Source organism: Rhodospirillales bacterium (assembly GCA_016710335.1).
Classification (GTDB): Bacteria; Pseudomonadota; Alphaproteobacteria; order Rhodospirillales; family Defluviicoccaceae; genus JADJXQ01.
Map to the genome: position 1 here is coordinate 57235 of JADJXQ010000003.1, position 374769 is coordinate 432003.

338 protein-coding genes, 5 tRNA genes, 1 other RNA gene and 5 pseudogenes (1 of these 349 only partly in view) are annotated in these 374769 nt (G+C 66.3%); 230 read left to right on the top strand and 119 right to left on the bottom strand.

Annotated features, from left to right (window positions below):
- Together glgX and glgB are read right to left on the bottom strand one after the other, a co-directional pair.
- On the bottom strand, positions 1–639 hold the 5' end (the start) of the coding sequence (gene glgX / locus IPM60_05995) for a glycogen debranching protein GlgX (protein MBK8907449.1). The gene continues 1479 nt to the left of window position 1, outside the view; only the first 639 of its 2118 coding nucleotides appear in the window; its start codon is at positions 637–639; the stop codon falls past the left edge of the window.
- Positions 617–2884 carry a 1,4-alpha-glucan branching protein GlgB gene (gene glgB / locus IPM60_06000; protein MBK8907450.1) on the bottom strand — a complete coding sequence of 756 codons (2268 nt, stop codon included), beginning with the start codon at positions 2882–2884 and terminating at the stop codon, positions 617–619. The genes glgX and glgB overlap by 23 nt, the downstream gene beginning before the upstream one ends.
- A 472-nt stretch (positions 2885–3356) precedes the next feature.
- On the opposite strand from glgB, the gene IPM60_06005 reads away from it, so the two are divergent.
- Positions 3357–4370 (top strand): NAD(P)-dependent alcohol dehydrogenase, encoded by a 1014-nt coding sequence (locus IPM60_06005; GenBank protein MBK8907451.1) that lies wholly within the window; start codon positions 3357–3359, stop codon positions 4368–4370.
- A gap of 64 nt (positions 4371–4434) precedes the next feature.
- On the opposite strand, the gene IPM60_06010 is transcribed toward IPM60_06005, so the two are convergent.
- The 8 genes from IPM60_06010 to IPM60_06045 all read right to left on the bottom strand — a co-directional run bounded on the left by IPM60_06010 (position 4435) and on the right by IPM60_06045 (position 13055).
- Positions 4435–5079: a ParA family protein gene (locus IPM60_06010; protein MBK8907452.1), complete on the bottom strand. Its 645-nt coding sequence runs from the start codon at positions 5077–5079 to the stop codon at positions 4435–4437.
- Between the two features lie 94 nt (positions 5080–5173).
- Positions 5174–5950 carry a hypothetical protein gene (locus IPM60_06015; GenBank protein ID MBK8907453.1) on the bottom strand — a complete coding sequence of 259 codons (777 nt, stop codon included), beginning with the start codon at positions 5948–5950 and terminating at the stop codon, positions 5174–5176.
- Positions 5920–8526 (bottom strand): error-prone DNA polymerase, encoded by a 2607-nt coding sequence (locus IPM60_06020; GenBank protein MBK8907454.1) that lies wholly within the window; start codon positions 8524–8526, stop codon positions 5920–5922. The genes IPM60_06015 and IPM60_06020 overlap by 31 nt, the downstream gene beginning before the upstream one ends.
- Before the next feature lie 31 nt (positions 8527–8557).
- Positions 8558–8995, bottom strand: coding sequence for a type II toxin-antitoxin system VapC family toxin (locus tag IPM60_06025; GenBank protein ID MBK8907455.1), 438 nt, complete (start codon positions 8993–8995; stop codon positions 8558–8560).
- Positions 8992–9228, bottom strand: a complete 237-nt coding sequence (locus IPM60_06030) for a hypothetical protein (GenBank protein MBK8907456.1) — start codon at positions 9226–9228, stop codon at positions 8992–8994. Before IPM60_06030 ends, IPM60_06025 begins: the two co-directional genes overlap by 4 nt.
- A 50-nt stretch (positions 9229–9278) precedes the next feature.
- Entirely contained in the window at positions 9279–10931 is a 1653-nt protein-coding gene (locus tag IPM60_06035) for a DNA polymerase Y family protein (GenBank protein ID MBK8907457.1), read from the bottom strand.
- Positions 10828–11730, bottom strand: a complete 903-nt coding sequence (locus IPM60_06040; GenBank protein ID MBK8907458.1) for a hypothetical protein — start codon at positions 11728–11730, stop codon at positions 10828–10830. Before IPM60_06040 ends, IPM60_06035 begins: the two co-directional genes overlap by 104 nt.
- Before the next feature lie 71 nt (positions 11731–11801).
- The gene (locus IPM60_06045; GenBank protein MBK8907459.1) at positions 11802–13055 is read right to left on the bottom strand and encodes a D-amino acid dehydrogenase; all 1254 of its coding nucleotides are present in this window, start codon (positions 13053–13055) and stop codon (positions 11802–11804) included.
- A gap of 125 nt (positions 13056–13180) precedes the next feature.
- On the opposite strand from IPM60_06045, the gene IPM60_06050 reads away from it, so the two are divergent.
- From IPM60_06050 to IPM60_06085, 8 genes are all read left to right on the top strand, one after another.
- Entirely contained in the window at positions 13181–14653 is a 1473-nt protein-coding gene (locus IPM60_06050) for an NAD(P)H-hydrate dehydratase (protein ID MBK8907460.1), read from the top strand.
- 565 nt (positions 14654–15218) lie between these two features.
- Positions 15219–15303 (top strand) — tRNA-Leu (locus tag IPM60_06055).
- Between the two features lie 97 nt (positions 15304–15400).
- Positions 15401–17014 carry a trigger factor gene (locus IPM60_06060; GenBank protein MBK8907461.1) on the top strand — a complete coding sequence of 538 codons (1614 nt, stop codon included), beginning with the start codon at positions 15401–15403 and terminating at the stop codon, positions 17012–17014.
- 209 nt (positions 17015–17223) lie between these two features.
- Positions 17224–17862 carry an ATP-dependent Clp endopeptidase proteolytic subunit ClpP gene (gene clpP / locus IPM60_06065; protein ID MBK8907462.1) on the top strand — a complete coding sequence of 213 codons (639 nt, stop codon included), beginning with the start codon at positions 17224–17226 and terminating at the stop codon, positions 17860–17862.
- A 201-nt stretch (positions 17863–18063) separates the two neighbouring features.
- Positions 18064–19329, top strand: coding sequence for an ATP-dependent Clp protease ATP-binding subunit ClpX (gene clpX, locus IPM60_06070; GenBank protein ID MBK8907463.1), 1266 nt, complete (start codon positions 18064–18066; stop codon positions 19327–19329).
- 169 nt (positions 19330–19498) lie between these two features.
- Positions 19499–21913 carry an endopeptidase La gene (gene lon, locus IPM60_06075; GenBank protein ID MBK8907464.1) on the top strand — a complete coding sequence of 805 codons (2415 nt, stop codon included), beginning with the start codon at positions 19499–19501 and terminating at the stop codon, positions 21911–21913.
- A 353-nt stretch (positions 21914–22266) separates the two neighbouring features.
- The gene (locus IPM60_06080; protein ID MBK8907465.1) at positions 22267–22542 is read left to right on the top strand and encodes an HU family DNA-binding protein; all 276 of its coding nucleotides are present in this window, start codon (positions 22267–22269) and stop codon (positions 22540–22542) included.
- A 137-nt stretch (positions 22543–22679) separates the two neighbouring features.
- Positions 22680–22755: transfer RNA gene (locus tag IPM60_06085), tRNA-Val, on the top strand.
- A 752-nt stretch (positions 22756–23507) separates the two neighbouring features.
- Here the strand turns inward: IPM60_06085 and IPM60_06090 are convergent.
- Both IPM60_06090 and IPM60_06095 read right to left on the bottom strand, forming a co-directional pair.
- Positions 23508–24594 (bottom strand): annotated as a pseudogene (locus IPM60_06090) (IS630 family transposase).
- Between the two features lie 65 nt (positions 24595–24659).
- Entirely contained in the window at positions 24660–24857 is a 198-nt protein-coding gene (locus tag IPM60_06095) for a type II toxin-antitoxin system HicB family antitoxin (protein ID MBK8907466.1), read from the bottom strand.
- A gap of 179 nt (positions 24858–25036) precedes the next feature.
- Here IPM60_06095 and IPM60_06100 point away from each other — a divergent pair, with 179 nt between their 5' ends.
- Entirely contained in the window at positions 25037–25246 is a 210-nt protein-coding gene (locus IPM60_06100; GenBank protein ID MBK8907467.1) for a hypothetical protein, read from the top strand.
- Here IPM60_06100 and IPM60_06105 read toward each other — a convergent pair.
- From IPM60_06105 to IPM60_06125, 5 genes are all read right to left on the bottom strand, one after another.
- The gene (locus tag IPM60_06105; protein ID MBK8907468.1) at positions 25240–25503 is read right to left on the bottom strand and encodes a hypothetical protein; all 264 of its coding nucleotides are present in this window, start codon (positions 25501–25503) and stop codon (positions 25240–25242) included. The genes IPM60_06100 and IPM60_06105 overlap by 7 nt on opposite strands.
- Positions 25504–25593: 90 nt before the next feature.
- Positions 25594–26349: a competence/damage-inducible protein A gene (locus tag IPM60_06110; protein ID MBK8907469.1), complete on the bottom strand. Its 756-nt coding sequence runs from the start codon at positions 26347–26349 to the stop codon at positions 25594–25596.
- Between the two features lie 45 nt (positions 26350–26394).
- Positions 26395–26868 (bottom strand): (deoxy)nucleoside triphosphate pyrophosphohydrolase, encoded by a 474-nt coding sequence (locus IPM60_06115; protein ID MBK8907470.1) that lies wholly within the window; start codon positions 26866–26868, stop codon positions 26395–26397.
- A complete protein-coding gene (gene argJ / locus IPM60_06120) occupies positions 26849–28078 on the bottom strand; it encodes a bifunctional glutamate N-acetyltransferase/amino-acid acetyltransferase ArgJ (GenBank protein MBK8907471.1) in 1230 nt (409 codons plus the stop codon). Before argJ ends, IPM60_06115 begins: the two co-directional genes overlap by 20 nt.
- On the bottom strand, positions 28075–28923 hold the full coding sequence (locus IPM60_06125; protein MBK8907472.1) for a peptidylprolyl isomerase: 849 nt from the start codon (positions 28921–28923) through the stop codon (positions 28075–28077). The genes argJ and IPM60_06125 overlap by 4 nt, the downstream gene beginning before the upstream one ends.
- Before the next feature lie 137 nt (positions 28924–29060).
- On the opposite strand from IPM60_06125, the gene IPM60_06130 reads away from it, so the two are divergent.
- Complete coding sequence (locus tag IPM60_06130) at positions 29061–30089, top strand: lipid A deacylase LpxR family protein (protein ID MBK8907473.1); 1029 nt, start codon at positions 29061–29063, stop codon at positions 30087–30089.
- Positions 30090–30255: 166 nt separating this feature from the next.
- Positions 30256–31923 carry a hypothetical protein gene (locus IPM60_06135; GenBank protein ID MBK8907474.1) on the top strand — a complete coding sequence of 556 codons (1668 nt, stop codon included), beginning with the start codon at positions 30256–30258 and terminating at the stop codon, positions 31921–31923.
- Positions 31924–31965: 42 nt separating this feature from the next.
- Here IPM60_06135 and IPM60_06140 read toward each other — a convergent pair whose 3' ends face one another.
- Entirely contained in the window at positions 31966–33195 is a 1230-nt protein-coding gene (locus IPM60_06140) for a potassium/proton antiporter (GenBank protein MBK8907475.1), read from the bottom strand.
- A gap of 258 nt (positions 33196–33453) precedes the next feature.
- Between IPM60_06140 and IPM60_06145 the strand changes: the two genes are divergently transcribed.
- The gene (locus IPM60_06145) at positions 33454–34098 is read left to right on the top strand and encodes a hypothetical protein (GenBank protein ID MBK8907476.1); all 645 of its coding nucleotides are present in this window, start codon (positions 33454–33456) and stop codon (positions 34096–34098) included.
- Positions 34099–34158: 60 nt separating this feature from the next.
- Here the strand turns inward: IPM60_06145 and IPM60_06150 are convergent, their stop codons facing one another.
- On the bottom strand, positions 34159–36516 hold the full coding sequence (locus IPM60_06150) for an NADP-dependent malic enzyme (protein MBK8907477.1): 2358 nt from the start codon (positions 36514–36516) through the stop codon (positions 34159–34161).
- Positions 36517–36542: 26 nt separating this feature from the next.
- Positions 36543–37259, bottom strand: coding sequence for an arylesterase (locus tag IPM60_06155; protein MBK8907478.1), 717 nt, complete (start codon positions 37257–37259; stop codon positions 36543–36545).
- On the opposite strand from IPM60_06155, the gene IPM60_06160 reads away from it, so the two are divergent.
- Together IPM60_06160 and IPM60_06165 are read left to right on the top strand one after the other, a co-directional pair.
- A complete protein-coding gene (locus IPM60_06160) occupies positions 37253–38014 on the top strand; it encodes an ABC transporter ATP-binding protein (protein ID MBK8907479.1) in 762 nt (253 codons plus the stop codon). The genes IPM60_06155 and IPM60_06160 overlap by 7 nt on opposite strands.
- Positions 38011–40545 (top strand): FtsX-like permease family protein, encoded by a 2535-nt coding sequence (locus tag IPM60_06165; protein ID MBK8907480.1) that lies wholly within the window; start codon positions 38011–38013, stop codon positions 40543–40545. The genes IPM60_06160 and IPM60_06165 overlap by 4 nt, the downstream gene beginning before the upstream one ends.
- 46 nt (positions 40546–40591) lie before the next feature.
- Here IPM60_06165 and rarD read toward each other — a convergent pair whose 3' ends face one another.
- Both rarD and IPM60_06175 read right to left on the bottom strand, forming a co-directional pair.
- On the bottom strand, positions 40592–41506 hold the full coding sequence (gene rarD, locus IPM60_06170; GenBank protein MBK8907481.1) for an EamA family transporter RarD: 915 nt from the start codon (positions 41504–41506) through the stop codon (positions 40592–40594).
- Between the two features lie 46 nt (positions 41507–41552).
- Positions 41553–42101, bottom strand: coding sequence for a peptidylprolyl isomerase (locus IPM60_06175; protein MBK8907482.1), 549 nt, complete (start codon positions 42099–42101; stop codon positions 41553–41555).
- Between the two features lie 114 nt (positions 42102–42215).
- Between IPM60_06175 and IPM60_06180 the strand changes: the two genes are divergently transcribed.
- From IPM60_06180 to IPM60_06235, 12 genes are all read left to right on the top strand, one after another.
- A complete protein-coding gene (locus tag IPM60_06180; GenBank protein MBK8907483.1) occupies positions 42216–42797 on the top strand; it encodes a DNA-3-methyladenine glycosylase I in 582 nt (193 codons plus the stop codon).
- A gap of 114 nt (positions 42798–42911) precedes the next feature.
- Positions 42912–43679 carry a DUF3365 domain-containing protein gene (locus IPM60_06185; GenBank protein ID MBK8907484.1) on the top strand — a complete coding sequence of 256 codons (768 nt, stop codon included), beginning with the start codon at positions 42912–42914 and terminating at the stop codon, positions 43677–43679.
- A 20-nt stretch (positions 43680–43699) separates the two neighbouring features.
- Entirely contained in the window at positions 43700–45325 is a 1626-nt protein-coding gene (locus IPM60_06190; GenBank protein MBK8907485.1) for a HAMP domain-containing protein, read from the top strand.
- Between the two features lies 1 nt (position 45326).
- Positions 45327–47792 (top strand): PAS-domain containing protein, encoded by a 2466-nt coding sequence (locus IPM60_06195; protein ID MBK8907486.1) that lies wholly within the window; start codon positions 45327–45329, stop codon positions 47790–47792.
- Between the two features lie 135 nt (positions 47793–47927).
- Complete coding sequence (locus IPM60_06200; protein ID MBK8907487.1) at positions 47928–48320, top strand: response regulator; 393 nt, start codon at positions 47928–47930, stop codon at positions 48318–48320.
- Positions 48317–49579, top strand: a complete 1263-nt coding sequence (locus tag IPM60_06205; protein MBK8907488.1) for a response regulator — start codon at positions 48317–48319, stop codon at positions 49577–49579. The genes IPM60_06200 and IPM60_06205 overlap by 4 nt, the downstream gene beginning before the upstream one ends.
- 101 nt (positions 49580–49680) lie before the next feature.
- A complete protein-coding gene (locus tag IPM60_06210; protein ID MBK8907489.1) occupies positions 49681–50337 on the top strand; it encodes a hypothetical protein in 657 nt (218 codons plus the stop codon).
- Positions 50338–50374: 37 nt separating this feature from the next.
- A complete protein-coding gene (locus IPM60_06215; protein MBK8907490.1) occupies positions 50375–50860 on the top strand; it encodes a GFA family protein in 486 nt (161 codons plus the stop codon).
- Positions 50857–51162, top strand: coding sequence for a hypothetical protein (locus IPM60_06220; protein MBK8907491.1), 306 nt, complete (start codon positions 50857–50859; stop codon positions 51160–51162). The genes IPM60_06215 and IPM60_06220 overlap by 4 nt, the downstream gene beginning before the upstream one ends.
- 12 nt (positions 51163–51174) lie before the next feature.
- Positions 51175–51510: a 4a-hydroxytetrahydrobiopterin dehydratase gene (locus IPM60_06225; GenBank protein ID MBK8907492.1), complete on the top strand. Its 336-nt coding sequence runs from the start codon at positions 51175–51177 to the stop codon at positions 51508–51510.
- A 115-nt stretch (positions 51511–51625) separates the two neighbouring features.
- The gene (locus tag IPM60_06230) at positions 51626–51835 is read left to right on the top strand and encodes a dodecin domain-containing protein (GenBank protein MBK8907493.1); all 210 of its coding nucleotides are present in this window, start codon (positions 51626–51628) and stop codon (positions 51833–51835) included.
- A 325-nt stretch (positions 51836–52160) separates the two neighbouring features.
- Positions 52161–52460 (top strand): CBS domain-containing protein, encoded by a 300-nt coding sequence (locus IPM60_06235; GenBank protein MBK8907494.1) that lies wholly within the window; start codon positions 52161–52163, stop codon positions 52458–52460.
- Between the two features lie 121 nt (positions 52461–52581).
- Here IPM60_06235 and IPM60_06240 read toward each other — a convergent pair whose 3' ends face one another.
- Genes IPM60_06240 through IPM60_06250 form a run of 3 tightly spaced genes read right to left on the bottom strand, consistent with a single transcriptional unit; the run spans position 52582 to position 53886 of the window.
- Entirely contained in the window at positions 52582–52890 is a 309-nt protein-coding gene (locus tag IPM60_06240; protein ID MBK8907495.1) for a hypothetical protein, read from the bottom strand.
- A gap of 23 nt (positions 52891–52913) precedes the next feature.
- Positions 52914–53510: a recombination protein RecR gene (recR, locus tag IPM60_06245; protein MBK8907496.1), complete on the bottom strand. Its 597-nt coding sequence runs from the start codon at positions 53508–53510 to the stop codon at positions 52914–52916.
- A gap of 52 nt (positions 53511–53562) precedes the next feature.
- On the bottom strand, positions 53563–53886 hold the full coding sequence (locus tag IPM60_06250; GenBank protein MBK8907497.1) for a YbaB/EbfC family nucleoid-associated protein: 324 nt from the start codon (positions 53884–53886) through the stop codon (positions 53563–53565).
- Between the two features lie 252 nt (positions 53887–54138).
- On the opposite strand from IPM60_06250, the gene IPM60_06255 reads away from it, so the two are divergent.
- Together IPM60_06255 and IPM60_06260 are read left to right on the top strand one after the other, a co-directional pair.
- Entirely contained in the window at positions 54139–55416 is a 1278-nt protein-coding gene (locus IPM60_06255) for a porin (protein ID MBK8907498.1), read from the top strand.
- A gap of 179 nt (positions 55417–55595) precedes the next feature.
- Complete coding sequence (locus IPM60_06260) at positions 55596–56906, top strand: porin (protein MBK8907499.1); 1311 nt, start codon at positions 55596–55598, stop codon at positions 56904–56906.
- 64 nt (positions 56907–56970) lie between these two features.
- Here the strand turns inward: IPM60_06260 and IPM60_06265 are convergent, their stop codons facing one another.
- The 4 genes from IPM60_06265 to IPM60_06280 all read right to left on the bottom strand — a co-directional run bounded on the left by IPM60_06265 (position 56971) and on the right by IPM60_06280 (position 60060).
- Positions 56971–57435: a CYTH domain-containing protein gene (locus tag IPM60_06265; GenBank protein ID MBK8907500.1), complete on the bottom strand. Its 465-nt coding sequence runs from the start codon at positions 57433–57435 to the stop codon at positions 56971–56973.
- 20 nt (positions 57436–57455) lie between these two features.
- Positions 57456–59357, bottom strand: a complete 1902-nt coding sequence (locus tag IPM60_06270; GenBank protein ID MBK8907501.1) for a DNA polymerase III subunit gamma/tau — start codon at positions 59355–59357, stop codon at positions 57456–57458.
- A gap of 47 nt (positions 59358–59404) precedes the next feature.
- An RNA gene (gene ffs, locus IPM60_06275) (signal recognition particle sRNA small type) lies at positions 59405–59501 on the bottom strand.
- 58 nt (positions 59502–59559) lie between these two features.
- The gene (locus tag IPM60_06280) at positions 59560–60060 is read right to left on the bottom strand and encodes a hypothetical protein (GenBank protein ID MBK8907502.1); all 501 of its coding nucleotides are present in this window, start codon (positions 60058–60060) and stop codon (positions 59560–59562) included.
- 138 nt (positions 60061–60198) lie between these two features.
- Between IPM60_06280 and nudC the strand changes: the two genes are divergently transcribed.
- Positions 60199–61152, top strand: coding sequence for an NAD(+) diphosphatase (gene nudC / locus IPM60_06285; GenBank protein ID MBK8907503.1), 954 nt, complete (start codon positions 60199–60201; stop codon positions 61150–61152).
- Positions 61153–61298: 146 nt separating this feature from the next.
- Positions 61299–61847, top strand: a complete 549-nt coding sequence (locus IPM60_06290; protein ID MBK8907504.1) for a GNAT family N-acetyltransferase — start codon at positions 61299–61301, stop codon at positions 61845–61847.
- A gap of 67 nt (positions 61848–61914) precedes the next feature.
- Here IPM60_06290 and IPM60_06295 read toward each other — a convergent pair whose 3' ends face one another.
- Positions 61915–62778 carry a prephenate dehydratase gene (locus tag IPM60_06295; protein ID MBK8907505.1) on the bottom strand — a complete coding sequence of 288 codons (864 nt, stop codon included), beginning with the start codon at positions 62776–62778 and terminating at the stop codon, positions 61915–61917.
- 65 nt (positions 62779–62843) lie between these two features.
- A complete protein-coding gene (locus IPM60_06300) occupies positions 62844–63608 on the bottom strand; it encodes a 3-deoxy-manno-octulosonate cytidylyltransferase (protein ID MBK8907506.1) in 765 nt (254 codons plus the stop codon).
- Between the two features lie 618 nt (positions 63609–64226).
- On the opposite strand from IPM60_06300, the gene IPM60_06305 reads away from it, so the two are divergent.
- The 9 genes from IPM60_06305 to IPM60_06345 all read left to right on the top strand — a co-directional run bounded on the left by IPM60_06305 (position 64227) and on the right by IPM60_06345 (position 74495).
- The gene (locus tag IPM60_06305) at positions 64227–64994 is read left to right on the top strand and encodes a c-type cytochrome (protein MBK8907507.1); all 768 of its coding nucleotides are present in this window, start codon (positions 64227–64229) and stop codon (positions 64992–64994) included.
- Positions 64995–65002: 8 nt separating this feature from the next.
- Positions 65003–65779, top strand: a complete 777-nt coding sequence (hisN, locus tag IPM60_06310) for a histidinol-phosphatase (protein MBK8907508.1) — start codon at positions 65003–65005, stop codon at positions 65777–65779.
- Positions 65780–65796: 17 nt separating this feature from the next.
- The gene (locus IPM60_06315; GenBank protein ID MBK8907509.1) at positions 65797–67746 is read left to right on the top strand and encodes an ABC transporter substrate-binding protein; all 1950 of its coding nucleotides are present in this window, start codon (positions 65797–65799) and stop codon (positions 67744–67746) included.
- Between the two features lie 15 nt (positions 67747–67761).
- A complete protein-coding gene (locus IPM60_06320; GenBank protein ID MBK8907510.1) occupies positions 67762–68883 on the top strand; it encodes a microcin C ABC transporter permease YejB in 1122 nt (373 codons plus the stop codon).
- A gap of 1 nt (position 68884) precedes the next feature.
- Entirely contained in the window at positions 68885–70048 is a 1164-nt protein-coding gene (locus IPM60_06325) for an ABC transporter permease (protein ID MBK8907511.1), read from the top strand.
- Positions 70048–71685 (top strand): ABC transporter ATP-binding protein, encoded by a 1638-nt coding sequence (locus IPM60_06330; GenBank protein ID MBK8907512.1) that lies wholly within the window; start codon positions 70048–70050, stop codon positions 71683–71685. Before IPM60_06325 ends, IPM60_06330 begins: the two co-directional genes overlap by 1 nt.
- A gap of 124 nt (positions 71686–71809) precedes the next feature.
- Entirely contained in the window at positions 71810–72115 is a 306-nt protein-coding gene (locus tag IPM60_06335; GenBank protein ID MBK8907513.1) for a type II toxin-antitoxin system HicB family antitoxin, read from the top strand.
- Between the two features lie 51 nt (positions 72116–72166).
- Entirely contained in the window at positions 72167–73264 is a 1098-nt protein-coding gene (locus IPM60_06340; GenBank protein ID MBK8907514.1) for a pyridoxal-phosphate dependent enzyme, read from the top strand.
- A 55-nt stretch (positions 73265–73319) separates the two neighbouring features.
- Positions 73320–74495: an aminotransferase class I/II-fold pyridoxal phosphate-dependent enzyme gene (locus IPM60_06345; protein MBK8907515.1), complete on the top strand. Its 1176-nt coding sequence runs from the start codon at positions 73320–73322 to the stop codon at positions 74493–74495.
- A gap of 101 nt (positions 74496–74596) precedes the next feature.
- On the opposite strand, the gene IPM60_06350 is transcribed toward IPM60_06345, so the two are convergent.
- Positions 74597–76081: a hypothetical protein gene (locus tag IPM60_06350; protein ID MBK8907516.1), complete on the bottom strand. Its 1485-nt coding sequence runs from the start codon at positions 76079–76081 to the stop codon at positions 74597–74599.
- Between the two features lie 120 nt (positions 76082–76201).
- On the opposite strand from IPM60_06350, the gene IPM60_06355 reads away from it, so the two are divergent.
- From IPM60_06355 to ggt, 13 genes are all read left to right on the top strand, one after another.
- A complete protein-coding gene (locus tag IPM60_06355) occupies positions 76202–77161 on the top strand; it encodes a LysR family transcriptional regulator (GenBank protein ID MBK8907517.1) in 960 nt (319 codons plus the stop codon).
- 160 nt (positions 77162–77321) lie between these two features.
- Positions 77322–77669, top strand: coding sequence for a DUF1476 family protein (locus tag IPM60_06360; protein MBK8907518.1), 348 nt, complete (start codon positions 77322–77324; stop codon positions 77667–77669).
- Between the two features lie 27 nt (positions 77670–77696).
- The gene (locus IPM60_06365; protein MBK8907519.1) at positions 77697–78560 is read left to right on the top strand and encodes an ion transporter; all 864 of its coding nucleotides are present in this window, start codon (positions 77697–77699) and stop codon (positions 78558–78560) included.
- Positions 78496–80820: a putative monovalent cation/H+ antiporter subunit A gene (locus tag IPM60_06370; protein MBK8907520.1), complete on the top strand. Its 2325-nt coding sequence runs from the start codon at positions 78496–78498 to the stop codon at positions 80818–80820. Before IPM60_06365 ends, IPM60_06370 begins: the two co-directional genes overlap by 65 nt.
- Positions 80817–81218, top strand: coding sequence for a Na+/H+ antiporter subunit B (locus IPM60_06375; protein ID MBK8907521.1), 402 nt, complete (start codon positions 80817–80819; stop codon positions 81216–81218). Before IPM60_06370 ends, IPM60_06375 begins: the two co-directional genes overlap by 4 nt.
- A gap of 1 nt (position 81219) precedes the next feature.
- Entirely contained in the window at positions 81220–81618 is a 399-nt protein-coding gene (locus IPM60_06380) for a Na+/H+ antiporter subunit C (protein ID MBK8907522.1), read from the top strand.
- Positions 81615–83120: a Na+/H+ antiporter subunit D gene (locus IPM60_06385; protein MBK8907523.1), complete on the top strand. Its 1506-nt coding sequence runs from the start codon at positions 81615–81617 to the stop codon at positions 83118–83120. Before IPM60_06380 ends, IPM60_06385 begins: the two co-directional genes overlap by 4 nt.
- Positions 83121–83164: 44 nt before the next feature.
- Positions 83165–83452, top strand: a complete 288-nt coding sequence (locus IPM60_06390; GenBank protein ID MBK8907524.1) for a Na+/H+ antiporter subunit E — start codon at positions 83165–83167, stop codon at positions 83450–83452.
- Positions 83453–83469: 17 nt separating this feature from the next.
- On the top strand, positions 83470–83778 hold the full coding sequence (locus IPM60_06395; GenBank protein MBK8907525.1) for a cation:proton antiporter: 309 nt from the start codon (positions 83470–83472) through the stop codon (positions 83776–83778).
- Positions 83775–84176, top strand: coding sequence for a monovalent cation/H(+) antiporter subunit G (locus IPM60_06400; GenBank protein ID MBK8907526.1), 402 nt, complete (start codon positions 83775–83777; stop codon positions 84174–84176). Before IPM60_06395 ends, IPM60_06400 begins: the two co-directional genes overlap by 4 nt.
- Positions 84173–85132, top strand: coding sequence for a universal stress protein (locus tag IPM60_06405; protein ID MBK8907527.1), 960 nt, complete (start codon positions 84173–84175; stop codon positions 85130–85132). Before IPM60_06400 ends, IPM60_06405 begins: the two co-directional genes overlap by 4 nt.
- The gene (locus IPM60_06410) at positions 85129–86064 is read left to right on the top strand and encodes a universal stress protein (GenBank protein ID MBK8907528.1); all 936 of its coding nucleotides are present in this window, start codon (positions 85129–85131) and stop codon (positions 86062–86064) included. Before IPM60_06405 ends, IPM60_06410 begins: the two co-directional genes overlap by 4 nt.
- Positions 86065–86227: 163 nt before the next feature.
- Entirely contained in the window at positions 86228–87961 is a 1734-nt protein-coding gene (ggt, locus tag IPM60_06415; GenBank protein MBK8907529.1) for a gamma-glutamyltransferase, read from the top strand.
- Positions 87962–88002: 41 nt separating this feature from the next.
- On the opposite strand, the gene IPM60_06420 is transcribed toward ggt, so the two are convergent.
- Positions 88003–88182: a hypothetical protein gene (locus tag IPM60_06420; GenBank protein ID MBK8907530.1), complete on the bottom strand. Its 180-nt coding sequence runs from the start codon at positions 88180–88182 to the stop codon at positions 88003–88005.
- A 327-nt stretch (positions 88183–88509) separates the two neighbouring features.
- On the opposite strand from IPM60_06420, the gene IPM60_06425 reads away from it, so the two are divergent.
- Both IPM60_06425 and IPM60_06430 read left to right on the top strand, forming a co-directional pair.
- Positions 88510–88959, top strand: a complete 450-nt coding sequence (locus IPM60_06425; protein ID MBK8907531.1) for a cache domain-containing protein — start codon at positions 88510–88512, stop codon at positions 88957–88959.
- A 141-nt stretch (positions 88960–89100) separates the two neighbouring features.
- On the top strand, positions 89101–89754 hold the full coding sequence (locus IPM60_06430) for a DUF1579 family protein (GenBank protein MBK8907532.1): 654 nt from the start codon (positions 89101–89103) through the stop codon (positions 89752–89754).
- A 148-nt stretch (positions 89755–89902) separates the two neighbouring features.
- Here the strand turns inward: IPM60_06430 and IPM60_06435 are convergent, their stop codons facing one another.
- The 3 genes from IPM60_06435 to IPM60_06445 all read right to left on the bottom strand — a co-directional run bounded on the left by IPM60_06435 (position 89903) and on the right by IPM60_06445 (position 91592).
- The gene (locus IPM60_06435) at positions 89903–90547 is read right to left on the bottom strand and encodes a hypothetical protein (protein ID MBK8907533.1); all 645 of its coding nucleotides are present in this window, start codon (positions 90545–90547) and stop codon (positions 89903–89905) included.
- A gap of 100 nt (positions 90548–90647) precedes the next feature.
- Positions 90648–91076 (bottom strand): hemerythrin family protein, encoded by a 429-nt coding sequence (locus IPM60_06440; protein MBK8907534.1) that lies wholly within the window; start codon positions 91074–91076, stop codon positions 90648–90650.
- 93 nt (positions 91077–91169) lie between these two features.
- The gene (locus tag IPM60_06445; protein ID MBK8907535.1) at positions 91170–91592 is read right to left on the bottom strand and encodes a YjbQ family protein; all 423 of its coding nucleotides are present in this window, start codon (positions 91590–91592) and stop codon (positions 91170–91172) included.
- A gap of 63 nt (positions 91593–91655) precedes the next feature.
- On the opposite strand from IPM60_06445, the gene IPM60_06450 reads away from it, so the two are divergent.
- From IPM60_06450 to IPM60_06465, 4 genes are all read left to right on the top strand, one after another.
- Positions 91656–93689 carry a peptidyl-prolyl cis-trans isomerase gene (locus IPM60_06450; GenBank protein MBK8907536.1) on the top strand — a complete coding sequence of 678 codons (2034 nt, stop codon included), beginning with the start codon at positions 91656–91658 and terminating at the stop codon, positions 93687–93689.
- A 9-nt stretch (positions 93690–93698) separates the two neighbouring features.
- Positions 93699–95216: an anthranilate synthase component I gene (locus IPM60_06455; protein ID MBK8907537.1), complete on the top strand. Its 1518-nt coding sequence runs from the start codon at positions 93699–93701 to the stop codon at positions 95214–95216.
- A gap of 324 nt (positions 95217–95540) precedes the next feature.
- On the top strand, positions 95541–97562 hold the full coding sequence (locus IPM60_06460; GenBank protein MBK8907538.1) for a hypothetical protein: 2022 nt from the start codon (positions 95541–95543) through the stop codon (positions 97560–97562).
- 82 nt (positions 97563–97644) lie between these two features.
- Positions 97645–97800, top strand: coding sequence for a hypothetical protein (locus IPM60_06465; protein MBK8907539.1), 156 nt, complete (start codon positions 97645–97647; stop codon positions 97798–97800).
- Between the two features lie 535 nt (positions 97801–98335).
- Here IPM60_06465 and IPM60_06470 read toward each other — a convergent pair.
- Entirely contained in the window at positions 98336–98578 is a 243-nt protein-coding gene (locus IPM60_06470; protein ID MBK8907540.1) for an antitoxin, read from the bottom strand.
- A 206-nt stretch (positions 98579–98784) separates the two neighbouring features.
- Here IPM60_06470 and IPM60_06475 point away from each other — a divergent pair, with 206 nt between their 5' ends.
- Complete coding sequence (locus IPM60_06475; GenBank protein ID MBK8907541.1) at positions 98785–99585, top strand: metal-dependent hydrolase; 801 nt, start codon at positions 98785–98787, stop codon at positions 99583–99585.
- A gap of 97 nt (positions 99586–99682) precedes the next feature.
- Here the strand turns inward: IPM60_06475 and IPM60_06480 are convergent, their stop codons facing one another.
- Complete coding sequence (locus IPM60_06480; GenBank protein ID MBK8907542.1) at positions 99683–101530, bottom strand: hypothetical protein; 1848 nt, start codon at positions 101528–101530, stop codon at positions 99683–99685.
- A gap of 353 nt (positions 101531–101883) precedes the next feature.
- On the opposite strand from IPM60_06480, the gene IPM60_06485 reads away from it, so the two are divergent.
- The 3 genes from IPM60_06485 to IPM60_06495 all read left to right on the top strand — a co-directional run bounded on the left by IPM60_06485 (position 101884) and on the right by IPM60_06495 (position 104784).
- Positions 101884–102642, top strand: a complete 759-nt coding sequence (locus IPM60_06485; GenBank protein MBK8907543.1) for a triose-phosphate isomerase — start codon at positions 101884–101886, stop codon at positions 102640–102642.
- A 75-nt stretch (positions 102643–102717) separates the two neighbouring features.
- Entirely contained in the window at positions 102718–103038 is a 321-nt protein-coding gene (gene secG, locus IPM60_06490) for a preprotein translocase subunit SecG (protein ID MBK8907544.1), read from the top strand.
- A gap of 117 nt (positions 103039–103155) precedes the next feature.
- Positions 103156–104784 (top strand): CTP synthase, encoded by a 1629-nt coding sequence (locus IPM60_06495; GenBank protein MBK8907545.1) that lies wholly within the window; start codon positions 103156–103158, stop codon positions 104782–104784.
- 29 nt (positions 104785–104813) lie between these two features.
- Here the strand turns inward: IPM60_06495 and IPM60_06500 are convergent, their stop codons facing one another.
- Entirely contained in the window at positions 104814–105452 is a 639-nt protein-coding gene (locus IPM60_06500; GenBank protein MBK8907546.1) for an NYN domain-containing protein, read from the bottom strand.
- Between the two features lie 377 nt (positions 105453–105829).
- Here IPM60_06500 and IPM60_06505 point away from each other — a divergent pair, with 377 nt between their 5' ends.
- Positions 105830–108007 (top strand): hypothetical protein, encoded by a 2178-nt coding sequence (locus tag IPM60_06505; GenBank protein ID MBK8907547.1) that lies wholly within the window; start codon positions 105830–105832, stop codon positions 108005–108007.
- A gap of 220 nt (positions 108008–108227) precedes the next feature.
- Positions 108228–109229 (top strand): YihY/virulence factor BrkB family protein, encoded by a 1002-nt coding sequence (locus IPM60_06510; GenBank protein MBK8907548.1) that lies wholly within the window; start codon positions 108228–108230, stop codon positions 109227–109229.
- A gap of 70 nt (positions 109230–109299) precedes the next feature.
- Here IPM60_06510 and IPM60_06515 read toward each other — a convergent pair whose 3' ends face one another.
- Both IPM60_06515 and IPM60_06520 read right to left on the bottom strand, forming a co-directional pair.
- Positions 109300–110115, bottom strand: a complete 816-nt coding sequence (locus tag IPM60_06515) for a hypothetical protein (protein MBK8907549.1) — start codon at positions 110113–110115, stop codon at positions 109300–109302.
- 211 nt (positions 110116–110326) lie between these two features.
- Positions 110327–110692 carry a DUF202 domain-containing protein gene (locus IPM60_06520; protein MBK8907550.1) on the bottom strand — a complete coding sequence of 122 codons (366 nt, stop codon included), beginning with the start codon at positions 110690–110692 and terminating at the stop codon, positions 110327–110329.
- A 597-nt stretch (positions 110693–111289) separates the two neighbouring features.
- Here IPM60_06520 and kdsA point away from each other — a divergent pair.
- The 42 genes from kdsA (at position 111290) to IPM60_06730 (ending at position 139133) form a co-directional block, all read left to right on the top strand.
- Entirely contained in the window at positions 111290–112156 is an 867-nt protein-coding gene (kdsA, locus tag IPM60_06525) for a 3-deoxy-8-phosphooctulonate synthase (protein ID MBK8907551.1), read from the top strand.
- Between the two features lie 314 nt (positions 112157–112470).
- Complete coding sequence (gene rpsL / locus IPM60_06530; GenBank protein ID MBK8907552.1) at positions 112471–112842, top strand: 30S ribosomal protein S12; 372 nt, start codon at positions 112471–112473, stop codon at positions 112840–112842.
- Between the two features lie 23 nt (positions 112843–112865).
- On the top strand, positions 112866–113336 hold the full coding sequence (gene rpsG / locus IPM60_06535; GenBank protein ID MBK8907553.1) for a 30S ribosomal protein S7: 471 nt from the start codon (positions 112866–112868) through the stop codon (positions 113334–113336).
- 32 nt (positions 113337–113368) lie between these two features.
- Positions 113369–115447, top strand: a complete 2079-nt coding sequence (gene fusA / locus IPM60_06540) for an elongation factor G (protein ID MBK8907554.1) — start codon at positions 113369–113371, stop codon at positions 115445–115447.
- A 49-nt stretch (positions 115448–115496) separates the two neighbouring features.
- Positions 115497–116687 carry an elongation factor Tu gene (gene tuf / locus IPM60_06545; protein MBK8907555.1) on the top strand — a complete coding sequence of 397 codons (1191 nt, stop codon included), beginning with the start codon at positions 115497–115499 and terminating at the stop codon, positions 116685–116687.
- 60 nt (positions 116688–116747) lie between these two features.
- Complete coding sequence (gene rpsJ, locus IPM60_06550; GenBank protein MBK8907556.1) at positions 116748–117056, top strand: 30S ribosomal protein S10; 309 nt, start codon at positions 116748–116750, stop codon at positions 117054–117056.
- A gap of 34 nt (positions 117057–117090) precedes the next feature.
- On the top strand, positions 117091–117828 hold the full coding sequence (rplC, locus tag IPM60_06555; protein ID MBK8907557.1) for a 50S ribosomal protein L3: 738 nt from the start codon (positions 117091–117093) through the stop codon (positions 117826–117828).
- Between the two features lie 9 nt (positions 117829–117837).
- On the top strand, positions 117838–118458 hold the full coding sequence (gene rplD, locus IPM60_06560; GenBank protein ID MBK8907558.1) for a 50S ribosomal protein L4: 621 nt from the start codon (positions 117838–117840) through the stop codon (positions 118456–118458).
- A complete protein-coding gene (locus tag IPM60_06565) occupies positions 118455–118781 on the top strand; it encodes a 50S ribosomal protein L23 (GenBank protein ID MBK8907559.1) in 327 nt (108 codons plus the stop codon). The genes rplD and IPM60_06565 overlap by 4 nt, the downstream gene beginning before the upstream one ends.
- Positions 118782–118783: 2 nt before the next feature.
- Entirely contained in the window at positions 118784–119617 is an 834-nt protein-coding gene (gene rplB, locus IPM60_06570; GenBank protein ID MBK8907560.1) for a 50S ribosomal protein L2, read from the top strand.
- Between the two features lie 12 nt (positions 119618–119629).
- Positions 119630–119908, top strand: coding sequence for a 30S ribosomal protein S19 (gene rpsS, locus IPM60_06575; GenBank protein MBK8907561.1), 279 nt, complete (start codon positions 119630–119632; stop codon positions 119906–119908).
- A 2-nt stretch (positions 119909–119910) separates the two neighbouring features.
- Entirely contained in the window at positions 119911–120294 is a 384-nt protein-coding gene (gene rplV, locus IPM60_06580) for a 50S ribosomal protein L22 (protein ID MBK8907562.1), read from the top strand.
- A complete protein-coding gene (gene rpsC / locus IPM60_06585; GenBank protein MBK8907563.1) occupies positions 120294–120971 on the top strand; it encodes a 30S ribosomal protein S3 in 678 nt (225 codons plus the stop codon). Before rplV ends, rpsC begins: the two co-directional genes overlap by 1 nt.
- 58 nt (positions 120972–121029) lie before the next feature.
- Positions 121030–121449: a 50S ribosomal protein L16 gene (gene rplP / locus IPM60_06590; GenBank protein MBK8907564.1), complete on the top strand. Its 420-nt coding sequence runs from the start codon at positions 121030–121032 to the stop codon at positions 121447–121449.
- Between the two features lie 4 nt (positions 121450–121453).
- On the top strand, positions 121454–121669 hold the full coding sequence (rpmC, locus tag IPM60_06595) for a 50S ribosomal protein L29 (GenBank protein MBK8907565.1): 216 nt from the start codon (positions 121454–121456) through the stop codon (positions 121667–121669).
- A gap of 52 nt (positions 121670–121721) precedes the next feature.
- A complete protein-coding gene (gene rpsQ, locus IPM60_06600; GenBank protein ID MBK8907566.1) occupies positions 121722–121964 on the top strand; it encodes a 30S ribosomal protein S17 in 243 nt (80 codons plus the stop codon).
- Between the two features lie 116 nt (positions 121965–122080).
- Positions 122081–122449 (top strand): 50S ribosomal protein L14, encoded by a 369-nt coding sequence (gene rplN, locus IPM60_06605; protein MBK8907567.1) that lies wholly within the window; start codon positions 122081–122083, stop codon positions 122447–122449.
- The gene (rplX, locus tag IPM60_06610) at positions 122450–122767 is read left to right on the top strand and encodes a 50S ribosomal protein L24 (GenBank protein MBK8907568.1); all 318 of its coding nucleotides are present in this window, start codon (positions 122450–122452) and stop codon (positions 122765–122767) included.
- 11 nt (positions 122768–122778) lie between these two features.
- On the top strand, positions 122779–123318 hold the full coding sequence (gene rplE, locus IPM60_06615) for a 50S ribosomal protein L5 (GenBank protein MBK8907569.1): 540 nt from the start codon (positions 122779–122781) through the stop codon (positions 123316–123318).
- A 46-nt stretch (positions 123319–123364) separates the two neighbouring features.
- Entirely contained in the window at positions 123365–123670 is a 306-nt protein-coding gene (gene rpsN, locus IPM60_06620; GenBank protein ID MBK8907570.1) for a 30S ribosomal protein S14, read from the top strand.
- 33 nt (positions 123671–123703) lie between these two features.
- Positions 123704–124102, top strand: coding sequence for a 30S ribosomal protein S8 (gene rpsH / locus IPM60_06625; protein ID MBK8907571.1), 399 nt, complete (start codon positions 123704–123706; stop codon positions 124100–124102).
- A 136-nt stretch (positions 124103–124238) separates the two neighbouring features.
- Positions 124239–124772, top strand: a complete 534-nt coding sequence (gene rplF / locus IPM60_06630; GenBank protein ID MBK8907572.1) for a 50S ribosomal protein L6 — start codon at positions 124239–124241, stop codon at positions 124770–124772.
- A gap of 2 nt (positions 124773–124774) precedes the next feature.
- A complete protein-coding gene (gene rplR / locus IPM60_06635) occupies positions 124775–125137 on the top strand; it encodes a 50S ribosomal protein L18 (protein ID MBK8907573.1) in 363 nt (120 codons plus the stop codon).
- Positions 125138–125149: 12 nt separating this feature from the next.
- A complete protein-coding gene (gene rpsE, locus IPM60_06640; protein MBK8907574.1) occupies positions 125150–125734 on the top strand; it encodes a 30S ribosomal protein S5 in 585 nt (194 codons plus the stop codon).
- Between the two features lie 4 nt (positions 125735–125738).
- Complete coding sequence (gene rpmD / locus IPM60_06645) at positions 125739–125936, top strand: 50S ribosomal protein L30 (GenBank protein ID MBK8907575.1); 198 nt, start codon at positions 125739–125741, stop codon at positions 125934–125936.
- A gap of 39 nt (positions 125937–125975) precedes the next feature.
- Positions 125976–126647 carry a 50S ribosomal protein L15 gene (locus tag IPM60_06650; GenBank protein MBK8907576.1) on the top strand — a complete coding sequence of 224 codons (672 nt, stop codon included), beginning with the start codon at positions 125976–125978 and terminating at the stop codon, positions 126645–126647.
- A 15-nt stretch (positions 126648–126662) separates the two neighbouring features.
- A complete protein-coding gene (gene secY / locus IPM60_06655; protein ID MBK8907577.1) occupies positions 126663–128006 on the top strand; it encodes a preprotein translocase subunit SecY in 1344 nt (447 codons plus the stop codon).
- On the top strand, positions 128003–128665 hold the full coding sequence (locus tag IPM60_06660; protein MBK8907578.1) for an adenylate kinase: 663 nt from the start codon (positions 128003–128005) through the stop codon (positions 128663–128665). The genes secY and IPM60_06660 overlap by 4 nt, the downstream gene beginning before the upstream one ends.
- An 85-nt stretch (positions 128666–128750) precedes the next feature.
- Positions 128751–129128: a 30S ribosomal protein S13 gene (gene rpsM / locus IPM60_06665; GenBank protein ID MBK8907579.1), complete on the top strand. Its 378-nt coding sequence runs from the start codon at positions 128751–128753 to the stop codon at positions 129126–129128.
- An 18-nt stretch (positions 129129–129146) separates the two neighbouring features.
- Complete coding sequence (gene rpsK, locus IPM60_06670) at positions 129147–129536, top strand: 30S ribosomal protein S11 (GenBank protein MBK8907580.1); 390 nt, start codon at positions 129147–129149, stop codon at positions 129534–129536.
- Positions 129537–129668: 132 nt separating this feature from the next.
- A complete protein-coding gene (locus tag IPM60_06675) occupies positions 129669–130685 on the top strand; it encodes a DNA-directed RNA polymerase subunit alpha (GenBank protein ID MBK8907581.1) in 1017 nt (338 codons plus the stop codon).
- A 181-nt stretch (positions 130686–130866) separates the two neighbouring features.
- Positions 130867–131280, top strand: coding sequence for a 50S ribosomal protein L17 (gene rplQ, locus IPM60_06680; GenBank protein MBK8907582.1), 414 nt, complete (start codon positions 130867–130869; stop codon positions 131278–131280).
- Positions 131277–132578 carry a replication-associated recombination protein A gene (locus tag IPM60_06685; GenBank protein MBK8907583.1) on the top strand — a complete coding sequence of 434 codons (1302 nt, stop codon included), beginning with the start codon at positions 131277–131279 and terminating at the stop codon, positions 132576–132578. The genes rplQ and IPM60_06685 overlap by 4 nt, the downstream gene beginning before the upstream one ends.
- Before the next feature lie 269 nt (positions 132579–132847).
- Entirely contained in the window at positions 132848–133558 is a 711-nt protein-coding gene (locus tag IPM60_06690; GenBank protein ID MBK8907584.1) for an HAD-IA family hydrolase, read from the top strand.
- A gap of 21 nt (positions 133559–133579) precedes the next feature.
- A complete protein-coding gene (locus IPM60_06695; GenBank protein MBK8907585.1) occupies positions 133580–134581 on the top strand; it encodes an RluA family pseudouridine synthase in 1002 nt (333 codons plus the stop codon).
- 247 nt (positions 134582–134828) lie between these two features.
- Entirely contained in the window at positions 134829–135269 is a 441-nt protein-coding gene (locus IPM60_06700; GenBank protein ID MBK8907586.1) for an Hsp20/alpha crystallin family protein, read from the top strand.
- Positions 135270–135285: 16 nt separating this feature from the next.
- Complete coding sequence (locus IPM60_06705) at positions 135286–135675, top strand: Hsp20/alpha crystallin family protein (GenBank protein ID MBK8907587.1); 390 nt, start codon at positions 135286–135288, stop codon at positions 135673–135675.
- A 28-nt stretch (positions 135676–135703) separates the two neighbouring features.
- The gene (locus tag IPM60_06710; protein ID MBK8907588.1) at positions 135704–136834 is read left to right on the top strand and encodes a Do family serine endopeptidase; all 1131 of its coding nucleotides are present in this window, start codon (positions 135704–135706) and stop codon (positions 136832–136834) included.
- Between the two features lie 4 nt (positions 136835–136838).
- Positions 136839–137513, top strand: a complete 675-nt coding sequence (locus tag IPM60_06715) for an HAD-IA family hydrolase (GenBank protein ID MBK8907589.1) — start codon at positions 136839–136841, stop codon at positions 137511–137513.
- A 21-nt stretch (positions 137514–137534) separates the two neighbouring features.
- Complete coding sequence (locus IPM60_06720) at positions 137535–138272, top strand: ATPase (GenBank protein MBK8907590.1); 738 nt, start codon at positions 137535–137537, stop codon at positions 138270–138272.
- Positions 138273–138280: 8 nt separating this feature from the next.
- The gene (locus tag IPM60_06725) at positions 138281–138556 is read left to right on the top strand and encodes an acylphosphatase (protein MBK8907591.1); all 276 of its coding nucleotides are present in this window, start codon (positions 138281–138283) and stop codon (positions 138554–138556) included.
- Between the two features lie 10 nt (positions 138557–138566).
- Entirely contained in the window at positions 138567–139133 is a 567-nt protein-coding gene (locus tag IPM60_06730; GenBank protein ID MBK8907592.1) for a gamma-glutamylcyclotransferase, read from the top strand.
- Between the two features lie 10 nt (positions 139134–139143).
- Here the strand turns inward: IPM60_06730 and IPM60_06735 are convergent, their stop codons facing one another.
- The 3 genes from IPM60_06735 to panB form a co-directional block, all read right to left on the bottom strand.
- Complete coding sequence (locus IPM60_06735) at positions 139144–139614, bottom strand: heme-binding protein (GenBank protein ID MBK8907593.1); 471 nt, start codon at positions 139612–139614, stop codon at positions 139144–139146.
- A gap of 114 nt (positions 139615–139728) precedes the next feature.
- Positions 139729–140568 carry a pantoate--beta-alanine ligase gene (locus IPM60_06740; GenBank protein ID MBK8907594.1) on the bottom strand — a complete coding sequence of 280 codons (840 nt, stop codon included), beginning with the start codon at positions 140566–140568 and terminating at the stop codon, positions 139729–139731.
- Positions 140547–141581, bottom strand: coding sequence for a 3-methyl-2-oxobutanoate hydroxymethyltransferase (gene panB / locus IPM60_06745; GenBank protein ID MBK8907595.1), 1035 nt, complete (start codon positions 141579–141581; stop codon positions 140547–140549). Before panB ends, IPM60_06740 begins: the two co-directional genes overlap by 22 nt.
- A gap of 89 nt (positions 141582–141670) precedes the next feature.
- Here panB and IPM60_06750 point away from each other — a divergent pair, with 89 nt between their 5' ends.
- On the top strand, positions 141671–142873 hold the full coding sequence (locus IPM60_06750; protein MBK8907596.1) for a 2'-deoxycytidine 5'-triphosphate deaminase: 1203 nt from the start codon (positions 141671–141673) through the stop codon (positions 142871–142873).
- Positions 142874–142946: 73 nt separating this feature from the next.
- Here IPM60_06750 and IPM60_06755 read toward each other — a convergent pair whose 3' ends face one another.
- Together IPM60_06755 and IPM60_06760 are read right to left on the bottom strand one after the other, a co-directional pair.
- Positions 142947–143396 (bottom strand): DsrE family protein, encoded by a 450-nt coding sequence (locus IPM60_06755; protein ID MBK8907597.1) that lies wholly within the window; start codon positions 143394–143396, stop codon positions 142947–142949.
- Between the two features lie 73 nt (positions 143397–143469).
- A complete protein-coding gene (locus tag IPM60_06760; protein ID MBK8907598.1) occupies positions 143470–143994 on the bottom strand; it encodes a copper chaperone PCu(A)C in 525 nt (174 codons plus the stop codon).
- 208 nt (positions 143995–144202) lie between these two features.
- On the opposite strand from IPM60_06760, the gene IPM60_06765 reads away from it, so the two are divergent.
- Entirely contained in the window at positions 144203–144730 is a 528-nt protein-coding gene (locus tag IPM60_06765; protein MBK8907599.1) for an AAA family ATPase, read from the top strand.
- Between the two features lie 61 nt (positions 144731–144791).
- On the opposite strand, the gene IPM60_06770 is transcribed toward IPM60_06765, so the two are convergent.
- Entirely contained in the window at positions 144792–145793 is a 1002-nt protein-coding gene (locus tag IPM60_06770; GenBank protein ID MBK8907600.1) for a hypothetical protein, read from the bottom strand.
- Between the two features lie 556 nt (positions 145794–146349).
- Positions 146350–147561 carry an acetoin utilization protein AcuC gene (locus IPM60_06775; GenBank protein ID MBK8907601.1) on the bottom strand — a complete coding sequence of 404 codons (1212 nt, stop codon included), beginning with the start codon at positions 147559–147561 and terminating at the stop codon, positions 146350–146352.
- Positions 147562–147826: 265 nt separating this feature from the next.
- Between IPM60_06775 and lysA the strand changes: the two genes are divergently transcribed.
- Both lysA and IPM60_06785 read left to right on the top strand, forming a co-directional pair.
- Complete coding sequence (gene lysA / locus IPM60_06780; protein MBK8907602.1) at positions 147827–149140, top strand: diaminopimelate decarboxylase; 1314 nt, start codon at positions 147827–147829, stop codon at positions 149138–149140.
- A gap of 7 nt (positions 149141–149147) precedes the next feature.
- Complete coding sequence (locus IPM60_06785) at positions 149148–151634, top strand: DUF4175 family protein (GenBank protein MBK8907603.1); 2487 nt, start codon at positions 149148–149150, stop codon at positions 151632–151634.
- On the opposite strand, the gene IPM60_06790 is transcribed toward IPM60_06785, so the two are convergent.
- From IPM60_06790 to IPM60_06815, 6 genes are all read right to left on the bottom strand, one after another.
- Positions 151631–152458 carry an alpha/beta hydrolase gene (locus IPM60_06790; GenBank protein MBK8907604.1) on the bottom strand — a complete coding sequence of 276 codons (828 nt, stop codon included), beginning with the start codon at positions 152456–152458 and terminating at the stop codon, positions 151631–151633. The two genes, IPM60_06785 and IPM60_06790, sit on opposite strands and share 4 nt — an antisense overlap.
- 43 nt (positions 152459–152501) lie before the next feature.
- Positions 152502–152864, bottom strand: coding sequence for a type II toxin-antitoxin system VapC family toxin (locus tag IPM60_06795; GenBank protein ID MBK8907605.1), 363 nt, complete (start codon positions 152862–152864; stop codon positions 152502–152504).
- Positions 152861–153082: a ribbon-helix-helix protein, CopG family gene (locus IPM60_06800; protein MBK8907606.1), complete on the bottom strand. Its 222-nt coding sequence runs from the start codon at positions 153080–153082 to the stop codon at positions 152861–152863. Before IPM60_06800 ends, IPM60_06795 begins: the two co-directional genes overlap by 4 nt.
- A 19-nt stretch (positions 153083–153101) precedes the next feature.
- A complete protein-coding gene (locus tag IPM60_06805) occupies positions 153102–154043 on the bottom strand; it encodes a transglutaminase family protein (protein ID MBK8907607.1) in 942 nt (313 codons plus the stop codon).
- On the bottom strand, positions 154040–154288 hold the full coding sequence (locus tag IPM60_06810) for a hypothetical protein (GenBank protein MBK8907608.1): 249 nt from the start codon (positions 154286–154288) through the stop codon (positions 154040–154042). Before IPM60_06810 ends, IPM60_06805 begins: the two co-directional genes overlap by 4 nt.
- A 289-nt stretch (positions 154289–154577) precedes the next feature.
- A complete protein-coding gene (locus IPM60_06815) occupies positions 154578–154874 on the bottom strand; it encodes a hypothetical protein (GenBank protein MBK8907609.1) in 297 nt (98 codons plus the stop codon).
- Between the two features lie 220 nt (positions 154875–155094).
- Between IPM60_06815 and IPM60_06820 the strand changes: the two genes are divergently transcribed.
- Positions 155095–156288 carry a cardiolipin synthase B gene (locus IPM60_06820; protein MBK8907610.1) on the top strand — a complete coding sequence of 398 codons (1194 nt, stop codon included), beginning with the start codon at positions 155095–155097 and terminating at the stop codon, positions 156286–156288.
- A gap of 380 nt (positions 156289–156668) precedes the next feature.
- Here the strand turns inward: IPM60_06820 and IPM60_06825 are convergent, their stop codons facing one another.
- Complete coding sequence (locus IPM60_06825; GenBank protein MBK8907611.1) at positions 156669–158456, bottom strand: long-chain fatty acid--CoA ligase; 1788 nt, start codon at positions 158454–158456, stop codon at positions 156669–156671.
- 129 nt (positions 158457–158585) lie between these two features.
- On the opposite strand from IPM60_06825, the gene IPM60_06830 reads away from it, so the two are divergent.
- The 4 genes from IPM60_06830 (at position 158586) to IPM60_06845 (ending at position 164377) form a co-directional block, all read left to right on the top strand.
- Positions 158586–160376 carry a M3 family oligoendopeptidase gene (locus IPM60_06830; GenBank protein MBK8907612.1) on the top strand — a complete coding sequence of 597 codons (1791 nt, stop codon included), beginning with the start codon at positions 158586–158588 and terminating at the stop codon, positions 160374–160376.
- 112 nt (positions 160377–160488) lie between these two features.
- Positions 160489–161862, top strand: coding sequence for an AarF/ABC1/UbiB kinase family protein (locus tag IPM60_06835; protein ID MBK8907613.1), 1374 nt, complete (start codon positions 160489–160491; stop codon positions 161860–161862).
- Between the two features lie 20 nt (positions 161863–161882).
- Positions 161883–162206, top strand: a complete 324-nt coding sequence (locus IPM60_06840) for a heavy metal-binding domain-containing protein (GenBank protein ID MBK8907614.1) — start codon at positions 161883–161885, stop codon at positions 162204–162206.
- Between the two features lie 47 nt (positions 162207–162253).
- The gene (locus IPM60_06845) at positions 162254–164377 is read left to right on the top strand and encodes an AsmA family protein (protein ID MBK8907615.1); all 2124 of its coding nucleotides are present in this window, start codon (positions 162254–162256) and stop codon (positions 164375–164377) included.
- Positions 164378–164502: 125 nt separating this feature from the next.
- Here the strand turns inward: IPM60_06845 and IPM60_06850 are convergent.
- Both IPM60_06850 and IPM60_06855 read right to left on the bottom strand, forming a co-directional pair.
- Positions 164503–165827 (bottom strand): annotated as a pseudogene (locus IPM60_06850) (IS1380 family transposase).
- A 201-nt stretch (positions 165828–166028) separates the two neighbouring features.
- On the bottom strand, positions 166029–167531 hold the full coding sequence (locus IPM60_06855; GenBank protein ID MBK8907616.1) for a VWA domain-containing protein: 1503 nt from the start codon (positions 167529–167531) through the stop codon (positions 166029–166031).
- Between the two features lie 300 nt (positions 167532–167831).
- On the opposite strand from IPM60_06855, the gene IPM60_06860 reads away from it, so the two are divergent.
- From IPM60_06860 to IPM60_06905, 10 genes are all read left to right on the top strand, one after another.
- A complete protein-coding gene (locus IPM60_06860; GenBank protein ID MBK8907617.1) occupies positions 167832–168008 on the top strand; it encodes a Flp family type IVb pilin in 177 nt (58 codons plus the stop codon).
- Positions 168009–168174: 166 nt separating this feature from the next.
- A complete protein-coding gene (locus tag IPM60_06865) occupies positions 168175–168360 on the top strand; it encodes a Flp family type IVb pilin (protein ID MBK8907618.1) in 186 nt (61 codons plus the stop codon).
- Between the two features lie 36 nt (positions 168361–168396).
- Positions 168397–168891: a prepilin peptidase gene (locus IPM60_06870; protein ID MBK8907619.1), complete on the top strand. Its 495-nt coding sequence runs from the start codon at positions 168397–168399 to the stop codon at positions 168889–168891.
- 19 nt (positions 168892–168910) lie between these two features.
- Complete coding sequence (cpaB, locus tag IPM60_06875; protein MBK8907620.1) at positions 168911–169822, top strand: Flp pilus assembly protein CpaB; 912 nt, start codon at positions 168911–168913, stop codon at positions 169820–169822.
- 15 nt (positions 169823–169837) lie between these two features.
- A complete protein-coding gene (locus IPM60_06880) occupies positions 169838–171250 on the top strand; it encodes a type II and III secretion system protein family protein (protein ID MBK8907621.1) in 1413 nt (470 codons plus the stop codon).
- Between the two features lie 10 nt (positions 171251–171260).
- Positions 171261–171971, top strand: coding sequence for a hypothetical protein (locus IPM60_06885; protein MBK8907622.1), 711 nt, complete (start codon positions 171261–171263; stop codon positions 171969–171971).
- Positions 171971–173191: a pilus assembly protein CpaE gene (locus IPM60_06890; protein MBK8907623.1), complete on the top strand. Its 1221-nt coding sequence runs from the start codon at positions 171971–171973 to the stop codon at positions 173189–173191. The genes IPM60_06885 and IPM60_06890 overlap by 1 nt, the downstream gene beginning before the upstream one ends.
- A gap of 212 nt (positions 173192–173403) precedes the next feature.
- Positions 173404–174897, top strand: coding sequence for a CpaF family protein (locus tag IPM60_06895; protein MBK8907624.1), 1494 nt, complete (start codon positions 173404–173406; stop codon positions 174895–174897).
- Positions 174894–175886, top strand: a complete 993-nt coding sequence (locus tag IPM60_06900; GenBank protein ID MBK8907625.1) for a type II secretion system F family protein — start codon at positions 174894–174896, stop codon at positions 175884–175886. Before IPM60_06895 ends, IPM60_06900 begins: the two co-directional genes overlap by 4 nt.
- Positions 175883–176863 (top strand): type II secretion system F family protein, encoded by a 981-nt coding sequence (locus IPM60_06905; GenBank protein ID MBK8907626.1) that lies wholly within the window; start codon positions 175883–175885, stop codon positions 176861–176863. The genes IPM60_06900 and IPM60_06905 overlap by 4 nt, the downstream gene beginning before the upstream one ends.
- A 220-nt stretch (positions 176864–177083) precedes the next feature.
- Here the strand turns inward: IPM60_06905 and IPM60_06910 are convergent, their stop codons facing one another.
- Entirely contained in the window at positions 177084–178919 is a 1836-nt protein-coding gene (locus IPM60_06910; protein MBK8907627.1) for a tetratricopeptide repeat protein, read from the bottom strand.
- Between the two features lie 531 nt (positions 178920–179450).
- On the opposite strand from IPM60_06910, the gene IPM60_06915 reads away from it, so the two are divergent.
- On the top strand, positions 179451–179915 hold the full coding sequence (locus IPM60_06915; GenBank protein ID MBK8907628.1) for a hypothetical protein: 465 nt from the start codon (positions 179451–179453) through the stop codon (positions 179913–179915).
- Positions 179916–179996: 81 nt separating this feature from the next.
- Here the strand turns inward: IPM60_06915 and IPM60_06920 are convergent, their stop codons facing one another.
- Positions 179997–180920, bottom strand: a complete 924-nt coding sequence (locus IPM60_06920) for a flippase-like domain-containing protein (protein ID MBK8907629.1) — start codon at positions 180918–180920, stop codon at positions 179997–179999.
- Positions 180921–181345: 425 nt separating this feature from the next.
- Here IPM60_06920 and IPM60_06925 point away from each other — a divergent pair.
- A pseudogene (locus tag IPM60_06925) lies at positions 181346–182218 on the top strand (branched-chain amino acid aminotransferase).
- Between the two features lie 55 nt (positions 182219–182273).
- Here the strand turns inward: IPM60_06925 and IPM60_06930 are convergent.
- The 5 genes from IPM60_06930 to IPM60_06950 form a co-directional block, all read right to left on the bottom strand.
- Positions 182274–183626, bottom strand: coding sequence for an HlyD family type I secretion periplasmic adaptor subunit (locus IPM60_06930; protein ID MBK8907630.1), 1353 nt, complete (start codon positions 183624–183626; stop codon positions 182274–182276).
- Positions 183623–185803, bottom strand: a complete 2181-nt coding sequence (locus tag IPM60_06935) for an ATP-binding cassette domain-containing protein (protein MBK8907631.1) — start codon at positions 185801–185803, stop codon at positions 183623–183625. Before IPM60_06935 ends, IPM60_06930 begins: the two co-directional genes overlap by 4 nt.
- 6 nt (positions 185804–185809) lie before the next feature.
- Positions 185810–187516 (bottom strand): ATP-binding cassette domain-containing protein, encoded by a 1707-nt coding sequence (locus IPM60_06940; protein MBK8907632.1) that lies wholly within the window; start codon positions 187514–187516, stop codon positions 185810–185812.
- A gap of 318 nt (positions 187517–187834) precedes the next feature.
- Complete coding sequence (locus tag IPM60_06945) at positions 187835–190795, bottom strand: hypothetical protein (GenBank protein MBK8907633.1); 2961 nt, start codon at positions 190793–190795, stop codon at positions 187835–187837.
- A gap of 177 nt (positions 190796–190972) precedes the next feature.
- Positions 190973–192316: a spore maturation protein gene (locus IPM60_06950; protein ID MBK8907634.1), complete on the bottom strand. Its 1344-nt coding sequence runs from the start codon at positions 192314–192316 to the stop codon at positions 190973–190975.
- Positions 192317–192499: 183 nt separating this feature from the next.
- On the opposite strand from IPM60_06950, the gene IPM60_06955 reads away from it, so the two are divergent.
- The gene (locus tag IPM60_06955) at positions 192500–193870 is read left to right on the top strand and encodes a S8 family serine peptidase (GenBank protein MBK8907635.1); all 1371 of its coding nucleotides are present in this window, start codon (positions 192500–192502) and stop codon (positions 193868–193870) included.
- Positions 193871–193897: 27 nt separating this feature from the next.
- Here the strand turns inward: IPM60_06955 and IPM60_06960 are convergent, their stop codons facing one another.
- Entirely contained in the window at positions 193898–194341 is a 444-nt protein-coding gene (locus IPM60_06960; GenBank protein MBK8907636.1) for a helix-turn-helix transcriptional regulator, read from the bottom strand.
- 246 nt (positions 194342–194587) lie between these two features.
- Between IPM60_06960 and IPM60_06965 the strand changes: the two genes are divergently transcribed.
- Positions 194588–195814 carry an MFS transporter gene (locus tag IPM60_06965; protein MBK8907637.1) on the top strand — a complete coding sequence of 409 codons (1227 nt, stop codon included), beginning with the start codon at positions 194588–194590 and terminating at the stop codon, positions 195812–195814.
- A gap of 9 nt (positions 195815–195823) precedes the next feature.
- On the opposite strand, the gene IPM60_06970 is transcribed toward IPM60_06965, so the two are convergent.
- The 4 genes from IPM60_06970 to IPM60_06985 all read right to left on the bottom strand — a co-directional run bounded on the left by IPM60_06970 (position 195824) and on the right by IPM60_06985 (position 199405).
- The gene (locus tag IPM60_06970; protein MBK8907638.1) at positions 195824–196759 is read right to left on the bottom strand and encodes an endonuclease/exonuclease/phosphatase family protein; all 936 of its coding nucleotides are present in this window, start codon (positions 196757–196759) and stop codon (positions 195824–195826) included.
- A gap of 185 nt (positions 196760–196944) precedes the next feature.
- The gene (locus IPM60_06975; protein ID MBK8907639.1) at positions 196945–198054 is read right to left on the bottom strand and encodes a TRAP transporter substrate-binding protein; all 1110 of its coding nucleotides are present in this window, start codon (positions 198052–198054) and stop codon (positions 196945–196947) included.
- Positions 198055–198109: 55 nt separating this feature from the next.
- Positions 198110–198574, bottom strand: a complete 465-nt coding sequence (locus IPM60_06980; GenBank protein ID MBK8907640.1) for a RidA family protein — start codon at positions 198572–198574, stop codon at positions 198110–198112.
- Between the two features lie 15 nt (positions 198575–198589).
- Positions 198590–199405, bottom strand: coding sequence for a shikimate dehydrogenase (locus tag IPM60_06985; GenBank protein ID MBK8907641.1), 816 nt, complete (start codon positions 199403–199405; stop codon positions 198590–198592).
- A 90-nt stretch (positions 199406–199495) separates the two neighbouring features.
- Between IPM60_06985 and IPM60_06990 the strand changes: the two genes are divergently transcribed.
- Both IPM60_06990 and IPM60_06995 read left to right on the top strand, forming a co-directional pair.
- Complete coding sequence (locus IPM60_06990) at positions 199496–200434, top strand: hexose kinase (protein MBK8907642.1); 939 nt, start codon at positions 199496–199498, stop codon at positions 200432–200434.
- Between the two features lie 19 nt (positions 200435–200453).
- Positions 200454–201470 (top strand): NAD(P)-dependent alcohol dehydrogenase, encoded by a 1017-nt coding sequence (locus IPM60_06995; GenBank protein MBK8907643.1) that lies wholly within the window; start codon positions 200454–200456, stop codon positions 201468–201470.
- A 71-nt stretch (positions 201471–201541) separates the two neighbouring features.
- On the opposite strand, the gene IPM60_07000 is transcribed toward IPM60_06995, so the two are convergent.
- Both IPM60_07000 and IPM60_07005 read right to left on the bottom strand, forming a co-directional pair.
- Positions 201542–202237, bottom strand: a complete 696-nt coding sequence (locus IPM60_07000; GenBank protein ID MBK8907644.1) for a DNA replication protein — start codon at positions 202235–202237, stop codon at positions 201542–201544.
- Positions 202238–202272: 35 nt separating this feature from the next.
- Positions 202273–203409 (bottom strand): DUF2066 domain-containing protein, encoded by a 1137-nt coding sequence (locus tag IPM60_07005; protein MBK8907645.1) that lies wholly within the window; start codon positions 203407–203409, stop codon positions 202273–202275.
- Between the two features lie 89 nt (positions 203410–203498).
- Here IPM60_07005 and IPM60_07010 point away from each other — a divergent pair, with 89 nt between their 5' ends.
- On the top strand, positions 203499–204563 hold the full coding sequence (locus IPM60_07010; protein ID MBK8907646.1) for a phosphoribosylformylglycinamidine cyclo-ligase: 1065 nt from the start codon (positions 203499–203501) through the stop codon (positions 204561–204563).
- Positions 204551–205213 (top strand): phosphoribosylglycinamide formyltransferase, encoded by a 663-nt coding sequence (locus tag IPM60_07015; GenBank protein ID MBK8907647.1) that lies wholly within the window; start codon positions 204551–204553, stop codon positions 205211–205213. The genes IPM60_07010 and IPM60_07015 overlap by 13 nt, the downstream gene beginning before the upstream one ends.
- A 331-nt stretch (positions 205214–205544) precedes the next feature.
- Here the strand turns inward: IPM60_07015 and ndk are convergent, their stop codons facing one another.
- Positions 205545–205967: a nucleoside-diphosphate kinase gene (gene ndk, locus IPM60_07020; GenBank protein MBK8907648.1), complete on the bottom strand. Its 423-nt coding sequence runs from the start codon at positions 205965–205967 to the stop codon at positions 205545–205547.
- Positions 205968–206371: 404 nt separating this feature from the next.
- Here ndk and IPM60_07025 point away from each other — a divergent pair, with 404 nt between their 5' ends.
- Positions 206372–207214, top strand: coding sequence for an ABC transporter substrate-binding protein (locus tag IPM60_07025; GenBank protein ID MBK8907649.1), 843 nt, complete (start codon positions 206372–206374; stop codon positions 207212–207214).
- Between the two features lie 100 nt (positions 207215–207314).
- Here the strand turns inward: IPM60_07025 and IPM60_07030 are convergent, their stop codons facing one another.
- The 4 genes from IPM60_07030 to motA all read right to left on the bottom strand — a co-directional run bounded on the left by IPM60_07030 (position 207315) and on the right by motA (position 211460).
- On the bottom strand, positions 207315–208421 hold the full coding sequence (locus tag IPM60_07030; GenBank protein ID MBK8907650.1) for a TRAP transporter substrate-binding protein: 1107 nt from the start codon (positions 208419–208421) through the stop codon (positions 207315–207317).
- Positions 208422–208641: 220 nt separating this feature from the next.
- The gene (locus tag IPM60_07035; GenBank protein MBK8907651.1) at positions 208642–209403 is read right to left on the bottom strand and encodes an arginyltransferase; all 762 of its coding nucleotides are present in this window, start codon (positions 209401–209403) and stop codon (positions 208642–208644) included.
- A 216-nt stretch (positions 209404–209619) separates the two neighbouring features.
- Complete coding sequence (locus tag IPM60_07040; GenBank protein MBK8907652.1) at positions 209620–210594, bottom strand: OmpA family protein; 975 nt, start codon at positions 210592–210594, stop codon at positions 209620–209622.
- Positions 210591–211460, bottom strand: a complete 870-nt coding sequence (gene motA / locus IPM60_07045; protein MBK8907653.1) for a flagellar motor stator protein MotA — start codon at positions 211458–211460, stop codon at positions 210591–210593. The genes IPM60_07040 and motA overlap by 4 nt, the downstream gene beginning before the upstream one ends.
- Positions 211461–211610: 150 nt before the next feature.
- Here motA and IPM60_07050 point away from each other — a divergent pair, with 150 nt between their 5' ends.
- Positions 211611–212141, top strand: a complete 531-nt coding sequence (locus IPM60_07050; protein ID MBK8907654.1) for a flavin reductase family protein — start codon at positions 211611–211613, stop codon at positions 212139–212141.
- Here the strand turns inward: IPM60_07050 and IPM60_07055 are convergent.
- Positions 212138–214513, bottom strand: a complete 2376-nt coding sequence (locus tag IPM60_07055) for a penicillin acylase family protein (GenBank protein ID MBK8907655.1) — start codon at positions 214511–214513, stop codon at positions 212138–212140. The two genes, IPM60_07050 and IPM60_07055, sit on opposite strands and share 4 nt — an antisense overlap.
- A gap of 60 nt (positions 214514–214573) precedes the next feature.
- Entirely contained in the window at positions 214574–215593 is a 1020-nt protein-coding gene (gene ilvC, locus IPM60_07060) for a ketol-acid reductoisomerase (protein MBK8907656.1), read from the bottom strand.
- 136 nt (positions 215594–215729) lie between these two features.
- Between ilvC and IPM60_07065 the strand changes: the two genes are divergently transcribed.
- The 9 genes from IPM60_07065 to IPM60_07105 all read left to right on the top strand — a co-directional run bounded on the left by IPM60_07065 (position 215730) and on the right by IPM60_07105 (position 229441).
- Entirely contained in the window at positions 215730–215897 is a 168-nt protein-coding gene (locus IPM60_07065) for a hypothetical protein (GenBank protein MBK8907657.1), read from the top strand.
- Positions 215898–216379: 482 nt separating this feature from the next.
- Complete coding sequence (locus tag IPM60_07070) at positions 216380–219064, top strand: EAL domain-containing protein (GenBank protein MBK8907658.1); 2685 nt, start codon at positions 216380–216382, stop codon at positions 219062–219064.
- 130 nt (positions 219065–219194) lie between these two features.
- A complete protein-coding gene (locus IPM60_07075; GenBank protein MBK8907659.1) occupies positions 219195–220622 on the top strand; it encodes an FAD-dependent oxidoreductase in 1428 nt (475 codons plus the stop codon).
- A 173-nt stretch (positions 220623–220795) separates the two neighbouring features.
- The gene (locus IPM60_07080; protein ID MBK8907660.1) at positions 220796–221230 is read left to right on the top strand and encodes a PilZ domain-containing protein; all 435 of its coding nucleotides are present in this window, start codon (positions 220796–220798) and stop codon (positions 221228–221230) included.
- 159 nt (positions 221231–221389) lie between these two features.
- Entirely contained in the window at positions 221390–221968 is a 579-nt protein-coding gene (locus IPM60_07085) for a pilus assembly protein (protein MBK8907661.1), read from the top strand.
- 10 nt (positions 221969–221978) lie between these two features.
- Complete coding sequence (locus tag IPM60_07090) at positions 221979–222563, top strand: pilus assembly protein (GenBank protein ID MBK8907662.1); 585 nt, start codon at positions 221979–221981, stop codon at positions 222561–222563.
- A gap of 180 nt (positions 222564–222743) precedes the next feature.
- Entirely contained in the window at positions 222744–224003 is a 1260-nt protein-coding gene (locus IPM60_07095) for a DNA repair exonuclease (protein MBK8907663.1), read from the top strand.
- A 9-nt stretch (positions 224004–224012) separates the two neighbouring features.
- Positions 224013–227537, top strand: coding sequence for an AAA family ATPase (locus tag IPM60_07100; protein MBK8907664.1), 3525 nt, complete (start codon positions 224013–224015; stop codon positions 227535–227537).
- Between the two features lie 26 nt (positions 227538–227563).
- Positions 227564–229441, top strand: a complete 1878-nt coding sequence (locus tag IPM60_07105; protein MBK8907665.1) for an ABC-F family ATP-binding cassette domain-containing protein — start codon at positions 227564–227566, stop codon at positions 229439–229441.
- Positions 229442–229469: 28 nt separating this feature from the next.
- Here the strand turns inward: IPM60_07105 and IPM60_07110 are convergent, their stop codons facing one another.
- Together IPM60_07110 and mazG are read right to left on the bottom strand one after the other, a co-directional pair.
- Positions 229470–230066 (bottom strand): hypothetical protein, encoded by a 597-nt coding sequence (locus IPM60_07110; GenBank protein ID MBK8907666.1) that lies wholly within the window; start codon positions 230064–230066, stop codon positions 229470–229472.
- A 57-nt stretch (positions 230067–230123) separates the two neighbouring features.
- Positions 230124–230933: a nucleoside triphosphate pyrophosphohydrolase gene (gene mazG / locus IPM60_07115; GenBank protein ID MBK8907667.1), complete on the bottom strand. Its 810-nt coding sequence runs from the start codon at positions 230931–230933 to the stop codon at positions 230124–230126.
- 248 nt (positions 230934–231181) lie between these two features.
- Between mazG and IPM60_07120 the strand changes: the two genes are divergently transcribed.
- Positions 231182–231709, top strand: a complete 528-nt coding sequence (locus IPM60_07120; GenBank protein ID MBK8907668.1) for a cytochrome C — start codon at positions 231182–231184, stop codon at positions 231707–231709.
- Positions 231710–231725: 16 nt separating this feature from the next.
- Here IPM60_07120 and IPM60_07125 read toward each other — a convergent pair whose 3' ends face one another.
- From IPM60_07125 to IPM60_07135, 3 genes are read right to left on the bottom strand one after another with little or no spacing between them, the layout of a single operon-like run.
- On the bottom strand, positions 231726–233063 hold the full coding sequence (locus IPM60_07125; GenBank protein ID MBK8907669.1) for an O-acetylhomoserine aminocarboxypropyltransferase: 1338 nt from the start codon (positions 233061–233063) through the stop codon (positions 231726–231728).
- On the bottom strand, positions 233060–233590 hold the full coding sequence (locus tag IPM60_07130; protein ID MBK8907670.1) for a CoA-binding protein: 531 nt from the start codon (positions 233588–233590) through the stop codon (positions 233060–233062). The genes IPM60_07125 and IPM60_07130 overlap by 4 nt, the downstream gene beginning before the upstream one ends.
- On the bottom strand, positions 233575–234393 hold the full coding sequence (locus IPM60_07135) for an enoyl-CoA hydratase (protein MBK8907671.1): 819 nt from the start codon (positions 234391–234393) through the stop codon (positions 233575–233577). The genes IPM60_07130 and IPM60_07135 overlap by 16 nt, the downstream gene beginning before the upstream one ends.
- A gap of 191 nt (positions 234394–234584) precedes the next feature.
- Between IPM60_07135 and IPM60_07140 the strand changes: the two genes are divergently transcribed.
- Together IPM60_07140 and IPM60_07145 are read left to right on the top strand one after the other, a co-directional pair.
- Positions 234585–234956, top strand: a complete 372-nt coding sequence (locus tag IPM60_07140) for a PaaI family thioesterase (protein MBK8907672.1) — start codon at positions 234585–234587, stop codon at positions 234954–234956.
- Between the two features lie 28 nt (positions 234957–234984).
- On the top strand, positions 234985–235215 hold the full coding sequence (locus IPM60_07145) for a DUF4170 domain-containing protein (GenBank protein ID MBK8907673.1): 231 nt from the start codon (positions 234985–234987) through the stop codon (positions 235213–235215).
- Positions 235216–235218: 3 nt separating this feature from the next.
- Here IPM60_07145 and thrH read toward each other — a convergent pair whose 3' ends face one another.
- The 3 genes from thrH to IPM60_07160 form a co-directional block, all read right to left on the bottom strand.
- Complete coding sequence (thrH, locus tag IPM60_07150; GenBank protein ID MBK8907674.1) at positions 235219–235830, bottom strand: bifunctional phosphoserine phosphatase/homoserine phosphotransferase ThrH; 612 nt, start codon at positions 235828–235830, stop codon at positions 235219–235221.
- Between the two features lie 138 nt (positions 235831–235968).
- The gene (locus IPM60_07155; protein MBK8907675.1) at positions 235969–236631 is read right to left on the bottom strand and encodes a uracil-DNA glycosylase; all 663 of its coding nucleotides are present in this window, start codon (positions 236629–236631) and stop codon (positions 235969–235971) included.
- 24 nt (positions 236632–236655) lie between these two features.
- Positions 236656–237315 carry an NYN domain-containing protein gene (locus IPM60_07160; GenBank protein MBK8907676.1) on the bottom strand — a complete coding sequence of 220 codons (660 nt, stop codon included), beginning with the start codon at positions 237313–237315 and terminating at the stop codon, positions 236656–236658.
- Between the two features lie 191 nt (positions 237316–237506).
- On the opposite strand from IPM60_07160, the pseudogene folK reads away from it, so the two are divergent.
- The 8 genes and pseudogenes from folK (at position 237507) to era (ending at position 244731) form a co-directional block, all read left to right on the top strand.
- A pseudogene (gene folK, locus IPM60_07165) lies at positions 237507–238051 on the top strand (2-amino-4-hydroxy-6-hydroxymethyldihydropteridine diphosphokinase).
- Between the two features lie 124 nt (positions 238052–238175).
- A complete protein-coding gene (locus IPM60_07170; GenBank protein ID MBK8907677.1) occupies positions 238176–238694 on the top strand; it encodes a DNA-directed RNA polymerase subunit omega in 519 nt (172 codons plus the stop codon).
- Between the two features lie 162 nt (positions 238695–238856).
- Complete coding sequence (locus tag IPM60_07175; GenBank protein ID MBK8907678.1) at positions 238857–241007, top strand: bifunctional (p)ppGpp synthetase/guanosine-3',5'-bis(diphosphate) 3'-pyrophosphohydrolase; 2151 nt, start codon at positions 238857–238859, stop codon at positions 241005–241007.
- A 33-nt stretch (positions 241008–241040) separates the two neighbouring features.
- A complete protein-coding gene (locus IPM60_07180; protein ID MBK8907679.1) occupies positions 241041–241820 on the top strand; it encodes a pyridoxine 5'-phosphate synthase in 780 nt (259 codons plus the stop codon).
- Positions 241817–242236, top strand: a complete 420-nt coding sequence (locus IPM60_07185) for a holo-ACP synthase (GenBank protein MBK8907680.1) — start codon at positions 241817–241819, stop codon at positions 242234–242236. Before IPM60_07180 ends, IPM60_07185 begins: the two co-directional genes overlap by 4 nt.
- 146 nt (positions 242237–242382) lie before the next feature.
- Complete coding sequence (gene lepB, locus IPM60_07190) at positions 242383–243117, top strand: signal peptidase I (GenBank protein MBK8907681.1); 735 nt, start codon at positions 242383–242385, stop codon at positions 243115–243117.
- Positions 243114–243827: a ribonuclease III gene (gene rnc, locus IPM60_07195; GenBank protein ID MBK8907682.1), complete on the top strand. Its 714-nt coding sequence runs from the start codon at positions 243114–243116 to the stop codon at positions 243825–243827. The genes lepB and rnc overlap by 4 nt, the downstream gene beginning before the upstream one ends.
- Positions 243814–244731: a GTPase Era gene (era, locus tag IPM60_07200; GenBank protein MBK8907683.1), complete on the top strand. Its 918-nt coding sequence runs from the start codon at positions 243814–243816 to the stop codon at positions 244729–244731. The genes rnc and era overlap by 14 nt, the downstream gene beginning before the upstream one ends.
- A gap of 48 nt (positions 244732–244779) precedes the next feature.
- Here the strand turns inward: era and IPM60_07205 are convergent, their stop codons facing one another.
- Positions 244780–245097 (bottom strand): hypothetical protein, encoded by a 318-nt coding sequence (locus tag IPM60_07205; protein MBK8907684.1) that lies wholly within the window; start codon positions 245095–245097, stop codon positions 244780–244782.
- A 47-nt stretch (positions 245098–245144) separates the two neighbouring features.
- Here IPM60_07205 and recO point away from each other — a divergent pair, with 47 nt between their 5' ends.
- The 7 genes from recO (at position 245145) to IPM60_07240 (ending at position 254834) form a co-directional block, all read left to right on the top strand.
- Complete coding sequence (recO, locus tag IPM60_07210; protein MBK8907685.1) at positions 245145–245915, top strand: DNA repair protein RecO; 771 nt, start codon at positions 245145–245147, stop codon at positions 245913–245915.
- A 154-nt stretch (positions 245916–246069) separates the two neighbouring features.
- The gene (locus IPM60_07215; protein MBK8907686.1) at positions 246070–248352 is read left to right on the top strand and encodes a hypothetical protein; all 2283 of its coding nucleotides are present in this window, start codon (positions 246070–246072) and stop codon (positions 248350–248352) included.
- A gap of 485 nt (positions 248353–248837) precedes the next feature.
- Positions 248838–249536 (top strand): YqcI/YcgG family protein, encoded by a 699-nt coding sequence (locus IPM60_07220; GenBank protein MBK8907687.1) that lies wholly within the window; start codon positions 248838–248840, stop codon positions 249534–249536.
- Positions 249537–250133: an urea carboxylase-associated family protein gene (locus IPM60_07225; GenBank protein MBK8907688.1), complete on the top strand. Its 597-nt coding sequence runs from the start codon at positions 249537–249539 to the stop codon at positions 250131–250133.
- 85 nt (positions 250134–250218) lie between these two features.
- Entirely contained in the window at positions 250219–252444 is a 2226-nt protein-coding gene (gene parC, locus IPM60_07230; protein ID MBK8907689.1) for a DNA topoisomerase IV subunit A, read from the top strand.
- A gap of 327 nt (positions 252445–252771) precedes the next feature.
- Positions 252772–253227, top strand: coding sequence for a TRAP transporter small permease subunit (locus IPM60_07235; GenBank protein MBK8907690.1), 456 nt, complete (start codon positions 252772–252774; stop codon positions 253225–253227).
- A 29-nt stretch (positions 253228–253256) separates the two neighbouring features.
- Positions 253257–254834 carry a TRAP transporter large permease subunit gene (locus IPM60_07240; protein MBK8907691.1) on the top strand — a complete coding sequence of 526 codons (1578 nt, stop codon included), beginning with the start codon at positions 253257–253259 and terminating at the stop codon, positions 254832–254834.
- Positions 254835–254849: 15 nt separating this feature from the next.
- On the opposite strand, the gene IPM60_07245 is transcribed toward IPM60_07240, so the two are convergent.
- Complete coding sequence (locus IPM60_07245; protein ID MBK8907692.1) at positions 254850–255548, bottom strand: DUF86 domain-containing protein; 699 nt, start codon at positions 255546–255548, stop codon at positions 254850–254852.
- 59 nt (positions 255549–255607) lie between these two features.
- Between IPM60_07245 and IPM60_07250 the strand changes: the two genes are divergently transcribed.
- Positions 255608–256603 (top strand): PHB depolymerase family esterase, encoded by a 996-nt coding sequence (locus tag IPM60_07250; protein MBK8907693.1) that lies wholly within the window; start codon positions 255608–255610, stop codon positions 256601–256603.
- Between the two features lie 29 nt (positions 256604–256632).
- On the opposite strand, the gene IPM60_07255 is transcribed toward IPM60_07250, so the two are convergent.
- The 4 genes from IPM60_07255 to IPM60_07270 all read right to left on the bottom strand — a co-directional run bounded on the left by IPM60_07255 (position 256633) and on the right by IPM60_07270 (position 259319).
- A complete protein-coding gene (locus IPM60_07255) occupies positions 256633–257229 on the bottom strand; it encodes a peptidoglycan-binding protein (protein MBK8907694.1) in 597 nt (198 codons plus the stop codon).
- A gap of 117 nt (positions 257230–257346) precedes the next feature.
- Entirely contained in the window at positions 257347–258165 is an 819-nt protein-coding gene (locus IPM60_07260) for a xanthine dehydrogenase family protein subunit M (protein ID MBK8907695.1), read from the bottom strand.
- Positions 258166–258169: 4 nt separating this feature from the next.
- On the bottom strand, positions 258170–258688 hold the full coding sequence (locus IPM60_07265) for a (2Fe-2S)-binding protein (GenBank protein MBK8907696.1): 519 nt from the start codon (positions 258686–258688) through the stop codon (positions 258170–258172).
- 37 nt (positions 258689–258725) lie between these two features.
- Positions 258726–259319, bottom strand: coding sequence for a carbon monoxide dehydrogenase subunit G (locus tag IPM60_07270; GenBank protein MBK8907697.1), 594 nt, complete (start codon positions 259317–259319; stop codon positions 258726–258728).
- Between the two features lie 211 nt (positions 259320–259530).
- Here IPM60_07270 and IPM60_07275 point away from each other — a divergent pair, with 211 nt between their 5' ends.
- The 4 genes from IPM60_07275 to IPM60_07290 all read left to right on the top strand — a co-directional run bounded on the left by IPM60_07275 (position 259531) and on the right by IPM60_07290 (position 263584).
- Complete coding sequence (locus tag IPM60_07275) at positions 259531–259764, top strand: hypothetical protein (protein ID MBK8907698.1); 234 nt, start codon at positions 259531–259533, stop codon at positions 259762–259764.
- Positions 259761–260171 (top strand): type II toxin-antitoxin system VapC family toxin, encoded by a 411-nt coding sequence (locus tag IPM60_07280; GenBank protein MBK8907699.1) that lies wholly within the window; start codon positions 259761–259763, stop codon positions 260169–260171. The genes IPM60_07275 and IPM60_07280 overlap by 4 nt, the downstream gene beginning before the upstream one ends.
- A gap of 83 nt (positions 260172–260254) precedes the next feature.
- Entirely contained in the window at positions 260255–262039 is a 1785-nt protein-coding gene (locus IPM60_07285) for an SLC13 family permease (protein ID MBK8907700.1), read from the top strand.
- A 348-nt stretch (positions 262040–262387) separates the two neighbouring features.
- A complete protein-coding gene (locus tag IPM60_07290) occupies positions 262388–263584 on the top strand; it encodes a transposase (protein ID MBK8907701.1) in 1197 nt (398 codons plus the stop codon).
- A 410-nt stretch (positions 263585–263994) separates the two neighbouring features.
- Here IPM60_07290 and IPM60_07295 read toward each other — a convergent pair whose 3' ends face one another.
- Entirely contained in the window at positions 263995–264966 is a 972-nt protein-coding gene (locus IPM60_07295; protein MBK8907702.1) for an RNA methyltransferase, read from the bottom strand.
- 267 nt (positions 264967–265233) lie between these two features.
- Here IPM60_07295 and IPM60_07300 point away from each other — a divergent pair.
- From IPM60_07300 to rpoC, 12 genes are all read left to right on the top strand, one after another.
- Positions 265234–265319 (top strand) — tRNA-Tyr (locus tag IPM60_07300).
- Positions 265320–265375: 56 nt separating this feature from the next.
- Positions 265376–265449: transfer RNA gene (locus IPM60_07305), tRNA-Gly, on the top strand.
- 108 nt (positions 265450–265557) lie between these two features.
- On the top strand, positions 265558–266748 hold the full coding sequence (tuf, locus tag IPM60_07310) for an elongation factor Tu (protein ID MBK8907703.1): 1191 nt from the start codon (positions 265558–265560) through the stop codon (positions 266746–266748).
- Positions 266749–266808: 60 nt separating this feature from the next.
- Positions 266809–266884 (top strand) — tRNA-Trp (locus IPM60_07315).
- A gap of 17 nt (positions 266885–266901) precedes the next feature.
- Positions 266902–267099, top strand: a complete 198-nt coding sequence (gene secE, locus IPM60_07320; protein MBK8907704.1) for a preprotein translocase subunit SecE — start codon at positions 266902–266904, stop codon at positions 267097–267099.
- Between the two features lie 3 nt (positions 267100–267102).
- Positions 267103–267633, top strand: a complete 531-nt coding sequence (gene nusG / locus IPM60_07325) for a transcription termination/antitermination protein NusG (GenBank protein ID MBK8907705.1) — start codon at positions 267103–267105, stop codon at positions 267631–267633.
- A 159-nt stretch (positions 267634–267792) separates the two neighbouring features.
- Positions 267793–268221: a 50S ribosomal protein L11 gene (gene rplK / locus IPM60_07330; GenBank protein ID MBK8907706.1), complete on the top strand. Its 429-nt coding sequence runs from the start codon at positions 267793–267795 to the stop codon at positions 268219–268221.
- A gap of 4 nt (positions 268222–268225) precedes the next feature.
- Positions 268226–268924 (top strand): 50S ribosomal protein L1, encoded by a 699-nt coding sequence (rplA, locus tag IPM60_07335; protein ID MBK8907707.1) that lies wholly within the window; start codon positions 268226–268228, stop codon positions 268922–268924.
- Between the two features lie 339 nt (positions 268925–269263).
- Positions 269264–269809, top strand: a complete 546-nt coding sequence (gene rplJ / locus IPM60_07340; protein MBK8907708.1) for a 50S ribosomal protein L10 — start codon at positions 269264–269266, stop codon at positions 269807–269809.
- Positions 269810–269886: 77 nt separating this feature from the next.
- Positions 269887–270264, top strand: coding sequence for a 50S ribosomal protein L7/L12 (gene rplL / locus IPM60_07345; GenBank protein ID MBK8907709.1), 378 nt, complete (start codon positions 269887–269889; stop codon positions 270262–270264).
- Positions 270265–270664: 400 nt separating this feature from the next.
- Positions 270665–274822, top strand: coding sequence for a DNA-directed RNA polymerase subunit beta (gene rpoB / locus IPM60_07350; GenBank protein MBK8907710.1), 4158 nt, complete (start codon positions 270665–270667; stop codon positions 274820–274822).
- A gap of 181 nt (positions 274823–275003) precedes the next feature.
- Positions 275004–279182: a DNA-directed RNA polymerase subunit beta' gene (gene rpoC / locus IPM60_07355; GenBank protein MBK8907711.1), complete on the top strand. Its 4179-nt coding sequence runs from the start codon at positions 275004–275006 to the stop codon at positions 279180–279182.
- Between the two features lie 123 nt (positions 279183–279305).
- Here rpoC and IPM60_07360 read toward each other — a convergent pair whose 3' ends face one another.
- The 6 genes from IPM60_07360 to IPM60_07385 form a co-directional block, all read right to left on the bottom strand.
- Positions 279306–279956 carry a membrane integrity-associated transporter subunit PqiC gene (locus IPM60_07360; GenBank protein ID MBK8907712.1) on the bottom strand — a complete coding sequence of 217 codons (651 nt, stop codon included), beginning with the start codon at positions 279954–279956 and terminating at the stop codon, positions 279306–279308.
- Entirely contained in the window at positions 279953–281572 is a 1620-nt protein-coding gene (locus IPM60_07365) for an MCE family protein (protein ID MBK8907713.1), read from the bottom strand. The genes IPM60_07360 and IPM60_07365 overlap by 4 nt, the downstream gene beginning before the upstream one ends.
- On the bottom strand, positions 281565–282800 hold the full coding sequence (locus IPM60_07370; protein ID MBK8907714.1) for a paraquat-inducible protein A: 1236 nt from the start codon (positions 282798–282800) through the stop codon (positions 281565–281567). Before IPM60_07370 ends, IPM60_07365 begins: the two co-directional genes overlap by 8 nt.
- A gap of 71 nt (positions 282801–282871) precedes the next feature.
- Positions 282872–283942: an ABC transporter ATP-binding protein gene (locus IPM60_07375; protein ID MBK8907715.1), complete on the bottom strand. Its 1071-nt coding sequence runs from the start codon at positions 283940–283942 to the stop codon at positions 282872–282874.
- Between the two features lie 6 nt (positions 283943–283948).
- On the bottom strand, positions 283949–285601 hold the full coding sequence (locus IPM60_07380; protein ID MBK8907716.1) for an iron ABC transporter permease: 1653 nt from the start codon (positions 285599–285601) through the stop codon (positions 283949–283951).
- Between the two features lie 124 nt (positions 285602–285725).
- Positions 285726–286778: a Fe(3+) ABC transporter substrate-binding protein gene (locus tag IPM60_07385; protein ID MBK8907717.1), complete on the bottom strand. Its 1053-nt coding sequence runs from the start codon at positions 286776–286778 to the stop codon at positions 285726–285728.
- Between the two features lie 224 nt (positions 286779–287002).
- On the opposite strand from IPM60_07385, the gene IPM60_07390 reads away from it, so the two are divergent.
- The gene (locus IPM60_07390; protein MBK8907718.1) at positions 287003–287431 is read left to right on the top strand and encodes a flagellar assembly protein FliX; all 429 of its coding nucleotides are present in this window, start codon (positions 287003–287005) and stop codon (positions 287429–287431) included.
- A 168-nt stretch (positions 287432–287599) separates the two neighbouring features.
- Positions 287600–288016 carry an RNA polymerase-binding protein DksA gene (gene dksA, locus IPM60_07395; protein ID MBK8907719.1) on the top strand — a complete coding sequence of 139 codons (417 nt, stop codon included), beginning with the start codon at positions 287600–287602 and terminating at the stop codon, positions 288014–288016.
- 65 nt (positions 288017–288081) lie between these two features.
- Here the strand turns inward: dksA and IPM60_07400 are convergent, their stop codons facing one another.
- On the bottom strand, positions 288082–291045 hold the full coding sequence (locus tag IPM60_07400) for an N-6 DNA methylase (GenBank protein ID MBK8907720.1): 2964 nt from the start codon (positions 291043–291045) through the stop codon (positions 288082–288084).
- Between the two features lie 324 nt (positions 291046–291369).
- Here IPM60_07400 and IPM60_07405 point away from each other — a divergent pair, with 324 nt between their 5' ends.
- From IPM60_07405 to IPM60_07435, 7 genes are all read left to right on the top strand, one after another.
- Positions 291370–291942: a hemerythrin domain-containing protein gene (locus IPM60_07405; GenBank protein ID MBK8907721.1), complete on the top strand. Its 573-nt coding sequence runs from the start codon at positions 291370–291372 to the stop codon at positions 291940–291942.
- 133 nt (positions 291943–292075) lie between these two features.
- Positions 292076–292912, top strand: a complete 837-nt coding sequence (gene hpnC, locus IPM60_07410) for a squalene synthase HpnC (GenBank protein MBK8907722.1) — start codon at positions 292076–292078, stop codon at positions 292910–292912.
- 16 nt (positions 292913–292928) lie between these two features.
- Positions 292929–294116 (top strand): glycosyltransferase, encoded by a 1188-nt coding sequence (locus tag IPM60_07415; protein ID MBK8907723.1) that lies wholly within the window; start codon positions 292929–292931, stop codon positions 294114–294116.
- A complete protein-coding gene (hpnD, locus tag IPM60_07420) occupies positions 294113–295027 on the top strand; it encodes a presqualene diphosphate synthase HpnD (protein MBK8907724.1) in 915 nt (304 codons plus the stop codon). Before IPM60_07415 ends, hpnD begins: the two co-directional genes overlap by 4 nt.
- Before the next feature lie 3 nt (positions 295028–295030).
- Positions 295031–296401, top strand: a complete 1371-nt coding sequence (locus tag IPM60_07425) for an FAD-dependent oxidoreductase (GenBank protein MBK8907725.1) — start codon at positions 295031–295033, stop codon at positions 296399–296401.
- Positions 296402–296438: 37 nt separating this feature from the next.
- Positions 296439–298382: a squalene--hopene cyclase gene (gene shc, locus IPM60_07430; protein MBK8907726.1), complete on the top strand. Its 1944-nt coding sequence runs from the start codon at positions 296439–296441 to the stop codon at positions 298380–298382.
- Positions 298379–299071 carry a phosphorylase gene (locus IPM60_07435; protein MBK8907727.1) on the top strand — a complete coding sequence of 231 codons (693 nt, stop codon included), beginning with the start codon at positions 298379–298381 and terminating at the stop codon, positions 299069–299071. Before shc ends, IPM60_07435 begins: the two co-directional genes overlap by 4 nt.
- Here IPM60_07435 and hpnH read toward each other — a convergent pair.
- Together hpnH and ispH are read right to left on the bottom strand one after the other, a co-directional pair.
- Positions 299021–300160: an adenosyl-hopene transferase HpnH gene (gene hpnH / locus IPM60_07440; protein ID MBK8907728.1), complete on the bottom strand. Its 1140-nt coding sequence runs from the start codon at positions 300158–300160 to the stop codon at positions 299021–299023. The two genes, IPM60_07435 and hpnH, sit on opposite strands and share 51 nt — an antisense overlap.
- Before the next feature lie 11 nt (positions 300161–300171).
- Entirely contained in the window at positions 300172–301134 is a 963-nt protein-coding gene (gene ispH, locus IPM60_07445; protein ID MBK8907729.1) for a 4-hydroxy-3-methylbut-2-enyl diphosphate reductase, read from the bottom strand.
- Positions 301135–301387: 253 nt separating this feature from the next.
- On the opposite strand from ispH, the pseudogene IPM60_07450 reads away from it, so the two are divergent.
- From IPM60_07450 to lexA, 4 genes and pseudogenes are all read left to right on the top strand, one after another.
- A pseudogene (locus IPM60_07450) lies at positions 301388–302372 on the top strand (ROK family protein).
- 109 nt (positions 302373–302481) lie between these two features.
- Positions 302482–302958 carry a cyclic pyranopterin monophosphate synthase MoaC gene (moaC, locus tag IPM60_07455; GenBank protein ID MBK8907730.1) on the top strand — a complete coding sequence of 159 codons (477 nt, stop codon included), beginning with the start codon at positions 302482–302484 and terminating at the stop codon, positions 302956–302958.
- Positions 302959–302977: 19 nt separating this feature from the next.
- Positions 302978–304201 (top strand): molybdopterin molybdotransferase MoeA, encoded by a 1224-nt coding sequence (locus tag IPM60_07460; GenBank protein MBK8907731.1) that lies wholly within the window; start codon positions 302978–302980, stop codon positions 304199–304201.
- A gap of 225 nt (positions 304202–304426) precedes the next feature.
- Positions 304427–305152: a transcriptional repressor LexA gene (lexA, locus tag IPM60_07465; protein MBK8907732.1), complete on the top strand. Its 726-nt coding sequence runs from the start codon at positions 304427–304429 to the stop codon at positions 305150–305152.
- A gap of 88 nt (positions 305153–305240) precedes the next feature.
- Here lexA and IPM60_07470 read toward each other — a convergent pair whose 3' ends face one another.
- On the bottom strand, positions 305241–306917 hold the full coding sequence (locus tag IPM60_07470) for a formate--tetrahydrofolate ligase (protein ID MBK8907733.1): 1677 nt from the start codon (positions 306915–306917) through the stop codon (positions 305241–305243).
- Positions 306918–306972: 55 nt separating this feature from the next.
- Between IPM60_07470 and IPM60_07475 the strand changes: the two genes are divergently transcribed.
- The 4 genes from IPM60_07475 (at position 306973) to IPM60_07490 (ending at position 310170) form a co-directional block, all read left to right on the top strand.
- A complete protein-coding gene (locus IPM60_07475; protein MBK8907734.1) occupies positions 306973–307470 on the top strand; it encodes a hypothetical protein in 498 nt (165 codons plus the stop codon).
- Positions 307471–307525: 55 nt separating this feature from the next.
- Complete coding sequence (locus IPM60_07480) at positions 307526–307888, top strand: DUF1428 domain-containing protein (GenBank protein ID MBK8907735.1); 363 nt, start codon at positions 307526–307528, stop codon at positions 307886–307888.
- A gap of 14 nt (positions 307889–307902) precedes the next feature.
- The gene (locus tag IPM60_07485) at positions 307903–308562 is read left to right on the top strand and encodes a glutathione S-transferase family protein (protein ID MBK8907736.1); all 660 of its coding nucleotides are present in this window, start codon (positions 307903–307905) and stop codon (positions 308560–308562) included.
- Positions 308563–308790: 228 nt separating this feature from the next.
- Positions 308791–310170, top strand: coding sequence for a trehalose-6-phosphate synthase (locus tag IPM60_07490; GenBank protein MBK8907737.1), 1380 nt, complete (start codon positions 308791–308793; stop codon positions 310168–310170).
- A 37-nt stretch (positions 310171–310207) separates the two neighbouring features.
- On the opposite strand, the gene IPM60_07495 is transcribed toward IPM60_07490, so the two are convergent.
- A complete protein-coding gene (locus IPM60_07495; protein ID MBK8907738.1) occupies positions 310208–311998 on the bottom strand; it encodes a dihydroxy-acid dehydratase family protein in 1791 nt (596 codons plus the stop codon).
- A gap of 138 nt (positions 311999–312136) precedes the next feature.
- Between IPM60_07495 and IPM60_07500 the strand changes: the two genes are divergently transcribed.
- From IPM60_07500 to IPM60_07550, 11 genes are all read left to right on the top strand, one after another.
- Positions 312137–313147: a TRAP transporter substrate-binding protein gene (locus IPM60_07500; GenBank protein MBK8907739.1), complete on the top strand. Its 1011-nt coding sequence runs from the start codon at positions 312137–312139 to the stop codon at positions 313145–313147.
- A gap of 91 nt (positions 313148–313238) precedes the next feature.
- Entirely contained in the window at positions 313239–313832 is a 594-nt protein-coding gene (locus IPM60_07505) for a TRAP transporter small permease (GenBank protein ID MBK8907740.1), read from the top strand.
- A gap of 7 nt (positions 313833–313839) precedes the next feature.
- The gene (locus IPM60_07510) at positions 313840–315159 is read left to right on the top strand and encodes a TRAP transporter large permease subunit (protein ID MBK8907741.1); all 1320 of its coding nucleotides are present in this window, start codon (positions 313840–313842) and stop codon (positions 315157–315159) included.
- Between the two features lie 29 nt (positions 315160–315188).
- On the top strand, positions 315189–315806 hold the full coding sequence (locus tag IPM60_07515) for a 2-dehydro-3-deoxy-6-phosphogalactonate aldolase (GenBank protein MBK8907742.1): 618 nt from the start codon (positions 315189–315191) through the stop codon (positions 315804–315806).
- 1 nt (position 315807) lies between these two features.
- Positions 315808–316767, top strand: coding sequence for a 2-dehydro-3-deoxygalactonokinase (locus tag IPM60_07520; protein ID MBK8907743.1), 960 nt, complete (start codon positions 315808–315810; stop codon positions 316765–316767).
- A complete protein-coding gene (locus IPM60_07525) occupies positions 316764–317705 on the top strand; it encodes a sugar kinase (protein MBK8907744.1) in 942 nt (313 codons plus the stop codon). Before IPM60_07520 ends, IPM60_07525 begins: the two co-directional genes overlap by 4 nt.
- Positions 317702–318355, top strand: coding sequence for a bifunctional 4-hydroxy-2-oxoglutarate aldolase/2-dehydro-3-deoxy-phosphogluconate aldolase (eda, locus tag IPM60_07530; protein MBK8907745.1), 654 nt, complete (start codon positions 317702–317704; stop codon positions 318353–318355). The genes IPM60_07525 and eda overlap by 4 nt, the downstream gene beginning before the upstream one ends.
- Before the next feature lie 120 nt (positions 318356–318475).
- A complete protein-coding gene (locus tag IPM60_07535; protein MBK8907746.1) occupies positions 318476–318853 on the top strand; it encodes an HNH endonuclease in 378 nt (125 codons plus the stop codon).
- 564 nt (positions 318854–319417) lie between these two features.
- A complete protein-coding gene (locus tag IPM60_07540; GenBank protein ID MBK8907747.1) occupies positions 319418–321553 on the top strand; it encodes a glycosyltransferase family 39 protein in 2136 nt (711 codons plus the stop codon).
- Between the two features lie 199 nt (positions 321554–321752).
- A complete protein-coding gene (locus IPM60_07545; protein MBK8907748.1) occupies positions 321753–323471 on the top strand; it encodes a hypothetical protein in 1719 nt (572 codons plus the stop codon).
- A gap of 234 nt (positions 323472–323705) precedes the next feature.
- Positions 323706–324653, top strand: coding sequence for an RNA polymerase factor sigma-32 (locus IPM60_07550; GenBank protein MBK8907749.1), 948 nt, complete (start codon positions 323706–323708; stop codon positions 324651–324653).
- A gap of 63 nt (positions 324654–324716) precedes the next feature.
- Here the strand turns inward: IPM60_07550 and IPM60_07555 are convergent, their stop codons facing one another.
- Together IPM60_07555 and IPM60_07560 are read right to left on the bottom strand one after the other, a co-directional pair.
- Positions 324717–325220, bottom strand: a complete 504-nt coding sequence (locus IPM60_07555; GenBank protein ID MBK8907750.1) for a DUF1499 domain-containing protein — start codon at positions 325218–325220, stop codon at positions 324717–324719.
- A 120-nt stretch (positions 325221–325340) separates the two neighbouring features.
- Positions 325341–325994, bottom strand: a complete 654-nt coding sequence (locus IPM60_07560) for a hemerythrin family protein (GenBank protein ID MBK8907751.1) — start codon at positions 325992–325994, stop codon at positions 325341–325343.
- 449 nt (positions 325995–326443) lie between these two features.
- Here IPM60_07560 and IPM60_07565 point away from each other — a divergent pair, with 449 nt between their 5' ends.
- The 6 genes from IPM60_07565 to IPM60_07590 all read left to right on the top strand — a co-directional run bounded on the left by IPM60_07565 (position 326444) and on the right by IPM60_07590 (position 332731).
- Positions 326444–327382, top strand: coding sequence for a phosphoribulokinase (locus tag IPM60_07565; GenBank protein MBK8907752.1), 939 nt, complete (start codon positions 326444–326446; stop codon positions 327380–327382).
- 34 nt (positions 327383–327416) lie between these two features.
- Positions 327417–329534: a transketolase gene (gene tkt, locus IPM60_07570; GenBank protein ID MBK8907753.1), complete on the top strand. Its 2118-nt coding sequence runs from the start codon at positions 327417–327419 to the stop codon at positions 329532–329534.
- A gap of 39 nt (positions 329535–329573) precedes the next feature.
- Positions 329574–330224 carry a ribulose-phosphate 3-epimerase gene (locus IPM60_07575; protein ID MBK8907754.1) on the top strand — a complete coding sequence of 217 codons (651 nt, stop codon included), beginning with the start codon at positions 329574–329576 and terminating at the stop codon, positions 330222–330224.
- Positions 330225–330307: 83 nt separating this feature from the next.
- Positions 330308–331780 carry a DUF853 family protein gene (locus IPM60_07580; GenBank protein ID MBK8907755.1) on the top strand — a complete coding sequence of 491 codons (1473 nt, stop codon included), beginning with the start codon at positions 330308–330310 and terminating at the stop codon, positions 331778–331780.
- 111 nt (positions 331781–331891) lie between these two features.
- Positions 331892–332215 carry a DUF1778 domain-containing protein gene (locus tag IPM60_07585; GenBank protein ID MBK8907756.1) on the top strand — a complete coding sequence of 108 codons (324 nt, stop codon included), beginning with the start codon at positions 331892–331894 and terminating at the stop codon, positions 332213–332215.
- 15 nt (positions 332216–332230) lie between these two features.
- Positions 332231–332731, top strand: a complete 501-nt coding sequence (locus tag IPM60_07590) for a GNAT family N-acetyltransferase (GenBank protein MBK8907757.1) — start codon at positions 332231–332233, stop codon at positions 332729–332731.
- A 29-nt stretch (positions 332732–332760) separates the two neighbouring features.
- Here IPM60_07590 and IPM60_07595 read toward each other — a convergent pair whose 3' ends face one another.
- The 5 genes from IPM60_07595 to IPM60_07615 form a co-directional block, all read right to left on the bottom strand.
- Complete coding sequence (locus tag IPM60_07595; protein MBK8907758.1) at positions 332761–333270, bottom strand: universal stress protein; 510 nt, start codon at positions 333268–333270, stop codon at positions 332761–332763.
- 6 nt (positions 333271–333276) lie between these two features.
- The gene (locus IPM60_07600) at positions 333277–334023 is read right to left on the bottom strand and encodes a TIGR02186 family protein (GenBank protein MBK8907759.1); all 747 of its coding nucleotides are present in this window, start codon (positions 334021–334023) and stop codon (positions 333277–333279) included.
- Positions 334020–334940: a sulfite exporter TauE/SafE family protein gene (locus IPM60_07605; protein ID MBK8907760.1), complete on the bottom strand. Its 921-nt coding sequence runs from the start codon at positions 334938–334940 to the stop codon at positions 334020–334022. The genes IPM60_07600 and IPM60_07605 overlap by 4 nt, the downstream gene beginning before the upstream one ends.
- A gap of 256 nt (positions 334941–335196) precedes the next feature.
- Complete coding sequence (locus IPM60_07610; GenBank protein MBK8907761.1) at positions 335197–335721, bottom strand: amino acid-binding protein; 525 nt, start codon at positions 335719–335721, stop codon at positions 335197–335199.
- A 12-nt stretch (positions 335722–335733) separates the two neighbouring features.
- Positions 335734–336246: an NUDIX hydrolase gene (locus tag IPM60_07615; GenBank protein MBK8907762.1), complete on the bottom strand. Its 513-nt coding sequence runs from the start codon at positions 336244–336246 to the stop codon at positions 335734–335736.
- 113 nt (positions 336247–336359) lie between these two features.
- On the opposite strand from IPM60_07615, the gene IPM60_07620 reads away from it, so the two are divergent.
- The 3 genes from IPM60_07620 (at position 336360) to IPM60_07630 (ending at position 339078) form a co-directional block, all read left to right on the top strand.
- Complete coding sequence (locus tag IPM60_07620) at positions 336360–337232, top strand: alpha/beta hydrolase (GenBank protein ID MBK8907763.1); 873 nt, start codon at positions 336360–336362, stop codon at positions 337230–337232.
- A 181-nt stretch (positions 337233–337413) separates the two neighbouring features.
- Positions 337414–338163, top strand: coding sequence for a DUF502 domain-containing protein (locus IPM60_07625; GenBank protein MBK8907764.1), 750 nt, complete (start codon positions 337414–337416; stop codon positions 338161–338163).
- A gap of 123 nt (positions 338164–338286) precedes the next feature.
- Positions 338287–339078 carry a ZIP family metal transporter gene (locus tag IPM60_07630; protein ID MBK8907765.1) on the top strand — a complete coding sequence of 264 codons (792 nt, stop codon included), beginning with the start codon at positions 338287–338289 and terminating at the stop codon, positions 339076–339078.
- A 74-nt stretch (positions 339079–339152) separates the two neighbouring features.
- On the opposite strand, the gene recG is transcribed toward IPM60_07630, so the two are convergent.
- Positions 339153–341234: an ATP-dependent DNA helicase RecG gene (gene recG, locus IPM60_07635; protein MBK8907766.1), complete on the bottom strand. Its 2082-nt coding sequence runs from the start codon at positions 341232–341234 to the stop codon at positions 339153–339155.
- A gap of 72 nt (positions 341235–341306) precedes the next feature.
- On the opposite strand from recG, the gene IPM60_07640 reads away from it, so the two are divergent.
- Both IPM60_07640 and mfd read left to right on the top strand, forming a co-directional pair.
- Positions 341307–341582 carry a succinate dehydrogenase assembly factor 2 gene (locus IPM60_07640; protein MBK8907767.1) on the top strand — a complete coding sequence of 92 codons (276 nt, stop codon included), beginning with the start codon at positions 341307–341309 and terminating at the stop codon, positions 341580–341582.
- Positions 341583–341724: 142 nt separating this feature from the next.
- Positions 341725–345213 (top strand): transcription-repair coupling factor, encoded by a 3489-nt coding sequence (mfd, locus tag IPM60_07645; GenBank protein MBK8907768.1) that lies wholly within the window; start codon positions 341725–341727, stop codon positions 345211–345213.
- Positions 345214–345226: 13 nt separating this feature from the next.
- Here mfd and IPM60_07650 read toward each other — a convergent pair whose 3' ends face one another.
- The 4 genes from IPM60_07650 to IPM60_07665 are packed head-to-tail and all read right to left on the bottom strand — an operon-like array spanning position 345227 to position 349779.
- Complete coding sequence (locus IPM60_07650; protein MBK8907769.1) at positions 345227–345958, bottom strand: DsbA family oxidoreductase; 732 nt, start codon at positions 345956–345958, stop codon at positions 345227–345229.
- 46 nt (positions 345959–346004) lie between these two features.
- Positions 346005–347129: a hypothetical protein gene (locus tag IPM60_07655; GenBank protein ID MBK8907770.1), complete on the bottom strand. Its 1125-nt coding sequence runs from the start codon at positions 347127–347129 to the stop codon at positions 346005–346007.
- Between the two features lie 7 nt (positions 347130–347136).
- Positions 347137–348408 (bottom strand): glycosyltransferase family 2 protein, encoded by a 1272-nt coding sequence (locus IPM60_07660; protein ID MBK8907771.1) that lies wholly within the window; start codon positions 348406–348408, stop codon positions 347137–347139.
- On the bottom strand, positions 348409–349779 hold the full coding sequence (locus tag IPM60_07665; protein ID MBK8907772.1) for a hypothetical protein: 1371 nt from the start codon (positions 349777–349779) through the stop codon (positions 348409–348411).
- 293 nt (positions 349780–350072) lie between these two features.
- On the opposite strand from IPM60_07665, the gene ugpC reads away from it, so the two are divergent.
- The 6 genes from ugpC (at position 350073) to IPM60_07695 (ending at position 361146) form a co-directional block, all read left to right on the top strand.
- Complete coding sequence (ugpC, locus tag IPM60_07670; protein ID MBK8907773.1) at positions 350073–351275, top strand: sn-glycerol-3-phosphate ABC transporter ATP-binding protein UgpC; 1203 nt, start codon at positions 350073–350075, stop codon at positions 351273–351275.
- Complete coding sequence (locus IPM60_07675) at positions 351275–352615, top strand: sugar ABC transporter substrate-binding protein (GenBank protein ID MBK8907774.1); 1341 nt, start codon at positions 351275–351277, stop codon at positions 352613–352615. The genes ugpC and IPM60_07675 overlap by 1 nt, the downstream gene beginning before the upstream one ends.
- Positions 352612–353496, top strand: coding sequence for a sugar ABC transporter permease (locus IPM60_07680; protein ID MBK8907775.1), 885 nt, complete (start codon positions 352612–352614; stop codon positions 353494–353496). Before IPM60_07675 ends, IPM60_07680 begins: the two co-directional genes overlap by 4 nt.
- A 5-nt stretch (positions 353497–353501) precedes the next feature.
- Complete coding sequence (locus IPM60_07685; protein MBK8907776.1) at positions 353502–354320, top strand: carbohydrate ABC transporter permease; 819 nt, start codon at positions 353502–353504, stop codon at positions 354318–354320.
- 247 nt (positions 354321–354567) lie between these two features.
- The gene (locus tag IPM60_07690) at positions 354568–357699 is read left to right on the top strand and encodes a discoidin domain-containing protein (protein ID MBK8907777.1); all 3132 of its coding nucleotides are present in this window, start codon (positions 354568–354570) and stop codon (positions 357697–357699) included.
- Positions 357700–357729: 30 nt separating this feature from the next.
- On the top strand, positions 357730–361146 hold the full coding sequence (locus tag IPM60_07695; protein MBK8907778.1) for a glycosyl transferase: 3417 nt from the start codon (positions 357730–357732) through the stop codon (positions 361144–361146).
- 12 nt (positions 361147–361158) lie between these two features.
- On the opposite strand, the gene IPM60_07700 is transcribed toward IPM60_07695, so the two are convergent.
- Complete coding sequence (locus IPM60_07700) at positions 361159–362526, bottom strand: beta-glucosidase (GenBank protein MBK8907779.1); 1368 nt, start codon at positions 362524–362526, stop codon at positions 361159–361161.
- Complete coding sequence (locus tag IPM60_07705) at positions 362519–364558, bottom strand: DUF3131 domain-containing protein (GenBank protein MBK8907780.1); 2040 nt, start codon at positions 364556–364558, stop codon at positions 362519–362521. The genes IPM60_07700 and IPM60_07705 overlap by 8 nt, the downstream gene beginning before the upstream one ends.
- Before the next feature lie 317 nt (positions 364559–364875).
- On the opposite strand from IPM60_07705, the gene IPM60_07710 reads away from it, so the two are divergent.
- The 3 genes from IPM60_07710 (at position 364876) to IPM60_07720 (ending at position 370830) form a co-directional block, all read left to right on the top strand.
- Positions 364876–366549, top strand: coding sequence for an NAD(P)H-dependent oxidoreductase subunit E (locus tag IPM60_07710; protein MBK8907781.1), 1674 nt, complete (start codon positions 364876–364878; stop codon positions 366547–366549).
- Entirely contained in the window at positions 366546–369305 is a 2760-nt protein-coding gene (gene fdhF / locus IPM60_07715) for a formate dehydrogenase subunit alpha (protein ID MBK8907782.1), read from the top strand. The genes IPM60_07710 and fdhF overlap by 4 nt, the downstream gene beginning before the upstream one ends.
- A gap of 151 nt (positions 369306–369456) precedes the next feature.
- Entirely contained in the window at positions 369457–370830 is a 1374-nt protein-coding gene (locus tag IPM60_07720; GenBank protein ID MBK8907783.1) for a hypothetical protein, read from the top strand.
- Positions 370831–370908: 78 nt separating this feature from the next.
- Here IPM60_07720 and IPM60_07725 read toward each other — a convergent pair whose 3' ends face one another.
- Complete coding sequence (locus IPM60_07725; GenBank protein ID MBK8907784.1) at positions 370909–371940, bottom strand: TAXI family TRAP transporter solute-binding subunit; 1032 nt, start codon at positions 371938–371940, stop codon at positions 370909–370911.
- A gap of 890 nt (positions 371941–372830) precedes the next feature.
- Between IPM60_07725 and IPM60_07730 the strand changes: the two genes are divergently transcribed.
- Both IPM60_07730 and IPM60_07735 read left to right on the top strand, forming a co-directional pair.
- Positions 372831–373817, top strand: coding sequence for an ATP-binding protein (locus IPM60_07730; GenBank protein MBK8907785.1), 987 nt, complete (start codon positions 372831–372833; stop codon positions 373815–373817).
- 227 nt (positions 373818–374044) lie between these two features.
- Positions 374045–374769: hypothetical protein (locus IPM60_07735; protein ID MBK8907786.1), on the top strand; the 725-nt coding region annotated here is incomplete at its 3' end.

Genomic DNA, 374769 nt, shown 5'->3' on the forward strand with positions numbered 1-374769 from the left:
GATCGGCAGGAGTTCGACCGCGGTCACGCCCAGCTTGACCAGGTAGTCGATGACCGCCGGAGAGCCGAGCCCGGCGAAAGTGCCCTGCTGCGCCTCGTCGACTTCGGGATGCAGCTTGGTAAAGCCACGGACGTGCAGTTCGTAGATCACCGTCCGCGACCAGGGGGTGTTGGGCAGCCGCTCCGTGCCCCAGGTGAACGCCGCCTCGACCACCCGGCACTTGGGCATGCGGGCGGCGCTGTCGCGGCGGTCGAAAGAAAGATCGCCTTTGGAGCTGCCGCGGCGATAGCCAAACAGAGTGTCGTGGAGGATCAGCGGCCCATGGATGGCGCGGGCGTAGGGGTCAAGCAGCAGCTTATGGTGGTTGAAGCGATGGCCGCGCGCCGGATCATACGGCCCGTAGACTCGATAGCCGTAGAGCTGCCCAGGCTGCAGGCCGACGAGGTAGCCGTGCCAGATCTGGTTGGTGTATTCCGGCAGCACGACGCGCTCGATCTCGCGCCGCCCCGAGGAGTCGAACAGGCACAACTCTACTCTTTCGGCGTTCTCCGAAAAGAGCGCAAAGTTGACGCCGCGGCCGTCCCAGTTCGCCCCGAGGGGCGACGGGCTGCCGGCCTCAACCCGACGCCGCGCCGGCATCGCCAGACGGCGCGAAGTCTGCAGGCTTGTCCAGCTTCGGCGGCTTCAGGACGATTGTCGCCAGTGGCGGCAAGGTCAGGCACAACGAGAACGGCTGGCCGTGGGCCGCCTGGGCCTCGGCTTCGACAAGACCGGCGTTGCCGACGTTGCTGCCCTCGTAGGCCGACGAGTCGGTGTTGACGATTTCAGTGTAGGCACCGCCGCGCGGCACCCCGAAGCGGTAGCTGCGCCGCACCACCGGCGTGAAATTGCAGATGATCACCAGGTAGTCATCCCGGTCGCGGGCGAACCTCATATAGGAGATCACGCTGTTGTCGGAATCGTGACAGTCGATCCACGAGAATCCCTGCCAGTCCGTGTCCATCTCATGCAGGGCCGGCTCGTCGCGATAGATCCGGTTCAGGTCTCGCACCAGGGTCTGGATGCCGCGCTGCAGCGGATACTCGAGGAGGTGCCAGTCAAGGCTCTTGTCGTGGTTCCACTCGTCGCCCTGGCCGATCTCGATGCCCATGAACAGCAGCTTCTTGCCAGGCATCGTGTACATGAAGCTGAGGTAGTTGCGGAGGTTCGCGAACTGCTGCCAGCCGTCGCCCGGCATCTTGTTGAGCAGCGATCCCTTGCCGTGCACGACCTCGTCGTGGCTGATGGGAAGGATGAAGTTCTCGGTGAAGGCGTAGAGCAGCCCGAACGTCAGCAGATCATGGTGGTAGCGGCGGTGAATGGGATCCTGCGAGATGTAGCGAAGGGTGTCGTTCATCCAACCCATGTTCCACTTGTAGCCGAAGCCGAGGCCGCCGAGGTACGTCGGCCGCGACACCATCGGCCAGGACGTGGATTCTTCGGCCACTGTCATGACGCCCGGGTGGTTGCCGTAGACCAGCTCGTTCATGGACTTGAGGAATGAGATGGCTTCCAGATTTTCGCGGCCCCCGTACATGTTGGGGAGCCACTCGCCCTCCTTGCGGCTGTAGTCGAGGTAGAGCATCGAGGCGACGGCGTCGACGCGGAGCCCGTCGACATGGAACTCCTCCATCCAGTAGAGCGCGTTGGACAAGAGGAAATTGCGCACCTCGTTGCGGCCGTAGTTGTAGATCAGCGTGTCCCAGTCCATGTGGCGGCCGAGGCGCGGGTCCTGGTGCTCATAGAGATGGGTGCCGTCGAAATAGCAGACGCCGTGGGCGTCGCCCGGGAAGTGCCCGGCGACCCAGTCGATGATGACCCCGAGCCCGGCCTGGTGGCAGCGGTCGATGAAGTACTTGAAGTCCGCCGGCGACCCGTAGCGGCTGGTGGGCGCGAACAGGCCGGTCGGCTGGTAGCCCCACGAGCCGTCGAACGGGTGCTCGTGCACGGGCATCAGCTCGATGTGGGTGAAGCCGAGGTCCACCACATAGGGGACAAGCTGGTCGGCAAGCTCGCGATAGCTCAGGTAGCGGTTGTTGTCCTCCGGCACCCGCTTCCATGATCCGAGGTGCGCCTCGTAGATCGCGACCGGCGCGTCGCGATCGTGGGCATGGGCGCGGGTCTCCATCCAGGCGCCGTCCTGCCAGTCGTACGGCGCGCCGTCCGCCACTACGGAAGCCGTCTTCGGAGGTTGTTCCGCATAGAACGCGTACGGATCGGCCTTGAGCGCCATCAACTCGCCATAGCCGGCGCGAATCTCGTACTTGTAGGCGGCGCCAGCCCCCACGCCCGGGATGAAAATCTCCCAGATCCCCACCTCGTGGCGGTTGCGCATCGGGTGCATGCGGCCGTCCCACTTGTTCCAGTCTCCGACGACGCTGACCTTACGGGCGTTCGGCGCCCACACCGCGAAGGTGACGCCGTCCACATTGTCGATTGTCGCCGGGTGCGCGCCCAGCTTGCGGTAGGCGTGCAGGTGGGTGCCTTCGCCGAACAGGTGGATGTCGAGGGAGCCCAGGACCGGCCCGAAGCGGTACGGGTCTTCAATCTCGTAGGGCTCGCCGTCGTAGGGCGTCAGGCGCAGGCGGTAACGGAAGCGTTCGCTGCGCCCCTTGATCGGGCCCGCGAAGAAGCCCTGCGGGCGGATCCGCTCCAGCTCCGCCACCTCCTCGCCGGTGGCCGAATCGATGACGCCCACACGTTCGGCATCCGGCTGCAGGGTGCGCACGATGATACGCTGCGTCCCTTTCGCGACCTCCGCATGCATACCGAGGACCGAGAACGGGTCGTGGTGGTCCGCATAGAGGATGCGGTCGATCGCTTCGTCGAGCTTCGTCTGCGCCATGGTGTGGTTGATCCCGTCGACAGTGGCTTAAGATTCGGCGAACGCCATGCTGATAGATCAGGGAGCGCCGCACGTCACGCCCATATTGCGCGCCGGCCCCGTTTTGTCGTCGTTCCAGGACAGGAATGTAAGGCCGCGGATGCCGGTTTGGCGCTGGTGGACAGTGCACGCAACTGCACTGCCAGCCATCCACATTAGTACCGTAACCTCGGCACACGGCAATGCGGCCGCAACCGGGTGCAGACGGGAGGAAAGATTCTGGGATCTGGCCTATAAGGGGGGGCAACAGGAGCCTGTTAGTGATCGAATCGGACACCGGCACGATCCTGAGAGCTGAACTCGATGTTCTCGGCCGGCCGCTCTTCGGCCAACCATCCTGACCTGAGCCGGGCTTTGGCTGTAGCGGTCGGAGCGGGACCTGCTATGGTGCCGGGCTCTGAGGGATTGGCGAACAGAGCACAAGGGGATCGGAATGAAGGTATTCCAGGTGGAGGGGGGCTGGTCTCGGGAGAACGTCCGGATCGGCACGCGGCCCGAGCCGGTTCCGGGTCCGGGTCAGGTCAGGCTGAGGATGAGGGCCTCGGCGCTCAACTACCGGGACCTTCTGGTGCCGGAGCGCGGCTACGGCTCACGCATGCAGGACCTCCCCCTGATCATGCTGTGCGACGGCGTCGGGGTGGCCGACGCGATCGGCGAGGGCGTCACCACGATCAAGGAGGGCGACCGCCTCTGCCCGCTGTTCTTCCAGACTTGGGTTGCCGGTGATCCCGATGAGGCGCGGTTGTCGCGCAGCCTCGGCGTCGAGACCGACGGGACCATGGCGGAGTTCATGGTGCTCGACGAGGCGGGCGTCGCCCCGGCGCCTTCTCATTTGACCGACGAGGAGGCAGCCGCCATTCCGACCGCCGGGGTGACCGCATGGCGAGCGCTGGTGACGGAGGGCCGGGTGAAGCCGGGCGACACGGTCCTGGTGCAGGGCACGGGCGGCGTGTCGCTGTTCGCGCTGCAGTTCGCGAAGATGCTGGGAGCGTTCGTCATCGTCACGTCGTCGAGCGACGAAAAGCTGGAACGTGCGAAGGCGCTCGGCGCCGACGCTGTGATCAACTACCGGACGACGCCAGGGTGGGGCAAGCGCGCCCGCGAGATCACCGCAGGCAAGGGCCTAGATCACATCGTCGAGGTCGGCGGCCAGGGGACGTTGCCCGAATCCTTGCGCGCGATCCGCCCCGGCGGAACGATCAGCATGATCGGCGTGCTGGCCGGCGGAACGATGGACGCGCGGATCGGCCTCGTCGTCACCCGCCATGTCCGGCTGCAGGGCATCACCGTCGGCAGCCGGGACGATTTCGTGGATATGACAGAGGCCATGGCAGTGAGCGGGCTCCGCCCGGTTGTCGATCGCGTGTTCGCCTTCGACGAGTTCCACAAGGCGCTCGACTACCTCGCGAGCGGGCAGCACTTCGGGAAGATCTGCATCCGGCATTGATCCCGGATGGTGCAGAGCAAGGCGGGTGCGGAGACGGTGTCGCGCGCAAGGGCGTGAACCCAGCTTAAGGGAGCGTTGCGGCGATCTCCTCGGCGAGGGCCCGTACTTCGCCGGCGGCAGGGCTGGAACGGGCCGTCTCCAGCACCGTCAGGCCGTCCAGCATGCTGGAGGCGAAGGCGACGCGGTTGCCGATGATGGTGTCGGCAACCGGAAGGCCCTTGTCCGCCAGGGCAGCCCGCATCTGGGCGACCACGTTGCCGCGGGGCGGAACCCGGTTGAGGACGACGAGCACCGGCACGCCGGCGTCGTTCGCCAGGTTGAGGGTCGGCTGCGTCGCCCACACGTCCATCGGGCTTGGCTGCACCGGGATCAGCACCAAGTCGGCGGCGCGTACCGCGGCCTTCGCGTCGGATTCGGCGTGCGGCGGGCTGTCGATGATGACGATGTCGTGGTCGCGGCGAACGCGCGCCAGTTCGTTGCCGACCCGCCAGCCGGAGACCGCCAGCACGGTGAGCGGATGCAATGCGTCGGAACCGCTTCCCTTCTCATTGCGCACCCGATCCCATGCAGAGAGGCTGCCCTGCGGATCGATGTCGATCAAGGCCACGCGCTTGCCGTTGACGGCGAAGGCGACGGCCAGTTGCGCCGCCAGCGTCGTCTTGCCGGCACCGCCCTTCTGCTGTGCGATTGTCAGTGTCTTGGCCGTCATGGCATGCCCCCCGCAAATCCTGAGGCTAAGAGCGTACGGACGTACGTCCGGCTTGCAAAGGGTTATGCGGCGGAAACTGTTCCCGAGCCTCGGTTCAATGGAAGTCGCGGGAGTGAACGTGGAATCGGGCCTCGTCGGAGGCGCGGCCGGGGCCGGCGTCGGCGGCGAGGGCGCCGAGGGTGGCGCTGGCATCCCATACCTGTTCGGCGATGACGTGCAGCACCTCGCCCTCACGCTGCAGCCGACCGGCGACCTCCATCATCGTCGCCCCCAGCACCGCTTTTCGGAACCGCTCCAGCACCGTCGGCCAGACGATGAGATTGATGTGCCCGAACTCGTCCTCAAGGGTGATGAAGATCACGCCGCTGGCGGTGCCCGGCCGCTGCCGGGTGGTCACGACGCCGGCTACCTTCACCCGTTTGCCCTGGCGGGCGCGGCCGAGATCCTCCGAGGAGACATGGCCGCTTGCCCGCAGCTCGTCGCGTAGAAGTGCCAGCGGGTGGGCCTTGAGCGACAGGCGCAGGCTCCGGTAGTCCTCGGCCACCTGCTCGCCCAGCGCCGCCTCGGGCAGACGGACCGCCGGCTCGCGTGACAGCGGTATGGCGCTGTCGATGTCGGTTGCGGCAGCCTCGAACAGGTCGAGCGGCGCCGTCTCCAGGCCGCGCACCGCCCATAGGGCTTGGCGCCGATCAAGGCCGAGGGAGCCGAAGCCGTCGGCGTGGGCCAGCATGGTGAGTGCCGCCGGCCCGAGGCGTGAGCGCCGCCAAACGTCGGCAACGCTGCGGTAGCCTCCGCCGCGGGCGGCGACCAGCGCTTCGCCATCCCGCTGCGCCAACCCCTTCACCTGCCGCAAGCCGAGGCGGATGGCCATGGCTCCGAGATGTTCCCCCTCACCCCGACCCTCTCCCCGCCGGGGCGAGGGAGCGGCGGCTTCGCCCTCTCCCCAAGCGCCAGCCGCACCTGGTCGCCATGGACGCCCCGGAGAGGCGAGGGAGCGCCGGCTTTACCCTCTCCCCCGAGCGGGGGAGAGGGAGGGGCCCGTGAAGCGGGAGGGTGAGGGGGAACGGCGACGGGTTCCAGAGTACAGTCCCAGTCACTCAGGTTGACGTCGACCGGGCGCACCTCGACGCCGTGACGCCGCGCGTCGGCGACGATCTGGGCCGGGGCGTAGAATCCCATCGGCTGACAGTTGAGCAGCGCGCAGGCGAAGGCCGCGGGATAGTGGCACTTGAGCCACGCCGAGACATAGACCAGCAGGGCGAAGCTGGCGGCGTGGGATTCCGGGAAGCCGTAGCCGGCGAAGCCCTCGATCTGGCGGAAGCAGGCCTCGGCCAGGGCGCCGTCATAGCCGCGGGCGAGCATGCCGGCGATGAACTTGTCGCGGAAGCGTTTGATGTCGCCGTGGCGGCCGAACCGGGCCATGGTCCGCCGGAGCGCATCGGCTTCGCCGGGCGTGAAGCCGGCGGCGACGATGGCGATGCGCATCGCCTGCTCCTGGAACAACGGCACCCCCAGCGTCCGACCCAGCACCTGCTCCAGCTCCGGGGTCGGGTAGGTAACCGTCTCCAGCCCCTGCCGGCGGCGCAGGTAGGGGTGCACCATGTCGCCCTGGATGGGGCCCGGCCGCACGATCGCCACCTCGATCACCAGATCGTAGAAGCAGCGCGGCTTGAGGCGCGGCAGCATGGTCATCTGCGCCCGGCTCTCGACCTGGAACACGCCCACGGAGTCGGCCCGGCACAGCATGTCGTAGACGGCCGGATCCTCCGCCGGCAGGGTGGCGAGGGTGAGCGAACGGCCGTGGTGGCGCTCGATCAAAGCAAAGGACTTGCGGATGCAGGACAGCATGCCGAGGCCGAGCAGGTCGATCTTGAGGATGCCCAGCGCGTCGAGGTCGTCCTTGTCCCACTCGATGACGGTGCGGTCTTCCATCGCCGCGTTCTCGATCGGCACCACCTCGTCGAGCGGGCTCCGGGTGATGACCATGCCGCCGGTATGCTGCGACAGGTGGCGGGGAAAGCCGTGGAGCTGGGCGGCGAGGCCGATGACCATGCGTACAGTGCGGTTGCCGGGGTCGAGACCGGCCTCGCGAATGTCGGCTGGGGTCATCTCGTCCCACGAGCGCCGCCAGAAAGCCTTCTGCAGGGCGACGATGGAATCCTCGGAGAGGCCCATGACCTTGCCGACTTCGCGGAGCGCGCTCTTGGTGCGGTAGCAGATCACGGTGGCGGTCATGCCGGCCCGCTCGCGGCCGTATTTCTCATAGACATACTGGATCACCTCCTCGCGGCGCTCGTGCTCGAAGTCCACGTCGATGTCCGGCGGCTCGTTGCGGGCGGCGCTGATGAACCGCTCGAACAGCACCTCGAGGTGGGCCGGGTCGACGGCGGTGATGCCAAGGCAGAAACACACTGCCGAGTTGGCTGCCGAACCGCGCCCCTGGCAGAGGATGCCGCGCCCGCGGGCGAAGCGGACGATGTCGTGGACGGTCAGGAAGTAGGGGGCGAAGGCGAGCTGGTCGATCAGCGCCAGTTCATGCTCGATCTGGCCGAGTACGTTGACCGGCACGCCCTCCGGATAGCGCTCGCCGGCACCGATCCGGGTGAGCCGCTCCAGTTCCTGTTGCGGCGTGCTGCCCACGGGGACCGGGTCGACCGGATACTCGTAGCGGAGCTCGTCGAGGCTGAAGCGGCAGGCATCGGCGATCTCTACGGTGCGGGCGATGGCGCCGGGATGGTCGCGGAACAGCCGCGCCATTTCGGCCGGGGCTTTCAGGTGCCGCTCCGCATTGGCGTAGAGACGGAACCCGGCCCCGGTGATGGTGCAATGCTCGCGGATGCAGGTCAGCGCGTCCTGCAGCGGCCGGCGGTGGGGGCCGTGGGCGTGGACATCGTTGGTCGCGACCAGCGGCACGCCGCGGGCGCTCGCAAAGGCCGCAAGTTCGGCGAGCCGCCGCCCATCGTCGCCGTGGTAGAGCGCGCTGGCGGCGAGGTAGAGGCGCTTTCGGAAGCGGGGCTCGAGGGCTTCGAGGGCCGGGTCGCAGGTCGCGAGCGCAGCCGGTTCCGGCGGAGGCAGCACCACGAGGATGTGGCCGTCGCCGTGGTCGAGGACGTCGGCGAGCATCAGCCGGCACTCGCCCTTCGGCGCACGCCGCCGCCCGAGGCTGATCAGCCGCGAAAGCCGGCCGTAGGCGGCGCGGTCGGTAGGGAAGGCGAGCAGGCTCGGCGCGTCGTCCAGGTCGAGGCGGGCGCCGACCAGCAGCCGCACTCCGGCCTGCTTCGCCGCGTCATGGGCGCGGACGACGCCGGCCAGCGTGTTGCGGTCGGTGACGGCGATGGCGTGGAGCCCGAGCGCCGCCGCCGTCGCCGCCAGCTCCTCCGGATGAGACGCGCCGCGAAGGAAACTGAAGTTGCTGGTGACCTGCAGTTCGGCATAGCGGGGCGGCATGACTTATTCATGTTTTGTTCCTTCAAAAAAGTCAAGGCTGCAGGTCCGGCGGTATCTCCACGTCGGCGACGAAACGGACGAGGGGGGCATAGGCGGTGTTCTCGAGGCTCCTGGTGAGGCGCCGGTCGGCGGTGATGAGCGTCCCGCCGACCCGTTCGGCGCACGCCAGATAGATGCAGTCGTAGATCGGATGCCGGAGATCCAGGGCGATGTCCAGCGCTCGCTCCACCAGGTCAAGCGAGCGGTGCATCGCTGGTATGTATTGGTGGACGGCGGGGATGATGAGCCGAGCCTGTGCGGCATCGATCTCTTCTCGCATCGATTTCTTCCACGCGATGTTGGCGAGTTCCGTCACGATCAGGTCCGGCGCTGTGAGTTGCTCTTCCAACATCAGGATCTGTCGTGCCTCCGGGCGGTGTTCCTCGCTGATGAACCATTTGATGGCGATGCTGGCGTCGATGACGATCACCGAGCGCGGTCCTCCCGCAACAACTCCACGCTGTCCGTCTGGGGAACATCGGGTGTCAATGCAGCGATCCGATCGGCAAGCGCCAACTTCTCGGCGACGCGCCAGGGGCGATGCGCGCGCTCCGCGAGCATTTGCCGGATCTCGGCTTCCAAAGAGCGGTTGTGATCCTTGGCTTGAGTCTTGAGCGCCGCGACCACGTCGTCGTCGACGTTGCGGATGGTGAGGTTGGCCATTGGCGGGTCTCCTTCTGCAGGCATTTTGCCAGCATACCATGGGCGGGCGTTCAGGCGAACAGGCCGTGGAGGTACCAGCGGGGCGGGAGGTCCGGACGGTAGAAGCCCTCGCGATAGATCCAGAAACGGCGGCCGTCACAGTCCTCGACGCGGTAATAGTCGCGGATGCGCGACTGGCGCTCGGGGTCGTGGCCGTCGTCTTCGAGCCACCATTCCGGGGCGATCCGCTCCGGTCCTTCCGCCGCCGCGACCCGGTGCGGCTGCCGGCCGCGGCGGAACATCACCGGCGGGCCGTCGGGGACGGGCGCGATCGCCTCGATGGGTTCGGGCCAAGGCAAGAGTTGGAGTGGGCGCGGCTGGCGGGAACGCTCATCGCCGGCCAGGTGCCTGGCCGCGTCTTCGGCGGCGGGAGGTTCGGCGATCGCCGCAACGGCAGAGCAGCGGCGTTCGGGAATGTGGCTGGCGCGCTCCACAAGATGCGCCACGTTGTCCGCCTCGAGGCGAGTGCTGAGGCGGTCGACCAGGCGCGCGAGGCTTTCCGCTTGCGCCATGGAGTCGGCGGTGAGCGTCATCTGGGTGTGGGGGAAGGGGGCGACCACCGTCGCCGCCAGCACCGCGACCTCGATCCCGAAGCCGGCGTCGACGCTCTCCAGCTTGTCGCGGAACAGCCGCGCCAAGTGGTCCGGCTCGCGCGCCGGCCGGCTGGTGCCGATGACAACGGAGGCGACGCCGCCGTCGGCCCGATAGAACCGCAACTCAAGCCGGCGGGCGCCCTGCCGCGCCGCCACCAGGCGGGCGGCGAGGTCCCGGAGCAGGTGGCGGGTGGCGGCGGCGATGTCCTCCGGACGGGCGACGGGCTCGGCGAAGGCGAGGCGCGCTGCAAGGGCGGGGACGGGGAGGCGCGGCGACAGCGGCTCGTCGGCGCGGGCCAGCGCCTGGTCGAGGCGCGTCAGCAGGATCGCGCCGAAGCGGGCCGCCAGCGGTGGACGCGGCAGGTCCAGGAGATCGCCGATGCGGCGCAGCCCGACCTGATCGAGGCCGTCCACCACCGCGGCCGGCAGCCGCAACCCGGCGACGGGAAGCGGCGCCAGCACCCTCCGCTGCTCCCCGGGCGGAACGACGACGGCGGTGCTGGTGTCGGCAGCGAAGCGGGCGGTCGCCCAGGCGGCGCCGGCGCTGTCGGCGACGGCGGCGGTGGCGGCGAAGCCGAAACGCCGGAGGCGGGTGACCAGATCCTCGACGAGGGCCGCCTCGCCCCCGAACAGATGCGCGCAGCCACTGATGTCGAGCCATGCGCCGGCGCCGCCGCCGAACGGACCGGCCCAGCCGCCTGTCCCGCCGTTCTCCGCGTCCACCGCCGTCCACGGCGTGTAGCGCCCGCACCAGTCCGCCAGCGCCTCCAGAGCCTTGCGATCGGCGGGCGGGTCCGCTTCGGCGGCGTTCAGACCCGGGCTCAGGGCATGGGCCTCGGCCAGGGTCAGGCCCGGGCGCAGGCCTGCCGCGGCGGCCGTGGGATCGACGCTGACGATGCGGACGCCACCATGCGCCGCCGTTGTTGTGACCAGGGGATCCGACCCCGAGCCGACGGGCGCCGGCGGTTCAAGGCGTCGTTGCGTGTGCCTGTGCCTGTGCCGGCTCAGCTTGTGCCGGCTTAGGCGATCGGTGCTGAAGCTCGGCAGCCACAACGAAACCACCCGTTTCATCACACCATTCCAACAGCCATGAGGAAGCCCCGGAACAGGCCCCGGAGGGCGAAAGGCCGCCGGCGGCGACGGGTGGCCCGGCGATCCCGGTCCTGCAGCGGAGCAACTCGACGCTCCAGCGGGGCCGGACACGGTGACCTTCGGCGCCGCCGCCGCCAGGTGGCCGGACTACGCCATCAGCGGCATCCGGTGGAGACTGGGCGCGCGCCGTGCCGATCCGCCAGCGGGTCAGGGCCGGCGTCGCGGCCGGTTGCACGCCGGCGGGGCGCAGCAACAAAGCCGCCGTGCCGGTGCTTTCGGCCGCCAGTTGCAGGCGGCGGAGCGCCACCGGCTGGAGGGTGGCGGTCTCTCCCGCCATGGCGACCAGGGCGCCGCTCCTGAGCCCTTCCTCCATGGCCCACAGGAGGTCGGCCTCGCGCCGGGCGCGCACCACGATCAGCCGACGGAGGTCGAGCCCGAGGCCGACCAAACCGGGACCATAGAGGAGGCCGGGGCCATGACAACCGGCGCCGGGCCGGCACCACGCCACGGCGCCGTCGTCCCCCGCCAGACGCGCCAGCACCACGGCGCAGAAGCCGGCCGCCGCAGTGCTGATATCGGCGGCGACGACCTCGTGCAGGCCACCGCGGGGGAGCCCCTTCCACGGCAGGGCGGCGTCGATCGTCTCGATCCCCAGCGGGACCACCGGCAGCGGCCGCTCCGAGATCCGGCCGTGCCGGCCAATCCTTTGAATCCGAGCGGAAAGTTCGGCGATGACGGCAGGATTGGGACGGGGGCTGTTGGCCATTGAAGCGGCCATTGACGGCATTCCCTCGGCTGTTTGTTCTTTTTATGTTCTTACACCTGGCTGCCCTCGGGCGTCAACCGTCTTTACGCGAACCGATCGAGGCCGAGGCCGTCGAGGGGGATACCGGGGGCGGCGCCGCTGACAAGGTCGGCGATCAGCCGGCCGGCACCGCAGGCCATGGTCCAGCCGAGGGTGCCGTGGCCGGTGTTGAGAAACAAGTTGGCGACCGGGGTGCGGCCGATGACCGGCACCCCGTCCGGCGTCGACGGGCGAAGGCCGGCCCAGAACACGGCCTCGGCCGGATCCCCACAGTCGGGGAAGATCTCCAAGGCCTTGCCGAGGAGGAAGCGGGCGCGGCGCTCGTCGAGAGCGTCATCGTAGCCGGCGAACTCGGCGGTGCCGGCGATGCGCAGCCGGTCACCGAGGCGGCTGTAGACCATCTTGAACGCGTCGTCGATGAGACCGACCGAGGGCGCCTTCTCCGGCCGGACGATGGGCAGCGTCACCGAGTAGCCCTTGGCCGGGACCACCGGCAAGCGGAGGCCGATCGGCTTCAACAGCAGCGGCGAATAGCTGCCGAAGGCCACGACGTAGGCATCGGCCGTGAGCCGACCAAGATCGGTGTCAACGCCCGCCAGCCCGTCATCGGCGCGAACCAGCCTCTGAACTGCGGTCCCATAGCGGAACGCGACGCCGAGGCTCTCGCAGATCTCCGCGAGGCCGGTGGTGAACGAGTACGCGTCGCCGCTCTCGTCGTCGGGGCTGAAGATGCCGCCGACAAGGTCATCGCCGACCGCGGCCAGCGCCGGCTCGATCTCGAGGCATTCCGAGGCGGCGACGATCCGACGCCGGCAGCCGTGCCGGTCCATCAATTCGACCTGAGGGAGCGCGTCCCGGTAGTCACGTTCATTGCGGAAAATGTGGAGGATGCCCCGCTGCAGCGCGTCGTAGGCGATTCCGGTCTCCGCGCGCAGCGCGGCCAGCCGCTCGCGGCTGTAGACGGCGACCCTGAGCGCCCGCTCCGTGTTGACCCTGAGCCGCTCCGTCGTGCAGTTCGCGAGGAACCGCGAGAGCCACGACCAGAGCGCCGGGTCGGCGCGGAGATGCAGCAACAACGGCGCGTCGCGGCGTCCGAGCCACCCCAGCGCCTTCCACGGCGTCCCCGGGGTCGCCCACGGGGTCGCATGGTTGGCGGAGATCTGGCCGCCGTTGGCGAAGCTCGTCTCCAGGCCCGGCCCGTCCCGGCGATCGACGACGGTGACCTCATGGCCGCTTTGCGCCAGGTAGTACGCCGAGGCGACGCCGACGACGCCGGCGCCGAGAACCAAGACCTTCACGTCCGATCTTCCGTGGTGCATGCCGCAGGTTCGGCCTTATAGGCCGACAGGGCGGTTTCCGCCAGGGTGTCGCCCGGCTATGATGGCGCCCTGGACAACGCCCTCTTGGCGGGAACCGTGGCGCCATGCTCAAGCACGCCCTTCTGACCGTCGACCAGATGTACGCCGCGGACGCCGGGGCTGCCGCGGCCGGCGTTCGCACCCTCGATTTGATGGAAGCGGCCGGAACGGCGATCGCCCGCGAGATCCGGAGGCGGTGGCGGCCGCGCCGCACCGTGGTGCTGTGCGGCCCCGGCAACAACGGCGGCGACGGTTTCGTCGTCGCGCGCCTGTTGGCCGGCCGCGGCTGGCCGGTTCGCATCGGCCTGCTCGGCGACGTGACCAGGCTCAAGGGTGACGCCGCCGTGAACGCGGAGCGGTGGGCCGGGCGCTGGAACGGCGGCGTGCGGCCCCTCGACCCGGACCTCCTTGCCGGCGATCCGCTGGTGGTGGACGCCCTTTTCGGCGCCGGCCTGCAGCGGCCGGTCGACGGCACGGCGGCCGCCGTCATCGACGCCGTGAACGCGCGCGGCCTCGACTGCGTCGCGGTGGACACACCGAGCGGCATCCATGGCGACACGGGCGCGGTCCTCGGGGTCGCCCCCCGCTGCCGGGTCTCGGTCACGTTTTTTCGCGCCAAGCCGGGGCACGTGCTGCTGCCGGGACGGGAGTACTGCGGCCGCGTGGTGGTGGCCGACATCGGCATTCCGGTGAGCGTGCTCGACGACATCCGGCCGCAGACGTTCGTGAACGCGCCGCCGCTGTGGATCGGGAGGTTGCCGCGCCGGGGAGCGAGCGACAACAAGTATGGACGCGGGCACGCGGTGGTGATCGGCGGCGACACCATGACCGGTGCGGCGCGTCTCGCTGCCGAAGGCGCGCGGCGCATTGGCGCCGGGCTGGTCACCATCGCCTGTCCGCCGGAGCGCTTCGGCATCTACGCGGCGGAGCGGCCGGGGACGCTTGTATTGCCCGTAGAGGACGACGATGCACTCCGCGGCTATGTTGCGGATGAACGCCGCAACGCGGTGCTGCTGGGCCCCGGCGCGGGCGTTTCCGAGGTGACGCGGCGGCGCGTCGAGTGGGCACTCGGCGCCGGCAAGGCGTGCGTGCTGGATGCCGACGCCATCACCGTGTTCCGCGACCGCCCGGCCGCGCTGTTCGAGCGGATCGAAGGGCCGTGCGTCCTGACGCCGCACGAGGGCGAGTTCGCGCGCCTGTTCGATGTGGAGGGGGACAAGCTGTCGCGGGCGCGAGCGGCCGCGGCGGCGAGCGGCGCCGTGGTGCTCCTCAAAGGGGCGGATACGGTGATCGCCGCGCCGGACGGCCGCGCCGCCGTCAACGTCAACGCGCCGCCGGACCTTGCGACCGCCGGCAGCGGTGACGTGCTGGCGGGCATGGTGCTGGGGCTGATGGCGCAGGGCGCGGACCCGTTCGGCGCCGCCGCCGCAGCCACATGGGCCCATGGAGCGGCGGCAGAGATCGCCGGTCCGGGGCTGGTCGCGGAGGATCTGTGCGTCGCGTTGCCGCAGATCGTCCGCCGCCTGCGCGGGAGTTGATCACCACAACCGGAAGGCGATAAATCCCTGCGTGCATTTCAACGGCATGAGTCACGTTCCGGCGCGACTCCGCGCGGTTTCGTGCCGGCTTGCCATGGTTTTGCACAACCGCATTGGGATCAAATACCTGATAATCCACGCTTTGTGTACGTTTCGGCGAAAAAAATGTATGCGGATGTAGTCGGATGTATGCAGACCTCTGGTTAACCAATTGATTTCAAATGAAATTCAGTTTGGTTGGTTCTCGTGTGAAGCCGCGCTCGATGACGCGAGGGGCGGGCAGCGCTCAAGCGGATCAGCACCGAATGCACACTGGACAAGAACAATCAAAGAACATAATCTCCGGCGGGATGGCGGTCAAGGACATCCGGCTGGACGGCGGTCGAGGAGACTGTCAAGGATGACGGAGCGAGCTCGCCGGCAACGCCTCCGCGAGACGTCTCGTCGAACCGGATCGCGATCGCCTTGGCGCCGGGTCGATCCGGCGACAGGTGACGGCCCCAATTGACAGGCAATGGCAATGGTCTAGATTACGAGGCCACCCTGCCGACGGTCCCGGGCGGGAGCGGGCGTGGTGGAATTGGTAGACACGCAGGTTTTAGGTACCTGTGACGCAAGTCGTGGGGGTTCAAATCCCTCCGCCCGCACCAGGCCAACAGTCGCATCCTGACGCTGTCCCGCTGGCGGCGCGGCTGGTGCGATACCCCGAAATGCAGATACGAATTTTCTTTAGCGAGTGGATCGAGAATGCAGGTCACCGAGACGAAGATGGACGGGCTGGTGCGGGAATTTGCCGTCGCAATCCCGGCGAGCGAAGTGGACGAGAAGGTCACCAGCCGGCTGCAGGAACTCAGTCGCACCATGCGCATGCCGGGGTTCCGCCCGGGCAAGGTGCCGGTGTCGCTGCTCCGCAAGCGCTTCGGCGCCGCGGCCCGCGTCGAGGCGCTGGAAGAAGCGGTCAACGAGACGTCGACCGCCGTAATGACGGAGCGCGGGTTGCGGCCGGCCGGTCGGCCGAACATCACCGTGACCTCGAGCGACGCCGACGGCGATTTCGAGTATCAGCTTGCAGTGGAAATCCTTCCGGAGATCCCCGAGCCGGAGTTCGACAAGATCAAGGTGGAACGCCTGACCGCGCCGCTCGATCCGGCGCAGGTCGACAAGACCCTCGGCGAGCTTGCAGAGGGAGAAAAGAGCTTCGCGCCCCTCGACGGCGACCGGCCGGCCACGACCGGTGACCAGTTGCTCATCGATTTCGTCGGCCGCATCGACGGTGAAGAGTTCGCCGGTGGCAAGGCCGAGGATTACGAGCTTGAACTCGGCTCCAACGTCTTGCTGCCGGGCTTCGAGGATCAACTGGTGGGCTGTCGCGCCGGCGACACGAAAACCGTCGCCGTGTCCTTTCCCGAAGGCTATTCGGCGGAGAGCCTGGCCGGCAAGGCCGCGGAGTTCGAAGTGCGCGTCAAGGAGGTGCGGGAGCGCAAGGCGTCCGCCATCGACGATGCCTTCGCCAAGAAGTTCGGTCTCGAAGACGTGGCGGCGCTGCGAAAGATGATCGAGGAGTCGGAGACGCAGAAGCTGAAGGCGTATTCCCGCATGCGGATGAAGCGCTCGCTTCTCGACGTTCTGGCAGAGATGTACACGTTTCCGGTGCCGCCCAGTCTCGTTTCCCACGAGTACCGGACCATCGTCGACCGCGCCTTGCAGGAGCGGCCGGAGCGCCACGGCGATACGAAGCCGGGCGGCCATGCCGATGCGGATGCCGAGGTCGAAGCTGGGCCGGCGGATGACGATCACGTTCATCATGACCATGACCATGAGCATGAGCATGAGCATGATCATGAGCACCACGGCCACGACCATCACGCCCACGACCACGACCATGACCACGACCATCACGCCCACGACCATGACCACGATCATGACGAGGCTCCTGCGGACGCGTTCGATGATTCGGCGCTGACGGAACCGGAACGGGAGGAGTATCGGTCGGTCGCCGAGCGGCGGGTGCGTCTTGGGCTGGTGCTGTCGGATGTCGCGCGCCGACACAATCTTCAAGTGTCTCGGGAAGAACTGCAGCGGGCGCTCTCCGAGCAGGTTCGGCGGTTCCCGGGCCAGGAAGCCAATATCCTGGAATTCTTCAAGAAGCGTCCGGAGGCGATGGAGTCTCTTGCCGGGCCAATCCTGGAGGACAAGGTCGTCGATTTCCTGATCGAGATGGGAACGGTCACCGACAGGGAGGTTTCAGTCGACGAGTTGACCCGCGATGCTGACGCCGACCCGACGGTTTCCGCGGCGGAGCAGGGGGCGGCGGAGAAGGGGAAAGACGACGCCGCTGCCCAAGACGACATTCAAACCTAGCGCCCGAAGCTTGGTGACGAACCCTTGCCACGTTGATCGCGGCCGCCGGCGGCTCATCGCGTCGACCCTGCAGACCCTGGCGATCGGCGTGCATGGGCGCGCGCCGGTCACATGTCCCGGATCATCCACGTCACACCATCCCGATCCTGGCCACACGTTTCAGGTCAGACGGTTCAGGAAACTTCCCCAACAACGCCGGAAAAAAAGCCATGACGATGCCCTTTGAGCCGATGATGAATACGCTGGTGCCGATGGTGGTGGAGACCACGAGCCGCGGCGAACGGGCTTACGACATCTATTCTCGGCTGTTGAAGGAGCGGATCGTCTTCCTCACCGGCGGAGTCAACGATGCGGTGTCCAGCCTGATCTGCGCACAGTTGCTGTTCCTCGAGTCCGAGAATCCCAACAAGGACATCGCATTCTACATAAACTCGCCGGGCGGCGTCGTAACTTCCGGTTTAGCAATCTACGATACGATGCAGTACATCCGGCCAAGCGTCTCGACCGTCTGCGTCGGGCAGGCGGCGTCGATGGGGTCGTTGCTCCTGGCGGCCGGGGCGAAAGGGAAGCGCTACGCATTGCCGAACTCGCGGATCATGGTCCACCAGCCGTCGGGCGGCGTCCAGGGACAGGCGACGGACATCGAAATCCAGGCTCGCGAGATCCTTGCGCTCAAGGCGCGGCTGAACGACATATACGTAAGACACACGGGCCAGTCGCTCGACGTGATCGAGAATGCGCTGGAACGGGATCGGTTCCTGAGCCCGGAAGAGGCCAAGGACTTCGGGATCGTCGACGAAGTGGTGGTCAGCCGGCCGCGTCCGACCGACACCGCCGGCGACGCTTGACCGCCACCGGCGGGCCGGTCGTGATATGCCACAACCCACGCGCGCGGCGTTCGCCGCCGGGCGGGACGGGCGCCCGGCGGCAGATGAGATGGTTTAGGCAGAAAATGCAAGTAAGGCTGCGTGACGTTTTTGTTTTTTGGGATTGTCCGAACCCGCGTCTCGTGGCTAACATAGTACGCTTGGACGTGTAGGGTTGTGTCGATGAGCAAAACCTCCGGTGGCGACTCCAAGAACACGCTGTATTGCTCCTTCTGCGGCAAGAGCCAGCATGAGGTTCGCAAGCTGATCGCGGGGCCGACGGTGTTCATCTGCGATGAATGCGTCGAGCTGTGCATGGACATCATCCGCGAGGAGCACAAGTCGAACCTGATCAAATCAGGCGACGGCGTGCCGACGCCGCGGGAGATCTGCGGCGTCCTCGACGACTACGTCATCGGGCAGGAGCGGGCGAAGCGGGTCCTATCGGTCGCCGTCCACAACCACTACAAGCGGGTCAGCCACGGCGCCAAGAGCAACGACGTGGAGTTGGCGAAGTCCAACATCCTGTTGATCGGCCCGACCGGCTGCGGCAAGACGCTGTTGGCCCAGACTTTGGCGCGCATCCTCGACGTCCCGTTCACCATGGCCGACGCCACCACGCTCACCGAAGCCGGCTACGTGGGTGAGGATGTCGAGAACATCATTCTCAAGCTCCTGCAGTCGGCCGACTACAATGTCGAGAGGGCACAGCGCGGCATCGTCTACATCGACGAGGTCGACAAGATCTCGCGAAAGTCCGACAATCCTTCGATCACTCGCGATGTCTCCGGCGAAGGCGTGCAGCAGGCGCTGCTCAAGATCATGGAGGGCACCGTCGCCAGCGTCCCGCCTCAGGGCGGACGCAAGCACCCGCAGCAGGAATTCCTGCAGGTGGACACGACCAACATCCTGTTCATCTGCGGCGGCGCGTTTTCCGGACTGGAGAAGATCATCTCGGCCAGGTCCAAGGGCACTACGGTCGGCTTCGGCGCCGACGTGCGCGCGCCCGACGAGCGCCTGACCGGGCAGATCATCCGCGACGTGGAACCGGAGGACCTGCTGAAGTTCGGGCTGATCCCGGAATTCATCGGCCGTCTGGCCGTGCTCGCCACCCTCGAAGATCTCGACGAATGGGCGTTGGTCGACATCCTGACCAAGCCCAAGAACGCGCTCGTCAAGCAGTACCAGCGCCTGTTCGAGATGGAGGGGGTGCGTCTGCAGTTCACCGAGGACGCGCTGAAGGGCATCGCGAGGCGGGCGGTCGATCGCAAGACAGGGGCGCGCGGGTTGCGCTCCATCATGGAGATGATCCTGCTCGAGACCATGTACGAGCTTCCCAGCCTGGAGGCCGTCGAGGAGGTGGTGATCAATCGCGAGGTCGCCGATCAGTCGGCGAAACCCCTTTACATCTACGCCGACCGGCGCGGCGATGTCGGCAGCAGCGCCTGACTGTTCAACGCCACCATCATTCGGCTTTGGCCGTCCACCGGTCGCTTGTTCACGAGGGACGGCTCCCGCCGGACTTGATCCACACGCCTGTTGAGCCACCTATAGCGGGTGCCCGGCGTTCTTACCCGACCCGTTGGGCGTGTCCATCGAACCGATAGAGGTCAAATCGATCGTGCCAATCAAAACCAGCGTCTTTCCGGTTCTTCCGCTGCGGGACATCGTCGTTTTCCCCCACATGATCGTTCCGCTGTTCGTGGGGCGCGACAAATCCGTGCGTGCGCTCGAAGACGTCATGAAGGCCGACAAGCAGATTCTGCTCGTCGCGCAGAAGAACGCTGCCCAGGACGACCCGAGCACCGACGAGATCTACGACGTCGGCACGGTGTCGACGGTGCTGCAGCTTCTCAAGCTGCCGGACGGCACCGTCAAGGTGCTGGTCGAAGGCGGGCCGCGGGCGCGCATCGTCGGCTTCGTCGAGAACGACTCGTTCTTCGAGGCGGAGGCGACGCCGATCGAGGAACCGGTCGGCGAAAACCACGAGATGGAGGCGCTGTCACGCTCGGTCGTCAACGAGTTCGAGCAGTACATCAAGCTCAACCGCAAGATCCCGCCCGAGGTGCTGGTGTCGATCAACCAGATCGACGACGCCAGCAAACTCGCCGACACCGTGGCGTCGCACCTGGCGCTGAAGATTTCCGAGAAGCAGGAGCTTTTGGAGATCGAGACGGTGGCCGAGCGGCTGGAACGCGTCTACGCCCACATGGAGTCGGAAATCGGCGTCCTGCAGGTGGAAAAGCGCATCCGCAATCGGGTCAAGCGGCAAATGGAGAAGACCCAGCGCGAATACTATCTCAACGAGCAACTCAAGGCGATCCAGAAGGAACTCGGCGAAAACGAAGAGGGCCGCGACGAGATCGCTGAACTGGAAGACCGCCTCAACAAGACCGCGCTGAGCAAGGAAGCCCGCGAGAAGTCATTGGCGGAACTCAAGAAGCTGCGCTCGATGAGCCCGATGTCTGCCGAAGCGACGGTGGTCCGCAACTATCTGGACTGGATTATCAACATCCCGTGGAAAAAGCGAACGCGGGTCAAGAAGGACATTCGCCAGGCGCAGGGAATCCTCGACGCCGATCATTATGGCCTCGGCAAGGTGAAGGAGCGCATCCTCGAATACTTGGCGGTGCAGCAGCGGACCAAAAAGGTGCGCGGACCGATTCTGTGCCTGGTCGGACCTCCCGGGGTCGGCAAGACCTCGCTGGGCAAATCCATAGCCCGCGCCACGGGGCGCAACTTCGTCCGCATCTCGCTGGGCGGCGTGCGCGACGAGGCGGAGATCCGCGGCCACCGCCGCACATACATCGGCTCGATGCCCGGCAAGGTCATCCAGGCGATGAAGAAAGCCAAGTCCTCGAACCCTCTGTTCCTGCTCGACGAGGTGGACAAGATGGGTTTCGACTGGCGCGGCGACCCGGCCTCGGCGCTGCTGGAGGTGCTGGATCCGGAGCAGAACTGCAATTTCAACGACCACTATCTGGAGGTGGACTACGACCTCTCGGACGTGTTGTTCCTGACCACCGCCAATACCATGAACATGGCGCCGCCGCTGCTCGACCGCATGGAGATCATCCGCATCTCCGGCTACACCGAGGATGAAAAGGTCGAGATCGCCAAGCGCCACCTGATTCCGAAGCAGATCGAAGCCCATGGCCTGAAGGAGAAGGAGTGGTCGATCTCGGATGCGTCACTGCGCGACCTCATCCGCTATTACACGCGGGAGGCGGGGGTCCGCAATCTCGAGCGGGAGATCGCCAACCTCACGCGCAAGGCGGTCAAGGACATCATGATGGGCAACGAGACGGCGGTTCACATCAGCCGCCGCAATCTCGGCAAGTATGCCGGCATCAAGCGTCATCGCTACGGCGAGGTGGAGAAAGAAGACCTGGTCGGCATCTGCACCGGTTTGGCGTGGACTGAGGTGGGCGGCGAGTTGCTGTCGATCGAAGCGGTGACCGTACCGGGCAAGGGGCGGGTGACGATCACCGGCAAGCTGGGCGACGTCATGCAGGAATCGATCCAGGCGGCCAAATCCTATGTGCAGTCCCGTGCCGTTCATTTCGGCATCAGGCCCACCGTCTTCGCCAAGAGCGACATCCACGTGCACGTGCCGGAGGGAGCGACTCCAAAGGACGGACCCTCGGCCGGCGTTGCCATGGTGACCGCCATCGTCTCCATGCTGACCGGCATCGCGGTCAAGCGCGACGTGGCGATGACCGGAGAGGTGACCTTGCGCGGCCGGGTGCTTCGCATCGGCGGCCTCAAGGAGAAGCTGCTCGCAGCCCATCGCGGCGGCCTCCGCCAGGTGCTGATTCCGGAAGACAACGAGCCGGATCTGGCGGAGATTCCCGACAACGTCAAGAAAGGGCTCAACATCGTGCCGGTGGCGACGGTGGACCAAGTGATCAAGCACGCTCTCGTATCCCAACCGACGCCCATCGAGTGGAGCGAAGAGGCGGAGCTTGAGGCGGCGGCACTGGCGTCCAAGCGCGCCGACGAGGAAGACGTGGGCGGCGTCGTCACCCACTAGTGCACAGACCCGGTCAGATGGTGCATCTGACCGGGTCAGATCGCGCACTAGAATCAAATGGTTGCGTGCAGCGACCGTGCATTCTTTGAATGCACCGCTGCACTAGGGGGGGAGCGGCGTCGGCGAATGGGGAGGCGCTGAACTCCGGTGTGATAACCCGCTTGGGGCATGATTCGCGACTTAGTTGGGCCCCTGCCATGGCGCGAACTCAATGGCTTCAAGGGGCTAGAGGCTGGCGATTGACGCGCGACGGTGGTGCGCCTTACACTCCGGCAGCGTCAGCGATCAAGAGTGCGAGCGCAGGGCCGCTACCGAGCATCAATCCTTCTCGATCTTTAGAAGGGGTTTGTGAATTGAATAAGAATGAGCTTATCGCAGCAGTGGCGGACAGTGCAGGTTTGTCAAAGGGAGACGCGACCAAAGCCGTCGACAGCGTTTTCGCCGCGATCACCGACGCCATGAAGAGCGGCGACGAGGTGCGGCTGACCGGGTTTGGGACGTTCATGGTGACGGATCGGGCGGCGTCGCAGGGCCGCAATCCGCGAACGGGCGAAACGATCCAGATCCCGGCGTCCAAGCAGCCCAAGTTCAAAGCCGGCAAAGGTCTCAAGGATTCGCTCGCGGACTGACGCCGCCCAAGTAGTAGAGACGGGGCGACCGCCGTCGGGCCTCCCCGGGGGCCTCCCGTGACATGAGAGCGGTGCGACGATCGCCTGTGGAAGTCGGTGCTAGGGACCGGTAGTATCCCATTGCGCGCTGTCGGCGCGGGCGGTTAGCTCAGTTGGTAGAGCGCCACGTTTACACCGTGGATGTCGGCGGTTCGAACCCGTCACCGCCCACCAGTCGTTCGCCGCCGCACCGCGGAGGCCATGGACGATGCGCGACGGCGAGGGCCCGGCAGGTTCGCCCCGCGCGTCTTCGATGGTGAGCGGACCGTCGTCGACGAGCCTTGGTGCGGGCGGGGGGACTCGAACCCCCACGGGCTTGCGCCCAACGGATTTTCTTACCAGCTACGGCTTTCGCCGCCCTGTATCGGCGCCGCTAGCGCCGATGCGGTTTGTGGTCTGGACTATCCCTTCACCATACCCCGTGCCACGGTCCGGGGTTCAGGTGCTGCCCGTCTAGTCTCTACACCGTCCCGGCCGGAACGATCCATCCGGGCTTGGCTCGGGATTGCCATCTGACAGGTTCCCCCGAATTTGGGCAGTTCTACATCCCGCGTTTCCGCGAGTGCACTCAAAATTACTCAAGTCCGTTGCGTCTACCGATTCCGCCACGCCCGCATTCTTAGGTAGAGCGCCGCCCATAAAACCACCCTTGCGTGGTTTCCGCCACTATCATGATCACAGCAAGGCCTTGAACGCTTCGGCACTCAGCCCCGCCTCCGCGACGATCCCGCCCATGGTATGAGCGTTGACCGGATCGCTGCGCGGGATGGTGAGGAATCGCGGGCCGTCTGACATAACGACGTGCTTGCGGCCCTCGCGAATGACGCGAATCCGGCCCGTCCCAGCGCACGAACCGCTCGGCGATGATTGCGAAATCTTGGGCATCGGTTGCTAGTGACCCGACTCTGAAATGGCGACCAATAATCCTACAGTGCAGGCTCGGCGCGGTTCAAGGCGGCGCGGGCGCGCTGGATCTTTTCGAGGATGGCGGCTCCCTCGGCTTTCCACGTGTAGGGGCGTGGATCGGCGTTGCGTTGGGCGAGATAGGCCTTGATGTCGGCGACCAACTCTTTCACCGAGGTGAAGCTCCCGGCACGGATGACGTCTCCGGTAAGGTCGGCGAAGAAGCGCTCGACCAGATTGAGCCACGACGAGGACGTGGGCGTGAAGTGCACGTGAAAGCGCGGGTGCCTGGCCAGCCAGGCCTTCACCTTTGCGTGCTTGTGGGTGGCGTAGTTGTCGACGATCAGATGGAGATCGAGGTCCTTGGGCGTCTCGCGGTCGATCTGCTTGAGGAACCTGAGCCACTCGACGTGGGTATGGCGCGCCTCGGTGCGCGCGATGAGCTTTCCGACCAGCGCGTCGAGCGCGGCGAACAGCGTGATCACGCCATGGCGCCTGTAGTCGTGGGTCATGGTGGCCGGACGCTTGGGCGCGAGCGGCAGCCCGGAGTTGCGTGCGCTCCAGGGCTTGGCACTGGCTCTTCTCGTCGCAGCACAGCACGAGCGCCTTCTCCGGCGGGTTGAGGTAGAGCCCGATCACGTCCCAGAACTTCTCCTCGAAGCTCGGGTCGTTGGAGAGCTTGAAGGTCCTGGTCACGTGAGGCTTCAAGGCGTTCTTCGACCAGACCCGCTGAACCGTGGAGGGCGAGACGCCCGCGTGGCGGCTCATGGAGCGCACGCTCCAGCGCTTGCGCGGCGCAGGCGGCCGGGTGGCCTCGGTCAGGACGCGCTCGATCTTCTCGGGCGGGATCGACGGCTTGCGACCGCGCCCCGGCTCGTCCTCGAGGCCCGAAAGCCCCTTGGTCTCGAAACGCTTCGTCCATGTCGATACGCGCTTGGGCGTCGTGCCCAGCCGCGCGGCGACCTCCACAACGCCAAGGCCTTCGAGCCTGAGGAGAACGATCGACGCGCGCTCCTTCGCCCGTGCCTCAATGCTTGTCGCCCGCGATCTGCGTTCGAGCTCCCCAACCACCTCCGGCTCCGCCGTGATCCGCTTGATCGGACGCGCCATTCGACTGATCCTCCCCGCATCGTGCATCGCGCAAGGATATTAGTCGACACTTTAGAAACAGTACACTAGTGGGCGACTTCGACTTCCCGAACATCTTCGCCCGACAACGTCGTGGTGACGGCAGCGCGATATTCTGCAATTGCATCCCGGATATTTGCCATGGCCTCAACCTCGGTCCTTCCCTGGGACCAGCAACCCGGTAGCTCCGGGCAGTTGACACTGTATCCCTCATCGGACTGTTTAAGGACGACTCTGTACTTCATGGCTCACGTCTCCAGCACCGGAATGTAACCGGCGCTCCGATGACGAAGTTTGGCGGCAAAGTCGCGCTTGCGCAAGCACCACAGCGTGGCCGTCCACGTCGTCAGAAGATCCCGACAACGGCGTGGCGGTTGCGAGGCGCGGCCGAGGCGCCACAGACTCGAAGGAGCGGCGCGGAACCATGTGGACGAAGATCGGCTATGCCGTGACCGCGGCGTGGATGTTGTTCGTTGTGGTTTACACCGGCAGCGACCCGTCCCACCCATTGTTCTCGTTCATTTTCGTGGTGCCGCTGGCGGGGTGGATCACCGTCATCGCCGCCATCAAGATCGTCGCTGCGATACGCGCGAGAAAGCGCAATCGAGGTCGCAATAGTGAGCACCGTCAATAAGGGTCCGAATCGCGCTCCTCGCCGAGACCCATGACGCCGATAGCCATGCCGATGCTGCCGAAGGTGATGAACAGACCGAAGAACAGCAGACCCAGCGCCAGATACTTGTCCGGCGAGGCGAGGATCATGGTGCCGAGCCCCGCCATGTCGGTCCACAGGACCAACGCGCCGAAAACGAAGCCGCCGATGCTGCCGGCGAGCAGGTGCTTCAGCAGAAAGCCGATGACGTCCCGTTGATGCGGCAACAACATGGGCAGTTCTCCACGTGCCGTTGACAAGTGGGATGTCATCCCGTCCAGGGCAACCGCTTCCATGCATCAGGAAACCGGAGTCGGCCGCGGCCTTTTTCAAACGGGATCTTCGACCGGTTCGGCCCCCGCCTGTCGGATCACCACGACGAGGTCCGCAGCGGCGGCGGCAAGGGTGGCTTCGTCGGTCGAGCGCATCACCAGGCTGGCCCCGATGCGGCCGCCGCGCACGAACGGGTAGCTGCCGATGGCAACATCCGGATGGCGTTCCTGCACACCGGCCAGCGGCCCTGCAATGGTTCCCTCCATCACGTACGCGGAAATGGTGCGGGAGTGCAATGGCTGGCCGCCGCGGAGGCGCGGCGCTATGCCGTCGAACATGGCCTGCATGATGCCGGGCACCCCGGGCAGCACGAACACGTTGTCCATCTGAAAGCCGGGCGCCCGGCTGACGGGGTTCTCGATCAGCCGCGCGCCCCGCGGCACGTTCGCCATCCTGAGGCGGGCCTCGTTCAGTTCGCTGTCCGCGTACTGCTGGTGCAGCCAAGCCAGCGCCTGCGGATCCTGCCACAGCGCGACCCCGAACGCTTCGGCGACCGCCGCGGACGTCACGTCGTCATGGGTCGGTCCGATGCCGCCGGTGGTGAATATGTAGTCATAGACGCTGCGGCAGGCGTTGACGGCAGCAACGATGGCGGTGGGCTCGTCGGCGATGACGCGCGCTTCCTGAAGCCTGATGCCGAGGTCGTTAAGGCGCACCGCCAGGAACGGCAGGTTGGCGTCACGCGTCCGCCCCGACAGTACCTCGTTGCCGATGACGATGACACAGGCGGTAATCACTTCAACTTTGGGCAAAGGTGATCCTCCCGTTCGGCGACGATGTCCGAAGCCCGCGAGCGGCTAAAGGTAGTCGCGCAGCATTGCGACCAGCGGCTTGTCGGCCGGCGGCATCGGCAGATCACCCATGCGGAGCGGCCGCAGCCAGCGCAGCCTTTGGCCCTCCTGCGGCGTCGGCGCGCCCTTCCACACCCGGCAGAGGTAGAGCGGCATCAGGAGGTGGAAAGCGTCATAACGGTGAGACGCGAAGGTGAACGGCGCCAGGCAGCTCTCCGTGATGTCGACGGCGAGCTCTTCCCGGAGTTCGCGCACCACCGTCGCTTCCGGCGTTTCGTCGTCGTGCACCTTGCCGCCCGGGAATTCCCACAAGCCGGGCATGGATTTGCCGGCGGGCCGTTCCGCCACCAACACCCGACCATCCGCATCGACCAGCGCCACCGCAGCCACCAGGAGGATCGGCGCCGGTCCTGGCGCAGAAGACGGGATCTGCAGGCAACCCGATGCAGGGCCTAGAGGATCAGGAGCGGTAGTGGGCATTGATGTCGATGTAGGCGTGGGTCAGGTCGCAGGTCCACACGGTGGCGCGGCCGCCGCCGACGCCGACGTCGACGGCGATGTCGATCTCCGCCCCTCTCATGTGGGCCGCAACCGGGCCTTCGTCGTAGTCTGCACGGCGGGCGCCGGCGTGGGTAATGGCGACACCGCCGATCCGTACGTCGATGCGGTCGCGATCGGCGCGCTCGCCCGACTTGCCGACGGCCATGACGATGCGCCCCCAGTTGGCGTCCTCGCCGGCGATCGCCGTCTTGACCAGGGGCGAGTTGGCAATGGCGAGCGCGATGCGCTTGGCGGCGGCGTGGTGTTCTGCGCCGGTGACGGTGATGGTGACGAACTTGGAGGCGCCCTCGCCGTCGCGAACCACTTTATGGGCGAGATCAAGACAGAGCGCGCCGAGAGCCGTCCGGAAATCCGCCGCCCGCGCATCCTCGGCATCGGCGATGGGCGCGTGGCCGGCGGCGCCGGTGGCGAACATCAGCAGCGTATCGCTGGTGGAGGTATCGCTGTCGACGGTGATGCAGTTGAACGTGCGCTCCGCGGCATCGGTCAGCAAGGCCTGCAGCGCCGGCGGCGTGATCTGCGCATCGGTGAATACGAACGCCAGCATGGTCGCCATGTCGGGCGCGATCATGCCGGAGCCCTTGGCGATGCCGTTGATGGTGACCGGCACGCCGTCGATCTCGGTGCGGCGGCTTGCAGCTTTAGGGAACGTATCCGTGGTCATGATGGCTGAGGCCGCCCGCTCCCAGCCGTCATCACCCAAAGCCGCGGCGAGCGAGGCGACGGCAGCCGATATCCGCTGGTCCGGCAGCGGTTCGCCGATGACGCCGGTGGAGGCCTGCAACACGTGCTCCGGCCGGCAATTCAGTACCTCGGAAACCGCCGCGGCGAGCCTCTCCACCGAGCGGTCGCCGGCCTCGCCGGTGAAGGCATTGGCATTGCCGGAATTGACCAGCAGCGCCCGGGAGCGTCCGCCGCGCAACATCCGGCGGCACCAGAGGACCGGGGCCGATGCGGTCGCCGATCGGGTGAGGACGCCGGCGGCAGCGGTCTCGGGAGCAAGCTCGACCATCAGCACGTCGTCGCGGCCCTCGTAGCGGACCGCACAGGACGCGGTCGCCAGGCGCACGCCGGGGATCGGCGGCAGTTCGGGTACGTCGGCCGGAGCAAGCGGCGAGACGGCGATCATTGCGCACCCGCCGGATCCGCCGTCTTGTCGAACCGCTCGATCTTGGCGTCCTTGCGCAGGTCTTCGAGGTAGGCCGCCCGGAACTCGCGGGCCATCTCCTGGCGGATCCGGTCCTCGACCTCGGCGAACGGCGCCGGTTTCGGCTTGCGGCGGTCCTCCACCTTGATGACGTGCCAGCCGAACTGGGTCTTTATGGGTGTTTCGGTGAACGACCCCGGCTTCAGAGCCGAAGCGGCGTCGCTGAACTCAGGGACCATTTGTCCGGGGAGGAAGTATCCGAGATCACCGCCGGCTTCCTTGGAGGGGCCGACGGAGCGCTCCTTCGCCAAGGTTTCAAAGTCGGCGCCCTTCTGCAGTTCGCCGATGATGTCCTTGGCGGTGGCTTCGTCCTCGACGAGGATATGGCGGGCGCGAATCTCCTCCTGATCCTTCGTGCCCCTGACCAGTTCATCGTAGCGCGCCTTGACCGCCGATGGCGTCAAATCCTTCTCCAGGCGCTTCTGCAGCAGCGCCTGCTCCAGCACCAGCTCCTCCATGAACCGCATCTGGTCTTTGATTTCGGGCGTCTGGTCGAGCCCCTGCCGGCGGGCCTCGTCTGCAAGCAGGCGCTGATCGATGCTCATCGTGATCAACATCGGCAAGGTGACGGTCGGCGGCGCCTCCCGCAACTGGGCCGGAAGCCGGCTTTCACTTCGCATCACGTCGGACGCCCGGATCTCCTCGCCATCGACCGTGGCCACCACCGGATCGTCGGCCGCGACGGCCGGAACCGCCGCCGCGGCGACCGTGATCGCCAGCGCCGCAACCCGGCTCAAACCGTTGCTCCGTTTCGAGAGAGGCCTCATCTCAGCGTTTCCTTTGCCGGCAGTGGGCGCTTGGCTTAAAATCGGACTTGGTGACGGCGATCATGCACAAACCGTCCGCCCGCACAAGCGCACCGCGTTCCCGTCATGGTTCGATGCCGAGTGGAAGGATACGCCTCGTGTCATTGCCGAAACCGCTCGTCCGGGTGCTGTTCGCCGCTGGCGCAACCCTTCTGGCCGGCGCCGCCGTGGCGGAAGAGGCCGGGTCCGACAGCGGCGTGTTCACGGCGCAATGGGAAAACGACCTGCTCGCCGGCACCGACCGGCACTACACCAACGGCATCCGCTTAAGCTACGTCTCGCCGGCGGTGCGCGACCAGCTTGCTTGGGCGGCGGACGCCTTGGAGTGGCTGTATCCGTTCGATCGGCGAGCCGACGCACGCTTCGGGGTCGCCTTGGGGCAGAGCATCTTTACGCCGGGCGACATCACCACGTCGGCGCTGATCGCCGACGACCGTCCTTACGCCGGGTGGCTGTACCTCGGTCTGTCGCTGCACGCCGAAGCGGCGCAACCGGTCTTGGGCGCCGATGTCGACTTTCTGGACACCCTGCAGATCAACCTCGGCGTCGTCGGACCATGGTCGTTGGCGGAGGAGACGCAGAAGTTCGTCCACGATCTGGTCAACGGGCAGCGGCCCAACGGCTGGGACAATCAGCTCGACAACGAGCCCGGCTTCGCCCTGATCCTGGAACGGAAATGGCGGACGCCGCCGCTTACGTTCGCGGGCTTGGAAGCCGACGCCCTGCCGAGCGTGACTGCGAGCCTCGGAAACGTGGAGACTTCGGCGGGGCTGGCCGCGATGGTCCGTTTCGGCGACAACCTGGACGTGGACTACGGCCCGCCCAACATCAGCTCCAATCTCACCGGCCGCGAGTTCTTCGAGCGGGTCACGGACGGCTTCGCCTGGTACGTGTTCGCCGGCGCCTCCGGGCGAGCGGTCGCCCACAACATCTTCCTGGACGGCAACACTTTCGAGAGCAGTCACAGCGTCGACAAGAAGTATGCCGTCGGCGACCTGCAGGCCGGCGCCGCCGTCGTTTTAGACAACTGGCGCCTCGCCTTCAGCTACCTGCTCCGCTCCAAGGAATTCGACGGCCAGGACGAACCCGACCGCTTCGGCGCCGTCAGTTTGTCGGTGTCGTTTTGAGGCGGGTTTAGCATCCCGTGCGGTGGAGAAGGTTGCCGGGGTCGATGTTTGACAGATGCCGGCCGGAGCGATCCGCCGCTTCTTGATCGTCGGCCACATCGGGCGCGATATGCTAGCGTCAAGCCGTGTCGGGGGCACGATAGGGAAGAGGAAAGGGAGTGGAAACATGGCCGTCCTGCCGCAGAACGATCCGAATCCGAGCCAGCGCGACCTGGATCTGCAGTCCAAGCGGGATCTCTACCGGTACTACGTCCCTGATCTCCCGCGGGTTCCAAGGATCGTGGAGCTTGCCGCCGAGGAAAAATTCGACGATCGATGGTCGCAAGCGGAGACCCTAAGGCAGGCGCGTGCGGAAGGCGCCGCCCTGGACTCGCTGACGATCAATCTCAATAGTTTCGGCGCCTACGCGGAGTTGCATCGCACCTTGCCGAGCAAGCCCTCCGTGACGTCGCACTGGATGTCCAACGAATGCTTCGCCGATCAACGACTGGCCGGCGTCAACCCGTTGATGATCCGGCGCGTGTCTTCTTCAGCGCCGCTTCCGGCCGCAAGCAAAATCGACGACGGCCACGCCGCAGAAACCGGCGTCAAGCTCCAGACGGCGATCGACGAGGGGCGGATCTTCGTATGCGACTACCGTGACCTGAACCGCTTGCCGAACCTCGGCGGCTTCGTCCCGACCGTCGGATTGGTGGTGCCGCAGAAACGGGTGAGGGCGCCGATCGCCCTGTTCTACTGGCAGGGTGACCGTGAAAGTGGCGGTCTCCGCCCGCTCGCGATCCAGACCGACCAGGACACCGATGTTGCCGTCTTCACGCCGAAGGATCATCCGCACGCGTGGGCGATGGCAAAGGCCGGGGTGCAGGTGGCCGATGCGCATCTGCACCAGTACGACTCCCATATCGTCCGGACCCACCTGTCGATGGCGGTCTTCAAGATTGCAGCCGAGCGGCAACTGGCGCAAGCCCATCCCGTCCTGCAGCTTCTCAGGCCGCATCTAAGGTTCTTGCTCGCCATCAACGAGGCTGCCTTCTCGGTGCTGATCAACCCCGGCGGCTACGTTGATGAACTGATGGCTCCGACCTGGCTCGACTCCATGAAAATGGTCGATCATTTCTGGAAAACCTGGACGTTCCGCGACCTGTGCCCGCTTCCGAAGGAGCTGGCGAGCCGGGAAATGGACAGCGTCACTACTCCGCACATCGCCTATCCGTATCGGGACGACGGCATGCTGATCTACGGGGCGATCGAAGCGTTCGTCGGCGAGTTCGTGGATATTTATTATCGTGACGACAGTGACGTGACAAATGACGTTGAGCTTCAGCTTTTTGTCGCTGAGCTTACCGCTCCGGACCGTCTCGGCGTTCGGGACCTGACGCCCGACGACAAGATCGTGACCCTTGCGGCGCTGAAGGAGGTCCTCACCGCGGCGATATGGACCTGCGGCCCGCAACATGCCGCAGTCAATTTTCCACAGTGGGATTATGTCGGCCATGTCCCGAATATGCCCTTGGCGGGATACCGCGACCTGCCGCTCGAGGGGGATCAACCGATGGAGGCGGATGTCTTGTCGTACTTGCCTCCCAATCACCCGCCGAGCGTGGTGTCCGGCAAGCAAGTCGCCGTCATGTACTACTTGGGGACCTATCGGTACGACATGCTCGGGTATTATCAGGATAAGGACTTCGACGACCCGGAAGCTTGGGATGCCGTCGCCAGATTCCAGTGCAATCTGGCGCGTGTCGGGGGCGAGCTATTTCGCGTCGACCAGCAGCGCCGCACCTCCTACCCCTATCTGTGGCCGTGGAACATTCCCAACAGCACGAGCATCTGAGCCGGGAGCGCAGACGAGCGCCGTCAGTCTGTCGCCGCGGTTCTAGGACGTGCGCACCGGTGCCGGCGGCGCCTCGCTCTGGTCCTCGACCCCCAGCCGCTTCGCCGCCCGAGCGATGGTCCAGCCCTGCAGTATCAGAGACACCATGACGATCACGAACACGATATTGAAGAAGGTGACCGTCAGCGGCCCCGGAGAGATCACCGGGATGATGGCGAGAAAGATGGGCACGGCGCCGCGCAGACCCACCCATCCGACGAACATCTGATCGCGAAGGGGAAAGCGGAAGGGGGTCAAGCAGATTAACACCGCCGCCGGACGGGCGACGAACATCAGAACCATGGCGAGAGCCAGTGCAGGGAGAAGGGCCGGGCCGAGATGGCTCGGCGTGACAAGAAGCCCCAACATGACGAACATCAGAATCTGGCTCAGCCATGCGACGCCCTCGTGGAACTGGATTATGCGCTCCCGTGCGTGCCTGACCCGCCACGAAACCACGAGCCCGATCAGGTAGATGGCGAGGAAACCGCTGGCGCCAGACAGGCGCGTGACTTCGTAGATGGCGAGAGCGCCGGCAAGGCAGAACGGCGCGTACAGTCCCCGCGAGAAGCGGACCCGTTCGACGATCTGGGCGAGCAGAAAGCCTCCGGCGCTTCCGATCAGGAACCCGAGGCCCAGTTGCCAAGCGAATGCTCCCGCCAGGTCCGGCAATGCGCCGGCATCGAGCAAGGCGCCGGTCTCGACGATCCCGACAAAGGTCAGGGTCAGGAAGATCGCCATTGGATCGTTGATCCCCGACTCCACCAGGATCGTCTCCCGGATCCGTCCTCTCAGTCGGATGCCGCGCTGGCCCAACAGCAGGAAGGTGGCGGCGGCGTCGGTCGATCCGACCACGGCGCCGAGGAGGAGGCCGTGCGTCAGCGGCACGGCGAACAGGAACGAGGCCGCGGCACCGACGATGGTTGCCGTCAGCAACACACCGACCGTCGCCAGCATGAACGCCGGCCCGGCGGCCCGTTTCAGGTCCGCAACCGGCGTGTCCAGGCCCCCGGACAGCAGGATCACGGCCAGCGCCAGGCTGCCCAGGTGGTACGCGACCTCGAAGCTGTCGAAATTGATCCCGCCCGGTCCGTCCTCGCCGAGCAGCATGCCGAGCCCGAGGAACAGGAGCAGCAAGGGCGCCCCCAGCCGCGCCGCGACCGGCTCGAGGAGGATGCTGACGACGACCAGCAAGGTCGTGCCGAGCAGGTAGATGTCGGTGCTGAGTTCCATGCGGCTCAACAAAGCTGTAGCAGGGGCAAGGTTTGGGATGCCGGCAGACCCATACTCCTGACGTGACCGGGGCTGATGGCTCCAGAAACACTCTACCCGCTCGGCAGGTCAACGGCGAGACGTCTGCCATAGCCTCTGCACGCGTCGGCCGGGCGGACGATTCCGCCGTTTGCGAAGCAGCAGGACCTTGACCCTGGTATGCAATTACGAGTAGTATTGATATTGATAATGCCCGCAATATGAGCAGCTCGTAACGTCATGCCTGACCTTGCCAAGTTCGACATGAACTATCGGCCCCCGTCTTATTGGGGGCCGCAGACACTGTCCCGGAAGGCCGAATCGACCATCAAGGGCGAATTGCGCAAGGCCGCCGTCATGGTCTTCTGCGATCAGGGGCCGGTCGATGCCAGGTTCTTCGCCGAGTCGTTGCCGGAGGAGCAGCGTGTGGCGATCGGTTCGTGCCACCCGTGGCTCATGGGCGGCGAATACCTGCCCGACTTGAGGCCTGACGAAGTGGAGATCGCCCGGGTGGTAATGAAATCCACGACCATGGACGTCGTCTCCATCCGCGCGCGGAAGGCGGGTCGTCGCATCCGCTACAGCATCGTCGATGAGTATGAAGAAGAAGGGTGCCGGGAGTACGTGGTCTCCCCGCGCACGAGCACCAGGCCGCTCACCCTCAAGCAGCTGATCAAGATGATGGACGGGGCCGTAGACGATGGCCTCGTCGGCAGTTGCAGAAACGCCAACTACATGGAGTCCGAGAAAGTTCGCCCACATGAGTACTACGACTTCGAAACCGCATCGTCCGCGTTCTACCCGAAGCTCGCCGCTTGGTACGACGCGCGCAACCAGGAATGGCTCGAGAAAGAATTGGAGAAATTGCGGGAAGAGGACGAGTGACGACGGCGGTGTCGGCGGCGCCCGGGGCTGATACCGGCGTGCTCCGCTGACGTGAGCGTCTCACGCCAGGAAGCGCATCTGGGCGTCGACGGCGGCGATCGCCGCCATGTTGACGATGTCGCGGACGTCGTGGGAGGGCAGGAGGATGTGCACCGCCCGGTTCATGCCCATCAGCACCGGCCCGATCGCCTCCGCCCCGCCGAGCCGCTGCATCAGCTTGTAGGACGTGTTGGCGGCGTTGAGGTCCGGGAAGATCAGCACGTTGGCCTCGCGCACCCGCGAGAACCCGTAGAGGCGCTCGATCAATTCCGGCATCACCGCCACGTCGGCCGCCATTTCGCCGTCCACCTGCAACAGCGGCTGGCGCTTCTTGAGGATCTCGACGGCGCCGGCGACGGTCTTCGGGCTTGGGTGGTCGACGCTGCCGAAGTTGGAGAACGACAGCATGGCGATGCGCACGTTCTGGATGTCGAAGTTGGTCGCCACCTCAGCCGCCATCTCGGCGATGTCGGCGAGGTCTTCGGCGGAAGGGGTGATGGTGACGGCGCAGTCGGCGAAGAAGAACACCCGGTCGCGAATGATCATGATGAACAGCGCTGCCGCCCGCCGTACCTCGGTGCGGGTGCCGATCACCTGGAAGGCCGGCTGCAGAGCCTCGACGTAGTTGGTGGTGAGCCCCGAAATGAAGGCGTCGGCATCGCCGCTCTGCACCATCAGGAGCCCGAAGTAGTTCGGCCGCCGGGACATCTCGCGCGCCTCCGGAAGCGTGACGCCCTTCCGCTGGCGGCGCTGGAACAGGGCCTTGGCGTAGGTTTCGGAGCGCTGGGAGCGGCGCGGGTCGATCACCTTGGGCTGGTATTCGAGACCGAGCTCGGCGATGGTCTTCTGGATGACGCTCTCGGAGCCGAGCAGGATCGGCTCGCCCAGATCCTGAGCGTGGATCTCGGCGGCGGCGCGGATGATCTTGGCTTCCTCCCCCTCGGCGAAGACGATTTTCTTGGGCGCCGTGCGTGCCTTGTTGAAGATGGTGCGCATAAGCGCCCAGTCCTTGCCGAGCCGGCTTTCCAGCTCCTCCCGATAGCTGGTCATGCCGATGCGCTTGCGGGCGACGCCCTCGGATATGGCGGCTTGGGCCACCGCCGGCGTCACATACAATAGGACCCGCGGGTCCACCGGTTTGGGGATGATGTAGTCGGGGCCGAACAGCAGGCTCTCCTGGCCATAGGCCTTGAGCACGGAATCGGGAACGTCCTCGTGGGCAAGGTCGGCGAGGGCTCGCGCCGCCGCCAGCTTCATGCCGTCGGTGATCTGCCGTGCCCGCACGTCCAGGGCGCCGCGGAAGATGAACGGGAAGCAAAGCACGTTGTTGACCTGGTTAGGATAATCGCTGCGGCCGGTCGCGACGATCGCGTTGGGCGCGGCGGCCTTGGCCTCCTCGTAGGTAATTTCAGGGTCCGGATTGGCCATGGCGAAGATGATCGGCCGTTCGGACATGCTGCGCACCATGTCCTGCGTCAGAATGCCGCCGACTGAAACGCCGACGAACAGGTCGGCGCCGACGATCGCTTCGGCGAGAGTGCGCGCGTCCGTTTCCTGGGCGAACCGCTCCAGGTAGGCGTTCATATTCTCGGTCCGCCCCTTGTATACGACGCCGTCCTTGTCGCAGAGGGTAATGTGCTCGCGCGGCACGCCGGCCTCCACCAGCAAGCTGGCGCAACCGATGCCGGCGGCTCCGGCCCCCGAGAACACCACTTTCAGGTTGTGGATCTTGCGGCCAGTCAGGTCGAGCGCGTTGAACAAGCCGGCGACGACGATGATCGCGGTGCCGTGCTGATCGTCGTGGAACACCGGGATGTCGAGGCGCTCGCGCAGCGTCTCCTCGATGGCGAAGCACTCCGGGGCCTTGATGTCTTCCAGGTTGATGCCGCCGAAGGTCGGCGCCAGCGCCTGCACGATGCGGACGACATCGTCGGGTTCGAACGCGTTGATCTCGATATCGAACACGTCGATATCGGCGAACCGCTTGAACAGGAGCCCCTTGCCCTCCATCACCGGCTTGCTGGCGAGCGGCCCCAGGTTGCCGAGCCCGAGGATCGCGGTGCCGTTGCTGATCACGCCCACCAGGTTGCCCTTGGTCGTATATTCGTACGCGAGCTCGGGGTCATCGGCGATTTCCCGCACCGGGATCGCGACGCCCGGCGAGTATGCCAGGCTCAGGTCGTACTGGGTCAGGCTCGGCTTGGACGGGACGACCTCGATCTTGCCCTTGCGGCCTTCGGTGTGATAGCGCAACACTGCTTCACGCGTGACTTTCTCCACGGCCCGTACCCCTTTTCCCCTTCTGCACCCGGTGTCGAGTTTAGCGGGCTTGAGCGTGCCGCGATAGCGCCAACGCACGGGACTGATAGCGGCGGTCATTGGTTGGCGAGGAAGAAGTATCGCCCTTACTTGCGCTCGGCGGTGATCAGCAGATCCTTCACCGCGGGCAGGATGCGCTCTACGATCACCGCGACGCCGTCGGCGTTGGGGTGGATGCGGTCGGCCTGGTTGAGGGCGTGCTCTGCGGCGACGCCTTCCAGGAAGAACGTGTAGAGGGGCACGTCGTGGCTGGCGGCGAGCCGCGGGTAGATTGCGTTGAACTCGCCCTCATAGTCGCGGCCCATATTCGGCGGCGCCCGCATGCCGGCGAGCAGCACCGGAATGCCGCGCTCTTTCAGTTGGCTGAGGATGGCGTCGAGGTTGGCGAACGCAGCCTCGGGGTCGAGGCCGCGCAACGCGTCGTTGGCCCCGAGTTCGACGATGGCGGCATCCGGCTGGTCCTCGGCGCGCGCGCCCAACAGCCATGACAGGCGGGCGAGGCCGCCGGCGGTCGTGTCGCCGGAGACACCGCCGTTGACGACCTCCACATCGAGACCCTCGGCAGCGAGGGCCCGCTGGAGTTGCGCTACGAAGCCGTCGGTCTGCGGCAACCCGTAGCCCGCCGCGAGGCTGTCGCCCAGAACCAACAGGCGGAGCGGCGCCGCTGCGGCGGCGGTCGTCGCGAGCAGCAGCGCCAGCGCCAAAACGGTTCCGAGACGTGCGGCCGGTTTGACTTTCCCCGGCAGGCCTCCATATCGAAACCAACCCCCACGCCGCGCCCGAGCTGTTGTCATCCATGTCATTGTCGCACCTGCCCTCCCAGTCTGCCGAACGTGCCCGCTCCGATCTGGTGATCGCTCTCTCGGACGTGCAACTCACCCTGTCGAGCGCGGCCGGTACGGTCGCCATCCTACAGGGGATCGACCTCACGGTCGAACGCGGGGAGACGATCGGGTTGGTCGGGCCGTCGGGGTCCGGAAAAACCAGTCTCTTGATGGTCGTCGCCGGACTCGAGCACGCCACAAGCGGGACGGTCCGCGTCGCCGGCCAGGATATCACCCGCCTCGACGAAGACGCTTTAGCCCGCTTCCGACGCAAGCACGTCGGCATCGTGTTCCAGAACTTCCACCTCATTCCGACCATGACCGCCATCGAGAACGTCGCCCTGCCGTTGGAGTTCGCCGGAGCCGACGACGCCCGCGAGAGGGCGCGGGGCCATCTGGAGGCGGTCGGGCTCGGCAGCCGGCTCCGCCACTATCCGTCGCAGTTGTCTGGCGGGGAGCAGCAGCGCGTCGCGCTCGCCCGCGCCTTTGCGCCGGAGCCGGCACTGCTGCTCGCCGACGAGCCCACCGGCAACCTCGACGTCGCCACCGGCGCCGCGGTCATTCATTTGCTGTTCGATCTGCGCCGACGCCTCGGCACTACCCTCGTGCTGATCACCCACGATCCGGCCCTCGCGGCGCAGTGCGACCGCATCGTCGAAATGCGGGACGGTCGCGTTGCCAAGGGCGACGACGCCGCGTCCGCTTCGGCCGCCGCCGCCGGCATGCGCCGATGAGTTTGTCGCTCCTGGCCCCGGCGGCGCGGCTGATGGTGCGGGAGTTTCGCGGCGGACTTGCCGGGTTCCGCATCTTTCTCGCCTGTCTGGCCTTGGGCGTTGCCGCCATCGCTGCGGTCGGCACCGTCAGCTCCGCCATCCTGGGCGGCCTCAAGGGCGACGCCCGCGCCCTGCTCGGCGGCGACGTTGCGCTCGGCCTGGTCCAGCGGACGTTGACGGGCGACGAGGCCGCCGCCATTGCCGCCACCACGGCCGCCATGTCGACGGTAGTTGAATTGCGGGCAATGGTGCGCGCCGCCTCCGGCACCGATGCCCGCACCATGGTCGAGGTCAAAGCGGTCGACGCCGGCTATCCACTGGTCGGCGCGGTGGAGAACGATCCCCCGCTGCCGCTTGCCGACGCTCTCGCCCCGCAGGATGATGTGTGGGGCGCCCTGGTGGATCCGCCGCTACTCGGCAAGCTAGGCGTTGCGGTCGGCGACCGGATCCGCCTCGGTGAAGCGACCCTGCAGGTGCGTGGCGCGGTGGTGCGCGAGCCGGATCGGGTAGCGTCCGTGATCAGCTTCGGCCCGCGGCTGATGATCGCCGCCGAGGCGCTGGCAGCGACCGGCCTGGTGCAGCCGGGCAGCATCGTCCGCTACGAGACCCGCGCCGTGCTACCGCCGGGCGCCTCGGTCAAGGACTGGACGGCGGCAATCAACGGCCGTTTCCCGACCGCCGGCTGGCGCGTCCGCGACACCGACGGCGCCGCGCCCGGCGTGCGCCGCTTCGTCAACCGCCTCGGCATGTTCTTGAGCTTCGCCGGCATGGCGGCGCTGCTGATCGGCGGCCTCGGCGTTGCCAACGCGGTCCGCCAGTACCTGGACGGGAAGGTCGCCACCATCGCTACCCTCAAGTGCCTGGGCGCGCCGGGAGCATTGGTGTTCGTGACATATCTGATGCAGATCCTGGTGCTCGCCGTGCTCGGCATCGCCTTGGGCCTGGTGCTGGGGGCGGCGTTGCCGATCATCGCGTTCGAGTTCCTCGGCGACATCCTGCCGGTACAGGTGGAGGCCGGGATCCAAATCAAGCCGCTGGCCAAGGCAGCGGGGCTCGGGCTGTTGACCGCGGTGACCTTCGCGCTGTGGCCGCTCGGCCGCGCCCGCACCGTGCCGGCCGGCGATCTCTTCCGTCAAGCCGCCGCCGGCGCCACCGGCCGGCCGAGCCGCGTCATCATCGCCGCCGCCGCCGCCGCGGCGCTCGCCCTCGCCGTCATGACCGTGCTGTCCACGCCGGACCGCTGGTTCGGCGTCTGGTTCGTCGGCGGCGCGGTGCTGACGCTGCTGTTGCTCCGCGCCAGCGCGTGGATCGTGGTCCGCGCCGCCGGGTGGCTGCCGCGCGCCCGCAGCGCCGTGGTCCGCATGGCGGTCGCCAATCTGCGGCGCCCTGGCGCGCCGGCGCCGCAGGTCATGATGTCGCTCGGCGCCGGCCTGACGGTGCTGGTCGCCATCGGCCTTATCGACTCCAACCTCCGCGCCCAGATCGGCGAACGGCTGCCGGAGATGGTGCCGGCGGTGTTCTTCATCGACATTCAGAACGAGCAGGCGGCGGCGTTCGATGCCGAGGTGCGGGCGATCGACGGCATCGACAAGCTGGAGCGGGTGCCGTCGGTGCGCGGCAGCATCAGGCGCATCAACGGGGTGCCGGTCGATGAGGCCAACGTCGCGCCGGGATCGCAGTGGGCGGTGCGCGGCGACCGTGCGCTGACTTACGCCGCCGCCAAGCCGGAGGACGCGGAGATCGTCGCCGGCGCATGGTGGCCGGAGGGCTACGCCGGTCCGCCGCTGGTGTCGTTCGATGCCGGTCTTGCCGAGGGCTTCGGGGTCGGCGTCGGCGATACGCTGACCCTGAACATCCTCGGGCGGGAGATCACCGCCGAGATCGCGTCGCTGCGGGAAATCGACTGGCGGGCGGTCCCGTTCGATTTCGCGCTGATCTTCGCGCCCGGCCTGTTGGAAGGGGCGCCCCACACCCACATCGCCGCCGTCTACGCGCCGCCGGAGTCTGAGGACCAGTTGGAACGGCGGATCACCGACCGCTTCGCCAACATCACGGCGATCCGCACCCGCGAGGCGCTGGAGGCGGTCAACGGCATGATCGAGCGCATCGGGCTGGGAGTGCGTTCGGCGGCGGCGGTCACCATCGTCGCCGGGGCCCTGGTGCTGGCCGGCGCCGTCGCCGCCGACCGCCACCGACGCGCCTACGAGGCGGTGCTGTTCAAGGTGCTGGGCGCCTCGCGACGGCGCATCGCCGGCCTCTATCTCGCCGAGTACGGGCTGCTCGCGCTGGTCACCGCCATCGCCGCCGCCGTCCTTGGCTCACTCATAGGCTGGGCGGTGGCGGTGCTGCTGATGGATCTGGAGTGGCGGTTCGATCCGGGGGTGGTGGTGACGACGACGATCGCCTGCATCGCCCTCACCCTCGCCGTCGGCTTCCTCGGCACCTGGCGCCACCTCGGCCGCAAGGCGGCGCCATACCTCAGGAACGACTAAGCCCGCTCGGGCCGACGGAGGCCGATGTCAATGGGGCTCTGCGTCCTCAAGCCTTCGTGGCAGGACGGTGGCGCCAGGTCGCCGTGGAGTAGAGGGCGAGGCCAAGCCAGATGCAGGCGAAGGTGACGAGGCGCTCGGGCCCGAACGGCTCCTTGAAGACGACGACTGCCATGAGGAAATGCAGTGTCGGCACCGTGTACTGCAATAGCCCCAACGTGGTCAGCGGCAGGCGGCGGGCGCCCGCGACGAACAGGATCAGCGGCATCGCGGTCAGCACGCCGGAGAGGGCGAGGAGAACGTCCATGTACGCTCCGCCGGCACCGAACGCGCCGGAACCGTGGGCCGCGAGCCAGCCCAGCCACGCCAGCGCGAACGGGGTCAGGATCAGCGTCTCGATGAACAGGCCGGGCAGCGCCTCGACCTCGACGACCTTACGGATCAGGCCATAGAGGCCCCAGCTGACCGCCAGCGCCAGCGATATCCACGGCAGCGTCCCGAGGGCGATGGTCTGGTAGAGAACGCCGGCGGCCGCGATGGCGACCGCGATCCATTGCAGCCGGTCGAGCCGTTCATGCAGAACGATGGTGCCGAGCAGCACGTTGACCAGGGGGCTGATGTAGTAGCCGAGGCTCGACTCCAGAACGTGATCGTGGGCGACCGCCCAGATGAACACGACCCAGTTGCAGGACACCACGATCGCCGACGCAGCCAGGGTCAGGACGATGCGCCGACGCGCCAGCGCCTCCGCCACCGCCGGCCATTGGCCGAGTGCGGTGATCAGTATGGCGCCGAAAAGGGCCGACCAGACGATCCGGTGGCACAGCACCTCGGCCGCCGGCACGGACGCGACGGCCTTGAAGTAGACGGGAAAGACGCCCCACATCCCGAACGCGCCGAGGGCGAGGAAGACGCCGCCGGTGACGGAGCGCGCAGCCGGGGCAGGGCGCGGCGGTTGGGCCATGGGTGTTCAGGAGACCGCGCCCGGTCCGGCGCCGTGGGGTCGGACGTCAGCTTGCAGCGTCAGCGGCCATTTGCATTTTGATGATCTTGTCGGGATCGGAGACGGCGCCGTTGCGGCTCTGGTCACCAGACTTGATGGCGTCGACATGCTCCATCCCATCAACCACGCGCCCCCAGACCGTGTACTGGCCGTTGAGGTGCGGCGCCGGCGCAAACATGATAAAGAACTGGGAATCGCCGCTGTCGGGACTGGATGAGCGCGCCATACCGACGGTGCCGCGCAAGAACGGCGCCTGGGAGAACTCGGCCTCGAGCTTGTGACCTGAGCCGCCGGTGCCGTCACCCCTGGGGTCGCCGGTCTGGGCCATGAAGCCGGGGATCACCCGGTGGAAGAGGAGGCCGTCATAGAAGCCGCTCCGCACCAACTCCTTGATACGGGCCACATGCTGCGGGGCATATTGGGGCAGCATCTCGATCACGACGCGGCCGTCCTTGAGGTCCATGTAGAGCGTATCCTCGGGACCGGCGGCCTTGGCCGAATCCGTTGTCAGCAAAGCCGCTGCAAGAAAGGCGAGCGTTGCAAGCGATGATTTCATTACGGCATCCTCTGTCGGTTGGGTGTACCCGCGGGGAGGGCTGGGGCGGCAGACTACGTCGTCGCAGCTGTGATCGCAAACGATGCGAGGAGCGGAGATGGCAGTGACGCGACGATGGTCATGATCGAGGACGACAGGACGCGGTGCCCGTGGCCGGGGCGGGACCCGCTGTACGTCGCTTATCATGACCAGGAATGGGGAGTGCCGGAGAGGGATGACCGGGCGTTGTACGAAAAGCTGGTGCTGGACAGTTTCCAGGCCGGGCTCGCCTGGATCACCGTGCTGCGCAAGCGTGAAAACTTTCGGCGCGCCTTTGCCGGCTTCAATCCGGAGGTCGTTGCCGCATACGGGCCCGACGACGTGGCCGGCCTGATGGCCGATCCCGGCATCATCCGCAACCGCGCCAAGATCGAGGCGGCCATTGCCGACGCCAAGGCATGGCTCCGGATCATGGAGGCGGAAGGCAGCTTCGCCGCGTTCCTGTGGGGGATCGTCGGCAACGAGAGGCGAATCAACCACTGGGGGACGCCGTCGGAGACGCCGGTCGAGACGCCGCAGTCGCGGGCGATGTCGATGGCGCTCCGGGAGCGCGGCTTCCGCTTCGTCGGCCCCACCATCTGCTACGCGTTCATGCAAGCGGTCGGCATGGTCAACGACCACCTCGTGGACTGCTTCCGGCACCGCGAGTTGTCCTGAGGAACGCGGAGGGGGCGAGTCCCTCACGGTCGCCCAAACTTCGCGAATGACAATCAGCTGCAAATAAGTGAGGATCGTTGTTCCACATCCTTGGAACGAGCGGGGCGTAAAGCCATGATCTGGTCGCTGCTTGACTTGGCGCGTGTGGTCGGTGCCGCGGGCCTCGCGCTTCTGCTGTCTTTCGGAGCGATTGCGGATGACGCCGCCGGCAGTGCCGCGGACCAGGAAATCGCCGCCGATCTCGCCGAATTGTACCGCGCCGCGCGCACGGTGATCTCCAACAACCAGAGCCGCATCAATGACCCGGCCATCGGCGACAAGGGATTGTCCGGGGAAAAGGTGCTGGCCGATACCGTTGCGATCTTCTCCGAGCGCCACGGCTGGGATCCGCGCGATATCGATGGCGAAACCCGCCGCGGCGCCCTTCTGCAAGCCCAGATGGATGCCATCGTTCAAGTGATGGATGAACACCAGGACACCATCAACCAGAAGGGGATTGGCTTCAAGGGGTTCATCCCCGCGGTGTTCGGCCGACTGGTCAACGAGCGTTTCAACAGCCTTGCGGCCAACGATGCGGCGATGAAGTCGACGGCGCCGCGCTATCTGGTCCGCAACCGCAAGGCGCTGCCGGATGCCTGGGAAGAGCAGATCATCAATGACAAGCTGGCCTCGGCCGACTGGCCGGTCGGCAAGACGTTCGCGGCGGTGGCCGATATCGGCGGGCGCGACGCGGTCCGGGTGCTGGTGCCGGAGTATTACAGCCAGTCGTGCCTCGCCTGTCATGGCGAGCCCAAGGGCGAAATGGATGTGACGGGCTATCCCAAGGAGGGTGCGCATGAAGGGGACCTGGGCGGGGTCCTGAGCGTCACCCTATACCGGTAAGGGGGCCGGAGCACCCCTCCATGGCGATCCTGTCTCGAATGACGATCCGGGCGCGATTGATCCTGCTGTCCGGGTTGCTGCTCGCCGGGCTGATCTGGACCAACGCGTTCCTCGTTCACCGCCTGGAGCAGAACGCCGGGTCCCTGACCGCCCAGGTGACCCTGCGGGAGGTCCTCAAGACGGCTCATGCCGCGCAAAGATCCTTCGATGACCTCAAGTACTGGCTGACCGACTACGCCGTCAGCCTGCTGATCATTTCCGAACGAAACGCCGAGGCGGCGAAAACCGACTTCAGTGATCATCTCCGCTCTCTCTCTGCACGGGATCCGGAGACGGTCCGCGCCGCGGAGGAGTCCCTCGACGAACTGATGGCCGTAACCAAGAGAGCGATCGACGCCTACGCGGACGACAGGCGGGTTATCGGCAACACGCTCATGGCCCATGCCCGCATGCACATGAGCGCGATCGACGAGAGGCTCGAGGGGCTGATGGAGGACCTCAGCGCCGAGGCCGACGAGACCGGAGCGAGGGCCCGTGAAGAGGCGCATCAAGCCGTAGAGATCTCAATCGTTGTCGTTGTCGCGGCAGTCGCCGTCGGCATCGTGCTGACGTTCGTGGTGTTCCGCTCCATCGCCGATCCGCTGCGACGGCTCGTCGCCGCCATCGACGGCATCCGCAGCGGCGATCTTGGCACCGAGATCCCCCGCTTCGGCGGCGACGAGCTGGGTAGCATGAGCCGCGCCCTGGGCGAGTTGAAGCAGGCGCAGACGTCCCTGGTGCATGCCGAGAAGCTGGCGCTGCTCGGCCAACTCACCGCCGGCATTGCCCACGAAATCAAGAACCCGCTGAATTTCGTCAACAATTTCTCGGCGTTGTCGGTCGAACTGCTCGACGATCTCAAGGCGACGCTCGGCAAGTCGATCGCCGACCTCGATGACGATGCGCGGGCCGACGCCGAGGACCTGCTCGCTACTCTCACTGGCAACATGAGGAAGATCGGCGAGCACGGCAGGCGCGCCGACGGTATCGTCAAGAGCATGCTGGCGCATTCCCGCGAGGGGCCGGGTGAGCGGCGACCGGCCGAACTGAACGCCCTCGTCGAGGAAAGTCTCAACCTCGCCTACCACGGGGCCCGCGCTACGGATCCGACGTTCAACGTCACGCTCGATCGCGATTTCGACCCCGATGCAGGGACGGTTCGGATCGTTCCACCCGACATCAGCCGGGTTCTTCTCAACCTGTTCACCAACGGGTTCCACGCGACGCAGGAGCGGCTCAGGCGGGAAGGCGATACGGGCTACCGGCCGACGGTGCACGTGTCCACCCGCCGCATCGACGGTTTCGTGGAGATCCGGGTGCGCGACAACGGCACCGGCATCCCCCCAGCGGCGGTCAGCAAGATCTTCACGCCGTTCTTCACCACCAAGCCAGCCGGCGAGGGAACGGGCCTTGGGCTGTCGCTGAGCTACGACATCGTCGTCCACCAGCACGGCGGCAGGCTCGACGTCGACACCCGCCAGAATGACTACACCGAGTTCGTCGTCCAACTGCCGGATGCGGAGGAGGCGAGCGCAGGCTCCGGCACAGCGCCGTGGGCGGGGGATGGCGCGGCAGACGTGCAGCGCCGGCGTGTGGCGGGAGGTTGACATGGCAGGTCTCACGGCGGGGCCGGCCCGGACGGACGTGGAGAGTCCGGTCGGCCGGACGGCTTTGGTGGAAGCGGCGTTCGAGGCCATCGACCACGGCGTCGGCGTTTTGGATGCCGACCTCAACGTCGTCGTCTGCAATCGTAGATTCCTCGAGCTTCTTGACTGTCCGCCTTCGGGGTTGGGTGTGGGTGATCCCTGGGAAGCGTTCATCCGTCGCGTCGCCCAGGTCGAGGTCATTGCGGGCGAGGGGGGAGATAATGTGCAGTCGATGCTGGCGCGGGCGAGACGCGCGGAGCCCCATTGGATGGAGTGGTCGCGCGCCGACGGCACGGTGATCGAACTTCGCTGTCGTCCGCTAGACGGTGGTGGCCTGCTCGCCATCTGCTCCGACATCAGCGATCGCAGACGCGATGAACAGGAGGCACGGGAGCGCGAGCAGCGCCTCGTTCTCGCCGTCGAATCGATCTCCGCCGGGTTCTCGGTGTTCGACGCCGACGACCGCCTCGTCCTCTGCAACAGCCACTACAAGGACCACTATCCCGGCATTGCCGATCTCATTCGGCCCGGCGTCACGTTCGAGGAGATCGTGCGCACTGCATCAAAGCGCGACATCGTCGCCGACGCCGCCGAGGATGGCGAACATTGGGTCGATGCAAGGCTCGCGCAGCATCGGGCGCCCGCAGGGCCGATCGTGCAGCGGCAAAGCGACGGACGCTGGATCCAGATCGACGAAAAGAAGGCCGAGGACGGCGCCACCGTCGCCGTCTTCACCGACGTGACCAACCTTAAGCGGCGGGAGGAGGCGCTCAACCAGGCGATCCGCGAGAAGGACGCGGTACTGGCCGAGTTCAACGCGGTGATGGATACGATCGAATATGGCGTGCTGTTCCTGGGCCCGGACCTCTGCGCCCGCATCACCAATCACGCCTTCGGCAAGTTCTTCGAGTTCCCGGCGGAGCTTCTGGCGCGACGGGCCAATATCCGCGAATTCTTGGAGAGTTCTCACGAACGCGGTTTCTACCGGATTACGGATGCGGAGTTTCCGGCGTACGCCGATCAACGCATCGCCGCCATCGCCGCCGGCGACATCGCGCCCGTCGATCTTTCATTGGCAGACGGGCGGGTATTCCAGTTCCAGTGCAAGAGCCTCCCGGACGGCGGCCGGATGCTCACCTATTTCGATATCACCGAGCACAAACGGACCGAGGCGGCGCTCCGAGACAGCGAGCAGCGGTTCCGGGATTTCGCTGCGGCGTCGTCCGATTGGTTCTGGGAGATGGGCCCGGATCTCCGCTTCAGCTTCATTTCGGAACCGATGGAAACGTGGACCCAGGTGCCGCCGTCCCAGGTCCTCGGCAGGACGCGCGAGGAATTGGGCCGCGGCAGCCTCGACGAGAAGGCATGGCGGCGCCATCTCGACGACATCAACGCGCACCGGCCGTTCAAGAACTTCCGGTACCCCGTCAAGCGCATCGACGGCAGCGAGATGTGGATGAGCACCAGCGGTGTGCCGGTGTTCGCGCCGGACGGGTCGTTCCGCGGCTACCGCGGCAGCGCCTCCAACATCAATGCAGAGGTGCAGAGGGAGCGGGAACTGCGCGAGGCCAGGGACCAGGCGGAGCGGGCGCTTTTTGATTTGAAGAAGACCCAGACCAGCCTCGTCCACGCCGAGAAGCTGGCGCTGCTCGGCCAGCTTGTTGCTGGCATCGCCCACGAGATCAAGAACCCGCTCAATTTCGTAAACAACTTTTCGGCGCTGTGCATCGACTTGCTGGACGACCTCAGGGGATTGCTCGGAGACGCTTTGGCTGGTCTCGACGCCGACGTGCGCGCCGATGCCGAGGAGGTTCTCATGACCCTTGGCGGCAATCTCAGGAAGATCGGCGAGCACGGGGCGCGGGCCGACGGGATCGTCAGAAGCATGTTGGCGCACTCCCGTGAGGGACCGGGCGAGCGGCGGGCCGCCGATATCAACGCCGTCGTCGAGGAGAGCCTCAATCTCGCCTATCACGGCGCCCGCGCCTCGGATCCTTCCTTCAATGTCACCCTCGAACGGGATTACGGGGCGGACGCCGGAGCCGTCGAGATCATTCCGCAGGACGTCAGCCGGGTGCTCCTCAACCTTTTCACGAACGGGTTCCACGCCACCCACGAGCGGCTCAAGCGCGACGGCGACGCCGCCTACCGGCCGACGCTGAGGGTCTCGACCCGTCGCACCGACGGCGCCGTCGACATCCGGGTGCGCGACAACGGCACCGGCATTCCGCCCGCGGTGGCGGACAAGATTTTCACGCCGTTCTTCACCACCAAGCCGGCCGGCGAGGGGACGGGACTCGGGCTGTCGCTCAGCTACGACATCGTCGTTCATCAGCACAAGGGCCGGCTGGAGGTGGAGACGAGTCCCGGAGAATTCACCGAGTTCACCGTCCGCCTGCCGGCAGACACCGGCACCGCTTGCGAGTGATTGTCAAACCATGCACCGGCGTGAACCGGATCACAGACGTCTGCCCGCTGGTGAAGGAGAATCCCGGGGAGTAATTGGGAGATGCTTCGGGCGAACCACGCCGATCTCATGTTTCTCTAGAATGGAGTGCACCAAATGACCGCCAATCTGCTTCTCGTCGACGACGAGCCGGATGCTATCGAGCTGTTCCGGCAGTCTTTTCGGCGTGAGATCCGACAAGGCGCCTGTTCCATTCAGTTTGCGCAGTCCGGGGACGAGGCGTTGGATCTGCTCGCCCAATGCGGCCTGGCCGAACGCCTTTTGATGCTCTCCGACATCAACATGCCGGGCATGAGCGGGCTCGATCTCCTGCGGGAGGTCAAGCAGCGCTGGCCCGAACTTCCCGTCATCATGATCACCGCCTACGGCGATGCGGAGAAGCGGCGTCTGGCAAAGGACTTCGGTGCGAGCGATTTCATCACCAAGCCGGTGGATTTCACTCAACTCAAGGCGACGCTCGGCTCCCACATGCACGGAGACGGCATTTGACGCCAGCCAAGATCCTGGTCGTCGACGACGAGCCGGATCTCGAGCTTCTGGTCCGCCAGAAGTTCCGCCGCCGGATCCGTGATGGCGACTATCAGTTCTTGTTCGCGGGCGACGGCGAGGAGGCGCTGGCGGCGCTGGCTGCCGAGCCGGACGTCGACATCGTGCTCTCCGACATCAACATGCCGCGCATGGACGGTCTGACCCTGCTCGACCGCCTGCGGGACACGCCCGGGACGTTGCGGGCGCTCATCGTCTCCGCCTACGGCGACATGAAAAATATCCGCACCGCCATGAACCGCGGCGCCTTCGATTTCATCACCAAGCCGATCGACTTCGACGATCTGGAGATCACCCTCTCCAAGACCCTCGCCGATCTCAATGCGCTGCGCGATGCGGAGGAGCGGCGGGCAAAAGCGGAACGGGCACGCACCAACCTGGCCCGATATTTCTCGCCCAACCTGGCGCGCCACCTGGCCGAACATCCGGATACACTCGAGTTGCGGGGGGAACGCCGCGACCTCACGTTCCTGTTCACCGATCTCGCCGACTTCACGCCGCTGGCGGAAACGCTGGACCCCGCGATCATCGTCGAGGTGATGAACGCCTACATCGGCGGCTTGTCGCGTATCGTGTTCGCGCACGGCGGCACCATCGACACGGTGGTCGGCGACGCCATCCACGCCATGTTCGGCGCGCCCGTCGAGCAACCGGACCACGCCGCGCGGGCGGTCGATTGCGCTCTCGACCTAGACCGTTTCGCGGAGGACTTCGCGGCGCTAAACCAAGCTGCGGGACTGCCGATCGGCCACACCCGCATCGGCGTGCACTCCGGGCCGGCCACCGTCGGCAACTTCGGCGGCGACGCGTTTTTCCACTATACGGCGCACGGCGACGCCATCAATACGGCCGCCCGCCTGGAAAACGCGAACAAGCGCCTGGGAACCCGCGTCTGCGTCAGCGCCGACACCGTCGCCGCCATTCCGGGCTTCGCCGGGCGGCCGATCGGCACCCTGGTGTTGAAGGGCAAGGACACCGTCATCAAGGCGTTCGAGCCCGTCTGTGGCGACGCCATGGCAAGCGACGCCGCGGCTGCATACCTTGCCGCGTTCGCGCAGTTGGAGGCCGGCGACGCCGGCGCGATGCAAAGCTTCGCCGCCCTGGTCGGCCGCGACGGCCAGGACCCATTGGCGCGGTTTCATCTCAAGCGTCTTCTCGCGGGCGACACCGGTACTCGCATCGTCCTCGCCGACGCAACCTGACCGGCCTGATCCTCCTGGTTGGGCACGGGAGCGATCGCCAGCTTGAGCAATCACCCGACCGGGGCATAAACTCAACGGTCTTGTGAAGGAGATCGGGCGGGATGGCATCCGACACGAAGCTGGCGCAATTGCTGGTCTCCCGCCTGTGCCACGATTTGGTCGGGCCGGCGGGGGCGCTTGCCAACGGCGTCGACCTGTTGAAGGAACTTGGCGGGGATGGCGAAATCGTCGATCTCATTGCCGCCAGCGCCGGCCGCCTGGCGCACCAACTCGATTTCTTCCGCGTCGCCTTCGGTTTGCGCGGCGGCGACGATCCTCATTCAGGTTGGGATGAGGCGCGGCGCCTCGCCGCCGGCATCGTCGACGGAACCCGGATCGGAATCGACTGGCCGGATGGCGCGGGCGATGCGCCGGTGCCCGCCGCCGCTCTCCGCCTGGTGCTGTGCCTGGTGCTGGTGGCGCGGGACGCCCTGCCGCGGTCCGGCACCATCACCGTGCGCATCGGCGATGCGCGCGGCTCCGCGGGCAGCGGCCTCAACGCCATCGTCTGCGCTCATGGCGAGCGCGTTGTGCTGAACGATGATCTGGTGACCGCACTCGAGGCTCGATCTCAAGTCGATGAGGTGTCGCCGCGCACGGTCCACGGCGATTTCGCCGCCCGGTTGGCGCGCTCGCTCGGCGCCGTCATCACCCTCGATCGGCCGTCGGCCGGCGAAGCGCGCCTCTCCCTCTCGGGCGCGGTTGATCCCGCACAGTAAAATGGCCACGGTGCAGACGGCTGCAGGGAGGCGAAGGATGCAGATCGAAGGGTCATGTCATTGCGGATCGGTGCGGTTCGCCCTCGAATGTCCGCATCCCTATCCGTTCAACCTTTGTTACTGCTCCATCTGCCGCAAGACCGCCGGCGGCGGCGGCTTCGCCATCAACCTCGGCGGGCTGTCCGGCACCCTGCAGGTCAGCGGCGACGAAAATATCCGCGTCTACCGGGCGAGGATCGCCGACGACAGCGGCGGCGAGAAGATCAGCCCCGCCGAGCGGCGCTTCTGCGGGATCTGCGGCAGCGCGCTGTGGCTGTGGGATCCGCGGTGGCCGGAACTTGTCCATCCATTTGCGTCGGCCGTCGACACGCCGCTGCCGGTTCCGCCGGACCGCACCCACCTGATGCTGGCGTTCAAGGCGCCATGGGTGGACGCCGCAATTGGCGCCAGCGACCAGACGTTCTCGCAGTACCCGGAAGAGTCCATCGCTGCTTGGCACGAACGCCACGGGCTCGCCGGTTGATCCTGATCGCCCTTGTCGCAGGGATCGACGATCCCCATCTGCGAATGCGAGTCCTTAGCGATTTCGAGCAGATGGAAGGTGTGGCTATGGATTGGGTTCATTCGCGGATCATGAGCACGACGGCCGTCGGCGACGCCGTCGTGATATTCGGCGAAGACGGATGGCAGGCGCTTCCCTTCGGGCTGGAAGGCGGTTCCTTCGGCGTCTACCCGACCCGCGAGCGCGCCATCGAGATGGTGGAGTCGGCGGCGGGGGATGTGGCCTGCTGCGTCGGCCACCTGGCCGCCGATTCGCATCTGTAAGGCTGCAGGCAGATGGTGGACGACCTTGCGCGCAAGTCATGCGTGGCGTGCCGAGGCGATGTGCCGCCGCTCGCGGACGACGCGGCGGCGGCGTATCTGGAACAGACGCCGGCCTGGGCCCTCGCCCGCGACCCCATGCGCATACAGCGGCGCTTTACGTTCGGAAACTTCCGCGAGGCGCTTGCCTTCGTCAACCGCGTCGGCGAGCTCGCCGAGGCCGAAGACCATCACCCGGAGATCCACTTCGGCTGGGGGTACGCCTTCATCGAGATATTTACCCATAAGATCAACGGCCTGCACGAGAATGATTTCGTCCTGGCGGCGAAGATCGATAATCTGGGGCAGTGATCTGACGCTTCGAGGCGACTGTATTGACGAAGTGCCCGTTCAAGGATGACGCCCGCCGACGCGCCGGTGAATCAACGAAGTAAATTAGCAGGACAGATTGGGACAGGAGGCTTGAATGGGTGACCGTGTCTACAAGAAGGTCGAACTGGTGGGTACATCCACCGTCGGTGTCGAGGACGCCATTCAGAACGCCGTCGCGACGGCATCGAAAACGTTGAAAAATCTCGACTGGTTCGAGGTTCAGGAGGTGCGCGGGCATGTCGAGGACGGCCGCGTCGCGCATTACCAAGTCGTCATCAAGGTCGGCTTCCGCATCGAGGCTTAGAGCCGGAATCGTCACAACCAATACCTCATCCTGAGCTTGACGATGGCCGAGCTTGGACCTCCCATTGGCGGACGCCCCGCGGGTTCAGGGGTGAGGATACCCTGGGAAACGGTGCCCGCAGCAATCTGCCGAGGCGCGCCAATCGCGGGTTCGGCGCACGATATTTCCCGCAGCGTGTAATCCACGATTTCCCGCAGCGTGTAATCCGCGTCACAGAAGGTGACGGCCGAATGTGGCAAAATCCTAAAACCCGACAAGGCCGGTCGACAAAGCGCCGGAGCCAGGAGACGGGTCGGGAGAACGGCCAGCCATCGGAGTAAGCGCCATGTTGATGCGGATTGCGGATATCTCTGTGGGAAACGGCGTGTCGATCGAGGCGTCGGCGAGCGTTGCGGCTGCGGCTCTGCACATGCGCGATCAGGGTGTGGACAGACTGGTCGTGGTGGAGGACGGGCGCATCGTCGGCTCCCTTGGCGACCGGGAAATCATCATTGGCTGCATCTCGAAGCGGCGTCTGCCATCCCGCGTGCTGGTGGGCGACATCATGTCCGCGGCGGCGGCGGCGGCGGCGGTGACGGTGGAAGCGGATGCGTCTCTGCAAGGAGCCAGCCTGGAGGCGCTCTGACGTGGCGCACTGGTCGACCGCAGGCGGCGGCGGGCTACACCGTGCTAATCAGCCCCACGGCGGACGACTGGGCAGCGTGAACCATCGAAAGGTGTCCGCCGCGAGGCGGCTGTAGCGCTGGTCAGGCTCGTGGACGTTTGTCCTGAACCCTGATCTGCCTGAGATCGTGAAGCGCGCTCTCGATCAACCTGTCGCCGATCGATGTGCCGCGTCCGCCGACGTGTATGGCGCGCTCCAGCTTGTGCATGACTTCCGCTTCGTTGCGCGCACGCGCGCCGACAAGGCGGTCGAACAGCGACTTCAGCCGGAGGTCGAACCGGCTTTCATCCCGGCTTCGGTCGTAGGGACCATGCACCGACTCCCATTGGTCGATTTCAACTAGCAGACCGCCGATGTCTCGATGGATGTCAGCGACGCTTTGGTCGGTCATGTGGCCGCGTCCGGTTCGTCCGTTCAGTTCTTGTCCAGGCGGCGGCGGGCGCGCAAGGCGGCGTTCAACGTCCCGTCGTCGAGATAGTCCAGTTCGCCGCCGACGGGCATGCCGAGGGCGAGGCCGGAAACCGTTACGTCGCACCCGGCGAGCCGATCGGCCACATAGTGGGCCGTGGTCTGGCCGTCCACCGTGGCGTTGGTCGCCAGGATCACCTCCGTGACCTCCGCGGCGGCGGCCCGAGCCAGCAAGCTCTGAATGCTGAGATCGTCGGGGCCGATGCCGTCGAGCGCCGACAGGGTGCCGCCGAGCACGTGATAGCGGCCGCGGAAGGCGCCGCCTCGCTCCAGCGCCCAAAGATCGGCAACGTCTTCGACGACGCAAAGGGTGGCCGCATCGCGGCGCGGATCGCTGCAGACGCCGCATGGGCTGCGGGTATCCAGGTTGCCGCAGACCGAACAGGTGCGGACGTTGTTCGCCGCCGCCGTCAGCGCCGCCGCCAGCGGTTCCAGCACCCGTTCCCGCCGCTTCAGCATATGCAACACCGCGCGGCGCGCCGAGCGGGGCCCCAGCCCCGGCAACTTGGCGAGTGCCCGGATGAGGCTGTCGATTTCGTTCATCGCCCAGCTTACATCAGCGAGGCCGGAATGACAGGTCGCCGGCGATGCAGTTCTACATTGGCAACTGCATGCCGGGCGGCAGCTTCAACCCGCCCGTCAACTCCGACATGCGCTCGGCGATGTGCGCTTCCACCTTGCTCTTGGCGTCGTTGAACGCCGCGACCATTAGGTCCTCCAGAACCTCGATCTCGGTGGGGTCGGCCACCGATGGGTCGATCTGCACCGACCGCGCTTCGGCTTTGCCGTTCAACGTCACCTGCACGAGACCGCCGCCGGACGAGCCGGTGACCTCGGTGCTCGCCAACTGTTCCTGCATCTCGGCCATCTTGGCCTGGATCTGCTGTGCCTGCTTCATCATTTGGCCGATGTTCTTCATGCCGTACGTTCTCCAATCGGTGACGCGATCCCGCAGGATCGCTCGGTGCGGCTCTGTGTAAACCGAATGTCAGCTCAACATAAGCCGATTGACGCCAAAGAGACATTGCTGCCTCGCCGTTGTGGAAGCCTGGCGATAATGCCCTGCAATCGCAAATGAACTCACTGGGGAGGCGGATTGTTGCACAGTGGTCACAGTGGTGAACAAATGACGCAGGCGCTGTCTGGCGAGACTTGAACGCAGATGTGCTTCGTGGCTTCATGCACTTGTTCCCAGGTGGGCGTCTCCCGCGGAGGTGGTCCTGCCAAGGCATGCGAATCCGGGGAACTTTTTGTAGGGCATGGAGAGGGAAATGATGAAAAAAGTACTTTTGGCACCACCGCTCTGGCGACGGCCGGTCTGATCGCCGGGGTAGCGGGCGACGCCGCGGCGGCTGAGCGGATCAAGATCGAAGTGCACGGCTACATGCAACAGTTCGTCGTCGGACTGGACCAGGATTTCAACGACACGGACGCCGGCCGCACCCCGCAGGGGTACAAGGCGGCGGTCATCGACGAAAAGATGAACCCTGAAATCTGCTTCGTCGGCGAGACGACGCTGGACAACGGCATCACCGTCGGCGTCAACGTCCAGTTGGAAGGCCAGCTTGCGCCCACGGATTACATCGACGAACAGTACATGTATCTGGAGAGCAAGAGCTTCGGCAAGCTGATCCTCGGCTCCGAAAACAACGCCGCCTACCTCCTCAAGGTCGGCGCACCGGACGGCGGCATCAGCGTCGACTCCGGCGACGTCATCAACAATTCGTTCTATATCAACACTGCCATTTCTGACTTTTTCGACACTCCGGCGGGCACCACGGCGCTCCGCAACAACGACAACGACTCCCAGAAGATCATGTATTTCACTCCGCGTTTCGCCGGGTTCCAGGCGGGCTTGTCCTACGCGCCGAAGCTGCAGCCGGGTGGCGGCGATGGCAACAGCCCGGACGTCTCGGTCGGCGGCGCGGGCAACGGCAGCGGCCAGCACAACGCCTGGGCCGGCGGCTTGAACTATACGACGAAGTTCGGCGCCTTCGACGTTGCCGCTTACGGTGGCCTGCACTGGGCAAAAGAGACTGCCGAACTCAACGGCGGTGGTGACGACGGGTACATGTTTGCCTGGGGCACCGGCGCCCAGATCGGATTTGCCGGCTTCTCGGTGGGTGGTTCGTACCACGATGTCCAGGAAGGCATGCGCACCACGACGACTTCAATGGAGGGCTCGTCCTACGCCCTGGGCGCCGCCTACGAAGTTGGGCCATATTTGGTCGGCGTACAGTGGATCGATGGCGACAACGAAGGCGCGATTGCCGATCCCAGCGATCAGAACCACCAGACCTTGGCCGTGTCGGGATCCTACACCATGGGCCCCGGCGTGCGGTTGGTCGGCGGTTTCTTCTGGTTTGACGACGAAGCTGAAGACACAGTCGCCACCCAGTCCGACACCGACGGCTGGGGTTTGACGGCAGGCTTCAAGGTAAGCTTCTGATCTTCTCGCGTTCTACGGTGGGAAGGCGGCTCCGGTCGCCTTCCGCATCGGCCTAGAAGTTCGATGGCCTAACGGTTCGATTCCGGCGCCGTTCATCGGGCGGGTCGAACCCTCGGATTCATCACGAAAGCGACAGCCGGCACCGATCTCAGTGCCGGCACCGGTAGGGGTGTGTCCCGATGTCGATGACGAAACGGCTTCTCAGCACCACCGCTCTGGCGTCCGCCGGGTTGGCTTTGGCATTCTCCGGAGACGCCGGGGCGATCGAGCCCTTGAAGGTGCCGAGCGCAGGCCGCATCAAAATCGAGGTGCACGGCTACATGCAGCAGCTGATTGTCGGCCTCGATCAGGATTTCAACGACGACGACGCCGGCCGCACGCCTCAGGGGTACAAGGCCGCCCCGCTCGACGTAAAGATGAACCCGGAAATCTGTTTCGTTGGCGAAACGGCGCTAGATAACGGCATCACCGTCGGCGTCAACGTCCAGTTGGAAGGCCAACTCCCCACGGACGATTACATCGACGAGCAGTACCTTTACCTCTCCAGCGATTCGTGGGGCAAGGTCATACTCGGATCCGAGAACAACGCCGCCTATCTCCTCCATGTCGGATCCCCGGATGGGGGAATCAGCGTGGACTCCGGCGACGTCATCAACAATTCTTTCTATGTCAACACCGCCATTCTGGATTTCTACGATTCGCCGGCGGGCACCACGTTTCTTCGCAACAACGACAACGATTCCCAGAAGATCACCTACATCACGCCTCGTGTCGCCGGATTTCAGCTCGGCGTTTCCTACATCCCCAAGCTGCAGCCGGGCGGTGGCGATGGCAACAATCCGAACTTCGAGGTGGGCGGCGCCGGCAACGGCAGCGGCCATCACAACGGCTGGGCGGGCGGACTGAACTACACCCAGAACTTCGGACAGTGGACCCTTGCCACCTACGGCGGCGCCATGTGGGCGGAACAGACGACGGCTCTCGACAGCGACGGGAGCGACGACGACCTGTTCGCCTACGGTTTGGGCGCGCAGACCGGGTTCGCGGGCTTCAAGGTGGGCGGCGCCTATCACCAGGTCACGAGCGGTAAACGAACCGCCGGCGGGCCGGGCGTTATCAACCTCGGCGGGGGCCCGGACTTCGTGTCCACCACGGCGGGCGCCGCGACATCCATGAAGGGCTGGTCCTATTCGGTGGGCGGCAGCTACGAAACCGGCCCCTACGAGGTGGGCGTCGCGTGGCTGCAAAGCTCGACGGAGGGCGCCGTGGGCGATCCCAGCGATCAAGAGCACAAGGTGCTTGCGGTGTCCGGGTCCTGGGGGCTTGGCCCCGGAGTGCGGATGGTAGGCGGCTTCTTCTGGTTCGACGACGATGCGGAGGACACCCGCTTCACCGGCAATATCGGCACCAATCCGGCGCAATTCGTCGAAAACACCCGCTCCGACACCGACGGCTGGGGCCTCGTCGCCGGGCTCAAAGTGAGCTTCTAGCCGCCGTCCTGTCCGCCTCGTAGGGCAGGTTGGCGTCGGCGTAACCCGCCGCCGGGCGCAGTGGTCACCACCGCGTGAACGGGTGGCGGAAGAGATTGACGTTGAGATAACGGGTGTCGTTGCTGACCTCGGCGCCGACCCACGCCGGCAGGGCGATATCCTGATCCTCGTGTTGCAATTCCACCTCGGCGATGATCAGGCCGGCGTTTTCGCCTTCGAACACGTCGATCTCCCAGATGCAGCCCCCGTGGTCGCGCACGTAGCGGGTCTTCTCGATGAGGGGTCGCTGGCACAGGCCGTCCAGCATGGCGTCGGCGTCGTCGCGGGGGATCGCGTACTCGAACTCCTCTCTCGCCAGCCCCCGCATCGCGCCCTTGATGGTCAGGTAGCCGTGTTCCCCCCGGGTGCGGACGCGGATATTGCGCTCCACATCGGTGCACAGGTAGCCCTGACGGATCGGGAGCCCCGCGGCGCCGGAGCGCCACCCGTCCCCGCGGACCAGGAACTTGCGTTCGATTTCCTTGGGCATGGAACCGCCTCGATTTATGGTCAGGGACTGTCGCTGAGTGTGGGGTCGGATTCGTCGTCCGTGTCTTGCACCAATGCGGCGTCCGGCTGAATGTCCGGCGGTTCGCCGCCCGGCGGTGCCGGCGCGGGACGGACGCTGTCGACGGTGGCGCCGGGGAACACGTCCAGGATCTCGCGGATCAGCGGATGCCGGGCGACTTCCGACAAGGCGGCGGCTTCTGCAGTCCGATCCTGTTGTTCCAAGGTCAACTCGCCGCCCGCTTTCGCGACGCTGATCCACCAGCGCCGCCGAGTGTGCGCGTTGAGCAGCCGCGCCCAACGTTGCGTAAGATCGCGGGGCGCCAAATCGTCGAGGTGAATCTCGATCTTTCCCGCTTCGAAATGGACAAGGTGAACCAGCGTCCGGAGATGGGCGGACAATTCGCCCTCACCAACGCTCGAGACCAGCTCGACGGCGTCACGAAAGCTCTGGGGGTCGGCGCGGGGGCCCGCATCGTCCCTCGGGCGGGGCTCTGCGGCCGAATCGTCGACAGGTTGAACGAGCGCCGCGCTCGGGCTGTGAGACCGCCCTCCCAGTGGCTGCGGCGGATGGCGCGCGGGCGGGTGGTTCGTAGCCGAAGCCGCCGTCTCCACAGCGTCGGACGCCCGCCCGGACCCCACATCCGCAGGCGCGTTCGGGGTGGAGCCCGCCGGCACCGGCGGGCGCCCGGACCCCCACGCCTTGAGAGCCTCTTCGGGTGTCGGCAGGCGAGACGCATACACCAGGCGCACCAGCACCATTTCCGCCGCCTGCAACGGCGATGGCGCGAAGCGGATTTCCCCGAGACCTTTCAACAGCATCTGCCAAGCGCGCGTCACTTCCCCCATACTGAGCCGGTCCGCCATGGCCCGGCCGCGCGTCCGCTCAACCTCCGGTATTCCTGGCGCGTCGGCCGCCTCGGGCGCGACCTTGATGCGGGTCAGCCAGTGGGTGAGGTCGAGCAGGTCCTCGAACACGAGCGCCGCGTCGCCGCCGACGGCGTCAAGGTCCGCGAGCAGCGCGAGCGCCGCCGGCGCGTCGCCCCTCATCGCCGCGTCGAACAGATCGAACACCTTGGTCCGATCCGCGAGGCCCAGCATCGCGCGCACCGCCTCGGCGGTGACAACGCCATCCGTATGGGCGATGGCTTGATCGAGCAGCGACAATCCGTCCCGCACGCTGCCGTCGGCGGCGCGGGCGACGATGTGCAGCGCTTCCGGTTCCGCCGTTGCGTTCTCTTGCGCCACGATGCCCGCGAGATGCGCCGCCAAGGTCGCTGCGTCGACGCGCCTCAAGTCGAAGCGCTGACACCGGGACAGGACCGTGACCGGCACCTTGCGGATCTCGGTGGTGGCGAACAAGAACCGCACGTGCTCCGGCGGCTCCTCCAACGTCTTGAGCAGCGCGTTGAAGGCGTTTTTCGACAGCATGTGTACTTCGTCGATGATGTAGACCTTGTAGCGCGCCGACGTCGGCCGGTAGCGCACCCCCTCGATCACCTCGCGAATGTCGTCGATGCCGGTGCGGCTGGCGGCGTCCATCTCCAGCACGTCCACGTGCCGGTCCTCTGCGATGGCGACACAGTGCTCGCAGACCCCGCATGGCGTGGCGGTCGGCCCGCTGCTAGCGTCCGAGCCGCCGCCGTCGCGGCCGACGCAATTGAGGGCGCGGGCGATGATGCGGGCGGTAGTGGTCTTGCCGATGCCGCGCACCCCGGACAGCATGTACGCCTGGGCGAGGCGGCCCGACCGAAAGGCGTTGGACAACGTGCGGACCAGCGCCTCCTGTCCGATCAACGCATCGAACGTCGCCGGTCGGTACTTGCGGGCGAGGACGCGATAGGGGGCGCCGCCCGGCGACGCGGCGGACTTGCTGGGTTCGGTATCGGAGTTGGGTTCGGGCATGGTGGCGGCGGTCACGATCCTGCCGGCAGGCTGCCGCAAGGGGCGAAGTGGGAGACTGAACAGGCGACCCGGGCAGAACTCGTTACGGCTGCTTCCTTCCGGACCTGACCGGATTGGCGAGGGGCCCGTCCGCCGCCAGCCTCCCACCCGCACTATAGCCGGGAAGCGCGCGGAGCGAAACCGGGCTTCGCGCTCTCCTCGTCTATCGAACCTGAACGACGCCGAATCCTTGACCGGTTTCAGGCGAGAGGCCGAGATCCACGTAGGTCATGCCGAACAGATCTGTGTCCTTGAACTCGTAGCGCCCGTCGAGCAGGGGCATGAAGCGCACTTCCGCGGTGCCGTTCGCCGGCACCGCAACGCGGGTGTAGCACCCCGCCGGCTGCGACCGGCCGTCGACCGCGATGCCGTCCAGCACTACGGTGCGGAACAGGTCCGGCGCCGAGAACTCATGGCGCTCGTCATCGCCGTTGCTGAAGCGGAGCACATAGGGCCGCTCGCGGAGCAGGCCGATCACTATTGGACTGAAGTCGTCGTGGCGAATGCGGACGTCGACCGTCTGTGCCGCCGACCAGTCGACCTCCGCCGCACGTCCGCTGGCATCGGGAATACAGCCCGCCGTCTCGTGGGTGCCGTCGCTTGCGCATCCGGCAAGCATTGCGCCAACGGCCGCAAGCGCCGCCCGCCGCCATACAACCCTCATCGCCTCTGCTCCGACTGTGGGATCAGCTTATCGGGATAACGAGACAAATCTTCACAACTTTAACGCGCCGGGCCCGGAACCACAACGATGGTCTGCGACGGCGTTGTCGCAGGTCCGCGCCTGTGGCAGGTTGGCGCCATGTTGCACGGCCTTTTCTATGCCGGGTGCGGTCTCGACCGCTGCGCGCGGCAGCGGCAGGACGCGATGTGGGTTGCGGCGCGGCTTGCGGATGCTGAGACGCGGTTGCTGCCGGTGTGGCGCGAGCGCAGTCTGATCCGGGCGGGCGCGGAGCCGCGGCCATTGGCCATCCTCGGCGGCGACTCCTGCGGCATCATCGCGGCGGCAGATCATGTCATTGTCCTCGGGATGGACGACGCTGGCGCCGCATGGCTGGCAGCGGATCTATCGTCGCACGAGGAGGATGCGGTGCAGGCGATGCTGCAGGGTGCGGCGGCAGGCGCCGGCGCCGGCAAGTTGGCGGAACTGCGGCGGGTGAGCGCCCTGATGGCGCCGGCGGATGCGGCGCTTCTGGCTTACGCCCGCGGCATCGTGCACTGGCACCGGCGCCATCGGTTCTGTAGCGCCTGCGGATCGAAGACAGAGAGCCGCGACGGGGGGCATCTGCGTGTCTGTGTCGCCGCCGCTTGCCGGGCGGAGCATTTTCCGCGGACCGATCCGGCGGTGATCATGCTGGTCACCCGTCCAGGACCCGACGGCGGCGCATGCCTGCTCGGCCGCCAGGCGCAGTGGCCGCGCGGCATGATGTCGACGCTGGCCGGTTTCGTCGAGCCGGGCGAGACCCTGGAGGAGGCGGTCGTCCGCGAGGTGCGCGAGGAGGCGGGCATCAGTGTGAGCCGGTGTCGCTATCGCGGCTCCCAGCCGTGGCCGTTCCCGTCATCGTTGATGCTCGGCTTCCGCGCCGAGGCCGAAGCGGATGCGGCGATCGTGCTGGATATGGATGAGCTCGCGGACGCGCGCTGGTTCACGCGCAACGACATTGCGCGATTTTCGGGGGCCGGCCTGCGGCTGCCCCGCGCCGATTCCATCGCTCGCCGGCTGGTGGAGGAATGGATGTGCGAAGCTGACGGATAAACAACCTGGAACGGGTCCGCCGGGGCAATGGCTGACCGAGGAAATTACGCTGCATGCCACGAACGGGGTTCCCATTCTCGCGACACCTGAGGTATCTTTGAGGGATTACGGGAGGAAAACCTCTAACTGGCCGAAAGAAGCCGAGGATGATCATCATACGGGACTCTCGACCCACAGACGCAGCGGCTATCGCGTCCGTTCATGTGGACTCGTGGCGAAGTGCCTACGCCGGGCTGCTTCCCGACAAACTCCTGATCGACATGTGCAAAAAGTCTCAGACGGCGCGTTGGGCGCGGGCCATCGGAGGCGGGGACGGGTCGCAAACGGTGCTGGTCGCCGACATCCCGACCGTCGGCGTGGTCGGTTTCGGAAACTGTGGGCCGGCTCGCAGCAAGAGGTTGCGTCATGCCGGCGAGGTCTACATGCTCTACGTGCGGCCCGAACACCAGGACCGCGGCATCGGGCGCAAGCTCTTGTATCGGCTGTTCGATTCCCTTGTGGTGCGGGGCATGACCTCGGCCGTGGTGTGGGTGCTGGCGGAAAACCCGTCCCGTTTCTTTTACGAAACCATGGGTGGGCGCTGCGTCGCCGAGCGCACCGGCAGCCAATGGGACGCCGACCTCCGCGAGGCCGCCTACGGTTGGGATGATCTCGCCCACGTCCGACACCGCAGCGACGCCCGCAAGGCCCGCTGAGGCTGCCAATCCCGCTTCTTCAGGCGACGCTGCGGCCTCTCATAGCAGTTCGCGCCCGCAGCCTTGCTTAATCCTCGTCTTTCCCGCTGTCGTGGCGGTAGCCGTGTTGGGGGTAGACGCCGAGGATGCGCACTTCGCGGGAGAAGAAGTCCAGCTCTTCGAGGGCGAGGGTGACGTTGCGGTGCTCCGGGTGGCCCTCGACCTCGGCGTAGAACTGGGCGGCGTTGAAGCGGCCGCCGACCAGATAGCTCTCCAGCTTGGTCATGTTGACGCCGTTGGTGGCGAAGCCGCCCATGGCCTTGTAGAGCGCCGCCGGTACGTTGCGCACCCGGAAAACGAAGCTGGTCATCGTCGGCCCCGACTTGGGGTGCGGAACGATCGCCTCCCGCGCCATGATCAGGAAGCGGGTGGTGTTGTGCTCGGCGTCCTCGATGTTGGCGCGGAGACTGATCAGGCCATAGGTCGCGCCGGCGAGTTCGGAGGCGATCACGGCCTGCGTCGGGTCGCCGGAGGCTGCCACTTCAGCGGCGGCGCCGGCGGTGTCGACCCGCACGACCGGCTCCAGGCCAAGCTCCCTGATCAGCGCCCGGCACTGGTTGAGGGCGTGAATGTGGCTGTGGACATGGGTGATATCCTCGATGCGCGCTCCCTTGACAGCGAGCAGGTGGTGACAAACCCGCTGATAATGCTCGCCGATGATGTGCAGGCCGGAGTCCGGCAACAGATGATGGATGTCGGCGACCCGCCCGGCCACCGAGTTCTCGATCGGAATCATAGCGAGGGCCGCACGTTCGTCGTGCACGGCAGCGAACGCATCCTCGAACGACCGGCAGGGTAGCGTCGCCATCTCCGGCCGCGCCGTGCGGCTGGCCAAGTCCGAGTACGCGCCCGAAGCGCCCTGAAAGGCAATGGTCCGTTTTGGATCGGTCATTGAGGGGGATCGACTAATCGGTCATGGAAGGGGATTGACTATAGGTCACGCCTTGCTTCTCGTCTTCAGGAGTTTCCCGTTCGCTCGAGTTGCACCACCACGTCACGTGCCCGGTCAAGGTCGGCAGGGGTGTCGACCCCGAGGGGGACGGTGTCGATCACCGCCGCCGCGATGCGCATGCCGTTCTCGAGGGCGCGGAGTTGCTCAAGGCGCTCGCGCTGCTCCAGCACGCCCGGCGGGAGCTGCACGAACTTCTCGAGGGCGCTGCGGCGGAACGCGTAGATCCCGATGTGGTGATAGGTTTCGCCCTCGCCCCACGGGATCGGCGCGCGGCTGAAATAAAGGGCCGGCCCCCAGGTTCGGTCCGGCATCAGGGCGACCGCGGCCTTGACGACGTTGGGGTCGTCCCGCTCGTCTGCATGCCGGATCGGGGCGACCAGCGTCGCGATATCGACGTCGGGCTGGGCCAGCGGCTCCACCACCGCCCGCACCGCAGCGGGCTCGATGGTCGGCAGGTCCCCCTGCAGGTTGACCACGACGTCGTGCCGGCCATGAGGATCGATCGCCTCCAGCGCCTCATGCGCCCGGTCGGAGCCGGAAGGATGGTCCGGCCGGGTCAGCACCGCCCGCCCGCCGGCAAGTTCGACCGCGTCGACGATCTCCTGCTCCGCCGCGGCCACCACCACCGGCCCGAGCGCCGCCGCCTCCGCACGCTCCCAGACATGCACGATCATCGCCCGGCCGTGGATGTCGGCGAGCGGCTTGCCCGGCAGGCGCGACGACGCCATGCGGGCGGGGATCACCACGAGCGGGCGGAGACCGCTGGTCATGGCAACCGTTATACCACGACGCGATAGCGGTTTGAGCGAAAACGCCGCCCACATTTCGGCGACCACATCATTGAACTGGCGGGGAGCTTGCGGCTACATTCCCACAACGCTCGCCGGGTCATGACGCCCCAGCACTTGCGCATGAACCATGAGGCGCGAACCACAAGGATGGTGGAGATGCAATTCTCGTTGCTCGAAAAAGTCGGCGCTTCGCTTCTCATCTGCGCCTGGGTCATCTACGGCAGTCACTTCATGGGCGAGGTCCTCGTCGACATAGACATGACCCATGCGGCGGCGCCGGCGCAGGAAGAGGCGGGCGGCCCGGCGGAGGAGGCGACGGCCGCCGAAGAGCCTGAAGTGGATTTCGCCGCGCTGCTGGCGTCGGCCGAGGCGAGCGACGGAGAAGGCGTGTTCGGGAAGTGCAAGTCCTGCCATTCCATCGAGGCGGGCGGACCTGACAAGGTCGGGCCCAACCTGCACAACGTCGTCGGCAGGGACATCGCCAGCAAGGAGGGATTCGCATTCTCGGACGCGCTCATCGGGCTCAAGGGCGCGTGGGGTTACGACGAACTCAACCAGTACCTCGAAAACCCCAGGGGCTACGCGCCGGGCACCAAGATGAGCTTTGCCGGGCTCAGCAAGCCGGAACAGCGCGCCGAGGTCATCGCCTATCTCCGCGAGAACAGCGAAAACCCGCCGCCGCTGCCGGAGCCTCAGGCGAAGGAGGCCGCGCCCCCCGCCACGTCAGGAGAGTCAACGGGCGAGGCTCAGGCGGAGCCCCAAGCGGACGGGCCCGCCTCCGCGCCGGCAGATGCCGAAGGATCTGCGCCTCCCCAAGAGGGCGGCCCAGCGCCGGCGGAGGGAGAGGCGACGCAGCAACCCCAGGCAGAGCAACCCCAGGCAGAGCAACCCCAGGCAGAGCAACCCCAAGCCGAGCAAACCCAGGCGGAGCAAACCCAGGCGGCGGCCGAAGGGGAGGCTGCCAAACCAGAGGGCACGACCGGTGAGACCCCCGCGGCCGAGGAGGGCGGCAATGGGTTGGCGGCGCTGCTGGCGTCCGGGGACGCCGGGGCTGGAGAGAAGGTGTTCCGCAAGTGCAAGGCGTGTCACACCATAGAAAAGGACGGCGGCAACCGGGTCGGCCCGAATTTGTGGAACGTGGTCGGCCGCGACATAGCCGCTGCCGAAGGGTTCAGCTATTCCGATTCCCTATCCAGCCTTGAAGGCGAATGGACCTATCAGGATCTGTCCGCCTATCTTGAGGACCCGAAAGGGTTCTCGCCTGGCAACAAGATGAGCTTTGCCGGACTGAAGAAGCCCAAGGACCGCGCCGATGTTATCCTGTACTTGCGCGAGCACAGCGATGAACCGCCCGCGCTGCCGTGATTAGCGGGATACTTGATGTCGATGCCGCCGTTGCGCTCGCCGAGGGCATCGCCGACGCAGCGCGGCCGATCGTGCTCGGCTACTTCCGCAGCGATGTCCGGATCGAGAGCAAGTTCGACGCCAGCCCGGTCACCGTCGCGGATCGTGAAGCCGAAGCGGCGATGCGTCGTCTCATCGAGCAGATCTATCCGCAGCACGGCATAATCGGTGAGGAGTACGGCCGGGTGCGGTCGAGCGCCAGGTACGTCTGGGTGTTGGATCCCATCGACGGCACCAAGTCGTTCGTGACCGGAAAGCCGCTGTTCGGCACCCTGATCGCGCTGCTCCGCGATGGGGAGCCCGTCGTGGGAGTCATCGACATGCCTGCTCTGGGCGAGCGGTGGGTGGGGGTGGCCGGTCGCCCGACCGTCTTCAACCGCCAGATCGTCAAGGTGCGCCCCTGCGTGGAACTCGGGGCTGCGTGGCTCTACGCCACCTCGCCCGAGATGTTTGCCGGCCCGGACAACGCCGACGCCTTCACCCGGCTGCGGACGCGATGCCGGGCCGCCGTCTACGGCGCCGATTGCTATGCGTACGGCCTGCTCGCCAACGGCACCGTCGACATCGTCTGCGAGGCGTCCATGCAGCCTTATGATTACTGTGCGGCGGTGCCGGTCATCACCGGCGCCGGCGGCATGATCACCGACTGGCAGGGACAGCCGCTGGACCTTGCGTCCGACGGGCGGGTGCTCGCGGCGGGAGACCCCGCCATTCATGCCGCGGCCCGGGAGGCGTTGGCCGCTTGAGGGTTCTTGTGGCCGCCATGACGGCACTTGCGCTCGGCGCCGTTTTCCTCCTGACGGGGGCGCCGGCGCCGGTGCGCGCCGAAGCGGACACCGTTCATGTGAGCCATGCGATCGCCATGCACGGCGAGCCGAAATACGACGCGACTTTCGAGCATTTCGACTACGTCAACCCGGACGCCCCGAAAGGCGGCAGCATGCGGCTCGGCGTGCAGGGCACGTTCGACAGCTTCAATCCGTTCATCATCCGCGGCAATCCTTTCTCCGCCATCGGCGTCGAGACGTTGACCGTCTCCAGCGCCGACGAGCCGTTCACCCGATATGGCCTGATCGCCGAACGAATTGCCTGGCCGGAGGATCGGTCTTGGGTGACGTTCACGCTTCGCCCGGAAGCACGATGGCACGACGGCACGCCGATCACCGTCGAGGACGTGATCTTTTCGTTCGAGACCTTGAAGGCAGAGGGCGCTCCGTTCTACCGCTTCTATTACGCCTCCATCGTCGCCGCCGAGAATGTCGGCGACCGCGCGGTCAAATTCACCTTCGCCGAAGCCGGCAACCGCGAGTTGCCGCTGATCGCCGGCGAGATCCCGATCCTCTCCAAGGCCTATTGGCAGGATCGGGACTTCACCAGCACCACCTTGGAGCCGCCGCTGGCCAGTGGACCCTATAAGATCACCCAGTTCGAGGCAGGGCGCTTTGTGGTGACCGAGCGCGTCGCCGACTATTGGGGCAAGGATCTCGCCGTCAACCAGGGGATCAACAACTTCGACCAGCTCCGCTACGAGTACTTCCGCGACGACACGGTGATCCGCCAGGCCCTCAAGGCCGGCGTGCTCGACTACCGCGAGGAGAACCAGGCCAAGGCGTGGGCTCTCGATTACGATGTGCCGGCTGTACGGGAGGGCCTGCTCAAGAAAGAGCTGATCCCGCACATGAACCCGACCGGCATGCAGGCTTTCGCGTACAATACGCGCCGGCCGCCGTTCCAGGATCCGAAGGTCCGGGAGGCTCTGGCGTACGCGTTCGATTTTGAGTGGACCAACCGCGCATTGTTCTTCGGCCAGTACACCCGCACCGAAAGTTATTTCTCCAACTCCGAGCTCGCGTCCACCGGGTTGCCGACCGAGGCGGAACTGGCGATCCTCGAGCCGTTCCGCGGAAGCCTCCCCGAGCGCGTGTTCACGCAAGCCTACCGGCCGCCGCAGACCGACGGCTCCGGCTGGCCGCGGGACAACCTGAAAACCGCGTTCGCGCTTCTCGAGGAGGCGGGCTGGGAAGTCCGCGACATGAAGCTGGTCAACGTGGAGACCGGCCAGCCGATGCGCTTCGAGATCCTGTTGGTGAGCCCGGCGTTCGAGCGCGTCGTGCTGCCGTTCGTCCGCAACCTCGGACGGCTCGGTATCGAGGTCAGCGTCCGCCTTGTCGACCAGTCCCAGTACATCAACCGCATCCGCGACTTCGACTTCGACATGATCATCGCGGTTTGGGGCCAGTCGGAATCGCCGGGCAACGAACAGCGGGACTTCTGGGGTTCGAAAGCGGCAGACCTGCCGGGTTCGCGCAATTATACCGGGGTATCGACCCCGGTGGTCGACGAGTTGATCGAAATGATCATCCAGGCCCCCGACCGCGAGAGCCTCGTCACCCGCACGCGCGCCCTCGACCGGGTGTTGCTGTGGGGTTTCTATGTCATTCCCAACTGGCACATCCGGTTCGACCGCATCCTCTACTGGGACAAATTCGACCGTCCGGAGGTGACGCCGCCGCGCGGCACCTCCATCAGCTACTGGTGGTACGACCCGGACGAGGTCGCGCGCCTCAATCAGCGCATTTTCGAGCAGGAGACGCAGCGCCTGGAGCGGGACGATCCGAAACGCATGGGGATGATCGGCGCATGGGCGGCGGGGTTGAGCGCCGTCGGCTTGCTGGCCTTCTATTTCGTGCTCAAGCGGCGACGGTCCAGGTAGGGGCGGGAGCGGCCAATGGCAGCCTACATCATTCGGCGCCTGTTGCTCATCGTCCCGACCCTGGTGGCGATCATGCTGATCAATTTTTTGATCATCCAGACCGCCCCCGGCGGCCCGATCGAGCAGATCATCGCCGATCTCACCGGCGAGGGCTCACCGGCGATCGAGCGGGTGACCCGCGCCGGCGGCGGCGAAACCTTGGGGAGCGGCGGCGGCGGCCAGGGCGCCGGGGCGACGAACACGGGCTTCACCAGCAAATACCGTGGCGCCCAGGGCCTGGATCCCGCGTTCATCCGGCAACTGGAACAACAGTTCGGCTTCGACAAGCCCCTACATGAGCGCTTCCTCGCCATGATGGGCAACTACCTCGTCTTCGACTTCGGCGAGAGCTACTTCCGCAACGCCTCGGTCGTCGATCTGGTGCTGGACAAGATGCCGGTGTCGGTCTCTCTCGGACTGTGGACGACACTGTTGACCTACCTCATCTCCATCCCGCTCGGCATCGCAAAGGCGACCCGCGACGGCTCGCGCTTCGATATCTGGACCAGCGCCGTGGTGATCGTCGGTTATGCGGTGCCGGCGTTCCTGTTCGCGGTGCTGCTGCTCGTCGTATTTGCCGGCGGCAGCTACCTGGACTGGTTCCCGCTGCGCGGCCTCGTGTCGGACAATTGGGAGCAGTTGTCGTGGCCGGAGAAGATCTTGGACTACTTCTGGCACCTGGCGCTGCCAATCACCGCCATGGTCATCGGCGGCTTCGCGACGCTCACCATGCTCACCAAGAACTCGTTCCTCGACCAGATCGGTCAGCAGTACGTGATGACGGCCCGCGCCAAGGGGCTTCGCGAGCGCCGGGTGCTCTACGGCCACGTGTTCCGCAACGCCATGCTGATCGTCATCGCCGGCTTCCCTGGCGCCTTCGTCAGCATCCTGTTCACCAGCACGGTGTTCATCGAAGTGATCTTCTCGCTGGACGGCCTCGGCTTGCTCGGCTTCGAGGCGGTGCTGCGCCGCGACTACCCGCTGATGTTCGGCACCCTCTATTTCTTCTCGCTCCTCGGCCTTGTCCTCAACCTGGTCGGCGACATCATGTACACCGTCATCGATCCCCGCATCGATTTCGAAGCCCGGAGCGCCTGAGATGGCCCGGCGCCGCAAGACGTCTCGACTGCCGGCGCGGAACCGCGTTCTCGGCATCCCCGTCACGCCGCTCAACCGTCGGCGCATTGACTCCTTCCGCGCCAACGCGCGGGGCTACTGGTCGCTCTGGATCTTCCTTGTCCTGTTCGTCATCAGCCTGTTCGCCGAGTTCATCGCCAACGACAAACCATTCGTGGTCTGGTACGACGACGACCTCTACCTGCCGATCTTTACGGCCTATCCTGAATCCACCTTCGGCGGCCCGTTCGCGACCGAGACCGACTATTCCGATCCGGCCGTGCGTGCATTGATCGACGACCGTGGCTGGATGCTGATGCCGCTGATCCCCTACAGCTACCAGACGGTGGCCTGGGACCTCGCGAGCCCGGCGCCATCGCCGCCGGACGGCCAGCACTGGCTCGGCACCGACGATCAGGCCCGCGACGTGCTCGCCCGCGTCATCTACGGCTTTCGCATCTCGGTGCTGTTCGGCTTCGCGCTGACCATCGTATCGGCGATCGTCGGGGTTGCCGCCGGCGCCGCGCAGGGGTACTTCGGCGGCTGGGTCGACCTCCTGTTTCAGCGGTTTATGGAGGTGTGGGCGTCGGTGCCATTGTTGTACGTCATCATTATTCTCGTCAGCATCGTCGAGCCGACCTTCTGGCTGCTGCTCGGAATTCTGCTCCTGTTCCAGTGGATGGGCTTCGTCGGCGTGGTGCGGGCCGAATTCCTCCGCGCCCGCAACTTTGATTACGTGCGCGCCGCCCGCGCATTGGGCGCCTCCAACCTCACCATTATTCTTCGCCACGTGCTGCCCAACGCGGTCGTCGCCACCATGACCTTCCTGCCGTTCATCCTGGCCGGTTCGGTCACCATCCTCACCGGCCTTGATTTCCTCAACTTCGGCCTGCCGCCGGGCTCCCCGTCGCTGGGCGAACTTCTCGCCCAGGCCAAGGCCAACCTGCAGGCGCCGTGGCTCGGGCTGACGGGCTTCTTCGTCATCGCCCTCATGCTGTCGCTGTTGGTGTTCGTCGGCGAGGCGGTGCGCGACGCCTTCGACCCCCGCAAGACCTTCGCCGACATCGGGCCGGCGGTGCCGGCGGCGGAGGAGGGGCCGCGCGTCTCCCCCGGCGCCCGCACCGCCATTACCCGGGGAGACGCTTGATGGACGCCACCACCGGGCCGCTGCTCGACATCCGCGGCTTGTCGACCTCGTTCGGGCGCGGCGCCCGCGAGGTTGCCGCGGTCCGCAACGTGTCGTTCACCGTCAACCACGCCGAGACCGTCGCGCTGGTCGGCGAGAGCGGCTCCGGAAAGTCGGTGACGGCACTCAGCATCATGCGCCTGTTGCCGTACCCGTACGCCTGGCATCCGGGCGGCGTCGTCCGGTTCCACGGCGAGAACCTGCGCACCACTTCGATCGACCGCATGCGCCAGATCCGCGGCGACCGCATCACCATGATCTTCCAGGAGCCGCTGACCTCGCTCAACCCGCTCCATTCGATCGAGAAGCAGATCGCGGAGGTGCTGCTGGTCCACCGGCACATCAGCCGCCGCCAAGCCCATGACCGGGTCATCGAACTCCTGCACATGGTCGGCCTCCCGGAGGCGGAAGCGCGGCTCGACGACCTGCCGCACACCTTCTCCGGCGGCCAGCAACAGCGCGTCATGATCGCCATGGCTTTGGCCAACGAGCCAGACCTGCTCATCGCCGACGAGCCGACCACCGCCCTCGACGTCACCATCCAGGCGCAGATCCTCAAGCTGCTGCGCGAGTTGCAGGAGCGCCTCCACATGGCGCTGCTGCTGATCACCCACGACCTCGGCATCGTCCGCGGCGTTGCCGAGCGGGTCTGCGTGATGACCGACGGCGCGATCGTCGAGCAGGGGCGGGTCGGCGATGTCTTCGCCCGGCCGAACCACCCCTACACCCGCCGCCTGCTCGCCGCCGAGCCGAAGGACACGCCGCCGCCGGCGCCGGCGGACGCCCGGCCGTTGATGCAGGCGGAGGATGCTAAGGTGTGGTTTCCGATCAAGCGAGGCCTGCTGCGGCGCACCGTCGGCCATGTCAAGGCGGTTGACGGGATCACCCTGACCGTCCGCCAGGGTCACACCCTCGGCGTTGTCGGCGAGAGCGGCTCCGGCAAGAGCACCCTGGCGCGCGCGTTGATCCGCCTGCAGAAGAGTGACGGCTCCATCGCCTTCGAAGGCCGGGAGCTTCAGGGGCTGTCGTGGTCCGAATTGCGCCCGCTACGCCGGCGCATGCAGATCGTGTTCCAGGACCCTTACGGCAGCCTCAGCCCGCGCATGTCGGTCGGCCAGATCGTCGGCGAGGGCCTCAAGATCCACAAGCTGGGCGGCACCGCGGCCGAGCGGCGGGCGCTCATTGCCGAGGCGCTCACCGAAGTGGGGCTCGACCCGGAGGTGCAGGATCGCTACCCCCACGAGTTCTCCGGCGGCCAGCGCCAACGCGTCGCCATCGCCCGCGCCCTCGTCCTCAAGCCCGATTTCATCGTGCTGGACGAGCCGACCAGCGCGTTGGACATGTCCGTTCAGGCGCAGATCGTCGACCTGCTGCGCCGCCTCCAGAAGCAGCACAACATCGCCTACCTCTTCATCAGCCACGACCTCAAGGTAGTCCGCGCCCTCGCCCACGACGTCCTGGTGATGCGCGCCGGAAAGGTCGTGGAACAAGGCCCCGCCGCCCAAGTCTTCGCCAACCCCGCCACCCCCTACACCCGCGCCCTCATGGCTGCCGCCTTCGCGCTAAAAGCCGACGACACCGGCGCCGTGGCGATGTGAGGCATGGACGTCCTGGATCTATGACAACAGCCACAGCGCCAAGTGCTGTTGATGGAGACGCAACCCCGGACGATGTCGCTCTCGTCGCGTTGAAGAGCATTCTGAAACAGGCTGGCCTGAAACGATGAGGTATTTGATCATCCTGGAAGAAGCCAAGACCGGCTGTTCGGCGTACTCGCCGGACCTTCCTGTCTGCGTCGCTACAGGCAATACCTTTGAAGATGCAGAACTCGAGATGCGCGAGGCGGTGGCCTTCCACATCGACGGACTGAGCGCCGAGGGCTTGGCTCCGCCGACCCCCCCGACGACATCGGCTTACGTCGAGGTCGCGGCCTGGCTAAGCTTCGAAAAAGACGCAACCTCCTACACTCCTCTGCCGTCGCGGGCGCATTGGGCATTTCTCCATACTCGCCGCTGCCGATTGCCCTGAGCGCGAATTGGTGCGACAAAGTCTCAATCGCGGGATTTCTGGGAGGGAGACATGGCGGACGACGGGTTCCGGACCACGCAGGGACGCGGCCGGTTGTACGACTCGGTGTTGGAGACGGTGGGCGACACGCCTTGTATTCGCATCAACCGGCTGGCGCCCGATCATGTCACCGTGTACGTCAAGGTCGAGGCCTTCAACCCGGCGGCTTCGGTCAAGGACCGGCTGGCGGTCAGCATCATCGAGGAGGCGGAGCGGAACGGGACGTTGAAGCCGGGCCAGACAGTCGTCGAAGCGACCAGCGGCAACACCGGCATCGGCCTCGCCATGGTCTGCGCCGCAAAGGGCTACCCCCTCGTGGTCACCATGGCCGACAGCTTCTCCATAGAGCGGCGGAAGCTGATGCGGTTCCTCGGCGCCAAGGTCGTCCTGACCCCGCGCGAGGCGAAGGGCTTCGGCATGTACCGGAAGGCGGTGGAGCTGGCGGAAGCCAACGGCTGGTTCCTCGCCCACCAGTTCGAGACGGACGCCAATGCGCGCATTCACGAGAACACTACGGGGCGGGAGATCCTCGCCGACTTCGAGGGCCAGCGGCTCGACTACTTCGTCACGGGCTACGGCACCGGCGGCACGGTCGCTGGCGTCGGGCGGGTGCTCCGCAAGCTTCGTCCCGAGACCCGGATCATCCTTAGCGAACCCGCCAACGCTCAGCTCGTCGGCAGCGGACGGTCGCAGGGGCGCACCGGTGATGGCATGCCGGCGGAAAGCCACCCGGCGTTCGAGCCGCACCCGATCCAGGGCTGGACCCCGGATTTCATCCCGCTGGTCCTGCAGGAAGCCATCGACAACCACTACTACGACGACCTGATTCCGGTGCCCGGCCCGGTCGGTATGGAATGGTCGCGGAAGCTGGCGCAGCAGGAGGGGATCTTCACCGGCGTCTCCGGCGGTGCCACCTTCGCGATCGCCGTGCAGATCGCCGAGACGGCCGAGGCGGGCTCGGTGATCCTGTGCATGCTGCCCGATACCGGCGAGCGCTACCTGTCGTCGCCGTTGTTCGAGGACATCGTGGAGTTCATGACCGAGGAAGAAACGGCACTGTCCCGGTCGACACCCGGCTTCCACATGAAGCCCCCCGCGGGCTCGCCGTAGGTCGCATCGGTACGGTCGCAGCGCGACACTCAGCGCAGGTCGAGGGGGCAGAACGATGCCGGTCGTCTCCAGGCGCATCCAGCGGGCTGATGCGGCGTTTGCGGGCGTAAGGGACTTCTATGCATCTTCCCGGTACGCGGCGTGCCGCGGCATGCCCGGCATCTGCGACTTCACGTTCGGCAACCCGCACGAGATGCCGCTCGGCAGGCTGGTGGATGCCATTCGGGATCGCGCGGTACCGCATCGGCCCGACTGGTTCGCCTACAAGACGTCGGAGGACGAGCCGCGGTCGTTCCTCGTCGAAAGCCTTTCGACAGAACTGGCTCTCGGCTTCGAGCCGGACGACATCGCGCTTACCGCGGGGGCGTTCGCCGCCATCATGGTCGCGTTCCGGCTGGTGCTCGACGCGGGCGACGAGGCGATCTTCTCCGAGCCGGCGTGGTTCTGCTACGAGCCGATGCTGCTGGCGGCCGATGCCGTGCCGCGCAAGGTCGCTCTTCGGCGCCCCTCGTTCGATCTGGATTTCGAAGCCATCGACAGGGCGATCGGGCCTGCGACGCGGCTGGTGATCGTCAACTCGCCGCACAACCCGACCGGCCGCATCTACGACCGTGCGGCGCTGGAAACCCTCGCCGCCATGCTCGACCGGGCTTCCGCCCGCATTGGCCACCGGATCTTCCTGCTGTCCGACGAGCCCTACCGGCGCCTCCGCTTCGACGGCCGGGACTTCGTCAGCCCGGCCGCCGTATATCCGTGGACGCTAATCTCGTACAGCTACGGCAAGGTGCTGCTCGCGCCGGGCCAGCGCCTCGGCTATTTAGCGTTCTCCCCGCTGATGCCGGCCGAGGACCGCCAGCCCCTGCGCGACGCCATGTTCTCGGCGCAGATGTCGCTCGGGTGGTGCTTCCCCAACGCCGTCATGCAATACGCCATCCCCGACCTGGAGTCGCTTTCGATCGACCAGGCGGCCCTCGCGAGACGACGCGACCGCTTCATGGACGTGCTGCCGGCGGCCGGCTTCGAGGTCGTTCCGCCGGAGGGAACCTTCTATCTGTTCTGCCGTTGGCCGGAAGGCGACCCTGACGCGCATTGGGAGGCTTTGGCGGAACGGGGCGTGTTCGTGCTGCCGGGACATATTCTCGACGCGCCGGAGTTCCTGCGCATCTGCCTGACCGCATCCGACGACATGATCGACCGCGCCCTTCCCGCCTTCCAGGCGCTCCGGCGCTGATCTTACGGCGCGCACGACGCCGAACCAGCCGAGAGCCGTTGAGCGCCGGTTCGGGCTCCGCCTCAGCGACATCGCCGACCCCGGACCGGGCCGGAACTCGTTCACGGGGAGTAGTAGTTGTAGTTCTGTTTCTGGCGTCGATAGGCGTTCTGCGTCCAGGGGCTGGGCTTGGGAGGATGGGGATTGATGGCCTCGTTCTGGTAGACGCGGATCTCGCCGGCGGCGCCGTTGACGACGATGATTTCCTCGCGCCCATCGCCGGCCACGTCGGCCACGTACACGGTGTCGGCCTGCTCCGGCCACCACGCGACGAAACGTCCGGTCATCGGGTCGATGACGGCGATGGCGCCGCTTTCGTGGCGCTCCTTGGCGGCGAGATGCTGGGTCGGGCCGCCGAACCAGTCGATGCTGCTGATCATTTCGATGCCACGCTCGGACCAGCCCTCCGGCGCGACGTCCGCCATCGACCAGCGGGCGATCACGTCGCCGTCCTGGTCCAACACCCACGGCTGCTGGTTCTTGTTGAAGCGGCTGCGGTTCCAGATCTGCAGGCCCTCGCGCCCCTCCTCGAACTTGCCGACGGCGGCGTTCTGGGGCTCCCACCCCTTGTAGCCGGCCGACCAGTGGATGCGACGTTGGGAGACTAGCGACGTGCGGTCGTCGCGCCGACGCTCTCGGAAGATCGACGGGTCGTCTTCCCAAGTCTGCTCCTCGAGCAGCACCACCTCGAGGCCGGGGTCATCCGGGCGCACATCGGCGACGGCAAGCGCGTCGAAATGCGCGGCAGGGCGGTCGTAGTCCCAGGTGTTCATGCGACGGCCGTCGTGGTCGATGATGGTCGCCCCCGCCACCTCGTCGCGGCCGTCGCCGTCGATGTCGGCAGCGCGGAAGCCGCCGTGCTTCGGGCCTTCATAGCCGTCGACCGCCCACAGATCGGCGCCGGTGTCGGCGCGGATCGCCTTCAGCCAGCGGAACGGGTAGGGGTCCGCCTGCAGGATCAGGTCGCGGTCGCCGGCTCCGCGCAGATCGACGATCTGCAGGTGGCTCCATTGCCGAGCGCCCTCGGGCAGAGCGAACGGCCCGAGGGTTCGCTTGACGTCGCCGGTCTTGCCATCGCGCACCACCACCCGGTTGGCGGTGTCGAGGTTGAGGACATCCGCGGCGCCGTCGCCGTCGATGTCGCCGGCGGCTACGCCCGGCCCCTGCCATCCAGGGAGCCCGTGCCGTTCCGCATTGCCGTTCATCTGGATGTCGACGTCGTCGGCGATCCACAACAGGTGACCGCCCCAGTCATAGGCGCTGATCGCGGCGCGGCCGGGACCAAAGTCGTTGTCCCTGGTGGACAGGATGTAGTCCATCCGCCCGTCGCCGGTGAGGTCGTGGACGATGATGCCGCCGCGCCCCGTCATCGGCGGCTGGCGGGGGTCGATGGCGATGGTGAACGGCATGTCCGGATAGGCTGGCCAAGCGGCGTCGTCGCGCTGCGAGGTGTCGAGCCCGGCCGCTGCTGATTGTTGTGCCTGCAGGCAGACGGCGGCGAGGACGATCATGGCCGCCGAAGAAATGTTTCCGAAGGTGATCCGCATGGTCGGACAATGCGCGAGACAGCCGCTCGGTTGCAACTGCCTCCGACAGGAGTCACCAGGTGCGGTCCCTTCGCTTGCCAAGTACTGGCCGAAGCCGGGAAAACGGCTAACATCGTGCCCATGCCGACGCTTCGTCAGTTGCGTTACCTGGTGGCGGTGGCCGAGACGCTCAGCTTCCGCCGCGCCGCCGAGAGCTGCCACGTCAGCCAGCCCACGCTGAGTGACCAAATCCGCGAGCTGGAGGAACGGCTCAAAGTGCAGCTGGTCGAGCGCAGCCGTCGGCGGGTGGTGATGACCCCTGTCGGCCGCGAAGTTGCCGATCGGGCGCGGCGGGTCCTGCGCGACGTTCAGGACATCGTCGATCTCGCCGAGCGCGGTCGCCACATTCTCGAGGGTACGCTGCGCCTCGGCGTGCTGCCGTCCCTCGGACCGTACCTGATGCCGCTGATCCTGCCCTACCTGCACCAGCGCCACCCGCGCCTCGCCCTCTATCTTCGTGAGGACACCGCCGCCGGCCTGATCCGGCGGCTGGAGGAGGGCGACCTCGATCTCCTGCTCTACCCGGTGCCGATGCGGCGCGCCGGGATCTCGGTCACGGTCCTGTTTCGCGAGCCGTTGTGGCTGGCGCTGCCCAACGATCATCCGATCGGCGCCAAGCACAGATTGGCTGCCGCCGATCTCGAGGGGCTGACGGTGCTGGCGCTCGAGTCGGGCCATAGCCTGCACGGCAAGGTACTCGCGTTGTGCCGCCAGCACGGCGCCCAGCCGTTCTTCGACTTCGCCACCACCAGCCTCGACACCTTGCGCCAGATGGCGGCGATGGGGATGGGAGCAACTTTCTTGCCGTCGCTATACGTGCGTGCGGCGGTGCGCCGGGACCCGCAACTGGTGGTCCGGCCGTTCGAGGATCCGTCGCCGTGCCGCGACATCGGCCTCGTCTGGCGTTCGGGGTCGGCACGGAGGAATGAGTATCTTGCTCTTGCCGCCCACATCCGCGAGGTGCTCGCGGCGGAAGTGCCGGAGGTCTCGATCCTTGATGACGGAGACGCAGCGCCCGCATCCGTACCTGACGCCGTTTGATAGACCCCGGCTATCAAATATCATCCTTTAATCGATTTTTCTTTAGAGACCAGCTGCCCCATGTCTTGTGGGAGGGCGATGAACCGGTATTCGGTTGAGTCGCCAAACGCGCCGGCGCCGTCATGTCGGCTGCCGGCCTGCATCATCCAGGGAGTGCGTCATGAACAGCCTCAACGCCACTGCACGTCACGAAATCGCCAAGCACTGCTTCGACCAGGATCTCGCCTTCCGCATCCGCAACCGCCGCAACCGCTTGCTCGGGCTTTGGGCCGCGGACCAAGCCGGGTTGTCCCCGGACGCCGCGGCAGAATACGCCGTCCGGGTGGTAGGCCAAGGGATCGAACTGCGTGGCGACGAGGCGCTGGTCCGTGCCATCGCCGCCGATAGTGCCGCGTCGGCAGCGCCGCTGGACGAGGCGGCAATCGCTGCAGAGATGGACCGCCTCGCCGTCATCGCCGCGCGTGAGTTGGCCGCCGGCACCGCATCATCGCAACTCCGCGCCGCCTGACGCGGCGCGGAGTTGCGAGCGCAAGCGATGACGGTGGTCACTCTGCAGCAGCCGAAATCCGATCCGTCCGTGCAGGCGCGGCTCAGGGACGCCGTCGAGGCGCCGGCGTTCCAGCGCCTGATCCTGTCGCTGATCGTGCTCAATGCGGTCACCCTTGGCCTGGAAACCTGGCCGGCGGCGATGGAGACGGCAGGAGGTATGATTCTTGCCGCCGATCGGGTCCTGCTCGCCATCTTCACCATCGAGATCGCCGCGCGCATCTGCGCCCACGGAATGCGCTTCTTCCGCGACCCATGGAGCGTGTTCGACTTTGTCGTCATTGCCTTCGCGCTGGTGCCGGCGACGCAGGGCTTCTCGGTGCTTCGGGCGTTGCGGGTGCTGCGGGCGCTCCGGTTGATCTCGGCGGTGCCGCGGATGCGGATGGTGGTGCAGGCGCTGCTCGCAGCGATCCCCGGCATCAGCTCCATCGCGGCGCTTCTTGCGCTCATCTTTTATGTGGCTGCGGTGATGGCGACCAAGCTGTTCGGCGTCGAATTTCCCGAATGGTTCGGCTCCATCGGCCGCAGTCTGTTTTCCCTCTTCCAGATCATGACCCTCGAGAGCTGGTCGATGGGAATGGTGCGGCCAATCATGGTGGCCTACCCCTACGCGTGGGCCTTCTTCGTGCCGTTCATCCTCGTCGCCTCGTTTACGGTTCTGAACCTGTTCATCGCCGTCGTCGTCAGCGCCATGCAGTCGGAGCACGAGGCGACGCGCGAACAGGATGAGCAGGCCGCCCATGACGAGCGCGGCGCAATACTCGCCGAGATCCGTGCGCTGCGGGTCCATGTCGAAGCTATGCGCGCCGCGCCCGCTGCCGGCCGCCCGGAGGCCAGCCGTGGCGACCGCTGACACCGCAGTCGGCGTAGGCCGGCATCCCGCCGGCTGGCTGTTCGTTGCGGTCTCACTCGCAGCCGCAACGGCTGCGGCTGCCGCGATTCCGGACGTTTCGGGAGGCAGGATCTTCCGGGTTGCCGTGGCGTGGGTGCCGTCCCTCGGTATTGAACTGTCGTTCTTGCTCGATGGCCTCAGCCTCTTGATGACCCTTCTCGTCACCGGCATCGGCGCTCTTGTCGGACTCTATTCGCTCGACTACATGCGCGGACATGCCGGCGCAGGACGGTTCTTCGTCTACCTCATCCTGTTTCAGGCTTCCATGCTCGGTCTCGTGCTGGCCGACAACGTCATCACCCTGTTCGTGTTCTGGGAGTTGACGACTGTCGCCTCGTTCCTCCTGATCGGCTTTGATCATGCCTCTGAGACGGCGCGGCGCAACGCTTGGCAGGCGCTGCTGATCACCGCCGCCGGTGGTCTGGCGCTCCTCGCCGGGCTGATCCTGCTCGCCGGCGCCGGCGGATCATGGGAGTTGTCCGCACTCACGAAAGCCGGCGCCGCCGTCAGGGAGCACCCGCACTACGGCGCCATCCTGGCGCTGGTGCTTATCGGCGCGTTCACCAAGTCGGCGCAGGTTCCGTTTCATTTCTGGCTGCCGAACGCGATGGCGGCGCCGACGCCGATCAGCGCATATCTGCACTCCGCGACCATGGTCAAGGCCGGCATCTATCTCCTTGCACGCACCCACCCGGTGCTGTCCGGGACGCCGGAATGGATCTGGACGCTGACCGTCGTCGGTGCGGCGACCGCACTCTGGGCGTCGCTCATGGCATTGCGGCAGACCGATCTCAAGCTGGCGCTGGCCTACACGACGGTAATGGCGCTCGGCACGTTGACGATGTTCCTGGGCTCCGAGGCCAGCGTTGCCCTGGCCGCAGCAATCACGTTCCTGCTCGTCCACGCGCTCTACAAGTGCGCACTGTTTCTGGTGGTCGGCTGCATCGCACGAGAGGCCGGAACCCGCGACACAGAGCAGCTCGGCGGTCTGGCGCGGGCGATGCCGATTACCGCCGTCGCCGCAGCCGCAGCCGCATTGTCGATGGCTGGGTTTCCACCGTTCCTCGGCTTCATCGGCAAGGAACTCAAGTACGAGGGCGCACTGGCGGTGGCGTCCGAACCGGTTTTCGTCGCGGCTGCCGCCGTCGCCGCCAACGCGTTGATGGTGGCCGTCGCCGGCATCGTCGCGGTGCGCCCGTTCTTCGCCCGTGGCGGCGCGTTGGTGCGACGGCCGCATGAGCCGCCGCTCGCGATGTGGCTCAGTCCACTGATCCTGGCCGTCCTCGGTCTGATATTAGGTCTAGTGCCGCCGGTTGTCGCAAACGGCCTGATACAGCCGGCCGTGTCCGCCGTTCAGGGTGCACCGGAGAGCGTGAAGCTGGCGCTTTGGCACGGCATCAACGTGCCGCTGATGCTGAGCGTGCTCACGATCGTGATCGGTCTCGGTTTGTACATCAGCCATCGCCGAATGCGGGCGGCCCTCTCCGTACTGGTGGCTCGTCTGCCGATGAGCGGCGACCGCAGCTACGATCGGGTCAAGGACGGCGTGCTTTGGCTCGCGGAGAGACAGACGAGGATCCTGCAGACCGGCTCCCTGCGCCGCTACCTCAAGGTCATCTTTACGGTCGCCGCGTTGTCCGTCGGCGGCACCCTCGTTGCCAAGGATGCCGCTCGCTGGCCGGCCGATTGGCCGGGTGTTCCCATGCACGAACTGGGTGTTCTGGTGCTGATCGCCGGAGGCGCTCTGCTGCCGATCCTGACGGCGTCGCGCTTGGTCGCCATATGCGGCATCGGGGTCGTCGGGTCGGGCGTCGCCCTGATCTTCCTGTTCTACGGCGCACCGGACGTCGCCATCACCCAGCTCCTTGTCGAGGTGCTGTTCCTCGTCATCATTGCCGTCATACTGCTGAAATTGCCGCGCTTCGTCGGCGCAACGCATCCGGGACGAGGCGGTCGCGCCAGCGACGGTGCGGTGGCGGTCGCCACCGGTGCGGCGATCGCCGCGGTGCTGCTCGCGGTGCTGGATGCGCCGATGAGCGACGATCTGAGCCGATTTTATGCGGCAGCAAGCGTGCCGGACGCGTACGGTCGCAACATCGTCAACGTCATCCTCGTCGATTTTCGCGCACTCGACACCCTAGGCGAGATCATCGTCGTGACGGCCGCCGCACTTGGCGTCTACTCGCTCCTCAAGCTGAGGACACAGAGGAGGGACGGGTGAACTCGATCATCCTCGGCGCCGCTGCCCGCTTCGTCGTCGCACTGATGCTGACGTTCTCGATCTATCTGCTCATCCGTGGGCACAACGCCCCGGGCGGCGGGTTCGTCGGCGGACTGGTCGCCGCCGCGGCGCTTTTTCTCCATGCCATCGCTAACGATGTCGCGGCGACGCGCAAGATGCTGCGGGTGGACCCGCATGTGATCGCCGCGCTAGGGATCGCCGTAGCCATTGCTGCCGGCTTGATCGCCGCCTTCGCGTCAGAGCCCTTCCTCACCGGCTTCTGGATGTTTCCGGGCGGACTGCCGCTGGGAACGCCGCTGATGTTCGACGCCGGCGTCTACCTTGCCGTGGTCGGCGCCGTCACCACCCTCGTCTTCGCGCTTGAGGAGGATGCCTGAGTTGGAGACGATGCTTGCCGTGCTGGTCGGCTGGCTGGTGGCCGCGGCAGTCTACCTGATGCTGAGCCGCAGCCTGGTTCGCTACCTGTTTGGGCTCGTGCTGATCAGTAATGCCGCCAACCTCGCGGTCTTTGCGTCTGGCCGCCTCTCCACGTCCGCTCCGGCGCTGGTGCAACCGGGACAATTGGCTCCGGCGGCCGACGTTGCCAATGCTCTGCCGCAGGCCCTCATCCTCACGGCCATCGTCATCGGCTTCGGCCTCCTCGCCTTCGCCTTCGTCCTCGCCTTCCGAGCGCGGGAGGAGCTTGGAACGGTCGATACGGACGCTATGCGCGTCGCAGAGCCGCCGGCTCTGACGCCGGCGGCGGCCGTCGATCGCGAAGGAAGATCCGCGGCATGAGCTGGCTCCTCGCCGCCCCTATCCTCACCCCGATGACGACCGCGATCGTCTGTTTGCTGGTGCGCCGCCATGCGCGGGTGGAGCGAGCGGTGAGCGTAGCCGGCGGCGGGCTTCTTCTTGCGCCCTGCCTCATGCTGCTGGTGGCCGTCTGGAACGGCGGCCCGCTGGCCGGGCAGATGGGCTCCTGGCCTGCGCCGTACGGCATAACCCTCGTCGCGGACCTGTTCAGCGCCGTGATGGTTGCGATCGCCGGCCTGACCGGCTTTGCAGTTGCGGTTTATGGCGTTGCAGACATCGACCGCGAACGCCAGCGTTTTGGGTTTCACACGCTCTATCACATCCTTCTGGGCGGTGTCTGCGGCGCCTTCCTCACCGGCGACTTGTTCAACCTTTACGTCTGGTTCGAGGTGATGTTGATCGCGTCGTTTGCGCTCATCACCCTCGGCGGTGAGAGGGCGCAGCTCGACGGCGCGGTCAAGTACGCCGCCATCAACCTCGTCTCGACCGTGCTGTTGCTGACCGCGATCGGCCTCACCTATGGCGCGACCGGGACGCTCAACATGGCCGACTTGAGCGTCCGCGTCGGCGCGGTGGAGAATCAGGGTCTTGTCAGCGTACTCGCGGTCCTGTTCTTGATCGCATTGGGCATCAAGGCCGCCGTGTTCCCGCTGTTCTTCTGGCTGCCGGCATCGTACCACACCCCGCCGGTGGCGGTGACGGCGATCCTCTCGGCGCTCATGACCAAGGTCGGCGTCTACGCGCTGATGCGGGTGTTCACCCTGATTTTCACAGACGACGTCGGCTTCACTCATACGCTCCTGCTGTGGGTGGCGGCGCTCACCATGATCACCGGGGTCCTCGGCGCCGCCGCTCAGACCGATGTGCGTCGCATTCTCTCTTTCCACATCGTCAGCCAGATCGGCTACATGGTGCTGGGGCTCGCCCTCTACACCCCGCTCGCCATCGCCGGCGCGGTGTTCTATCTGGTACACAACATCCTCGCAAAGACCAGCCTGTTCCTGGTGGGCGGGATGATGGGGCGCTTGGGGGGCTGCCAGGAGCTCTCCCGGATCGGCGGCTTCTACCAATCGGCGCCACTGTTGGCCGTGATATTCCTGATAGCGGCCTTTTCTCTCGCAGGCTTTCCGCCGCTGTCGGGCTTCTGGGCCAAATTCATCCTGGTCAAGGCGAGCCTCGACCTCGAGCACTACGTCATCGCCGCCGTCGCTCTCGGGGTCGGACTGATGACCATCTACTCCATGACCAAGATCTGGATCCTTGGCTTCTGGAAGCCGGCTCCAGGCGGATCCGATACTGCGCCGGTACCGGCGCCGTCTCCGGGGGAGACGACGCTGCGCCTGGCCCCGGCCGCGGCACTGACCGCGCTGACGGTCGTCCTCGGGGTGTCACCGGAGCCGTTCCTGGAGGTTGCGACCCGAGCTGCCGCCGAACTGTTCGAGCCTCGGGCGTACGTGGAAGCGGTCTTGGGAGAACGCCCGTGAAAGTGCTGGTGCGCGTGTGGAAGATCTTCGCCCTCTGCGTCTACATGCTCCGGGAATTGATTCTGTCGAGCCTGCGCGTCGCCTGGGACGTGGTTACTCCGAGACATCGCGCCCGCCCCGGAATCCTCGCTGTGCCGCTCGACGTGCGCACGGACACCGGCATTTGGGTGTTCGCCAACCTGGTGTCCCTGACCCCGGGCTCACTGTCGCTCGACGTCGCCGAAGACCGCATGACGATTTTCATCCACACCATGTTCATCGACGACGTCGAGGCCGTTCGCGCCGAGATCAAGAACGCCATGGAACGCCGCGTCAAGGAGGCGCTGGAATGACCGCGCACGATGCACTGATGACGGATCTGGCCGTGACCGTCAGTTACTGGCTCCTGCTCATCGGCATGGCGTGCTGCTTCTGGCGCATGGTGCGCGGGCCGAGCCTCGCTGATCGTATCGTCGCGATCGACATGCTGACGGTGCTGATGGTCGCGTTCGCCGGCGTCTACGTCATTGCCACCGGCGAAGCGGCGTTTCTCGACGCCGCTATCGTGCTCGCGCTGACCGGTTTCATCGGGACTGTCGCCCTTGCCCGCTACAAGGAGCGTCTGCTCCGCCAGGAGCCGGCTACCGACGGCCCCCGCGACCGGACCCGAGCGCCATGATCGAGACGATCACCGCCATTCTGCTGGTCGCGGGGTCTGGCTTCGCCTGCATCGCCGGCATCGGTCTCGTGCGTATGCCGGACGTCTACATACGCATGCATGCCGCGACGAAGGCCGGAACCATCGGCGCCGGCCTCATCCTCGCCGCCGTCGCCCTGCACATCGCCGATACCTGGGTCGTCCTTCGTGTCGTCGCCGCCGTCGCCTTCCTTTTCATCACTGCACCGGTGGCCGCGCACATGATCGCGCGCGCCGCCTACCGCAGCGGGGTGCCGCTGTGGCAGGGCACGGTCATCAACGAGTGGCGGGAGGACGAGTTGCGAAGAGACGCCGTTTCCCCGCCACCGCCGCATTCGCATGGACAGACTGTCAGACCGCAAGAGAGGAGCTCGCAATGAAGCGTTTCAAGAACATTCTGGTCATTCCGTCTACGTTCGCCGGGAACGACGTCGCCCTGCAGCGCGCGGCCCGGCTCGCCGACAACAACGCCGCACGGTTGACCGTGCTGTGGCCGCTCGAGCAAAGTCACGACGGCGGCACCGGCCTCGAGTACATGCCGGACGTTGTGCGTGCCGTCGAGACCGCGCTGGAGGAGGCGGTGGCGCCGGTTCGCGGCATGGGTCTTCAGGTCGATACCCGGGTGCGGGTCGGCCGGCCGTTTCTGGAGATCATCCGTCAGGTGCTGGAATGCGGTCACGACCTGGTGATGAAGACGGCGCGCGGGCGGGAGGTCAGGTCGTCACTCCTGTTCGGGACAACGGCGCTGCATCTCCTCCGCAAGTGCCCATGCGCTGTATGGGTCGTCCACCCTGAGCCCGGCACTCGCTCCGGCGTGCTCGCCGCAGTCGATCCCGATCCCGAGGACGAGAAGAGTTACCAGCTCAACCGCACGATCATGCAGCTCGCGACCTCACTAGCCTTTCTCGAGGATACGGACGTGCACGTCGTCCATGCGTGGTCGGTGCCCCACGAGGAGATGATCTACCACTCTCCGTTCCTCCGCGTCAGCCGCTCGGACGCCAGCGCCTATGTTCAGGAGATCGAGAGCCGTCATCGCGAACGGTTCTCCGCACTGATCGAGGAGTTCCGCGCCCGATTCCCCGGGATGCAGGTACACTTCGAGAAAGGGTCGCCGGACGACGTCATCCCGGCGGTCGCCCGCCGTCTCAACGTCGATGTGGTGGTGATGGCGACGCTTGCGCGCACCGGCATTCCGGGCATGTTGATCGGCAACACCGCCGAGAGCGTGCTCAACGAGATTGACTGCTCGGCGTTGACCATCAAGCCGATAGGCTTCGTCTCGCCGGTCGCCGCGGCACTGTCAGCGACAGCACCGGAGGCGGCATCATCATGAAGCGGTTCAAGAAAATCCTGGTGGTGTTCGATCGTGCCACCGGCAGCCGGGCCGCCCTCGACCGGGCCGCCGACCTTGCCCGCGACAACGGCGCGCGGGTCGGCCTGATGATCTGTCTGACCGAGTTCCAAAGTTCGCAGACCGGCGCCAAGATCCAGGACGCGGTGATCCGCGGGCTGCGCGGGCACTTCGATCAGATCGCCGAGCCGCTGCGGGCGAGCGGCATCCTCGTCGACGTCGACATCCTGGTCGGGCGCATCTTCATCCAGGTGATCCGCCGCGTGCTCCGCGACGGCTACGACCTGGTGGTCAAGACGGCGCAGAGGACGTCGCACCAGGGCTACGCCTTCGGCAGCACCGACCTCCACCTCATGCGAAAGTGTCCGGTGGCGGTGTGGCTGCTTCATGCCGACGAGGGCGTTTCCGATCACGACGCGCCGGTGCTGGCCGCGGTTGCGCCGTCGCTGCCCGATACGCCCGAGGAGGCGCTGAACGTCAAGATCCTGCAGCTGGCGACTTCGCTCGCCATTCAGCGCCGGCAGACCCTGCATGTGCTTCAGGCGTGGGCGCCCCTTGACCCGGTGCTGCTGCGGGCGCTTCGGTGGCCGGTCGACGAGCCGGCAATCCAAGGGACTCTTACGGCGCAGCGCCGAGCCGCGGAAGCACGCTTCCTCAGCTTTGCCGAGAAGGTTGCCGAAGCCGAAGCCGGGGGCCACGACGTGCGTATCCACTTTCGAGATGGAGCAGCCGCCTCCGAGGTGCTCTCGTTCGTCGACGCGTTCGGCATCGGGCTCGTGGTGATGGCGACCGTCACCCGCACCGGCGTTCCCGGCCTGCTGATCGGCCATACCGCCGAACTCGTTCTGAGAGACCTGAATTTCGAGGTGTTGACCGTCAAGCCGGAAGGATTCCGCTCGCCTGTCGCCGCCTGAAGCATTCAGGCAACCTCGCGGCGCCGGCGTTGGACAAAGCGGCGGTCTTCGGGCATTGTTATTGAACCTTGAGCTCCTGCGGTCCGCCGGCGCTTGGCCGACGGAGCGGTTACAGGGGACGGCCAGGGAGAGGGAGGACCGGATGCTCTTGCAATGGATGACCATGCGTCGCGCGGCAGTGCTCGCCGCTCTATCTGTGGCGCTTTCGCTCCCGGCAGCCATTCCGGCAGCGCTGGCGCAAGAGCAACCGGCGATCATTTCCGAGCGGGACATCATCCACCCGGTCACTGCCGAACACGGCATCGTCGCCACCCAGGAAGAGACCGCGACCCGCATCGGCATCGACATCCTCAAAGCCGGCGGCAATGCCGTCGACGCCGGCGTCGCCGTCGGGTTTGCGCTGGCGGTGACACTGCCGCGCGCCGGCAACCTCGGGGGCGGCGGTTTCATGCTGATACATTCCGCCGAGACCGATGAGACCATCGCCCTCGACTACCGGGAGATGGCGCCGGCGGCGGCCCACAAGGACATGTACCTGGACGCCGCCGGAGAGGTGGATTCCCAGAAGTCCCGCTACAGCTACCATGCCGCCGGCGTGCCGGGAACGGTTGCGGGGCTGACCAAGGCGCTCGAAGAACACGGCACCATGTCGCTGGCGGAGGTGATGGCGCCGGCGATCGCTCTGGCCGAGAACGGGATCACCGTCAGCCGCGATCTCGCGCACTCGCTGACGGAGGCCCGGAAGCGGTTCGCGCCGTGGCCGGAGTCGATGAAGATCTTTTTCAAGCCCGACGGATCGGCCTACGAGGCGGGCGACACGCTCGTGCAGACGGACCTGGCGGAGTCGTTGAAGCTGATCGCCGCAAACGGCGCCAGCGCGTTCTACGAAGGCGAGATCGCGCGCAAGATCGCCGACGACATGGCTGCCAACGGCGGTCCGATCACCCTGGAAGACCTCAAGGCTTACAAGACGGTGACGCGCGAACCGGTCACCGGCGACTATCGCGGCTACCGGATCGCCTCGATGCCGCCGCCCAGCTCCGGCGGTATCCACATCATTCAAATCCTCAATATCCTGGAAGGCTTCCCGATCGGATACCTCGGCCACAACGGCGCCGAGACCATCCATCTCATGGCGGAGGCCATGAAACTGGCCTACGCCGACCGCAGCGAGTACCTCGGCGACCCGGACTATGCCAATGTCCCGGTTTCAGGCCTGATTTCAGAAGAATATGCTGCGACCTTGCGAAACAAGATCAACCGTAACCGGGCCGCCCCCTCGGAGAATATCAAGCCCGGCGATCCGCTGCCGTACGAGAGCGACCAGACCACCCACTACTCGATCATGGACGCAGCGGGCAACGTCGTCGCCAACACCTACACCATCAATTTCAGCTACGGCAGCGGCATCGTCGCCGCCGGCACCGGGATCCTGCTCAACAACGAGATGGACGACTTCTCCGCCAAGCCGGGCGTGCCCAACGCCTACGGCCTAATCGGCGGCGAGGCGAACGCCATCGAACCTGGCAAGCGCCCGCTCAGCTCCATGTCGCCGACCATCGTCTTCAAGGACGGCGAACCCTTCGTGGCGACAGGAAGCCCCGGCGGCAGCCGCATCATCACCACGGTGCTGCAGGTGCTGATGAATGTCATCGACCATGACATGAACATCGCCGCGGCCCAGGCGGCGCCACGGGTGCATCATCAGTGGCTTCCGGACGAACTCCGCGTCGAAGACGGTCTCGGCCCCGATACCGTTGCGTTGCTCGCCGCCAAAGGCCACACTATCGCCGTCAAGGATGCCATGGGTAGCGCCCAGTCCGTCATGCGCCTCGGCGACCGCGTCGCCGGCGCCTCCGACCCCCGCCGCCCCGGCGCCCTGACCCTGGGATACTGACGCGGAAGCGACCGAGAAGGAGGGCTCCGCACCAGACGGCGCTATTGCACCGATTTCTGGATTTTCTCGCCCGTCTTCTCCACGCCTTCGCCGGTGGCCTTGACGTTGTCGCGGGTGTCCTTCTTGACGCCCCGCCACGTGTCGCCGCACGCCGCGGCGCCGACCGCCAGGACCGCGGCCAGCATCGCCGTCGTCACTTGCCGAACGTTGAGCCTCGTCATGATCGTTCTCCAGATTTAGACCCGTACGAACTGCCCGACGCCGACGAGTGTCCGCGGCGGCTTCCGGGATGATGGGATCCGCCGCGGCAAAGTCAACCTTGCGTGAGATCCGCGCTTCGCATGGAAGTCCCCGGCATGGGCGCGCAACAATTGTCGGCACCGCCGGATTGACCACTCGACAACGACCGCCATTTCGCCTCAAATGCCGGGATTGTTGCAACGACTTTGCCTCTGGGTGGGCGACGAGCCGACCTTCGGCAGGGACCTTTAGGTATCGGAGGCGTTCCGCATGATCGGCTCCGAACATGAAACAACGGGAGGATGACTATGCGTCGATTCACAACCACGGTGTCAGCGGTTGCATTGTCTCTGGTGCTCGGCGGCGGGGCCGCGCTGGCGGCTGATTACGGCACGGCCGAAGAGGCCAAGAAGATGCTGGACGAGACCGTTGAGGCCATGAAGAGCGACAAGAAGGGCACGATCGAGAAGATCAACGCCGGCGAGATGAAGGATCGGGATCTCTATCCGTACTGCGGCGGTCCGGACGGCAAGATGGTCGCTCATCCGAGCGAGAAGGTTCGCGCGATGAACCTGAAGGAGCTCAAGGACAAGAGCGGCAAGGCGTTCGGCCAGGATCTCTATGATGAAGCCGAGCAAGGCGAGGTGAACGAGGTCTCCTATATGTGGCCGCGTCCGGACGAGCAGGAGCCGGTGCAGAAGGTGGCGTACGTCACCAAGGTCGACGATATGGTCTGCGCGGTCGGCTACTACAAGTAAATCGTGCGAACGGCCGGCGCTCTACAGCGCCTGTTAGTGACAGGCAGGGCCTCACCCTCGGGTGGGGCCCTGATCACGTGGGGCCCTGATCGCGTGCCGTCACGTGAGCAGGCTCGGCGACCTGCTTTCCGGGAGGAGGCGATGAGCATGATGGGTTGGCTGGCGATCGGCGCCGCGGTGTGGGTGATGACGGTGCCTGGGTTGACGCTCGGCGCTGATCGGACCGCCGCGGCGGAAACCACGGAAACTACGGCGAGCGGGGCCCCCGCCATGTCCGGCGACGCGATGACGGAAGCATGGGCGAAGGCCGCACTTCCCGGCTCCCGGCACCTGGCGCTCGCGGAGCGCGTCGGCACGTGGGCGGTGACCGTAAGGATGTGGGTTGATGCGTCGCAGCCGCCTGAGGTGAGCGACGGCTCGGCGAGGCGGACGATGATCCTGGGCGGCCGTGTGCTCGAGGAATCCTTCAGCAGCGCCGGGCTGGGGGACCAGCCCTATGAGGGTCTTGGTCACGAAGGGTACGACAACGTTACCGGGCGCTACTGGAGCACCTGGACCGACAACATGATGACCGGTGTCGCGGTGTTCTACGGCGCCGTCGAGCAGCCCGGCGCAGACGTGGCAGACGTCCGGGTGCTGGAGGGCGAGATGCCGGACCCCATGGCCGGCAAGGCGGTCCCCATGCGCATCGAGTCCCGCGTCGACGCGGATGGACAGGAGATCAACGAGTTCTACCAGCCCGGCCCGGATGGCAAGCTGATCAAGACCATGGAAATCATCTACCGCCGCCGCTAGTGCAGCGGTGCATCCAAAGAACTCACCATTGCTGCGCGTAACGTCTTGTGTTGCGGGCGGCTTGCGACCCGTTCGACCGAACCCTGCGAATGGCTATGTGCATTAGCGGCCTGACGGGGACTGATTCCGGCGGTCGAGTCCGTCCCTCTCACACCTTGGCGCTCGGCAGGAACGGATCCGGTTGCCAGTTGCTGAGCGGGTCGCCTTCAGGCTCCACCTGCGCAGGCAGATCGTGGACATGCACGTCGTCGGCGGAATGACGGCTGAGGATGTCGACAGCGCGCCGTTCATGGTCCTCGTCGCGGATATGCACCCACAGCAGCAGCCCGCCCTTGTCGAGTTGGCTCTGCATGGTCTTTGCGTGTTCGCGTCCGATCCAGCGCGCGGCGAACGTGCCGAGCAACCCGCCGGCGCCGCCGGCGCCCACCGCCGCGGCGAGCACGGCCGCCAAGGTGCCGCCCGACGCTACCACCGCTCCGGCGGCGGCCAAGGCGCCCACGTACGCGAGGCCGCCGATCACCCCGGTCTTGCCCTCGACCACCGAATCGCGATCCACATAGGCTACCCGCGGCGCGCCTGTGTCGTCTTCCAGTTCGGTGACCTTTCGATAGGCGTGGCCGAGCTTGTCCTCGACGGACTTGTCGCTGGCGAGCAGGCTGATCTCCGCCCTCTCGAACCCGGAGTCCAGCAGTTCGTCGATCGCCGCCTCGAGTGCGTTGGCGTCATGAAACACGCCGACGGCCTCACGCACGCTGTGGCGCTTCGGTGCAGCGTCGGGTTCGACATCCGTCATGGCCTGCTCCCCTTCCTCACAATCCCGTAGCCACGCATCATGACGGAGTCATGATCGCTTTACCAGTTCGCAGCGGGCTGTTTGTCCGCAGGAGGCGCCGTTATTCACGGCCGGGATCGAGCCGGTTGACGAAGAATCCGAGGGCGCGATCGGTTCGCCGAATGTGTTCGACGAGCCAGTGGGTGATCCCGTCGAGCACCTCGATGGTCAACGCGGTCCGGCCGGCGCGGACCGCTTCCCGCAAATGTTCGACCTTCTCGACCGCATCGTCGTGCTCGGCGAGATGGGCCTGGTATCCGGGATAGGCGTGAAGGCGCATGAGCAGTTGCTCGGACGTGAAGTGCACCTTGGAGTACTCGAGCAACGTCTCCAGGATCTCGTCGACATCGGCCGCCGGGCGATCCTGCAGCACCGCGTCGCGGAGCGCCTGCAACAGGCCGACCTGGACACGGTGTTCCCCGTCCATCTCCTCGTATCCGACGGCGAGATCGCGCTCAACGCCGTCCGGTGCCGCGTGCGGTAACGTCATGATCGCCCATTCTCCGAAGCTGGCATTATATGCACCCCGCCAGCGTCGCAAATGTGCCCGGGCGACGCAAGCGCGGTTGCAACAGCGCCGGCTTCACGGCTCCCCGATCAGATGCAGCACCAGCCGACGGGCGTGAGGCTGCGTGCGGTGCTCGAACAGATAGACACCCTGCCAGGTGCCGAGCGCCAGGCGACGCTCCGCGACCGGGATGGTCAGGGCCACGTCGGTCAGCGCGCTACGAATGTGGGCCGGCATGTCGTCGGCGCCCTCCGCCGTGTGCCGGTAGAGCGACCGATCCTCGCGCACCAGGCGCTTGAAAAACGTCTCCAGATCGCGCTGCACGTCCGGATCGGCGTTTTCCTGGATGGTCAGCGACGCGCTGGTGTGTCGACAGAAGATGGTGAGCAGGCCGGTTGCGATCGGCTGCCCCGCCAGCCAGTCGGCGACGTCGCCGGTCATCTCGGTGAGCCCCTGACCGCGGGTGCGAACCGTAAGCGTGTCCTGAACCTGTTGCATGACGTACGACTACGATCTTCGCGCCGCCACGTCCAGGTTCCCGGAGATGTCCAGGTCATTCGAATGGGTCTGTGCACTGGAGTGGCGCGCGTGCTGCCCGGCGCCGGCAACCGCCTTGCGGCGTCTGGATGCGGCTCCTATCATGCCGGCCCCGAATGGTCCCACCGCCACGTACGCGCGAACCCTGGTCTCTCCGCCATGATGCAAAGCATTCGCAAGTTCTCCATGTCGCCGATCGGCAAGGCGGTGTTCATTCTCGTGTTGCTGACCTTCGGCGCCGGCTTCTGGTATGTGGGCAATCCGCTTGCGCCGGGCGGCGGCGATTGGGCGGTGCGGGTCGGCGACGTCGAGATTCCGGCGCAAGCGATATCGGAGGACTACCAGCGCCAGATGCAGCGCTTGCGCCAGCTCTCCGGCCAAAGCTTTGACGCCGAGCAAGCCCGCGCCATGGGCTTGCCGCAGGCGGTGATCGGCCAGATCGTCAATCGCACCTTGCTAGACCTAGGTGCTTCGGACCTGGGTCTGGCGGTCAGCGACGCGACCATCGGCAAGGTCATCCGCAACGACCCGGACTTCCGCAACTCGGAAGGCGACTTCGATCGAGAGGTCTATAGCCTGGCGCTCCGCAACGCCGGCTTCAGCGAGCGCCAGTACGAAGAGCGCCTGCGCCGCGATCTGGCGCGGACCGAGTACATCGGCACCCTGCAGGCCGGCGTGGTGGCGCCGGAGGCTCTGGTCGACCAGGCCTATCGGTTCCGCAACGAAGCGCGCGTCGCGGAGGTGGTGCCGATCGCAGCGGCGGCGATGACGGCGGTGCCGGAACCGGACGCGGCGGCGCTGCAGGCTTACTACGACTCCCATCCTGACGCCTTCACGACTCCGGAGATCCGCCAGGTGACGGCGGTGGTGCTCACCGCCGCCGATCTGGCCGCGGAGATGGCGGCGTCCGAAGAGGAGTTGCAGGCCGCCTATGACGAGCACCAGGACGAATATGCCGAACCCGAACGCCGCTCCCTGCAGCAGATCCTGTTTCCGGACCAGGCGTCGGCCGAGCGCGCCGCCGAACGTCTGAAGCAAGGCGCCGATTTCGCCGCCGTGGCCAAGGAGGTCGCCGGGCTGGAGAGCAGCGACCTCGACATCGGGGCCATGAGCAGGGAGGAACTGATACCGGAACTCGCCGACGCCGTGTTCGCAACGGCGCACGGAGAGGTGACGGCGCCGATCCGCTCGCCGCTCGGTTGGCACCTCATTCGCGTGACGGAAGTGCAGCCGGCTCGGACGCGGACGCTCGCCGAGGCCCGCGACGAGCTGTCGGAGATGATTGCGCGCGAGAAGGCGGTGGATGCCTTGTACGATCTATCTACTCGCCTGGAAGACGCGCTCGGCGGCGGCGCCTCCCTCGAGGACGCGGCGCGGTCCCTAAACCTCAAGCTCATCCGCGTTCCGGCTCTCGATGCCGCCGGCCGCGATGCCGAGGGTGCGGCGGTGGCCGACATCCCGCCGGAGCTGCCGGCGACGGCGTTTGCGACCGATGTCGGCAGCGACAGCCTGCTCACCCAGACCGGCAGCGACGGCTACTTCATCGTGCGGGTCGACACCGCCACGCCGCCCCAGCGCAAACCTCTGGACGCGGTGCGCGATGAGGTGCGGGACGCCGTCATGGCCGAGCGCCGGGCCGAAGCCGCCAGGCAGGCCGCGGAGGCGTTGGCCGCCGAGGTTCGTGGCGGCCGGCCCATCGGTGAAGCGGCGCGGGACAAAGGCTACGAGGCGGTCACAGGCGCGCCGGTCAAGCGCTCCGGCGAGGGTGGCGAACCCGGCTGGCCTCGGTCCCTGGTATCGGCGCTGTTCGAGACCGAACCGGGAGGCGTGGTCGTCGTCGATGCCGGCGGCGCCGTCCATGTGGCCCGCGTGCGGGAGGTTGTCGAAGCGGAACCGCGCGCCGACCGCGAGGCCGTGGCGACGTTGCGCGATGAACTGACCGAGGCGCTGCAGACCGACATCGTGGACCAGCTTGCCGGGGCGCTGCAGCGTCGGCATCCGGTCGAAGCCAACACCCGCGTGCTCAGCGACCTGTTTCAGCCGCAGCAGCAGCAGTAGGCGCCGACCATGGACGTCCACCCGGCGCTCGAGCCGTTCGCTGCGGTCTACGACGATGGTCGGCCGCAGGTGGTGTGGACCCGCCTGGTCGCCGACCTGGAGACGCCGGTCTCCGCCATGCTCAAGCTCGCCGACGGCCGCCCGAACGCGTTTCTGCTGGAATCGGTCGAAGGCGGCGCGGTCCGCGGCCGCTACTCGATCATCGGACTCAAGCCGGATCTGATCTGGCGCTGCTCCGGCAACCAGGCTCACATCAACCGCCAGGCCCGTTTCGATCCCGACGCGTTCGCGCCCTGCCCGGTGGCGGCGCGCGACGGCGCCCTGGCCTCCCTCCGGTCCCTGGTCGCCGAGAGCCGCATCGCCCTGCCGGCGGGGCTGCCGCCGATGGCAGCGGGGCTGGTCGGCTACATGTCATACGACATGGTGCGCCTCGTGGAGCGGCTTCCGGATACGAACCCGGACACGCTCGGAGTTCCGGACGGTATTCTGCTGCGCCCGACGGTGATGGCGGTGTTCGACACCATCGAGGACACGGTCACGGTGGTGACGCCGGCATGGCCGGACGACGGCATGGCCGCCCGCGCCGCCTACGACCAGGCCCGCAAGCGCCTCGCCGACATCGTCGCCGACTTCGGCCGCTCGCTGCCCTACCGGCGCGCCGCGGCCGAGGAGGCGGAAGAGTTGCCGATGCCGACCTCCAACGTCGGCCGCGACGGCTACCACGCCATGGTCGCCCGCGCGAAGGAGTACATCTTCGCCGGCGACATCTTCCAGGTGGTGCCGTCGCAGCGCTTCCAGTTGCCGTTCAAGCTGCCGCCGTTCGCGCTCTATCGGGCGCTTCGCCGCCTCAACCCGTCGCCGTTCCTGTTCTTCCTGGACTTCGGCGGCTTCAGCGTCGTGGGGTCGAGCCCCGAGATACTGGTGCGGGTGCGCGGAGGCCGGGTCACCATCCGCCCCATCGCCGGCACCAGGCGCCGCGGCGAGACGCCGGAGGAGGACCGGGCGCTGGCCGAGGAGCTGCTCGCCGACCCCAAGGAGCGGGCCGAGCACCTGATGCTGCTGGATCTCGGCCGCAACGACGTCGGCCGCGTCGCCCGCGTCGGCACCGTCCGCGTCACCGGGATGATGGAGATCGAGCACTACTCGCACGTCATGCACATCGTCTCCAACGTCGAGGGCGAACTGGACCCGAAATACGACGCCGTCGACGCCCTGTTCGCCGGCTTTCCCGCCGGCACCGTCTCCGGCGCGCCGAAGATCCGCGCCATGGAGATCATCGACGAGTTGGAGCCCGAGCGCCGCGGTATCTACGGCGGCGCCATCGGCTACATCAGCGCCGACGGCCAGATGGACACCTGCATCGCGCTCCGCACTGCCGTCGTCAAGGACGGCGTCCTCTACGTCCAGGCCGGCGGCGGCGTCGTCGCCGACAGCGACCCGGAAGCCGAATACCAGGAATCCCGCTCCAAAGCCCGCGCCCTAATCCGCGCCGCCGAAGAAGCCGTAAGGTTCGCCGCGGAGGGGTAGGGGCGAGAACGGCGGGTGCTGCGGCGAGGTGCTATGTTCAGCCTTTCCTGGAGATTTTTGTGTTTCATGGTGCTGCTTTAGGAACTCGCCGCGCACGAACCTTCACGAGCGCAACTTGGGCTGATTCACGATCGATGGCGGCTCAAGCCCGCGAGCATATCTTTCGCGTCCTCATTGTTAGCGTGCGCGCAAACCCTCTCCAATGTTAGCTAGAAGAGCCTGAGGCAAATCAGCTAAATTGCGCCGACAGCATTGAGGACAATCGTGGCAGGCAGGAAACAACATCATGTCCCGCAGTCTTTGCAACGCGGATTTCTTTGCGACGTGAAGACCGAAAAGACCTACGTGCATCGTCGGGACGGCAGCAGTTTTCCCGCGTCGATCAGCGACGTGGCGGCGCAACGCTACTTCTACTCGCGCCTATCGAGAGACGGAAGTAAAACTCTTGATGACCTGATCACTAACTACGAGAACAGGTTGGGTGGCCTGCTGATCAACCTGCGTGCGGTGTCGATTGACGGCGCGGTCAATGCGGGTGTGGCCGCAGAGGTGATCGCGCACCTGACACCACGTAGCGCGCACATGCGCCGCTCCTTCAGCAGCGTGATGGAGAAGTTCGTGAAGGCGGCGACCGAAGCCTTTTCCGACGAAGACACGGTCGTGCAGATGTCGGGCTTAGCCGAGCCAGAGCCCAACCAGATTTGGAACGAGCACATAGCGTCGGTACTCGATAAGGAACTCCATCTCAAAACCCTGCTGGAGTTGCTGTCCATCCCCAAGAGCCTCTTGGACAGGATGATATTCATGGCGGCGAAGGAGCATGTCGTCGGAAGCTTCGACGCGAAGACTTGGGGCGTCACGGATGCGTTCACCTCAGTGTTGGATCGACTCCATGACCTGGTGCGCGACGGTCACAATAAAGCGCTTGGGCAAGCACTGATCGCAGAACCGCGCAAGACCTCGCTCGAAGCGCTGGAGTGGCATATTCGCGCCGCCCCGCCAGAGGGCGCGATCTTGCCCGATTGCGTGGCACTCGGGGCGGATGAAGAAGGAGGCCCGTTCCTTCCCTACATGATGACAACGATGGCCACCGTTTCCGCCGTTGTCATGCCGATCACATCGGAGAAGCTGCTGGTCGGTGTGCGGCCCGGCCGCGATGCGCCCGATCTTGCAAACTTCAATTGCGATGCGGCAGCTTGCAGCGACGAACTTTTCATCACCGCGTCGCAATCGCCTTTCTTCGCCCAATTGGGCGCGAAGATGGGCCAGCGCTGGAGAACTAAAATCGACGCTGTTGTCCAGGCTGCGCTGAAAGATGTGCTTCCGAACAAGCGGTTATCTGATGAAAGCGGCAGCGACCGACCGACGTTGCCGCCGGTGAGCTACCAGTTAACCTTTACCAACCTCGGCACAGAGGAAGAAGTTAGGCCGATCAGTGAGATGACGCAAAGGCTCCTCGAGCATGTCCGACCACTTTTCGATCTTGAGCGCCTCGACGGTATTACGTTCGCTGCGGACCATCAGGGCGCGCTTAACGATCTGGAGCGCAGTTTCGACATCGACACGACGCCGGAAGGGGTGCCCGACTACATCGCGCAAGGAGCGGCGACCGCGCTGGTTCTGCGGGATGGCGTTGCCAAGGTACGCATCGTGATGCATGCCGCCTATGGCCAATCGCTCATCGCTGACGAGCAGGAACATGCTGAGATGGCACTCCATTTCCTCGTCGCGGGGCTAGTGCAAGCTTGCACCTTGAGCCAGATTGAGAAGGCGCTTCCCTCTTTCTTGCTAGAGCCCGTGTTGATGACCGATCACGACGGTGTATTGCACTGTGCCGTTCGCAAAGCCGTGCGGGCGTATCGCTATGCACGCGACAGCGCCCAGTTTGGCGCGGACGCAATGGTCCAACAGGAATTCTCGAAGTACTTGATCAACAGCTTCGACAACGCCTCGGTGACGATTGCGAATGCGAAGGAAGAGCACGCCGACAGCCCGGACTATCCCAAGCTGTTCGAGACCGCGCACGGTGCGGCGAGCGAGATGCTGATCAGTACGGCGCGGCTGCTCGGCCACCGCCACGGCACGAGCAGGCTAGATTTCTCGACCAGCGAGAGCGACGTTCGCGCTACACTGGCAGCGCGCCAACTCACCAGTTGGATTGAGGTGTTCTCCAAAGACCTTCAGCGCTTTTGGCAGAAAGAGACTTGGACGCGCACCGACTTTTATGCGCTTAACATCCACGTGGAGCGCGTGCTGTGGGCGAATGGTATTGTTCTCTGGCGCGAACCGAATGGGCACGGAACGATGATCATGGCAGCGCCGTCGCAACTCGCGCCGCAGCCATAATTATAGGCGTTGTCCCGACAGGCGCCTGCCGCAGTTCTTCGCAAGAGCCGGGGGGCTGACGGTGTCCGACGCTATCCTTCTCATGCTGGTTCGCGTCGCGGCCGAGAAGGCTTTGCCGTTCGCGCTCAAGGTGCCGAACGGCGAGACGGTCGCTGCCGTGGCGCAGGCGCGGCGCGGCGGCTTGGCGCCCTTCGGCTCCGTCGACGGGTTGTTGGCGGATCTGAATGCGCCGGATTGAACGGACGAGCGCCCTCCGGCGAGACTTCAAGCGGCACCGCAAAAACAGCCGGTCTCTCGACGAAGACCTCGTAACATGTTGCGGATGTTGGCAGCGGACCCGCCACTGTCGCCTCATCGGCGCTCCGCCGACTCCCATATCGGATGAATTCATCCGGCTGATACACGGCCACGCTGGCGGTACGGAATCCCGTGGCATCGCGGGTGACGATACCGTCTGGTGCCGCGTGACGCGCAGTCTCGTGAAGCACCGCGTCCTCGAAATCGTCAAATCCCGCCTTGAGCGCGGAATCGAGAACAGCGTGCGTCACCGGGAGCACACGGAACAGCGACATCAGAACGGCAACCGCCTCGTCGGCAGCTTTCCGGCCGACGGACTTGGCGACGAGATAGTGGATCGTCGTGACGGTGGTCGCGCACTGAAAACCGGCGTGTTCCCCGCGCTCGATGCGACTGAAGATATCCCTCGCGCCGAAAAAAAAGCGGCTGCCGCGCGACCAGAACGTCGAGAACGACGTTCGTGTCGAGGAGAAGCTTCAAGAGTATTTGTCTTCAAGGCGCGCCCGGTAATCGGCCTCGTCAACCTTGACATCGTTGAGGAGCCCGCAAAGCGAACTCGTCAGAGGCGGCGTCGCGTCGGCCTCTGCGGATCCGGTGGTATCGAGGGCGCGGAAGTACTCCGCCACCATCTGCGATACGGATTTCCTCCGCCGCCGGCCGTAATCCTTGGCCTTGCGGATCAGCTCGTCGTCGAGGCGGAGTGTCAGTTTGCTCTGCATGAAAGCCGCTCACCGGGTATGTGACGTATATGGTGGCTTCAGATTGTACGTCAACCGTAGGATGATAAAGAGAAACAACTTGCCGCTACACTGACCGCATGTGCAGTTCATGTAAGGCAGTCGCGGTTTGAATGGCTTCGTGCGCTCACCATGTACCTCTAACGGCGCGGCAAGCGCCTGCGCAGGATGACCAAGAATCGGGAGGGATGCTCATGTCGGCACGGCTATGGTCATCGGCTCTGCTCGGATTGGCGCTCTTGGCGGCGCCCTTGGCCGCGGTGGCGGCGGAGGTGCAGTGGTTCGGGCAGTCGGCGTTCAGGATCACGACCGGCGACGGCAAGGTCATCCTCATCGACCCGTTCATCACCGGCAATCCGAAGACGCCCGAAGAGCTGAAGGATCTCGGCAAGATCGGCCCGGTGGACCTGATCCTGGTCACCCACGGCCACGGCGATCACGTCGGCGACACCGTGAAGCTGGCGGAGATGACCGGGGCCAAGGTGGCGATGAACGCCGACCTCGGCACCACGTTCCGCCTGCTCGGCCTGGTGCCTTCGGAACAATTGATCCGGTTCAACAAGGGCGGCACGATCCGGCCCATCGGCGACGGCGTCGCCGTCACCATGGTGCGCGCCGAGCACAGCTCGAACTTCGTCCATGACGACCGCAACCACCCGGGCGGCGAGCCCGCGGGCTACATCATCGCTTTGACGGACGGACCGACGTTATACCACGCCGGCGACACCGGCGTGTTCAGCGACATGGCGTTGATCGCAGAGCTCTACCGGCCGGACGTCGCGTTCCTGCCCATCGGGGGACACTTCGTCATGGATCCGGCGCACGCGGCGTTCGCCGTCAAGACCCTGCTCAAGACCAGGATCGTGGTGCCCATGCACTACGGCACCACGCCGGCGCTCAAGGGAACGCCGGAGCAGTTCATCGACGCCCTCGGCAATTATGACGGCGACATCGTGGTCATGCAGCCCGGCGAAACGCGCGACTTCTGAGCCCGCCGTCGGCGGAACCGGTCACCAACCCGAAGCAGCAGGCGATCAACCGGACCCGGCCGATCGCGCTCGCTCCGGAACTGCAATCGGCTCCAACCTACAACCGCGCCAGGTCCACCTCCGCCATGTCGCCGACCAGCGCACCCTTCAGTTTCTCCTCCGTCTCGGCGGCGGCGGCTGTCAGGTTCTGCGCTTCCTGAGCCTCCTTCAGTCCATAGAGCGACCACGCGTTGTTCGGGAACTGCTCGAGCGCCGCCTTGAAGGCCGTCTCGGCCTCGGCCGGCCTGTCGGCCTGGAGCAGCGCCGCCCCGAGCGACTGGCGGACCGGATAGTACCAGTACGGCGGTTCCAGGTAGGGAAGGGCATCCTCGATCGCCACTGCCTCCTCGAACGCCGCCACTGCGCCCCGGTAATCCCCTGCCGCCTGCTGAATCCGGCCGTCGATGACGTGGCCGGCAAGCTCGAGAAGTTGCGGGGCCGGAACGCCGCCCTCGACGATGCCCGTCCAGTCGACGCCTTCTCTCATGGCGTCGATGGCGTCAGCCTCCGACCTGGCCGCATCCGCATCGCCGCCCGCCGCGTAGGCGACAGCGCGCGCGTAGTGCCACATGGCCTTGACGTAGGGCAGCCGGTCACCGGGATCGTTCAGGGCGAGAATGGTCTTCGGTTCGCTGAACTGGGCGTGCGCGAAGTAGGGCGCCGCGTCGATGAGTTGAACCCGCGGCAGCATCGCCGACACGTCGTCGATGGTGGTCGCCGGCAGCTTTTCCGCCGTCGCCACCGCCGTCGCCCCGTCTCCGGCCATTCGCGCCGACTCCAGCAAGAAATGCACGTTGTGCGGGTAGTAGGAGTAGGGATACAGGCCGTCCGGCGAGACCTGGGCCAGATAGGCCTCGTCGGCGGCGACGGCGTCGCGGTTGGCGGCGATGGAATCCCGCAGGCGGCCGATGCGGAAGTAGATGTGCGACGGCATGTGAACGATGTGACCGGCGCCGGGGATTTCCGCCGCCAGATGATCGGCATGGGTCTCCGCCCGCTCCGGCGTCTGCGAGGCCTCGACCGCGTGGATGTAGAGGTGGATCGCGTAAGGATGGCGAGGCTCGTTCGCGAGAGCCGTCTCCAGCGTCCGGACCAGGTTGGCGACCGGTGGTTTCAGCGTCTTGCCGTCTTCCTCCCAGTAGTTCCACGGCGAGACGTTCATCAGCGCGTCGGCATAGAGGGACTGGACGGTCGCACTGCGGGCATGAGCGTCCGCCACCTCGGCCATGGCGTCGGCGTAGGCCTGATTGAGGACGGCGCGTTCGAGTTCGGGATCCGGCGAATAGCGGGAGTCCAGCGCCTCGATCAGGGCTTGTTCGAGGGCGCCGGTGCCGCCCCGCATCGCCATCGCTCGGTCCGCGGCCTCCCTGGCAGGACCGATGGCAGACGGGTCCATGGGCGCGTTGATGTTGGGGCCGAGCACGTAGGCTTGCCCCCAGGCGCACATGGCGCACTTCGGGTCCAGCGTCTCGGCGTAGCGGAAGGCGCGGAGCGCTTCCGGATGATTGAACGCGTATGCCAGTCTCAGGCCCTGATCGAAATAGCGCTGCGCTTCATCGCTGCTCGTCGTAATCGCGAAGGAATCGTCGCCCAGGTTCTCGAACAGTGGCGGCGGCGCAGCCCCGTAGGCATTCACCTGGTCGCTGGAGGCTTTCGCCAGTTGAAGCCGCTGCTTGAAGCCGGAGTTCCGGTCGACGGCGGGATCGCCGCACACCGCCGCCAGCAAATGCGCCGGTATCAGGAGTCCGGATGGCGTTCCATCCGCATCCGACGCCGCCGGCGGTTCGGCGGCCGGAACGACCGCATGCTGCGGACCGTGTGCGTCTGCATCCCCAGGCTCGATTGCCAGCGTGGTGAACGCGGCGGTGCCCACCATGAGCACGCGCCCAAAATGCTTTCGGACCATCGTCACTCCTCCCGTTCAAGGCCCTTCAGAGGCTACCCGCCGTGCGACCGGGCCTCCGGGCCTCCATGTGTGACTTGGACAAGACGGGGCGGTTTTCCGCCAGCCCGGTGTTGATGAAGAAGTCTACGACTCATTATCAATCGAAGGAAGCGGGAGGATTTTGCTGCACCAAGCGGGTTGCGTCGTCGGAGCTGCGACGCTTCCCATTTCGCCTCGCTGTTCGGCGACGTCCGCGTCTCGCGCCGGCCGCGCCTTCCTGTTGGACGCATGCGAGCGGCCGTGGTAAAGAGGCCGCGCTTCACATCCAGCCATAGCGACTCATCGCCAACTATAGACCATCAGGGAGAAGATCAATGGCCCGACGCATCCTCGCCGCCGGCAACTGGAAGATGAACGGACTGAAGGCCGACGGTTTGGCGCTTGCCTCCGGCCTCGCCGAGCGGCGCAAGGCGGGCGAGGGCGACAAGGCCGACATGCTGGTCTGCCCGCCGTTCGTGCTGATCCCGAAGATCGTCGAGGCGGTCGCCGGCTCCAACATCATGGTCGGCGGCCAGGATTGCCACATGGACGAGAAGGGCGCCCACACCGGCGACACCAGCGCGGCGATGCTGAAGGACGCTGGCTGCAGCCACGTCATCGTCGGCCACTCGGAGCGTCGCACCGACCACGCCGAGACCGACGCCATCGTCAAGGCAAAGGCCGAGGCGGCGCTCAAGGCCGGGCTGGTCGCCATCGTCTGCATCGGCGAAACCTTGGAGGAGCGGGACGCCGGCAAGACCATCGACGTCAACCGCCGCCAGCTCCTCGGCTCGCTGCCCGACGGCGCCACCGCCGACAACACCGTCGTCGCCTACGAGCCGGTGTGGGCGATCGGCACCGGCCGCACCGCGACGCCGGAGCAGGCCCAGGAAGTGCACGCGATGATCCGCAGCGAGTTGGCCGGCAAGCTCGGCCAGGCCGTCGCCGATGACATGCGGGTGCTCTACGGCGGCTCCATGAACGCGAAGAACGCGGCGGAACTGCTCCGCCAACCGGACATCGATGGCGGCCTCATCGGCGGCGCCTCGCTGAAGGTCGACGACTTCATGACCATTGCCAATAGCGCGTCGTAAGGTCGCGCGGCCGGGCCGAACGCGCCTGCGCCTTCAAGCCAGGCCTACAGGACAAAGGAGTGTTCGTTGGACGGCATCATCAACGTCGTTCTGGTCATCCATCTGATCCTGGCGATCGCCCTGGTCGGCGTCGTCCTCCTGCAGAAGAGCGAGGGCGGCGCCTTGGGGATCGGCGGCGGCGGCGGCATGAGCGGATTCCTGACCGGACGCAGCGCCGGCAACCTCTTGACGCGGACCACCGCGATCCTGGCGGTCGGCTTTATCGTCACCAGCCTCACCCTCGCCAAGCTCGCGGAGACCGGGCGCGGCAGCCGGTCGATCCTGGACGAAACGCCGCCGCCCGCGCAGGAACAGCCCGTGGAGCCGGAAGGCCCGGTGGTGCCGCTGGAGCGCTGAGGCGGTGCGAACGTCGGAAGACGGTCATGGAAACTCAGGCAGGCGGCTTTCGGGCCGCCTCTCTGCTTTCTGACTTTTCTTTCTAACTCTGGCCCATTTGCTGTACACTGCAGGTCCATGACGCGGTTCATATTCATCACCGGCGGCGTGGTCTCCTCCCTCGGCAAGGGCTTGGCCTCGGCGGCGCTCGGCGCGCTGTTGCAGGCGCGCGGGTTCAAGGTGCGCCTGCGCAAGCTCGACCCCTACATCAACGTCGATCCGGGCACCATGAGCCCCTACCAGCACGGCGAGGTCTACGTCACCGACGACGGCGCCGAGACCGACCTCGACCTCGGCCATTACGAACGGTTCACTGGCGTGCCGGCGCGCAGATCCGACAACGCCACCACCGGGCGCATCTACTCCGACGTCATCGCCCGCGAGCGCCACGGCGACTACCTCGGCGCCACCATCCAGGTCATCCCCCACATCACCGACGCCATCAAGGCGTTCGTGCTGGGCGACCTCGACGGCGACGAAGACTTCGTGCTGGTCGAGATCGGCGGCACCGTCGGCGACATCGAGGGCCTGCCGTTCCTGGAAGCGATCCGCCAGATCGGCAACGACCTCGGGCGTCAGCGGGTCATGTTCGTGCACCTCACCCTGGTGCCGTTCGTGTCGGCGGCGGGCGAACTCAAGACCAAGCCGACCCAGCATTCGGTCAAGGAACTGCTCAACGTCGGCATCCAGCCGGACCTGCTGATCTGCCGCTGCGACCGGCCGATTCCGCCGGCGGAGCGCCGCAAGATCGCGCTGTTCTGCAACGTGCGGGAACAGGCGGTGATCCCCGGCCTCGATGTGAGCAGCATCTACGCGGTGCCGATCACCTACCACCAGGAGGGCCTCGACGACGAGATCTGCCGCTATTTCGGCCTCGACACGCCGCCGCCCGATCTCTCCACCTGGCACGACATCGTCGATCGCCTCACCCGCCCCGAGGGCGAGGTCAACATCGCCGTCGTCGGCAAGTACACCGGGCTGCTCGACGCGTACAAGTCGCTGACCGAGGCGCTGATCCACGGCGGCATCGCCAACCGGGTCAAGGTCAACATCGACTGGATCGACGCGGCGGTGTTCGACAACGGCGGGGTGCTCGACCGTCTCGACGGCGTCCATGGCGTTCTCGTGCCCGGCGGCTTCGGCGAACGCGGCGCGCGCGGCAAGGTGCAGGCGGCGCGCTTCGCGCGCGAGCGGCGGGTGCCCTATTTCGGCATCTGCTTCGGGATGCAGATGGCGGTGGTCGAAGCCGCCCGGAACCTGGCCGGCATCCCCGACGCCGGCTCAACCGAGTTCGGCCCGTGCCCGGCGCCGGTGGTCGGCCTGATGACCGAGTGGATGCGCGGCAACGCCCTTGAGCGGCGCACGGCGGAGGGCGACCTCGGCGGAACCATGCGGCTCGGCGCATACGACTGCGTCATCCGGGGCGGCAGCCGGGTGCGCGAGATCTTCGGCGCGGATCGCATCTCGGAGCGCCACCGCCACCGTTTCGAGGTCAACAACAACTATCTGGCGGTGCTGGAGAGCAGGGGCCTCTGCTTCTCCGGCATGTCGCCCGACGGGCTCCTGCCGGAGATCGTCGAGATCCCCGACCACCCGTGGTTCATCGGCGTCCAGTTCCACCCCGAGCTCAAATCCAAGCCCTTCGCCCCCCACCCCCTGTTCCCCTCCTTCATCCGCGCCGCCATGGCCCAGTCAAGGCTGGTGTAGACGGCGTCACGGAAACGCAGGCGCAATGGTCACCGGGGCGAAGTTTCAAGCACAACATCCGAATGCTGCTTGAGTTCGACGCGCACTCCATGTCCCATAGCCTCGAGAATCACTTTGACACCCTCCCGACGAACGAACTTGAAGGCCGGGACGAAGTCCGAATCGCCGGTGACCACGATCACGGCCCGCACGCTCTCTCGCAGCGCCAAACGCGCCATGTCCATGCCGACCCTCATGTCGACACCTTTCTGAGAGATGTCGGGAACGAAGTCGTCGTCCTTGAGCGGGCGAGCATCTTGAACAAGTTTTCGAGCGACGCTCGGTTTGATCCGCCACCTCTCGGGGGAGAGGACAACGTGCCCCATTCTCAAAGCGAAGTAGGGCTTCAGCACCAGTTGGTCGAAGAAACTTTGCGAGCCTCGAAACCGATCGGTGGTGGCGAGATCGTACTTTGCACCGCTGACCGGCCGCTTGACCTGTTCGGATGAAGGATAAGCGTCGTAGTAGTAGATACGCAGAAGCTCGTAGTCCGTGACCTCCGGCACTGACCGCAGTCGATTGCAAAGGCCGACCACGTCGTCTGCCGTGGGGTGTCGTTTTAGTTCCGAATAGAGCTTCTTGGTGACGAAACCGCCATCGAGAAGAATGGCGTAGAGCGGACGGAGCATAGAGCTGGCCAGAATCGCTGGAGCCGGCCCACTCCCGAGCACCGAAGTGCACCCGCATCGCGGGGCGTCGGAATGAACCGGCTCACAGGTCTATTCGTTCAAGGGCACGATCCGCCCATGCATCTAAGAATAGGCCTCCGTTCAGCGGATGCAAGGCATTCGGCCGGATCTAAGCTCCCCTCATTCATCCGCGCCGCCATCACCCAGTTCCGGCGGGTGTAGGGCAGGGCGGCGAACTGTCGACGAAGTACGATGCCCTCTGCAGTGGCACTTTTCGGCCTGCTGCTACTATTGCTTGACGAGGGTGCGGCATCGTGGCAGCGTCGTCAACAAGCGCATGGCATGATGCTATAGCGGAATGAAGAGGCGGGACAAACTTGAAACACAAGCACGAATGTTTGATGGTGGTCGCGGCTTTGGCGCTGGCGTTGGGCGTAGCCGGTCCGGCGGCGGCACAGGTGGTGGATCTCGGAGCAGACGGTTCCGACGGCCAGGACGGAGTGCCGGGGACACGCGGTCAGGACGGCCAGCCGGGACAACCGGGCGGTGATGCCTTTGCCAACGGCGCCACGGTCTCGGCCACGGCGATAGGTGGTGATGGCGGTGCTGGCGGCAACGGCGGAGCAGGTATTCCATCGGATTACAACGACGGCGAAGGCGCAGTTGGCGGACGCGGCGGCGACGCTATTGCCGAAGCCAGCGGCACGTCGCGCCCCAGCCACTCCGCAACCGCCATCGGCGGCACCGGCGGCATCAGCGGTGTCGGAAGCGGCCATAATACCACCGGCGGTGCGGGCGGCGACGCGGAGGCGATCGCCATCACGTCCACGACCGTCGTGGGCGCAAGCGCGGACGCCAGGGCGACGGGAGGTCATGGAGCAGACGGCAATGGCCGACCTCCGGGCTCCGCCGCCGGCGCCGGCGGAGGAGCCGACGCCATCGCAGTGGCGACCGCTACTGATGCCGATGCGACGGCCGTAGCGCATTCCGCTGGTGGCGCAGGCGGTGAGGGCGCGCCTTATAACAGCGCGGGCCATGGCGGTAGTGCTGCCTCTGAAGCGCGAGCCAAAGTTCGTAGCGGGACATCGACTGCTCTTTCGTCCGCGGTTGGTGGAGTTGGTGGTCAAGGCGAGGCGAGCGAGATACCGGGTCGCGGAGGCGAGGCCCTATCCGAAGCGGTGGCTGAGGCCAGGCGCGGCGCAGCGCACGCGGATGCCATGGCTACGGGAGGTAGCCAAGAAGGTAGAGGCGGATCGTACCCTGGCAACAAGGGCGGCGATGCCGTGGCTCGATCCACGGCGATCGTCGGCAAAGGCCTCGGAACGGCCACGGCCCGTGCGAACGGGGGCGTTCCCGTCTTCGGCAGCGGTGCCGATGCCAACGCGAAGGCCACGACGAAGGTCGAAGCCGGTAGCGCCGTCGCCAGCGCGCTGGCGCGAGGCAGTGACGCAGCGGGGTATATTGGCGGGGGATATGAACTCGATGGGGGTCAAGCCGCAGCGGTGGCTGAGGCGCGGGGCACCGATCACGTGCGAGCAGTGGCCGAGGCGGATGGCGGCGACGCCAACGAAGCTGATCTCGAGCACGGCTTCGGCGGTGCAGCATCGGCACGCGCGTTCGGCAAAAACGGTCGCTTCACGGACGTTCGGGCCAAAGCGGCCGGTGGTGCCGGGGGCGACAATGGCTTTTCTTGGGGCGATCCATCCGGAGACGGCGGCAATGCCGACGCACATGCAGAAGGGAGCGGGCGGGGACGCATATCGGCAGTCGCCGAAGCCGAGGGCGGACTTGGCGGCTCCGGGTGCTGTGACTGGAACATGCGCGCCGCACCTGCCGGGCTCCCCGGATCGGCCGATGCGCAGGCGGTGGCACGCGGGCCGGCGGGGTCGGTGACGGCGCATGCGGCGGCCGACGGCCCGGTGCGCAACGTCGCCAAGGCCGGGGCGGCGATCTTCCGGCCGCACTCGGTGTTCGGCGGGGCGGGCGCCAGCCCGCAGACCGGCGCCATCGCCTACGGCAGCCTGTTTCCCGGCGCCAAAGGTCCGGCCGACGTTCGCGGCGCCTCGCGGGTGACGGTCGCGGCCGGAACGCTGGGCGCCGGATTTACTCTCGGCAGCGACGATCGCCACACTCATACCAGCCGGCTCGACTTCGCCGCCGACGTGGCGTCCTTAATCGCCGCTGCGCCAGTTCTGCGGCTCGACCTGCTCAGTGCCGCGGTCGACGGTGCTGCGAGCGCGATCGAGCGCATCAAGTTCGCGGTCGATGTGGAAGGCGGCGCCGTCAGCTTCGAGCGGGTGTTCACCGACGTTGCGGCGGCGCTGGCGTACTTCAGCGGCACGACGGAACGGCTCGGCGACATGGGGACCTACGTCAGCGCCGACGGCATCCTCGACATCGCCTTCGCCCTCGACATCACCGGCCAAGGCGGCGACGGTGCCTTCACCACCGACTTCCAGGTGCGGGCGACGCCGCTGCCGGCGGCCGTCTGGATGTTCCTCACGGCATTGGCGACGTTGGTCGGCGTCGGCAAGTGGCGGAGGCAGGCGGCCTGAGGCCACGAGATTAGCGAACGCAGCGCCTGCGGACGGCGGAGCGGCTTGCTCAACCCGAGCGCTCCGCCGCTCGTTTTTCAGAGAACGGTTGCAGTGTGTCTTGATCCGGTGGAACTTCCACCGGATCAAGACGTTGCGCCTTCGCGCCGAAACGTTCGCACGCCGCTTGCGCACATCGCCCAGAGAGTGACGTGTTGCAACTCCACCCGAGGAGGCTGTGATGGTTGCGCTGAGACGGAAGAGCAAAGACAAGGCGGATGAACCGAAGCAGCCCTCCGGCCGCTCTGCTGCGCGGCCGTCGCAGATTCCCCGGCGGGGGTGGCGGGAGATATTGTGGCGGGTGAAGGACGAGGTGTCGCGGGACAACGTCGATCTGATCGCCGCCGGCGTCGCCTTCTACGGGCTGCTGGCCATCTTCCCCGGCATCGCCGCCCTGGTCGCCATCTTCGGCCTGGTCATGGACCCGGCGACGGTTCAGGCCCAGATGCAGCAACTCACCGGCATGATTCCCGAGGCCGGGCGCTCGATCATCGAAGGCCAACTCACCGCCGTCGCCGCCAAGCCGGCGCAGAGCCTCGGCCTGGTCGCCATCGGCAGCATCCTGCTCGCCTTGTGGTCCGCCACCAAGGGCACCAAGGCGCTGATGAGGGCCCTCAACATCACCTACCGCGAAGACGAGAAGCGCAACTTCCTCAAGTTCAACGCGACCGCCCTCTTGCTCACTCTCGGCGCGATCATCGGCACCATCGTCACCCTGGCGCTCATCGTGGTGGTGCCGGCTTTGCTTGACAGTGTCGGGGGCAATCTCGGCCTCGGCGATGCGGCGCAGTGGCTGATCTCCGTCCTTCGCTGGCCGATCTTGCTGGTTCTGGCGATGATCGCGTTCGCCGCCCTCTATCGCTACGGGCCGAGCCGCCGGGCGCCGCGCTGGCGCTGGGTGAGCTGGGGAGCGTCCGGGGCGGTGATCCTCTGGGTCGGTGTTTCCATGCTGTTCTCATGGTACGTGTCCGCGTTCGACAGCTACAACGAGACGTACGGTTCGCTCGGCGCCGTGGTCATTCTGCTGATGTGGTTCTACATCAGCGCCTATGTCTTTCTGCTAGCTGCCGAGATCAACGCCGAGATGGAGCACCAGACCGCGAAGGACACCACCGTGGGGGCGGAGAAGCCGCTGGGCAAGCGCGGCGCGTTCGCCGCCGACCACGCCGCAGGCCGCAGCTGAGGGACGGCGCCTCCACTGTCTCGTAAAGCGACCGGCTGTCGTCTGCGCTCAACGGCATCGGTGGCGGGTGCTACGCCGCGGTCTTGCGTCGGCGACGCGCCGCGATCATGCCGAGCGCGCCGAAAGCCGTCGCGGCGAGCGGCAGGCTCGCGGGCAGGGGGGTGGCGTAGACCCTGTACTGATGGTAGCTATCATGGCCGGCTTGGTCCGCCGTTGCCCACGCGTCGACCGTGGTGATGTCTCGGCGCATGCCCGGAGGCAGGCTCGGCACCAGCAAAGCTTGATCCAGGTTCTTGATCTCGGCCTTCAAGTGGAACGAGGCGCCGACGCCGTGACCGACTTCATGGCGGGCGACCGTGACCAGGTCGAAGCGGTCGTCTGCCGGACCGCCGCTGAGCGCCTTGTTGTAGCGCGCGCTGTTCATGGTCTTGCCGTCGATCGTGGCGCGCTTCGTTCTCAGCGGGCCGAACTCCTGGTTCTTGAAGGGCGTCTTGTCGATAAACCAGTCCCGTCTCTTGTTGTTGAAGACCAATGTCGCCTTCTTCCCGGAAACGGTCGTCTGTCCGAGAACCTTGTATTCGAGCGTGCCCCAGCCGAAATTCAAGAGCACCCGATCCTTGTCGGTGATCGCCGTCTCCCAAACCTGCTCGGCGTTCTTCATGACGCCACCCAGCGATCCGCCTCCCGAATACCCCTTGGGCACGCCGCCGGCCTTGCCGCCGGCGAGCGGGAACGTCTGGCCGTACTTCACCTGGTTGAGTTCGATCGACAAGGAGAACGCCGGCGTCGTCATCAGCATTAGAGCGCCCGCCGTGAGCAGGGCAAAACCGCGCCACAGACCGGGCCGGATCCAGGGGCCGATCCTGGAGTTGGAAGGGAAAGTCATTATCGCTTCCTTTCTGAACCGCGCGTTACTGAACCGCAGGCGCATGAATACAATCATTTTCCTGGTCTATACCACCACTGCGCGTGGATGGGAAGTGCTCCGGAGCATCGCCTCCGTTCCATGGCGGGCGCCGGCGTTTGCCCGCAGATCGGAACCGAGGAAAGCCTGGTGCACGGGCCAGTCGAATGATTCGGGCGCAAGCACCAGGTCTCTAGAAAAACCACAAGACCATTCCGGCGATGACGGCAGCAGCGGCCGCCAGAGCGACGAGGATGACCGGTATCGCTACCGGCAGCTTCGGCAGCGTATGCGGGTCGAGGCGGCGGAGCGCCCGCAGATACTCGCGGAGGCTGAAGAGAAATATGCCGATTGCGAGGGTGATGAGACACGTGGCGCCCGCCTTGGAGATCCATACGGGATCGGTATCCGGGAACAACCGCTCGAAGGCCACGCCGACCGCGAGCCCGCCGAGCCCGGTGCGGAGCCAGGCGGCGAACGTCCTTTCGATCGCGAGCAGATTGCGATCCTCCGCCAACGCGTTGCGGTCACTGGCGGGGTCCTGACCGGGCTGGCTCATTCGCGACTCAGTTCTTAAGGGCGGCCGAGCGAAGCATGATCCGCCAGATGCAGTGCGGCGCTGCCCCTGCACCGCACCCGATGCGCCCATTCTAGGCCGTCCGGCACACGGGTCCATGCTTTCCCTGGCTTTCTTGCCGCGGCCGCGGTTTGTCGTTGCGGATGGCGGCGGAACCGGTCAAGTCTTGGCAATGACGCAGGATGGACGGGGTTTAGTAGTACGAGGTTTCGAGGATTTGACATTGCGCGCGCGGAAAGGCTCATTATCCTTGATATCGGCGCGGGTGCGCCGGCAGCAGGCAGCGCGCATGCCGATCGCCGCCGCCGGCACACAAGCTCTAGTTGAATCGTTGCGTGGCAGTGCGTTAAGCAGTGTTTTGCATACATTTGCATACATCTGCATACGCCGCGCACCGCGGATTCGGACACATTTTCCACTGAATCAAGGCGTTAGCCTGGACTCAGTGGCGCCGAATCGACCCTTTCCGCCACTTTACCGGGCAGAATCACCGCAACGGAACGGGCGGCGGCGCTTTCTCTGCAACCTAAGCCTGATTTCCGCCGGCCACGACCCGCTGATCCCCGCGGCGGCCCGATCATGAACGCGCCGCGACGCGTCCCCGTCGGATCCGTCACGATCGGCAACGATCTGCCGCTGGTGCTCATCGCCGGCCCGTGCGCGATGGAGAGCCGCGGCCACGCCCTGGAGTGCGCCCATGCCTTGGCCGAGATGGCGCGGCGCCTCGGGCTCGGACTGATCTACAAGACGTCCTTCGACAAGGCCAACCGCACCAGTCTCGGCGGCGCGCGCGGCGTCGGCATGGCGGCGGCGCTGCCGGTGATGGCGGAGATCCGCGCCGTGACCGGACTTCCGGTGCTGACCGACGTTCACACCGCCGAGCAGTGCGCGCCCGTGGCGGAAGCGGTGGACGTGCTGCAGATCCCCGCCTTCCTTTGCCGCCAGACCGATTTGCTCGTCGCCGCCGCCGTCGCCGGTCGTGCGGTGAACGTCAAGAAGGGCCAGTTCCTGGCTCCCTGGGACATGGCGAGCGTGGTCGCCAAGATCCGCGACTCCGGCAACGACCATGTGCTGGTCACCGAACGCGGCGCCAGCTTCGGGTACAACACGCTGGTCAGCGACATGCGGGCGCTGCCGATTCTGGCGGCGACCGGCTGCCCGGTGGTGTTCGACGCCACCCACTCGGTGCAGCAGCCGGGGGGCAAGGGAACCGCATCGGGCGGCGACCGCCGCTTCGCCCCGGTTCTGGCCCGCGCCGCCGCCGCCGTCGGCGTTGCGGCAGTGTTCATCGAGACCCACCCCGATCCCGACCGCGCGCCGTCCGACGGCCCCAACATGATCGCCATGCGGGATCTGCCGGCGATCCTCCAGGTGCTCATTGAGTTGGACCGCATCGCCAAGGCAAATCCGGTGCGCCTGGACGAGCAAGGCTCGCGTCCTGGATAAGAGACGAGCAAGGCTCGCGTCCCGCGTAAGAGGCGCGTCGGCGAACTGACGCGGTAAGAAATTAGAAGGTTTTGTTGCTTGACGCACCGGAGAGCCGCCCATAGTATCCGGCTCTCGTCGCTGACGGACCGGTGGTGAGCCGCACGGCTCAGACGCGGTCCGGAACGCTTACGAATACATGGGTACCGAGCCCGCTCATCGAAGCGCTGGGAGAGATCGTTTGTCTCCTCCCGGCTTTGGCGTCGTCGGAAACCGATGCGCCGAAGCGGTCTTGGTTTGAGATCATACCTGGAAGGACTGCCGGGAACGGGCCTATGCCAACGATCAACCAACTCGTCCGCGGTGCGCGCAAATCGCCTGCAGTCCGCAACAAGGTTCCGGCGCTCGAGCAGTGTCCGCAGAAGCGCGGCGTCTGCACGCGCGTCTACACCACCACGCCGAAGAAGCCGAACTCGGCGCTTCGCAAGGTGGCGCGCGTGCGCCTGACCAACGGTTTCGAGGTCACCAGCTACATCCCTGGCGAGGGGCACAACCTGCAGGAACACTCGGTGGTGCTGATTCGTGGCGGCCGCGTCAAAGACCTGCCCGGCGTCCGCTACCACATCATTCGCGGCACCCTCGACACCCAGGGCGTCTCCAACCGCCGTCAGCGCCGATCCAAGTACGGCGCCAAGCGGCCCAAGTAGGTCTCGGTCAGGAAAAGCCCGCCATGTCCCGCCGCCACGCCGCCGAAGTCCGCCAGATCCTGCCGGATCCGAAGTACGGGGACGTCGTCCTCACGAAATTCACCAACGGCCTGATGCTGCAAGGCAAGAAGTCCGTTGCGGAACGCATCGTCTATGGCGCGTTCGACGTGATCGAGAAGAAGACCCGTCAGGATCCGCTCAAGGTGTTCCACGACGCCATCGAGAACGTCAAACCGCAGGTCGAGGTGCGGTCGCGCCGGGTCGGCGGCGCCACGTATCAGGTGCCGGTGGAAGTGCGCGCGCTGCGCCGTCAGTCGCTCGCCATCCGCTGGCTGGTCGACCTGTCGCGCAGGCGTTCGGAGACCACCATGGTGGATCGTCTGGCCGCGGAGCTGATGGACGCAGCCAACAGCCGCGGCGCGGCGGTGAAGAAACGCGAGGACACCCATCGGATGGCGGAGGCCAACAAGGCCTTCTCCCATTACCGCTGGTAGTCCCGGTCCTAGTCGCAGAACGGTTTACGGCCATGCCGCGCACAACCCCCCTCGATCGTTATCGCAACATCGGCATCATGGCTCACATCGATGCCGGCAAGACGACGACGACCGAGCGCATCCTCTTCTACACCGGACGGTCCTACAAGATCGGCGAGGTCCACGAGGGCACCGCCACCATGGACTGGATGGAGCAGGAGCAGGAGCGGGGCATCACGATCACGTCGGCGGCGACCACCTGCTCGTGGCGCGAACACCGCATCAACATCATCGACACCCCGGGTCACGTGGACTTCACCATCGAGGTGGAGCGCAGCCTGCGGGTGCTCGACGGCGCGGTCACCGTGTTCGATGGCGTTGCCGGGGTCGAGCCGCAGTCGGAGACGGTGTGGCGGCAGGCCGACAAATACGGGGTGCCGCGGCTCTGCTTCGTCAACAAGCTGGATCGCATGGGCGCGGACTACTTTCGCTGTATCGACATGATCCGCGAGCGCCTCGGCGCCCTGCCGGTGGTTTTGCAGTTGCCGATCGGCAGCGAGCAGGATTTCGCCGGCGTGGTCGACCTGCTGCGCATGAAGGGCATTGTCTGGAAGGACGAATCCCTCGGGGCGGAGTTCGTGGTTGGTGACATTCCTGCCGACCTTGCGGACCAGGCGGCGGACTACCGGCATCGGCTGATCGAGGCCGTGGTCGAACAGGACGAAGCGGCGCTGGAAGCCTATCTGGAAGGCAACGAGCCCGATGAAGCGACCCTGATCCGCTGCATCCGGAAGGGCACCATCGGCAACGTCTTCGTCCCGGTCGTGTGCGGCACCGCATTCAAGAACAAAGGCGTGCAGCCGCTGCTCGACGCGGTCGTCGACTTCCTTCCGTCGCCGACCGACGTGGAGGCGATCAAGGGGGTAAAGCACGGCACGGACGACGAGATCAAACGCCACAACTCGGACGAGGAGCCGTTCTCGGCGCTGGCGTTCAAGATCATGAGCGATCCGTTCGTCGGCAGCCTGACGTTCATTCGCATCTATTCCGGCGTCGTCAACACGGGCGACATGATCCGCAACACCATCAAGGAAAAGCAGGAACGGGTCGGCCGCATGCTGTTGATGCACGCGAACACCCGCGAGGACATCAAGGAAGCGCGATCCGGCGACATCGTAGCCTTGGCCGGCCTCAAGCAGACCACCACCGGCGACACGCTGTGCGATCCGAAGCATCCGGTGGTGCTCGAGCGCATGGAGTTTCCGGAGCCAGTGATCGAGGTCGCGGTCGAGCCGAAGACCAAGGGCGACCAGGAAAAGATGGGCGTCGCGCTCTCCCGCCTCGCCAGCGAAGACCCGTCGTTCCGGGTGACCTCCGATCCCGAGAGCGGGCAGACGGTCATCAAGGGCATGGGCGAGTTGCACCTGGAGATCCTCGTCGACCGCATGAAGCGGGAATACAAGGTAGACGCCAACGTCGGCGCGCCGCAGGTGGCCTATCGCGAGACCATCTCGCGGCACTACGAGGTGGACTACACCCACAAGAAACAGACCGGCGGCGCCGGCCAGTTTGCGCGGGTCGAGATTCATTTCGATCCGCTGGAGCCGGGCTCCGGTTTCCAGTTCGAAAGCGCCGTAGTCGGCGGATCCGTGCCGCGGGAGTTCATTCCGGGGGTGCAGAAGGGCCTGACTTTGGCGCGCGAATCGGGCGTTCTAACCGGGTTCCCGGTGATCGACTTCAAGGCGACGCTGGTCGATGGCGCGTCGCACGACGTCGACTCCAGCGTGCTGGCCTTCGAGATCGCGGCGCGGGCAGCGTTCCGCGAGGGCATGGCCAAGGCCGGGCCCAAGCTGCTGGAGCCGCTGATGCGGGTCGAGGTGGTGACGCCGGAGGACTACATGGGCGACATCATCGGCGACCTCAACAGCCGCCGCGGCCAGATCTCGAACATGGACCAGCGCGGCAACGCGCGGGTGATCACGGCGCTGGTGCCGCTCTCGAACATGTTCGGGTACGTCAATACGCTGCGCTCGATGAGTCAGGGGCGCGCCCAGTACCACATGGAATTTGACCGCTACGCGGAAGTTCCGCAGCAAATCTCGGAGGAAGTCCGGCAACGGCTGGCAGGATAACGGCTGGCAGGTTATTGCCGGAACACACGGTAACGGAGCAGCGACAGTCATGGCGAAGGCGAAGTTTCAGCGGACGAAGCCGCACTGCAATGTTGGGACGATTGGTCATGTGGATCATGGCAAGACGACGTTGACGGCGGCGATCACCAAGATTTTGGCGGAGACGGGTGGGGCGTCGTTCATTCCGTTCGACCAGATCGACAAGGCGCCGGAGGAGAAGGCGCGCGGGATCACGATTTCGACGGCGCATGTGGAGTACGAGACGGCGAACCGGCACTATGCGCATGTGGATTGTCCGGGCCATGCGGACTACGTGAAGAACATGATCACGGGCGCGGCGCAGATGGACGGGGCGATCTTGGTGGTGTCGGCGGCGGACGGGCCGATGCCGCAGACCCGCGAGCACATTCTTCTGGCGCGCCAGGTGGGTGTTCCGGCGATTGTTGTGTATTTGAACAAGGTGGACCAGGTCGACGATCCGGAGCTTTTGGAGCTGGTGGAGCTGGAGCTTCGGGAGCTTTTGTCGAGCTATGATTTTCCGGGGGACGACATTCCGATCGTCAAGGGCTCGGCGCTGTTTGCTTTGGAGGGCGGCGACCGGACGATGGGCAAGAGCTCGATCCTGGAGCTGATGGAGGCGGTTGACAGCTACATTCCGCAGCCGGAGCGGCCCAAGGACCAGCCGTTCCTGATGCCGATCGAAGACGTGTTCTCGATCTCCGGGCGCGGCACGGTGGTGACCGGCCGGGTCGAGCGCGGCATCATCAAGGTCGGCGAGGAGGTGGCGATCGTCGGCATCCGGCCGACGACCAAGACGATCTGCACGGGCGTCGAGATGTTCCGGAAGCTTCTGGATCAGGGCGAGGCGGGCGACAACATCGGGGTTCTTCTGCGCGGCACCAAGCGCGACGACGTGGAGCGCGGCCAGGTTCTGGCCAAGCCGGGGACGATCACGCCGCACACCAAGTTCTCGTGCGAGGCGTACATCCTGACGAAGGACGAGGGCGGCCGCCACACGCCGTTCTTCGCCAACTACCGCCCGCAGTTCTACTTCCGGACCACGGACGTGACCGGGACGGTGAACCTGCCGTCGGGGACGGAGATGGTGATGCCGGGGGACAACATCTCGATGGAGGTGCAACTCATCTCGCCGATCGCCATGGACGAGGGGCTCCGCTTCGCCATCCGCGAGGGCGGCCGCACCGTCGGCGCCGGCGTCGTCGCCAAGATCATCGAATAGCAGATTAGCGGGCCCGGCCGGGGAAGCATCGGCCGCAACAGGGAGACCAGGGTTTCGGACATGGAAAACCAGAACATTCGCATCGGGCTCAAGGCGTTCGATCATCGCGTGCTCGATCAGTCGGCGCGCGAGATCGTCAACACCGCCCGTCGCACCGGTGCGCAGGTCATCGGTCCGATCCCGCTCCCGACCCGCATGGAGCGCTTCACGGTGCTGCGCTCGCCGCACATCGACAAGAAGTCGCGGGAGCAGTTCGAGATCCGCACCCACAAGCGGGTGCTCGATATCGTTGATCCGACGCCGCAGACCGTCGACGCGCTCATGAAGCTGGACCTCGCCGCCGGGGTCGACGTGGAAATCAAGCTGTAAAGAACACATCGGCCGAACGGACCTGGACTTGATCATGCGCACCGGACTGATCGCACAAAAACTCGGCATGTCGCGCGTCTTTCGCGACGACGGCACCCATGTGCCCGTGACCGTGCTGAAGGTGGACGCCTGCCAGGTGGTGGCGCAGCGGACGGCCGAGCGCGACGGGTATTGGGCGCTGCAGCTCGGCTGCGGCACGGCCAAGGTCAAGAACGTCACCAAGCCGCAGCGCGGCCACTTCGCCAAGGCGAAAGTCGAGCCGAAGCGTTACTTGGCGGAGTTTCGGGTTGAACAGGACGGGCTGGTCGATGTCGGCGCCGAACTCAGCGCCGATCATTTCGTTGCCGGGCAGCGGGTCGACGTGACCGGCACCTCGCTCGGCAAGGGCTTCGCGGGCGGCATGAAGCGGCATGGCTTCCATGGATTGCGGGCGTCCCACGGCGTCTCCATCAGCCATCGCAGCCTTGGCTCGACCGGCCAGTGTCAGGATCCGGGCAAGGTGTTCAAGGGCAAGAAGATGGCCGGGCAAATGGGTAACAAGCGGGCGACCGTCCACAGTCTCACGGTCGCGCAAACCGATGCCGATCGTGGCTTGATCTTCGTGGCCGGCGCGGTGCCGGGCTCGGACGGCGGCTATGTGCTGATCAGGGACGCCGTCAAGCGGCGGATGCCAGAGGGCCTTCCCTTCCCGGCGGCGATCCGCGGCGCCAATGGAGATGCGCCGCCGCCTGCCGAGGCGACGGCCGCCGACGGCGCGGGCGTGCAGGAATAGGACGGAACGATGCAGTGCGACGTCGTCAATTTTGAGAACGAGACCGTGGATACGGTGGAGCTCGACGAGGCCGTATTCGGCGTCGCCGTGCGCCCTGACATCCTCGCCCGCTGCGTCAACTGGCAGTTGGCGAAGCGGCGCGCCGGCACCCACAAGGTCAAGTCCCGGAACGAGGTCGCGCTGACCTCGGCCAAGCCGTTCCGCCAGAAGGGTACCGGCCGGGCGCGGCAGGGCTCGCGCAAGGGGCCGCATCAACGGGGCGGTGGCGTCGCCTTCGGTCCGAAGGTGCGCGACCACGCCCATGACCTGCCGAAGAAGGTGCGGCGTCTCGCGCTCAAGACGGCGTTGTCGGCCAAGTGCGCGGCCGGCGATCTGGTGGTGCTGGACACGGCGCAGATGAGCGAACCGAAGACCCGGATTCTGGCTGACTATGCCAAGTCGCTCGGCTGGCGGTCGGTCCTGGTGATCGACGGCGATGCGGTGGACGCCGGCTTCGCCCGAGCGGCGCGCAATCTGGTGGGCGTCGACGTGCTGCCGACGCGCGGCGCCAACGTCTACGACATCCTGCGCCGGAACACCCTGGTGCTGACCCGGGCTGCGGTCGACAAGCTGGTGGAGCGGTTGAAATGACCAAGCGATATATTCGTGCTCCCATCAGTCTCAGTACGGAACGAAAGTACGAGATCATCCGGCGGCCGGTGATCACCGAAAAAGCGACAGTGATCGGCGAATTCAATCAGGTCACCTTCAAGGTGGCGCTCGACGCCAGCAAGCCGGAGATCAAGGCGGCGGTCGAGGACCTGTTCAAGGTCAAGGTCAAGGCGGTCAACACTTTGCGCAGCAAGGGCAAGACCAAGCGCTTCAAGGGCCGGCCCGGGCGGCGGGTCGACACAAAGAAGGCGATCGTCACCCTTGTCGAGGGCGATTCCATCGACGTGACGACGGGGCTGTAGCAATGGCACTGAAACAGCATAAGCCGGTAACACCGGGCCGCCGCGGACTGGTCCTGGTCGATCGCTCGACGCTCTGGAAGGGCAAGCCGGAGAAGTCGCTGACCGAGGGTCTGCACAAGCACGCCGGCCGCAACAATCTCGGTCGCATCACGGCGCGGCGTCGGGGCGGCGGCCACAAGCGGCGCTATCGACTGGTCGATTTCCGGCGCACCCGGTTCGATGTGCCGGCGACCGTGGAGCGCCTGGAGTACGATCCGATCCGCACTGCGTTCATCGCCCTGATCAAGTACGAGGACGGGGAACTCGCCTACATCCTGGCGCCGCAGCGCCTGGCGGTTGGGGATCAGGTGCTGTCGGCGCGGCAAGCGGACATCAAGCCCGGCAACGCCATGCCGATGCAGAACATTCCGGTCGGGACCATCATCCACAATGTGGAGATGAAGCTCGGCCGCGGCGGCCAGATCGCTCGCGCCGCCGGCACCTACGCCCAGCTCATCGGCAAGGACCAGGGCTACGCCCAGCTCCGCCTCTCGTCGGGCGAGTTGCGGATGGTGCGGGCGGAGTGCATGGCGACCATCGGCGCCGTTTCCAATCCGGATCAGCAGAACGTCAAGCTCGGCAAGGCGGGGCGCAACCGGTGGCTCGGTAAGCGGCCGGCCGTGCGCGGCGTGGCGATGAACCCGGTTGACCATCCGCACGGCGGCGGCGAAGGCCGCACTTCGGGCGGCCGCCATCCGGTCACGCCCTGGGGCAAGCCGACCAAGGGCAAGCGGACCCGCAACAACAAGAAGACGGACGCGCTGATCATTCGCCGCCGTCACAGCAAGAAGAGATAGAGGAGAGCGGTCGTGCCGCGTTCAGTTTGGAAAGGCCCGTTCGTGGACGGCTATCTGTTGAAGAAGGCCGAGAAGGTGCATGGCTCCGGACGCAAGGAGGTGATCCGTACCTGGTCGCGGCGCTCTACCATCCTGCCGCAGTTCGTCGGTCTGACCTTCGGCGTCTACAACGGCCGCAAGTTCGTGCCGGTGCTGGTGACCGAGAACATGGTCGGTCACAAGTTCGGCGAGTTCTCGCCAAGCCGGACCTTCCACGGCCACGCTGCCGACAAGAAAGCAAGGAGAGCCTGATCATGGGCAAGCCGGCTGCCGAACGGGCGCTGGGGGACAACGAGGCCTTGGCCTGCGCCCGCCATATCCGCACCAGCCCGCGCAAGCTGAACCTGGTGGCGGAGAGCATTCGCGGCTTGAGCTGCGGCCGGGCGCTGGCGGAACTTCAGTTCAACCGTCGGCGCGTCGCCGGCGAGGTGCGGAAGGTCTTGCAGTCGGCCATCGCCAACGCCGAAAACAACCACTACCTCGACGTGGACCGGTTGTTCGTCGCCGAGGCGACGGTGGGCCGGACCATGGTGATGAAGCGCTTTAGGCCGCGAGCCCGCGGCCGGGTCGGGCGCATCGAGAAGCCGTTCAGCAACTTGCGGGTGGTGGTGCGCGAGCGCGCGGAGGATTACGACTGATGGGCCACAAGGTTAATCCGATAGGGCTGCGCCTCGGCATCAACCGCACGTGGGATTCGCGGTGGTTCGCCGACGAAAGCTACGCTGGTCTGCTGCACGAGGACCTGAAGATCCGGGCGCTGTTGCGCAAGCGCCTGGCGCAGGCCGGCGTGTCGCGGATCATCATCGAGCGGCCGGCGAAGAGGGCCCGCATCACCATCCACACGGCGCGGCCGGGGGTGGTGATCGGCAAGAAGGGCGCCGACATCGAGAAGCTGCGGCGGGAATTGTCGACGATGACCGGCGCCGACGTGCACCTCAACATCGTCGAGATCCGCAAGCCGGAGACCGAGGCGCAGCTTGTCGCCGAAAACGTGGCGCAGCAGTTGGAGCGGCGGGTGTCGACGCGCCGCGCGATGAAGCGGGCGGTGCAATCGGCGATGCGGCTCGGCGCCCAAGGCATCCGCATCAACTGCGCCGGGCGTCTCGGCGGCGCCGAGATCGCGCGCTCCGTCTGGTACCGCGAGGGGAGGGTGCCGCTGCACACGCTGCGCGCTCACCTGGACTACGGCGAGGCGATGGCCAAGACCACCTATGGCGTCTGCGGCGTCAAGGTGTGGGTCTACAAGGGCGATATCCTGGCCCACGATCCCATGGCGCTCGACAAGCGCGCTCAAGAACAACAACCGAGCCGCTAGCGATGCCCGATAAAGCGACGGCGACGGCGACGGCCAACAAGGTAAGCGACGGCACATCATGCTGAGTCCAAAACGCACGAAATACCGCAAGCAACAGAAGGGACGGGTTCGCGGTCTGGCGTCCAGCGGCACCGAACTCAACTTCGGTGCGTTTGGTCTCAAGGCCACGACCACGGGGCGGATCACCGCGCGGCAGATCGAGGCTGCGCGGCGCGCCATCACCCGCCACATGCGCCGTACCGGCCGCGTCTGGATCCGCGTCTTCCCCGATGTTCCGGTGTCCAGCAAGCCCGCAGAGGTGCGCATGGGCGGCGGCAAGGGCGCGCCCGAGTTCTGGATCTCCAAGGTCAAGCCGGGGCGGATCATGTTCGAGGTCGACGGCGTCCCGGCGCTCGTCGCCCGCGAGGCGTTCCGGCTTGCGGCGGCCAAGCTGCCGTGCCGGACACGGTTCGTGGCGCGCATGGGCGAGGAGGTCTGAGCCGGTGAAGAGTCAGGATTTGAAGTCCAGGAGCGACGACGAGTTGAAGGACCAGTTGCTGCAGTTGCGGAAAGAGTCCTTCAACCTGCGCTTCCAGGCCGCCAGCGGCCAGTTGGAGAACACCGCCCGCCGACGCCAGGTGCGCCGTGACATCGCGCGGGTCAAGACGATTTTGGGCGAGCGTCGCGTGCGGAGCCAGCCGGCTCCGGCGGCGTCGTGACGGCCTCGCGACGAGGGCCGCGCCAGTTTGAGAGAGAACCGGAGAGAGACGAATGCCAAGGCGAGTGATGCACGGGTTGGTGGTCAGCGACCGCATGGATAAGACGGTCGTCGTCAGTGTGGAGCGCCGCGTCATGCATCCGCTGTATAAGAAGATCGTCCGCCGCTCGAAGAAGTACCTGGCCCACGATGAGGCCAACGCGGTCAAGATCGGCGACCGCGTGCGGATCCGCGAGTGCCGGCCGCTGTCGAAACGCAAGTGCTGGGAAGTTCTGAGCGAGGCCGAAACCGGCTGAGCAGCGCCGGGACGCGCCGTGCGCGGCCCACCGCAGCCGAACGACGCTGGACTGAACCGGCCTGGGCGAAGCCGAGCCCAACCGGATGATGTCCGCGCCAATGAAGGAAGACGGGGATGATACAGGTAGAGACCGACTTGGATGTCGCGGACAACTCGGGCGCCCGCCGCGTGCGGTGCATTCGCGTGCTCGGCGGCTCCAGGCGCCGGTTCGCAGGAGTCGGTGATGTCATCGTCGTCACCGTCAAGGAGGCCATTCCCCGCGGTCGGGTCAAGAAGGGCGACGTGCTGCAGGCCGTGGTGGTGCGCACCGCCAAGGACGTGCGCCGCGCCGATGGCTCGGCGATCCGCTTCGACCGCAATGCGGCGGTGTTGATCAACAAACAGGGCGAGCCGGTCGGCACCCGCATTTTCGGCCCGGTCACGCGCGAGCTCAGGTCCAGAGGATACATGAAGATCATCTCTCTGGCCCCGGAGGTTCTGTAGATGGCGAGCAAGATCAGAAAGGGCGATCGCGTAGTCGTGCTCACCGGGCGCGGCAAGGGGCGGACCGGCGAGGTCCTGAAAATGATGCCGAAGGAGGAGCGCGCGATCGTTCAGGGCGTCAACATGGTCAAGCGGCATACGCGGCCGACCCAGACGACCCAGGGCGGCATCGTCGAGAAGGAGGCGCCGGTTCATGTGTCGAACCTGGCGCACGCGGATCCGGGCGACGGCAAGCCGACGCGGGTCGGGTTCAAGTTCCTCGATGACGGCCGCAAGGTCCGGTTCGCCAAGCGTTCCGGCGAGATCATCGACAGGTAGCGGAGAGCCCGATGGCACGCCTCAAGGAACACTACGTCAAGACCGTGCGCCCGGCGATGGTCGAGCAGTTCACGTATGCGAACCCGATGCAGGTGCCGCGGCTCACCAAGATCGTCCTCAACATGGGGGTAGGCGAGGGGGCTCAGGACCGCAAAAGGGTGGACGCAGCGGTCAGCGACATGACCCTGATCGCCGGCCAGAAGCCGGTGGTGAACCACGCCCGCAAGTCCGTGGCGCAGTTCAAGCTGCGGGAGGGCATGGCGATCGGCTGCAGGGTGACGCTTCGCCGCGACCGCATGTACGAGTTTCTCGACCGCCTGGTGACGATTGCGCTGCCGCGGGTGCGGGACTTCCGCGGCTTGTCGCGCAAGAGCTTCGACGGGCGCGGCAACTTCGCGATGGGCATCAAGGAGCAGATCATCTTTCCGGAGATCGACTACGACAAGGTCGATCAGATCCGCGGCCTCGACGTGGTGATCTGCACGACCGCGAAAACCAATGCCGAGGCGTTGGCCTTGCTGAAGGCGTTCGACATGCCGTTCAGCAACTAGGCGCTAAAGCAACAAGGCCGTTCAGCAATTGGAAGGAAACTGAAGCATGGCGAAGAAGAGCCTCATCGAGCGGGGTAAGAAGCGCGAGCGCATGGCGAAGCGGTTCGCCGGCAAGCGGGCGCGCCTCAAGGCCGCCGCCAGCGATGAGTCCCTGCCCATGGAAGAGCAGTTTCGGGCGCGCCTCAAGCTTGCGGCGCTGCCGCGCAATTCGGCGCCGGTCCGCATCCGTCTTCGGTGCGAGTTGACGGGCCGTCCCCGCGGCAACTATCGCAAATTCAAGCTGTCCAGGATCGCGCTGCGCGACCTGGCGTCGACCGGTCAGATCCCCGGCATGGTCAAGTCGAGCTGGTAGACGACCGGGCGACAGGAGGAGAGAGAACGCACAATGTCGATGACGGATCCCCTCGGCGACATGTTGACCCGCATCCGCAACGGCCAGCGGGCGCGCAAGACGATGGTGGTGGCACCTGCGTCTCGGCTGCGAAGCCACGTGCTCGATGTCTTGGAGCGGGAGGGCTACATCCGCGGGCATTCGCAGTACGAGGTGCGCCCCGGAATCGGCGAGATCAAGATCGAGCTCAAGTACCATGAAGGTGAGCCGGTGATTCGCCAGATCAGCCGCGTCTCCAAGCCGGGCCGGCGCGTGTACGCGAAGATCAAGGACTTGCCGCGGGTGTACAACGGGCTTGGGATTTCCATCCTGTCTACTCCGCGGGGCGTCCTGTCCGATGCCGAAGCGCGGCAGCAGAACGTCGGCGGCGAGGTTCTGTGCCAGGTATTCTAGAAGCGGCTAGCGCACATGCCCATTGGAATGGTTCAGTGGAATCGGTCGTCGTGTGCACAAGCATCAAGAGGTTACGTGCAGCACTGGTGCATTCTTCGAACGCGCCGCTGCACTGGAGCACGAAGGAACGAGCGTAATGTCGCGAGTCGGTAGCAGTCCCATCACGGTGCCGAACGGCGTCGAGGTGGCGATCGACGGGATCGTGGTCAAGGTCAAGGGCAAGCTCGGTGAGTTAGCGACGCGCCTGACCGACGACGTGGAGGTTCAGCAGGAGGGCGCACAAGTCGTCGTGCGGCCGCGGAACGACTCCAAGCGCGCCCGCATGATGTGGGGAACGGCGCGAGCGCTGATCTACAATCTGGTGATCGGGGTCACTGCCGGATTCACGCGCCGGCTCGAGTTGCAAGGGGTCGGCTACCGGGCACAGATGCAGGGCAAGGATGTGGTCCTGCAGTTGGGCTACAGCCACGAGATCCGCTATCCGGCGCCGGAAGGCATCACCATCGCCTGTCCGGACCAGACCCACATCGTGGTGTCCGGCGCCGACAAGCAGAAGGTCGGTCAGGTGGCGGCCGAGATCCGCTCGTTCCGCAAGGTCGAGCCGTACAAGGGCAAGGGCGTCCGGTACGACGACGAGTTCGTTCGACGCAAGGAAGGCAAGAAGAAGTAGCAATGACAACCAAATCCGAGTTGTTTGGGCGCCGCCGGCGCCGCACCCGCTACCGGCTCCGCCAGCGATCCAGCGAGCGGCCGCGGCTGTCCGTGTTCCGGTCCTCGAAGCACATCTATGCCCAGGTGATCGACGACCGCCAGGGGCGCACCGTCGCCGCTGCGTCCACCCTTGAAAGCGACGTCAAGAGCAAGATCGGCACCGGCGCCGATCGCGCCGCCGCCAAGGCCGTCGGCGCGTTGGTGGCCGAACGGGCGCTGGCGGCCGGCGTGACGGAGGTGGTTTTCGACCGTGGCGGCTATCGCTACCATGGCCGGGTGCAGGCGCTGGCCGACGCCGCGCGCGAGACCGGGCTGAAGTTTTAGGGAGTTAGAGGCATGGCGCGCAGACCCTCGTCCCGGCGCGATGAAAGCCGGAGGGAGCAACCCGAAGAGTCCGAGTTCAAGGACAAGCTCGTGCACATCAACCGTGTCGCCAAGGTGGTCAAGGGCGGTCGGCGGTTCTCGTTCGCGGCCCTTGTGGTGGTCGGAGACGGTCGCGGCCGCGTCGGCTTCGGCACCGGCAAGGCGCGCGAGGTGCCCGAAGCCATCCGCAAGGCAACGGATCGCGCCAAGTACACCATGGTGCGCGTGCCTCTCCGCGACGGGCGAACCCTGCACCACGACGTGGGCGGCCATTACGGCGCCGGCAAGGTCGTGTTGCGGGCGGCGCCGGCCGGCACGGGCATCATCGCCGGCGGGCCGATGCGCGCGGTGTTCGAGACCATGGGCGTTCAGGACGTGGTGGCGAAATCGCTGGGTACTGCCAACCCGTACAACATGGTGCGCGCCACTTTCGACGCTCTGACCAATTGCGCTTCGCCCCGTCAGGTGGCCAGCAAGCGCGGCAAGAAGGTCAGCGAGATCGTCTCTCGGCGCAGCGAGCCCGGCAGCGCGCCGCCGGCCACCGCGGCGCGAGGGTGAGCCCATGGCAAACACTTCAACGAGCCGCATTCGCGTCACCCAGGTGCAGAGCCCGATCGGGCGCAGGGGTGATCAGCGGGCGACCCTGATCGGTCTCGGGCTCAACAAGTTGCATCGCAGCCGCGAGCTGCAGGACACTCCGGCGGTGCGCGGCATGGTCAACAAGATCCGGCATCTGGTTCGGGTTGAAGAGGTCTCCTAACGCTGCGGTACCGCGGTCAAGACCGAGGAACGGACGACAATGAAACTCAACGAGATCCGTGACAATCCAGGCGCCCGCACGCCGCGCAAGCGGGTCGGGCGCGGCATCGGCTCCGGCCTTGGGAAGACCGCCGGCAAGGGCCACAAGGGTCAGAAGGCGCGGAGCGGCAGCGGTCCCCGCATCGGCTTCGAGGGCGGCCAGATGCCGCTCTACCGCCGCCTGCCGAAGCGTGGCTTCAAGAAGCCGAACCGGCGGGAATTCGTGGAGATCAACCTCGGCATCCTGGAGCGCGCGTTGGATGCGGGCAAGCTCGATGCGGGTGCAGCGATCGACGAAGCGGCCATGCAGAAGGCCGGGCTGTTTCGCCGGCGCCGCGACGGTGTCCGCCTGCTCGCGAAGGGGGAGCTGACGAAAGCCTTGCAGGTGACGGTGACCGGCGCATCGAAGGGCGCGATCGCGGCCGTGGAGAAAGCGGGCGGCAGCGTCACGGTGAGTGGTGGTGACCCCGGTACGGCAACCGACACTGAGGCGGCTCCGTCAGAGCCGGCTGCGGACGCGCCGCCGGCCGGCGACAAGCCGACAGAGTCATCCGGCGGCAAGCCGGCAAAGTCATCCGGCGACAAGCCGACAGAGTCATCCGGCGACAAGCCGACGGAGTCATCCGGCGGCAAGCCGGCCGAGTCATCCGGCGACAAGCCGAAAAAGTCATAGGGCGAAACGCGCGCGATGGCGTCCACTGCGGAGCAACTTGCCGCCAACTTGAACTTCGGCGCCCTCGGCAAGGCGACCGAGCTCAAGAAGCGCATCTGGTTCACCCTCGGCGCGCTCATCGTCTATCGCATCGGCACCTACATCCCGCTCCCCGGCATCGACCCCAGCGTCATCGGCGACATCTTCTCGCGCCAGGCCGGCGGCATTCTCGGCATGTTCAACATGTTCGCGGGCGGGGCGCTGGAGCGCATGACCATCTTCGCCCTCAACATCATGCCGTACATCTCCGCGTCCATCATCATGCAGCTGATGACTGCCGTGGTGCCGACCCTCGAGCAGCTCAAGAAGGAAGGCGAGAGCGGCCGCAAGCGGATCAATCAGTACACCCGCTACCTGACGGTGCTGATCACCACCGTCCAGGCCTATGCTCTGGCCATCGGTCTCGAAGGCATGCAGTCCAGCATGGGCATGGCGGTGCACGAACCGGGCCTGTTCTTCCGGTTCACCACCGTCATCACCCTGGTCGGCGGCACCATGTTCCTGATGTGGCTCGGCGAGCAGATCACCGCCCGCGGCGTCGGCAACGGCATTTCGCTGATCATCTTTGCCGGCATCGTCGCCGGCCTCCCGACCGGCATCGCCTCGACCCTGGAACTGGGGCGCACCGGCGCGCTGTCGGCCGCGTTTATCGTCACCTTGCTGGTGATGGCGGTGGCGGTGATCTTCTTCGTCGTGTTCATGGAGCGCGCCCAGCGCCGCATCGTCGTGCAATACCCGAAACGCCAGCACGGCAACCGCATGTCGATGGGGGAGAGCACCCACCTCCCACTCAAGCTGAATACCGCCGGAGTAATCCCGCCGATCTTCGCCTCGTCGCTGCTGCTGATGCCGATCACCATCATGGGCTTCGCGTCCGGGCAGGGGCCGGAGTGGTTGACCACGGCGGCGGCGTATCTGGGGCACGGCCAGCCGCTCTACCTCGGCATCTACGTCAGCCTCATCGTGTTCTTCGCGTTCTTCTACACGGCCGTCGTGTTCAATCCGGCCGACACCGCCGATAACTTGAAGAAGCACGGCGGATTCATTCCCGGCATCCGTCCCGGTCGCAGCACCACCGAGTATCTCGACAAGGTTCTGACGCGCCTGACGGTGATCGGCGCCGGGTACCTCGCCATCGTCTGCCTGCTGCCGGAGCTTCTGATTTCGCGCTACGCCGTGCCGTTCTACTTTGGCGGCACGAGCCTGCTGATCGTGGTGACGGTGACCATGGACACGGTGGCGCAGATTCATTCGCACCTGTTGGCGCACCAGTACGAAGGGCTGATCAAGAAAAGCAAGCTGAGGGGGAGGCGCGGATGAGGTTGATACTGTTCGGGCCGCCAGGGGCCGGCAAAGGGACCCAAGCCAAGGTTCTGCAGCAAAAGCTCGGCATCGTGCAGTTGGCGACGGGCGATATGCTGCGCGCCGAAGTCGCGGCGGGATCCGAACTCGGCAGTGAAGCGGACGCCATCATGAAGGCGGGCCAACTGGTGCCGGACGCGCTGGTGGTTGGCATCATCGCAATGCGGATCGACAAGGACGACTGCCGCAACGGTTTCATCCTCGACGGGTTCCCGCGCACGGTCGCGCAGGCCGAGGCGCTGGACTTGATGCTTCGCGAAAAGGACATGACCCTCGATCACGTGATCTCCATGGAGGTCGAAGACGATGCGATGATCGAGCGCATCTGCGGCCGTTTCACCTGCACCCGCTGCGGCGCCGGCTACCATGAGCGGTTCCAGCGGCCGGAGGTGGAGGGCGTCTGCGATTTCTGCGGCAACACCGAGTTTGCCCGGCGCCCCGACGACAATGCCGAGACGGTGCGGACGCGCCTGAAAGCCTATCATGCCGAGACCAAGCCGATCCTCGAGTACTACAAGAAGCGCGGACTGGTGCGGTCCGTCGACGGCATGGCGGCCATCGAAAACGTGACGAAACAGTTGGAGAACCTGATTGCCGAGGGCGGACAGGTTGACTAGGGGGTAGACACCTCTATAATCCGCCATCTATTGTCCCGGCGGGCTTCATTGGAAATTCGGCGAAAGAACGCGAGGAGAGCGCAACGTGGCGCGGATTGCTGGTGTCAACATTCCGACGGGAAAGCGCGTCGAGGTCGCCCTGACCTACATTCACGGTATCGGACGCACGACCGCGCAGAAGATTTGCGCGGATCTCGGCATTACGCCCGAGCGGCGGGTCAACCAGTTGAGCGATGACGAGGTCATGCGGCTGCGCTCGACCATCGACGGCGAGCACAAGGTCGAAGGCGACCTTCGTCGCGAGACGGCGATGAACATCAAGCGCCTGATGGACCTCGGGTGCTACCGGGGGCTTCGCCACCGGCGCGGTCTGCCCGTCAACGGTCAGCGCACGCACACCAATGCCCGCACCCGCAAGGGCAAGGCTCGGCCGATCGCCGGCAAGAAGAAACCTGGCAAATAAGTTCGACGGGATACACATATGGCGAAAGCACCGCAGCGCCCGCGTCGCCGCGAGCGCAAGAACATCACTTCGGGCGTGGCGCACATCAACGCCACGTTCAACAATACATTGATCACCATCACCGACGCCCAGGGCAACGCCATCTCGTGGTCCTCGTCCGGCTCGCAAGGCTTCAAGGGGTCGCGGAAATCGACGCCGTACGCGGCGCAGGTCGCCGCCGAGGATGCCGGGCGCAAGGCGGCGGAGCACGGCATGAAGACGTTGGAAGTGGAAGTGAAGGGGCCGGGATCCGGGCGGGAGTCTGCGCTGCGGGCTCTGCAGTCCGCCGGGTTCGTCATCACCGCGATCCGGGACGTGACGCCGATTCCCCACAACGGTTGCCGCCCGCGGAAACGCCGGAGGGTCTAGCGCAGCGCGCGCCGGTGCTGCTTGCGCCGGGGCCGGCCGCCCCGAAGTCATTGGCGAGGCTCCGTTGCGGAAGCCGTAAGGGTGGTTCCGCCGGTCCTCGTTTTTCTGTTTTTGCCTCGTGAGGTGCTGCAAGTGATTCAAAAGAACTGGCAGGCATTGATCAAACCTTCAAAGCTGGATGTCACGCCGGGAACCGACCCGCGGCGCCGGGCGACGATCGTCGCGGAGCCGCTGGAGCGGGGCTTCGGCTTGACTCTCGGCAACGCGCTACGGCGGGTTCTGCTGTCATCGCTGCAGGGTGCCGCGGTGACCGCGATCCAGATCGACGGCGTATTGCACGAGTTCTCGACTATCCCTGGCGTCCGCGAGGACGTCACCGATATCGTGCTCAACATCAAGACCCTGGCGCTCAGGATGAGCGGAGAGGGGCCGAAGCGCATCTATCTGCGCGCCGACGGTCCCTGTGAAGTGACCGCTTCCATGATCGACAGCGGCCACGACATCGAGGTGATGAGCCCGGACCTGGTCATCTGCACCCTCGACGACGGCGCGCATCTCGCCATGGAGATGACGGTGGAGAACGGCAAGGGCTATGTCGCGGCGGCAGGCGCCCGCTCCGAGGATTCGCCCATCGGCCTGATCCCGGTGGACGCCATTTTCTCGCCGGTGCGCAAGGTCGCTTACAAGGTGGAGAACACCCGCGTCGGGCAAGTGACCGACCACGACAAGCTGTCGCTGGAGGTAACCACCAACGGCGCGGTGACGCCTGAAGACTCGGTGGCCCTGGCGGCCCGCATCCTGCAGGACCAGTTGCAACTCTTCATCAACTTCGAGGAACCGCACCTGGCGGTGGAAGAGGAGCGCCGCGACGAGCTGCCGTTCAACCGCAATCTCCTGCGCAAGGTGGACGAGTTGGAGTTGTCGGTGCGTTCCGCCAACTGCCTCAAGAACGACAACATCATCTACATCGGGGATCTGGTTCAGAAGTCTGAGGCCGACATGTTGCGCACCCCCAACTTCGGCCGCAAGTCGCTCAATGAGATCAAGGAAGTGCTCCAGCAGATGGGCCTGCAGCTTGGCATGGAGATCACCAACTGGCCGCCGGAAAACATCGAAGACCTGGCCAAGCGCCTGGAGGAACCGTACTAGCGCACAGACCCATTCGAGTGATTCACTCGAACGGACATGTGTGCACCAGAATCAAAAGGTTCGTGCAGCAATGGCGCATTCTTGAATGCACCGCTGCACTAGGGTGAGCTGGTTAAAGCATTAGCCTAACAAAAGAGCCGCGCAAAAGCGGCGCGTCAGGAGTTGAACGATGCGACATCGTATGAGCGGCCGGAAGCTGAACAGGACCAGCACCCACCGGCAAGCCATGTTTGCCAACATGACGGTCTCGCTGCTCAAGCACGAGCAGATCACGACGACCTTGCCGAAGGCCAAGGAACTGCGCCGCTTCGCGGAGCGCATGATCACTCTCGGCAAGCGCGGCGATCTGCATGCCCGCCGCCGGGCGGCCTCGTTCCTCGGCGATGACGTGGTGCTCCGCAAGCTGTTCGAGACCCTGGCGGCGCGCTACCAGGCCCGGCCGGGAGGCTACACGCGCGTTCTCAAGGCCGGGTTCCGCCGCGGCGACAACGCGCCGGTCGCGGTGATCGAACTGGTCGACCGCGATCCGGAGGTCAAGGGAGCCGAGGATCGGGCGCGCGTTGCGGCGGCGGAACAGGCGGCAGCCGAGGCCTGACCGCCACGCCGAGTCTGTTCGAACACCAGGCGCCGCGGCCGCTCGCCGATCGCCTGCGCCCGTCAGCGCTGGATGAGGTCGCCGGGCAAGATCATCTGCTGTCGGCGGACGGTCCGATCGGGCGGATGATCGCCGGCCGCCATCTCGGCTCCATGGTCCTCTGGGGTCCGCCCGGCTCCGGCAAGACCACCATCGCCCGCCTGCTCGCGGCCCACACCGATCTGCACTTCGAGCCGCTCTCTGCGGTGTTCTCCGGCGTCGCGGACCTCCGGCGGGTGTTCGACGCGGCCGCCAGGCGGCGCGAGGCCGGGCGCGGCACCCTTCTTTTCATCGACGAAATCCACCGGTTCAACCGCGCGCAACAGGACGGCTTCCTGCCGTACGTCGAGAATGGCACCGTGGTTCTGGTCGGCGCCACTACCGAGAACCCGTCCTTCGAACTCAACGCGCCGCTCTTGTCGCGCTGCAGGGTGTTCGTCCTGAAGCGGCTCGGCGACGATGCGCTGGAGGACCTGTTGCAGCGGGCCGAGCGGGATGTCGGCCGCGCCTTGCCGCTCGACGATGATGCGCGCGCGGCTCTCCGCGCCATGGCCGATGGCGACGGCCGCTATCTCTACAACATGGTCGAGGCGCTGCTGGAGCTTCCGCCGGAGCCGCGCCTCGACACCGGCGCGCTGGCGGCCATCGTCCAGCAGCGCGTGCCGCTCTACGACAAGAGCCAGGAGGGGCACTTCAACCTGATCAGCGCGCTCCACAAGTCGCTGCGCGGCTCGGACACCGACGCCGCCCTCTACTGGTTCGCGCGCATGCTGGCCGGCGGCGAGGACCCGCGCTACATCGCCCGCCGTCTGGCGCGGTTCGCGGTCGAGGATGTCGGCCTTGCGGAACCGCAGGCGCTGGTGCAGACCCTGGCGGCATGGGAGGCGTACGAGCGCCTGGGATCGCCGGAGGGGGAGTTGGCGTTGGTGCAATGCGTGATCTACCTCGGCTCGGCGCCCAAATCGAACGCCGCCTACAAGGCCGAAGCGGCGGCGCGGCGGGCGGCGCGCGAGACCGGCTCGCTGATGCCCCCGATGCACATCCTCAACGCGCCGACGCGGCTGATGCGCGAGCTTGGCTACGGGGACGGCTACGTCTACGACCACGACACCGAACAGGGGTTCTCGGGCCAGAACTACTTTCCCGACGGCATGGAGCGCCGCTCGCTCTACCGGCCGGGCGCGCGGGGCTTCGAGGCCGAGATTGCCAGGCGCCTCGCTTACTGGCGGCGGCTGCGGGAACAGGAGCACCAGCCCTGAGACTGGTGACGTGCGCCGAAAAAACGGCTTTGAGTTTGACGCCGAACGCGTAGAGTGGAGGCCGGCCTGCACTGCTTGACGACGAAAGCTGCACGCACGCCGACCGGCTCGGTTGGAGGCGAGGATCCAAGGGATTGAGACCTGTGGCCGTGAAGGCGGGTGCGGCCGGCAGCAGGCGACGGCGCAGCGGGCCGGTCGGCGACCGCAACCATAACCGGACCCCCGCGCCTGCGCGCGCCTTGAGCTTGGCGGTCGACGGCTTCGACGCCATGCTGTTCGACATGGACGGCGTCATCACCCAGTCCGCCCGCTTGCACTCGATGCTGTGGAAACAGGTATTTGACGACTTCCTGCAGCAATTCTGCGCCCGCCACAACGTGCCTTTCCGGCCGTTCGATGCGGAGCGCGATTATCACGACTTCGTCGACGGCAAGCCGCGCTACGACGGCGTCCTCGGCTTTCTCTCATCGCGCGGGATCATGATTCCGTTCGGCGAGCCGACAGACGGCGAGACCACCGACACCTGTTGCGGCCTCGGCAACCACAAGAACCGCCTGTTTCTGGAGCACCTCGCCCGCGACGGCATGCCGCTGTTCGACTCCACGGTCAGCCTGATCCGCGAACTTCGCGCCCGCGGCAAGCTGCTGGCGGTCGTGTCCTCCAGCAAGAACACCGAATCGGTGCTGCAGAAGGCGGGCCTGTTCGAGTTGTTCGACGTCAACGTCAGCGGTCGCGAAGCCGCAGCCATGAGCCTGGCCGGCAAGCCGGCGCCCGACACCTACCTCAAGGCCGCCGAGTTGTTGGGCGTCGCTCCGTCGCGGAGCGTCGTCTTCGAGGACAGCGTGGTGGGGGTGCAGGCCGGCAAGAGCGCCGGCGCCGGCCTCGTCGTCGGGGTCGATCGCGGCGCCGACCGCGCTGCGCTGCTATGGCACGGCGCCGACCTGGTGGTCGACGACCTCGGCGAGCTGAAGCTCGATTAGCGTCTGGCACGGCAGCAGGTCATGGGTCACGTGCAAACCGTCACCGTCAGCGCCGACGAGGCGGACTTGCGGCTCGATCGCTGGTTCCGCCGGCACTACCCGCAGGTGCCCCACGGCCGCCTGCAGAAATGGCTGCGCGGCGGGCAGGTGCGCATCGATGGCCGGCGCGCCGAAGCCGGGAGCCGGCTGGACCCCGGCCAATGCATCCGCGTGCCGCCGCTCGGCGACGATCGGCCGCCCCCTCCCGCGAAGGCCGCGCCGCCGCCCGTGGCTTCCGCGGACGCCAACGAACTGCTCCGGCGCGTTCTTTACCGGGACGATCACCTGATCGTTCTGGACAAGCCATTCGGGCTGGCGGTGCAGGGCGGAACCCGCACCCACCGCCACCTCGACGCCATGCTGGACGTGCTTCGCTTCGGCGGCGAGCGGCCGCGCCTGGTTCACCGCCTCGACCGCGACACCTCCGGCGCGCTGGTGCTGGGGCGCACCGCAGCAGCGGCGGCGGCGCTCACCAAGGCGTTCAAGTCCAAGACCGCGCAGAAGCGCTACTGGGCGGTCGTGGTCGGGGTTCCGGCATATCCCCAGGGTCGCATCGACGTCGCACTCGCCAAGGTGCTTGGCCGCGGCGGCGAGCGGGTGCAGGCGGACGCGGAGCATGGCCGCCCGGCGATCACCGATTATCGCATCATCGCCAAGGCGGGCCGCGAGGCGGCGTGGCTGGAGCTGGAGCCGGTTACCGGGCGAACCCACCAGCTTCGCGTCCATTGCGCCGCCATGGGCACGCCGATCCTCGGCGACGGCAAGTACGGCGGCGCGGCCGCCTTTCCGGGCAGCCAGTGGTCCGGATCGCGCCTGCACCTGCACGCCCGCGCCATCGTCATCCCTCACCCCGCCGGCGGAACCCTCGACGCCGAGGCGCCGCTGCCGGACGACCTGAAAACCACGTGGCGGTTCTTCGGGTTCTCGGAGACCGACGGGGACGATTTGCGGCCCCGACCCGGCGGCTGCGCATCGATCAGGTGACAGGCCGCCAGACGGGAGTGCCCCACCGAAAACAGGCTGGATGCCGGCCCAGACCCGCCACATGCGGCGGTTTCGCTGTTGGCCTCCTCTTCGACAATGGGGGCTCGTTTCCGCCAGACGGGCGGTACTAACAAAGCCGGCGCAACTTCGGACGACGCACACACACGGGTCTTGCGGCGCTCGGCGTCGGCGATACATCATGGTTCGCAGGTGACGCTTTTCACTTGCCAGACCGAGGAGGGAACACATGGCGTTGTACCGGTATGGGGTTGATCCTTGGGATGCGCCGCACGCGCCGCTGCGGCGTCTTCAGGAAGAGATCAATCGGGCGTTCGGCGATTTTCGCGTGCCGCAGGCGACGGAGTTTCCGCCCATGAACCTGTGGCGCGGACCGGACGGTATCGTGGCGACGGTCGAGGTGCCGGGGATCCAATTGGAGGACCTGGAGATCACCGTCCATCAGAACACGCTGACCATCAAGGGACGGCGCGAACGGCCGACCGCGGAGTCGGAGGTGGCCTATCACCGACAGGAGCGCGAGTTCGGCCCGTTCGCCCGGACCGTGTCGCTGCCGTTCAACGTCGATCCGGACAGGGTGACGGCGCGGGCTCAGAACGGCATCCTGACCATCGAATTGCCGCGCCCGGAGGCCGACAAGCCGAAGCGAATCCAGATCAAAGCGAGCTGACGGAGGAGATTGGACGATGACCGAGAGCCACCAGCCGGCAGCCGGAGACACCGGCGCCGAGAGCACGCGCAACGTTCCGGTATTCCGGCCGCCCGCCGACATATATGAGACAGCCGACGCGCTGGTCCTGCTGCTGGAGATGCCGAGCGTCGCGCCCGAGGACATCGACGTGACCCTCGACAAGCGCGTCCTGAACGTGGTCGGGCGGGGTCGCGGCGTGACCCCGGAAGGATACGCTCTTGCGCACGTGGAGTACCGGGATGGGGATTATGAGCGCTCATTCACCTTGTCCGAGACGATAGACGCAGACGGCATAGAGGCGTCGATCAAGGACGGCGTGCTGACCTTGCGACTTCCGAAGAGCCAGCCGGCGCCGGCGAAGTCGATTTCGGTGAAGCCCGGTTGAGCGCACCGATCCGATCGTGCAGTCGCGGATGACGAGGCCGTTGCGGAGTCGGGCGGGCGGTGGTCGGCGGTCAGGGCCGGCGCTCGTCCGTCTCGCTCTCGCTGCGTGTCTCGCCGTTTTTTCGGCGGTCTCGGCAGTCCCCGCCGCGGCGACTCTTCCGGCCATCGGACCGGGTGGCGACGTCCCGACGTTGGCGCCGGTGCTGCGGCGGGTGACGCCGGCGGTTGTCAACATCGCGGTGCTGTCGCGGCAACCGGTGCAGATGAACCCGCTGCTGCGGGATCCTTTTTTTCGTCGCTTTTTCAATGTGCCTGACGATTTGCCGCGAGAGCGCCCGCGCATCAGCGCCGGCTCCGGCGTCATCGTCGACGCCGTCGGCGGCTATGTCCTCACCAACCAACACGTCGTCCAGAACGCTTCCGAGATCGCGGTCACCCTGAAGGACCGCCGCCGCCTGGAGGCGGAACTGGTGGGCAGCGATCCGGCCACCGACGTGGCGGTCCTGAAGATCGACCCCAAGGACCTGACGGCGTTGCCGTTCGGCGACTCGGAGGCCCTGGAGGTGGGGGATTTCGTTCTGGCCATCGGCAATCCGTTCGGGCTCGGCCAGACCGTGACGTCGGGGATCATCAGCGCCCTCGGCCGCAGCGGCCTTCGGGTCGACGGCTTCGAGGACTTCATCCAGACCGACGCCTCGATCAACCCCGGCAACTCCGGCGGCGCTCTTGTGGATCTGCACGGCCGTTTGATCGGCATCAACACCGCCATCATCGCGCCGAGCGGCGGCAACGTCGGCATCGGCTTTGCGATCCCGAGCCGCATCGCGCGGGCGGTCATGGACCAGATCATCCGCTACGGGGACGTTCACCGCGGCCAGCTGGGCGTATCGATCCAGGACGTGACTCCCGATATCGCCGAGGCTCTCGGCCTCGATCGCGCCGCAGGGGCGCTGGTGGCGGCGGTCCAGCCGGGCTCCGCGGCGGCGCAAGCCGGGCTGCAAAGTCGCGACGTGATCGTTGCCGTCGACGGCGAGCCTGTCGATGGCGCGGGTGATCTGCGCAACCACATCGGCTTGACGCCCGTCGGCAGCACCCTTGAACTGCGCCTGTTGCGGGGCGGCCGCGTCCATTCCGTTCGCGTTCGGTTGACCGGGCGCTGACGCCATGGTCAGACTGTGCGTGTTCGACTGCGATGGGACGTTGGTGGACGGCCAGGCGCCGATCGTCGCCGCGATGGCAGCGGCGTTCGCCGCTCACGGCCATCCGCCTCCGGCCGCGGCGGCGGTGCGCAGGGTGGTCGGCCTGTCCCTGGTGGAGGCGATCGCCAGACTGTTGCCCGAGGGCGACGCCGCCGCCTGGGGAGCGCTGGCCCGCGCGTACAGCGACGCCTTCGCGGAGAGCCGGCGCATCGGCGCGGTGGCGGAGCCGCTCTACCCGGGGGCGCTGGCCTGCCTGGAGGCGCTGGAAGACGGAGGGTGGGTTCTAGGCTTGGCGACCGGCAAGTCCCGGCGGGGGGCGCTGGCGACCCTCGCCCGCCACCAGTTGGTCAGCCGCTTCGTCACCGTCCAGACCGCCGACGTGGCGCTCGGCAAGCCGAGCCCGGACATGGTCCTGCGGGCAATGGACGATGCGGGTGCTGCTCCGTCCGCGACCGTCATGGTCGGCGACACGACCTATGACATGATGATGGCATGCAGCGCCGGCGCGTTGGCGGTCGGCGTGACCTGGGGTTACCACGGCATTGAAGAACTGACGGCATCCGGCGCCCACGCCCTCGTCGACCGTTTCGATGATGTGGCGTCAACCGTACAAGCCCTGTGCGACGCCCCGCGACGTTGAGGAAAGCCGAACGTGTCCCGATTGCCAAAACGCTTCTACAAGAGCGCCGAGGTCGCCCCGGCCAAGGGCGGCTATACGGTTGTGCTTGACGGCCGCGGCGTCAAGACTCCGTCCGGCGCGCCTCTGGTGACCCCGGCGCTGGCGGTGGCGACGGTGGTGGCGGAGGAGTATCTGGCACAGGACGATGTGATCTTGCCGTCAACGATGCCGGTGACTCGGCTGTTGGCGACGGCGATAGACAGGGTCGAGCCGATGCGCGCCGGCATCGTCGCGCAGTTGGCGGCCTGTGCAGAGAGCGACGTACTCTGCTACCGGGCCGAGGAACCGGACGACCTGGTGGAGCGGCAGGAGGCAGGGTGGCAGCCGCTGCTGGACTGGGCGGCGCGCGAGTTCGGCGCGGGCTTCACCGTCACCCACGGCATCATGCCCGTAGAACAGCCGCGTCAGGCGATCGATGCTGTGCGTTGCGCGATCGCGGCGCTGAGCACCGCCGAGTTGACGGCGCTGTCGGCGGCGGTGCAGGCCTGCCGCTCCGTAGTGGTGGGTTTGGCGCTGGTCAGCGGGCGCATCGGCCCGGACGAGGCGTTCGCCTTGACCGAAATGGATGAAAGCTTCCAGATCGAGCGTTGGGGCGAGACCGAGGAAGCGGGCGCGCGGCGCCGGCGCGTGCGCGACGACCTTCGCGCCGCCGCCGCTTATCTCATGCTGGCGCGCCAGTCGGGTCCGGAAGAAGCGCGGTTGTCGGACGTGTGGACATGAACGATCCGATCAAGACCGTGGCGGTCCGCATTCAAGGCCGGGTGCAGGGCGTGTGGTATCGCGGCTGGACCGTAGAAGAGGCCAAGCGGCGGGGGCTCGACGGATGGGTGCGGAACCGCAGCGACGGCAGCGTCGAGGCGTTGTTCTCCGGACCAAAGAACGCCGTCAACGGCATGCTCGACGCTTGTTGGCAGGGCCCGCCTGCAGCCAAGGTGTCGACCGTTCACCCTCGTCCCGCCGACCCGCCGGAACAGACCGGCTTCCGTCCCTTGCCGACGATGTAGCGGCACTGTCATGCCGCGCGACGAGTCGATGGCGCTCGATGGGGGCGCCGACGGGCCGTTCTGGGTGTTCGGCTATGGTTCTCTGATGTGGGAGCCGGGATTCGAATACGAAGAGGCGCGCGCGGCGCGGCTTTGGGGGTATCACCGGTCGTTGTGCCTGTTGTCGGTGCGCAACCGCGGCACGCCCGAGCGCCCGGGCCTGGTGCTGGCGCTCGACCGCGGCGGCAGTTGCCAGGGTCTGGCGTTCCGGATTCCGGCAGAGGACGCCGCCGCCACGCGCGCCTATCTCTGGCAGCGGGAGATGTATACCGGGGCCTATCGCGCTCGCATGTTGCCGGTGCGCCTCGCCGACGGTCGCCGCGTTGCGGCGCTTGCCTTCGTCGCGCGCCCCGACCACGCGCAGTACTTCTGTGCCGCCTCCTCCGAACATGCCGCAGAGATGGTGCTCCAGGGTCAAGGGCGGATGGGCACGTCGTTCGACTACCTGAAGAACGTCGTCCGCCACCTGGACCAGCTCGGCATTACCGACGGACCACTGCACCAGGTCTTGGGCTTGGCAGAAGCGCGCCGGACCTGACGGCCGCGCATTATTTGCCGACGGCCGTCTTCGGGTCGGACACCAGGCCGGCGGCGTTGATGCCGACAATGGCGCAGAGCTCGTCGTTGTCCGAAGTATCGCCGCTGACGCCGACGGCGCCGATCACCGGCCCCTCCGGATCGCACACCAGCACGCCCCCCGGCACCGGCACGAAGCGACCACCGGCGGCGACCGATACGGCGGTGGTGAACATCGGCCGGTCGAGCGCGACGTCGCGCAGCACGCGGCTCGAGACTCCGAGGCCAAGGGCGCCGTAGGCCTTGCCGATGGCGATGTCAAGCCGGAGGATGCCGGAGCCGTCTTCCCGTTTCAGCGCCATCGCATGACCACCCGAGTCAAGGACGACCACCGTCAGCGGCAGCATTCCGTTTGCGCGGCCAGCTTCCAGAACGGCGTCGATGATGGTGCAGGCGGTCTCCAGCGTCAGCGCCGTGTGCCTCCTTGCCGTATCGTTGTTCATGAGATCTGCTCCTCCTCCCTTCTGTACGCTTGTCGACAACGAACCAAGTTGTTCGCGTCAGGTGCCATATGAGTTGCCCGCTTCTGTTGTGGCAGGGGTGAGCCGGCCGGCATCTTACCTTACCGGGACGTTGTCGATGAGGCGGGTGCGGCCGAGGTGGGCAGCGGCGAGAACGCGGCCGGGGCGGGTGCGGTCGGTCCAGGCGGCGAGGGTGGCGGCGTCGCGGACTGCCACGTAATCGACGCGGGCGAAGCCGGCGTTGCGTAACGCTGCGACGGCGCGGCGTTCCTGCTCGTCGGCATCGGCGCCATCGGCCACGGCGCTGGCGACGGTGGAAACGGCGTGGTGCAGGGCCGGGGCGATCCCCCGCTCATCCGGGCTCAGGTAGGCATTGCGGGACGACAGCGCCAAGCCATCGGCCTCGCGCACCGTCTCCGCCGCCTCGATGCGGACCGGGATGTGCAGGTCGCGGACCAGCCGCCGGATGACCTGCAGTTGCTGGTAGTCCTTTTCGCCGAACACCGCCGCGTCCGGCAGCGCCTGGATCAGGAGCTTGGTGACGACGGTGGCGACGCCGGTGAAGAAGCCGGGACGGAAGGCGCCCTCGAGGTCGTCGCTGAGGCCGGGGACCGAAACCCTGGTGGCGTCGCCCTCGGGATACATCTCCGCCACGTCCGGCGCGAACAGGAGGTCGGCGCCCTCGGCCTCGAGCATGGCGCTGTCCGCCGCTTCGTCGCGGGGGTAGACGTCGAGGTCCTCGTGGGGTGCGAACTGGGTCGGGTTGACGAAGAGCGTCACGCATGTTCGCTCCGCCAGTGCGCCGGCGCGGCGAACCAAGGACACATGGCCGGCATGCAGCGCGCCCATCGTCGGAACAAGGGCGACGGACTTGCCGCCCGTGCGCCAGCCGCCGACGTGCGCGCGCAGATCGGCTACTGTCCGAACGACGTCGATCTCAGCCCCATGGGAACGACGTTGACCTCCGCCGACTCCGTTGCCGGCTCGGCTTCCGCTTTCACTTTCGGCGACGCAGGCTCCGGAGGCTTGACGCCGAAGCAGTGCTCCAACGTGGGAAAGCGGCGGGCGCGGACATCGGCGGCATATTCCTCGACCGCCTTCTCGATGCCTTCCCCCAACTCGGCGTAACGTTTAACGAATTTCGGCTGGAAGCCAGAGAACAGCCCGACCAGGTCTTCGAGCACCAGGATCTGGCCGTCGCACGCCGGAGATGCGCCGATGCCGATGGTGGGGATCGTCAGCATCGCGGTGATCTCCCGCGCCAGCGGCTCGACGGTGCCCTCGATGACGGTGGCGAAGGCGCCGGCGTCCTCGACCGCCTTGGCGTCTTCGATGATCCCGGCGGCCTCCTTGTCCTTGCGGCCGAGCGAGCGAAAACCGCCGGCGGTGTTGACCGACTGGGGCAGGAGGCCGATGTGGCCGAGCACCGGAATCCCGCGCTGGACGAGGAAGCGAATGGTCTCCGCCATCTCCACGCCGCCTTCGAGCTTGACGCCGGCGCAGCCCACTTCCTTCATCACCTGCGCCGCGTTGTGGAAGGCGCTCTCGGGAGACTCCTGGTAGCTGCCGAACGGCATGTCGACGATGACGCAGGCCTTGCGCGCCCCGCGCATGACCGCCTGCCCGTGGCCGATCATCATGTCGAGGCTGACCCCGAGGGTGGAGTCCATGCCATAAAGCACCATGCCGAGAGAATCGCCGACCAGCAACAGGTCGACATGCTCATCCAGCAGCACCGCGGTCAGCGACGTGTAAGCGGTGAGACAGACGATCGGCTCTCCGCCCTTGCGTTCGCGGATCTGCGGTACCGTAACCTTCTTCCATTGCTTGTGAACGCTCACGGGTGTCCTCCTCCCTGAAGCGACGGCCGGTACTCTACTGCGAACCGCTTGCAGGCAAAAGCGCTTTTCGCATGCGCAACATGACAGGCGGGCCTGCTTCGCGCGCATGGTCGGACGAAGGCTGCGCATGCCTGCAAGATCCAGGAGACGCAGCAGAGGCAACGCAAAGCAATTCGGAATGCACTGGCGATTGATCGATGACAGGAACGCTGCTACGACCGCCGGAGTTCCAGCCGAACGGAGGCAGCGTGGGCGGACCTTCCGACGATCTGTTTCCGGACGCAGAGGGGGAGGCCGCCGTACCGGCACATACCACCGGCATCCTGCCGGCGCAGGAAATCCGCGCCCTGGTTCGGAATCGGGAGATCCAGGCCACGGCTAAGATCGACGAGGAGCAGATTCAGCCGGCCAGCTTGGACCTAAGACTGGGACGCGTCGCCTATCGTATTCCTGCAAGTTTCCTACCGGGGGTCGGCGCTAGTGTCATGGGTCGTATTCGTGACTTCGCCATGCATCAAATAGACTTGATGGAAGGAGCGGTGCTGGAGCGCGGCTGCGTCTACATCGTGCAGCTGATGGAGTTTCTGTCACTACGCGGTGGCCTTTCGGCTACGGCCAACCCCAAGAGCTCGACCGGCCGCCTTGACATCTTCACCCGCCTGATCGCGGATCGGGCCACCGTGTTCGATCAGGTGCCGGCCGGCTACAAGGGGCATCTCTACGTCGAGATCGCGCCGAGAACCTTCAGCGTCGTCGTCCGCATGGGCACCCGCCTCAACCAGCTTCGCTTGCAGCGGGGCAATCCACCCACCTCCGATCAAGCCATCCGCCGCTTGCACAAGTCGGTGCCGCTGGTGGATAGCGAGCCGGGCAAGGAGGTCATCGACCGCGGCCTCGCCGTTACCGTTGATCTGGCGGGCGGCGCCGCCGCTCTTGTCGGTTATCATGCACGACGGCACACCGATCTCATCGATCTCGCCAAGGTCAACCACTACGATTGGCGCGACTTCTGGGAACCGGTCCATACCGACCGTCGCCGCACCGTGATACTCAATCCCGGTGACTTCTACATTCTCGCGTCCAAGGAAGCCGTGACGGTGCCGCCGGACCATGCCGCCGAGATGCGCGCCTACGACACCCAGGTCGGCGAGTTCCGCGTCCATTACGCCGGTTTCTTCGACCCCGGCTTCGGCTACGCCGATTGCGCCGGCGCCGGCTCGCGGGCGGTCCTGGAAATCCGCTCGTTCGAGGTACCGTTCGTGCTCAGCGACGGCCAACTGGTCGGACGGTTGGTCTACGACCGGCTGACGGCCGTTCCCGACAAGCTATACGGCCCCGACATCGGGTCGTCCTACCAGCGCCAGGGCCTGAACCTCGCCAAGCAGTTCCGCCGCACCTAGTTCCGCCGGGCTCGCCGCGGCTCCGCCGGGAGTTGCCCCGGCCGCCGCGGCTCCGCCTGCAGTCGTTCCGCGTCTAGTAAGAGATCACCTTGGTGTGCTCGCCCATCTGGATGCGGATGGTTTCTTCGTTGCCGGGCTTGGTGCCTTCGATCCAGTCGGTCTGCGACATCCCGGCCGCCTTCGTGCACATCTGGCAGACATGAACGGTTGCGCCGTCGTTAATCAGTTTGATCAGCTTGTCCCTGGGCGGCACGCCGTCCTGGCCCGGTTCCTGCGTCCCCGCCTTGTTGGCCAGGCGCACGCCTTTCACGTTGAGGAAGACGACCACCGGATAACCCATGCTGCGCACCTTGCCGGCATAGGTGAGCGCCATGTCCGCCGTCCAAGGATCATCGGTGGTCAGGTTGAGGAACAGGGTGCCGCGTTCGTCCTCGCTGGCGTGACCCTCTTGTCCCGGCAGCACGACCGCCATGGCAAGCATCAAGATGGCCACGAAGGCCGGTAGCAATCGTCTCATCCGCATCGCACGTTCTCCTTCCTGGTGTGTTGACGCGACCTTCCGGACGTTGCCGGAGAGCCCGCATGCCGATTGCCGATCAGTCGCCGGCCTTGCCGTGGCCCATGTCATGCGGTGATGTGCCCATGCCGCCGTGGCCGGGCCCCATTGCGCCGGCACCCACCACCGGCACGTCGACGGTGATCGAGCCTGCAGTCTCGAACGTGAGGGTCAGCGGGAAGCTTTCGCCTTCCTTGAGCGGCTGCTGCAGCCCCATGAACATCACGTGGTCGCCGCCCGGCTGCAGCACGGCCGTGCCCCCCGCCTGAACGTCGACAGCGTCGACGGGCCGCATCTTCATGACGTCGCCGTCCATTAAATGAGTGTGAAGCTCGACCGTCTTCGAGACGTCGGCCGACGCCGATATGAGGCGGTCGTCTTCGGCGCCCGCGTTTTCGATGGTCATGAAGGCGGCACCGGCTCGGGCCGCGCCCGCCGAGGCGCGCGCCCACGGCGACTTCACGGTAATGTCACCGACCGTCGCATCTGCGGCCGAGGCGCCGCCGCCCGCCACGACGAGAGCGGCAAGCACCGCTGCGCCGATCGCATGAACCATACGGGTCATCAGGTCTGTCTCCGCTGGAGGGCGCACAGAACCGTGCGTGTATTATCGTTTGCTCATGTCCGTGTACTGCCTCGGTCGCGGCAAGGCAATCGGCATTTCGCTCTCGTTCCCGCTGGTTCCCTCCGGCCCTCTGGTTCCCTCCGGCGCGACGGCAGGTTATCGTGAGCACCGCCTTCTCGTCGCCTTGATCAAGGGAGGTAATTCATAAGTGCCAGCCGCCCCTCCACGCTCGCCCCGGATTGCCATCACCGGCAGCGCTGGTGTCGGCAAAACGACCTTGGCGACGGCGCTGGCCGCCCGGCTCGCCTTACCCCTGGTGCGCGAAGGCATGCGAGAGCGGTTGGAAGGCGGTCTTGATCTTCATGCTCTGGGGCGGGACGGGGTTGGCGCCCTCATTGAGGCATTGTTTGTGGAGCATCTCGGCGACGTCGATCGGGCCGTGACGACGGCGGGCGGTTTCGTATCCGACCGCTGCCCGCTCGACAGCGCCGCTTTCTGGCTCTGCTACGGCTTCGGCATGGACGGCGACGCTACGTCCCGCATCTTCGAGCGGGCGGCGGCGGCCGTCGGCGGCCATGATCTGATCGTGATGCTGCCGTGGGGCGTCCTGCCCCTCGTCGCCGACGGCGTTCGGTCTGCCAATCCATGGTGCAGCTTCATTTCCAGCTGGTGCTGGAAGGCGTGTTGCGGCGCTGGGGCACGAGGACCCGGGTGGTGGCGCTGCCGGACGGGGTGACGGTGCTGGACGACCGCGTCGCGTGGGTGTTCGACCAGTTGCGCTGACGACCGGAACGGCGTCACTGGTCGTTATCAAATGCGCGAAGCCATGCCTGCAAGTTTGGCGCGTCGGGACAGGCGTGCACCATCTGGCGGAGTGCGATGCGGGCCGCGCGGCGGGTCCACTCGTCCTCGGAGCGAGGGAACCGCCGCGGTTCCAGCCCAGAGCACACGGCCCAGTTGATGAGCAGCTTCTCTTCCATGTAGCCGGCCGGCGCAAAGAGCTGGAGCAGCCGCTGGAAGGCTTCGTAGCGGCGCACGTCAAACCCGGCGTCGAGCGGCGGCCGCAAACCTCCCCTCTCGGCGACCGGGCTACGGGGATGCGCCGTCAGCACCGGCGTCAAGCCGGGCGGAATGGGCGCGTCGTCCGTCTTGCACCGTTGTACCGCAGATCGATGATGGAGCAGGTGCGAATGGAGCGGATTTGCGGTGTCGTCATATTGGCGGAGCGCATCCGGCTGAAAGTGCTCGATGCGCGCGGCCGCAGACCGACACACGCGATGCGGTTCGGCCGCCGAGATGGCGCTGAGTGCATCAGATGCATCGACGAACACGTTCCGACCCTGGCCGCGGCGGAGGATGCGTTTGAGGGCAGGGTCTTCGGTGCGGACGCAGAACTCCATATGCGGAACACCGAGACCGAGATCGAAGAGCACCCCGCTGCGGTCGTCTGGCCGCACCGCTCCCACATCCGGCCCGAGTTCCATCAACGCCGTTCGTCCGCTCAGGACCGCAGCCGGTTCGCGGACGCAGAAAGAGATGCTTTGGGTCCAGGAGTGCGGTCGCGGACCCACCTGCTCGTAGGCGATCGCGACCGTGTCCCCAGGGAACGCGAACTGCAAGGCGCCGGTCCGGGTCACGATGGCGCCGCCGTTGTCTTTCACCGCCAGTTCCGGCGCCGGATCACGACGGATACCCGGGAACGCGCAGACCGCGCGGGTCCCGATGCTCCACATGACGTCCGCGTCGTGAAGCATGTGTTGCGCCACTGCCCGTGGCGTCGTCGCCGCCGGTTTGTTCATGACCGTGCACCCCGGACCTGCGGGGTTCCTCCCAACCTGCGGCGGGCTTCCGCTACCTTGTCTTTCCCTGCACGTAACCTATTGATTCTCGCGGGTACTACCGCCCATCCGACTGTGTCGTTCGAATGGGCCAGTGCACCCAGGCGCATCCCGCACCGATCTTCGCTTCAGCGGCCGATCCAGTCAATTGCTAAGGAAAATCGTTCAGGTGCGCGTTATTGGCAATGCTGCATTGCGATAGACACGCTATGGTTCTGCGCCCATGTAACGCTACAGTTGCGCTGTCGCATCCGCGGGTCTGAGCCGCGGCAACAAAAGACACTGGAGGAACTGTCCCGTGCGTGACAGCTTTCAACCGTGGAAAGAGGCTTTCAAAACATGAACTGGGACCATACGATCGCCAAAGTGGCGCCTTACGCCGCCGTCGTCGTCGCCATCCTCGTGACGATGTACGTCTTCGCCGGCTATATGCAGGTTCAGTAACGGGGCAGGTTCAGTAGCGGGAGCAGACGCGGCAGACGGAGCGTGAGGGCACACGGCCGGCGTCACAACCGCATCAGGGGCGCAGAGCCAGCCGAGCCACCTCCCGAACCTCCGAGCGGATGGCGCCCGGAGACGGCGGATCGGCGAGCGTGGTGGTCCAGGCCGGCGGCGGATTGCGGCCGAGCCGATGGTTCCAGCGAACCTCCCGGAGCAGCGCTTCCGCCGCAGCCGGCAAGCGCTCCGGCGCCGCAATCTCATTAAGTGCGGCCCATACGCCGGCCCAGCAGCGGGCGACGGCGTAAGGATTGTACCCGCCGCCGCCCAGCACCAGCAGCCGGGGCGCCATGGAAGCGGTCGCTGCGATCACGCTCCAAAGGGCGCCGTTCGAAAGGGCGAGGCGGGTCATCGGATCGTCGGCGAGGGCGTCGGCGCCGCACTGGACCACCAGAACCTCCGGCGCGAACGCCGTTATCAACGGCACGATGACCTCGTCGCGAAAGAACGCCATTTCCGCGTCGTTGAAGCCCGGCGGCACCGGCAGGTTGCGCGCGGCTCCACCGGCGCGGTCGTGGACGCTGCCCGGACCGCCGCCGCCTTGGGGGCCGCCGTTCAATTTCTGACCGGCGCCGGCGCGCCACATCGGCCAGCGCCCTTCCTCGTGCACGGAGAGGGTGAAAACCCGCTCGTCGTCGTGAAACGCCTGCTGCACGCCGTCACCGAAGTGGGCATCCAGATCGAGATAGAAGACGCGGGTGACCCCGGCGTCCAGGAACTGCAGGATCGCCAGCGCCGGATCGTTGAAAATGCAGTAGCCGCTCGCCCTGTCGCGCTGACCGTGATGGGTGCCACCCGCGGGGTTGTAGACGATCCCTGGCCTGGCGGACAGCATGCGGGCCGCCATCAGCGACGCACCGCAAGCGGTGGCGGGGCGGCGGAACATCTCCCGGTAGATGGCGTTGCCGTTGACCCCGAGGTTGAAGCGGCGGCGAACCTCGTCCGAGACCTCCTGGTCCCGCTCGGCGTCCTGCACCGCTGCGATGTAGCCCGCGACGTGGAACCGCGCCAGTTCCTCCGGAGAGGCGCGCGGGCTCTCCCGGTACGCCGCGTCCGGCAGCCAGCCGAGAGCGCGGCAGAGGTCGATCGCCAGCGAGACGCGCGGGATGGCGAGCGGATGCCCGGAGGCATGGCGGGACTGGCGGAATATGTCGCTGCCGATGAGGATCGGTCGTTCGGGACTTCGCACGAGTGCTGCACGCAAATGTTGAGGCCGTGGTTTCCAGGGCATACGACTGCAACTGCGGCCTGGACGTCAAAGGTCGCCGACATCATCAAGGCTCGCAACGGCGCCCGCCATCCCCCATACTGCATTCAAGGATCCGAGAAGGCGGGAGCGAGCTTCCATGGGACGCATGTCGCTGGTGTTGATGGTGGTGGCCGGTCTGGCGCTGGCGACCACAGGCTGTGGCCGCAAGGCCGCGCCGGAGGCGCCGCCGGACTCTACGTATCCAAAGGTCTATCCCGCCTGGTAACGACGCGTTCGGGGAGGTCTGGTGGATCACTTTCACTTTCGCAATGGCCGGCTCTGCGCAGAAGACGTGCCGGTCGAGGAGATCGCCGTGCGCGTCGGCACGCCGGTCTACGTCTACTCCACCGCGACGCTCGAGCGCCATTATCGCGTGTTTCGGGCCGCCGTCGACGATCCCGGCGCGCTGATCTGCTACGCCGTGAAGGCGAACGCCAACATGGCGGTGATTCGCACCCTGGCGCGCCTCGGCGCCGGCGCCGATGTGGTTTCGGGCGGAGAGTTGCAATGCGCGCTGGCCGCCGGCGTCGCGCCTGAACGCATCGTGTTCTCCGGCGTCGGCAAGACCCGCGATGAAATGGCGGCGGCGCTCATGGCCGGCGTCTTCCAGATCAACGTCGAGTCCGAGCCGGAACTGGAGGCGCTGGCCGAGGTCGCGGCCTCCCTCGGCCGCGTAGCGCCCGTGGCCCTTCGGGTCAATCCCGATGTGGACGCCGGCACCCACGCCAAGATCACCACCGGGCGCAGCGAGAACAAGTTCGGGATCGACTGGACGGCGGCGCCGGCGCTGCTCGCCCGGGCGGCGGCGATGCCGGGCCTGTCGTTGCGCGGTGTCGCCGTCCATATCGGCTCCCAGCTCTCCGATCTCGGCCCCTTCCGTCAGGCGTTTCAGCGGGTGCGCGACCTGGTGGTGGATCTGCGCCGAGCCGGGCATGCCATGCACACCCTCGATCTCGGCGGCGGGCTCGGCATCCCGTACGGCGACGAGGCCGCGCCCGTGCCGTCGCCCGGGCAGTATGCGGAGGTGGTCAGACACGCTGTCGCCGGCCTGGACTGCCGCTTGATCCTCGAGCCGGGCCGGTTGCTCGTCGGCAACGCCGGGGTACTCGTGACCCGGGTCCTTTACGTCAAGGCGGGAGCCACGCGAACGTTCGTGATCGTCGACGCAGCCATGAACGATCTGCTGAGACCCGCCCTTTACAACGCCCGTCACACCGTTGTTCCTGTTCGCGAATCGTCCGCGGCGGATGCGCAAGCGACCACTGTCGACCTGGTCGGGCCGATCTGCGAGAGCGGCGACTGCCTCGCCGCCGGCGCCGCGCTGCCGCCGCTCGCCTCCGGAGATCTGCTCGCGGTCCGCACTGCCGGCGCCTATGGTGCGGCGATGGCGTCAACGTACAACGTCCGGCCGCTGGTGGCGGAGGTCATGGTCAACGGCAGCGACATGGCGGTCATCGCCGAACGCGGCACCATCGAGTCGATCCTGAACCGGCAGCGCCTACCGGTCTGGCTTGACGACGAAGCGTCGGCCCCGGTCCCGCGGCGCGCCGTGGGGGAGTGACGGACGGATGATGGGCGGCCGGGCGCGCATCCGCTACCGCCTGCTGCTGGACCTGGCGCGCGTCAGCCTGTGGATCGAGCGGTCGTGGCGCCCGGTCTGGCCGTCGCTGATGGTGATATCGGTGTTCGCCGCCGTGGCTCTGCTCGACGTGCTGCCGGCGCTGCCGCCATGGCTGCACACAACGGCGCTGGCGGCGTTTGCCGTCGCCCTCGTTCGCGCGCTCGTGCAGGCGCGGCGGGCATTGCGGCCGGTGCCCCTGGCGGCAGCCCGCTACCGGCTGGAACGGGACAGCGGGCTTCGTCACCATCCGCTGACTGCGCTAGAAGACCGCCTCGCGGCGGGCTCGGGCGACGCCGCGGCGGAAGCACTGTGGGACCGCCATCGCCGTAGTATGGCCGCCTCCGTGCAGGCGCTTCGTGCGGCAGGGCCACGAACCGGAATGGCGGCAAGCGATCCGCGGGGCTTGCGCTACCTCGCGCCGCTGCTGTTGGTCATCGCCGTCGCCGGTGGCTGGAACGAGCCTGGGGAGCGGTTGGCGCGGGCGGTGCAGCCACGCTTCGCTGCCGACGCCGCGGCCAGCATCGAAATCGACATGTGGATCACGCCGCCCGCGTACACGGGTCGTCCGCCGATGTTCGTGCATTGGCCGCCGCCGATCGAAAACGGGAGCGACGCCGCGGAGACGCACGCTCGTCCGCAACCGGCAGAGGTTCCTATCGAGGTTCCGGCCGGCAGCGCGGTTCTGGCCCACGCCCGAGGCATGCCGGCGGCGCCGGTGCTTGCTGTCGGCGGCGAACAGTTCGTGTTCACAGCGGTCGGCGGCGCCGACAAGGGTGACGGCCACCGCGCGGAAGCAACCATCACCGGCGGCGAGCGCATCGCGGTGCGGCGGCGCGGAGCCGAGGTCGCCGCCTGGCCGCTGAGGGTCGTACCGGATCTGCCCCCGCAGGCGACGTTCGCCGCCCCGCCGGCAGCGACGGCGGGGGCGCAGTTGTCGCTGAGCTACGCAGCGACGGACGATTACGGCGTCGCCGGCGTCGCTGCGGTCATCCGACATGGCGGGGGGGAGCGGACCTTCGACGGCGAAGCCGAGGTTCGTTTGCCGTTGCCGCTCGATCAGGTCAACGTCCCCGCAACCGGCGGCAGCGCGGTTGAAGATCTGACCGCGCACGCCTGGGCCGGCGCTCCTGTGCACATCCGCATCGAGGCCGAGGACGGCGGCGGCCAGACCGGGTCCAGCGCCGAGGTGGAGCTCGTCCTGCCCGAGCGCCAGTTTTCCCATCCGGTGGCCGAGGCCGTCATCCGTCAACGCAAGATGCTGATTCCCGACGCGGCGACCCACGTCCAGTGGATCGCCGGCGAGCTGGCTGCGATCGCCGCGCAGCCGGACCATTACGCCCACGACACGACGGTGTCGCTGGCCCTGGCGGTCGCCGCGGCGCGGCTTCGTCACCACCCCGACCGTGCGGCGATCCGGTCGGTGCGGGCGATCCTGTGGGACACCGCGTTGCGGATCGAAGACGGCGACGTGCCGGCCGCCGAGGCCCGGTTGCGCGACGCCCGCCAGGAGCTTTGGGAGGCGCTGCGCGGCGACGAGGATCAGGCCGAGATCGAGCGGCTCATGGACGATCTGCAGGCGGCGCTGGACGACTTCCTCGCGGCAGTGTCGGCGGAGCTGGCGCGAAAAGGCCTGGAACGGTTGCCCGTGGCGCCGGATGGCAAGGTGATGCGCAGCGACGATCTGCGCGAAATGATAGAGATGGCGCGGGAGATGGCGCGGGCCGGCGCGCCGGACCGGGCCAGCCGGCTCCTGTCCGAACTCCGCAACATTCTCGACAGTCTGCGCGCCGGGATGCAGCCCGGACAATCGGCAAAGGATCTGGTCAAGGCGCACCGCCTCATGGGCGACCTGACCGCGCTCGGCAACGATCAGCAGTCGTTGCTGGACGACACCTTCAAGCGGTCACGAAATGCGGAGACAGATGAACCGGGCGCCCAGCCGGGCGCGGCTGCGGGTGCTGACACACAGGAGCAACTGCGGCGCCGGCTCGGGGGCCTCATGCTGGAGTTCGACGAACTGCTCGGCGGCATCCCCGCGGAACTTGGCAAGGCCGAGCGCGCCATGAACCGGGCGCGCGGCTCGCTCGCGGCGGGCGATGGGGAGGAGGCGGTTCGGCAACAGACAGAGGCTTTGCAGTACCTGCGCCAATCGGAGACTGCGGCAGCCTCGGCGCTGGCGGAGCGCCTTGGCGGCTCGCCCGGCATGTTCGCGAATGACCCCGATGAGTATCAGGACAACCCCGGGGCGGACCCGTTCGGGCGATTCAGCGGCGGCGGGTCCCGTGGTTTCGGCACTGGCAGGGTCGACATCCCCGACCGGACGGAGGTCCGGCGCGTCGAGGAGATCCTGCAGGAACTGCGGCGTCGCGCGGGCGAGCCCGGCCGTCCGCGAATGGAGCGCGACTATATCGAGCGCCTGCTGCGCCGGTTCTAGTCCGGCCGAGCGCCGTGACCGACGCCGCAGAATTCGGCGATGGCGGAAAAATAGGCCCGCTGCCCCACCAGCATCAGGTCGTTGTGACCGGCGCCGGGCACCGTCACCAGGCGCTTGTCCTCGGACGGGCAGGCGTCGAACAGGGCGATGCCGTCGGAGACCGGGATGATCCAGTCGCTCTCGCCGTGGATCACCAGGGTCGGCATATCGATCCGCGCCATCTTTTCGAGGTTGCCGAAGCCGTCCCGCGCCTCGTCGGCGTCTCCAGGACGGCCGAGGCCGATCCGCTCGATCAACGGAAACGTGTGGGCAAAGCCGCTCTCGAGGATCAAACCGCGGGGCCGGCGGTCGTGCGGTGAACCGGCCGTCAGGCGCGCCGCAATCTCGAGCACGGCCGCACTGCCGAGCGAGCGGCCCATGAGGGTGAGGTCGCCCGCTTCGATCCCGCGTCCGGCGAGGACGGCTGGCGCCTGCTCGTAGACGGCCCAGGCGTCGTTGATCAGCGCCGTCGCGGTCGGATGGCCGTCGCTGGTGCCGTATCCCCGGTAGTCGACCACGAACAGGGTCAGCCCGGGCCGCAGGTACAAGGGCGCGATGGCGTCGTAGTCGGAAGCGATTTCGCCGTTGCCGTGGAAATAAAGGATGACCGGCGCGCCTGCCCGGGCGACGAAGATCCTGCCGCCCACGTGCACGTCCCCGTCGACCGGGATGCGCACGGTGTGGATTCCGGACCCGAGGCGCGGCAAACCGCCGTCCCGGCGCGGGTGAAACAGTGCGGCCAGCACCTCCGGCCGATCCAGAACGTCAAGCGTCCGCCCGGTCATCAAGCCTCCTCATCATGCACGAAAGCTATGGGACGTCCTCAAGCTACAGCGTGTATGGAACGCGAATGCCGGGCAGGTCCATCGGGAAGTCCTTGGTGTTGCGGGTGACGAGAAGTGCATCCGCAACCTCCGCTGAAGCCCAGACGACCGCATCCGGCACCTTGATCCGATGAGTGCGCCGAAGCCGCGCCGCAACCCCGGCGACCGCGGTATCCAGCGCGACCCAATCGAAGCGGCGCAGAAAGTCTCGCAGCCGCGTGTTCTCCTCGGACTTCCCCCCGACCATGACCTCGATCCAGGTGATCGGGCTGATCAGCAGGCTGTCGTAGCGCGTCAGCTCCCGTCTGGCGTCAACGATGCCGTTGAGATAATCGATCAGGATATTGGTGTCGAACACGGCCTTCACCGCGGCCACTCCTCGCGTAGCCTTGTCTGGTAGTCGACGCCGTCGATGTTCCGGTCTTTCCACAGGCCGAAGGCCTCGTCCTCCCGCGGACGCTCGTTCTCCTTGAGGTATAAGGCGATCGCCCGACGGATGATCTCGGCGCGCGCCACACGCTGCCGGGCGCCCAGTTCCGACAGTCGCTCAACCACGTCGTCCGGAATATCGATGATGGCTCGCATGTGATATCATTTATCAGCATCATACATCATTCGCAACATCGCCGCCCTCACCGCCGGCCTCGATGATGGTGACGGTGACCTCGAGGTCGATGAAGTCGTCGGCGTCGCCGCTCCACGTTCCGCCGATGGGAATGGCCTGGGCCGGGTCCCGCGCCACCGCCACACGCACCAATCCGAGGCCGCCGATGATGCCGTTGGTCGGGTCGAATTCCACCCAGCCGGCGCCGGGCAGGTAGACCTCCATCCAGGCGTGGGTCGCGCCGCCGCCGATGACGCCGCCGGTCTTTTCGCTCCGCGCCCGCGGGTTATAGAGGTAGCCGCTGACGAAGCGGGTCGCCAGACCGAGGGCCCGCAGCCCTTCCATCATCAGCAATGCGAAGTCGCGGCAGGTGCCGGAGCGGGTCGCCAGCGTTTCCGCCGGCTGCTGTGTACCTTCTTCATACCGGGCGTTGTAGCGGAAGTCGGCTTTGACCCCCTCGCACATGCGCCTCAGAAAACCCAGCGTCGGTGTCGCCGCTCCGGAATCGAGATGGGCGCGCGCCCACCGCTCGACGGCCCCGTGCGGGTCGGGGTAGTGCCGCCGCAGCACCGGGCCCAGGTCGATCAGGTCGCGATCATCGTACTCGAACGGGTAGGTGACGGCGTTGGCCAGGAGGTCCGGCTTCGGCTCGTCGTCGGAAGGATAATGTTCCAGTTGCAGCACAGAGCCGATCTTCAAGTGATCGGCCTGATCGTCGATTGTCGCGATGCCCACCGAGTTTCCGAACACGTCGTGGATCCATGTCACCCGCGCCGGCGGATCGATGGTCAATCCGGTGTCCAGAAGCCGCAGATCGTGACTGTCGCGCGGACGGATCATCAACCGGTGTGGCCCGATCGTGACCGGCCGGCGGTAGCGGTAGAGGGTGTCATGCTCGATGCGGAGCACGCGCTTGGCGCGTGCAGGCGCGGACGTCGTCATTGCGGCTGCCGCTCCTTCAAGATCAGCCAACGGTAAATCCCGAGGAGGTTGATCGCGGTCAGCACGACGTTCTGGACCATAAGGCTCGGGAGGTCCTCGAAGTATCCGGCAATGATCCACGCGATTGACGACACCGTGAACACGATGAATCCTATCCCGGTGAGCTTCCGGCCGAAATTTGCGGCGACGATGATGGCCGCGGAAATCCCAGTCAGGGTCGCGAGCCAGCGAACCACTTCTTCCATCACGGACCTAAAGAGTTGCCTTCCCGCGAGGCCATCGAGGTTGTCCTGGCTTGCTGCTGCCGGCCATGCGAACCGGCAACCACGCAAGTCCAGAATCACGCGATACAGAGGAAGCGCTTGCCGTCGACTTACATGATGCCGGCGAGCGAGAGAACGATAAGAACGACCACGATCACCCCAATGATATAAAATATATTGTTCACAGCACCTCTCCCCACCTGCTTCACGATACCGTTATCTGCCAGTTCTTGCGATGAGCCCGTCAGCGCTTCCGACTTGATGTCCGCGCTCAGACAGTCAGTTCTTCCGGCGGCAGCGGCGGTGCGCTCGGCCCCACCGTCTCATGCTCTTCTCCGATCAGGCCGATGCCGCGCCGGACCGGCGGAAGCATGGCGGCGATCGTAGCGCCGACGGCAACTGCCAGGGCGGTGACCAGGATCGGGTGATCACGCACGAATGCCACTGCCGAGTCGATCCCGGACTCGGAGTGGCCCATTGCCCGTGACCCTGAGTCGAGAGCGCTGCGATAGACGTCGTCAGCGGCTTCGGTGACGCGATCGTAGGTGCTTTCGTTCCGGTGTTGCATGTATGTATCCCTCCTCCGGCCGCCCGCATATCCGCGTTGTTCGATCCCCGCCGCAACGGAATCCTCATGTCGGTCGGGGCGCAGGATGAACACGGCAGATCCTTGAAAGTTCCACCAGGCGCCCGGCGGGTTGCAGGTTCTCATGCCCGCGCTGCCCCGGTATACTGTGTGGGTCTTCATGCCGCCGCACCGGCCGGCGTGGAACTCCGGGCGGGAGACGATGTGGAGATTGGCCAAGCGAAGGCAGGGTGAGGTGAACGAACCCGGCCCCGGGCAGTACCGGCTGGCCTTCGAAGGGCTCGTCGGCATTCCGTTCAGCGACGGCAACCGGATCGACGTGCTTCGAAACGGATGCCGCATCTTCCCGGAGATGCTGAAGGCCATCGACGAGGCCCAAAGCGGCATTCAATTCCTTACCTTCATCTATTGGCAGGGCGACATCGCGGTGCGCTTCGCTGACGCGCTGGCGGCGCGCGCCAAGGCAGGCGTCGAGGTGCAAGTGCTCCTCGACTCGTTCGGTTCGGCGCCGATGGCGCGTTCGCTCGTTGAAAAGATGGAGGAAGCCGGCGTTGAAGTGCGCTGGTTCCGTCCGCTTGCCAACTGGAAGGTCTGGGCGGCCGACAACCGGACGCATCGCAAGATCCTCGTCGTCGACGGCAAAGTCGGTTTCACCGGCGGCGTCGGCATTGCCGAGGAATGGGAAGGCGATGCCCGTAACGAACGGGAATGGCGGGACACCCACTTTCGCATCTTCGGGCCCGCCGTCCACGGCCTGCAGGCCGCGTTCTACAGCAACTGGATGGAAAGCGGCGGGTGGGTCACGAACGCATGGAAGGATATTGCCTCCTTGGACGACGCCGGCGAGGCCGGCATTCAAGTCATCCGCTCGACGGCGGCGGTGGGGTGGACCGACATCGCGCTCTTGATGAGGTGCATCGTCACGCTCGCGCAGAAACGCCTCCGGATCGTCACGCCGTACCTCGCGCCCGATGAAGTGTCGACGCGGATGCTGATCGAAGCACTCGACCGTGGCGTCAAAATCGACATCGTGATACCGGGCCCCTTCACCGACAAGCGGGTGTCGGAACTGGCTGGCGCTGACCAGCTCACCGATCTCCTGAACGCCGGCGTCAAGGTGTGGCGCTATCAGCCGACGATGATCCACACCAAGGTCGCGATCCTCGACGGCAAGGTCGCCGTGGTCGGCTCCGCCAATTTCAACCAGCGCTCCATGCTCAAGGACGACGAGATCGCCCTCGTCACGGATCATGCCGCCACCGTAGAGAAGCTTGAACAACACTTCGAAGACGACCTCGAGCACTGCAAGCGCCTGAAGCTGCATTCCTGGCGCAACCGCGGCATTCTCCGCCGCTCCATGGAGGCCGCATCCCGCCTCGTCAAGCAGCAGGTTTAGCCTCCGGCAGCTCGGAGCGTCTGGCGGGGCCGAACTACTTGTTCGGTGCCGCGGCTTGACTTCGGCGCAACAAGGCGTATGTGCCTTTAGCATTGTTGTCCGATGGGTCGGTGGACGTCAGGCTCGGCGTCCGGACGTGGGAAGTTGCGCGCCACGACGGGCCGGATGCCGAAAATCAGGGCTTCGTGTAAATTGTTTAACATCAAGACGTTAACGTCGACTTTGCATACATCGGAGTACATCGGCATACATTTTTCGCATGCCTGCGGACACAAAGTGAATGATATGAATGGGTTAGCCGGCGGATCCGTGGTCAAAACTGTGGCAGACAGCGCAAAGAAGCGCGCCGAGCATCCGCACGTCTGAAGCGCGCCACCGGCTCACCCATACAACCGCTCCAGCGCGTCGCCGTAGATGGCGCGGACCACGTGGCGGCGGATCTTGAGGGTAGGGGTAAGCTGCTCGTTCTCGACCGTCATCGGCTCGTGGGCAACGGCGAAGCGGCGGACTCTTTCCGGGACCGGCAGGCGGGCGTTGACCCGTTGGACCGCGTCGCCGAGCGCCTTCACGAACTCCGGGTCCTGGTGCAGGGCCGCAAGATTCGGCGGCCGCCCGGCTGTCCGCGCCCAGTCCTTCATCCATTCCAGGTCGGGGACGATCAGCGCCACTAGGTTCGGGCGGCGGTCGCCGTACACCATCGCCTGGCCGATCTCGCGCTCCATGATGAGGAAGCCCTCGATGCGCGTCGGCGAGATGTTGTCGCCGCCGGAGTTGACGATGAGGTCCTTCTTGCGGTCGGTGATCATCAGATGGCCGTCGGCGTCGAAGGCGCCGACATCGCCGGTGTGCAGCCAGCCGTCGCGGAGCGCCAGCGCCGTCGCCTCGTCGTTGTTCCAATAGCCCTTCATCACCAGTTCGCCCCGCACCAGGATCTCGCCATCCTCGGCGATGCGGACCTCGGTGTCCTTCAGCGGCCGGCCCACCGTGTGCATCTTGACGTCGCCGGGGCTATTGACGCTGACCACCGGCGCCGCCTCGGTCTGCCCGTAGCCCTGCAGGATGTTGATGCCGAGCGCCTGGAAGAACAGGCCGATCTCGGCATTGAGCGGCGCCCCGCCGGACACCAGCGCCTTCAGGCGGCCCCCGAACTGGGCTCGGATCTTGTCGCGGACGAGGCGCTCGACCACTGCATCGACCACGCGCTCCCAGAGGCCAAGCCCGTTCGGGTCGTGGAACCGCCGCCGGCCGAGATTGAGGGCTTTCAATATCAGCGCCCGCTGCAGCCGGCTCGCGCGCCGGATGCGCTGCTCGAAACGCTGATGCAGTGCTTCGTAGAGGCGCGGCACGGCGGTCATGATCGTCGGCCGTGCCTCCACCATGTTGGCGGCCAGTTTCTCGACCCCCTCGGCGTAGTAGATCTGGGCGGCGAGGAAGATCGGAAAGCACAAGCCCGCCGTGTGCTCGTAGGAGTGGGAGAGGGGGAGGAACGAGAGGAACACCTCGTCCTCGATCCCCAGCGGCTCGAGCACGTGCGCGGCGCCGGCGCAGTTGTGGAGGATGGCGCCGTGGTGGAGCATCACTCCCTTGGGCACGCCGCCCGTTCCCGATGTATAGATGATGCAGGCAACGTCGTCGCGCGTCAGGCGCCCGGCCGCGGCGACCACGTTCGTGTGCCCCTTGTTGCCGAGGGTGATCAGGTCGCCCCAGGAATGCACGTCCACGCCGGTGTTGCGCTCGGCGCTTATGGGATCCATGGTCACCACGAACCACGCCTTGGCGGCTTGGTGCACGGCGGCGAGGGCGGGCTCTGCAAGCCTGGCGGACGATACGATCAGCCCTTTGGCGCCGCTGTCCTCGAGGATGAAGCGATGGTCGTCGACCGTGTTGGTGGTGAACACCGGGACGGTGATGCCGCCGACCGCCATGATCGCCAGGTCGGCGATCAGCCATTCGGGACGGCTTTCGCTGACGATGACTACCCGGTCGCCGCGTTCGACGCCGATCGCTTCCAGTCCGCGCGCAAGCGCCGAGACTTGCGCCGCCACGCTCCGCCACGTCATCGGCGCATACGCGCCATCCCGTTTTGACCACAGGAACGGGCGCTCGCCCAGGCGATCGGCCTGCGCAAAAAACATCGTGACGAGGTTCGGCCAGTGCGGAAAGGTCATGTTCTGCTTCCCCGACGAAACCGGACGATCGGACGTTCGAACCTCGACCTTGTGGCGGCCTTGTGGTCGCGCCCTGCCGCCGCCACTATAGAGCACTGGGGAACGAGGATAAACGCCATGCATGACGGAATGACGCTAGGCGCGGTGGACGACGGAGCCGGAGAGGGGCCTCCCACATGGCGGCTCGGCGATCTGTACACGGCGATCGACGCTCCGGACCTGGACGCCGACCTGGACTGGGCGCGCGCCGAGGCGGCGACGCTGCGCACGAATTGCGCCGGGAAGCTTGCGTCGATGAGCGGCGCCGAGTTGGCCGACGCGATCGAGACCTACGAGCGCATCTGCGAGCGCTCACAGAAGCCCCTGACCTACGCGCAACTGGTGTTCGCCGAAGACATGAGCGATCCGGAGCGCGGGCGGTTTCTGCAGAACATGCAGGAGCGCTACAACACCATCTCGATGGAGACCTTGTTCCTCGGGCTGGAGCTCAACCGCATCGACGATGCCGTCCTTGCCGAGCAACTGAAAGACCCCCGTGCTGCGCGCTACAAGTCGTGGATCGAGGACAGTCGGCTGTTGCGTGAGCATCAGCTGAGCGACGAGCTGGAGGCGATCCTCCACGAGAAATGGGTCACCGGCCGTGCGGCGTGGACCCGCCTGTTCGAGCAGACCCTGGCGCGCATGCGGTTCCCCATCAACGGCGACCGCTTGACGCTGCCGGACGTGCTCAACCGCCTGTCCAGCAGCGATGAGCAGGAGCGCCGGGCCGCCGGCAAGGCGATTGGCGGCGAGCTTGGTAAGAAGATCGAGCTGTTTGCGCTCATCACCAACACCCTTGCCAAGGACAAGGAGATCGAGGACCGCTGGCGCCGCTACCCAAATCCAATCTCGCACCGCAACCGGATCAACCGGATCGAGGACGAGGTGGTCGAGGCGCTGGCCGGCTCCATCCAGTCGGCTTACGACGAACTTGCCCATCGCTACTACCGCCTGAAAGCCGGCTGGTTCGGCAAGGACGCCCTGGACTACTGGGACCGCAACGCGCCGCTGCCCGACGGGACGGAACGGCGCTTCTCCTGGGAGGAGGCGCGGGAGACGGTGTTGCAGGCGTTTCGCGGCTTTCATCCGAGCATGGCGGACATCGCCTCGGACTTTTTTACCGAACGCTGGATCCACGCCCTGCCACAGGCGGGGAAGGACGGCGGCGCATTCTCCCACCCCGCGGTGCCGTCGGCGCATCCCTACATCCTGATGAATTTCTTCGGCAGGCCGCGCGACGTCACCACGCTTGCCCACGAACTCGGCCACGGCGTGCACCAGCGGGTGGCGGCGAAGCAGGGGGTGCTGATGGCGGAGACGCCGCTGACCCTGGCGGAGACCGCTTCCGTGTTCGGGGAGATGCTGGTGTTCCAGGCGGTGCTGGATGGCGAGAACGACCCGGCGGTGCGTCGCCGGCTGCTGGCCGGCAAGGTCGAGGACATGCTCAACACCGTGGTGCGGCAGATCGCCTTCCACGACTTCGAGACCCGCGTGCACATGGAGCGCCGCGGCGGCGAACTATCCGCCGACCGGCTCGGCGAGATCTGGTTGACGGTGCAGTCGGAATCCCTTGGGCCGGCGATCCGTTTCGACGATGAGTACCGCCATTACTGGGCGTACATCCCCCACTTCATCCAATCTCCCTTCTACGTCTACGCCTATGCATTCGGGGACTGCCTGGTCAATTCGCTCTACCGGGTGTTCTCCGAGGGACACCCCGGGTTCCAGGATGCGTACCTCGACATGCTGCGCGCCGGAGGGACGCTCCGCCATCGCGACCTGTTGCGGCCGTTCGGCCTCGATGCCGGCGATCCCGGCTTCTGGAGACGCGGTATCGACGTCATCGTCGGCTTCATCGATCAACTCGAAGCCCTGGAATGAGCTTGGAGCGGCTCCGCCGCCGGGCCATATGATCGGCAGGTGAAGCCCGCGCGTATGCTTGAAGACGCAGTATCAGGTGCGGATCCGGCGCAACCGAGGAACAGGGCAGGTGATGGCTGACAACAGGTACGCTCCGTCGCAGGATTCCGGCGATCTCGATTCCCTGGGCGGACGGGTCCGGCGCTACGCCCGGGTCGGCAGCGCGGTCGGCTCGGCCGCGGCGCGCCTGGCGGGAGGGCGGCTGTTCGGGGTGCCGCTCGACAATCTCGAACACGCGGTCGAACTGCGCCAGGCCCTCGGTGGCCTCAAAGGGCCGCTGATGAAGGTGGCGCAGATCCTCTCCACCATTCCGGACGTGCTGCCGGAAGAGTACACCACCGAGTTCGCGCAACTGCAGACCAACGCGCCGTCCATGGGATGGGCGTTCGTAAAGCGGCGGATGACGACCGAGCTGGGGCCCGATTGGCAGTCCCGGTTCGCGTCGTTCGAGCGCATCGCGACCGCGGCGGCCTCATTGGGCCAGGTTCATCGCGCCCGCTCCCACGACGGCCGAAGCCTCGCCTGCAAGCTGCAGTACCCGGACATGACGTCGGCGGTGGAGGCCGACCTCCGGCAGTTGAAGCTGATCTTCTCGATCTATCGGCGCTACGACCGCGCTATCAACCCGTCGGAGATCCATGCCGAGCTGTCCGAGCGCCTGCGCGAGGAGTTGGACTACGAGCGGGAAGGCCGGCACATGATGTTCTACCGGCACATGTTGGCGGAGGAAGCGGGGGTTGCCGTGCCGGAGCCGCTGCCGGAGTTGAGCAGCCGGCGCCTGCTCACCATGACCTGGCTCGAAGGCGAGCGTCTTCTATCGTTCGTCGACAGCCACGCTGAACTGCGCAACACCCTGGCGCGCAACATGTTCACCGCCTGGTACACGCCGTTCTACAACTTCGGGGTCATTCACGGCGATCCGCACCTCGGCAACTACACGGCGCGCCCGGGCGGCAGCATCAACCTCCTCGACTTCGGCTGCATCCGCGTGTTCAAGCCGTCGTTCGTGCGCGCGGTGATCGACCTTTACTGGGCCTTGCACAACGACGACGAGGACCTCGCGGTACACGCCTACGAGACCTGGGGCTTCAAGAACGTCAGCCGCGAGGTCATGGAGATCCTCAACCACTGGGCGCGTTTCCTCTATCGCCCGCTGATGGATGACCGGGCGCGGCTGATCCAGGATGACGACGGCGTCATGTACGGCGCCCGCGTCGCCGGCCGCATCCACTCGGAATTGCGCCGCCTCGGCGGCGTGACGCCGCCCCGGGAGTTCGTGCTCATGGACCGGGCCGCCATCGGTCTTGGCGGGGTGTTCACGCGGCTCAAGGCCGAGGTCAACTGGCACCAGCTCTTCCACGGCATGATCCAGGGTTTCGACGAGGCCGCCCTGCAGGAGCGGCAGCGCCGCGCGCTCCAGCAATTTGACTTGCCGCTCCCCATCTGACGGAAACGAAGGACGCAGACATGATCATGACGACGACCGAAAGCATCGCGGGACGGACCATCGACGACTACCTCGGGATCGTCAGCGGCGAGGCCGTGATGGGCACCAATATCTTCCGCGACATGTTCGCCGGCATTCGCGACATCGTCGGCGGCCGCGCCGGGTCGTACGAAAAGGAGTTGCGCAAGGCGAAGCGCACGGCGCTGGAAGAAATGGCCGAGCAGGCTGCCGAGCTTGGCGCGGACGCCGTCGTCGGCATCGACCTCGACTATGAGCACCTCGGCATCGGCGACCGCTCGATGCTGATGGTCAGCGCCAACGGCACCGCCGTAAAGTTGCGCTGAACCAACTGCCGCTTGGGGCGTTGTCCACCGGTGCAGGGAGGACCGCGTTGAACATTGCCCTGAAAATCCTGATCGGCTTCGCTGCTGCGGTTCTGGTGCTGGTGGGCGCCGGCGTCATTGCGCTTTTCGTCATCGATCCCAACCAGTACCGCGGCGTCATCACCGCCCAGATCGAGCGGACGACCGGACGGGACGCCGCCATAGAGGGTGATCTGAGTTGGGACATCGGCTTTCCTCTGGCGATCTCGGTCGACGGCTTTCGTCTCGCCAATGCCGAGTGGAGCTCCCGACCGAACATGGTGACGGTCGGGGAGGGCTCGGTGGCGGTGGCGGTCCTGCCGCTGATCAAGGGTGAGCTGCAGGTTGCCTCACTGCATTTGAAGAACGTCGACATTCTGCTGGAAACCGGCGCCGACGGCCGCAACAACTGGACCTTCCAGGCGGACCAGGCGCAGCCGGACGATGGCGGTGGCGGCTCGGCGTCGATGCCGTCGGTGCGGGAGGTGGACATCCAGGATGCCACCATCACCTACCACGACGTGCCGTCCGGCCAGACCCTGACCTCGCAGATCAAGCGCTTCGACGTGCGGTCGGACAGTTTCGCGAGCCCGCTGGAGATTGCTCTGGCCGCGACGCTCGCCGGCGCGCCGGTGGATATTCAGGGCGTCATCGGGCCGTTGGAGCAGTTGACCGGGGGCGGGTCGCCCTATCCCGTGGACCTGCAGGGGACAGTGCTTGGGGCTGACGTGCAGATCGACGGCCAGATCGCGCAGCCGTTGCAAGGGGAGGGGATCGACCTCACCGTAAGGGCCGAGGCCGAGAGCCTCGCGAGCGAGGCCGAGGTCATTGGGCTTCAGCTTCCGCCACTCCCGCCTTTCGCCATCAATGGGCAACTGACCGATACCGACAGCGGCTATGCGTTGGACGATCTGGACGCCAGTGTCGGCGGTAGAGACCTGTCCGGCCGGATCGAGGTCGCCCTCGGCGGGCAGCGGCCGAAGATCGTCGGCACCCTGACTTCCGACGCGCTCGACGTCGGCGACGTCTTCGCAGGCAGTGCGGCGGCAGAGGGCAATGGTGAAGGCGCCGAATCATCACCCGGAGGCAACGGCCCGCTGTTCCCGGATGAGCCTCTGCCGTTCGACGCCCTCGCCATCGCCGATGCCGACGTGACGCTCAAGGTCGGGCGCCTGACAATGGCGAACGGCGTGACGGCCGACGACGTCGCGATCGACGTGAAGCTGAGCGACGGACGCCTGGTGGTGAAGCAGACGGTGGGCGGTTTTGCCGACGGCAGCCTGGATGGCGAAGTTCAGGCGGGCAAGGACGGGTCGGTACGGATCGACCTCACCTCCACCGGCGTGGAAGCCGGAAAGCTTCTGAAGGCGCTGGCGATCACCGACATGCTCCAGGGCGCCCCCCTCGACGGGCGCGTCAACGTGTCCGGCAATGGCAAGAGCGTCAACGATATCGTGGCGGGGCTCAACGGCGAAGTGAGCCTTCGGCTGGGCGAGGGCGGCATCGATAACGAGGCGCTGGAACTGGCGGGTGGCGACATCGCGACGCAATTGATCGGCGTCATCAATCCGTTCGCGGAGAGCGACAAGGCGACGCCGCTCAAGTGCGGCGTCGTGCGGACCACCATCCAGGACGGGATTGCCCAGTTCAACAACAGTATCGGCGTCGAAACCGACAAGATGAGCGTCGTCGGCGCCGGGGTCGTCAACTTCAAGAACAACCGGATCGATATCGGCTTTCGCACCGATGCCCTGGAGGGACTTGGGCTCAGCGTCGCCGAATTCGCCGCGAAGTTCGTTCGGGTGCAAGGCACGCTGACGGATCCCTCGATCGGCGTCGATCCGGCAGGCAGCGCCGCCGGCATCGCGAAGCTCGGCGCTACGGTGGGGGCGGCCGTGGCTACCGGCGGAATCTCCTTGATCGGCCCTGCGATTCTGGAGGGGGCGCAGCAGGGCGGCGTCGGCGAGGCGTGTGAAGTGGCCCTCGGCAACAAGCCGGAGGCCCAGCCGGGAGCGAACGCATCTGACGCGCAATCGGGCGCGGCGAACCCGGGCAGTCCGCGCGAGAAGAACAGGCAGGGCGGCGTTCTGGAGGGCGTCGAACAGAACCTAACCCGTCTTATTCATGACGCCGGCCGGGCGCGGGGTTTTTGAGCCGAGTTGGCTGATGGAACGAGCTTGGGCCTTCGGGTTTTTTTCCCGTTGTCGTTCGACTGGATTTGATGTTGGTCTGGCGGTTTCCGGGAGGGGTTTTGGCGGGGCGGTTGCGGCCCCGATGCTCAGGGTCCGGCGAGCGAGGTAGCGAGGTGTCGGAACAGCGGCGCCTCGGGACAGGCTGCGGCGAAGGCGAGGCGGACGCGCGACGTGGTCTCGATGACGCGGGCGCCGGTTTTGAGGAGCTTCAGGCGCAGGGTGGCGAACTCGGCGACGGCCAGCGCATGCGCCTTCGGGATGGCGTCGCGCAGCCGGAGCATCAGCCAGTAGGCGGCGGTATGGAGAACGAGGCGGACCGGGTGGCGGCGCGGCAGCTGGTACGATCGGACGCGAGTTGGGTCTTGTGCAGCTTGATCAGGTTTTCGGCTTGGCCGCGGGCGCAGTAGAGGACCTCGTAGACGTGCTCGGCCGTGCCTGCGGCGAGGCTGGTGACGACGAAGCGGACATCGAGGCCGAGCTTGGTGGCTTCGATGCGGGCGCAGGCCCGGCGTTCGCGTTTCCACGACCTGGCCCGGTAACGGGTTTCGCGAAGCCGCGCAGACAGGGTTTTTCTCCAGCGCGTCGGGTGCGGATGTCGTCGGCGGCTTGTCGACAAGACGGTCGAGCACCCTGTTGCCCGGCAGGCCGAAGAGGTAGTCGACACCGTTCGCCTCGCACCAGTCCATCACCTCGACCGGCCATAGTGGCTGTCGCCGCGGATGGTGATGCGGGTGATGGGCCAGCGGCGGCGGATGTGGCGGACGAGCCGGCGCAGATGGCCGCGGATCTCCTTGCCGGATGGCGTCCTGCCGGGGCGGAGGATCATCGCCACCGGACGGCCGGTCGCCGTATCGTAAACGTGGATCGGCAGAAAGCAGCGCTCGTCGTAGTGGGCGTTGAACAGCGACAGCTGCTGATGGCCGTGGACGACGTCGCAGGTGTCGTCGATGTCGAGCGTCACCGCGGCGGGCGGCGCCGGGTAGCTGGCGAGCCACAGATCGAGCAAGACCCGACCGAGCCGGATGACGCTGCGCAGGTCGGGCGCGTTCTCCCAGCGGGACATCGTCGGCTGCGAGCACAGGTCCCGGCCGCTGTCCGGGCAGCCGGCCGCAGGCGAGCTTGAATGCCGGATCGGAGCGCAGGCTGTCCAGGTCGTCGGCGTCCTCGTAGCCGCAGGCGATGGCGAAGATGCGCGCCCGCAGGATGTCGGCGAGCGGATGAATGACCCGGCTGGCGTCGCGGCCGTCCGGGATCGCGGCGGCGAGCTTCGCGGCAATGCCAAGCCGTCGCTCGGCTTGGCCAGCAGCATCACCCCGCCGTCAGACGTGATCCGCCCGCCGTCGAACGCGGCGATGACTTTCTTGCTCTGGGCGGCTGGAAACGCGAACGGCAGGGTCGTATCGTCGGTCATGGCGGATGTGGCCGGCCCAAATGTCGTCGAAGGACTGGTGTCAGCAACCAAATCCTACGCCACATCAACCGCTTACGCTACATCCGCCAGCCCCTGAAAAGGGGCGTCATGAATAAGACGGGCTAAGAGGCCTGTTCGGCAACTGACGGACGCAGCCCCCGGGCCGGATCGGCCGGCTCCGGGGGACGACGTTGTCGCTAGCTATTTGGAAAGTCGCAGTTGCGCCAGGTGGTTGGCGATCTCGTGGAACGCCAGGAGCAGGCTGTCGCGGCTGGGGGCGTAGTAGTAGTAGGGGGTGTTGGGGCCGCTCGCGACTTCCTTCAACAGTGCCTGTAGCGCGCTGCCTTCGTTGGCGAACTGGATGACGTAGAGGCGCACGCCGTTGGCCTTGATGTTGGCGGCCAGGAGCCGCAGCCGGTCATCCATGCCGTCGCGGCTGCCGGCCCAGCCGCAGAGGCCGAAGGCGGCGCGATAGCCGTCGCCCGACTGGGCGCAATTCTCGCCGTCGGTCAAGAGCACGATCGCCTGCTCGCGGTCGTAGTCGGGGTCCAGCACCGCCTCGGTGTAGGGCGGCTCGGGCGTAAGCACCCGCCACGCCCAGCCGAGCCCGCCCGGGATGTTGGTGTTGCCGCCGGCGCTGAGGTCGTCGATGGCGTCGAGGATCTTCGATTTCGAGTTGCTGAGGGGCAGTATGCGGGACGTGGGGCAGCTCCCACACTCCTGCCAGGACTTCGAGAGCTTGCACACGCCCCAGCTGGGCACCGGCTCGCCGGCCCACTGTGGGTGCGCCGCGTCGTCTCCCGGGAAGATCGGCTGCCAGCCTTTCCAGTCGAAGCCGCCGCCGGAGTGGGTGGATTCTTCGGTATCGGCCTGGGCGTTGGCCGGAAGGCCATCCTTGTAGCGGTTGAAGACGCAGCCCTTCCAATCGGCGTCCGGCTTGGACATGAGCGGCACGGGCGAATTGTTGGCGTAGTAGATCTTGTCCTGCGGCCATCCGGTTTCGGGGTTTTTGAACGAAGCCACGGCTTCTGTCTTGGTCGACACCGGAGCGAACGTCTCATCCCTGTTCATGACGTTGACCTTGGCGTTCCAGGGGACCAGGCCGATGTTGAGGAAGTCTTTGGACGAGTCGTTCCCGAACAGGATGTCGACGAGATCCTCGGCGGCTGTTTTGGCGGCGGCGATACGGCTGCCACCGCCGGGCGCCCCTTCGTTCATCGACCCGGAGATGTCGATGGCCATGACCACGTCGAGGGCGACCTGTCTCCGGGTCACCTCGGCGTCGGCGGCCACCGAGACGGTGTCGAAGCCGAACAGCCGCATGAAGCTGGTGGGGACGGATGCGGTGGCGGAGACGGTCAGTGTCTCCTCCTCCTCGTCGTCCTTGATGTCGAAGGCGGTGACCGTCGAGCCGATGTAATCCGGCGGGAAGTTGGTGTCGAAGTACATGCGCACGTCGGCGTCGCGGCCGGGCGCGAAGAACACCTTGCCGCCGGCGAGGCTGGCGGCGTCCACCGCCGACGACAAGCGCGACTTGACCATGAACATGCGCGCCGTATCGGTGGCGATGCCGATGAAGCCGATCAGCGGAATCGCCGCCGCCGCCATGAACACGAAGACGCCGCCGCGCCGGTCGCGAAAGAGGGCGCGCAGGCGCGCCATCAACGTACGTCCGCCCTTGCGGCTTTCCGTCGGTCCAGTCATCCCGATATTCATCATGAGACCATTCCAGCGTTCTGATTGCCGTTCCCGCGTCTTGTCGGAACTGCGGGCCCATACGTCAGAGTTGCGGCAAAAGGTGAAGGAATGGTTAAGGGCGCCGTGGCGGGTGCTAGATCCGCCAAACTAAAAAATTGCCGAGAGCGGCAAGAATGAACAGCACACACTTGTGACGTGGCGGCCCGTCTTCATTTACACTTTCTTAATCCTCACAGAGTAGATCTGGTGCTCGTACTGCGGGCATGGAGTGCCTGCAAGGCTTCGCAGAGCATGAGGAGATGCACCATGAAGCTTCGTTCACTGAAGACCATCGTCGCCGACGAGTCCGGCGCCACCGCCATCGAATACGGCCTGATCGCCGCCCTCGTCGCCGTCGCGGCAATCACCGCGCTGACCACGCTGGGCACCAACCTGACCGAGCTCTTCAACAAGGTCGCGACGGATGTGAAGCCGAAGTCGTAGGCGCCCACATCGTATTGCCTCCTGAAGTCATTGCATGAAGTTGGTCCTGTTCTCGCGAGCGGGCGGCGGAAACCCGCCGCCCATCGTCGTGGACGGGGGGGCCGCGGACAGAGGGGCCGCAACTCCGTGCAGTGTTCATGAATGCGCCGCAAAGGATCGGATGACGATGTTGACGGTATTCCGAGATCAGCCGTTCCGATTACTTGCTGACGAGCGCGGGGCGACCGCTATCGAGTACGCGTTCATCGTGCTTCTGATCGGGATTGCCGTCATCGGGGCGCTGACGGCCCTCGGCACGTCTCTCGCCGGCTTTTTCGAGGTTCCGGCCAATGCGCTCAACTCCGCCGACTGAGCAGACGTTTTCCTTAAAGCGCCGCTTGAGACTGCCGTGACACCGATCTTCGCAATGGTGGTGACGCTGTTCCTCGGCTTGGTAGCGTTGGCGGCGCTGACCGACCTGACGTCGCTCACCGTCCCCAACCGCATCTGCGCCGCCATTGCCGCGCTTTATCCCGTCTATGCCGTCGCGGTGCATCAACCGGACTGGCTGGCGGCGGTCGGGATCGCCGCAGCCGTGTTCGCGGTCGGCGCTGCGTTGTTCGCCACCGGGCTGATGGGCGGCGGCGACGTCAAGCTGATGACCGCCATCGCGCTGTGGGCCGGGCCGGAGATGGTCCTCGAGTTCATGCTGGTGACGGCCGTCGCCGGCGGCGTCATCGCGATCCTGATGGCGACATCCCTGCGCTTCGTGTTCGCCTATGCCTTCACGGCTCTCGGCGCCCGTGACGCCGGAGCCACGGTCCTCGGCCGCTCCGTCCCTTACGCCGTCGCCATCGCCATCGGCGCCTTCGTGGTGATCGGTCCGCCGCTGCTCACGGGCTAATTCAACAGGGAAAACTCCAATGAACTTTCGCACCATCATCCTGGTCGTCGTGGCCATCGCCACCGCCGGCTTTACTGCGTTCTACGCCAAGAACTGGCTGGCGGCGCAACGCGCGGCGCTGGAGGCCGACGCTCCGCCGGCCGCAGTCAGCGAGGCCGCGGCCGCCACCGTCGAGGTGCTGGTTGCGGGCCAGGACCTGCCGACCGGCACGTTCCTGAAGTCCGACAACCTCAAGTGGCAGCCGTGGCCCGAGGACAGCGTGTCCGACTCCTACATCACCCGCGCCGAGTTCGTGGAAGCCGATTTCGAGGGCGCCGTGACCCGCAACCAACTGTTCGCCAACGAGCCGGTCACCCCAGCCCGCGTCGTGCATCCGGGCGAGCAGGGGTTCCTCGCCGCGGTTCTCGATCCCGGCCTGCGTGCGGTTTCGGTGCCGGTCGACGCCACCACCGGCATTGCCGGTTTCGTGTTTCCCGGCGACATCGTCGACGTCATTCTGACCTTTCGCGTCGGCGTTAAGGAAGAAGAAAACAATGGCGGGCAAACTCGCTTCTTTAGTGAGACCTTGCTGAGAAAAGTTCGTGTTCTGGCCATCGATCAGCAAGTCGACAACGAAGACGGCATGGCGAAGGTGGCAAAAACGACGACCCTCGAGGTTTCTTCAAAGCAGGCGGAAAAGATCGCGCTTGCCCTCGAGATCGGCTCGCTGTCGCTCAGCCTGCGCAGTCTCACGCCCGAACCCGCCGTTGGGGTCGGGGTGACGACAATCGGGACCGATGCCGAGGGCGATGGGGAGGATCTCCGCAGCTACACCCGCGACTTCGACATCTACTACATGATCGGCGATCCTCTTGGCCTTCCGGTCCCCGGCGCCAAGAGCAAGGTTGTCGACGTTCTGCACGGCAAAACCGCCGAGCAGGTCAGCTTTTGAGGGAATACCAGCGCCATGGCTTTTTTGTCTCTCTCGCCTCCGTCCAAGCGGCTGAGGCGGGCCCTTGTCGCCGGGCTCGCCGCCGTCGCGGTTCTGGCGGTCGGACGCTCGGTCGACGCGGTCTCGGTCGTCCAGACGAGCGGCCCCTCGGTTCAGCTTGAAGCGAACAAGGGCACGCTGTTGCGCCTCGACCGGCCTGCGACGACGGTGTTCGTCGCCAATCCGGAGATCGCCGACGTCCAGGTCAAGTCGCCGTCGCTCATCTATCTGATGGGCGTCAAGCCAGGGCAGACGACGCTCTACGCAGTGGATGACCAGGAGCAGGTGCTGGCAAGCATCGCCATCACCGTCAGCCACAGCCTCGGCCGCCTGCGCCAGGCGGTCAAGTCCATGCACCCCGGCGTCAATCTCGACGTCGCCAGCATTGAAGGCTCGATCGTCCTTGATGGCGTGGTGCCGACGGCGACCGTGTCCGAAGACGTCCGTTCCCTCGCCGCCAGCTTCGTCGAAAAGGAGGAGGGGGTGATCAACCGCTTGTCTGTCTCCATGCCCTCCCAGGTCAACTTGCGCGTTCGTGTCGCCGAGGTGTCGCGCGACATCAACAAGCAGCTCGGCATCAACTGGAACGCGCTGTTCAATGACGGCGGCTTCGCGTTCGGGCTCGCAACCAACAATCCGTTCAACATCAACGTCATCGAAGACGTGGTAGTGGGCAGCTTGCGCACCAAGAACTGGTCGCTGGATGCCAAGATCGATGCGCTCGAAGACGAAGGGCTGATCAGCATCCTGGCCGAGCCGAACCTCACCGCCATCACCGGCGAAACCGCAAGCTTCCTCGCCGGCGGCGAGTTCCCGATCCTGGTGCCCCAGGGCGAGGACAAGATCACGGTCGAGTTCAAGAAATTCGGCGTGTCGCTGGAATTCACCCCGACCATTCTCGACAGCGGCCGCATCAGCCTGCACGTCCGCCCCGAGGTGAGCGCGCTCTCCAACGAAGGCGCGATCTCGGTGCCGATCGCCGGCGGACAGTTGCAGGTGCCGGCGCTGAAGGTGCGCCGCGCCGAGACCACCGTCGAGCTCGGCAGCGGCCAGAGCTTCGCCATCGCCGGCCTCCTCGAGAACAACATCTCTCACAGCCTGCACAAGTTCCCGGGTCTCGGCGATGTTCCGGTGTTGGGCGCGCTGTTCCGCTCCGACGATTTCCAGCGCGACGAGAGCGAGCTGGTGATCATGGTGACCCCATACGTGGTCCAGCCGGTCGCCAACTCCGCCATCGCCTTGCCGACCGACGGGTTCGCGCCGCCGACAGACGCCCAGCGCCTGATGTACGGCAAGACCCAGCGGACCCTCCCCAACCTTGGGCGGCGTCAGGTGGTGGTTCCCGATGGCGGCCGCCTGATCGGCGGGCCCGGTTTCATCCTGAATTGAGGCGATGACGATGACGACGACAACCAACAGCCGCACGCTGTTGCGTGTGGCCACCGCCGCGGCGCTGATCATGGGCGTCACGGGCCTCGCAGCGTGTTCGTCCACCGACGGCTCGCCCGAGCTCCGCGTCGCCCGGCAGCCGATCCCCAAGCAAGTGGGCTTCCACCACACCGTGTCCTTTGCGCCGAACTCGGCGACGTTGTCCCGCACCGAGCAGGAGCGCTTGCGCGCCTTCGTCGCTGCTCTTGAGCCCGACTACGGCGACACGCTCCTGGTGACCACGGACGCGACCTCCCCTCTCGGAGACCGCCGGGCGCGGATCATCGCGGCTGCGCTCCGCCCCGCCGAGATCCCGATCTACCAGCGTGCCGCCGCCGATCCCGCGCCGGGTGCGTCCACTCAAAGCGCCGGCTCGGTGACCGTGACCCTGCGCCGAACCATGGTGGAGCTTCCGGCATGTCCGGACTTCAGCGACGGCTGGACCGCGGTGTTCAACAACCAGCCCCACAGCAACTGGAGCTGCGCCACCGCCACCAACCTCGGCCTGATGGTCGCCAACCCCGCCGATCTGGCACGCGGCCGCGACCTCACCCCGGCCGACGGACAGCGCTTGGCCGGCTCGATCAAGCGCTACCGCGAGGGCGAGACGAAGCCGCTGCTCGGCAACGCGGTCAGCGACATCAACGCCATCAAATCCGCCAAGTCGGGTGGAGGCAAGTGATGGCCCTCGCAAAACTGATCGGCAAGGCCCCCCGTCCGCAGCCGAAGCCGTTGGTCGGATTTGCAACGGACGAGGCCAGCCGGGACGCCATAGCTCGGGCGGCCGAAGCCCATGGCATCCAGAAGCCCGAAGTCGTGGCGGGATCGATAGCGACCGCCGTGCAGTCGCTCGCCGGGCTCCCCACCCCGCAGCGGCTGCTGGTCGACCTCACCGATTGCGACGATCCGATGGCGGATCTGTCGGCGCTGGCCGATGTCTGCGACAACGGCACGCGGGTGATCACGTTCGGCGACATCAACGACGTCAACCTGTACCGCACCTTGATTTCCGCCGGCATCGACGATTACCTCGTCAAGCCGCTCATGGTGGAGGCGGTGCTCTGCGCCCTGCAGCACCAGGACGCAGCAACCATGGATCCGGCAGCGAATGCCGGCATTGCCCACCTGGTGGCGGTGGTGGGCGCCCGCGGCGGCGTCGGCGCAACGACCATCGCCTCCAGTTGCGCGGCGACCATCGCCCACGACTTCGGCGCCCGCACGGCGCTGGTGGATCTGGATCTGTACTTCGGCACGTGCGGCCTGGCGCTTGACCTGGAAACCGGCCGAGGCTTGCGCGAGGCACTCGAGAATCCCGATCGTATGGACGGATTGTTCGTCGAGCGGGCGATGGTGCGGGACGGCGAGAACTTGTTCATGCTGGGCGCCGAGGACGATCTTGAAAACGCCCATGACGTGGATCCGGTGTCCATGCAGCGGCTGATCGACCAGTTGCGTAGCGAGTTCAAGTGCATCGTCCTCGATCTGCCGCGGTTCGCGGCTCGCAGCCAACTCGCCCTGCTGACACCGCCGATGACGGTGTTGCTGGTGACCGATCCCACATTGGCCGGAATGCGCGATACGAAGCGCTTGCACAAGGCGATCATGACCGCCGTGCCGGCGGCGGACATCAGCGTGGTGCTCAACCGCGTCGGCGCCTTGAAGGGCGCCGAGCTCACGCAGAAGGACTTCGAGAACGGCGCCGAGGTCAAAGTGGACGTGGTCATCCCGTTCGACGCCAAAGCGGCCGCCGTGAGCGCCGGCGCCGGCAAGCCGTTCGGTCGGGGATCTTCCGGGTGCAAGAGCGTCAAACCGTTGCGGCGCCTCGCGGCGCAGGCGTCGCGGCTGGACGATGGCGCCGCCCGCGTGCCCTCGCTGCTGCGGTTCCTGAAGGGCGGCCGCTAGTGGCCATGTTCGGACGACGGCAGTTCGGCAACGCCGCTGCGACGGCGCCGAAGGGGGGCGCACGCTCGTCGGCGAATGCCGCTCCCGAGCCCGACCCTCAGCGTCATGGGCCCGCGCAGGAGGTCGATCCCGATCCTCCCGTCGAGACGCCGGCACCGGATGGACCCGATCAGGACGAGACCCTGGGGCTTCTGGAGCGCGCCCTCCTGGAGATGCGCAAACGCTTCGCCGACCGGGCGGCGGCGGAGGTGAGTCGCGGCGACCTTGCAGCCGCCGCCGGCGACATCCTCGATGATCTTTCTGCCGCCGGCATGCCGCTGACCCCGCTGGAGCGCCGGGACGGGATCACCGCGGTTCTTTGCGCCTTCCTGGAAGATTCGCGCGAGAAAAAAAGCGAGCAGCCGCGCACGGCCAATGTCCGGCAGATCGTCGAAACCGCCCGTCAGCGGGTGCAGCCGATCCTGATGGAGCGCATCGACGTGGCCAAGGCGTCGGCGCTGGCGCGTCCGGAACTCGAGGCGCAGATCAACGAGGTCATCGCCGAAATCCTCTCGGAGGAGAAGCTTCAACTCAACTTCGTTGAGCAGCGGGAACTCGTCGCCACACTGCTCGACGAGATGCTCGGCCTGGGCCCGCTGGAGACGCTGCTCGCCGACGATGCGGTGACCGACATCATGGTCAACGGCGCCAAGCAGATCTACGTGGAACGTCGCGGCAAGCTGGAAATCACCGACGTGACGTTCCGCGACAATGCCCACGCCATGAACATCTGCACGCGCATCGTCAACCGGGTCGGTCGTCGCATCGACGAATCGACGCCGCTGTGCGACGCGCGGCTCCCGGACGGCTCCCGCGTCAACATCATCATTCCGCCGCTGGCGCTTGATGGGCCGACCATCTCGATCCGCAAGTTTGCCAAGCAGAAGATCACCATTGACACCATGGAGCGGCAGAAGAACTTGTCGCCCGAGGTCGCCAAGGTTCTCAAGATCGCGTCCCGCTGCCGCCTCAATATCGTCATCTCCGGCGGCACCGGCTCCGGCAAGACGACCCTGCTCAACGCCATGTCGCGGATGATCGATCCCGGCGAGCGCATCGTCACCATAGAGGACGCCGCCGAACTGCAACTGCAGCAGCCGCACGTTGTCCGCCTCGAGACGCGTCCGCCCAACCTCGAAGGGCACGGCGAGATCACCCAGCGCGACCTGGTCAAGAACGCCCTTCGCATGCGTCCCGACCGAGTGATCCTCGGCGAAATTCGAGCCGGCGAAGCCCTCGACATGCTGCAGGCGATGAACACGGGTCACGACGGCTCGATGTGCACCATCCACGCCAACCGGCCGCGGGAGGCGCTGACCCGGCTCGAGAACATGGTGGCGATGACCGGCGTCAAGCTTCCGAACGAAGCAGTGCGCTCGCAGATCGCCGGCGCGGTCAACATGATCGTCCAGATTGCCCGCATGCGGGACGGCGTCCGGCGCATCACGCATGTCACGGAAGTGGTGGGCATGGAAGGCGACATTATTACCAGCCAGGACCTGTTCACCTTCGAGTACACGGGGGAAACTCCGGACGGCAAATTGACGGGCGTGTTCAAGTCGTCGGGCCTGCGCCCGCACTTCATGACCCGCGCTCAATATTTCGGTCTCGACCGGGCGCTGATGGCGGCGATCGCTGCCGCCGATACCGGGGAGGTGCGGCGGTGACTTACGAACTGATGGTCATCTTTGCCGGCGTTCTTCTGGCAATCCTGGCGGTCGGCTTTGCGATCGGCGGCGCATTGTCGCCCGGCGCCAGCGTGCGGAAGCGCGCCATCCGGCTTTCCAGCGGCGATGCCGGCCGCACCTCCGCCGGCGCGGCTGTCGCGGTCGGCGGCGGCAGCATTCTGCGCTCCGAGGTGCAGGGAATCCGGATGCTGGAGGGGCTTGCCAAGCGCCTGCTGCCGCGTCAGTCGATGCTGACCGGACGGCTGCGGCGGACGGGCCTCGACATCACCCTCGGGACCTACCTGCTCTGCAGTGTCGGGATCGGCGCCGTCGTGTTCGGCGCCGGCGTTCTATTCGCTGGCATCTCGGCGCTCACCGCCAGTCTGATCGCGGTGTTCGTGGGCCTCGGGCTGCCGCACATGATCGTCGGACACTTGATCGCTCGGCGGCGCAAGAAGTTCCTGAGCGTATTTCCGGAAGCCATCGAGCTCATCGTGCGCGGCCTCAAGTCCGGCCTGCCGGTGTCCGAGGCGATGGCGGCAGTGAGCCGCGAGATTGCCGATCCGGTGGGCGTCGAGTTCCGCGCCATCATGGACACCGTCAAATTCGGCGGCAAGCTCGAAGAGGTGCTGTGGCAGACGGCGAAGCGGCTCGACATCGCCGAGCTCAACTTTTTCGTCATCAGCCTGTCGATACAGCAGGAAACCGGAGGCAACCTCGCAGAGACCCTGGGCAACCTCGCCGACATCCTGCGTCGCCGCCGCCAGATGAAATTGAAGATCAAGGCGATGTCCGGCGAGGCTCGGGCCAGCGCCTGCATCCTCGGCTCGCTGCCGTTCATCATGTTCGCCATCGTCAATGTCGTGAACCCGGGCTACGCGTCGGACTTGTTCACGGATCCGCGGGGCCTGGTGATGGTCGGGGCAGGCCTTCTCAGCATGCTGATCGGAGTGGCCGTCATGATCAAAATGATCCGGTTCGAGATATGAGCGTCGCCGACCCTTTCGCCTTCTTCGGCATCGACGGCGAGGCCGTCCTGGTCGCAATGGCGGCGATCGCTGCCTCGGCCACTGTGCTGGCGGTGTGGAGCGCTCTTCTGAGCCGCGATCCGGTCTCAAGCCGCATGCAGCGTTTGCGCCATCGGCAGGCGGAGCTGCGCGCGGGATACCAGAACGCCAAGCGCAGTCAGCATCGCAATGCCGCCGCGCTCGGCTTTATGCAACAGGTGGTGAGGCGCTTCGATCTGCTGAAGAGCAGAACCGCCGGCAGTGTCGCCGAGAGGCTATCGCGCGCCGGTTGGCGGTCGAAGGATGCGCTCATCATTTTCATGTTCATGAAGTTGTGCATGCCGTTCGTCGTCGGCGCCGTCGCCTTCCTGTTCATCGGCGGGCTCGACGCGTTCAAGCTTCCTCCCATGGCGCAAAATCTGCTGCCCCTGGCGTTCGTGTTGATCGGCTTCTATGTGCCGGAGGTGTTCGTCAAGAACGCCATCGCCAAGCGCGAGAAACTGTTGCAGAACGGGCTTCCGGACGCCCTCGATCTCCTGGTGATCTGCGCCGAGGCGGGGCTGTCGCTGGACGCGGCGCTGACCCGGGTATCGCGGGAGATGGCGCAGTCGAGCCCGGAGATCGCCGAGGAATTCGGCTTGACGGCCGTGGAACTGGGCTTCCTGCCGGAACGGCGTGGGGCGCTCGACAACCTGATGAAACGCTGCCACCTGCCGTCGGTGCGCGGCGTCGTCAATACGCTGCAACAGACGGAGCGGTACGGCACGCCGCTGGCGCACGCCCTTCGCGTCCTCTCGGCCGAATACCGTGACGAGCGCATGATGAAGGCGGAGGAAAAGGCGGCGAAGCTGCCGGCGGTGCTGACCGTGCCGATGATCATTTTCATCCTGCCGACCCTGATGATCGTGCTGATCGGCCCAGGCATCCTCCGCGTCATCGACGCCTTCTCCAACATGTAGCCGCGGCGCTTGCTCTACTAGTAGAATCCAGACGTTGTCTCTGAGGTGGGCCCGCAAGAGGGCTTGCCCGTCCGGGCAGCGCCCCACCCTTGTCATCCGAGCCCGTCCGTGGAACAGGCGCGACAATCCAGAACCTGGCGCCAAGGCGGGTGGGCGCGGCAACGGCAGCGACCTGGATCGGCCGCTGCCGCCTGGAACGGGACCCGAGCGCTAGCGGACCTCAGTCGCTCGGCGGGACGACCAAGCAGCCGATGTCGCGAGCGCTGACGGCCGTGCACAGTTCCTGGGCCTTGCGGTAGCTTGACGATGCGTCGACGCGAACCCGGTAGAAATAGCCCTTGTTGCCGACCTGAGCGCGGACATAACGGGGCTCGGCGTCGGGGAGGACGGGGGCGATCCGCGGTTTGATTCGGTTCCACTCGCTCCTGGCGCCGTCTTCGGTCTTGACAGAGGCAAGCTGCAACTGGAACTGCCGGGGCGCGGCCGCCTCGTGCAGCGGAGTGGCCGCCTCGTGCAGCGGAGCGGCCGGCTCGACCGGCGACGTGTCCGTCGCATGCGCCGCGGCCTCGGCAACCTGCGTCTGCTCCGCGACGGGTCCGGGCGTCTGTTCGGGCGGCGTCGGGGCCTGATCGGCCTCCGTCCCCTTCTCCGCCATCCGCTCTGTCTCCTCCGTGGCGTCCCTCGGCGCTTCCGGCTCGGCTGCGTCAACAACCTGTTCGGCCACTGGGAACGAATCCTCGTCCGCATCCCGCGCGGCCGGTGGGGCGACAGGGACTGCAGGCACCGGCACGGTCGGATCATCATCGAGATAGGCGCGAAGGCGCCAGGCGACGTCGTCGAAGCTGACGGTCTTGTTCGCTGCTTTGCCGGCGTCTTCGGTCGCGGCCGCCTGCAGTTCGGCCGGGGCGGGGGTAGGGGTGGGAGCGTGCTCGGCCTCGGCTGCCGCCGCAAGCCCGGTTGCTGGTGCCGGCTCCCCGTCGGCGCCGAGGTCGGCGACCACAGGCGGCGGTGCTTCGGCAGCCGCGGCGGGAGCCGACGGTAACGCGGCAGCATCGTCAACGCCCGATGCCTCTGCCGGTTGCGCTACGACGAGGACGGGGGCGGGGGCGGGATCGGGGTCGGGCGCCGCCGCGCCAACATCAGCGTCCGCGTCCGCGTCCGCGGTCTCGGCAGGCGTCTTCTCGGCCGGCTCGGGGGCAGCGGCCGCCGCCGGACGCTCGCGGGTCGGCAGGGTGGTGACGTAGGTGACGGGCGTGGCGAATGCGGATTCCTGCTCGAACGCGGCTTGAAGTGCTTCGCGGTCGTCGTTCAGCACGGCTGCGGGAGCGATATCCGTCTCATCCGGAATCCCTTGTGCGGACGCTTCCGCCGCCCCGCCCATGTTCGCAAAGAAGACCGCCTGGGCGAGGGCGCGGCCGCTGAGGCCCTGCAAGGACTGATAGAAGGCGAGGTTGTTCTGGACCTGTGTGGGGTCCAGATCCTGGCGAGCCACGTCGGCGGCGGCGTCGATGCGGCCCGAGAGCGCATACACGAGCGCCAGGTTCTGGCGGATGCGAGCGCCGTAACCCGGCTCGGCGGCAATGTCCCGGAGCATCGCAATGGCCTCGTCATGGCGCCCGCTGAGCGCCAAGGACAGCGCCAAATTGTTCTGGATCGAATGGTCGCCGGGTGCCGCGGCGAGACCGCTGCGATAGCTCTTCTGGGCGTCGGCATGGCGTCCGAGCAGGTCTTCAGCCACGCCCAGACCATTGAGAGCGCGAGGATCCCCCGGCCGTACCTGAAGCGCTCGGCGAAACTGCTCGGCCGCCTCTTCCGTGTAGTTGAGGGAGAGCAGGGCGGATGCGTACCCGCGCATGGCGTCCGCGTCATCCGGCGCGACGCTTTGCGCTTCGGCGAAGAAACCGGCGGCGCGATCGGCGTCCCCCATGCGGGCCGATATCCTGCCGAGTGCGATCAGCGGCTCGGCTTGCGCCGGCTCCAGTTCGATCGCCTGGCCATAAAGCGACGCCGCTGCAACCAGATCGCCGCCATCCTCGGCCTTTTCGGCGATACTCATCAGGCGCTGGTACCGGTCTGCGGGTGCGGTCGCTTGCGGCCCCCCGGACCAAGGGGCGCTGTTGCATGCCGTCAAGCCCAGGGCGGCGGCGAGAACGGCGATTGCCAGGGTCTGTGCCCTGGTTCTTGTTTGCGCGCGGGTTCTCGGGGGTCTGCGCGAAGAAGTCTCCATTGCTCCGGCCTCGATAAGTGTTGCTTGCACGTGGAGCCTGGCGGTTAAGGCTTGAAAGCAAGGGACAGCTAGCGCGCCGCGCCACGACTCGCCGGCACTAGATCATCAGTTGCGTTAACAGCCCGTTACCACCACCACCGCTGGAAGAGTTTGCGAAAGATCTAGCAAAGCATGCGTTGCCATCATTTCCATTGAATGTCGGGGGATGATGGGTTGAAATTCGCACCAGTTCCGGTTCATTAGCCTGATGGAAGACGGTCGAGTCGTCAAGAGGATTTGCTACCATTAGTATTGCGTGTGTCGAGGTGGTTCGAATCGGCCCGTGACCGCAAAGATCGTGAACGACGAGGGGAGACTGAAATGACGGCGCGGCAGCGGGCGCAGACGGTTCAGGTCAAGATCAGAATGAGGCCGCACCTGCGCCAAGCGCTGGAAGCGAGCGCCGCGGAACGCGGCAACTCCCTTAACGCCGAGGTCGTGTCACGCCTCGACGAAGCCTTTCTGAGCGAGCGGGACATCTATGGTGGGCCCCATACCGCGGCGCTGATGAAGCTTCTCGGACTGACGGTGCGGATGGTGGAACAGATGACCGGCAAGGCGTGGGACACCGACCTGGGAACCCAACATGCCATGCGCCGGGCGGTTGCCGGTGTGCTTGCAGTGGTGGACCGTGCCGCGGACGGCGGCGTTCAACAGGAGCACGAGGAGCAGGTGGGACTGCGGGCGGCGGTCAAGGCGCTACGCATGGCAGGCCTGTCGAAGCGGGAGATCGAGCGACACTTCAGCCCGGAAGCCGTCCTCGTCGATCGCGGCCGATCAAGGTAATCTCGCTGAAGCAGTAACTTACGTGCGGATGCTCAGTTTCGAGCTTGGCAATGAACCGGTTCCGGTCCTGCTGCAGATCAGTCAGTGCGCGACCAGGTGACGCCTGAATTCGACGGCGCCGCCAAGCAGTCCCAGAAACAGAACGCAGACGGCGAACACGCTCAGGGAGAACGCGACGGATGCGTGCGCCGAGATTCCATACGTCTGTAGCGCCAACAGTGCCGCGCCCTCGCGCGGGCCCAACCCGAGTAGGCTGACGGGGAGCAGTGACGCCAGCACCATCGCCGATCGGATCCAGCCGATTTCGATCAGGTCGAGCGGGAGGCCAAGGGCAAGCGCGAGCAGGTAGAAGGTGGCGATGCCGAGCAGGTGCTGGGCAATGGACAGCGCGAAGATGGCGCTGAAGCGTCTGCCCGGCATCGCCCGCGACTCCCAGACCGCCCTGCGGACGGTGGCAAACCGGGCGCCGAGGAAGCGATCGCCCATCCGCAGCAGCAATTGCTTCAGCGGCCACGGCCGCCGGGCGAGCAGTGCGGCGACGACGACTGCCATCGCTGTGAGGGTCGCGAGGTTGAGCGCGAGCCACAGCAAGCCATCCCGCGGCAAAGCCAGCAGCCAGAAGATACAGCCGACGACACAAAGGTTAAGCGTCGCCACCAGCCGGTCGGCGGTCGCGGCAAGGGCGCCGCCTGCATAATGACCATGCTTTCCGGACAAGCGATAGATGCGCACCGCCATCGTGGCGAGGGTGCCGCCGGGCATGATCAGGCCGTAAAGCCGAGTCGCCAGGTTCATCTCGAACACCTGGAGAGTGGACAATTGCAGCCGGTGTGCGTCGGCAAGGATGCGCAACTGGATGGATGCGAGCCATTCTGCACAAAGCGCCAGGGCGCAGGCCGCCAACAGCCACTTCCACGCCACCGCTCGGAGGCTCGCGACCACCTCATCCAGCGGAACGTACGCGACCAGGCATGCGACGATGAGCACGCCTATGGACAAGCGCACCAGCTTTGCTCCCGACCATGGCAGCTTCGCTGCAGGCGGTTTCGTCGCAGTCACGTCTGGGCTCGGGTCCACGATTGCTCGGATGACGTTATGGATGGTCATGAGGCCTTGCAATCGATCCTGCCACAGAATGGTGAATGGTCTCTTTCGATGCAGGGAGACCGGTTCAGTGGCGCCCACACAAAAGGCGCGCTCTCCCATGTGTCGCTACATCGGAGAGCGCGCCGCTACGGACGTTGCACTCTAACATGAAGGGTCGCGCAACGGATGTACAGCCCGGCGGGTCCCGCCGTGCGTTTAAGTTGTTTTTGCCCCGCCATCCACAATGTCGCGCGACGCAGAGCGGGGTAGAACGCTGGACGGGCGGAAGCGTTGGTGCTTTCCTTCTGCGCCTATCGAAAACACGCGGAACGCTGGAGGGGAGCATGGGCAAGAGCGGCGGGCAGGGCAGGTTGACGTTGACATACGTCGATGGGCGATGGCTCGATGGAGATCCCAAGCTGCTCGGCGCCCACAGCCACGCCGTCTGGCTGGCATCCGTGGCATTCGACGGCGCGCGCGCCTTCCGGGGGCTGGCGCCCGATCTTGATCGTCATTGCGCCCGTGCGGTTCGATCGGCTGAGTTGCTTGGCCTCGCGCCACAGGTGTCGGGCAAGCAGATCGAGACGGCGGCCTGGGAGGGGATCCGCCGCTTTCCGGATGACGCCGAGCTCTACATCTGCCCCATGTTCTACGCAGAAGACGGCTTCGTCGTGCCGGATCCGAAGAGCACCCGGTTCGTAATGACCGTGCGGGAGTCGCCGCTGCCGGCGGGCCACGGGTTCAGCGCCTGTCTGTCGCCTTTCCGGCGGCCGGCGCGCGACATGGCGCCGACCGAAGCAAAGGCGTCCTGCCTCTACCCCAACGTCGCGAGAGTCGTCAGCGACGCGATGGCCCGAGGTTTTGACACGGGCGTGGTTTGTGATCCCAACGGAAACGTCGCCGAATTCGCCTACATGAACCTGTTTTTCGTCCGGGACGGGGTGGTCTTTACACCGGCGGCGAACGGCACCTTTCTCAACGGCATCACCAGGCAGCGAGTGGCGGAGCTGTTGCGCAAGGACGGGGTCGAAGTCATAGAGCGGGCCGTGTCGTTCGAGGAACTGCTCGCTGCGGACGAGCTTTTGCCACCGGCAACTATGCGAAGGTCCAGCCGTGCACGCGATCCAGGATCGCCGCCTCCAGCCGGCCCGCTGACCAGCCGGGCGCGGGAGCTTTACTTTGACTTCGCGTGCTTATGCACCGGGCCCGATGCATGAGCGGTGTGAGCTGTTCGACGACAACATTTGCATGGCGCGTCGACCGGACCGGGCTCTACCGCTCCCGGAATGATGAATGGATGGAGGCGTAGACGGGCTTGAGGATGTATTGCAGCAGTGTCTTGTCGCCGATGCCGATATCCGCCTGGACGGTCATGCCGGGCAGCAGCTCGTTCTGGCGGGGGTCGGCGCCGACGAACTGCTGATCGAGCCAGATCGTCCCCTTGTAGTACGGGAGTCCCTGTTCATCGACGAAGGTGGACGCCGACACGTCGACGAGCGTGCCGGGCACGGCGCCATAGCGGGCGAAATCGAAGGTGTTGACCTTCACCTTGACCGGCTGGCCGATCCGGACATGGCCGATGTCGGCGGTGGAAATGCGCGTTTCGGCCACCAGCCTGCCGGTCGGAACGATCTCCACGATCGGTTCGCCGGCGCCGATCACGCCGCCGGCCGCAGTCATCTGCAATCCCTTGACGATGCCGGCAACCGGCGCCTTGATGTCCAGGCGCGCGATCTGATCCTCGAGGCGTACGATGGTCTGATGGACCTCCGCGATCTCGCCGGCCACCTCGCCCATTTCCGACAAGGCTTCGGTCTGTAACCGCATGTCCAGTTCCACGAGGCGGCTTCGGGCCTCCGCCAGCGCGTCGGCGCTCTTCTTCCGCTCGTTTCGCGCGGCGGCGAGATCCCCGCGGGCCTCGTTGACGCGGCGCTGGACGTCCAGATACAGAATCTTGGACTGCAGTTGCTGCTTGTGCAGCGTTTTACGCATCTTGAGCTCTTCTTCCAGCAGCGCCACGGCGTCTCCGGCGGTCGCTTCCCGCGCATCGAAGCCGTCCTGCTCCGCCTCGCGCTGGGCGATCTGCTGACGCAGGACATCCCGCTGGCTGTTGCGACTGTTCACCTGGGCGCGGAAGATGGTCGTCTGGTCTTCGACCAGGCCTCGGTACTCAGGGCCGGCGAACGAAAAATCGGGCTCGCGGTCGGTCGCGAAGGCGAGCAGGCGGACGCTTTTGAGCTTCAGGCCATTGAGGCGCGCGCGCATCCGGTTGAGCTCGGCAACGGCCGCGGCATCGTTCAATTTGAGCAGGGTCTGCCCAGCTTCCACCAGACTGCCGTCGCGCGCCAGCACCGCCGTGACGACGCCACCGTCGGGATGCTGAACCACCTGGTTTCGCAGGCTCGGGATCAGCGAACCGGGAGTGACCGCGGTTTCCTCGATCCGCGCCACCCCGGCCCAGATCAGGAACCCGCAGACCATGGCGCCGATAGTGAAGGTGGCAAGGCGCACCAGCCGCGGCGAGCCAGCCTCTTCCAGGTAATCGGACTGACCGAGACAACGCACCTGACGCCGAGAGAGACGCACCGGCGGCAAGGCGGGCGCGCCTTCGACAAGCTGTTTCATCGCATTTCCTTCGGCATCGCCTGAAGTACTTCGTTGGCCGGCCCGAACGCCACGACGCGGCCAGCATCCATCCACAAGATCTTGTCGGCGAGCCGCAGGTGGCTCGGCCGATGGGTGACAATGACGACGCTGGTCCGTCCCTTCATGCGGTCGACGGCGGCGATCAGCGCCTTGTCGCCCGCGAAATCGAGGCCGTTGCTCGGCTCATCCAGCAGCACTAGCGGCGCACGCTTGAGAAACACACGCGCCAGGCCCAGTTGCTGGCGGAAGCTGGTGGGCAGGGTAGCGGTCGCGGCGTCGCCGATGCGGGTCGCAAACCCCTTGGGCAGCGCGAGGACGCTGTCCAGAATACCGGCCTCGGCGCACGCCCACTCGAGTTCGGCGTCCGTAGCGACCGGCTGCGCCAGGCGCAGATTCTGCGCGAGCGTCCCGTAGAAAAGGTCGCAGTGCTGCGGCAGGTAGGCGATCAGATCACGGACGGCGACCGGATCAAGCTGACGGATGTCGTTGTTGTCGAGGTCGATGCGGCCCGCCTGCGGCGCATAGAGGCCGAGGATGACCTTGAGCAGGGTCGACTTGCCGGATCCCGATCCGCCGACGATGGCGAGCACCTCGCCCGGGGTTATCGTGAAGTTGACGCCCAACAGAGCCGGCTGAGCGTCGGGAGCGTAGCGCAGCGACACGTTGGAGAAGCGCACGTGCCCGCCGAGCTTGCGGAGCGGCGACAACATGGCGTCAGGGTCGCGCTCCGACGGCATGGTCATCAAGGTGTCGATCTGACGGATGCTGGAGCGCACCTGGGTCAGCCGGCTGAAGGTGACGAAACCGGTCTGCAGCGGCGCCAGCACCCGCCATACCAGGATCATCGCCGCGATCAGGCCGCCCGGCGTCAGGCTTGCCTCGAACACCTGAACAACCCCGAATGACACCGTGGCGACGCCGGCGCCCATCATCACGAGGTGCGACAGATTGTTGATGAGGGCGTTGATCAGGCCGGAATGGAAGTTGCTGAGGCACGCTCGCGCCGACAGGTTGCGATAGCGCTCGAGCCAAACCTGTTCCGCCGCGGCGTACTTGATGGCGCGCAGCCCGGAGACCATCTGCGCCAGGAACTCCTGGCGCTGCGAGGCCGCGCGGGACGACTTCGCAACGGTCGTGCGCACCACTGGCGACATCAGCGCACCGAGCAGCAGGAACAGCGCGATGGCGCCGATGGGGACGAAGGCGAGGGGGCCGGCGATCAGGGCGATGACGGCGATAAACAGCAGCGCGAACGGGGTCTCGACCAGAGCAAACGCCAGCGGCCCGGTAAAGAAATCGCGCACGTTCTCGAAGTCGCGGAGCCGCGTCACCTGCGCGCCGACGGTTGCCCGTTCGATGAAGGCGGTAGGCAGCGACAGAATCTTCCGAAAGATGGCGATGCTGGCGATGTGGTCGAGGCGGGCGCCGACCATGCTCATGATTCGAGAGCGAATCCACCGCAGCAACGCGTCACTCACCAGCGCCAGCGCGACCCCCGCCGCGAGATACGCAAGGGTCGAGGTGGAGCCGGAGCCGATTACCTTGTCGTAGACGGCCATGACGAACAAAGGCGTCGCCAAAGCGAGGACATTGAGCGCCAGCGTCAATGCGATTGCATGCACCGTGAACCCGCGGAAGCGCCCTGCGATCCCCGCGAACCAGCCGCCGTGCTTGCGCGCCTGCCGGTCTTCGACCTCGTCCCGCAGCGAGAAAACGTATGCCGTGCCGCGCCATGACGGCACCGGCACCTCGCGGTAGGTGTCGACAGCGGCGTCGTAGATCATAAGCGAGCCGCCATCCGCCTTGATGGCGACGGCGGCGGCGCGATCGTCCGGCACGAACAGGCACGGCATCAGGCGCGGATCGAGCCGGTCGAGACGGCAGCGCACCGGCTGGCTGTCGTACTGCAGGCGGGCCATGGCGTTGCGCAGCCCGGTGATGTCGAGGTCGTCGACGAAATGGGGCAGCGCGTCCGCCACATGCCGCACATGCCCGTGCCAATGCAGCGCCCGCAATAACGGCTGCAGACAGAGGCAGAGGTCGGTCCTGGTGTTGAGCGCCTCCAGCGTCTCCCAACGGTCGAACGGATCCGCTTCATTGACCGGTGACGGGAGCGCGGTTTCCCGGTGTATTGCGGCGGCCAGAGCATTGTTCATCGCCGTCTAGGCTCCTGCCCTGAGCGCGAACTTGGCGGCCGGTTGTTGCTCGCGCGGCGAAAGAACACCGTTGTTCAGCTCGAACACCCGGTCGGCGAGAGCGACGAACGACGGCCGGTGGGTGACCAGCACCTGGACGATCTCGCCCTTCAGCTTTTCCAGGAGCCTGCGCAGCAGTTCGTCGTGCCGGCGATCGAGGCCCATGTTGGCCTTGTCGAACAACAGCATCACAGGGTCGTTGATCAGTGCCCGGGCGAAGCCGATCTGCTGCCTGATCCCCCGTGGCAACTGGTCGTCGGCGCCGTAGCCGATCCGCGTGCCGTAGCCGAGCGGCATGTGCGCCACCGGATCGTCGAGGCCGACCCGCTCCGCCACCTCGCGCACCCGGGCCGCCAGTTCGGGTCGGAACATGGTGATGTTGTCGGCGATGGTGCCGTCGAACAGGGTGACGTGCTGCGGGAGGTAGGCGATCTGTCCGCGCACCAGGGCCGGCTCGATGCTCGCCATGTCGAAGCCATCGATCAGCACGGTGCCGGCGCGCGGCCGCAGCAGCCCCATCATCAGGAACAGCAGCGTCGTTGTGCCGCTGGCGTTGCCGCCGAGCACGGCGATGGTTTCGCCCGGCTCGATGCTGATCGTGGCCCCGGCGATCACATCCTGCTCGGCGCCGGGATAGCGGAACGACACGTCGCGCAATTCGATGGCGCCGGTCAGCTTCGCCGGTGCGGCGCCGGCGTTCCTGTTCTCCTGTTGCAGGGCGAAGATCTTGGCGATGCGGGCGCGCGCCAGCCGCACCTTCTGAAACCGCGTCCAGATGCCGACGGCGCGCTGCAACGGCTGCATGGCGCGGCTCGAGAGGAGGGTGCAGGCCGCAAGGCCGCCGACGGTCAACCCGCCGTTCATGGCGATGATGGCCCCCAGCCCGACCACGCCGAACAGCGTGAGCTGCGAGAACAGCACGCCGACTCCGAGGGCGGAGGCGCTGTGTTGGGCGACGTCGTGCTGGTGTGCCGCGGCGGATTCCTGAAGCCGCTCGTAGCGCCGCAGCATCAGGTTCTCCACCGCCAGGGACTTGACGGTGTGCACCCCCTGCAGCACCTCGACGATGAAGTTGAGGCGGCGATCATCGGCGTTCATGCGCTCGGCCAGAGATGCGCGCAGCCGGTTGCCGACGATCAGCGCCGCGACGACGAAGACGATCATGATGGCGATCGGCACCAGAACGAGCGTTCCGGCGAGATAGCCGACGGCGCAAAGAAAGAGTATCGAGAACGGCAAGTCGCAGAGGATGACGATCGCCTGCCCGGCGTAGAACTCGCGAAGAGCCGAGAGCGCCTGCAGGCGGTTGAGGTGGACGCCGGCGCCGTCGTGCTCCAGCTCCTCAAGCTCGGCGCGGAGCAGGTGCTGCACGGCGGCACACGACAGGCCATGCTCCATCTGCGCGCCCTTCCAGCCGTTGAGGTAGTCCCGCCCCATGCGCAGCAGCACTTCCAGAACCAGCGCGGTGATCACGCCGGTCATCAGCAGCGCCAGCGTGCTGGTGGCGGTATTCGGGATGATGCGGTCGTAGACCTGCAACAGCGCCAGCGGCATCGCCAGCGACAGCACGTTGATCAACACCGAACACGACAGCAGATCGGCGGTGCTGCCGGGCATCCAGCCCGATGCGACGCCCATGCCGCGCAAGGCCTTCGGGAGCGGGTCTCTCAGCATGTCGACCGTTCTCAGTGCAGTTCGGAGCAGCCGGTCCGGCCAGGCTTGCGGTCGGGCTACCGTTGTCGGCATGATGGGGGAAGAGGCTTACCGTCCGGTAAAATTCGACCGGCATTGTTCCTGTAGTTCGCGGCGAGGCTGCGAAAGATGCGGCTGGCTCGCGTAAACTGGTGCACAGACCCGATCGAACCGTTCAGTCGAATGGGTCATCGTGCGCACGAGAATCAACAGGTTGCGTGCAGCGGTGCATTTTTTGCACGCACCGCTTCACTAGACAGCATTTCTCAATCTGTCATGAGACAAAGAGGGATGCCGCAGCTACCATTGCACCCGCTCGATTTCCTGGAAGGACAGCGACGAGCCGTCGTCGAACTCAATGGTGCCGGTGGCGCCATCGAAGTCCTCATAGGCCCGGGCGGCATCGGTGCCCGCGAATGTCGGGCCGCCATCGATGTGCAGGGTCCAGCCCTGGGAGACGCCGCACAGGTCGAGCGTGTCGAAGTCCGCCCCCCCGGCCACCGTGTCGGTCCACGCTGCGCCCGGGTCGTCGAAGCTGGAGTCGCCCCAGACGAACAGGTCGTCGCCGGCGCCGCCGAGCATGGTGTCGCTCCCGGCGCCGCCATGAAACACATCATCCCCGGCCCCGCCGTGCAGGTGGTCGTTGCCGGCGCCGCCGTCGAGGCTGTCGTTGCCGTTGCCGCCGCTGAGGCGGTCGCTGCCGGCGTCGCCGTGGAGCGTATCGTCGCCGACGTTGCCCCATAGCACGTCGTCGCCGTCGCCGCCCGAGATGCGGACGTCGCCGTATGTGTAGGTGGCGCTAGTGAGGTCGACCACGTCGTTGCCGCCGCCGGCATCAATGCTCTCGACGCTGGTGAGGCGGGCGGCGATCGCATCGGGTGCGGGCGACAGGCCGTCATCCAGGAACAGCGCGTCGTTGCCGTCGGTCATCTGCAACGTGTCGTGGCCGTCGCCGCCGTCGAACCGATCGAACGAGCGGTTCATGCCGCCGATGTTGTGCCGGTCCGCCGAGTCATCCATGTTCATCGCAGCATAGCCGTTGGCCCATGCGCCATCCGCCGAGAACTGGAGGACGTCGTCACCGGCGCCGCCGGAGAGGGCGTCACTGCCCTGGCCGCCAGCCATCGTGTCATTGCCGCCACCGCCGGCAAGCACGTCATTCCCGGAACCGCCGTGCAAGACATTGTTTCCGGCATCGCCCGTCAGAACGTCGTGCCCGGTTCCGCCGGTGACGTTCTCGAAGCCGTCGAAGCGGTCGCCTTCCGCGTCTCCTCCTGAAGCCAATCCGCTGCCGAGGTCGACGGCCACCCCGACAGTGTCGCTAGCATAGCTGAGGGTATCGTCGCCGTCGCCACCATAGAGTCGATCGGCGCCGCCGCCGCCCCGCATCTCGTCGGCGCCGTCGCCGCCGTGCAGGTAGTCGTTGCCGTCGCCACCGACGAGCCTGTCACTGCCGTCGCCGCCGTAGAGGTAGTCGTTGCCACCGCCGCCGGTCAGCGCATCGTCGCCGGCGTAGCCGTGCAGATCGACCCGCCCGCTCGCGCCCGAGGCGTCGAAGGTGTCGTTGCCGGCGTTGCCGACCGCGGTCTCGATGCTGGAGGCGGCGAGATCGAGCGCCACACCGTCAGAGCCCTGAACGTCGACCCGGTCGCTGCCGTCGCCGCCGTCCACGACGGTGTCGAGGGCGTCGATCATCAGGCGGTCGTTGCCGGCGCCGCCCCGCAATTCGTCGGCGCCGTCGCCGCCGTGCAGGTAGTCGTTGCCGTCGCCGCCCGACAGCATGTCGTTGCCGTCGCCGCCGTAGAGGTAGTCGTTGCCGCCGCCGCCGGTCAGCGCATCGTCGCCGGCGTAGCCGTGCAGATCGACCCGCCCGCTCGCGCCCGAGGCGTCGAAGGTGTCGTTGCCGGCGTTGCCGACCGCGGTCTCGATGCTGGAGGCGGCGAGATCGAGCGCCACACCGTCAGAGCCCTGAACGTCGACCCGGTCGTTGCCGTCGCCGCCGTCCACGATGGTGTCGAGGGCGTCGATCATCAGGCGGTCGTTGCCGGCGCCGCCCCGCAACGCGTCGGCGCCGTCGCCGCCGTGCAGATAGTCGTTGCCGCCGCCGCCCGACAGCATGTCGTTGCCGTCGCCGCCGTAGAGGTAGTCGTTGCCGCCGCCGCCGGTCAGCGCATCGTCGCCGGCGTAGCCGTGCAGATCGACCCGCCCGCTCGCGCCCGAGGCGTCGAAGGTGTCGTTGCCGGCGTTGCCGACCGCGGTCTCGATGCTGGAGGCGGCGAGATCGAGCGCCACACCGTCAGAGCCCTGAACGTCGACCCGGTCGTTGCCGTCGCCGCCGTCCACGATGGTGTCGAGGGCGTCGATCATCAGGCGGTCGTTGCCGGCGCCGCCCCGCAATTCGTCGGCGCCGTCGCCGCCGTGCAGGTAGTCGTTGCCGTCGCCGCCCGACAGCATGTCGTTGCCGTCGCCGCCGTAGAGGTAGTCGTTGCCGCCGCCGCCGGACATGTCGTCGTTGCCGTCGCCGCCCACGAGATGGTCTCGGCCGTCAGTCCCGGAAACGGCTTCCGTGTAGGCGACCTCGACTGTCGGCGGGCCGGCGGGCTCGACAGGCTCCTGCGCTTCGGCGGGGTCCGGTCCGGCCGTGCCTTCCCCGGCGCCGTCACCGGCGCCGGCGGAAGGGGCGGGGGCGCCGACGACGGTCTGCATCGGAGCTTGATCACCGTGGACTTGGCCAGCGCTCGGCCCATCCGCCGACCCAGCTTCGTCAAGGATCGACGAGGAGGCGCGACGTTCCCCAGAGACCTCTTGCGGCGCCTCCCCTGTGCCATCCTCGCTTCGGTTCTGCGCGAACGCTCCGGTCGGATTCATTGATTCCGGTCCGTCCGCAGGCGCATCCACGGCCCTGTCGCCGCCATCAACCGGCGTGGTGCCCGGACGGTTGCTGTGAGGAGCACCCGAGGGCGCGGCGAAAAGGCGCTCGGCCACGTCAACGGTCGCCGCATCGGCTTCGGTCGCCGGAGCCTGGCGGTCGGCAAGTGCAGGGCCTGCGCCGGTCCCGCCCCGCTTGTCGGTCGAGTCGACGCCTGCATGAATGGACCCTAGGGCGGCCGCGCTCTCTAGCGGCGCGGAATCTCCGGCGGAGCGTCCAAAGTCGCGGGCGCTCAGATCGGGTACGTCGCTGCCGCGGATCATTTCCACATCCAGACCGCGCCCATCGTCATGAGAGCGCCCGGTGGACGGCGGGAGAGATGCCTTGTTCATGATTGTGAGTCCATCCATGCGGTCGTGGGTCGGGCCAGTCGGCGGACAAAGGTTCGGCGGACAGAGGTCCAGTGTCGTCTCCGGCGCTTGAACACACTTTTAGATTGTATCGGAAGACGTGAACGTTCCGTTAAGGCGCGCCGCCGCTTTCGCCACGGGGTCTGCAGGTGGAAGCGGCTAACCGTACAGGAGCGAACAGATGAAGACGGCGGCGGCTATGCCGGCAGCATCGGCGGAGAGGGCCGCGATCAGCGTGTGGCGGATCCGCCGGATGTTCACCGCGCCAAAGTACACGGCGAGCACATAAAACGTCGTCTCGGTCGATCCCTGGAAGGTGCTGACCAGGATCCCGGTGTAGCTGTCCGGACCGATCGTCGGGTCGTTGATGATCGAAGCCAGAACCCCGTAGGCTCCTGATCCGGACAGCGGCCGCAGTAGCGCCATCGGCAGGGCTTCGGCCGGCAGGCCGACGGCGCCGGTCAGCGTCCCGAGTGGCGTGACGAGCACCCCCAGCGCCCCGCTGGCGCGGAACATGGCGACTGCGACCAGAATCGCGACCAGGTACGGTATGATGCGCACCGCCACCTGGAACCCCTCGCGGGCACCGTCCACCAGCGTCTCGTAGACGCGCACCCCGCGCACCATCCCGAACGTCAGCAGACCGATCATCAGGCCCGGTATGATCCAGGGCGCAATGCCGCGCCCATAGACGATGGTCAGCGGCACCAGGGCGACAAGTCCCCCCAGGACGACGACCGAAACCCACAAGGGATAGCCGCTGTCCGATAGTCCGAGGTCCGGCGCCATGCTGTCACTCGTGGCTGCACTCGTGCTGTCACCCGTCCTTGCGCCGGACGTCTCGGCGAGCGCAGCAGCCGCCGGCGTATCTTCCTTGCGCGCGGCGGCCGGGCCTGATGAACGCCGCTGCAGCATCTTGGCCATGACGATGGCGATGGTGGTGGAGCAGATGGTCGCGAACAGGGTGGTCGGCACGATTGCCGCCGGATCGTCGGAGCCTGCTGCTGCCCTCAATGCGATGACCCCGGTCGGGAGCAGGGTCACGCTAGAGGTGTTGATGGCCAGGAACAGCGCCATCGCGTTGGTCGCCGTGCCCTTGTCGCGATTGAGGGTGTCCAGTTCCTGCATGGCCCGAATGCCGAAGGGCGTCGCCGCGTTGGCGAGACCAAGGGCATTCGCGGAGATGTTGAGAATCATCGCTCCCATTGCGGGATGATCGACCGGCACCTCGGGGAAGAGGCGCTGCATCAGCGGCCGCACGACGCGGGCGATGATCACCAGGAGGCCGCCAGCCTCGGCCACCTTCATCAGCCCGATGAACAGCGCCATGACGCCGACGAGGCCGATCGCCAGGGTCACCGCGCCTCCAGCGGCGTCGATCATCGCCGTCCCGAGCGCCTCCATCGGCGGCGCCGCGTCCGTTGCCCCCGGTTGCCACAGGATCTGGCGGTAGCCGGCGACGACGAACGAAACGGCAACAAGGGCGAAGAAAATGACGTTCAAGGCAGAGGCCGGAGCGATGGTGCAGCGAACGATTGACCCGAACCCGGTCAGGCGCGGGATATTGGTGCAGCGGCGGTCGTCTCCGCAAGCTGATACCGCTGCCGGTGTTGAAACGGCGGTTGGTGGCGATGGTAATCATTCCGCAGCACATGCCGGCATACAGTCCGATTCGATGTCTTCGGGATGGATGCGACGGTCATGCGGGTGTTGCGCACGATTTTGGGGGTGATCGCGGCCACGCTTGCGGTGGGGCTGGCGGGCTTCCTCGTCCATGGCTTTTTCGATGCAGGCACCGCCGTCGACGACAGCCACAGGCGGTTCGCCGGGCGGCGCGCCGATCCCGATCTGACGCTGACACAGGTGAGTCCCGCGGCTGCAGGGCTGGCGGTTTCTCCGCGGCACGGGCGCGCGCCGTCCGTTGCTGGCCGTAGCGTTTCAACGCCTGGCTCGGACCGCCAGGCACCGGCCCCCTACGAGGTGGATGAGGTCCTTGTCGCCGATCCGCCGGCGCATTTTTGGAGCGCGGCCGCTGCAGACGGGCTTCGACTGGTGTCGTCGGTGACCCTGCCGAAGCTTGGGTTGACGCTCCATCGGTTACGGTTGCCTGCGGCCGATCGTGTCGCCGCGCGCATCGAAACCCTCCGGGGCCGCTTCCCGCGGCTGCTCGTGGACGCCAACCATCACTACCGGATCGCCGGCGAGGAGGAGTTTTCGGTGAGTTACGGGCGTGCGCTGATCGGCTGGAACAACATCCCCGCGGACTGCGGACGCGGCGCCGTGATCGGCATGATCGATGCCGGCATCGATGCCGCGCATCCGGCGCTGGTTTCCGCCAACCTGACCTACCGTTCGTTCCACCGCGCCGGCCGCCGGCCGGGGGCAGCCGACCACGGCACCGCCATCGCCGCACTCCTCGTGGGCAGTCCCGGCGCCGGTCGCGGCTGGGGAGGGCTGGTGCCGGGCGCCCACCTCAATGCTGCGAACGTGTTCGAATACAACGGGAACGGCGACATGATCGCCACGGCGGGCGCGCTGCTTGAGGCGGTGGAGTGGATGGTGGAGCGCAAGGTGCCCATCATCAATATCAGCCTCGCCGGGCCCGACAACCGCATCGTGAGGACGGTCGTCGCCATGGCTCGGGATTGGGGGCTGGTCCTCGTCGCGGCCGCCGGCAACGGTGGCGCCGCGGCGCTGCCGGCCTTTCCGGCCGCCTATTCGGACGTCATCGCGGTGACCGCCGTGGAAGCGGACCGCACCATCTACGAGCACGCCAACCGCGGCCACTACGTGGAATTCGCGGCGCCAGGGGTGCGGGTGTGGACGGCGGTCCCTGACGGTGGGCGCTACCAGAGCGGAACCTCGTTCGCGACGCCTTACGTGAGCGCCGTTGCCGCGTTGACCGGTGAGAATGGCGAACCGGCGGGACTGGAGGCGGTGCGCGAAGAACTCCGACTCGACGCCGTCGACCTCGGCCCTGCGGGGCGCGACGACATGTTCGGCTGGGGAATGGTGACGACAAGCCCTAGGTGCGGAAAGCCTGTCGGATCCGCATGAGAAACCCGCTCTGGCCGTCCGGCAGGCTCACGGCTCGGCCTCGGTGGAATTCGCGAGCACCCGCACCAGCCCGAACAGCCGTTTCCGCACCTGAGGATCGTAGATCCGAAAGTAATTGTGCATCAACTCGAACGATTCGCGCGACGTCATCGGGTCGCTTTCGAACTCGGGGATCGGCACGTCTGCGAATCCGGGGCTGAACACGTTACCCGTCTCCAGGGTGTCTTCGGCAGGCAACCCTTCGAAGAAAAATGACACTTCCACGCCCAGCGCCTTGGCAATGCGAAACAGATTGCTGGCTCCGACACGGTTGGTGCCGCTCTCGTACTTCTGGATCTGCTGAAACGTGACGCCGATCGCCTGACCAAGCTTTGTCTGGCTAATGCGCAAGCCCAAACGCCGGCCGCGAATGCGCGCGCCGACATAGCGATCTATGGGATCCGGTCCCTCTTCCGTCACCGAGCGTCTCATGGCGAGAAGACTACCCTCAATTGCACCGGTTGTCGAGATGCTCACCGTAGTGTCTCCTGGCAATCCATCATCTTTGCAATCGATTGTCGATAAGGAACGTCGCTTCGTACCAGAGACCGAACATCCACGTTGCTCCCCAGCGCGGTGATTATCCTTTGAATCGATTGTGACTTTGCATTCTGTCGGGGGCGTGGCACCATCGTTGGTCAGCTTCAGCGAATCGCCGTAAACAAGGGAGTTCCGACGATGTCGAGCGCCGCTGCCGTGCGAATCGGCGACAGCGAGCGATCGGCTCGGTTGTCGCTTGGGTTGTCATGCCTCGGACACCTGTACGCCCACCTGTTCGCGCCGATCTTCTACGTCGTCGTCCTCGCCCTCGACTCTGAACTCGGCCTCAGTCACGGCGAGACGGTGAGCCTGATCCTCGCCGGCAATGTGCTTTTCGGCGTGGCGGCGCCGGTCGCAGGCTGGCTGGGCGATCGCTGGAGCGCCACCGGGATGATCAGCGTGTTCTTTGTCGGCACCGGCACGGGCATGATGTTGACCGGCCTCGCGACGTCGCCGTTCCAGATCGCGGCCGCCCTTGCCGTGACCGGCCTGTTCGCATCCATCTATCATCCCGTCGGCATCGCGTGGCTGGTGCGCAACGCGCGGGCGCGCGGCATGGCGCTCGGCGTCAACGGGGTGTTCGGTGGCGTCGGTCCTGCGGTCGCGGCTATTTCGGCGGGCGTACTGACGGAGGTTTGGGGGTGGCGGTCGGCGTTCCTGGTGCCCGGCGCCGTCGTCTTCGCAACCGGTGGGGTGTTCCTGTGGCTGGTCTGGCGGCGATGGATCGTCGAAGTGCGTGAGGATCGCCACCGGGAGGCTCCGGCGACGCGGCGCGACGCGGCGCGGGCATTTACCGTGCTCGCCGTCACCATGCTGTGCAGCGGCCTGATTTACCAGGCGACGCAACCGGCGCTGCCCAAGGTCTTCTCGGAGCGGCTGGCGGACGTTCTGGCCGGCGGCGTCGTCGGCGTATCGGTCCTTGTCGCCGTCGTCTATCTCACTGCAGGCGCCTTGCAGGTGCTCACCGGTTACCTTGCCGACCGGTATCCGATGAAGACCGTCTACGTCACCTGCTATGCCCTGCAGATACCGTTTCTGGTCCTGGCTGCGGGTGCGGGCGGGGCAGAGTTGGTGCTGGTGGCGATAATCATGGTGTCGGCCAATGTCGGCGTACTGCCGGCCGAGAACAGCTTGGTTGCCCGCTATGCGCCCAGCCGCTGGCGCGGGCTGGCTTATGGCCTGAAGTTTGTTTTGGCTTTCGGTATCAGCGGCTTTGGCGTCCGTCTTGAAGCCGCGATCTATGACAGGACGGGAGACTTCTGGTGGCTGTTCGTGGCCTTGGCAACCATTGCCGCGGTCGGCGTGGCCGCCGCGACGTTGCTGCCGTCGGAGCGGCGGACGCCGGCGCCGGCCGCGGCCGAATAGCGGACGGCGCTATCTCGCCAGCCGGAGCAGCGCCCTGACCGGACGATGATCGGAGCCCCGGGAGGCGAGGACCCGCACGTCCTCAACCACGATCCCGCGAACCAGGATATGATCGAGGCGTAGCCCCAGCGGGCCCAGCCAATGCGGCCATGTCCCGTCCAGCAGGCCGGTCGGGCGAACGTCTGCGATAGATGAGAATCGTTTTAGCACAGGAGCATAGGGCGTTGCGTTGAAGTCGCCGGCGACCATGAGCGGACCCGGGCAATGCGCCACGCGCGCCGCCACGCCGAGCAGGTAACGATCGCGCGTGGCCGTCCGTTGCGGCGTCAGTGGTGGCTCGACCGTGTCGACGACCGCAAGCCACAGGTCTTTGGCCGGGGAAACCGCAAGCCGCACCAGCGCCGCAGCGCGCCCGTCGGGGGGTCGCTTCAGCTTGAAGGTGTCGATGACCGGAAACACCGACAGAACCGTGATGGCGCGCGCCTCGGGAAACTCGGCGCCGTCAAGGCCGGCATCGAAGAGGCTGGTTTGATAGGGATAGGCGCCATCGTCGCGAAGCGCCGCAGCGAATGTCGCCGGTGCTTCCTGCAGCGCCACCACGTCCGCCGGCCGCGTCATCAGCCACGCCCGGAGTTCGTCTTTACGAGGGTTCCGGTCGAACATGTTGAAGGTAATGACGCTGACCGATGGTCCCGCCGCTTCGCCGGCGCGGGCGCCTGGAGCCGTCTCAATCGTCCACGCATCAACTGCGAAGAACACTGTAACGGCGGCGGCAAGCACCGCCGCCAAGCGCATCCCGAGCAAAAGAGCCGAACCGGCAATGATCGTGCCGGCAACCGCATACTGCGGTGCGAAATGCGTCAAAAGCTCCAGTGGCCAATGGTTTGGCGCGAGCGCCTGGACCACCGCCGTAAGAACGATGCCCGCAAGGGCGAGCCAGACCAAAGCACGCCCTCGACCATACGGCGAGGCTGGTATCCTCAAGGGCGGCGTGTCTGGGCTTCGACGCCGTCCAACGCCCCGCCGCACAAGGCGATCGGTTGCTGGATGGCGAGCAGGTCCAGGAGTGTTCGGTCAGGCCACATGTTCGGTTCCACGCGCACCACTGCAGGGGGCCGCCTCGCCGCCGCCTATCGAGTCGGTTTGTCCTGCTCGATGACGCGGTCCTCGAAGTCGCGCGGAAGATACCCTTGTCGCTTCCACAGGGCATAATCCTCATGGAACGCCTTCTGCGACTCCCAGATGGTCCTGAACATCTTGTCGGCGGCCGCTTCCTCTTCGAGAACCTCCTGGGTGACACGATAAAGCTCGGCCAGCACCGGCTGCGGCACCTGGCGCGGCGTGACGCCGGCGTCCTTGTAATCAGCGATCACCGGGCCCTGATTGGCTTCCGACTTTGACAGACCATAGGTGGTCCCCGCCATGCAGCCCATGGTGATCATCGCCTGGTCCTGATCGCTCGTCTCACGCCAGACCTTCCCGTTGACGAGGATATGCATAGCCGTAAAGGTCTGCTGCCAGCCCGGGAAGTAGTTGTTCTTGACGATCTGGCCCAAGCCCAGCGTCTGGTCCACTTCCGGCAAGGAGGACTCGCTGGCGTCGATGGCGCCCTCTTCCAAGGCCCGGTAGATATCCGCGACGGGCAGCATCGTCACGGAGGCGCCAAGCTTCTGCAGGACCTTGCTGCCGAGACCGGCAAACCGGATCTTCAGGCCGTTCAGGTCGTCGAGCGACGCGATTTCGTTGCGGAACCATCCGGCGGAATCCGGTCCGATGATGCCGCACAGAATGGGGTGGATATCGAACGCGTCATAAACCTCCTCCGCCAACGCCTGGCCCCCGCCGTGGTGCCACCACGCCATGTACTCCCACGGCTCGAAGCCGAACGGGGCGCCAGCGAGCAGCGGCGCCGCCGGGATTCTTGCCGTGTCGTAGCCGATCCAGGTGTAGCCGGCGTCCACCTGCTCGCCGTCACTGACAGCTTCCGTAATCTGGAACGCTGGCACCAGCCTGCCCGGCTCATAAAGATTGAGCTGAATGTCGCCATCGCTGGACTTGTTCAGCATCCGGACGACCCACGGGGCCGTGTCGCCGAGGGCGGGAAGCCTGGTCGGAAATCCGGCCGCGACCCGCCAGCGGACCTTTTCGGCGGCCTGAGACGGCAGTGCCCCGACACCAGCGACGAATGCCCCCGCGACAGCGGCGACGAGGAGTGTACGCAGGCAATGGCGGACGGTCATGTGGAATCCTTGCGATCGATACATAACGTTAACAGCATTTTGCGAGACACTGCGGTCATTCCAGCTCAAACAGGCCGTCCACCTCCACGGCGGCGCCGAGTGGTAAAGAAGGCGCCCCGACGGCGAAACGGGCATGACGGCCGGCCTTGCCGAACACGTCGAGCATGAGATCCGAGGCGCCGTTGATCAGCTTCGGGTGGTCCGTGAAGTCGGCAATACAGCTCACGAAACCGCCCACCTTGACCACCCGCCGCACCCGGTCGAGATCGCCCGCCGCATCGCGGATCTGAGAGAGCAGATTGAGACCGCACAGCTTGGCCGCCGCATACCCTTCCTCGATGGAAACGCCGCCACCGAGGTGACCCGTGCAAGCGATCCGTCCGTCGCGGAGCGGCAACTGCCCGGAGACGAACACCAGTTTGCCGCTGGTCACGTGAGCGACATAGGCGGCGACCGGCGCCGCCGGTGCGGGCAACGTGAGCCCCAGTTCATCCAGTCGTGCTTGGATGCGTCCGCTCATGGCAACTTCCTCCTGTCACCTCGATTGCATCGCTTCAAACAGCGCCCGTTCCATGACCGCGAACGGCGCGTCGCGTCCTGTATAGAGACGGAACTGCTCCGCGGCCTGGTGCAACTGCATGCGCACGCCGGGGATCGTCGTGGCGCCGGCCGCCGCCGCTTCGCGCAGCAACCGGGTCTCGACCGGCGTCGGCACCGCATCGAACACCACCATACAGGAGTGGAGCGCCGCCAGCGGTGCGAGCATGTCGTCCGGAGCGTGAAAACCGACCGGAGTGGCGTGAGCCAGAATATCGAACCGCTCTGCGTCGACCAACGCGGCCGGCGGACCGCCGAAAGCCGCACCCGTGGCCTCGGCCACAGCGCGTCCGGCGTCTTGGCTCCGATTGTAGATCGTCACCCGACAACCGGCGTGGATCAGTCCGAAAACGATGGCGCGGGCGCCGCCGCCGGCGCCGATGACTGCCGCCCGCTTATTCGACAGTGCCGTCACCTCTTCGAAGGCACGCACCGCACCGATCCAGTCGACGTTGTAGCCGGTAAGATGGCCGTCGTTGTTGACGACGGTGTTGACGGCGCCAATTGCGCAAGCGGTTTGATCCACGGCGTCCAGATGGGTCATGATGCGTTGCTTGTGTGGTGTGGTCACACCGAGGCCGCGCAACCCCAAGGTCCGCATCGCGGCGACAGCGCCGGCGGTATCCTGGGTGCCGAAGGCAACGTAGACCCAGTCGAGGTCGAGGGCGCGGTAGGCCGCGGTGTGCATCGCCACCCCGAACCGTCCCGGGCGCCCGGCGATCGATCCGCACACCACCGGGTTGCTGCCGGCCATCATGCTCTCTGCCCCGTCGTCCGCGACTTCGTCGCGTTTTAGAATGATCGTGCCCTTGCGTCCACGCCGCCGCTTGTCGAGTTTTCCATCATGCATGTGCTGTGCGTTACCCCCAACATCTCCATCGACCGCACCGTCGGCGTTCCCGGCTTCGGCGCCGGCAAGGTCTGGCGGACGCGGCGGGTCAGCGTCGCCTGCGGCGGGAAAGGCGTCAACGTCGCCCGTGCAATTACTGCGCTGGGTCACCAGGCCACCTCAGCCGGATTGATTGCCGGGCACTTGGGACGCCTCGCGGCAGACCTTGCCGAAGCCGAGAGATTGCGCGCCGTCTGGACCGAGATCGAGGGCGAGACCCGCGTCTGCGTCATCGTCGTGGACGACAACGGCGCGACGACGGTCATCAACGAACCTGGTCCCCCGATCGCCAACCACCACTGGTCCCGCTTCGAGCGCGACGTTGCGGCAGCCGCAACGGCCGCCGATACGGTCTGCATCAGCGGCAGCCTGCCGCCCGGCTGTCCGCGCGGCGGTCTCGCCGGACTGATTGCCGCCGCTCGCGGCGATGGCAGCCGCCCGGTGTGGGTCGACACGAGCATGCCGGCGCTGGCGGAGGCGGCGGCAGCCGGGCCGGTCGCCATCAGGATCAACGCCGACGAGGCGGCGGCACTGCTCGGGCATCGGCCGTTGAAGCCGCTGGAGTTGCTGCGCGCTGCGCGAACCATCGCGGCGCGATGTGGAGGGCCGGTGGCGATCACCGATGGCGGCGCGCCGGCGGTGCTGGTCAGCAGGGAGAACGCCTGGCAGGCAGTGCCGCCGCCCATCGACCTCGTCAGCGCGGTCGGCAGCGGCGACTGCTTTCTGGCCGCCTTGATGGTGACGTTGACCGAATGCACAGATCCGGGCGCAGCGCTTCGCCGCGCCGTCGCGGCCGGCGCCGCCAACGCCCGCCACGCCGACGCCGGCGCCATTGACGCCGCCGAGGTGGCGCGCTTGACTGAGGAGACGCGCGTTGTGCGCCTCGATGGCTGAGCCGATAAGGAGGGAAGGAATGGAGGTCTGGCAACTCACCGGCGGTTTCGGGATCGACCACCTGCAACGGCTGACCCGACCGGACCCGACGCCCGGAACCCGCGACGTCCTCCTGGAGATGAAGGCGGCGTCCCTCAACTACCGCGACATCCTCGCCGTCAACGGCGGCTACGCGCCGCGAGCGCAGCCGCCGTTGATCCCCGTCTCGGATGGCGTCGGGGTGGTGGTTGCGGTTGGCGACGCGGTCACGCGAGTGCGCGTCGGCGACCGGGTCTGTCCGATGTTCTTTCAGGACTGGATCGGCGGCGAGGCGCGCCAGGCGAAGATGTTCACCAGCCTCGGCGGTCCCGTCGACGGGACGCTGGCGCAGTTCATGTGTCTCGGCGAGCAGGGCGTCACCATCGTTCCTGAACACTTGTCCGACGAGGAAGCGGCGACGCTGCCGTGCGCGGCTCTGACCGCCTGGAGCGCGCTGGCGACCCAGGGCGAGGTCGGTCCCTCCGATACGGTGCTGGTGCAGGGAACCGGCGGCGTCGCCCTATTTGCCCTGCAGTTCGCCAGGCTCATGGGCGCCCGGGTCATCATCACCTCGTCCCGCGACGACAAGCTGGCCCGCGCCCGCCAACTCGGCGCCGACGAGGCCATCAACTACCGCACCACTCCCGACTGGGACCGAGTGGTCAAGGACCTGACCGGCGGTGAGGGCTGCGACCACGTGATCGAACTGGGCGGCGCCGACACCCTCGCCAGATCCATTCGCGCCGCCCGCATCGGCGGCCGGATCAGCGTCATCGGGGTGCTCTCGGGCGCCAAAGCGGAGGTGGCCCTGCCCCTGGTGGTGATGCGCAATCTTCGCCTGCAGGGCGTAACCGTCGGCTCGCGCGACGGCTTCGAAGCCATGGGCCGCGCCATCGCCCGCCATCGCCTGCACCCGGTCCTCGACCGCGTGTTCCCGTTCGACGACGCACCGTCAGCCTTCCGCCACCTGGCCGCCGCCCGCCACTTCGGGAAAGTCTGCATCCGGCATCATCCCTGACACCGGAGTAACCGCACGCGAGCCCGAGAGAGTGGTGCTTACCGTGGTGTGGGCGCTGTCCTGCCCTGGCGTCAGCTCTCTCGGCCGCCGTCGTCGCGGTTGAGAACGTCGCGCACGAGTTGCGGCGTCACCTTGCGTTGTTGACGAAGCGCTTCTTCGTCGATGCGGGCGACCAGGCGGCGCGCCGCGTCGAACGAGCGCTCCATGCGGAGAAAAAGATAAGAGACAACGTCCTCGTCGATCCTGACCTGACGGTCGCCGAAGAGTTTCACCAGGACCGCGCGGATCATCGCATCGTCCGGGACCCCGAGGCCGACCGAAGGCGCGGCGCGCAGCCGCGATCGCAGATCGGCAAGCCGCAGCGGCCATCGCGACGGCGATTCCCGCCCGGTCAGCAGCATGTGCCGCCCCTGCTCGCGGACCATGTTGTAGAGGTGAAACAGCGCCGTTTCGGGCCCGTCGCCGACCAGGGCGTCGGCATCATCGATGGCGTAGGCGGGATAATCTTCCAGCAGATCCGCGATGTCGCGGGTTGCGATTTCGCTGCCGGTGAACAGGCGGCCGTGGGTTTGCGACAGAAACATTCTGACCAAGTGGGTCTTGCCGCAACCCGCGGGCCCATGCAGAACCAGCGCCGGCGACGGCCAGTCCGGCCAGCGATCGAGCCACGCAACAGCCTCGCGATTACTCCCGGCAACCAGGAAATCGTCACCGGTGAGGGCGGGGCGGTGCTCGAGGTTCAGGATGAGCTGACGGGGGCCGGTCATGATGCGCGCTACAACGCGCTCCCAATGCGCCGGGGCTATGTCCGCCGCGGGGCCGGCGCCGGCTCCGGCCGCACGATCCACATGTCTCCGTCCCGAACCAGGTCGAGCGCCGAGGCCCGCAGGGCCTCCGCCAACTGCTCGATGCTGCCGAGGAAATGGAGGTTCAGGCGGACCTCCCGCCGCGTCAGAAGAATCACGTCCATTTCCTGGATCATCGGGATGCGCTCCAGGCGGGTGCGGACCGACAACCAGTCCGGAAGGCCGGTGACCGGGACCACAGCGGTGACGACGCCGCTTTGACCGCTGTCGATGACGGTCTCGCCCGGCCGCTGCTCCTGTAGGCTCGCGCTGACCGCGTCGGCGGCGCGCGCCAGAACCGTCTCCGCCGGCTCTCCCGGCTGGCCGTCGATGGTGACGGTGTAGGTGTCGAGTGGCCGGCCGCTTGTGTAGTGGGTGGATTTCACCATCGCAGTCGTGGGCTGGCCGCCTGTGGCTGCGGACATCTCGGCCACCGTCACCAGCGCGTCTTCCGTGCCGGCGCGTCGCGCGATGGCGATGATCGCCGCCGCATCGCCGTCGATCGCCTGTTCGGCGCCGATTGCCGCGATATCCTCCAGATCGCCATCCGGAACGATGATCGGGGCGGCGGCGCTGTCGGCGCCCCGGCCATACCATACGTCGCGCCATGGGTTGGGATCGTCCCACAGAATGCTGCGGCCGGCGGTCTTGAACACGGGAACGACGACCACCGGCGTGGCGAACGCTTCCACATATCGGACACCGTGGCTTTGCAGCAACTCCTGCACCGCATCGGCCTTGAAGCGGAAGTCAAGGGTAGCGACGTAGCGGACGGCGGATGTCTTCTCCTGGCGGATGGAGAAATCGGCGATCAGGCCGGTGAGTTCGGCTTCGTCGAGGGGTGGCACGGAGCCAGGATCGCGCGTCAGCCTGTCGAGCAGTCTTCCGAACGCCTTGCGCTCTCCGTCGCGGATCGCCTGCTCACGCGCGGTTGCCGCGGATGCGGCGGTGACGTCCACCGCCACGCCGTCGACCTGGTAGACATCCGCCCCGGCCGCTACCCGGGGCGCCGCCACATTTGCGGCGGCAATCGCGACCAGGACGGTCAGGAAGTGGTGCCAGGCGCGTCGCGTCAAGCCAGAACGAAGGGTCATTGCATGCCGTCCGGGATACGATATGGTCGGGCTGCTCGCGCTGCACAGGCGCTTTCTCTTTGTATCACTTTGCACGAAGGGAGGAAGCCATAAGCGGTGACCGCTACAAAGTCGCCGGGGTCGACATCGACGCCGGCAATGCGCTCGTGGAGGCAATCAAGCCGCTCGCCAAAGCGACCGCGCGCCGCGGCACCGTCGGTGGCCTCGGGGGATTCGGCGGTCTGTTCGATGTGCGCGCCGCCGGGTACGACGACCCGCTGTTGGTCGCGGCGACGGACGGCGTCGGCACCAAGCTGAAGGTGGCGTCGGTGGTTGGCCGTCACGACACGATCGGCATCGACCTGGTTGCCATGTGCGTCAACGACCTGGTGGTGCAGGGCGCCGAGCCGCTGTTCTTCCTCGACTATTTCGCGACCGGGCGGTTATCTGTGGAGCGTGCGCGGGACGTGGTGAGCGGCATCGTCGAAGGCTGCCGCCTCGCCAACTGCGCCCTGATCGGCGGCGAGACGGCGGAGATGCCCGGGATGTATGGCGCCGACGACTACGATCTCGCGGGCTTCGCGGTCGGCGCCGTAGAACGGGGGCAGGTGCTGACCGGCGAGGCGGTCCGCGCCGGCGACGTGCTGCTCGGCCTCGCCTCAAGTGGTTTGCACAGCAACGGTTTCAGCCTGGTGCGCACGATCGTCGAAGAGATGCGAGCCGACTATGCCGAGCCGGCGCCATTCGACCGCTCGCGGTCGCTGGGAGAGGCGCTGTTGGAGCCGACGCGGATCTACGTCGCAAGTTGTCTCGCCGCGTGCCGGTCCGGTGGTGTCCACGCGTTCGCGCACATCACAGGCGGCGGCATCGTCGAGAACGTGCCGCGAGTGCTGCCGGCCGGGCTGTGCGCAGTCATCGATGCAGCGTCATGGCCGCTGCCGCCGGTATACCGGTGGCTCATGGATCGAGGCGGGCTGATGCCGGCGGAGTTGGCGCGTGTTTTCAATTGCGGCATCGGCATGATCGCCGTCGCGGCACCTGATGCGGTCGACGCGGTTCGCGCGATCCTTGAACAGGGCGGCGAGACGGTCTTCGTCATCGGCCGGGTCATCCCCCGAGACCAGGGCGCTGCAGCCGTGACAGTGACGGGAGGCGAGCGCGCGTGGCGAAGTTGAAGGTCGCGGTGCTGATCTCCGGGCGCGGAACCAACCTGCAGGCGTTGATCGGCGCCTGCGCAGCCGAAGCGTTCCCGGCGGAGCTTGTACTGGTGGTGTCCAACGTTGCCGGCGCCGCCGGACTCGTGCGTGCCGAGGCGGCCGGGATCGCGACAAGCGTGGTCGATCATCGTGACTTCAGAGATCGCCGTTCTTTCGAAGACGCGGTGCATGACGCGCTGAAATGCGCAGGCGCCGAGTTGGTGTGCCTGGCCGGTTTCATGCGCATCCTCACCGAGGATTTCGTAAGTCGCTGGCGGGACCGTTTGATCAACATTCACCCGTCCCTGTTGCCGGCGTTCCGCGGCCTCAACGTTCATGAACGGGTGCTCGAGTACGGCGCCCGGTTTTCCGGCTGCACCGTGCATTTCGTGCGTCCGACCATGGACGACGGCCCGATCATCGTCCAGGCCGTTGTTCCGGTGCTGCCGGACGATACGCCCGAAACCCTGGCGCAACGGGTTCTTGCGGAAGAGCACATGATCTATCCGCTGGCGGTGCGGCTGATCGCCGAGTCCCGCGTCCGTATCTCCGACGAGACGGTTCTGGTCCGTGACGCTCGTGCCGCGCGCGGGGCGCTCATCAACCCGTCGCTGCCGACGTCCCGCTAGTGCGCAGACCCCGCACCCGCGTGAACAGCGCTTAGAACGCGCGCGTCGCCGAAAACGACGTCATGGCGTCTGTCCTGGTGCAGAGGCCCATTCGGATGATCCATTTGACTGGGTCAGATCGTGAACTGGAATCAGCCCGTTGCGTGCAGCGGTGCATTCTTCGAATGCACCGCTGCAGTAGCGCGTCTGCCCCTTCGCGTCTGCCGATCCAGCACGAACGGGCAGGACGACGGTGCGGTCAGACCGGGTTGATCTGACCGCACGCAATCCGGCTGACGCTTGCTACCGCGCCGGTGAGCGCGGTCGCCATCGCAACGAGTGTGGAGGGGGTTCAGCCGACGATGTCGCAGTCGCTGAAGAAGAAGCGGATTTCCTTGTCGGCGTTCTCCGGCGAATCGGAGCCGTGGACGGAGTTTTCCTGAACGTCGATCCCGAACAGTTTGCGGATCGTACCCTCGCCGGCGCTGGCCGGGTTGGTCGCGCCCATGATGTCGCGGTTGCGCTGCACCGCGTCTTCGCCATGCAGAACCTGAGCGACAACCGGGCCGGAGCACATGTAATCGCACAACTCTCCGTAGAACGGCCGTTCGCGGTGAACGGCGTAGAAGGCCTCGGCCTGGGACCGGGTCAGATGCAGGCGCCGCTGAGCGACGATGCGGAGTCCGCCCTCTTCGAAGAGCGCGTTGATCTTGCCGGTGATGTTCCGCGCCGTGGCATCCGGTTTGATGATCGACAATGTTTGTTGGACAGCCATGGTCCCGCCCCTCCAGTTCGTATAAGGATATGATGACAGTCACGAGATCGTTCGCTCGGCAAGCAGAGACGCCGGCTGCACCGCCATCGGCCTCCGCAAGGACGCCGGCGCCTTATAGACCGACGCCGATGGCGGAGCAACCGCGACGTCCAGGCTGCGGCCCGCACTCCCTCGCTCCTCGTCGGCGCGGCCTCGCGGAAAAAAATGGGGCCGGCACTGCCGGCCCCAGTTGGTGCTTTCGAGGGAAGGGAGAACTCCGGATGGCATGACCATCCGCGAAAGACACTACAGCAACACGGCATAGTTGCATGTGACGGCCGTCACAGCAGAGTCATTTTCCTCCCGCCGGCCAGCAAGGTTGATGCGGGTGTCTGTCGGGCGGCAGAGCAGCCAGGATTGTTGGCATGGACAACGACCGCATCAATGAGAGCACTCTCATCATAGACGCCGCGGGGCGGCATCATCAGCCTGCGGGACGGGACGCCCGCATCGTCTCGCTGGTGCCGAGCATAACGGAGCTTCTGTTCGATCTTGGACTCGGCGCCCATGTGGTCGGGCGGACCGCCTTTTGCGTGCATCCAGTGGGGCGCGTCAAGCGCGTCCGCAGCGTCGGCGGCACCAAGCAGGTCAACCGGGACAAGCTGCATGCGCTGGCGCCGACCCATGTCATCGTCAATGTAGATGAAACCCCGCGCCGGCTCGCTGAAGAGCTTGCCGAACAGGGCTATGCGGTAGTGGTGACCCACCCCATCGAGGTGTCCGATAATCTCGCGCTGTTTCGCTTGCTGGGCGCGCTGTTCGACCGTGCCGCTCCGGCGGAGGCCCTCTGCCGCCGTTTCGAGCAGGCATACGACGGCGCTGTCGCCGCCGCCGCCGCCCTGCCGGCACTCCGGGTGCTTTACCTGATCTGGAAGGAGCCTTGGATGACCGTTTCGCGCGACACCTACATCTCGCGCATGCTGGCGCTGGTTCGCTGGCAGACGATGCCGGAAGTCGCCGAGGTTCGCTACCCGACGATCCCGTTGACGGACGCGGATCTTGAGAAGGTCGACCTGGTGCTGTTCAGCTCCGAGCCGTTTCCGTTCACGGTGAGCCATGTGGCCGCGTTCCAGGACGCCCATCCGGCCCACCGCGACTCCTGCCTCCTTATCGACGGCCAGATGGTGTCCTGGTACGGCAGCCGCGCCATTGCCGGGCTCGACTATCTGACACGGTTGGCGGCGGCTGATCGCGTCGTCACCCCCTGACGCTGACGGCAGCCGCGACGCCTCTCCGGCGCCCTTGGGGCGCTCCTGCGGATGCGATCGACCCCGGCCCCCACGAGGGCGGCCGGCGTAAACCCTGGTCCTAACCGAAGTCGACGTAGCGGTAGTCGAGGGCGCGGGCGGCGGTGACCGCGGTTTCGGAGAGCGCGGTCCACGCCATGGCGCCCTTTCGGAAACTGACGATCGAGTCCATCACCTTGCGCGACAATGGATCCTGGGAGGACAGATCAGCCACAACCTGCCCCGACAGCTTACCGAGCCCGGCAAGCACTTCGTCCGGGAACTTCTTGAGGACGACGCCGTGATCCTCGATCAGTGTCTTGAGCGACGAATTGTTGCGGGCGACGAATTCGCTCAAGACCATCTGATTGACAGCGGCATTGGCTGCCGTGATCACGGACTTGATGTCGTTCGGCAGCTTCTCCCAGGCCTTGAGATTGATGAAGTTGTCGAGCGACGCCCCCGGCTCCTGCCAGCCCGGGTAATAGTAATACTTGGCGCTCTTGTAGAGACCGAACGCCAGGTCGTTGTAGGGTCCCACCCATTCCACGGCGTCGATGGCGCCGGATTGCAGCGCCGGCGGGATCTCGGCGCCAGGCAAGTTGACGACGTTGCCGCCGGCGGCCTTGACCACTTCGCCGCCCAGGCCGGGGGTGCGCATCTTGAGGCCTTTGTAGTCCTCGAGGCTGTTGATTTCCTTGTTGAACCAGCCGCCCATCTGGACGCCGGTGTTGCCCGAGACGAAGTACTTGCACCCGAGCTGCTTGTAGATCTCGTCGCCCAGTTGCTGGCCGCCGCCGTACTCGAACCAGGCATTCTGCTCCTGCGCCGTCAGGCCGAACGGAACCGCGGTGAGGTACTGGGCGGCCGCAACTTTGCCCTTCCAGTAATAGGAGGCGCCATGGCCCATTTCGACGGTGCCATTGGCAACCGCATCCATTGCTTCGAACGCCGGAACGATCTCGCCGGCGCCGAACACCTTGACACTGAGCTTGCCGTCGGTTCCTTCCGTGATCAGCCTCGCCAGCAACTCGGCGCCGGTGCCGAGGCCGGGGAAGTTCTTCGGCCACGTGGTCACCATCCGCCATTCCATCCTTCCCTGCGAGATGGCGGGAGCCGGAAAACTGGATGTGGCGGCGCCGCCGATGCCCGCGATGGCGGCGCCCTTCAAGAAGTGTCGTCGGTTCATGGCTGTTTCCTCCCTGATGCCCGTGGGCGTCGAATGGGCGGCGCGCCCCCCAGTCCACGGGCAGGCCAACATCCTCAGGCCAGCATCCTAACCATGATGGCGGCGCGCGTGCAACTACTGCAGAGGCGCATTCAACGAATGCACCATTGCTGCACGTAACCTTCTAATTCTCGAGCGCACGATGCCCCGTTCGACTGAAGTATTCGAACGGTCCTGTGCACTAGTGCTCGGAGCGGAAATGGCGCATCACGGAGGCATCGTCCAGTCGCAGTGTGCGCCAGCCCTCGGGGGTGCAGGCCTCAATGGGGTTGAAGCGCGTCTTGTAGGCCATCTTCGGTGAGTCGGCGATCCAGAAGCCCAGGTAGACATTGCGAAGCCCCATCGCCCGGGCGCGATCCACCAGCCACAGGATGACGTAGGTGCCGAGACTGCGGCGCGGCGCATCGGGGTCGAAAAAACTGTAGACGGCGGAAACGCCGTCGGCCAGGCGGTCAGCGATGCACGCCCCGACCAGTGCGCCCGTTCCGTCGCGAAACTCGACGATCATGGTGTCGACCGGCGTATCCTCCACCAGCGCCTGGTAATCGAACTCGTCCATGCGCGCCATCTCGCCGCCGTTGTGGCGCCGGTCCTGGTAGGCTTGGAACAGGAGAAACTGCTCGGTTGTGGCCCGCGCCGGCGCCTCATGGGCGGTGAGGTCCTGGTTCCGCTGCCAGATCCGTCGCTGCGTTCGGCTGGGGATGAAGTCCGGGGCGACGATGCGCACCGTAACGCACGCGGAGCAGTCACGGCAGACGGGAGCATAGGCGAAGCGATGGCTGCGACGGAAGCCGGCGAGGGAGAGGGTGTCGTGGAAAGCGACACTGTCCCGGCCACCCAGTTCGGCCACCAGACGCCGCTCCATGCGCCCTGGAAGATAGGGGCATGGAAATGGCGCGGTCGCGAAGAAAAAGCGGGTCCCCGCCGTCGGTTGGTGTTTCATGCACGCATCCGCCTGGTGCTATGGCGCATTCGAACGATGCACCATTGCTACACGTAACATCTTGATTCCCGTGCACACGATAACCCGTTCGACTGAATCATGCGAATGGGTCTGTGCACTCGTGGGTCTCGCAGCGCCAGCGCGCGACATCCTGATCGGAAATGGCGCTCCTGCGCGGATGCTTCAAGCCCGGCCGGCTCCGTTCGCTTCTGGCAGTCAAAGGCCGGCAGAAGCGGCGGCGGCGGTGTTCAGCGGCGTGACGGCGTTCCGCAGCATCAACACCGACAGCCGTCGGTTGCCCGGAGCCTCGGGAGCCTCCGGCAGCAACGGGTCGGTCGCCGCCCTGCCAACCACCCGCGACACCCGATCGGGCGGGACACCGTACTGGAGCAGGGCCCGGCGGGCCGCGTTGGCGCGATCGACGGACAGTTCCCAGTTGCCGTAGCCGCTGTCGGTGGCGTAGGGGGTGGCATCGGTGTGGCCGGTGATCGCCACCGGCTGCGGCATCTCGACGATGACCTTGGCGATCAGTTCGATCAGCTTGCGCGTGTGGAGATACATGTCGGCGCTGCCGCGGGGGAACATCGCCAGCCCCTCCTGGTCGACGATCTGGATGCGGAGGCCCTCCGGCGTGTTGTCGATCAGCAGGCTGTCGGCGAGCGGCTTGAGGCGCGGCGCCGCCTCGATGGCTTCGAGAATGCGCTGCTTCGCCTGCTCGAACTGCTGTTCCTCGCGCTCGCGGACCATGTCGTCCAGGTCCTCAGGCGCCAGCTCCGCAAGGTCCGTGGGCGCATGTTCGATGACAGCCCTGGCGTCGTCGTGCTCGGGCGGCGTCTCTGCGTCGCCCTCGACTTCGGTTTCGTCGTAATCCCCCTGCCGGGCCGGCTGCACGGTGTCCGCTCCGCTCGATGGTCCCATCGGGTCGGGATAGTCGCGGTCCGAGCGCACCGTTTCGCCGCCGAGCAGGCCGCCGGCGCCACTGGTGGTCGCCGTGGTGGAGATCGGCGCGAAGTAGTTGGAGATGCCTTCGAGTTGCTCGTCGGTCACCGCGTTGAGCAGCCACAGCAGCAAAAAAAAAGCCATCATCGCGGTCACGAAGTCGGCATAGGCGACCTTCCACGCGCCGCCGTGATGGCCGTGGGCGCCCTTCTTGACCTTCTTGATGATGATCGGGCGGGCGGCGTCGGTCATGACGCGGCGGCGCCCGGCGGGTTCTGCAGCGACTCCTCGAGTTCGGCAAAGCTCGGGCGCACGTCGCCCCGCAGCGTCTTGCGGGCGAACTCCACCGACACCTGCGGCGCGTAGCCCTGCATGTGGGCGACGATGCCGGCCTTGATGCACGCGGCATAGCGGGACTCGGCGTCGAACGTGTTCTCCAACGACTTGGCCATCGGCGCCGCCAGACCGTAGGACATCAGCACGCCGCTGAAGGTTCCGACCAGGGCGCCGCCGATGAGATGGCCGAGCACTTCCGGCGGCTCGGTGATCGCCCCCATGGTGTGGATGACGCCCAGCACCGCGGCGACGATGCCGAGCGCCGGCAACCCGTCGGCCACCGCGTGCATGGCGCCGGATATGGCGTGCTTCTCGCCGTGGTGGACATCGAGTTCGATCTCCATGATCGCCTCGACCTCGTAGGCGTTGCTGGTGCCGAGAGTCAGGAGGCGCAGGTAGTCGCACAGGAACTCGACGGCGTGGTGGTCCTTGGCGAAGCTCGGATAGGCCTGGATGATCGAGCTTTCCTCCGGGTGTTCCACATGGTTTTCCAGCGCCAGTTCACCCTTGGATTTGGCGAGCTTGAAAAAGGCGTAGAGCAGGCCGAGGAGTTCAAGGTAGTTGGCCTTGGTGTACTTGGAGCCCTTCAGCAGCTTGCCGAACGACTTGGCGGTGCCGACGAGAACGGATTTCGGATTGGCGATGACGAACGCGCCGACGGCGGCGCCGAAGATGATGACGAACTCGAACGGCTGCCATAGGACCCCAAGATGGCCGCCGGCTCCCATGTAGCCGCCGACCACGGATGCCGCGACAATGATGAAGCCGATGATCAAAAACATCCGCTGCGTCCGTCAATGCCTTGACCGAGGGAGGGACGGTCCCGTACCTACTGCAGCAAGGGCCGGGAATGGCCATGCCTGCGGCAGGACCGTGTCCAGCTGCGGGGATACATCGAGTCCGGTTACCAGATCATAAATGTGCGGGTTATCATGACCAAAGCCATGCCAGAAGGCGGCGAGGAGCGGGAGCCCGGCAGCATCGCGCCGCGCGCCTTCCGCGATGCCATGAGCCGCTTCACCACCGGCGTGTGCGTGGTGACCACGGTCGGACGCGACGGCGCCCCGGCCGGAGTGACGGTCAGTTCCCTCACGTCCTTGTCGTTGGAGCCGCCGCTCGTTCTCTACTGTCTCGGCAAAAGAACCACTGGCGGCGACATCTACACCGAAGGATCGGCGTTCGCGCTCAACCTTTTGGCGGATGATCAACTGAACGTTTCGGAGACGTTCGCGAGCCAGGATGCCGACAAGTTCGCATCGGTCGCCTATCACACCGGCGAGGGAGGGTGTGCGTTGCTGGACGGGTGCCTCGCCAATCTGGAGTGCACGCGCCAAGCGGTTCTCGACGGCGGAGACCATGTCATCATCGTCGGCCGCGTGCAGTGCATCCATGCCGGCCCGGCAAAGCATCCCTTGCTGCGCTACCGGGGGCGCTACATGCGCCTCGGAGAGGTCGCGGTTTAACGGGTCGGCGCCCCGGGCTCGAGCACGAGGCGGCCGGAAGCGGCGTCGCGCAGCGTCTCGCGGGTACGGCCCAAGGTGATCCAGCCGCCGCTCCGCCACATCCGAAGCAGGTCGCCGTAATGCGGCGACAGCGGGTGTCCCGACTGCCCGGGCATGACGACGAACCGGGAGCGCGACAGGTCGGACAAGTCGTAGATGGCCCGATAGCCTGCGCCGTGGACGTGCTGATATGGCGCGTCGGGGTCGGCAAGCGCGTAGGCGCCGCGATTAATGGTGTGAGAGCCGCCGTCTGTCTCAATCTCGATGCGGGCGAGACGCCCGACAACCGGGATCCGGTCGAACAGCGGGTGGCGGAGCACGACGCGGTGGGCGTCCCCCCACCGCCAGGCTTGCGCGTCCGGCCCATGGAGATCGTTGAGGCTGGCATGTGCGGCGTTAAGGGCTGCGCCGACGCGGGCGGCGCAAGTCTCGTCCGCCGTCGTGCGGATGTCGTCGCACCAGCGCCGGCCGTCACTCAGCGCGTACTTGATGAACCGCGACCGGATATCCCAATAAAGTTCGAACGCGTCGCCGAGTTCGTCTGCGTACAGGGCTTCTCCGAGGGCGCGCAACCACGCGGTGAAGATCAGCGGCTCCGGCCGGTCGCGGCGCATGTCCCCGTCCCAGGAGCGCAGCATGGCGACGATGTCGTTGTGGCCGTGGTCCGGAGGCAGCGTCCGCAGCAGCAGCGGCAACAGGTCGCGGGCTGCCAGCGAGACGGTGTCCATCTGGATCGCCGCCATCGTGTCCAAAGTGTGCACGGGTCGGCTCTGCAGCAGGTCGAGAATGCGCCGGGCGCGGTAGCCGGGGTCCCAGGCGCTGCCGAAGTAGCCGGGATGATCAAGCGGGACATTGCGGTTGTTGGCATTGACGAGCAGGCCGGCCGGCGGATCGACGGCCTCCGGCAGATCGTCGTACGGGATGGCGCCGATCCAGTCGGCGTCACCGGTCCAGCCGGGGGCCGGAACTCGTCCGTCGCCGCTGCGGCGCACCGGCACCCGACCGGCGGCGACGAAGCCGATGGTGCCGTCCGTTCCGGCGGCGAAGGCGTTGATCTGGGTCGACTCGAAGGCGCGCAGCGCGTCGCGGAAGCCTTCCCAGTTGCGGGCCAGCGGCGCGCGGAACTGGGCCTCCGAGGTGCGGTCGCCGGCGCGAAGGTAGGGAGCCGACAGAGCGAGGACGTGTGCGCCGTCGGCCGGGACGCCCGGCGCGGTGGCCCCTCCGGCCGGCAGGGCATCCGAGATGACGGGGCCGTGACGGGTGCTCCGCACCGTGATGGCCACCGGCGGTCCGCCCTTGACCTCGATCACCTCGTCGCGGGTGATGAAGGGGAGGGGCCCGTCGGGGCCGAGGTAGCGATGGGGATTGGCCGGATCGAGCCGCTCGATGAAGACGTCTTCAAGGTCGCCGTCGCCGCTGGTGTAGCCCCAGGCGATGCGGTCGTTGTGGCCGAGGAAGACAAGCGGCGTCCCGGGCGCCGTGGCTCCCGCCATCGTCGTGTCCGAAGTGACGAGTCGCGCCAGATACCAGGGGCCGGGGACGGTGAGCGCCAGATGCGGATCGCTGGCGAGCAGCGGCTTGCCGGAGACGGTGCGCGCGCCGCCCACCACCCACACGTTGGAGGCGCCCTGCGGACGGTCCGGGCGCTCCGGGTCGACGAAGAGCGGGATGCCGGCAGTGCCCGTAATTGGCGCGGCGGCGCCGTCCCCGGGCCATAGCTCGTCGATCTGGTCCGGACGCAGGCGTTCGGCGAGGCGAGCGCGAAGCAACTCCGCCCCCCGGTTCTGGGTGAGCCGCCACGCCATGATCCGCCCCCACGCCAGCGTATCCGCCGGCCGCCACGGCTCGGGCGCGTGTCTCAGCACCAGGAACTCCGGCGGCAGCAAGACAGGGCCAGTCGCGAGCCAGGCATTGACGCCGGCGGCGTAGGCGTCAAGGATGCGGCGCCACTCGGCCGACAGTCCATCAAGCTCCTGCTCGGCCAGACGATAGAGGCCGAGGGTGCGCATGTAGCGGTCGCTCTGCAGGGTGCGTTCGCCGAACACCTCCGACAGGCGGCCGGCGCCGAAGCGCCGCATCGTCTCCATCTGCCACAGGCGGTCGCGCCCGTGGACATAGCCAAGGGCGAACACCGCGTCTGGATAGCTGTCCGCGAAGATGTGCGGCACGCCGTGGTCGTCGATCAGGACCTCGACGGAGCCATCCAGACCGGCGACGCGTAGGGTGGCGTCAGACGGCGGCAGCGATGCGTAAACGCACCATCCGGCGCCGATGGCGACGAGCGCCGCTGTAACGGCGAGACCCAGGCCGATGCGGAACCGCCACCGTGTCATCCGCGGCGCAGGTTGGTCTGCGTTCAGCGTCCCATCTCAGCGGTGTGGCAAGTCGAGCGGTCAATTCTTCGACTTGTCGACGAGGCGCTTTTCGGCGATCCACGGCATCATCCCGCGCAGGCGTTCGCCGACCGCCTCGACCGGGTGTTCAGCGGCGCGGCGGCGCATCGCCTTGAAGGCGGGCTGGCCGGCGGCGTTCTCGAGCATCCATTCGCCGGCAAAGCGGCCGGTCTGGATCTCCGCCAGAATCCGCTTCATCTCGGCCCTCGTCTCGTCGGTGATCAGCCGCGGCCCGCGGGTGTAGTCGCCGAACTCGGCGGTGTTGGAAATGGAGTACCGCATGTTGGCGATGCCGCCTTCGTAGATCAGGTCGACGATCAGCTTCACCTCGTGCAGGCACTCGAAGTAGGCCATCTCGGGGGCGTAGCCGGCCTCGACGAGGGTCTCAAAGCCGGCCTGGATCAGGGCCGAAAGGCCGCCGCACAGCACGGTCTGCTCGCCGAACAGGTCTGTTTCGCATTCCTCGCGGAAGCTGGTCTCCAGGAGCCCGGCGCGGCCGCTGCCGATGGCGGCGCCATAGGACAGGCCGATCTCCCGGGCGTTCCCGGACGCATCCTGTTGAATGGCCAGCAACGACGGCACGCCGGCGCCGCGCACGTACTCGGAGCGCACCAGATGCCCAGGCCCTTTGGGCGCGATCATGAACACGTCCAGGTCCGGACGCGGCTCGATGAGCCCGAAATGGATATTGAAGCCGTGGGCGAACGCGAGCGCGGCGCCGTCCTTCATGTTGGGGGCGAGGTCGGCCGCGTACAACGCCCGCTGATGCTCGTCCGGCGTCAGCACCATGACCACGTCCGCCTCGGCGGCGGCCTTGTCCGCAGGCAGCACCCGGAACCCCGCTCCCTCGGCCTTGGCGACAGTCGATGAGCCCGGGCGCAAGGCTACGACGATGTCGCTGACGCCGGAGTCCCGCAGGTTGAGGGCATGGGCGTGCCCCTGGCTGCCGTAGCCGACGATGGCCACCGTCCTGGTCTTGATCAGATTAACATCGGCATCCCGATCGTAATAGGCGCGCATCCGGATCATCCCTCCATTGCTTTGCGGCTCCGCCCGGCGCGACCCCTGAGGCCGCAAGCGTCGCCGGGGCGGTTTATCGGGACTCCGACTGAAGCGCAAGGTGCGACGGCGGCGACTTCTCGCAAGGCACTTTGCCGTGGCGACGATCGTGACGGCGTTTTGCTCGATCGTCGGCGGTTTTGTACCGGCGCGAAACTATTACCTCATTGAAAACAAACGATTTGTGTCCGTTTTCCGTGCGCAGATGTATGCCGATGTATGCGGATGTATGCAGAGCCGCTCGCAAGCCATTGAAATTACTTGATTTTTATTTTTAGTTGAAATTCCGAATAACATTTTCAGCCATGCCCTTGCTTGCGAACGTGATAAGAACGTAAGGGCGTAGCCGGCTTCGTCAAGGCATGGCGCGAAATTTGGGAATCGACGTGTGGCAGGCTGCCGACCTGCCGATTGTTGTTAACCCATATCGAATATACTTGAGGCGATGCAGGTCCTATCGCGTGGGCGACAGCCGAGGGCTGAACTCTTCGCTGCCAGGGGAGGCGGGATGCCGTCAAATCCGAATGCTGGGCACCGGGCGCGACAGCTCATACTGCGCCGGCTCGATCATTGCCCACGGCGTGACGCGTGGCTGGGCGCCTGACGTTCGGCGGTGTCTCCGGCCCGCAGACTGCTTCGCGGGCGAGACACCACAGGACGCAAAGGATCCTGCGGCGGTTGCGGCTGAACCTCGTCCGCTTTCGGGCCACCACTGGAACGCCGCGTCGGTTCCGGCTGGTTGTTGCGATGATTGGCATCATGCTCGCCGGCACCATCGCCGGCGCCGGCGTGGTCGGGTGGTCGATGCGCACGGCCATGCATGAACTGCGCACGGACTGGCAACAGCAGAACTACATGACCATAACCAAGTCGCTCGCGCGGCAGGGACTGCACGACGCGCTCGGCTACGGCGGGTTCATTCACAACTTCAATACCTACACCCTCGGCCGGGACGATCGGCTGGTGCCGCTGTTGCAGCGCGACCTGATCCGAGCGCGCGAGGGCATCGCCTTTTACCGCAACTTGCGGGTCAGTCAGGCGGAACGCGACGCGCTGGCGCGACTGGAGGCGGTGATCGAGCGCTACGCAGGTGCTCTCGACGCCGTCCGCAGCGCCATCGCCAACGATCGTTCATCCCTTGAGGTCGCCGACCTGGCCCGCGTCGATGATCAAGCCGCGCTCGATGCCTTGGACTTTCTGCAGAATGTCCTGACCCAGGAGCAATGGGCGGCGATCGACGCCAGCGCCGACAGCATTTCGCATCTGCTCCATTTACTGGTGCTGGCGACGCTCATCGTGCCGGTACTGATCACCACCGGCGTCGCGATCCTGTGGTTGCAGCGGCGCCTGGTCTTGGCGTTCAACGAGTCCGTCCGCCAGCGCTGCCTGCTCCAGGCGATCTTCGATTCCGCTCCCGACGCCATGGTCATTACCGACGACGACCAGAGAATCGCCTTTTGCAATGCGGCGGCCGCTGGTGTCTTCGGGCATCGGGAAGAGGCTTTGCAAGGGCGGGCCTTCGCGGACCTGTTCGCCGCAGACGCCGAAGCGGAACATTGCACGGCAGGCGCGGCGCCCTGCCCCGATCTCGGCGGTGGTTGTGGCTCGTCGCTTTTTCGCTATCGGCGCCAGAACGGCGAGGAGTTCTTCGGCGAGACCAGGTGCAGGCCCGTCGTCGACGAATTCAGCGACACCGCCGGCTGGCTTTGCCTGGTGCGTGACGTCACCGAGCGGGAAGCGACACGCAAACAACTCATCAAGCTTTCGCAGGCCGTCGAGCAGAGCTCGGCCTCGGTCATCATCACCGACCCCGCGGGGATCATCGAGTACGTCAATCCCAAGTTCACCGAAATGACCGGGTACGAGGCCGGCGAAGCGCTCGGCCGCGCCGTGCAAGACATCTTGCCGGACGAGGAGCACAAGGAGGTCGACAAACGCCTGTGGGCCACCCTCCGAGCCGGGCGGCCGTGGCGGGGCGAACTGGAGGCCAAGCGCAAGACCGGCGACCGCTGCTGGCGGCAGGTTTCGATCTCGCCCATCTTTGCCGACGACGGCCGGATCACCCATTACGTTGCCGTCGAGGAAGACATCACCCTCCGCAAGCAATATGAAGACCGGCTCATCGTGCAGGCGACCACGGACATGGTGACGGCGCTGCCGAACCGGGTGCTGGCGGCCGACCGGCTGGCGCAGGCGCTCTCCCGCGGGCGCCGCCAAGGTCTCAAGACCGCAATGCTGTTCATCGATCTCGACCACTTCAAGAACGTCAACGACACCTTCGGTCACGCCGGCGGCGATTTGCTGCTGCAACTCGCCGGAAAGCGGATCCGTCAGTGCGTACGGGAAGTGGATACGGTCGCCAGGCTTGGCGGCGACGAATTCGCGGTCATCCTGCCGGAACTGCACGTCAGCGGGGACGCCGAACGGGTCGCGTGCAAGATCCTGAACGCGTTCGCGAGCCCGTTCCAAATCATTGATGGCGAGGTGATGGTGACGACCAGCATCGGCATCACCATCGCTCCCGATGACGGCGACGACCCGGCGATCCTGATGCGCAATGCGGATGCGGCCATGTACCGGGTCAAGAACATCGGCCGCAACAGCTTCGAATTCTTCACCGAGTCGCTCAATCAGCAGATCAAGCGGCGTCTCGGCATCGAGCGGCAGCTGCACCTGGCCCAGGAGCGCGGCGAGTTCATGGTCCATTTCCAACCCATCGTCTCGGCAAAGACCGGCGCGGTGCTCGGCGCGGAGTCGCTGCTCCGCTGGCGCAATGCCGAGCTCGGTTTCACGGCGCCGCAGGAATTCATCGCCGTCGCCGAGGACACCGGACGGATCGTCGGCATCGGTGAATGGGTGTTGCGCCAGGTCTGTCGCCAATTCCGCACCTGGCTCGACGACGGGCTGCCGCTGCAACGGATTTCCGTCAACGTCTCCGGGCGGCAGTTGCGCTCGCCGGCGTTTGTCGACACGGTCCGATCCGCTCTCGACGGATGCGGGCTGCCGGCCGAAAACATGGAGCTCGAGATCACCGAAGGGGTCCTGTTAACCGATCTGCCGGATGTCTGGAATACGCTCCATCGGCTTCACGAAATCGGCGTTCGCCTTTCATTGGACGATTTCGGGACCGGCTGTTCCTCGCTCAGCCACCTGCGGCGCTTCCCCGTGGATACGCTGAAGATCGACCGCTCCTTCATCCGGGACCTCGACAATGATCCCGCCGACGTCCGGCTGGTCGAGGCGATCATCGCACTCGGGCACCGGCTCGACTTGGAGATCGTCGCAGAGGGCGTGGAAACCGCAAGCCAGCTCAAGTTTCTGCAGTCCGCCGGATGCGACCTGATCCAGGGCTATTTTTACAGCGCGCCGCTTCCGGCGGTCCCATTCGCGGAGTCGGTGCGGCGCGGGACGACGGCATTGGCAAAAACGTAAACGTGATCAGGCGTTGCTTGCGGGCCGACCGGTATGGCGGCACGCTGCTCTCCATCTGAAAGAGCTAGGGTACGACCGTGCGTTCAACCTGACCGCACCGCGCCCGAGCCACCGGCTGGAGAGAGGATGCATGGGCGCTGCGATTGAGACCGATATCTGCGTGATCGGCGCCGGATCGGGCGGCCTCTCGGTGGCCGCGGGGGCGGCGCAGATGGGCGCCCGAACCGTGCTGATCGAGCGCGGCAAGATGGGCGGCGATTGCCTGAACTACGGCTGCGTGCCGTCGAAGGCGATGCTGGCGGCCGCCCATGCCGCCGAAGCGGTCCGTGGCGCCGGCGTCTTCGGCGTCAATGTCGGGGGGCCGGAGGTCGACGGCGGGCGCGTTCGGGAGCACGTGCGGGGGGTGATCGCGGCGATCGCGCCCAATGATTCGGTGGAGCGCTTCGAGGGGCTTGGCGTGCGGGTGCTCCGCGCCCATGCCCGGTTTGTCAGCCCTTCAGAAATCGACGCCGAAGGCCAGCGGGTGCGGGCCCGCCGGTTCGTCGTCGCCACAGGATCGTCGCCGGCGACGCCGCCGATCGACGGCTTGTCCGATGTTCCGTACCTGACCAACGAGACCATTTTCGACCTGGCGGCGGTGCCCGAGCATCTGGTCATCGTCGGCGGTGGCCCCATCGGCGTGGAACTCGCGCAGGCCCACCGCCAGCTCGGCGCCCGGGTCACGGTGCTGGAGGCATCGCAGATCCTTCCCAAGGACGACCCCGAACTGGTCGACGTGGTGCGCCGGCGGCTGTCGAGGGACGGAGTGGAGATAAGGGAAGGGGTCAAGGTGGCCGCGGTCGGCACCGGCGCGGCGGGCGTGTCGGTGACGGTAACGGCGGAGGGCGGGCAGGAAAGCCGGGTCGAGGGCTCGCACCTTCTGGTGGCCACGGGACGCCGGGTCGACGTGGACGGGCTGGGGTTGGAGGAGGCCGGGATCGCGTGGTCGGCGAAGGGCATCGAGGTCGACGCCCGACTGCGCACCGCCAACCGCAAGGTGTACGCGATCGGCGATGCGGCGGGCGGGCTGAAGTTTACCCACGTCGCCGGCTATCATGCGTCGATCGTCCTGCGGAACGCCTTGTTCCGCCTGCCGGCCAAGGCGGACACGCGGACGGTGCCGTGGGTCACCTATACCGCGCCACAACTGGCTCAGGTCGGGCTCACCGAGCAGCAGGCGCGCGACACGCGGGGGGAGGTCCGGGTTCTCAAGTCGTTCTATGCGGAGAACGACCGGGCTCAGGCCGAACGTGAGACAGAGGGATTGGTCAAGGTCATCGCCACCCCCGGAGGCCACGTGCTCGGCGCCGGCATCGTCGGCGCCGCAGCCGGCGAGTTGATCCACACCTGGGTGCTGGCGATGAGCGAGCGGATCAAGGTCAAGGCGGTGGCGCAGATGATCGCTCCCTATCCGACCCTCGGCGAGATCAACAAGCGCGCCGCGGGCAGCTTCTATGCGCCGAAGCTGTTCAGCGAGCGGACCCGAAAGCTGGTCCGCTTCCTCGCGATGTTTCCGTAGCGCCCCGCGGCTTCCCGGTAGCCACAAACATCAAGCGACGCCTGGACCGCCACGCCGCTTGCGCTTCTCGCGATGGGGCGCGGGAGGCGCGCGTGCCGAGCGATCGGCTTGACTTCCCGGTAAAGTTGTGTAATCTTTTGCAGTACACGCATGACAGCTTGTGAAAGACTTCAATGACGACCAATGACTCTGCCGGCGTCGGCGAACGCCGGGCGAGCAGGCGCCACAAAACGCTGAAGGCGGGGCGAATCGCGCTCAACAACATGTGCTCGGTGGTGGATTGCACGATCGCCGACGTCTCGGAGGCGGGGGTTCGCCTCGAAGTGCCCTATGGCGTCGACATTCCCGACGCCTTCGCCGTGACCGGCGGCGACGGCGGCTATCGGGAGTGCGCGGTGGTGTGGCGCACCAACACCCGGATCGGCGTCCGCTTCATCGATGCCGACGCCGGGGTCGGGGCCGGGCGGGCGACGACGCCGGCGGAGTCCGATCTGGTCAGCCTCTCGTCGGAGGTGCGCCGGGCCTTGCTGGACCGCATCGACGCCATCCAGCACCAGCTTAACGCCATTCGGGAGGAACTGAGGGCCGAACACAGCACGGAGCGGTGACGCGACTGGTGCTCCGGGTGCAGGATGCTGAAGTAAACATAATAATAAAATGGGACGTAAAGTTAATTAAACTATATTATATTGCGCATGTCTCGACACTATATTACCTTTGGGGGCAATGTATTGAAAGCGTGCTCTGAAGTACATAGAGACCGAGCCATGTCGATACTTCTTCGCAAAATGTCTTCGTTGTCCAAAGACCGCCGCGGCACCCAGGCGATCGAGTTCGCGTTCGCGGCTCCGGTGTTGCTGCTGATCACATGCGGCATCTTCGAAACCGGCACGGTCCTGTTCCTCGACGTGCTGATCGAATCCGGCATGCGCGACGCGGCGCGTTACGGGATCACCGGCCAGGAGGCGGGCAGCGAGGACCGCATGGACCGCATCATCGAAATCGTCGAGGACCGCACCGTCGGCTTGGTCGACATGGACGAAGCCGAGGTCAGCGTGCTGAGCTATCCGGCGTTCAGCGACGTCGGCCGCGGCGAGGCCTTCGTTGACGGCGACGGCGACGGCAAGTACGGCCTTGGCGAGACGTTCAGCGACGAGAACGGCAATGGCGTCTGGGACGAGGACGTCGGCGAGGAGGGCGCCGGCGGGTCGGGGCAGGTCGTCGTCTACCGCATTGCGTACGACTGGAAGCTGATGACGCCACTGCTCGCGACCGCCATGGGCGACGACAAGGGCAACTATCGCCTCGAGTCGCAGGTCGTCGTCAGTAACGAGCCCTGGGAATAGGAGCCGGCCGATGATCCGACTCCCGGTGTTACGATGCCCGGTCGTTCGACGACTGGCTCAACGCCTGAAGAGCGATCGGCGCGGGACTCTCGCGGTGGAGTTGGCGGTGGCGATGCCGATCCTGATCGCGCTGACCTTCAGCGTCGTCGAGTTTTCGCGCTATATTCTGATCAACCAGAAGGTGGAACGGACGTCCGCAACCATCGCCGACATGGTCTCGCGCGCCTCGGCCCTCAGCGAAGCCGACCTCACCGTCATGTTGTCGGCGTCGGCAACGATCATGGAGCCGTTCGACATGGCGACGCAGGGTCAGGTCATCGTCACCAACATCAGCGCCAATGACGGCAACCCGCCGATCATCAATTGGCAGCGCGCCTACGGCGGGGGCAAGGGGAGCAGCGATTTCGGCAGCGAGGGCGACAACCCGACCTTGCCCAACGGCTTCAGCGTCGTCAACGGCGACAGCATCATCGTCTGCGAGGCGTACTTCGACTACGAGCCGTTGTTCATAACCAAGCTGTTCAAGGCCGAGACGCTCCGTCAGTTTACCCTGTTTCGCCCGCGCTTCGCCTCCCTCACGGCAGTCCTGCCCTGACAGGCTGCGCCGCCTCGCCACGCAGGCTGCGCCCCCTCGCCACGCCGGTTGCGCCGGCCTCGCTTCGACGGCCGGGAACGGCGGGCGGCCGGTCATTGCGGGTTCCGTTCCGCCTGGAAATGATGTAGCCGGAATGACCGGCGCGTCGGCGCGCCCCTCTCCGATATGCGGAAGTCCGACATGCGGTTCGTGCACTGCGCAGACGTTCATCTGGATAGCCCGATGCGCGGGTTGGAGGCCTATGAGGCTGCACCCGTCGGCGAACTGAAGGGCGCAACGCGCCGCGCCTTCGAAAACACCGTCAACCTGTGCTGCAGCGAAGGAGCCGCCTTCCTCGTCATCGCCGGCGACCTGTTCGACGGCAACTGGCGCGATTTCAACACCGGCCTGTTTTTCGTCAAGCAGATGGCGCGGCTGCGCGACGCCGGCGTCAAGGTGTTTCTGGTGCGCGGCAACCACGACGCCCAGAGCCGCATCACCAAGCGGCTGCCGCTGCCGGACAACGTCGTCGAGTTCCCGGCAGCGGCTCCGGCGACGAAGCGGCTGGATGATCTCGGGGTTGCGGTGCATGGCTGTTCGTTCGCCCGCCCGGACACCAGCGACAACTTGGCCGCCCGCTATCCGCCGCCGGTTCCCGGCTATCTCAACATCGGCGTGCTGCACACGGCGCTGAACGGGCGGGAGGGGCACGAGCCCTACGCGCCGTGCACGCGGGACGAACTGATCGCCCGCGGCTACGACTATTGGGCTCTCGGCCATGTCCACCAGCGGGAGGTGGTGTGCGAACAGCCGCCGATCGTCTTTCCGGGCAACCTCCAGGCGCGACACATCCGCGAGGCCGGCGCCAAGGGTTGCACGCTGGTGACGGTCGAGGATGGACGGGTAACGGCGCTGGAACATCGGGTGGTCGATGTCGCGCGATGGGTGCTGATCAGCGTGGATGCCGGCACCGCCGACACGCCCGACGAGGTGCTGACGCTGGTGCGCGACGCCTTGCGCGCCGAGGCGGTGGCAGCGGAAGGGCGTCTGGTTGCGGTGCGGGTGCGCGTCCAAGGCCGCTCGCCGGCGCACGACGCGTTGATGCGGCAGGAAGGGCAGTGGGTGCAGGACGTGCGGGCGACCGCCGCCGATGTCGGCTTCGAGACCATCTGGGTCGAGAAGGTGGAGCTGGCGACCCGGTCGCCGCGCCTTGACGACGCCCGGAGGCGCCCGGATGACGCTTTGGCGCAACTCCTGCAGGTGGCGGACGCGCTGCGCGCCGATCCCGAGGCGGCGGCCGCCCTGCTGCAGCCGCAGTGGAAAGACCTGGTGAGCAGGCTTCCCCCGGAAGCGCAGCACGGTGACGCCGCGATCAAGCCGGAGGAGCCGCAGCACCTCGATCGTCTGATCGAGCGGGCGGTGGACGTCATCGCCGGCCGGCTGATGCCGCCGGCCGACTAGACCGCTGCCGTGCGCTTTCAAGAGCTTCACCTCAAGTGCTACGGTCCGTTCAGCGACCGGGTGCTGGCGTTCGCGCCCGGCGAGCACGACTTCCATGCGATCTATGGCCGTAACGAGGCCGGCAAGACGACGACCTTGCGGGCTCTGTCGAACTTCCTGTTCGGGTTCGAGGATCGCCGTAAGGACGCTGTCGGTGATGATTTTCTGCACGAGAAGCGGGCGCTCCGCATCGGCGCCGTCATCCGCGCCACTTCGGGGCAGGTGCTCACACTTTATCGCCGCAAGGGCCGCACCGGCACCTTGCTCGATGCCGATGACCGGGCCGTGGACGATGGCGCGCTCGAACCCGTCCTCGGGACCATGCACCGCGAGCTGTTCCACCGCTTGTTCGGCCTCGATCACGTGCGCCTGCGGGCCGGCGGCGAGGACATTCTGCAGGGCGGCGGCGAGGTCGGCCTCACCCTGTTCGAAGCGAGCGCGGGACTGGTCGGCCTGCGCGGCGTACTGGATGATCTGTGCCGGGACGCCGACGCGATCTTTCGTCCGCGCGGCCAGACCCAGTCGCTGAATCAGGCGTTGAGCCGCTACCGCGAGGCGCGCACCCGCATCCGCGATGCGACGCTCTCCGAGGAAACCTGGCATCAGGCAGCCGAGGCGTGCCGGCAACTGGAGGCCGATCAGAACGACCTCGGGCACCAGCTCGACGACCGGCAGAAGGCGCGGACGCGGCTGGAGCGTATCCGCCGCAACCTTCGCGACCTGGTCGTCCGCCGCAGCATCGAGAGCACCCTTGCCGAGTTGGCGGCGGTGCCCGAGCTGCGGGACGGATTCGGCGCTGAGCGTCTGGCGGCGCAGGAGCGGCTCGTTGTCGCCGAGCGGGACGCGGTGCGGGCACGGGAGGCGGCGGACCGCATCAAGGCCGAGCTCGGCGTCGTCGCCGTGCCCGAAGCGCTGCTGGATCAGGCGCAGGACATCGAGGCATTGCAGGAGGAGCGGGGCAGGGTCCGCGGCGCCCTTATCGACCTCCCGAAATGCCAGATCGAGTTCGCGGCCGTCGAAGCGCGCATCTCGGAGCGGCTTCGGGAGGCGGATCTGCGCCTGACGGCGGAGGATGCAGCGGCGGCGCTGCCGACGCGGCCTGCGCTGGCGCGACTGCGCGCGCTGATCAAGAACCACGACGCCCTGACCACCGATCTCGCCCGTGTGCGGTCGGCGGCGCGCGAAGCCGACGAGGCTGTCCGGGCGGCGAACGAGGCGCTCGCCAAGCTGGATGGCGCACCCGATCCAGCCCCGCTGCGGGCGGCGGTGGAAGGCGTCGGCGAACAGGGGCGCCTCGAAGATGCGCTGAGCGATGCCGAAGCCGGCGTCGCCCGCATGACCGCGGAGCTCGGCGACCGGCTGGCTGCATTGCCGCTGTGGTCGAGCGCGGCGGAGGAACTGGTGCGGTTTCCGGCGCCGGCCGACAAGACCGTCGATCGCTTCGACGCCGACCTCGCCGATGCGGATGTGGCGCTGAGCGCGGCTCGCGCCGCGGTGGCCGCTGTGCACGACACCATCGCCGAACTCGAGCGAAACAAGAGCGCCCTCGTCGCGCAAGGACGGATTCCGACCGCGACAAGCGTCGCGGAGGCTCGGACGCGCCGGGACAACGGCTGGCGGCTGATCCGCCGCGCCTTCATCGATGCCTCCGGCGATGTCGCTGCCGAGGCCGCGGCGTTCGACGCGCAACGCGCCCTGCCGGAGGCTTACGAGCGGTCCGTCGCCGAAGTGGATGCCCTGACCGACGCTCTCTACAACGAAGCGGAACGGGTGGCGCGGTTCCAGGAGCTTGACGCCGCCCATCGGCGGGCGCTGGAGCAACTGGCCACGGCGCAGGAACTCCAAGCCGCCGCGGCCGATCGACGAGGGGCGCTGGAGCGGGCTTGGCGGGATCTGTGGGCGGCGCTAGGCCGGGAGCCGTTGCCGCCTGCTGAAATGGGCGTGTGGCTCCGTCACCGTGCGGACATCGTGACGATGATCGGGGCCGTCAGGAATCAGCGTGACCAGATCAACGCCCTGCAACGGAGGATCGGCGAGGCGCGCCGCGTCCTCATCGACGCGCTCTTGCCGTTCGGCGAAACCGCCTCGGCGCCCGGCGAGACGGTTGTGGCGCTGCTGCGGCGCGGCAAGGCCACGCTCGCCGCGATCATGGAACTCCGCGCCGAGCGTCTTCGCTTGAACGATCGCCGCGACGAAGCAGAGAGGACGCGGGACCGCGAACGGCAACGCCTGGCGCGCGTCGAGACGGCGCTGACGGAGTGGCAGGCGGAGTGGGGGCGGGCGGTCGGCGTTCTCGCACGGCCCCAGGATGCGACGACCGAGGAGGTCGAGGCGGTGCTTGAGATCGTCGACGACCTGCGCACCTTGCTGGTGAGCTGGTCCGACCTCCGCCACCAGCGCATCGAGGCCATGCAGGATCACATCGCCGGTTTCGAACGCCGGGTTGGCGCCGTCGCCCTGGCGGCGGCGCCGGATCTGCGGGATGAGCCGGCGGTGGACGCCGTCCGCCACCTGTGCGAACGCCTCAAGCACGCCCGGAACGAGCACCATCGCCGTCAGCAGTTGCAGGCCGATCTGGCGCGGGAGCATGCGGCCCTCCGAGCCGCGGAAACCGCCGCCGGCGAGGCGACCGCGGCATTGGAACGTCTCTGCCGGGAGGCGGGGCGCGACCGTCCCGAGGACCTCGACCACGTCGAACGGCAGGCTCTTCATAAAGCTCAGAAATTGAGGGACCTCGAGGAGATCGAGGCGCGCTTGCTGGAGCACAATCCGGCTTGCGATCTTCAGCAGATCGAAGCGGAGGCGGCGAGCGAAGATTCCGACAGCTTGCCGGGGCGGAGCGAGGCGTTGGATCAGGAGATTGCGGAGCTGTCCACCCGCCGCTCGGAGCTGGCGCGGCGGATCGGCGAGATCAGCAATCAGCTCCAGGGCATGGACGGCGGCGACGCTGCGGCGCGCGCCGCCCAGGACGCGGAGGCGCAACTGGCGCGGATTCGGGAAGACGCCGAGCGCTGCATCACCTACCGGGTGGCGATCGCGCTGTTGACCCGCGCCGTCGCCGCCTACCGGGAGAGCCACCAGGGTCCGTTGCTCGCGCACGCCGGCGCGCTCTTCGGAAGCCTCACCTGTCGTTCGTTCGAGGGCCTGGCGACCGATCTGGACGACCGGGACCAGCCGGTGCTCCTCGGCATCCGCCCCGGGGGCGCGTCGTTGACCGTGGACGCGATGAGCGACGGGACCCGCGACCAGCTTTACCTCGCCATCCGCCTGGCGGCGATCGAGGCCTACCTGGCGCACAATGAGCCGATGCCGCTGGTCCTCGACGACATCCTGATCAATTTCGACGACGCCCGCGCGGCGGCGACGTTGCGTGTGCTATATGATCTGAGCCGCCGCACGCAGGTGCTGCTGTTTACCCATCACACCCACCTCATCGACCTGGCGCGGGCGGCGATCGGTGAGCAGCGGATATCCGTGCTTACGCTCGACTCCTGACATCGCGCCGCGACCGGACTGCCGTCATGCTCCGCATCTCGAACCTCACTTACCGCATTGGTCCGCGTCTGCTGCTCGACGGGGCGGATGTGACCATCGGCGCCGGCCAGCGGATCGGACTGGTCGGACGCAACGGCTGCGGCAAGACGACGCTGTTGCGGTTGATTGCGGGATTCGCGGACGCCGACGGCGGCGCCATCCATATGCCGGCGACGTGGCGGGTCGGCATGACGAGCCAGGAGGCGCCGGGCGGCGCGGAAACCCTGGTCGAGACCGTGCTGGCTGCCGACGCTGAGCTGGTCGACCTCACCGGGGAAGCCGAGACCGCCACCGATCCCCATCGCATCGCGGAAATCCACACGCGGCTCCATGACAAGGACGCCCATGCCGCCGAGGCCCGCGCCGCGCGCATCCTCGCCGGCCTCGGGTTCTCGGAGGCGCAGCAGCAGCGCCCGTGCGCCGAGCTGTCGGGAGGCCTGCGCATGCGGGTGGCGCTGGCGGCCTTGCTGTTCAGCCAGCCGGACCTGTTGCTGCTCGACGAGCCGACCAACCATCTCGATCTCGAAGCGACACTGTGGCTTGAGGACTACCTGCGCGACTATCGCGGCACGATCCTCCTGGTCAGTCACGACCGCGGCCTGTTGAACCGGGTCCCGGAAGGGATCGTCCATTTGGAGAGCGGCAAGCTCACCCTCTACGGGGGCGACTACGACCGCTTCGAGCAGACGCGGGCGATGCGGATGCAACTCGACGACAAGCTGCGGGCGCGCCAGGAGGCGCAGCGCGCCCACATCCAGGCATTCGTGACGCGCTTCCGCTACAAGGCCAGCAAGGCGCGCCAGGCCCAGTCGCGCCTCAAGATGCTGGCGCGGATGGAGCCGATCCCGGACGATCGTGACCACGACAGCGTCACCTTCGACTTTCCGGAGCCGGATCCGCTGCCGCCGCCGCTCTACGGCCTTGACGGGGTGGCCGTCGGCTACGACGGCAAGGCGGTGCTGTCGGGGGTGTCGCTGCGGCTCGACAGCGACGACCGCATCGCCCTGCTCGGCGCCAACGGCAACGGCAAGTCAACGCTGATCAAGCTGTTGGCCGGACGCCTGGCGCCGATCTCGGGGCACGTCAATCGGTCGCGCAAGCTGCGCATCGGCTACTTCGCCCAGCATCAAGCCGAAGAGCTCGACCTGGAGGCGACGCCCCTGATCGCGCTCGGCCGCAAGCGGCCGCACGACGCGGAGGTGCGGCTGCGCGCTCAGCTCGGGCGCTTCGGCTTCTCGCAGGAACGGGCCGAGACGCCGATCGGAAGTCTCTCCGGCGGCGAGAAGGCGCGGCTGCTGTTCGCGCTGATGTCTGCCGACCGGCCCCATATCCTGCTCCTCGACGAGCCCACCAACCACCTCGACATGGACTCGCGCCAGGCCCTCGTGCAGGCGATCAACAGCTTTTGCGGCGCCGTCGTGATCGTCAGCCACGACCCGCATGTGCTGTCCCTGACCGCAGACCGCTTCTGGCTCGTCGACGGCGGGCGGGTGGAGGGGTTCGACGGCGACCTGGACGACTACCGGGCGCGCCTGTTCGCCGCCGGTCGGGCAGGAACCCGGAGCCGCTCCCCGGACACCGACAGGAGCGGCGACCGCAAGGAGCAGCGGCGTCGGGCGGCCGAGCGGCGTCAGGCGCTGGCGCCGTTGCAGAAACGCCTGGAGAGCGCCGAGCGGGCCGTGCATCGGCTGGAGGGCGAGCGCCAGCGCCTGCTCGAGGCGCTGGCCGATCCGGCGCTGTACGACGGCGACAGCGGGGCGCTGGTCGCCATGAAGATGCGCCTCGGCGACACGGAAAAAGCCCTGGAGCGCGCTGAGGCAGCGTGGCTGGAACTCCAGGAATCCTGGGAGGAGGCGCGCGCTTGACCCTTCGATGCCTCAAGCTTGAGCCCGCTCAGTGGAGAGCGATGACCAGCTTGGCGGCGGGGTCGAAGAGACTGGCGATCGTCCATACATAGATCCGCTCGCGCGGGCCGATGGGGACGACGCGGGCGGCGTTATGGTCCACGACGCGGGCGTCGGTGCGGAGCTTCAGCGAGCCGGTGCTGGTTATCCCGCGCTCACGCAGGCGGCGCGCGTCGTTCGCCGATATTGCGCGGCCTTCGAGGGTGACCTGGCCGGTGGACTCGACGTACTTGATGCCGAAGATGCGATCCGAGCGGCGGACGAAGTTGACGCTGCGGGCCTGCAGCAGGTCCCCCGAGCGCCGCCACTGCAGGCGAAACACGCCGTCGCCGACATGACGAAGGGTGCGGGTCGCCGGATCGCGCTCAAGGTCGGTCTCGATGCGGGCGATCTTGGCGCGCCGCTCATCGGCATCGAGGCTGCCCTCGGCGATCTCGCGCACCAGCGGAAGCCAGGCGAGATCGCCATCGAACTTCAGGTCGAAGTAGCCGGTTCGGGTGATGGTGGCGTCGACGTCGAAGCGGAGCGGCAGAAAGCAACCGTGGAGGCCCGCCGCGGTAACGGCGGCCAGAAGCAGTAACTGCACGATCCGCATTGGCGTCGCCCGGCGCATGGGTCCAGGGGACAGCATAGCCGGGGAGCGTTAATCATCCGTGAGCCGAGCCTCGAAGCGTTTCGCCGCGGTCCACAGCCGTTCCAGTTCGTCCAGATCGGCGTCTTCGGGGCGGCGGCCGCCGTCGGCGGCCAGCATGGCCTCGATGCGCTCGAAGCGGCGCTCGAACTTGCGGGTTGCGCGGCGGAGCGCCGCCTCCGGGTCGAGGGTCAGCTTGCGCGCCACGTTGACGCAACTGAACAGCAGGTCGCCAATCTCGTCCTCAAGGCGGTCCGCCGGAGCGCCGGCGGCGATTTCGTCCGCCAGTTCGCCGCTCTCCTCGTCGAACTTGGCGAGCGCCGAAACGGCGTCCGGCCAGTCGAAGCCGACCCGCGCCGCCCGCTTCTGCAGCTTGAGCGCCCGGGTGAGGGCGGGCAGGGTTCGCGGCACGCCGTCGAGCGCTCCGGCGGGTTCAGGGTTTGCGGCGCCCCGCTCGGCAGCCTTGTGCTGCTCCCAGCGTTCGGTCTGGGCCGCAGCGCTCTCCACCACCGCGTCGCCGAACACGTGGGGGTGACGGCGGACCATCTTGTCGCATATGGCGGCAACCACGTCGTCGAACGCGAAGGCGCCGATCTCGCGCGCCATCTCTGCGTGGTAGACGACTTGCAGCAGGAGATCGCCGAGTTCGTCCTTGAGGGCAGCCATGTCGTTGCGCTCGATGGCGTCGGCGACCTCGTACGCTTCCTCGATGGTGTAGGGCGCGATGGTGGCGAAGCTCTGCTCGACGTCCCACGGGCAGCCCCGCTCGGGATCGCGAAGCCTGGTCATTATCGCAAGAAGATCACGGATGTCGGTGCTCATCATCGCCCTCGCATTCGGGCTCGCGGTTGCTCGGCCTCCCTTAGCGTATCCCGACGGCGTTGCCCAGGTGCGTGGCCCCGCACGGGCGGCCGCGGCTCGTCGACAAATGCGTCGCAGAATCACTTGCAAAATGCTGCGCCTGTGCGCATATGCTCGCCGCTTGGGCTGAAGAAGAAGATGGAGCCGAAGATCGTCATCTCCAGACGCGGGCTCTGATGGCGTGGGAGGAAGAAATGATCGCGAAACGCTTGTTGCTGACCGCGCCGATCGCGGTTGCGGTGGCCGCCGCCTACGTTGCCGGCGACGCGGCCGGCATTCCGGCGGCTGCCGAAGAGGTCACCGCCGCGGCGGTGACCTCGTCCGATTCCGTCAGCCGCGGCCGCTACATGGTGGTGATCGGCGGCTGCAACGATTGCCACACCAGCGGCTATCTGTTCAGCAATGGCGACGTACCCGAGGCGGCCTGGCTCACCGGCGACACGATGGGCTTTCGCGGGCCGTGGGGCACCACATACGCCACCAACCTCCGCCTGCTGATTCAGGATCTGGGAGAGGACGAATGGGTGGCGATGGCAAGGAACCTCGTCGCCCGACCGCCGATGCCGTGGTTCAACCTGAGGCAGATGCAGGAGCAGGATCTCCGCGACATCTACCGCTACGTCCGCCATCTCGGCGGGGCGGGGAAACCGGCGCCGGCGGCCGTCGATCCCGATGAAGAGCCCACGACGGCCTACATCCTCATGCAGCCGCAGCCTCCGGTCGGACGCGGGCGGTAGGCGCCGGCGGCGCGGCTCACTCAGCCGCGGCCGCAGCGAGGCCCCGGTCGAGGTCGCGGATCAGGTCGTCGACGCTCTCGATTCCAACAGACAGACGGACCACATCGGGGCCGGCACCGGCGGCGACCTGTTGCGCCTCGGTAAGCTGGCGGTGGGTGGTGGAGGCGGGATGGATGATCAGCGAGCGGGTGTCGCCGAGGTTGGCGAGGTGCGAGAACAGCTCGACCGCTTCGACCAACCTGATGCCCGCTTGGAATCCGCCTTTGACTCCGAACGTGAACACCGAGCCGCAACCTCTTGACAGATACTTCTTTGCCAATTCATGATGGGGGCTCGACGGCAGCCCCGGATAGGACACCCAGTCGACGCTCGGGTGTTGCGCAAGAAACTCGGCGACCGCCTCGGCATTTTCGCAATGGCGCTGCATGCGGAGCGGCAGGGTTTCGATGCCGGTAAGCGTGTAGAAGGCATTGGCCGGCGACAGGGACGGACCGAAGTCGCGCAGCGCCACCGCCCGCGCCTTGGTCGTAAACCCGAAATCTCCGAACGTCTCGAAGAAGGTGAGGCCGTGGTAGGCCGGTTCCGGCGCCGTCATGCCGGGGAACTTGTCGTTCTGTGCCCAGTCGAAGTGGCCGGATTCCACCAGTGCTCCGCCCATGGCGTTGCCGTGGCCGCAAAGGAACTTGGTCGTCGAGTGCACAGCGAGGTCGGCGCCCCAGTCGAACGGCCGGAACAGGTACGGGGTGGGGACGGTGTTGTCTACGATCAGCGGGATGCCGGCAGAATGGGCGATGTCGGCGATCGGCTCCACGTCGACGACCACCGCTCCGGGGTTCGCCAGCTGTTCGACGAAGATCGCCTTGCAGCGGGGCGTCAAAGCGGCGCGAAAGTTCTCGGGATCGCGCGGATCGACGAAGTGACAGGTCCAGCCGAGCTTCTTGAAGCTGACACCGAACTGGGTAATGGAGCCGCCGTAAAGGTTGCGGGACGCGATGAACTCGTCGCCCGGCTCCAGCAGCGTGAAGAACGTGAGAAACTGGGCGGCATGACCAGAGGCGCAGCAGACGGCGGCGCGACCCCCCTCAAGATTGGCGATGCGCTCCTCCAGCACTGCCACGGTCGGATTGGTCAGCCGCGAATAGATGAACCCGAAGGTCTGCAGGTTGAACAGATCGGCGGCATGGTCGGCGTCCTCGAACACGTAGGCGGTGGTCTGGTAGATCGGGGTCGAGCGGGCGCCGGTGACCGGATCGGGGCGGGCGCCGGCGTGGACCGCGCGCGTTTCGAAGCCGAACGGGGATGCGCCGCCGCCGTCGGGGCAGTGGGATGAGGATCCGCCGTTGCCGCCGGTCATGGCTGGCGCCTTGGTCTCTTGGCGGAGATGATGCCCGAGTTGACGCCTTGCCACCCGAGTTCGTTGCACAGGCGCCCGTACTCGATCTTGATGCAGCGGTTCATGATCACCTGCAGCCCGGCGTCTTCGGCGCGCTGCGCGGCGGCGTCGTGACGCACCCCGAGCTGCATCCAGACGCTCTGGATGCCGAGCCGCTTCTTGAGGGCGATGGCCTTGTCTACGACCCCGGCGGCCGCGTCGGAGGCACGGAAGATATCGACCATCTCCACCGGCTCGTCGATGTCGTCGAGGCTCGCCCGCGTCATCTCCCCCAGGATCGCCGTTCCGGCGACGCCCGGATTGACGGGAATCACGCGGTAGCCCTTGCCCTGCAGATACTTCATGACGAAGTTGGACGGCCGCACCCACTTCGGCGAAGCGCCCACCATGGCGATCGTCCGCGTCTCGCGGAGGATGCGACGCACGACCTCGTCGTCGTAACGCAAGGGGACGCCGGTGCGCGTGGCCGCGATCACCGCCCCGTCCATGCCGGCAGCGGCCGTTTGGCGATGAAGGCGTCGACCCCGGCCTGGGCATCTTCGCCCATCATGTTGCAGGTCATGGTCTCGCTGGCGGCTTCATAAGCTGCTTCCAGTCCCATCTCCAACTGCTTGTAGAAAAGTTGTTTTCCGAGGCTGACAGCAAATGGCGACTTGGCGGCGATGGCGCCGGCGAGATCCGCGACCGCCTGGTCCAAGGCGTCCGCCGCCACGACCCGGTTGACGAGCCCGTAGTGACGGGCGGTCGGGGCGTCGATGAAGTCCCCGGTCAGCAGCATCTCCATGGCGACCTTGCGGGGGAGCTTGCGGCTCAGCGCCACCATCGGCGTCGAGCAGAACAGGCCGAGATTGACTCCGGAGACCGCGAAGCGGGCCTGTTCGGCGGCCACCGCCAAGTCGGAAGAGGCGACGAGCTGGCATCCGGCGGCGGTGGCGATGCCGTGAATGCGGGCGATGACCGGCTGCGGGATGCGGGTCAAGGTCATCATCACGCGCCCGCACTGCTCGAACAGAGCCTTCATGGAGTCCCGATCCGGCGTCTCGCGCATCTCCTTGAGGTCGTGGCCGGCGCAAAATGCCTTGCCGGCGCCGGCGAGCACCACGACACGCACGCCGGGATCCGCCGCGATGGCGTCCAACTGCTGCTGCAGAGATGTCAGCAGCGCCCGGGACAAGGCGTTGAATTGGCTCGGGCGATTGAGGGTAAGCGTGGCGATGCCGTCGCGGTCCTCGCGCAGCAACACGCCGGGTTCCGCGCCGGCGGCATTTCGTTCGACAACAGGCGCATCCATGGCCGTGCGCTCCTCTTCAGGGTGATGAAAAAGCAGAAGCAAATTGACGTTAACGTAGAGGTTACCTAGCCTGCCTGTGACCCACTTTCAACGGCGGGGCGGCCTTGAGATCAGAGGCAGGCGCGGTGGCCAAAATCAGCGTAGAGGATTTCAATTCCATCCTGCGAGAAGAAGTCCCGTTCGCGCATCAGATGGGCATGAGCGCCGACCTCATCGGCAAGGGGACGGCGCGGCTGCGGCTGCCCTATCGCGTTTCGATGCTGCGGCCGGGCGGCACCATCGCCGGTCCGATGATGATGGCGCTGGCGGATGCCTGCATGTACGCGGTCGCACTTTCGGTGATCGGGCCGGTCAAGCTGGCGGTGACCACCAATTTCAGCATCAATTTCCTGTTTCGCGCCAGCCCCGCGGATTTGCTTGCGGAAGGACGCCTTCTCAAGCTCGGCAAGCGCCTAGTGGTCATGGAGGTGACGGTCCATTCCGAAGGGCACAGCGAACCCGTCGCCCACGCCACCGGCACCTATTCCATCCCGCCGATGCAAGGCGGGAGCCCGGAGCCCTGATTCCTTAGCCTTCGTCGGAGCAGAAGCCATGGACAAGCCACTGTTGCATCTGGTGTTCGGCGGTCGCGTGCGCGATCCGCGCGGGGTCGATTTCGTGGACACAGGGAGCCTCGATATCGTCGGCATCTATCCGGGTTACGCCGAGGCGCTGAAGGCCTGGCAGGGCGTGAGCCGCAAGACCATCGATTATGCCGATATCAAGTACGTCATCGTCCACCTGCATCGTCTGCTTGAGCCGGACGCGGACGAGGACGGCTGAGGCTCAATCGGCGTCGGCGTGGGGGGCGACGATCGCGGCTGCCAGCCCGCCATAGTCGCGGAAGTGCGGGTACTGGGGGAACTCACGGATGACGGTGTCGGGAGCGCGGAACAGGATGCCGCGGTCGGCAGCGGCGAGCATGGTGGTGTCGTTGTACGAATCGCCGACCGCCGTCACCCGGAAGCGCAGGCTGCGGAACGCCTCGACGGCGAGGCGCTTGTGGTCCCGGAGGCGAAGCGTGTAGCCGACGATGTGGTCGGCATGGTCCACGTTCAGCCGGTGGCAGAACAGCGTCGGCCAGCCGAGCTGATTCATCAGCGGCGCCGCGAACTGGGTGAACGTGTCCGACAATATGACCACCGGCCCGCGCCGGCGGAGACCGTCCAAGAACTCGGCCGCCCCCGGCAGCGGCTCCATGTCGTGGATCACCGCCTGGATGTCGGCCAACGTCAGGCCATGCTTGCCCAATAGTTCCAGGCGATGCTGCATCAGGGTGTCGTAGTCGGGGATGTCGCGGGTGGTGAGGGCGAGGCCGTCGACGCCGGAGACGCGGGCGACATTGATCCACACTTCCGGAACCAGGACCCCTTCCAGGTCGAGACAGACGAGTTGCACGGATCACCGCCCTCGTATCGGCGCAGCCATGGGTGGCAGCCCTCATCGTTGACGCGCCCGCCGAGTGCAGCCGCGTGCCGGGCGGTATAGACCGCGATCCGCGGTCTGCGCAAATCCCTTGTTTCGAAGCCTCCGGAGTCAAGACCGGCGGAAGGCGACCAGGTCCTTGAACACGTCCTCGAACATTGCCGGGGTCAATCTGCCCGTATTGGTGTTCTGCCGCGAGCAGTGATAGCTGGCGGCGAGATCGATACCGCATGGCAATCGGTAGCGGACGCCGTGTGCGAAGGGATGCTCTTTGCGGCTTAGACCGAGCGCCGCCAGCACCGCGTCGTGGGCGACGGCGCCGAGGGCGGCGATGGCTTGCAGGCGGGGGAGGGCGTTGATCTCGGCATAGAGGTACGGGCGGCAGGCGGCGATCTCCGCCGGGGTCGGTTTGTTGGCGGGGGGCACGCAGCGCACTGCATTAGTGATGCGGCAGCCGACCAGAGAGAGGCCGTCATCGCTGCGGGCGTCGTAGTCGCCGGCCGCGAGACCGAAGCGGATCAGCGTCCGGTACAGCAGATTGCCGGCGAAGTCACCGGTGAACGGACGCCCGGTGCGGTTGGCGCCGCGCAATCCCGGCGCAAGCCCCACGATCAGCAGCCACACCTCGCTGCTCCCGGGAGCCGGTTTGAAGGACGCCACCGGCGCGTTGTGCCACTGCGGATGCAGCGCGCGATTGGCGTCTCGGAACGCAACGAGCCTCGGGCAGCGCGGACATTCACGGCCCGGCTCGATCGCGTCGGCCTCGACGGACATCACCGGCGGACGGCGTCGCCGTGGTCAGACTTCCTCGTACAAGCCCTGGGGCTTGCGGTTGCCATTCGGCTCCTCGCCCCCGTCGTCGTCGATGGGCGCCTGATGGTGGCGAGCGGCGCTGCCGTGACGGTCCGTCTGGCGGTCGTCGCGGCCAGGCAGGGTTCGCTCGATGCTCGCCTGCAGATCCACCAGTTCGACGAAATGATCGGCCTGGCGCCGCAGCTCATCCGCCACCATCGGCGGTTGCGAGCGAATGGTGCTGACCACGGTTACACGCACCCCCCGCCGCTGCACCGCCTCGACCAGCCGCCTGAAGTCGCCGTCACCGGAGAACAGCACCACGTGGTCGAGGTGCACGGCCATCTCCAGCACGTCAATGGCCAGCTCGATGTCCATGTTGCCCTTGACCTTGCGGCGGCCGGCAGCGTCGGTGAATTCCTTGGTCGCCTTGGTGACCACGGTGTAGCCGTTGTAGTCGAGCCAGTCGATCAACGGGCGGATCGGCGAGTATTCCTGATCCTCGACAAGCGCCGTGTAGTAAAACGCGCGGATGAGGTGGCCCCTGCTCGCGAAGACCTCAAGCAACCGCTTGTAGTCGATATCGAAATTGAGAGCGCGCGCTGCCGCATACAGGTTGGAGCCATCAATGAACAGAGCCAACCGTTCTTGTGGATAAAACACCATCGATCATATCCTTTTTCGCGAACCGCGGCGACCGGGACATGAACTGCCCGGCCAAAGGTACGGCGTGAAACACCGGCGCGGCGATCGCTGTTACAGAAATGTTCTGATAACCTAGGGAGGCGGTCTCAGCGGCGCAAGAGCATATCAGGCGAGCCTGGCAGGCCGGCGAGGGCCAAGCGACAGCGAGGGGTTTGAAATTGACGGGCATTTATATCGGCATCGGGGCGAACCTCCCCAGTCCCCGGCACGGTCCGCCGCTCGCCACCTGCCGCGCTGCCGTTGCGGCCATCGCCAACCGGGAGGTGACGGTGGTGCAATGCTCGCGATGGTACCGCAGTTCGCCGGTGCCGCCATCCGATCAGCCTTCGTTCATCAACGGCGTGATGGCCGTGTCGACGGCCCTTGCGCCGCCGGCATTGCTGGCGCTGCTGCACGGCATCGAAGCCGAATTCGGGCGCACCCGGACTTTCCCTGGCGCCGCTCGCGTGCTGGACCTGGATTTGCTCGCCTACGACGACCGAGTGACCGATTCGGCCGCCGGCGTGGCGCTTCCCATCCGCGCCTGCACGAGCGGGCGTTCGTTCTGAGGCCGTTGGCGGAACTGGCGCCGCACTGGCGGCATCCGGCGACCGGCGTCGTGATCGCGGATCTCCTGACCGCACTCCCGCCCGGCCAAAGCGTGGAGCCGTTGCCGGAAGACGTCCGCGACCATCGGGAGGATGATCATGCGCCTTGAGTCGGGGGCAGCTGCATCCTATATTTTGGTATTCTGCCGCGCCGGTTCTTGACACCTGCCATCTCGACACCTGCCATCTCGGTGAAGGCAGGCGATTTTCGGCATCCTCTTTTGGAGTAACCGTATGGCCCGCGTTACCGTCGAAGACTGCGTCCAACGTGTTCCCAACCGATTCGATCTGGTCATGCTCGCGGCGCAGCGGGCGCGGAACATCGGCGCCGGCGCAACCTTGACCGTCGATCGCGACAACGACAGGAACCCCGTCGTCGCGCTCCGGGAGATTGCGGACGGAACGATCGCCTTGAAGGAGCTCGAGAACAACCTGGTGCAGAGCCTTCAGAAGGTGCCCGAGTTGGACGAACCGGAAGACGATAAGATGGACCTGGGCAAGCTGGAGCAGGAGTTGGCGTTTGAGCAAGGCTTGCAGGCGGCGTTCGACGATGCCGATGCCGACGAGCTGCACGTCGATGATGATGACGGGGAAGAGAGCGATATCGAGGACGACGGGGAAGAAAGCGATATCGAGGACGACACGGATACGCCTGACATCGTTATCGAAGACGACGAGCCGGAGGAAGCCGGCGGCGACGGAAGCGGGGAGCCCGACGGCGACGGAAGCAGAGAGCCCGACGACGAGCTTTAAAGTGATTCCGATGCCGGACGCGTCACGAACGGTGTGGGGTGACGATCGAGGTTGATGGAATTTGAGTCGGGCCCGGCGGCAGCACGGTGTGAGGCATCCTGACAGGAATCACCATCGGATGGTGAAACAGGCGGGCCCGTGGGGGCATGAGCGCGACCCGAGATGATCCGGCAGTTCGAGCTTGTTGAGAAGATCAAGGCTTACGATCCGGAGGCCGACGAGGACCTGCTCAATCGCGCCTATGTCTTTGCAATGAAGGCCCACGGCTCGCAGACGCGGGCCTCGGGCGATCCTTATTTTTCCCATCCCCTCGAAGTCGCCGGCGTGCTGGCCCGTTACCGGCTCGATTGCGCGACCATTGCCACGGCGCTGCTCCACGACACCATCGAGGACACCGAGGCTTCGCTAGGCGACATCCATAAGCTCTTCGGCGCCGAAGTGGCGCGCCTGGTCGATGGCGTCACCAAACTGACGCGCATCGAGCTGCAGTCCGAACATACCAAGCAGGCCGAAAACCTGCGGAAGCTCGTGCTGGCCATGTCCCAGGACATCCGCGTGCTGTTGGTCAAGCTCGCGGACCGGCTGCACAACATGCGCACCCTGCCGTCCATCGACAACGCCGCCAAGCGGCGGCGGATCGCGCACGAGACCATGGACATCTACGCGCCGCTCGCCGAGCGCATCGGTATGCACGAGATGCAGAACGAGTTGGAGGACCTCGCATTCGCCGAGATCAACCCGGAAGCCCGCAACTCCATCATGGCCCGGCTCAACTTCCTCCGCGACCAGTCGGGCGACCTCATCTCGCGCATCGTCCAGGAGCTGCGCGCCACGTTCGCCGCGGGAGGATTGCGGGCCGCGGTGATGGGGCGGGAAAAGACGCCGTATTCGGTATGGCGCAAGATGCAGCGCAAGAACGTCGGCTTCGAACAGCTCTCCGACATCATGGCGTTCCGCGTCATCGTCGCCAGCGTGGAGGACTGCTACCGCGCCCTCGGCATCGTCCACGCCGCCTATTCCGTCATTCCCGGCCGCTTCAAGGACTACCTGTCGACCCCCAAGCCCAACGGCTACAAGTCGCTGCACACCGGTGTCATCGGCCCGGAGAACCAGCGCATCGAGCTGCAGATGCGCACCCGCGAGCTGCACGAAGTCGCCGAGTACGGCGTCGCGGCGCACTGGATGTACAAGCAGAGCCTCGACCTCACCGACGGCAAGCAGTACCGCTGGGTGCGGGAACTGCTCGACATCGTCGAGCATGCCTCGGGGCCGGAGGAGTTCCTCGAGCACACGCGCCTCGAGATGTTTCAGGACCAGGTGTTCTGCTTCACGCCCAGGGGCGACCTCATCAGCCTGCCGAACGGGGCGACGCCGGTGGACTTTGCCTACGCCGTGCACTCCGAGATCGGCGACACCTGTGTCGGCGCCAAGATCAATGGCCGCCTCAGGCCGCTGCGCACCCTGCTCAGCAACGGCGACCAGGTGGACATCGTCACGTCCAAGGCGCAGTCGCCGTCGCCGACCTGGGAGCGCTTCGTCGTTACCGGCAAGGCGCGCGCCCGGATCCGCCGTTACATCCGCTCGAAGGAGCGCGAGCAGTATCTCCAACTCGGCCGCTCCCTCGTGCAGCGGGCGTTCCGGGAGGAAGGCTACGAGTACTATGACAAGGCGCTCGAGGGGGTGCTCAAGAACTTCAAGCAGGCGACGATCGAGGATCTCCTGGCCCAGGTCGGCGCCGGCTACATCACTGCCCGCACCGTCATCGAGGCTGTGTTCCCGGGAATCCGCAAGCCCAAGAGCTTCTATGAAAAGGTCGTGCCGCTCAGGGTGCGACATCGCCGCGTCCGCAAGGACCCCGAGCCGGCGCTGCCGATCCGCGGCCTTATCCCGGGCATGGCGATGCATTTCGCCGGCTGCTGTCATCCACTGCCGGGCGACCGCATCGTCGGTATCGTCACCACCGGCAAGGGTGTCACCATCCACACCATAGACTGCGAATCCCTCGACGCGTTCTCGGAGACGCCGGAGCGATGGATCGACGTTTCATGGGAGGCCAACAGCGATGACGGCATCACCCACACCGGCCGCATCAATCTGTCGGTTCTGAACGAACCGGGGACTCTCGGCAGCCTCACATCCGTCATCGGCAAGAACGAGGGCAACATCACGAATCTCAAGATGACCAACCGCACGCAGCAGTTCTTCGACATGCTGATCGACATCGAGGTGCGCGACGTGCGGCATCTGACCAACATCATCGCGGCGCTCAGGGCCAGTCCGGTCGTCAGCTCCGTCGACCGGGCCTACGGCTGACCATCGGTTTCAGGGGGGAAGGGGCGACAAGCGATGACGGAGCATCTGCGGCTCGGCATCAACATCGACCACGTGGCGACACTGCGCAACGCACGCGGCGGCGCGCATCCGGACCCGCTGCGCGCAGCACAGCTGGCTATCTCCGCCGGCGCCGACGGCATCACGGCGCACCTGCGGGAAGATCGCCGCCACATCACGGACGCCGACATGGCGGCGCTGGTGCGTGAGCTTCAGGCCCCCATCAACATGGAGATGGCGGCTACCGACGATATGCTGGCGATCGCTTTGCGGCTTCGCCCGCACGCCGTCTGCATTGTCCCGGAGAACCGCGCGGAACGGACGACGGAGGGCGGGCTTGACGTGATCGCCGTCCGGCATGCGCTGACGCCGATCGTCGGCAAGCTGTGCGACGCCGGCATTCGGGTGTCGCTGTTCGTGGAGCCGTCCATCCCCCAACTCGACGCGGCGCTTGCAGTCGGCGCGCAGGTGGTGGAGCTTCACACTGGCGCCTACTGCGAGGCCGGCATCGATGCGCGCCCGGAGGAGCTGGCACGCCTCCGCGAGGCTGCAGTACATGCGCGGACGATTGGCCTCGAATGTCACGCCGGCCATGGCCTGACGTTTGCGACCGTCGGCGCCGTCGCCGCGCTGCCGCAGGTGGTGGAGTTCAACATCGGGCACTTCCTGGTCGGCGAGGCGGTCTTCATCGGCTTCGCAGCCGCCATTCGTGAGATGCGCCGGCGCATGGACGCGGCGCGCTCGCCTGCCGAGGATCACGGCGCGAAGTCCCTGCGCGCAGGTCGGACGCGATGATCATTGGAGTCGGCACCGATCTCCTTGACATTCGCCGTATCGAAAGAACCCTGGCGCGGTTCGGCGACCGCTTCTGCCAACGGGTGTTTACGGATCACGAGTGCCGGCGCTGCGACCGGCGCCTTCACCGGGCCGCCTGCTACGCCCAGCGCTACGCCGCCAAGGAGGCCTGCTCCAAGGCGCTCGGCACCGGGCTCCGCCGCGGCGTGTTCTGGCGCGACATGGCGGTCGACAATCTCGCCTCCGGCAAGCCGGTCATGACGCTGACCGGCGGGGCGCGACGCCGGCTCGAACACCTCACGCCCGGGGGAATGCGGGCGGCGATCGAGGTCACGTTGACCGACGAGTATCCGTTGGCCCAGGCGGTGGTCGTCATTTCGGCCGTGCCGGCGGGATCTGCGGAAATGGGAGGGTGAAGGCCTTCCGGCGGTCGCCGCCGCGGGATCAGCGCGATACCGCCGCGGAACGGGCGGCTTGACAGGAACATCGGCGGCTGGCTTGATCGGGCGCCATATCGCGGCCCGTCGAGGGGCTCGCGCCCCTCGACTGTGCAGGATCCCCCATGTCCAAGCGGAGCGGCCAAGGCTTCATCGAGCTGATCAAGACCGTCGTCTACGCGGTGCTGATCGCGCTGGTGGTGCGCACGTTCGCATACGAGCCGTTCAGCATTCCGTCCGGTTCGATGATCCCGACCCTGCTCGTCGGCGACTATCTGTTCGTCTCCAAGTTCTCCTACGGCTACAGCCGCTACTCCCTGCCGCTCGGCCTGCCGCTGTTGTCGGGGCGGGTTCTGGATACGCCGCCGCAGCGAGGCGACGTCGTCGTTTTCAAGTTGCCGACCGACAACGCCACCGACTACATCAAGCGGATCATCGGGTTGCCCGGCGACCGGATCCAACTGATCAACGGCATCCTCAATATCAACGGCGAGCCGGTCGAGCGCATTGACGCCGGCGATTACGAAGTCGTGGGCCCGTTCGGCAACATGCGCAACTTCCAGCGGTACGTCGAAGTGCTGCCGGGCGGCCGCAGGCATTTCATCATTGAAGACGGCGACGACAGCCCGTTCGACAACACCGACGTCTACACCGTGCCGGAGGGCCATTACTTCGCCATGGGCGACAACCGCGACAGTTCCCGCGACAGTCGCTTCCGCAACGAAGTGGGGTTCGTTCCGTACGACAATTTGGTCGGCCGGGCGGAGTTCATTTTCTTTTCGGTCGACGGAGAGGTATGGAAAGTGTGGGAGTGGTTTCGCACGCTCCGGGTCGATCGCATTTTTGACAGCATCGAATGATCGGCGAAGAGACCGCGAGCGACGACCGCGCCAGCCGCACGGGCGATCTTGAAGCGAGGCTCGGCCATCGCTTTCGGGATCCGCGCCTTCTCCAGCTCGCGCTGACCCATTCCAGCGTCGTCGGCAACGCCCGCTCCAACGAACGGCTCGAGTTCCTCGGGGACCGGGTGCTGGGGCTGGTGGTGGCGCACCTGCTCTTCGAAAGCTTCCCGCACGAGGCCGAGGGAGCGCTTGCGCGCCGCCATGCCGCCCTGGTCCGCCGGCAAGCGTTGGCCCGGGTGGCTGAAGACATCGGGCTCGGTGCCTGCCTTGCGTTGTCCCGCGGCGAGGAGGACGGCGGCGGCCGCACCAATCCAGGCCTGCTCGCCGACGCCTGCGAAGCGGTGCTCGCAGCGCTGTTCATCGACGGCGGCCTCGACGCAGCCGATGGGTTCGTCAGGCGACACTGGCAACAACTGATGGAAGAATCACTGAAGCCGCCGATGGATCCCAAGACGGCGCTCCAGGAGTGGGCGCAGGGACGGGGCCTGCCGCTGCCGCGCTACCGGGAGGTCGGCCGCGAAGGGCCGGCCCATGCGCCGTGCTTCTCCGTCGAGGTCCAAGTGGCGGGACTCGGGATTGAACGGGCGAGCGGCGCCTCCAAGCGCCTCGCCGAGAAGGCGGCGGCGCGGGCTTGCCTGGATCGGATCATGGCCAATGAAGACGCCTGAACGACAGCAAGAGCTGGAAACGCGGTGCGGGTTCGTCGCCGTCCTCGGCGCCCCCAACGTCGGCAAATCGACGCTGGTCAACAGGCTGGTCGGGACAAAGGTCTCGATCGTCTCGCCAAAGGTGCAGACGACCCGCTCGCGCATCCTCGGCATTGTCCTCTCCGGCGACGCGCAGCTGGTGCTGATCGACACGCCGGGCATCTTTCAGCCGCGGCGGCGCCTCGACCGGGCCATGGTGGCCGCGGCGTGGAGCGGCGCTGCCGATGCGGACGATACGATGCTGGTGGTCGACAGCGTCGCCGGCGTCGATGCCGACACCCGCCGCATCGTCGAAGCTATGGCGCAGCGCCGACGGCCGGCGGTCCTGGTCCTGAACAAGGTCGATCGGGTGGACAAGCGCCGCTTGCTGGCGCTTTCGGCCGAACTGGCGGCTACCGGCATCTTCAGTGACACGTTCATGGTCTCGGCGCTGAGCGGCGATGGCGTCCCGGATCTCCTGGCCCACCTGGTGGCGCACCTGCGGCCAGGCCCGTGGCTGTTCCCCGAGGATCAGGTCTCCGACATGCCGCTCCGTCTGTTGGCGGCGGAGATCGTCCGCGAAAAGCTGTATCTTCAGCTGCGCCAGGAGCTGCCGTACGCCTCTGCCGTCGAGACCGAGCAGTGGACCGACCAGGAGGACGGCAGCGTCCGTATCCATCAGGTCATCTATGTGGCGCGCGCCAACCACAAGGGCATCATCCTCGGCCGCGGAGGGAGCCGCATCAAGGCAATCGGCGAGGCAGCGCGCCGCGAGCTCGAGGACATGCTCGAGCGTCGCGTCCACCTGTTCCTCTACGTCAAGGTGCGGGATTGGAGCGAGGACCCGGAGCGCTATCGCGACATCGGGCTCGATTTCCGCGCCTGAGGCCGCACCGCTTCCACGCCCGACGCCGAAACCGGCGGCGCCCCGCAGTCACACGCCGATGCCGACACCGATTCCGTTCAGCGACTTGACCGCATTGTCGAGAGCGGAATCAGCGGTGGCGAACGCCCGCTCGGCATCGGTCAGCGGCTTGCCGTTTTCGTCGATTTGCCGCCACACCCAGTAGCCGTCGGCATTGGAGACTTCGACCCGCGCATAAATTCGGCGGAAGAACCCCCGGCGGCACGGATGCGGTTCCATGACTTCGATGTCGTGTACACTCAACGCCATACTCCCCTTGTCACCAGCGGTAGAGCCCACGCGGGAGACGGCAACGTACCTCATCTTGCACTGCAACAGAACCGCCAAATGCGTTCGCTCCACGTCATCGGCAGCGTTGGCGGCCGGGTGTTGACATGGAGTGGATCGACGACGCGATCGTCTTGTCGGCACGACGTTACGGAGAATCCGCGGCCCTGGTGATGCTGTTGTCGCGGGACCACGGGCGCCATGCCGGCCTGGTGCGCGGCTACGGCGGCCGCCGCAACCGCGGCGTCCTCACCCCGGGCAACGGGGTTCGGGCGCGCTGGCGAGGGCGCGTGGCCGACATGCTCGGCAGCTTCACGCTGGAGCCCACCAGCGCGGTCGCCGCCGGACTGCTCGGGGAGCCGGATCGGCTGGCCGCGCTGGCGGCGGCGTGCGCGATCTTGGAGTCGGCGTTGGCGGAACGGGAGCCTCATCCGCGCGCCTTCGATGACCTCGCGGCGCTGGTCGCGGCGCTCGCCTCCGAGCGGCAGTGGGCAGAGGCGTATGTGATCTGGGAGGTCCGGCTGCTTGCGGAACTCGGCTTCGGGCTCGACCTGACGCGCTGCGCAGTGACCGGCGCCGGCGGCGATCTTGCCTATGTGTCGCCGCGGACCGGTCGCGCCGTGTCGCTGGTGGCAGCCGGCCCGTGGCGGGATCGGCTGCTGGCGCTCCCCGCCTTCCTGGTCGCCGGGGGGGCGGCGGCGAGCGACGAGGAGGTGCTGGCCGGATTGACCCTCACGGCCCACTTCCTGCAGCGGCATGTTTACGGCGCGTTGACCAACGGCATGTCGCGGTCCCCGTCGCGTCCTCCCGAGTTGCCGCCGGCGCGTCGCCTGATGATGGACCGCATCGCCGGCCGCGTGAGCCGCGCAGGCTGCTAGGAACGTATGCAAAGCCAGCAGATAACCTATGCGTGCACAGGGGATTTGCCGACGGCCACCGGTCTGCGTATAATGATCGTAAGATTCAACTAAAAGTCGGGCGGTATGCGTCGCGAATGGCGTTCGTGCATCGTCAGAAGATAGGGGATTGGACATGATTTACCCTGGCGCGACATGGGCCACCAGGACGCCGGAGGCTGCCGGCTTGCAGTCGTCGGCTCTTGACGAGTTTCGGGACGCCACTGGCGATCTCAACGGCTTCATCGTGAAGGATGGGTACAAGGTCTACGGCTGGGGCAGCGACAGCAAGGAGATCGAGTGGGCCTCGGCCGCCAAGCCGGTCTATTCGACAATGGCGCTGTTTGCGCTTCAGGAAGGCCGCCTCGCCAGCCTCGACGAGCCCATCGCGGACTACGGCTGGAGCAGCGAATTGCGGGCTGACGACCTCACTTTGTCGTTCCGGCACCTGGCGAACAACATGAGCGGCTACGCCTTGCCGGAGACGCCGGGGCAGGCATGGGGCTACAACGACTACGCCATCAAGCTCTATACCAAGACGCTGTTCGAAGAGGTGTTCGACGACGCTTCAGCGAACGCCACGGCAACCGATCCCAACAGGCTCGGCGACCTGGACTTCCAGGACGGGGCGATCCTCGACTCGACGGTTGCGGTGCGCAAGGACGTCGGGCTGGCGACCAGCGTGCGCGACTTTGCCCGCATCGGCTGGCTGTGGCTGAACGAGGGAGAGTGGGACGGCAAGCAGCTCCTCCCGGCGTCGTACTTCGACACCTATTTCAAAGCCCAGGTCCCGGCCGACTTGCCGCGCACGTCCGGAAGTCCGGTCGACGACTACCTCAACATGCGCCCCGACGGCGCCGGCGCCGATCAGACGCCGCTCGGCCCAGGCGTCTACGGCATGAACCTGTGGTTCAATACCAACGGTCAGATGTGGCCGGATGCGCCGATTGACACCTTCCAGGCCAACGGCCACTGGAACCGCGAGGTTCTTACGGTGATCCCCAGCCTGAACATGGTCGCTGCCTGGAATGCGCCCAGCATCGGGAACCCCAACACATTCAACGTCGCCATGAACGATCTGCTGCGAAAGCTGGTAGCCGCAGCAGATGACTCGCCGCCGCCGCCGACCGGGGATCTACCGACGTTGAGCGCCGGGCGGATCGAGGCGGAAGCCATGAAGCTGGATGGCTACATCATCGAGAGCCGCGCCGTGTCCTCCGGGGGCAAGCACGTCAAGACCTTGGGCGAGGGCTCCGGCACATTCGTGTTCACCGGCGCCGATGGTGTCTACGAGATCGCCGTCGCCCACAACGACGAGAACGACGGCGCCGGGACCGGTCGCTTTTTCATTGACGGCGCGCAAACGTCCACATGGCGCTTCGACAAGAACAGCGGCTGGAACGAACACGTGTTCACGGCGACCATCGCGTCCGGTGACGTTCTACAGGTCGCAACAACCAAGCAGGGCGGCGAGTACGGGCGCGTCGACTATGTGGAGGTGCGGAGCGACGATGGATCCTCGCCGCCGCCACCCCCGCCATCAACAGACCCGCCGCCTTCGAACGAAGAGCCGCCACCGTCGAGCGGGGATCTGCCGACGCTGAGCGGCGGGCGGATCGAGGCCGAAGCCATGAAGCTCGACGGCTATACGGTCGAGAGCCGAGCGGCGTCGTCGGGCGGCAAGCACGTCAAGACCTTCAGCGAAGGCTCCGGCAAGTTCGTGTTCACCGGCGACACGGGAGACCATCAGATCGCGGTCCGCTACAACGACGAGAACGACGGCGCCGGCAGCGGACGCATCTCGGTCGACGGAGCGCAGGTGTCCACCTGGCAGTTCAACGGCAACAACGGCTGGGGCGAGCAAGTATTTGCCGCATCCCTCGACGCAGGCGATGTGATCGAGGTGAGCACCCGGCAGCAGGGCGGGGAGTACGGGCGCGTCGACTATGTGGAGGTGCGGACCGACGATGGATCCTCGCCGCCGTCACCGCCGCCATCAACAGAGCCGCCGCCTTCGAACGAAGAGCCGCCACCGTCGAGCGGGGATCTGCCGACGCTGAGCGGCGGGCGGATCGAGGCCGAAGCCATGAAGCTCGATGGCTATTCGGTCGAGAGCCGAGCGGCGTCGTCGGGCGGCAAGCACGTCAAGACCTTCAGCGAAGGCTCCGGCAAGTTCGTGTTCACCGGCGACACGGGAGACCATCAGATCGTGGTCCGCTACAACGACGAGAGCGACGGCGCCGGCAGCGGAACCGTCCTGGTCGATGACGCGGAGGTGTCCGCGTGGCCGTTCGACAAGAGCACCGGCTGGGGCCAGCGCGTGTTCACGGCGTCCCTCGATTCGGGCGATGTGATCGAGGTGAGCACCCGGCAGCAGGGCGGCGAGTACGGGCGCATCGACTATGTGGAGATCATCTGATCGGCTGGCGCGCCCGTATGCGGTTCTGGTGCGGCCTTTCCGTGCCGGTGGAGTTTGCGAATGAGGAGCGGCGCGGATAAGGTGTGGCGCCGGTCGCGTGAATGAAGAATAATGTGTGACGCCGTCGGTTCGCCGACGGTGGGCTTGCTGGCCGGCTGGGCTTGCCCCCCTATCCCAGCCGCGCCAGCAGCCGCTTTTATGATCAGGCGCGCATCAGCGAATTGCCCGCCCCGCATCCGCTGATGCTTTTCATGTCCTGATCGCAGCGGCAACCAGCCTGCAAAACCGCGGCAGCGACGGTGAGACCGGAACACACGATCGCCCGTGATCATTCCAAATCAAGTGATCTACTCAACAAGGGGCTGCCGTCTGCCGTCCGCAGCTGCCTTCGAAGCAGCGCCGGAACTTCGCCGGTGCGAGCCCGTTACCCCTCCCGCAACGTGCCACCGTGGCCGAGGATGACGGAAGATGGATCTGCGACAGTGATGGACACCGACCTGAAGCCGAAGTTCGAGGAATTCATACGCCAGTCCGACTTTCCCTGCGTGGGGGCCAAGTCCGCTTTGGCCAACGGCGTGCTGTCGGTGGTGAACGCCGCAAGAATCGATCACGCGGGGGATGATCGTGCGATATATGCGGCTCTGGTCCGGTTCGGGCGATCCGTCATTGACGACGCGGCCATTCCGCAGTCGCTGGCCGTGGCGTTCCGCGGACCGCTACACCTGTCGGAGACGGCCTTCGAAGACGCGTTGTGGGAGCGGCTGCAGAGTCTGCATGATTTGGATATGGCGGGCGGGGTGCCTTGGGACGAAGCCGTCGCCTCCGATCCGGCGGCTCCCGAGTTTTCGATGAGCGTCGGCGGCCGCGCCTTCTTCGTCGTCGGCCTGCACCCGCAGGCAGGGCGATTGGCCCGCCGTTTCAAGCATCCGGTGATGGTGTTCAACCCGCACGCGCAGTTCGAGCGCTTGCGCGCCAACGGCAAGTACGATCGCATGCGGACGGTCATTCGCAACCGCGACCGAGCGGTGCAGGGCGATGTCAATCCGATGGTCGAGAACTTCGGAAGCATGTCGGAGGCCCGCCAGTACAGCGGCCGCATCATCGACGACGCTTGGCAATGCCCGTTCTCGTTGAAGATAGCCAGCGAGCGGAAGAAGGCCGGCGCATTGACGAAGGTGAGCTGAATGCGGCGGCGGATCGCGCCCCGTTCCGGCACCGCGTTTCGGTTGGGGAGCGGGCAGCGCCTCACCGTCATCGACCCGGAGGGGGAACAGGTTTCCGACCTGGTCAGCTTCAACGCCGCGGACGTTCGGGAGCATCTTTCGTCGGGACGGTCCATCGACTACGCCGGCCGACTGTTTCTGACCGCCGGCGACATGCTCTACTCTAATCGCTCGACCCCAATGCTGCGGATCATCGCCGACGAGGTCGGCCGTCACGATTTTACGTTGAGCCCGTGCTCGGCGGAGATGTTCCGTAAACTGTATGATGACGAGCAACCGCCTCCCGGATGCCAGGGCAACCTGGAGGCGTCGCTGGCGCCGTACGGCATTGCGCCGGACGACATTCCCGTTGCCTTCAACGTGTTCATGCACGTCGACATCGATGGCGCCAGCGGGCGGATCGCGGTGCGCCCGCCCCTCAGCAAGGCCGGCCAAAGCATCGCATTCGAGGCCATGATGGATCTGGTGGTGGGCATGACCGCATGCTCGGCGGGCCAGTCCAACAACTTTCGCTTCAAGCCCATTGACTATGAGATCAGCGACGGTGACAGCGACTGATTCGCGCCGGCGCGGTCTTTGACACGCGGCTCGGCACCGTTACCATGTTGGCATCTGGCCACGGTCCGAATCAGGCGCGCGCGCAATGACCGAACTGACTCCCGGCGGCGTCGAGAGCGTCCGCCTCGCGGACGCCTTGTCACAGCGCTATCTCTCCTACGCGCTGTCGACCATCGTTTCCCGCTCGCTTCCGGACGTACGCGACGGGCTCAAGCCGGTGCACCGGCGACTGCTCTACGCCATGCGCCAGCTTCGCCTCGATCCCGACGCCGGCTTCAAGAAGTGCGCGCGGGTGGTCGGCGACGTGATCGGCAAGTTCCATCCGCACGGCGACAGCGCGGTCTACGACGCCCTGGTGCGCCTCGCCCAGGACTTCGCGGCGCGCTACCCGCTGGTCGACGGCCAGGGCAACTTCGGCAACGTCGACGGCGACAACGCAGCGGCCATGCGCTACACGGAGGCTCGCCTCACGACAGTGGCGCAGATGCTGCTGGAGGGCATCGACGAGGACGCGGTGGATTTCCGCGCCACCTACGATGGGGAAGATCAGGAGCCGGTGGTCCTGCCGGGGCGGTTTCCCAACCTGCTCGCCAACGGCTCGGCCGGCATCGCCGTCGGCATGGCGACCAACATCCCGCCCCACAACGTCGCCGAGATCTGCGACGCCCTGCAGCACCTCATCAAGCACCCCAACGCCGGCGTCGACACCCTGGTCCGCCACATCCGCGGCCCCGACTTCCCCACCGGCGGCGTTCTGGTCGAATCGAGCGACGCCATCGCCGAAGCCTATCGCACCGGCCGCGGCTCGTTCCGGGTGCGCGCCCGCTGGCAGGTGGAGAAGGGAAGCCACGGCCTGTGGTGGATCGTCGTCACCGAGATCCCCTACCAGGTGCAGAAGTCGCGGCTGATCGAGAAGATCGCCGAGTTGTTGGCGGCGCGGCGGTTGCCGCTTCTCGACGACGTCCGCGACGAATCGACCGAGGAAGTGCGGGTGGTGCTGGAACCCAAGAGCCGCAGCGCCGATCCGGCGGCGCTGATGGAGCAGATGTTTCGGCTGACCGAACTGGAGACCCGCTTCGGCCTCAACATGAACGTCCTCGACGGCGGCATCGAGCCGCGCGTGATGGACCTCTGCGAGGTGCTGCGGGCGTTCCTCGACCACCGCCATGAGGTGCTGGTCCGTCGCAGCCGCCATCGTCTCGCCAAGATCGAGCGGCGTCTCGAGATCCTCGACGGCTTTCTCGTCATCTACCTCAATCTCGACGAGGTGATCCGCATCGTCCGCGAGGAGGACGATCCCAAGGCGGCATTGATGGCGCGCTTCTATCTGACGGAAACACAGGCCGAGTCCGTTCTCAACATGCGCCTCCGTCAGTTGCGGAAGCTGGAGGAGATCGAGATCCGCAAGGAGCATCAGGCGCTGTCGGCGGAGCGCGCCGACCTGGAGGGGCTGCTCGCCGACGAGGGGCGGCGCTGGAAGGCGATCGCGACGGATATTGCCGAAGTGCGGAAGGCGTTCGGCCCGGACACAGCATTAGGCCGGCGCCGAACCGACATCGGCGGGCCGCCGGCGGCGCTGACGGTGCCGATGGAGGCTCTGGTCGAGCGGGAGCCGATCACCGTTCTGTGCTCGGAAAAGGGCTGGATCCGGGCGATGAGGGGTCACGCCGTCGACCTCGCCAAGGTGACCTACAAGGAGGGCGATCGCAGCCGCTTCATCGTGCCGGCTCAGACCACCGACAAGCTCCTTTGCCTCGCCACCAACGGCCGCTTCTACACGCTTCCCTGCGACCGCCTGCCGGGCGGGCGCGGCCAGGGCGAGCCGCTCAGGCTGATGATCGACCTTCCGGATCCGCATCAGCCGCTGGCGCTGTTCGTACACGAGCCCGGCCGGCGCTTGTTGGTCGCCAGCGACCGCGGCCGCGGCTTCGTGGTGGAGGAGGACGAGGTCGTCGCCCAGACCCGCAACGGCAAGCAGGTGCTGAACGTCGATGCCAACGAAGAGGCGGCCATCTGCGCGTTCATCAAGCCGGGTGACGATGCCGTCGCCATCATCGGCGCCAACCGCAAGCTCCTGGTATTCGGTCTCGACGAGGTGCCGGTGATGATCCGCGGCAAGGGCGTGATCCTGCAGCGTTACACCAAGGGCGAGGTTTCGGATCTGGTCACGTTCGAGCGCGCACAAGGCCTGTCCTGGCGCGCCGGCGGCGGCACCCGTACCGAAACGGCGCTCGATGCGTGGATCGGCAAGCGCGGCCAATCGGGGCAGAAGGCGCCGCGCGGCTTCCCGCTCGCCAACCGTTTCCACTGACGCCAGCCCGCCGCACGCTAGTGCAGTGGCGCATTCAAGGAATGCACCATTGCTGCACGCAACTCTTGATTCTCGTGCACACGATGACCCATTCGACTGAATCTCTCGAATGGGTCTGTGCACTAGGCCCTCGGATATCTCGTTTACGACGACCGGTCCGCGCTGGTAGACCGATAACTCCCGGCTCGATCGCGGGTGGGGACAAAAACGACAGGGAGGTTCTCGTCCGTGGCCGGTCGGATCGTCGACATCGCAGCCGTCGTGGTTCACGCCATCGACCGCATCAATGACGGCGTCGGCCGGACGATTTCATGGCTGACCTTGGCCATGGTGCTGGTGGCGTTCGTCGTGGTGGTGATGCGCTACGTGTTCAGCGTCGGATTCGTGTGGCTGCAGGAATCCTATGTGTGGATGCACGGCGTCGTGTTCATGGTCGGCGCCGGCTACACGCTCCTCAAGGAAGGGCACGTGCGCGTCGACATCGTCTACCGCGACGCCTCGCAACGTTACAAGGCGTGGATCGATCTGGGCGGCGCGTTGCTGTTGTTGGCGCCGATGATCGGCATGGTCGCCTATGAGGCCTGGCCCTATGTCGTCGATTCCTGGAGCCGCCTGGAAGAGTCCCGCGAGGCCGGCGGCCTGCAGGGTCTCTACCTCCTGAAAACGGTGATCCTGGTGTTCTGCCTCGCCGTGGGACTGCAGGGTCTGTCGCTGGCGCTGCGCTCGACGTTGGTCCTGGCCGGCCGTACCGAATTCGCGACGTCGTCCGATCGGGACACGTGAGCGTGGGTGCTGAATTCCTCAGCCTGGTGATGTTCGCCGTCGTCTGCGGCGTGCTGCTGCTCGGCTTTCCGGTAGCGTTCTCGCTGGGCGGCACCGCGCTTGCTTTCGCCTTCATCGGCGACGCGTTCGGCGTGTTCGACCTCCGCCTGCTCGGTGGCCTGTCGTCCCGCTACTTCGGGGTCATGGTCAACGAGGTGCTGGTCGCGGTGCCGCTGTTCGTGTTCATGGGGGTGATGCTGGAGCGAGCGAGGATCGCGGAACAGCTTCTGGAAACCATGGGCATGCTGTTCGGCCGGATGCGCGGCGGGCTCGGGCTATCGGTGGTGTTCGTCGGCATGCTGCTCGCCGCGTCGACGGGAATCGTCGGCGCCACGGTGGTGACCATGGGCCTCTTGTCGTTGCCGACAATGCTCAAGTCCGGGTACGACCCGAAGCTGGCGACCGGGATCATCTGCGCCTCCGGCACCCTGGGTCAGATCATTCCCCCGTCGATCGTGCTGGTGTTGTTGGGCGACATCCTGCAAGGCGCCTATGCGGAGGCTCAGCGCGCGGTCGGCAACTGGGCGCCGGAGCCGGTTTCGGTCATCGATCTGTTCGCCGGCGCCTTCATCCCGGGCATGGTGCTGGTGGCGTTCTACATGGGGTGGATCCTCGTCAAGGCGGTGATCAGCCCCCAATCCTGCCCGGCGCTGGTGGGCGAGGGCGTAGTGGTCGAGCACGTGGGCCGGCGGGTGCTGACCGTGCTGCTGCCGCCCGCGATCCTCATGCTCGCCGTGCTTGGCTCGATCCTCGGCGGCGTCGCGACCCCCACCGAGGCCGCCGCCGTCGGCTCCATCGGCGCGCTGTTCCTGGCCGGACGCACCCGCTCTGCCACCGGCGGTAAACCGCGGCGGCACGGCCTGTTCGACTCCCAGGGCGACATGCCGATCTATGTCGCCGGCATTTGCCTTGTCGGCCAGATCATGGTGACCAGCTTTCTGGATCTGCGCATGCAGCGCAACGTGCTGCCGACCCTTGACGTCATTGCCTTCCTGGCGGCGGTGATAATGTGTGTCGGCGTCTTCTGGGGGCTGGTGGTGTCGCTGTGGCGGGTCTACGCCTCGGGAGTGCTGCAGGAGGTCATGCGCTCCACGCTGATGATCAGTTCCATGGTGTTCGTGATCCTGCTCGGCGCGTCGGTGTTCTCGCTGGTGTTCCGCGGCTTCGGCGGCGACACCCTGGTCGCCGACGTGTTGAAGGAAATGCCGGGCGGCGCCTTCGGCGCAATGCTGGCGGTGATGCTTGTGATGTTCCTGCTCGGGTTTTTCCTGGACTTCATCGAGATCATCTTCGTGGTGGTGCCGATCGTCGGCCCGATCCTGCTGCAGATGGACATCAACCCGATCTGGTTCGGGGTGATGGTGGCGATCAACCTGCAGACCAGCTTCCTCACCCCGCCGTTCGGCTTCGCGTTGTTCTATCTCCGTGGCGTGGCCCCGCCGAGCGTCTCGACCATGGCCATCTACCGCGGCATCGTGCCGTTCGTCGTCATCCAGCTTGCGGCGCTGGCCGTGCTCGCCGCGTTTCCCGAACTCGCCACGTGGCTTCCCAAGGCGCTGTTCCGGTAGCGCCCCCGCGTTGTTTCAGGCACGGCCTTCGCGGCGGTCCACTTCGGCGATTATCTCTTCCACAACCGGCCGCAGCGCCGGCAGATGCACCGTCACGATTTCCCACATGAGGTTGGAGTTGACGTCGGGATAGGCATGGCGGAGCACGTTGCCAATGTCCCGGATCTGCTTCCAAGCGATGTGCGGGTAGGGCCCCCGCAACTGCTCGGGCAGATGGCGGGACGCCTCGGAAATGACTTCAACGCTGCGTTCAATCCCGCGACGAAGCAGCGGGTCTCGAAGGTAATCCTCGAAGGCCTTTCCGTCGGCAAACGTCAGCGCCTCCTCAATTGCCTCCAGCATGTCCTGCAGTCTCTGGCGCGGGCTGCGTTCCGGCACGATGTCCTCCGGCGGGTAGTTCGCGGGCCGAGTTGGCCGCGGATAAATCTCGATGGCCTCCGCGAGCACGTTGGCGCGGTGAAACGGCTTCAGGGTCGCTGGCGTGCAGACGTCGACCGGACGGCCGAAAAGGTCGCCGAAATAGCCCATGAGTGTCAGCTCGTTCACATCGTGCTCGCGGCGACGCCCGTCGAGTTCGACCAGAATATCGATGTCGCTCTCCGGCCCGGCTTGGTCGCGGGCAGTGGACCCGAACAGGGCGAGCCGCTTGACACCGAGGCTACGGATCTGGTCCCGGTGGCGGGTCAGGATGTCGATGGCTTCATCGCGTCGCATGCGCCACATCTTGCCATTTCCCGGCCGGGAAGCAAGATGGCGGCAGACGGAGAACGATCATGACGAGGGGCAGGCGGGTGCGGTGTCTTCGACTGGCTTTTGTGTTGCTGCTGAGCATCGCCGTGGCGTGCGCCGAGCAGGAGACGCCGGCACGGGAGGTTTCTCTCGGCGGCGGCGAGTTGGATGCGCGGGTTTACGTCCCGCAAGGCCTGCCGGCAGGCGAGCGCGCCCTCGTCGTCGCGTTGCACGGGTGCACCCAATCGGCGGCGGACTACGATGACGAGACCGGCTGGACGAGCCTGGCCGACGATCTGAAGTTCGTGCTGCTGCTGCCCGAGCAGCGGCTGTCCAACAACCCGCTCCGGTGCTTCAACTGGTTCCTCGCCGGTGACGGAGCGGTCGAGGGGGACGGCGGCGAGGCGGGCGCGATCCGGCGCATGATCGACGACGCGGTGCGCCGTTATGCCATCGCTCCGGCGCGCGTCTACATCACCGGCGTGTCGGCGGGCGGCGCCATGACCGCCGTGATGCTGGCCCGCCATCCGCGGCTGTTTGCCGGCGGCGCCATCATCGCCGGGGTGCCCTACGGCTGCGTTCAGGCAGAGGGGAGTCTGTCAGCGTACTACCAGGGTGTGCGCTGCATGCGGGACGGCGCGCCGGGCGGCGAAGCCACCTCGGACTGGACGCAGTTGGTGCGGTCCGCTGCCGAGCATCCGACTCGGGGCGAACCGGCATGGCCGCGGGTCTCCGTCTGGCATGGCAGCGATGATGGGATCGTCGCCTACATCAACGCCGAGAACCTGGTCAAGCAGTGGACGGCGATGCACGGCATCGACCAAGCGCCGGACGCGGTCGAGGAGAAGCCCGGCCGCTTCCGGCACGCGGTGCACGTGAAGGACGGAGAGGCGGTGGTGGAGTTGTGGACGATCTCCGGCATGGGCCATGCCGTTCCCATCGATCCGGAGGACGGCTGCGGCAGTCCCGCGCCCTACATCGAGGACTGGAACATCTGCGCGTCCCGCCGCATCGCGGCGTTCTGGGGGCTCGGCGCGTGAGTAGCGCTATCCGGCCGGACGCCTGACGCCTAGCCTGACTGAGGATTGCCCAGCAACCGCCAGAGGGTCTGTTGATCGGGGAGACCCGTGACCTCGATCTTCTGCTCGGTCTGGAAGGCTTCCAGCGCGGTCTTGGTCTTGGGACCGAACTGGCCATCGGCGCCGCCTTCGAGCATGCCTTTGGCGATGAGCTTCTCCTGAACGTTTTTCATGACGGCCTTGTAGATTGCCACCTTCTTTTCACCGGACTCGGCGACGATCATCTCGGAGGCTTCCTCAAGGCGCTGGTCCTTGAGAAAATCGATCAGCGAAGCGACGACGGCGAGGAAGCGCTGGTCCTTGTTTTGTTCGCAATTGTGCTTGACGAGCCCGATGAGGGCTTCACTGTTCTGCCACGGCGCGATGTCGAAGGTGTTCGGCAGGCCCTGGTTCATGGCGGTGAGGAACCCCTCCATCCAGCCGACAGCCAGGATCGCGTTCTCCTTCCGGGCCTCCAGCGCCTGGAGGAACTGCTCGCAGGTGACCTGTCCGGCGCCCTTCGGCGCGAAGCGACCTTGGGCGTCGGACGCGGCGGCCGGCGCCGACCCGGCGGCCACGACCAACAGCAAGAGCACACGAAAAAGCATGCAGGTCTCCGTGCGTTGAATGGAGCGATGGCCGATCGAGTGCGAAGTCGGCCTTTTGCCTCGGGCGCACCCGGGTTGTCTAAATCCGCCCGCACGCATACTCCGTCTCGCTGCTGCTTACAAGGTTTGCCGCAGCGGGGCGGCCACGGCCGCGGCTATGGCGCGCCTTGCCACGACCGAAACGAGGTGGGCGCGGTATTCGGCGGAGGCGTGCAGGTCGCTGATCAGGTCGTCCGGCGCTACGGCGTCTTCGGCGATGGCGTCGGGAGCAAAGCGTGTGGCGAGCGCCGCCTCGATCTCCGGAACCCGGAAAACGCAGGGGCCGGCGCCGGTGACGGCGACGCGGGGGCCGTCGGCGGTCTCGGCGACGAACACGCCGGCGAGGGCGTAGCCTGAACCGGGACGGGAGAACTTGACGTAGGCAGCGCGCCGGGGGCGGCGAAACGCGATCGCAGTGATCAACTCGTCGGAAGCCAGCGCCGTCTCGAACATGCCGATGAAAAAGGCGTCGGCGGCGATGGCCCGGCGGTCCGTGTGGATCGTCGCGGCGAGGGCGAGCACGGCGGCGGGGTAGTCGGTAGCGGGATCATTGTTGGCGAGGGAGCCGCCGATGGTGCCGCGGTTGCGCACCTGCGCATCGCCGATGCCGGCGGCGAGGGCGGCGACCGCCGGCAGTCGTTCCTGTACCACCGGGGATTCCGCCACGGACGCATGACTGGCGAGGGCGCCGATGGTGACGAGGTCGCGCTCGGCGGTGATTGCCCGCAGGGCGCCAAGGCTGCCCACATCGACCAGCAGCGACGGCGCCGCCAAGCGCAGCTTCAGCGCCGGAATCAGGGTCATGCCGCCGGCAAGGAAGGCGGCGGCGTCTGAAGCCCCGACCTGCTGCACGGCTTCGGTGACGGTCCGGGCGCGATGATACGAGAAGGCGTGCAACGGATCAGCGCCCGAGATTCGAACTGGCAGGCGCGCTGCATGTGGCGTCGGTTCCGCGCAGGGCGCCGGCGCCGGCCAGAACGGCGGCGACGATGTTCTGATAGCCGGTGCAGCGGCACAGGTTGCCGTGCAGCCAGTCGCGCACTTGGTGCTCGTCCGGGTCGGGTTCGCGCCGCACGAGGTCGATGGCGCTCATCACCATGCCCGGCGTGCAGAACCCGCACTGCAAACCGTGGTGATCACGAAAGGCCTGTTGCATCGGATGCAGGGCGCCCGGGGCGCCGAGCCCCTCGATGGTGGTCACCTCGGCGCCATCCGCCTGCACCGCCAGCATGGTGCACGACTTGACGCTCTGCTCGCCCACCTGCACGACACAGGCGCCGCATTGGCTGGTGTCGCAGCCGACGTGGGCGCCAGTGAGGCCGAGTTGCTCGCGCAGCACTTCGACCAGGAGCATGCGCGGCTCCACATCGAGCGCGACAGCCGCGCCGTTGACGGTCATCCGGAGAGGGACCGTACTCATGAGTTCCTTTCCTCCGACACGCGGATCCAAGGTGTTCCTACAGCAACCACAGCAGACCATACAGTAGAACCACCGCGATACCCAGTCCTGCGGCGGTCCACGCCGCCCGCCGGCGCGACTGCCGCTCGGCGCGCGCCGCCGCCGCGATCGGCGTTCGCGCCACGGCGTCGGTTTCAGCCACCGCGCCGCTCAGGCACGCGAAAAACGCTTCTGCCATCTTGCGGGCGCTGGCGTCGATCAGACGGGCGCCCACCTGCGCCATCCTGCCGCCGACGGTGGCGTCCGCGTCGTAGCTCAGCAGCGTGCCCCCACCGCCGGGGCCGTCGCTGGGCGCGTCGTCGGGAGCAAGGGTGACCGACGCCATGCCGCGGACAAACCCGGCAGCGCCGCTGGCATCGCCGGCGATGCGGTAAGCGTGCGGCGGGTCCGCTTCGGATATCGTCAACGTCCCGGAAAATCGTGCCGAAATGGGCCCGATCTTGACGGACGCCACGGCGTCGTAATGGGCGGCATCGCGCGCTTCCAGGCTTTCGCAGCCGGGGAGGCACCGCTTCAGCACCGCCGGGTCGTGCAGCGCCGCCCAAACGACCTCGGGCGCCGCCGCGATCCGCTCCTGCCCCTGCAAGCGCACCTGTAGCCCTCCGTCGCCCGATCCCGCCGCACGACGTACGGCATCGCGAGCGTTCGTGCAACGGGACGCTCGGCGCCGGGCGGGCGACACGGCAACGATGGTGCAAGGGTGGTCGTCGGCAGGTCCTCCGGATTGCAGTGTCGCGGAAATGACGCTATCATATTCGATATCAGCGCAGCTTTGTTATCGGTGCGGGCGGGGGAGGTCGGTGGTGGCGCAAGTCATTGTGCGGAATTTGGATGAAGCGGTCGTGGCAGGCTTGAAGGAAAAGGCGAGGCTGCATGGCCGCTCTCTGGAACAGGAATTGCGCAGTGTGCTTGCACAGGCGGCAGGCTTCTCACCGGCTGAAAGGCTGGCCATCGCCAACCGGATCCGGGCCATGACGTCGAGGGCGGCGACGCTCGACTCCACAGACGTCATCCGTGCCGACCGCGACCGCAGATGAGCTTCGTTGTCGATGCCAGCGTCGCCTGCAAGTGGGTGTTCGATGAAGAGGGATCGCCAGCGGCGGTAGAGATTCTGAAGACGCATCGAGCACTGCTTGCGCCCGATCTGCTGATCGCGGAAGTCGTCAATGCGGCGTGGCGGAAGACGGCGACGGGCGACGTCAGCATGGAGCAGGCGACGGCCGCGATTCAGGCCTTGCCCGGCTTGGTCACGGAACTCCTTCCGGCGGCGCGTCTTGCGGAGTTGGCGCTGAGCATCGCCGTCGCCCTCGATCACCCGGCGTACGGCTGCCTCTATCTGGCCTTGGCCGAAGAGCGAAACTCCGAGGTGGTCACGTTCGACCGCCGCTTTGCGGCCCGCGCTGCCGGAAGCCCGTGGGCCCGGCGCGTGACGGTGCTGGGGTAGTCACGCGGCCTGCCGGGGGCCTATGGTGACGTCGGGGCGCGCGCAGCGCGGGCGTCGATCCTCCACGGCAGGGGCCAGGCTCCATGTGGTATCAACAGGCCTTCCTGGCGGGGCTTCTAGTCTGTCTGCTTGGATTCTTCATCTGGGGACGGTGGCGCTATGATCTGGTCGCGTTCGTCGCGCTGCTCATCGCGGTGGCGGCGGGGGCGGTGCCGGCGTCCGAAGCGTTCCTCGGCTTCGGTCATCCGGCCACCGTCACCGTCGCCCTGGTGCTGATCATCGGCCGCGGCCTGATCAACTCGGGCGCCGTCGGCCTGATCGCCCGCCACCTGCTGCCGCCGGTCTCGTCGCCGACCGTCCACATCGGGGTGCTGTCGGCGGTCGCCGGCGCGCTCTCCGCGGTGATGAACAACGTCGGCGCGCTGGCGATGTTGATGCCGGCGGCGCTCTCATCGGCGGAGAAGGCGAAGCGGTCTCCGGCGCTGGTGCTGATGCCGCTTTCGTTCGCGTCCATCCTCGGCGGACTGGTGACCCTGATCGGTACGCCGCCCAACATCATCGTGGCCGCTTTCCGCGGCGAGGAGACGGGCACGCCGTTTTCCATGTTCGATTTCGCGCCGGTCGGCGGCGCGGTTGCGGTAACTGGTATCGCCTTCGTGGCCTTGGCCGGATGGCGCCTGATTCCGAAGGCGCGACAGGCGGCGATGTCGCCGCGGGACATGTTCCACATCGAGAGCTATGTGACGGAGGCGGGCGTCCCCGAAAAAAGCGAGGCGGATGGAGGCGCGCTCGAAGACCTGGCGAAGCGAGCCGGGGAGCACGACGCGGACGTGCTGGCGGTGATCCGTGACAACCGGCGCATCGACCGCTCGGGGCGAGCGACGCTGCTCAGGGCCGACGACGTGGTCGTCATCCGCGCCGGCTCGGAGACGCTCGACGCTGTGCTGTCGGCCCTTGCGCTCAAGCCGGTCGACAGCGTTGATGCCCATGAGCCGTCGCTGTTCGGCGGCGAGCGCTCGGCGCTTATCGAGGCCGCCATCCCCACCAACTGCTGGATCGAAGGACGGTCGCCGGCGGCGCTTCGGCTGCGCCAGCGGTTCGGCGCCAGCCTCATCGCGGTGTCGCGGCAGGGCGAGCCTTTCCATGGCCGCCTCAAGAACCTCCGCTTTCGCACTGGCGACGTTCTGTTACTGCAGGGGGACGCGGACCGCCTGCAGGAGATCGTCTCGGCGCTCGGTTGCCTGCCGCTCGCCGACCGCTACCTGCAGATCGACAGCGGCCGGTTCGCCCTCGTCAGCGTCGCCGCGTTCGCCGCCGCGGTGGCGGCCGCGGCGCTCGATGTGGTCAGCATGCCGATCGCCCTGGCTATGGCGGTTGCGGCGATGGTGCTCCTCAACACCGTGCCGCTGCGGGGCGTCTACAAGGCAGTGGACTGGCCGGTGATCGTGCTGCTCGGCGCGATGATCCCGATCGGCGGCGCGCTGCAAAGCAGCGGCACCACGGACCTGATGGCGGGGGCGCTGGTCGATGCGGCAGCGAGCCTGCCGCCCGCGGTGATCCTGGTGTTGGTGATGGTGCTGACCATGACCCTGTCGGACATCCTCAACAACGCGGCGACGGCGGTGGTGATGGCGCCCATCGCGATGTCGGTCGCCGACACGCTGCACTGCAACGTCGACACCTTCCTGATGGCGGTGGCGGTCGGCGCATCCTGCGCCTTCCTGACGCCAATCGGCCACCAGAACAACACCCTGGTGCTCGGCCCTGGCGGCTACAAGTTCGGGGACTACTGGCGCATGGGCTTGCCGCTGGAGGTGCTGATCGTCTGCGTCGCCACCCCGATGCTGCTGTGGGTGTGGCCGTTGTAGCCGCCGAAGCGCCGTCCCGCTCGCAGGTGCCGCGCAACAACCGCTACGCACACTGTTTCGGATATTCTTCAACCAGTCCGACATTGAAATTCGACGAAAAACACGTCCGTTCAGGCCGGTTTCGATCACGCCAGCGGCCGGTAAGTCATTGATGCTACTCGAAATGTGTCCGATTCAGCGTTTGCGATGTATGGGTATGAACCGGAGACATAGGTAACGGTCTAGACCGGAGACATGGGTGACAGGTTTTGTATTGGCGGGGAGGGCCTGCCGATGCCTTGGAGAGAGACCTGTGCCATGGACGAGCGGATGGAGTTTGTTGCGGCGTGTTTGTGTGGTGAGGACACGATGACGTCGTTGTGCGAGCGGTATGGGATCAGCCGGAAGACGGGTTACAAGTTGCTTGGCCGGTACCGCGTGGAGGGTCCGTCGGGTGTTGAGGAGCGGTCGCGTCGGCCGCATCGGTTTGCGCGGGCGATTGGCGGGGACGTTGCGGCGATGATTGTGGATCTTCGAGTTCGGCGCCCGCGGTGGGGTCCGAAGAAGCTCAGGGCGCGTCTGGCGATGGATCACCCGGAGGTTTCGTGGCCTGCGGCGAGCACGATCGGGGATTTGCTGCGGCGTCATGATCTGGTTCGGCGGCGCCGGCGGCGTGGTGGAGTGGTCGTAGAGGCTCGGCCGCTGACGGCGGCGTCCTTGCCTGGGGATGTTTGGGCGGCGGATTTGAAGGGCTGGTTTCGCGTGGGCAACGGCCGTCGCTGCGAGCCGTTGACGGTGAGCGACACGGCGAGCCGGTATTTGTTGTGCTGCCGGCACATGGCGAGGACGACGGTGGAGGCGGCACAGCCGGTATTCGAGCGGCTGTTCAAGGAGCATGGCCTGCCGCGGGTGATGCGGGTGGACAACGGCCCGCCGTTTTCGGCGCCGCATGGTCTTGGGGGCTTGTCGGGGTTGTCGGTGTGGTGGCTGAAGCTGGGCATCCGGCCGGAGCGGATCGCTCCTGGCCGGCCGGATCAGAATGGCGGACATGAACGCTTCCACCGCACGCTGCGCGAGGCGACGGCGGATCCTCCGGCCGCGACAACGGCGGAGCAGCAGTTGCGCTTCGATGAGTTTCGCCTTGATTACAACGTGGTTCGGCCGCACGAGGCATTGGGCCAGGTGCCGCCGGCCAAAGTGTATGCGCCATCGCCGCGGCCATGGCCGAAACGGCTGATCGAGCCGGTCTACGATGCCGACGCGGTGGTGCGCAAGGTCTCCGGGCAGGGGACGATCCGCTGGCGGGGCGAGCACGTGCATGTCACCCGGGCGCTGGCTGGCGAGCCGGTGGCGCTGGTCGAACTCGAGAGCGGCGACTGGATGGTGGGCTACTTCGACATCGACCTCGGTGTCCTCGACCGCACGACCCTGCATGTTCGCCCCCACGGTGAGCGGCGACGGGCGCCCTACCGCCGGCGCAAGCAGCGCTCATCGGCTGTGGATTTGGTGGACAGCGCAAAGGCGCTGCCCACAACCCCACAGCCGCAACAACAACCGGAAGCATGAACGAAAACGGAAAAGTGTTACCCATGTCTCCGGTCCAAAACGTCACCCTTGTCTCCGGTCGGGCCTATGCAGAAGTACTCCGATGTATGCAGAATCGCCGCTAAGTCTTTGACAGACAATGATTTTGCTACAGGTAGAATGTTGCATGGGGCGTTTCGCGTCTCGATTGAGGACACTCCGGCTGCGTATACAGAACGAATATAGTACGAATTATGAACATACATGCTCTCGACGCCTGCGTCAAGCCGCCGCAGCCACTGTTTGGCGTCCCCCGCCGGGTCGCATCGGCCTCTGCGCCGGCGGCAGGCGCTCCTGCAGAGATGTTGCATAAGTGATCGTTCAATGATATCGTTTTGTTCTGTTCGTGATTAACGCATTGTTAACGATTTGCGGATGAGGAGAACAATTTGTTAACCATGCTCCGCTGCGCCCTCAGTCGCACAGCTGCCGGATGTGCGGGCGAGTTCGTAGAGCGCGATGGTCGCAGCGGCGGCGGCGTTGAGGCTGCCGATGGCGACGGCGATGGGGATGCGGAGCCGCCGGTCGCAGGTATCCCGCACCAGCGGGCGCAGACCGGCGCCCTCGGCGCCGATGACGACCGCGGCGCGCCGCACGCCGCTCTCGGCGGCGATGACGTCGTCAGCTTCGGGATCCAGGGCGAGACACCACACGTCGGCTGCCTGCAGTTGGCGAAGCGCGCGGGTCAGGTTGACGACCCGCACCATCGGCACCTGCTCCAGGGCGCCGGAAGCGGCCTTGGCGAGCACCGGGGTGATCGGCGGGGCGTGGCGATCCTGCACGACGACGGCGCTGGCGCCGAACGCCGCCGCCGAGCGCAGGATGGCGCCGACGTTGCGGGGATCGGTGACCTGATCGAGCACCACGATGCGGACGGTTCCGGATGGTTCGATCGCGGCGATGAGCGCCTCGATCGTGATGTCGGGGAGCGGATCGGCCAGCACCGCGAGGCCCTGGTGCACCGCACCCGGGGGCAGCAGCGCGTCCAGATCCTCTCTGCAGCCGGTCTCCACGGCCGGCCGCGGCGCGCCGGCCTCCTTGGCCGCTGCGCGCAGCCGGTCGGCGCAGGCGGGCGCGGCGACAAGCCGATGGCAGCGGCGCCGCGGGTTCGCCGCCGCGGCGCACGCCGTGTGCACGCCGTAGAGCCAGATGCGCCCGTCGCCGCCGCGACCCCTGGCTCCCTGACCCGAGGCTGGTTGATCCGGGCTGTCCGGACTTGGAGCGCCCTGACCTTGAGCGTACTGACCTTGAGCGCCCTGACCTTGAGCGCCCTGGGTTGTGGCTTCTTGACTGGCAAGCTCCCGGTTTCGGCGTTTCTGCGGGCGCGGTCGGGCGGGCGCCGTGCGGGGCTTGCGCTTGTTCATGGCGCTGCTTACCATTGGATGCACGCGACCGACAACGGCTTCCGCCGCATCGCGTCGATCCGGCGGGCCGGTGTTGTTTGTTTTTCCGGTGCGCAGGCTCATTTCAATGATTCAGCGGAATGGGTCGTAGTGTGCTCGACAATCAAGAGGTTACGTGAAGCAATGGTGCATTCTTTGAACGCACCGTTGCATAGCATTGACAACCGTCGGCGAAAAACCGTATTGGCAGGGTCCGGAGCGCCGGTTTGCCGGCGATCGCGGCGTGCCGGAGGGGTGCCCGAGTGGCTAAAGGGGACGGGCTGTAAACCCGTTGGCGTACGCCTACGTTGGTTCGAATCCAACCCCCTCCACCAGTTTCCGGTCCTCCTCCGGGCGCTCCGCTGGGGTGCATCGGTTGGGTGCCGGCGGCGCGGGTGTAGCTCAATGGTAGAGCCCCAGCCTTCCAAGCTGGTCACGTGGGTTCGATTCCCATCACCCGCTCCAGTTTGCTGAGCGGCTAACGCGCCGAACGCGCGGATGCCGGCCGGCGCAGGTCCGGGCGGTGACGTTGCGTGACTGGATCTTTTGGCTTTTTGGACCGGGCGAACGACAATGGCGAAGGCGAAGTTTCAGCGGACGAAGCCGCACTGCAATGTTGGGACGATTGGTCATGTCGATCATGGCAAGACGACGTTGACGGCGGCGATCACCAAGATTTTGGCGGAGACGGGCGGGGCGTCGTTCGTTCCGTTCGACCAGATCGACAAGGCGCCGGAGGAGAAGGCGCGCGGGATCACGATTTCGACGGCGCATGTGGAGTACGAGACGGCGAACCGGCACTATGCGCATGTGGATTGTCCGGGCCATGCGGACTACGTGAAGAACATGATCACGGGCGCGGCGCAGATGGACGGGGCGATTTTGGTGGTGTCGGCGGCGGACGGGCCGATGCCGCAGACCCGCGAGCACATTCTTCTGGCGCGCCAGGTGGGTGTTCCGGCGATTGTTGTGTATTTGAACAAGGTGGACCAGGTCGACGATCCGGAGCTTTTGGAGCTGGTGGAGCTGGAGCTTCGGGAGCTTTTGTCGAGCTATGATTTTCCGGGGGACGACATTCCGATCGTCAAGGGCTCGGCGCTGTTTGCTTTGGAGGGCGGCGACGAGACGATGGGCAAGAGCTCGATCCTGGAGCTGATGCAGGCGGTTGACGACTACGTGCCGCAGCCGGAGCGTCCGAAGGACCAGCCGTTCCTGATGCCGATCGAGGACGTGTTCTCGATCTCCGGGCGCGGCACGGTGGTGACTGGTCGTGTGGAGCGGGGCGTGATCAAGGTCGGCGAGGAGGTGGCGATCGTCGGCATCCGGCCGACGACCAAGACGATCTGCACGGGCGTCGAGATGTTCCGGAAGCTTCTGGATCAGGGCGAGGCGGGCGACAACATCGGGGTTCTTCTGCGCGGCACCAAGCGCGACGACGTGGAGCGCGGCCAGGTTCTGGCCAAGCCGGGGACGATCACGCCGCACACCAAGTTCTCGTGCGAGGCGTACATCCTGACGAAGGAGGAGGGCGGTCGGCACACGCCGTTCTTCGCCAACTACCGCCCGCAGTTCTACTTCCGGACCACGGACGTGACCGGGACGGTGAACCTGCCGTCGGGGACGGAGATGGTGATGCCGGGGGACAACATCTCGATGGAGGTGCAGCTCATCTCGCCGATCGCCATGGACGAGGGGCTCCGCTTCGCCATCCGCGAGGGCGGCCGCACCGTCGGCGCCGGCGTCGTCGCCAAGATCATCGAATAGCAGATTAGCAGGCCCGGCTGACAGCGGATCGCGACGACAACAGGAGCTTGAGACGACGTTAGGGGTATAGCTCAGCTGGTAGAGCGGCGGTCTCCAAAACCGCAGGTCGCGGGTTCGAATCCTGCTGCCCCTGCCACAAGCAAGACAGGATCGATGGCAATTACCAACGCAGCCCAGTTCATTCGGGAGGTTCGTCAGGAAGCTTCCAAGGTCACGTGGCCGACGCGGAAGGAGACGGCGATCTCCACCGGCATGGTCCTGATCATGGTATTTCTCGCCGCCTTGTTCTTTTCGGCCGTGGATTTCATGCTCAGCATCGGGATCCGGCTGTTCCTTGGCTTCGGAGGCTGATCGATGGCGGCGCAGTGGTATGTGATCCACGTGTACTCGGGCTTCGAGCGCAAGGTCGCCCTGTCCATCGACGAGCAGGCCAAGCAGGCCGGGATGTCGGACGTCATCGAGCAGGTCCTGGTGCCGACCGAGGAGGTTGTGGAGGTGCGGCGCGGCGCCAAGGTCTCCTCCGAGCGCAAGTTCTTCCCGGGCTACGTGCTGGTCAAGATGGAGATGACCGACGATTCCTGGCATCTGGTCAAGAACACCCCGAAGGTCACCGGCTTCCTCGGCAACCGCGGGCGGCCGACGCCGATCACCGAGGCCGAGGCCGAGCGCATCCGTCACCAGGTGCAGGAGGGGATCGATCGCCCCAAGCCGTCGATCGTGTTCGAGATCGGCGAGCAGGTGAGGGTGTGCGACGGGCCGTTCACGTCGTTCAACGGCACGGTCGAGGACGTCGACGAGGAGCGGGCCCGGTTGAAGGTGGCGGTCTCCATCTTCGGGCGGGCGACCCCGGTCGAACTGGAGTATTCACAGGTGGAGAAGTCGTAAGGGGATCGGGACCAGAGACGTCGTAAGGACCAGAGACGGCCTAAGGAAACGACGACGGGAAACTAATTGCCGGTCCGCCGGGATCGGTATCGTGCGCGGGAGGCCGGCCAGGGCCGCACCGCGCCCTCGGTAAACGAACAGAAAAACTGAGGTGACCCTATGGCAAAAAAGATCATCGGTTACATCAAGCTGGAGGTTCCGGCCGGGCAGGCCAATCCGTCGCCGCCCATCGGTCCCGCATTGGGCCAGCGCGGTCTCAACATCATGGAGTTCTGCAAGGCGTTCAATGCCGCCACCCAGAACCTCGAACAGGGCATGCCGGTGCCGGTGGTGATCACCGCGTTCGCTGATCGGACCTTCACGTACGTCACCAAGACCCCGCCGACCAGCTATCTGATCAAGAAGGCCGCAGGGGTCGCCAAGGGCAGCAAGGACGTGGTCCGTGATGTCGCCGGCCGCGTCACCCGCGATCAGGTGCGCGATATCGCCGAGGCCAAGATGGTGGACCTCAACGCCAAGGACATCGAAGGCGCGATGCGCATGGTCGCCGGCTCGGCGCGATCCATGGGCATCGAGGTGGTGGAGTAGCACAATGGCGCGCAAGGGAAAAAAGCTTCGGGCCGCGTACGCGTCCATCGACCGTGCGGCCCACTACGATCTCGGCGAAGCCATCCGCCTGGTCAAGGACAACGCCAAGGCCAAGTTCGACGAGACGGTCGAACTCGCCGTCTCCCTCGGCGTCGACCCGCGTCATGCAGACCAGATGGTGCGCGGCGTCGTTTCGCTGCCGAACGGCACCGGCAAGTCGGTGCGCATCGCCGTGTTCGCCAAGGGCGACAAGGCGGCCGACGCCGAAGCGGCGGGCGCCGACGTCGTCGGCGCCGAGGACTTGGCGGCCCGCATCCAGGAGGGGCAGATCGACTTCGATCGCTGCATTGCGACGCCGGACATGATGGCGGTCGTCGGGCGGCTCGGCAAGATCCTCGGGCCGCGCGGGCTGATGCCGAACCCCAAGCTGGGGACGGTCACCATGGACGTGGCGGCGGCGATCCGCGAGGCCAAAGCCGGCCAGATCCAGTTCCGGGCCGAGAAGGCGGGCATCGTGCACGGCGGCGTCGGCAAGGCCAGCTTCACGCCCGAGGCATTGCGCGAGAACGTCCGCGCCTTCATCGACGCGCTCATCAAGGCCAAGCCGAGCGGCGCCAAGGGCACGTACCTGCTGCGCGCCAGCCTCAGCTCGACCATGGGCCCCGGTGTCCGGGTCAACGTCGCCACCGTGTCCGGCGGCTGACGCGAAGGCGACGGGCGGTGCGGAATGGCTTGCCGATGGTGGCGGCTTCGGTATAGAAGACGCTCGACACGGAAATAAGCGGAGGCGGCGCCAGTCGTCGCCTCCAGCCTGTCCGAGACTGCAGGTGTCCGGTTCCCGCCGCAAGGTCGGTGGCTCCGGTCATAATGGGCGATCCGCCTGCATAGACGGGGTTCTCACATGCGCCGCCACCGGAGTGTCGCCCGGGCATAGCGGCGCGATCGAACCCGGACAGGATGATCGTATGGCGGCTTGCGCCCACGGGTGCGGCCGCGCTTCGGATGATCGCTCGATGGAGCGGCTCCGGGTAAGGAGAATGCTGTGGATCGCAGAGAGAAAGAGCAGTTCGTCGCGGAGATGAGCGACGCCTTGCAGCGGACGGCGATCATCGTCGTGGCCCACTATTCGGGGATGACGGTCGCCGAGTTGGGGGCGCTGCGGAAGCAGACACGGGAGGCCGGCGCCGCCTTCAAAGTGACCAAGAACCGGCTGGTGTGGCGAGTGATCGAGGGCACCCGCTTCGCGGGGTTGACGCCCATGTTCAGGGGACCTACGGCCATCGCCTATTCCGCGGATCCGGTTGCCGCGGCGAAGGTCGTGGTGAACTTCGCGAAGACCCATCCCAAGCTGGTCGTGCTGGGTGGCGGCTTCGGCGAACAGGTGCTGGACGCGGAGGGGATCAAGGCGCTGGCGACGCTGCCGTCCCTCGACGAGTTGCGCGGCACCCTTGTCGGTCTCATCCAGACGCCGGCGACCCGCATCGCGGGCATCCTGCAGGCGCCGGGCGGACAGCTCGCGCGCGTTCTTGCCGCGTATGCAAAAGCAAACGATCCCGGCGCCCCCGAGCCCGACTCAGAGGCCGCTTGAACGGATCATCGAAGTGAACACCATCATGGGTCGGGCGGCGCAGCCCGAGCCGGGGCAAACATCAAGGAGAGCGAAGCATGGCGAATCTGGCGCAACTGGTTGACGATCTGTCGAGCCTGACGGTTCTCGAAGCCGCCGAACTCAGCAAGATGCTGGAAGAGAAGTGGGGGGTATCGGCCGCCGCTCCGGTCGCGGCCGCCGCCGCTCCGGGTGGCGCTCCCGCCGCCGAGGCGGTCGAGGAAAAGGATGAATTCGACGTCATCCTTGCCGCGTTTGGCGACAAAAAGATCAACGTCATCAAGGAGGTGCGCGCGATCACCGGGCTCGGGCTGAAGGAAGCCAAGGATCTCGTGGAAGCGGCGCCGAAGCCGATCAAGGAAGGCGTGAAGAAGGACGAGGCCGCGCAAATCAAGAAAAAGCTGGAAGAGGCCGGCGCCACCGTCGAAGTGAAGTAGAGCAGGCTTGTGTGCCGGGTGACGTAAAGGTTTCATCCGCGGCCTTGGCAAGCGCAACATCGCCTGCTATATCTGGGATCAAGCGAGAAAGCGGCGTTTTCCGCCGGGATGGCTGTCGACCCGATTCCCACAAACCGCATCTACCCGCATAGGCTCTTCTGCGGCCGGGAAAGTGGATGCGCGAGCCCAGTGGCAACACCCGCCGATGCCGCGACGTCGTCGCGATCGGGTGTTGCCGTCGGCTATTCGGTCGCCCGCGCCTGCACAGTGGTGCCTGGACGGGAGTTGAGCGAATGGCGAGGCCGAGGGCCTGCTGCTGAGACGAGTGCAGCGGCGCATTCAAAGAGTGCGCAGCCTGTGCACTCCCAAGTGGGCTTGTCCAGGAGAGCGAGGAGCATTCATGGCTAACAGGTTTGTGGGCCGCAAGCGCGTCCGCAAGAATTTCGGCCGCATCATGGCGGCCGTGCCGATGCCCAATCTCATCGAGGTGCAGAAAACCTCGTACGAGCAGTTCCTGCAGCGGGAAGTCGCGCCCGACGACCGCCCGGATTCGGGCCTGCAGGAGGTGTTCAAGTCGGTGTTCCCGATCCAGGACTTTTCCGAGCGTGGCACGCTGGAATTCGTCAAATACGAGTTCGAGGAGCCCAAGTACGACGTGGAGGAATGCCAGCAGCGCGGCATGACCTACGCGGCGCCGCTCAAGGTGATCCTGCGCCTGGTGGTGTGGGATATCGACGAAGAGACCGGCGCGCGCTCCGTCCGCGACATCAAGGAGCAGGACGTCTACATGGGCGACATGCCGTTGATGACGGACAACGGCACCTTCGTCGTCAACGGCACCGAGCGGGTCATCGTCTCGCAAATGCACCGCTCGCCCGGCGTCTTCTTCGACCACGACAAGGGCAAGACCCACGCTTCGGGCAAGTTCCTGTTCGCGGCGCGGGTCATCCCGTATCGCGGATCCTGGCTCGACTTCGAGTTCGATGCGAAGGACCTCGTCTACGTTCGCATCGACCGGCGCCGCAAGCTGCCGGTCACGACCTTCTTGCTGGCGCTCGACAGCGCCGAAAGCCACGCTCTGCGCGCTGAGCGGGCAGCGCAGGGTCTTCGCCTGGATCCGGCCGACGTGACCGGCATGTCGCCCGAGGAGGTGCTGGACTTTTTTTACGACAAGGTGGTGTTCGCCCGCACCGAGCGCGGATGGAAGACGGCGTTCCGTCCGGACCGCATGCGCGGCGTCAAGCTCACTCACGACCTGATCGACGTGCGGTCGGGCGAGCAGGTTGCCGAAATGGGAACCAAGGTTACGCCCAAGCTGATCCGCAATCTGGAGCAACTCGGGCTGACGGAGATCCTGGTTCCGGACGAAGACTTGTTAGGCCGCTATGTGTCCGAGGATCTGGTCAACGAGGAAACCGGCGAGATCTTCGTCGAGGCCGGCGGTGAAATTACCGAGGCCGTGATGACGGCGTTGAGCAGCGCCGGCGTCGAAGAGGTCCGGACTCTGGCGATCGACCATATCAACGTCGGCCCGTACATCCGCAACACGCTCGCCGTCGACCGCAACACGGCGCGCGACGAGGCGCTGTTCGACATCTACCGTGTCATGCGCCCGGGCGAACCGCCGACGCTGGAGACTGCGGACAACCTGTTCCGCAGCCTGTTCTTCGACCCCGAGCGCTATGATCTGTCGGCGGTCGGCCGGGTCAAGATGAACGCCCGCCTCGGCCTCGAGACGGACGACAGCGTCCGGGTGCTGCGCAAGGAGGACCTCCTCGCCGTCGTCAAGTTTCTGGTCGAACTGAAGGATGGCCGCGGCGAAATCGACGACATCGACCATCTCGGCAACCGCCGGGTGCGGTCGGTCGGCGAGTTGATGGAGAACCAGTACCGCGTCGGCTTGCTGCGCATGGAGCGGGCGGTGCGCGAGCGGATGAGCTCGGTCGATATCGACACCGTCATGCCGCAGGATCTGATCAACGCCAAGCCGGCATCGGCGGCGGTGCGAGAGTTCTTCGGCTCATCGCAGTTGAGCCAGTTCATGGACCAGACCAACCCGCTCTCCGAAGTGACACACAAGCGCCGGTTGTCGGCGCTGGGGCCGGGGGGGTTGACGCGGGAGCGCGCCGGGTTCGAGGTGCGTGACGTGCACCCGACGCATTACGGCCGGATCTGTCCGATCGAGACGCCCGAAGGCCCGAACATCGGCCTGATCAACTCGCTCGCCACCTTCGCCCGCGTCAACAAATACGGCTTCATCGAAACGCCGTACCGGCGGGTGGAGGCGGGACGGGTGACCGACGAGGTCGTCTACATGTCGGCGATGGACGAGGGCAAGTACATGATCGCCCAGGCCAATGCGGAGTTGGACGAGTCCGCGCGGTTCGTCGAGGATCTGATCAGCTGCCGCAAGGCCGGGGACTTCTCTCTCATCCGCCCCGAGGAGATCGACTACATCGACGTGTCGCCGAAGCAACTCGTCTCCGTCGCCACCGCTCTCATTCCGTTTCTGGAGAACGACGACGCCAATCGTGCGCTCATGGGTTCCAACATGCAACGCCAGGCGGTGCCGCTGCTGCGCGCCGAAGCGCCGCTGGTCGGCACCGGCATGGAGGGGACGGTGGCGCGCGACTCCGGGGCGACCATCATCGCCCGCCGCTCCGGCGTGGTCGACCAGGTGGACGCGAACCGCATCGTGGTGCGAGCGACGGCGGAGACCTCTCACTCGGCGCCCGGCGTCGACATCTACACGCTCCTCAAGTTCCAGCGATCCAACCAGAACACGACGATCCATCAGCGGCCGCTGGTCAAGGTCGGCGACATCGTCACCGCCGGCGACACCATCGCCGACGGGCCGTCCACCGATCTTGGGGAGCTGGCGCTCGGGCGCAACGTGCTGGTCGCGTTCATGCCGTGGCAGGGCTACAACTTCGAGGACTCGATCCTGATCTCCGAGCGCCTGGTGCGGGACGACGTGTTCACCTCGATCCACATCGAGGAATTCGAGGTGATGGCGCGCGACACCAAGCTCGGCCAGGAGGAAATCACCCGCGACATCCCCAACGTCGGCGAAGAGGCGCTGAAGAACCTCGACGAAGCCGGCATCGTCTACATCGGCGCCGAGGTCAAGCCGGGCGATATCCTGGTCGGCAAGGTGACGCCGAAGGGTGAGTCGCCGATGACGCCGGAGGAGAAGCTGCTGCGCGCCATCTTCGGCGAGAAGGCGGCGGATGTGCGCGATACGTCGCTCAAGGTGCCGCCGGGTGTCACCGGGACGGTGCTGGAGGTGCGGGTGTTCTCGCGTCGCGGCGTCGACAAGGACGTGCGCGCGCTCGCCATCGAGCAGGCCGAGATCGAGCGCCTGGCGAAGGACCGTGACGACGAACGGGCCATTCTGGAGCGGAGCTTCCAGGCGCGCCTCAACGTGCTGCTGATCGGCCAGACCGTGGTGGGCGGGCCGAAGCACATGCCGCGGGACGTGGTCATCGATGAGGCGTTGCTGTCGCGGTACACCACCGGGCAGCGGGCGCAGATCGCCGTTTCCGACGACGCGGTGATGACCGACGTGGAAGCGTTGAAGTCCCAGTTCGAGGAGAGCATCGCCCGTCTCGAGGAGCGCTTCGAGAACAAGGTCGAGAAGCTCCAGCGCGGCGACGACCTGCCGCCGGGCGTCATGAAGATGGTCAAGGTGTTCGTCGCGGTGAAGCGCAAGCTGCAGCCCGGCGACAAGATGGCCGGACGCCACGGCAACAAGGGGGTGATCTCGCGCATCGTCCCGGTGGAGGACCTGCCGTATCTCGACGACGGAACGCCGGTGGAGATCGTCCTCAACCCGCTCGGCGTGCCGTCGCGCATGAACGTCGGCCAGATCCTGGAAACCCATCTCGGCTGGGCGTGTGCGGCATTCGGGCGGCAGGTGGCGGAGCTTTATGAAGGCGTGCAGCGCCAGGGCGAAGTTCGGTCCATCCGCGAGTACCTTGCGGAGTTGTACGGCGGCGAAGCGTACGAGCGGGAGTTCGGGCATTTCGACGATGAGCAGATTCTGGAAATGGCGTACCACCTGCAAAGCGGCGTCCCGGTAGCGTCGCCGGTGTTCGACGGTGCGCGGGAAGGGGATATCGTGGAGATGCTGGCCAAGGCCGGACTGGAGTCCTCGGGGCAGGTCACGCTGCACGATGGCCGATCCGGAGAGGCGTTCCATCAGACGGTGACCGTCGGCTATATCTACATGCTCAAGCTGCATCACCTGGTCGACGACAAGATCCACGCCCGGTCGATCGGGCCCTACAGCCTGGTGACCCAGCAGCCGCTCGGCGGCAAGGCCCAGTTCGGCGGCCAGCGGTTCGGCGAGATGGAGGTTTGGGCTCTGGAGGCCTACGGGGCCGCGTACACCTTGCAGGAAATGCTCACCGTCAAGTCGGACGATGTGTCCGGCAGAACCAAGGTTTACGAGTCGATCGTCCGCGGCGACGACACCTTCGAGGCCGGTGTGCCGGAATCCTTCAACGTCCTCGTCAAAGAACTGCAGTCGCTCGGCCTCAACGTGGAAATGCAATAGCAAGTTCGACGCGAAGTTGCTGGATCGCCGCGCAGTGTCTTCGGCACTGTTCGCAATGACGACGGAGAGTGCCGCCATTGCGATGTTGCGAAGCCGACGCGGCGATGCGGACGGGACCGCGAGAATAACACGAAGCAAATGCGAACGTACCGGCTGACGGTGGCGGAATGGAGGTGACGGCATGAACGATTTGATGAAAATCTTCGGGCAGATCGGCGGCACGCAGCGCTTCGACGAAATCAGGATCGCGATCGCCAGCCCCGAGCGCATCCGCTCGTGGTCGTTCGGCGAGATCAAGAAGCCCGAGACCATCAACTACCGGACGTTCAAGCCGGAGCGGGACGGCCTGTTCTGCGCCCGCATCTTCGGCCCTATCAAGGACTACGAGTGCCTGTGCGGCAAGTACAAGCGGATGAAGTACAAGGGCATCATCTGCGAGAAGTGCGGCGTCGAAGTCACCCTGCAGAAGGTGCGCCGGGAGCGCATGGGTCACATCGAGCTGGCGTCGCCGGTGGCGCACATCTGGTTCATGAAGTCGCTGCCGAGCCGCATCGGCCTCCTCCTCGACATGACGCTGAAGGACTTGGAGCGGGTTCTCTATTTCGAGAACTACGTGGTGGTCGAATCCGGGTTGACGCCGCTGCAGCCCGGTGAACTGCTGGGCGAGGAGCAGTATCAGCGGGCGGTCGACGAATATGGCCAGGACTCCTTCAGCGTCGGCATCGGCGCCGAGGCCGTTCGCGACATGCTGAAGGCGATCGACCTCGACACGGAGCAGGCGACGCTGCGCGCCGACCTCAAGGAAACCAACTCCGAGACAAAGCGCAAGAAGCTCGTCAAGCGCCTCAAGCTGATCGAGGCTTTTGTCGAGTCGAAAACCCGGCCCGAGTGGATGATCCTCGAAGTGGTGCCGGTCATCCCGCCGGAGCTGCGTCCGCTGGTGCCGCTCGACGGCGGCCGCTTCGCCACCTCCGACCTCAATGATCTCTACCGCCGCGTCATCAACCGCAACAACCGCCTGAAACGGCTGATCGAGCTGAGGGCGCCGGAGATCATCATCCGCAACGAGAAGCGGATGCTGCAGGAATCGGTCGACGCTCTGTTCGACAACAGCCGCCGCGGCCGGCCGATCACCGGCGCCAACAAGCGCCCGCTGAAATCGCTCAGCGACATGCTCAAGGGCAAGCAGGGTCGCTTCCGCCAGAACCTGCTCGGCAAGCGCGTGGACTACTCCGGACGCTCGGTCATCGTGGTCGGGCCGGAACTCAAGCTGCACGAGTGCGGCCTGCCGAAGAAGATGGCGCTGGAGCTGTTCAAGCCGTTCATCTACTCCAAGCTCGAACTCTACGGGATGGCGACCACCATCAAGGCTGCCAAGCGCATGCTGGAGAAGGAGCGTCCCGAGGTGTGGGACATCCTTGAAGAAGTCATTCGCGAGCACCCGGTTCTGTTGAACCGGGCGCCGACCCTGCATCGCCTCGGCATCCAGGCGTTCGAGCCGGTGCTGATCGAGGGCAAGGCGATCCAGCTTCACCCGCTGGTCTGCGCGGCGTTCAACGCCGACTTCGACGGCGACCAGATGGCGGTGCACGTGCCGCTGTCGCTGGAGGCGCAGCTGGAAGCCCGCGTGCTGATGATGTCGACCAACAACATTCTGAGCCCGGCCAACGGCAAGCCGATCATCGTCCCGTCGCAGGATATCGTCCTCGGCCTCTATTACCTGACCCTGGAGCGGCACGGGGAGGCGGGCGAGGGCATGGCGTTCGCCGATGTCGGCGAGATCGAGCATGCGATAGCGGCCGGGTCCGTGACGCTGCACTCCCGAATCAAGTGCCGCTACCGCACCGTCGATGCGGACGGCAAACCCGTGGCCCAGGTGGTCGAGGCGACGCCGGGCCGGATGCTGCTTTCGGAGATCCTGCCGCGCCACCCCAACGTGCCGTTCGGTCTGATCAACCGATTGCTGACCAAGAAGGAAATCTCCGCGGTCATCGATTCCGTCTATCGCAACTGCGGCCAGAAGGAGACGGTGGTGTTCGCCGACCGGATCATGGGCATGGGCTTCTCCTATGCGTCCAAGGCCGGGATCTCGTTCGGCAAGGACGATCTGGTGGTGCCGGAGGCAAAGGCGGGCCTGGTCGAGGCGACCGAGGTGCGGGTCAAGGAATACGAGCAGCAATACCTGGACGGCCTCATCACCCAAGGCGAGAAGTACAACAAGGTGGTCGACGCCTGGTCGCAGTGCACCGACGAGGTCGCCGACAAGATGATGGAGCGCATTTCGGCGAGCGAAGCGGGCCGCCCGGTCAACGCCGTCTACATGATGGCGCACTCCGGCGCCCGCGGCTCTGCGGCGCAGATCAAGCAGCTCGCCGGCATGCGCGGGCTGATGGCCAAGCCGTCGGGCGAGATCATCCAGACTCCGATCATCTCCAACTTCAAGGAAGGCCTGACGGTGCTGGAATACTTCAATTCCACGCACGGGGCGCGCAAGGGGCTGGCGGACACCGCCCTGAAGACGGCGAATTCCGGCTATCTGACGCGCCGCCTCGTCGACGTAGCGCAGGACTGCATCATCCTGGAGCACGACTGCGGCACCGATCGCGGCATTACGGTCCGTCCGGTGCGTGAAGGCGGCGAAGTGGTGGTGTCGTTGAGCGAACGGGTACTCGGCCGCACCGTCGCCGAAGACGTCATCCACCCAGTGACCAACGAGGTGATTGCCAAGTGCGGTGATCTCATCGGCGAAGAAGCGGTTCTGGCGATCGAGGAAGCCGATGTCGAAACCATTCTGATCCGCTCGGTGCTGACCTGCGAGACGAAGATCGGCGTCTGCGGCCGCTGCTACGGGCGCGATCTGGCGCGCGGCACCCGCGTCAACGTCGGCGAGGCGGTCGGCGTCATCGCCGCCCAGTCCATCGGCGAGCCGGGCACCCAGCTCACCATGCGCACCTTCCACATCGGCGGCGCGGTACAGCGGGGGGCCGAGCAATCCAAGATCGAGGCGGTGACCGACGGCGTCGTGTCGCTCCGCAACTGCTTCACCGTACACAACAGCAGCGGCGTCCCGGTCATTATGAACCGCAACGCGGAGGCGGTCGTCGTGGACGCGCAAGGTCGAGAGCGGGCGCGCCACCGGCTGTCCTATGGAACCAAGCTGTTCGTTGATGACAAACAGGAGTTGAAGCGCGGCCAGAAGATGGCGGAGTGGGATCCGTACACGCTGCCGATCATCACCGAGAAGAAGGGGTACGCCCATTACGTCGATCTGGTCGAGGGCGTGTCGATGATCGAGCAAACCGACGAGACCACCGGCATGACCTCGAAGGTCGTGCGGGAATGGAAGGGTCAGCCAGGGAAGGCCACGGACCTCAAGCCGAGGATCACGCTCCGCGACGAGGACGACGAGATCATCACCCTCGATAACGGCATGGAGGCCCGCTATTTCCTGCCTGTCGACGCCATCCTGTCAGTCGCCAACGGCCAGGAGGTGCACGCCGGCGACGTGCTGGCGCGCATCCCGCGGGAGTCGGCCAAAACGCGCGACATCACCGGCGGTCTGCCGCGGGTGGCGGAGCTGTTCGAGGCGCGCCGGCCGAAGGACTACGCCATCATCAGCGAGATCGCCGGGCGGGTCGAGTTCGGCAAGGACTACAAGGCCAAGCGGCGCATCGTCGTGGTTCCCGAGGCCGAGGGAGAAGAGCCGCGCGAGTACCTGATCCCCAAGGGCAAGCACATCAGCGTGCAGGAAGGCGACTTCGTAGAGGTCGGCGACGCGCTGATGGACGGCAACCCGGCGCCGCACGACATCCTTCGGGTGCTCGGGGTCGAGGCGCTGGCCGCCTACCTGATCAACGAGATCCAGGAGGTCTACCGGCTGCAGGGCGTGAAGATCAACGACAAGCACATCGAGGTGATCGTCCGCCAGATGCTGCAGAAGGTCGAGATCACCGATCCCGGCGACACCACGTTCCTGGTTGGCGAGCAGGTCGGCCGCCTCGAATTCGACGAGCTCAACGTTCGCGCCGAACAGCGCGGCGAGCGGATGGCGCAGGCGTTGCCGGTGCTGCAGGGCATCACCAAAGCCAGCCTGCAGACCCATTCGTTCATCTCGGCCGCCTCATTCCAGGAGACGACTCGTGTCCTCACGGAAGCCGCCGTCGCCGGCAAGGTCGACCCGCTGTTCGGCCTGAAGGAGAACGTCATCGTCGGGCGTCTGGTCCCGGCAGGAACCGGCAGCGTCATGAACCGCCTGCGCCGGGTGGCGGCGGAGCGCGATCGTCAGCTGACGTCGGGTACGTCGAAGCCGCAGCCCGCCACGCCGGCCGTCGCAGCGCGACCGGATGTGGGCGTGGAGTAGGGGAAAGACTAGCTCGGGAGCGGCGCGTGCAGCGGTGCATTCAAAGAAAGCACCGCTGCACGTTATCACTTGATTCCGTGCAGATATGACCCCTCCGACCGGATCATCGAGCGGGTCGGTGCATTAGCGTCCGGTCTGCTGATTGCGGAGATCGGCGGCGATTTCGGTGGAAAGCGCCGCGAGCGCTGCACTCATTGCGCCTGCGACCGCGGCGTAGCCTTCGCCGTCGATCGGTTGGCGGAACGTCTGTTTGCGCAGTGCAAGCGGTCGCTCGCCGCGGCCGCCGTAGATCTCCCACTGGGCGTCCAGAACAACCTCGTCGTTACTGCCCGCATCGAAGCGGAAGACCTCGATCTCGACCTGATAGGCCGCTTCCGGCGCGCGACGCTGCGGGAAGATCATCACCCGGTCGGTTCCGAGCGTGGCCGCCAGATTCTGCGTCATGATGCGCGGCACCATCGAGTCCAGCGATTCGGACCAGCGGTCGAACTCGGCGATGTCGAGCTCGTACTCGCCGGTGCGGCGGACGATTTCCGGCCGGTCCAGGTAATTCGGCAGAACCACCGGCCCGAGGCCGATCGTCAGATCCTTGGGCGCCGAAGCGGCGGTCGCTTCTGTCGCGCCGGCGGCCGGCGCCAGGGTGTAGAAACGGCTGGGAACGGTCTCGGCGCAGGCCGCGACGGCGGCGAGCACGGCCAGCCCCACGATCACGGTGCCGGGGCGCGCATAGCGGACGGACCGGGCGATCATCGCGGCGAGCGGCGTGTCGGTCATCGGGCGGGGGCTCCTTTTCCGCGGACGAGCGCTTCGGGGTGGCGCTCCAGATATTCGGCGAGCTGCCGCAGGCTGCGCAGGGCGGTGCGCAACTCGGTGAGCGCCTGGGTCAGATCGTAGCGCAGCGGCGAGCCCGGACTGATGAGGTCGCCCGCCGAAGCCAGGGTCTGATTGGCCTGGGTCATCAGCTGCTCCGCGGCCTCGGCAGTCTGCAGCAGCGCCTGCTCCGCGGACTTGACGGCCGGGGAGGACACCAAGGCGTTGACGGACTGGATCATGGTGCGCATGTCCTGGATCAAGTCTTCCAGTGGCAGCGCCGCCACCCGATCCAGAACCTGGCCCGCCGAGCGCTTGATCTGCTCGATGTCGGACGGAATCGTCGGAAGCTCGGCATAGCGGCCGCCTCGCGCCATTTCTGCGGGCGGGGCGTCGGGGTAGAAATCCAGGTCGACGTAGAGGGCGCCGGTGAGCAGGCTGCCGGATTTGAGCTGCGCCCGCATGCCGCGCTGCACCAGTTCACCCATGGCAGCGACGGGATCCGTCTGCCGGATCCCCATGAGCGTGACCCGTTCCGGCTCGAGGACGATGGTGACGGGCACCGATATGGCCTTCGCCTCCCGATCGACGATGAGCCGGATGTCGGTGACCTCGCCGACCTTGATGCCGCGCAGTTCGACCGGCGCGCCAGTCTCCAGCCCACGCACGGAGCCTTCGAAGTGCATGATGAAAGGGATCTGCTCGGTAATCGCCGCTTCCTTGGTGGCGGTCTCGTTAGCGTAGAGGGGAAACTCCGAGCCCCGCGGGCTCGGCTCGTTGTCGAGCGCGCTTATCGGCGTCTCGAAGGCGACGCCACCGGTGACGATCGACACCAGCGACTCGGTCTGCACTCTCACCCCGGTGGCGCCGATGGACACGTTGATGCCGCTGGCGTTCCAGAACTGGGTGCCTGGACGCACCAGCCTGTCGTGGGGCGCCATGATGAAGGCGAGAAAATTGACACCGCGGCCGTCCGGTCCAAGCTCGTAGGCCATGATCTGCCCGACCTGGATGCCGCGGAAGGAGATGGGCGCACCGGCAGCGAGCGAGCCGCGCTGGTTGGCGCGCAAGGTGAACTCGCTGCCCGGCACGTCGGCGCGAATCACCGGCGGGTCTTCCAGGCCCGTGAACTGCCGCGCCGAGTCGCCCTTCCCGGGATCCATCTCGATGTGCGCACCCGACACCAGGGTTTCGAGGCCGGAGACGCCGGACGTCGAGAGGCGGGGCCGCACCACCCAGAAGCGTGTGTTCTCGTTGAGATGCGGCTGGGCGCTCTTCTCCATCTGAGCGGTGACGAGGATGGTCGCGAGATCGTCGCTGATGTCGACCTTGGTGACGACGCCCATCTCCACGTCCTTGTACTTGACCCTGGTCTTGCCGGCCTCCAGACCGGCGGCGGTCTTGAAGGTCATGGTGATGGTTGGCCCTTGCTCGGAGAGCGTCGTGTAGCCCAGATAGATCGCGATCGCCGCGGCGACGAGGGGGATGAGCCAGACGATCGAGAACCGCTTCCTGGCCTTGACGTCCGCCTCGGGGAGGTCGTTTGGTTCCGCGTTGGGAGAGGAGCCGCCGTTACTCACGATTTTCCCCCGCCGCGTCCCACATCAGCCTCGGATCGAACGACATGGACGCGAACATTGTGATCACCACCACGGCGGCGAAAGAAACGGCGCCGACGCCGGGCTCGATGCTGGCGATGGAGCCGAGCCGCACCAGGGCGATCAGGATCGCAATCATGAATATGTCCACCATCGACCAGCGGCCGACCTGTTCGATGATCCGGTACATCAAAGTTCGATCCTTGAGCCGGCCCCGCGACCGCCGCTGAACCGAGATGAGCAGGTACGTCAGCCCGACCAGCTTGAGTACCGGCACCGTGATGCTGGCGAAGAACACCAGCAGTGCCAGCGGCCACATCCCAACCTCGATGAAGGTCTTGACGCCGCTGATGATGGTGTCGGCCTCTCCCGAGCCGAAGGTGATCACCGTCATCACCGGAAAGATGTTGGCGGGAATGTAGAGGATCGTCGCGGTCGCCACCAGCGCCCAGGTGCGTGCGACGCTGTTGGTCTTCCTGCGATGGAGGGTGGCGCCGCAGCGTGGGCAGGCCCTCTTGACGCCTGTGTTCGCGGCTTGCCCGCTGACCACCAGCCCGCAGGAGTGACAGGCGGTCAGCGCGCGGATGCCGGTCGATCCGATCCGCGGCGCCTGCCGCGGCGCTTGCGGCCCGAGGCGTTCCCACACCGCGTGCGGCTCCAGCGCCGAGTCCGCCCACGCGAGTGCGATGATCAGCGCCACGAAGGCGAACACCCCGGGGCCGAGTTCGAGGTTCGCCATGTCGCGGAGCTTGACGTAGGCGACGATGACGCCGAGCAGATACACCTCCATCATGGCCCACGGGCGCAGGCGCTCGACCATCCGGAACACGCGGGGGGCGAACGCGGATCGGTTGCCGAACTGCAGGGGCGCCAAGATGTAGAGCGACGCCGTGATCTTGACTAGCGGGATCAGGATGGCGACCAGAAACACCAGCCCGGCCAGCGACCAGAACCCCTGGCGATAGAACTCGATGACGCCGGAGATCAGGATGCTGGTTTCCTCCAGACCCTCCATTTCGAAGGTTATGAATGGAAAGGCGTTGGCGATGATGAACAGAATCAACGCCGCCAGATAAAGATTGAGCGGCAGTTCGAAGTCGTGGGCTTTGCGCTCATAAAGCTCGCTGGCACATCGCGGGCAGCGGGCAGCGCCCCCCGGCGGAACGACCGGAGCCCGCAGGAACAACCCGCACTCGTGGCATGCGATCAGTGGCGAAGCGTCGCCCACAATGGCCCCATTGGAGGTAGATTTGACCGCGCGATTGACGTCAGTATACCACGTCAGGCTGGCTCTTGAGAGAAAACGAAGACCAGGCGCGGATCGATCGTGATGTGCACGCCGGTTCCGCGGGCAGGCAGGACGACGCCGGGCACCAGCGCCTGCAGCGGCGCCGCCAAACCCTGCACGGCGAGGCGGAGTTGACTGGAGCGGCCCAGCAGCCGCGAGTCGTCGACTGTCGCGAGAAGGCTTGCGTCGTCTCGATCCGGATTATCCGTCGCCGCCACATCCAGCATCAAAATTGCCTCCGGGCGGATGAGCACGCGGGCGCGGGCGCCGTGGGCAATCCCCGGCGCCGCAAAGGCGCCCAGCGGGGAGCCGACGCGTCCGTCCGTAACCCGGCAGTCGAGCCGGTTGATAGGGCCGAACAGGGTGGCGACGAATTCGCTGGCCGGGTGGAGGTAAATGTCGGCGGGGGCGCCGCTTTGCGCGATGCGCCCGCGGTCGAGTACGAAAAGGATGTCGGCCATGAACATCGCTTCCTCGGGATCGTGGGTGACGATCAAGGTGGCGGCCCCAGAGTCGCGCAGGATCACAAGCGTCTCTTCCCGCACCTGGGCGCGGCGCGTCACGTCGAGGCCGGAGAACGGCTCATCCAGCAGCAGGACGTGCGGCTCGGGCGCTAGGGCGCGGAGCAGGGCGCAGCGTTGCTGCTCGCCGCCGGAGAGGGTGTGGGGATAGGCGTTGGCCAGGGATTGGAGCCCGACCCGCGCCAGCGCGGTCGGCGCCCAGGTCCGGCGCCGCTCACGTCTGCCGCGGATACCGAACACCACGTTCTCCAGCACCGTCAGGTGGGGAAACAGGGCGTAGTCCTGAAACATCAGCCCGGTGCTGCGGCGCTCGGGCGGCGTGTGCAGGGCAGCGCGGCCATCGGCGATGACTTGGCCGCCGATGGAGATGCGCCCGCGGCGCAACACCTCCAGGCCGGCGGCGAGGCGCAGCAGCGTGGTCTTGCCGCAACCGGAAGGCCCGAGCAGCGCGGCGACTTCTCCCGGCGCGACCGCCAGCGACACGTCGCGCACCACATCCACGCCGTCGTAGGCGTGACTCACCCCCTCCAGGCGTAGCCCCATGTTCGTTCAGCCTGAGGCGCCGGCGTGCAGCGGCGGGTCGGCTTGCCGGCCCTCCGTCGGAAACGGGGAACGGGGCGCGAAGGCGCCGGGGCGGGCGCGCGTGATGGTGCGGCTGAGGGCGATCACCGGCAGCACGCCGGCGGCGACGATCGTCAGCGCCCCCAGCGCGCACTCCTCCAGAAGCTCGGAGGAGGCGTACTGGTGAACGTAGGTCGCCAGCGTCTCGAAGTTGAACGGTCGCAGCAGCATGGTGATCGGCAATTCCTTCATGGTGTCCACGAAGACCAGCAGCGCTGCCGTCAGCAGGCTCCCCTTCATCATCGGCAGGTGGACGGCGGCCAGAGTGCGTCCCGGGCCAAGGCCGAGGGAGCGCGCGGCGCCGTCCATCGTAGGGGTGATGCGCCCCAGCCCAGCCTCGGCGCTGCCGAGCGACAATGCCAGAAAGCGCACCGAGTAGCCATAGATCAGCGCGAACACGCTGCCGCTCAGCACCAAGCCGGTGGAAACCTGGAACAGGCTCCGCGACAGGCCGTCGACGGCGTTGTCGACCGCCGCCAGCGGCGTCAGCACCCCGATTGCCAGCACCGCACCGGGAATGGCGTAGCCGATTCCGGATACGCGCACCCCGAAGCGGACAACAGGGCTGCGACCGCCCAGCCGGAGGCCGTAAGCGAGAAAGACCCCGAGGGCCACGGCTGCGGTGGCGGTGGCGGCGGCCAGTCCCAGGCTGTTTATCGCATAGTCCAGGTAGCGGCTGCCGGAGTCTGCGGGTGGCGTGCCGGCGGCGTAGGCGGCGAGCAGGCCCGCGGGCACCCCGAAACCGAGCACCACCGGCGTGAGGCACGCGGCGACGGCGAAGGCGGCGCGCGGACCGCGCAGCCGAATACCCACCAGGGGCCGATGGCGGCCCGACATGGAGTGATGGCGGCGGCCGCGGCGTGCCCAGCGCTCGGCGACGATGAGCGCGAGCACCAGGATCAGCATCACCGTCGCCAATTGCGCCGCGCCGGCGATGGAGTTCATGTTCAGCCACACGTCGTAGATGCCGGCCGTGAACGTGGCGACGGCGAAGTAATCGACCGTGCCGAAGTCGTTCAGCGCCTCCATCATGACGAGCGACACGCCGACGATGATGGCGGGCCTCGCCAGCGGCAGCGCGACGCGAAAGAACCCGGCCAGCGGGCTGGCGCCGAGGGTGCGGCTGACCTCCAGCGCGCACACCGATTGCTCCAGGAACGCGGCGCGCGCCAGCAGATAGACGTACGGGTAGAGAACCAGGCTCATCATCGCTATGGCGCCGCCGAGGGAGCGGATCTCGGGAAACCAGTAGTCGCGGGCGCTGTGCCACTGGAAGATGTGGCGAAGCGCATTCTGGACCGGCCCCGCGTACTCGAGGACGTCGGTGTAGACGTAGGCGATGACGTAGGCGGGGACTGCCAGCGGCAGCAGCAGCGCCCACTCGAATGCGCGGACTCCGGGGAATCGGTACATGGTCACCAGCCACGCGGAGCCAACGCCGATGGTGACCGTTCCAATTGCGACGCCGATCAGTAGCGCCAGCGTGGTGCGCAGATAGACCGGCAACACGGTTGCCGCAAGATGCGACCAGATGCCGTCGCTCGGCCCCAGCGCGAGGACCGCGACCGTTACCAGTGGCATCGCCACCAAGCCCGCCACCGCCACGGTGCCGACAGACCATCCGCCGGTGGCGCCGAGGATGGCTTGGCTGTAGTGCCGTGACGGTGACGCTGTCGGGGGTCGAGTCACCGGGTTTCCGAAAGCCTCAGCTTCCGGCGTCGTGATCGTAGCCGACCGTATCGACCAGCCGTGCCGCTTCGCCACGATGCTGCGCGACCTCCGCAAGGTTGATGTCGTCGGCCGTGAAGTCGCCCCAGGACCGGACGATCGGGTGCAACGTCACACCCGGCTTGACCGGATACTCGAAGTTTTGTTCGGCGTATAGCTCCTGAGCCGAGTCGCCGCTGAGGAATTCAAGCAAGAGCACGGCGTTCCGCACGTTGTCGGCGCTCTTGGTCACGGCGGCGCCGCTGACGTTGACGTGGGTGCCCGTGCTTCGTCGGTCGGCGCCCGGCTGATCGGGAAACACGACCCGCACCGCCTCCGCCCATGCCTGCTGCTCCGGCTCGTCCTCGTTGGTCGCCATCTTGCCCATGTAGTAGGAGTTGATCACGGCCACGTCACAGACCCCTTCGTAGATCGCCTTGACCTGGGCGCGGTCGTTGCCTTGCGGCTTGCGGGCCAGGTTGGCGCGCACTCCGTCGAGCCATGCCCTGGCGGCGTCGGCGCCCTGGTGGGCGATGATCGAGGCGATCAGCGACACCATGTATTCGTGCTTGCCGGATCGCGTGCAGATGCGCCCGTTGAAACGCGGGTCGGCCAGATCGGCGTAGCTGGTGATTTCTCCCGGGGCCACCCGATCCTTGGCCACGACGACGATGCGGGCGCGCTTGGTAAGCCCGAACCACAGACCATCCGGGTGGCGGTATTCGGACGGGATGTTGGCTTCCAGCACCGGCGATTGCACCGGCTGCACCGAATCCGCCTGAACCAGATCGTCGAGGCGGCCGACGTCGGAGGTCAGCACCATGTCGGCCGGGCTGTTGGCCCCCTCGGCCTTGAGTCGCTCCAGGATGCCGCTTTCGGCGTAGACGACGTTGACGTCGATGCCGGTCTCCGCGGTGAAGCGATCGAGGACCGGCTGGATCAAGAACGGCTGGCGATAGGAGTAGAGGTTAACCTCCGCAGCTACGGCGGTGGTTCCCGACATGACTGCTGCGAGCAGCGCGGTCACGGTTAGAGTCCGAAAGGTGCGCATGGGATAGTCTCCGCAGTTGAAAGGTTCCGGCCGCTGCTGCGTTCCGCGGCCTTCTTGCCCGCTCTGGAACATACTGGATGACACTAGGACATACCTTTTGCAAATGCAAATCATTCGCAAATACGCCCCTGGGGGCAAGTGCAGATCGCGCACGGACGCTTTACCGGACGTTAACCGCGTTGTCGGCATCCTGACCGTCGACGATAGAAATAACAGGTGGCCACATGTTCTTAAGCCGGGTGGAGACGAGCAGGCGGGGCGAGCAAACGCGCGGCCGCAAGGCGGTCGGCGGGGGGAGCGCCGCGTTCGCCGAGTCACTGAAGGGACTGATCAAAAACGGAAACACCGCTCCGACGCCGGTCCGGGGAACAAGCCCCCTCTCGGCGTTGTTCAGCCTGCAGGAAATCGGCTCCAGTGTCGACGAGTGTGCCCGGCGTCGCACCATTGCTCGCGGCGAAGCACTTCTGGACGGATTGGAGCGATTGCGCCGCGATGTCCTTGCCGGGGTGTTGTCGCCAGAGCGGCTTTCGCACCTCACGGAGACGCTGCGAGCCCGGGCGGAAGCGACCGCCGACCCGCTGCTGCGCGAGATCATGGAGGACATCGAACTGCGCGCCGAAGTTGAACTGGCAAAGTGGGAGGCGCACGGCTAGATGTTTGATGGCAGCGGAGGTTTTCTCGGACGAATCCGGTAATTCACAACAATACAATGGCTTACGCGCGCCATTCGGACAGCGAAGCCACTTGCGGTTGAAGGGTGGGGCTCATATATTGCCCGCAACAAACAAGGGATATCCATGCGCGACAACGGCTGGATAGGGATGAACGTGCACATACCGCCGGACTATCGCCCCTCGGAGCAGGAACCGTTCATGAACCCGGTCATGCTCGCATATTTTCGCGGCAAGCTGCTGAGTTGGCGCGCGGAGTTGATGGATGAAGCTGAGGAGACGCTTGACCACCTGCGCGAGGGCGGGCTCGATGCTCCGGATCTCGCGGATCGGGCGACGGCGGAGACGGACAAGGCCATCGAGCTACGAACGCGGGAGCGGGCACGCAAGTTGATCGGCAAGATCGACGACGCGCTGGAGCGGATCGACAGCGGCACCTACGGCTACTGCGAGGAGACCCACGAGCCGATTGGCATCTCGCGGCTTGAGGCGCGCCCCATCGCCACTCTCAGCATCGAGGCCCAGGAGCGCCACGAACGAATGGAAAAAACTCACCGGGACGAGTAGGGCCCGGGATGCGGAAACACTGACCTTCCAGGGCAGCCGCGAATCGCCGCGACCTGACGCGTCGGCTACCTCGGCAGCAGGTCGGCGACCAGGCCGTCGATGTGGGCGGAAATGCCGGCGTCCTGTAAGGCGCGGCGGACCCTTTGGCGGGCGCGGACGAAATAAAGATCGTCCGGCAGCGGGAGCAGGCTGGCGAGGCGTTCGGCCTCGAGGGCGGCGTTCATCAGTTCGATGTGCAAAGCCTCCGTCGGGTCGAACATCGGGATCGGCAGCTCAAGGATCAGCTTGTCGACGTCCCGTGCGCCGAAGCGCCCGCGCGACTGCAACGCCATGATGCGCCGGCGAACCGTCTCGCTGTTGAGGATGCCGACGACGTAGAGCGCCTCGGAATGGCGGCGCATGGCGGCCCAGTACAGCTTGTGGTCGATCACCGCGCGGCGGTCCTCGACGATGGCGGCAGCCAGCATGATGCCGGATTTTGCATACACCACGCGCACCGGCGCCAGCGGCTTCTGCCGGTGCAACGCGTCCATGTAGTCCCATCGTTTCTGCAACGACATGTCGCCGCGGCCGTTTTCGCGCCACAGCCGTTCGGCGGTGTCGAGCCAGCGGGCCAGGCCGGGATACCCCCGTTCCTCGGCGACCGCGGCATTGAGGATGGCGTCGGCGCCGGGCGTGTCCTCCATGGGTATGACCGCCTCCACCGGGCGCAACAGCCGGAACGGCAGCACCGTCTCGCCCAGGTAGAGCGGCCGCAGGAATTGCGCCTCTACTGCGTGGCGGAGGGGCGGCAGTGTGCTCCACGGCCGCTTCTCAAGGCTGCCGGTGCGGCTTTCCACCAGCGGGATCGCAGGGTTGCTGCCGAGCCGGCCGGTGCGGACGCGCTCCACCACGCACAACCGGCGCGGCACCATGGTCGCCCCCTGGCGGAACACCCGACGATAGGGAGACGCCCCCGTCAGCGCCGCCCCGCCGGGCCAGCCAATCTCGGCACTGACCAGGCACATCTCCGCCTGCTCCGGCGACGCGTCCCGATCGGGCAGCCGGCCGGCGAACGCCGAGATGGTCTTGGGCAGCGCTCCGGCCGCTTCCCGGCGAGCGAACATGACCGCCGACGGCATCGGGAACATCGGCTGCACCTGCTCGTCGAAAGCCCACGCCTCGACGAAGCGAACGTCCGACCCGCCGAAACGGCCGCTGCGGAAGCCTTCATAGGGCGCGCGGTTGAAGGCGCCGTACGGCATGACGAACGCCGCCATTCCGCCCGGCTTGAGGTAGAGTTCGGCGCATCGGAGGAAAAAGTAGGCGGAAAGATCCTGGTGCGGCGCCAGCTTGCCGCCGCTCCAGAAGCCGCGCTTGGAGGTCTCCTCGCGATAGCGCTTCTGAAGCCGCGTGGACATGTGGCGGTAGGTGAGCCAAGGCGGGTTGCCGACCAGCACGTCGACCCGCTGCGACGGCGACGACAACCAAACCGGTCTGCTGATATTGCGCGCCACATAGCCCCACACGTGGTTGCGCCCGGCCCGGGCGAGGGCGCGGAAGTGGCGGTAGGTGTCGACCAGGGTGTCCAGATCCTGATCCGAGCCCAAACCTTCGCGGCTGAACCAGGCGCGGAATGAGTCGGTCGATGCATTGCGGTCGCTCAGGTTCATCATCGTGGCGACGGTGTCGTCGAAGCGCGCCGGATCGTTTGCGAGGGCTGCCGGGAATCGCAACTCCCGGCCGTCCGGGACGGAGATGACGAAGTCCTCGTGGTTGACCGTCTGGCGCCGGTTCCATTGCAGCGAGTCGCCGAGATAGACCGGCACTGCGACGCGCTCCGATCGCGCACTCAGGCACTCCTCGCCGAGGGCAAGCAGATAGGTCACCCGGGACACGAGGACCGCGACTGGATGTACGTCGATGCCAACCACCCGCTCGAGACAGTGCTTGAGGGCCTCGCCCGGGGTCAGCCGCGCGTCATCCGCGGCCTCCATGAAATGTCGAACCGCGTGGAACAGAAAGCTGCCGGAGCCGCAGGCCGGATCCAGCACCCGCTTGTTCAGCGGATCCTCGATCGCCCGCTCGCAGATCAGGGCGGCCAGCCAGTCGGGGGTGTAGTACTCGCCCAAGTCATGGCGTTGCTCCGGATCGATGAGGGATTCGTAAAGCATCTTGAGAATGTCATGATCCACGTCTTCGAGGCGAAAGCGCGCCACCTGACGCGCCGTGCGTGCGACGAAGTCGGCGCCTCCGGACGCGTGCATCACCCAGTCGAAAAAGTCCGACTCGACCGCTCCGGTGATCCCGGCCTGATCGAAGGCGCGGCCGGAGAGCAGGTCCGCAGGTTCCGGCAGCGGGATCGCCAGAACCCGGGTGGCAATGGTCTTGGCGACGATGGTGAGGTAGGTGTGCTGAAGAAACAGCTCGCCTGCGTCGACCGAACTGCCATAGACCATCTCCAGCAAGTCCGCCCAGAGCCGGCGTTTCAGCTCGACTTCCGGGAGTGTCCCGACCTCTTCCCACAGCCGGGAAAGGGTGGTGAGGGCGCGCCTGCAGGCGAGACTGTCGCGTCCCAACTCGACCTTGACGACGTCCGGGCGCGGCAGCAGGTCGGGTTGCAGCGAGACCGCGGCGTCAAGCCACAGCAGCAGCCCGGCGGGGTCTTCGGCGGACGTCGTGTAGCCCGGCAACGCCACGAGGCGTCCCTCCTCGATCTCGTACGGCTGGAACTCTGCGCCGTCCGTGGCGATGCCGATGAAACGCTCGCCGGTCTCCAATTCCCGCTGCGGAAGGTAGCGGCCGAGTTCCTCCTCGGCGCTGGCCCGCTCCCGGCGAAAATCCCGCTTGAACTCGAAGACCGTCTGGCCGAGCAGCGCGTCGAGGCGGCCGCGAACCTCCGGTAACGGTTTTTCGAACGTGATGTCGGTCGAGTTTGCGCCGAGGCCGTAAACAAGCAACTCGAACATCAGCGCGCGGATCTTTTCGTGACCGGGGCGGCTCGCCAGTTCGACAACGATCTCGGTCAACCGCCGCGCCGAAAGCGCCATGCTGCCCTTTCCCGGTGATGGCGATCGCGGCGAACCGGCCCCGTCGGGACAGGAAGCGTATAACTCGCTGTTGAGTCGGACCCGAACAACGCGCGCGATCCGCGAAACTTGTTGGCACGTCACGCATAGGACAATTCCCGGAGCCGGGCAACACGGGCAGTCGGCGATCGGCTATGGCCGACACCGGGCTTCGCTGATCGACGCCCTCTCGGGGAGCAGGTTCCGGGGCCCGCGATGCGCCATTTGTATGACGGCCGAGTGAATGATACGATGACAAAAATGAACGCCGGAAAACGGGAGGCGTGGTCGTGGAGGAAAAAAATAGTGTCTGATGTCGTATTCCTGCTCCGACTGGAACATCGGAACATGAGCCAGCTGTTGTCGGTCGTGGAGCGCCAGCTTTCCTGCCTGCAAGAGCGGGGCCCAATGGATCATGAGTTGATGGAGTCGATCCTCGGGTATTGCTTGACCTATCCGGACGAGTGCCATCATCCGAAGGAAGATCTGATTTACCGCCGACTGGCCTTACGCGATCCGGCGGCGGCCGACGCGGTCGGCGATCTCGAGGCGCACCATGCCGAACTCGCCGCGCTGACCCGCGCCTTCGCCGATGCACTTGCGGCCGCAGAAGACGACGAACCGGGGGCGCAGCAACGCACGGAGTGGCTGGGTCGGCAGTTTCTGGCCGGGTATCGCGACCACATTGCCATGGAAGAGGGGGTGTTTTTTCCGCGGGCGCTTGCGGCCTTGTCGGAGAGGGATTGGGAGGACATCGAGTTCGACGTGTTCGATACCCGCGATCCGCTGTTCAGCGAGCCTACAGAGGTTCGTTTTCGTAACGTGCGCGATCAGATCCTGGCCGAGAGCGTCGTCACGGCAGCGACTGCGCTCAGGTAGTCTCAGGTAGTCGGCCCGGCTCCAGCAGTCAGCGCTTTTGACAGCGGCGCGACGCCCGTCTAGAACCGGCCGGCAGGGGCCGGTGGGCGCCTGAAGCGCGCCGGTGGGCTTTAAGAAAATTCGGGCAGACGGAATGACGGTCGAGACGCCCTCCGGCAAAGATGCCGGCTATGAGAACTTTCCCGTCGGTTCGTGGTTGCTGCCATCGCACCTTCGTCCCCACGTTGCGGTGTTCTATGCATTCGCGCGCGCCATCGATGACATTGCAGATGACCCGCATCTGGCTGCAGACGAGAAGGTCCGGCGCCTGGACATATTCAAGACGGCCCTCGAGGACGGACGAAGCGGCGGCGTGGATCTGGCCAAGGCTCACGCGATGCACCGCACGCTGGTCGAGACGGGAATCGCGCCGCGCCACTGCCTTGACCTCCTGAGCGCCTTCACGCAGGACGCCGTGAAGCTGCGCTATCGGGATTGGGACGACCTCATGGATTATTGCCAACGCTCGGCTGCGCCGGTCGGGCGCTTTCTGCTTGACCTTCACGGCAGCGACGCCGGCGATTACGGTCCGGCCGACGCGCTCTGCAACGCCCTCCAAGTCATCAACCATCTCCAGGACTGCCAGGAGGACTACAGGGCGCTCGACCGGGTGTATTTGCCCGAGGACTGGATGAAGGCGGCAGGCGCCGCGGTGGCGGACCTGGATACGGACCGGACGTCACCGTCGTTGCGTGTTGTCCTCGACCGTTGCCTGGATGGTGTGGACGCCTTGCTGAAGGAAGCGCGGACGTTGCCGGCGGTGCTCACCAGCCGGAGGCTTGCCATGGAATCGGCGGTCATCCTGGATATCGCCCATGCCTTGGTCGCGCGGCTGCGGCGCGGCGACCCGCTCGCCGGCCGCATCCGGCTGGGCCCGGCGGAGTACGCGGTGTGTTGCACCCGCGGCGCCACCGCGGCGCTGTTCGGCTGACATGACCGATCATGGGATGCTCAGTCTGGCGATCGCCGGCTCGGCGCTTCTGTCCCTCTGCGGCTGGGTGTATCTCCTCGTCGAACGCGGCGGTTTCTGGAAGGGCGAGCAGAGGCTGGAGACGTTGCAGATCCCAGATCCGGCGGTGTCCGGCGATCCGCCGGAGGTGGTCGCGATCATTCCGGCGCGCGACGAGGCCGCGACCATCGAGCGGGCCGTGTCGTCGCTGTTGCGCCAGGACTACGCGGGCCGGTTCACGGTCGTGGTCGTCGATGATCACAGCGTCGATGGGACCGCCGAGGCGGCGCGGCAGACCGGCGACTGCGGCCGCGTCATCGTACTCTCCGCAATGGCCCTGCCGCCGGGCTGGACCGGGAAGTTGTGGGCGGTGGAACAGGGGGTCGCGTGGGCGACGCGGGAACGGCCGGATCTCCGCTATCTGCTGATCACCGACGCGGACATCGACCACCACCCGCAAAGCCTGGGGCGCCTTGTGGCAGTGGCCGGAGCGCATCGTCTGGATCTCGTCTCGCTCATGGTGCGCCTCCACTGCGGCAATGCCTGGGAGCGGGTGCTGATCCCGGCGTTCGTGTTCTTTTTTCAGAAGCTCTATCCGTTCGGCTGGGTCAACGATCGGGCGCGGCGCACCGCCGCTGCTGCCGGTGGGTGCATGCTGGTGCGGGCCTCCGCGCTCGCCGCGGCCGGGGGAATTGCGCCCATCCGCGACCGGCTGATCGACGACTGCGCGCTCGCCGAACGGCTCAAGGGGAACGGCGCCATCTGGCTGGGGCTCACCAGCGGGACGCGAAGCGTGCGCGCGTATCGTCGGCTTGGCGAGATCTGGGCGATGGTGGCGCGCACCGCCTATACTCAACTCGGCCATTCCTTCGCGGCGCTGACGGGGACTGTCGTCGGCATGATCGTTCTCTACGTCGTTCCTCCCATGGCCGTTGCGTACGGACTGCTGGTCGCCGACGTCCCGGCCCTTGCCGCCGGCGCTGCGGCGTGGGCGACGATGACCTGGATGCTGCGCCCGACACTGACGCTCTATGGACTGCCGGCGTGGCGGGGGATGCTGCTGCCGGTTGCGGCAGCGCTGTTCACGATGATGACGGTGGACTCGGCGCGGCGTCATTGGCTCGGCCGCGGCGGCGCCTGGAAAGGCCGAACCTATGGCGCCTATAAAATGCGGGCGCGCGGATGATCACGACGTCCGGCGAGGACGCCGAAGAGGCTAGCGGGTATCGAGACGCTGCGGCGCGCAATGCCGACGATTGGGCGGTCGTCGAGACCGTCGTTCGGAGTTCCGGCACATCGTTCTATTGGGCGATCCGGCTGCTCCCGATCGAGAAGCGGCGCGCCATGTTCGCGGTCTACGCGTTCTGTCGCGACGTCGACGATATCGCAGACGAACCGGCGCCGGTCGCAATCAAACGGGCGCGCCTGCAGGCGTGGCGGATGGAGATCGACGGCGTGTTCAGAGGAACGCCGCGCACCCCGTTGGCGCGAGCGCTGGTCGAACCCGTAAGCACCTATGATCTTCAGGAGAACGACTTCCTCGCCGTCATCGACGGCATGGAGATGGATGCGGCGCCGCGGGTGCGCATCCGGGACGACGCGGAGCTGGCGCTTTACTGCGAACGGGTCGCCTGCGCCGTCGGCCGGCTCTCGACGGCGGTGTTCGGAGCCGATCGGGAGACGGGTCGGCGGCTGGCAGCGGCGCTGGGCTCCGCGCTTCAGCTCACCAACATCCTCCGCGATCTGGACGAGGACGCGCGGCGCAACCGCCTCTACCTGCCGGCGGACAGGCTGTGTGCCGAGGGGATCGATGTTGGCGACGATCTTGCCGCGGTGCTCGCTCATCCGGGAGCGGTGCGGGTGTGCGACCGGCTGGCGGGCTTGGCAGTTGAGCGGTTCGCCGAGGCGAAGGCACTGCTCGCGGACTGCGAGACGCGGGCCATGCGCCCGGCGCGGGTGATGATGGAGGTCTATCGGCGCACCCTCGACCGGTTGATGGCTGGACGCTGGCCCGGAAGCGCATCCGGCAGCACCAGGCGCGTCACCCTGTCCAGGCCGGAAAAGCTGTGGATCGCGGTCCGCTACGGACTGATTTAGAGTATGGAGCCGGGCGCCGGGTGCGTGCACGTGATCGGCGCGGGGCTAGCCGGCCTGGCGGCCGCCGTGTCGCTCGCCGGCGCCGGTGTGCCGGTCATCGTGCACGAAGCCGCAGGCTACGCCGGCGGCCGCTGCCGCTCGTTCTACGAAGCCGGCCTCGGTTGCCGCATCGACAATGGCAACCACCTATTGCTCAGCGGCAACAGCGCGGCGTCTGCGTATCTGCACACGATCGGCGCAGGCGGTGCGCTGACGGGACCGGCGCGGGCGGCGTTCCCGTTCGTTGATCTGGCGACCGGAGAGCGCTGGACCGTGGCCCCGAACGCGGGGCGCATTCCGTGGTGGATTTTCAGCCCGCTTCGGCGGATCCCGGGGACGCGCCCACGAGAGTACCTCTCCGCCCTGCGTCTGGCGCGCGCCTCGGACACGGAGACGGTGAGGGACTGCGTCGGCGACGACGGCGCGCTGTTCAGGCGGTTTTGGGAACCGCTGACCTTGGCGGCGCTGAACACGTCGCCAGAAGACGGGGCGGCGCTTCTGCTGTGGGCAGTTGTTCGCGAAACTTTCTTCCGCGGCGAGCCCCACTGCCGGCCCCGCATTGCCCGCGATTGCCTGGCCGCGGCGTTCGTCGATCCGGCGCTGCGCTACCTGGCGGACCGCGACAACTGCGTTCGACTCCGCAAGCGGGTCCGCGAGATCGGATACCAGGATGGGCGTGCGGTCGGGCTCTCGTTCGCGGATGGCGAAGCGATCAGGTTGAGCGGCAGCGAATCAGTCGTCGTCGCGGTGCCGCCCGCCCAGGCGGCGGACCTCGTGCCGGGCATTGTGACGCCGCTCGGCAGCCGAGCCATCGTCAACGTGCATTTCCGCGTCGCCCAGGGCCAGCGGGCGTCGCCGGTAATCGGCGTCATCAACGGCCTCTGCCACTGGATCTTCGTCCGCGACGGCATGGCGTCCGTGACCGTCAGCGCCGCAGATGCTTTGGCCGAGCGCCCGAACGTCGACATCGCGCGCCGGACCTGGGCCGAGGTGTCGCGGATCCTGACGGGTGCTGCCGGACCGGACGCGCCGCTCCCCGCCCATCGCATAATCAAGGAAAAGCGCGCCACGTTCGCGCAAACGCCGTCCAACCTCGCTCGCCGCCCGGGGCCCACGACCCGCTGGAGAAACCTGTTCCTGGCCGGTGATTGGACGGCGACCGCCCTGCCGGCGACCATCGAAGGCAGCATCCGCTCCGGCAACACTGCGGCACAAGCGGTCAGCCATGCGCGGCAAATGCTTGACAGAACGAGCCCTTCCGACGCAACAAGCGCGATTGGGGTATCCGAAGAGATAAACCGCGACGCTGATAAGCGCTGCGCGCGGCGCTCGTGACGACGGGGACGTGGAGATGAGGATCGCTGAACGGGCGATGGTGAGCGAGGCCGGTCTGGGCGGGGCGCTTGAGCAGGCCGTGGAGCGCGTTATCGGACAGGCGGCGCTGTGGCTCACGGAACGGCAGGCCGACGATGGGCACTGGGTGTTCGAGTTGGAAGCCGACGCCACCATTCCCTCCGAATACATTCTCCTTAACCACTACCTCGGCGACATCGACGACGACACCGAAGGCAGGCTGGCCACCTACCTGCGCAGGCGCCAGGGGTCACACGGCGGCTGGCCGCTGTTCCACGGCGGGGACATCGACATCAGCGCCACGGTCAAGGCGTACTTCGCCTTGAAGCTGGTCGGCGACGATCCCGAGGCGCCCCACATGAAGCGGGCGCGGGACGCGGTGCTGGCCCGCGGCGGCGCCGCCCGGGCCAACGTGTTTACGCGGATCGCCCTCGCGTTGTTCGGCCAGGTGCCGTGGCGGGCGACGCCGATCATCCGGCCGGAGGCTATGCTGTTGCCGCGCTGGGCTCCGTTTCACCTGGACAAGGTGTCCTACTGGTCGCGCACCGTGATGGTGCCACTGTTCGTGCTCGCCGCCCTCAAGCCGCGGGCCCGCAACCCGCGCGGCGTCGACATCCGCGAACTGTTCGTGGTGCCGCCGGAGGAGCATGTCGACTACCTTACCAATCCCACCGGCCATTGGGTCGGCAGCGGCATGCTGATGCTCGACGGCCTGGCGCGCAAGCTGGAGCCGTTGTTGTTCCCCAAGGCACTCGAGCAGAAGGCCATCGACCGCGCCATGGCGTTCGTGAAGGAGCGCCTTAACGGCGAAGATGGGCTGGGGGCGATTTTCCCGGCGATGGCCAACGCTGTCATGGCCCTTGATGCGCAGGGCTACCCGCACGACCACCCCGAGTTCGTGACGGCGCGACGCGCCATCGACAAGCTCCTGGTGTTCCGCGATGACGAAGGATACTGCCAGCCGTGCCTGTCTCCCGTTTGGGACACCAGCCTCGCCCTCCATGCGCTTCTGGAAGTCGGGTGCGGCGAGGACGATCCGGAGATCGCCACAGCGGCGGCATGGCTCCGAGACCGCCAGGTCTTGGACCTGGACGGCGATTGGACAGCGAGCCGACCTGACGCGCGCCCGGGTGGCTGGGCCTTCCAATATGGAAACGCCCACTATCCGGATGTGGACGACACGGCCGTTGTCGTCATGGCGCTGCACCGTGCCCGCCACGAGGACTCGCGCGAGGCTGTTGAGCGGGGCGCGGAATGGGTGCTGGGGATGCAGAGCCGGAATGGTGGCTGGGGCGCGTTCGACGCCGACAACGAGCACTATTACCTGAACAACATCCCGTTCGCCGACCACGGCGCCCTGCTCGATCCGCCGACCGCGGACGTGACGGCGCGCTGCCTCGGCATGCTCGCCCAGCTTGGCTACGAGCGGGACCATCCGGCGGTCGCGCGGGCGGTGCGGTGGCTCATCGATCAGCAGGAGGACGACGGATCGTGGTTCGGCCGTTGGGGCACGAACTATGTCTATGGCACCTGGTCTGTACTATCGGCCCTCAATGCCGTCGGTGAGGACCTGGAGGCGCCCCATGTGCGCGCTGCCGTCGAGTGGTTGAATGTGCGCCAGCGCGATGACGGCGGCTGGGGCGAGGACTGCTCCAGCTACTGGGCGGAGCGCCGGAACGATCCCGCCAATGTGAGCACGCCGACCCAGACCGCATGGGCGCTGCTCGGGCTGATGGCCGCCGGCGAGATCGATTCCGATGCGGTGCACCGTGGTGTCGCCTACCTGTTGTCGGCGCCGCGCGAAGGCGGCGCGTGGGCCGAGCGGTACTACAACGCGGTCGGCTTTCCCAAGGTGTTCTACCTCCGCTATCATGGTTACAGCGCCTATTTCCCGTTGTGGGCGTTAGCGCGGTACCGCAACCTCCGTCTCGCCAACGCCAAGACCACCATGTACGGGATTTGACGCGCGTCGGCGTCATCACCGGACTCGCTGCCGAGTCGGCCTGCGTCCTCGGGCGACATGATGGCAAATCGAACCTCCTCGTGGCCTGCGCCGGCGCGGACGCGGAGCGCGCCGGGGAGGCGGCTCGCAGGCTGATCGGTGAAGGCTGCAAGGCTCTTGTCGGCTTCGGGGTGGCCGGCGGACTGGCGTCGGATCTGGCGCCTGGGGCGGTGGTCGTCGCCGATGGCGTGGTTACGCCGGACGGGCGTCGCCTGGAGGTCGACGAGCACTGGCGGCAGCGCCTCGGTTGCCGAATCAGCGCCCGGATCGGCGCACGCGGCGGCACGATCGTCACCGTAGTCGACGCGGTCACCGACAGCGCATGCAAGCGGATGCTTGCGGCGCGGACCGGATCTGTTGCCGTCGATATGGAGAGTTACGCCATCGTCCAGGTGGCGACCGGCGCCGGCGTGCCGGTCCTGATCGTGCGGGCCATCGCCGATCCGCTGGACCGCGCACTACCGGCATGGCTGCCAATCACGATCAGAAGAGATGGGACGACAGATCTGGCGGTGGTGGCGAAGCAGTTGTCCCGGCGGCCGTGGGAGATTGCCCAACTGATCCGGGTGGGTCTGGATTTCCGACGAGGGTTGAGCGCGCTACGCCGCGTCGCCGCGGATGCGGGGCCGCTCTTCCACTTCACTCGATAGCCGCTTGACCAACCCCTCGAACACGAAATCGGCCGGGCGCTGACCCTCCAGGTCGATGTCCGGCGCCATCGGCCCGTCTGTGCGCGGACCCAGCAGTGCGACCCTGAGCGCCTTGAGCGGGTGGGAGATGGTGTCGTTGACGGCGGTCGGCTCGTACCCGCAATGCACCATGCAGTCGGCGCATTTCTCATAATTGCCGGTGCCGTAGCGGTCCCAGTCGGTGTCCTCGATCAACTCCCTGAAGCTGCCGGCATAGCCCTCGCCGAGCAGGTAGCAGGGCCGCTGCCAGCCGAACACGTTGCGGGTGGGATTGCCCCAAGGCGTGCAGCGGTAGGACTGGTTGCCGGCCAGAAAATCGAGAAACAGGATGGACTGGCTGAACTGCCATCGGGTCCCGTTCCGGCGCTTGAAGACGTCGCGGAACAGCTGTTTGGTGCGGGTGCGGTTGAGGAAGTGTGCCTGGTCGGGCGCCCGCTCGTAGGCATAGCCGGGGGACACCGTGATTCCTTCCACGTCCAGGGAGTTGGTGCAGAAGTCGAAGAACGCGGCGACCTCCTCGGCGGTCATGGTGTCGAACAGGGTACAGTTGACGTTGACGCGGAAGCCTTTCGCGCGGGCGGCGCGGATGGCGGCAACGGCGCGCTTGAAGGTGCCGGGCTGGTTCACTGCCTTGTCGTGCTCGGCTTCCAGTCCGTCCAGATGCACAGAGAAGGTGAGATACGGCGTCGGCGTGAACAGGTGCAGCTTCTTTTCCAGGAGCAACGCGTTGGTGCAGAGGTAGACGAACTTCTTGCGGGCGACGATCCCGGCGACGATGGCCTGGATCTCCTTGTGGAGGAGGGGCTCGCCGCCGGGGATGGAGACCACCGGGGCGCCGCATTCGTCGACCGCCTGCAGGCATTCATCCACCGACAGGCGGCGGTTGAGGATGGAGTCCTCGTAGTCGATCTTGCCGCACCCGGGACAGGCGAGATTGCAGCGGAACAGCGGCTCGAGCATGAGCACCAGCGGGTAGTGCGTCTCGCCGGCGAGCCGCTTGCGGACGACGTAGGCGCCGACCCGCGCCATCTGGATGAACGGGATGCCCAAGACGCGATGCTCTAGGTGCGGACGGCACTGACGGCAGCGCGATCAAGCTCGCGCGGCAACTTGAATTGCATGCTCTCGATGACGCCGTCCAGTTCCTCCACCTGCACGTCTCCGTACGCGCCAAGCGCCACGATGAGGTCCTGTACGAGGCGTTCCGGGGCGGAGGCGCCGGCTGTAATGCCGATCGTCTCGATTCCCTCCAACCAGTCCGGCTCGATCATCGAAGCGTCGTCGATGAGATAGCTGGGAATTCCCATCTGCACCCCGATCTCACGGAGGCGGTTCGAGTTGGAGCTGTTCTTGGCGCCGACGACCAGGAGCAGGTCGACCCGCGCCGCCACTTCGCGCACCGCCTGCTGCCGATTCTGCGTTGCATAGCAGATGTCGCGGACGTCCGGACCGGCGATGTGCGGAAAACGCTCCTTCAGCGCCTTGATGATGTCCCGCGTATCGTCGACGCTGAGCGTCGTCTGCGTGACGTAGGCGACCGGCGCCTCAACCGGTATGGTCAGCGCCCCAACGTCCTCCCGGGTGGACACGATGTGCACACCGCGGGGAATCCGCCCGCGCGTGCCTTCCACCTCCGGATGGCCGGCGTGCCCAATCAGGATGACCTCCCGCCCGCGCTGGGACTGGTTGCGCCCTTCCTTGTGCACCTTGGAGACCAGCGGGCAGGTTGCGTCGATGACCGGCAGCGCCCGCTGGCGCGCCTCCGTCTCCACCGCCTCCGAGACGCCGTGGGCGCTGAACACGGTCACGGCGCCGTCTGGCACTTCCTCCAACTCTTCGACGAACACCGCGCCCTTGGCGCGCAAAGAATCGACGACGTGGCGGTTGTGGACGATCTCGTGGCGCACGTAGACCGGCGGGCCGTAGAGCTGTAGCGCGCGCTCGACGATCTCGATCGCCCGTTCCACCCCGGCACAGAAGCCGCGCGGGTTGGTCAGAATGACACGCAGCGTCCGGGTTGACATGGGCAGGCCGGTTTCAGTTGATATTCTCGTCGGGACCACACCATAGGCAGCTTTGCGCGGCGGTCAAACAGAGAATGTGCATGGATTTTGTATGGTTATCGGCGCGCGCCGCAGCCGTGGCAGCGTTTCGGTTGTCGCCTGAGGGCCGGCGTGCTATCGCACCCGGCGTTGCGGGCGCCGTTGATAGACCAACGTTGGCCCGCCCGCGAACCGACCCGGAGCAGCGCCACACGTGCAGGCGGGGACACCGGCGATGACGACGACTTCCAATCGCTACTGGCTCGGATTCGACCTCGGCGGCACCAAGATGCTGGCCGTGGTGTTCGACGACGACCTCAAGCCGGTGGCGCGAAAGCGCAAGAAGACCAAGCCGCACGAGGGCGCGGAGATGGTGCTGCGGCGGATCGTCGAGGTTGTCCAGGAGGCCTTGAACGAAGCCGGGGTTGCGGCGGAGGCGTTGGCCGGCATCGGCATCGGCTGCCCTGGTCCGCTCGACCTCGACCGCGGTGTCATTCTTGAACTGCCCAACTTCGGCTGGCGCGATGTGAGGCTCAAGTCGTTTCTGGAAGCCACTTTCCGGTGCGACGTCGTCGTGCTCAATGACGTCGACGCCGGCGTTTACGGGGAGTATCGATCCGGAGCGGCTCAAGGCGCGCGGTGCGTCGTCGGCGTCTTTCCGGGCACCGGCATCGGCGGGGGATGCGTCTACAACGGGGCGATTCTGCGCGGCGCCACGGGCTCCTGCATGGAGATCGGCCATATGCCGGCCGTGCCGGAGGGGCCGCTTTGCGGCTGCGGCCGGCGCGGCTGCCTGGAAGCCGTCGCCGGGCGGCTCGCGGTGGGCGGCGGCGGCGGCGGCGGCCTATCGCGGCGATGCTCCCAATCTTCTGCGCCAGACCGGCACCGACCTTAGCCGAATCCGCAGCCGCGCCCTCGCCGACGCCATCGCCGCAGGCGACAGCGTCGTGGAATCCATCGTGCGGGACGCGGCGCGCGCCGTCGGTCGGACGATGGCGGGGGTGGTGAACCTTCTGGTACCGGATGTGGTACTGCTCGGCGGCGGCATGGTAGAGGACATGCCGGAGTTGTGGAAAAGCGAGGTCGAGGCGAGCACACGACAAAGAGTCATGCCGTCGTTCGAACATAGCTTTACGGTGGTCACAGCGCGTCTGGCCGGCGATGCCTCGGTCACCGGCGCCGCCGCCTGGGCCCGCGAAGTGCTCACTGCCGTCGAATGAAACCGGATGCAGCGACACCGGGGTCGGGTTGCCGCCGGGTTCGGTCGCTGATAGGCTCGCACCCGGCACTTCAACGCAATCCAGCACCCTGAGGCGCGGCAGTTGCATCATGGCGGGACTCACCCACATTGACCCTCAAGGCAACGCGGTCATGGTGGACGTCTCCGCCAAGGACGTGACGGAACGTAGCGCGACCGCCGTGGTGTCCGTGCTGATGCAGCCGACGACGCTGGAGGTGATCGTGTCCGGGCGGGCGCGCAAAGGCGACGTCCTCGCCGTCGCTCAGATCGCCGGGATCATGGCTGCCAAGCGCACGCCGGAGTTGATTCCGCTCTGCCACCCTCTGGCGCTGGCCAGCGTGACGGTCGATTTGGCATGCGATGCGGCGCGCGCGGCGGTCGACATCACCGCGACCTGTAAGCTGACCGGCCGCACCGGGGTCGAGATGGAGGCGCTGACCGCGGCGTCGGTGGCGGCGCTCACCGTCTACGACATGTGCAAGGCCCTCGACCGCGGCATGCGCATCAGCGACCTCCGCGTGGTGCACAAAAGCGGCGGAGCATCCGGAACTTTCCAGGCGGAGTGAACGCAGCAGAGGATTGAGGATGATTTCGGTCGCCGACGCCGTCGCCATGGTCACCGCCGGGATCGAGCCGCTACCGGCTGAGGTGGTCGGCATCGAACGCTGCCTTGGGCGGGTTCTGGCCGAGGATGTGGTGTCGCGGGTCAGCCAGCCGCCCGCCGCCGTCTCCTCCATGGACGGCTACGCCCTCCGTACCGGCGACGCGGCATCGGCCCCGGCAACGCTCCGCATCGTCGGCGAATCGGCGGCCGGGCGGTCGTTCCCGGGCAGACTGGGTGCCGGGGAGGCGGTGCGGATCTCGACGGGAGCAGTGCTGCCCGACGGGGCCGACGGCGTCGTCATCCAGGAGGTGTGCGAGCGCACCGGCGATGCTGTGACGATCCTCGAGCCGGCGGCGCCCGGCCGCTGGATCCGCCCTGCGGGTCTGGATTTTCGGGCAGGCCAAGCGCTGATGCGGGCGGGCCGGCGGCTAACAGCCCGGGATCTCGGGCTTGCCGCCGCCATGAACGTGCCGTGGCTGAAGGTGCGAAGAATGCCGCGCGTCGCCATCCTCGCCACCGGCAATGAAGTGATCATGCCGGGCGATCCCCTGGGGCCCGACCAGATCGTCAGCTCCAACAGCATCGCCCTTTCTGCCACCGTGGCGGCATGGGGCGGTGACCCGGTCAATCTGGGCATCGCCGGCGATGACGAAGCGTCGCTCGAATCTCACCTCGACGCCTGCCGGGGCGTCGATTTGCTGGTCACCATCGGCGGCGCATCGGTCGGCGACCATGACTTGGTCGGCGCGGTGTTGCGTCGGCGGGGCATGGACCTCCGCTTCTACAAGGTCGCCATGCGGCCGGGCAAACCTCTGATGTTCGGCCGGCTGGGCAATGTGCCCGTGCTCGGCCTGCCCGGCAATCCGGTTTCGGTCGGGGTGACCTCTGTCGTGGTCCTCAAACCGGCAATGGACGCCATGCTCGGGGTGTCGGACCGACGCGGCGCCGCGTCGGCGCTTCAGTCGGCAGTTCTCGGGCGCGATCTCGCCGCCAACGACGAACGGCAGGACTATCTCCGCGCTCGCCTTGCCCACGGCGACGGGGGCGAGCGGATCGCGATGCCGTTCGAGCGCCAAGACAGCGCCATGCTGGCGTTGCTCACCGAAGCCGACTGCCTGATAGTCCGCGCTCCCCATGCGCAGCCGGCGCGCGCCGGTGACCGGGCCGACATCATCATGCTTGGTGACGGCGTTATCCGCGGCTGACCGGTCGTCCTCACCCATAATTCTCGGCTTCGCCGCAAACAAGCCCCAAATGGGACTTGACGCCGCGCCGGAACCAAAATAGAACTCGTCGTGAAGTTTTGCTTTTGTTCCGTGCGGCTCCGCTCATGGTGTCGCGCATCGACGGGCGGAGTCTTCAGGTTGTGACCGGCGGACTCAGGATCGGCCGGCGAACACGAATCGGGTGGTGTTGCGGGGAAAACGCTCATGCTGACCAGGAAGCAATATGAACTGCTGGTTCTCGTCGATCGACAACTCAAGGAGAACGGTATTTCTCCGTCTTTCGACGAAATGAAGGAGGCTTTGGGGCTGCGGTCCAAGTCGGGCATCCATCGCCTGATCACGGCGTTGGAGGAGCGGGGCTTCATCCGGCGGCTGCCGCATCGGGCCCGCGCCCTCGAGGTCATCCGCCTGCCGGAGAATGCGGCTTCGGCGTCTGGGCGCCCGCGCCGTCCGTCGGAGGCGTTCGCGCCCAACGTCATCAAGGCCGACTTCCGCCTGCCGGGGTCGCACGCGGCACCCGCCTCGCACGCCGTGCAGTTGCCGCTCTACGGTCGCATTGCCGCCGGCACTCCCATCGAGGCACTCCGGGATCAGTCGCGCCTTATCGACATTCCCTCCAGCATCATCGGCAAGGGCGACCACTATGCCCTTGAAATCGATGGCGACTCGATGATCGAGGCTGGAATTCTCGATGGCGACATCGCCATCATCCAACAGGCCGACACCGCCGACAATGGCGAGATCGTCGTCGCGCAGGTCCATAACGAGAAGTTGGAGGAGTGGGAGGTCACCCTCAAGCGCTTCCGCCGCCGCGGCAAATCCGTCGCTCTCGAACCCGCCAACTCGGCGTTCGAAACGCGCATCTGCGGCCCTGACCAGGTCAAGGTGCAAGGCCGCTTGGTCGGCCTCTACCGCCGTTATGGTTCATAGCCGCAAGGAAATGCGGACGATTTGCCATGATCACACACGAAATGTTTGATCCACTGTCCCCTCTGGCACGATGGCGATGATCGGTCGGTCAGAACAGACCGAAGATCTCGCCGTCGGCATCGACGCCGATGGTGTTGGCCGAAGGAATGCGGGGCAACCCGGGCATGGTCATGATGTCGCCGCAGATGACTACCAGGAACTCGGCGCCGCCGGCGAGCCGCAGTTCGCGCACCGGCACGACATGGTTGCTGGGGGCGCCATGCAGGTTGGGGTCGGTGGAGAAGCTGTACTGGGTCTTGGCGATGCACACCGGATAATGCCCGAAGCCGGCAGCCTGCAGCTCGGCGAACTGACTGCGGATCTTTTTGTCGGCGATGATGCCTTGCGCGCCGTAGATGCGCTGGGCGACGGTCCGCGTCTTGTCCCACAACGACATGGAGTCGTCGTAAAGCAGGCGGAGGTCGCCGGGCTGGTCATCGATGACGCGCACGACGGCGCGTGCCAGATCCTCGGCGCCCGCACTGCCCAGCGCCCAATGATCGGAGACGATGGCTTCGACGTCCAGCTCGGCGCACACTTGGCGAAGGAGATCCAGTTCGCCGGGGGTGTCGGACGTGAAGCGGTTGATGGCGACGATGACGGGAAGACCGAAGCTGCGCATGTTCTCGACATGGCGGTTGAGGTTCTCGGAGCCCTTGACCAGAGCCGCCATGTTCTCCTTGGCGAGAGAGTCCCGCGCCACGCCGCCGTGCATCTTGAGCGCCCGGACGGTCGCCACCACCACCGCGATGTCCGGCTTCAGGCCCGACTTGCGGCACTTGATGTCGAGAAACTTCTCGGCGCCCAGATCAGCGCCGAAGCCCGCCTCGGTCACCACGTAGTCGGACAACTTGAGCGCCGCCTTGGTGGCCAGCACCGAGTTGCAGCCGTGGGCGATGTTGCCGAAGGGGCCGCCGTGGACGAACGCTGGATTGTTCTCCAGCGTCTGTACCAAATTCGGCATGAGGGCGTCTTTGAGCAGCGCCGTCATCGCCCCGTGCGCCTCCAGATCGCGGGCGCGAACCGGATGACGGTCGAACGTCTGGCCGATGATGATGTTGCCGAGACGGCGCTGCAAGTCGTCGAGATCCTCCGCGAGGCAGAAGATCGCCATCACTTCCGAGGCGACGGTGATGTCGAAGCCGTCCGAACGCGGAAAGCCGTTGCTGACGCCACCGAGGCTGCAGACCACTTCCCGGAGAGCCCGGTCGTTCATATCGACGACGCGCCGCCACGTTATGCGCCGCTCGTCGATCTTAAGGCTGTTGCCCCAATAGATGTGGTTGTCGATCATCGCCGCGAGCAGGTTGTTGGCGGCGCCGATGGCATGGAAATCGCCGGTGAAGTGCAGGTTGATGTCACACATCGGCACAACCTGCGCCAACCCGCCGCCGGCGGCGCCGCCCTTCATGCCGAAGCAGGGCCCGAGCGACGGCTCGCGGAGGCAGATCATGGCGTTCTTGCCGATGCGATTGAGGGCGTCGCCGAGGCCGACGGTGGTGGTGGTCTTGCCCTCGCCGGCCGGCGTCGGCGTCACCGCCGTGATCAGGATCAGGCGCCCGTCCGGCCGGTCATGAAGGGACTTGATGAACTCGAGCGAGATCTTGGACTTGTAGTGACCGAACGGCTCGATGGCGTCCGTCGGAATACCGAGGCGGTCCTGCGCAAGATCCCAGATCCGACGCATAGCGGCGGCACGAGCGATATCGATGTCGCTCTGCGACATTTCGTGAAGATTTCTCGTGGCTCCATTCCCAGTGGGGCCATTGTCGCTCTGCGCCATGCGCCGCTCCACCGTTTGTTTTCAACGAAGCTGCACAACCGGGGCAGGGCAGCGTACCGGCCGTTCTATCGCGCTTGTCGTGCAGGTTCCATCGTTGAGGGCGACCCCTGTCCGGCCATGCAAAAATTCCCGCGCTCGCCAGGCGCGATCAGTAGCATGTTCCCGCGGTCGAACTGGCGCCGTAGCAGCGGCCCTGCACTATCGCACATACGAGGATCACTGGACACCTGTCCATCTGGACATCGTTGTCGACGACCTTGAAGCCGCGGCGGAGCGCGCCCTCGCCGCAGGTGCGAGGGCGTCGGGACCGGCTCGCGAGCGCAACTGGGGCCGATTCGCTCCGATGCGGGACCCGTTCGGCCATGGCTTCTGCTTGATCGAGTTCCGGGGGTCCGATTACGACTTGGCCGAGATTGTCACGAACGCGAGCCAATCAAGAAGCATTTTGAGCTTCGAGCGGCGGAAGCAGGAGACATCAACCGATTTCAAGGGATGACCTTCAGCGGAATTGAAACACGCGCCGATGGAGCGGTAGTGATAGGAGTGAAGGCATGGGCAAGTATGTCGATGGGTTCGTGGTTCCGGTTCCCAAGGACAGCGTCGAGGCCTATCGCAAGTTGGCGGAGGCGGCTGGCAGGGTCTGGCGCGAATATGGCGCTTTGGCGTTTGTCGAGTGCGTTGCCGACGACGTGAAGGCCGGTGAGGTGACGTCGTTTCCGCAGGCGGTCAAGCTGAAGGCGGACGAGACGGTGGTGTTTTCCTGGATCGTGTTCGAGTCGCGCGAGCACCGCGATCTAGTCAATGCGCAGGTCATGGACGATCCGCGCATCAAGGACAGCATGGACCCCCGCACCATGCCGTTCGACGCCAAGCGGATGTTCTGGGGCGGTTTCGACGTTCTGGTCGATTTGTAGGGAGCCTTCGTATCATGAGTGACGAACTCGTTTTCTACACCAACCCGATGTCGCGGGGCCGCATCGTCCGTTGGATGCTGGAGGAGGTCGGGCGTTCATACCGCACGGAGCTGCTCGAGTACGGAACGACGATGAAGGCGCCGGAATACCTCGCCCTCAACCCGATGGGCAAGGTGCCGACGCTCGTCCACGGGGACACGGTCATCACCGAGTGCGCCGCCATCTGCGCCTACCTGGCGGACGCCTTCCCGGAGGCAGAACTGGCGCCGCCCCCCGGCGATCGTCGGCGCGGGCCCTACTATCGCTGGCTGTTCTTTGCCGCCGGTCCGCTGGAGGCGGCCGTAACGAACCAGGCTTTCGGCTTCGAGCTGCCGGACGACGACCGCAGCAAAGGAATGGCCGGTTACGGCTCTCTCGCGCGGGTCATCTCCACCCTGGAGTCGGTGTTGTCGGAGCGAGACTACGTCGCGGGCGAGCGCTTCAGCGCCGCCGACCTCTATCTCGGCGCCCACATCGGCTGGGGGATGGAGTTTGGCACGATCGAGGGGCGACCGGCGTTCGAGCGCTATTGGGAGCGGCTGCGCGACCGGCCGGCCGCCGCCCGAGCACGGGAGATCGACGATGCCTTGACGTCTGCTGAGCCGCAAGCGGCTGTGGAAGGTGGCGAAGCCTGACGAACGAGGAGATGCGGCGATGAAATCCGGGTCCTGGGATTGAACAAGAACTGGGAGTGTTGGATGCCGGTCGTCTGAGGTCTCGCAAATTCGTGGTCGTACGGACACTCCTTCACTGAAGTATCGTCGCGCGCCAGGCGGAATGGAACACGATATGCCGCGGCGGGTTGACTAGAGGCATGTTTTCCGCGCCGTGACGTGCAGGCGCAACACAATCCGGAGAACACCATGCCGCGCCTGGTCATCGTTTCCAATCGTGTTGCGACACCGGCCAACCAACCGGCAGCCGGAGGCATGGCTGTCGCGCTCAAGGCAGCGTTGGAATCCAAACAAGGCCTGTGGTTCGGGTGGAGTGGCGACATCTGTGGCGACGACCAAGCCATGGAGGATACCAGGAAGGTTTACGATGGCGACGGCGGCTACCGCACCGTCACCGTCGATCTGAGCGAGGCTCAGCACAGCGGGTACTACGAAGAGTTCGCCAACCGCAGCCTGTGGCCGCTGCTGCACAATCGCCTGGATCTTGTCAGTTACTCGCGGGCCGACTTCGCAACCTATCGCCAGGTCAACAGCCTGCTTTGCGAGTGTCTGGTGCCTGAGCTGCGCGGCGATGATCTCGTCTGGGTTCAGGACTATCATCTGACCCTCATCGGTCCTGAGCTGCGAAAGAGCGGAGTTACGTCCGCGCTGGGCTTTTTTCTGCACACGCCGTTCCCGCCTGCCGACACGTTCCTGGCGCTGCCGTGTTGGCGGGAGATCATCGACGGCTTGCTGGCGTACGACGTGCTGGGATTCCAGACCGAAGACGATGTCCACAACTTTTCGGATCTCGTCGTGCGCAAGCTCGGCGGGCGCCAAGACGACGGGTGCCTGCAGGCCGGCGACCGGCGTTGCAGGGTCGCCGCCTTTCCCATCGGCATCGACACGGCGGCGTTTGCCGGCGTGGCTGCGGCGGCTGTCGAGCGCGGCGGCGCAGAACAATTCGCAGACTGGATCAACGACCAGAGCGTCATCATCGGCGTCGACCGGCTGGACTACAGCAAGGGCCTGGACCACCGGTTCAACGCGTTCGAAGCGTTCCTGGTAAACTCGCCCGACTACCACGGCCGCGTCACCTTCCTGCAGATCGCCGCACCATCCCGCGAGGACGTCCCGGAATATGTCGACAAACGCGAAGAGCTGGAGGCGCTCGCGGGACACATCAACGGACGCTTCACCGAACTCGACTGGGTGCCGCTTCGCTATATCAACAAGTCGCTCGATCAGGAGAGCCTGGCGGTCCTTTATCGCCTCAGTCGCGTCGGTCTGGTGACGCCCCTAAAGGACGGCATGAACATCGTCGCCAAGGAATTTGTGGCCGCCCAAAACCGTGACGATCCTGCTGTTCTCATCCTTTCGCAGTTTTCCGGCGCCGCTGCCGAGCTGCAGGAGGCGCTGATCGTCAATCCTTATGACGTGGCGGGCGTCGCGGACGCCATCAAGACCGCGCTGGAGATGCCGCTGGACGAACGGCAACGGAGGCAGGACAGGCTGTTCCAGCGACTGACCAGCAACACCGTCCATGATTGGTGCAGCCGGTTCCTGGAGGCACTCGACGTCCGCCGTTAGAGCGGGCGCCGACGCATGTGAGAGCAGCCGGCGCCCGTCAGTGGGAGTGCCGGGGATTGCCGCGGGTCGCGATGATGTCGATGTAGGCGGTGGCGGGCTCCAGGCAGCCGCCGGTCGCGAGGGGCCCGACAAATGCCCGATAGATCTCCTGCCACGGCGTCTGGTGTTTGAGTTCGGGGAGCGGCGTCGTGCCGCGGCGTCGCTGCATTTCGTCGTCGGCGATCAGCACGTTGACCGTCCGCGCATTCAGGTCGATGTGCACCCGGTCGCCGGTTCGGAGGTATGCGAGGGGACCGCCGACCGCCGCTTCCGGCGACGCGTTCAGGATCGACGGGCTAGCCGATGTTCCGCTCTGGCGGCCGTCGCCGACGCACGGAAGCTCGGTGATGCCGCGCTTGATCAGCGCGTCGGGCGGCTGCATGTTGACGACCTCGGCGGAGCCGGGATAGCCGACCGGGCCGCAGTTGCGGATGAACAGAATGCACGTCTCGTCGATGGCGAGCGCACCATCGTTGATGCGCCGGTGGTAGTCCTCCGGCCCCTCGAACACGACGGCTCGACCTTCGAATGCGTCTTCGTCACCGGGCTTGGCGAGGTAGCGCCGGCGGAAGTCCGGGCCGATCACCGACGTTTTCATCACCGCCGCGTCGAACAGGTTGCCGCCGAGGACAACGTAGCCGGCCTCTTCCATCAGGGGCTCTGAAACCGGCCGAATGACGTCAGGGTTCGTCGAGCGGGCGTCGGCGGTGTTGTCACCAATGGTCCGGCCGTTGACCGTGATCGCGTCGGTGTGGATGCGCCGGGCAGCGACCAGAGCGTGAATCACTGCCGGCACCCCGCCGGCGCGATGGAAGCCTTCGCCGAGGTGGTGGCCGGCCGGCTGCATGTTGACGATCAGCGGCACGTCGTGGCCGAGGTGCTGCCAATCTTCAAGATTGAGCTCAACGCCCATGTGGCGGGCGATGGCGATCAGGTGGATCGGGCAGTTGCTGGACGCGCCGATGGCCGACGCGACGACGATGGCGTTCTCGAACGCCGCGCGAGTCATGATCTTCGACGGCGTCAAGTCCTCGTGCACCATGTCGACGATGCGAAGACCGGTGGCGTAGGCCATCTGGCCGCGCTCGCGATAGGGCGCGGGGATGGCGGCGCAGCCGGGAAGCGACATGCCGAGCGCCTCGGCCAAAGCGTTCATCGAGGACGCCGTTCCCATGGTGTTGCAATGACCCACGCTGGGCGCCGACGCCGCCACCATGTCCATGAAGCCCTCGTAGTCGATCTCTCCCGCAGCCAGCAACTGACGCGCGCGCCAGACGACGGTGCCGGAGCCGACCAGCTTACCCTCGAAGTGGCCGTCCAGCATCGGGCCGCCGGACAACGCGATCGCCGGGATGTTGACAGCCGCCGCCGCCATAAGGCACGCCGGCGTGGTTTTGTCGCAGCCGGTTGTGAGCACCACGCCGTCGAGCGGATAGCCGTGGAGCACCTCGACGAGCCCGAGAAAGGCGAGGTTGCGATCGAGCGCCGCGGTGGGGCGCTTGCCGGTTTCCTGCAGCGGGTGGACGGGAAACTCTATGGGCACGCCACCCGCCTCGCGGATGCCGTCCTTGACGCGAGACGCCAGATCCAGGTGGTGGCGGTTGCACGGCACCAGATCGCTGCCGGTCTGGGCGATGCCGATGATCGGCCGTCCGGACTGCAACTCCGCCCGCGTCAGCCCATAGTTGAGGAAGCGCTCCAGATAGAGCGCGGTCATCCCGGGCTCGGCGGGATCGTCGAACCACAATTGGCTTCTGAGCTTGCGTTCGTTGGAACCTCTTGTGGCCATCACAGTTACCTCTTCTACGTTGTTGAGGAAGCACCCGTCGTGGGAGACTAAGAAGCCGGCCTTTAGTGCCGCTGCCGCGAGGCCCACAGCATAACCCGCATCCAAGCAGAGGAGGAAACAATGAAGCCAAAGTCGTGGATGACTGTCGTCGGCGTCGCCGGTGTCGCCGTGTTCGCAGCGGCCGCCTCGGACGCGATCGCCGCCGAATATGAATGGACCATGCAGACGTCGGAGACCGCCGGCGAGCCTCAGTTCGAGGTCAAGAAGCAATGGGCCGAGAACGTGGAAACGATGAGCGGCGGGGAGATCAAGATCGAAATCCTGCCGACCGGCGCGGTGGTTCCCCACAACCAGACCCTCGAAGCCGTCGGAGCCGGAATTCTTCAGGGCCACCTCACCGACCCCAGCTACTTCTCCGGTCAGGATCCGGCCTTCAGCATGCTTGGCAACCTGGTGGGCGCGTGGGGCGACCCGGTCGAGTTCCTGGAATACATGAACTTCGGCGGCGGCGAGGCGCTATACAACGAGCTTGTTGAGCCCTATGGCGTGCATCTGATCTGCGCGGCTGCCACCGGGCTCGAAGCGCTGGCCAGCAAGAAGCCCATTCGCACCGTCGACGATCTCAAGGGGCTGAAGCTCCGCGCGCCGGAAGGCATGGTCTACGACATTTTCAGCAAGGCGGGGGCGTCGCCGGTCAACCTGCCGGGCTCGGAAGTCTACACGGGCCTTGAAAAGGGCGTCATCGACGCGGCCGACTACACGGTCTTCGCGACCAACCAGGCTCAGGGGCTGCACTCGTTCGCGCCCTATCCGAGCTACCCGGGGTTCCACTCGCTGCCGATGGTGGCGGTCTCCATGAGCAAGCAGATCTGGGACGGGCTGTCGGACCAGCACAAGACGATCCTCGAGGTCTCCTGCGACACAATGGCGTTCGACATGGTCTTCACCCTGAAGGGCCTGGATCTGAAAGCCGTCGCGGAGGCCCGCAAGGACCCCAAGATCGAGATCATCGACATGCCCGACGAAGAGCGGAAGAAGTTCCGCAACATAGCCAAGCAGGAATGGGAAACCTGGGCAAAGAAGAACGAGTTGAGCCAGAAAACCTACGACTCCGTCGTCAAGTTCCTTGAAGCGCGCAACTTGCTGTAGCCACGGCTGCCGGCGTAAGCGGTGACCCCGGTGGCGCCGCCCGGCCGGCTCCTGCATACGAGCATAGCGCCTGCCGCAGAGGATCGGACAGATGGAAGACATTGAAGGCTTGCGAGGCGCCCCGGACGCCACAACCGCGGTGCCTGAGCGGGAGGAGGTCGTGCTGCGCACGACCCTCGATCGCTACGTGAACGAAGCCGGCGCGCTGATCTCCTGGCTCGCCCTCATTGCCATGGCGATCTCGGTCTACGAGGTAGTCATGCGTTACGTCTTTGAGTCGCCGACCTCCTGGGTTCACGAGACGGTCATCTTCCTGATCGCCTGCATCTTCGCCCTGGGCGGCCCGGTGGCGCTGGCTCGCGACAAGCACATTCGAATAAGGGTGATCTATGACGCCGTTTCGCCGGGTGTGCGGCGGATATTCGACGTCTTCAACAGCGTCATCACCCTCTTGTTCACCGTCGGCATGAGCTATGCCGCTTACATCATGTTCTGGCGATCCTCCCACAATCCGACCGGAGACTGGCAACTCGAGCGCTCCGGCACCTCTTGGAACCCGCCGTTCCCGGCCATGACCAAGGGCGTCATCCTCGTCGCAGTGGCGATCATGATGTTGCAGGCCATCCTCCACGTCATCCACGCGGTGCGCGGGCCGGCGGCGGACCGGAAAGAGGGAGCGCGTTGACATGGGCATGGGACTGAACGCTCTCGGCATCGAAGCCGGCACCTACCTGCTCATCGGCAGCATCTTCGTTCTCCTGCTTCCCGGTCTGCCGCTCGCCTTCAATACCGGGCTGGTGGCGCTCATCTTCACCTTCGGGTGGTTCGGGCCGATGGCCCTGCCGCTGGTGACGGCCCGGGTCTACGGCTTCATCACCGAATACTCGCTTGTGGCCGTGCCGATGTTCGTGTTGATGGCGTCGCTGCTCGACCGCTCCGGCATTGCCCGCGATTTGTTCAACGCCATGCGCATCTTCGCCGGCCGCCTGCCCGGCGGCGTCGGCGTCCAGACCCTGGTGGTGGCGTTTTTCCTCGCCGCCATGTCAGGGATCATCGGCGGCGAGATCGTGCTGCTCGGCATCTTGGCGCTGCCGCAGATGCTGCGTCTCGGCTACGACCGCAGTATCGCCATCGGCGTCTGTTGCGCCGGCGGCTCACTCGGCACCATGGTGCCGCCGTCGATCGTCCTGATCATCTACGGCCTGATGGCGAGCGTCAGCATCGCCGACCTGTTCGTCGCCGCCATCACGCCGGCGACCATCCTGATGCTGGCCTACGTCACGTACGTGCTCGGGCGTTGCGCCATCAACCCGTCGCTCGGCCCGCCGTTGCCGCCGGATCAGGCGCGAATGCCGGCCGGCGAAAAGCTCAACGCTGCCAAGTCGGTGATCCTGCCGGCGCTGATCGCGCTGATGGTCCTCGGCAGCATTTACGGCGGCGTTGCCTCGGTCACGGAAGCCGCCTCGATGGGCGCGTTCGGCGTGCTGATCGCCATCGTCATCCGGCGCGAGTTCTCCTTCCGGGTGCTGCAGGAAAGCGTCACCCAAACCCTCAACACCTGCGGCATGATCATCTGGATCGGCGTCGGCGCGGCCATCCTGGTGGGCGTCTACAACCTGATGGGCGGCAACCGCTTCGTCTCCCAGTCGATCCTCGGCATTGATGCCGCGCCCATCGTCATCGTCATGATCATGATGGGGATTCTGATGGTGCTTGGTCTGTTCCTCGACTGGATCGGCATCGCCATGCTGACGCTTCCGATCTTCGTGCCGATCATCAAGGAACTGAACTACGACCCCATCTGGTTCGGGATCCTGTTCTGCGTCAATATGCAGGTGTCGTTCCTCAGCCCGCCGTTCGGCCCTGCGGCGTTCTACCTCAAGGGCGTGGCGCCGCCCGGCATCGAACTCCCTCACATCTTCAAGGCGGTGCTGCCGTTCATCGCGCTGCAGATCATCGTCCTGTTGCTGCTGCTGTTCTTCCCGGATCTTGCGTTGTGGATGCTGCGGTGAGGACGCCTGCGCCTGTCGACGTCTTCGAGATGGCGGTCACGGAGATGCCGCTGATCGCGGTGCTGCGCGGCATCGCGCCCGACGAGGTGCCGGCCGTGGCCGACGTCCTGGTCGAGGCCGGCTTCCGCCTCATCGAGGTGCCGCTCAACTCGCCCCGGCCTTTCGACAGCATCGCCAAGCTGGCCGCATGCTGCCCCGCGGGCGTCGTCGTCGGCGCCGGTACCGTGCTCTCTCCCGACCAGGTCGTGCGGCTGGCCGCCACCGGGGCAGCGCTCATGGTGACGCCCGACAGCAACCCCGACGTGATCGTGGCCGGGGTCGAGGCCGGCCTGGTGACGGTGATCGGGTGCATGACGCCAAGCGAGGCATTGAGCGCCCTCCGCCACGGCGCCCAATGCCTCAAGATCTTCCCGGCCGCCCGCCTCGGTCCGGCCTACCTCAAGGACGTGCGGGCCGTGTTGCCGAAGGAGACGCGCTTGTTTGCCGTGGGCGGGATCGGTGCCGACGACATGGCAGCGTTCCATGAGGCCGGCGCCGACGGCTTCGGCTTTGGCTCCAACCTCTACGCCCCCGGACGTGCGGTGACGGAGGTGGGGACGATCGCCCGCGATCTCGTCGCAGCATTTCAGCGCTTGCAGGGCGGGTGACGTGACCGGGGCCCATGCCATCATCATTGACTGGGGCACCAGCAGCTTTCGCGCCTATCTGGTCGACGTGGAGACAGGCCGCGCGTTGGAGGAGATCGCCGACGGACTGGGAATGGGCGCACTCGAAAGATCCGAGTTTCCGTCCTATTGCCGCGAGCAGACCGCGCGCTGGCGGTCCTCGAACCCGCCGGCGCCGATCTACATGGCGGGGATGGTGGGAGCGGCGCAAGGGTGGTTGACGGCGCCCCAGCCGCCTCTGCCGGTCAGCGCCGACGACCTGGCGCACCATGTGGTGGCGGCGGACGGCATGGAGGAGGCCTGGATCCTCCCGGGGGTTCGCTATCACGGACCAGACGGCCACATCGACGTGATGCGCGGCGAGGAGGTCCAGATCTTCGGCGCGCTGGCGGAAGTCGGCGCAGTTTCGGCCCATTTGTGCTTGCCCGGAACCCACAGCAAGTGGGCGACCGTCCGCGATGGCGCGCTGGAGCGGTTCTTCACCGCGATGACGGGAGAGCTGTACCGGGCGATCCTCCGCCATACGGTCGTCGGCCGGCTCGCCATGGAGGACGCGGCGTTCGATGCGAGGGTGTTCGAGCGTGGACTGTCTGTGGCCGGCCGACCGGGCGGGTTGCTCTACCACCTGTTTGGCGCCCGCGGGCAGGTTCTTTATGGAGGTCTCGCCGCGGCCGAGGTTGCGAGCTACCTCTCGGGGCTGCTTATCGGCGAGGAACTGGAGCGCATGGCGGAGCTGGAGGCTTTGCCGGACCACGTGCTTCTCGTCTGCGGCGAGCGCCTCCGTGAACCCTATGAAATCGCGCTTCGGTGCAGAGGCGTCGGCGCCGTCTGGATCGACGCACGGCTTGCGACGCTGCGCGGGGTGGTGTCGGTGATGCGCCACCACCGTTCAGCTTTCGGTGGCCGGACAGGCACCGCGGTGCAACATGGAGCGAGCGCGTGAGAGTAGCGGCGGTCGGCGAATGCATGATCGAGCTGCGCCTTCGCGGTGACGGCGGCTACGACCTCGCGTTCGGGGGAGATACCTACAACACGGCGGTTTACCTGCGGCGGCTCGGCATCCCTGTCGATTACGTCACCGCCCTCGGAGACGATCCGTTCAGCGACGACATCGTGGCGATGTGCCGGGCCGAAGGGATCGGAACAGACCTGGTCGCCCGCGCTTCCGGCCGCCTTCCGGGGCTCTATCTCATCAAGACCGATGCCTTGGGAGAACGCACGTTCTTTTACTGGAGAGATCGATCGCCGGCCCGGGAGGTGTTCGAGCTTCCCACCGGTGGCCAGGTCGCCGAGGAGCTGCAGGGGTTTGACTTGATCTACCTTTCGGGGATCACCCTCTCGTTATACTCGCAGCAGGGCTTGTCGCTGCTTTTCTCCGCACTCGACCGGGCGCGGACCCGCGGCTGCCGCGTCGCCTTCGACGGCAACTACCGCCCGGCCGGCTGGAGCGATGCGGCGACGGCGCGGGCGGCGTTCGGCGCCATGATGGAGCGGGCGGACATCGCTCTTCCGACATTTGACGACGAGCGACTGCTCCATGGCGATGCGACAGTGCAGAATTGTGCGGAGCGCTTTCGCGACGTGGACGAGATCGTGATCAAGGACGGACGCAACGGCTGCGTGCTCGTCAGTGCCGGAGAGACGCAGGTGGTGGGCGTCGAGTCCGTGGTTGACCCGGTCGACACCACGGCCGCCGGCGACTCGTTCAACGCCGGCTATCTCGCCGCCCGTCTCAACGGGGCGGAGCCGGCCACTGCGGCCAGGGTGGGCCATCGCCTGGCGGGGACGGTCATCCGTTACCGGGGCGCGATCATCCCGCGCGACGCGATGCCGGCCATTGATGACCTGTTTCTTCATCCTGATCCGAGGACGACGCCATGACGCTTTTTCCGTGGCAGGCGAAGCTGGATTCGATCCTGCGCACGGCGCCGGTCATTCCGGTTCTGACCATCCGGCGCATCGAGGATGCCGTACCGCTCGCCAAGGCGCTGGTCGCCGGCGGCCTGCCGATACTGGAGATCACGCTTCGCAGTGAGATCGCGATCGAGGCGATCCGTTTGATCAGGGACTCTGTGCCCGATGCCCTTGCCGGGGCCGGCACCATCCTCAGCGTCAAGGACCTGACCGGCGCTTCTGCCGCCGGCGCGGCGTTCGGGGTCAGTCCGGGGCTGTCGCCGGATCTGGCTGCCGCCATCGCCTCGGCGGATCTGCCCTTTCTTCCGGGTGTCGCCACCGCCTCGGAGATCATGCAGGCGAGAGCATGCGGTTTCCGTCATCTCAAGTTCTTTCCGGCGGAAGCGATGGGAGGCCGCGCGGCGCTCAGCGGCTTCGCCGGGCCGTTTCGCGACGTCCTGTTCTGCCCCACGGGAGGCATCGGCGAGGACACCCTGAACGCGTATCTGAGCCTGCCCAACGTGCTCTGCGTCGGCGGGTCGTGGCTGGCCTCCGACCGGGACGTCGCCGACGGCGCGTGGACCAAGATCACCGCATCTGCCCGCCGCGTGAGCGAGCGACGGCCGTCGCAGCAATGATCAGCAGGCCCGAATGCCAGGGCTACTGGCGAGGGGAGCGCCGCGTGATTTGTCGATACCGAAGCGCTCTGCGTTGAGACGAACCGTAGCCGCGGCAAAGTTCGGACCGGATAACGAGGCGTGCCTCCGCGAAGAGGGCAGGGCAAGCAAACACAGGAGAAGCGCCAGTGGGGCGGGGCTTGCTCGCTCACACGGATCACCCACCCGCGGCTCTTGCGCGCCAGCCACATGAAGCCGTGGGCCGACTGCGCGACCGATGGCGAACGCCTCGACGTCCACAACGGGATGTTGCTCGCCGCCCACCTCGACGCCGCCTTCGACGCCGGCCTCATCGCCTTCACCGACGGCGGCGCTCTCATCGTCTCGCCAGCATTGTCGCCACCCGACCGCGCCCGCCTCGGCCTCGCGGCAATGCCGCTGCTCGTGGGCCTCAAGCCTGCGCACCTGCCGTACCTCGCCCACCACCGCACGCGGGTCTTGCAGACGCCGGCGGCGTAACCGATGGCCGATCCCGGCTGAGTTCATGAGGGCGCCAGCGAACGCCACGCGATGGCCAACCGAGACCGTCACGTCATCGTCACCGGCTTGACCTCTGAGCCGCATAATGAAATGACGGTGTGACGGTCCACGACGGTCCTGTCGCCCAATTTTCATCGTGCTGGTGTTTCGGGGGTAGATGGGGAAGCTCACGCGTCCTTGTTTTTCTTACGCTTGGTGAAAGTCCGGTCCCTTCCGCTACGATAGCCGGCGGGCGCCGACGGCGGCCCAGCGCAGGCTGCTCCGTTTCTGACATACCGGGATTTCAGCCGCCCGCGTTTGTTCTGCCGCAACTGGGGGTTTCGCTCGTTCTCAACTTTTAGTATGGATTTCGTATAGGTCCCTTCGCCGGGTACCGGGGACATGCAAATGAATCTTTCGGCCCTTTGCCGGATCGAACGGTCTTCATCGTTAACTCGATCCGGGAATCGGATTGGGGCGCTGCAAGAGCCATCGAACCGCCCAAACAAGCCCGATACTGGCGAACGCGTTTCCGCCAAGAACCCCGTGGATGCCAAGGCGTCCGTGGCAGTTCGATATCTTCGCTTTGCTGTCTGGGTGGCAATCGCCGCCGCGATCGTCGCCGGCCTTTACGCCCGCATCACCGGCGTGTTCGGGGATCGCCCGGTCGCGATCGACGAGTACTATTTCCTCACCAGCGTCCGCAACATCATGGCTGAGGGCATCCCGGCGTTTCCGAGCGGCGGCTATTATTTTCGTGGACTGCTCGTGCAGTACGCAACGGCTGCCTCGCTCCTGCTATTCGGCGAACAACCCTTCGCGATGCGGCTGGTGCCGGCGGCGAGCGGTCTTGGTTGTGCCGTCGCCCTTTACTTCTACGCCAGAGGACAGCTTTGCCCCATGCTGGCGGCAAGCGTTTCCGCCCTCTACATGGTTTCCTCCTGGGCGATCGAGTTCTCTCTGTTCATCCGCATGTACACCGCATTTCAACTGGCGACCTTGCTGTTTCTGTTGGCCGCAGACCGGGCGTGGTTCGGCAAGTGGTGGCACCTTCGCTACCTTCCGCATGTGCTGGTCGTCATCGCCGCGCTGACGCACGAAGCGGCGGTGCTGCTGGCGCCTCTGCTTATGACGCCGCTGCTCGTCCTGCGCGATGCCCAGCACTTCCCGAGCCGCAGCCATGCCGTGCATTACGGTTTGGTCAGCCTCGCGGTCCTTGCCCTGTGCGTCGCCTTGTTTGTGTTCGACTTCCGTGACTTCGGCGTCGCAGACGCCGTTCCCCGCGGCCTCGAATGGACTTCGGCGGCGATGTTCCGCTTCCCCGAGTTCCCGTTCCTGAGTTTCGGCAGCGACCCTTTCCTCAACACTGCTGTGATGGCGGCGGTTCTGGCGCTGGTCGCCGCTTCCCTCTCCCTCGTTTGCCTCAAGAACCGTTGGTTTCCGGTGTCGTTCGTCTACGCCGGAGTTCTCGTTGCTGCTGCGGTGTTGCATCAGTTCATCATCGCCGGCGCGTGCGCGGCGATCCTGCTGCTTCGTTACCGGATCCTGCGGTTACCCCTTCGGGACGGGCCGCCTTTGCGGGCACTGATGCTGGCGATGCTGATCGTCGGCCTGTGGATCACATACGCCGTGACGACGCGCGAGTGGATCGGCGCCGTCGCGGACGGCGACAACAGCCTGGCTGAAGCGCTGATCCGCACTTTCGCCGGCTGGCCCGACTTCTATTCGGAACTGGTTAATCCCTGGCGGCGGGATGCACCCGTGCTTGGCCTCATAATCGCCATCGCCTGTGTCATCCAGCTTGTGGGCAAACTGCATCAACCGCTGCCGGCACTGGCAAGGAACCCGGTCTGCGTCATCGCCTACACCGCGCTCGTGTATGGGGTTCTGAACGCGCCGTACTCCTCCACGCGCTACAGTTTTTTCGTCTATCCGCTCGCGCTGTTCGTCATCGTGCTCTCGGTCGTGGACATCACCCGGTGGGTCACGAAGCGGGGTGCAGGTGCCGCCATCGGCGCGGAAGGGTCGAGGGACCCGGATGATGCCGTTCAGGTCCGCACGCCGCACCGGCTGCCTCCCGCGCCTGAAGAGCCGCGGACCTCAAGCGTGGATTCGGGCCACGGCGCGTCGGCCGCGAAAGCTCCGGCGGTTGCCGCCGCCGTCTCTCTCGTCGTGATGGCGTTTTCGTCCGACCTCAGCGTGCGCCACCTCGCCTCCGTGACAGCCCCCGACGCCGTGTTTCGCACCGGAGCATTCGCGCATCAACAATATCACTGGTACGCGCGGGAAGACATCGCGACGCCGGCGGAGTTTCTGAATGCCGAGGCCGCGAACGGTTCGGACACGCCGATCGTCGTCGTCGGCCTTCCTCACGCCGCCGCCTACCTGGAAGCGGAGCACGCGCTCTATCTGGATCGGAAAGATCCCCGGTACCGGCAGCAGGCCCGCGAGAGCGGGCGGCGGCATCTCTGGTCGAACCGGCCGTTGCTCGGCACCTTCGCGGAGTTGCGCAAACACGTCGGTGATGCCGACCGTGTGTGGATCATGCGCGCCGCCGCTGGGGAGAAGTGGCCGATAAATCGCACCGGCTTTGCCCTGGAGGATGTTTGGCCGTCCCGCATCGCCGGGATGCACAGGGCATTCCTCAGCCGCGACTCGCGTATCGAGGTCGTCGCTGTCGAACTGACGCCGGAACGATGACGCGCGCCGCGCGAGCTTCGACGTGCATATCGCCGCGAGCGGAGGCGCGTTTCAGGCGCCGCCAGGTTCCGTCGCGCCCGGCCCGGCCGTGCGCGAAGGTCATCCTGTCCGGATAGGCTCCCTGCACTTGTATTCCATGCGTGCCGCGATGGATAAGCCTCCCGTCGAGCCACCCCGCACTGCAGCAGAAGGACCTTCCATGACGAGCCTCACTGCGGGTAGTTCTGTGCCGACATTTCTGAACGATGTCGCGAAATCCCGCCTGTTTTGGCCGCTGGTGCTGCTTGTCTTGGCGGTGTCGGTTCGCATGTCCCCCCTTTGGCAGGTCGCGAGATTCGACGAATTGTATCATGTACTGGCTGCGGAGGGATGGCTTGCGGAAGGCAGACCAGCGATCGGCACAGGCGAATACTGGCGCGCCTATTTGTTCACGGTCTTGATCGCGTACTTTTTTGACCTTTTCGGCACGACGATTGAAGTTGCGCGCCTTCCCTCGATCATCGCCGGAAGCCTTCTCGTAGCTTCAGTCTTTGTCTGGACCCGCGCACGAGCCGGGGTCCTGGCGGCCTGGATCGCCGCTTTGCTGCTTTGCTTTTCACCTCTCGAGATCGCGTACTCGCACTTCACGCGTTTCTATGTGCTGCAAGCCCTTTTGTTCTGGCTCGGCTCGACTGCGTTGTTCAAGCTCGTGACCGCACCGGGTACGGACGCTCGAGAGAGCGAGAATCGTGTGGACGGATCGGCCCGGAGGAGCGCGCCGATCCTGATTACGGCCGCCCTCCTTTGCTTCGGCGTCGCGTTGCACCTTCAAATCACGACATTGATCGGTCTCATGGGGCTGGCTGCCTGGCTCGCGTTCGGGGTCCTGTTGCCCCGGTTATCGCGACAGCCGATCTCCGCCCGGCTTCCCTGGATCGCCGCGTCCGCCGCGCTGGCGGTGGTCGTCGCGATCGTCGCCTTGACGACAGGATTCGCGGCCGATCTCCTTGCGCGATACCGCGTCGCCGAAACCTGGGCACAGGCCGAGGCCGACAACGTCTGGTACTATGTCCTGTTGTTGCTGAGACATCATCCCATCCTATGGATGTTCACGCCGGCCGCATTGGTCGTCTCATTCTTGGCGAACAGGAAAACAACCTGGTTATGTGCCTCGGTCTTCGTCATCGGGTTCGTGCTTTTTTCGTTCGGCGGGATGAAAGGATACCGATTCATCTATTTCATAATGCCTTTCCTCTTCGTGATCTGGGGCATTGCGCTGCAGGCCGTCGCGGGAAGCATCAAGCGCCATTGCCTCAAGGCCGGGGAGACGGCGACGGCGCCCTTGTTGGCGCGTCTGCGAATGCCGGCATCCTGCTGCGGTCTCTTCGCCGTTGCGCTGGTCGCCGCCGCCGCCATCGGACCGCCGCTCGCACGCTCGGCGGCGATCCTGGCCGGGTTGACCGACACTCCGCTCAAGCTTGACGATCGTTGGCCGGAAGTCTCTGAAGCGGTGAAGCCATGGTTGACGGCGGACCGCGTCGTCGTGTCCGACAGCGAACTTCACGGCCTTTACTATCTCGGCAGACTGGATTTTGCCGTGAGCCGCACCGCGTTGGCAGGCACCTCCGGGAACGGTCCGTTCAGCTACGACCACCGCACTGGCGTGAGCTTCGCGAACAACGCGGAATCCATGGCCCTGATCATGGACTGCTTCCCCCGAGGGCTCATCGTCCTGACCGAAGATTACTGGACGCGCGAGTACAGCGAAAACAGCGCTCTCGCCGGGTTCGTGGCGCAACGCACCACGCCGGTCGCCCTGCCGGAGCGCTTCGCGATGCGCGCCCTCATCTGGGACGGGCTGCCGCCGGAACGCGCGTCGGCGTGCCAGCCGGTCTACGACGCCCGCATGCCCGTGACCTATGCTCGGGGTTCTCGCTGATCGCGTTTGCGCCGCCGCCCAGCCGCATGGGGCTGGGACTAGTGATGGAACGGCCGGCGCCTGCTCTCGCCCCAACTCCGCCGCTCTCGCAATCGTGTTCGGTTCGAAACCTGTGCCGCGTTCATCCATTCGTGAAATTCCAGCGTACGTTCCCATGTAGGAATAGTTTGCGGCGCACTTTTGAGTCGTTCCAGAACGACGGCGCCGGCCCGGATAACGGACGGAGGAACTCGCATGTCGACGACAACGCACGCCGGATCAGCCGGAGGGGATCGCAGCCTCAGCGTCGACCGGGGTCTGCAACGGTTCATCCGGGAGACGCGAAAGCACGCTTTTCTGGACGCGGCGGAAGAGCAGCGCCTGGCGCGCCTCAGCCGCGAGCAGGGCGACCGCGAGGCGACCGACATGCTGGTCAACAGCCATATGCGGCTTGTCATCAAGATCGCCATGCAGTACCGGCATTATCCGGCGCCCGTCGAGGACCTGATCTCCGAGGGCACGCTCGGCCTCATCCAGGCCGTCGAACGCTTCGACCCGGGCCGCGGCTACCGCCTCTCGACGTACGCCATGTGGTGGATCCGCGCCGCCATAACCGACTTCGTGATCCGCTCGTGGTCGCTGGTCAAGACCGGCACCACGTCGGAGCAGAAAAAGCTGTTCTTCAAGCTCCGCAAGACCAAGGCGCGGCTGCACGCCTACGAGGACGGGGAGCTGCCGGCGCCGGTCATCCGTCAGATCGCCGAAGAGCTCGCAGTTCCCGAGAGCGACGTGGTGATGATGAACAGGCGGCTGGCCGGACCGGATGCCACCCTCAACGCGCCGCTCCGCGACGGCAGCGACGGCGAATGGCAGGATTGGCTTCCCGACGAGGGCGACAGCCCCTATGAGCAGTTCGCCGACCGTGAGGAGCAAAGCGTCCGCCGCCGCATGATCCGCGACGCGATGGATATCCTGAACGAGCGCGAGCGGGACATCGTCGGCGACCGCCACCTGCGGGAGGATCCGGTGACTCTCGAGCAGCTTAGCCGTCGGTTCGGAATTTCTCGCGAGCGAGTGCGCCAGATCGAGGTGGAGGCGATCGCCAAGATCAAGCGCTTTGCGCTACGGCAGCAATACTTGTCCCAGACGCACCGGAGTGGCGCCCGACGTGGAATCGAAGCATCGCCGGCGGTAGCCGCCTAGTGCGTACTTGCCCGAAATCAAGGCGCTATGTGGATGCGTGCATGCTTTGAATGCACCGCTGCACTAGAGAGACGGCGGCGCGGTCGGCGCCTGTTCCAGCCGCTCCGCCAGTTCGGCCAGCCATGACTGGACCCGGCGGCGGTTGACGCCGAAATCGTAGTAGCCTATGGCCGCGCGGCTGTAGACGGCAAGGGTTGCTCGATCATCGCCCACAGGAACGGCGCGCATGGCGATGCGGTCGACGAAGCCCATCAGCCGCGAGCGTTGCTCCGCATCGATCCTGAGCCCGTCGTCGGACACGGCGACGATGGCCGCGCGTGGTTGCGCCCGCACCACTGCCGCCCAAGCGTCGGCCAGACGTTGCGCGCTGACCGGAAAGACCGGCGGAGCCTGGTCGGGCGTTCCGGGAACAGGCGCCAGATCCGGCGGCGCCAGCAGCCAATCCCTGGGATTGCCCGAGCGCTGCAGCGACGCCCAGTCCGTTGCGTTTCCGGTCACGTCGAAGTCGCCCTTTTCCACCGCGGCATCGGGAGAACTGCACGAGGCTGCCAACAGGAGAGCGACCATCACGAACTTAAGAGGCGGCGCCCGACGAAGCATGGCTGCTTGTCCAGGAGTTTGCCTCCGAGCGCAACCCTGCCGTTTCGTCGCGGTGCAGATTCTGGGGATCGACGCGGATCTCGGATATTAGCGCATCAGCGCCTTGGCGACGGTCGCGGCTTCAACAAGAGTCATTGTGCCGAGCGGGTCGGCGATCGCGCGAAGTGCATCGGCCTCGCCGCCGCCGCGGCGCAGCAGCCGCGCGCAGGTGAACAGCGTGTCGAGGGCGCTTTCCGGCACTTGCATGGAAACGGTGTGCAGGGGGTCGTCGGGGTCGGCCAGCACGCCCTCCAGGCATTCCGGGAGTGGATCGACGGCCGGCAAGACGGTGGTCGGGCGGGCGCCTCCCGACAGGTAGGAGACGAAGATGGCGTCACTGCGCACGATGTGCTCGTGCAACCACGCGCGAAGGAAGGCGAGAAAGACGTCGAAATCGATGCTGTCCGCGTCGGCGCTGTAGAGCTTGCGGGCGGCGTAGACGTCGCGGTTGAATTGGCGGTGCTGTTCCTTGTGAGCTCCCCGGTAGGGGTAATAATGCTCCCTCATGATCGCTTCTTCGTTCTCGAAATGCTCCTGGATGACCTCCTGCATCCGGGCGAGCGACGATCCTAGCGCGGCGCTGTCGGCGCCTTCACGTCGGTCGCGCTCAAGCGCATTGATGATCTCGATGATGCGCTTGTGTTCATCGTCGATCGTGCCGACCTGCAGCGTGTAGGCCTCCGACCATGAAATGAAGGTCATCCTCAATCACCCCGGAACATGCTGGTGCTTCAGTGGCTCGTTGACACGGTCGAGCGGGCAATGAAGATCCTACCACCGTTCTGTTAACAAATCCAAACCGTCTCATCCATTGGTCGTAATCAGGCAACCTTGCGCGATGCCCGCTGCGCGTCTTCAACGCGAGATGCTGTTCGGCCCCGAACTTGATTCTCACGATCTTGTGGCTCGTCGCTGCGGCGTGCGGCGATCGAGGTCGCGGCCGGCGGTCGTCGTCCTGTGGACAAGTCTGGGGGCAAAGCAAGATCGGCCAATCGATCCGCGGTCATGACGCCACTCCCATCGAACTGTCGAAACTCGTCGTCCGCGTGTTGCGCACCGGGGTTCCCAAACCCGGCCGCACACGGTATTGATGGCGCCGCGGTCGGCTGCGGAGGCTGAATCGCCACCGAGGCGAAGGAGACTGAGCGAGCGTGGGCGGAAAACCCCGGCAACATCCGGTGATCATCGGTATCGTCGGCGACTCAGCCGCCGGAAAGACCACCATGGCGGCCGGACTGGCGGAAGTGCTTGGCCCCCGGCGCACCCTTAACATCTGCATCGACGACTACCACCGCTATGACCGGGCGGAGCGTGCGCGGCGCGGCATCACGCCCCATGATCCCGCCGCCAACTACATGGACGTGCTCGAGCAGCACGTCTACCTGCTGCGCGAGGGCCAGCCGATCCTGAAGCCGGTCTACAACCATAACGGCGGCGTGCTCGAGGCGCCGGAATACGTGGAGCCGCGCGACTTCATCATTCTCGAGGGGCTGCTCGGCTACGCGACGCCGCTGTTGCGGGACGCCTACGACGTCAAGTTCTACCTGGAGCCGGACGAGCAGTTGCGCCACCGCTGGAAGTTCCAGCGCGACTTGACGCAAGGCGCCTATTCCCGCGAGCAGATCATGGCGGCGCTGCCGATGCTGCAGCGCGACAGCGCCCGGTTTGTCATCCCGCAGCGCGGCTACGCCGATATGGTGGTGAGCTTTTATCCGCCCCAGGACCGACCGGAGGAGACCGGTGCGCACCTCAGTGTTGCCCACATCCTGCGCCCGACCCTGCCGCACCTGGATCTGGCGCCGGTGCTGGAACAAGGCGCCGACAAGGGCTTCATGCTGGAACTGACCCGGGACGTGGACGGCCGCCCGGTGGACGCCTTGCATGTCTCGGGCGCTATCGATGCCGCAGCAGCCGAGGCGATGGAAGAGGTATTGTGGGGTCTTCTTCCTGACCGCACGCAAGAGCGAGGTCGTCCCGGCGCGTTTTTCGATGGGCGTGAGCAGTCGCGCTTCAGTCGGCCGCTGGCCCTGTCGCAACTGCTCATTGGGCACTATCTGTTGAATGCAGCCATCGCGCACCATGACACGTGACTCGCGCACCATGACACTTGAGGAGACACACCCCATGAAGCTCGCTCGCGCCGCATCGGCCGTGGCACAGGAGTCTGAGGCCGCCGCCGAGCCGAACGTCGCGCCGCAGGCCAGCCTCGCGGAGATGGTCAACGCCATCCGGATGCTGGCCGCCGACGCGGTTGAGAAGGCGAAGTCCGGCCACCCCGGCCTGCCCATGGGAATGGCCACCGTGGCGACGGTGTTGTGGAGCCGCTTCCTCAAGTTCGATCCGTCGCGGCCGCGGTGGGAGGATCGTGACCGGTTCATCCTTTCGGCTGGACACGGCTCGATGCTGCTCTACGCGCTGTTCTACCTCACCGGTTACGAGGACGTGACCATCGATGAGATCCGTCGCTTCCGCCAGTTGCACTCCAAGACCCCGGGGCATCCCGAATACGGAGTGACCGAAGGCGTCGAGACCACCACCGGCCCGCTTGCCCAGGGGTTCGGCAACGCCGTCGGCATGGCGCTGGCGGAGCGGCTCCGTAACGCCCGCTGGGGCGACGCTGTTGTCGACCACTACACATATTGCGTCGTCGGCGACGGCTGCCTGATGGAGGGGCTCAGCCAGGAGGCCTTGTCGCTGGCCGGTTTTCTGAGGCTGAACAAGCTGATCGTACTGTGGGACGACAACCGCATCTGCATCGATGGCTCGACCGAGATGGCCACCGGCGACAACCAGATCGCCCGCTTCGAGGCGTCCGGCTGGCATGCCGAGGCGGTCGACGGGGACGATGCGGAGGCGATCGCGCGAGCGATTGCGAAAGCGCGACAGACAGACCGGCCGTCGTTCATCGCGTGTCGGACCATCATCGGCCGCGGCGCGCCGAACAAGCAGGGCACCGCGGCGACCCACGGTGCGCCGCTCGGCGAGGACGAGGTGGCTGGCGTCCGGAAAACGCTGAATTGGCCCTATCCGCCCTTCGTCATCCCAACCCACATCCTCGATGCGTGGCGCCAGATCGGCCGGCGCAACGTCGGCGAGCGCGAGGCGTGGGAAGCCCGCTTCGAGGCCTTGACCGCCGAGCAGAAGGCGGAATACCAGCGGACCAAGCGGGGCGAGTTGCACCGCGGCTGGCAGGAGCCGCTTAATTCGTTCAAGCAGCGCCTCGCCGTATCAAGGCCGAACTGGGCGACGCGCAAGGCGTCGGGACAGGCGCTCGAGATCCTGGCGCGCCAGTTCCCCGAGTTGATCGGCGGTTCGGCCGATCTCACCGAGTCCTGCTATGCCAAGCCGCCCGACATGAAGGAGGTCGAGCCCGGCGATTACAGCGGCCGCTACATCCATTATGGCGTCCGCGAACACGCCATGGCGGCGATCATGAATGGCATCGCGCTGCACGGCGGTTTCATTCCCTACGGCAGCACGTTCTTCGTGTTCGTCGACTACATGCGGGGCGCCATCCGCATGTCGGCGCTGATGAAGCAGCGGGTGATCTACGTCTGCACCCATGACTCCATCGGCGTCGGCGAGGACGGTCCGACCCACCATCCGTCGGAGACCATCGCCGGGCTGCGGGTCATGCCGAACCTGCTTGTGTTCCGCCCGGCCGACGCCGTCGAGACGTTCGAGTGCTGGGTGGTTGCGCTCACCGAATACGACATGCCGTCGACCCTGGTGTTGTCCCGCCAGGCGGTGCCGGCGGTGCGCACCGACCACGTCAGCGTCAATTTGAGTGCGCGCGGCGCCTACGTCCTGCGTGAGGCCGAGGCCGGCCCGCGGGAGGTGACCATCTTCGCGACGGGCTCGGAGGTGCATATCGCCGTCGAGGCGCGGGAACGGCTGGAGGCCGAAGGCATCCCGACCGCGGTGGTGTCGATGCCGTGCTGGAAACTGTTCGACATCCAGCCGGCCAAGTACCGTCAGGAGGTGCTCGGGCCCAAGTGGCCGCACGGGGTGCGAGTGGCGGTGGAGGCCGCAATCGCGCCCGGCTGGGACAAGTACATCGGCGAGTACGGCATTTTCATCGGCCTCAAGGACTTCAGCCTGTCGGCTCCTGGCCCGGATCTGTTCAAGTACTTCGGCATCACCGCCGACAACGTCTACGCCAAGGCAAGGGAAGCGGCGGCGCGGCTCCGGGTGGAGGCGCGCCGGCCAGGCGCCGGGCTCGGCATCGACGTGGTCGGCTGAGGCGCCGGGAGCGGCGGGACAGAGGCGGCTTCACGCGTCATGATCAAGGTGGCGCCGTCGATCCTCTCGGCCGATTTCGCTAGGCTCGGCGACGAGGTGCGGGCGATCGACGCCGCCGGCTGCGATTACGTCCACGTCGACGTCATGGACGGGCACTTCGTGCCAAACCTCACCATCGGCCCGCTGGTAATCCGCGCGATCCGCCCGCACACGACCAAGCCCTTCGACGTGCACCTGATGATCGACCCGGCGGCGCCGTACCTGGAGTCGTTCGCCGCCGCCGGCGCCGACATCATCACCGTCCATGTCGAAGCCGACCGCCACCTCGACCGCTCGCTGCAGGTCATCCGCGGCCTCGGCAAGAAGGCCGGCGTGTCGCTCAATCCGGCCACTCCCGAGAGCACGATCGCACACATCCTCGACCGCCTCGACCTGATCCTGGTGATGACCGTCAACCCTGGCTTCGGCGGCCAGTCGTTCATTTCTGCCCAGTTGGAGAAGGTGCGCTGCATCCGACGGATGATCGGCGACCGCCCGATCGAACTGGAGGTCGACGGCGGCGTCAACGCGGAGACAGCGCCGGCGGTGATCGAGGCCGGCGCCGACGTGCTGGTCGCCGGCACCGCCGTCTTCGGCCAGCCCGACTACGCCCGCGCCATCCAGGCGCTGCGGCCGGCCGAACGGCAGTGACGGGACTTCGCTGCCCCGCAAAGACGATGTTTATAATCGATTCGCACGGCTCTAGCAGCGACCCTTAGGTGGGGGAGGGACCAATGGCTGGAGACCCCAGCATCTTCATCGGCAAAGCGGACGGGCCGGTGGTGCTCGACCTCGGCTACGCCAACCGCCATGGGTTGATCGCCGGCGCCACCGGTACCGGCAAGACGGTGACCCTGCAGATTCTGGCCGAGGGCTTTTCCGCGGCCGGGGTGCCGGTGTTCCTCTCCGACGTCAAAGGGGACCTGTCCGGCCTCTGTTCGTCCTGGCAGCCGGCGGAACCGTTCATCGAGCGCGCCCGCGCCGTCGGCCTTGATCCGTATCAGCCGGCGGCGTTCCCGTGCGTGTTCTGGGACGTGCTGGGGGAGCAGGGCCACCCGATCCGCGCCACCGTGTCGGAGATGGGGCCGGTGCTGCTCGCCCGCCTGCTCGAACTGAACGACACTCAAGAAGGGGTGCTGGCGGTCGCCTTCGCGGTCGCCGACGACGAAGGCATGGTCCTGCTCGACCTCAAGGACCTGCGGGCGATGCTCAACTTCGTCGACGACAACGCCAAGCTACTGGCCAGCACATACGGGCATGTGGCCTCGGCGACGGTAGGTGCGATCCTGCGCCGGCTGCTGGTGCTCGAGCGGGAAGGGGGCGACCGGTTCTTCGGCGAGCCCGCTCTCGACGTCCATGATCTGCTGCGCTGCGACCGCGACGGCCGGGGCCTGATCCACGTGCTGGCGGCCGACAAGCTGATCCGCCAGCGCCGGCTGTACGCGACGTTCCTGTTATGGCTTCTGTCGGAGTTGTTCGAGGAGTTGCCGGAGGTCGGCGACCCGGACAAACCCACGCTGGTGTTCTTCTTCGACGAGGCGCATCTCCTGTTCGACGACGCGCCCAAGGCGCTGCTCGACAAGGTGGAGCAAGTGGTGCGACTGATTCGCTCCAAGGGCGTCGGCGTCTATTTCGTCACCCAGAGCCCGACCGACCTGCCCGACGACGTGCTGGGCCAACTGGGCAACCGGGTGCAGCATGCGTTGCGGGCGTTCACAGCCAAGGACAGGAAGGCGATCCGCGCCGCGGCGGACACGTTCCGGGCCAATCCGGCGTTCGAGACCGAGGCGGCTATCACCCAAGTCGGCATCGGCGAGGCGCTGGTCTCGACGCTCGAAGCCAATGGGGCGCCGGGGATCGTGCAGCGCACCCTGATCCGCCCGCCATCGTCCAGGGTCGGCCCGGCGCCGGCGGCCGAGCAGGCAGCGGCCGCGGCCGCAAGCCCTGTCGGCGGCCGCTACGACACCGCGGTGGACCGCCATTCGGCGTACGAACAGCTCGCGTCGCGGGCCGAGGCGGCGGCGCAACTGGCCAAGGCCGCCGACCGCCAGCCGCCCCCTCAGCCGCGACCGGAACCCCGGCAGCGGACGCGGCGCGGCGACAGCATGTTCGAGGCGGCCGCCAAGAGTACCTTGCGCAGCGTCGGCCGCCATGTCGGTCGAGAGCTGGTCCGCGGCGTCCTCGGCTCGCTGTTCAAAGGGAGGTAGTCGCCGACCGTCCGGCATCTTCAGCCGGCATCGACTCGCCGGAAGCAAAAGGCGTTGTTGAGTGACCCGGCAAATTGCCGTACGTTGATCGCACAACTCCGGGAGCAACAAATGAGCACGATTGCGAAGGTCGGAAGGCGCGAAGCAGCGTACCGAGGCGAGCGTCTCGAGGCTCGCGTGTCAGCGGAACAAAAGGCTTTCTTTCAGCGGGCCGCCGAATTGCAGGGGCGTACACTCACGGGCTTCATTATCGCGAGCGCACAGGAAGCCGCAGCGCGCACCATCGAGGACGCGCAGATGGTGCGCCTGAACGCCGAGGAAAGCCGGGCATTTGCTGAAGCGCTGCTGCACCCTCGCGATCCGGCGGCAGACGTCCAGGTAGCCGCCCGCCGCTACGTCGAGGCGTTGAGCGCCCACAATCCTGTTGGAGACTAAGCGGCGGAGGCCGGGCTGCCGCCGTTGAGGATTGAGCGGCTATCGAACCGGCACGAGCGGACAGCTTTCACCAGCGGCGCCGACATCCTTGATCGGTATCTCCGGATGCAGGCTGGCCAGGATGTGCGGAGACGATTGGCGGCGTGTTTCGTGCTGGTGTCCGGCGACGATCCTACGCCGCTCGGCTACTACACGCTCGCGGCGACCAGCGTGGCGCTGGTCGATCTCCCCGACAGGCTGGCGAAGCGGCTGCCACGGTACCCGAACGTGCCCGCGACCTTGGTGGGGCGCCTCGCGGTCGAAACGCGGTTCCATGGGCACCGGTTCGGCGAACTGCTCCTGTTCGACGCGCTCAGACGGACGCTTTGCAGCGATATCGCGTCTTACGCATTTGTCGTCGACGCGAAGGATGAAACGGCTGCCGGCTTCTACGGCCGATACCGGTTTCTTCCTCTCACCAGGGGGAGTCGTCGCATGTTCCTGCCGATGGCCGAGGTCGCGAAGCTGTTCGCGTAACCGGCGCACATCTCAGAAGGACGACGGCCTCACGCGATGGCGTCGATGTCGGCGTCGGAGAGGCCGCCGGGGACGATGGTGATGGGGAGCGGCAGTTTGCCGGCGCGCTTCAGCACGTGCGAGATCAGGCGGCCAGGGCCGTCGGAGCCGGACGCGGCGCCGAGCACCAGGACGGAGATGCCGCTGCCTTCTTCGTCGATGAGCTTCATCAACTCGTCGGTGAGCTTGCCCTCGCGGATGTGAACGACCGGCATGGCCCCCGACAGCCGCTGGACCACGGACGCCACCACCTGCAGCATTTCCTCGGCCTGTTCCCGGCGCTCCTCCTCCATCAGGTGGCCGACCGCCATCCAATGCTGGAACTCGGCCGCCTCCACCACGTAGAGCAACGCCACGCGACCGCCGGTATGGCGGGCGCGTCGGCACGCGTAGCGCAGCGCCTGGTGCAGCTCTTCGCTCTCGTCGACGACGCAGAGAAAGGTGCGTGGCGATACGTCCGGCGTTACCTCCGCCTCGGGATCCGTTCGTTCGCTGGCAATCAAGCTTCACTCCTTGCGGAACACGGCGCTGGCGATCCATCCTGCCACCACCGCGAACAGGATGGCAAGGACCCCATAGGCCATCGCATGCCGGTGTGCGAAGTCGAAGATGCGCGCCGAAAAGCCGACCTTGCTGACCACCAGGGGCGTGATCTCGGCGCTCGTGACTTCGCCGTCCCGCAACAAGTAGACGGCGACGGTGTAGATCCCGGTCGGCGCATTGTCCGGAAAATAGATGTCGGTGCGGAACAGGCGATTGCCGAGGAAGGCGATCTGCGCCGTCTCCCGCGTGTAGAGGTCGCTCCTCTGCATGTTGCGGATGAAGCCCTCGCGAAACTCCGACAAGTCTTCCGCGGGTGCGACGTCGGATGCCGTTAGACGTACCTGCTCGATGCCGATTTCATGTCGCGCGCCGACACTGTCGGAAACGAATTGCTCGATCGGGCGGCTGGACGCAACGGCATAGAAGCTGGGAACATCGGTGAACGTCACCTCGGCGGTGTTGATCCAGATGCCGCCGACGCGCCCCTTGCGGCGGACCACCTTGGTGGCGTTTGGGCCGCGCACCACAACGACCACATCGCCCTCTCCCTCGGTGGCGCCGAACAGCAGAATGTCCGCCCCGGTAAAACCGGTGGTGATGCTGACGAGGTGGTTGGAGAGATCCGCAACCAGGTCCGTCGTCGCCATGCGGGGCGCCATCAACAGCGCCAGGCAAAACGCGAACGTCGTGACGGTGCGCAACCGCCTCATGGCTTCGGCACCACGGCGCCAATGGAATACAGGTCGTTTGGCGTGGCGACCAGATCGAATACCAGCTTGCCGCAGGTCGCCAGCACCAGCAGCGCCAGCAGCACCCGGAGGTGGCTGCCACGCATCCGGCCGCCGGTGCGCGCGCCGAACTGGGCCCCGATGACGCCGCCGATCAGCAGCAGGAGGGCCAGCATCACGTCGACGGTCTGATTGGTTACCGCATGCAGCAAGGTCACGTTGGCGGTGACAAAAATGATCTGGAACAGAGAGGTTCCGACCACAACTGCCGTCGGCATGCCGAGCAGGTAGATCATCGCCGGCACCATGATGAAGCCGCCGCCGACGCCCATGATCGCCACCAGCATACCGACGAAGACCCCGACGCCAAGGGGGAGCAGGGCGCTGATGTACAGTCTCGAGCGCCGAAAACGCATCTTCAGCGGCAGCCGGTCGCGCCAGGTTCGTTCGGGGCGCGGCGGGTGCGACGCCTTGACCTTCTGGCCGCGCATCGCCTTCAAGCTCTCGATCAGCATCAGAAGGCCGATGACGCCGAGGAAGACAACGAACGACAGCCGGATGACCAAGTCGATGTGGCCCATGTTGCGCAACAGGGTGAAGATCAACACTCCGACCGACGAGCCCGCGAAACCGCCGGCGAGGAGCACGACGCCCATCCTGATGTCGACGCTGTCGCGGCGCCAGTGAACGAGAACACCCGAGACCGACGACGCGACGATCTGGTTGGCGCCCGTGGCGACCGCGACCGCCGGCGGAATGCCGATGAAGAACAGCAACGGTGTCATCAGGAAGCCTCCGCCGACCCCGAACAGGCCGGACAGGAACCCGATCAAGGCGCCAAGGCCGAGGATTACGACGACGTTGACCGACATCTCGGCGATGGGAAGGTAGATTTCCATGCCGTGTAGACCCCCGAGCTTCGCTATGGCATCAACGATGCCCCGCGCTATGGCTCAACGATGCCCCGCTGTCGCTATTGTAGTCGAACGCTGCCGCCTTCAGAAGGCCGCGACACTCCGTGCATCGGCCAACATAGTCGTTTAGGTAGAAGCCGTTAGACAGTGGATTTAGCAGAGCGCGGTGGCGGTGTCACGCGCGCCTTGAGGATTTAGCAAGTTCGCGCGGGCTTGATCCGTCCTCCGCTGAAGCCGCGGATCAGGCCTCCTCGCTATGGCAGGTGAGGCCCAGGCCACCAGCCGTGTTGACGACGGTGGCAAGGCAAGTACGCACCTTCGGCTCCGGGATGTGGAGGTCCATGACGACGACGTACTGGATCCCCGCAGCGCCGGAAAGGCGCTCCGCTACCAGGCGGACGATGTTGGTGTCGAACTGGACGAAAACCTCCGACAGGCGGGCCACCAGCCCCGGCCGGTCGCCGCCGCTGACCGTGAGCCGATGTGTGGCTCGGGCATCCGCGGCGTGGATGGTCGTCAGCTTGAACGGCACGACCGCAACGCTCGCAGTCTCCAGTTCCGGGAGTGCCTTCAGCCCCTGTTCCACGGTCGCAAGGTCCGTTCCTTCGGGACATTCAACCACGGCAGTGAATTCGGCCGCGCCGCCGAGAACGGAGAATGACGTATCGCCGAGGTTGCCACCCACGTCGAACAGATACCCCGTGATCGCTGCCACCAGACCCACCTTGTCGGCACACGAAACGGTCACCAGAGCGTTGGTCGTCATTTTCATGTCCCCCTATGGCTTCGCTGACCGCTCTGACCTCCTGGCGCGGCCCAGGTCCCGCCGATCGCCGGCGAGATGAATGACGCGCAGGGTCTCTGCCCATAGATCGAGCCCGGCGAGATCATCCACAGCAACCCACGCCGCCTCGGTAGCGTCATCGCCGGGCACGGGATCGCCGCCGAGCCAGTCGGCAATCACGTCCACCAAGGTGTAGTGGAAGCGAATGGGGCCATCCGGCGTCACCCGGTCGATATAATCGACCACGTCGACCACTCCTTGAACGCCGATTGTCGTGCCGGTTTCCTCGAGCACTTCGCGCTCGGCGGCAGCGAACACGGTCTCGCCCAGGCGCTGGCGCCCTCCCGGCAAGCTCCACTCGCCTTGGCGCGGAGGATTGGCCCGGCGCACCAGAAGCACCCGGTCGTCTCGCAGCACGACGACGCCGACGCCGACGATGGGGCGCTGCGGGGTAAGGGCCACCGGAGAGGAGCGACCGGGAAGGCCGGGAACGGGTGCCGTTAACATGCGGAGCTTTGCTCTTTCGCTGCCGGGAACTTCTCTTATAAGCTGCGAGACGGCGCGCCGCCACGGGCTTGTGGCCGCGACAGGGCGCATGCGGACGAGGGAAGGGCGAGAGAATGTTCGACGGCTTCAGCTCCTGCGACATCGCAGTGGCGGAGACGACGATCCACACCTGTCACGGCGGGTCCGGGCCGCCGCTGCTGCTGCTGCACGGGTACCCCCAGACCCACGTCATCTGGCACAAGATCGCGCCGCGCCTCGCCGAATGCTTCACCGTCGTCGCCACCGACCTGAGAGGCTACGGCGACAGCGGCAAGCCGCCGTCGGACGACCGCCACCTCGCCTACTCCAAACGCAAGACCGCCGTGGACCAGGTCCAAGTGATGGCGCATCTCGGATTCGAGCGGTTCTTCGTCGCCGGGCATGACCGCGGCGGGCGGGTGGCCCACCGCATGGCGCTCGATCATCCGGGCGCCGTCGCCCGTGTGGCGGTGCTGGATATCGTGCCGACCCACAAGATCTTCTCCACCGTGAATCAGGCCGTGGCCACTGGCTACTACCATTGGTTCTTTCTGATACAAGGTGACGGCCTCCCGGAAACCCTGATCGGCCGCGATCCGGCCTACTACCTGAAGCGCAAGCTTGCCCAGTGGGGCGGCAACATGGGTGCATTCACGGATGAGGCGTTGGCGGAATACGTGCGCTGCTTCTCGGATCCTGCCTGCATCCACGCCAGTTGCGAAGACTACCGCGCCGCCGCCAGCATCGACCTGGAGCATGACGAAGCAGACATGGAGCGGAAGGTGAGCTGCCCGTTGCTGGCGCTGTGGGGAGAGAAGGGGCTGATGGAGCGACACTTTGACGTGCTCATGACGTGGCGGGAGCGGGCGGCCGATGTGCGCGGCGGCGCTCTTCCGTGCGGGCACTTTCTCCCCGAGGAAGCGCCGGACCAGACCGCCGCCGAACTGATCGCGTTTTTCTCAACCTGAGGATGCTCGACGGACGATCCATGGATTTCTCCTGCCATCGAACCCTGACGACATGACCACCGGCACGACCGATCCGCTGCCAGGTCCTGGGCGCGACTCCGGGCACCGAAGCAAGCGACGCAAAGGGCAGGCGCCGGGAGCCGATGTTGGCGGCGACGACCGTCCGTCGCGCGACCGGCACATGGGGTTCGGCGCCAAGTTGCGCGCCTATCTGCTCGCCGGCGTTCTGATCACCGCGCCGATCTCCATCACGTTGTACCTCGCGTGGGCGGTGGTCAGCTTCATCGACGCGCGGGTCACCCCGTTGATCCCCGCCAGGTACAACCCCGAAAGCTACCTGCCGTTCGCGGTGCCGGGGCTCGGGGTGCTGGTGCTGATCGTCCTGTTGATCCTGATTGGCGCGCTGACCGCCGGCTATGTCGGCCGCCTGTTGTTGCGCATCTACGAAGGCCTGCTGAGCCGCATGCCGATCGTGCGCAGCGTATACGGCGCCATCAAGCAGATCATCGAGACCATCCTGGCGCAGCAGTCCCCGGCCTTCAGCCAAGCGGTACTGGTGGAATATCCGCGGCGCGGGTTGTGGGCCATCGCCTTCATCACCGGCACCACCGAAGGCGAGGTCCAGAACATCACCGACGAAGAAGTCATCAACGTGTTTCTGCCCACTACACCGAACCCGACGTCCGGATTTCTGTTGTTCGTCCCACGGCGAGACCTCATTCCGCTCAGCATGAGCGTCGAAGATGCGGCCAAGATGGTTGTCTCCGGCGGCATCGTCACTCCGCCGGACCGCCGGTCTCCCGAACAGCGGGCACGCTCCCGGATCACCGTCGCCGGGCGCGACAACATCGACATCGTCCGCGTGCAGGAACGTCAGCGCCCGGCGCTCGGCGAACAAGTCCAAGGGCGGGACCGCGTTGCCGAAGACTGAAGCGCATTGATGAAGTGGCTGGCAGGTTGATTACCTGCAGAACGACGAATTCAGGGGACACATGCTGGACGGTTCTTTCGGGCTGCGGGTTCACGCCGACTTCGTCGTCAAGTTCGCAGGTCCATGATCACCGACGGGCTCAGCGTCTTTACGCTCGGCGTCCTCGGCAGCTTCGCTGCCGGAGCGTTTACCGCCGTCGGCGCTCTACCGGTTTTTTTCGGCCGCGACATGAGCGACCTCGGGCGGACGATGATGCTCGCCGCCGCCGCCGGGATCATGCTCGGCGCGACGGTGTTCTCGCTGATCGTGCCGGGCCTCGAGATCGTGGAGGGACGCACCGGCAGCCCGGTACATGCGGCGCTGGTGGTCGGCGCCGGCGTCTTGCTCGGCGCTCTGACCATCTGGATCGTGCACGCCGCCGTACCGCACGAGCACTTCGTCAAAGGCGCGGAGGAGGGCAGGCTGCTGATCCACCTCGGCCGCCACTGGCTGTTCATCGTCGCCATCACCCTTCACAACTTTCCGGAAGGCATGAGCGTCGGCGTCTCCTACGGCGGCGGCGACATCGGCGCCGGGTTGGCGGTGACCATCGGCATCGCCATCCAGAACATGCCGGAAGGACTGGCGGTCGCCGCGTCGCTCGTCAGCGAAGGCTTCGAACGCATGCGCGCCTTCCGCATCGCGGTGCTGACCGGGCTGGTGGAGCCGATTGGCGGCATCATCGGCGCCGCCGCCGGCAGCTTCAGCGAGGCGTTGCTGCCGTGGGGGCTGACCTTCGCCGCCGGCGCCATGCTGTTCGTCATCTCCGGCGAGGTGATCCCGGAAACCCACCGCCGCGGCACCGAACACCGCGCCACCTTCGGCCTCGTGCTCGGTTTCATCGCGATGATGCTGCTCGACGTCACCCTCGGCTGACCCGGAATCTCGGCTGACCCAGAATCTCGGCTGACCCGGTATCGTACCGCCGGGGGCGGCCCCCCCTCTAGCCTTCATCCGGAGCGCAGGTAGCGGACGGCGACGTCGCGCTCGAACAGGTAGAGGAGGGTGCGGAGCGCCCGCCCGCGCTCGCTGGCGAGTTCCGGATCCCGGTTCAGGATCAACCGCGCATCGTCACGGGCGGCGACGAGCAGTTCGGCGTGGCTGTCGAGGTCGGCGAGGCGGAAGGACGGCATGCCGCTCTGGCGGGTGCCGAGCAACTCGCCGGCGCCGCGGAGCCGCAGGTCTTCTTCGGCGATCCGGAATCCGTCCTCGGTCTCGCGCATGATGGCAAGCCGCGCCCGCGCCGCCTCGCCCAGCGGCGGCGCATAGACCAGGAGGCAGGTCGACGCCGCCTCACCGCGTCCAATCCGGCCGCGAAGCTGGTGCAGCTGCGCGAGGCCGAAGCGCTCGGCGTGCTCGATGACCATCACCGTCGCCGCCGGGACGTCGACACCGACCTCGACCACGGTGGTGGCGACCAGGAGATCGACCTCGCCGCCGGCGAAATCAGCCATGGCGCGGTCCTTGTCGGGGCCCTTCAGGCGGCCGTGGACGAGACCGACGCGCGCACCGAAGCGGGCGCGCAACTCGCGGAAACGCTCCTCCGCTGCCGACACGTCCACCACGTCGGATTCCTCCACCAGCGGGCAGATCCAGTAGGCCCTGGCGCCGGCGTCGAGGCTGCGGCCGACGGCGGCGACCACATCGTCGAGTCGGTCGGCGGGCACCACGCGGGTGTCGACCGGGCGGCGCCCCGGCGGCTTTTCAAGGAGCTTGCTGACGTCCATGTCGCCATAGGCGGTCATCATCAGGGTGCGCGGGATCGGCGTCGCGGTCATCACCAGGATGTCGACCGCCCTCCCCTTGGAGGCGAGGTCGAGGCGCTGGTGGACCCCGAAGCGATGCTGCTCGTCGAACACCACCAGCGCCAGGTCGGCGAACGCCACATCGGACTGGAACAGCGCGTGGGTGCCGACGACGATGCCGATGTCGCCTGTCCCGAGGGCGTCGAGGATGGCGCTTCGGTTCTTGCCTTTCTCGCGGCCGGTGAGCAGCGCGGCGCGAACTCCGGCGGCGGCCGCCAGCGGCCCGATTGTCGCCAGGTGCTGGCGCGCCAGGATCTCCGTCGGCGCCATTAGCGCCGCTTGCACACCGCTCTCCACCGCCGTCAGCATGGCGAGCAGCGCCACCACCGTCTTGCCGCTGCCGACGTCGCCCTGCAGCAGCCGCAACATGCGGGTCTCGGCCGCCATGTCGGCGGTGATCTCGGCGACGGCGCGGCGCTGAGACTCCGTCAAGGCAAATCCGACGGCATTCAGGGCGCGGGCGGCCGACACGCCGTCTGCGCGGATCGCCCGGCCGGCGGCGTGGCGCTGGCGGCGGCGGACCAATGCCAAAGCAAGCTGATTGGCGAGGAGTTCGTCGTAGGCAAGCCGCGACCGCGCCGGCGCCAGCGGTAGCAGCGCCGCTTCGCCGTCGGGAGCGTGCACGGCCATCAGGGCGGACCGCCAGGGCTGCCAGGCGTTGCGGGTGACGAAGGCCGGATCCTGCCATTCCGGCAAATCCGGCGCCCGATCGAGGGCGGCGCGGATGATCTTGCCGAGCCCGCGGGGCGTAAGGCCGGCTGTCAACGGATAGACGGGCTCGATCTCCGGCAACGTGTGGCGCTGATCGAGGGGAACGATGTAGTCCGGATGCGCCATCTGCACGTCGGCGCCGAAACGCTCGATGCGGCCGCTCACCACGCACTCGGCGCCCACCGGCAACGCCCTCGAGAGGTAGTCCGCGCGGGGATGAAAGAACACAAGGGTAAGAACGCCGGATGGATCGCTGCACAGCACCTTGTACGGGTAGCGAGACGAGGAGGGCGGCTGGTGGGCCCGCACCAGCACCGTAACCGTGGCGACCGCGCCGGCGCGGGCGGCGGCGACGGCGGGGCGATAGCGGCGGTCGACGATCCCCGCCGGCAGATGCCACAGCAGATCGACCACCCGCTGTCCGGCGAGGCGCTCGATCAGCTTGGCGACGCGCGGGCCGACGCCAGGCAAGGCCCGAGCTTCGGCGAACAAGGGGTACAGCACTTCAGGGCGCATGGAGGAGACGCATGGCGGCTGACAGGACGGTTGCGAGCCGCTATATCACAGGCGCATCGAGCGAGGGGACCAATGTTGAACGACACCACGGCGCCGGACGCGGCGCGCAAGCGCCTGTTCTTTCGCTGCCACCACACCGGCATGAAAGAGAACGACCTGTTGTTCGGCACATTCGCCCAGCGGCACCTCGCCGACCTCACCGACGAGGAGGTTGCGTGGCTGGAAGCGTTGCTGGTCAACAACGACGATCCAGACCTCTACAACTGGATCACCGGCAGGGAGCCGACGCCGGCGGCCCTCGACCACCCGGTCATGGACATGCTCAAGCGCTTCAAGTTCAAGTCGTAGCCCCTTTGAATCGTAAGCCGTCGTTTCCCTCAACCCAGCCCTCTCCCGCAAGTCGGAGAGGGACGGACTCGCGGAAGCGGGAGGGTGAAGGGCTGTCGCCGCGACGACGACGGCCGGACTCCGTGGATCGCTGGTAGGCGCTGTGCTCGAGTGTGCTGAACATCTGTCGACGCGCGGGCGCGTCGTCATTGCCGGAGCGCCGGAAGGCTTCGATGCGCTGTTGCTTGGCGATGCTGCAAAGGCGCTCCCCGGCGGCCTCCTCGTGGTCTGCCGCGACGATGCGCGCCTGGCCCGCGCCGCCGAGGCGCTGGCGTTCTTCGCGCCGGAGGTGGAGGTCCTGTCCTTCCCGGCTTGGGACTGCCTGCCATACGACCGGGTGTCGCCGCGCGCAGACATCGTCAGCCGCCGCATCGACACCCTGACCCGCCTCTGCGAGGCGTCCGCAGGCAAGCAGGCGTCGCCGCGCATCGTCCTCACCACCGTCTCGGCGGCGTTGCAGCGGGTGGTTGCGCGCGCAGCGTTCGCGGGAGCAACGCTGGTCGCCGCCGCCGGGGAACGCCTGAAGCCCGAGGACCTGATCGCCTTTCTCGAGCGCCAGGGCTACGCCCGCGCCGAAACGGTTATGGAGCCGGGCGAATATGCGGTGCGCGGCGGCATCGTCGATCTGTTTCCGCCGGGGCGCGACGAGCCGCTGCGCTTCGACTTCTTCGGCGACGAGTTGGAAGTGATCCGCAGCTTCGATGCGGGCAGCCAGCGCAGCACAGGCGACGTCGAGATCTTCGAGCTCAAGCCGGTCAGCGAGGTGTCGTTATCGCCGGAGGCGATTACCCGCTTTCGCTCCGCCTACCGCGAACTGTTCGGCACCGTCCGCGACGACGACCCGCTTTACGAAGCCGTCTCGGCGGGGCGACGGCATGTGGGCATGGAGCACTGGCTGCCGCTCTACCACGACCGGCTGGAGACGCTGTTCGACTATCTGCCGGACGCGGCGGTGGTCCTTGACCACCAGGCCGACCAGGCGCTGGGGGCGCGGCTCGATCTGATCGGGGAGTATTACGAGGCGCGGCGCACCATCACCGGGGCCGGACTGGCGGCCAGCGCGCTGCCCTATCGCCCGGTCCCGCCGGGTATGCTGTTTCTTGACGGGGAAGGTTGGCGCGATCTGCTCGCCGAACGGCCGGTTGGATTGCTGTCGCCGTTTGCCGTTCCTGATGACGCGCCGGCGGCGGTGGATGCCGGCGGCCGTCCCGGTCTCGACTTTACGCAGGCGCGCCAGCGGGAAGGCGTCAACGTGTTCGACGTGGTCGGCGAACGCATTCGCGACCACCGGCGCCGCGCCCGCCGCGTGGTCATCGCCGCCGTCTCGGCGGGCTCGCGCACCCGCCTCCAGCACATCCTGGCCGAGCACGGCCTCGACGCCGTCGTGCCGGTGGACTCCTGGGCCGAGGCCGGGCGCCTGCCGGAGCGCGCGGTGGCGATCGCGGTGCTCGATCTCGAACGCGGCTGCAGTGCGCCGCGGCTGGCGCTGATCACCGAGCAGGACATTCTCGGCGACCGCCTGACGCGGCGGTCGGGGCGGCGCCTCAGGCCGGAGAACTTCATCACCGAGGCGTCGTCGCTCACTCCGGGCGATCTGGTGGTGCACGTCGATCACGGCATCGGCAAGTATGACGGCCTCGAAGCCATCACCGCCGGCGGCGCGCCCCATGACTGCCTCAGGATCGTCTATGCCGGCGGCGACAAGCTCTACATCCCGGTCGAAAACATCGAGATGGTCAGTCGCTTCGGCTCCGAGAGCGCCGGGGTGCAGCTCGACCGTCTCGGCGGCGCTTCCTGGCAGGCGCGGAAGGCGCGGCTCAAGCAGCGCATTCGCGACATGGCGGACGAGTTGATCAAGATCGCGGCTGCCCGCACCCTCAAACCGGCGCCGGTAGTGACGGCGCCGGAGGGGCTCTATGACGAGTTCTGCGCCCGGTTCCCGTTCGTGGAAACCGAGGACCAGGCCCGCGCCATCGGCGAAGTCCTTGAAGACCTGATGGCGGGGCGGCCAGCCGACCGCCTGATCTGCGGCGACGTCGGGTTCGGCAAGACCGAGGTGGCGCTGCGCGCCGCGTTCGTGACGGCCATGGAAGGCCGACAGGTCGCCGTGGTGGTGCCGACGACGCTGCTCTGCCGCCAGCACTACCAGACGTTCGCCGCGCGCTTCGCGGGCTACCCGGTGCGCATCGCCCAGTTGTCGCGGCTGGTAGCGCCCAAGGACGCCGACGCGGTGCGCGCGGGGCTCGCCGACGGCAGCATCGACGTCATCGTCGGCACCCACGCGCTGCTCGCCGGGAGGATCCGGTTCCACGACCTGGGATTGCTGGTCATCGACGAGGAGCAGCACTTCGGCGTCGCCCACAAGGAAGCGCTGAAGAAGCTCAAGTCCGAGGTGCACGTGCTGACGCTCACCGCCACTCCCATCCCGCGCACCCTGCAGATGGCGCTGGCCGGGGTGCGCGAGTTGAGCCTGATCGCAACGCCGCCCATCGACCGCATCGCCGTCCGCACGTTCGTGCTGCCGTTCGATCCGGTGGTGATTCGCGAGGCGATACTCCGGGAGCGGTTGCGCGGCGGCCAGACCTTCTATGTCTGTCCTCGCATCGAGGATCTGGGCGAGGTGGGCAAGACCCTGAAGGCGCTGGTGCCGGAGATCAAGGTGGTGACGGCGCACGGCCGCCTGTCGCCTCGCGATCTGGAGGCGGCGGTCAGCGCCTTCTACGACGGATCCTATGACGTGTTGCTGTCCACGAACATCATCGAATCCGGCCTCGATCTTCCCGCCGTCAACACCATCATCATTCACCGCGCCGACATGTTCGGGCTGGCGCAGCTCTACCAGCTGCGGGGCCGGGTCGGACGTTCGAAGGTGCGCGCCTACGCCTACCTGACCCTGCCGGCGCGACGCAAGGTCACCCCCGCCGCGCAAAAGCGCCTGGAAGTGATGCAGGCTCTCGATTCGCTCGGCGCCGGGTTCGCGCTCGCCAGCCACGACCTGGACATCCGCGGCGCCGGCAACCTGCTCGGCGACGAGCAGTCCGGCCACATCCGCGAGGTCGGCATCGAGCTCTACCAGCAGATGCTGGAGGAGGCGGTCGCCGAGGCCCGCGGGGGCGACGGGGCAGTGGCGGCAGAGGACTGGAGCCCGCAGATCGCGGTCGGCATCGGCGTGCTGCTGCCGGACACTTACGTGCCGGACCTCGGCGTCCGCCTCGGTCTCTACCGGCGGCTCGGCGAGATCAAGACGGCTGAGGAGATCGAGGCGTTCGCCGCCGAGCTCATCGACCGCTTCGGGCCGCTGCCGCCCGAGGTGGAGAACCTCATGCAGGTGGTCGGGGTCAAGCAGCTCTGCCGCGGCGCCGGCGTCGAGCGGGTCGAAGCCGGGCCGAAGGGCGCCGTAGTGACGTTCCGTGGCAACGACTTCGCCAATCCCGCCGGCTTGGTCACGTTCATCAACCGCCAGGCCGGGACCGCCAAGCTGCGCCCCGACCACAGGCTCGTCTACCGTCGTGCGTGGGAGCTTCCTGCCGACCGTCTCGCCGGCGTCCGCCGCCTGGTCGGCGACCTGGCCGCCATCGCAGGCAAGGGCTGAAACGGTTTCTCTACTAGTAGAATGTGCGAGCGGCGGCGTCGAAGGTGGCGGTGACGTCGAGCATTCGCGCCAGCACCTGCGGTTCCTGGGCGCCGGAGATGGCGAGCGCACCGTTGAAGACGAACGACGGCACGCCGTTGATGCCGAGCCGCCGCGCCCGCGCGTGCTCCCGCTGCACCTCTGCGATATCCTCGCTGCTCATCAGGTACCTGCCGACCACCTCGGGGTCGAGGCCGACTTGTTCGGCGATGGCCACCAGGACGTCGAGGTCGCCGATATCGAGTCCTTCAACGAAGTGGCCGCAGAACAACGCTTCGACCATCTCGTCGCCGCAGCCGTGTTCATCGGCGAGACGTACCAGGCGGTGGGCGTGCACCGAATTGGCGCGGGCGCCGATGCGGTCGAGGGCGAACGGGATGGCGGCGCCGCGGCCGGCGCCGACCAGCGCCTCCTGGGCCCGCCGCACCCGCCGCTCGGGGCCGCCGATCCCGACCAGGTCGGCCATCCGCGTCGGTCCCGTGTCCATCGGTTCCGGGTAGAGTAGAAACGGCCACCAGCGGATGCGCCACGGCAGGAACGGCCGCATCGCCAGCGCCTGCTCGAGCCGCCGCTTGCCCACATAGCACCACGGACAGGCCGGATCGAAAATCACCTCGATGACAATGTCGCCGCCCACATCCCGTTCCCGCTGTCGCTCCACTACCCTCACAACGTGCTGATATGGGGCGTAAAGCTGGAACGACACGGATAATCCGGCATCGAAGCACCTGAAAGCACCCGACAAAGATCTACTAGTAGAGATATGGCATCGGACGGGATTGAGCCACGGTGTCAGCGGCCGCGGCGGGTGGTTCCGGCGTGAGGCGGCGCCAGACTTCACGGATGTCCGCCGGAAGGCGCTGGAACAGGGCGAGGCCGAGGGGGCGGTAGAGGCGGACGGTCGAGAGCATGGAGACCTGCTGCAGCGCATCCTCCGGTACCTCGATGCGGACCAGATGGTCGCGGCTGATCTGCGCGAAGCGCGGCTGGAATTCGTCCGGCAGGCGATCGGCCACCGCCGTCATCGCGGCGATGCGGCCCATGTAGAAGCGGTTGTTGGGGAACCGCACGATAATTTGGTCGCCATCGCCGTAGCGGACCAGCGAGCGATTGTCGAGGTAGGCGAGGATGAAGCGGTCCTCACCGTAGATGTCGAGGATGGTCTCGCCTTCGGTAACCACGCCGCCTTCGCTGACGGCGAGGTTGGCGACCACGCCATCGTGTGCGGCGAACACACGGCCGTCATCGTACGCCGTCAGTACGTCGTTGTAGTGGGCCTGCGCCTGCTCCAGCCCCGCCGTCAACAGCGGGATCTCCTCCGCCAACTGATCGCGCGACGCCTCGAACGACAGCAGTTTTCGCTGCGCCTCGAAATAGCGGTGGACCAGGTCGCTGAGGCCGCTGTTGACGATGAGGCCCTGGCCGCGGGCGGCGGTAGAGCGTTTCTCCAGATCCTGGCTGAAGTCGACCTCGCGCTCCGACGCAGCGATCGACGCCTCGAGACGGGCCTCCTGGATGCGCGCTTCGCTCAGGTTCTTTTGCAGATCGCCGATCCGCGCCGACATCTCCAGGGCGCGGCCGTTGAACCCGATCGAATCGTAGCGGAGCAGCAGGTCGCCGCGATTGACGCGATCGCCGTTGGCGACGACCAACTCCTTGATCGTCGCCTCGAACTCGAGTGCAGCCGAGTGCTGGCGTGCGTAGACGAAGCCGTCGCCTTCGAGCATGTAGAAGTGGCCGAAGGCGCGATGCACCAAGAACAGGGCGATGGCGAGGATGGCGAATAAGTAGATGTACTTGCCGAGTCGCAATGGCTCGCGACGGGTGTCCTCGGTGATCCGATAGGGCAGGGGAACGCTCTTGATGACGGATTTCATCGAGCCTTCAGAACCTCTCCGCTTGGTTCCGCACCTTCGCAGGAACATAGACGTCTGTGTAGGAACCGCGGAAGATCAACTCGTTGACGACGGCGTAAAGTCGGACGAAACGCAAAAAGTAGACGTTCGCGAGCCCGTACAACGGTGCGCAGACGACGTATTTGAAGTCTTCCTTGGGGCGCGTCGACACCGACAACACGAGCAGGTATTTGACGATGGCGGCGATCGAATAAAACGCGGTGATGACCAGCATCAAGACCAGCGCGAAGGAACCGTAAAGATAAAACAGGTGCACCAGGTAAATCGTAAAAATGAACGGCACAACCCCCCGGAAATAGTAGATATCCCAAAAGCTGAGAGCGAGAGGGAGATCGAAGTTCGCGCGCATCGGGTTGATGACGTGATCCCGCGCCTTGCGAAACCGCAGCCGCACCATGGACCGGTTCCAGCGCAGGCGCTGACGCCCGAGGACGGGGAACGTCTCCGGCACATCCGTCATCGCCACCGCGAACGGGGCGAAGCGCGCCTTCCAGCCGGCGATGCGCAGCCGCGCCATGATGTCGCCGTCCTCGCCCGGCCCGAAATCCCAGCCGCCGATGCTTCTCACCGCGTCGGTGCGATAGACGCCGAACGCTCCGGATGCGACGAAGTAGAAGCCCAGCACGTCCTTGACGATGCGCCCGAGGGTGATGGTGAAGGCGTAGTTGACGTGCTGCACCCAGGTCGCCAGCGAGGCATCGAGGTTGCGGACCCGCAGCGTTCCGCCGACGGCGGCGACGGCGGGATCGATGAAGTACGAGGCTGCGACCGCCAGCGCGGTGCGGTCGAAGGTAGTGTCGGCGTCGGTGACGAGGAACAGGGGATAACGGGCGCGATCCAATGCCGCGTTGACGGCCGCCGACTTGCCGCCGCGCGAGCGCAGTCGGATGTGCTCGTCGATCAGGCCGCTGCGTTCGAGCGCCCGGAAGGTGTGTTCGGTTCCGTCGGTGGAACCGTCGTCGACGACGATGATCTGCAGCGGGCCAAGGCTTTGCTCGCGGAGCGACAGGACGGTCTGGCGGATGCCGGCGGCGTTGTTGTGACCGGCGACGACGACGCTGATGCCGCCGTCGTAGACGGCTCGGGTTCGCACCGGGTCCCGCCGGAACAGCACGAACCACGCCAGGATCACGCCGCCCAGGAAATAGCGCGGCAACTCGATGAATAGCGGCATCCAGAACACCCCGATCAAAGATGCGGCACTCTGGTTGGTGAGGAAATCGAGGGCGATGTCGAACATTCAGGGGAGCCCGATCAGGCCGCTCTGCACGCAATCGCTTATGCTCTGGAAGCGAAAACCGGCATCGTCGATGACCTCGCGGTCGAACACGTCGGCGAGCGCGCCGCGCAGCCGTTCCTCCACCTGACGTCCGCGCTCAACGTCTGCGCCCGGCAACAAAAGGATCAGCTTGCCGAGGTGGTAGGCGACGACGTCGGTGGAGCGCACCAGGCTCGCCAATTCGCTGCCGAAGCGGACGAAGAACTGGATTTCACGCCCGGCTCCCTGCGGCAAGTTCCTGACCCCGGTCAGATCGATGACGAGCGCCAGGGTGTGCAGCTTGTGGCGCTGCTCGATCGCATGCATCTTGTGGGCGAGGATGGAGAACAGCGGCAGCGACAGCAATGGCAAGCGCTCGCCGAGGATGGAGCCGATGGGGTCCGTCTGCGCCAAGCCGCTGAACAGCGCATGGGCGCCTTCCGGCGTCAGCACATAATCGAGGATGCGGAGCCGCGGGCTATCTTCGGCCGGGAAGCGGTGGTTGCAGGCGAGGCAACGGCCGAGAGCGGGGGCCTCCTGGGCGCGATGGCTGCACTCGGAGCATATGTGGACCTGCCCCGGCTTGTCGTAGTCCAGGCCGAAGTGGCGCAGCTCCTTGCGACACTTGGGGCAGGTGTAGACGCCGTGGGGCCCGATGAAGCGCCGCTCCTCCGCCTGAAAGGCGCAGGCGAAGTGGTGGACGAGCGGCTCATCGGTGAGATCGATGCCGCCGCACTGCGGGCAGCCGTCGCGAAGCAGCACGTTGATGCTGCCGCACGCCGGGCAGGGATGGGCGATATCCACCAGTTCCGACGACAGATAGCCGGCCCGCGTCAGTTCCGCCAGCAGCGTGACCGGATCCGGCAGTCTGGTCGCCGTTTCGGCGCCCAGCACCCGCGCCGCGTGGTAGGCGAAGCCGCGCCGCAGCTTCGGGGAGAATATTGGCGAGATGCGGTTCGAGCGGGTCCACGCGAACGCCAGCAGCGCGCTCGCCGCCTGGACCAGGAACTCCGGGCGAACCATGGCGCGCAGCTCGGCGTAGCGGCGGGCGATGGCGATAGCCGTGTTCAGCGTCGAAGCGAGGTTGTCCGGGGACAGATCGGTGCACGCCAACTCGTCCAGCGCGTCGGCGTCACCGACCACCACCACCGGCTTCAGCGGATCGCGCAGAACGTGGCGGCGCAATTCGCGGTCTGCGGTGGGGGACAGGATCGCGATGTCGGCTGCGTCCGGTGTTTCAGCGGCGAGCAGGCAGGAGGGCAGGATCAATTCGCCCGCCAGCGCCGGATCGACAAAGGTGTGAACGGTTTCGCGGCTCGCAGGCACTAGGAACGAGGCGCCGAACGCGGACAATTGTCTCTCTCCTGACCTGGTGTGGCGGCGCTCTGGACGACGGCGGCCGGACCCGCAGTGACATTCCTCGGAATGCGAGAGCAAGTTCATATTCCTGTTTATTTTAGTTGTAAAGCGCTCTTTACACCCGTTTGGGGGATGCTACACTGAGCGGAACATCGGCTCGAGCGAGAGGCGCAACCGCGCTTGGTTGTCGTTCCTCTGCGCCGTTGCACGAACAGATTGTTGTTTTCGGGTCTCGCGAACATTGCTATGCAGTCTCGGCCCGTTCCCATCCCGGATTCCCGCCGCCCATGGCCGACATCGAATTCCGCAGCCTCAACAAGACGTTCCCCGATGGCAACCGGACGATCAGGGATCTGTCGCTGCATGTGGAGGACGGCGAGTTCATGGTCGTCGTCGGCCCGTCGGGGTGCGGCAAATCGACGCTGCTGCGCATGCTGGCGGGCCTGGAGACGGTGACGTCGGGAGAAATTCGGATCGGCGGCAAGGTCGTCAACGACTGGCCGGCGCAGCGGCGCGATATCGCCATGGTATTCCAGGACTACGCCCTCTATCCGCACATGACGGTGCGGGACAACCTCGGCTTCCCGTTGCGGATGCAGGGCATCGGCAAGGCGGACATCGCGCGGCGGGTCGACGACACCGCCGAGTTGCTCGGCCTCGGGCAGTTGCTCGACCGCCGTCCGCGCCAGTTGTCCGGCGGCCAGCGCCAGCGGGTCGCCATGGGGCGGGCGGTTGTGCGCCAGCCCGGCGTGTTCCTGATGGATGAGCCGCTTTCCAACGTCGACGCCAAGCTTCGGGTGCAGATCCGCACCGAGATCGCGGCGCTCCAGCATCGCCTCAACACCACGACCATCTACGTCACCCACGACCAGGTGGAGGCGATGACCCTCGGCGACCGGGTGATGGTGCTGCGCGACGGCGTGGTGCAGCAGGTCGCGTCGCCGGCGGAGCTTTATGAGCGACCGGCCAACGCGTTCGTCGCCACCTTTCTCGGCAATCCGGGAATGAACATCGTCGCCGCCGCACTCGCCCGCGACCGGGCGACGGCGCATGTGTGCGGCCAACCGCTGGCGTTGGGCGGATTGCTGACCCCGGACCTCGCTTCCGAATGGGCGGCATCGGGATCGTCGTCGTTGTTGATCGGCATTCGGCCGGAGTCCTTGGTGCTGGCCGAGACCGCCGCGAGCGCCGACATGCTGCGCCTGCCGGTAACCGTCACCTCCGTGGAATCGCTGGGCCATGAACAACTCGTCTACGGCCGTCTGCCGCAGGCGGAAACGCCGGCGCTGCAGGCGCTCGACAGCGGCCTGACCGCGTTCGGCGCCACCCCCGGACACGTCGTGGCGCGCTTGCCGGCCGCCCCTTTGTGCGAAGCCGGCCGAGACATCCGCCTGGCGGTCGATCCCGCCCGAGTCCACGTGTTCGACGCCGATGGTACGTGTCGGGCGCACGGGCTCGGGGGGCAGGCGCACGCGGCAGCGGCGTCATGATGCGATCGGCGATCCTCGCTCGCGTGCTCCTGTTAATCGGGTTGGTCTCGTTGAGCGGCTGCGACGGCGGTGGCGAGCAGAAAACCACCCTGAGCTTCTGGGCGTTCGGCCAGGAGGGCGAGGCGGTTCAGGAGCTGGTCGCCGATTTCGAGCAGGAACACCCCGACATCCGGGTGCGCGTGCAGCAGATCCCGTGGAGCGCGGCGCACGAGAAGCTGCTGACCGCATTCGCCGGCGATTCCATGCCGGACCTGTTCCAGCTCGGCAACACCTGGCTGCCGGAGTTCGTCGCATTCGGCGCCGTCGCCGATCTCGGCCCACGGCTCCGCGACGCCGAGGACATTGGCGGCGATGCCTTCTTCGCCGGCGTCGCTGACACCAACGTCATCGACGGCGTCGTCTACGGCCTGCCGTGGTATGTCGACACCCGGCTCGTGTTCTATCGCAAGGACATCCTGCAACAGGCCGGCATAACAGAGTTTCCTGAAACCTGGACTGAATGGCGCGCGGCCATGGAGCGCATCAAGCGCCAGGTCGGCGACGACCGCTACGCCATCTTCCTGCCGATCGACGACTGGACCACGCCGGCGATCCTGGCTCTGCAACTGGGCGCGCCGCTGCTGGCGGACGACGGCCAGTTCGGTGCGTTCGACAGCCCGGCCATGCATCAGGCCATGCGCTTCTATCTCGATTTGTTCCGCGACGGCCTGGCGCCGTCGGCCGGCGGATCGCAAGTCGCCAATCTCTATCAGGAGTTCGGCAACGGCTATTTCGCGCAGTTCGTCAGCGGCCCGTGGAACATCGGCGAGTTAAAGGAGCGGTTGCCGGCGGAGGCGGCGCTCTGGTCAACGGCGCCGATGCCGAGACCCGATGGCGGCGACGGAAACGGCGCCGCGAGCGCGCCCGGCGTGTCGCTGGCGGGCGGCGCCAGCCTCGTCATCCACGCGCACTCGCCGCGCCAGGACGCCGCCTGGGCGCTGATCCGCTTCCTGAGCGGCGCCGAGCAGCAGGCGCGGTTTCATGACCTCACCGGCAACCTTCCGGCCCGCAAGGACGCTTGGCGCGCGACCGGCCTCGCCGACGATCCCCATGCCGCGGCGTTCTGGCGGCAACTGCAGCACATGGTGCCGACGCCGAAGATCCCGGAGTGGGAGCGTATCGCCCGCAACTTCGGACGCTACGTGGAGGACGTCATCCGCGGCGACAGAACGATCGATGACGCGCTCGCTACTCTTGATTCCGACGTCGATCGCATGCTGGAAAAGCGGCGCTGGATGCTGGCAAGGGACCAACAAGGCCCGGACCAACAGGGTCGGATCCGAGAAGGAACGAATCGATGACCGGCGGGGCGGCGCCGTGGCGCCAGGCCGGCGCGCTGTTCGTGTCGCCGGCGCTGTTGCTGATCCTTGTATTCTTCATCGTCCCTGTGTTCATCGCGCTATTGTTGAGTTTCTCTGACTTCGACATCTACGCGCTCGGCAATCTGGAGCATCTGCGCTTCATCGGCCTGAGGAACTACACCGATTTGTTCGGGAATCCGCTGTTCTGGACGGCCCTCTGGAACACGGTCTATTTCGTCGTGATCGGCGGCCCGTTATCGATGTTCGTGTCGCTCGGGGCGGCGCTGCTGATCAGCTCCAAACTGGTCCGCTTCAAGACCCTGTTCCGCACCGTGTTCTTTCTGCCGGTGGTAACGACCCTGGTGGCGGTGGCGGTGATGTGGCGCTACCTCTACCACCCGCGCTACGGCCTCCTGAACTACGCCCTGGACGGACTGGGGATCGAACCGATCGACTGGCTGGGAGACCCCTTTTGGGCTATGCCAGCGATCATCCTGATGGCTGCCTGGAAAAACTTCGGTTATAACATGATCATCTTCCTGGCCGGGCTGCAGAGCATCCCGGACTCGCTCTATGAGGCGGCGCGCATCGATGGAGCCAACCGCTGGCAGCAGTTCTGGCATGTCACCCTGCCGATGCTGGCCCCGACCTTCCTGTTCGTCGCCATCATCACCATGATCGGCTATTTTCAGTTGTTCGCCGAGCCCTACGTGATGACCCAGGGCGGCCCGTCCAACGCCACCTTGAGCGTCGTGCTGTTCATGTACGAGCAGGGGTTCCGGTGGTGGAACCTGGGCAGCGCCGCCGCCATCGCCTTCGTGCTGTTCGCCATCATCCTGGCGGTCACCCTGATCCAGCTTCGGCTGCAAGGGGCGCGCTGACGGGGATGGATCGCTTTGCGCGCCTCGCCATGTACGCGGCCTTGCTGCTGGGCCTCGTCCTCACCGCGACGCCGCTCTTGTGGATGGTGTCGGCGTCGTTCATGGCGAGCGGCGAAGCCAGCGCCTATCCGCCGCGGCTGTTGCCGGCGGATCCGACGCTGGAGCACTACACGGCGCTGTTCTCCCGCATGAACCTGGCGCGCTACGCCCTCAACAGCGCCTTGCTGGCGACCGCCATCACCGTGACCTCGCTGTTCATCAACTCGATGGCCGGGTATGCCTTCGCCAAGCTGCGCTTTTTCGGGCGGGACCGCATCTTCAAGGCGTTGCTGGCGGCCCTGGTCATTCCGGTGCAGGTGACGATGCTGCCGCTGTTCCTGATGCTGAAGGAGATGGGCCTGGTCAACACCTACTGGGGCGTTCTCATCCCCGGCATGGCCAGTATCTTCGGCGTTTTCCTCATTCGCCAGTACGCCCTGTCGATCCCGGACAGCCTGCTCGACGCGGCGCGCATCGACGGCGCCGGCGAGTTCCGCATCTATTGGTCGCTGGTGTTGCCGCTCATCAAGCCGATCCTGGTGACCCTCGCCCTGTTCACCTTCATGGGCGCCTGGAACGACTTCATGTGGCCGCTGATCGTGCTGACCGACGATTCGATGTACACGCTGCCGGTGGCGCTCGCCAATCTGTTGGGCGAGCACGTTCAGGACACGGAATTGATGATGGCCGGGTCGGTGCTGACGATCTTGCCCGTCACTTTGCTTTTCATCGTGCTGCAGCGCGCCTACGTGGAGGGCATCATGATGGGCAGCCTCAAGGACTAGTGCACAGAGCCGTTCGAATGATTCGGTCGAATGGGTCAGAGTGTGCACGAGAATCAAGAGTTGCGTGCAGCAATGGTGCATTCAGGGAATGCCCGGTCGCCCGCAATCGTCTGTATCTAGAGCGCCGAGGGGCGCCTAAAAGTCGGAGAACCGAAGATCGGAGGATGATGTGAGGTTTGGCAATGTGTGCTCTGCAGGAGTCCGGAACGCGTCCGTTGCAATTGCGCTCTGGCTGGCGGTCGTCGTCATGAGCGCGGGCGCCGCGTGGGCTGAACCGGTGGTTCTGGACGACTTCGAGAACCTCGAAGGGTGGACGGCGATACCCTCCAAAGGGGTGGATGTCGAAATCGCGCAGGACGAGGGCCAGGACGGCATGGCCATGCGCATCGACTTCGATTTCCACGGCAACTCAGGCTTCATCATCGTGCGCAAGACGTTGACGATGGCGATGCCGACGAACTTCGCATTCCACTATAGCATCCGCGGCACGTCGCCCCCCAACGCCTTTGAGTTCAAACTGGTCGATCCGACGGCCATGAACGTGTGGCGCACCCATGAGCGCTCGTATGAGTTCCCGCGACAGTGGAAGCGCGTCGCGGTAAAGCGGCGGCATCTGGATTTCGCATGGGGACCCGCGGGCGATCACCTGCGCGAGGTCGGCGCGATCGAGTTCGCCATTTCATCCGGAGAAGGAGGCAAGGGCTCGGTCTGGATCGACCGGCTCACTTTCGAGGAGCGCCTCGGCATCGACGGCGACGTCTGGCCGCCCAATGTGCGGGCCTCCTCCACGTTCGAGGGGTTCGACGCGCAACGGGCCGTCGACGGTGACCCCGCCACCCAGTGGAAGAGCGGGACGCTGTCCGAGAACCAGTGGTATCTCATGGATTTCCAGAACCTGCGCGAATACGGCGGGCTGGTCATCGACTGGGATCTGGACGACTACGCCAACGCCTACGACGTGCAGGTGTCTGACGACGGCAGCGACTGGCAGACCGTGATCAGAATCCCTGCCAGCAACGGCGGGCGGGATTACGTCTCGCTGCCGGATATGGAATCGCGCTACCTGCGGCTCGACCTGAAACGCAGCAGCCGCGGCCGCGGCTACGGCATCGCCGGCATATCGGTGCAGCCGTACCAGTTCTCGGCCACCCCCAACCAGTTCTTCGAGTCCGTCGCGCGGGATGCCAAGCCCGGACTCTATCCGCGCTACCTCCTTGGCCAGCAGAGCTACTGGACGGTCGTCGGCGTCGCGGGCGATGACCGGGAGGCGCTCGTCAACACCGACGGCATGATCGAGGTCCAGAAGAACCGCTTCTCCATCGAGCCGTTCGTCTATGTGGACGGCAGCCTGGTGACATGGCGCGATGTGGAGACCTCCCAGGAGCTGGAGGACGGCTACCTGCCGATCCCGTCGGTGACCTGGACACATCCCGCTTTCCGGCTGAAAGTCACGGCGATCGCCGCCGGACGGCCAGGCGAGTCGTCGCTCTATCTCCGCTATCGGCTGCGCAACATCAGCGAGCGGGCCCAGTTGTTCGACCTTTATCTCGCGGCCCGGCCGTTCCAGGTCAGCCCGCCGTGGCAATCCCTCAACTTCCAGGGCGGCGCCACCACCATCTCCAGGATCGCCTACAAGGACGGCGTGGTGAAAGTCGATGACGACAAATTCATCGTGCCGCTGTCGAAGGCCGACCAATTCGGCGCATCGCGGTTCATGGACGGCAACATCACCGAACACCTGCGCAACGGCATCCTGCCGATCGCCGTGTCGGCCGACGACGAGCTGGGGTATGCCTCCGGCGCACTCGGCTACCGGCTTGATCTACCGCCCGGCGGGGTGCGGGAGATCTTCGTGCGCGTACCGTTCCACGCCCTCGACCCCAATGCGCCGGCCGGTCTCAGCGACGAGGAAGCGCTCCGCCGCTGGACCACCGTTTTCCTCGACACCAAGGAGGAATGGCGGCGGGTGCTGAACCGTGTCGTCGTGGAACTGCCGTCCTCGGCCCGTGATTACGTCAACACCATCCGCTCTACCCTCGCCTACATTCTCATCAACGCCGACGGCCCGGCCCTGCAGCCCGGACCCCGCGCCTACGAGCGGAGCTGGATTCGCGATGGGTCGCTGACGTCGGCGGCGCTGTTGCGGCTCGGGCACCCGGAGAAGGTGCGGGATTTCATCCGCTGGTATTCGACGTTCCAGTTCGAAAGCGGTCGATTTCCCTGCTGCATCGACTGGCGCGGCGCCGACACCGTGCCCGAGAACGACAGCAACGGCCAATTCATCTACCTTCTCGCCGAGTACTACCGATTCACCCGCGACGTCGGCCTGGTCAGCGAACTGTGGCCGATCCTCGTCAAGACCGTGGACTACATCGAAGTCATGGTCCACGAGCGCATGACGGACGAATACCGGACCCCGGAGACGCTCGCCCTCTACGGTCTGGTTCCGGACTCCATCAGCCATGAGGGCTATTCGTCCAACCCGGCGCACGCGTACTGGGACAATTTGTTCACTCTGTTGGGTCTAAAGGAAGCCACCATGCTGGCGGCGGCGGTCGGCGAACGCGAAGCGGCGGAGCGGTTCGCCCGGCTCCGGGATCGCTTCCGGGAGACGCTTTATGCGTCCATGCTGCGCAGCATCGAGCAGCACCGCATCGACTTCATTCCAGGCGCGGCCGATCTCGGCGACTTCGACTTCACCGCGACGGCCATCGCCGTCGATCCGGTAGGCGAATTGCGCTACCTGCCGCAACCGGCGTTCGACCGGACCCTTGATCTGTACTTCGACTACTTCGACGCTCGCAAGGACAATCGCGGCCACCAGGACAACTACGCGCCCTACGAGATCCGCATCGTCCGCGCGCTCGTACGTATGGGGGCGATCGACCGCGCCCACGAACTGCTCGCCTTTTTCATGCAGGGGCAGAGGCCGCAGGCGTGGAACCAGTGGGGCGAGATCGTGTGGCTGGATCCCGATGCGCCGCGCTTCGTCGGCGACATCCCGCACACCTGGATCGGCGCCGAATATGTCAGCGCGGTGCTCGCCATGCTGGCCTACGAGCGGGAGGGCGACGAGGCTCTCGTCATCGGCGCTGGAGTGCGGCCCGAATGGGCTGCCAGCGACGGCGGCGTGGCTGTCAAGAGGCTGCCGACCACCGCGGGCACCCTCAACTACAGGATGCGGCTGCGCGACGACGGCGCCCTCTCCGTCGACATGACCGGCGACATCCGGGTGCCGCCGGGCAAGATCATCGTCACCTCGCCCCTCGACCAGCCGCCCGTCAGCGTCACCGTCAATGGTCAGGATGCGAGTGGCCTCGACGGCAAGACCGCGACGATCGACCGCTTCCCCGCGCACGTCGTGTTCCGTTACCAGTAGCCGCAGTTCAACCGCAGGTCACAGGTCGGGATGTCCAGCTTCCACAAGCTCAGCAACGGCCGGTTCACGACGCACATTTCGCGCGCCGGGACGGGATACGCCGCGTGCGGCGACATCGCACTGACCCGCTGGTCCGGCGACCGCATCGAGGATCGGGACGCTCAGGTCCTCTATATTCGGGATCTCGATAGCGGCGCCTTGTGGTCCATCGGTCGCCAGCCGGCCGGCGCCGGCGCGGAGCGCTATCGAACCCGGCTCAGCCCGGAGCGGGTGGAAATCCGCCGGTCCGACGACGGCGTCGACACTGTCATGGAACTGTGCGTCACAGCCGCTGACCCGGTCGAACTCCGCCGCTATACCATCACCAACCGCAGCGACCGCGCCCGACGCCTGGATGTCACCGGCTATGCGGAGTTGGTGTTGGCGCCGCCAGCCGCGCACGCCTCCCATCCAGTGTTCTCCAAGCTGTTCGTGCAGACGGCGTGGGACGCGGAGCGCGCCGCGCTGATCGCCTTGCGGCGGCCCCGCGGAGCGGACGACGCGGTGGTCGGAGCGGTGTCCTGGCTGGCGGCGGCGGGGGGTCCGCCTGGCGGCATCGAGCATGAAACAGACCGGCTGCGCTTCATCGGGCGCGGACGCACCGCCGCAAATCCGCGCGCGGTAACCGAAGGAGGGCCACTATCGGGAACCGTCGGCAACGTCCTTGACCCCGTGTTCGCGCTCCGAACGACCCTTGCGATCGAGCCGGGAGAGTCCCGCACTTTCGCCATCGGGCTGGCGGCCGTCACGTCGCGTGTCGCGGCCGAAGACATCGTCGATCGCTACCGAACGCCGGCGGATGTCGACGCCGCATTCATGAGCTTGCCCGGGGCGGCCGCAGACCCGCCGCCGGACCAACCGCCCGTGGAGGAGTGGGAGGGCGTACCGGCGGCAACCCCCCGCTTCGCCCCGCTCGCTCCGTCGCCGTCGGTCGAGGCAGCGTGGCCGGGCGCCGGCGACCTGATGTTCGACAACGGCTACGGCGGGTTTACCAGGGACGGCCGTGAATACGTCATCCGTGTCGGCCCGGAGCAGCGACCCCCGCTGCCGTGGACACACGTGGTTGCCAATGAAATGTTCGGGTTCATCGCCTCCGAGAGCGGCGCCGGATTCACGTGGGCGGTCAACAGCCGGCTCAACCGGCTGACCCCCTGGTTCAACGATCCGGTGTCCGATCCGTACGGCGAAGCCCTCTATCTGCGTGACGAGGACGCCGGCGCTTTCTGGTCGCCGCTGCCGGGTCCAGCGGCCAGCGGAGCCCCGTCCACCGTCCGCTATGGCTTCGGCACCTGCCGTTACATCCAAACCTGCGCAGACCTGCACCAGCGCGTCCTGATGTTCGTTCCGCTCGAAGACCCGGTGAAGATCATCCGCCTTACCCTCGGCAACCACGACGACGAGCGGAACCGGCGGCTGAGCGTCTTCGCCTATTTCCGGCTGGTGCTCGGCGATCAGTCAGTTGACCAGGACGACCCCGAAGAGCCCGTGGCCCGGACCTGGCGGGACGAGGAGACCGGCGCCCTGATGGCGTCCTCGCCCGCCCGCGCGGATTTCGCGGAACGAGTGGCGTTCGCCGCCGTGGTCGCGTCGGCGGCGGGCGGGGCGACGATGACCACCGACCGCGCGTCGTTCATCGGCCGCTTCGGCTCGCCCGAGCGGCCGGCGGCGGTGATGCGCGAGACCGGCCTGGACGGCCGCTCCGGAGAGCAGGCCGATCCGTGCTTTGCGTGGCACGTCCCGGTGGCGCTGGCGGCCGGCGGCAGCGAGGCGTGCACGTTTCTGCTCGGGGAAGCCGAGGATGTGGAGGCGGCGCGGGCGCTGGTGCGCCGCTACCGCGAGGCGGGCGCCATCGATACCGCACTCAACAACGTGAAGCAGTTCTGGAGCGACACTCTAACCGTGGTGCAGGTGAAGACGCCGGTGCCGGCCGTCGACGTGATGGCCAACGGCTGGCTCCTCTACCAGGTCATAAGTTGCCGCCTTTGGGCGCGCTCGGCGTTCTATCAGTCGGGCGGCGCCTATGGGTTTCGCGACCAACTGCAAGACTCCGCTGCACTCGTTTCCGTTCGGCCCGACTTGACCCGCAAGCAGATCCTGTTGCACGCCGCCCATCAGTTCGAGGAGGGCGATGTGCTGCATTGGTGGCACCCGCCGCTGAGCCGCGGCATGCGCACCCGCTTTGCCGACGACCTCCTGTGGCTGCCGTTCATCACCGCGTCCTACATCGAGGCGATTGGCGAATACGATATCCTCGACGAGGCGGTGCCGTTCATGACCGCACCGCCGCTGGAGGACGGCGCCGACGAGGTATACCTGCAGCCGACCGTCAGCGACCGCTCGGCCAGCCTCTACGAGCACTGCTGCCGGGCGTTGGATCGGTCCCTGACCGCGGGGGCGCACGGGCTGCCACTGATGGGCACCGGCGACTGGAACGACGGCATGAACCGGGTCGGTCGCGAAGGCCGCGGCGAGAGTGTCTGGCTCGGGTTCTTTCTCTACCAGATCCTCCACCGGTTCCTGCCGTTCTGCCGGCAGCGGGGTGACGCCCGCCGCGCGGAAGCGTACGAGGCCTATCGTACGCGACTGGCCAACGCCCTCAACGACGCCGGGTGGGATGGCGGCTGGTATCGGCGCGCGTATTACGACGACGGCGCCCCGCTCGGCTCGGCGGCCGGGGACGAGTGCCGGATCGACGCGCTCGCGCAGGCTTGGGCGGTGATTTCCGGCGCCGCCCCGCGGGATCGCGGCGAGCAGGCGCTGGACGCTCTGGAAACGCACCTGATTTCCGATCAGGATCGGCTCATTCGCCTGCTCACGCCGCCGTTCGAGCACACCCCCCACGACCCGGGCTATATCAAGGGCTATGTGGCCGGTGTCCGGGAAAACGGCGGACAGTACACCCACGCGGCGATGTGGGTGGTGCAGGCGATGGCGGAAGCCGGCCGCCCCGACCGCGCCGCCGAGCTTCTCGAGATGCTGAGCCCGGTCAGCCACGCCGCGACGCGAAAGGACGCCGACGTCTATATGGTGGAACCCTACGTGGTGGCTGCCGACGTCTACGGCGCCGCGCCCCACGTCGGACGCGGCGGCTGGACATGGTACACCGGCGCCGCCGGCTGGATGTACCAGGTCACGCTTCAGTGCATCCTGGGTGTTGCAATCGAAGGCGATTACTTGGTGATGACGCCGCGTCTGCCGCACACCTGGCCGGGTTTCGAACTGCGCTACCGGTGCCCCGACGGCCATACGGTCTACGAAGTCCATGTGGTAAGCGGACCGAACCGCAGGGACGAAACCGTCTCGGCCGTGGTTCTGGACGGCCGGAAGATTGATGCCGACGATGATAAGATTCGATTTTGCTGCCAGAATGACGGTCTGCTGCATGTCGTAACGGTCACCGTTGAGTAGCGTACAGCGCTGTCAGGTGGACAAGCCGCGGAGGCAACCGCCTTTGCTTTGGATCATGTCTGCATAAAGGCGGCCGCTGGCCTTGATGGTGCGTTGCTGGGTGGCGAAATCCACATGCACCAGGCCGAACCGCTTCGAGAAGCCCCACGCCCACTCCAGGTTGTCCAGCAGAGACCACGCGAAATAGCCGCGCAGATCGACCCCGTGGCGGATGGCGTCGTGGGCGGCGAGAAGATGATCGCGAAGGTAGTCGCAGCGCGGCGCATCGTCGACGATGCCGCCGACCGGATCGGGATCGTCGAACGCAGCGCCATTCTCGGTCACGTAGAGCGGTATGTCGCCGTAGCGGCTCTTGATCCGGATCAGGATGTCGCGGAGCCCCTGCGGGTAGATTTCCCAGTCCAGCGCCGTGTGGGCCGAGGCGTCCTGACGCACGGGGCGGGCGCCGACCGGCCAGCACGAGGGATCGTGCCGCACCACGGCGCGCGAATAATAGTTGATCCCGAGAAAGTCGATGGGCTCGCGAAACAGGTCCGCGTCCGCCTGCGAAGGCTCGACCCAGCCTTCCGGGAAGATCTCCCGCATCTCGTCCGGGTACCGGCCGAAGAAGATCGGATCGAGGAACTGACGGTTGACATAGCCGTCGGCGCGGCGAAACGCGGCCATGTCGGCATCATGATCCGTCGCCGGCATTTTAGGCTCCAGGTTGACGGCGATGCCGATGCGCTGCTTGCCGATCGCCCTGTAGCGGCGGACCGCCTCGCCGTGAGCACGCAACAGGTTCCGGGAGGCCAGCACCGGCTCGAATGCGCTGCGATGACCGGGCGCATGCACGCCGTGCAGGTAGCCCGCGTCACAGACAACCCATGGCTCGTTGAGGGTGACCCAGAACCGCACGCGATCGTCGAGAGCCCGGAACAGCACCTCCGCGTAGTCCGCGAACCACTGCGCGATGTCCGGGTTGAGCCAGCCGCCGCGGTGATCGAGAGCGGCCGGCAGATCCCAGTGATAGAGCGTCGCCATCGGCTGAATGCCGGCAGCGAGCAGACCATCGACGAGGCGGTCGTAGAATCCGACGCCGGCCTTGTTCACCGGGCCGGTTCCCGCCGGCAACACCCGGCTCCACGACACGCTGAAGCGGTACGCCTGCAGGCCGAGACGCTGCATCAGCGCGATGTCGCCATGGTACAGGTGGTAGTGGTCGCAGGCGACGTCGCCGGTGTCGCCGTCGACCGTGGTACCGGGTGTGTGGGTAAAGTGGTGCCAGATGCTGGGGCCAGCGCCGTCGGCGAGCGGTGCGCCCTCGATCTGGTAGGCCGATGTGGCCGCGCCCCAGAGGAAACCCGGAGGAAAAGCCGGAGCGTCTTGCGGCCTACTCAAAAAATCTCTCTTCGCCGAGCATCGGCAACACGTTGGCCGCCACCGGGTCGGCGGCGAAATAGCGTTGCACCGCGCCGTCCCGCAGGTAGTTGGTGATGGCGAGAAAGATCATCGCCTGGTCGAGGGCGAGGTACTTGTAGGCGACGCGCCCGGTCTTCGGATCGACGGCGTCGTAGAAGCCGAAGTCTCCGTATACGTCGTAGAGGTCGGCCAGCCGGCGCAGGTTGGCGATGGCCGGCTCGGGATCGACAACCAGCGCCAGCGCCGATGCGTGCGGCGTAACGACACCGGCGGCGTAGCCCGCGCTGCCGAGGGTGGCGACCCCGTATTCGCCGTAGGCATCGCTGTCGACGCGCGAGCTGGGCGACATGCCCCACACCGGATAGTCGAGGACGTCGAGCGCGTACTGTCGGTGGAGCGCCACGTGGCGACCATTGTTGAGGCCGAAGCTGAACGGCGCCAAATCCTGCTCATCGACCACCAGCGTCGGCATCAGCGCTTCGAACATGCTGCCGCCCCACGACGGCACGTAGCGGATGGCGCCGCTTTCATAATAGCCGCCGAGATACTTGACGCCGCCGGCGTGCTTGGTGGTGCGGGCCACGGGCATCATCGACTGCCATGCGTAGTCCGTCGGATCGAGGGTGCGATTGAGCCGGTACCAGTGTTCCCTGGGCACATCGCCCTTGCCGATGGCGATCAGGCTGGCCAGCCGCGCCTCGGTGTAGACCAGCCCATAGTGATACTCGGACGGCCCATTCAGATTGACGTAGAAGCCGTGCGACAGGAGCTGCTCGACGTCGTCGTACAGCCACCCGAAATCCGCCTGCTCGATCAGCCGCGTCGCGCGGTCGTGGACGCTGGGAAAAGCGGAGCGCGCCACCATCAGCCCGGCTGTCAGCCACGCTGAGTCGATGGACGAAATGAAATTGCTGGTCCGCTCCAGGGTCGTGGTGTCGTAGTAATTGTAGAAAAAGCCGCGGAACGTCTCCAGCTTCTCCAGGGTCGAGAGCGTGCGGTTCAGTATCGCCTCCGCTTCCTCGCGGCTGATGAACTCCAGTTCGGCGGCGGCGGCGATGGCCATCAGGTAGACGCCGATGTTGGTGACGTTGGTGTAATCGCCGATGCGGGACCGCTCGGGGTCGACGGTCTTGGCCGGAAAGGCGACGGTGTCCAGCGGCAACCCGTGCTCCCGGTCGGTCAAAGCATGCAATCCCGTCCAGGTGTCGCGGGCGATGCGCAGCAGAAGGGCGCGGTCGTCTGCAGGCTGATCCAGCTCGGCGAGCAGTCGGTCAGGCCAGCCGTTGAGCCGGCCGTGGATCTGGCGGCGAAATGCCTTCGGATCGCCGATCTCCCGCTCGATCGCCGCCTTCCGCGCCGGGATGACCGGATCGCTGGCCGACGGGCCCGGGTGCCCGGTCTTGACGAGGGCGATGTCGTCGATCAGCACCGCGCCCTGCCGAGGTCCCGGCCTGCGCGAATCCAGGGTGACCCGAAACTCCTGCAGGTCGCTCCAGTCGCCGATCCCGTTCATCTCGTTCAAGGGAACGGTGACGTGCCGCCAGTTCTCGCTGAGGTCGGAGACGACGACGCTGCCGCTCTGCAGCATTCCGGCGCGGCGCATTTTCTCGGGCTTGAGGAAACCCGCCTTGAGCGATTCGGCATACCCGCTCGCCGCGTCGCCTTTGATGCGGAACTGCAGGTGATCGTAGTTCGACGCATCCAGACCGGCGAGGAAGGTGCTGGCGCCCGCCTGGGATCGGGACCCTTCGGCGAATGCATAGGCGATGCGCAGCGCGCCGCCGCCCGCCGGATCAGAGCCCGCGGCGAGGCCGACGGTGGATATGGCCGGGCCGCGGGCCCAGGCGGTCGTCTGACCGCCGAGGCGATTGGCCAGCTCATCTTGATCAAAATCGTGAACAACGAGGCGCGGCTGCATGGCCCTGTTAGAAGAAGAAGCACTTGCAGCGTACGCCGCAAACGCGCCGAGGAAACTCCATCCCAGAGCAATGAAGAACACCAGACGCTTCATCGCTCGCCGCCACTCCTTACGCCCGCAACCACATTCCGTCACATCCATATCCCGCACCTCGCGTCCATACCGCCGTCATGGCCGCGAGCAATTTGCGGGTCGGAACTGCCGCCGAGAAACTACCATATCTGGGAGGTTCCACCTGCGATGAGTGTGCAGACCTGAGTTGCAGGGGGAGGGCAGGGACATCGTCACATGAGAGACGCCGCTGGCGTTCACGCCGCGAAACCTCTTCCTGCTGCCGCGATGGCCGGTTGCGCTCACATCGGTACTGATGACAAAGTGAACGGCAGCAAGGCTATAACGATGATATCGTCATGACCGGCCCGGCAACGGCAAACACTGCGAACACCCGCCGACGCTCGCCCTTCTTTCCCAAGGGACGGCAGGTCGAACCCGGCCGCCTCGCCGAGGTCCGCGCTCTGCTCGGCGATCGGCCGCGACGGCGCGACCTGCTGATCGAGTTTCTGCATCGGATTCAGGATCGATTCGGCCACATCTCGGCCGGCCACCTCGCCGCCCTCGCCCACGACATGGGGCTTGCGCAGGCGGAGATCTACGAGGTGGCGACGTTCTACGCCCACTTCGACGTGATCAAGGAGGGAGAGAGCGCGCCACCACCGCTCACGGTGCGCGTCTGCATGGGCTTGGTCTGCGAGATGGCCGGGGCACAGCGGCTGCGGCAGGACTGCGCCGGCCTCGGCGGCGGCGTGCGGATTGTCGAGGCGCCGTGCGTCGGCGCCTGCGACCGGGCGCCGGTGGCGGTGGTCGGCAAACGCCAAGTCGCCTGCGCCCGCGCCGATGCGGTGCACGCGGCCGTCATGGCTGGTCGCACCGATCCGGAAATTCCGGCGTACCGGAGCTTCGACGCCTATGGCGCCGGCGGCGGCTATCGGGTAATGCGCGCCGCGATCAGCGGGCAACGCTCGCGGGACGCGTTGCTGGCCGAGGTCGAGGCGTCTGGTCTCCGCGGCCTCGGCGGCGCCGGCTTTCCCGCCGGCCGCAAGTGGCGGTTCCTGCAGGGCGCGCCGAAGCCGCGTGTGCTCGCCGTGAATGCCGACGAGGGCGAGCCGGGAACCTTCAAGGACCGCTGGTGTCTCGATACCGATCCGCACCGTCTCATCGAGGGGGCGCTCATCGCCGCCTGGGCGGTGGAAGCGGAAGAGATCTACATCTACGTTCGCGACGAATACGCCCAGGCCCACGCCGTGCTCCCGGTGGAAATCGACAAGGTCCGCGCCGCGGGTCTCGCAAACGGAGTAGCCATCCATCTGCGGCGGGGCGCCGGCGCCTACATCTGCGGCGAGGAGTCGGCGATGCTGGAGAGCCTGGAGGGCAAGCGCGGCCTGCCCCGCAACCGGCCGCCGTTCCCGGCCGAGCGCGGCCTCAACGGCCGCCCGACCCTGATCCACAACGTCGAGACCCTGTTCTGGCTGCGGGAGATCCTCGAACAGGGAGCGGAGGCCTACCAGCGTGCCGGGCGGCCGCGCCTTTATTCGGTGTCGGGGCGGGTCGCGCGCCCCGGCGTCGTGGTGGCGCCGGCGGCGGTTACGGCGCGGCAGCTTGTGGAGGAACGCGCCGGCGGCATGCTGCCGGGCCACGCCTTCAAGGCCTACCTCCCAGGCGGCGCCTCCGGCGGGATATTGCCGGCGGAACTGGCCGATCTGCCTCTGGATTTCGGACATCTGGAGCCGCACGGCTGCTTCGTCGGCTCCGCCGCGGTGATCATCCTGTCCGACCGGGACGACATTCGGCCGGTCGCCGCCAACCTGCTCCGCTTCTTCGAGGACGAGAGCTGCGGCCAGTGCACGCCGTGCCGGGTCGGCTGCGAAAAGATGCTGGCGCTGATCAACGCGCCGGTGTGGGACACGGCGCTGATCCGGGAGTTGAGCCAGGCGATGCGCGATGCGTCCATCTGCGGGCTCGGGCAGGCGGCGCCGAACCCGGTTCTGAGCGCGCTGCGCTTCTTCGGGGAGGAGGTGGCTCGATGACCGCGCCGCTGCGATTTCTTCTCGACGGCGTCGACGTCGAGGCGGAGGCGGGGGAGACGATCTGGCAGGTGGCCAGGCGCCGCGGCGCCGTCATTCCGCACCTCTGCCACCGCGACGCGCCGGACTACCGGCCGGACGGCAACTGCCGCGCCTGCATGGTGGAAATCGAGGGAGAGCGGGTGCTGGCGCCGTCATGCCTCCGCAAGCCGACGCCCGGCATGGTCGTCTCCACCAACTCGGAACGGGCCCGGACGGCCCGGCGGATGGTGCTCGAACTGCTCATGGCCGACCAGCCGGCACTTGACCAGGCTCACGATCCGGACTCCCTGTTCTGGCGGTGGGCGGGGGAGGCCGGGCTCGCCTCCAGCCGCTTCCGCCCGCGCCTCCGCCCGGCTCCGGATCGCTCGCACCCCGCCATGGCGGTGCACCTCGACGCCTGCATCCATTGCACCTTGTGCGTTCGCGCCTGCCGGGAGGTGCAGGTCAACGACGTCATCGGCATGGCCGGGCGCAACCACCACGCCCGTGTGGCGTTCGACTTCGGTGACCCCATGGGCGACAGCACCTGCGTCGCCTGCGGCGAATGCGTCCAGGCCTGCCCGACCGGCGCCCTGATGCCCGCGAACCTCGTCGACGCCGCCGGGCTGCGAACCGCGCGCGCCGACCGCTCCATCGACTCGCTCTGTCCCTGGTGCGGCGTCGGCTGCCAGGTCACCTACCATGTCCGCGACGATGCCATCATCGCCGCCGACGGCCGCGACGGCCCGGCCAACCGCAACCGGCTGTGCGTCAAGGGCCGCTTCGGTTTCGACTATGGCGCGCACCCGCATCGGCTCACGCGGCCGCTGATCCGCCGCGACGGCGTCGGCAAGGACCCGTCGGCCACCACCGACGCCGGGCATCCGCTGATCCACTTCCGCGAAGCGACCTGGGAGGAGGCGCTCGAGCGCGCCGCCGCCGGTCTCAGCCGCATCCGGGATCGCGACGGTCCCGCCGCCTTGGCCGGGTTCGGCTCGGCCAAGGGCTCCAACGAGGAGGCGTATCTGTTCCAGAAGCTGGTGCGGGTCGGCTTCGGCACCAACAATGTCGACCACTGCACGCGCCTCTGCCACGCTTCGTCGGTCGCCGCCCTGATGGAGGGGATCGGCTCCGCCGCGGTCAGCGCGCCGTTCACCGCTGCGGCGGACGCCGACGTCATCGTCGTCATCGGCGCCCGGCCGGCCCAGAACCACCCGGTTGCCGCGACGTTCATCAAGAACGCCGTCAAGCGCGGCGCCAAGCTGATCGTCATCGACGCCCGCCGCCAGGGCCTGTCCCGGCATGCCGACCACGTGCTGCAGGTTCGGCCCGGAACCGACGTTGCGCTCTTGTCGGCGATGATCCACGCCATCATCGAGGAGGGACTGGCAGACGCGCAGTACGTCGCCGGCTTCACGGAGGGATTCGACGAACTTAAGGCGCGCGTCGCTGCGTTCGCGCCGGAGACGATGGCGGCCGTCTGCGGCATCGCCGCCGAGACCATCCGCACGGTGGCGCGTCTCTACGCAACGGCGAAGCGCTCCATCCTGTTCTGGGGCATGGGCATCTCGCAGCACGTGCACGGCACCGACAACGCCCGCTGCCTGATCGCGCTGGCGCTGATCACCGGCCAGGTCGGCCGCCCCGGCACCGGCTTGCATCCGCTCCGCGGTCAGAACAACGTCCAGGGCGCCTCCGACGTCGGCCTCATTCCGATGGTCTACCCGGACTACAAGTCGGTGGAGGACCTCGAAACCCGGCGCTTCTACGAAGAGTTGTGGAGCGCGGAACTGGACGGGACGCGTGGCCTCACCGTCGTCGAGATCATCAATGCCGCCTACGATCGCGTCATCAAGGGCATGTATATCATGGGCGAGAACCCGGCGATGTCCGATCCGGACGCCCGCCACGCCCGCGAGGGGCTGGCGGCGCTGGAGCATCTGGTGGTGCAGGACATCTTCCTCACCGAGACGGCGGCTCTTGCCGACGTGGTGCTGCCGGCGTCCAGCTTCTTCGAGAAGACCGGGACGTTCACCAACACCAACCGCCAGGTGCAACTGGCGCGGGCCGCCCTGCCGCTGCCGGGAGACGCCCGACAGGACCTGTGGATCCTCCAGGAGATGGCCCGACGGCTGGGGCTGGACTGGACCTATGGCCATCCGCGCGACGTGTTCGCCGAGATGCGGAAGGGCATGCCGTCGATCCGCGGCATTACCTGGGAGCGACTGGAGCGCGACGGAAGCGTCACCTACCCGTGCGACGACGAAGGCGAGCCAGGCCACGAGATCATCTTCGGCGACGGCTTCCCGACCGCCAGCGGTCGCGGCCGCTTGGTGCCGGTGGACCTGGTGCCGCCGGACGAGGTGCCCGACGCTTCCTATCCGCTGGTGCTGACCACCGGGCGGCTGCTGGAGCACTGGCACACCGGCGCCATGAGCCGCCGGGCGGCGGTCCTCGACGCGCTCGAGCCTGTCGCCGTCGCCAGCCTGCATCCGAACGAAATGGCGCGGCACGGCGTCATCGCCGGCGATGCGGTGCGGTTGTCGACCCGCCGCGGCGCCATCGAGGCCCGGGTCCGCGCCGACGGCGACGTTGCGGAGGGCATGGTGTTCATGCCGTTCTGCTACGCCGAGGCCGCGGCCAACCTGCTCACCAACCCACGACTGGATCCGCTCGGCAAGATCCCCGAGTTCAAATTCTGCGCGGCGCGGCTCGAACGACTGGCCGCGGCGGGATAATTCCGCTGATCGTGGACTCTTGTGCGAGACGACGCCATCGCCGGTCGCCGCGCTTTGTTTTTCGGGTCAAGACCCGTATCATGAATGAGGCAAAAATCGGGCGATCCGAAAAGAAACCGTGCAACGACATGGGACCAGTTTGGGGGAAATGATGTCGAGAGCGTACCAAACCGGCCTGGGGCTCGTCATCTTCAAGACACTGTGGCTTTCAAGTCTTGTTGTCATGTTCGTGCTCATGGCCGCGGCTTTGCCACGCGCCGAACCGGCGGATCCGCAGTCTGACGGGCGGGATGTCCTGCGCGCCGAGGCTTTGGCGGGCGATGGCGCGTCGCAGTTCCGGCTGGGGGAGACGCTTCTCAACGATCCTGCGAACTTGGACGATCTTTTGGACGCTTACGCGTGGTTCGTGCTCGCCGACCGCAACGGCCATGCCCGCGCCCGCTATTACAAGCGCGGCATGGAAAACGTCCTTGACGAACAACAGCAGGACCAGGTCGCGAAGCGGGTCGCGGAGTTGACGGCGGCGATGGAACAGGGACGGGTTCCGAACCCGGCCAGTGACAGCAAGGTTGCGGCGGCGGATGCGGCGCCTGCACCGGAGGACGACGCCGAACAGACGGAGAGCGGTGATGGGCCGACTGATGCTGAGTCCAGAAGCGCCGGCAGCCCGGAAGAACCGAAGTCTGCGGATCTGCAGGAGGCGCCGGGTGCGGCCGACGCCGCTGCTGCCTCGGCAGCCGATACCGATGGACCGGCGGAGCAGGGAGCAGAGCCGGCAACCGGGCCGGTAGCGGCAGATGAAAAAACCGTGCCGCCGACTGACGATGGCGACGGTGCAGAGGATCAACGGGCCGAACCTACGGCGCCCGATGAAGCGGAAACTCCCGCGAGCGGCGACAACGACAGCGCCGGTGGACCGGCGTCAGCCGCCGCCATCGAGGCAGATCAACCGCGCGCGGAAGAACCCACGATGGAACCGCCATCCGCAATGGAGGAGTCGCGCCGCGGGGCGGATGATGCGGAGCCGAGGGATCAGCCATCCTCATCCGTCGACGGGAGGGTCGAGGAGGAGGCGCGCCGCGAGCACGAAGCTCCTGATGCGGCGGAGGACCGTCGCGACATTCAGGAACCGGCGACTCCCCCGGATGAGGCCGCGCCGGCGGCTCCCCCGGTTGAGGCCGCGCCGGCGACTCCCCCGGTCGAGGCCGCGCCGGCGGCTCCCCCGGTTGAGGCCGCGCCGGCGGCCGTGGCCGCCTTCGATCCGGGCCCGCTGATTGTTCGCGGCCGGGCGCTGCTCGCTCAGGGGGATATCGTCTCGGCCCGTGCGCTGTTCGAACTGGCCGCCGACAACGGCAGCGGCGAAGCCGCCCTGCTCACCGGAAAGACCTACGACCCAAGGTTCGTCGCCGATCATAAGGCAGTGGGCCTTCGGGGCGACGCGGAGCAGGCCCGTCGCTGGTACCGCACGGCGATCAGCATGGGCGCAACCGAGGCGCAAGCGGCGCTGGACGGCCTCTCTCCATGACCTGACGCCGACCGCAACCTGCAACGGCCCGCCCGCCGTCTGGTCACGCGGTATCGAGCGGCGCGCGTCGGCGTCCCGTCATTGTCCTTCAGTGGCGGCGGGTTCGGAGCGGTTCGCGTTGAGCCAGTCCTCCGCCGGGGCGAAGCGCCGCCAGCCCGGGACCTCCGCGCCAAGGTTGACATCCTGCCATTTCGGGTGGCGGGGAGGCTGCCGGAACGCCGCGATGTTGTCGAAAAAGCCGCGAACGAACGTGGCTGTCTTTTCGTAACGGGGATGCTGCGCATCCCAGTTGTAGACGGCCATGACTGCACCGACCGCGATCGTCGGGACGGCGTCCCCGTCGCCGATCAGCGCGGGGTAGTCTTCGTGCCGAAGCCTCCCCGGCAGATACGTTTCGAGTAGCGCCGGGCTCGGCGGGATCGGCACGAAATGGAGGGCGCTATCGCCGCCCACGTCGGCGAAGAGGCGCGCCGGCTTGCCTGCCACATAGACCAGCGCGTCGATCTCGCCCGCCTTCAGCTTTTCCAGCGCCAGCGCCTGATCGAAGTGGGTCGGCTCCACGTCGATCCCGAGGGACTCGAACACTGTCGTCGCGGTCATGAACGTGCCGCTGCCCTTGACGTCGAAGTTCACCTTGCGCCCTGCCAGATCCTCGACGCCGCTGATGTCGGCGCCGGCGAGCAAATGGAATTCCTCGTTGTAGAGCTTGGTGATGTAACGAATGCGTTCGTGGATCGTCGGGTGGGTGCGGGTGTTCTCCATGAAGCGCAACACATCCGACTGGACGATGGCGACGTCGACGCCCTTCAAATACAACACGTCCGTGATGTTCTGAACCGAGCCCTTGCCGAGGATCGCCAGCACCCGCAGCGTCTGATCCTCCCGGTCCAGCACGTCGGCCAGATCGGCGGCGATGCGGATGTAGGTGCCGGAGACGCCCCCCGCGACGATGCCGACTGTGCCCTGATTGACCTGTTCGCGAAGCTGCAGCGCCACCCGGCCTCCGTCCTGCGCCTGCGCCGCTCCGGCAAAGCCGAAACCGCCAACGCCGAGCACGCCCAGGCCGAGAACCCCGAAGCATGCCGCCAGTATTGCCCACCGTCGTTTCATGACCCGCCGTGCCCCCTCATGACACCGTTTTCAAGCTCGCATGACCCCGCCATACTATCCCCCACGCCGCCCCCAAGTCACACGTCTTGCGCCCGCGTTGCGGACTCCGGCTCGCGGCGACCATGTCAGGGCAGAGCCCCCGCCCCGCCTCCCGATTCGCACGCCCGCAGGGGGCGCCACTGTTCCCCAAAGGAATCGGGCGAATGGGGTCGGCGGCAATAACGGTTGCGAGGTCGTCCCGGTTGTCCCATGCGGCGAGGTCGGGTGTTGACCCGGAGCCGTAATACTGATCGTCCCAGCGCTTCGTCTGATCCCAATTGACATAGCAGACATGGATTGAGACCTTCTGCGGCGTTTCAGGCTCCAAACGACCACAACGGCCCTAGGAGGGTAATTGAGAATGCCCAAGGCGAAACATTTGACCCGGGTTATGTTTCACATTGTTGTGTCGCGGATATACGGTAGTATTGTGAAAGCACGCTAAATCGATATCGCTGCCCGAAAAGCTGAAACAGAATTGGTAATTCTGTTTCAGAGATCCGTATCAGGAAAACCGATCTGATATGCACCGAGCCCGTCTGGAATGCCTCCTGCTTCCACCAGTTGATCTTTGCGTCGGCTGCTCCCTTGGGCGTGAGCAGAGCCGAATCGGTGCCTCTGGTGAGCCTAACTGGACACCTCGAAATACCGGTTAATTGAGGCCTGCCGGAGTTGTACGATAGGTGTCCCTTCTGAGGAGAAGTCGTTTTTGGCCTAATTTGCGGGTTTTCCGGCTGTTTTGGTTGCTTTTTCGAACTGGCCACCATTGGTGTGGAGTATGAATGACCCACAATATGTTGTGGCCCCCCGGTGAAGTTCCGGGTAGTATCAAGGCCGGCGGAGGGAGTGCGATGGCACGCGGCGAACTAATGAAAAAGCTGCTCCTGAGCTACGGTCGTGACGATGAGTTCCGGACCGTGGTGGAGCAAATCATTGACGAAGAAGAGCAGAAGAACAATCGCGTTTTGGCCCGGTCGTTGCGCAAAGCGTTGGAAGGCGTGGCGGCTAGGCCTCAATCGAAAGGATTGACGCGTCTTATCTCTTTTCCTGATGACGCAAACGAGTTCATCCAGCGGGTCGAGCCACGTTACCGTGCCGAAGATATCCTTCTGAGCAGTGAGAACGTGAGGCTACTCTCCGGAATGATCGAAGAATTCCGGCGGGCAGAGGTGATCAAACGTCATGGTTTGCCGGTTCGATCGAAGCTGCTGTTTTGTGGCCCACCGGGGACTGGCAAAACGCTGTGTGCTGAGGTTTTCGCCGGCAAGCTCGGGATGCCGTTTTTTCACGTCAAACTCGACCGGCTAGTTTCATCCTTTCTGGGCGAAACAGCGACAAATATTCGCAAGACGTTCGAGTTCGCGCGTCGTCAGCCTTGTGTTCTGTTCTTCGATGAGTTCGATGCGATCGCGCGTTCCCGTGAGGAAGGCAACGATCACAGCGAGTTGCGTCGAGTGGTCAACAGCTTACTGATCTTTATCGATCAGATTCAGCCTGGCGGGTTTTTGATTGCAGCGACCAATCTCGACAGCCACCTTGATCCTGCGATCTGGCGGCGATTTGATGAAGTGGTCTGGTTCGATCATCCTGACGAGGTAATGGTCCGGAGATATGTAATCAATGCGTTTAAGAATACGGCTGTCGATTTTGAAGTCGAAGATGTTATCCAGAGTCTCGCAGACTATTCCTACGCGGAGTTAGAGAAGATCTGCAATCAGGCAAAGAAACTTTCTTTGCTCGACCACCGGAAGTCGATCTCAAAGAAGGATTTTCGCGAGGCGGTCCGCTATGCCGAACGGCGACGGTTGCGTATAAGGAAGCTGACCAATCAATCGTGAGGAACTAATTGCCCCAGTTCAATCACCTTCAGTTGGTGCGTCTGCCCGAGAGGTTTGAGCGACGCAAGACCGGTAGACCTCCTCCGGTCCCAAGGCAGGGGGGCGGCCACGGCGCCAGAGTGCGCCAGGAAATCGATCAGGCAATCGCCGATCAGAGGGCGCAGCAACGCCCCCCGCAATTCGTCGACCCATCTCTAATACTGCGTGTTCAAATGCATGGCCTCCCGATGGAGGAAGATTGGGAGCGGCTCGGACTGACGCTTCTGGCGACCGATGACGACAATACGCTCGTCCTGTTCTCTTCGAACGACGATCTGAGGGATTTTCGCACGCGACTGGATGCCTATGAGGGCGTTATCCCAGAGGGCCAGGCGGGACGTCGCTACGAGGGGTTTATCAACCGCATTGGCGGCATTGGAACGATCACACCACGTGATCGGCTTGGTGTCCGAGCGAAAGAGGAAGGTTTTACCGAAGTAACGGATTTTCAGAACGAAGAACTCTACACTGTCGACGTCGAGCTTTGGGAAATCGGCCCGCAAGCGGCGCGACGGGCGGTGGCGGAACAGATCATCGCATTTGTAGAGGACCGCGGCGGTGAGATGTTCGATCACTACACGGGGCCCTCGATCACTATTGTTCGCATTCAGGCAAGGGGCGATGCGATCCGCCCGCTCCTATCGATCCCGCAAGTGGCTTTCGTAGACTTACCACCACAACCGGACCTTCGGGCGAACGAACAGGTGGCCGTAGCGCTTGACCAGGTTCCGGATGTTGCGCCAATCGATCAGGATTTGCCTCTGATAGCCGTTCTCGATAGCGGCGTGAACTACCACCCGTTCCTCGAAGACGCAATCGTGGCGCGTGAGGCGTTTCCTGCCGAACTCGGCGAGGCTGACGTTTGGGGCCACGGGACACCCGTCGCCGGGATCGCCGCGATGGGTGATCTGCG

Bases quoted from the DNA above. Each gene is read 5' to 3' on its own strand.
- glgB (MBK8907450.1), bottom strand. From the start codon at position 2,884: ATGGCGCAGACGAAGCTCGACGAAGCGATCGACCGCATCCTCTATGCG.
- IPM60_06005 (MBK8907451.1), top strand. From the start codon at position 3,357: ATGAAGGTATTCCAGGTGGAGGGGGGCTGGTCTCGGGAGAACGTCCGG.
- IPM60_06010 (MBK8907452.1), bottom strand. From the start codon at position 5,079: ATGACGGCCAAGACACTGACAATCGCACAGCAGAAGGGCGGTGCCGGC.
- IPM60_06015 (MBK8907453.1), bottom strand. From the start codon at position 5,950: ATGGCCATCCGCCTCGGCTTGCGGCAGGTGAAGGGGTTGGCGCAGCGG.
- IPM60_06020 (MBK8907454.1), bottom strand. From the start codon at position 8,526: ATGCCGCCCCGCTATGCCGAACTGCAGGTCACCAGCAACTTCAGTTTC.
- IPM60_06030 (MBK8907456.1), bottom strand. From the start codon at position 9,228: ATGGCCAACCTCACCATCCGCAACGTCGACGACGACGTGGTCGCGGCG.
- IPM60_06035 (MBK8907457.1), bottom strand. From the start codon at position 10,931: ATGAAACGGGTGGTTTCGTTGTGGCTGCCGAGCTTCAGCACCGATCGC.
- IPM60_06040 (MBK8907458.1), bottom strand. From the start codon at position 11,730: ATGGCCGCTTCAATGGCCAACAGCCCCCGTCCCAATCCTGCCGTCATC.
- IPM60_06050 (MBK8907460.1), top strand. From the start codon at position 13,181: ATGCTCAAGCACGCCCTTCTGACCGTCGACCAGATGTACGCCGCGGAC.
- IPM60_06060 (MBK8907461.1), top strand. From the start codon at position 15,401: ATGCAGGTCACCGAGACGAAGATGGACGGGCTGGTGCGGGAATTTGCC.
- clpP (MBK8907462.1), top strand. From the start codon at position 17,224: ATGACGATGCCCTTTGAGCCGATGATGAATACGCTGGTGCCGATGGTG.
- clpX (MBK8907463.1), top strand. From the start codon at position 18,064: ATGAGCAAAACCTCCGGTGGCGACTCCAAGAACACGCTGTATTGCTCC.
- IPM60_06095 (MBK8907466.1), bottom strand. From the start codon at position 24,857: ATGAAGTACAGAGTCGTCCTTAAACAGTCCGATGAGGGATACAGTGTC.
- IPM60_06100 (MBK8907467.1), top strand. From the start codon at position 25,037: ATGTGGACGAAGATCGGCTATGCCGTGACCGCGGCGTGGATGTTGTTC.
- IPM60_06115 (MBK8907470.1), bottom strand. From the start codon at position 26,868: ATGCCCACTACCGCTCCTGATCCTCTAGGCCCTGCATCGGGTTGCCTG.
- argJ (MBK8907471.1), bottom strand. From the start codon at position 28,078: ATGATCGCCGTCTCGCCGCTTGCTCCGGCCGACGTACCCGAACTGCCG.
- IPM60_06125 (MBK8907472.1), bottom strand. From the start codon at position 28,923: ATGAGGCCTCTCTCGAAACGGAGCAACGGTTTGAGCCGGGTTGCGGCG.
- IPM60_06135 (MBK8907474.1), top strand. From the start codon at position 30,256: ATGGCCGTCCTGCCGCAGAACGATCCGAATCCGAGCCAGCGCGACCTG.
- IPM60_06140 (MBK8907475.1), bottom strand. From the start codon at position 33,195: ATGGAACTCAGCACCGACATCTACCTGCTCGGCACGACCTTGCTGGTC.
- IPM60_06145 (MBK8907476.1), top strand. From the start codon at position 33,454: ATGCCTGACCTTGCCAAGTTCGACATGAACTATCGGCCCCCGTCTTAT.
- IPM60_06150 (MBK8907477.1), bottom strand. From the start codon at position 36,516: ATGACCGCCGCTATCAGTCCCGTGCGTTGGCGCTATCGCGGCACGCTC.
- IPM60_06160 (MBK8907479.1), top strand. From the start codon at position 37,253: ATGTCATTGTCGCACCTGCCCTCCCAGTCTGCCGAACGTGCCCGCTCC.
- IPM60_06155 (MBK8907478.1), bottom strand. From the start codon at position 37,259: ATGACATGGATGACAACAGCTCGGGCGCGGCGTGGGGGTTGGTTTCGA.
- IPM60_06165 (MBK8907480.1), top strand. From the start codon at position 38,011: ATGAGTTTGTCGCTCCTGGCCCCGGCGGCGCGGCTGATGGTGCGGGAG.
- rarD (MBK8907481.1), bottom strand. From the start codon at position 41,506: ATGGCCCAACCGCCGCGCCCTGCCCCGGCTGCGCGCTCCGTCACCGGC.
- IPM60_06175 (MBK8907482.1), bottom strand. From the start codon at position 42,101: ATGAAATCATCGCTTGCAACGCTCGCCTTTCTTGCAGCGGCTTTGCTG.
- IPM60_06180 (MBK8907483.1), top strand. From the start codon at position 42,216: ATGGTCATGATCGAGGACGACAGGACGCGGTGCCCGTGGCCGGGGCGG.
- IPM60_06185 (MBK8907484.1), top strand. From the start codon at position 42,912: ATGATCTGGTCGCTGCTTGACTTGGCGCGTGTGGTCGGTGCCGCGGGC.
- IPM60_06190 (MBK8907485.1), top strand. From the start codon at position 43,700: ATGGCGATCCTGTCTCGAATGACGATCCGGGCGCGATTGATCCTGCTG.
- IPM60_06195 (MBK8907486.1), top strand. From the start codon at position 45,327: ATGGCAGGTCTCACGGCGGGGCCGGCCCGGACGGACGTGGAGAGTCCG.
- IPM60_06200 (MBK8907487.1), top strand. From the start codon at position 47,928: ATGACCGCCAATCTGCTTCTCGTCGACGACGAGCCGGATGCTATCGAG.
- IPM60_06210 (MBK8907489.1), top strand. From the start codon at position 49,681: ATGGCATCCGACACGAAGCTGGCGCAATTGCTGGTCTCCCGCCTGTGC.
- IPM60_06215 (MBK8907490.1), top strand. From the start codon at position 50,375: ATGCAGATCGAAGGGTCATGTCATTGCGGATCGGTGCGGTTCGCCCTC.
- IPM60_06225 (MBK8907492.1), top strand. From the start codon at position 51,175: ATGGTGGACGACCTTGCGCGCAAGTCATGCGTGGCGTGCCGAGGCGAT.
- IPM60_06230 (MBK8907493.1), top strand. From the start codon at position 51,626: ATGGGTGACCGTGTCTACAAGAAGGTCGAACTGGTGGGTACATCCACC.
- IPM60_06235 (MBK8907494.1), top strand. From the start codon at position 52,161: ATGTTGATGCGGATTGCGGATATCTCTGTGGGAAACGGCGTGTCGATC.
- IPM60_06240 (MBK8907495.1), bottom strand. From the start codon at position 52,890: ATGACCGACCAAAGCGTCGCTGACATCCATCGAGACATCGGCGGTCTG.
- recR (MBK8907496.1), bottom strand. From the start codon at position 53,510: ATGAACGAAATCGACAGCCTCATCCGGGCACTCGCCAAGTTGCCGGGG.
- IPM60_06250 (MBK8907497.1), bottom strand. From the start codon at position 53,886: ATGAAGAACATCGGCCAAATGATGAAGCAGGCACAGCAGATCCAGGCC.
- IPM60_06260 (MBK8907499.1), top strand. From the start codon at position 55,596: ATGTCGATGACGAAACGGCTTCTCAGCACCACCGCTCTGGCGTCCGCC.
- IPM60_06265 (MBK8907500.1), bottom strand. From the start codon at position 57,435: ATGCCCAAGGAAATCGAACGCAAGTTCCTGGTCCGCGGGGACGGGTGG.
- IPM60_06270 (MBK8907501.1), bottom strand. From the start codon at position 59,357: ATGCCCGAACCCAACTCCGATACCGAACCCAGCAAGTCCGCCGCGTCG.
- IPM60_06280 (MBK8907502.1), bottom strand. From the start codon at position 60,060: ATGAGGGTTGTATGGCGGCGGGCGGCGCTTGCGGCCGTTGGCGCAATG.
- nudC (MBK8907503.1), top strand. From the start codon at position 60,199: ATGTTGCACGGCCTTTTCTATGCCGGGTGCGGTCTCGACCGCTGCGCG.
- IPM60_06290 (MBK8907504.1), top strand. From the start codon at position 61,299: ATGATCATCATACGGGACTCTCGACCCACAGACGCAGCGGCTATCGCG.
- IPM60_06295 (MBK8907505.1), bottom strand. From the start codon at position 62,778: ATGACCGATCCAAAACGGACCATTGCCTTTCAGGGCGCTTCGGGCGCG.
- IPM60_06300 (MBK8907506.1), bottom strand. From the start codon at position 63,608: ATGACCAGCGGTCTCCGCCCGCTCGTGGTGATCCCCGCCCGCATGGCG.
- IPM60_06305 (MBK8907507.1), top strand. From the start codon at position 64,227: ATGAGCTTTGCCGGGCTCAGCAAGCCGGAACAGCGCGCCGAGGTCATC.
- IPM60_06315 (MBK8907509.1), top strand. From the start codon at position 65,797: ATGACGGCACTTGCGCTCGGCGCCGTTTTCCTCCTGACGGGGGCGCCG.
- IPM60_06320 (MBK8907510.1), top strand. From the start codon at position 67,762: ATGGCAGCCTACATCATTCGGCGCCTGTTGCTCATCGTCCCGACCCTG.
- IPM60_06325 (MBK8907511.1), top strand. From the start codon at position 68,885: ATGGCCCGGCGCCGCAAGACGTCTCGACTGCCGGCGCGGAACCGCGTT.
- IPM60_06330 (MBK8907512.1), top strand. From the start codon at position 70,048: ATGGACGCCACCACCGGGCCGCTGCTCGACATCCGCGGCTTGTCGACC.
- IPM60_06335 (MBK8907513.1), top strand. From the start codon at position 71,810: ATGAGGTATTTGATCATCCTGGAAGAAGCCAAGACCGGCTGTTCGGCG.
- IPM60_06340 (MBK8907514.1), top strand. From the start codon at position 72,167: ATGGCGGACGACGGGTTCCGGACCACGCAGGGACGCGGCCGGTTGTAC.
- IPM60_06345 (MBK8907515.1), top strand. From the start codon at position 73,320: ATGCCGGTCGTCTCCAGGCGCATCCAGCGGGCTGATGCGGCGTTTGCG.
- IPM60_06350 (MBK8907516.1), bottom strand. From the start codon at position 76,081: ATGCGGATCACCTTCGGAAACATTTCTTCGGCGGCCATGATCGTCCTC.
- IPM60_06355 (MBK8907517.1), top strand. From the start codon at position 76,202: ATGCCGACGCTTCGTCAGTTGCGTTACCTGGTGGCGGTGGCCGAGACG.
- IPM60_06360 (MBK8907518.1), top strand. From the start codon at position 77,322: ATGAACAGCCTCAACGCCACTGCACGTCACGAAATCGCCAAGCACTGC.
- IPM60_06365 (MBK8907519.1), top strand. From the start codon at position 77,697: ATGACGGTGGTCACTCTGCAGCAGCCGAAATCCGATCCGTCCGTGCAG.
- IPM60_06370 (MBK8907520.1), top strand. From the start codon at position 78,496: ATGTCGAAGCTATGCGCGCCGCGCCCGCTGCCGGCCGCCCGGAGGCCA.
- IPM60_06385 (MBK8907523.1), top strand. From the start codon at position 81,615: ATGAGCTGGCTCCTCGCCGCCCCTATCCTCACCCCGATGACGACCGCG.
- IPM60_06390 (MBK8907524.1), top strand. From the start codon at position 83,165: ATGCTCCGGGAATTGATTCTGTCGAGCCTGCGCGTCGCCTGGGACGTG.
- IPM60_06395 (MBK8907525.1), top strand. From the start codon at position 83,470: ATGACGGATCTGGCCGTGACCGTCAGTTACTGGCTCCTGCTCATCGGC.
- IPM60_06400 (MBK8907526.1), top strand. From the start codon at position 83,775: ATGATCGAGACGATCACCGCCATTCTGCTGGTCGCGGGGTCTGGCTTC.
- IPM60_06405 (MBK8907527.1), top strand. From the start codon at position 84,173: ATGAAGCGTTTCAAGAACATTCTGGTCATTCCGTCTACGTTCGCCGGG.
- IPM60_06410 (MBK8907528.1), top strand. From the start codon at position 85,129: ATGAAGCGGTTCAAGAAAATCCTGGTGGTGTTCGATCGTGCCACCGGC.
- ggt (MBK8907529.1), top strand. From the start codon at position 86,228: ATGCGTCGCGCGGCAGTGCTCGCCGCTCTATCTGTGGCGCTTTCGCTC.
- IPM60_06420 (MBK8907530.1), bottom strand. From the start codon at position 88,182: ATGACGAGGCTCAACGTTCGGCAAGTGACGACGGCGATGCTGGCCGCG.
- IPM60_06425 (MBK8907531.1), top strand. From the start codon at position 88,510: ATGCGTCGATTCACAACCACGGTGTCAGCGGTTGCATTGTCTCTGGTG.
- IPM60_06430 (MBK8907532.1), top strand. From the start codon at position 89,101: ATGAGCATGATGGGTTGGCTGGCGATCGGCGCCGCGGTGTGGGTGATG.
- IPM60_06435 (MBK8907533.1), bottom strand. From the start codon at position 90,547: ATGACGGATGTCGAACCCGACGCTGCACCGAAGCGCCACAGCGTGCGT.
- IPM60_06440 (MBK8907534.1), bottom strand. From the start codon at position 91,076: ATGACGTTACCGCACGCGGCACCGGACGGCGTTGAGCGCGATCTCGCC.
- IPM60_06445 (MBK8907535.1), bottom strand. From the start codon at position 91,592: ATGCAACAGGTTCAGGACACGCTTACGGTTCGCACCCGCGGTCAGGGG.
- IPM60_06450 (MBK8907536.1), top strand. From the start codon at position 91,656: ATGGGTCTGTGCACTGGAGTGGCGCGCGTGCTGCCCGGCGCCGGCAAC.
- IPM60_06455 (MBK8907537.1), top strand. From the start codon at position 93,699: ATGGACGTCCACCCGGCGCTCGAGCCGTTCGCTGCGGTCTACGACGAT.
- IPM60_06465 (MBK8907539.1), top strand. From the start codon at position 97,645: ATGCTGGTTCGCGTCGCGGCCGAGAAGGCTTTGCCGTTCGCGCTCAAG.
- IPM60_06470 (MBK8907540.1), bottom strand. From the start codon at position 98,578: ATGCAGAGCAAACTGACACTCCGCCTCGACGACGAGCTGATCCGCAAG.
- IPM60_06475 (MBK8907541.1), top strand. From the start codon at position 98,785: ATGCTCATGTCGGCACGGCTATGGTCATCGGCTCTGCTCGGATTGGCG.
- IPM60_06480 (MBK8907542.1), bottom strand. From the start codon at position 101,530: ATGGTCCGAAAGCATTTTGGGCGCGTGCTCATGGTGGGCACCGCCGCG.
- IPM60_06485 (MBK8907543.1), top strand. From the start codon at position 101,884: ATGGCCCGACGCATCCTCGCCGCCGGCAACTGGAAGATGAACGGACTG.
- IPM60_06495 (MBK8907545.1), top strand. From the start codon at position 103,156: ATGACGCGGTTCATATTCATCACCGGCGGCGTGGTCTCCTCCCTCGGC.
- IPM60_06500 (MBK8907546.1), bottom strand. From the start codon at position 105,452: ATGCTCCGTCCGCTCTACGCCATTCTTCTCGATGGCGGTTTCGTCACC.
- IPM60_06510 (MBK8907548.1), top strand. From the start codon at position 108,228: ATGGTTGCGCTGAGACGGAAGAGCAAAGACAAGGCGGATGAACCGAAG.
- IPM60_06515 (MBK8907549.1), bottom strand. From the start codon at position 110,115: ATGACTTTCCCTTCCAACTCCAGGATCGGCCCCTGGATCCGGCCCGGT.
- IPM60_06520 (MBK8907550.1), bottom strand. From the start codon at position 110,692: ATGAGCCAGCCCGGTCAGGACCCCGCCAGTGACCGCAACGCGTTGGCG.
- kdsA (MBK8907551.1), top strand. From the start codon at position 111,290: ATGAACGCGCCGCGACGCGTCCCCGTCGGATCCGTCACGATCGGCAAC.
- rpsL (MBK8907552.1), top strand. From the start codon at position 112,471: ATGCCAACGATCAACCAACTCGTCCGCGGTGCGCGCAAATCGCCTGCA.
- rpsG (MBK8907553.1), top strand. From the start codon at position 112,866: ATGTCCCGCCGCCACGCCGCCGAAGTCCGCCAGATCCTGCCGGATCCG.
- fusA (MBK8907554.1), top strand. From the start codon at position 113,369: ATGCCGCGCACAACCCCCCTCGATCGTTATCGCAACATCGGCATCATG.
- tuf (MBK8907555.1), top strand. From the start codon at position 115,497: ATGGCGAAGGCGAAGTTTCAGCGGACGAAGCCGCACTGCAATGTTGGG.
- rpsJ (MBK8907556.1), top strand. From the start codon at position 116,748: ATGGAAAACCAGAACATTCGCATCGGGCTCAAGGCGTTCGATCATCGC.
- rplC (MBK8907557.1), top strand. From the start codon at position 117,091: ATGCGCACCGGACTGATCGCACAAAAACTCGGCATGTCGCGCGTCTTT.
- rplD (MBK8907558.1), top strand. From the start codon at position 117,838: ATGCAGTGCGACGTCGTCAATTTTGAGAACGAGACCGTGGATACGGTG.
- IPM60_06565 (MBK8907559.1), top strand. From the start codon at position 118,455: ATGACCAAGCGATATATTCGTGCTCCCATCAGTCTCAGTACGGAACGA.
- rplB (MBK8907560.1), top strand. From the start codon at position 118,784: ATGGCACTGAAACAGCATAAGCCGGTAACACCGGGCCGCCGCGGACTG.
- rplV (MBK8907562.1), top strand. From the start codon at position 119,911: ATGGGCAAGCCGGCTGCCGAACGGGCGCTGGGGGACAACGAGGCCTTG.
- rpsC (MBK8907563.1), top strand. From the start codon at position 120,294: ATGGGCCACAAGGTTAATCCGATAGGGCTGCGCCTCGGCATCAACCGC.
- rplP (MBK8907564.1), top strand. From the start codon at position 121,030: ATGCTGAGTCCAAAACGCACGAAATACCGCAAGCAACAGAAGGGACGG.
- rpsQ (MBK8907566.1), top strand. From the start codon at position 121,722: ATGCCAAGGCGAGTGATGCACGGGTTGGTGGTCAGCGACCGCATGGAT.
- rplN (MBK8907567.1), top strand. From the start codon at position 122,081: ATGATACAGGTAGAGACCGACTTGGATGTCGCGGACAACTCGGGCGCC.
- rplX (MBK8907568.1), top strand. From the start codon at position 122,450: ATGGCGAGCAAGATCAGAAAGGGCGATCGCGTAGTCGTGCTCACCGGG.
- rplE (MBK8907569.1), top strand. From the start codon at position 122,779: ATGGCACGCCTCAAGGAACACTACGTCAAGACCGTGCGCCCGGCGATG.
- rpsN (MBK8907570.1), top strand. From the start codon at position 123,365: ATGGCGAAGAAGAGCCTCATCGAGCGGGGTAAGAAGCGCGAGCGCATG.
- rpsH (MBK8907571.1), top strand. From the start codon at position 123,704: ATGTCGATGACGGATCCCCTCGGCGACATGTTGACCCGCATCCGCAAC.
- rplF (MBK8907572.1), top strand. From the start codon at position 124,239: ATGTCGCGAGTCGGTAGCAGTCCCATCACGGTGCCGAACGGCGTCGAG.
- rplR (MBK8907573.1), top strand. From the start codon at position 124,775: ATGACAACCAAATCCGAGTTGTTTGGGCGCCGCCGGCGCCGCACCCGC.
- rpsE (MBK8907574.1), top strand. From the start codon at position 125,150: ATGGCGCGCAGACCCTCGTCCCGGCGCGATGAAAGCCGGAGGGAGCAA.
- rpmD (MBK8907575.1), top strand. From the start codon at position 125,739: ATGGCAAACACTTCAACGAGCCGCATTCGCGTCACCCAGGTGCAGAGC.
- IPM60_06650 (MBK8907576.1), top strand. From the start codon at position 125,976: ATGAAACTCAACGAGATCCGTGACAATCCAGGCGCCCGCACGCCGCGC.
- secY (MBK8907577.1), top strand. From the start codon at position 126,663: ATGGCGTCCACTGCGGAGCAACTTGCCGCCAACTTGAACTTCGGCGCC.
- IPM60_06660 (MBK8907578.1), top strand. From the start codon at position 128,003: ATGAGGTTGATACTGTTCGGGCCGCCAGGGGCCGGCAAAGGGACCCAA.
- rpsK (MBK8907580.1), top strand. From the start codon at position 129,147: ATGGCGAAAGCACCGCAGCGCCCGCGTCGCCGCGAGCGCAAGAACATC.
- rplQ (MBK8907582.1), top strand. From the start codon at position 130,867: ATGAGCGGCCGGAAGCTGAACAGGACCAGCACCCACCGGCAAGCCATG.
- IPM60_06690 (MBK8907584.1), top strand. From the start codon at position 132,848: ATGCTGTTCGACATGGACGGCGTCATCACCCAGTCCGCCCGCTTGCAC.
- IPM60_06695 (MBK8907585.1), top strand. From the start codon at position 133,580: ATGGGTCACGTGCAAACCGTCACCGTCAGCGCCGACGAGGCGGACTTG.
- IPM60_06700 (MBK8907586.1), top strand. From the start codon at position 134,829: ATGGCGTTGTACCGGTATGGGGTTGATCCTTGGGATGCGCCGCACGCG.
- IPM60_06705 (MBK8907587.1), top strand. From the start codon at position 135,286: ATGACCGAGAGCCACCAGCCGGCAGCCGGAGACACCGGCGCCGAGAGC.
- IPM60_06710 (MBK8907588.1), top strand. From the start codon at position 135,704: ATGACGAGGCCGTTGCGGAGTCGGGCGGGCGGTGGTCGGCGGTCAGGG.
- IPM60_06715 (MBK8907589.1), top strand. From the start codon at position 136,839: ATGGTCAGACTGTGCGTGTTCGACTGCGATGGGACGTTGGTGGACGGC.
- IPM60_06730 (MBK8907592.1), top strand. From the start codon at position 138,567: ATGCCGCGCGACGAGTCGATGGCGCTCGATGGGGGCGCCGACGGGCCG.
- IPM60_06735 (MBK8907593.1), bottom strand. From the start codon at position 139,614: ATGAACAACGATACGGCAAGGAGGCACACGGCGCTGACGCTGGAGACC.
- panB (MBK8907595.1), bottom strand. From the start codon at position 141,581: ATGCGCGCGAAGCAGGCCCGCCTGTCATGTTGCGCATGCGAAAAGCGC.
- IPM60_06750 (MBK8907596.1), top strand. From the start codon at position 141,671: ATGACAGGAACGCTGCTACGACCGCCGGAGTTCCAGCCGAACGGAGGC.
- IPM60_06755 (MBK8907597.1), bottom strand. From the start codon at position 143,396: ATGCGGATGAGACGATTGCTACCGGCCTTCGTGGCCATCTTGATGCTT.
- IPM60_06760 (MBK8907598.1), bottom strand. From the start codon at position 143,994: ATGACCCGTATGGTTCATGCGATCGGCGCAGCGGTGCTTGCCGCTCTC.
- IPM60_06770 (MBK8907600.1), bottom strand. From the start codon at position 145,793: ATGAACAAACCGGCGGCGACGACGCCACGGGCAGTGGCGCAACACATG.
- IPM60_06775 (MBK8907601.1), bottom strand. From the start codon at position 147,561: ATGCCCTGGAAACCACGGCCTCAACATTTGCGTGCAGCACTCGTGCGA.
- IPM60_06785 (MBK8907603.1), top strand. From the start codon at position 149,148: ATGATGGGCGGCCGGGCGCGCATCCGCTACCGCCTGCTGCTGGACCTG.
- IPM60_06790 (MBK8907604.1), bottom strand. From the start codon at position 152,458: ATGACCGGGCGGACGCTTGACGTTCTGGATCGGCCGGAGGTGCTGGCC.
- IPM60_06800 (MBK8907606.1), bottom strand. From the start codon at position 153,082: ATGCGAGCCATCATCGATATTCCGGACGACGTGGTTGAGCGACTGTCG.
- IPM60_06805 (MBK8907607.1), bottom strand. From the start codon at position 154,043: ATGACGACGTCCGCGCCTGCACGCGCCAAGCGCGTGCTCCGCATCGAG.
- IPM60_06810 (MBK8907608.1), bottom strand. From the start codon at position 154,288: ATGGAAGAAGTGGTTCGCTGGCTCGCGACCCTGACTGGGATTTCCGCG.
- IPM60_06815 (MBK8907609.1), bottom strand. From the start codon at position 154,874: ATGCAACACCGGAACGAAAGCACCTACGATCGCGTCACCGAAGCCGCT.
- IPM60_06820 (MBK8907610.1), top strand. From the start codon at position 155,095: ATGTGGAGATTGGCCAAGCGAAGGCAGGGTGAGGTGAACGAACCCGGC.
- IPM60_06825 (MBK8907611.1), bottom strand. From the start codon at position 158,456: ATGACCTTTCCGCACTGGCCGAACCTCGTCACGATGTTTTTTGCGCAG.
- IPM60_06830 (MBK8907612.1), top strand. From the start codon at position 158,586: ATGACGCTAGGCGCGGTGGACGACGGAGCCGGAGAGGGGCCTCCCACA.
- IPM60_06835 (MBK8907613.1), top strand. From the start codon at position 160,489: ATGGCTGACAACAGGTACGCTCCGTCGCAGGATTCCGGCGATCTCGAT.
- IPM60_06840 (MBK8907614.1), top strand. From the start codon at position 161,883: ATGATCATGACGACGACCGAAAGCATCGCGGGACGGACCATCGACGAC.
- IPM60_06855 (MBK8907616.1), bottom strand. From the start codon at position 167,531: ATGACTGGACCGACGGAAAGCCGCAAGGGCGGACGTACGTTGATGGCG.
- IPM60_06860 (MBK8907617.1), top strand. From the start codon at position 167,832: ATGAAGCTTCGTTCACTGAAGACCATCGTCGCCGACGAGTCCGGCGCC.
- IPM60_06865 (MBK8907618.1), top strand. From the start codon at position 168,175: ATGTTGACGGTATTCCGAGATCAGCCGTTCCGATTACTTGCTGACGAG.
- cpaB (MBK8907620.1), top strand. From the start codon at position 168,911: ATGAACTTTCGCACCATCATCCTGGTCGTCGTGGCCATCGCCACCGCC.
- IPM60_06880 (MBK8907621.1), top strand. From the start codon at position 169,838: ATGGCTTTTTTGTCTCTCTCGCCTCCGTCCAAGCGGCTGAGGCGGGCC.
- IPM60_06885 (MBK8907622.1), top strand. From the start codon at position 171,261: ATGACGACGACAACCAACAGCCGCACGCTGTTGCGTGTGGCCACCGCC.
- IPM60_06890 (MBK8907623.1), top strand. From the start codon at position 171,971: ATGGCCCTCGCAAAACTGATCGGCAAGGCCCCCCGTCCGCAGCCGAAG.
- IPM60_06895 (MBK8907624.1), top strand. From the start codon at position 173,404: ATGCGCAAACGCTTCGCCGACCGGGCGGCGGCGGAGGTGAGTCGCGGC.
- IPM60_06905 (MBK8907626.1), top strand. From the start codon at position 175,883: ATGAGCGTCGCCGACCCTTTCGCCTTCTTCGGCATCGACGGCGAGGCC.
- IPM60_06910 (MBK8907627.1), bottom strand. From the start codon at position 178,919: ATGAGTATCGCCGAAAAGGCCGAGGATGGCGGCGATCTGGTTGCAGCG.
- IPM60_06915 (MBK8907628.1), top strand. From the start codon at position 179,451: ATGACGGCGCGGCAGCGGGCGCAGACGGTTCAGGTCAAGATCAGAATG.
- IPM60_06930 (MBK8907630.1), bottom strand. From the start codon at position 183,626: ATGAAACAGCTTGTCGAAGGCGCGCCCGCCTTGCCGCCGGTGCGTCTC.
- IPM60_06935 (MBK8907631.1), bottom strand. From the start codon at position 185,803: ATGAACAATGCTCTGGCCGCCGCAATACACCGGGAAACCGCGCTCCCG.
- IPM60_06940 (MBK8907632.1), bottom strand. From the start codon at position 187,516: ATGCTGAGAGACCCGCTCCCGAAGGCCTTGCGCGGCATGGGCGTCGCA.
- IPM60_06945 (MBK8907633.1), bottom strand. From the start codon at position 190,795: ATGAACAAGGCATCTCTCCCGCCGTCCACCGGGCGCTCTCATGACGAT.
- IPM60_06955 (MBK8907635.1), top strand. From the start codon at position 192,500: ATGGATGCGACGGTCATGCGGGTGTTGCGCACGATTTTGGGGGTGATC.
- IPM60_06960 (MBK8907636.1), bottom strand. From the start codon at position 194,341: ATGAGACGCTCGGTGACGGAAGAGGGACCGGATCCCATAGATCGCTAT.
- IPM60_06965 (MBK8907637.1), top strand. From the start codon at position 194,588: ATGTCGAGCGCCGCTGCCGTGCGAATCGGCGACAGCGAGCGATCGGCT.
- IPM60_06975 (MBK8907639.1), bottom strand. From the start codon at position 198,054: ATGACCGTCCGCCATTGCCTGCGTACACTCCTCGTCGCCGCTGTCGCG.
- IPM60_06980 (MBK8907640.1), bottom strand. From the start codon at position 198,574: ATGAGCGGACGCATCCAAGCACGACTGGATGAACTGGGGCTCACGTTG.
- IPM60_06985 (MBK8907641.1), bottom strand. From the start codon at position 199,405: ATGGCCGGCAGCAACCCGGTGGTGTGCGGATCGATCGCCGGGCGCCCG.
- IPM60_06990 (MBK8907642.1), top strand. From the start codon at position 199,496: ATGCATGTGCTGTGCGTTACCCCCAACATCTCCATCGACCGCACCGTC.
- IPM60_06995 (MBK8907643.1), top strand. From the start codon at position 200,454: ATGGAGGTCTGGCAACTCACCGGCGGTTTCGGGATCGACCACCTGCAA.
- IPM60_07000 (MBK8907644.1), bottom strand. From the start codon at position 202,237: ATGACCGGCCCCCGTCAGCTCATCCTGAACCTCGAGCACCGCCCCGCC.
- IPM60_07005 (MBK8907645.1), bottom strand. From the start codon at position 203,409: ATGACCCTTCGTTCTGGCTTGACGCGACGCGCCTGGCACCACTTCCTG.
- ndk (MBK8907648.1), bottom strand. From the start codon at position 205,967: ATGGCTGTCCAACAAACATTGTCGATCATCAAACCGGATGCCACGGCG.
- IPM60_07025 (MBK8907649.1), top strand. From the start codon at position 206,372: ATGGACAACGACCGCATCAATGAGAGCACTCTCATCATAGACGCCGCG.
- IPM60_07030 (MBK8907650.1), bottom strand. From the start codon at position 208,421: ATGAACCGACGACACTTCTTGAAGGGCGCCGCCATCGCGGGCATCGGC.
- IPM60_07035 (MBK8907651.1), bottom strand. From the start codon at position 209,403: ATGAAACACCAACCGACGGCGGGGACCCGCTTTTTCTTCGCGACCGCG.
- IPM60_07040 (MBK8907652.1), bottom strand. From the start codon at position 210,594: ATGACCGACGCCGCCCGCCCGATCATCATCAAGAAGGTCAAGAAGGGC.
- motA (MBK8907653.1), bottom strand. From the start codon at position 211,460: ATGTTTTTGATCATCGGCTTCATCATTGTCGCGGCATCCGTGGTCGGC.
- IPM60_07050 (MBK8907654.1), top strand. From the start codon at position 211,611: ATGACCAAAGCCATGCCAGAAGGCGGCGAGGAGCGGGAGCCCGGCAGC.
- IPM60_07055 (MBK8907655.1), bottom strand. From the start codon at position 214,513: ATGACACGGTGGCGGTTCCGCATCGGCCTGGGTCTCGCCGTTACAGCG.
- ilvC (MBK8907656.1), bottom strand. From the start codon at position 215,593: ATGCGCGCCTATTACGATCGGGATGCCGATGTTAATCTGATCAAGACC.
- IPM60_07070 (MBK8907658.1), top strand. From the start codon at position 216,380: ATGATTGGCATCATGCTCGCCGGCACCATCGCCGGCGCCGGCGTGGTC.
- IPM60_07075 (MBK8907659.1), top strand. From the start codon at position 219,195: ATGGGCGCTGCGATTGAGACCGATATCTGCGTGATCGGCGCCGGATCG.
- IPM60_07080 (MBK8907660.1), top strand. From the start codon at position 220,796: ATGACGACCAATGACTCTGCCGGCGTCGGCGAACGCCGGGCGAGCAGG.
- IPM60_07085 (MBK8907661.1), top strand. From the start codon at position 221,390: ATGTCGATACTTCTTCGCAAAATGTCTTCGTTGTCCAAAGACCGCCGC.
- IPM60_07090 (MBK8907662.1), top strand. From the start codon at position 221,979: ATGATCCGACTCCCGGTGTTACGATGCCCGGTCGTTCGACGACTGGCT.
- IPM60_07095 (MBK8907663.1), top strand. From the start codon at position 222,744: ATGCGGTTCGTGCACTGCGCAGACGTTCATCTGGATAGCCCGATGCGC.
- IPM60_07105 (MBK8907665.1), top strand. From the start codon at position 227,564: ATGCTCCGCATCTCGAACCTCACTTACCGCATTGGTCCGCGTCTGCTG.
- mazG (MBK8907667.1), bottom strand. From the start codon at position 230,933: ATGAGCACCGACATCCGTGATCTTCTTGCGATAATGACCAGGCTTCGC.
- IPM60_07125 (MBK8907669.1), bottom strand. From the start codon at position 233,063: ATGACCGGCGGCAACGGCGGATCCTCATCCCACTGCCCCGACGGCGGC.
- IPM60_07130 (MBK8907670.1), bottom strand. From the start codon at position 233,590: ATGGACGGGGCGGTGATCGCGGCCACGCGCACCGGCGTCCCCTTGCGT.
- IPM60_07135 (MBK8907671.1), bottom strand. From the start codon at position 234,393: ATGGATGCGCCTGTTGTCGAACGAAATGCCGCCGGCGCGGAACCCGGC.
- IPM60_07140 (MBK8907672.1), top strand. From the start codon at position 234,585: ATGGGCATGAGCGCCGACCTCATCGGCAAGGGGACGGCGCGGCTGCGG.
- IPM60_07145 (MBK8907673.1), top strand. From the start codon at position 234,985: ATGGACAAGCCACTGTTGCATCTGGTGTTCGGCGGTCGCGTGCGCGAT.
- IPM60_07155 (MBK8907675.1), bottom strand. From the start codon at position 236,631: ATGTCCGTCGAGGCCGACGCGATCGAGCCGGGCCGTGAATGTCCGCGC.
- IPM60_07160 (MBK8907676.1), bottom strand. From the start codon at position 237,315: ATGGTGTTTTATCCACAAGAACGGTTGGCTCTGTTCATTGATGGCTCC.
- IPM60_07170 (MBK8907677.1), top strand. From the start codon at position 238,176: ATGGCCCGCGTTACCGTCGAAGACTGCGTCCAACGTGTTCCCAACCGA.
- IPM60_07175 (MBK8907678.1), top strand. From the start codon at position 238,857: ATGATCCGGCAGTTCGAGCTTGTTGAGAAGATCAAGGCTTACGATCCG.
- IPM60_07180 (MBK8907679.1), top strand. From the start codon at position 241,041: ATGACGGAGCATCTGCGGCTCGGCATCAACATCGACCACGTGGCGACA.
- IPM60_07185 (MBK8907680.1), top strand. From the start codon at position 241,817: ATGATCATTGGAGTCGGCACCGATCTCCTTGACATTCGCCGTATCGAA.
- lepB (MBK8907681.1), top strand. From the start codon at position 242,383: ATGTCCAAGCGGAGCGGCCAAGGCTTCATCGAGCTGATCAAGACCGTC.
- rnc (MBK8907682.1), top strand. From the start codon at position 243,114: ATGATCGGCGAAGAGACCGCGAGCGACGACCGCGCCAGCCGCACGGGC.
- era (MBK8907683.1), top strand. From the start codon at position 243,814: ATGAAGACGCCTGAACGACAGCAAGAGCTGGAAACGCGGTGCGGGTTC.
- recO (MBK8907685.1), top strand. From the start codon at position 245,145: ATGGAGTGGATCGACGACGCGATCGTCTTGTCGGCACGACGTTACGGA.
- IPM60_07215 (MBK8907686.1), top strand. From the start codon at position 246,070: ATGATTTACCCTGGCGCGACATGGGCCACCAGGACGCCGGAGGCTGCC.
- IPM60_07220 (MBK8907687.1), top strand. From the start codon at position 248,838: ATGGACACCGACCTGAAGCCGAAGTTCGAGGAATTCATACGCCAGTCC.
- IPM60_07225 (MBK8907688.1), top strand. From the start codon at position 249,537: ATGCGGCGGCGGATCGCGCCCCGTTCCGGCACCGCGTTTCGGTTGGGG.
- parC (MBK8907689.1), top strand. From the start codon at position 250,219: ATGACCGAACTGACTCCCGGCGGCGTCGAGAGCGTCCGCCTCGCGGAC.
- IPM60_07235 (MBK8907690.1), top strand. From the start codon at position 252,772: ATGGTGCTGGTGGCGTTCGTCGTGGTGGTGATGCGCTACGTGTTCAGC.
- IPM60_07240 (MBK8907691.1), top strand. From the start codon at position 253,257: ATGTTCGCCGTCGTCTGCGGCGTGCTGCTGCTCGGCTTTCCGGTAGCG.
- IPM60_07245 (MBK8907692.1), bottom strand. From the start codon at position 255,548: ATGCGACGCGATGAAGCCATCGACATCCTGACCCGCCACCGGGACCAG.
- IPM60_07250 (MBK8907693.1), top strand. From the start codon at position 255,608: ATGACGAGGGGCAGGCGGGTGCGGTGTCTTCGACTGGCTTTTGTGTTG.
- IPM60_07255 (MBK8907694.1), bottom strand. From the start codon at position 257,229: ATGCTTTTTCGTGTGCTCTTGCTGTTGGTCGTGGCCGCCGGGTCGGCG.
- IPM60_07265 (MBK8907696.1), bottom strand. From the start codon at position 258,688: ATGAGTACGGTCCCTCTCCGGATGACCGTCAACGGCGCGGCTGTCGCG.
- IPM60_07280 (MBK8907699.1), top strand. From the start codon at position 259,761: ATGAGCTTCGTTGTCGATGCCAGCGTCGCCTGCAAGTGGGTGTTCGAT.
- IPM60_07285 (MBK8907700.1), top strand. From the start codon at position 260,255: ATGTGGTATCAACAGGCCTTCCTGGCGGGGCTTCTAGTCTGTCTGCTT.
- IPM60_07290 (MBK8907701.1), top strand. From the start codon at position 262,388: ATGACGTCGTTGTGCGAGCGGTATGGGATCAGCCGGAAGACGGGTTAC.
- IPM60_07295 (MBK8907702.1), bottom strand. From the start codon at position 264,966: ATGAACAAGCGCAAGCCCCGCACGGCGCCCGCCCGACCGCGCCCGCAG.
- tuf (MBK8907703.1), top strand. From the start codon at position 265,558: ATGGCGAAGGCGAAGTTTCAGCGGACGAAGCCGCACTGCAATGTTGGG.
- secE (MBK8907704.1), top strand. From the start codon at position 266,902: ATGGCAATTACCAACGCAGCCCAGTTCATTCGGGAGGTTCGTCAGGAA.
- nusG (MBK8907705.1), top strand. From the start codon at position 267,103: ATGGCGGCGCAGTGGTATGTGATCCACGTGTACTCGGGCTTCGAGCGC.
- rplK (MBK8907706.1), top strand. From the start codon at position 267,793: ATGGCAAAAAAGATCATCGGTTACATCAAGCTGGAGGTTCCGGCCGGG.
- rplA (MBK8907707.1), top strand. From the start codon at position 268,226: ATGGCGCGCAAGGGAAAAAAGCTTCGGGCCGCGTACGCGTCCATCGAC.
- rplL (MBK8907709.1), top strand. From the start codon at position 269,887: ATGGCGAATCTGGCGCAACTGGTTGACGATCTGTCGAGCCTGACGGTT.
- rpoB (MBK8907710.1), top strand. From the start codon at position 270,665: ATGGCTAACAGGTTTGTGGGCCGCAAGCGCGTCCGCAAGAATTTCGGC.
- rpoC (MBK8907711.1), top strand. From the start codon at position 275,004: ATGAACGATTTGATGAAAATCTTCGGGCAGATCGGCGGCACGCAGCGC.
- IPM60_07360 (MBK8907712.1), bottom strand. From the start codon at position 279,956: ATGACCGACACGCCGCTCGCCGCGATGATCGCCCGGTCCGTCCGCTAT.
- IPM60_07375 (MBK8907715.1), bottom strand. From the start codon at position 283,942: ATGGGGCTACGCCTGGAGGGGGTGAGTCACGCCTACGACGGCGTGGAT.
- IPM60_07380 (MBK8907716.1), bottom strand. From the start codon at position 285,601: ATGCCACTGGTAACGGTCGCGGTCCTCGCGCTGGGGCCGAGCGACGGC.
- IPM60_07385 (MBK8907717.1), bottom strand. From the start codon at position 286,778: ATGCGCACCTTTCGGACTCTAACCGTGACCGCGCTGCTCGCAGCAGTC.
- IPM60_07390 (MBK8907718.1), top strand. From the start codon at position 287,003: ATGTTCTTAAGCCGGGTGGAGACGAGCAGGCGGGGCGAGCAAACGCGC.
- dksA (MBK8907719.1), top strand. From the start codon at position 287,600: ATGAACGTGCACATACCGCCGGACTATCGCCCCTCGGAGCAGGAACCG.
- IPM60_07400 (MBK8907720.1), bottom strand. From the start codon at position 291,045: ATGGCGCTTTCGGCGCGGCGGTTGACCGAGATCGTTGTCGAACTGGCG.
- hpnC (MBK8907722.1), top strand. From the start codon at position 292,076: ATGACGGTCGAGACGCCCTCCGGCAAAGATGCCGGCTATGAGAACTTT.
- IPM60_07415 (MBK8907723.1), top strand. From the start codon at position 292,929: ATGCTCAGTCTGGCGATCGCCGGCTCGGCGCTTCTGTCCCTCTGCGGC.
- hpnD (MBK8907724.1), top strand. From the start codon at position 294,113: ATGATCACGACGTCCGGCGAGGACGCCGAAGAGGCTAGCGGGTATCGA.
- IPM60_07425 (MBK8907725.1), top strand. From the start codon at position 295,031: ATGGAGCCGGGCGCCGGGTGCGTGCACGTGATCGGCGCGGGGCTAGCC.
- shc (MBK8907726.1), top strand. From the start codon at position 296,439: ATGGTGAGCGAGGCCGGTCTGGGCGGGGCGCTTGAGCAGGCCGTGGAG.
- ispH (MBK8907729.1), bottom strand. From the start codon at position 301,134: ATGTCAACCCGGACGCTGCGTGTCATTCTGACCAACCCGCGCGGCTTC.
- moaC (MBK8907730.1), top strand. From the start codon at position 302,482: ATGGCGGGACTCACCCACATTGACCCTCAAGGCAACGCGGTCATGGTG.
- IPM60_07460 (MBK8907731.1), top strand. From the start codon at position 302,978: ATGATTTCGGTCGCCGACGCCGTCGCCATGGTCACCGCCGGGATCGAG.
- lexA (MBK8907732.1), top strand. From the start codon at position 304,427: ATGCTGACCAGGAAGCAATATGAACTGCTGGTTCTCGTCGATCGACAA.
- IPM60_07470 (MBK8907733.1), bottom strand. From the start codon at position 306,917: ATGTCGCAGAGCGACATCGATATCGCTCGTGCCGCCGCTATGCGTCGG.
- IPM60_07475 (MBK8907734.1), top strand. From the start codon at position 306,973: ATGCGCCGCTCCACCGTTTGTTTTCAACGAAGCTGCACAACCGGGGCA.
- IPM60_07480 (MBK8907735.1), top strand. From the start codon at position 307,526: ATGGGCAAGTATGTCGATGGGTTCGTGGTTCCGGTTCCCAAGGACAGC.
- IPM60_07485 (MBK8907736.1), top strand. From the start codon at position 307,903: ATGAGTGACGAACTCGTTTTCTACACCAACCCGATGTCGCGGGGCCGC.
- IPM60_07490 (MBK8907737.1), top strand. From the start codon at position 308,791: ATGCCGCGCCTGGTCATCGTTTCCAATCGTGTTGCGACACCGGCCAAC.
- IPM60_07495 (MBK8907738.1), bottom strand. From the start codon at position 311,998: ATGGCCACAAGAGGTTCCAACGAACGCAAGCTCAGAAGCCAATTGTGG.
- IPM60_07500 (MBK8907739.1), top strand. From the start codon at position 312,137: ATGACTGTCGTCGGCGTCGCCGGTGTCGCCGTGTTCGCAGCGGCCGCC.
- IPM60_07505 (MBK8907740.1), top strand. From the start codon at position 313,239: ATGGAAGACATTGAAGGCTTGCGAGGCGCCCCGGACGCCACAACCGCG.
- IPM60_07510 (MBK8907741.1), top strand. From the start codon at position 313,840: ATGGGACTGAACGCTCTCGGCATCGAAGCCGGCACCTACCTGCTCATC.
- IPM60_07515 (MBK8907742.1), top strand. From the start codon at position 315,189: ATGGCGGTCACGGAGATGCCGCTGATCGCGGTGCTGCGCGGCATCGCG.
- eda (MBK8907745.1), top strand. From the start codon at position 317,702: ATGACGCTTTTTCCGTGGCAGGCGAAGCTGGATTCGATCCTGCGCACG.
- IPM60_07545 (MBK8907748.1), top strand. From the start codon at position 321,753: ATGACGAGCCTCACTGCGGGTAGTTCTGTGCCGACATTTCTGAACGAT.
- IPM60_07550 (MBK8907749.1), top strand. From the start codon at position 323,706: ATGTCGACGACAACGCACGCCGGATCAGCCGGAGGGGATCGCAGCCTC.
- IPM60_07555 (MBK8907750.1), bottom strand. From the start codon at position 325,220: ATGGTCGCTCTCCTGTTGGCAGCCTCGTGCAGTTCTCCCGATGCCGCG.
- IPM60_07560 (MBK8907751.1), bottom strand. From the start codon at position 325,994: ATGACCTTCATTTCATGGTCGGAGGCCTACACGCTGCAGGTCGGCACG.
- tkt (MBK8907753.1), top strand. From the start codon at position 327,417: ATGAAGCTCGCTCGCGCCGCATCGGCCGTGGCACAGGAGTCTGAGGCC.
- IPM60_07575 (MBK8907754.1), top strand. From the start codon at position 329,574: ATGATCAAGGTGGCGCCGTCGATCCTCTCGGCCGATTTCGCTAGGCTC.
- IPM60_07580 (MBK8907755.1), top strand. From the start codon at position 330,308: ATGGCTGGAGACCCCAGCATCTTCATCGGCAAAGCGGACGGGCCGGTG.
- IPM60_07585 (MBK8907756.1), top strand. From the start codon at position 331,892: ATGAGCACGATTGCGAAGGTCGGAAGGCGCGAAGCAGCGTACCGAGGC.
- IPM60_07600 (MBK8907759.1), bottom strand. From the start codon at position 334,023: ATGAGGCGGTTGCGCACCGTCACGACGTTCGCGTTTTGCCTGGCGCTG.
- IPM60_07605 (MBK8907760.1), bottom strand. From the start codon at position 334,940: ATGGAAATCTACCTTCCCATCGCCGAGATGTCGGTCAACGTCGTCGTA.
- IPM60_07610 (MBK8907761.1), bottom strand. From the start codon at position 335,721: ATGACGACCAACGCTCTGGTGACCGTTTCGTGTGCCGACAAGGTGGGT.
- IPM60_07615 (MBK8907762.1), bottom strand. From the start codon at position 336,246: ATGTTAACGGCACCCGTTCCCGGCCTTCCCGGTCGCTCCTCTCCGGTG.
- IPM60_07620 (MBK8907763.1), top strand. From the start codon at position 336,360: ATGTTCGACGGCTTCAGCTCCTGCGACATCGCAGTGGCGGAGACGACG.
- IPM60_07625 (MBK8907764.1), top strand. From the start codon at position 337,414: ATGGGGTTCGGCGCCAAGTTGCGCGCCTATCTGCTCGCCGGCGTTCTG.
- IPM60_07630 (MBK8907765.1), top strand. From the start codon at position 338,287: ATGATCACCGACGGGCTCAGCGTCTTTACGCTCGGCGTCCTCGGCAGC.
- recG (MBK8907766.1), bottom strand. From the start codon at position 341,234: ATGCGCCCTGAAGTGCTGTACCCCTTGTTCGCCGAAGCTCGGGCCTTG.
- IPM60_07640 (MBK8907767.1), top strand. From the start codon at position 341,307: ATGTTGAACGACACCACGGCGCCGGACGCGGCGCGCAAGCGCCTGTTC.
- IPM60_07655 (MBK8907770.1), bottom strand. From the start codon at position 347,129: ATGAAATCCGTCATCAAGAGCGTTCCCCTGCCCTATCGGATCACCGAG.
- IPM60_07660 (MBK8907771.1), bottom strand. From the start codon at position 348,408: ATGTTCGACATCGCCCTCGATTTCCTCACCAACCAGAGTGCCGCATCT.
- ugpC (MBK8907773.1), top strand. From the start codon at position 350,073: ATGGCCGACATCGAATTCCGCAGCCTCAACAAGACGTTCCCCGATGGC.
- IPM60_07675 (MBK8907774.1), top strand. From the start codon at position 351,275: ATGCGATCGGCGATCCTCGCTCGCGTGCTCCTGTTAATCGGGTTGGTC.
- IPM60_07680 (MBK8907775.1), top strand. From the start codon at position 352,612: ATGACCGGCGGGGCGGCGCCGTGGCGCCAGGCCGGCGCGCTGTTCGTG.
- IPM60_07685 (MBK8907776.1), top strand. From the start codon at position 353,502: ATGGATCGCTTTGCGCGCCTCGCCATGTACGCGGCCTTGCTGCTGGGC.
- IPM60_07690 (MBK8907777.1), top strand. From the start codon at position 354,568: ATGAGCGCGGGCGCCGCGTGGGCTGAACCGGTGGTTCTGGACGACTTC.
- IPM60_07695 (MBK8907778.1), top strand. From the start codon at position 357,730: ATGTCCAGCTTCCACAAGCTCAGCAACGGCCGGTTCACGACGCACATT.
- IPM60_07705 (MBK8907780.1), bottom strand. From the start codon at position 364,558: ATGAAGCGTCTGGTGTTCTTCATTGCTCTGGGATGGAGTTTCCTCGGC.
- IPM60_07710 (MBK8907781.1), top strand. From the start codon at position 364,876: ATGACCGGCCCGGCAACGGCAAACACTGCGAACACCCGCCGACGCTCG.
- fdhF (MBK8907782.1), top strand. From the start codon at position 366,546: ATGACCGCGCCGCTGCGATTTCTTCTCGACGGCGTCGACGTCGAGGCG.
- IPM60_07720 (MBK8907783.1), top strand. From the start codon at position 369,457: ATGTCGAGAGCGTACCAAACCGGCCTGGGGCTCGTCATCTTCAAGACA.
- IPM60_07725 (MBK8907784.1), bottom strand. From the start codon at position 371,940: ATGAAACGACGGTGGGCAATACTGGCGGCATGCTTCGGGGTTCTCGGC.
- IPM60_07730 (MBK8907785.1), top strand. From the start codon at position 372,831: ATGGCACGCGGCGAACTAATGAAAAAGCTGCTCCTGAGCTACGGTCGT.